The sequence below is a fragment of the Bacillus salipaludis genome (assembly GCF_030938565.1).
Taxonomy (GTDB): Bacteria; Bacillota; Bacilli; order Bacillales; family Cytobacillaceae; genus Neobacillus; species Neobacillus salipaludis_A.
This window is the reverse complement of sequence record NZ_JAVGVR010000001.1, coordinates 4,493,582-4,954,954: the sequence shown is the minus strand read 5'-3', so window position 1 is coordinate 4,954,954 and position 461,373 is coordinate 4,493,582. Positions and strand designations below refer to the sequence as shown.

Here is a 461,373-nt window from a genome sequence, read left to right as displayed (position 1 = left end):
TGTAGAAACAATTATTTTAGCTGTGCCAACAAAGGCAATTCGCGAAGTCATTGGAAAAATCGCTTCGGTTGCAAAAAATCCATTTATTATTGCCCATGTAAGCAAAGGGATTGAACCTGGCTCGCTAATGAGAATAACTGAAATAATTGAAGAAGAAATGCCCAAAGAGTTTTTAAGCGATGTTGTGGTACTTTCCGGTCCAAGCCATGCTGAGGAAGTTAGTTTACGCCATCCAACAACCGTAACCGTATCGTCGAAAAATATGGAGGCGGCCGGAAAAATTCAAGATTTATTTATCAATAATAATTTTAGGGTCTACACCAATTCCGATTTAATTGGTGTAGAAATAGGCGGCGCCTTAAAAAATATTATTGCGCTCGCGGCAGGGATTACGGACGGACTAGGTTATGGAGATAATGCCAAAGCAGCATTAATCACCAGAGGCCTTGCGGAAATTGCACGTTTAGGAACGAAAATGGGGGCAAATCCACTAACATTTTCCGGTTTAGCGGGTATTGGAGATTTAATCGTAACTTGTACAAGTGTTCATTCGAGGAATTGGCGTGCTGGGAATCTTCTTGGTAAGGGGAAAACACTTGATGAAGTTCTCGACAATATGGGAATGGTGGTAGAAGGAGTAAGAACAACAAAAGCAGCGTATCAGCTCGCAAAAAAATACGATGTCGTTATGCCAATCACCTTCGCATTATATGATGTCTTGTTCAACGGTAAAAACGCCAAGGACGGCGTTGATATCTTAATGGGCCGTGGAAAAAAACCGGAAATGGAAGACCTGACAAATATTTTAGACGAAAGACATGATTAAAACTAAAAATGTGCATTTTTGACTAAAAAAATAGGTGTTCGATGATACGCTTTTTAATATGTCAGCATACAATGCAACGAAGAACAATGATAGTATGAAGCTGGAGTATGGGTTATTTTAGTCTAAATGACTGAAGTAAAGAATTCGCCCCTCTTTACTTCAGTTTTTTTATTGGACTATGGTATAATAACCTACGGTAAAAGGGGGAGTTATTTTTGTCACCTGGAATGCTTAAAATGTGGATTTCTGTTGCCGGAATCGCCTTAATGTTCTTAGCGATTTTCACCATTTATCTTAGCCGCTATAAATTAAAAGGGATTTTTCGGGCAATTACAGCAATTATAGCTTATTTATTTATGATTATTGCGGGAATTATTTTATTTATCGTTTTATTTACTTAAATTATTCTTATTACATAAAATAAAGGTGATTGTATGAAACGGCTCATGCTAGGCTGCGTTTTTGTGTTTACGGCTATTTTTTTATCAGGGTGCATGTACCCAAATGAAAAACTAGCAAAGAATCAAATCCCTTATAAAGATCAAATTCAGGCAGTTCAATCAGCTGTGGATTCTTTTCAGAAGGAAAATGGCGGCATTCTGCCGATTAAAACAAGGGAAGCCAATACTCCAATATATTTAAAATATCCGATTGACTTTAAAAAAATTTCACCGAAGTACATGGCGGAGCCTCCGGGAAATGCTTTTGAAAATGGCGGGATTTTTCAGTATGTGCTCGTGGATGTTGAAAAGAATCCAACCGTAAAATTGTTGGATTTAAGGATGGCAGAAACTCTTCGGGACATTAATCTAAGAATTAAAACAAAGGGATATCCGCCCTATAAAGATAGTATTGCAAATAACGTGTATACCCTGGATTATAAAAAGCTGGGTCTTGAAAGTCCGCCATCAGTAGTCAGTCCTTATTCAAATCAAAATCTTCCTCTTGTCATCACCGGAAATGCAGAGGTCTATGTAGATTACCGTGCTGATTTGTATCAGGCGCTGAAGAAAACGAAAAAAAACTTTAAACCCGGGGAGGACATTCGCTCCATTCTCGTGAACAACTCCATGTTTGTTCCGGCCTATTCCTTACCCTATACGGTGGATTCTAAAACAAAAGAGCCTGTTTTTCTGGAAACCAAATTCATGAATAAATAAGATAATATTAAATTGTCATAACCCTTTTCTTGCGAAATATATTGTAGGAGAAGGGTTTTTTAGGTTAATAGGTTAACAAAATCTATCCCAATAAGGATAACACCGAAATAAAAGCTGTGTATCTTTATTCGAAACCCTCACTTGATCCAAACCGTTCAGACACGACACATACCTTTAAAGCACTGAATTTTGAATAGGGGGGTAAAAAATTTTTAAAAAAGTGTCATAACAATATAGGACAACGTCATAAACATATACTGTCCAAAAATACCTAGATGGATAATATTATCCCACTTTAGTCTATGATCGGGAGGGGATCACTTGGAAAAGGTTGATATTTTTAAAGATATTGCCGAGAGAACCGGCGGTGATATTTATTTAGGGGTCGTAGGAGCGGTACGGACAGGGAAATCAACATTCATTAAAAAATTTATGGAACTGGTTGTTTTACCGAATATAAACAATGAGGCTGACAGATCCCGTGCTCAAGATGAACTTCCACAGAGTTCTGCCGGCAAAACAATCATGACAACAGAGCCGAAATTTGTTCCAAATCAAGCAGCGACAGTTCATGTTGATGATGGTTTGGATGTTAATATAAGGCTTGTGGATTGTGTTGGCTATACGGTGCCAGGTGCGAAAGGTTATGAGGATGAAAATGGACCTCGAATGATTACCACTCCTTGGTATGAAGAACCGATTCCATTTCATGAAGCAGCTGAAATTGGAACAAGGAAGGTTATTCAAGAACATTCAACCATCGGGGTTGTTGTCACTACAGATGGAACAATTGGTGAAATCCCAAGAAGCAACTACATCGAGGCGGAAGAAAGAGTCGTTGAGGAATTAAAGGAAGTCGGCAAACCATTTATAATGGTTGTCAACAGTGCTCAGCCATACCACCCGAGTACTGAAACGCTTCGGTCGAGCCTGGCCGAAAAATATGACATTCCTGTCATTGCAATGAGTGTAGAAAGCATGAGGGACAGTGATGTACTCAATGTTCTTCGTGAAGCCTTGTATGAGTTCCCAGTCCTTGAGGTGAATGTAAACCTGCCAAGCTGGGTGATGGTCTTAAGGGAGAATCACTGGCTCCGCGAGAGCTATCAGGAGGCAGTAAAAGATACCGTTAAAGATATCAAGAGATTACGAGATGTTGACAGGGTCGTGCAACAATTCAGTGAATATGATTTTATTGACCGTGCAGGATTAGCGGGGATTGAGATGGGGCAAGGGGTTGCAGAAATTGACTTATTCGCTCCAGATGAGTTATATGATGATATTTTAAAAGAAATCGTCGGTGTAGAAATTAGGGGTAAAGACCATCTTCTTGAACTTATGCAAGATTTTGCACATGCAAAAGCGGAATATGATCATATCTCTGATGCATTGAAAATGGTGAAGCAAACAGGTTATGGTATCGCCTCACCTACACTCTCAGACATGAGTCTTGAAGAGCCGGAAATTATCCGTCAAGGTGCCCGGTTTGGAGTAAGGCTGAGAGCTGTTGCACCTTCTATTCATATGATTAAGGTTGATGTTGAATCTGAGTTTGCCCCAATCATTGGTACCGAAAAGCAAAGTGAAGAGCTGGTCCGTTATCTAATGCAAGACTTTGAGGATGATCCTCTATCGATTTGGAATTCTGATATATTCGGCAGGTCACTAAGCTCTATTGTACGAGAAGGGATTCAAGCAAAGCTTTCACTAATGCCTGAGAATGCAAGGTATAAATTAAAAGAAACATTAGAGAGAATTATTAACGAGGGATCAGGCGGTTTAATTGCCATTATCCTATAGAAGAAGGGACTCCGCATGGGGTCTTTTTTCTTTTTTTGTAGTATTTTGTAAGAAAATAGAGAGAAAAAAGTAGAAATTTGTTGTTTTGAAGAAAAGATTACCATTATTTCATGAAATTTTCTTGATATGCTGAAATGATTATGATAATCTTTTAACAGAATTACGTTATGGTGCTAAAAACCTATATATAATAAGGTTTTTTCAAAAAAAATAGATTGTACGACAAGAAAAATTCAATTAAGATTAAATTGTTAATAAAACCGCACTATGACGTATAGAATTTGGAAAATCTGTTTAGAAATGTAGATAAGTATCCTTATTTACGAGTTTTTGAATAATTGCTTTGGGAGGAGGTGAATGGCATGAACAAGACAGAACTAATTAATGCAGTAGCTGAAGCAAGTGAACTTTCTAAAAAAGATGCTACCAAAGCAGTTGATGCTGTTTTTGATTCAATTTTAGATGCTTTGAAAAACGGTGATAAAGTTCAATTAATCGGTTTTGGTAACTTTGAAGTACGCGAGCGTGCAGCACGTAAAGGTCGCAACCCTCAAACTGGTGAGGAAATTGAGATTGGTGCAAGCAAAGTTCCAGCATTTAAGCCAGGGAAGGCGCTTAAAGACGCAGTAAAATAATTACATAATTTATTGCTTTAAGCGAATGCTTAAGAGCTAAGGTCATGGTTAAAGCCATGACCTTTTTTCTTTCAGTAGAATAAATCGCTTCGGTAAATGTCCAGCTCCAGCGCCTAGCCCCTCGAGGGAAAAAATGAACTGCTTTTTTCTTAGGTTGCTTCGGTCCTGACGATAAGATCAAAGAACGACTTCACCGTCAGGACCTCCAGCGCTTTTCGGGGCTGACCAAGGCGCTTCCGCTTTTCTTTTTTGCCTGTAGTGAAAAGGTTGTGCTAATATGTATGTGTCATATATACTTGACAGATATACAGTAGGAGGAATCACCATGTCAGATGTAAATCGTGCCCAAATCGAAGAGGCGGTGCGTTTAATATTAGAAGCAATTGGCGAGGATCCAAACCGTGAAGGCTTGCTTGATACACCTAAACGTGTAGCCAAAATGTATGAAGAAGTATTTAGCGGATTAAATGAGGATCCTAAAAAACATTTTGAAACTATTTTTAGCGAGGATCATGAGGAATTAGTATTAGTTAAAGATATTCCGTTTTATTCTATGTGTGAACATCATCTTGTACCTTTCTTTGGGAAGGCTCACGTTGCCTATATTCCACAAAACGGTCGTGTCACCGGACTAAGTAAATTAGCACGAGCAGTAGAAGCCGTTGCGAAAAGACCGCAGCTTCAGGAAAGGATAACCTCTACCATTGCAGATAGTATTATGGAAAAGCTAGAGCCACATGGTGTAATGGTCGTTGTGGAAGCTGAACATATGTGTATGACGATGAGAGGGGTAAAAAAGCCCGGATCAAAAACAGTAACGACTGCTGTTCGTGGAACACTTGCGAATGATACGATTGCTCGTTCTGAAATTCTTTCATTAATTAAAAATTAGTAAAATCAAAAGCTAGGGGGGATTATAATTGGAAAAACGGCAATCCCAAAATAGTGATTATGTTGTGATAAAAGCCTTAGATGACGGAGTAAATGTGATCGGTCTAACAAGAGGAACGGATACTAGATTCCATCATTCTGAAAAGCTTGACAAGGGTGAGGTGCTAATTGCCCAATTTACGGAGCATACATCTGCAATAAAAATTAGGGGCAACGCAAAGGTTTTAACCCAACTTGGCGAAGTAGAAAGTGAAATAAAAAAATAATCGATGAAAATTGATTATCTTCAAAATCAAAAGGATTAATCCTATTCCCTTTATTGAAGATGTGTTTATTTTGCGAAATTTCGCTCAGGGTAAGTCATTTGTGCTATAATTGTGTCTGTTGTTTAAAAAATGATCGAAAACTATTCCGAAATTAGATGAATAACAGGCATGAATGTTCCTGTTTATTATAAAATAACAGAATAAAGATATAAACTTTTTGGGGAAGCAAGGGTGATTAGGGTGTCAGACATTCGACAAAAATTTACAGATATTCTAGAGCAGGTTGAACAAAGGGTATTGGACCCTTACTTGCTCAAATATATTGAAACCCCCATTATTGACGAAGATAAACTTCTTATCCTTTTATCAATTATGGATGGACTCGAATTGTCTTACAGGGAAGTCAAAAACTACTGTTTATCTACAATGTTAATTCAAATTGCCCTTGATACCCATGAACAAAATTCGATTTCCTCCGATGATGAAAAAAGCCGTCAATTAACTGTTTTAGCAGGGGATTATTTCAGTGGTCTATATTATAAACTTCTTGCTGAATCAGAAGATATTTTGGTTATAAAAGCACTATCAGAAGGAATTAAGGAAATTAATGAAAATAAAATATCGGTTTACCATAGTGAAGCGGATACAATTGACAAGCTGATGATGAGTATAAAAAGGATTGAAAGTTCTTTACTAATCAAGCTCACTGAATATTTTCAAGGGGATGCTTGGACTGAGTTTTTCGAAAATCTATTCTTCATTAAGCGCCTATTAACGGAGAAAAAACAATATCTTCAATACGGCAGTTCATTATTATTTGAAGGACTAAAAAATATTATTTTTCCGTATAATGAACAGCAATCATCAAATTTATCGAGCGATCAGCAGCAGGACCTGCTAATGGTTTGTGATCGCTATATTAATAAAACAAAACAATTGATTGAAAAAGGAAAAAATCAGTTTCCTTATTTAAATGAATTACTTGAACAGCGAATTTCCTTTATTTTAGATCGAGCACAACCAATGGCAAAAACTTTTGTGGAGGAAGGGTAATCATGCAGCAATCGAAAGAACAGCGGGTTCATAAGGTTTTTGAAAAGATTTCTGATGACTATGACAAGATGAACTCTGTGATAAGTTTTCAACAGCATATAAAGTGGCGGAAGGACACAATGAATAGGATGAAAGTTAAACCTGGTTCAAAAGCCCTTGATGTTTGCTGTGGAACGGGAGACTGGACGATTGCACTAGCTGAAGCAGTAGGCCCTTCCGGTGAAGTGGTTGGGTTGGATTTCAGCAAAAACATGCTTAAGGTAGGCCAGGAAAAAGTTAATCATTTAGGTTTGAATCAAATTAAATTAATTCACGGTAATGCGATGGAACTTCCATTTCCAGACCAAAGTTTTGATTATGTGACCATTGGCTTTGGTTTAAGGAATGTACCGGATTACTTACAGGTTTTAAAAGAGATGAATCGTGTTTTAAAACCTGGTGGGGTTGCAGTATGTCTTGAAACTTCACAGCCCACATTGATTGGATATCGACAGCTATTTTATTTTTATTTTCACTATATTATGCCTTTATTTGGAAAGTTATTTGCAAAAAGCTATAATGAGTATTCATGGCTTCATGAATCTGCAAGGGATTTTCCGGGCATGAGGGAGCTTGCCCGCATGTTTGAGAATGCAGGCTTTATGAATGTTTTCTATAAACCCTATAGCGGGGGCGCAGCTGCCGTTCATTTTGGGTATAAGAACTGATAGATTATATGTAGACGGGATGAAAAGCTGGTGAATACAAATGAAATTAAAAATGATGTATTCATTTTTGAATTCGGATATAAACATAATTGAAAAGAAGCTTGAGGAAACGATTCAGTCAGACTCGTTTCTTTTAAAGCAGGCTTCGATGCATACACTTCAAGCTGGAGGAAAAAGAATTCGTCCTATTTTTGTTTTGCTTGCAGGAAAATTTGGTCATTATGATATTGAGGTAATGAAAGACGTTGCAGTTGCTTTAGAACTTATCCATATGGCTTCACTTGTTCATGATGATGTAATTGATGATGCCGATCTCAGGAGAGGGCAGCCAACGGTAAAATCAAAATGGGATAATCAGATTGCCATGTATACAGGTGATTTTGTTTTTGCTCTATCGCTTGAATTAATGTCTAATATTAAAGATCCTGCAGCGCATAAAATTTTGGCCAATACGATTGTAGAGGTTACAATTGGCGAAATCCAACAAATCAAGGATAAGTACCGTTTTAATCAAAATTTCCGTGATTATTTCCGAAGGATAAAGCGGAAAACTGCCTTATTAATTGCTGCAAGCTGTCAATTAGGGGCTATTGCCGCAGGTGCCAGCGAGTCTGTCCATAAAAACTTATACCGTTTTGGGTATTATGTAGGGATGTCTTTTCAAATAACCGATGATATTTTGGATTTTACTGCTTCTGAGGCAGAGTTAGGCAAACCGGCAGGTAGTGATTTATTGCAAGGAAACATCACAGCCCCGGTTTTGTATGCATTGGAAAATGAGAAAATTCGTGAGGAAATCATCAAAGTGAATGAGAACACTCAGCCAAATCAGATAAGCGAAATCATTTCCCTGATTAAACAGTCAGGAGCGATTGAAAAATCGATAGCATTAAGTGATCTTTATCTTGATAAAGCATTGGCTGTTCTTGAAGAACTGCCTACGAATAAAGCAAAGAAAACCCTTCGAGATATTGCGAAGTATATTGGAAGGCGCAAGTTCTAGATTTTCCGGTCTTGCGAAATTACCCAAAAAATGATACTATTTTCGTTGATTGCTTTATCATAACAATCATATACATAATGATTTAGGAGTGGGATTATGGAAAGAACATATTTAATGGTAAAACCTGATGGCGTACAACGTAACCTAATTGGCGAAATCGTTGCACGTTTCGAAAAAAAAGGATTCCAACTTGTTGGAGCAAAATTAATGAGCATTCCAAAAGAAGTTGCTGAAGAGCATTATGGTGAGCACAAAGAACGCCCTTTCTTTGGCGAATTAGTTGATTTTATTACATCTAGTCCAGTTTTTGCAATGGTTTGGCAAGGTGAAAACGTGATTGCAACTGCACGTCAAATGATGGGTTCTACTAATCCAAAAGATGCAGCTCCTGGAACAATCCGCGGCGATTTCGGTATAACAGTTGGTAAAAACGTTATCCATGGTTCTGATTCACCTGCAAGTGCAGAACGCGAAATCGGCATTTTCTTTAAAGAAAATGAATTGGTTGAATACACTAAGCCTGTAAATGAATGGATTTATTAAAATAGTTGTAAAAAGGGCACTTGTATAACTTTTATACAAGTGCCCTTTTTGTATGCGATTTCAAATATTTTTTGCCTATTTTCGGAATAGTTTTACTATGTTTATTGATCAGGATATGTTATATTGATAAATAATTCTTTAATGAGTTGAAGGGAGAAAGAACAAATGGGAATGAGATATTTAACAGCAGGAGAATCCCATGGACCTCAATTAACTACTATCATCGAAGGTCTTCCTGCGGGTATGCCGTTGTTAGCCAATGACATAAATGAGGAATTAGCAAGAAGACAAAAAGGTTATGGCCGTGGCCGAAGAATGCAAATTGAAAAAGATACGGTGGAAATCGCATCAGGAATTCGTCATGGGTATACCCTTGGTTCACCAGTTGCTTTAGTGGTGAAAAATAATGACTGGAAGCACTGGACGAATATAATGGGTGCAGATCCGCTTCTTGAAGGGGAAGAGGATGAGATTAAAAGAAAAATTACACGGCCCCGTCCTGGACATGCCGATTTAAACGGGGCAATTAAATATGGTCATGGTGATATGAGAAATGTTCTTGAACGCTCATCTGCACGTGAAACAACAGTAAGAGTTGCAGCCGGTGCTGTGGCAAAGAAGCTTTTGTCATTAGTAGGGATTGAGCTTATTTCGCATGTCGTTGAAATTGCAGGAATTAAGGCAGAAGTTGACCCATCATTATCCTATGAGGCCCTTAAGGAAACGACGGAACAATCGCCTGTTCGTTGTGCAGATGCGGATGCAGCACAGAAAATGATGGCTGCGATAGATGATGCAAAGAAAAATGGCGATTCCATCGGTGGAGTTGTAGAGGTTATTGCAACAGGTATGCCGACAGGGGTTGGAAGCTATGTACATTATGATCGAAAATTAGACTCAAAATTAGCCGCTGCAATTGTTGGAATCAATGCATTTAAAGGGGTCGAAATTGGTATTGGCTTTGAGGCGGCAAGAAAGCCTGGCAGTGAGGTTCATGATGAGATTGCATGGAGCGAGGAAAAGGGCTATTACCGAAAAACCAATCGTCTTGGAGGCTTTGAAGGCGGTATGACGACAGGGATGCCGATTGTTGTCCGCGGAGTTATGAAACCAATCCCAACTCTTTATAAGCCGCTGATGAGTGTTGACATCGAATCAAAGGAGCCTTTCACTGCAAGCATTGAACGGTCTGACAGCTGTGCAGTACCTGCTGCAGCTGTAGTAGCAGAAAATGCGGTGGCTTGGGAGCTTGCGAGTGCACTTGTTGAGCAATTCTATAGCGATCGCTTTGATACGTTTGCTGAGGAAATTAACAGACAGCGGGAATTTGCGAGGGAATTCTAATGCAAATTATTCCAATTCAAACGGAGTCAAAAAGCTATCAAGTTTTTGTTGGTGAAGGGATTCGAAGAGAAATTGGTTCATTTTTAGACAAGCATTTTACCAATTTGACCAAAGTCTTAATCATTACAGATGAGACTGTTGGCAGTCTTCATCTGGAAAACCTAGTAGACTGTCTTAAGCCTTGGGAGCCGGTAATCTTTACTGCGCCTAGCGGGGAGAAGGCTAAAACCTTCGATGTTTATTATTCGGCTTTAGGGACAGCTTTAGAAAATCGGTTAGACCGAAAATCTTTAATCCTTGCTTTAGGTGGTGGAGCAGTTGGGGATTTATCTGGGTTTGTTGCTGCCTCTTTTATGAGGGGGATCCCATTTATTCAAATTCCAACAACCATTTTAGCTCATGATAGTGCGGTGGGTGGGAAGGTTGCCATTAACCATCCATTGGGAAAGAATATGATTGGTGCTTTTCATCAGCCTGAAGCGGTTTTTTATGACCTTGAACTACTCTCTACATTGCCTGAGCGGGAAATCCGCTCTGGATTTGCAGAGGTCATTAAACACTCGCTCATTCATGATCCTGACTTTTATCTTTGGCTTAAAACCAATATAAGTGATCTTACCACCATCACAACCGAGCAATTAACCTATTCATTAACAAAAGGGATTGCCATCAAAAACGAATTTGTTTCAAAGGATGAAAAAGAAACAGGGATTCGTGCTTATTTGAATTTTGGACATACCCTTGGACATGCCATTGAATCAGAAATGGGCTATGGTAATTTTACCCATGGTGAAGCGGTTATGATTGGGATGGTATTTGCGTTAAAACTCAGTAATGAAATCAACGATCTTTCATTTAATTTACATGAATTTATCACATGGGTTGAAAATCTCGGCTATGAGACCAAAATACCAGATGGTTTAATGATTGAAAAATTAATCGGAAAAATGAAACAAGATAAAAAAACAATCGGTGAAACGATCCGATTTGTTTTACTAGAACAAATTGGCAATCCAAATCTCCAGGAAATTCCTGAAGATATATTATTAAAAGAACTTAATAGTTTTTAATCAAGGGGGAACTTTTCATGATTAGAGGGGTGAGGGGAGCAATTACAGTTAGTAGAAATACAGAGGATGAGATTGTTTCTGCAACTGAAGAGCTCGTCAAAGAGGTCATTGATAGCAATCAGATTCACCCAACTTCTGTTGCATCTGTTTTTATCTCAACAACTGAGGACGTGGATGCAGCATTTCCAGCAAAGGCATTACGGAAATTTTCCGGATGGACCTATGTACCTGTAATGTGTATGCGGGAATTACCCGTCCCAAATTCGTTAAAAATGTGTGTGAGAATTATGATGCATGTGAATACGGAAAAATTACAAGAAGAAATCAACCATGTCTATTTAAGAGGTGCAAAAGTTTTAAGACCTGACTTATGATAGCAGCAGTGAACTTTAAAGTCTTACAAAATTTTTACAATGGGGTGGAGAAAAATGAGATGGAAAGAACAATTATTAACGTTGACTCCGTACCAGCCGGGAAAATCGATAGATTCAGTAAAAAGACAATATAATCTTGACCAAATTGTTAAACTTGCATCAAATGAAAACCCATTCGGTTGTTCAAAAAAGGTGCTTTCTGCGCTTCAATCACATGAGGTTGGTTTTGCTATTTATCCAGATGGATACGCAACCAATTTAAGGGAATCTTTGGCTGCTTTTTTACGGGTTGAACAGGAAGAACTAATCTTTGGTAATGGTTCTGATAATCTTATTCAAATAATCTCAAGAGCATTGCTTCATCCTGATGCCAGTACAGTTATGGCAGCCCCAACTTTTTCGCAGTACAAACATAATGCAGTGATAGAAGGGGCCGTTATTAAGGAAGTTCCATTAGTCAATGGGGATCATGATTTAGATGGAATGCTTCAGGCTATAGATGAAAAAACAAACATTGTTTGGTTATGCAGTCCAAACAACCCTACAGGTACATATATTCCTGAAAATAATTTAGTTTCATTTCTAGATAGTGTTCCGCCTGAAGTTCTGGTAGTACTTGATGAGGCTTACTTTGAATATGCTGTAGCAGTTGATTATTATGATTCAATTGTATTAACGAGAAAATATCAAAATTTAATTGTGTTAAGAACTTTTTCAAAAATTTATGGACTAGCATCGCTGCGGATTGGTTATGGTGTTGCCAACCCTAAAATTATTGCAGCTTTAGAACCTGCCAGAGAGCCATTTAATGTAAGTTCCTTTGGACAGCTAGCAGCCGTAGCGGCACTTTCCGATAAGGAATTTGTTGAGGAATGTCAAATGGTAAATAGAAAAGGTCTCGAGCAGTATTATCAATTTTGTGAGCAAAATCAACTTACCTATTATCCATCACAAACAAACTTTATTTTGATTGATTTTAATGAGGATGGAGACAAAGTCTTTCAATATTTACTTGAGCGTGGGTATATAGTTCGTTCCGGAAAGGCACTGGGATTCCCAACCTCCGTTAGGATTACAGTTGGTTCTTTTGAACAAAATGAAGGTTTACTAAAGGTGCTGAAGGAGTTCCTGCGTGAAAGCCGTGTGGAACAGCACCAGGGGAAGTAGGAGGAGTTTTTTTGAAAGGCCGTGTTTTTGTCATTGGATTAGGGCTAATTGGCGGTTCCCTAGCGTTATGTATAAAAAAGGAACATAAAGAATCAACGATAATCGGATTTGATATAAATTCTGAGCAGGCACGCTTGGCAAAAATGCTGGGTGTAATTGATACCGCAGCCGAAAGCATCCAAGAAGGTGCTCTTTCAGCTGATTTAATTATTATTTCAGCACCTGTAAACGAAACAAAAGCAATCATTGAACTTCTGTCTGATTTACCATTGAATCCAGAAGTTATTGTGACAGACACTGGAAGTACAAAAAGAAAAATTGTTGCGAGTGCAGACAGTTTAAGAGAAAAAGGTATTACTTTCATTGGTGGCCATCCGATGGCTGGTTCTCATAAAAGTGGTGTTACAGCTGCTAAAGAAATTTTATTTGAAAATGCATTTTATTTATTTACTCCTGAAGGGCATATCGAAAATACCAGGTTGGAAAAATTAAAAATTTGGCTTAAAGGTACTAGAGCCAAATTTTTAACGATATCACCTGAAAACCATGATTTCCTTACCGGAGTCGTCAGTCATTTTCCACATATTATTGCTGCATCGATCGTGCGTCAGACTGAAAAATTGGCGTCAGAAGAGACGCTGATTCCGCGGTTGGCAGTGGGGGCTTCAGAGATATAACCAGGATAGCCTCAAGCAGTCCGGAAATGTGGAAGGATATCTTATTGAATAATCGGGAGATACTAATTGGTCTTCTCGATCAATGGCAAGCAGAAATGAATGGGGTTAAAAATTTGCTGGACGAAGAAAACTCTCAGGCCATTTTTCAATACTTTCAACAAGCGAAACAATTTCGCGACCGCCTCCCTGTTAGCGAAAAGGGAGCTATTCCGGCTTTTTATGATTTGTATGTGGATGTCCCTGACTATCCTGGGGTTATTTCAGAAGTGACTGGTTATCTTGCCAAGGAAAAAATCAGTATTACCAATATTCGGATCATTGAAACTAGAGAAGAAATATATGGGATTCTTGTCATCAGCTTTCAAACAGAAGAAGATCGTGAAAGAGCTGAACAATGTATTGCCACTTATTCTAGCTACGAAACATCTATAGGGTAAAAAAGGTGATGTTATGAAAGATATACAATTACAAACGAACATAAAAGGCTTAATAGGGGAAATTAAGATTCCGGGAGATAAATCAATCTCCCACCGCTCCGTAATGTTTGGAGCAATTGCCCATGGAGAAACAAAGGTAACGAATTTCTTACTTGGTGAGGACTGTTTAAGTACAATTTCTTGCTTTAGAAAGCTAGGTGTGACCATTTCTGTTAAGGGTAACGAATTACAGATCATTGGAAAAGGCTTTGAAGGGTTAAATGAGCCAAACGAACTATTAGATGTAGGAAACTCCGGAACGACGATTCGCTTGCTAATGGGAATTCTTGCCGGCAGACCTTTTTTTAATTCGCTAATTGGTGATAAATCAATTGGGAAAAGACCAATGACAAGGGTAACCAATCCACTAAAGCAAATGGGTGCACAAATAGACGGGCGCGAGAACGGTGCTTACACGCCTTTATCACTTCGTGGTGGTAATCTTAAGTCATTTACCTATGAATTGCCAGTTGCGAGTGCACAAGTGAAGTCTGCGCTTATTTTAGCCGGGCTTCAAGCTAAAGGGGAAACAACCCTTATTGAACAGGCAGAAACGAGGGATCATACAGAAAGAATGATCCGGAAGTTTGGCGGAGAAATTGAAAAAGACAATCTCACCATTAGGGTAAAGGGCGGTCAACAGCTAAAAGCAGCAACGATTCACGTTCCGGGTGATATTTCATCTGCAGCCTTTTTCCTTGTTGCCGGTGTGATTGTAGAAGGTAGTGAAATTACCTTAAGAAATGTCGGGTTAAATCCTACCCGAACGGGTATTATTGAGGTTATGCAAGCAATGGGCGCGGATATACAAATTCATGTGCAGGATGAAAGTTCTTTTGAACCTGTGGGGGATATTGTTATTAAAACCTCTAAACTTAAAGGGACGGTCGTGCAAGGAGAGATTATTCCAAGATTAATCGATGAAATTCCGATTATCGCCCTATTGGCTACTCAAGCTGAAGGTATTACAATCATTAAGGATGCGGAAGAACTGAAGGTGAAGGAAACAAACCGTATTGACACTGTTGTTAATGAGTTAAATAAATTAGGTGCCTCCATTGAAGCAACGGATGATGGCATGATAATTCATGGGAAATCTGAGCTTAAGGGTGGAAAAGTGTCCAGCCATGGTGACCACCGAATCGGTATGATGCTGGCAATTGCTTCGCTGTTATGTAAAGAAGAAGTGATTCTTGAAAATCCGGAAGCAATCTCCGTTTCCTATCCAAACTTTTTTGACCATTTAGATTCACTTATCAAGTAAAAAGCTGCACTTGTGCAGCTTTTTTATTTAGTAAAATTTGGCTGGAATATTTCTCTAAATCCCACATAGCTTGTCTTAAAGACAAGTAAAAGGGTGATTTTATGGCCTATATAATCGAAAACGCCAATATTTTAAAGGATAACCAATTGCAAAAACGCTCCCTACTTATTAAAGAAAATAAAATTGCCTCAGTTCGAACAGATGTTATCCAATACAAATGGATGAAAATGAATGCAGAACCCTACATTATGACCCCTACCTTTGTCCTGCTAAACAATCGAATCCCTTATAAGGGAACCTTTCAAGAAATAAAAAAATATATGACCGAAGAATTTTTATTAAAAGGCTGTACCACACTCCTAACCTGCGCAAATGTTTCCTACGAAAGAGAAATACCTGAAAAAGTACGAGAAATCAAAACTGCCCTTATAGGAAGTCCCGTAGACTTTATTATCGGTGTGAAAATCCCAATAAAAAAACTCACACAATCATTTATCAGAATCTGTAAAAGAGAAAGGATACCGGCTATTTTTGTAGAAATAAATAATACAGAAGAGCTGGAGAAAATTCCGTGGGGATGGATAAGGGATGCTTTATTTCCATTTAATAGTCCCTTAATCCCGGTAGTATCTTCACCTGCTAAAAAAGAAGCCGAGAATTACTTGAGTAAATGGAAAATGATGATGATTAAAGAGAAAATCCCATGTCTTTTTGATGAATTGGCTGAAAATGAACCACTTACAGCCGTGGTTTTAAATAAAATAGGTTTATATCCACAAAAAGCATGTTTAATGCATGGGGCTGAGGTAAGCTATAATCTATATTTAAAGGCTCGAGAAATCAAGAATGTTGATGAAGTGAGTTTATTTCATTATCATGGTGATAGACTTGTAGTGACAATTCATAAAGGAAAGGTGATTCGTTCAGGGGTAGAGGTTTTATATAGACCGGGGAATGGTGAATATGTTAAAGTGAAAACCCCATCTTTTTTTACTATTTAACTGAACAGCCTTGGAACGAGAGGATAAGAGAATGGACCGCATAAATAAAATTATTCAAATGTTGGAAAAAGGTCAACATAAAGAAGCATTAACTGAATATAATGTTGTATTAAACAGCGGCATGTCTGACGAAAAATTCCTTTTAGCAGAGGAGTTATACCAATTTGGGTTTTTAGAAGAAGCACAAGCTCTAGTTGAAAATCTTTTAGAGATTTATCCCGAAGAAGGTGAACTACTGGTTCTTCTTGGTGAGATCCTAGTTGAAGCTGGTGAAGAGGAAAGAGCGATTCTTGTTCTTGAAAGAATAACCGAACAGGATCCAAATTATGGACAATCGTTATTATTACTTGCCGACTTGTACCAAGTTCAGGGGCTTTACGAGGTTTGTGAAAGAAAGCTGTTAGAAGCAAAGAAAATTTTACCTGAAGAAGTGATAATCGATTTTGCACTAGGAGAGCTATATAGCGAACAGGGTGAAATCATCAAGGCAATGGTCGCATATGAAATTGTATTAAAAGAAAACAGTATGATTGCCGGTGTTAATATTTATCAACGGATGGCTGAGCTGTTAAGCTCCTCAGGTGCTTTTGAAGAAGCTTTGACCTACTATGATAAGGCACTCGATGAAAAGTTAGAAATTAATACCCTTTTTGGTTATGCATTCACTGCACTCCAGGCAGATTACAATCGTACAGCAATCGAGAAGTTTGAGGAATTAAAAGTGCTTGACCCCGAGTACCACTCCTTATATTTACATCTTGCAAAAGCATACGAACGTGAAGAAGAACTGGAAAATAGCTTTCGCACCATTCATGAGGGAATTAAACAGGACGAATTTAACAAGGACCTCTATTTTTATGGAGGGAAAATAGCGATTAAACTGGGTAAAACAGACAAGGCCGAGCAACTATTTCGGGAGGCGCTTGCATTAGATCCTGGTTTTATAGAAGCAGCCCTTACGTTAAATAAACTGTTTATTCAACAAGAGCAATATGAGGATGTAATTGATTTAATTTCCCAGTTGGATTTTGAGGAAGACGAAGAACCCCAGTTTTTATGGGATGCCGCCCTAAGCTTTCATAGATTAGAGGAATTTTCATATGCATTAGACAAATATGAAGCAGCATATACTTTTTATAAAAACAATCCAGACTTCCTTCGAGATTACGGATATTTTTTAATTGAAGAAGGAAAAACGGACACTGCTGCCGAAATTTTTAAACAGCTGCAAAAACATGATCCAACAAATGAAGAGTACATCGATTTACTTGAACGTTTCAAAGGTACAGAAGAATACTAATAAAGCTGAAAAGCGCAGAGGAGGGAAACTTTTATGGCAACCCCTGTATCTGTCAACGAGAAAAAGGACTTTATTCGCTGGTTTTTAAATCATTATCAACTAAAGAGAAGAGAATGTGTGTGGATCCTCAACTATTTAATGAGCCACGATCAATTAATGGAAAAGGTTCATTTTGTCGAGCAAGCCCAGTATTGCCCACGAGGATTGATTATGTCTACCCATTGTGTTGATAAAGTACCGTTTCGCTTTTATAAAGAAAATGTGATGACAACAGATGCTGAGAAGTCTTTTCACGATATTCGCTTAAATCGTGACGAAGAAATTTTTATTCAATTGAACTTTCATGCATCGAATCAGGCACATCAATATGCAGCTGTACTGGAAGAAAACCCTTTTGTACCGAAACACCTTCAGGAAAATGAAAAAGACGGGATAATCGCAGAACAATTTCTTCAAAAAAGTATCGAACGCTTTCAGAGGGAGAAACTGCTCCAATTAATTGACGAAGCGTTAGACAAACAGGATCAAGCAGCTTTTCATGAGTTAACCGGAAAATTAAATAACCTGAAAAAAATCGAGCAAAAAGGTGGCTTGCTATAAGCAGGCCTTCTTTTTTTGTCATTCATCGTAAAATGTTGATGTTGATGTTGAAAATGGTATGATGGTAATAGTGAGATTAAAGGCTGGTGTAAAAAAATGAAATGGATACCGAAAGACATTGAAACATTTTTAGGCGCAAAAGAATACATAGACACGGCGATTATTCCGATTTACTCTGTTTCCTTGGGGGATGAAATGAAAGACTCAGCAGCAAGGCACGAGTTTATTACCTTGCTTACAGGTTATTTGGAAAGACAGTTTACCGGAAGAATTTTATTATTTCCTCCATATACATACTTAAAAAATGAAAAAAGTGAAAATACTATGAAAGAATTAAAAAAATGGGAGGAAAATATCAAAAATAGTGAAATAAAACATATTTTTTTCATTACATCTGAAATTGAATGGAAATCGCAAGAAGAAAAACTTAATGGTTCGTTAATTTGGCTTCCGTCGATTCCACTCGAACATATGGACGAGACTCAGAAGGTATCGATCATTGATTCACAGGTCAAACAGCTGGTAAATCTATTTACTGAAAAGTGGCACAAAAAAGACTAATTCTTTACGGTAATAATATGTTTTTAAAATAGTATGATATTGACCTTGCTTGAAGATTGATATATCATGGTTATGTCCTAGTTTTATATGTGTTTAATAAATGTCCGTGTGGACTAAAACTTTAGAAATAGAGGGGGGATATGAATGAGTAAGAATCGCGTTACAAGACGCCAATTTTTAAGCTACACATTAACCGGTGTAGGTGGTTTCATGGCAGCGGGGATGTTAATGCCAATGGTCCGTTTTGCTGTGGATCCTGTTTTAAAAGCCGATGCAGGCGGTGAATTCATACCAACAAAGCAAAAGGCGGCTGATTTAACAAGCGAGCCTGTTCGTGTAGACTTTACCTTTAAGGAAAAGGATGCATGGTATGAGTCCGAGGTTACCAATACTGCCTGGATTTATAAGGACGATAGTGGGAAAATTGTTGCTCTTTCACCAATTTGTAAACATTTAGGCTGTACGGTTAACTGGAATACGGATAAAGCACATCCAAACCAATTCTTTTGTCCATGCCATTTTGGACGATATGAAAAGAATGGTAAAAACATTCCTGGAACACCGCCGCCACAACCGCTTGATCTTTATCCTGTAAAGGAAAAAGACGGGTTTATTCTTTTAGGTAAAGCACAACCACGGACGGAGGTGTAATAATTGTTAAACAAAATTTACGATTGGGTAGATGAACGTTTAGATATTGCGCCTTTGTGGCGGGATATTGCAGACCATGAAGTACCTGAGCATGTAAACCCAGCGCATCATTTTTCTGCGTTTGTCTATTGCTTTGGAGGTCTAACGTTTTTTGTAACCGTAATTCAAATTCTCTCTGGTATGTTTTTAACAATGTATTACGTACCGGATATTAAAAATGCTTGGGAGTCCGTTTATTACCTTCAAAATGAAGTAGCATTCGGACAAATCGTACGCGGAATGCACCACTGGGGAGCTAGTTTAGTCCTTGTAATGATGTTCTTACATACGTTACGTGTCTTTTTCCAAGGTGCGTATAAGAAACCTCGTGAACTTAACTGGATTGTCGGAGTACTAATTTTCTTCGTCATGCTTGGATTAGGTTTTACAGGATACCTATTACCTTGGGATATGAAAGCGCTATTCGCTACAAAAGTAGGTCTTCAAATCGCCGAGGCCACACCATTTATTGGCTCTTATATCAAAGTATTGCTTGCGGGGCATGAACACATTGTAGGTGCTCAAACCTTAACCCGTTTCTTTGCGATTCACGTGTTCTTCCTGCCTGGAGTATTATTTGGTTTAATGGCTGCCCACTTCGTTATGATTCGTAGACAAGGGATTTCAGGCCCACTTTAATACTCAAATGATAATGAAGAACTTGTAACTATTTTTTCACTTTTACGAAAAAAGGAGGGGATCGCTCGATGCATAAAGGTAAAGGTATGAAATTCGTAGGTGACTCACGTGTGTTAGCACCGGAGGCACGTAAAAAAATGCTGCCAAAGGATTACTCAGAATATCCTGGTAAAACAGAAGCATTCTGGCCTAACTTTCTATTAAAAGAATGGATGGTTGGGGCAGTATTCCTTGTCGGTTTTTTATGTTTAACAATTGCTCACCCGGCCCCGCTAGAAAGAATTGCGGATCCGACTGATACAGGCTATATCCCATTGCCTGACTGGTACTTCCTCTTTTTATATCAATTACTGAAGTACTCATATGCTTCAGGTCCATATACGGTTATCGGAGCATTGGTTATTCCAGGCCTTGCTTTCGGAGGATTATTATTGGCTCCATTCCTGGACAATGGTCCGGAGCGTCGTCCATTTAGACGACCGGTTGCAACAGGCATGATGTTGCTTGCATTAGCTGCTACGGTATTTTTAACATGGCAATCAGTTGCAACCCATGACTGGGCTGCAGCAGAACGCCAAGGTAAAATTGTGGCGAAAGTTGAAATTGATAAGTCAAATCCGGGATATGAAGTATTTAAAAGCCAAGGCTGTATTAACTGTCATGGTGAGAACCTTCAAGGCGGTGCAGGAGCACCAGCACTTACTGCCACTGGTTTAAAACCAGAAGAAATTGCAAATATCGCAAAAAATGGTAAAGGTGCAATGCCAAAAGGTATCTTCAAAGGTAATGACAAACAACTTAAACAGCTTACTGAATTTATTTCAGGTCTTGGAGAAAAATAATAGAAAAAGAAAAAAGCTGGCGGTTCCGTCAGCTTTTTTATTGATATCTAAAAAATTTGTTAGGGGGAAAATTGGTGGGATGGGTCTATCCTCTTCTGGCTAATCGCTCGGTTCTGAAGCTTCTGCTGGTTGTTAATGTTATTGGGACTGTTTATGGCTATTATTGGTATGGATGGCAGCTAAAAGAAACACCGGCAAAATTTTTAATTTTTGTTCCTGACAGTCCAACCGCAAGTTTATTTTTTGTGATTGTCCTAGTAGCATTTCTAATGAGAAAAAACTGGCCATTAATTGAAGCTTTGGCGATTGTTACTCTTTTTAAGTATGGAATTTGGGCAGTGGTCATGAATATTCTAGTTTATTTTGTTGAGGGAGAACTGAGTTGGGCAGGATATATGTTAATTTTTTCACATTTTGCCATGGCTGTTCAAGGACTATTATATGCACCGTTTTATCGTTTAAAATGGTGGCATTTAATTGTGGCCGCGATATGGACTTTACATAATGATGTGATTGACTATGTCTTTTTCATGCTTCCTCGATACGAAATGTTAAATCGATACATACCTGAAATTGGATACTTTACTTTTTGGCTATCTATTTTGTCCTTAGGAATTGCCTATTATTTATGTGTTCGTCCAAACCATTATAAGCTTGAAATAAAATAAAAGGAACATATTAAAATTTGGTCTATCCTTGTCCAACCGTTCATACATTTTATTAGTAATGAAAGGGGGGACAAGGATTGAAATTTAAATGTTTTTTATTTTTTGCAATGGTTTTGCTGCTCGCTCCCATAAGCGTCCATGCTGAGCAAACTTCACCTATGGAACAGCTTGATGATATTTCTGATGAAGCACTTCAAATGGTGAAATTTCATAGATATGATGATGCTAAAAAGCTGCTTAATTATTTCTCTGATCAATTTACAAGTTTAAAAAATAAACAACAGCCGTTAACCGTGGACGAGCTAAGAATTATAAATACTTCACATGATGAAGCACTGGAAGCTGCAGCAAGCCCAGACATGAGATATGAGGAACGAATTAATAAATTAACAACATTCCGTCTGGTAATTGATGCGATTGGGACAAGCAATAGACCGCTTTGGACGGAAATGGAAGGCCAAATTATGACAGTCTTTCACCAGGCTAAAGAAGCAGCACATAAAGGTGATTCTGCTGATTTTCATTACAATTTTAATAACTTTCTCTCCCTTTATAATGTCATCTATCCGAGTATGAAAGTGGATGTTAATGCAGAAAATATACAAAAGATTGATGCCCGTATTCATTTTATTGATGAATATCGTTCTCAGATCATGAGTGATTCGAAAAGCCAAAAAGAATTGGACGTCTTAGATTCTGATTTAAAAAATCTTTTTGAAAATATGGATGAGGATGAGGCAGACCCGTCTTTATGGTGGGTTATCATCTCGACAGGAAGTATTATTATAGCAACCTTATCTTATGTCGGTTGGAGAAAGTATAATGGTGATAAAGAAATGAAAAAAGGACGCTCCAGGGATCGAAAAAATTGACGAATTGATACGGCAACAGTAAACTGATAGGCAACAAGAGATAAAATGGAGGTTCATCATGTTTTACCTAGTATATTTTGCAATAATTGTCTTGATTCCGTTATGGGCTCAGCTGAAGGTAAAAAGTACTTTTGCAAGATATTCACAAGTCCCTTCCGCCACTTATCGGACTGGTGCTGATGTTGCAAGAGAGATATTAAATGCCAATGGTTTATATAATGTGGGAATTGAGCAGGGACATGGTTTTCTAAGTGATCATTATGATCCAAGAACGAAAACTGTCCGGTTATCACCTGAAAACTATCACGGTCATTCATTAGCGGCTGCGGCAGTAGCTGCACATGAATGCGGACATGCCGTTCAAGATTCACAAGGGTACGCTTTTTTAAGATTTCGCCATGCCCTCGTACCGGTAGCAAATATTGGTTCTAATTTTTCTTGGGTACTGATTATGATAGGGATATTTGCTCATCTGAGCGGGATGTTGCTTTTAGGAATCATTTTTATGGCTGCAGCAGTCCTCTTTCAATTGATTACACTGCCTGTTGAGTTCGATGCATCCAGCCGGGCTATGAAACAAGTCGTTTCTTTAGGCCTAATTCGCAACGATGAAGCTAAGAAAACTCGTAAAGTTCTCAATGCGGCAGCTCTAACCTATGTGGCAGCAGCGGCCGTAGCAGTACTAGAATTACTAAGACTTGTCCTCATTTATACAGGAATGACTCGGAATAATGATGATTAAAAAAACAATGTCCGTTATCGGACATTGTTTTTTAATCTACGATTGGCATCTTATTTTCGTCTAATGTGAATCCTTCACCATGGACATCATGAACAATGCTTACTGATATGAAGGCGTGTGGATCAATTGCCGTGATTAAATTTTTTAAACGGACAATTTCATTTTTGGCAACGACACAATAGAGGACATCCCGGTCATTTTTCGTATAGGAACCATACCCTCTTAAGGCAGTAACACCCCGTTCCATTTCCTCCATAATTTTTTTGGCAATTTCTTCGTTTTTTTCTGAAATAATCATTGCGCCTCTTGCGGTATAGGCACCTTCTTGCATAAAGTCTATGACTCTTGCACCAACAAAAACCGCGACTAACGTATACATAGCTTGGGTATATTTTAGGTATGTAAGCAAGGATAAAATAATCACACATGTATCAAACATGAACATGGTTTTCCCCATATTCCAGCCAATATACTTTTGAACAAGTCTGGCGATGATATCGACTCCACCTGTAGTTCCTCCTGATCGAAATATAACTCCCAGACCAATTCCCGCAAATACTCCGGCAAATAAGGCTGCCAATGTCAGGTCATGTTCTAATGGCATATTGATTGAATATCTTTGGAAAATCCATAAAAATATCGAAACACCAACTGTGCCAATAATGGAATAGATAAATGCGTTTCTCCCGAGTATTTTCCATCCGATTAGAAACAGAGGGATATTTAAAATAAGGTTCGTATAGGATGGGTCCCATTTAAACAAAAAGTATAATAAAAGTGTAATTCCGGTAAAGCCGCCTTCGGCCAATTTATTTTGCATATTAAAATTGACAAGACCAAATGACATAATGGCGGTACCAATTAAGATGAAAAGGATATTCTTTATCTTAAGGCCAAAAATCATCAAATCTCCCCCTTTTTTTCCAATATTTTTCTCTCTATCAATGTTTTTTATTATATCCAATTACGATTGGAAGAGCAATCCTATCAGAAAGTTCCCACTTTCAGCAAAAATATTTGTAAAATAGCCTTATTTTAGCTACTATGAAAAGCAGTAAGACACTTTACAGAGGTGAAAAAGATGTCAATCGGAAAGTCGATGAAGGACCTGCAAAATGAGGTTGATCAATACATAGGTCAATTTAAAGAGGGATACTTCAGTCCATTAGCGATGCTGGCAAGGATGACAGAAGAATTAGGTGAACTTGCGAGGGAAATCAATCATTTTTATGGTGAGAAGCCCAAAAAAGACAGTGAAACAGAAAAAGCAATTGAGGAGGAGCTTGGTGACTTGCTGTTTGTGTTAATTTGTTTCGCTAATTCTTTACATATAGATTTAGAAGATGCTCATAATTATGTGATGAATAAATTTAATACTAGAGACAAAAATCGCTGGACAAGAATTAATTCAGAGAATGGAGAGTGAGTTCAATGAAATCAATAAAAGTAATTATTGCTGGACCGCGTGGAAGAATGGGAAGAGAGGCTGTTATGCTGGCGGCGAATACGGAGCATTTCGAGTTGGCAGCCGTGGTCGATTATAAATTTGATGGGAAGCAGATAAATGAAATCCAAGGCTTTCAACTTCCAATAGAAGTCCCGGTCTTCGGGAACCTTGAATCATGTTTACAACATATTAAAGCGGATGTGTTAATCGATTTAACCACACCGGAAGTAGGTATGCATCATACAAAAACTGCGCTTCAATACAACGTTAGGCCGGTGGTTGGAACAACTGGATTTTCTAAAAATGACTTAGAAGAATTGGAGAGAATATGTACTGAAAAAGAAATAGGCTGTATCATCGCACCTAATTTTGCAATTGGTGCTGTTTTAATGATGAAATTCTCCCAAATGGCGGCGAAATATTTTCAGGATATTGAAATTATTGAACTTCATCATGACCAGAAACTTGACGCGCCATCGGGCACAGCTGTTAAAACGGCAGAAATGATTGCCGAAGTAAGAGAGGCAAAGAAGCAGGGGCATCAAAATGAAAAAGAAACCATTACAGGTGCAAGAGGTGCAGATTTTGATGGAATGCATATTCACTCGGTTAGACTCCCTGGTTTAGTTGCACACCAGCAGGTTTTATTTGGGTCTGATGGACAAACCTTAACTATTAGACATGATTCTTATAATCGAGCCTCTTTTATGTCCGGGGTGAAAGTGGCTGTAGAAACAGTGATGAACCTAAAAACATTTGTGTATGGTCTCGAAAATATTTTAGAATAGGAGGTTTGGATATGAATATTGCCTTAATCGCCCACGATAAAAAAAAGAATGATTTAGTTCAATTTGTAACGGCCTATCAAACAATTTTTGCAAAGCATACCTTGTTTGCAACAGGTACAACCGGATTACGAATTAATGAAGCTACAGGGTTGGAATTAACCCGATTTAAATCCGGGCCTCTTGGTGGAGATCAGGAGATTGGTGCGATGATTGCAAAAAATAAAATGGATGCCGTTTTCTTTTTTCGCGATCCACTAACCGCACAGCCGCATGAGCCTGATGTAACTGCTCTTGTTCGGCTTTGTGATGTTTACTCGATTCCGCTTGCAACGAATATGGGTTCTGCAGAATTATTAATACGTGGATTAGACCAAGGACTGCTTGAGTGGAGAAATGTGATGAAAAATGGTGAGAGCAATGGAAAATAAGTCTTTAGATATTCTCGCATTTGGTGCTCATGCCGATGATGTCGAGATTGGCATGGGCGGGACTATTGCTAAATTTTCTGAGCAAGGAAAACGAATTGGTATTTGTGATTTAACTGACGCAGGACTTTCTTCGAATGGAACGATAGAGCTTAGGAAAATAGAAGCGATGAATGCAGCGGATATCCTTGGGGTGGCCTTTAGAACATCGCTTTCCCTGCCGGATAGAGGGTTATATCTAACCGGTGAATACATAAAATTGATTGCCGGGGTTATAAGGCAATTAAAACCTAAAATTGTCTTTGCACCATATTTTGAAGACCGCCATCCTGATCACGGAAATTGTGCACGCCTCGTGGAGGAGGCCGTTTTTTCTGCAGGAATCCGCAAATTTAAAACTGATCAGGGTGAGGCACCGCATCGGGTTGAGAGAATGTATTTTTATATGATTAATGGTTTTCACAAACCGGATTTTACCACTGATATCTCGCATCAAATCGAGAAAAAACTCGAGGCATTAAGGGCATATAAAAGTCAATTTGAACGAACAGAAGAAAGCTTCGATACACCATTAACGAATGGATACATTGAAACAGTTGAGGCAAGGGAAAAAATGTTTGGGAAACTTGTTGGTATCCCTTTTGCTGAAGGATTTAAGTCGAAAGTTCCTCTTCTCATCGATCATGATTTATTAGGAGAGTCAAGATGAGGAAACTTAAAATTGGAATTACCTGTTATCCGACAGTCGGCGGTTCGGGTGTTGTTGCAACAGAGCTTGGAAAAATGCTCGCCGAGAAAGGGCATGAAATCCATTTTATTTCATCGAGCATGCCTTTTAGACTGAACCGGATGTACCATAATATTTATTACCACCAGGTGGATGTAAATCAATATTCTGTGTTTCAATATCCACCCTATGATCTTGCTTTAGCAAGTAAAATGGCCGAAGTAGCTAATCGAGAGAAATTGGATTTACTACATGTCCATTATGCAATTCCACATGCTGTTTGTGCGATCTTAGCGAAACAAATGAGCAATCATGACATAAAGATTGTTACCACTCTGCATGGAACGGACATAACGGTTTTAGGTTATGACCCTTCCTTGACCGACGCGATTAAATTTGGCATCGAAAAGTCAGATGCCGTGACGGCTGTCTCAAATGCATTAATTAGTCAAACCTATGAACTGATTAATCCGGATAAACAAATTGAAACAGTTTATAATTTCATCGATGAGCGTGTCTATCAAAAAAGTGATGTACAACATTTAAAAACTGAATTTCAAATAAAAGAATCGGAAAAAGTAATCATTCATGTTTCCAATTTCCGTGCTGTAAAACGGGTTCCGGATGTCGTCAAGACGTTTGCGAAAATTTCCAAGGTCTTGCCTGCTAAATTACTATTAGTTGGTGACGGTCCGGAAATGACGAATGTTTGTAAGCTCGTCCGTAAATTAGGTGTGGAGGACCGTGTTCTCTTCTTAGGAAAACAAGAAAGCCTTGAAGAATTATATTCCATCAGTGATTTAAAGCTCTTATTATCCGAAAAGGAAAGCTTTGGTCTAGTTGCACTTGAAGCAATGGCGTGTGGTGTCCCGTGTATCGGGACAAATGTTGGCGGTATTCCTGAAGTGATAGAACATGGAAAAACGGGATTTTTATGTGAATTAGGAGATATTGTGGATATCTCTAATAAGGCTATTCAAATTTTAAGTGATGAACATCTTCATGAAGCATTTTCGTTAAGAGGAGTAGAAACGGTTAGAAATAAATTTAATGCTAATAAAGTTGTTGAACAGTACGAACAATTATATTTTAAACTTTTGAAAAAAGGTGAAGTGTATGATTGAGCCTTTTTTATCTGCCCTCCCGATACTTAAAAAATTAGAAGACTCGGGTTACGACGCCTATTTTGTCGGGGGATCGGTCCGGGATTTTCTTTTAGGGAAGCCAATTAGTGATGTTGATATTGCAACATCCGCGACACCAGATGAAGTGAAAAAGGTTTTTCCGAAAACGGTTGATATCGGAATAGAACATGGAACCATTCTTGTTTTGTATGGGGATACATCCTATGAAATTACAACTTTTAGAACCGAATCTGAATATCAGGATTTCAGAAGGCCAAAAGAAGTTTCATTTATTCGAAACTTGGAGGATGATTTAAAGCGTAGAGATTTTACGATGAATGCAATCGCAATGGACCAAAGTGGAAAGCTAATCGACCCATTTGACGGTCAAAAGGCAATTTTGAAAAAAATTATTCAGACTGTCGGACAAGCAGAGGAAAGATTCCAAGAAGATGCGCTAAGAATGATGAGAGCAGTCCGCTTTATGAGCCAGCTATCCTTTTCAATTGAATCGCAAACATTGTCAGCTCTCGAAAACCTTGCTTCCCTGCTAGATAAAATTGCTGTCGAACGGAAACGGGCAGAGTTTGAGAAACTTCTCCTCGGCCCAAATTGTAAGGAAGCTGTTAACGTTATGCTTAACACAGGACTATACCACTATCTGCCAGGATTAAATGATCAGAAAGAACAACTAAAAAAACTTGCTCGTTTGAATTGGGACAGTTTGGCAAAAAATGAAATGTGGGCGCTTGTACTTTATTGCCTGAATTTTGATGGAAAAGAAGTTGAACGATTTTTAAGAAATTGGCGGCTGGCCCTTAAAGATATTAGAGAAATTCAACAAATCATTTTTTTCCTCTCTTCTAGGCTTAACAAAGAATGGGAGCTTTATGATTTGTATTTGGCAAAACGGGACACCATCTTATCAGTTGAAAAACTTTTTCAGGTGATAAATGGAATGAAGGAAGTTCAAATAATTAACAATTTAATAAAACGCTACGACGGGTTATCTATAAAGGAACGGGGAGACCTCATGGTCAGTGGAAACGATTTGCTTGAGTGGTGCAATCAAAAACCCGGACCTTGGTTAAAAGATACTCTTTTAACTATTGAACAGGCTATTGTCGAGGGAAGATTAATCAATGAAAAAAACAATATCAAGGAGTGGCTGATGGAGTGCAATCAGAAATAAGAAAAGAATTGCTGGATGCCTTCACGAATGCTGGTGAATCCTATTTATCAGGACAACAATTAGCAGAATTGATTGGCTGTTCCAGAACAGCTGTTTGGAAGCACGTGGAGGAACTTCGTAAGGAGGGCTTTGAGCTTGAAGCAGTTCGACGAAAAGGTTATCGAATTTTGAAAACTCCTGAGAAGATAACGGCAGATGAAATCAGGCTTGGGTTAAAAACAGAATTCATCGGCAGGAATATTTATTATGAGGAAAGTGTGGAGTCAACGCAAAAGATTGCTCACCGGTTAGCAAATGAAGGGGTTCCCGAGGGTACGACAGTCATAGCGGAAGAGCAGTTATCTGGAAGAGGAAGAATGGAAAGAAAATGGCATTCTCCAAAGTATACAGGAGTTTGGATGAGCCTAATCCTTCGCCCGAATATACCGTTAACAAAAGCACCTCAGTTGACACTGTTAACGGCTGTAGCAGTTGTACAAGCAATAGAAGAGATTACTGGCTTAACACCCGAAATAAAATGGCCAAACGATATCTTAATGAACGGTAAAAAGCTAACGGGTATTTTAACCGAGCTTCAAGCGGAAGCAGACAGAATTCACTCTGTTATTATCGGGATTGGAATCAATGTGAATCAGAAAAAAGATGATTTTCCGACAGAACTGCAGGAGACGGCAAGTTCTCTTTTGATTGAAAAAGGCGAGCCGATATCCCGCGCTGAATTAATAAAAAGTATTTTTTTGTATATAGAAAAATGGTATGGAATTTATTTAGAGAAGGGCTTTTCTGCAATTAAGCTGCTTTGGGAAAGCTATGCTATTAGTATCGGCAAACATCTAAAAGCCCGCACTTTAACAGAGGTAATTGAAGGAAAAGCGCTTGGAATAACAGAAGATGGTGTATTACTTTTAGAAGATGAGAATGGAGCCATCCGACATATCTATTCTGCAGACATAGAGATTTAACAATCTTTAGTTGCACATTTCGTATAATTTGTTATAATTCCATTGGGCAGTATCGAATCAGAACTGCACCTCTAGATTAAAAAAACACATAAAATTGGATTCTGCCTAGATCCGAAATTTCGGACCGGGACAGAGGGATGAACATAAACAAGAGTAATAAAGATCCTCTCTGCCTTCAGAAGGATCTTTTTATTTTCGAAAAGATACTCTTTACGTTTACTCACCTCTTCCTAATAAAAGGAGGTACGATGATGAAGCAAACGACTGATTTTCTGAAAATGAAACAAAGCGGAGAAAAAATTGTCATGTTAACAGCCTATGATTATCCTTCCGCTAAACATGCCGAGCAAGGAGGAGTAGACATCATTTTAGTTGGGGACTCATTAGGTATGGTTGTCCTCGGTTATGATTCTACGATCCCCGTAACCCTTGATGACATGATCCACCACACAAAAGCCGTTAAGCGTGGTGCAAAGGAAACCTTTATTGTCGCAGATATGCCATTTTTAACGTATCATCTGTCTCTTCATGAAACGCTGAAAAATGCCGGAAGATTGATTCAAGAAACAGGTGCACATGCGGTAAAGATTGAAGGAGCAGATGATGTTATTGAAAAAATAGCTGCCCTTACCAAGGCTGGAATCCCGGTTTGTGCTCATTTAGGATTAACACCACAATCAGTTGGCGTTTTAGGTGGTTATAAGGTTCAGGGAAAAGACGCTCATGCAGCGATTAAATTGCTTGAAGATGCAAGAGAATGTGAACGGGCAGGTGCATTTGCCGTTGTTTTAGAATGTGTTCCAAAGCAGCTTGCACATGAGGTTGCAAAAGAATTGAACATTCCGGTGATTGGGATAGGTGCAGGGCAAAATGTAGATGGACAAGTCCTTGTATATCATGACGTCTTAGGGTATGGGGTTGAACGGGTACCTAAGTTTGTAAAGAAATATTCAAATCTAGATCCATTTATTACGGAATCAATCCATGCCTATACCGAAGAGGTTAAATCGAACAAATTTCCGGAAGATCAGCACTCCTTTACAATGAAAGAAGAGGAACTTCAAGGTCTTTATGGAGGAAAACAATGAGGGTAATTCCAGCTGTCAAAGAAATGCAAGCAGAGGTCTTAAATCAAAAAGCACAAGGAAAATCGATCGGATTTGTCCCAACTATGGGTTTTTTGCATGAGGGTCATCTCAGTCTTATAAAAAAAGCTAGAGAAGAAAATGATCTGGTGGTATTAAGCATATTCGTAAACCCACTTCAGTTTGGTCCAAATGAGGACTTTGCCACCTATCCCCGCGATTTTGAACGGGACCGGGCATTGGCGGAGAGCGAGGGGGTAGATTTTCTTTTCTACCCCTCTGTTGAGGAAATGTATCCGAATCCTTCATCCGTAACCTTAGTGGTTCAGAAACGTACGGACGTTTTATGCGGAAAATCCCGTCCCGGTCATTTTGACGGGGTGGCAACAGTTTTGGCGAAGCTTTTTCAAATTGTGCAGCCAACAAGGGCTTATTTCGGGAAAAAGGATGCCCAGCAAGTGGCAGTTGTTGAAGGGCTAATTACCGACTTAAATTTCCCTGTGGAATTGGTACCCGTTGATATTGTTCGCGAAGCAGATGGGCTTGCTAAGAGCTCAAGAAATGTAAATCTACTTCCTGAAGATAGAAAGCAGGCAGTTGTTCTTCATAAAAGCCTGCAGCAAGCGAAAAAGGTGATGGATGAGGGGGAGAGAAACCCTTCTACACTAATCAGCTTAATTAAGGAAATGATTACTTCAGAGAGCAGCGGACGTATTGATTATATAGAACTATTGTCCTACCCTCAGTTACTTCCGATAGAAAGATTAGAGGGGAAATTCATCATCGCATTGGCTGTACATTTTACTAATGTTCGTTTAATTGACAATTTCATCTTAGAAATAAATTAATCTGTACAATAGAAAAACAACCAAAGACCGGGAGGAGAACAATCATGTTTCGTACGATGATGAATGGAAAAATCCATCGCGCAACTGTTACAGAAGCGAATTTAAACTATGTGGGCAGCATTACCATTGATGAAGATATTTTGGATGCGGTTGGGATGCTTGCCAATGAAAAGGTGCAAATTGTCAACAACAACAATGGAGCCCGTCTTGAAACCTATATTATTCCCGGTGAGCGCGGCAGCGGAGTGATTTGTTTAAATGGTGCAGCGGCCCGGCTTGTCCAAAAAGGGGATATTGTTATTATTATTTCCTATGCGATCGTTTCAGAAGAAAAATTATCTGAGCATAACCCTAGAGTCGCCATTATGGATGAAAACAACAAAATAAAAGAATTGATACACGCTGAACCAGCGTTAACAGTGATGTAATCCCCTTTTTTGGGGATTTTTCTTTTTTTCGGATCTTTTTATATAATAGTTTTAAATCTCTTGAAATAGTTTCTTTTTCTTTTACCTTTTTTGTGATACCGTTTTAATGAACGAAGGTTTGAGGTGTAAATAATGTTAGAAAATAAATATGTTGTTATAGATTTAGAAACCACAGGTAATCTTCCTAAAAAAGGGGATAGAATTATTCAATTTGCAGCTGTGGTCATTGAAAACGGTATAATCACAGAAATGTTTTCATCATTGGTTAATCCAAAAAAGCAAATCCCGGCTTTTATTGAAGAATTAACTGGTATTGATGATGATATGGTAAAGGATGCTCCTGCGTTTTCAGAAATTGCCCCAAGGATAGAGAAAATTCTTGAAGGGGCTTATTTCGTTGCACATAATGTATTATTTGATTTATCATTTCTCCAGGAAGAATTACAGCTTGCTGGTTTTGAGGGCTTTTACGGATCTGTAATAGACACGGTGGAAATGGCAAGGATTCTGTATCCAACAGCAGATGGCTATAAGTTGTCAGATTTAGCCGAAAAAGAAAATCTACAGCACGATCGTCCGCATCAAGCCGACAGTGATGCCGAGGTAACAGCAGAATTATTTCTTATTTTGCTTAACAAATTGGCATCAATGCCCATTACAACATTAAGACAGCTTTCACAGCTTTCAGGCGGTCTTAAAAGTGATTTACAGCAATTGCTCGACGAGTTGCTCGTGGAGAAGGACCCTACTGAAGAGGTCCTGCCAGAAGGGATTGAAGTTTTTAAGGGAATTGCTTTAAAAAAAGAAACCGCGAAGCAAGCAGTATATCGGGAAAAGGAGCCTCTTCATTATCCTGAAAAAGAAGCGGAAAAAATCAAGATCATAAAGCAAGCCTTTGAAAACTTTGAAAATAGAACCGGTCAACTTACGATGATGGATGGAATTTATCAAGCGTTTCAAAAACAGGAGCATTTGTTGATTGAAGCGGGGACAGGTGTAGGAAAATCCATTGGTTATTTATTACCAAGCGTATTTTATTCCAAGCAAAAAGGACAGCCTGTTGTGGTGAGTACTCATACCATTCAGCTCCAGGAGCAAATTATTAAAAAAGAAATCCCAATGCTTGAAAAAATGCTTCCATTTAAATTCACATCAGTGCTTTTGAAAGGAAGAAGTCACTATTTAAGCCTGGTGAAATTCAACGAAACCTTATTAGATGAAAACGATAATTACGATACAACCTTAACGAAAATGCAAATCCTGGTCTGGTTGATGGAAACAGACACAGGTGATAAAGATGAATTGAATTTGGCAAGTGGAGGATCTTTTTATTGGAATCGGATAAAAAATGACCCAGCTGTTTTTATACAATCATATGAATGGCTTGAAAAGGATTTTTATCTTAGGGCTAAAAAAACAGCTGAGGAAGCAAATTTAATCATTACCAATCATTCTTTACTATTAAGTGATCTTTCCGCCAATGGGAGCATTCTGCCTAATTTTGATTTCTGCATTATTGATGAAGGACATCATTTTGAGAAAGTAGCCAGTCAGTTTTTTGGCTTTAGCTTAGATTATTTGTCCACTAGAATGCTGTTAAGCCAATTTGGTCACTATGAACAGAAACAGCTTTTTTATCAGTTTGAGGAATTGCTGAAATTATCAGGCAGCAAAGCGGAAGCGTTGGCACATACATCTAAAATAAACAAGCTGGCAACAGATTTATTTTATGAAATGGATGAATTTTTTAAGCTGATTGCCCTATATGCCAAAAAGATGGGAAGTAACAAAAAGGGATTCACCCGCGCAAAGGTGCGCTTTTCAGACGAAGACCATGGAAAAGAGAAGTCAGCACTTGTCCATAGTGCAGAAAGATTTGCATTCTTGCTAAAGGATTTGCATTTAGCCATGATGGACAGATTAGCATTGATTGAAAATAAAAAAGGCAAACTTACACAAGAGCATAGGAATATTATCGAGGAATTGATTTCATTTCTACATGATTTGGAAGAATTGAAAAATACTGTCCAATCATGCTTTATTCTAAAAACAAATTTTGTAAAATGGATGGAAGTAGACTATAGGTCTCCACAAAACGTAACAACCTTTTTAGCGAAACCAGCCTCTGTTGCAGTAGCGCTCAGGGAAAAGTTTTTCAATAAGAAGAAAAGTGTTGTTGTGACATCAGCCACGTTAACGGTTAACCATTCATTTGAATATATAAAGAAGGAGATTGGCCTTCCTTCCGCTTCTACCATGATAATTCCTTCTCCATTTGAATACGGAGATCATGTTAAGCTATTGATTTCTGAGGATTTACCGGAAATCAATTCTGTCTCACTGGATGACTATGTTGTAACCATTACAGAACATATTATTTCACTTTCGGAAGCAACTAAGGGAAGAATGCTGATTCTTTTCACAGCCTATGACATGCTGAAAAAGACATATGAACTCATAAAAGAAAGTGGTTTTTTAAGCGATTTTGCGATTTTTGCTCAAGGTATTACCAGTGGAAGCAGAACAAGATTAACAAGAAATTTTCAACGTTATGATAAGGCCATTTTACTTGGGACAAGCAGTTTTTGGGAAGGTGTAGATATCCCCGGAGAGGATTTATCCTGCCTTATTATTGTCAGGCTTCCATTTAGCCCGCCGGATGAACCCTTTACGGAGGCAAAATGTCAATATATCATCCAGCAGGGTGGGAATGCCTTTTCGGATTATTCCCTTCCTGAGGCAATCCTTCGTTTCAAACAAGGCTTTGGCCGATTGATTCGAACAGCTTCAGACAGGGGGATTGTCATTGTTTTTGATAAAAGGATTATCACTACGAAGTATGGTAATGCCTTTTTAAAGTCCATTCCTGCTGTTCCGGTCAAAAAAGGTAATATAGATGAACTTGTGGAGATTATTAACGAGTGGTTATGAAGGATGGAATCTTCCTAACCATTAAATTCGGATAAAATTTGGTAAAATTACACATCCTATAGATAATATAGGGGAGGGAATGTGTATGCGAATTTTACTAATCCTAATAACTCTATTTTTACAAAATACTACATTGGGTTTTGCCTCTTCATTAATCTCGGATGATTTTGAAAGTATCAACTTAAAATTGAAAGACCATGAAATGGCCGTATCTTTTTTAGGGTTAACAAACGGGGAGGCAACCCTTATTCAAGGCCCTAATAATGAAAATATATTAGTGAATACAGGTGGAGAGAGCGTAGAGTCAGAATTAGATGAATGGCTGCGGTTCTATGGAGTAAAAGAAATTAATTCTTTAATCTTAACGAATAAACAAGGATTAAATGAATCTCAAATTAATCATTTAATCTCCAATTATTTTATAAAAGAAATTGTGACAACGCGTGAAATTTCAAGTCAATTGTCAGCGCATTTCCATGGCGCTAATTTAATCCCTATAAAGGTCTGGGGAGATGGGACAGCGAAACAGATTTTACCTGAAGTATTAGCAAACGTTCAGTATGCAGGAAATGAACAGGATGAGGGGTTAGACTTTACTTTAAAGTTTTATAAACATCGCCTCTTTTTTATGACTTCCTATAGTCCAAGGTCACAGGAGATGTTAATGAAAAAAAATCTCGGAGATATCAATGTCTTTAAGGTCCCAACGATGGTCGAAGACAATTCTTTATCTGAAAAATTAATTCATACGGTCAATCCGCAAATATCGATTCTTTTTTCTACAGAAAAAAACTCCCCGGATATTGATATGATCCAGGATCTACAGGATTCCTGGTCGGAAGTATATTTTACAAAGAAGCAAGGTACTGTGACCATTAAATTTACAGAGTTCAACTATGAGGTTTTTAACATCCCAATTGAAGGGGATGAATAAAGACAAAAAATTAATCTAAGATTGGGTAAATTAAAACACGAAACCGTGCACACCTGTTATAATAGTTGAAGAGTTTTCTGATTTGGCAATAAAGGAGGCAGGATATGGAGAGTAAAATTGAAGTCTTATCAACGGTTAAAATCCAGCATGGTCCTGATTTATATAAAATAGTCGATGCTCTGAATCGCACACTAAAGGAAAAAGACCTCATGTTTGGACTTGCCCTAGATCAAGAAGATAAAAATAAAGCGATTTTTACCATTTATCGTACATAGTGAAGTGATAACGTGAAAAAATGGATTGTAAGTCTCGTAGTAATTATATTAGTTTTTACAGGGATTTTGGTTAAGGTGTATGTAAAAGCACAAGAACCACTTAATACTGCAGAAAAAAAAGCCCTTGCTCTTGCTGAGAAAAAAGTTGCCATTAAAGAGGTGGATGACTTTCATGTCTATCATGGAATCGATACGGTTAATGTCATTGAAGGAAAAGCCAAAAACGGTCAAAAAATTATCGTTTGGATTCCTGAAAAGACGAAACAGATTATCGTAAGAAATGCGAAGACAGGTCTTACAAAAGAACAGGCAATAAAAAAGCTTTTACAAGAAAAAAATCCTGAAAAGATTATTTCTGTTCGCTTAGGAATGGAGAAAAATATTCCTTTATGGGAAATTTATTACCGTTCAAAAAATAATTTAATAAATTATTATTACATTCACTTTGAAACAGGCGAATGGCTAAAAAAAATTGAAAACTTTTAGTATAGTTGGAGAATGGAGGAGAAGAAGTTGGTAAATCTTGCAGAGCGGGTGTTGGCGCTTACGCCTTCATCAACATTAGCGATTACAGCAAAAGCAAAAGAATTAAAAGAACAAGGTGAAGATGTTATTGGATTAGGTGCTGGTGAGCCTGATTTTAATACTCCACAGCACATTTTAGATGCAGCAACAGAGTCTATGCAGGCTGGTCATACAAAATATACTCCTTCAGCGGGTTTACCTGCACTTAAGAAAGCGATTATTGAAAAATTTGAAAAGGACCAAGGAATTTCCTATAAGGCAAATGAAATCATTGTTGGGAATGGTGCTAAACATGTTTTATACACCCTTTTCCAAGTTCTGTTAAATGATGGGGACGAGGTAATTATTCCAACTCCTTACTGGGTCAGCTATCCTGAACAGGTTAAGCTTGCAGGGGGAGTACCGGTTTATATTGAGGGTAAAGAAGAAAACCAATTTAAAATTACTCCGGAGCAGTTAGCTGGTGCCATTACAGATAAGACTAAAGCAGTTATCATTAATTCACCAAGCAATCCTACAGGGGTTCTATACACAGCGGATGAGCTTCAAGAATTAGGAAAGGTTTGCCTTGAAAGGGACATCCTAGTTGTTTCAGATGAAATTTATGAAAAGCTTGTGTACGGTGATCATAAACATATTTCAATTGCTCAAATTTCACCTGAACTAAAAGCTCAGACTATTATTATCAATGGTGTTTCCAAATCCCATTCCATGACTGGATGGAGAATTGGTTATGCTGCCGGTAACAGTCAAATTATCCAAGCAATGACAAACCTGGCAAGTCACAGTACATCGAATCCAACAACAACTGCACAATATGCGGCAATTGCAGCATATAACGGCACGCAGGCGCCTGTCGAGGAAATGCGTCAAGCCTTTGAACAACGATTAGAAATTATTTATGATCAATTAGTATCTATTCCAGGTTTTTCGTGTGTAAAGCCGCAAGGAGCCTTTTATTTGTATCCAAATGTGAAAGAGGCAGCAAAGCTTACAGGATTTAATAATGTGGATGACTTTGCAACTGCATTACTTGAAGAAGCAAAAGTTGCCGTTATCCCAGGCTCTGGTTTTGGAACTCCAGATAATATTCGTCTTTCCTATGCGACATCATTGGATTTATTAGAAAAAGCAGTTGCAAGAATGCGTCAATTTGTGGAGTCAAAGCGATAGGGATAGTCTTTATTGATGAAAAAGTCTGCTAATGCAGACTTTTTTTACTTATAGTTTTCTTTACCAATGTTGGATTTCTAATACTCTTACTACCATGGCTTGTTCATGTTATACTTAACGCGAGGTGTTTAATATATGAAATCAACGATTGTTTCATGGCTTCAGGAAGGTAATATTACTGTCCCAGCCATTTTATTTTCAGAGTATCGAAATCTAAATTTAAACGAATACGAACTTGTTCTTTTATTAAATATTATGACTTTTATCGAAAAAGGAAATCAATTTCCAACCCCTGAAGAACTCTCCTCCCGTATGACAGTTTCCATAGCGGAATGCAATGAAATGCTGCGAAGACTTATCCAAAAGGGATGTATCGAAATCATTGATGAATATTCACAGGATGGGATTCGGTATGAAAGGTATTCTGTGATTCCTTTGCTTGAGAAATTGGTTGAACAATTCTTGATGAAAAATAAACGCGTTGATGAGGCAAATAAAAAATCTGAAGAAACAGATCTTTATACATGTTTTGAAAAAGAATTCGGTCGTCCCTTATCCCCATTTGAATGCGAGTCATTGGCGATGTGGATGGATGATGATCATCATGACCCCATTATTATAAAAGCTGCATTACGCGAAGCAGTAATGTCCGGTAAATTGAATTTTCGTTATATTGATCGGATATTATTTGAATGGAAGAAGAACGGAATTAAAACAATTGAACAAGCAAAAAACCATGGTCGAAAATTTCGTAATAAACAACAGCAAAATAGAAAAACAAGCCAGGAAGATTCGGAACAATCCCCAACAGTTCCTTTCTACAATTGGCTCGAACAATAAAATCTCAGATAGCGAGAGGTGGTTCTCTCGTTTATTTTTATTTTATCTGTGTTTGAGTGAAGCGGAAGGTGCGAGACTCCTGCGGGAGTACGGGACAGGGGAGACCCGCAGGCGCTTAGCCACGAGGAGGCTCACCGAACCCGCCCGCGGAAAGGGAAGCACCTGGAGCGTAAATCAAATGAAGTTTCAATTTATAATAGGTAGGTGACCAGTTTTGTTGAATAATACACAAATTCGCTATTGTCTTGATAAAATGGGCGAGATGTTTCCTGACGCCCATTGTGAATTAAATCATTCCAATCCCTTTGAACTAATCATCGCTGTTTCTTTATCAGCCCAATGTACAGACGCACTCGTCAATAAAGTAACGAACAACTTATTTCAAAAGTACAAAACACCTGAAGACTATTTAAGCGTTCCGCTTGAAGAGCTTCAAAATGATATCCGTTCGATTGGTCTGTATCGCAACAAAGCTAAAAATATTCAAAGCCTGTGCCGAATGGTACTAGAAGAGTATAATGGAGAAATTCCAACGGATCGTGATGAACTCACAAAGCTCCCTGGAGTTGGAAGAAAAACTGCAAATGTCGTGGTTTCTGTTGCATATAATATACCGGCTATTGCCGTTGATACCCATGTCGAAAGAGTGAGTAAACGGTTAGGCATTTGCCGCTGGAAAGATTCTGTTCTTGAGGTGGAAAAGACGCTAATGAGGAAAATACCACCCGAGGAATGGTCGGTAACCCATCATCGCCTGATTTTCTTTGGAAGATATCATTGTAAGGCACAAAACCCGCAATGTCCTTCTTGTCCTTTATTAGAGCTATGCAGGGAAGGAAAGAAGCGTATGAAGGCAAAGGATGTTTCCTAATGGAAAATCGATTTGATTTTGAAAAGCCTTGGGAGAACCCTACCGAAGTAATCCCAAGGCTTCTAATGGAATGGGGACAGATCAAAACAGATCTTGAAAAATTTTATCGCATTCGTGATCAAGAGAATACGAATCTGGGAATGAAAAAGGGGATTAACTTATTTCTTAAATTCTTATTTTGGTCGAATGAATTGCCAGTGGGTGATAAAGAACCACTGCCACTTGATTCATTACCATACAGACCTGTTAACATTGATGAGAGGATTGGTTTTATCCTTAAAAGACCCAATCTTTTTCATTCCTATCGTCAGCTTTCTGAACTTTTTCTTGAACAAGAAAAACAGTTTGTTAAAAAAAATATTAAAGAAAAAGCGTCTAAGCCAAAAGGCTAGACGCTTTTTTCGTAGATTTTATTAGGTACCGGGCTGTTCAGTGTCTTGCGTATTGGTACCGCCGTCTGTTGTGCCAGTATTAGTGTCACCAGTGCCTTGATTCTTATTACCTTGATCATTTCCTTGTTCGGTGCCAGTGCCCTGATTTTGACCTTCACCCTGGCCCTGACCCTGTCCTTGTTCAGTGTCAGTACCAGTACCAGTGCCAGTACCAGTACCAGTACCAGTGCCAGTACCAGCACCGTTGCCCTGATCCTGACCGGTATCCTGTCCTGGATTCGTATCAGATGGTGTGCCGTTCTCAGTGCCGTTATCACCATTGTTTTCATTTCCAGGGGTAGTTTCTTCAGGTGCTTTTGGTACTGTGAAGCTTGCAGCAGCCGAATCACTCTTCCGGCTTCCGTCGGTTGCAACAATGGTAAATTTATAAGTTGCTCCTGGTGTAACATTTGGAACTGTAATTGATTTTTTGTCCGTTGTTAAACTTGTTTGTCCGGAACCATCATCGACAGAGATAGCGAATTGAATATTCGCTGATGATTTATTTTTATAGCTCCACTTAAGAACAAGTTGATTATTTTTCTCGTCGTATTTTACTGATGCACTGCCAGGTGCATTCAATTTATCATATCGAGTTGATACCCTGCTAGGTGCATTCCCTTTAACAGCATATTCTGTAATGACTAAATTGGATGGTGTATATTGACTTGCAAGTACCGGCGGCATTGAGCCTTTTTCAATTCTTACCCTTTGAACACTATTTGGAACAGGGAAATCGGATGTTTGTTTCCCTTCAGATACATAGGAAATCAAATTCCTAAACATATCTTGAGCAATTTTTTGATCCTCCCCAGGTGCAATTGGGGTGGAACGGTCCTTATATCCGGTCCAAATCGATGCTGTGTAATTTGGTGTATAACCGGAGAACCAGGCATCCGGAATATAAGAGCTGCTCGGGATATTCCATTGTGCTCTTTCCTCATCCGTATAATTGGTTGTTCCTGTCTTCCCTGCGATATGAAGACCTGGAACGTTGGCCCTCGTCCCTGTACCCGGATATTGGAGGACACTTTTTAGCATATCGGTAATCATGAAGGCTGTGTAATCCTTCATCACAACTTTTGTTTCTGGTGTGGTGTTAATGACAGTTCCATCACGTAGTTTAATTTTTATCACCGCATACGGTTTTGTATATAAACCATTATTGCCAAAAGCACTGTATGCACCGGCCATTTGAAGAGGAGATACACCGTCCCTTAAACCACCGATTGCATAGGATTCATAAATTTCTTTCAAAGGAATTCCTAAATTATTAGCAAACTTTTTGGCGCGATCCAATCCTACCTGCTGTAAGGTTTGAACAGCAGGGGTATTTCTAGATAATTGCAATGCAGTTCGAATGGTCATTCTCCCCATGTAACGACCATCCCAGTTTCCAAAGGTTTGGCCAGTTGAATATTGTACCGGTTTATCATCAATCGTCTGATATGTTCCCCATTTTAAATATTCAATGGCAGGGCCGTAATCCAAGACAGGCTTGATGGTTGAACCCGGCTGGCGTCTCGTATCAATTGCATAGTTGAAACCCCGTTTTACTTGCTGGTTTCGACCGCCCCCGATTGCCCGGATCGCTCCAGTTTTCGTATCAAGAAGTGAAACACCAGCCTGGAATTTTTCATCAGGATAGTTAATCACATCCTTGGTATTCAGCATTTTATAAACATATTTTTGTGCCTTTGGATCCACTGTTGTATAAATAGTTAAACCATCGGAGAAAATATCAAAATCTCCTTGCTGTTTCACTTCATCAATTACCGCATCAACAAAAGAGTCGAAAGGTTTTTCATCAATCTTGCGCTTGTCTTCTTTTACTAATCCTTTTTTAATCGGAACTTTCATGGCTTCTTCCATCTTTTGCTTTGAAATAAAACCATGTTGATGCATTAAGGATAATACGATATTACGTCTTTTTTCTGCCAAGTCAGGATTTGTAAATGGATTGTAGTTATTAGGACTTTGCGGCATTCCCGCTAGCAAGGCAGCTTCAGGCAATGTCAAATCCTTTAGTTTCTTTCCGTAATAGGTTTCAGCAGCCGTAGCCATCCCGTAACTGCCTTCTGACATATTTACCTTATTGACATACATTTCAAAAATTTGGTGTTTTGTATATTTCTGTTCTAGCTGATAGGAAAGCCACGCTTCCTCCACTTTTCTTTTTAATGTTTTCTCTGGTGTTAAAAATGAATTTTTAATTACCTGCTGGGTAATGGTACTTCCACCTTCAGCTCCAAATCCATGCTTAATATTAGCCAGCACAGCACCGCCAAGACGGATAGGATCAATTCCATGGTGCTTATAAAAGCGATAATCCTCAGTAGCCAGGACGGCATTCTCCAAAAGCTTTGGTATATCCTTATAGTCGACATATTCCCTGTTAACAGCGCCGACTTCAGTCAGCAGGTGGCCATTCATATCTAAAATCTTCGATGAAATGGGATCTTTTAAAACCTTTGGATCAAGTTTTGGAGCGTCTTTCACCAAGTAGGCAAAAGTTCCAACCCCGGCCAAAATCACGACAATTCCAAGGGCGACAAGGGTTAAAAATATTTTTTTTATAATCCCTTTAGGTTTTTTGCTTGTTTTTGTTTTTGGGTTGCCCTTTGTTTGCTGCTGTTTTCGGCGCTCCTCTCTTGATTGATATTGATCAGCCATTTTAAAGTCCTTCCTTTCCAACTTCACTCAAGGTTATTTAAGACAATTGATAAAGCGTATCTATTATTCTAATATAGTCAATTCTTGCTTGGAATCCAAGCGGAATATAATACCCAAGTTGTTCAATTTCCTCCTTGGTAATTGATTTTCTTCCTCCTGTTTTCATTCTATCCCAAAATTGTAATAAGTTTTTCGCTTCAAGCAAATAAACCTGTTCCTCCTTTGTAAATCTTAAAATGACAAAACAGATTCCTCCCTGAAGCAGTACTTCTTCCATATGTCGGATTTGGTGCTCATGGAAATTCTTTAAGGGAAATGAACTGGAATTCTGTGTTTCTTTTGCTTCAAAATCAATATATTTACCTTTATATACCCCGTTATAATCGGTAGTAGAGGCTTGCTTGAAATAAGCTTCCTTTATGACAGCCGCACTTCGCATCGGGTAATCTACCTGAACAATTTGAACAGGTGTAGGTTTTTTATGAACAACCGCAATTTTTTTTTCTCTGTAATATTCATTTGTTATATTTAAGTCTTCTTCAAGAGTCATTCCTCGATTACTGTAAGATTCATTTTTTTTCTTATTAGCAATTTTGGTATTTGCCGCTGCATTAGGAATATACTGTTTTCCGTTTGGATAATTCACGCTCATTTTTTGCACCTCTCAAACTATTATTTATCATAACAAATCAAAGCCGAGTTGGGTGCATAAAAATTTGCAAGTTCCGTATTCTAATCATTACAACTTTTATTTTAACAAGGGAAGAGAATAATGAATCATTTTACAATACAGGAACAGGAGATTATCCGTCAAATAATAACTGAAACGGAAAAGAAAAATCTCGATAATATTTCAAGAACAAATGCCTATTTTCGGTATTTTAAGAAAAATCCTGATATTATTTGGTCCTTTCTTGCCCATATGGTTTCAAGGAATGGGGGATGGAATATGTGTGACCTTGAAGGGTCTATATTCCCGCATTTATTGGAGTCGAAAATAAGAAAGCAGCTTTTCCTAACCTATGAGCGGGCTAATTGGTTAATTTTCCACGATGTTTTCCCCAGCTGTTGCTCTATCAATATTCGACGAGATTAGACCGTCCGATGTTTCATTTACTTCCATATTTCAATGTTTCTTCATTTATTCAAAAGGAATGGGTTCACTATTGGAATGAAAAAGATAAGTTCAGAATGATGACGGCTTTAATTATTAATGAACAAAATGTCATTCAACAACCAATTATTGAGCATCCAATTTATAAGAAGAAAGTATTTCGTTCGATGATTTTCACTTTTCAGGATTGGCTTCATTTCAGCTGTGTATTGTTTCCGACCTGTGGGGGAGAAGTGTATGGGTCCTGTGTGAGTGGATTCCGATCGGTTTCAAAAAGAATTCATTTGGGGAAACGACTTGCAAACATTCTTTTTCATCCACGTTTATTTCCTTATTTTTTTGAATTTGCCAATCGTACACCTCATACGGGTTCAAGGTATGACTATGAACAGTACTTTAAAACGAAGATTGTAAGAAAAACACCTATACTAAGAGCAGCTTTTCCTGTGATTAAACATCATCAACATACCTATGAGGATTGGAATAAACATCAACGTGTATCCCCAATATGGCTCCATGGACCAGTCAGTCATAAACATTCAATTCACCTAACAGATTGGTATTTCAAAAAATTGACTCAACTAGAACTCTTGCTTGCTCTAAAAAATTCCTTTTTATAATCGAAAAAGATCCATGAAGATTCTTGCTCAGATAGTCCCTGCAAAATGGCCTGTAGATTTCCGCTCCGGTCACTCGCTTTCCGCGGGGAGGTCCTGGAGCCTCCTCGGCGCTTGCGCCTGTGGGGTCTCCAGTGACCTCTCTATCCCGCAGGAGTCGAGTGCCCTCCGCTCCAATCTACAGGGGCAAATCAACCTAAAGTATTGCATACACTTATTCAAACCTCACAAAGTGAAATTATTGTTATAAGGGAAAAGAAAAGTGGTTTCATTGTCCAATCAAGCTGGTATTACTGTCAAAATGGAATAGAAAAATTGTTTGTCGTGTCACGACTTTTACTTTATTTTTTGAGCGTATATCGGGGTAGTATAGGCAGTTCCCACTCTTCTTTGAATCAGTCTTGTATTCTTTATAAGCCTCACAATAATGGTGCAGGACATTGTTGTAAGGGCCTGTTGGTTGGAGTGGAAGGCACGGAGACTCCTGCGGGAGTACGGGGCAGGGGAGACCCCGGAAGCGCCCAATCGCTGAGGAGGCTCCCCGGCACGCTCGCGAACCGCTTGTGCCTAGAGCGGAAATCAACAGACTTATTGTAATGACAAAACTCTTAAGATTTATAGTAAAATAACCTGTGAATCATTTAAGAGAGCAAATAAAATAAAGGCTATCGAAAGATTTTCAATAGCCTGAGCAAGAGTTCCTTGCTTTTTTTCGTTATTCTGCTGGCCGATTTGGACCTTCTAGTTTTTTATCACCATAGCCAGCTCTTTTTTCAGTCTCTGATTGCCTAGGATTTTTATTTTGCTGTTTTTTATTTGTCATCGAAAAACACCTCCATTTCTAGCTTGTACGTTTTTACTAATTTCATTCGGAATCCGTTTTGTCGAAAACGTAAGCTTATAATGCCAAAATTACACTTTGTTTGACGAATAACTTCTAGTTTTGTCAGGGTAGAAGGAAGCAGGAAAAAGAGGGAGAATTACTATCTTAGAGAAAACTTGAGGAGGCTGTTAATAATGAATAAGCCAATGTCTGAAAAAGAAATGCTGCTTACGATGCTGACAGATATATACGATCAGTTGGAAGAATTAGAGTCGGTTCTAGAGGCATCATTCTCAGACCTTCGAAACAGTTTAGTGGAAGATGAACACAATAAATTGACAGTGCCTAAACAAAGATTATCAGCAATAGATGAGGAAATGGGGCATCTCTTCCCTGATACTTGCAATCATACAGATCTGAAGCAAAATCATGTCTCTGGAAGGCTAAAGCTTGAACTTGGCTTTTAATAAACAGTAAAATAGAGAATATCTTTTTAAGGTAGCTTTGTCATTCACAGCTACTTTTTATTTTGCAAAAAGGGAAGGTAGCATATGGAAGAGCGACATAAAGAACTAACGCAAAAATTACTTCAAAACAATCAATTGTTCTTGAAATATTATCAAGAAGTACGTGAAACCGGGATAAAACAGGATTTTCATCAGGTGATAAAACCTTTTGTCGATGAAGTAAAGATGGAAACGGATGAATGGAAGGAGTTAATGAAAAAATGGTTAAGAGAAAACTCTCGTAAGCATATTTATGAAAAGCAAATTGATCTTATCGCTGAACATATTTCTGATTTATCCATCCAAGCCTTTTTCCCAGAAACAAGCCGAACAAGGTTCACGAATACAAATCGAACGGTAGAATATTTTTTAACAAGTCTATTAATGGAGTTAAAAAAATAGAAAAAAGATGCCAAATGGCATCTCTTTAAAGTGATTTAGTTAGAATTTTCGATGAGGGAGTTTTCCGTATAATTTTCAGGAATAACCGCGCCTTGAGATTCAAGTTCACGGACAAGAAGGCGATATTCTTTAATGCTAATTTCATTGTGAATATAGGCTTTCTTGGCAAAATCCATTAGTGTATTAACATCATTTGTGCTGTAATCTCGACTTTGAATAAATTTGCTTTTTAATTCATGAATATCCATAGATTTCTCCTCCTTCACCTTTTATCTATCGTATCACGAAAAAAAAGGATTTTTTGTTTTTGAAATATTTAAACTTCAGACAAAATTCGTTTCGTTTTGACAAATCGCTGTGCTTTTAAAAATAATCACCTTTCCTGGGTTTTTATCATAAAGTGAAGTAATGAAAGAGTGGAGGAGATGTTTGCCCATGTATGGTAACTATAGGCCAATTCCCTTCTTTAATCATGGATTACCAGGGCAAAGGAAGCAAGGGTGGCCAGTTGATTATGAAAGAAATCATCAAGGGTTTGTTTTAAATCAGCCCTTTCCGTATCCGTCCCAAACACAAAATTACGATTGGAACCAGTACCAGCAGCAAAACCCATACTTACCGAAAATGGTTGGCCAAACCTATCAACAAGGGATGTTTCAACAGCCAATGCCCTATCCAAATCAGCAGTTTTCACAGAAGGATTCGCAATTTCTTTTCCAAAACCCGCTTCAGCCACAAGAGAAAAAGGTTCCTAACCAGTATATGCCCATGAACGGGTACCCAATGATGAATCCCTATCCAAAACAAAACATGATCCCCAAACAACCTGGGGGAATGAAATCGATTATGAATTCGTTTAAGTCCCAGGACGGGACAGTAGATCTTAATAAAATGATGAATACTGCTGGTACAATGATGAATGCAGTAAATCAAGTATCTACACTGGTAAAGGGGCTTGGCGGTATGTTCAAACCATAAAAAAGACGGCTTCGCTAAGCCGCCTTTTTTTGTTTCATGTATGTTATTCTTCAATTCTGATGACTTTTCCTTTTTCCTGAGGAATTCGGATTTGAAGTAAGCCATCACGGTAGGAGGCTTTTACTTTTTTTTCATTGATTTGGTAGGGAAGTGAAATGGTTCTAGAGGAGTGCTGGCGCAATTGCCTTTTATGATAAAGCTGATTTTTTTCATCTTCCTCGGTTATCATTTCATTATTATCAATGGAAATCGTTACATAATGGCCGGAAATATTTAAATGAATCTGCTCTCTTTTAATTCCCGGAAGTTCTGCCGTAATAATATATTCCTCCTTGGTTTCAACCGTTTCAACGGGAAAAGCCGCACTGAGTGGAAAGGGAGTTTTAAAAAGTTCATCAATCGATTGTAAAAAACCTCTGATCGGCTGTTCATGAAACAAGTCATTCATGGATTTGAATAAATCGCTGAACGGCTCGGTTTTTGATTTTTTTTTGTTATTTGGATCGCCCGGAAGCATGGCTGACATTGCAATTCCCTCACTTTCAAGAATTTCACACAACATCATATGCTAACGGTACTAGGTATGTGCCTGAATAACAGAGGAGGCCTGGGCTTGGATAAGAACAGAATAAATGAAAAACCGCTGCCAAGGCAGCGGTTAAGCTTTTTTTAGATCAAATGAATCTCTTCCATCAGAATATCGATATCAAGCAACATATTGCCTTCATCGTCAACTTCAATTAATTCCTCTTTTTTCATTTTTGTCAGTGTCCGGCTAATCGTTTCACGGGTTGTTCCGATCATGTTGGCAAGGTCCTTATTGGTAAATTCCGCTTTTAAGAGGATGGAGCTATCTTCAAGCTTCTTGCCATACTTTTGTGCAAGGCGGATGAGTAATTTTATAATTTGTTCATAGGTATTATTAAGAATTTGTTCCTCCAACCGGTTTTGCAGATCAACAATTTTTTCCCCAAGGACACGAAATACTTTTATACATAACTCAGGGTTTTCAATTAGCACAGATTCAAACTTTAGTATGGGGATTGCAATTAAGGTTGATGGCTCGAGGATTTCAGCATAGGCAGGGTAGTCTCCTTTTCTAAAAAAACCGACATGCGGAAACATTTCACCCTTTTTCATAATGTTAACAAGTTGCTCTTTCCCGCTAATATCGCTTTTATAGATTTTTACTTTCCCGCTTTTAATAAAGTAGACATTTTCAAGGGGGTCTCCCTGTAAAAAAACATGGCTATGTTTTTTCCATTCCCTCACAATCGCGATATCGGTTACTTTTGTTAATTCATAGTCATTCAAGTCTCGAAAAAGAGTGAATTCTGAAAGTATCTTTTTAATTTCTTCTATTTTCATTCTTTCACCACATTAAATTATTTTTAATTTATTGTATCAAAAAAACAAGCCTTTTTTTAATCATTACCTGTATTATCCTAAAAAGGTGTTTTAAATGTTACAAAATTGTGGCTAAAAAAAGGCCGGTTGGAATAATCATCCAGATATAAATAAGGAAAAATATCCGTTTAACTCTTTAATTACGAACGTTCATTCGATAAAATAGAAGTATTGAGGTGAGGTTTATGAAGTTGAAAAAAAACCTGCAGGAAATTATATCCGAGTTAAAGACAAATGAGCAATTTAAAGAAAATATCGTGACTTGGGAGACAATTGAAGAAAAACCGGCCCAAACCGTTTCAATGCCTGAATCCTTACATCCTATTTTAAGTCAGGCATTGAATAGTAAGGGAATAAAAGAACTTTATACACATCAGAGCACTGCCTATAAAACCGTTATGACTGGTAGGAGCATTGTAGCAGTAACACCAACTGCTTCAGGTAAGACCCTTTGTTATAACCTGCCCGTTTTGCAGACGATTCTCCAGAATCCAAATGCGCGGGCATTATATATGTTTCCTACTAAAGCACTGGCACAGGATCAAAAAAGTGAAATAAACGAAATCATTCAGGCATCGGGTGTGGATATAAATAGCTATACATATGACGGAGATACACCAGCGGCTATTCGGCAAAGAGTGAGGAAGGCGGGACATGTCGTCATTACCAATCCGGATATGCTCCATTCTGCAATATTGCCGCATCATACAAAATGGGTATCCCTTTTTGAAAATCTTAAATTTGTTGTGATTGATGAACTCCATACGTATCGGGGGGTGTTTGGCAGTCATGTTGCCAATGTGATTCGAAGGTTAAAAAGGATTTGCCGGTATTACGGTAGCAATCCCGTTTTTATTTGTACATCCGCAACGATTGCAAATCCTCTTGAGCTAGCAGAAACGTTAACGGAAGAAAAGATGTGTTTAATTGATAATAATGGTGCCCCAAGCGGCAAGAAACACTTTTTATTCTATAATCCGCCAATTGTGAACAAACCGCTAAATATTCGGCGAAGTGCCACACTTGAGGTAAGGAAAATTGCCGGAGAATTATTAAAAAATAAAATTCAAACGATTGTATTTGCGAGAAGCAGGGTAAGGGTTGAAATCATTTTAACCTATCTTCAGGAATTGGTGAAAAATCAATTAGGTGCAAAGTCAATTATGGGATATCGAGGCGGATATCTTCCGACTGAAAGAAGAAAAATTGAGAGGGGTCTGCGTTCAGGAGACATTTATGGGGTTGTAAGCACCAATGCTCTGGAACTTGGAGTGGATATTGGCCAGCTTCAGGTTTGTATTATGACCGGTTATCCGGGGACCATTTCGAGTGCATGGCAGCAGGCAGGAAGAGCCGGAAGAAGGCACGGAGAGGCCCTGGTTATTATGGTTGCCAGTTCAAGCCCTCTAGACCAATATATTATCCAGAATCCGGGGTACTTTTTCAGTAAAAGTCCGGAAACTGCGAGAATCAATCCCGATAATCTGATCATTTTAATTGATCACATGAAATGTGCTGCATATGAGCTTCCTTTTAAGAAGGAGGAGAAATTCGGGTCTGTCGATACAGAGGAGCTGTTAGAATATTTAACAGAGGAGCGCATTCTCTATCGAAATGGTGATAAATGGTATTGGATGAATGATTCCTTTCCTGCCCACAATATTAGTCTTCGGTCGGCTTCTCAGGAAAATATTGTAATTGTAGATCAATCAGATATTGCGAATGTAAAGGTGATAGGCGAAATGGATCGTTTTTCCGCCATGACATTACTTCATGATGAAGCCATTTATTTACATCAAGGCCGTCAATACCAAGTTGAAAAGCTGGATTGGGATGAAAAAAAGGCATTTGTTCGAGAAGTAGACGTTGACTATTTTACTGATGCAAATCTAGCTGTCCAATTAAAGGTCCTTGAGGTTGATCAGCTTACTTCGCAAACTCAAGCCGAAATCGGTTTTGGCGATGTAAGTGTCCGCGCTATGGCAACGATTTTTAAAAAAATCAAATTTGAAACTCATGAAAATATCGGTTCCGGTCCAATCCATCTGCCCGAAGAAGAACTGCATACAAATGCAGCGTGGATTTCATTAGATCAGTCATTTGCTGAAATGGGTCAGGATAGGTTAGAACAGGGATTGACTGGAGCCGCCCATGCTCTAAACCATATAGCCCCATTGTTTGTGATGGCAGACCCACAAGATATCCATGTCGTCCCGCAGGTTAAAGCAGATCATAACGAAAAACCAACGATATTCTTCTATGACCGCTATCCTGGTGGGATTGGCCTAAGTGAAAAAATCTATCAGGGGATGCCAGAGGTCTTTGAAGAAACTAAAAAAATGATTGAGCATTGCCAATGTGAATCCGGTTGTCCATCCTGTATTGGCGCTGAAACGATTAATGAGCAGTCCAAAAAAGATGCAATTAAAATTATAAATGTATTTGTAAAGTTTTCCGGGTCGGTCGATAAGGGAAGTGTAAAAAGTGTCCTTGAAAAATAAACTAAATCGGTTAAAACCACATATTTCAACAGGAGTTCAAATAGAAAAAGACTTAAATGTTCCTGAGTCTTCCGTGTTGGAGATTCCATTTCGGGAGCAATGGGAAAGTGAAAATGTTTTTCCATATGTGCTTGATCAAAACTACTGTCTCATCCGCGAGGTGAAATATCCATTATCGCAGTTGCATGGGCATTATCATTTTCAAGATTTTCTTACAGCCGTTGAAATATGGAACAAACAATCTATTAGCCATCCATTATCTGCCGCAGGACATCGTGCCGATGAATTATTCTTTTTTGACACAGAAACAACAGGTCTTGGCGGTGGAGTCGGCAATACTATTTTTTTACTTGGTTATGCTAGTGTTTCAGGAAATGAATTAGTTTTACGACAGCATATTTTGCCTAATCCAGGTGCGGAGGTCCCTTTATATCATAGTTTTTTGGAAAAAGTAAACTACAAGACGCTTGTAACCTATAATGGAAAATCGTTTGACTGGCCGCAGGTAAAAACGAGGCATACTCTTGTCAGGGACCATGTTCCAAAACTGCCGTCCTTTGGACATTTTGATTTGTTCCATTCTGCAAGAAGACTCTGGAAACATAGGTTAGACCGTTTAAAATTGGCTGTTGTTGAAAAAGAGGTATTAGGTGTTGAAAGGATTGATGATATTCCGGGTTTTTTGGCTCCGATGATTTATTTTGATTTTATCGAGAGTAAACAGCCTGACGGAATGATTGGCATCTTAAAACACAATGAAGTCGATATCTTATCCCTTGTCACCTTGTATACTCATTTGACCTTTCAAATTTGCGGTATTGATCCGAATCGGTCCAGGATGGAAACCTTTGAGGTTGGAAGATGGTTTGCTGCACTAGGTGAAGAAAACGAAGCAAAAAAGGTGTTAACGAGGCTAACAAACGGGAATGATCTTCCTTCAGATCACGCAAAACTAGCTCTTGCCTTTCAATTAAAGAAGGAACGGGAATGGGAAAAGGTTGTGAACCTTTTAAGTGAGACAGTTAATTCAGAAGACCTAGGGATTGTTCAAGAATCTTGCCTTGAATTGACAAAGATATATGAACATAGAATAAAAGATGTGGAGATTGCAAGAAAATACTGTATAAAAGCGATGGACTCTGTCAGTCAATTGCAAAGAAAAAAAAGGATACCCATCCGCTTTCTCTTTATCAACTTGAGTTAAGACTAAAACGATTGGAGAAAAAACTCGGTAAATTTCCTGGGTAAGCGCAAAATTCGCTATAAAACTTCTTCTTAAGCGCTATTTCGCCGTATTTCGATTTTTTGTAACAAAAATTTCATATTTTTTTCACTCAAAAACCAGCAATTCTATATTGTTTATCCTTGTTAAACACGGTAAAATGTAAAACTGTGTGAGTAAAAACGACTCAAAAATAAATATGGAGCTGGTAATATGTATAAGGCAATTTTGTTTTTATTTTTTGCTGTCGTTTGTTTGACTGCTGTCCTTTTTACAAGCTTAAAAGATAGCTTTTATTCAATCTTTTAGGTTTTTCAAAAATAAAATCCGTCCGGCTTAAAATTAGGTATTTTCCTTAGTACAAGAATCCTTCTTTCAACATAGCCTATTAGTGTAAATAGAATAACTATTTGAAAGGAGATATCATTATGTTTTTAGGTACTAATGTTACGCCGCCAGTCATTCATCCGACAACAAACATTGTGAACCATACGTTTTCATCAACGGTGGTGCCACACATTCATCCTGTTCACACTACAACTGTGAATCACCATATGTTTCAACATAAACACTATTGTCCGCAGTCTGCTTCTTGCTGTGAAGATGTTTGCAATCAACACATTAACTGTTGTTCACCTTGTGCTGCCCCAATGGGACCAGGGTTTGGAGGACCGGTTGGCCCAGGGTTCGGAGCACCTGGTCCAGGGTTTGGAGCAGTAGGTCCAGGGTTTGGAGCAGTAGGTCCAGGGTTTGGAGCACCTGGCCCAGGATTTGGAGCAGCAGGCCCAGGGTTTGGAATGCCTGGCCCAGGAGTTGCACCAGGACCGTTTATGGGTCCAAGACCTTAAAATGATTCAAATATTTGCAAGGGCTTTTTAGCCCTTGTTTTCTTTTTGGTTTACTATATAATATGTTCTTATTTAAAATGTGTTTGTCCTTTTATAAAAATTTTTTAAAGTGGAGGCAGTCATGCCGAAGGTACTCGCGATTTCTGGTTATAAGCCCTTTGAATTAGGGATTTTTCAAAATGATCACCCTTCTGTCTTATTCATAAAGGCTGCCATCAAAAAAGAATTGCTTCGTATGCTCGAGGAAGGACTCGAATGGGTATTAATCAGCGGCCAATTAGGAGTTGAACTTTGGGCAGGGGAGACCGTCTTTGAACTGCAAGAAGAATTTCCTGAATTAAGACTAGCTGTCATTACACCATTTTTGGAACAAGAGGCAAACTGGAGTGAAAAAAATAAAGAGTGGTATGAATCTGTTCTGATGCAGGCAGATTTTGTAGATTCCGTTACAAAAAAAGCTTATGAAAAGCCATGGCAGTTCCGGCTTAAAAATCAATTTTTTCTTGAGAAAAGTGATGTCCTACTACTTCTTTATGATCAGGACAAAGAGGGAAGTCCCAAATACCTATATGAACTAGCCCTTCAATACCAAAGCCTGAGGTCCTATCCCATCCAACTGATTACCTTTTATGATTTACAGTTGATTGTTGAAGAGGAACAATTAAAAAGATCTGATTTTTAATCATTTAGGAAAGATAAATTGACAAAAGCGCATATTTTTGAAAAAATAATAGGTAATGATTGGCGAATTTTGAGGTGATTTGAATGCTGTCTGATAAAGTGAAATTAACGGCAAAGGATATATTGGAAAAAGAGTTTAAAACCGCAGTTAGAGGGTATAAACAAGAAGATGTGGATAAATTTTTGGATTTAATTATTAAGGATTACGAAGTCTTTCATCAAGAAATAGATGATCTGCAACAGGAAAATCTTCGCTTACGTAAGCAGCTTGAAGAAACATCAAGAAGGCAGCCGATTTCCCAGCCAGCCGGTACAACGAATTTTGATATTTTAAAACGATTATCCAATCTTGAAAAGCATGTATTTGGCAGCAAATTATACGACTAACAGAAAATACCTGGATTTCCTAATAAAAACCATTGAATTAACACCATGAAATACATATAATAAAAATTGTCTTCATTAATTACGTTCGGGTAATCGCTACAATCGCATTGGCGAATTGTAGAGGAAAGTCCATGCTCGCACGAGCTGCGATGCTCGTAGTGTTCGTGCCTAGCGAATTCATAAGCTAGGGCAGCTGGGTTATCCAGTTGACGGCCGGGAAAATACCTAAGTCCTTATGGATATGGTATGAATACCTATAAAAGTGCCACAGTGACGGAGCCTTTCTAGAAATGGAAAGGGTGGAACGCGGTAAACCCCACGAGCGAGAAACCCAAATTATGGTAGGGGCACTTTCTCTGAGGAATTGAACAAGGAGAAGGACAGAGTCATTAAGATTCTGTAGATAGATGATTACCACCTAAGTACGAGACTCTAAAGTCGTTTGAAGTACAATGGTACAGAACATGGCTTACAGAACGTTTTTAATGGGAAAGTATGAAGAATTGAACGGCTCTCCTAATCGGGAGGGCTTTTTTATTTTCAATTGTCGAGTGCATTCAAGCTTTGCGTTTGGTCTATAATGAGAACATACATATTTTGTTAAGGGTGAAATAATGGGAAAATATCAATTAATTGCAACGGCAGCGATGGGTCTAGAAGCTCTTGTTGCGAAAGAAGTCCGTTCACTTGGTTATGAATGCGAAGTGGATAATGGGAAAGTAACATTTACTGGAGACGAGTATGCAATCGCCCGTACTAATTTATGGCTGCGGACGGCTGCAAGGGTAAAGATAAAGGTTGGAGAATTTAAAGCTTATACTTTTGATGAATTATTTGAAAAAACAAAGGCATTGCCTTGGGAAAAATATTTGCCGGAAGATGCAGAGTTTCCTGTAATCGGAAAGTCAGTAAAATCCAAGCTTTTTAGTATTTCAGATTGCCAATCGATTGTAAAAAAGGCCGTTGTTGAAAGAATGAAAACTCATTATAAAAGGAATTCCTGGTTCGAGGAAACAGGTGGATTATACCGTATTGAAGTGGCTATGTTAAAGGATATTGCTACGATTACGATTGATACCAGCGGTGAAGGACTTCATAAACGCGGCTATCGTGCTGATCAAGGATTGGCTCCGTTAAAGGAAACTACTGCAGCTGCTCTGATCATGCTTACGAATTGGAAGCCTGACCGCCCGTTTATTGACCCCTTTTGTGGTTCTGGAACGATTCCAATTGAAGCTGCTTTAATTGGGCAAAATATTGCTCCTGGATTTAATCGAGAGTTTGTGTCAGAAGGTTGGAATTGGATTCCTTCAAAGGTTTGGGATGATGTTCGAACAGAGGCGGAGGATTTGGCAAATTACGATCAGCCCCTTGATATTACAGGTTCAGATATTGACCACCGTATGGTGAAAATTGCTCAGGAGAATGCTTTTGAAGCAGGGTTTGGTGAATTAATTAATTTCAAACAAATGCAGGTAAAAGATATTTCGACTAAAAAGGAATATGGTGTTATTGTTGGGAATCCACCCTACGGTGAACGACTTGGGGAAAAAAATGCAGTAGAGCAAATGTACAAAGAAATGGGCCTAGCTTTTAGCAAGCTCGATACTTGGTCCATTTATATAATGACTTCAAATGAGAACTTTGAACAATTGTATGGAAAGCCTGCAACGAAAAAAAGAAAGCTTTTTAATGGGTTTATTCGTACAGACCTATATCAATATTGGGGAAAGCGGCCGCCAAGGCAGCAAGAATTGTAAACAAAATATTGCAATTAAAATGTGTAGCGCTCTTTTCCGAGCGCTGCATTTTATAGAGGGGGATTTTATGCAAAGTGGGTTTCCATTTACTGTTTCAAAAACTGAATCTTTTTATGATAAACTAGGCGAATGGATTGGTGATTTATTTTATGAGATTCTCCCTGACGCTGGTTTCGAATTAAGAGATGAGCAAATTTATATGGCCTTTCAGCTCGAAAAGGCTTTTAAGGATAAAAAAATAATGTTTGCTGAAGCAGGAGTTGGAACAGGGAAGACAATTGTTTATTTGCTTTATTCAATTATGTATGCACGTTACACAAATCGCCCGGCTATTATCGCCTGTGCAGATGAAACGTTAATTGAACAGTTAGTAAAAAAAGAAGGAGATATCTCAAAACTTGAATCCGTTTTAGGGTTAAATATGGATGTCCGGCTTGCAAAATCGAGGGATCAATATTTATGTATAAAAAAGCTGGATCAAGTAAAAGATTTAGACCTTTCCGATGAACTAGGCGATATTTATGAAAAATTACCTGAATTTCTTCATACGGAGGGTTCGATGCAGACATTTGAAAGATATGGTGACCGCAAGGATTATCCGGTCATTTCCGATGAAACCTGGGAAAAGATAAGCTGGGACCCTGTTCAGGATTGTTTTTCCTGCGAAAAACGTCATCGCTGCGGTCTTACATTACACAGAGATTACTACCGTCACGCAAAGGATCTTATCATTTGTTCTCATGACTTTTATATGGAACATGTATGGACAAAAGAATCAAGGAAAAGAGAAGGGCAGCTGCCGCTTTTACCAGAGTATTCTTCCGTTGTATTTGATGAAGGTCACCTATTAGAATTTGCGGCGCAAAAGGCACTTAGCTATCGCTTTACAGACACTTTGCTTGAGTCGTTACTGACCAGATTGATGGAAAATGAAGTTCGCGAAAACACACTGTACACGATTGAAGAGGCTTTATTCGAGAATGATGTATTTTTCAACGCAATCGCCCAGTTTTCCCAAGTCTCACTAGGTTCTGAAAAACAAATCATTTCTAAGCATCCAACCCTAATTAAACAGGGAAGAAAGCTGCTCGATACCTTACAAAAGCTTGAAGAAGAACTCGTGTTTGAAAGCGAATTATTTGTTATTAATGAATACGATTTAAAAATAGTTGAGGAATACCTTGAGCAAATCACTTATTCCCTTTCACTTTTCCTTAAGGAAATGAACGGGATTACATGGTTTGAAGAAAATATGGGTGAACGGACACTTGTGATTATGCCGAAAATGGTGGAAGAGGTATTAAGGGATGAAGTATTCTCACAAAAACTTCCATTTGTTTTTTCGTCCGCAACCTTATCCAATCAAAAATCATTTGACTATATAGCTAATAGTCTTGGGATTCATGATTTTCTATCCTTTTCTGTTTCTTCTCCTTTCAACTATGAGGAATTGATGGAGATTTATCTTTCGAGGTTTGAAAAAGAAAGAATTACAGATAAAGTCGAGTACTTAACAAAGAAAATGATTGAGTCAGAGGGTCGTACACTTATTCTCTTGAATAATAAAAATGAGTTGGCATTACTTAAGGAAAAATTGGCAGACACTCTTCCATATCCTATATATTTCGAGGGTGATGAAGAAATCAGCACACTTGTATCGAAATTTCAAAATGAGGAAAATTCAATCCTTTGCTCCATCCATCTATGGGAAGGGCTTGATATTCCTGGACGATCCTTAGAGAATGTTATGATTTTTTCGTTGCCGTTTCCGCCGAATGACCCCGTCTTTATTGCGAAGCGGGATGGTGTTCAAAAGGCATTTGAAGAAATTGATTTACCTTATATGCTTCTCAGGCTCCGTCAGGGAATTGGAAGGTTAATTCGAAGTGAAAATGACCGGGGAACCGTTCATATTTTGCTTGAAAATGATATGGGATCCAATATTTTAGAAAAAATAAAAGAGATACTGCCTGTAGAGGCAAAAGAAGTATAAACGAAAAGGGTCACGCTAAACTGAGGTGACCCATTTTTAAATTATCTTCCTAGTAGTCTAAGACCTTCCGGTGTCATTTTTTCCGGGCTCCAGGCTGGTGTCCAAACGAGGTCTACGTCAACATTTCTTGTATCCTCGATTCCTTCCACACAATAACGAACACCCGTTGTAATACTGTCATGCAGTGGGCATCCCGGTGTTGTTAAGGTCATGGTAATTTTAACATCCCCTTTACCTGAAACATCTAAATCATAGATTAAGCCAAGATCTACAACATTAATATTAAGTTCAGGATCATAAACACTTTTTAACTCGTTAAGGATTTTTTCTTTTAAATTCATGATAAACACCTCACTATTTTTTTAGGACGCTAATAATACTGATTGCAATCATAACTAAAACTACGGATAAAATTAATTGACCAATCGTAAAGAGAAGCGTAATTTTAAAGGTTAATGCAGAAAAAACAATCAAAACTCCAAGAATAAATAAAGAAAAAAGAGGCTGAACAAGTTTTTCATTCATCATCTCTTTCAATGTTGGAACCGATTGTTTGCCCATTTCCTTGCTATATTTAAAAGTCCACCAAAGGAATGGAACAATCTTAAATAGATAACCAACAATGCTCAATACAATCCAGAGCATGATATAAGCATAGATGAGTGGTCCAATAACCGAGCTGAAGGAATGAGTCCAGACAAGAATGAATGCAGCTAAATGAATGATATTGCCGAACAGAATTGCAGCTAACGCAAATGAGAATGGTTTATCTAATTTTTTCTTTAATCTTTTTTTGACAATGATTCGTATATGCCAGCTAAAGATGGAAAAGCCCACCAGCAGCGAGAACAGACCAAGCTTTACAAGGAGGCCTGAACCGGTCAAAAATGCGATCAATGTAACAAGGAGACCGGCTGCGTAAAATCCATAAACATATCTAGCCTGAATCATTGGAAAGCCATGGGATAAAGAAAACATTGGCACCATTTTATAGGAAAAACCAAAAATCAATAGGGTAAACCAGCCTGTAACCCCCATTAACAAATGACTTTTAAATAAAGCTTGATAGGTTCCTGCGCCACTGCCGCTCTTAAGGAAATAAATTAATGTAATACCCATGGAAATAGTAATGAATAAACAAAATAATGCTGTGCCAACAAAAGCCGTCAAGATGTTTGGCTTAGTTTGTTTTTTTAGAGTCATCATCATTTGAAATAAAAACATTAATATTCCAATCAGGGTAAGAACTCCAGGTATAATAGCATTCTGGGGTGATCCATAGAGCGAACTGGCAAAGCCAATAATTCCAAAAGCTGTAACAAAAAACTGTAAGAATCCAAATTTTTCATTCCAGATTTTTGTTAAGAAAGCAACCGGTACAAGCTGATACATTGCGCCCATTGCTACCATTAATGCCCAGCCTAAAACTAGTATATGCGCTGCGGACCAGATGGAAGGGATCCGGAAACTGCCGCCTATAAGTAAATCTCCATTAAATAAAAGGATAATTTGTGATATTACTAAGGCAATTAAACTAAAGAAAATAAACGAAAAGGGAAGCTTAACATTGGTCTCACTCCCCATATTTTGTGGAAGCATCATTTACACCTTCTTATCGGAAGATTTCAATTTTAAAACTTCCGTCGTCTTGTTGTTCTGTTCTTTGATTGTATCCAAGTTCCTCTAACTGCTCATATAAAAACATGGGTCTGCGGTCATTAATGATTGTCAAAACTTCATGATCAGGTAGTGTCTCTAATGCTGCGAGTGTTCGCATCATTGGTTGTGGCGGTTCTAAACCACGGTTATCTAAAATCATTTTTTATCACCCTTTATTCGTATTACTTTGAATTCTTTATAAATGTTACCTTCCAGTGATCTTCGGCAATTTCTTCTGCCTCATGGTTAAAGCCTTTTGTTTTTAATACCGCGAATAATGGGACTGGTTTAAAGGTTGCATGAAGAATGAAAATATCATTTTCCTTTAAATTCTTAATCGCCCCCATAATTTTTTGAAAGGGCTCCAGTTTATTTTTTAAATCTTCACGTACATCAAGTTCAACAATTCTTTGGTCCATCACGAAACAACTCCTCTTCATTATAAATAGTAGAAACTTCCGAAAGCCTGCAATTAATAGAATAGTTCCTGTTTAAGAGATTCGCGGTCAATGAAATAATAGCCGTCATCATCGAGAAAAATGAATTCTTTCTTTTTTAATTGATTAATGGTTCTACTTACGGTTTCTCTGGAGGTTCCAATCATATTGGCGAGCTCACGGTTGGTAAATTGCGTTGTCAGCTTAAATTGGTTATCGATTTTTTCACCATTTGATTTACAGAGCCTAATTAATAGTAGAACAATTTGTTCATAGGTATTATGAAGTATTTGTTCTTCCAGTCGATTTTGCAGGTCAACTATTTTCTCTCCAAGAACTTTAAATAATTTAATACAAAGCTCAGGATAAGAAATTAAAATCTCCTCGAATTTATCAATTGGGATGACAATTAGGTTAGCATCCTCCATGACCTCTGCATGAGCAGGGAAAGTGCCCTTTCGAAAGAAGCCTGCGTGTGGGAACATTTCACCGGGTTCAAGAACAGATACGATTTGTTCCTTACCGGAAAAATCCGATTTATAAATTTTTACTTTACCGCTATGGATAAAGAAAACCCGGTCCATCGAATCATCCTGCATAAATACATACATTTTATGCTTATAGAAACGAGTCTGGGCAATCTCAACAAAAGGTGCCAGCTCAAATGCCGTCAGCTCTTTAAAAATTGGGACAGCAGAAAGTCTCTTTATAATGTCTTCTTGCTTCAATTAACATCACCTTCGTATTAGTAATTCGATATAGCCCCATTTTAACAGTGGTTTCACATCAAATATGTGACCTCCATCATAGGTAAGTAAAATTTTATTGAAAATAATTCTCAATGTGACAACTTTGTGAAAACAACACACAAATGGGAGAAATAACACCATGTGTGTGATTTCCTTCACACTACGAATTTTTCATAACTATTACAATTCGATATGTAATTGAAACAAGAGAGGATGAGAGAAAGTGGAAATACAGCGGGGAACGCCTACAAAGGCAAAAACAAATAAAAGCGGAATGTTAAAATCCGTTTTAATTACAGTTATTTTAGTAAGTTTTACTGTATTACTTTGTGGTGGGTACTGGATTTTTAAAGAGCAAGCACCAAGACCATTGGAGGTTACCAATCAAAAGGGTGATGTTCTCTTTACTAAGGCTACAATCATGGGTGGTCAGGCAGTTTGGCAAAAATATGGTTTGATGGATTACGGTACAGTATTAGGACACGGATCATATATGGGTCCAGACTATACGGCTGAATCTTTAAAGATTTATACAGAAGGAATGCAGGACTATAAAGCAAATGAACAGTATGGTAAAATGTTTTCCAGTCTAAGTGTAGATGAGAAATCTGCGATTAAAAATGCTGTAATAAAAGAAATGCGTAAAAATCGTTATGATAGCAGTAAAGAATCATTAAAATTAACAGATGCACAAGCTTTTGGACTTGAAAGAGTAAGAGCTTACTATAAGAATATTTTCACTAAAGGTGATCACTGGGGTTTAAAAGCAAATCTGATCAAAGATAGTGATATGCCGAAAAATGATCGTGCGTATGTTGCAAAAGGCGATCAAATTAAACAGATTTCTGATTTCTTCTTCTGGACAGCTTGGCTTTCAAGTACGGTTCGTCCTGGGGATAAAATTACTTATACAAACAACTGGCCATATTATGAAGATGCCGGTAACCATTTATCTTTCTCGGCTGTTTGGTGGAGCGGCGCAAGTGTAACAATCTTTGTCTTGATGGTTGGTATTATCCTATTTGTTTTCTATCGTTATCAATTTAGTATGCAAGAGGCATATAAGGAGGGAAATTTCCCTAAAATTGATTTGCGAAAAATACCGGTAACAAACTCGCAAGTAAAATCAGGAAAGTACTTTGTTATTGTTTCAATTCTTTTCTTTGTACAATGTATGTTTGGGGCATTGCTTGCTCACTATTATATCGAGCCAGACAGTTTCTTCGGTATAAAATGGATTCATGACATCCTGCCATTTAATATTTCTAAGGGCTATCACTTACAATTGGCGATCTTCTGGATTGCAACTGCATGGTTAGGTATGGGGATTTACGTAGCGCCGCTTGTGGGTGGATACGAGCCTAAAAAACAAGGTCTTTTAGTAGACATTCTTTTCTGGGCATTGGTCGTTCTTGTTGGCGGAAGTATGGTCGGAGAATGGCTCGGTGCAAACGGATACTTAGGTAATGAGTGGTTCTTATTAGGTCATGCAGGCTGGGAGTATATTGAATTAGGTCGTTTATGGCAGCTAATCCTCATTGTCGGTATGTTAATTTGGTTATTTATTGTTTATCGAGGTATTAAAGCAGGTCTTAAAAAAGAAACGGACAAAGGCGGTTTAATCCACCTATTATTCTACTCCGCAATTGCGGTACCAGCATTCTATATCTTTGCGCTATTTATTAATCCGGATACAAGCTTTACCTTTGCTGATTACTGGCGCTGGTGGATTATCCATTTATGGGTTGAGGCAATTTTTGAAGTATTTGCAGTAGTTGTCATTGGTTTCTTATTAGTTCAAGTAGGATTAGTAACGAAAAAATCAACAGTTAGACAACTATATTTCCAATTAATTCTACTCCTAGGCAGTGGTGTAATTGGAATTGGCCACCATTACTATTATAATGGTTCGGCAGAAGTTTGGCTTGCACTTGGTGCTGTATTCTCAGCATTGGAAGTTATTCCATTAACCTTGTTAATTCTTGAAGCATATGAACAATATAAAATGATGCGTTCCGGTGGTGTGGACTTCCCATACAAATCTTCCTTCTGGTTCTTAATCTCTGTTGCGATTTGGAACTTGGTGGGTGCAGGTGTTCTTGGTTTCTTAATCAACCTGCCAGCAGTCAGCTATTTTGAACACGGTCAATTCTTAACACCTACCCACGGCCATGCTTCGATGATGGGCGTTTACGGAATGTTTGCAATTGCATTACTTCTATATTCTTTAAGAAATATCGTAAAACCAGAAGTATGGAAAGATAAGTGGCTAAAAGTCAGCTGTATCCTTTTAAATATTGGATTGGCAGGAATGGTCTTCTTCTCCTTACTTCCAGTAGGTTTCATTCAAATCAAGAAAGCATTCTATCATGGATATGCTGCAAGCCGTTCATCTTCCTTCTTAAAAGATGAACTAGTTAAAACACTTTTAACCTGGCGTGCTGTCCCAGATACAATCTTCTTAATCGGTGTGGTTATTCTGATGGTATTCTGTGTGAAGTGTCTATTCAATCTGCGCAAACCTACACACAAGGAAGAAGAAAAACTTCCAATTAAAGATTTAACACTTGATGAAGAGTAATAAGGAAGAGAAAGATTCGCAAAGCTAGTCTTGCGGATCTTTTTCTTTTTTTCTTCTGATTCATAGCAGTCAAAACAATAAATCTCTTTATCCTCTGTATGGATTCCGTTAAAAAATCCATCTAAGCAATAGATTTCTTTATTGCAGGACTTACATGTTCCAACCATTTCTCTCATTCTAAATTCCTCCTAATAAATTTATTTATTTCGTAAAAAATCATGTTTAGGGTGTGATACCTCTCACTAGGTTGTTAAAAAAGATTTCTTAATATAGGAGAAGTTAAAAATTAATAGGAGTGAAAATGATGCAAACTTTTGCAAAAGTCATACATGTTCCTGATTATTCACCACGTGAAAAACATCCAACGATTTTGAATGGGTTTGATGAGTTAAAATCAGGGGAATTTATGCAAATTGTGAATGATCATGACCCAAGACCGCTTCAATATCAATTGATGATTGAGAGAACCGACCAATTTACTTGGGAATACCTTGAAGAAGGTCCCGATACTTGGAGAGTCGCTATCGGTAAAAGATAATTCTCGTGCCAAGGGTCTCAGCCCCATAAAGCACACCCTTTTTAATCATTTTACTTGAGTTATATTTAATTTCCATGAAACATCTCTTTTTTCCCTATAGATTTATTTTACAACAGAATTTTATTTCTGTTGTTTTTTTTTCCATTTTAAAAGGGCAAGACCAATCCTTTTTTCAGAAAAATATGATAAAATTTATACATTGTTAACAGGGGGGTTCTAAATGAGCGATCAGACAGCGAGACTGGAAAAAGAATTTTTAGATTATGTGAAAAAAATAGCTGCTTATAATGAAGCTCTTGGCTTAATTTATTGGGATTTGCGTACGGGAGCTCCGAAGCAGGCCGTAGAGCAAAGGTCAGAAGTAATTGGAATGCTTTCCTCAGAAGTATTTAGAATGTCAATATCGGAGGAAATGGCTGCATATATTGCAAATTTATCGAAAATCCAATTATCCGATTCAACCAGAAAAATTCTAGAGGAATGCAAAAAAGAATATGAGCGAAACAAGAAAGTTCCTGCAGAAGAATATAAAGAGTATGTCATTCTCCAATCAAAGGCAGAAAGTGTTTGGGAAGAAGCGAGGGAAAATGCTGATTTCGCCATGTTTAGTCCATACTTGGAAAAGATCGTCGCAATGACAAAGAAGTTTGTTGGGTATTGGGGAACAAAAGAGAAGGTCTATGATCAACTGTTAGATTTATATGAGCCTGGGGTTACTGTGGAAGTGTTAGACCGGGTATTTGGCGAGCTCCGCAATAAAATAATCCCATTGGTCAAACAAATATCGGAAATGTCAAATAAGCCGCAAACAGATTTTCTCTTTAACCATTTTAATAAAGAAAACCAGCGTCTATTTAGTTTAGAGGTTTTAAAAAAAATGGGCTACAACCTTGAGGCAGGGAGATTAGATGAAACCATCCATCCATTTGCAATTGGACTAAATCCCGGCGATGTACGTGTGACAACCAGGTATGATGAATTCGATTTCCGTACCGCTGTTTTCGGAACGATTCATGAAGGCGGTCATGCATTATATGAACAAAATATTTCTAGAAAGTTAATTGGAACACCTTTATGTTCAGGTACTTCAATGGGAATTCACGAATCACAATCTCTTTTTTATGAAAATATTGTCGGAAGAAGTTTACCATTCTGGAAGTATCAATACGAGCTGTTAAAAAAATATGCTGATGGACAGTTTGATGATGTCTCAATTGAGGAATTCTATCGTGCCATTAATGAATCCAAGCCTTCCTTTATTCGAATCGAGGCGGATGAATTGACCTACCCGTTACATATCATTATCCGCTATGAAATAGAAAAAAAATTATTTAATGATGAAATAAAAGTTAATGACTTGCCAACAGTATGGAACGATTTATATGAAGAGTTTTTAGGAATCAGGCCGGAAGATGATGCAGAGGGAGTCCTGCAAGATGTTCACTGGGCTGGGGAAGCTTTGGTTATTTTCCTTCCTATGCATTAGGGTATATGTATGCTGCACAATTTAAAAATAAAATGCTTGAAGACCTTCCAAACTTCGATCAACTGCTCGAAAAGGGAGAGTTATTGCCTGTTCAAGAGTGGCTGACAAAGAATATTCATCAATATGGAAAAATGAAAAAGCCGCTTGAAATCCTGAAAGATGTGACCGGTGAAGGTCTTAATCCATCCTATTTAATTGATTATCTCTATCAAAAATACGGAGCAGTGTATCAGTTATCATGAAAAAAATCCTTCCGATATTATTAGTAGCGATCAGTGCTGCACTATGGGGAATTATAGCTATTTTTGTAAGAGGATTAGATGCCTTCGGTTTTACATCAATGGAAATTGTGACAATCAGGGTTGTGACAGCAGCGGTTTTGTTAGGAATTACTGGTTTAGTAAAATATCCGGCGCAAATGAAAATTAAATGGAAGGACACTTGGTTATTTGTTGGGACTGGTGTCTGCAGTATCGTACTCTTTAATTGGTGTTATTTTTCATCAATTCAACAAATGAATCTTTCTCTAGCGGTTATCTTATTGTATACAGCCCCGGCATTTGTGACAGTTCTTTCCTGGTTATTTCTTAAGGAGAAATTGAATGCTGCTAAACTTATTTCTGTAGCAGGGACAATATTGGGCTGCGTATTGGTTGCCGGAAGTAACCTGAATGAAACAACATCTATTAGTGCTGCAGGATTACTAACCGGACTTGGCGCAGGTTTCGGCTATGCTTTATACACTATATTTGGGAAATTTGCATTAAATAAATATTCACCGTTCACGGTTACTCTATATACCTTTATTGTTGCGTCAATTGCTTTAGTGCCGGTTACGGGCCTTTGGAATAAGGGAAGCATCCTTTTCAGTGGAGAGGTTATGTTTTATGGACTTGGGTTAGGATTATTTCCTACCGTGGTGGCATATTTATTGTATACAAAAGGGTTGGAAAAAATAGATAGCTGCAAGGCATCCATTATTGCAACCGTAGAGCCGGTGGTGGCAACCTTATTAGGTGTTTTTCTTTATAAAGAAGGCTTTGCGTTCAATCAATTTATTGGTTCTTTCTTTATTCTTTTATCTGTATTACTGGTGAACCTGCCAAAAAATCCGCTCGTTAAAACGCAAAATGAAAAGGCTTCAATCACATAGATTGAAGCCTTAATGCTTACCAGGTTTTATATCCTTTCGATCCCGGTGGTGCGTTCTGTATGATATCGATAAATGGAATTGTATAAGCGAAAAGAATGAGAACGGCAAGCATTCCAAGCCACAATTTCCAGTTTTCAAATACCATTGGTGCTTTTTCTTCAAGATTTTCTGCTTCACCAACAGGGAATTCTTCTTCCCCTTTTGGTGCAAAAAAGGCAAGATTAATGAAAATGATTAATACTAAGATAATCCCTAAGAAAAGAATCGTTCCACCAACAGCTTGTGCGATTTGATATGGGATCCATTCAGCTGCCTGCTTGGCACCATTGTAGGTTGAAAACGCTGAACGTCTTGGACCGCCAAGAAGACCTTGTATATGCATAGCACCTGACATAAAGACCATTCCAATAAACCAAACCCAGCCTTGGATAATCGCTAATTTGTTCATGGCCTTGGTTAATTTGCGGCCGGTTAAGTGAGGAACTAGCCAGTAAGAAATTCCAAAGAATGTTAGCACTACTGATGTGGCCGCAGTTAAATGGAAGTGTCCTGTAACCCAGATGGTATTATGAACAACTTGGTCCAATTGGTTTGATGCGTTAATAATCCCACCCGCACCGGCTGGAATAAATGAAGCCATTCCGATAAAAGGTACGGTGAAACGTGCGTCATTCCAAGGAAGAACCCGAAACCAGCCGAAAAGGCCTGTAGCTCCCTTAGAACGTCCATATCTTTCAAAAGTTGCAAATAAAGAAAAGGCGGTCATTAATGAAGGAATAACAACCATAAAGGTTAAAACAACTTGAATAAACTTCCACGCTGGATCAATTCCCGGCTCTGTTAATTGGTGGTGAAAGCCAACAGGAATGGAGAAGAGCAGGAATAAAATAAACGATAACCGTGCTAAAGAATCTGAGAAAATTTTGCCGCCAATAATTTTAGGAATAATTGCATACCAACACATATAAGCAGGAAGCAGCCAGAAATAAACAAGCGGGTGGCCAAAATACCAGAATAATGTACGGCTTACGAGAACATCTACCGTATCAACTAATCCTAAAGACCAAGGTAGTAATTGGAACAATACTGTAGCAGCAACACCCAGTGTAGCGACAATCCACATAACTGTATTAATGACTGCCATAAAGCTTAACAGCGGGCTTGGTTTACCAGGATTGTTTTTCCGCCATTTTGCATAGGTCATAATTTGCGCTGCACCATCAATCCAACTTCCGACCACAACGAAGGTCATCCCAAGATAGAAGATCCAATGTGCTTGCAGTGGTGCGTAAAATGTATAAAGTACGGATGCTTTATTTAATAGGACCATTGTTGCAGCCATCGCAGTACCAATGGTCATTACCCAAAAACCAATCCACCCGGTACGTCTTGCTGCAGGTGAGTGTGTACCAGCTGTACGACTGACAGCTGCATATTGAAAGCCCATGATAAAGAAGGTTGTTAATACAAGTCCCATCATAACACCATGAACAGTTAAAAGTTGGTAGTATCCAATCCCTGCAGGCAACTCGAATTTTCCTGAACGGACAAGGGTCTGCAGAAGCCCCATTAGTCCGCCAAGAGCAAGTGCTATAAAAGCCACATAAAAATGGGCCATTGAAAGCTTCGCATCCCTAGGGTCTACTTTTATATTTGCTGAAACGCTAGCCATTATTTTACCACCTCAATCTTAGAACTCATTAAATGGTGTCCGGCACCACAATATTCATTACAAACAATCAAATATTCGCCTTCTTTGTCAAATGTTGTTGTGTATTCGCTGACATATCCAGGTTCAAGCATCATATTAATATTGGTTCCGGCAACTTCAAAGCCATGGACAACGTCTTTGGTAGTAGCAATTACTCTTACTTTTGCCCCAAGCGGTACTTTTACTTCTGTCGGGTTATAAGAAAAAGTGGATGCAACATAAACAAGTTCGTAGTCCCACTCTTTCCCTTCAACCTTATGAAGTCCTGGTTTATCAAATGGTTTTGTTTGATCTACTTTATCCGGGTTAATGGTAGTTAAGCAGCTAGGCGGCTTGTTTCCGAGATAGAATGCACTAACACCGATCGTGGATAAGAAGACAATCAATGTTGCAACTCCGAAAATAAGCCAAATTTTTTCAAATTTATGCATATGCATGAATTTTCCCCCTTATATCTTTAAAATCTTTCTACAAATAGATAATAGACACTTACCCATGTGAGCACGATAAAGAGTCCTAAAAAGAAAACGGACGCTAATGTTCCTTTTAGTGAGGAACTGTCCTCTATTTCTGTTTTTTGATTTGTTTTCACTTCCGCCTTTGCCATCCCTTACACTCCCTTCGGATAATTGGAAAATAATAAGTTCACTTTCATAATACAAAACAATTTAGAAAGAAAAAGATAAAATTTGTAAATTCACAAATTGTTCATTCCTTAGTTAAGTAACATGTTAATGTTAAAAAGTTGATGTAACAGTGAGGAAAGTCACAACAGAGGGGGAGTAAATGTGAAAAAACTGTGAATTCTCACACATCCCCTGTGATGCAGATAATTGATTAACATGTGAGATAGATGTATGTAAGTGTGGAAAAGAAATATTGTCACACTCTAAGATTTTGAAAATAACATGAAAATATAGTGCTTATAATCTCAAAAAGTGAGTGTGTTCCTTAGTGGAAAAATATTATTGTGAATTATGCCGTCTTTTGTATAACAAGCAGGAATACTGTAAAATATGCGGATCGCTGGCAACCAATAAAATTAAGATTGATGTTCAAAAACAGCCTGATAAACCATAAATAAATTACCCAATTGGAAAAGATTATATAATGAACAAATGCCTCGTTTCGCGTTATAATTTAAGTGCACAACAACAACCTTCAAAACGATTGGCTTCCCAGCATAAGGGGAGCTTTTTTTTGTAAAAAATTCATCTCGTACATAATAGAATAATTCTTCGGCAGTTGGTAAAAATAACCTCATGAATTGGAGGAGATGAAGATGCCGACGATTATTTCAATTGCGGAAGCACTTCCACCTAATGAAATAAAACAGGATCAAGCAGAAGAATTTGCCCGGAAACTTTTTTCTGACTCGTTTAGAGATATTGAACGATTATTAAAAGCATTTTCTAATGGACAAATTGAGAAAAGGAATTTTGTTAAAGACATCAATTGGTTTGAGGAAGAGCATACCTTTGAAGAAAAAAATCATGCGTATATTGAAAACGCAGTTAAATTTGGTTCGCAAGCGATTAAGGAATGTTTATCAAGCCAATTGTTTTTGAAAAAACCGATTCCCTATCAAGAAATTGATGCTATTTTTTTTATTTCCACCACTGGCCTTGCAACACCTAGTGTTGAAGCAAGAATAATGAACCAGCTTCCATTTTCACAGCATACGAAGAGAATACCCATTTGGGGACTCGGCTGTGCAGGGGGGGCTGCCGGTATTTCTAGAGCTTATGAATACTGTTTAGCATTTCCAAAAGCAAAGGCTCTTGTCCTGGCTGTAGAACTTTGCAGTTTAACCTTTCAGAAAAACGACCTTTCAAAAAGTAATCTGATCGGAACAACTCTTTTTGCAGACGGGATTGCTTGTGCACTCATTTGCGGGGATGATGTCAATATAGAAGGCCTTCGTTCACGTAAAACCTCGCCTGCTATCATCGCAACTCAATCAACACTGATGCCAGATTCCTTGGATGTAATGGGATGGGATGTAAGAAACCAAGGATTATTTGTCGTCTTTTCTCGTGATATTCCCAAAATCATTGAAAGCTGGTTAAAGCCGAATGTGAATGATTTTCTCGAACAATACGGTATGAAACTAAGTCAATTTAATTATTTTATTGCCCACCCAGGCGGAAAAAAAGTATTAGATGCGTACGTTTCTGCTTTGGGCATTTTACCGTCCATGACCGAAATTTCCTTCGAGATTTTGAAGAATTACGGAAACATGTCATCGGCAACAATTTTGTACGTCCTAAAAAGGTTTATGGAGCTGGAAACTAACAAAGGAGAGAATGGCCTGTGTACGGCACTGGGTCCAGGCTTTAGTTCAGAGTTATTATTATTGAGGTGGCAATGAAATGGTGGATTTTTATCCCTTCCTTATCTTTTGGTGTCTCCTTATTGCTCAGCGTGTCGTTGAATTACTGATTGCCAAAAAAAATGAGAAATGGATGCTTGGACATGGAGCAATAGAGTATGGGCAGGAGCATTACCGCTTAATGGTTTGGATGCACTTACTTTTTTTTCTCATTTTTTTCAGTGAAAAAATCCTCCTTAATCGAGAAATGTCATTTGCTTGGCACTGGTTACTTTTTGTTTTCATTCTTGCTCAGTTGGTGAGAGTATGGGCGTTATTTTCATTAGGGAAGTATTGGAATACAAAAATTATTGTTCTGCCAAATGCGAATGTGATTAGAAAAGGGCCTTATCGGTTGATCAAGCACCCAAATTATCTGGTTGTATCATTAGAATTGCTTGTCATTCCGCTGATATTTAATGCCTATTTTACAGCAGCCATATTCACGATTTTAAATATCGGTATGCTTTCGATTCGAATTCCAATCGAGGAACAAGCGCTAAGGAACCATACCCCGTATGAAGGAGCATTCGAAAGTTGTAATCGTTTTCTTCCTAAATTGTTAAATAAATGTGACAAATAAAAAAGTGTTATTGAAAATCATTATCACCTGTGCTAAAATCTAATCAACGATGAAAATCATTCTCAACAAGTACGGAGAAGGAAGGTGTTATGATGACTTTTGCTTTTGTGGGCGGTACAATTATTATTTATGCATTTGTCATGAAGCACGTTTTAAAAAATGTAACACATTAATTAACACCTTATATAGTCAAGGAAATCTATTTGGCTCAAATTGTCGAGAAAGATTATTTTTCTCGGCAATTTTCATTTTGTCTAAAGCTAAAATACCGATTTTTGCTTAAAGATTTTCCATGCTAATGGGCCTGCTGATTTCCGCGGGCGTGCTGGGGAGCGGTAATCAACAGACAAAATGAACAGCCTGTATATTAACTTATTTATAATAAATTAACGAGGTGAATCGGTAATAGAAAATGATGAAATAAAAGTCAATCGAAATTTTCGATACCCTAGAGCCAAGGAAATCTCCTTGGCTTTTTACTTTTTTCTAAGATAATCGATTGTCAAGATAGGAAAAGTGTGAATAATCGTATAGAATAAAACTATTACTATGTAGTTAAGGGGATTAGGATTCATGGTTCAAACAACCAAACAACAGGAAACTGCTCAATCATTAAGAAATAAATTAATTGGGATTTATGATTATTTACTAAACGAAAAAGACGCTGAAAATGCCGGGAAGCTAAAGGAATTAGCTAAGAAAATGGAGCTTCAGGAATTTGTTGTTGCATTTTGCGGCCATTTTTCAGCAGGCAAGTCGACGATGATTAATAAGGTAATCGGAGAGAATTTACTGCCATCAAGTCCAATTCCAACCAGTGCCAATCTTGTAAAAGTGAAAACAGGTGAGGAATACGCAAAGGTTTTTTTCAAAAATGACAAACCACGGATTTACTTAGCACCATATGATTACGATTTGGTGAAAAATTATTGCAAAGACGGGGATCAAATCGAGGAAATCGAAATCAGCCACAGCGAATCAAGTTTGCCCGCAAATACGGTGATTATGGATACACCCGGAATTGACTCTGCCGATGATGCCCATCGAATCGCAACGGAATCCGCATTGCATTTAGCTGACTTGATTTTTTATGTAATGGACTACAATCATGTTCAAGCTGAACTAAATTTCTTATTCACAAAAGAGCTGGCCGAGGCGGGGAAAGAAGTATATCTAGTTATCAATCAAATTGATAAACATAAGGATGATGAACTTAGCTTTGCTGACTTCCAGAAAAGTGTTATTGATTCTTTTGCAACCTGGGGAGTACGTCCGAAACGGATTTTTTATACATCATTAAAAAACCAAAGTCACCGCTTCAATGAATTTGCCGAACTAAAACAATTTATTGCGGAGAAATTAGCTGCGAAAGATGAAGCATTGCTTCCATCTATTTTTCATTCTTTAAGAAAAATTGCCCAAGACCATTTGAATCAAGCAAAAAAAGGGGAGGAAGAAAAACTTTCATCCATTTTAGAAAAATTCAATGAGTTATCGGAAGCTGAAAGAGAGGAACTGCTTGAGCTTCATCAACTGTTGCAATCGAAAATGGGCAGTGCGGCAGGCAGTCAAGAACAATCTGAAAAGAAATTTGATGAAGATTTAACTGAAATTATTAAGAATGCATATCTAATGCCATTTCAAACAAGATCTTTGGCAGAGGCCTATTTGGAATCGAGCCAATCTGAATTTAAAGTTGGCTTCTTGTTTTCAAAACAAAAAACACAAGAGGAACGAGAGTCGAGACTTGAGCGTTTTTACCAGGACATGCTGGAAAAATCAAAAGAACAGCTTGAGTGGCACCTCCGTGAATTTTTATTGAAATTTCTTAAAGAACACGAAATTGATCAACCCGATTTAACCGCTTCTGCTCAGGCTCTTAAGATTGATTTTCCTGCCGATTTGTTAAAATCTTCAGTTAAGCCTGGTGCGCGTTTATCAGGAGAATATGTCTTAAATTATACAGAAGAGGTAGCCTCTAAAATTAAAAAATTAGCGAGAGAACGTGTAGAAGAATTAAAAGCTGAATTTTTACATGCTCTATTGGAAAGAAACGACAAAGTAAAACATCAGTATCAACAGGAATACAATAGGATTGAGCCGTATGTCCAGGCAATTGAAGAAATTGAGAAATATCAACAGGAACTAAAATTAAAAGCCGATAAAGTCGATGAAATCATTACCCTTTCGAATCAGGCGAGATCAGACACATACCATTTATTTGATCATGAGAATGAAGAATATGAAGTGGTTCAAAGTGGTGTGACGAAAATTAAGCCGGCAGAAAGTGAAAGTAAAGTTATAGAAAACAAGCAATTAAATACTGTAACTGTAGCCCAAAAAGAATCTCTACAAGAAACAAACCAACTAAAGAAAATGGTGGAGAGACTTCGGAAAAATTCCAGCCTTATACATGATCTGCCAGGTTTTAAAAAGCTTGCAAGGGAATTGGAAGAGAAGGCGTCGCGCTTAGAGAACAAGGGATTCACGGTTGCCTTATTTGGTGCCTTCAGTGCGGGGAAATCCTCTTTTGCCAATGCTTTAATGGGGGAAAAGGTTCTGCCTGTTTCACCGAACCCAACCACTGCGGCCATTAATAAAATAAAGCCGGTGTCTGAATCAAATCCGCATGGAATGGTTCTTGTAAAATTTAAAGAAACTGAAGCAATGCTTGAAGATGTAAATCGTTCCTTGAAGGTATTTGATTTACAGATTGGAAATTTAGCAGAAGCATGTGGGGAAATTGACAAAGTTCTTTTACAAAATCAGCAAGACGGAGTTATGGAGAAAACTCATTTTGCATTTTTACAAGCCTTTAAGAAAGGGTATGATTCATTCAATAATCTCCTAGGCACAGTCTTGGAAACGGATTTAAGCGAATTTACTGACTTTGTCGCAAAAGAGGAGAAATCCTGTTATGTTGAATGGATTGAATTGTTTTATGATTGTGAGCTAACCAGAAAGGGAATTACCCTTGTGGATACTCCTGGAGCCGATTCCATCAATGCACGGCATACCGGGGTTGCCTTTGATTATATTAAAAACTCAGATGCGATTCTTTTTGTAACGTATTATAATCACGCTTTTTCAAAGGCAGACCGTGAATTTTTAATTCAATTAGGCCGGGTAAAGGATTCGTTCCAGCTCGATAAAATGTTCTTTATCATTAATGCTATTGACTTGGCCGAGAATGAGGAAGAGAAAAATACAGTAGTCGAATATGTACAAGATCAACTTGGAAAATATGGAATCAGAAATCCGCATCTTCATCCGTTATCTAGTCTATTAGCGATTAAGGAAAAACAAGAACCTTCTGCTAATCCTGCATCCAATATGGTTAATTTTGAAAGGTCATTCTATCAATTTATTTCCAATGACCTTACACAAATGGCAATTGCTTCAGCCGAAAACGAACTTAGCCGTGTTCATGAATTGGTTCACAAGCTGATTCAAAGCGCAAAAGAGGATCAATCGGTAAAAGAAGAGAAGCGTTCAGCAATTGAAAATCAAAAGACGAGAATCAAAGAATTACTTAACAGGCAATCCGTTGAGGGGTTGCAAAATCGTATGCGCCAAGAAGCAGAGGAATTAATCTATTATATAAAGCAGCGGGTATTTCTTCGTTTTAGTGATTTCTTTAAAGAAGCCTTTAATCCTTCCACATTACGGGATGATGGGCGTAATTTGAAAAAAGCATTGCAGGGAGCCCTCGATGAATTCCTTGTAAGCTTAGGGTTTGATTTTGCTCAGGAAATGAGAGCAACCACGGTTCGTTTAGACCGTTTTGCTGAAAAGATTATGGCTGATTTCGAGATCAGTTTTGTGAGAAGCTTGATTGATTTAAATGAAGACCTATCATTCTCTAGGTTTGAATTAGAGCAGGGAGTTGAATTAGAATTTCAAAATGCCTTTAAAGACATGAATAAACAAAGCTTTGTTAAGGCATTGTCTTATTTTAAAAATCCAAGATCCTTCTTTGAAAAAAACGACAAAAAATTAATGTTGGATGAGTTAATGAATGTATTAACTACACCAGCAGACGAATATTTAAACGATGAATTAACCCGCATTAATGATCATTATGCAAATGTATTAATGGCCGAATTTAACAAGCTGTTAAGCCATATAGAAGAGCAATCAAATGAATTTTATTTGAGCCTTCTTTCCGCATTAGAAGGCGGAGTCTCGCTTGAAGTGCTAATGGATGTACAGCAAAAGCTTGTTGAAAAATAATGAATTTAAGGGGAGAGATTATTTTGAACTTTGGTAAGGAAAAGGAATGGCTGTTGAAAAACTTAAACAATTCAGATGTTCGCATTATTGATTGTCGGTTTTCTTTAGCGGAACCTGATAAAGGCAGTCTGGATTATCAGATTAATCATCTCCCCGGGGCTGTTTATTTTCATCTTGAAAAAGATTTATCAAGTCCTGTTACTCATCATGGCGGGCGGCATCCAATACCGGAAATCTCCGAATTCGTCGATAAACTGGAAAAGGCGGGAATCAATCAAAACACGATTGTTGTCGCTTACGATGACGGAGAAGGTGCATTTGCTGCACGCTTTTGGTGGATGCTGCAATACCTTGGACATGAAAATGTATATGTTCTTGAAGGCGGGTTTAAAGGATGGCTCGAGGCCAACTACCCTCTCACAGCTGAAGTCCCTTCATTTGCCAAAGCTAACTTTATCTCATCCATTAAGTCTGAATGGCTGGCTTCAATGGAAGAGGTAAAAACTGTAGTTCAAAATCGGCCTGACAATATCATTTTAATTGATTCGCGAGAAGAGAAAAGATATTTAGGAATTGAAGAACCAATTGACAAGAAAGCTGGACATATTCCGGGTGCAGTTAACAAACCATGGTTTGAGGGGCTAAAAAGTGGCTTTTATAAGTCAGAGGTTGAACAAAAACAGCGATTTTTAGATATTGATCCTAATAATGAGATAATCGTTTACTGTGGTTCAGGTGTAACGGCAGTTCCTAATTTTATCGCTTTAAAGAAAGCCGGTTTTCCACGTGTTAAGCTGTACTTAGGAAGTTTTAGCGATTGGATCTCCTATGAAGAGAACGAAATTGATTAAAATTTAGGGACGAACTATGTTATAATGGATTTTGTGTTGTTTTATGACCCTAAATTTTAAGGAGGTTCCAGTTTGGAAAATCAAAAGCCTTCACTTATGCTCGTAGATGGTATGGCTCTGTTATTTCGTGCTTTTTATGCCACGGCAGTAACCGGTCAGTTCATGATAAATTCAAAAGGAATTCCAACAAACGGAATTCATGGTTTCATCAAGCATTTATTTACAGCCGTTTCTTCCTTTAAACCAAGCCATGTAGCGGTTTGTTGGGATATGGGAAGTAAAACATTCCGCACAGAACTATTTTCGTCTTATAAGGGCAATCGTGGGGAAGCACCGGTGGAATTAATTCCTCAGTTTGATTTAGTAAAGGAAGTAGTTGAATCATTTGATATCCCTAACATTGGAATGGTAGGATTTGAGGCAGATGATTGTATTGGTACCATTGCTAGACAATTAAGTGGGCATGCTAAAGTTTCCATTTTAACGGGGGACCAAGATATCCTTCAGTTATTAGATGATAATATTTCAGTTATTTTGTTGAAAAAAGGCTATGGCAACTACCTTGTTCATACACCTGAAACTTTCTTCGAGGAGAAAGGTATAACACCTCGTCAAATGATTGATTTAAAAGCGTTAATGGGGGATCCTAGTGATAATTATCCGGGAGTAAAAGGGATCGGCGAAAAAACGGCCCTCAAGCTTTTAAAAGAGTACAACCATGTTGAAGGAATTATTTCAAACCTTGATGGACTTTCAAAATCAATTAAGGCCAAAATTGAGCAGGATTTAGAGATGCTCCATTTATCAAGACGTTTAGCAGAAATTAAATGTGATGTACCGGTCAACATTGCACTTGAAGAAGCCGGTTTAAAGATTGTAAAAGAAAAAGCATTGAATAAATTAACAGAACTTGAGCTTCGCGGTGTGCAGCGTTTGCTGCCGATTGACGAGGCAATTGTTTCTTAAGAAGGAAGAGGCTGAGTAAATCAGCCTCTTTTTTTATATTTTCGTGTTAGACTTTTTTGCTGCGTTTTCTAACTTGCTCTTTGGTTCCTCAGCAAATTCAGCATCCTGCCCATAACCCTGCGGTGTTACTCCTGGGGCCTTTGTTCCACGGTCGGAATTTTTATTTTTACTCAAAACGATCACCTCCTGTTTTGTTAGTATTTCCATCAAGAATAATAAAACACATCTTTCTTAACAATAATGGAAGAGGTGATGAAATGAATAAAGGTGTTTATTTAGCTCTATTTAGCATTGGGTTAGCCCAAGGATTAAAAATTCCTATCCATTATGTTAAAAAGAAGGAATGGCGTCCTGAACTATTCTTTCAAACAGGTGGGATGCCGAGCTCCCATTCAGCAGGGGTTTCTACTTTAACTACGTACATTGCATTAAAAAGAGGACTGCCCACCTTTGATTTTGCCCTTTCACTAGTATATGGGTTAATCGTTATGTATGATGCACAGGGCATTCGCCGTCAAACGGGGGAGCTCACCTTGAAGGTTAATTCCATGAATGATTTAATAGAGAAAATCCATAAAGAAGAGAGCCTTGAATTTAAACAAAATACTCCGAAAAGACTGAAAGAAATGTTAGGACATCAACCCGAAGAAGTAGTCGGAGGGGCGCTTTTAGGTGTACTCATTGGGATTGTGGGCCATTTATGTACAAAAAATCATAGAAAACCAAAGAAATTTACGTTAAGATTTTAGAGGGAATTTTTTTAAATAGAGAGGGGAAAGTCAGTGCAGTCGTTGGAGGATTATTTGGATTATCTGCAGGGAAAGGGCTTCCAATTACACGAAGATGCGATTGGATTTATTTATTTCGGAAAACGTTATACAAATGCTTCCGATGAAATAATCAATACAGCAGTAGAAATAACGTTAAAAGCGCAAAAGAGCTTTGATGGAAGTTTTTATATTTCTTTACTTGAAACGCTCATGGTTAACAAGGTAAAAAACAGAAAAGATGCAATTCAGTTTGTAAAGGAAAAAGAACTTCTTGCTATTTAGTGACAAAAAACTCCCTTTTATCAGGGAGTTTTTTGTTTTATCCTTCAATGGTTTTACTTTTTCTTAGAAAAGAAAATTTATCCGTAGGAAATTCAGCAATAATCATTCCCGCAAAAATAAGGATACAACCGAATAATGCGCTGATGGACAAACGGTCATGTGCCCAAAAATAACCTGCTACTGCAGCAAAAACGGGCTCCATGGCAAAAATTAGAGCAACTCTTGTTGCAGTTGTATATTTTTGAAAATTTGTTTGAATCAGAAATGCTGCAGCTGTTGCAAACACACTAGTAATAATGATGGCAATTAGTACATCATTGGATAATAAAATACCAGGCTCTAAAGATCTTTCCCAATCTTCAAAAATGAACGAAGAAATGATGGAAAGGACGGCAACCGTTGTAATTTGAATGACTGTTAATAAAAGGCTTGGATACTTACTGCTAAATTTGCCGGTCATGATGATATGCATTGCAAAACTTATGGCACAGACCAAAACAAAACCATCGCCAATATTAAGGCCTGTTACATCCGTCATTGTCAGGAAAAATAAACCAATAGTTGCGGTACACACACCAAAAATGGCATTACGGCTTGGATATTGTTTTGCTAAAAAAATCGACAGTAATGGCACCAAAACAACACTTAAGCCTGTAATAAAACCTGCTTTCGAAGAGGTTGTATATAAAAGGCCGATTGTTTGAGTTGCATATCCAAGAAATAACCAGAATCCGATAAAAACACCCGATAATAACATTTTACCATTAAGCAGTTTCAGTTGTTTTTTGTCAAAAAGGATAAGACAGATAAAAAGTAACAAAGCTGCAATTAAAAACCGAACTCCATTAAAGGAAAAAGGTTCTAGCAAATCAATTGCATTTTGGACTAAAACAAAGGTAGTTCCCCATACTAATGTAACAAGCAGCAAACTTATATCAGCAATAATCGGTTTTTTCATAATGATTATTGTTCCCCCACGTTATTTTTTCGGATTGCAAGCCTTGCTAGCTCATCTGCAACTTTATTTTCAATGCTTGGAATCCATTTCATAAAAAATAAATCGAATTTCTTCGATAGCTGCAGTGCTTTTTCTAACAACGGAACATAAAGTTTGTTTTTCGCAAACTCTTTTTCAACAGCTTTATTGACTAATTCCGAATCGGTTCGAAACGATACGACTGTATTGGTATAGCCTTTTTCTAAACAAATTTCTAATGCTTTTATAAAGGCATGGTATTCAGCTTCATGGTTGGACATGACCCCAAGCGGAATCGAATATTTATCTACAGTTCCCTGTCCTTTTATAAAAATGCCGGCTCCGCTTGGTCCAGGATTACCGGCACTCGCCCCATCAATATAAACTTCAATCAAGATAATTTCCTCCATTTGTAAGCTAATGAAAGTTTATCATAATTCATGACCATATTGGAGAAAAAGTTTTTTCTATCACAACTATTAATAACTGGGTATGATAAGAACATATCAACATAAGGTAAAATGAAGGATTAATATTTAAGAACGTATAAGTTGTTGCTTTAAAACCGAAATAGTATAAGAAAGGCTGGAAAAAATGAAATATCGAATTGAGTGGAAATATCAACCTAAGGGAAATGAAAAGGTACATTTTACCTCTGACTGGCTTTCCTCCGAATTAGCCATTCAAACTGGCGAAGAACTTGATAAGTCTGGAAAAGTATCAGAATTAACATATTATGATGAGATGGGGACATCATGGACTTTAAAGGAAATAAAAAAACTGACCGTTGAAATCGAAGAAGACCCCCATGAAGTGACGGTTTATTTTGATGGGGGATTTCACAAAGAAACAAATCGCGCCGGTCTTGGAGCCGTTATTTTCTTTCGGCAGGGCAAAAAGAAATATCGAATCCGGGCTAATGAACATATAGATCAAATGGATACCAATAACGAGGCAGAGTACGCTGCATTCTATTATACCCTAAATATTTTAGAGGACTTGGGCGTGCATCATTTACCTTGCGAATTTAAAGGGGACTCTCAGGTTGTTTTAAAGCAGCTAGAAGGAGAATGGCCATGCTATGAAGAAAATTTAAATCGCTGGCTGGACCGAATTGAGGAAAAAATCAAAGCTTTGGGAATCCAGCCGAGGTACACAGCTATTTCCCGTAATGAAAATAAGGAAGCAGATAAATTAGCTACACAGGCGTTGGACGGAAAAGAGATCTTCGCTAAAACACAAATTCTTTAAGGATGGGGGAGTAGAGTCAAGTGAAGGGTTCAGCACGAAAAGAAGTATTAACGCATGTAGAAACTCTGATGGCTCAATACTGTGAAGGGTGTTTTTTGCATCGCCAATTAATTAAAGACGGCGGGCGCAGGAGAGCGCATCAATTTTGTATTTCACAATGTACCATCGGGGAACAAATTAAGGAGTTTGGGAAAAAGCTTTCCTAAATGGCAAAATAAAAAGGCTGGCAAATGGCCAGCCTTAGATTATTTGAGATTATAGTTTTACCACGTTAGCAGCTTGTGGTCCACGGTTTCCTTCAACGATTTCAAAAGAAACTTCTTGACCTTCTTCTAAAGATTTGAAGCCTTCACCAGTGATAGCGCTGAAGTGTACGAATACGTCGTCTCCGCCTTCAACTTCGATAAAACCAAAACCTTTTTCATTGTTGAACCATTTTACTTTACCGTTTTGCATGTACTTCTTCCTCCTAAGCCTATCAAGACACATTCTTTAGTGCCTAAGTTAAATAATTATCATGCAGCTAATAGGGCAAAATTTTGCCAAGCAATTATATAACATGATGCTTTAAATATACAATAACAGAATTGGACAGTCAAGGAATGAAAGCGGTTTTTTATCCAAATTACAAGGGACTGAAGCTGGGAGGGACAACATCAGCGCGTTTAAACATAAAATTCAAGATTCAACATATGTATAATTATAAAAAAGTCTATGAAACAGGGTGAGGGGATGTTCCGATTTTCCATTGATGGAGAGGATTGGATATTAAGATTCTCTCCGCATTTACAAATCGAAACAGATGAAAAACAGGAAATTATGATGTCTTTGCTCCATATCGGGAACCATTTATCCAATTTTTCGCATGGTGAAGCATTTATTATGTTCTCCAAGAAAATTGGAGCGATTGTTTTTGAAGTTGAGAGAGTTCCGTCATTCATTCTGACGGTCTCCAATATTGTCGATGAAGACCATTGGTATATTCAGGATACCACTATTCAATTGAAGAGAAAATTGTAACTTTGGTAAATCCTTTCCAGAAACTAAGGTAACTGGAAGGGATTTTATTTTTTGAGTGATTTTTTACTCTTTACGTTGCGGGGGCAAAGTGGGAAAATGAATGTCGGATAGTTTGTAAAAAAAGGGAGCAATCTGCATGAAATTAATTATTGCCGAAAAACCGGACCAGGGCTCAACGCTTGCTTCAATTTTTAAGCATAAAAAACAAAATGGCTTTATTGAAATATTTCCTAATGAAATTTTTAAAAATGGTGCCTACGTGACTTGGGCTATCGGTCATATATGCCAATTAGTTTCACCCGAAAAGTATCAACCGGGCTGGAAAAAATGGTCGCTGGAATCCCTGCCAATGATTCCTGAACACTTTGAATATGAAGTGACAAGAGATAAAGCAAAGCAATTTGCAGTCATTAAAAAGTTAATCTCTGATCAGGCAGTTAATGAAATTATCCATGCCGGGGATGCTGGAAGGGAAGGGGAATTAATCATCCGGAATATACTTCGGTTAACTAGATGTAAAAAACCGATGAAAAGACTGTGGATCTCTTCCTTGACTGCAAACGCAATAAGAGAGGGTTTTACCAAGCTTTTAGATGAAAATGATACCAGAAGCCTGTATTTTGAAGCCTATACCAGGGCATGCGCCGATTGGGTAGTAGGGATGAACGCATCCCGACTTTATAGTCTTCTCCTGCAGAAACAAGGCTTTTCAGATGTATTTTCGGTTGGAAGAGTCCAGACACCAACCTTAGCCCTAATAGTGAAAAGAGAACTGGAAATTGAGAATTTTAAACCCGAACCGTTTTGGGAAGTAATCGCTCATTTTTTAATTAACGGAAAACGTTATAGCGGTAAATGGCAGAATGATGGAGAAACACGAGTAAAAACAAAGGACTTAGCCGAAAAAGTAGCTGCATTTTGTAAGGGAAAACCAGCTGAAGTTGCTGAGGTGGTTTCTGAAAGAAAAGAATTTTACCCACCGCTTCTTTATAATTTATCAGCCCTGCAAGCGGAGGCAAATAAACGTTATAAATTCTCACCGAAAAAAACACTGGATGTCCTTCAAAAGCTTTATCAAAAAGGAAATCTTTCCTATCCACGTTCCGATTCGCGCTATGTTACGAAAGAAGAGGCAAATATCTTCCCGGAAATATTGGGGAAATTAAGTCATATAAAAACATATCAATCATTCTTCCCTCTGCCTAATCCTTCTCTAATTGATAACAAACGGTATGTGAATGAAAAAAAGGTAACCGATCACTATGCCATCATACCGACTGAACAAATTCCCAATATTGAGAGACTGGATGCGGATGAACGAAAAATTTACGATCTGGTAGTAACAAGCTTAATTGCTGCTCATTATAACAAAGCAATTGCTGAATATACAACGGTAACGACATTAGTGGACGGGCGTGCTTCTTTTCAATCAAAAGGGAAAGTGCAAATCGAAGAGGGGTGGAAAAAGGTTTTACAGCCTCCAAAGGAACATGAGGATGAACCGTCACTTCCATTTTTAGAAAAAGGCGAGCAGGGCAAAACGGAAAAGATAAATGTAAAAGAAAGTCAAACACAGCCTCCAAAGCGCTATACTGAGGGCCAATTAATTACATTAATGAAGACGGCAGGTAAGCATATTGAGGATAAAGAGCTCGAAAAAGTTTTGACAAGAACGGAAGGACTTGGAACAGAGGCAACAAGAGCAGGAATTATCACTATGTTAAAGGACCGTCTTTATATTCAAGTGACCAAAAACTTGGTTTACGCAACGGCGAAGGCAAAAATCTTAATTGAGGCGATTGGACAGCAAATTCTGGCCTCACCGGAAATGACGGCAAAATGGGAGCAGAAATTAAAAGAAATCTCTGAAGGATCCGCATCACCCAAGCATTTTATGGAGCAAACCAATAAAATGGTTGTACATCTTATCAATACAAGTGTTGACCAATCAACAAATTGGAGCTTTTCGGATGAGATGAGGGACAATTTTTCACCGGGAAAGAAAAAAACAAAAACGGTGACTAAACTAGGATCATGTAAAAAATGTGATGGGTCTGTGATCGATAAAGGGAGCTTTTATGGCTGCAGTAATTTTCGTAAAAATCAATGTGATTTTACTATTTCAAAAAAAATTCTTGGGAAAAATATCACACAAAAAAATATTAAATTACTGCTTTCTGAGGGAAAAACGGACCTGATTGAAGGGTTTACAAAAAATGAAAAAACCTTTAATGCTCGGCTTTATTTAGATGACCAGGATAAAAAAGTGAAATTTTTATTTGATAAAGTTCCGCAAAGATAATCCCATAAAGTGACAAAGAACCTTGTCACTCAAATCTATCTATAGTACACTTTTAATGATGATTTATTTGGAGGGAACGGGATGCCAACACCAAGTATGGAAGATTATATTGAACAAATTTATAAACTGATTGAAGAAAAAACATATGCTCGAGTCTCTGATATTGCGGAAGCGTTATCAGTACATCCCTCCTCAGTAACAAAAATGGTTCAAAAGCTAGATAAAGATGGATATTTGGTTTATGAAAAGTATAGAGGTCTGACTTTAACTATAAAAGGACGGAAAATAGGAAAACGGTTAGTTTTTCGTCATGCACTTCTTGAGCAGATGTTAAAAATTATCGGTGTTAAGGACGAAAATATTTATAATGATGTGGAAGGAATTGAACATCATTTAAGCTGGGATTCGATTGACCGGATTGGCGATCTTGTTCAGTTTTTTGAGGAAGACATTTCAAGAATCGATGCATTAAGAGACATTCAAAAGCAGAATGAAAACGAATTGGAATAGCCGTAATTGCAAAAGGGAAGCACCTGGTTCGAAAGCCAGGTGCTTTTTAAAATAAATTTGGATACTGGTCAAAGGATTGTTGTAGCCCAGAGGTTAAGGTTAAATTGCCTTCAGAATCCTCTTCTGTTTGTATTCCAGCTATTAAGCCATTTTCAGCCTCCATTAACGCTTTCCGGTAAGAAATGACCCTCCCTTCCGAAGTAACGAAGCTAATAATTTCGCCAAAATGATTCCGGTGAAGCCCGACAATCGTCTCCATTCTTATTCCTCCTTTTTCCATTATTCTTTCTAAATGGTAGGGATAATAATCAAGAAGGGAATTTTTAATTTGAAACGAATTATAAATATAAATTCATTTTTGGAGGTTTAATGTGGAAATGCAATGGGTTGATGAAGCTGAAAAACAATGGGATAATCGGGCAGATAGCTGGCATTCCAGCAGCAGAGGGATGTGGGAAACGGGAAGCAGGAAGGACATCATCCCTTTTTTGAAAAAATATCTGCCTGATGAGTCTGCGATTTGTGACTTAGGCTGTGGGGATGGCTATGCTTCCGTTAAGCTTGCTAGAATGGGTCATCACGTAACAGGAATCGATTTATCAGAGCAAATGCTTGAAAAGGCATCAGTGCTGGCAGTGGGAAGTTCCGTTCAATTTATCAAGGCAGATATTTCAGAGGTTCCTCTGGAGCCAAATTCTCTCGATGCCGTTATGGCCATTAATTCTTTAGAATGGACAGAAAGTCCCTTAAAGGTTCTCTTCGAAATAAAACGGATCGTAAAAAAAGACGGCTTGGCTTGTATAGCCATTTTAGGACCGACCGCTATGCCGCGAATCAATAGCTTTCGAAGACTTTATGGAGAAAAGGTCATTTGTAATACGATGATGCCATGGGAATTCGAAAAGCTTGCAGAGGAAAATGGCTTTAAAAAAATAGCCGAAATGGGAGTGTACAAGCGTGAGGCAGAAAAACTGCCTGTTGAAAATCTACCACTCGAATTGCGGCAGTCCTTGTCCTTTATGTGGGTATTTATGTTCAAGATAAAATAAAACGAAAGCATCGGTTCACTCCGAACCGATGCTTTGTTTAATCCCATAAAAATGGTGTTTCTTGATAGACGTAATAATTCAGCCAGTTTGAAAAGAATAAATGTCCATGTGAGCGCCAGCGGTTTACCGGTGGGTTGCTTGGGTCATTATTTGGAAAATAATTTTCTGGGATATGGATATCCAGCCCTTTGTTAACATCTCTCGTATATTCTTCTGCCAATGATTCAGATTCATATTCTAAGTGACCTGTGATCATTACATGCTTTCTGTCGCGGGAGGATATTAATAATGGCCCCGCTTTTTCTGATGCGGCCAACAGCTTTAATTCAGGATGTTCTTTTATCTCTTCGATGGATACATCTGTATACCGAGAATGCGGTGCGTAGAAAACATCATCAAATCCGCGCAATAAGATATCATTCGCATCAAAAACCTGGTGTGAATAGATACCAGAACATTTACGCGGCAGCTCAAATTTACCAATATTAAAGTGGTAGTAAAGCGCAGCTTGGGCTCCCCAGCAAATATGTAACGTCGACGTCACATTGGTTTTTGACCAGTCCATTATCTCTGTTAACTCCTGCCAATACTTTACTTGTTCGAACTCTAAAAGTTCGACTGGAGCACCGGTAATAATCATCCCATCAAACTTCTGCGGCTTAACTTCGGGAAAAGTGGTATAGAATTGTTCAAGATGCTGTCTACTTGTATGGGTAGATTCATAGGAACGTGTTTTTAAAAATTTCACATTCACCTGAAGCGGTGAATTTCCTAATAATCTTAATAGCTGTGTTTCTGCCCTTTCCTTTATGGGCATTAAATTTAAAATTAAAATATTTAACGGACGAATGTCCTGGCTGATCGCACGTTCATCATCCATGATAAAAATATTTTCTTGTTCGAGTACTTCCCGTGCGGGTAAAAGCCTTGGAATATTAATAGGCAAGTGACCATCTCCTTCTTCTGTTAAACAAAATCATGTCTTAATTAAATATAAATTTTTAATATTTGGTCAATAACATTATAAACATTATCTCTCTTACAGAAAAGAAAATAATTTTAGATACAATAACAGTAATAAATTAAAAGAGGGTGAAATCTATGTTTGATCCAACTGCTTTCGATAACATGAAAGTTGTCATTGAGGGTGCTATATATGACTTAGACCTGGGCGGCGAAATCGTGATTACCGATCGCAACGATATCATTAATATGGCAAAAATGTCACGGAATTTTGATGTTTCTTTTAAAATGGCTGAATCTTCTGGGAAGAGTCCTTCGGTTAAAATTGAACTAGAATCTAGTATGGTAAATTTAGCAGCAGAACTAATTCCAGTAGTCGGGTCAGAAAAAATGGCGGGCTGTTCCCTGAAACTTGAATTCTGTTACGAGAGTCCCAATGTAGATCATAATGAAATTGAGAAACTATTTTCAGATATATGGGGACCTTCGAGAAAAATTACGCAATGGGTACAAATGAATCCAATTCACAAGGAAATAGAAGGGCTGCATACCGTTACGGTTGAATTTGATCGGATGGTACGGGAAGAACAATTAGATGATTTAGTTGAGATGATTGAATATATCATTTCATCGTTAAAGAGGCTTGAAATGCTAATTTAAAAGGGGGAAATAAAATGGCAATTTATGAATTTAATGCTAAAACTATTGATGGTGCTGACGTTTCACTTGAACAATTTAAAGGGAAAGTATTATTGGTTGTCAATACGGCAAGTAGGTGTGGATTTACCCCGCAATTTAATGAGCTTCAGCAAATCTATGAAAAGTATAAGGACAAGGGATTTGCCGTATTAGGTTTTCCCTGCAATCAATTTATGAACCAGGAACCTGCCAATGAAGAGGAAATCAAATCATTTTGTGAATTAAATTATGGTGTTACTTTTCCGATGTTTGCAAAAGTGGATGTAAATGGCAGTCAGGCACATCCGTTATTCAATTATTTAGCTTCACAAGCTCCCGGGGTCATGGGGTCTAAAGCAATAAAATGGAACTTTACCAAATTTTTAGTGGATCAAACTGGGAATGTCCATAAACGTTATGCTCCTAGTACAAAACCGATTGAGATTGTTAAAGATATTGAGGGTCTGTTATAGGTTATTTTGAAAATTTTAAATATTTACAATACTAATATGAGAGGTTACCATTAAAGTAATGATATTCCTAAAGCTATAGAGTATTGGGATAAGGAGTGATCATTTTTGTTCAAAACGGCTTGGGTAACCGACAGCACAGCATTTTTAGATGATGAACTAAAAAAACATCCGGATTTATATACGGTTCCGCTTTCGATTGTTCTTGATGGCGAGGAATATTTAGATGGCATAGATTTAACGGCGGGACAGCTTTTTGAAAAATTAAAAACATTAAAGACACCGCCAAAAACTTCGCAGCCCTCTGTGGGAGCCTTTAAAACGATGTATGAGCGATTAGAGAAAGAGTATGATCAGGTCATTACGGTACTCATCTCCGGAAAATTAAGCGGCACAGTTTCTTCAAGCGTTCAAGCGAGTAATCTAGTGGCAATTCCTGTCACGACGATTGATTCAAAAATTCTAACCTATCCACTAGCTGCCTTGATTAAAAAGGGGATGGGATGGCTCTCGGAAGGAAAAACCTTAGACTATGTCGTGAACAGGCTGGAAACGATTAGGGAAACAAATGAAGCCTATGTCTTGGTCGGCAGCCTAGAGCAGCTCCACCGCGGCGGCAGGATGACAGGACTGCAATTTTTCCTTGGCAGTATGTTGAATGTGAAACCTATTATTTCAATTGAGGACGGTGCTTTAACCGTTAGGGAAAAGGTCCGAAGCGAGAAAAAAGCAAAAGACAGGATTGTCGACTATTTGCGGCACTCCTATGAAAAATATCAGATGAAGGAAGTTTATATTTTGTATGGATTGCATGAGGATCAGGCAGAAGAATGGAAGAAGGAGTTAAGCAGACAATTCCCGGAACTTACGATTCTCCTCTGCCCACTGGGAGCAGTAATCGGCGTTCACGCGGGCGAGAACACCCTAGGAATTAGCTGGTTTAACGGAATGGAATAGTTGGTTGAATCCGCAGACTCCCTGCGGATTTTATTTTTTGAATTAGGAAGGTTTCATCCAAAGTTTTTCAACAATCCTTCTTTTTCATGATAGAATAGCAAGGATGAGGGTAGGTGTTTTATTTGAAAAAACAAATCATTGAACAAGCAGAAATGTTTGTCCAAAGTGAATTAGGTGAAGATGCGACAGGTCATGATTGGTTCCATGTCGACCGTGTCCGCCGTAATGCATTATATATAAACGAACAAGAAAAATCAGGAGATCCGTTCATTATTGAAATGGCAGCGCTCCTTCATGATATACCGGATGAAAAACTAAATGAAACCACAGAAACAGGCGAAGCAAAGCTGGATGAATTTTTAAAAACAATTGAATTATCAAAAGACGAAATACAGCAAATTAAAAAAATCATCGCTTCCATTTCTTTCAAGGGTGGAAGAAAGGTAAAGCTTGATTCAATCGAGGCAAAAATTGTCCAAGATGCGGACCGACTAGATGCAATCGGCGCCATCGGGATTGCCCGTGTCTTTGCCTATGGGGGAAAAAAGGGTCAGCAGATTTATGACCCATCCTACCAGATAAGAGAAGAAATGACGATAGAGGAATACCGAAAAGGGAAATCAACCAGCATTCATCATTTCTATGAAAAACTACTAAAATTAAAAGACTTGTTAAATACAGAAACGGCAAAAAAAATGGCTGAAGGCCGTCATCAAATGATGGAGATATTTTTAGAACAATTTTATCAAGAATGGAATGGTCAATCATGAAAATGCTCACAGTGGAAAACGTCACGAAGACCTATGGGGAGAAACAACTTTTTAACGATATCTCTTTTACAATCGGTGAAAAAGAGCGTGTCGGCCTAATCGGGGTAAATGGAACGGGAAAATCGTCCTTATTAAAAATCGTCGCAGGCTTGGATCAGCCGGACGAGGGGAAGAGTATTGCCGGTAAGGATTATACTATTGCCTTTTTGGCTCAGCAGCCCGATTTTGATGCAGACCGGACGGTACTTGAGCAGGTCTATCATGGAGAAGCTCCGATCTTAAAATTAATGCGTGATTATGAAAAAACGCTTCAAAGGCTCAACTCCTCTCCTAATGACTCCAAAATTCAGGACGAGCTATTTCACTTACAAAAACAAATGGATGCTCTGAATGCTTGGGATGCGAGTACGAATGCGAAATCCATTTTAACGAAATTAGGGATTGAGGATTTTGGAAAGAAGATAGGTGAGCTTTCCGGGGGACAGAAAAAACGTGTAGCAATGGCGCAGGTTTTAATCGCTGAGCCTGATTTACTTATTTTAGACGAACCGACCAACCATCTTGATTTTGATACTGTCAAATGGCTCGAGGATTATTTGAGCAGATATAGCGGTTCAATTTTACTCGTCACCCATGATCGTTATTTTTTAGACCGTGTTGCAAATCGAATGTTTGAATTAGATGGCGGAAATCTCTACAGCTATAAAGGAAATTATGCGGCCTTTTTGGAATCCAAAGCTATCCGAGAAGAAAATGAGGCAGCAACATTTGAAAAAAGAAAAAATCTTTTCAGACGGGAACTTGAATGGATCAGAAGAGGTGCAAAGGCGAGAACAACAAAGCAAAAGGCGCGGATTCAGCGCTTTGAGGAGCTGGACGATAAGCTTGCAGGCGGGAAACCCTCTGGGGAGAAGCTTGATATTTCTTTAAATGGGAGCCGGCTGGGGAAGCAGGTATTTGAATTAAAGGATGCTTCTAAACGATACGGGGCGAAAACAATCCTTAACCATTTTGACCTATTGGTGAAGCCTGGAGACAGATTCGGGATTATTGGACGAAACGGAACAGGAAAGTCAACTTTGCTCAATATACTTGCTAAGCGAATTCCACTTGATGAAGGGGAATTCCTGATGGGGCAAACGGTAAAAATCGCTTACTACACACAGGAAAGCGAAGACATGGATGAAAACATGCGGATGATTGAATACATTAAGGAAACGGCGCAAATTGTCGAGACTTCCGATGGAAAAACAATTTCGGCAGCGCAAATGCTTGAGCGTTTTCTATTTCCGCCGTTTAGTCACGGGACACCCATTCGAAAGCTTTCCGGGGGCGAGAAACGCCGTCTATATCTATTAAAAATATTAATGACAGCACCTAATGTTCTACTTTTGGACGAGCCGACAAATGATCTTGATACACAAACATTAACCGTTCTTGAAGATTATTTAGAGGAGTTTCCTGGGGTCGTTATCACTGTATCACATGACCGTTATTTCTTAGATAAGGTCGTCGACCAGCTGCTAGTTTTACAAGGGGATGGTGCAATTGATTCATTTTTTGGCAATTACACAGAATATCTTGAAAAAGAATCGATAGTTGAAGTGCAAAAAACGACTGGCGCCACCGCCCAATCAGCAAAATCTCCGGAAAAGGAAAAAAAGAAAAAAATGACTTACATGGAGAAAAAAGAGTGGGAAGAGATTGATGACGTGATTGCTAAAACAGAGGAGAAACTGGAAGAGACTTCAGCGGAACTTGCAAAGGTTGGCAGTGATTTTACAAAAGCACAGGATTTGATGAAACAAGAAGCAGAATTAAATGAGAAGCTTGAGCAGTTAATTGAACGTTGGACCTACCTCGCGGAGCTAGCAGAAGGACAATAATAGCTTTTGTACAATAAAAAAGTTGACGCAGATTCAATATCTGGGTCAACTTTTTTTGATTCGCAGATAAAATGGGTAGAACCGCTGATAAGGCCTGAAAAACCGCTGATAAAAAAAGTTTGAGTGTAACTTTACACCGAAAACCTGGACTTATTTTGCCTACATCGCCAATGTCAACGGATAGTAGTAGAAAATAAACGTAATGATGATGATAATAACGCCGCTGATCATTAAATAGGCAGGATATCTTTTTGTGATAGCCATTTCTTCTTTATCGTCTGCTTCAATCGGCCGTGTTAATATATTTGCTTGGAATTCTCGTTCTGCCGCAGAAATATCACCAACTTTAGAGCCCAACCAAAGAGCGATTAAACTTAAAATGACTCCAATAATCACTGGATCTAAATAAACAGGCAGTTTTACACCGTATTTTTTCAGGGATTCGCCGAGAATTACTCCTAAAAATCCAAATATGATACTCCACAGTGCACCTGTTTTGGTTACCTTTTTTGAGAATACACTTGCAAACGCAACAGGGCCCCAGGAAGCGGCAAATAACGTCGCCGCAAAATAGCCAATCCACATGATGGATGGCGGCTGCCAAAGCCCGATAAGAAGAATGACAATACTAGCAAGAATCATTGAAAATCTGCTAGTAACCAGCAGGCGTTTATCTGAGTATTTTTTGTTTCGGGACTGTTCCATGATATCTCGTGTAATGCTTGAGCCAATAAGTTGCAGGAAGCTGGCACAGGACGATAACGCTGCAGCCATGATTCCACTCACGATAATAATTCCCAGCCATTTAGGGACGATATTCATTGCTGCCCAAATGAACACTTTTTCCGTTGGTTTAATATCCGGATTAATCGTAGTGATCGTAGAAATGCTGATGTGAAGGAACAAGTAGATCGTAATGATAGAAATGGTTGCCCATACACCAGAGCGAATCGCGACATGTTCATTTTTAGCCATTAAATAACGGCTGCTTTGCCAAGGACTAATGGAAATAACCGCCGACCACACCAAACCTAAGATAAGTGCCCAAACAAAAGCTTCCCATGGCGCGCCCATATAGTTATTTGGACCGGTAATTCCATGCCAGCTTAATAAATCAGGACGTGCCGGGTTTGACGCTGCTTTCACAATCGCGTCCGGAAAACCTCCAGCAGAATGAATGATAAACGGGAAAGCTAAGTAGGTAGCAATCGAGAAGATGAAAAACATGATGGTATCATTAACCATAACCCCTTTTGCACCGGAAAGAACTGTAAAAGAAGCATACACAACCCACATAATCAGTAAAGCAAATGCGTAAGAGATTCCGGAAATTTCCGAGAGCAATACTGCAGCACCTTGTGTAACAGCGACCAAATAGGCGGCAATACCAAGAATCGTTGTGATGGCCGCGGCCATTCGCACTTTATTTGATTGGAAGCGGTTACCGAAATATTCAGGCACAGTCAAGGATTTACTCCGTCGTAAATACCGTCCGAAAAAGAACACACCCACTACATAGCCGGTTGCATTGAAAATAACCAGGATGAGTAAAAGGATCGGGTAGCCTTCATAGGAAAATCCAGCTTCGCCCATAAAGGAGACGGTACTTAAAAACGAAGCAACCAACGTACCAGTGACCATCAGCGTCGAGCCTTTTCTGCCGGAAACATAATATTCCTCAGAATTTTTAACTCGTCTGGAAAGAAAAACACCGATAAGGATGTAAACAAGGAAGGAGACAATTATACCGATTGTATAGATCATCTTTACATCCCCGCCTTTTCATCTTTTGATATATTTGTTGTGGTTATTACATCTTTTTCCATTCTGCTGACGAAAAATTTGGTAATAAGACCTAAAATAATTAGTGAACCTCCATAGCCAAAACAAAAAAGTAATTCTCCCACTCTCATCACTCCCTGTCATTTGATTGTTCACTGAAATATAATGCAATTTTTGTGCCAATATCTAAAAATTCAGTTAATTATAACAATCAAGTCGTTTCATTTGAGGTCATGTGATACTTATGTAGTTTTCTCATTATGGTGGTTTGATTTACTCCTAATGCCTTGGCCATTTTCCTTGTCGATTTATATTTCTTTAGTGCATAGGAAAGAACTTGTTTCTCTGTTTCTTCTACAGCCCTTTTCAATGGAAGCTGCTGCAATGAGAGACTGTTTTCATGAGGAATACGATGATCGATTGCAAACGGTAAATCTTCAATACTTATTAACGGTTTACTTGCAGTGACAACAATTTGTTCAATAAAATTCTCTAATTCTCTCACATTTCCACGCCATTCTTGGAGCTGCAGAAAGAGTTTGGCATTCTCATCTAGTTCAATTTGCTGTGAATATTTTTGATTAAATTGATTTAAAAAATAATCTGTTAAAACTAAAATATCCTGCTTCCGTTTTCTTAACGGAGGGATTCTTAATGGAACAACGTGAAGGCGGTAGTATAAATCCTGACGGAATTTTTTTTCCTCAATCAATTGTAATAGATCTTTATTGGTGGCAGAAATGATACGGATATCAACGTGCTTTTCAGTGGTTCCTCCCACTTTTTTAAAAGTTTTGTCCTGAACTAAATGGAGGATTTTCACTTGAAGATCAAGTGGCATTTCCCCAATTTCATCTAAAAACAATGTCCCGCCATCTGCCATCTCAACCAAGCCGGCCTTTCCCCGTTTGTTCGCCCCGGTAAATGCCCCAGCCTCATAGCCAAATAATTCTGATTCTAGTAAGCTTTCAGGTATTGCCCCACAATTCACTTGAACAAATGAATGCACATTTCTTGGGCTATTTTCATGAATGATCCGTGCTAATACTCCCTTTCCTACACCTGATTCACCATGTATGAAAATCGAGGAGTCTAAAGGAGCCACTTTTTCAGCTAATTTTAGTGTGTTGACCATGTTTTTAGATTGCGTAATAAACTTTTGGCGGCCAATCACTTTTTCGATTATGGCTTCATCAAGATTTTCCTGCTGTAAAGCATGAATCTCAGCCAACCTTCTTTTCATCTCAACTAATTCCGAAATATCACGGGAATTTGTGACAATCCGATACAATTTCCCTTCATCATCAAAAACAGGTTTAGCTGTCGCCAGAACGGTTTTTCCATTAGGGTAATTTTGTTCATACGATTGTACTGTCTGGGTTTGCATCGTTTTAATCGTGACCGAGTCGGTAATGATGCCTTTCTCCACTAATTCAAAGATATTTTTGTGGATAAAGGCTTCAGGCGGGAGTCCAGTAAAATATTTACAAGAATCACTTACAAATAAAACATTTCCTTCTGAATCTGTTACAAAAATTTCATCATAGGAGGAATTCAATATTTGTGTTAGTTCCTTTATTTTTCGTAATGCAATTTCTAGCTGTTCCTGAAGAGATACATTTAATTTCTCGATTCCAATAATTTTTTGTTGAAAGTTCCATTCAGTGATCATCTATCCAGCCCTCCTTTTAAAAGTGAACACATTTTGCAGCAACTTTAACCATGATTCCCGTATAAATTTGGTTTTAATAGATTATTAGGGGGAGTAAAGTTGCGGTGAACCTTTTTTGCACCGATTGATGCAAAAAACATTCACTTATTTCTTTTATTATACAATTAGTTCTAGTGAAAATTATGAATTTTTAAAAAATATATTGAAATGATGGCAACCTTACCGATTGGCACGTTTTTTGCTAGGTTACTTGTTAAATACAAACCAATAGGAGTGAGTAGCCGTGACGAATTATAAGCATTTATTTAGTCCAATCGAAATTGGTCACACAGAATTAAAAAATAGAATTCTTAGTACAGCACATCAGACAAATCATGTTGCCAACGGGATACCCACGCCGGAGATGACTGCCTATCATTCGGCCCGGGCAAAAGGTGGAGTGGGGCTGATTGTTTTAGAAGCAGCGGCTGTACACGAATCAGGAATGTTGACGACCCATACAATTGCAGGGTTTGATCAAAGGATTGTACCGGCCTATTTAGAGCTCGCAAATGAAGTCCATCAATTTGGAACGAAGCTATTCAGTCAATTATTTCACGGGGGAAGAGAGGTTGTTTCAAGTGATTATCGCACGGCAGCATTGGCTCCTTCTGCCGTGCCAAGTCTCCGGTTCGGAACGATGCCAAGACCGATGAGTATTGAGGAAATTAAAGATGTAATCAAAGGCTTTGCTCGATCAGCAAAACTTGCGAAGGAAGGTGGTCTGGACGGGGTAGAAATCTGCTGCTCTCACGGATACCTGCCAGCACAGTTTTGGTCCGGCCAAACCAATCATCGTACCGATGAATATGGCGGTTCGTTTGAAAAACGAATGAGGTTTATTGTGGAAGTGATGCAGCGGGTTTGGCAGGAAGTCGGCGAAGATTTCACGGTTGGGATCCGAATGAGTGCCGATGAAATGACAATGGATGGTTTGGATGTTAAGGATTCCGTAAAAATTGTTGAGTATTTAGTGGATCAAGTTCGTGTAGACTTCATCAATGTTACATCGGGTGATTCTAGTACTTTTGCAGGGTCAACACATATTGTGCCGCCATCTCCAATCAAACATGGCTATAATTCTCCGCAAGCTTTTAAAATCCGCATGGCGGGCGCAGTTCCCGTGTTTGTTGGTTCCCGGATTGTCGACCCAGTCGAGGCGGAGCAGATTGTTGCCACTGGGAAAGCAGATGTCGTTGGGATGACCCGTTCCTTAATTGTTGACCCTGAAATGCCGAATAAAGTAAAAGAGGGAAATCATCAATTAATTGATGCCTGTATTGGTTGTCTCCAAGCATGTATTGGCCATTATCATAAAGGATTAGCCATTGGCTGTGTCCAAAATCCAACAGCAGGGAAGGAACTGGAGGTGCAAGCACTTCAGAAGACACAACGTGAGAAAAAGAAAGTGCTTATTATCGGCGCAGGCCCTGCAGGGTTAAAAGCTGCCTTAACGTTAGATGAGCTTGGCCATGAAGTCATTTTAGCAGATAAATCAGATGAGGTCGGTGGGCTTTTGCATACCCTAAGGCGTGCTCCAATGCGACAAGAGCTTGCTGAAACGATGCTTGACAATTTTATAAAAAAAGTGTCCATCAGCAATGTAAGTGTAAAACTTGGCTGGAACATTGAACCCGAAGATATTAAGGAACTTGGCCCGGATGCGATTATTTGTGCAGTTGGCTCCCGCCCATATATTCCGCTAATCCCTGGGATAAAAGATCCAAGAGTTCGTACAGTTGATCAATTATTTAACCAACAAAGCAAAAATATTGGAAAAAATGTCTTGGTGTTCGATTTCGGCGGGGATTGGCCGGGAATGGAGTCAGCCATTGATTTGGCAGAAAAAGGGCACGAAGTAACATTAATTTCTTCAAGGCTATATATAGGTGAGGAAGTTCATCAATATTTAAGAAATGAATATTTAAAGAAACTCTATCAGTTAAATATTAAAATGATTCCTCACTATGATTTAGGCGAAATTAAAGAGGATGAAGTGGTAATTCGAAATTTATTTTCTTATGAGAAAGAAACCATTAAAAATGTGGACTCCATCATTCTTTCACTTGGGCGCGTTCCAAACGTGGAATTGTATGAGAAAATTAAAGATTCTGCTTCTGAAGTATGGCAAATCGGTGATTGCCTAGCCCCAAGAACACTTGAAGAAGCAACATTTGAGGGGCTAATGACCTCATTACAAATCGGACTTCAGGGCACAAAAAGTTTGCAAGTCAAACAATAACATAAATAACAGGAGAGTTTATCACCGCAAATGTGATAAACTCTCCTCTTTTTTTATGCCATATTGAAACAACTTGAGCGGAAATCAAACCAATTTTAACATTGCCTTTTAAGAACAGTATTTTAGGTATATGCATCAATAGTGAATTCAACTTATTCAATATGTTAAACTGTTTACAGAATACAAAGTAGGTGATCCTGTTGAAAATAAAAGCAATTGAACCAACTCCTAGTCCAAATACAATGAAAATCCTTTTAGATGAAGAACTCCCAATGGGAAAAAGTCATAATTATAAAAAAGAAACCAGCGCAGATGCACCAAAGGTGATTCAAAAGATCTTACAAATTGAAGGAATCAAAGGCGTATACCATGTAGCTGACTTCCTGGCAGTTGAGCGAAACGCGAAATTCGATTGGAAGGAACTATTGCCAAAGGTACGTCAGGCATTTGGTGAAAACGCTGAAGATGCTGCTAAAAATGAAAAAGTCATAGATGAGCATTTCGGTGAGATAAAAGTTGAAATCCAAATGTTTAAGGGAATTCCTTTGCAGGTTAAGCTCACTGATGGCACGACAGAAAAAAGGTTTGGGATGCCAGAATATTTTTTAAAGGCAAGAGAGCAGGCGCAGCTTCCAGAAGATAATTATATTTTATTGCGGAAATGGCAAAATCAAGGGGTACGGTACGGTGACTTTGATCAAATTGGCCAGGAAGTCGTCGAGGAATTGATTGCCGCTTATCCACAAAACCGGCTTGAAGCCTTGGTTGAAAAAGCACATTCAGGGGAAACATCTGATAAAAAAACAGTACTTTCACGAAAAAAAATCACAAAGAGCGATTTAAACAACCCAGATTGGCAGGTGCGCTATCAACTGCTTGAACAAATGGACGATCCTGAGCTTGAGGATTTGCCTGTTTTAGAAACGGCATTATCCGATGAAAAACCATCAATTAGAAGACTTGCAACGGTGTACCTTGGAATGATTAAGGATACCAAAGTTCTGCCGCATTTATATAGAGCGCTAAATGACAAAACTGTGACTGTCCGCCGGACAGCTGGAGATTGCTTGTCAGATTTAGGGTTCGCGGAGGCACAAGACGAAATGCTTAAGGCCTTAAAGGACCCAAGTAAATTGGTGCGCTGGCGGGCTGCAATGTTTTTATATGAAGTAGGAAATGAAAAAGCGTTGCCTGCTTTAAAGGCTGCTGAAGACGATTCTGAGTTTGAAGTCAGCATGCAAATAAAAATGGCAATTGAACGAATCGAGGGCGGCGAGGAAGCAAAGGGCTCAGTTTGGAAACAAATGACCGAAGCAAGGAAATTGGGGGAGTAAGCCCGGATTGCAATATAGCGATTTTTTATAGTATGCTTACACTGAAAACAGGAGGGATTATTAATGTCAAATGCCTATGAAGAATTTATGAAACAAATGGTTGTACCTATGCGACAAGAATTAACTAGAACAGGCTTCGAGGAATTAACTTCGGAAGAAGATGTGAAAAATTTTATTGATAATGTGAAGGGGACTACTCTTGTAGCAGTGAATTCCGTGTGTGGCTGTGCAGGTGGATTAGCCCGTCCGGCTGTTACTCAGGCAGTGTTGAACAGTGAGAAAAAACCGGATCACCTTGTAACGGTTTTTGCTGGCCAGGATAAGGAAGCAACAGCTAAAATGCGAGAATATTTTGCGGGTCATGAACCGTCATCTCCATCATTTGCTTTATTAAAGGATAAAGAAGTCGTCCATTTTATTCCACGCCATGATATCGAAGGCCACGCAATGGAAGAAGTCATGCAAAACTTAATCAATTCGTTTGAAACTCATTGTAAATAAGGATGTCCGCCGACATCCTTTTTTTCATTCAAAAGCTTATTTATATTAAAGAGGGATAATATGTTTGTTACAACAGCAGGACGAACAAACGAACAGATGATAAAAAAAGCAAGAAACTTAGCCGAAACACTCGATATTTCCTATATCCCTAGAAAAAAGAAATCGATTAACCAAATTCAAAAAGAGGAAGCTGGCAGCTGTCTTATTGTCGGCAAAGAACGGCTTGAGCTATATAATCAGGAACACAAGGAACCTTTCTTCTTTCATCCTAATTCTGCGATGTTTCGGATAAAAAGACTAATAAACGGGGAGAAAGATCCGTTTATTGAGGCCGCATATTTATCGATTGGAATGTCCATGCTAGATTGCACGCTCGGTCTCGCATCAGATGCCATTGTTGCTAGTTTTGTGGTTGGGTTCGAAGGCTCGGTAACAGGGATTGAAGGACAGAAATACCTTTCCTTTCTCGTAAAAGAGGGACTTCAATCCTGGGATTCTGGTTATTTAGAAATCAATTCTGCAATGAAAAGAATAAAGGTGAACACGTCTTTTTCTTTGGATTATTTAAAGAGTCAGCCTTCCTCATCTATAGATTGCGTCTATTTCGACCCGATGTTTGAAGAAAGCATTCTTGAATCGGATGGGATTAGGTCGTTAGGACATTTCGCTCTCCAACATGATTTGAATGAAGAAACCATTTCCGAAGCACGAAGGGTTTGCAAACGAAAAGTCATTTTAAAAGACCATTATAAAAGCCAGCGTTTTGAAAAATATGGCTTCACAGTTTTTCGAAGAAAAACCGCTAAATTTCATTTTGGGATACTTGAAAAATAACAACTGAGAGCCATTGGCCCTCAGTTTATTTTTTTATATAATTCGAAAAATATCCAATTCTATTTTTTCCAATTTCCATAAAAAAGAAGTATAATATTTTGTAAGAATAAAAATGGACTTCTTTACCCTTCCATTTCAAAAAGGGGCGTTTATTTTGAAGAATTGGATTCGTAAATCTTTTGTGGTGATGGTGTCGATTTTGACCTTTGGTCTTGTTTCACCATCCCAATTAATGAATAATATCAACGCAGGAAAACCATCAAACCCGGCTGCAGCACCTTCAGGCAGTTTTGTCCAAACTCCTACTCTTGCAGAAGAAACGGAGTTTAATCGGGACCACTTTATGGAAGAACTACTCAAACAAGCGGAGGAACAATCCTATCAAAAATTCGGAAGCAAAATAAAACCAATAATCGAGAACGAGTTTCGCACGATTATTTTACCTAATATTGAACAAGCCATTACAGAAACTGCCGCCCAATTTCCCGAGGAAGATTTAAGGAATCTTGCCATCACGGAACAGCCGAGCGGAGGACACTCAGAAAAAATCTTTCATATCAAAAACAGTGTAACAAACAAGGATATCCTTAGATTTCATGTTAGAAGGGATCAGCCGCCGCAAGAAGGCTACTGGTTTAATTTTCATTATCATACTTACCATGATGAGTATCAAAGCCATTATAATCTCGGTTCGATTTACTGGGCAAAAAATACACCTCCTAAATGGATGAGTTGATGATAAAATTTGCGAAGCAGTGGTAAAAAAATTTATTATAATAAATGAAACCTTTTTAAGAAAAACTCGTAAATAGATTATTACCTAAATTGGAGGAATGGAAAATGGCAATTAGTTTATCAAAAGGACAAAAAGTTGACTTAACAAAAACCAATCCGGGATTAACAAATGTCGTTGTTGGTTTAGGCTGGGATACGAATAAATATGATGGCGGTAATGACTTTGATTTAGACTCATCCGTATTCCTACTAGGAGAGAACGGGAAGGTTACAACTGAATCTGACTTTATCTTCTATAACAACCCTAAAGGCGCTAATGGTGCTGTCGTACATACTGGAGATAATCGTACTGGTGCAGGTGACGGTGATGACGAACAAATAAATATTAACCTAACAGCTATTCCTGCTTCTATTCAACGAATTGCTTTTACGATTACGATTCATGATGCAGACAGCAGAAATCAAAACTTCGGGCAGGTTTCAAATGCCTATGCTCGAATTTTTAGTGAAGCAACTGGGGAAGAATTGATTCGCTATGACCTTGGAGAGGATTTCTCTATCGAGACTGCATTAGTTGTAGGCGAATTATACCGTCATAATGGTGAATGGAAATTTAGTGCAATCGGAAGCGGCTACCAAGGTGGACTGGCAGCGTTAGCAACTGATTTTGGATTACAGGTTGGCTGATAATTAAAATAAAGAGACCCACCTTTTAAGGCTGGGTCTTTTCTAAAAACATATAGAACATCTGGGAGGAATTTTTTTAATGTCGGTTTTACAAGGAATATTAGACACATATTCACATTTCTTTGAGTGGGATATGTGGGTGAAGGTTTTATCAGATCCGGTAAGTTGGGGATTAATTGGAACTCTAATTATTCTAGAGGGATTGTTGTCTGCAGATAATGCCCTCGTTTTAGCGGTAATGGTAAAACATCTGCCTCCGGAAAAACGTAAAAAAGCACTTTTTTATGGATTATTAGGTGCCTATGCATTTCGTTTCATTGCGATTGGAATTGGGGTCTACTTAATAAAGCTGTGGTGGGTAAAAGCACTAGGTGCAGCATATCTAGCTTGGTTGGCTATTAAATACTTTATTGACAAACATAAAGAAAGTAAGGAAGAGGACGAAGAAGCAGAGGGAATCAACAAAAATGGTTTATTAATCCGGATGTTCGGAACCTTTTGGGGAACCGTTGCTTCAGTAGAATTAATGGATATCGCCTTCTCCGTTGACAGCGTACTGGCTGCTTTTGGGGTAAGCAATGAGATTTGGGTACTATTAATTGGCGGAATGCTCGGCGTATTAATGATGCGTGGAGTTGCTGGAGTCTTTCTTGCCCTTATTGACAAAATACCGGAACTTGAAACAACCGCCTATATCTTGATTTTAATTATTTCAGTTAAGATGTTTGCAGGTGTTCTATTCCATTATGAATTGGAACCACTTTATTTCTTTATTATTTTACTCTTTACGTTCGGTGCTACATTTATCGTCCATTTCATCAACAAGAAAAAAGAAGTTAGCAAAGAGAACGGTTAATAAGCATATTATATTACATGGGGGAGCTGACGAAAGTCCGGTCCCTTATTTTTATCATGAGGAGTAAGTTAAAAATGAAATTTTTCTCCTATTTTTATGATGAAATGGAGCATCTATTTTATCAAAAGCCAAAAGACTTCAATAAATTTGTGAACCGTGAGCTGTTAGCGTATGGCCTTGGAGCAACGCTTTATATGCCGGCAACCCGTCCGAATATTCATCAGGAAATCCTATCCAAAAAATATGAAGGATTGACATCCCTTGTGATTGATTTAGAAGATGCAGTCGGTGATCTTGAAGTCGGAAGTGCGGAAGGAAAACTTGTTAAGGAGCTTTCCAAACTATTTGAAGAGCTAAATAGGCAGTTTTTGCGGTTTGAAGATTTACCTTTAATGTTTATCCGGATTCGGGACTGTAAGCAGTTTCAAAGGCTAAAAAAACAGTTAGGAGAAGCGGTAAAACTGTTAACGGGTGTGGTGCTGCCAAAGTTTTCAGTAGAAGATGGCGCGGGGCTTTTAAAGGAAGTACGGGAAATACATAGTGAACAGCATCCCTTTTATGCCATGCCAATCCTTGAGACAGCAAGGATCATCCAAAAAGAGACGAGATTGGAAGAATTGCTAAAAGTCAAAAAACTACTTGATCAGAATCGTGAGCTGATTTTGAATATAAGGATTGGGGCAACCGATTTTAGCGGCTTGTATGGAATTCGCCGAAGTGTGGATACAACGGTTTATGAAATTGCTATTTTACGAGATTGCATTGCCGATATCATTAATATATTTCAACGAGGGGACGACCCCTATATAGTGTCTGGACCGGTTTGGGAGTATTTTTCTGCCAAAGAAAGAATGCTAAAGCCGCTGCTTCGGCAAACACCGTTCCGTGAGAGGTATGGTGACGAAGGATTGAAATTACGTGCTGAATTAATTGACCAAAATATGGATGGACTAATTCGTGAGGTTCTTATGGATATTGCAAACGGATTGACAGGAAAAACAGTAATCCATCCCTCGCATATCAAAACCGTCCAAGCGCTGAATGTCGTTTCATTAGAGGAATACATGGATGCCTGTACGATTGTAGAAGCGGCCGAAGGTCATCTCGGAGTGGTTAGAAGCGGCTTTGCGAACAAAATGAATGAAATAAAGCCGCATTACGTTTGGGCAAAAAAGATTCTTTTAAAATCACAGCTTTACGGGGTGTTACATGCAGAAGTTACAAACATCGACCTTATTAAAAAAGAAGTTTACGTTTAATATTTTGGATTCCATTGAGGTTCAAATGGAAGTGAGCGAAAATCCTTACAGTCTGCCGGTTGAGGATCTTTTCACGATGGCGGCAAGGATCAATAAAAAACGATCATTTTTATTCGTTAGTAAGGTTCTAGGGAAGCATTTGCCGATTGATGCGAATAAAGGACTTCTAGCAGCTGCACTGCTTGCTGCGCGATATTTGGAATCAGTAAAGGGAGTTAAATGTCCGGAAACTCCACATATATTAGCCGCGTTTATTCGAAATGAACCATTGTCGGGCAGCACTTTTATTCCATCATCGATCAATCCTATTGTCATTGGCTTTGCAGAAACTGCGACAGCACTAGGGCATGCTTTTTTTGACAGTTTCCAATCGGTGAATTTTTTTCATACGACGAGAGAAATACTCGTAAGCAGGGAGCCTGAAATAACGTTTGAGGAAGAGCATTCCCATGCTACCTCCCATCGCTGTTATATCCCTAAAGCTATGATTCAAAATAAGCGGGAGATTATCCTTGTTGATGATGAAATGACAACAGGAAAAACAGCTCTAAATATTATTCAATCGATTCAATCTCATTTTCCAAGAAAGATTTATACCGTTGTTTCAATATTGGATTGGCGATCGGATGAAGATAAGATGAAATTTACCCAACTGGAAAAAGAACTAGGAATTACAATCCGAACGGTATCCCTATTAGCGGGAAGGGTGGAAGTGAAGCAGCTGCGTGAGGTTCATAAAAAAAACAGGGGAAATGAATGGGAAAACCATTTAACTACTTCAAAAGAATTCATTCAATTAGGGCCATTTTTTTCAAGTTCCAATTATCAGACATCAAGAAATATGGCGTGTTTTATTCAGGAAACAGGACGCTTCGGGATCACAAGTAACGATAAGCAGATCAATCAACTGAAAATATCGGAAGCAGCATTATTTCTTCGTCAACAAAGGATAGGGGGAAAAACACTATGCCTTGGTACAGGGGAATTTATGTATATTCCCATGAAGCTTGCTGCTGAAATGGGTCCGGATGTTTCCTATCAATCTACGACGAGAAGTCCGATCCATATTGAAAACAAACAGGGGTATGGGGTGAGATTCGGTTTTTCCTTTCCAGCACCGGAGGATCCGGAAATCACGCATTTTGTTTATAATATTCCTCCATTTGAATATGATGAGGTATTTGTTTTTTTTGAAAGAGAAGTAGAATCTCGCCATCTTCAGCCAATCATAACAGAACTTGAAAAATTACAGATTAAATCAATCAAGCTCATATTTTTCTCTGCAAAAAGAGGTGAATGTAATGAATAAATTCATCCAGAATCCAGCAAAAATCGGATCCTACCGAGAAGACGATGTTGTTTTTCTCTTAAAGGATTTAAGTGAATACCAGCTTGAGGATTCCACTGCCAATCGTGAAAGGCGGGTACAGTCCGGACAGCACTATAGTGAATCGCTCCCTATCGAGTACCAGCCACCTAGGGCTTATGTAGACTTGTTCCGACAGTCATTAGATGACTATAAACGAAAAGTCGCTCTTTGTATTGGGATTGTGGCGGAGCAAATCTATCAGTTAAAAGAGGAAAACACCGTTCTTTGCTCGCTTGCCCGTGCAGGAACGCCAGTGGGGATTTTAATGAAACGCTATCTTCTGCTGCGATATAATGTCTCCCTGCCCCATTACAGTATTTCAATCATTCGTGACCGGGGGATTGACGAAAATGCCCTTCACTATATTCTGGAAAAACATCCGCAGGGAAAGATTCAATTCGTGGACGGCTGGACAGGAAAAGGGGCTATTTCTCTTGAACTCGAAATGGCCTGTCAACAGTACGAAAAAAAATATGGTGTGACGCTGGACGACCGGCTTGCTGTTCTTGCCGACCCTGGCCACTGTACACCGCTTTTCGGGACGAGGGAGGATTTTTTAATTCCCAGCGCATGCCTGAATTCCACCGTTTCCGGGTTGGTAAGCAGGACCGTTTTGAATGAAAAATACATCGGAAAGGATGATTTCCACGGAGCAAAGTTTTACCGTGAACTTCTCCCTTCCGATGTCTCAAATGAATATATTGATTCAATCACCGCAGAATTTCCTTTCATTACAACTGATGCCGTAAAAGCAGCAGCTAAAAGAAACCTAGAAACCATTGAGGCTGAATTTTTAGGGATGAAGGATGTAAAGAAAATTCAAGCGGAATTTTCGATTGAAAGCACGCACTATATTAAGCCGGGGGTGGGTGAAACAACCCGGGTGTTGTTAAGAAGGGTTCCGTGGAAAATCTTAATGCGTGACCCCTCGCGCCCTTATGTGAAGCATATTCTTATGCTTGCTAAAGAAAAGGGCGTGGAAGTGGTTATTTACCCTGATTTAAATTATTCCTGCTGCGGGTTAATTAAAACGGTAAAGGTGGATAAGAAATGATTATCGCCTCTGATATGGACCGTACGTTAGTTTATTCAAAAAGAGCCATCGAACAATTTGGACTGCCTGAAAAAACTTTGCTAAGACCTGTGGAAGTGAAGGATGGAATCCCTGTAGCATTTATGTCAGAAACGGCCTATCATGCCCTAGTTGAGCTTTGCCATAATTGTTTATTTATCCCTGTTACAACCAGGACCTCTGCCCAATATAAACGGTTTACCATTTTTGAAAAAGAAATTTCCCTGCCCTATGCGATTACGTTTAATGGGGCTACAATTTTATATAAAGGGGAACCCCTAATGGATTGGTCAGAGCATATTCTGTCTCAAATCCGGAGGGAATCGGCTCCGCTGGATGAATTACAAGCTGGATTAAAAAGGAGATGCTTTCATTTTAACGGAGTTCTTAAATCAGCCGATAATCTATTTTTCTATTATCTATTAGATAGTTCCCCATCACTCTCAGAAGTGCAAAATTTAAGTGAGACTGTTTCTAAATATGGCTGGAGGATCTCCTTGCAGGGGAGAAAGCTTTACTTAATCCCCAATGCTATTAACAAGGGTGCAGCTCTTGATTATATCTGCAGTCGCGAAGGTTCACCGGCTCTTGCAGGCGCGGGAGATTCGATACTTGACTGGGATTTTCTGAAAAATTGTCAAAACAGGTTCGTCCCGACTCACGGAGAACTTGCACAGTTCGGCCCAAAAAAGGAAGTTACCTATACGGAAAGGGCGGGCATCCTTGCTGGGGAAGAAATAATGCAGCAATTTCTAACAATTCTTGAACATTCGTTTAAAAATAAAGAAGTAAACACTAGTAAATAATACATAGCTGCTTGCGAAAAAGAGAATAAAATAGGTAACCGTTTGCAGAGCTGGGGTTAGCAGCAGAGAAAAGATCAGGCTTAGCCAAAATAAGTCTAATAGAATAAAAAGGTCAGAACTCATGACATCCATAAGGGTATCCAGTTCCTCGCTCACTTGCTCCATCCTCGGTCGCTTATAGAGAAATCTCATTAGAGTCACCTTCTTCATATATCAGTACTCAATGATATGTAAGGACAAGGAAAAAGGTGAAAAATCAGGAATATATATGATCTGTGAAACATTTTTTCGCTGCTTTCGTATTAAAAAATGAACGGACCCGCCAACTATGTTATGATGGAAGAGAAACCTTACATAATTTTCTATCTTATTTTGAAGCGTTTTGCTTTTTGAGGGAAGGGATTATGAATGAATCCAGCATATAACCAACTAAACGTCAAACAGGTATCCCTTTCATATGAAAATTGGCTTGATCTATTAAAAAAGCCGGTGAATGAGCGCCCAGAATTTTCATTAGAAAATGGATCTATTAACATTGGGCAGGTCCTTGGATCATTTCTTGGAATACCTTTAGACACGGATGAATACTATAATCAGCTTTTTGATTATGTGAATACCGAAGAAGTGCAATTACATTTATTGAGTGAAGACACACTGAACAAAGCGATCGATAATGCACATTTTCAATCGATTCAAAAAGTATTAAATATCTATCAGGAACAAAAGTTGTCCATCAATCGTTTTGCCGCCTTTCTCGATGGGGAGCAGCTGTTATTAAAATCAGCGGTTCCGGCGATACATCGAAAAATAAGAGAAGCGCTGATTGCTACACTTGAGCGTTTTTCCCAGCATGAAGACGGTGGCTTACGAAATCATGAATTAAGGCGTGTTCTTGTCGATGTGATAAAATGGTCCATCAATCACCTGCAGCATCCATTAGAAAAATCTGACCCTCAAAGGGAAATGCCAAAATTTATATGGTACGGCGATTTCAAAAAAAGCCATCAATATTTCCTATATTATTTAATTAAGCTCGGCTGTGATTTAGTCATTTTTCATCCGGAGGGACAGGATGTTCTATCTGGCTTTATAGAAGAAGATGTATTCACTCACCGCTTTCAAAATAAAAGGCATGCTGAACCATTTCCAATCGAAAAAAGAAGCAGGAAAACGACGGTGGCCTACCGGGCTTCACGGGAAATTGAATCGATTCTCAACCAAGAGGGGTCTGGTCTATATAAACCTTGGCAGTTACGGGATTACACTCCTTCATCGCTGACACTTCGAACGACCTATGATGAACTGTATCTCATCGGGAAGGAAATCGCGATGATTCGGCCGGATTTTGAAGTGGCAAATGGACAAGTTAAAATTCCGACGATTTTTGCCAAGATAAAGGGTGTTAGTAAAAACAAAAAAGAGTACTGGGAACGTCTGCATGCGCTTTCAGAATCAGAGTACAGCCTACTTATCCGCAAGCTCCCATTTACAATGCCTGGCACGAGTGATTTCCGTTTTCATTATCGAAATGCTTTAGATCGGGACGGATTATTGAATGTCGAAAAAATGATGGAAGCCCACTACTGGCCCTATTCATTTCTCGCCTCCGGCTTACAAAATGGAATTGCCCATTCCGTAAGAAGAATCTGTGAAAAGCCGGATTTAAAACCGCTGCATTCTGAAAGTGAGGAAGAAGTAAAAATCTACTTGTTCAACCAGGCGATGCACATGCCGAAAAGCATGATTCAACTGCTAGAACGGTTTGACTATTCCCAGCATGTGCCGAAAATCATTCTTTACAATAATGAATTAACTGGGATGCTTTCAAGGTCAGATGCCGCCCTCTTACTGCTTCTTAACCATTTTGGGATTGATATCATGATATACAATCCACCGGGACATAACGATATCGAAAATTACCTCGATGAGAGTCTTTATGATACCCACTGGCTGGAAGAGGTTGTTTTTGAACTGGAGTATAGAGAACCGTCAATTTTAAAAAGAGTTCTTTTTCAAGGGATATTAAAAAATTTAAGGGGAGATTAAAAAGTGGACCAATCACTAAATCCTTCTGGAAACTTAATAACCACGACCAAGGATGATCAACTATCAGAAACAAAGGTATCTGATATAAAGCTTGCACTTCGGAAGGAACCGGAAATTCAAAACTTGGCCAGCACGATTGACGAACGAGACCAGATTCAAATCTTGGAGTTTGGAAAAGAGCCGGCCGTGCAAATTTCCCGATTCTCCGATCAAATATTAGGCAATATGCGGACGACAAAAGTTGAGGACTCCGGAGAGCTGTTAAAACAGCTTGGCCGAATCATGGATAAATTTGATGCTAAAGATTTTCAAAAAACGTCAAACGGATTTTTCGGCAAGCTTTTCAAAAAAGGCGGAAAAATGGTTGAAAAGCTGTTTGGAAAATACCAAACGATGGGGCAAGAAATCGATAAAGTATATGTTGAAATTTCCAAATATCAAAAAGAGATGGTTGACTCAACATCCATGCTCGAGCAAATGTATGAGCAAAACTATCAATATTATTTAACACTTGAAAAATATATAGTCGCTGGTGAACTAAAGTCGGAGGAGCTGAAAAACAATCAGCTTCCTCAGCTTGAAGCACGTGCAGCATCTGGTGATCAGCTTGCATCGATGCAGCTGGACTCACTACGAAATGCAATCGAGTTATTAGACCAGCGGGTTTATGATTTAGAAATGGCGAAAATGGTCTCCTTACAGACAGCACCGCAAATTCGTTTGCTGCAACGAGGAAACACGAAACTAATTGGAAAAATCAATTCGGCTTTTGTAACCACGATTCCGATTTTTAAAAATGGCTTAATTCAAGCAGTTGCTGCTAAAAGGCAGAAGCTGGTAGCAGACTCCATGAGCGAGCTTGACCGCCGAACAAATGAAATGCTCTTGAAAAATGCCCAGAATATTTCCCAGCAAAGTGTTGATATTGCGAGACTTGCCGGCGGACCGAGCATTAAAATCGAAACCGTCGAAGAGTCCTGGAATATTATCATTAAAGGTATGCAGGAAACGAAAGCAATTGAAGAAGAAAACAAGCGCCTGCGTGAAGAAGGAACAAAACGATTAGAACAGCTGCAAGATAATTTTAAAAAGATAAAATTACAAAGTTAAATATTTTGATGAGGTGATTTAAAATGGCGATTAATTTACAAAAAGGTCAAAGAATCGATTTAACAAAATCAAATCCAGGATTAACGAAAATCATGGTAGGCTTAGGCTGGGACCCTGTTAAAACGGGTGGAGGCGGTTTACTAGGCTCCTTGTTTGGTGGCGGAGGCAGTTCAGCAAATGTGGACTGCGATGCATCTGTCATCATGCTTGGCGAAAATGATAAACTGCAAAACAATAATGACGTCGTATATTTTGGTAATTTAAAAAGTAGAGACGGCAGTGTTCAGCACTCTGGAGACAACTTGACCGGCGCCGGCGATGGCGACGATGAGCAGATCATGATTGATTTGAGCAGGGTCCCGTCAAATATCCATAAGCTTGTTTTTGTCGTTAATATTTATGATGCAATAAAAAGAAAACAGCATTTCGGAATGATTCAAAATGCGTTTATTCGAATTGTCAACTCCAGCAGCCATACAGAATTGCTGCACTATAGCTTAACAGACAACTACAGCGGTAAAACATGCCTCGTAACTGGGGAAATCTATCGTCACGGAACAGAGTGGAAGTTCGCTGCGGTTGGTAACGGAACAAATGCCGGAAGCCTTGGCGAAGTGGTTCGTTCTTTTAGTTAAAAAGATTAAAATGTTAGCGATGAGGTGATCAGTTTGGGGATTAACTTAGCAAAAGGACAAAGAATTGATCTTACGAAAACCAATCCCGGCTTAACGAAGGCGATTATCGGCCTTGGCTGGGATACAAACCGGTATCATGGCGGAAATGATTTTGACCTTGATGCTTGTGCATTTTTAACGGATGCCAACAGCCGGGTTATTAATGATTCCGATTTTATTTTTTACAATAATTTAGTTCATTCCTCCGGTGGCGTCGAGCATACCGGGGATAACCGAACCGGCGAAGGTGACGGGGATGATGAACAAATTAAAATTGATTTTAGCAAGATTCCTCCAAGTATCCACCGTATTGCGATTACCGTTACTATCCATGATGCAGAGGCAAGAAACCAAAACTTCGGTCAGGTTTCAAACGCGTTTGTCAGAGTGGTTGATGAAGAAAGCGGCAGGGAAATTTTACGTTTTGATCTAGGCGAGGATTTTTCGGTTGAAACCGCTATCGTTGTGTGCGAATTGTACCGCCACAACGGGGATTGGAAATTTAATGCGGTTGGTAGTGGATTCGCCGGCGGTTTAGCTTCTCTATGCCGGAACTTTGGGTTGGAAGTATAGAAGTCGTCTATTTGGACGGCTTCTTTTTTTCGAAAGGCTGTGTTAAAGGATAATGTTTATTTGAAAAACGTTGATTGGAGCGGAAGGTGCGAGACTCCAGCGGGAGCAGCGGGACAGGTGAGACCCCACAGGCGCAAAGCGCCGAGGAGGCTCACCGCCCGCCCCGCGGAAAGCGAGCATCCTGGAGCGGAAATCAACAACCAAGTTTAACAGAGCTTTTCGAAAAATAACAAAACGTTTTTGTATATAGCTTTCAAAATGACCTAGTCATTGTTAAAATATTATAATGATGTTTGGACAGGAGAGTGGAAAAAATTGAAGCAATATTTACAGCTATGCGAGCATGTTCTGAAAAATGGTACCGTTAAAGGAGACCGCACGGGTACCGGCACGATTAGTACTTTTGGATATCAAATGAGATTCAATCTCGAAGAGGGTTTCCCGCTGTTAACAACAAAAAAACTTCATCTAAAATCTATTATCTATGAATTGCTTTGGTTTTTAAAAGGGGATACGAACGTAAAGTATCTTCAGGACCATGGCGTGCGTATCTGGAACGAATGGGCTGATGAAAACGGGGAATTGGGTCCGGTTTATGGACATCAGTGGCGTTCTTGGACTGGTGCAAATGGAAAAACTGTCGACCAAATCAGCGAGTTAATCGACCAAATCAAAACCAATCCAAATTCAAGAAGACTTCTCATTAATGCATGGAACGTAGCCGAAATCGATAACATGGCGCTGCCGCCATGCCACTGTATGTTTCAGTTTTATGTTGCCGACGGGAAACTATCCTGCCAGCTCTATCAGCGTTCAGCCGACGTTTTTCTTGGGGTCCCCTTTAATATTGCATCCTATGCTCTTTTAACATACATGATTGCCCAGGTCTGCGATTTAAAACCAGGTGAGTTTATCCATACCTTTGGTGACGTTCATATTTACCAAAATCATTTAGAACAGGTGAAGATGCAACTGGGAAGAGACCCTCGCCCACTGCCGCAATTAAAGATGAATCCTGCAGTGAAAGATATCTTCGGGTTTGAATTTGAGGACTTTTCATTAGAAGGCTATGATCCGCATCCACACATTAAAGGAGTGGTAAGTGTATGATTTCTTTTCTCGTAGCAATGGATGATCATAGAGTGATTGGCAAGGACAATCAATTACCTTGGCATTTACCGGAGGATTTAAAATACTTTAAAAGAGTCACGATGGGCCATCCAATTGCAATGGGGCGAAAAACACATGAATCTATCGGACGAGTCCTTCCGGGAAGACAAAATATCGTGATTACCCGTCAGAAAAATTACCGGGCTGAGGGCTGCACCATGTTTTACTCTGTAGAGGATTTTGTGGGCTACTGCCGCAAACAAGAAGATGAAATCTTCATTATCGGCGGGGCAGAGATTTTTAAAGAAACTTTCCAATATGCGGACCGTTTGTACATCACCGAGATACATTCTGAATTTAAGGGAGATACATACTTTCCGGAATTCAATCACTCAGAATGGAAGCTCCTAACCTCTGAAAAAGGAATAAAAGACGAAAAAAATCCATACGATTATGAATTTAAGGTCTATGATCGAAAAATATAGCCACTAAAAAAGCACCAGCTGAAAAATGCTGGTGCTTTAAATGTCTCTTATAATGTATATGTTCCCGTTAGCTCATATTCCGCTATTTTGGCAAGCATGCCTCTAAATTCATGTGGGTGACAGAACTCCTCCTCGTGAAAATGCGTTTTCACCCATTGAATTAATTCCTTTGGGCTATTAAAATATTCTCCGCTCCGGTCACTTTTGCGAATGGTATATCTTCCGTTGTCATCATCAATGGTTACCTCAACCGGAAGGGCACTATCAAAACTACAAAGAGAAAATTCCATCGGATTACATCCTCCATTCAAAATTTACAAACAATATGTGACTTTAACTTCAATTATAATCGAGGCATTGAATAATTACCAAAATATTTTAAAAATTAAATAAGTTGTAATGTACATTGACTTACAGAATAGTTATTGTTAAATTGACTATAGTGATTATTAGCTTTCTATAGTATTTCTGTTGATGTTGAATCGTTTATCGTTGCAAATGTGAATTTATTATGAATTATCAGCGTGAATGATTTCAAATTGATTTTTTAACACTATAATTGTAGTAGTATTGAACAACTGAAAAAGAGGAGGTTATTCCATGTTATCTAATATTGGAGTACCTGGATTAATTTTGATTTTAGTGCTTGCATTAATTATTTTTGGCCCTAAAAAATTACCAGAAATCGGTCGTGCCTTCGGTCAGACGTTAAAGGAGTTTAAAAAATCAACACGTGAACTTGCAGATGATGTCATGCCAGATATCGATGAGGATAAGAAAAAATTGACTAAATAAGGTGTAAGATACCGTGTCTTGCACCTTTTTCTACTTATTGTTTAATAGTGGTAAATGGCAAAACATATTTATTTTTACCTTTGAAATTGGCAGGGGAAGTTAATGGATGATAAAGAATTACAGTTAGTCGATCATTTAGAGGAATTACGCAAAAGGATTATCATAACCGTACTTGCATTTCTTGTTTTTTTTATTGCTGCTTTTATTTATGTTGATGATATTTATAAATGGTTTGTCCGCGGCCTTGATATGAAATTAATGGTGCTCGGTCCTAGTGATATAATCAGGATCTATTTTATGCTGGCAGGTGTTGTAGCCGTTGCGGGAACGATTCCAGTTTTAGCCTTACAAATTTGGATGTTTGTCAAACCTGGATTAAGACCGTTGGAAAGAAGAGTTACCCTTTCCTATGTACCTGCGTTGTTCATCTTATTTATTATCGGTCTTTGCTTTGGCTATTTTGTTATTTTCCCAATGGTTTTTAAATTCTTGATTGGAATTGGGGGAGACATGTTTGTCACCAATTTCACGGCAGACCGTTATTTCAGTTTTATCATGAACATGACTTTACCGTTTGGAGTATTGTTTGAACTGCCGGTTGTCGTAATGTTCTTAACGTCACTGGGGATTATTAATCCTTTTGTGCTTACAAAAATTCGCAAATATGCCTATTTTATTCTAATTATCATAGCAGTAGTTATCACACCGCCTGATTTTATGTCCGACTTTGTAGTGACACTCCCACTTTTGCTCCTATATGAAATCAGTATAAATTTATCGAAATTCGTTTATCGGAAAAAATTGAAAAAACAGCAGGACGAAGAATTACTGGAAGCATAATAAAACGACCTTAAGAGTATTCTTAGGGTCGTTTTCTATTTTATTGGAAGGATCACGGCGACAGACGTTCCATTTTCATCACTATCAATTTGAATTCTGCCTTGGTGATTTTCAATAATTTTCTTGCTAACTAATAGTCCCAAACCGGTACCTTTTTCCTTCGTCGTAAAAAAAGGATCGCCAATTCTTTTCAAATGCTCGGGAGGAATTCCGCTTCCTGTATCAATGCAGCGAATGATCATTTCTTTTTTATCCGTGCATTCTGTTTGAATCGTTATATTTCCACCAGCAGGCATTGCTTCAATCGAATTTTTAAGAAAATTAATAAACACCTGTTTCAATTGATTCTCATCACAAAGGATTTCCGGAAGTGGGGAAAGATAGACCGTCCTAATTTGAACATTGGTCATAATGGCTTGTGTATCAATAAGGGTTTTCACACCTTCGATTACTTCCTTAATATTAGTTTTGGCCGTTTTCATAGTTTGTGGTTTTGCTATGACCAACAACTCAGATAAAATCAATTCAATTCGATTAATTTCAGAATGAATAATATCGATATAATCCTTCTGTCTTTGATCTACATTCAATAATTGCAGGAATCCTTTAATAGCAGTTAATGGATTTCGAACCTCATGGGCAATTCCCGCAGCAAGCTGTCCGGCAACGGAAAGCTTTTCTGATTGTAATAACAATTCCTCGGTCCGTTTTTTGTCCAAATCGGCATTAATTCTTTCGGAAATATCTCGTAATACGGAAATCACTCGCACTTCTTTGTCACTATTACGGTAGGAGTTACTTAGAATTTCCATATAAATAAAACTGCCGTTTTTTTTCCGCAAACGATATGTATCTAATGATTTAGGCTGAATATGAATCGCTTTCTGATAATTTAGGAGATAGCGATCAATATCGTCTTTATGGATATATTCTAAGCTTGATTGGCCGACCAGTTCTGCAGGTGTGTAGCCGAGAATTTGTTCGCAAACAGGTGAGACATAAATAAAATTTCCTGCAGCATCTGTTTTTACAATAATATCCATTGAGTTTTCCATTAAAATCCGATAAAGCTCCTCACTGTCCTTTAAGCGTCGTCTCTTTCGTTTAATTTCAGTAATATCCTTAGCCACACCATAGACGCCGATCATTTCGCCATTGACAGTAATGGGTAGATTGGTGATATTTAGATCCACAAGCTGACCATTTTGCTGAATGAGTTTGCAATCATAGTTTTGAAGGCTGCCTTCTAAAGCTTGGTAATAGTAAGACGAAACCTTAGCCACATCTTCAAGTGCAAGGATCTCAAAGAATTTCTTATTCGCAATTTCTTCCTGGCTATACCCTGTTATTTGCTCACAGGCTGGATTAAGAAATACATAATATCCAGCTAAATCAATGGCAAAAAGGGCATCTGAGTTGCAGGCTAATAATGATTGATAACTATTTAGTCCATCTTTTAAATATTTTTCTAATATAATTCTTTTTTCGATTAAAATTGCAGAACTGTCCATTTGTATCTACCCAGTTCCTTTCGATTTATCTACTATTATAATAATATTAAATTTTATTAAGTTATTTTTCAAGCGTATATCCCTACTTTTGGCATATTAATTGGAAAACTAAAGGAAATTGAGTTTGATCTGCAGGAATACATTGCTATAAAATGTGTTCTCAATAACTATATAGAAGAAAAAATGATTCAGTAAAAAATTCACAAATATTTTTTTGATACAAGCACAATTAGACACATTTCGAGTTGGGGAAGGTGTATAATAGTATCAAACGGGTAAAAAGGATTGATATTTTTGTTACTAAAAAGCCTAGAGTTCAAAACGATTGTTGGACAGAAGGTTAAAGTCATGGAAATTCCTGTATTGGAGGAAGATAGCCCTTTTAAATTTATGATCCAAGTCCGTTTACAGACGTTTATCACGTCCATCAACAAGGAGTCAGGCCCCAAAAAATGCTACTCCTTCAGAGAGTATTTGAAAAAGGTCATGAAATGGCCAGACTATGAAAAACTATTTAAAGTAGATGAATTAAAAAACAACGCATAATGTCTTCGAGCATCGGCTAACCGGTGCTCTTTATTTTTATGCTTTTTGAAATCTAATTATTGACTAAATGACTTAGATTGGAGCGGAAGGCGCGAAGACTCCTGTGGGAGTACGGGGCAGGGGAGACCCCGCAGGAGCGAAGCGACGAGGAGGCTCCCCGGCACGCCCACGGAAAGCGAAGCGCCTGGAGCGGAAATCAATCGACAATTTTAACAAAGTCTATTTTTTAGAAAAATTAAAAGAAAATGAGAGATTGTGTTTCCATCAAAAGTCCTAACCTGTATAATACAAAGCAGTAAGAGTGGGGAAGTGACTAAATGAGCAAAATTAAAATTGTAACCGATTCAACCATGGACATGCCTCAAGAAGTGATTGATCAACTTGGTGTTGAGGTGGTACCGCTTTCGATTACGATAAATGGAGAAACCTTCTTAGACCGGGTGGAATTAGAACCGGTTGATTTTATAAAAAATATGAGTCAAACAGATGAATTACCGAAAAGTTCACAGCCATCAACGGGTGCTTTTCTTGAAGTATATGACCGCTTAGGAGAAGAAGGCTTTGAGGTTCTCTCCATTCACATGACGGGGAAAATGAGTGGGACTGTCCGCTCAGCAGAAAGCGCTGCCCAAATGGCGAAAACAAAAGTGACCGTTGTTGATTCCAAATTTATTTCAAAGGCTTTATCCTTTCAAGTAAGGGAAGCGGCTGAAATGGCCAAACAGGGAAATAGTTTGGAAGAAATCCTTGAACGTCTTGAAGCAGTACAAAACCATACTAAATTATATATAATGGTAGATACATTAGAGAATCTTGTAAAAGGCGGCCGGATTGGCAAAGGCAAAGCCTTTATTGGTTCGCTGTTAAATATTAAACCAATAGCATCACTTGAAGGTGCAGAGTATACTCCTGTTACAAAGGCGAGGAGTTACTCCCAGGTGGTAAAGTTCTTTACGAAACAATTTACCGAGGATATCAAGGGAAAAACCGTTCGAGGCGTAGGGATTGCTCATGCCGGGGCATATGAGCTTGCGGTAAAAATAAAAGAGAGTATTTTTGACTTGACCGGTGTTCAGGATGTTGAAATTGACTATACGGGTCCAACTGTAATTACACATGCAGGTCCTGGTGCGATTGCCTTAATGTATTACTATGAATAAGAATTGTAGATTGGATGGTGCCTAAACACCATCCAATTTTTATAGGGGAAGTAAATTATGAAAAAAGTAGAACGAAACGAACGAATAGATACACTAGATTACTTAAGAGGTTTCTCCCTTTTAGGAATCATCCTGGTAAATATCCTGGCAATGTTATCTGCGCAAAAGCCGCTCCCGAACACCCAGGATGCTTTCTATCAGAGGTTTTTATTTCTGTTTGTCGAAGGGCGCTTTTATCCGATCTTTTCCTTTTTGTTTGGTGTCGGAATGTATATTTTTCTAACAAGAGCAGAGAGGAAAGGGAAAAATGCAACCATTTTATTTTTGCGGAGAATCATCGTTCTTTTTATCTTTGGTTTTATTCACTTTATTTTTCAGCCGGGAGAAGCTCTTACCGTTTATGCAAGCTGCGGTCTGATTCTATTGCCTTTTTATAAAGTAAGAAAAGAGATTAATCTGGCAATTGGGATTTTATTGCTCATTCTATTCGCCATCTTGGCAATGAAAATATTTATGACAGTGCCCCTCATCTTATTAGGTCTTGCAGCTGGTCAATATCGAGTGTTTGAAGAGATTACTCATAAACGAAAACAAATTACTATTTTTACAGTGTCAGCATTTCTCTTGGCTGCCCTTGGTCTATTTTTTCAATATCAACATATGCCTTTGGCTCCATTTAATCCGTTTCATATTAATCGGTTTTTAACCATCGGTATTATGATTGGTCCAATAGTTTCCGCCTTTTATGTTGGGATCTTGATATTACTTTTACAATCTCAATTTTTTCGAAAAATATTATCTCCTTTAAAAAGTTATGGACGGATGTCGCTCACCAACTATGTCTCACAAACCGTCTTCATATTAGTCGTCGGAAAGGCCTTCGACTTGTTTAGGCATATAACCTATTTGCATACCCTTTACATATGCTTAGTAATCTATTTCATACAGCTGTTATTTAGTGCTATTTGGCTGCGTTTCTTTCAATATGGGCCGCTTGAATGGATTTGGCGGTTGGCAACATACAAAGAAAAACCATAAACAGGATGGTGCTGGTCACCATCCTGTTCTTTGGTTAAATATAGATTATTTGGTAATGCTAAAAAAAATTGAAGTTCAAAGGTGTTGCCAATGTTTAAATGGATGACGGGGAAAAAAACTTCAGAAGAAACGAAAACACATAGCTTAAGTGTGGAGGAACTGAAGGAAGAATTAAAGCAGGAGCTAAATGCTTGCTCGGATTTAACCTTTAGAACCCTTACAAAAGAAGGAAAAAAGATTTTATTTTGCTACTTAAGCAGCTTAATTGATAAAAATGGATTGGATCAGGATATTCTAGATCCAATTATTAAAAGTACACAATCCAAATGGACTCCTGAATCTCTGGCACAGATTCTCCCAATTGCTCAGCTTTCTGCTGTTAATAAACTGAAGGAAGTCATTCAGGCATTAATTGAAGGCCAGATTTATATTTATATTGATGGTGAACCATATGGTCTGTTAGCAGATGCAGCGAAAACAGTTGAACGATCACTGGAAAAAGCGGAAACAGAATCGCTTGTTTACGGTCCGAAAATCGCTTTTACGGAATCACTCCTTGGGAACATCAACATTTTAAGAAATAATTTAAAAGATCCGAATCTGTGTATGGAGGACCTTACAATTGGTACGAGATCCAAAAAACAGGCAAAGCTTGTTTATATAAAAGGTGTTGCCGATGACGAAAATGTCAACACATTTAGGCAGCGGATCAATGATCTGGATATTGATCATGTAGCTGATAGCACTGTACTTGGACAATTGTTAGAAAGTAACAGCTGGACTGTATTTCCGCAGTTAATTACAACGGAATTGCCAGACCGTATTTCGATTGCTTTACTGAGTGGCAAGGTAGCGGTTCTTATGGACCGAAGTCCGGATGCACTCTATGGTCCTACACCCTTCTTTACTTTTTTTGAATCAACAGAAGACGTTTATATGCGTTGGAATATGGGCTTTTTTCTTCGCATGCTGCGTTTACTGGCAACTTTTTTATCTGTTTTGCTTACACCAGCATATGTTTCGGTTTTGACCTACCATTATGAGGTAATTCCGTCACCTCTACTTGTTTCACTGGGGCAATCACGTTCACAAGTTCCATTTCCTCCAGTTTTTGAAGCCCTTCTTCTTGAGTTCATTATTGAACTATTAAGAGAGGCTGGTGCAAGGCTGCCGACCAAGGTAGGTCAAACCATGGGTATTGTAGGTGGTATCGTAATTGGACAAGCCGCAGTTGATGCGGGTTTTACCAGTAATATTCTTATTATTATTATTGCCCTAAGTGCTCTTGGTTCTTTTACGACTCCAAGCTACCTAATGGGTACAGCTATTCGAATCATTCGCTTTCCGATAATCATTATGGCGGGATTATGGGGGGGGATTGGCATAATGGTTTCGTTTTGTTTTTTCCTCATTCACCTTATAAAATTGGATACGTTAGGAAGACCCTATCTTGCACCAATTTATCCCTTTAGATGGAGAGATTTAGGATATAGTGTCTTCAGAATTCCTCCTAAATATCTTCCATACAGGCCCGTAACAAACCATCCTGAGAATCCTTATCGATTTCCACCAAAAAAAGCAAAGCGTAAAAAGGATGTAGATGAATAGGGGCGAGATCATGAAGGTAAATTTACGTCCAAGAGAAGGTTTACTATTTAATGCCTTTCTTCTAATGTTTTTTATTCATTCCGTACAAACGGGAGTTGGATTAATTGGACTGCCGCGGATTGTGTATCTGTCTGCTAAACACGACGCTTGGATTTCTGTGTTATTGACGGGAATCCTAGCGGGCTTTGTCTTAGGGTTGATGGTGTTGATTCTAAAACAATATGATAGTGCCGATTTATATGGAATTCACATCGATGTTTTTGGAAAATGGATCGGGAATGGACTAAATATTCTTTATATGCTTTATTTAACTGCTGATTTTTTTGTTATTTTTATGAATTATATTGAAATTGTTCGAGTGTGGATTTTTCCAGATTTGCCGACTTGGCAGTTAGCTGGTGTTCTTATTCTATTAGCCGTTTATTCGGTATATGGGGGCATTCGGGTTGTAATTGGAGTTGCCTTTCTTTCGGTAGTAGGGACCATCTGGCTGGGTGCTCTGCTCCTGGTGCCGATCCATTATTCAGATTTTACTCATTTGTTTCCAATCATGTCAGCCGATATGAAGCAACTATTGAATGGAATACATGACTCCTCCCTATCTATCATGGGATTTGAACTACTGTTATTTGTTTATCCCTATGTGAAGGAAAAAGAGAAAGTCTTTCTTTTTACCCAAATTGGAAATTTATATACAACGTTGTTATTTGGGATCGTAACCCTTGTATCTATAACGTTTTTTGCAGAAGATAGTCTGGCCCGTACCATCTGGCCAGTATTGTCGATGTTTAAAATTGTTCGGCTCCCAAATCTTGAGCGCTTCGAATTTATTGCCGTTTCCTTTTGGATGTTAATTATTTTGCCCAATATGTGTGCGTATCTCTGGGCAGCGTCAAAAGGATTTATGAGGATTTTTAATAAAAAACAAAAACATGGGATCTGGATTTTTGCGATCCTAACTTGGGGAGCCACCTTTTTTTTTAAAGCCAGATATCAAATGAATATGGCTACAGATTATGTAGCAAAGGCTGGATTTATAGCCGCCTTCTGTTACCCGATTCTGCTTGCAATGATTGTCTTCGTGAAAAAATGGTTTCAAAGGAGGAAGAAAACCAATGTGGCCTAAATGGAAACTATTGCCGATGATGATTCTTTGTATAGTATTGAACACTGGATGTGTAGAACCAAGACAATTAGAAAAATTAGCTTTGGTCACAGCAGCTGGGTATGATTTGGAGAAGGAAAATGTAATTAAAGGGACAGTTGTCGTCCATCGGTTCGATCCGCTGGCTCAAAATGTGACAAAATTAATTACAGTTGATGCCAATACAAGTAAGGGGTTAAAACAAAAGCAGAATCTTCAATCGAACCAACGACTCGTTACTGGCCAAATGAGATGTGTCATATATAGCAAAGAGCTTGCTGAGAAGGGGATTATCCAGTTGGTGGATGCATTGAACCGTGATGCTACCGTGGGGAATATGGTTTATTTAACCGTTGCAGATGGAAAGTCATCGGATTTAATGCAATCAGGTGTCACCCATAATAAAGTCAATCTGGGAACCTACTTGTATAACTTGATAAAACAAAATGTTGAAAGTGAACAAATTCTTTCTCCTACACTTCAGGAATTTAATCATACCTATTATGATTTTGGCAAGGATCCTTTACTGCCTATTTTAAAACTTAAAAACAATGATATCAAAATAAAAGGAATGGGTTTGTTTAAGGATGACCGATTAGTAGCTGAAATAAAGCCTGACAAGCTGTTTTATGTAAAACTCTTATCGGATAAATATAATGCCGGATCAAAAGACCTCGGTTTTGATCGTTCCCAATTTGAAAAAATTAGGATGAAAACAGGTGAGCATGCAATTCGTAATTTATATAATAAATTATTTGTAAATATAGATAATATTCAAAGCAGTGGCAAAATCAAATTGATTGATAAAGAAAATCTGCGTTTTCGGATAACAGTAAAGATAAAAGCCCGATTATTGGAAACAACAGAGCCGTTAACTGTTGGGGATCCAAAGGCAATTAAGTTGATAGAAAAGAAAATAAATAAAGTGATGGAACATGATATTACAAAATTACTCAATTATTTTCAATCTTTAGGTTCAGATCCTGTCGGGTTTGGAAATGAATACATGACCCATTTACGAGGAAAAAGACTATCAAAAGATGAGTGGAAAGAACGATACAAGCAGGCGTCATTTGAGGTCAAGGTAAAAAACACGATTGTTCAAACAGGAGTAATCGATTAATTCAGTCACAAAGCTTTCTTCTTATCCAAAACTTTGTTACACTATTCACGGAATGAAATAGAAAAGTAATGGGTGATATCATGAAAGTTCGGAATTGGCTGGTGGTAGTACTATTATCTACACTAATTTTGTCAGCATGTGGAAAGAAAGAGATCAAAGATGCGGTGAATTGGCCAATAAAGGATTTTTCAGCCACATCTCAAGCCGGTAAGCCCTTTGGATTAAAAGATTTAAAAGGGAAGATCTGGATTTCTGATTTTATTTTTACAAGCTGTGTGGATATTTGTCCGCCGATGACGGCTAATATGCAAAAGCTGCAAAAAAAGGTGAAGGATGAAGGCCTGAAAAATGTTGAGTTTGTTTCTTTTAGTGTGGATCCAAAAGTAGATACCCCTCAAAAGTTAACAGAGTTTGCCAACCAATATCAAATTGATTTTAAAAATTGGACATTCTTAACCGGTTATTCCCAGTCGTTTATTGAAAATTTTGCCTTGAAAAATTACAAGGCATTGGTCAAAAAGCCGGAAGAGGGGAACCAGGTGATTCACGGTACCTCCATTTATTTAGTTGATCAGGATGGAAATATTAAAAAATCCTATAACGGATTTAAAGAAGTTCCATATGATGAAATTATCAATGATATTAAAGCACTGCAATAGACCTAATTAATAGGTCTATTTTTTTACTGTCAAACCCTATATTGAAAACGTTTTCAATTATGAGGTTGTTAGTTTTTGTCAATCCGGCTTGAATGTTTTTTCACATGTTATAATATTTATAGTTTGAGAGGAAGGTGAAGTCTTATGAAAAAGTTTTTCACTCTTCTAATTCTCTCCTCCTTATTCCTTTGTTCTTGTAGCGGTTCCACCCAATGGATGCCGCACTCCTATAAAAAAGCTGCAAAGATTGTTTATAAGCAGGTGCCGGCTGATTTTATTCCACGAAAATTAACCGTTGTTTCTGCAGGTGATTCCTTAACACAAGGTGTTGGTGATAGTACAAAAACAGGCGGTTATTTGCCCTATCTGAAAAAAATGCTTGAAAAGGAAAAGGGCATAAAAGAAGCGGAATTTTATAATTTTGGTGTTCAGGGAAACCGGACAACACAATTGATGAAGCGACTGCAATCGCCGGAAGTGAAATCGGCCATTTCTCAGGCCGATTTAGTAATCCTAACCATTGGCGGCAATGATATTGTAAAAGTTCTTAGAGACAATATCACCGATCTGCAATTTTCCGATTTCACGAGAGGCAAAGAGGAATATATCGTCCATTTGACGCAAATAATGGAGAGCATAACAAAGGAAAATCCCAACGCCAAAATCGTTTTGGTCGGATTGTACAATCCGTTTTCTAAATGGTTTGGCAATATTAAGGAACTCGACCAAATTGTCGGGGATTGGAACAGCGCTGGTCAGTCTGTAATTGCTCATTACCCCAATGCCTACTTTGTCCACATTGACGACTTGTTTAATGAGACCTCGGAAAATCTTTTGTATAGGGATAATTTTCATCCAAATGATAAAGGATATAAATTAATTGCACAAAGGCTTAACCAGACATTGGGAGAACGCACATTACCTGATCTGGAAAGGAATTCGTTGATGGTCAGTAAAGAGGAGAATTAGTTTTGTATGAAAAATAAGTGGAAAAGGGGATTCTGGCTTTTATTAGGGATTGACCTTTTAGTTGTCATAATAATTGCCGGCTTACTATTATCCCCGTCATCGGAGAAGCACGAAAGCCTTGTTAAAGGGCAAAATGGGGAATATGTTTCATTTCGGATTCGATCGAATAAGCAGGATTTGAATCGGCTTATCAACCATTATTTACAAACAGAAGCGGCTGATTCCCCAATAGCTTATCGTGTTATATTAGGAGATGAGGTTGAGCTTTACGGAACAATCCCGTTTTTTAGTGAACAGCTTAATTTAAAAATGACCTTTAAGCCGAAAGCATTGTCAAACGGTGATTTAGTTCTGAAGCAAAAATCGATTAAAATCGGTAACCTGAATCTGCCTGTTTCCTATGTACTGAAATTCATTGAAGAAAACTATAAGCTGCCTAGGGGAGTGGACATTCAGCCGGACAACAAACGCGTCTACGTTTATATGCAGCAATTGAAACTCAAAAGTGATCTAAAAATAAAAGCAGAGAAGTTTGACTTAGAAAAGGATGATATCTCCTTTATCATCTTAGTTCCAGTCGAATAATAACAGGGTGCCTCCTTTGAAAAGGCACCCTGTTTATTATTTTTGGATTCGAAGTCCTTTTGGGTAAAAATTCTTCAATACCCCTTTCGCTTCTTTCCCCCAGCCGAGTGGGTAGTCATCGATAGTTACGAGCATCCAGCCTCGGTCGTTTCCCGTTGTTAACGTTTCTCCTTTTAAGTAATGAAACCACTGATCATCTTTTAACGGAAAACAGTGCTTTGCCTCATTTGCCATTAACCCCAATGCCAGCGCATGGTTTGGTTCAAAACGATTCTTCTTTAACTCGCCAAGATGAAGCCCTGCCCGCAGGATTTTTAACCCCTGAAAACTAGGACAATGATCCGGTAATGCATAGAGCTGCTGATTAAAAAGATAGAAGTGATCGAATGTTATTCCTTTTATGGTTTGGTTGGTAAATTCATAGAAATCCTTCAGCTGTGCCCTGCTGGCATTCGAGGATATCTCTCTTATTTTTGCTGGGTCTTCAACGGCCGTTTTATGAATTTTAGCTACAAAATGGCCTTCCCCTTTAAGATGATGCGGCCATAAGCGGGCCGTTTGTTCAAGCTCGTTCATTTTGCTGGTTGACCATTCCGGCCGGCCATTTTGGATTCCATTTGTCTTTTCAATTGGCAGCAGCTCTAAATCAGGATATTTTTTCAAAAAATATTCAATTGTTTGTTCATTTTCTTCCGGTGAGAAAGTACAGGTAGAATATACAAGGATACCGTCTTCCTTCAACATGGAGTAGGCCGCATCAAGAATATTTTTCTGCTGCTTCGCACATGCTTCTACATGGGCTTCAGTCCAAAAGGCAATTGCTTCCTCATCCTTACGGAACATTCCTTCGCCCGAGCAAGGTGCATCGACAAGAATCTTATCGAAATAGCCTTGAAATCTTTCCGCAAGCCGTACCGGTGTTTCATTAGTTACTAAAGCATTGGAAATTCCCAATCTTTCAATGTTTTCTGACAAGGCCTTTGCCCGTTTGGAATTGATTTCATTGGCAACAAGAATTCCGCTTTGCTTCATCATCCCTGCGAGCTGTGTCGTTTTTCCTCCTGGCGCGGCGCATAAATCAAGAACTCTTTCACCGGGATTTGGTGCAAGCTGTTCCGCGACAAACATTGCGCTTGGCTCTTGGATATAATAAAGGCCCGCGGCATGATAGGGGTGTTTTCCCGGCTGGTCCTGTTCAGGGTCATAATAATACCCATTTGGGACAAATGGTATTTTATTTAGTGTGAATGGTGAGAGTTGTGACCATTTTTCTTCTGTTATTTTAAGCGGATTTATCCGAAGTCCGCTCATTCTTGTTTCTTTATATGTATGGAAAAAATCGTGGGATTCCTCTTTAAGTAAATCGGTAAACTTCCGAATAAATTCGGAGGGAAGTTGCATGATAAAGCTCCTCTCTTGTTTCAAATCCTATCATGATTATTGGGGTTTGGCCGCTAGAAGTCAAGCGGCAAAAAAGACTGAGATTTGTACTCAGTCTTCGTTACTCTTTGATCACAATCGCTTGCAGCTCGGGACTTCCTTTGGACAAACCGACCAAAGCAATCGTGTAGACTTCATTTGCCTTAAATTGCGAGTTCGGCATTGGAAGGATCACGTTCTTTGTACCAGCTTCCCTTGCCTCTAGGTCCACTGTCATCGGCGATAATGCCAGGTATTCTGTCGCTTGCTTATAGGCTACCTTTGGAAAAATAACATCTCGGTCCTTGACGGCCATGTCTAATGCATGAGTATCAGGTGAAAGGTGAATAAAACGTACCTTTGCTTCATTCATTGGCACCTCCGGTTGGTTGAGGTATACGAGGAGACGCATTTTTTTTACAGAATCAATGATGGCCCAGGTGTATGATTGACCGGGTTCAATCGTAATTTTTTTATTTAAGACACTATTGACCATGTTGCCTGCCGGATAAATATCGACATGATATTTACCGGGCTTAAAGGCTAGTACCTGACTCGCTTCCTTAAAGGGCAGGTCTCTTGCTACCCGCTTTCCGTTAACATAAATGTCTAAATTAGGTGCATCCGGAGAGGTGTTAAGAATGCGGATGTTTGCCTCTGTCTGCATTTGTTGCGCCTGTATCCTCATTGTATTGAATGCTTTATTGATATATTTCATGTGTTTTAAGTAGAACTGCATATGAAGTTCTGGATTCGAGTATTTATAAAATTGGGAGAGTGTATCATACATTGCCGCCCTTTGAAGATAATCAGAATGAGTTCGATTTTCGGACATACTGCTCGCTCCTATTCTCTAATTTACTAGTACTTTATTCAGTTGGGGATAGGTAGGTGTCTATTTCGTTTCAGCTGTAATCGAGTTATTTTATTTTTTAAAAGACATTCTGTATACTTGGGGCAAGAAGAAAATTCGTGGGGTGAGTAGATTGGAAGAGAAAGTACAAGTAGCAACCTTTGCCGGCGGCTGTTTTTGGTGTATGGTGAAGCCATTTGATGAGCAGCCTGGAATAAAAAGTGTGATTTCCGGATACACAGGCGGAACGGTAGAGAACCCAACCTACGAACAGGTTTGTTCGGATACTACAGGTCATTATGAAGCCGTCCAAATTACCTTTGAACCGAATATTTTTCCATATGAAAAATTGCTTGATTTATATTGGCAGCAAATTGATCCAACCGATCCGGGAGGACAATTTTATGATCGCGGTCAATCCTATCAAACCGCTATTTTTTATCATAATGAAACACAAAAAGCGCTCGCTGAAGAGTCAAAACAGAAATTACAGGAAAGTGGCAGGTTTTCGAAGCCAATTGTCACGCCGATCTTACCAGCGAAACCCTTTTATCCTGCAGAGGATTATCACCAGCATTATTATAAGAAAAAACGAGCTCATTATGAGTCCTATCATGTAGGCTCAGGCCGTGCAGGCTTTATTGAAAGATATTGGGGGAATCAAGATGGTAAATAAGGATGAGTTAAAAAAGCGGCTGTCACAAATCCAATATGAGGTAACTCAAAATAGTGCAACAGAGCCCCCGTTTCGAAACGAATATTGGAATGAGAACCGGGAAGGCATTTATGTAGATCTTGTTTCAGGAAAACCACTGTTCAGTTCGCTAGATAAATTTGATGCCGGCTGCGGCTGGCCAAGCTTTACAAAGCCGATTGAAGAGGAAGAGGTAATCGAAAAGGAAGATTACAGCCATTTTATGATTCGGACCGAGGTACGAAGTAAAACGGCGGATTCTCATCTTGGTCATGTATTTAATGATGGCCCAGGACCATCGGGTTTACGCTACTGCATTAACTCCGCCGCGTTGCGGTTTATTCCGAAGGATAAGCTGGAAAGTGAAGGGTACGGGGAATTTACAAGTTTATTTGAAAAATGATGAAAAGCCGCCATTAGTTGAGCGGCTTTTTATCATTTATGGGTATATGCGGATTGATTTTTGAAAAAATAGGCGAATGCACATACGGGACAACTGCCCAGCTCATAAAGTACCTGTAGAAAGTAACAAATTTTCAAGGAGTGAAAGTGCGAATGTATGGTTATGGATATGATGGCTGCTGCGGGTACCCGTATGGAGGATATGGTTATCCAGTAGGCGGCGTAGGCTTTGGATATGGATTTGGCGGATTTGCATTAATCGTTGTGCTCTTTATCCTGCTGATCATCATTGGAGCAAGCTGGGCGTAATAAAATTTAAAAACGAACTGCTGACTCTAGGGTTTATAGGGTCAGTTTTTTATTTATTTATCCACGGAAGAGTGGTCGGATAATACATCATGAGTCTGTATTTTCCAAAATGGAATAGTGGTGCGGACTTTAGTAATCTTTTAGATGTATCAATGGATTGAATATGGATAAAATCCCGAAACTGCTTATTTGTGATTTTCGAGTCCATCACTAAAAAATAATCTTGTAGTGCGTATAAGTGAGCATCAGTAGAGAATTGATCACAGGAAGGGCAGTACCATTTTCTTTTTTCGCGTTTAAGAGGCAGGGAAGAACAAAGTGGGCAATGTACTCCAGTTAAAAGTTCGTGTTTTTGAATTCCATATTTTTTGAGAATAAAATTAGTCGGCGGAGTGTTCAATTTGAGAAGGAGTCTAGTTAGTTTCCTGAGATCTTTACTATCGAGGATGCTGATTGAATACCTATTTTCGAAGAATTTGAACCTTTTAAGGAAATTGTCTGCTTTACATACGCGCTGTTTTATTTCTGTACAGCTTTTTCTAAATTCAAGAATTGAGTAGGGATTACTGACCACGACTATATAGTCAACGGGTACAGGCGGGAGATGATGAATAGCTAAAAGGTTTTTTATGTAATCCCGGTGCCTTTCTGACTGGGAAATCGGATCGGTGTATCCTTTTTCTTTGCCTGCAATAATTTGAAAGAATTGACCATTTTCTGAATCAAATACTAATTTTCCTGCCATATTCTTGATTTCAATGATTAGGGCAAATTCAGGTGAGAGGATAAGTGTATCAATTTGGCAGTTATAGTCCCCATCCGGAAGATTAAGGTCGTGGAATATCATTATTTTCTTTTCATCGAGCTTGCTAAAATAATAATCGAGGGATTGTTCCCCTTTGAAACCAGCTTTTCTTCTGTTTAGTTCTTCGAAAATTTGAGGTCGTCTTGGGTCGCTTAGAGGTAATCGTCGAAGTAATACCTCTAATATAAGAATTACCAATGGGATAGTTCTTTTCTTTTGAATCAAAATAGTCACTCCTTTCCTTGTCGAATATAATTTCTAAACTTTAATAGGAACTCCTGCCTATGTTTGATTGTAAATCGTGAACTTTTCGTGAAAACTTTTAGATTAAAATTTATTTCCTGTGGCCAATCAGCGAAAAAACGGATTCTATTGGCGAAAAAGTGAGTTCCATCAGCGAACCCAGTCGTTCAATTGGCGAAAATTGCGATCCAATCAGCGAACTGCCTAAATCCAGTGGGGAGTCTCCGCAAAATATATCCGCTAGATCCGTATGAAGTCGCCAATCAGCGAAAAAACGGATTCTATTGGCGAAAAATCGAGTCCAATCAGCGAAACCAACAACGCACATATCTCTTCAAAAACCACAACCTTCGTGCGAGCGCTTTATAAAATTTCAGACTTCTCGCAGGGGTTGAAAAATTTGCAGCGAACATTATTGAATGTACCCTAATCCCAACTAATAAGCACCAGGAAAAAATCTGCCCACCACATATGCACCAACATCGGGTCATACAATTTAGTAAAGCAGACTTAGCTAAAAGGGAAGTGGTGTCAATGGTGGAACGCACCTATTTAATTAAACCAATGATGGACGAAATATACCCCGTTATCGATTATGGCAAAGGGGTCTATCTATACGATTTAGAAGGAAAAAAATATCTTGATGCCGCTTCAGGAGCAGTCACAGCAAATATTGGGCATGGAGTCCAAGAAATAATTGAAGCAATGAATAAACAGGCAGAAAAAGTATCATTCGTTTATCGTTCGCAGTTTACCAGTCATCCCGCAGAAGAACTAGCTAAAAAAATAGCAGAAATGACACCCGGGGACCTTAATTGGAGCTTTTTTGTCAACAGTGGGTCGGAAGCAACCGAAACTGCTATGAAAATGGCCATTCAATACTGGCAAGAAAAAGGGATCCAAACGAAAACAAAAATTTTATCAAGGTGGGTGAGCTATCACGGCATCACAATGGGGGCCCTTTCCATGTCAGGGCATACCGCCAGAAGGGCTAGATTTGTACCATTACTAGAAGACTTCCCTGTAATCAATCCGCCCTATTGTTATCGCTGCCCCTATAATCTTGAACCAACAACCTGCGCCTATCAATGTGCGCAAGAATTAGAAACGGCAATCAATCGGATTGGTGCCGAAAAAATTGCTGCCTTCATAGCAGAGCCTGTCATTGGAGCAGCCGGAGGCGCGATTACCCCGCCAAAGGATTATTTTAAAGTTATAAAAAATATCTGTGACCAATACGATATTCTTTTTATCGCAGATGAAGTCATGACCGGTTTTGGTCGTACTGGCACAATTCTTGCATTAGAACAATATGGGGTAATACCGGATCTTGTTACCTTTGGAAAGGGTATGGGGGCCGGATATGCTCCAATTGCTGCTGCCGTTGCAAGCGAGAAAGTTATGGAGCCCATCTTAGCTGGTACGAAATCCGTCATGAGTGGTCATACCTTGAGCGCAAACCCGCAAACCTGTGCCGTTTCCCTGGCTGTCCTCGAATACCTTGAAAAAAACGAGATTGTAAAAGAAGTAGAATGTAAGAGTGTTTATTTAAGAAATCTACTAGAAAAACTACAAACTCAATTCTCATTTATTGGCGAGGTACGGGGAAAAGGGCTTTTGCTCGGACTAGAGTTTGTTGAGGACAAAACAACAAAACGGCCCTTCCCAAGAAAAGCCGCCGTAACTCAAACGATTGTCACCCTCGCAAAGGAAAAAGGGCTTCTCGTTTACCCTGCCGGAGCGGGTACGGATGGGGTGAACGGAGATTCCATTATCATTTCCCCTCCATTAACCATAACCAAAAGGGAAATGGAAGAAATCTTTAGTTTATTAAAAGCAACATTTGAAGCGTTTTCAAAACAACTAGCTGAACAAGTTTAGGATGGTGGTGTTGGGATGGAAAATCCATTTGGGAAAATTACAACACTGGAAAAAGTAATGGAGTTTTTCCATGACGGAATGTCATTGTTGTTCGGAGGCTTTGGCGGGGTTGGATCGCCCCCGACACTTATCGATGGGATCTTAGAAAAGGGAATTCGAGATTTAACGCTAATAGGGAACGATACAGGATTTCCTCACATCGGGATAGGGAAAATTGTCAGTCAAGAGCGGGCGGTGAAAGTGATTGCCTCCCATATTGGTTCAAATCCTATTGCAGGGAATTTAATGCATGAAGGGAAGCTTGAGGTGGAATTTTCACCTCAGGGAATTTTATCCGAACGAATCCGCGCAGGTGGAGTTGGCCTCCCCGGGATTCTATCCGATATCGGGATGGACATTGATATGGTCGCAAAAAACAAACCGGTTATGACCTTAAATGGAAAGGATTATCTCGTTGAAACCCCGCTGACGGCGGAAGTTGCCATCATTTATGCTAAGAAAGCAGATGAATATGGGAATTTAATTTATGACAAGAGTGCTAGAAACAATAATCCACTCGTAGCGATGGCAGGAGATTTGACGATTGTGGAAGTAGAAGAAATCGTCCCAATGGGCTGTCTGAATCCGGAGGAAATTATCACTCCGGGTGTGTTCGTAGATTATATTATTCCTTCTAAGGGGGTGAATTGGAAATGGGCATGGGAGTAGATATCCGCAATCAAATGGCAAGACGCGCCTCCGAAGAAATTAAGAATGGTATGGTTGTCAACCTTGGGATTGGAATCCCTTCGCTCGTGCCCAATCACCTTCCTAGAGATATGAAAGTGATGTTTCATGCTGAAAACGGAATCACCGGAATGGGCCCTAGTCCACAAAAGGGGTCAGAAGATGAAAATTTATGTAATGCCGGTGGATTTCCGGTCACACTTACCAGCGGCGGGTCTTACTGTGACAGTGCGATAGCTTTTGGCATGATCCGCAGGGGCAGAGTCGATATCACTGTACTGGGTTCCCTCCAGGTTAGCCAAAAAGGTGATCTTGCAAACTGGATTGTTCCAGGGAAAAAGGTTCCGGGAATGGGAGGGGCAATGGAGCTTGCTCAAAAGGCGAAAAAGGTCATCGTCTTAATGAATCATTGTGATAAGTTTAGCAATCCGAAAATAGTAAAAGAGTGCACATTGCCATTAACTTCCTCTGCCTGTGTGGATTTGATTATTACAGAGATGGCTGTTTTTAAAGTGACAGAAAAAGGGTTAATCCTAAGCGAACTATTTGCCCCATTTAATTTAGAATATGTTAAAGAAAAAACGGGCTGTGAATTTATCGTTAGTGAGCAGATTCGGAAGATACCTTATTAATTTTTTCATTTGGCATCAAAGGAGTGAATCGATTGAAAACGAAAGAAGATCGAGTGAAAAATTGGCTGAATGATAACCGGAACCGGGGTGCTAAGCTTTTACAATTAATGGTTCAGGAAAACAGTACCAGAGGAAATGAAAGCGGTGCCCAGGCCATCGTGATCGAAAAGTGCCGGCAGCTTGGGCTGGATTTGGATATTTGGGAAATTAACAATGATGAATTAAAAAATCATCCAGCCTTTTGCTGTGACCGTCAAAGCTTTGAAGGCAATCCCAATTTAGTTGCCGTATTAAAAGGTACGGGCGGGGGAAAATCAATTATCCTTAATGGTCACATCGATGTAGTGCCTGTTGGGGATGAAAAAAACTGGTCGCATGACCCTTTTAGCGGGCGAATTGAAAAGGGAAAGTTATTTGGACGCGGGTCGACAGATATGAAAGGCGGTTCAGCAGCCCTTCTTCTTGCAATCGAATCCTTAATCGAAACAGGAATCAAGCTCAAGGGAGATGTCATTTTTCAGAGTGTGATTGAAGAAGAGAGCGGCGGTGCCGGAACGCTCGCAGCCGTTTTAAGGGGATATCGTGCCGATGGAGCAATTATTCCTGAGCCCACCAACATGAAGATTTTTCCTAAACAGCAAGGCTCCATGTGGTTTCGGATAACGGTGAAAGGGCGGGCTGCCCATGGGGGAACAAGGTATGAGGGAATTAGTGCGATTGAGAAATCTGTTCGTGTCATTGAGCGCCTGCAGCAATTAGAGAAAGACCGAAACGCGAGAATATCCGATCCCCTTTTTGATTCGATTCCAATTCCCATTCCAATTAATATTGGAAAAATAAATAGTGGGGAATGGCCTTCCTCTGTTCCGGATTTAGCCTTTATCGAAGGTAGAATGGGAGTTGCTCCTGATGAAACCATTCCATCAGCTAAGCTGGAAATGGAAAATTGTTTACAGGAATTAAATCAGTGTGATGAATGGTTCAGGGCAAACCCCCTTCAGATAGAATGGTTTGGCGGACGATGGATTCCTGGGTCTCTTGAAAGTGATCATCCATTAATGAAAGAATTATCGGCTAGTTTCCAAGAAATTACCGGTGAAGCTCCCGTAATTGAAGCAAGTCCTTGGGGAACGGATGGGGGAATTCTGTCATCTGTTGGGAATACGCCAGTGGTCGTATTTGGCCCTGGAATTACCGAAACCGCACATGATGCCGATGAACATATCGAACTTGAAGACCTATATATCGCAAGTGAAATTATCGCACGAACCTTAATAAAATGGTGCGTGGTTAGTGAATAATTGGAAAAAGAGCCCTAAATCTTTAGATTATGTAAAGGCCTGACTTTTTCCAGTCAGGTATTTTTTTATGGCAATAATCTGCTAATATTAAAAAATAGGAGTGATTGAAATGACTGAAACAGCTACAACTATTATCATTGAGGAAAATAATTTTTATTTAAATGCTTACGTAGACCTATTTAATAAACGAATTCGCGTTGATGATTATCGAGGGAATACTAGTTTAGTATTAAAGCAGGCAGAAGAACTTGTTCATCAACACAAAGCGGAAAAATTAATTGTTAAAGGCCGTGCGGAGGATCTTCAATTATTTTATGAAAAGGGCCTGCAGCCTGAGGCTATTCTTGATCGTTATTTTCTCGGTTCAGATGCGTATTTCTTTTCGAAATTTTACACAGTAGAACGGAAAAAGAATGAGTATTGGATAAAAGAGGATGAAATCCTTCAAGGCATCTATCAATTGAACCCTTCAGTTGAAAAGCCTTATCCGCCAAAAGAGTACGAGTTGAAAAAAGCCGATGAAAGCTTCGCTGAGCAACTTGCAACCCTTTATGGCCAGGTTTTTGAAATTTATCCAACTCCAATGAATGACCCGGAATATGTGAAAAAGACGATGCAGGAGGGGACGGTTTATTATGTCTTCTTCCATGAAGGAAAAATTGTCAGCGCCGCATCCGCCGAGATTAATGCATTTTACAAAAATGCTGAGTTAACCGATTGTGCGACACTTCCAGAGTACCGAGGAAAATATGGTTTAATGAAAATCCTCCTTAAGGAGCTTGAAGGGGAATTAAAGAGACAAGGTGTTTTTTGTGCTTATTCCATTGCAAGATCACTTTCCTTTGGCATGAATGCTGCTTTATTTCAACTGGGATATGGCTACCGGGGAAGATTTATGAATAATTGCTATATTTACGACAAGCTTGAAGATATGAATATGTGGGTGAAGAATCTGACAAACTGCTAAATTTTCGGCTTTAGTGACGAATTTTCGGCACCTCGTTTTGTAATGAATTTTGGCAGGTGAAAATAGTTGATTCAATTAACAGCGTTAACATCAGAAGTTCTTACAGCCATATTAAGTAGCATTGACGAAGGAATTCACGTCGTTAATACGAATGGGGAAACTATCTATTACAATGAAGTAGCAGCAAAACATGATGGAATGGAAGTAAAAGAGGTACAGGGCAAGCATTTATTTGACGCCTTTCCTTCCCTGACGGAGGAATCAAGTACCCTTCTAAAGGTCATTAAGACCAAGAAGCCTATTTATAATCAAACACAGGTCTATGTAAATTTACATGGGACAAGGATTGATACCATCAATACGACCTTACCGATCTTTCTTGAAAAGGAAGTCATTGGTGCTGTTGAAATTGCGAAGGACTATTCAAGGATGAAGCTGCTTGCAGAGAGACTTTTAGACTTGCAAAAGGGCTTAAATAAAGGAAGCAAGAAAAAAACGGTAAATGATGTAAAGTACACTCTAGATGATTTAAAAACAGAGAATGATATCTTTAAAAATATGAAAAACGAAGCAAAAAAGCTGGCAAAATCAGATGCTCCGATCCTTGTATATGGTGAGTCAGGTACAGGAAAAGAATTGTTTGTTCAAGGAATTCACTATGAATCACGTCGAAGCGATGGGCCATTTATCGCACAAAACTGTGCCGCAATACCTGAATCTCTGCTGGAGAGTATTCTTTTCGGGACCGCGAAAGGAAGCTACACTGGTGCAGTTGAGCGTAAAGGGTTATTTGAACTTGCAGATGGCGGAACGCTTTTCCTCGACGAATTACATGCCATGCCAGTGGAATTGCAGGCAAAGCTTTTAAGGGTATTAGAAGATGGTATCGTAAGGAGAGTGGGGAGCGCGCAGAATATCGCTGTTGATGTTCGGGTGATTGCGGCCATGAATGTTCATCCGACTGTAGCATTAGAGGAGCAAAAGATTCGCTATGACGTTTATTATCGGTTAAATGTCTTTACCTTTTCACTGCTGCCGCTCCGGGACAGGCCAGAAGATATATTCTTTCTAACAGACCATTTTATTAAAGGTTTTAATCAAAAATTGCAAAAAAACGTAAAGGGATTAGATGATCGCCTCACTGCTTTCTTTAGGGACTATGCTTGGCCAGGCAATGTCAGGGAGTTAAAGCATACAATTGAATACATGATGAACATATGTGAAGGAAACAATCTAACAAATGAAGATTTGCCGATTATGCTTAGACAGCAGGCTGTAACCCATAAGCCTAAGCGGATTGAAGTAGAAAGTGAGACCCTTTCATTAAGAAAAAACATGGAGGAGCTTGAGAAGAAACTAATTGAAAATGCGCTTAGCGAGTCAGGCGGAAATATCAATCAAGCTGCTAAGCTATTAGAAATTCCAAGACAGACCCTTCAATATAAACTGAAGAAAACAAGTTTTTAGATGCCGAATTTTCGGCATCTTTTTTTATTAAAATTATGAATTTTCGATTAAAACTCCAACTATTTTAAAAAGAAATGGATATTATCAAGGTTTTATCGCTTTGGCACACTTCTTGCATATTGATAAAGTGTAAACATTGAATGGAGGAATGCAGTTATGAAACAAACTTTATACAAGCCAGAGCGTCACTGGAAAGATATTGAGCTTTGGAAGGATGTAACCGAAGAGCAATGGAACGACTGGCTATGGCAATTAACAAATACCATCCGTACAGTGGATGATTTAAAAAAGGTCATTAATTTAACTCCTGAAGAAGAAGAAGGCGTTAAAATTTCAACTAAGACGATTCCTTTAAATATTACACCCTATTATGCTTCACTTATGAATCCAGATGATCCGCGTTGTCCAATTCGGATGCAATCTGTTCCGATTTCAGCAGAAATCCATAAAACAAAATATGATTTGGAAGACCCATTACATGAAGACGAGGATTCACCAGTTCCAGGCTTAACACATCGTTATCCGGATCGTGTTCTTTTCCTAGTAACCAATCAGTGTTCTATGTATTGCCGTTACTGTACAAGAAGACGTTTCTCCGGCCAAGTTGGTATGGGCGTTCCAAAGAAACAGCTAGACGCAGCGATTAATTATATTCGTAATACTCCACAGGTTCGCGATGTGTTAATTTCCGGCGGTGACGGATTGTTAATTAACGACAATATTTTAGAATACATTTTGAAAAATTTAAGGGAAATTGACCATGTTGAAATTATCCGTATCGGAACAAGAGCACCGGTTGTATTCCCGCAACGTATTACTGAAAACCTTTGCAATATTTTGAAAAAGTATCATCCAATCTGGCTGAATACTCACTTTAATACATCAATTGAAATCACTGAGGAATCAAAGAAAGCATGTGAAATGCTTGCAAATGCGGGTGTACCGATTGGGAACCAAGCTGTTATCCTTGCCGGAATTAATGACAGCGTAGCAATCATGAAAAAATTAATGCATGATCTTGTCAAAATTCGTGTTCGTCCTTACTATATTTATCAATGTGACCTATCAGAAGGAATTGGACACTTCCGTGCACCAGTATCAAAAGGATTGGAAATCATCGAAGGTTTACGTGGACATACGAGCGGCTATGCGGTACCTACATTCGTTGTAGATGCTCCTGGAGGCGGCGGAAAAATTTCCTTGCAGCCAAACTATCTTATTTCTCAAAGTCCTGAAAAAGTTGTTCTTCGTAACTTTGAAGGTGTTATTACTTCTTATCCGGAACCAGAAAACTATGTTCCAGGGAAAGCAGAAGCTTATTTCGAAGGAATCTATCCTGAATATCAAGAAAAACGCTCCTTGGCGGGAATTGCCGGCATCATGAATGACCAGCACTTTAACCTTATTCCTGAAGGTCTAACACGTTTAGATCGCCGCAATGATTACACTCAAGACCCTGAACATCATTCATTAAAGGATAACCGCAGCAAGCGGGATGAGATGAAGGAGAAGAAATTCCAAGCACTTGCAAAGAAGGAAGAATTGAAAAAAACCGGTACAGCAAATGATCAAGCAAAAGAATAGGGGGTTCCGTCATGAGCCAAAGTTGTGAATGGTGCGACAGCACGAATATTAATGAAATTTCCGATTCAGTATATTGGGAATTGCCGGATGGAACAAGAGCCATTGAAATAACGGATACCCCTGCAGTTTCCTGCAGTGAGTGTGCAATGATCTATCAAAAAGAAGCGACTGTTAAGGGAATTGAAGATCAATTATATTTAATTGATTGCAAACAAATTGGAAAAACTATTACCTATCAGGAATTAATGAATATTCCAAGATTATTAAAGAAAAATTACTTTGATTTTTCTTCATAAGATTCTAAACAGCCAGCAGGATTGCCGGCTGTTTTTTGCTTTTCTCTAGACGAAGGGTTTTCTTTCCGTTATAGTTTTCTTTAAAAACATGAAGGGTGTTTTTTTAATGAGGAAATCCTTTTATCATTTTTTAATGAAATACAGACATCCCGAGCCAAAGGATGCGATTAGCAGATTTGCAAATGAAGCTTTCGAGGATCACAGCTTTCCAAAAACTTCAGAGGATTACAATGATCTATCCTCCTACCTTGAACTAAATGGACATTATTTAGAATCAATGGCGGTATTTGATGAAGCCTGGCAGGAATATCTTTTATCGGAAAAATAATGCTTGAATCGTCTCTAAAAAAAGGGGCGATTTTTTTATTTTCTTTACTTACTTAATTTTTCACTTGCATGTGCCGGTAAATAAATTAGTGCATATACTATTGTAATCAAAATTCACGGCTCAACACCTGAGAGGATGGAGGATATGGAGAAACGAAAAAAACCGAAGTATAAGATCGGTGATACGGTCGTGATTACGATGTATGGTACAGTTGGCAAGGTTACAGATATCAAATGGCTTGATGATCGATACGTCTACGAGGTAAATAAGAGCGATGGCCTTTTTGTTGAATCGGGACTTCAGCTACTTTCAGAATATGAAGGTACTGTGATGGAGCAGGAGCAAATCGATATTGAGTATAAGTTTTTTTTCGGTGATTTGGTTCAAGTGAGCGGGTATGGCGCCGATTTATTTAAAATTGTCGGCTTTAGAACCGAAATCTGGCGCTACAAAGAGGATGCATGGGAAGATGTCATTTATGAGCTCTCACGGGTAAGTGATGGGGAATGGCTTGAAGCAGGAGAGGAAGAATTAACTCTTGTTGCAGATGCAGAGAGTGCAGATACGTTTATCCAAAAACTAGGTCTCCTATACTTAATTAACAAACAGCAGAAACCAGCCAAAACTCAAAAACTACAAAATACCATCAGAAAAGCAGAGTATGAAGAAATCGAGCGAAAAAAAGAAAAAAAAGAATTAATTGATAATTTACTGGATATATTCAATGATTATCGAATTTTATATGAACTATTTCACGATCAAGAATACTACCATGTGATGAGAGTAATCCTTAGAAAATTGGAAAGCCTCGTGAATAACGATGGTAAAAGCCATGTATAGACTTGCTACCACCTCGTAATTTCGAATAAGAGATACAGAACAAGAGGAATTCCGCCCCATTTAATAAAAAAGAATAATAAATTCGTAATCTTTTCAAATAACTGGAGGGTGAAACCATCCTCCCGATTCACGTCTTCAATAAATGCCTCTAATTTCATTTGTAAGTTTGACATCATCTCACCTCAGAATTGTTCTTTTCACCATCCTATGCTTGTCCAAATCAAAATAGACATGTTTTTTAAGAGGAAAATCGGTAATAATGAAAGCTATTACAATTTGAAACCGACTTTGCATTTTTGTGAACTTACTAGCATGAAAAAGCCTGTTTCATCATAGATTTTCTAAAAAGGGGGCGATGCTAATGAGAGAAATTGAAGTATTTATTGATACAGAAGAAATCGCAGAATTTTTCTTTCATGAGCTTGTAAAAAGGGGATACGTTCCTAGTGATGAGGAATTGGAAGAACTTGCAGATATCACCTTCGAATATTTAATCGAAAAAAGTATTATCGATGAAGAAATTCAAGATGAATAATCTTTTAGAATAAAGCGAACAAAGGCGAGCCTAAGATGCTCGCTCAGGCTGTCGAAAATCTTTCGATAGCTTTTTATTTTGTTTGCCCTCTTTAACAATTCACCGCATTAATTTATTTCGATGTTATTAGAGTTTAGTCTGTGCAATAAGTCTGTTGATTTACGCTACAGGCACTTCGCTTTCCGCGGGCGTGCCGGGGAGCCTCCTCGTCGCTTCGCTCCTGCGGGGTCTCCCCAGCCCCGTACTCCCGCAGGACATTGAATTGCTTCCTCGAATCCGCCCACGCACGAAGGAAATGCGATAGCATTTCCGAGGAGTCTTCGTGCCTTCCGCTCCAATCAACAGGTGCATTCAATAAAAATTTCAACTCCTAAACTATTTATAATAAGTGAGAATTTGATGTTTAAGCTAATAGAGGTTACTCAAAGTGAGTATGAATTTGTTTCTTTTATGAATTAGTTCCAAATGACCCTCTTTTAGGCTTGATTGCAATAATATTGATTTTTCGGTTCTTCTTGAAAATGTTTATACTTATTGTAATGAGGATAATTGCCGCTGAACTGATCCGCTTATACTTTTTAAGATATGTTTATTAGGTATCTTTTGGGATGCGTTCTGAAAGAAAATATGGTTGAAGGACTTGTTTTATTTACGGAATTGACCCGTTTAAAAGCATGCACAAAAAACATAAATTTACAAATACGTAAAGGTAGAGACTGGCGAATATTTGGAGGAATTAATAATTGATTTGCCCCCCTGTTGATTGGAGCGGAGGGCACTCGACTCCTGCGGGATAGAGAGGTCACTGGAGACCCCACAGGCGCAAGCGCCGAGGAGGCTCCAGGACCTACCCGCGGAAAGCGAGTGACCGGAGCGGAAATCAACAGGCCCTTTTGGAGGGCTAGCAATTAAAATTGGTATTTAGATTTAGCAAAGAAAAAAATTGCCGAGCATAAGATGCTCGTTTTTTGTTTTTAAATGAAAAATTTTACGAAACCTTTTGATATATCCTTCGTATACATGAGTAGTCAGAGATGAAGGAGGGAAGCGGATGTTTAAAAAAATTCTAAAATCGATTTTGAATAACAAACTTAATTCTCATAAATACTCATCTTCAAGCGACGCATGGAAAAAAATGAAACATCATAAACATAACCAACTCGGGTCTTATCATTATAAGAAAAAATATAAAAGTGGAAGCTTTATGTCTAGTTTTTTTAGCAGCTAAGCCAATGATTGAAGGAATTACGATATGTGGAAGAGAATGATTCATACTGTCTCTGGGTTCATCGAAAGACCGTTTCCAAAAGATGCGCTAATTGAGAATCGATATAAAGTAATCGACATAATAGGTGCGGGCAGCTATGGTTTTTGTTATCTTGTGGTTGATCAAACGGATCATGAAATAAAGGTGTTAAAAACATTAAGGCTTCACAAAAGAATAACAGATTCCGGAAAAAGCAGCTTCGAGTTCGAAAAAAAACTTTTGGCATCGATTGAACATCAAGGATTTCCCCAATATTTTGAAGAGGGAGTCCATAAAGGGATTCCTTTTTACACGATGGAATATCTGAATGGGAAAAATTTTGAGCAGCTGATCTTTATCGAAGGAAAAAATTTTTCAGAAAAAGAGGTCTTTTTAATCGCCAGTCAATTGCTGCAACTTATAGGGCATCTACATGACAGACAAATCATTCATCGAGATATTCGTATTCCAAATGTTATTGTTGCAGATTCTACAATCCGGCTTATTGATTTTGGGCTGGCTCGGAAACTAAATCAACTGGATGCCACGAAACGTAAATGGAAAAGAGACCTGCGAAAAGAAATCAACCCGCAAGCTGATTTTTATGGTCTTGGTCATTTTCTTTTATTTTTGCTTTATTCTGATTTTCCATTACCTAATGATAAAAAGGAAAGAAGCTGGGAAGAGGAACTATCGATTTCAAGCGGGGCAAAGCATATTATTAGACGGCTTTTGCAAATTGAGCCAGAGTATGAAAATTGCAGACAAATTGAAACAGATATTTTAGAGGTTATATAGGGGGGAAACCACCAGATGTCATTTTTTAATAAGGTTTTTGCAAGTGTTGGAATAGGAGCGGCAACCGTCGATACAAAGCTTGAAAAGGATACGTATATGCCAGGTGAAACGGTAAAGGGAATCGTTGAAGTAAGTGGCGGCAAGGTTGAACAGCAGGTTGACGATATTTATTTATCATTAAATACAACATACTTAAGGGAAGCCGATGACCGTAAATATTCGGTTACTGCTTGTATTGATCGTTTTCGTTTAACTAGCCCTTTTATGATTCAAGTAAATGAAAAAAAGCGGATTCCTTTTTCTTTCCAGCTTCCAGAGGATACTCCTGTTTCGATTGGCAGATCGAAGGTTTGGGTGTCTACAGGATTAGATATTAAAAACGGGGTAGACCCAAGTGATAAGGATTACTTAAAGGTTGTGCCGAATCCATTAATGACAGCGGTCTTTAATGCAATTGACAATTTAGGGTTCCGCATTCGCGAAGCTGATTGTGAAGAGGCACCGCATCGGTTGCGGCGGAGATTGCCATTTGTTCAAGAGTTTGAATTTGTTCCAGCATCCGGACCGTTCCGTGGGAGATTAGATGAATTAGAAGTGGTTTTCTTTCCTTCAGCCAATGGGTCCATGGACATTATGCTGCAGGTTGACCGCCGTGCCAGGGGATTAGCCGGGCTATTTTCAGAGGCACTGGAAATGGATGAAACAAATGTAAGATTAAACGTTACAAATGCGGACATTCCGTCTTTACAACCAAAAATCGAGAGTGTTATCCATAGATACGCTTAAGCCTTTTACGATGAAGCCTCAGGTTTCATCGTTTTTTTTTTAGCATTTTCTTTTCAATTTAATGAAAGAATATATTTTTCGACAAAATTAGACCTTTTTCTTGGAAGGAATCGATAGGGTGTTTCTTTAATTAATATAGTAATAATCTTTGATTGGAGGAATATGATGATCAGAATGCTAACCCGAAGAGCAAATATGCAATATGATGTGACGATCTTTCAAACTCCAAAGTACAGAGAGCGTAAAGGCTATAAGGCTGTATACCGGACGTACATTAAAGCAAATAACCGTGAACAATGCCTTCAGGAAACATTTAGCTGTTTTAATGTGGCCGACCGAATCCCTGACAATTATAAAGGACGGTTCCTTTCGACTGGGGATATCATTTTGATCGATGAAGGAAGGGGCGGGCAGCATTACTTCCAATTAAAATCTGGCGGCTGGGAGCCAATAAATCGCCTTCTCATCCGCTAGGAACGTTTAAAAACCTAAGGAAATCCTTAGGTTCTTTTTCGGCCGCCTGTAGCTTGATGTTCTTTTGCATGTGCCTCATGTTCAGCCACTATCGCTTCCGGCGGAATATGATTATTTTTCTTAGGTGAAGCTGTGCGGTTTCGATGTTTTTTTCCCATTCCTTAATCCTCCCTCCTTTTTTTCTTCATAAAATAGTTTCCCACAAAAATAAAAATTCATGTCCGTTCTTAGATTGGTTTTTCATTACAAAATGATTGTGATATATTGTCATTGGTGGGTAGAATATCCACACCAGGGAATAATCGATTTTGATTTTCCTAAGATATGATTGGAGGATTATAAATGAGCGTACATATTGCAGCGAAAGAAAATGATATTGCTGAAACAGTCCTGCTTCCAGGAGATCCGCTTAGGGCAAAATATATTGCAGAAACCTTTTTAGAGGGTGCAGTATGCTATAACGAAGTTCGCAATATGTTTGGTTTTACTGGTACCTATAAAGGAAAAAAAGTTTCTGTTCAAGGAACAGGCATGGGGATTCCATCGATTTCAATTTATGTAAACGAATTAATCCAAAGCTATAATGTCCAAAACTTAATCCGTGTTGGAACCTGCGGTGCCATCCAAAAGGATGTAAAGGTTAGGGACGTTATTTTGGCGATGTCAAGCTCCACTGATTCTAATATGAATCGTCTTACATTTGGTGGAATTGATTATGCCCCAACAGCCGACTTCGATTTATTAAAAAAAGCCTATGATTCAGGCATTGAAAAAGGGTTAAATTTGAAGGTTGGCAGCGTCTTTACTGCTGATATGTTCTACAATGATAATGCAGAACATGAAAAATGGGCCCAATATCAAATTCTTGCACTTGAAATGGAAACAACCGCACTTTATACACTTGCTGCTAAATTCGGCCGCAAAGCGCTTTCTGTTCTAACTGTAAGTGATCATCTACTTACAGGTGAGGAAACGACTGCTGAGGAAAGACAACTAACCTTTAATGATATGATTGAGGTAGCATTAGAAGCCGCAATAAATGAATAAAATATCAACATAACTCTTCTTGGTTCATACTAAGAGGGGTTTTTTGTTTTTAAGAAAGGAACTATATCACCCTGTGGAGAATTTAATAATGACTAGGTGTGACAACAATCATCAAAAAATTGTCGAATTAATGTAGAATGAATGTAAACCGTCATGTTTTATTAAAGATTGTGTGGTGAATTATTTTTATGAAAGAAGAACTCAAGTTAGATATTACCGGGATGACTTGTGCAGCCTGTTCAGCAAGAATCGAAAAAGTCCTGAATAAGATGGATGGTGTCGAGGCCAATGTAAATTTAGCAATGGAATCAGCCGCTGTATCTTATGAAAATGAAATAGTTTCGAGTGATGAAATTATCGGAAAAATAGAAAAACTTGGCTATGGGGCAACTGAAACAGAGGATCGAAATGTAAAAGCACAACATAAGGAAGAAGAGCTGCAACAACGAAAGAATAAACTTTTGTTTTCGTTTCTTTTATCGATTCCCTTACTTTACACTATGCTTGCCCATATCCCTTGGGATTTTGGATTTCCTATGCCTCCTATTTTAATGAATCCATGGTTTCAATTGCTGCTGGCTACGCCGATTCAGTTTTATATCGGGGGTCCGTTTTATACAAGTGCATTTAATGCATTGAAAAATAAAAGTGCAAACATGGATGTCCTCGTTGCGCTCGGTACTTCGGCCGCCTATTTTTACAGTCTTACAGAAGGGGTTAAAACGATCGGAAATCCCTATTACGCTCCCCGCCTTTATTTTGAAACGAGTGCTGTCCTGATTACATTAATTCTGTTGGGCAAATTTTTTGAGGCTCTTGCAAAAGGACGGACGACGGAGGCAATTTCGAAACTGTTAGGACTGCAGGCAAAAGAAGCAACCATTTTAAAAAACGGAAACGAAATCAGAGTTCCACTTGACGAGGTGAAGGTTGCAGATGCTGTTATCGTAAAGCCTGGCGAGAAAATTCCGGTAGACGGGGAGGTTGTTTCCGGACAATCTTCCGTAGATGAATCCATGATTACAGGTGAATCCATTCCGGTTGAAAAAATGATCGGGGATCCTGTTATTGGGTCAACCCTCAATAAAAATGGTACGTTAACAATAAAAGCAACAAAGGTTGGGAAAAATACGGCACTAGCCGGGATCATTAAAATTGTGGAGGAAGCGCAGGGAAGTAAAGCCCCGATTCAAAGGGTTGCTGACACAATTTCAGGTTATTTTGTTCCAGTGGTTGTGGCTTTATCAATTTTAACCTTCTTAATCTGGTACATAATCGTGGAACCTGGCCATTTCCCTTCTGCATTTGAAACGGCTATTGCCGTCCTTGTCATTGCCTGTCCATGCTCGCTTGGACTTGCGACCCCGACCTCCATAATGGTCGGAACTGGCAAAGGGGCGGAAATGGGAATTTTATTTAAAGGTGGAGAACATTTAGAAACCGCCCATAAAATCAATGCAATTGTCCTTGATAAAACAGGGACGATAACAAAAGGGCAGCCAACCGTTACCGATTTTATTGCCTATCAGGATGATAAGAAGGTCCTGCAATATCTTGTTTCTGTAGAGAAGTCGTCAGAACACCCACTGGCAGAAGCCATTGTCCAATTCGGAATGTCAAAAAGAACAAGTACACTTCCGGTCAAACGATTTACAGCCGTTCCGGGTCACGGAATTGAGGCGAAAATTGGTGATGAAGAGGTGGTAATTGGAACAAAGAAGCTGATGGAGATCAGAGGGATTCAATATCAAACTGTTCAAAATGACCTTCTCCACTTTGAAAGCCAGGGTAAAACTGCAATGTTTATTGCAATTCAAGGAACAATAATGGGAATTATCGCAGTTGCCGATACTGTAAAAGAAAATGCCAAGCTGGCAGTTGATCAATTAAAGCAGCTCGGGATAGAAGTATATATGTTAACAGGAGATAATGAAGGTACCGCTAAAGCAATTGCTGGTCAGGTAGGCATTCAGAATGTAATTGCCGAGGTTTTGCCGGACGAAAAGGCAAATCAAATTAAGGAACTTCAATTGCAAGGGAAAAAAGTGGCGATGGTGGGCGATGGAATTAATGATGCTCCGGCACTTGCTCTTGCTGATATCGGAATTGCGATTGGAACAGGTACGGATGTAGCCATTGAAGTAGCTGATATTACCATACTTGGTGGAGAGTTGACATTAATTCCAAAAGCAATCGCATTAAGTAAAAAAACGATGTTAAATATTCGCCAAAACCTTTTCTGGGCTCTCATTTACAACTCCGCCGGAATACCGGTCGCTGCCTTAGGCTTCCTTGCGCCATGGGTAGCAGGAGCGGCAATGGCATTCAGTTCAGTATCAGTCGTAACCAATTCACTTCGTTTAAAACGGATTAAAATTTAATTTCATTTTTGGCGCTGCCTAATGGGGAGTGCCACTTTTTTAGACAACTTTATCTTTTCTTTGTTAATTTTAATAAAAAGATGTTATTCTAAACACTAAGGGTTCATTTTTCATAGAAGACTTATAAATGGAGCTCTGTACATAGAAAAAAGGAAGATGATTGTTCTAGAGGAACATAATTTTTTGGTGAATGAAAGTGGTGAAGGCTTTGGATGAAGAGAAAGTTGGACAAGAGCAAGCAGCAGCAGAAAACAAATCAGGCTATATTCGCTTCAAGAAATTCCATTTTATTATGCTATTGTTTTTCATAATTTTTCTGTCAGCAGGAATAACGGCTTTTGTACTGGCCTTTGGTGAAGAGAAAGTCGTAACAGTTGAAAAAGAAAGGGCAGAATTTAAAAAATTCTATACTGCCTATAATACTTTGAACAATGGATATTTCAAGAATGTGGATCGTCAAAAGCTAATCAATGGGGCTATTAATGGGATGGTAGAATCCTTGGATGATCCTTATTCTGATTATATGAGTGATGAAGAGGCGAAAAGCTTCCATAATACTATTTCTTCTTCGTTTGAAGGAATTGGAGCAGAAATTCAGGAGAAGGATGGACACATTCTAATTGTATCCCCGATTAAAGGTTCTCCAGCAGAAAAAGCCGGTTTAAAACCAAATGATATCATTACATCAGTAAATGGAAAAAGCCTGCAAGGGATGACCTCGACTCAGGCTGTCACCTTAATTCGTGGAAAGAAAGGGACAAAAATTGAATTAACCATTCATCGCCCGGGCACGGAAGCTCCAGTTAAGGTCCCAATCGTACGTGATGAAATTCCAATTGAAACCGTATATGGTGAAATGGTTGGAAAAGGTATTGCCAAAGTTCAGATTACCAGTTTTTCAAGTAATACCGCAAAAGAACTTGTTACGACCTTAAATGATTTACAAAAGAAAGGCATGAAAGGCCTTGTGTTGGATTTACGTCAAAATCCGGGTGGTTTACTAGACCAAGCCATTAGTATTTCCAGTATGTTTGTTCCTAAAGGAAAAGTAGTTGTCAAAGAACAAGATCGAAGCGGTAAGATTAAAGAGTTTGGCTCCCAAAATGAAGGAAATCCTACGCTTCCTTTAGTTGTTTTAATTGATAAAGGCAGTGCAAGTGCTTCTGAAATTCTTTCCGCAGCGGTTAAAGAATCCGCTGGGGTTCCATTAGTGGGTGAAAAATCATTTGGAAAAGGAACAGTCCAAACAGCACAAGACTTTTCTGATGGTTCTAACCTTAAATACACGATTGCGAAATGGTTAACTCCAAATGGAAATTGGATTCATAAGAAGGGGATTATGCCTGATTATCCGGTAAAACTACCTGATTATGCGTCATTACCAATTATTAATCCGGAAAAGAAGCTGGAACTTTCCAGCTCCTCTGAAGATGTAAAGACAGCACAAAAGATGTTAAAGGCACTTGGCTTTAATCCAGGCCGGACAGACGGATTCTTTGACCAGAAGACAAAAGAAGAGGTTGAAAAATTCCAAAAGGCTCATAAATTAGAAGTAAACGGGTATCTAAAAGGAGACTCGACTATGAAGTTAATGGAACTCTTACGGGACAAAATCCAAAAGAATGATACCCAATTGAAAAAAGCGATTGAAGTGTTAAAAACAAGAATGAAATAAAATGGATAAATCCGGATTCTTTCTTTAGCAGAGGAATCCGGATTTTTTATTTAACATGTATATTTCTTCAGCTGTTTTCCGAAAATGGACAGTAACAATCAGGATAAAGTTGGTGTTTGCAATGAGGAAACTAGTAATCGTGGTGATTGTACTTTCTTTTTTCGGGTATGGACCGCTAAAATCGTTGTTTCATTCTGCTAAAGAGACAGCGAATGAACTGCAAATTTCAGAGCAAAAAAAGGCTGTAAATTTCTTGATTACCGAAAATAATACAGATTCTCAAGCTTCGAAAACAGGTGCTGCTGTTATTGTCCGTTATGACCAAGAAAATCATAAACTAAAGTCGGCCCCCGTATTATTACCGGTCTCAGAAACGGTTGATAATAAACCTAAATTGAAAGAATTAAAACAAACGGTTCAAAAAAATTATGGCATATCCATTGATCATTTTTTCATGCTAAACCCCTCATCTATAAGTAAAATCATTGATCAACTTGCACCGGATGGAGTAACAATTAATGAAGGAAAAGGGCCACTACATGGTAAGGAAGTGCTTGAATACATTCAGCAGGTAGCGGTGGATCCAGAAAATACAGAGGAATTAAAAACGATTATCTCCTCACTGAAAAATGAAATTAAAAATCAATCATCCGATAATCTATTGTTGATAGCACCATCCATTATCAATGAAGTGGCTAACAGCATTAACACCGATTTAGGGAAAGGACAATTAGTGGGCTTGGGGTTATCGGCAATTATGAATCCAATTACCAAAATTGAGCCATTGCAATTTGTCAAAGGAAATGAAAAGGATGATTCAGCTACTGTGAATTCAATCCCTGAAGAGGAAGACCAGTCTAAATCGATCATTAATTAAAAAAGCGGATGAAGGCTCATCTGCTTTTTTCTTTTTACATTAATCCATATCCGTTATAATGAAGGGATGCAAAAACGAAAAAAGGCAGGGCAATAGAATGATTAAATCTGAGGTTTATATTTTGTCAGGATTTTTAGGGAGCGGGAAAACAACTTTATTAAAACGAATCCTTGAAGAGGAGCATAAGCAGGGAAGAAAAGTAGCTGTCATGATGAATGAGCTGGGGGAAGTTTCCATTGATTCCGATGTTGTGGATGAAGACGTTGCGTTAAAGGAATTACTTGGCGGCTGCATTTGTTGTTCGATTCAGGACAAGCTAGAGGCGCAGCTTCAAGGGTTATTAATCGATGAAAAACCAGATGTGATTTATATCGAAACAACGGGGGCAGCACATCCTGTAGAAGTGTTAGATGCGATTCTCTCACCGCTATTTGCAGATGCTTTGCATATTAAAGGTATTGTTACCACTGTTGATGGTTTAAGATGGTTGAATCGGAAATCAATGAGCCCTCAGCTTCAGCAGTTAATTCTAGAGCAAATTAGACACGCTGATTTCATTATCGTGAATAAAATGAGTGAATTATCAGAGTCGGAACAAGCGAAAATTACATTCGAAATCCAAGCATTAAATTCAAAAGCAAGATGCCTGCTTACGAACTATTCTCAGGTTTCGCTAAAACAGCTTAAAGAGATATCAGTTTCTTATCGAGATAAAACGAATACTCACCTAAGCCAGAAAAATTTAAATTTATCTACTTTTGTATACCGATTTCAGGGTCCCGTCAGTCATTCCAGGTTTGAAGAGTTTTTAAAATCCTTGCCTGATACGATCTACCGAATTAAAGGATATCTAAAATTTGATTCAAAAAGCTATCCTTTTTTATTTCAATTCTCTTATGGAATGCCCTTATATATGAAGGAGCAAATGAATTTACCGTTAAACCTTGTTTTTATTGGGGAAAATATCGATTGGGGCCAAATGAATACAGCACTAGAGAAGCTTGAAAATGAATTTGAAAATCAGCATATGGATGAATGATATTTTAGTCTTCAGGTAACTCTTTAAATGTAGTTTATATTCCATGGAAATGGGGGGTTACATGAAGAAGGCAGCTGTGTTTATATTTTTTATGCTCATCCTCCTGAATGGTCAAGCGGTAAGTGCAGCGGAAATCAGTTATAAGATTGAAATGCTCCCTTGGAAAGATGTCAATCATATCTTACCGAAGTACACAAAGTTTATCGTGCTGGATGTGGATACAGGGAAAAAATTTAAGGTGCAACGGCGTGCAGGCAGCCACCACGCGGACGTGCAGCCTTTGACTTCAAAGGATACTAAGATTATGAAAAAAATCTATGGGGGTAAATGGAGCTGGAAACGTCGTGCGATTATTGTTATTCATAAAGACCAGTGGATAGGCGCTTCAATGCATGGGATGCCACATGGTGCCGGAGCTTTGAAAAACAATTTTCCCGGACATTTCTGTATTCATTTTTATGGGAGTACGACACATCGGACGAACTCCATGGACTTATCTCATATGTTAATGATTTTAAAGGCATCAGGGAAACTGGATGATTATTTCGAGAAGGCAAACCCATATGAGATCATAAATGCCTATATTGCAGGATTTATACAGCAGGATTCGAAAATTATTTCCACGCCTTCCTTGCAAAAAATTAAGTGGAAACCGGTCCTTATGAAAATTGATGCAGTTAGAATCTCAAGATTACCTATGCTTCCACCTGAGGATTTATCAGAACAAATTAGTTTGGATATTCCTATTGAAATTGATTGGTACATAAAAAATAGAGGAAGACAAACATTTAATGGGCAAATTCATATGGTGCGGTTTTCACCGATTGAGGGATGGAAAATTGATTCAAAGCAATTTTTAAAAGATAATTATTTACAATAAATTCCTGTTATACTTGGTTGTTGATATCCGCTCCAGGCGCTTCGCTTTCCATGGGCGGTTCGGGGAGCCTCCTCGTCGCTTCACTCCTGCGGGTCTCCCCTGCCCCGTACTCCCACAGGAGTCTTCGCGCCTTCCGCTCCTATCAACATTGTTTCAAAACTCAATATTGCTCTTTAAAAACTTTACCTACATTAAAAAAACACCTTTATAAATGAATAGGTCATTTATAAAGGTGTTCTTATTTTAAGGTTGTTGTCCAAATTTAATGAAGGTACGCTCATCTTCGATTAGTCCGCAAGCGCCGCATTGAATCCGGAATTCTGGGCCTTGATATGGGATATGAAAAGGTTCTAATTCCGTTTCACCATACTCTCTTACAACCACACCGGATTGTGGGTCAAGCTTAACCGAGTGTGCTACTTGTTCAATAATATTAAATCGACTTCGATTGGTTTTACAATTTGGACATTTATATGGGGTAGACATATATTTCTCCTTTCAAAAATGGTCCTTTTTATTTTTTACAAAATACAAGGAAATATGTAACAATGAGCATAAGGGTGATGATTGGGGTGATATAAATGCCAACTGGGTTGGAGTTTTTTGATCGGTTATTGCATGAATATCGAAAGGTATGGAATAATCGTTTATTAAACGTGGAAAATCAGAACAGTGAGGAAATTTTGAAGGATGCGATAAAAAGAGAATTATTAGATGAAAACTCGCACCCTAGGGTTCGGAAAAACAGATATGAAAAATATTATTCCGCTATCAAAAGATTAGTGGATTCAAATATTTCCACTGAAACAAAAGTTCATTTAATTGAGGTTCATAATCAAATGATGGATGAATTAAAATAAAAAGACAGCCCATTCGCGGCTGTCTGCTTCTTCATTCTGGAGTAAGTTGATCGAATGTAATGGGAATCGTCTCGATTTCCTCTTTATTGATTGGCATGAAAATAAACAATAATCCATTTCGTATTTCTGTCCGAATTTGAGTTGTTTTAATGGGAAAGGGGAGGATTATTTCCTTTTTAAATGTCTGATTTGCTCTTTCCTTAATAAAATATTTTCTTCCTTCCTGTAAGGTTTTAAATTCTCCTGTCATCGTCAATAGCTGTTGATTGACAGTAATATGAAGATCTTCCTTACGCATCCCCGGAATTTCGGCTTCAATCACAAGCACATCATCCGTTTCATATAAATCGCATTTTGGAAAAGAACTCTGTATTTTTGTAAAGGGGCTAATGGAGGGACTCTTTATGACTTTTTCAACACTTTTTTCATCAAAGATTTGCTCCCAAAAATTATCACCTTGAAATTTTTGGGTCAATTCCAGCCATTTTTTAAGTTTATCCATTTCCATTCCAACCACCACCTCTAATTCATCATATTTTACTGGAACAAAAACATACCATAAAAATAGATGCTACATTATTTCTGTCACATCAATTTGAGAAAACTGCATATCGATATTTTTGGGAATTCTTACTTCTAGAGTCCCATCCTTATAATTCGCTGAAGCACCTTTCTTTCTAACAATCGCCGGAAGGGTAATCGTATGTTTATCTTCATATTGGGGGATATGGTCGACAATAAGCTGATTGGAGGTATGGTAAATACGCAGCTGCTTGAGCCATTCCTCACTTTTAATCGCAATCCGCACGTAAACAAAGTCATGTGTTTCAAATGCCGAGGAATTCAATGTACCTGTAGCGCTCTGCTGCTGGGTAGTGCCAGCTGAAGCGAATCCATTAAACATTTCGTTTGGGTTCATCATTCCACGCATGCTGCCGGGTATTACCTTTCCAATGAGGTCCTGGACATAATTATTGATTTCTTCTGGTTTCATGTTTTGCAGGTTATTCTTCATATCCTTATTAAAAGGGAACATATTCCATGGGAACATTTTTTTCATCCTTTCAACTGCCTGAAAAGGGCCTTATTCGTCCTACCACATACTATGCTAGCAAACGCCTATCCGTTATTAAAACCTGCTTTTCTTATTTAAATCAAAGGCTGGGTTAAAGGCCAATGTTTTTATTTTACATCGTTGATTGGAGCGACGAGGAGGATCCCCGGTCCGCCCATGGAAAAAGAAGCGCCTGGAGCGGAAATCAACAACCAGGTTTAACATGTCAAATTCATAAGGTAATGTTTAAAATTTGCATATATAATCAAATCTTTTTAACATATAGTATAAAGATAAATTGGAAAATAGAGAGGTAATGGTGTGTGAAGAAAAAAACTGCTTTGATTACCGGAGGGGCAACCGGCATTGGAAAAATTACTGCTTTACAACTTGCAGAAAAAGGGTATCAGTTGATTATTAATTATCGAAGCAGTGAATTGGAAGCAAAAGAACTTGCAAAGCAGCTCGAGGAAAGTTTTGGAACCGATTGCCTGTTACTTCAAGGGGATGTGGCCAAACAAGAAGATTGTATCCGAATGGTCCACCAAGCATTAACAAGATTTTCTTCGATTGATGTTTTAATCCATAATGCAGGGCCATACATACACGAAAGAAAAAAACTAACGGATTATTCATTCGAAGAATGGAATTATTTATTAAATGGAAATTTGTCAGCTGTTTTTAATTTATCAAAGCTGACCATACCTATTATGAGAAAAAATAAATGGGGAAGAATTATTACAATGGGGTTTGACAGGGTCGAAACAGCGCCTGGTTGGATTTATCGTTCTGCTTTTGCTGCAGCAAAAACGGGTCTAGCATCCTTGACAAGAACGATTGCCATTGAGGAAATGATAAACGGGATTACGGCCAATATGGTAAGTCCAGGGGATATTAGCACCGAATGGAAGGAAAAAACAATTGAACAAGCCTTTTCTTCTGATAATAGTCTTACTTCAGTCGGGAGATCAGGGACAGGTGAAGATATTGCAAGAGTGATTTCTTTTCTCGTCGATGAAAATTCAAGTTTTATAACCGGGAGTATTATCCCTGTGACCGGGGGAATAGATGTATTGGGAAAAGCATTGAAAGACGAACATAATATAAAAGAGTCCTGACCAAAATCATTAGGACTCTTTTTGTATGTTTGCTTGATTCGCGGTTTTTTGAACCCAAAGTAAACGTAATAAAAGACAAATTGCTCCGACTGCGAGTCCCGCAATCAAACCGATCCAATAACCAAATGCACCCAGATCAGTATAAACTGCCATTACATATCCAAGTGGGAGGCCGATTACCCAATAGGATAGAAGAGAGGCTAAGAAGGTAATATTTACGTCCTTATACCCTCGTAGTGCACCTTGGATTGGTGCCTGGATGGCATCAGATAATTGAAAGAATAACGCGTAAAGCAAAAATTTCGCCGTTAATTTTAAAACCACTGGATCTGTCGTATAAATTCCCGCAATATCATAGCGGAATAGCAGTAAGATTATTCCGCATAACCCTGCCAGTAAAATTGCGATTCCAACTCCAAGCCAGCTGTATTCCTTTGCATCCTGATTTCTTTTGGCGCCAATTTCAAAGCCGACCAAGATGGTTAAGGCCATGGAGATGCTGAGAGGAAGCATATACAAAAATGAAGCAAAATTTAATGCTGACTGATGGCTGGCTATTGTATTGGTATCAAAAGTACTCATTAGCAAAGTAACAGCAGCAAAAATGCTGGTTTCAAAAAAAATCGAAAAACCAATAGGAATGCCAATTTTTAATATTTCCTTTGATCTTGAAAGGGATATTTTATGAAAGTGGCGGAAAATACCAAAATTTGAAAATGGTTGATTCGTACAGATGATAAAAATCGAAATACAAGTAATCAGCCAATAGGTAATCGCTGTTGCAACACCTGCTCCAATTCCTCCAAGTTCAGGGAAACCAAATTTTCCATAAATCAACAGATAATTAAAGACAACATTAATCGGAAGTGAAGTTAAAGTAATGACCATCGTAACACGCGTTTTCCCAAGCGCATCAATAAATGATCTTAATACGTTATAAGCGAAAAGTGGGATCATTCCAAAGCTTAAGGCAGCAAGATAGTCATGGGCTACTTTCCGAACATGTGGTTCAAGGCTCATACCGTTTAAAATGGGGTCAAGAATGATAGCGCCTATAGCGATAACGATAATGGCAATGATTACAGATAAATAAAGTCCTTGAAACACAGAGTGTGCAACCTTATCCTGCTGTTTCGCCCCATTTAATTGCGCAACTATCGGCGTAACGGCCAACAATATTCCACTAAGTCCAGTAAATACCGGAACCCACAGGGAGGAACCTATTGCAACACCTGCCAAATCGGATGGGCTGTAATGCCCGGACATGGTTACATCAAAAAAGTTCATTGAAAAAAGCCCAAGCTGGGTAATCAGAATCGGGAATAAAATATAAATTAATTGTTTTAACTTTTGCTTCTTTGTAATGGTTTGTTTCAATTTTTAGTTTCTCCATCTTCTTTAGGTTACAAAGAGTTATTATATCATGGAACCTATTCCAGTGGTTTACAAAGATATCGTTAACAAGCTGTTTTTCTGTCTTAAAAAACATACCCAATGTACAAAGGATATACAAACTGCTTTTACAATTTTTCGAACAATTTGATTACAAGGAATGAAAATGGATTATTTTGCGGATAATAGTTGTGTATCATCTATGGAAAGGAGCAAAGAAAATGAGCTTTAATATTAATCGTATTAATCCTAATCAAACCCAGGTATTTTTTCATGATGGTCGATTTGAAACGTTAACGAATGAGGAATTAGAAGAATTTTTGCTCCAGATGGGTATAAGTGAAGTAGATGGAACAACCGAACAAAGCGTAATAGATTAACGAAAGTAAGATGATGACTATGCACCCAAGGGCGCTAGTCTTTTTTCTTGTAAAAAAAGCAATCGGCGGTGGCCGATTGCTTTTATGCTTCCAATAAATGAGTGGAATCTGTTTGAAGAGAGTCGTTTCTCATTATATAGAAGGTATATTGATCTTTTGGAATTTCATATAAATCGTAAACCTCACCATTGGCATTTAATTGCTCATACAGTGATTTTCGTGTTTCATTTGCTTTTATGACATATGGTAGTTTTTCCGCTGCTTTAATCGAACGGATATTGATCTTACGGATTCGCATATAAATCGTTTCAATTCCCATTTCGTAGAAAAGCTCACTGAAAAAAGCTTCTTTCGCAGGATTATTATACCCTTTTCCATGATAAGGTTTGCCTAGCCAGGTTCCCAAAAATCCGGCATTTTCTTCAATATCAAATAGATTAATTGTACCAATAGGGGAACCCCATTCATCAAGAATAGTGCGGGAGATTAATTCACCACGTTCTTCAGCTTCAATGGTTTTCTTTGTCACGAATAAGAATTCGTCATAGGATGCTGCTTTTTGGCGAACAAAAGGGAAGACATCTGGATGCGTCATTAGTTCATAAAGTGTGTGGCTGTCGTGAAGATCTCTTTTCTTCAGCATGAATATCCCTCCATTAGGGCAATCCGATCCCATGTCAAAAGAAAACGGCCCACCCTCGAAATTTTTTATTAGAATTGCTAAAAAATTTCGGGGTGGGAATCGAACCCACTAGAACCAGTATACTGGTGGCGCACCATTTGCCTTCCCTATATCATTTTTTTTGAAAAATAAAGATTAAAATAGTCCCCCAAATTCAAGTTACCATTAGTATCATCAAAAGTATGATACCATAAAAAAAAGCGAAAAATAAATAGGTTTTTGTTTGTTTTTAAGTGAAATTTTTTTCCAATTTTCTACAAAGTTTTTGCCTCTTCGAAAACCATTTCTCCACCTATCATTGTCCATTTTGGTTTTGCTAGATAATGGAAAGGATGGTGGCTCCATAATACAAGGTCAGCATCTTTTCCTTCTTCAATACTTCCGAGACGGTCATCAATTTTTAAATTTTTTGCTGGAAAAATCGTAATCCCCTCTAATGCTTTTTGTTCCGGAAGACCTTCTCTTACTGCAATTCCTGCACAAATATTCAAATATTGAATCGGAGTATAAGGGTGATCTGTGGTAATGGAAACTTCTACCCCATTATTGGTAAGTTCCTGATAAGTTTTCCATGTTTTATTTTTTAGTTCAACCTTGGACCTCCTTGTTAAGGTTGGGCCAACGGATACTTTTAGGTTCATCCCTGCTAATTCATTTGCAATTAAATGCCCCTCTGTACAATGCTCAATTCTCAGGTCCAGATTAAATTCTTCCGCAAAACGGGTGGCTGTAATGATATCGTCCGCCCGGTGGGCATGGATTCGAACGGGGATCTCCCTTTTTAATGCCATTACAATGGGTGCAATCCTTAGATCTTCTGGGTTATCGGCGTAAATGGCCTGATAAAATGCTTCGCGGAGCTTGCCCATGATTCCCATCCTCGTAATGGAGTCGCTATTTCCATGGCTGTGGATTCTTTTTGGGTTTTCACCTAGAGCGATTTTTAATCCCGCAATCTCTTGAATAAGCATTTTTTTAATATTTTTGCCCGTTGTTTTTATCACCGATGTGGTCCCTCCGATGATATTTGCGCTTCCCGGCATAATATGAACGGTTGTAATCCCGCTCCGAACAGCATCCGTAAATGCGGCATCTAACGGATAGGCACCGTCGAAAGCACGTATATGCGGGGTTAGGGCCTCTGCTGTTTCATTCGCATCGTTTCCCGCCCAGCCCGTACCTTCGTCATAAAGTCCAAGATGTGTATGGACATCAATAAAACCTGGTAAAAGATAGGCATTTCCACAATCAATTATTTTAACTTCTAAATCGGTGATGATATGCTGTCCAACTTTAGCGATTTTTCCATCTTCAATTAAAACATCCCCTGAATGAATAGGGGTGTCGGTAATCGGATATACCGTTGCATTCTTCAAAAGTATTTTCGTCATATTTAAACCTTTCTTCCTATATTTCATGTATTTAACTATTTTACCAAGCAGTATATTTTCCGAAAAGTTAAAAATGTTCCGAGCAATAACTTTTATTCTTTTATATGCAAAAAAGCCCAATTTTGAAACTTGTGTTCATTATATTTATTTTTAGGTTATTTTGCCCGTGTACTCTGTTAGCAAGCCTGAAAATAATAAGCGGATTTTACCAGAAACAATGAAATCTTTTCCAGAATAGAGCGTACATATAAAAGAAAGGATTTTTTTAATGAAGAAGGAGGTGCTATAGTGGTAAAAAGTGAAGAAAGGCTCTTGGCAGCAGTTCTTTATATAGTTAGTTTTATTTTTCCGATTATTGGACCATTAGTCATTTGGTTAATTAAAAAAGATGAATCATCATTCATTGATTATCATGGGAAAGAGTACTTTAACTTTTTTATTTCCTATACCATTTATTGTATTATAGGCGGGATATTAACGATCATCATTATCGGTATTATTGCCTTGTGGGTTTTAGGGATTGCAGCGGTCGTCTTTACCATCATAGCCGCTATAAAAGCGTATGAAGGTCAAGAATACCGGTTTCCATGGATCTTTCGCTTAATTCAATAGAAAAATTTTTCAGAACCTGGTATAAATATTTGCCGGGTTCTGAAACGTTTTTCTAGGTCAAACGTCATATATTTATAAATAGAAAAAAGGGGGAGATAGCATGGCAAATATAAACTGGGCACTTCTTGCGCCTATTCTGGTGATTGAGTTAATTTTAGTAATTGTTGTATTGGTGGATATCATTCGCATTGAAAAAACAAATGGACCTAAGTGGCTTTGGGTACTGCTAAGTTTATTCTTTAATCCAATTGGGCCGATTCTTTATTTTGTAATAGGAAGGAGTAAAAGCTGATGTCCCTTATTCAAATTTCTGGATTAAAGAAGAGTTTCCAGGGAAACGAGGTAATTAAAGGTCTTGATTTTCATTTAGATAAAGGAAAATGTATTGCCCTTTTAGGCCCAAACGGCGCAGGAAAAACCACGACGCTTAGGATGTTAGCTGGTTTAATGAAACCGACTGCTGGAACGATCGCTTTTAAAGATGCAAAGAAAGATGGAGATATTCGCCACATTATCGGTTATCTCCCTCAGTTTCCAGTTTATTATGATTGGATGAGTGGTCTTGAATTTCTTCAGTATGTTGGGAAATTGGGGGGCTTAACGAATAAAGAAGCAAAGGAACGATCACTTAAACTTCTTGAACTTGTTGGGATTTCAGATGCGAAAAATCGAAGGGTAGGCAAATATTCAGGCGGAATGAAGCAGCGCTTAGGTATTGCACAAGCCCTTATCCATCGGCCGCAGATGATCATGCTCGATGAGCCAGTTTCAGCTCTAGATCCCATTGGGCGAAGAGAAGTACTCGATTTATTGGAAGGACTAAAAAGAGAAACCACCATCCTTTTTTCCACCCATATTTTAAATGATGCGGAAGAGGTTAGTGATGAAATCCTGTTTTTACATAAAGGTCTAATTGTTGAATCCGGAACCATGGAGGAATTAAGGGAACGCCATCAACAGTCCAGAATTGATTTGTTTTTCAAAGGGAAGGCCGAGCTATATGCAGATGCTTTTGGAAAAAATCCGTTCACAAAAACCATCTCCATTGAAGGCAATCGACTAAGTGTAACCGTGAACGATATTGAACAAGCTAGACAAGTCTTTCTAAGAGAAATTTCGGAACATAACTGGCCGCTAGAAAAATTTGAAATGAGCAGCATGACGCTTGAAGATGTGTTTATGAAGGTGGTGGGAAAATGAGCCAATGGATTACGCTCCTTAATAAGGAGCTATTAGAAATGTGGAGAAATTTCAAATGGATTTGGGTGCCCATCACGTTTATTCTGCTAGGTGTGCAAAAACCGTTATCCTCTTATTATTTGCCGCAGATTCTTGACTCAATAGGGAATCTGCCAGAGGGAGCAAAGATTGAAATTCCAAAACCCTCCGCACAGGAGGTATTTGTTAGTGGTTTAAGTGAATATTCCTCCTTAGGTGTGTTAATTATTGTTCTAACGACAATGGCGCTAATTGCCGGTGAAAGAAAAAGCGGTGTTGCTGCCATGATTTTAGTTAAACCGGTTTCATACCGCTCTTTTGTAACAGCGAAATGGGTGGGGGCTCTTCTGCTAATGTGGGTATCTTTTTTTATCGGTTCGGCTGCAACTTGGTATTATACCGGGATATTATTTGATTGGGTTGCAGCTGGCGAAGCCTTTCAAGCATTCTTTCTTTATGGACTATGGTTTACCGTAATTTTAACCATCGCCTTGTTTTTTAGTGCGGCTCATCTCGTTCCTGGTGTGGCTGGTTTTGTCTCCCTTTTGGTAGTGATTATTTTAAGTTTGGTATCAAGCTCTCTTTCCGATTGGCTGGAATGGAGCCCGGCAATGTTAACAAAATATGCGAACGATTTAGTATTAATAGGCAAATTAGCGGATTATACTCTGCCAGCATGTTTGCTCTCGATTGCAAGTATTCTCATTCTGCTAGCCTTAAGTATTTTTATTTTTCGAAAAAAAGAGCTGGCATCATAAGAGGCAGTTTAGTTTTCAAATTCGTCCATATATGACAGAATAAACATGATAAAAATAGAGGAAAGGGACGAAGCAATGTGTTAAATGGAGTCGGTTTGGTTCTTGAGGGCGGGGGAATGCGTGGTGTTTATACGGCGGGCGTTCTTGAATACTTTTTAGAAAATCAATTATTTTTTCCTTATGTAATCGGCGTCTCTGCGGGGGCTTGTAATGCAGCATCTTATTTGTCAAAACAAAAGGGAAGAAATAAAACCGTAACAATTCAGTATGCTTCGGATCCGCGATATATATCTTGGAGAAATTATTTTAAAAATCGTCAGTTTTTTGGAATGGATTTTATCTTCGATGAAATCCCCAATCAACATGTTCCCTATCATTATGATGTCTTTTATAACGGTCCCTCTGAATTTGTTGTGGGAGCAACCGATTGCTTAACAGGGGAAGCGGTTTATTTCAATAAAAGAGATTATGGCCAAGAACTACTGACTGTTTTACGGGCATCGAGTTCGCTTCCATTTATTGCACCTGAAATAACCTATCAAAATAAAATTTTGCTTGATGGTGGAATTAGCGATCCAATTCCAATTAAAAAAGCACAATCAGATGGCTTTAAGAAAAATATTGTGATTCTTACAAGAAATATGGACTATCGGAAAAAGCCCTCGAAGTTTCATTTCCTTGTTAACCGAAAATATCCTGACTATAAAGGGCTGCAAAGGGCTTTAAGGAATCGGTATCAAATGTATAACGACACTCTCGCTTTTTTAGAAAAAGAAGAGGAGAAGGGAAATGTTTTTATTATCCGGCCATTAAAGCCGCTCCAGGTAGGAAGAATGGAACGGAATCCAGTGCGGTTAGAGGAGTTATATAACCAGGGCTATGAGGATGCCAAAGTATTAAGCGGAAAAATAGTAAAATATGTGCAATCAAATAATTAAGAGACTTTTGCAGGTCTCTTTTTTGATTTAATGAGGAAATCTTCTATCATTTTTCTTAGTATTATTTAATAGACTGATATAAGAGGAATGGATAAGGAGTTTTCATGATGAAAATAGATAAATATTATCGCGAATCTGCTAGCATCAGTCTAAATGGTAGCATCGCTGCACTAGTACCCGCATTTTTAATTATAATAGTAGATCTTTCTTTCTTTCAGAACAAGAAAATGATGCTGTTAACTATTCCCTTTCTCATTTACAGCTTCATCAGCTTTCAAATCTATTTATTCAAGGTTAGACAAGCACTATTAATAAAGAAAAATTTGTTGAAATCCCGCAGTTTCTACCATTCCATTTTTGAAACAGGGCATTTATTAGCCGTTTATTTACCGAAGCGTTTGCAGCTCTATTTTCCCGATGGAAACCTAGCAGGAGAGATCAAAAAATACCGAGGAAAAAAATTGGGTTTTCCAGTCTTTTCAAAAATTTATGCCCTTAATGATATGAATCATCAATTAATTGGGATTTATAAGGTTAAAAAGGGTAAATACAAAAAAATTGAGGTATTTGACCGAAACAAAGTTTATCAAGGATATTATCAAATCCGGAAATTGAATGCTCGAAAATATAAAAAGGAACTTTTTGACGCAAATGAAAGGTTCATAGGGGCAGTAGAGGGTGCTTCCCTATTTATGGATGAGAAAATCATAAATCCAGCCAACCACCAATTGGGACGTTTGCGCAGGGGCTGGATGCCGGTGGAATGGAGTGATTTTTTTCCGGAGCCAAATACACCGGTGCTTTCATTTACGGAAGGCATTTCAGAAAGTGACAAGCTTTTACAAATGTCTTTTCTCATAAATGAATATTTTATAGAAAGATAATTAGCAGGTTTAAGTTCCTTTCCCTACCAGAATTTGATACTATAATGAATAAATGCAATTACGTGATGCTGGAGGGTTTTAAAGTGCAAATCAACTTAATTAAAGGGCACGGTTCAGGCAATGATTTTCTTTTAATCGATGAAATTTCTAATTCCTATACATTTTCTGAAAAAGAAAGGGCCGATTTGGCAAGGGTTTTATGTAACCGAAACTCTGAACTCGGGGCAGATGGAATTCTGTTCATGTTGAAAAGTGAACATGCGGACGGAAGAATGAGAGTTTTTAATACAGATGGTTCGGAAGCCTCAATGTGTGGAAATGGTCTTCGTCTTGTTTCACGATATATTTGTGAGATGCGGGATCAGAAAGAAGCGATTATTGAAACAATGAAGACCGACTTAAAGGTGAGCAAACAGGCTGATATTTTTCCGGATGTAACAACATATCAGGTAGAGATCTCTCCTGTTTCATTTTTATTGGAGGATTTACCTTTACAATTAAACCAGCCTGACTTAAGAAATGAAAAAATTCCAGAGTTATCTCAAGAATTATATTTCACTGCCTTAGCGGTTCCCAACCCGCATTTAATTACGATTGTAGAATCGGAGCAAATTCAATCAGATCTTCAAAAAGATCTCAGCGAAAAAGTAAATGGGCCGAATGTTTTATTTCCTGATGGAGTCAATGTAAGCTTTGTAAAAGCCTTGGTCAAAGGAAATATTTATGTGAGGACGTTCGAGCGGGGAGTTGGTTTTACCAATGCCTGTGGAACGGCAATGTCTGCCTCCACCCTAGTTACCTGCTTGAATGGGTTAAATGATTTTGAAAAGGCCGTAAATGTTTATAATAATGGCGGTAAGGTTCAATGTGTGGTTCATAAAAACAACGGAAATTACCATATTGATTTAATTGGTAATGCAACGTATCTTTATACTGCTTCTATTGATGTGAATTTTGCTGAGGAAACATTTACAGTAAACTCTAAAGAGGATCTTGCAGAACAGGCAGCATACGAAAAACTCCAGTCAGAAGCACAGGCGTTTTTGGCTGACATCATGAAAGGATAAGGGCTCCTTATCCTTTTTTATTATACTTTAGAACTTCGAGAACAGGTGCAAAGGGCTGGACTGATTTTGTAGAAAAATAGGTTCGAAACGGGTCCCCTTGTTTCCGAACCCGGGTTAAGGCGTTTTTCATTGTAAATTGTGCCGATTCAAGCTTCTCATTAACTTCATCCCAATAAAGTGGTGTGGCTACACCGCCATGTTCATTTCCCCTCATCGAATAAGGGGCAACAATCGTTTTCCCTTCACCATGCTGGATATAGTCCACATATAAGCGATTCCCGCGGTTCTTTTTCATTCGCTCGATTGTAAACGAATCAGGGTCACGTGATATTAAGTAGTCGGCAATAAAGCTTGTGAACAGCCTTGTATCATCATAGGTAAACGTATTTTCAGGTAAAGGAAGGTAAATTTGTAATCCCTTATTTCCTGAGGTTTTAATAAAGCCAATCAAGTTCAATTGATCGAGGACTTCCTTGATAAGTAAAGCGGCTTTTACCGCTAAATGAAAATCATCCTTTGACGGTGGATCTAAATCAAAGACGATTTCACTTGGCCCTCTGCTGTAAATGGTTTGAAACGGAATATGAAATTCAATGGCCAATTGATTCCCAAGCCAGATTAGTGTTTTAAGATGATTACAAAGGATATAGTCAATATTTTCATGTTTAAAGGTTTCCACAAATTCGGGAGCATAATCGGGACAATTTTTTTGGTAAAAAGGTTCCCCGAACATTCCGTGCGGGTAGCGAATAACCGTCAAGAGCCGGTTTTCCAAAAAGGGCAGCATATAGGGTGATATTTCTCTTAAGTAAAGAATAAAATCTGCCTTTTGAATGTTTAGTTGATTCCAAAGAGGTTTATCCGGATGTGAAATGTCTAAGTCCTCAGGAAGATTTTTCTGTTGAAATAAAAACCGGTCATTGGTACAATCTGCAGGCTCTAAGTCAAAGCGGAACCGGTCAAAATGCGGCTCGCGGAGCTGTCCATCATATAACTCTAAATATTTTACTTCAAGGCAAATGGCTGGTTCTACATAAATAAACTGTTCATCTTCCTTTATTTTATTTTGTTTAATTGTTTGTTGAAGAGCCTGCTTCTCCTCCGGTTTAAACCCAAAAAGGACCTGACCAATCGGATGAATCTTTTTGTCCTGATAGACTCCCACGTAAAAGTACCCATTTGTTTTTTCTAAAGAGGTGATAAAACAGCTCACATATTTCCAATTTTTATACTTCAGCCACTGGGAGGAACGCTTTCCTTCTTCCCAGAGACTGTTTTGCTGCTTAGCGACAATTCCTTCGCCATCAAAAAGAACAACTTTTTCCCAAAGCATCTCAAAATCTTCATAGGCTTTAACGAACTGCACTAACTGTTTGGAGTAAGGATCAGCCTCTTGATTAAAGTGGAGCTTCTCAAACAATTTTATTAGTTCTTTTTTTCGTTTCGTAAAAGGCTCCGCATGAAGGGGCTTCCCTGAAAGTTGAAGTGCATCAAATATCATCAGCTGGCACGGTGCATTTTGTGCCTGTTCGCTAATTTTCTTTTCTGACTTTAACCGTCCGCGTACTTGTATTCCAGAAAAATTAGCTTTGCACGGATTTTCCAATAACACAAGCTCCCCATCAAGCTGCAGTGGTAAAAAGGGCTCAAATTCACGTTGATATTGTAATAAAAATTCTTCTATTTCCGGGAATTGTGGAATGAGGGGCTTGCCATTTCTGCTTGTTAAAGTTATCCCCTTTGTATTCCATTCCAATAGTGCACGGAATCCATCATATTTCACCTCGTACAGCCAATCAGGATGGACAGGACGATCAAAAGTCAGACTTGGAAGCATCGGTTTCATCTGTAATGGTCCCTTCTTTTTAGCCTTATTTTGTTTCAAAAAGACTCTCTTCATCCTTTTCCAGTTGTTTATAGGAATGACAGGTTTGTCCGTTTAGCAAAATAAAAGTAAAAAGAATGGAGAATCAGTATATGCATACGATGTGGAAGGGAAGTATCAGCTTTGGGCTCGTGAATATTCCCATAAAGCTCCATACGGCAACAGAGGATAAGGATATTAAGCTTCGGACTCTTCATAATAAGTGTCATGCTCCCATCAGGTATGAAAAAATTTGTACGGTTTGCGAAGAAGAGGTCAAACCTGAGGATATTGTCAAAGCCTATGAATACACAAAGGGGAAATTTGTTGTCTTGGACAATGATGACCTTGAAAAATTACGAAAAGAAAACGAAGATAAAGCGGTTGAAATTATTGATTTTGTCAAAATGGAACAAATTGATCCCATTTATTTTGATCGCAGTTATTATATGTCTCCAAATGAAGGAGGCGGTAAAGCTTACTCGTTATTACGTAAAGCCCTTCAAGAAACCGGAAAGGTTGGACTGGCTAAAATCGTGATTCGCTCGAAGGAGCAAATGGCCGTGATAAGGGTGTATGAAAATACTTTGGTTATGGAAACCATTCACTATCCTGATGAGGTCCGAAATGCAAGTGATGTCCCTAGCGTTCCTTCAGAGGATAAAGTCACGAAAAAGGAATTGGACACCGCCATTATGCTCATTGATCAATTAACAACCGATTTTACTCCGGAAAAATATACAGATGAATACCGAACAGCCCTATTAGAATTGATTGAGTCCAAACGAATGGAAAAAGAAACTGTGGTGACGCCTGCTGCCAAAGAGTCTCCATCAAACGTTACCGATTTAATGGCAGCCTTGCAGGCATCAATCGATCGCACTAAACCGGAAAAAGCCCCAGCACCAAAGAAAAAAGCTGCTGCCCCAAAGAAAAAGACTGTTTCAAGGGTGAAAAAAGAAGCATAAGGAGAAATTGCCGATTTGAATGCAGGTCAAATCGGTTTTTTTCATGTAAGACAGGTAGAGGGGAATACAATAGATAGAAAAGGGGTGAAATAATGGTTCATGTCCTGATGATTACTGATCCTGGAATCGATGACTCGTTTGCAATTATGTATGCCCTGCTAAATCCGGAAATTAATCTTGTCGGGATTGTCAGCGGCTATGGAAATACTCCAAAAGATATTTCGATTAGGAATACTGCTTATTTGTTAAATTTAGCAGGAAGAGAGGATATCCCGATAGTCGCTGGGAGCGCCGGCCCATTATCAGGAGAACCAGTCCAATTTTACCCCGAGATTCATGGAAAGGAAGGTTTAGGCCCTATAAAACCTCCTGACAATATCAAAAATATAAAGGTATATGATTTTAATAAAATTTTAGAAATCATTAAGCAATATAGCGGGAATATCGTGATTGTCTCTGTAGGAAGGCTGACAGAGCTGGCATTGATGTTTATTTTATATGGGAACAATGCGCTAAAAGACGTGACAGCTTTTTATATAATGGGAGGGGCTTTTTTAGTGCCGGGTAACATAACAGCTGAAGCAGAGGCTAATTTTTATGTTGACCCAATCGCGGCCAATTCTGTAATGGAAAAAGCCCATAATGTTTACTTATTTCCCCTAAATATTACCAATCGTGCAATTATCACGCCGGAAGTGATTCATTTTCTATCAGAAAATAGCCCAACACCGTTTCGGCCCCTATTAAAACCAGCATTTGATTATTATTATCATGCTTATCAAAAAAATGTTCCTGGTATTAAAGGGGCACCACTTCATGATGTGGTTCCGCTTATGGCTTTAGTCAATCCTGATTTTGTCCAGTACATTCCTCGTAGAGTGAGGGTAGAGGAAACTGGTCCGGCAAAAGGGAAAAGTATTGCAGATTTTCGTCCAAAACCTGATCCAGAACCAATTGAATCTCTTGACCAAATCGGCTTAGATGCTAATTTTCAAAAGTTTGTTGTTCAGTTCATGGAGGTTTTTCTAAGGGGAAATAAATGACATGTACTTTTATAAAATTTGACTTTTAAAGGAATATAGTATACTATTAAATTACGCTTTAAGTTCGTTAAATATTTATTGGATTAAGTAGTCGTAACTACACGAACATGTGGGTGATGTCTATTGCCTTGCCCCAATTTGTGAGGTTATGGCTTTTCTATATTTAAATGTAAAATCAACTTAAAAGTGAACAATATGTTGGGGGTAAGATCCATGAATAACGGTAAAGTTAAATGGTTTAATGCAGAAAAAGGTTTTGGATTTATTGAAGCTGAAGGCGGTCAAGACGTATTCGTTCACTTTTCTGCAATTCAAACTGAAGGTTTCAAAACTTTAGAAGAAGGCCAATCGGTTTCTTTTGAAATTGTTGAAGGTGCTCGTGGACCACAAGCAGCCAACGTTAAAACAGTTTAATCTTTTAAATAAAAGGTGATGCTCGTGAAATGCATCACCTTTTTATCTATATCTTGATTCTAAATCCTTTTGATTAGGAATAGAATACAAGGATGCATGTTTTTGATTTTGCTCTATGGCTTTTTTATTTGGGAATTTTTTGGACGATAATAAGCGCAAGGAGTGAAGAATTTTGGCTTTCGGCAGAAGAAATGATGTGGAAGTAAAATTAGAAGAAACAAAAGTTTGGGAATGTACTTCAGAAAATTGTAAATGCTGGATTCGCGACAATTTTAAAAGCAGTGAAGTACCGCTCTGCCCAATTTGTAAAAGTGAAATGAAACAGGCTACTAGAGAATTACAGGTTATTCATAACCATAGTAAAAACTTTATGTAAATATAAAAAGCAGGGGTTTTCGCCCCTGCTTTTTATTATTCCCCAATATTTTCTTTGCAGTAGGCGATAATTAAATCTTCTTCGTCTTCTTCTAAGGCAAAATCGAGAACTTTCTCTGTTCCTCTTTCGTAAAAATGATAATTCGTGATTTTCTCCCCATTTTCATCCATTACAAAGATTACCCTTAAGCCAATTCCTTTTTCCGAATAAAGTTCATCCTCTTCATCAATTTCTAGTTGAAGGAAAAACTCATAGCGATCGCCTGAAAGCAGACCAAATGGATCTTCAAGTTTTTCAACTGTATGCCCAGTAATGTTCAAATTTATCATCCTTTACTTATGTATAAACTCTTTCTTATTATACACAATTTTTTATAGAACTAAGATTCCGTGATTATTAAAAAAAACACTTTATTTTAAAGTGTTTATTGAAACAATATGTATGGAGGAGAAGATGAGATTCGAACTCACGCAACGGTTGCCCGTCCTAGCGCATTTCGAGTGCGCCCCCTTATAACCACTTGGGTACTTCTCCATTTTGGAGCGGGTGACGGGAATCGAACCCGCACCGCCAGCTTGGGAAGCTGAAGTTCTACCATTGAACTACACCCGCACTATCCCTTTAACATCAAAAATTATACCACAATATTTTATTTTCATCTAGTTATTTGCAAAACAACGATTGTTTCTTTCGAAATCATTCAATCCCATTCAAAATATGATTGATTTTGAAAGAAAATGATTGATTTTTGCAATCGGTTTCAGTAATATAGAATCAAGAACAATAATTATAGGTGGTGATGACTTGTTAACACCTGAACGTCATCGACTGATTTTACAACTTTTAAAGGAACAGAATATCGTTAAAATCCAGGAGATTGTGGACCTTACCAATACATCTGAGTCAACAATCCGACGCGATTTATCACAATTAGAGAAGGAAAAACATTTAAAAAGAATTCATGGCGGTGCATCAAGACTGCAAGGAAAGCTACAAGAACCGAGCATGATTGAAAAATCAGCCAAAAACCTTCAAGAAAAACGGAGAATCGCCCAATATGCTGCAAGTTTGGTAGAAAAAGGCGACTGTATTTATCTTGATGCGGGGTCAACAGTTCTTGAAATGGTAGAATTCTTAAATCTAACTGACATTGTTGTCGTTACAAATGGTCTAACTCATTTAACGCCATTACTAAATAAAGGAATTCCAACCTATTTAATTGGGGGATTTGCAAAACTGAACACAAACGCGATTATCGGCCGGGGAGCATTAGCAAGTCTTGACCTTTATCGGTTCGATAAATGCTTTATGGGAGTAAATGGAATCCATTCTCAGTTTGGTTTTACAACACCAGATCAAGAAGAGGCAATGGTGAAACATAAAGCGATTTCTCTTTCTAGAGAAGCATACGTCTTAGCAGACGACTCCAAGTTTTCGGAAGTTGCCTTTGCAAAAATAGCCGATATTTCGGAGGCTGTGGTGATAACCAATGCTCTTGACGATGAAACCCAAACACAATATAAAAATAGAACTACAATAAAGGTCGTGACAGCATGATATATACATTAACCTTAAACCCTTCAGTTGATTATATCGTTCAACTCGAAAGCATTCAGTTAGGAGAGCTGAATCGAACAATAATGGAAACAAAGTTTCCTGGCGGTAAGGGAATCAATGTTTCAAGGGTTTTAAGCCAATTAGGTTTAACGAGCAGGGCATTAGGCTTCAACGGTGGTTTTACCGGAAGATACATTGAAGAATACCTGCAAAATGAAAAAATAGAAACGGATTTTATCAAAGTTAACGAAGATACTCGAATCAATATTAAGTTGAAAACTGGCGAGGAGACCGAAATCAATGCGAACGGTCCGAGGATTTCCGAAGAGAATTTCAGAGAGCTAAAGGAGAAAATTAACCATTTAACTGAAAATGATCTTTTGGTCCTAGCGGGAAGCATTCCTTCGACAATGCCAGTGACCACATATGAAGAGTTGGTAAGGATTTGTAAGGAAAGTAAGGCTAAATTTGTTGTTGACGCTGAGGGCGACTTGTTAAAAAAAGTTCTTCCTTACCATCCATTTTTAATTAAACCAAACCATCACGAGCTTGGCGATTTATTTCAAACTACTCTTTCAAGCTGTGAAGACGTCATCCCATTTGGAAAGAAGTTAATTGATATGGGGGCTAAAAACGTGATTGTTTCACTTGCGGGTGAAGGGGCTGTTTTTATAAATAACGAAATGGCCCTCATTGCCGATGTGCCAAAAGGCGTGGTGAAAAATTCAGTTGGTGCCGGAGATTCAATGGTGGCAGGCTTTTTGGCTGAATATCAAAAAACTTCTAGTGTGAAAAAGGCATTTCAATATAGTGTTGCCGCAGGCAGCGCAACCGCCTTTTCACTCGGCTTGTGTACAAAAGATTTAATTGAAGAACTCCTTGAGCAGGTAAAAATTAGAGAGGTTAATTAGGAGGAGAAGCCATGAAAATTACAGAATTGCTCACAAAGAATACTATTCTTTTAAATATAGATGGCCAGGGGAAAGAAGACGCTATCGACCAGCTCGTTGATGTGCTATTTAAGGCCAATAAAATTACGAACCGTGAAGAGTTTAAAGCAGCCATTCTAAAACGTGAAGAGCAGAGTACAACGGGTATTGGAGACGGAATTGCGATTCCTCATGCAAAAGTAAAAGCAGTAAGAGAAGCAGCCATTGTTTTTGGTAAATCCACTTCGGGTGTAGATTATCAATCATTAGATGGACAGCCAGCTCATTTGTTTTTTATGATTGCAGCACCAGAGGGCGCTAATAATACTCACCTTGAAGCACTTGCACGTCTTTCAGGTTTATTAATGAAACAGGAAGTACGTGAAAAGTTACTTCATGCTGTTTCTGCTGATGATGTCCTTGAGGTTATTAATTTTTATGACCAGGAAGATGAAGAAGAACAAGATGTGTCAAATAAAAAGAATGCCATTGTAGCGGTTACGGGATGCCCCACGGGGATTGCCCACACTTATATGGCAGCTGATTCTTTAAAAGCTAAGGCAGCGGAAATGGGTGTTGACATCAAGGTTGAAACCAATGGTTCCGGTGGAGCGAAGAATGTTTTAACAAAAGAGGAAATTGAGAATGCCGTAGCTGTTATTATTGCTGCTGATATCAATGTAGAAATGGAAAGATTTAATGGTAAGCATGTGATTCAGACGGCCGTTGCCGATGGTATACGCAAGCCGCAAAATTTGATTGAGCGTGCTTTAAAGCAGGATGCACCAGTATATTCGGGGAATGGCGGCAAAAGTGAGAATAGCGGTGCCGATTCAAGTGGTAGAAAAGGCTTCTATAAGCATTTAATGAATGGTGTTTCCAACATGCTTCCATTTGTTGTCGGGGGCGGTATTTTAATCGCTATCTGTTTTATGTTTGGCTATAACTCGTTTAAACCAGATGATCCATCCTATAATAAAATTGCCGAAGCATTGATGACCATCGGCGGTGGAAATGCATTTGGTTTAATTGTACCTGTTTTGGCTGGTTTTATTGCACTTAGCATTGCCGATCGTCCTGGATTTGCACCTGGTATGGTTGGCGGTATGATGGCAGCATCAAGCGGCGCCGGTTTCCTTGGCGGGATGATTGCTGGTTTCCTTGCGGGTTATGTTGTGGTTCTTTTGAAAAAGGTATTTGCTGGTCTTCCACAGTCATTGGAAGGAATTAAAAGTATTCTGCTCTATCCTTTATTTGGGATAGGGATTACCGGATTTATCATGCTCTTTGCAGTCAACCATCCGGTTACCTGGTTAAATAAAGAAATTACTCATTGGTTAACAGGTCTTGGAACAGGAAATGCTATTTTACTAGGAATTGTGTTAGGTTTGATGATGTCGTTTGATATGGGTGGCCCGATCAATAAAGCAGCCTATGTATTTGGTACCGGGTTACTAGCGAATGGTGTCTATGAGCCAATGGCAGCGATTATGGCAGCCGGAATGGTGCCACCACTTGGTATCGCGATAGCAACGACATTATTTAAGAAGAAGTTTAATAAGGAGGACCGTGATGCGGGTAAGGCTTGTTATGTAATGGGTCTATCTTTCATTACGGAAGGAGCGATTCCGTTTGCAGCAGCAGACCCGCTTCGCGTGATTCCATCTGTGATGGTTGGTTCAGCAATATCAGGTGCGATGTCTATGGCGTTTGGAATCGGTCTTCGTGCACCACATGGCGGGATCTTCGTTGTTCCATTAGTTGAAGGCGGGGCTCTTCAGTACGCATTAGCAATCTTTGTTGGTGCGGTTGTGACGGCTGTGTTACTTGGGATTCTTAAGAAGCCTGTGAAGTCTGAATAGTGAATGTTGAGCCGGCAGCGGGGTGCTGCCGGTTTTTTTGCTGTTTGTTTCGTTGTTCAGTGGAATTGTGTTCATATGAGCACGGGGGCCAAAATTTTTTAGGTGACAGATGGAGAATGGTCTTCATAGGAGGAATGAAGGCCAAAAGTCTGAGGGTACATGGTGGAAAAGGTCTTCATGGGAGGGATGAAGGCCTAAAGTCTGAGGGGACATGATGGAAAAGGTCTTCATAAGAAGGATGAAGGCCAAAAGTCAAAAGGTTTTTGATGGAAAAGGTCTTCAAAGGGGGGATGAAGGCCAAAAGTCTGAGGGTACATGGTGGAAAAGGTCTTCATAAGAGGGATGAAGACCAAAAGTCTGAGAGTACATGGTGGAAAAGGTCTTCATAAGAGGGATGAAGACCAAAAGTCTGAGAGTACATGGTGGAAAAGGTCTTCATAAGAAGGATGAAGGCCAAAAGTCAAAAGGTTCTTGATGGAAAGGGTCATCAAAGGGGGGATGAAGACCAAAAGTCTGAGAGTACATGGTGGAAAAGGTCTTCATAAGAGGGATGAAGGCCAAAAGTCAAAAGGTTCTTGAAGGAAAAGGTCATCAAAGGGGGGATGAAGGCCAAAAGTCAAAAGGTTCTTGATGGAAAAGGTCTTCAAAGGGGGATGAAGACCAAAAGTCAAAAGGTTCTTGATGGAAAAGGTCATCAAAGGGGGGATGAAGACCAAAAGTCAAAAGTTACCTTAAGGAAAAGGGTTTCATAAAGGTAGTGTAGGCCTAACTTTTTTGGTAGCAGATAAAATTATCCTTCAATTGGTCAATCCCCCTAAATAACCACCACGGTAAGCACTCATAATGAGATGTCAGATGGAGTATGCAATTTTCTTACTCATAAACTGCCCATTGATGAACTCCAACAATTTTAAGACTTTTTCCAAGGGTCCTGCCAATTCTCCTCTTAGAAATAGCACCTCCACACCAATCAAAGATTATATTTGAGTTGATTTTCCAATTTGGAAAAAGAAGCTTATATTCCTCTACGCTTCGCAAAACAGCTGTTGATATCATTTCAACATACCCACACTCATTGCAAATTTGCTTTTTCCCCTGTACAGACACTGAAAATGAGTCACATCCCTTGCAATTCAATCCTTTTTTAAGTTGGTCATATTCATAAGTGGGTAATTTAATCATGGATACCTTACTTTGATGCAAGGCGACCAATTGATTCGCTAGCTTAATATGAATATTATTTAGCCGTGATGGTTTCATATCTAATTTCTTCAAAAAACGATTTAGCTGGGATGGATATATAAACGATAAGTCATAAGGGGCATTTAATAAGGTGAATTCGGGGTTTATAAAAATTACGTGTCCTTCAACTTGTAAATTATATCCGAGATTTTGTAGAAGCTGGCGGATTAGGGTTTTGCTTCGTTTTAGTTGATCCAGCGGATTTTGAATAGGTTTTCCTGAACCACTTTTGAAGTTTTCAGGGTCGTAAATATAATCACCTTCATAATTCTTAACCTCAAAAAAATGATAAGTATTTTGAAAAATGATAGTAGAATCAATTTGAAATTTTGTGTGGTTCACTTCAAGCACTAAATCGTTTAAAATAAATGAATCACTTTGCAGCTTTTCGGTTAAAGAATCAAACTGTACTTCACCTTCATAACCTTTTAAAAGTGCTTTATAATACTTCTTTTCATCTGCGGTAAGTAACATACGTTGATCTAAAATCTTAAATCTTTTCAAATCCTCCGATTCTACTCTTGCCTTAAAAGGCATATAACCACATCCTCTCTTTTAAAACCTAAGTTCATTCTATAAAAAAATTCATGATCGTATAAAAAAATAAATGAATATTTTGTTAACATTTTTTTCTGGGAATTCGAATAAACTTTTAATTGGATTTTTAATAAGGGGGAGAAGAAATGAACGATGTTTTTGAGAGAACCGCCAGATTCGAGCATCGGTTTTGGCTGCAAATATTAGGTGATCATTCCCGATTTATCCACGAAGCATTAGCTCCTGTAGAAAAAAATGAGATTCAAATTGCATCAGAATTTATTCATTCTTTTGATAATCTTCTTGAACAAGCTAAATCCGCGGATATTAACCAATTAACTGATAAAGCAGAAACTGAAACCCTTAGGCTGCGCGACTTTAAGCTGAATTTAATCAAAAGACATCTAACCAGTAAAATAAAGATCCATTTATCGCCATCTTTTCTAAATCACATGGTAAATGAACTTGAAGAATATGTTCGGGTCTTAAAACATTTAAAGTCCCAAGAAATCCCCCCTATCTTCCACGAACTGCACCATCATCTCGTATGGATATTGGATGCTGCAGGGCATGCGAGCGCGATTTCCTCCAACCTGGATAGTGTGGAAAAAACGTTAAAAGAAAAAAGTGATTCTTATACAAAGCATTTTGAAGATTTTTACCTAAAGGCAGTTGAAATGACGGGCTTTCTAAGAACACAACTCACCAATTTTCCGGCCTTAGAAAAATTAAATTCAGATGTAACATTAGAAATTAAGTTATTTCAAAACTTCCTTCAAGAAATTGAAGAACTCGAATTAAGCGCCCAGGCTTTAGGTACATTCTCTCCGTTAATGGCTGACCATATGTTTAGGGAAGAATGTTACTACCTTATGAAATTGGCGGAATCAACAAATGTGGATAAACCAAACTGTGACCCGACCAAGCCTCGATTAAATGATAAATAATGGGAATATCTTCAAAAAATCAAAGATATAATTTCGAATATACTGACATGAACACCAAAACTAGACAGGAAACCATAAGATGCGGCTTTCAACCTGTCAGTGAAGGCTAAAACTACAGAGGAAGCCAAAAGATATAGCCTTCATGGTGTCCATGAGGGCTAAAACTACAGAGGAAGCCAAAAGATATAGCCTTCATGGTGTCCATGAGGGCTAAAACTACAGAGGAAGCCAAAAGATATAGCCTTCATGGTGTCCATGAGGGCTAAAACTACAGAGGAAGCCAAAAGATATGGCCTTCATCAAGTCCATGAAGGGCAAAACTATACATGAAATTAAAGGATTAGGCTTTCATCCTATCCATGAAGGCCAAAACTATACATGAAATTAAAAGATTAGGCTTTCATCCTATCCATGAAGGCCAAAACTATACATGAAATTAAAAGATTAGGCTTTCCTCTTATCCATGAAGACCAAAACTATACATGAAATCAAAAGATTAGGCTTTCATCCTATCTTTGAAGGCCAAAACTATACTTGAAATTAAAAGATTAGGCTTTCATCCTATCCATGAAGGCCAAAACTATACATGAACAAAAAGATATGGCCTTCATCAAGTCCATGAAGGCCAAAACTATACATGAACAAAAAGATATGGCCTTCATCAAGTCCATGAAGGCCAAAACTATACATGAACAAAAAGATATGGCCTTCATCAAATCCATGAAGGCCAAAACTATACATGAACAAAAAGATATGGCCTTCATCAAGTCCATGAAGGCCAAAACTATACATGAACAAAAAGATATGGCCTTCATCAAGTCCATGAAGGCCAAAACTATACATGAACAAAAAGATATGGCCTTCATCAAATCCATGAAGGCCAAAACTATACATGAACAAAAAGATATGGCCTTCATCAAGTCCATGAAGGCCAAAACTATACATGAACAAAAAGATATGGCCTTCATCAAGTCCATGAAGGCCAAAACTATACATGAACAAAAAGATATGGCCTTCATCAAGTCTATGAAGGCCAAAACTACCCAAGACTCAAAAAGATATGGCCTTCAGACAAAACTCATATGAAAATATAACCGCTGGCCTTCAAGGTTATTTCTGCCCCTCCGCCTCCGGCTTAATCGCCATTAAAGCAACAATTGCAGCAATGATGCTTAGCCCGCTTAGCAAAATAAAAATCCAATGATTGGACTGCTTCATGAGCAAGGCGATCAGTGGAGGACCGACAGCCACCCCAATAAATCTCATCGAATTATAAATCGAAGTAATTGTTCCACGTTCTTTTTTCTCAATTCCTTCGGTAATTAAAGCATCCAAACAAGGAAGCCCGGCTCCAATTCCTACTCCGCTAATTAAAAACATAGTAATCATGAACCATAACTTTATCGAGAACCAAAGAGCGGCAATGGACAAAGCTGCAGCCACAATTCCGCCAAACGTTAACCATTTCATTAAAACTTTATTTTCTTTAATGATTTTTCCTGAAATAAAAGATGATAAGCAAAGGGCGCCAAGTGGTAATGCTAAAAAGAACCCTTTTTTCAAGTCGTGAATCCCATATTCTTTTTCGAAAATTTCCGAAAGATAAAACAGAATTCCAAATAGAATAAGCATTAAGATTCCGCCAATAAAGAAAATGGCATATAACCACTTTCCTTCCTGGGTAAAGGTTTTCTTTACATTTTGGAAAAATTGTTTAAACGGAATTGGTTTTTGAGTTGATTTAGGACACTTAACTAAAAATATCATTAGAATCACGGAAATCCCGCAAAATACCGGAAAAGAGAAAAATGGTAAAAACCAGATGAAACCGGCTAAAAAAGCTCCCAAAATCGGGCTTAACACCTTCCCAAAGGTATTGGATGTTTCAATCAGCCCGAGGCAGCTGCTGACGTCATCGTCATTTTTAAACATGTCTCCTACTAGTGGCATGACAATAGGTGCTGCACCTGCAGCACCAACCCCTTGCAGGGAGCGCCCAAGTAAGATGAGCCAATACGCATTGTCAAATTTCCAAGCGGCCCATCCTGAAATTATTCCGCCAATACCAGCAATGATGAGGCTGGGAATAATGACTTTTTTTCTGCCGATGTGATCGGACAAGTAACCTGCGACAGGTATTAAAAAAATGGCAACGATTGAGTAAACCGTTATAACCATACTCGTTTGAAACGAAGAAATATTTAATTTTTTTTCCATTGCAGGCAAAACAGGTATTAACATGGAATTCCCTAATGTCATCACCAATGGAATGGAGGAAAGAGAAACAATGGCCCACTTTTGCTTCGATATTTCACCGGACTTTTTTTTCCCGGATGATGATGATTTTTTTTTCACTGCCCGTGGACTTGGGCAAATTTGCTCGATATGTTCCATTACCCTTCTATCCCGCCTTCATAATGTGCTACTGTTAATATTGGCTTATTTGACCCAAAATAATTAGGGACCCAAAATCCTTTAAATGGAATTAGACCAGCGATTCAATTTCGAAAATTCCAAAATTGATGGTTGACAAACGGTTGGAAAGTGATTATCATTAAAAACAATTAATAAAGATTGATACGGCATTGATGAAGAGTAGTAACTTTTACGGATTCTTTAGAGAGCTGATGGATGGTGCGAATCAGTGAATACGTAATGGTGAATGGACTTCTGAGCCCCAAACCGAACCCCAAAATGGCGTAGTAGGCTTTGGCGGAAATCTCATCGTTACATGAGACAGATATTCAAGCAGTTTTCAACCTGCTTCGATATCGGTAAAGTGAGCTAATTTTTTAGCTAATGAAGGTGGCACCACGGGTCTCTCGTCCTTTTTGGATGGGAGGCCCTTTTTGTTTTGAAAAAATTAATATTGAAAATCGTTAAGCAAGAGGAGTACACATTTTTGATTCTTTCCAGAGAGCCGGGGAGGGTGAGAGCCCGGTAAGAGGAAATTTGTGGAATGGACTTGCGAGATGCAGTTTGAACGCTGGAAGCGAAAATGCTTTCTTAGATCAGTAGGACTGCACGGAGTTCCACCGTTATAAGGATAGGATATCGGACGAATATGTCCTGTATCTGAAAGAGGAGACAGGTTGTGAACCTGTTTCAAACGGAGGTGGCACCGCGGTTTAAGAATCGCCCTCTATGGATGCATGAAATTTTAAAATGCATCCATAGAGGGCGATTTTTTTTATTTTGAAAGGAGCGCAATGGAATGAAAACAAAAAGTAACTTTTTGGTTCAGGAACTAAAAGGAGACACCCTGACACCGATCTCTATATTAAAAAAAATAAGCGGCAGAAAGAAATTTTTATTAGAGAGTTCCCATAAATATAATGACTCCGGACGTTATTCCTTTATTGGAGCGGATCCTGCACTGGAATTAATTGCAACAGGTAATCAAGCTCAATTAATAAAACGCAATGGCGAAGAAACAATCCTTCAAGGAAATCCCTTAGAGATTTTAAAAAGACTGCTCCCAAAAATGGAAATGAATGATACTCCTTTTCCATTTATCGGGGGGGCTGTCGGGTATGTTGGCTATGATATCGTCCGGCAGTATGAAGATATTGGCCCAAGCTTAGAAAATAGCTTAAATATGCCTGATGTCCATTTGATGTTTTACGAAGAATTAATTGTCTTTGATCACCTTCAGGAAAAAGTAACGGTTTGCGGCTTGCCGATTTTAGAGGAATCTGATCCGGTTCAAATTGAAAAAAGAATTATGGAAAGAGTTGAAGAGTTAAAACAACCTGATTATTTTCTTGAAGAGGAACCCTGCCAGTTTAACGGTTATGAGTCAGAGACAACGAAGGAGACTTTTATCAATAATGTGAAAAAGGCAAAGGAACATATCCTTGCCGGAGATATTTTTCAGGTTGTCCTTTCAAGGCGGATGAAGTCAGCATTTCAGGGAACGCCATTATCCGTATACCGTAAACATCGTGCGAATAATCCGACTCCTTATATGTTTTATATTGATTTTGAACCATACACGGTCATTGGTTCTTCGCCGGAAAGTTTGATTAAGGTTAGAGGAAAACAGGTGATCGCAAATCCGATTGCCGGGACAAAAAGAAGAGGAACAAGTCCTGAAGATGATCAATTAATTGAAAAAGAACTGTTGGCAGATGAAAAAGAATTAGCTGAACATAAAATGCTTGTCGATCTTGGAAGAAATGATCTTGGCAGGGTTTGCGAATTTGGAACTGTTACAGTTGATAAATATATGGCTGTTGAAAAATTTCGCCATGTCATCCATTTGGTTTCAGAAATCAGTGGACAATTAACTTCCCAAAACGAAGCTCTTGATGCATTGGCAGCATGCCTGCCGGCTGGAACAGTTTCAGGGGCACCCAAAATTAGAGCAATGGAAATCATAAATTCCTTAGAAGAATCGAAGCGCGGTCTTTATTCCGGAGCGATCGGATATCTTTCCGCAAACGGTAATATGGATTTTGCCTTAGCAATTAGGACGATGATTTTGAAAGAGGGAAATGCCTATATTCAGGCCGGCGCAGGCATCGTTCACGACTCTAATCCTGAGTCCGAATACGAGGAGACTGTAAATAAATTGAAATCATTTTTGGAGGGTGAAAAATGATTGTACTAATCGATAATTTTGATTCTTTTACATTTAACCTTTACCAATATCTTGGTGAATTGGGGGAAAAAGCAACTGTCATTCGTAATAATCAACTTACAATAGAGCAGCTGAAGGAGTTAAATCCTAAAACCATTATTCTTTCACCCGGGCCTGGCAGACCGGAGGATGCCGGGATTTGCATCGAAGTAATTAAGGAGTTTTATCAAAAGGTTCCTATTTTAGGTATTTGCCTTGGACATCAGGCGATTGGTTATGCTTTTGGGGCAAATATTACACGGGCTGATTCAATTAAGCATGGGAAAACGTCTTTTATCACACATAGCAGCTGTGGGCTATTTGAATACTTATCATCCCCATTAGAGGTGATGCGCTATCACTCGTTAGTGATTGAAAAAAATAGTCTTCCAGAAGAATTTGAATCGGTTGCAATTTCGATGGATGACCAAGAGATAATGGCGATTAAGCACAGGCACTATCCGGTGTATGGGCTTCAGTTCCACCCTGAATCAATTGGGACACCAACTGGAAAAGGAATCCTTAAAAATTTCTTAAATGACATAGAAAGGATGAATCGTAATGAAAAATTATTTACTCCAATTAGCTGAAAAAAAATCGTTCACTGAAAACGAAATGAAAGAAGCAATTGACAATATCCTCTGTGAGGAAGTATCAGAAAGTGAGATTGCCGCCTTTTTAATGGGGTTAAAGTCAAAAGGAGAAACAGTGGAAGAAATCACCGGTATTGTAAGGGCATTGAAGGAAAATACCCTAAGCTTTAAAAAGAAGTTTCCGAATGTTCTGGATAATTGTGGGACAGGAGGCGACGGATCATCAAGTTTTAATGTTAGTACCACCTCTGCTTTTGTAATTGCCGGAGCGGGAATACCGGTTGCCAAGCATGGAAATAGAAGTATTTCTAGCAAAACAGGAAGTGCGGATGTTCTGGAGAAGCTCGGAATCAATTTAGATTTAGCACCAGAACGAATCGAAGAAGTGATAGATGAGGTGGGCATTGCTTTTTTGTTTGCCCCAAATGTCCATCCAAAACTTAAAAAAATTGGGCTGGTTCGTAAGCAGTTAAGAATTCCAACGGTGTTTAACTTTATTGGACCACTAACCAATCCGATTGATTTAGATTTTCAATTATTAGGGGTTTACCGACGCGACTTGCTGCCGGTGTTTGCGGAAGTGCTGCACAAACTGGGCCGGAAGCGGGCAATTGTCTTAAATGGTGCCGGGTATATGGACGAAGCATCCTTACAGGGCGAAAATCATTTAAGTATTTTAGAAAATGGCAAGATCACAAAATTTACTTTTTCACCAGAGGAAGTTGGGCTTCCACATTATGATAACAGCGAGATAAAGGGCGGAGACTCGAGGGAAAATGCCGAAATCTTAGTGCGAGTACTAAAAGGGGAAAAAGGGGCTTACCGGGATACAGTATTATTGAACGCTGGCCTTGGAATCTATACAACTGGAAAGGCTGTCTCCATTCAGGACGGCATCAATCAAGCTAGAGAGGTAATAGATTCAGGCGCCGCTTACGAGAAACTTCAACAATTAATTGAGAAAACTGCAACAGGGCAGAGGGAGGCAATCTAAATGGGAACGATATTAGACCGGATTATTGAACAAAAAAAACAGGAGCTTCCGATTCTTCAAGAGTCGAGACCAAACCTTCCTCCCTTTTTAGAGGATAGAAAATCTTTCATTCGTAAGCTAGAGAAGGCGGAGGAAATTTCAATTATAGCAGAATTTAAACGTGCTTCACCGTCAAAAGGCATCATCAACCAAGCACTTACTCCAGCAGAACAGGCGAGGCAATACGAACGTTCCGGCGCCTCTGCCATCTCGGTTTTAACCGATCAAACTTTCTTTCAAGGTGCCTTTTCGGACTTGAAATCAGTAAGGGAAGCAGTAGAACTGCCGATCCTTTGTAAGGATTTCATGATTGATCCAGTTCAAATTGATCATGCTGCCGCAAATGGGGCTGACATCATTTTATTAATTGTTGCTGCACTGGATGAGAACAAACTAATGCAACTTCATCAATATGCAACAAGCCTCGGATTAGAAATCTTAGTAGAAGTCCATAACCTGGAGGAGTTGCAAACCGCCCTAAAATTAGGTGTAAAACTTATTGGAGTTAATAATAGGGATTTAAAGACTTTTAATGTGTCTCTTGAAGTAACAGAAAACTTGGCAGCACTCGTTAAAGAAAGTGGAGCGTTCCTTATCAGTGAAAGCGGCATCCATTCAATCGAAGATGTTGTTAGAGTTAGAAAAGCAGGTGCGAACGGTATTCTAGTCGGGGAAGCATTAATGGTCAGCACAGATGTAAATCAATCATTGGTTAATTTTCGTCTTCCTCTTGCACGAGGTGTGGAGCAATGAAGGTGAAAATATGCGGAATTCGTGACGCTGACACTGCACTAGCTGCTGTAGCCTATGGTGCAGATGCAATTGGCTTCGTTTTTGCAGAGAGTAAACGAAAAGTAGAACTTGAGAAGGCAAAGGACATCATTGAAAAACTGCCTTCTGAAGTTATGAAGGTCGGAGTGTTTGTCAATGAAACCTTGGAAGGAATAGAGAAGATTGCTAACTTCACTGGATTAACACATATCCAATTACACGGTGATGAAGCAGCATCGTTAAGTGAAAGATTGACATTACCGGTAATAAAGGCCGCAAGTATTGAAACGGACGAAACCCTCGAGGAGATTAAAAATTATCCGTGTGAATACCTCCTGCTTGATGGACCAAAAGGAAAGTACCGGGGGGGAAATGGAATAGCTTTTAATTGGAAAAACATTAATCTTGATATTCTTAAGGAAAAGAAAATTATTTTAGCCGGTGGATTGCATCAGGAGAATGTGGAGGAAGCAATCCAAACCATCCAGCCTGATATGGTTGATGTTTCAAGCGGAGTCGAAACAGACGGAAAGAAAGATCTTCAAAAAATTAAACTATTTATTGAAAAGGCAAAGGGAAGCCTTACGAGGAGGACAATAGTATGACAAGTTATACATTACCAAACGAAAAAGGACACTTCGGCATTTTTGGCGGAAGATTTGTCCCGGAAACACTAATGAAGGCTGTTACGGAACTAGAAGAAGCCTATAAAATTGCAAAAGGGGATCCATCTTTTCAGGAAGAGATTAATCAGCTTTTAAAGGATTATGTCGGCAGGGAGACACCGCTCTATTTTGCTGAAAGTCTAACGAAATATGCTGGCGGTGCAAAAATCTATCTAAAAAGAGAAGATTTAAATCATACAGGAGCCCACAAAATTAACAATGCGATTGGCCAGGCTCTTTTAGCAGTTCGAATGGGCAAACGAAAAATTGTTGCGGAAACAGGTGCCGGCCAGCATGGAGTAGCGACGGCAACGGTATGTGCACTGCTAAATCTTGATTGTATTATTTTTATGGGAGCGGAGGATATCAAACGCCAGGCACTAAATGTATATCGTATGGAATTACTGGGTGCAAAGGTAGTCAGTGTGACGACTGGAAGTTCAACCTTAAAGGATGCGGTAAATGAGGCGCTTCGCTACTGGGTGGCGAATGTTGACGATACTCACTATCTGTTAGGCTCTGTATCAGGTCCGCACCCGTTCCCGATGATTGTTCGTGATTTTCAAAGCGTGATTGGAAAGGAAACGAAACAGCAATTTTTTGAAAAAGAAGGTAAACTTCCGGAGGCAGTGGTTGCCTGTATTGGAGGTGGAAGCAATGCCATGGGAATGTTTTATCCATTTATTGAAAATGAAGAAGTTAAATTGTATGGAGTTGAAGCCGCAGGTCAGGGGATTGAAACCGGTTTTCATGCTGCTTCATTAACAAGCGGAAGTCCCGGCGTATTACATGGTGCACTTATGTATCTATTACAGGATGATGACGGACAAATTATCGAAGCTCACTCGATTTCTGCAGGTCTTGACTATCCTGGAATTGGGCCGGAACATAGCTATTTACATGAAAGCGGCCGTGCAATTTACAACTCGATTACCGACCAAGAGGCCCTTGATGCATTCCAGCTTTTATCAAAACTAGAGGGAATTATCCCTGCATTAGAAAGCTCTCATGCAGTTGCATTTTCAGTTAAACTTGCTGCTGAAATGAAAGAATCAGAACATCTGGTTGTTTGCTTGTCAGGGCGTGGGGATAAGGATGTTGATGCTGTCAGAGTAAGGTTAAAAGGGGGAAGGGAAAAATGAATCGAATTACACAAACATTTAATGAATTAAACAAGCAGAAAAGGAAAGCGTTTGTTCCTTATATAATGGCAGGGGACGGCGGCCTGGAGGTCCTTTGTGACCGCCTTATTACCCTAGAAAAATTGGGTGCTACGGCAATTGAAGTAGGAGTTCCTTTTTCCGATCCTGTTGCAGATGGTCCCACGATACAGCAGGCGGGGATTAGAGCGCTAGCAAATGGTACGACATTAAAGGGGATCATTGCAGAGATTGCTAAAGCAAGAGCACAGATTTCAGTCCCTATTGTTATGATGACCTACTTAAATCCAATCTACGCATACGGAATAGCTAAGTTTGTAGAGGATGTAAAAGTGGCGGGGGTGGACGGATGTATTATTCCTGATTTACCTGTAGAGGAAGAAGAAATCATTACGCCCTATTTAGAGGACGCTAAAATTGAGCTGATTCGGCTTGTTACGTTAACCACTCCAATTGACCGTATAAAGGCCATTTCATCAAAGGGCAATGGCTTCCTATATGCCGTAACGGTAAAGGGAATAACCGGAACAAGAAATGAGTACAATCAAGATTTGAATCAGTTCTTACACACGATCAAGGAAAACAGTCCAATCCCTGTTCTAGCTGGATTTGGAATATCAAATGAAACGCAAATAAAAGAAATTACTCCATACTGCGATGGAGTGATTGTCGGTAGTAAAATTGTTGATTTGTTAAATCAAAACAACTTGGCAGAATTAGAAACGCTTATGTCCGTATTAAAACTTGAATCTAAAATCTAGTCAAAAAGTCTGCTCTACGGAGTAGACTTTTCTTGTGAGAAAATAACAGTAATTACCGTTATCTTGATTGTGTTATATGAATTATATATAATAAGTAGGTATCCGAATTATTTAACAGCAAGGCTATGCGCCCGAAAACTTCCAGACCTGGAAGTTTGTTTTTTTTACCGTGTGTTTTTCAAATAGAATTTAAAATAAAGGAGTGGAAATAAATGAAGGAAATTCATGCTGAAGACTTTTCTAAATTAAAAAATCCTGTCATCATTGATGTCCGCTCACCAATTGAATTTAAGGATGGTGCTATTCCAGGAGCGATTAATGTCCCGTTATTTACTGATGAAGAGCGGGCTGTTATCGGTACTGTTTATAAGCAAGAAGGACAGGCAGTCGCAAAATGGAGAGCAATGGAATTCGTTTCTCCAAAGATTCCTGAAATGCTTCACAAAATAAAAGATTTAGCTTCGAACGGTGATGAATTAATCATTAACTGCTGGCGGGGTGGAATGCGCAGCAATGCTGTTGTCACTTTTTTGGAGTTTTCAGGAATTTACTCTTGGCGATTAGTCGGTGGCTATAAAGCATTTCGCCAATTTATTCTCAGTCAAATCCCAACGATGTTTCCTGAAAAAGCAGTTGTTTTACATGGATTAACCGGAGTCGGTAAAACCGTCATTCTAAAAAATTTAAACAGGAAAGGTTATCCTGTCCTTGACCTTGAAGAAATGGCGGGGCATCGCGGTTCCATTTTTGGAACGATTGGACTTAGTGATGGGCATAATCAAAAAACATTCGATTCGTTGCTTTATAAAGGGCTAAAGGAAATAAAAGGGTCTTCGTATTTCTTAATTGAGGCCGAAAGCAAACGAATTGGAAAAGCGGTACAACCCGAAGAATTAATGGAGAAAAAACGTCAAGGTATCAATTTTTATATTCATTCTCCAATCGAACAGAGGATAAATCTCTTGATCGACGAATATGTTACTCCGTATAAGGATGAACCATGGTACGATGAAAAGATTCAAGAAGGTCTTGATAAAGTACTGCGTCGTGTGACGAATGCAGATACTAAAAATGGACTTATTGATGCTTTAAAAAACCATGATTATCCCAAATTAATTCAAGCTTTATTGGAACATTATTATGATCCAAGGTATGACCATAAGCGTTATGAATATGAAGGCGATTTTATCGATATTCCCGCTGAAAATCCGGACGAAGCAGCGGATCGGATCATCACTCATCTTGATACTCTCACCTTCAAAGGAAAGAAAGCGATGGAGCCTCTTTTCTAATCTAATCTTAATGTTTTTTTCATCAAACCTTCTATTTGCTGCTTTATGATGAACTTGTATGGATAAGAATCGGGGACATAACAATTTGATCGGTACAATTTATATCATTCTTGCTTTGGCGGTTAGTTATGCTGCTAAGTAGCCGCTTAACCAAAATGAGAGTTCCCACTATTGCACATGCTATAAAGGCATGTGTTTTTCTGTTATTTATAGAGGGAATGATTATTTTATTAGCAAATTCTCATTTTCCTTTCATTATGCTTTAAATTTCTAAAGGTATGATAGGAATAGATGTTCCATTTATAAGCGTATTGACTATTGACCATTCCTGCCATTGATCATTCATTCGTTAATTCGATTAAAAAGGAGGGGTGTAACATGTGGGTACGACTATTAATTGTAGGATTCTTTTCTTTAAGTGCACTTTCCCTCATGTCTTTCCAATCAATTGAGATTGTGCATGCAGTCATGAATTTTCTTCAAGATAAACATCAGTTAAAATAAAAGTATATGTCAAATTTATATGCGAGCGTGGAATAGATGCCAAGAATTTTAATCATTGAAGATGAAAAAAATTTATCAAGGTTTATCGAGCTTGAATTAAAGTATGAGGGTTATGAAACCATGGTTTGTTCTGACGGACGGAGCGGTTTGCAGGCCGCTTTGTCTGAAAATTGGGATGCCATCCTGCTGGATTTAATGCTGCCTGAATTAAATGGAGTGGAAGTATGCCGCAGAATCAGGCAAACAAATAAAACCCTGCCGATTATTATGATTACAGCGAGGGACAGTGTCCTTGATCGTGTTTCCGGGTTGGACAGCGGTGCAGATGATTATTTAATCAAACCTTTTGCAATTGAAGAACTGCTGGCGCGTCTCAGGTCTGTGCTCAGAAGAACGGAAGCCTTAACTTCCGCTGGCTTAACTATTTTAACCTTTAAAGATCTCACTGTTGAAATTGAATCCTGTGTTGTCAGGAAAGGTGATAAGGTTATTAATTTGACGAAACGGGAATATGATTTGCTGGTGATTTTTATGAGCAATATCAATATCGTCTTGACAAGGGAAGTTCTTTTAAATAAGGTTTGGGGCTATAATACCGGTGTCGAGACAAATGTTGTTGATGTCTATGTCCGATATTTACGTACAAAAATTGATGATGATCATGAGGGAAGCTATATCCAAACAGTTCGCGGTACGGGATATGTTATGAGATGATCAAAAAACTTAAATTTTATTTAAACAAGCCTTCATGGCAAAACAAGCTCGTCCTAAGCGGTTCTACAGCTATTTTTTTTACTTTCTTTTTATTTAGTTTTTTGGAATATCATACGGTTTCAAAATGGATGATGAACCGGGAAGAAATTGCTGTAAATCGGACAATCACTGATTTAAAAACATATTTCAAGGAAAAAGCAGACTCATTAACACGCGAAGATATAAAAAATAGTAGAGATTTTTTACGAAAAATGAATGATAAGGACCAACTAATCCGGGTCTATGACCAAAAAGGAGAAGTAGTCGTTTCTGATAAGAATGGTAATTTCACCGTTTTGGAGCCGACTCCAATAAAATCTTCCTTGATTGAAAAAATTTCGGCTGAGGGAAAAGAAGCCATTGTTGCGAGGTCTCCGATAAAAGGTTCAAATTTTGAAGGAACCATTGAAATTGTCCGTCAATTAAACAACTATCAAAAAATGATGGACCATTTTTTCTGGGTAATGACCATTTTTGGGATGGCAGCCATTTTATTTAGTGCCATCAGTGGATTTTTCCTAGCTAGACAGCTCCTGACTCCTGTCCGTGATTTAACAGGTGCGATGAAAAGAATTAAAGAAAATGGGTTTCAGGGACGAATGGAAGTATATAAACAAAATGATGAATTAACAGAACTTACAAATGTTTTTAATGAAATGATGGATGAAATTGAAACATCCTTCCTGCAACAAAAACAATTTGTTGAGGATGCATCTCATGAACTAAGGACTCCTGTTTCTATTTTAGAGGGGCATTTATCTTTATTAAATCGCTGGGGGAAAAAAGACCCCGCTATTCTGGATGAATCCTTACAGGCATCTCTTCAGGAGCTGGCTCGATTAAAAAAGCTTGTTGTGGATTTACTTGAATTAACGAGAGCAGGAAACCAGCGAAGTTTAAGTGGTGAAAAGGCAAATATCCCTGTTGTTATACAAAGAGTAGTCAAAAATCTTGAGGTCGTACATCCGGATTTCCAATTTATAATGGAACTCGAACCTGGACTGCCGCAAGTCCTTTTGTCAGAACAACATTTGCAGCAAGTGTTAATCATATTACTAGATAATTCCATTAAGTATTCGAAGGATAATCGAACCATTCAGATTTCCTGCCATCGGGTCGATAAAAAAGTCTTATTATCCGTTATTGACCACGGAATCGGGATACCTTCCGAACATGTGTCAGAGGTGTTTAATCGTTTCTACCGAATTGATAAGGCCCGAAGCCGAGAAAATGGAGGGACTGGATTGGGGTTATCGATTGCAAAGCAGTTGATTGAAAAAAATAATGGAACAATTGCGATTGAAAGTAAAGAAGGAATTGGGACGAAGGTAAACATTCTTCTTCCTGCTGCAGTTTGAAAAAAAATTTTTTTTGGGGCCGATTTTTCGATCCTTTTCTTTTGAATAGCTGACGAGAGAGGTTTATAATGCTATAGTAGTCAAGTTACTACTATTTGCATGGGGAAAAATATTAAAATGATTTTTTATTTGACGCTGTTTTTTTTTGTGAATGGGTAATAGTAATAAAGACTATGAAAATAAGGTTTTGATTGGAGGGGAATATAGAATGAACAGACCAAATGTAGACAAAAAAGCTTATTTGGAGAGTTTTTTTGGCCCCAATCTTGGATATGTTATTGAGCAATTTGAAAATTATCAACAAAATCCCGAATCCATTGATCCGGAAATGAGATTGCTATTTGAGCAAATGAATGAAGCTGATTTTTCACTTTTGCAGGATAATGTTCAGGTTGTTCCTGAAACAAGGTCGGTTCAAACAGAAAAAATATTAGCAGCCGTTAAGCTTGCGGAAAATATCCGTGGATATGGTCATCTTGCTGCTAGTATTTATCCTTTAGGAAATAAAAGGGAGGAAGTCGAATTAATTGATCCCGCTTATTACGGGCTTAGTGTGGAAGATTTAAAAGCAATGTCAGCTAACATTATGTTAACCAATTCACCGGCAGCAATTAAAACGGCATATGATGCCTACCTTTGGCTAAAGGAAATCTACACAAAGTCGATTGCTTATGAGTATGACCACGTACATAATGTCGAGGAAAAAAATTGGCTTCGTGATAAAATCGAAAAAGGAAATCTCCACAGCAATTTAACAAACGAGAAAAAGTTAAAAATCACTAACCGGTTAATTGAAGTGGATGCTTTTGAAAAATTCCTTCATAAAACCTTCGTGGGTCAAAAAAGATTTTCAATTGAAGGCTTGGATACAATGGTTCCATTAATTGATGAAATCATTTCAGAAGCAGTGGTTGACGGTGCAGAAACAATTAATATCGGAATGGCCCACCGTGGCAGGCTGAATGTTCTTGCACATGTCCTTGGAAAACCGTATGAGATGATTTTTGCTGAGTTTCAGCATGCCCCTAATAAGGAACTTGTTCCTTCAGAAGGGTCAATTGGAATCAACTTTGGCTGGACAGGAGATGTGAAATATCATCTTGGTTTAAATCGCCAAATTACAGGTGAAAATTCAAAAAAGGCAAAAGTGACACTCGCCAATAACCCAAGCCATCTTGAATATGTTGGAGCTGTTGTTGAAGGATATACAAGAGCAGCACAGGATAATAGAAAAGAACCAGGCTATCCGGTTGAAAACTTGAAGGCTTCGCTTGCGATCTTAATCCACGGGGATGCGGCATTTCCTGGAGAAGGCATTGTAGCGGAAACATTAAATCTTAGCCGATTAAATGGATATCGGACCGGTGGTACTATTCACATTATTTCTAACAACACGATCGGATTTACAACCGAATCTCGTGATTCCAGGTCTACTCGATATGCAAGTGACTTGGCAAAAGGATTTGAAATTCCAATTTTACACGTAAACGGTGACGATCCGGAAGCGGTTCTTGAAGCTGCTGCTTTAGCGGCTGAATATCGCTCAGTATTTCAAAAAGACTTCCTAATTGACTTAGTTGGATATAGACGATTTGGACATAACGAAATGGATGAGCCGATGACAACTAGTCCGCAAATGTATACATTAATTCACAAACATCCGGTTATTAAGGATTTATACGCCGATAAACTTATAGCGGCGGGAATTCTTAAGGATGAAGAGTTTAAACAGATGGAGGCAGAAATTCAGGGGAAACTGCAAGCTGCCTATGAAAAAGTTTCAAAATATAAAGGTGAACATGAGACAGCGGAACCGGAGATTCCGGTATTCCTTGAAGAGGAGCCAACAATCGCAACAAGTGTTCCACAGGATCAGCTAAAACAAATCAATCACGAACTGCTTCAATGGCCATCTGATTTCAAAGTATTTAATAAACTAGAAAAGATTCTCAACCGACGCGTGGATGCATTTGAGGAGAATGGCAAGGTTGATTGGGCGTTGGCAGAAACATTGGCTTTTGCAACCATCTTAAAAGAGGGTACTCCTATCCGCATGACCGGTCAGGATTCCGAACGCGGTACTTTTGCGCACCGGAATTTAGTATTGCATGATTCTGTTACTGGAAAGACATTTTCTCCTCTTCATCAAATTTCTGATTCAAAAGCATCATTTGCTATTCATAATAGCCCGTTGACAGAAGCGGCAGTGGTTGGTTTCGAATATGGCTATAATATTTTCGCACCGGAAACTCTGGTGATTTGGGAAGCACAATATGGTGATTTTGCGAATGCAGCCCAGGTAATGTTCGACCAATTTATCGCTGCGGGAAGAGCAAAATGGGGACAGAAATCAGGCCTAGTTTTATTATTGCCTCATGGATATGAGGGACAGGGACCTGAACATTCCAGTGGTAGAGTAGAAAGATTTTTACAATTAGCTGCTGAAAAGAACTGGACGGTTGCCAACCTTACAAGTGCAGCACAATATTTTCACTTATTACGAAGACAAGCAGCACTGCTTTTAAAAGATGAGATTCGACCGCTTGTCATCATGTCACCAAAAAGTTTATTGAGGAATCCGCTGGTTTCTTCACCGGCGAGCGAATTAAGTACAGGCGAATTCAGACCGGTAATGGAACAATTTAACCGAGATGGTCAAGAGGATAAAGTAGAGCGAATTGTACTTTGTACCGGTAAAATTGCGATTGATTTAGCTGAGCAATTAAAAAATTACCCAGATAATGAATGGTTGCAAATTTTACGTTTAGAGGAAATTTACCCGTTCCCAACAGAAATTTTAAAAAATATTTTTAACCAATATAAAAATGTAAAAGAGATTTTCTGGATACAAGAGGAACCGAAAAATATGGGTGCCTGGTATTTTGTAGAACCGCGATTAAATGAAATCGCCACAAATGGTGTTCGTGTTCAATATATTGGTCGCAGAAGACGATCTAGCCCCGCAGAGGGAGATCCAAATGTTCATAAGCTTTATCAATCTAAAATTATAAATGCAGCATTAACGAGGGCAGAAGATGGAGGGTTAAACAATGGCTGAAATAAAAGTTCCCGAATTAGCAGAATCCATTAGTGAGGGTACAATTGCTAAATGGCTTAAAAATGTTGGTGAATTTGTAGAGAAGGGCGAATACCTAGTAGAACTCGAAACAGATAAGGTAAACGTGGAGATTATCTCTGACTATGCAGGAGTTTTAACGGAACAAAAATATGAAGAGGGAGATACGGTTAACGTTGGTGAAGCCATTGCAATCGTAAATGAAAACGCTACAGGTGCCGAAACAACTGCACCTTCAGAAGCGAAACCGGAAGCTGCGGCACAACCGAAGGCTCAACAACCGGTTATGGAATCTTCACAATCTGTTAATGCGAACCCTGCACCTGTTTCAGAAAATACAGAAGGGAACGGACAACGTCCGATTGCTTCCCCGGCAGCAAGAAAGCTGGCAAGGGAAAAGGGGATTGATTTACAGAGTGTTCCAACTGCTGACCCCCTTGGGCGGGTTCGCAAACAGGATGTATCATCCTATCAGCCAAATGCAGCAAAACCGGCTGCTAAAGCCGCGCCTGCTGCACCGGCAGTTGCACAAGATCCGACAAAACCAGTTTTACGTGAAAAAATGTCAAGACGCAGACAAACAATTGCTAAGCGCTTGTTGGAAGTTAGTCAATCAACTGCTATGCTTACAACCTTTAACGAAATTGATATGACTGCCGTCATGGACTTGAGAAAGCGAAGAAAAGATCGGTTCTTTGAGCAACACGATGTTCGACTTGGGTTTATGTCTTTCTTTACAAAAGCTGTAGTTGGAGCTTTGAAACAATTCCCGCTTCTTAATGCGGAAATTCAAGGAGAAGAACTGTTAATTAAACAGTTTTATGATATTGGTGTCGCTGTTTCCACTGAAGATGGCCTTATTGTTCCTGTTGTTCGTGATGCTGATCGTAAATCCTTTGCTGACATCGAAGGCAACATTGCTGAATTAGCGAAAAAGGCAAGAGACAATAAATTAGCGTTGAGTGACCTGCAGGGCGGTACCTTTACGATTACAAATGGCGGGGTATTTGGTTCCTTAATGTCCACTCCGATTTTAAACGGCCCGCAAGTAGGAATTTTGGGAATGCATAGTATCAAGCTTCGTCCGGTTGCCATTGATAAAGACAAAATGGAGAACCGCCCGATGATGTATATTGCGCTATCTTATGATCATCGAATTGTCGATGGAAAAGAGGCTGTAAGCTTCCTAGCCAAAGTGAAGGAAATGATTGAAGATCCGGAATCACTTCTTTTGGAAGGTTAATACTTTAAATTAGAAAACCGCCGAGAGTTCTCGGCGGTTTGTTACAATTTTAAATAGGAAATCAGCTTTTCTTAAACGGTCTCAATCCACGACGTTGAATTTCATCCTTCAAAATTTTGATCCATTCCTTTTCCTTACCAGACTTTAATGCATCCCGATATGACACAACCAACTGCTCGTTACTCATAATTTTCACCTTAAATGCCCCCTCGGAAAAATGGATTGAATATTCAGTTTTTATTATTGTAATGGTTTTCATTTAAAATGAAAACCCCTTAATCATAAAAATTTCTAACAAATTAATGAAAAGCATTTCAATAGAACCGCGATACGATTCACGTTAAAATAAAGACAAGTAATAGGAAGGTGATGATTGAGTTGTTACAATTGGATCATATTGTCCATTTTATAAATCGTAACCCTGACGAAGCTGTACTCGAGTGGGAGAAATATGGGCTAAAAGCCATTCGTGGGGGTAGTCATATTAACTGGGGTACCTATAATAGCTTACTGTATTTCGGATTATCGTATATTGAATATTTAGCAGTTGAAAATCCAGAGGTGGCAAACCAATCAGAGATTCCGTTAATATCGCAGCTCTTAAATGACAGCAAACAATTTGAAGGTTTTGGCCAGATTTGTTTCCGAACGAGTCATATTGTCAGGTTAAAGGAAGATTTAAAAACGAAAGGATATCATCCAACGGAAATTTTTGAAGGAAAAAGACTGCGGGATGATGGAGTAGAGATTTCATGGAAGATGTTGTTTATCCAGCAAGACGGACCGCTTCCCTATCCATTTTTCATTCAATGGAATCAGAGTGACCAAGAAAGATTGGAAGATCTAAAACGATCAGGAATGCTACCGTCCAGGCAGGAAAATCAATCAGTTAAATCAATTTCCTTTGTTGTTTCAAATGTTGCGCAAGTTGTTGCTGACTGGGCTCAATTGTTGGGCGTGCCAATAGAATCTAAAAATATAATAAAAGTGGGTAGAACCGACCTAGTTTTCCATGATAAAAAGAATAGTGAAATTTTGACGAACATTCACAAATTAAAAGGGGACAGACCTTTTCAGGTCGAAATAGACTCACCAATAGCGAGGGAACCAATTATCGTTTTTGGTGATAGTCTTAAGTAATTATTACGGCGAATAAAATACTAAGATGGTTGCGCATGCCCGCCGTGATTGATTATACTAGAAGATGGACAACAATGGAAAGGGTGGCCGCAATGATCCATTTAACATGGCGTGACCGTGAAACATTAAAAAAGGTAAAATGTGTACATACGGATGCCAAAAAATATATTGTTAATCGTGCTTTAACTGCCGGTAAAGAGTATGATGTAAAAAATGAAACAGAAGAATTTTATTACATCGTTGACAATACTGGTAAGGTTGGCGGATTTTACAAAGAATATTTCCAAGAAGTATAAAGAAATTAAGACATAGGCACAGCCTGAAGTCAGATTGAAAATTAGAAATGCCTGGCAATCGCCAGGCATTTTTGTAACAGAAGTTATTTAATCCTTTAAGTCTGGGAAGACGCGTCGAACTGCATCGGAAAATTCTTTAAAGAAGCCGGTTACCGGTCTGCCATCACGAATATCGCCAGCCCATTGATTCATTTGACCAAAAAAATCTGGATTGGCGGATATATATACATTGTCGATATCACGATCTACTGACTTCACCTTGTCAGAGATTTTATCTTCAAGATTATTCGTTAATTTATCATTTCCAGCCAATTTAACAGCTACATATGCATTATTATCAGAAGCAATTACAGTTGCTGAATCGACTTCGGAAAGGTCCGAAACCCGGTTTGCAGCATCGTCAGCGACGCTCATTCGATTACGATTATCGTTGTCATTACGAACATCTGTAACGTTATTTCGATTAAGTCTTGTATCAGAATTATCAACACCAGTTACCGCTGGTCCACCGTGAGGATTATAGTTTACCCTGGTTGGTTCGTTTACATTTCGATTTCGATTTGCCACATCGTCGTTGACATTATTTTTACCACACCCTGTTAAATAAAGACTAAAGACAAGGGAACCAATTAACAAAGCAGTCTTTTTCATGCTGTCCAAACACTCCTTTTTCTAAGTTGTTTCAAGGATAGCATTCCATTTATAAATAAAAATATTCAAGCGGTTATGACGAAAGAAAAACATGGATATGTTAAAATGAAATGGATTTTTTATTCAGTTATTGAGGTGTTTAAACTTGGTCTATTTATTTGTTGGAATGGGTGGATTCATTGGAAGTTTATTGCGATATGGTTTATCCCTTCTAGCAGTTAATATTTGGGGGGAACGTTTTCCAATTGGCACCCTTTTGATTAATTTAACTGGAGCTTTTCTGCTAGGGTGGTTTACAAGCAGGTTTGGCCAATCCAAAAAGCTTCACCCCTATTTAATTACTGCTTTTTCAACAGGAGTGGTTGGTTCTTATACTACTTTTTCAACTTTTTGCTTGGAAACAGTTCGCCTAATAGAAGCAGAGGCCTATTTTAAAGGATTGATCTATGTTTTGCTTAGTTTATTTGGCGGTCTTTTATTTGTAAAAATGGGGCAGAATTTTGGGGATGAAACGAGGAAAGAAAAATGACTGAAGTACTATTTGTCTCACTTGGCGGATTTTTTGGGGCCATTGGCCGCTTTATCATAAGCAAATCGTTTCAAAAACATAGCCAATCTGGATTCCCAATTGGGACCTTAACAGTCAATTTAATCGGTGCTTTTTTGTTGGGACTTATTGTTGGAATTCCCATTAAAGGTCATGTGTATAGTTTGCTTGGTGTTGGTTTTATGGGTGCATTTACAACTTTCTCAACATTTAAGCTGGAACTCACGGGACTTATAAAAAGTAAAAAAAATAAATTTTTTTTACGATATTTAGTCATCAGTTATCTTGCCGGAATCATCCTTGTTTTTTTGGGTATTTTAATTGGAAAGGAAATATAAAAAGGAAGCACCTATAAAAGATGCTTCCTTTTTATTTACTTTTATTTTTGCTTAACGGCTACTTCTTCTTTTTTATGATTTTGATACAATTTTCGGCTGATCATGGTTTGAATGATTAAGAAAGTTCCCCCGACTACCCAATAAAGCGGTAGCGCAGCTGGTGCTTGAAACGAAAACATTACAATCATTAACGGAGAAAGTAATCCCATATATTTCATTTGCTGTTGCTGTTGAGTAGGCATGTTGGATTGGGAAACCTTAAACTGAAAATAGTAAATTAAACCGGCAATAATCGTAATCGCAATATCAGGATGTCCAAGGCTAAACCATAAAAACTTATGATGAGCAATTTCTTGTGATCCACGTATTGCATAATAAAATCCTGTTAAAATTGGCATTTGAATAACGATTGGTAAGCAGCCCATATTTAATGGATTGACCCCATGTTTTTGGTAAAGACCCATCATTTCTGCTTGAAGCTCTTGCTTCTTTTTCGGGTCCTTTTCAGCCTTCATTTTTTTTTGGATAGCATCCATTTCAGGCTTAAGCACGTCCATTTTTTCCTTCATGACCATTTGATTTTTATATTGTCTTAACATTAATGGCATTAGTATGAGCCGGATGATCAGGGTAACAAGAATAATGGCTAATCCATAATTACCATTGAAAAAATCAGCGACAGAATGAATGACCACCGCGAATGGCTGTACAAAGTAAGTATGGAAGAAGCCTGTACTCTTTCCACTTTGAGCCTGACTTGAACAGGCTGAGAGTAATAATGTTGTGATTGATAATAGTGCAATCAATAATAGTGAAGATCGTTTTGTTTTCATATTTCCTCCTAAAAAGTGTGGTTAGATTGTATATAAGTAAAGAGAGGAAACAGGATCTTCAGGATCATCCTGTGAACATTTTTTTCTACGAATATATTTGACAATTCTAATTAAAATAAAATTCCCATTTAAACGGCTTTTTTCTTTATAAAAATAAATAGGGTGAATAATTTTTGTGTCCGAAGGATTAGACAAGGAATCCATAAAGGAATATTTTACACTCCAAGCCAGCAGAAATTTCAATGAAATCCCTAAATAGAGGCTGACATAGAGGGCTGTAAGTGTATTGATATCGGAATGATCGATTAGAATTTGGAACAAAAATTTTCACCTCGCTTTTAAGCCAATGATAAGAGTATAAAGGAGTTTTAGCAAATAATCAAATACTGAATTGTGGAAGGAATAATAGATTGTGAGAAACACCTTCACTCAACTGTTTTCGGTTTATTTTTATTAAAAAAGAGAAAAGTAAAGTTGTTGGTATCCATTTGCACAAAAGGAGTTTTATTTTTGAAGGAATTAGATGTGCATTCTATTTTTGTCATTGGCTTCGTACTCATTTTGCTTGCTGCCTTCGTTACAGCCATTGCCAAGAAATTAAAACAACCCTATCCAATTGCATTAGTTTTGGTCGGTGCATTGATTGGCCTTACCGATTTTTCTGCTTTAGTTTCATTAAAAAACTTTATTACACAGGGGGAAGTTTTTCATTTTGTCATCGTAACCCTGTTTTTGCCGGCACTTTTAGGGGAAGCTTCGCTAAAACTTCCTTTTCCTCAGTTAAAAAATAATAAGCTTCCAATTCTGGCTCTTGCCTTTGGGGCAACGTTAATATCTTATTTGGTTGTTGGGTTTTCATCCTACTTTCAACTGAATTTGTCGATACAAGCTGCTTTTGTTTTTGCCGCATTAATGAGTGCTACTGACCCAGTAAGCGTTTTATCGATTTTTAAAAGTGTCGGGGTCAATAAAAAATTAGCCATCATTGTGGAAGGGGAAAGCTTATTTAATGATGGTATGGCAGTTGTTCTTTATCAAATTTCAGCGTTTTATTTATTAACTTACCTGGATATGGGCTGGGAAGGTTTAGGAATGGGAATCTGGATATTTGTGAAGGTCATTGTTCTTGGGCTCATTGTGGGAGGAGCGCTGGGATACGGATTCTCCATTTTAACAAAGTTTTATGATGATTATCCGCTTGAAATCATCTTTAGTATCATTTTATTTTACGGTTCCTATTTATTAGCTGAAAGTGTGCATGGTTCAGGTGTGATTGCCGTTGTAGTAGCAGCTATTATTTTAGGTAATTTTGGCGCCAGGATTGGCATGTCTCCGACAACAAGATTAAATATAGGAAACTTTTGGGATGTTGCCGCCTTATTAGCCAATTCAGTCGTGTTTTTAATGGTAGGTCTCGAAATTACAAAAATCGGTTTAAGCAATAAATGGGGGACAATTATTGGTGCGATTCTGATTGTTTTAATCGCAAGAAGTGTTGCGGTCTATTTAAGTCTTATCTTTAATAAAGATTTCCCATGGGCTTGGAAGCATATAATTAATTGGGGAGGACTAAAGGGCTCTCTTTCCATTGCCCTTGTTTTAAGTCTTCCCTACAGTTTCAATGGTAGAGATGAATTGCTCGTGTTAACGTTTTTCGTTGTCCTTTTCTCCTTAGTGGTTCAGGGACTGACGGTCAAACCATTGATTACAGTCTTAGGCGTTACGCCTAAAGAGCGGGGGTCATTGGAGTATGAACATTTGATTGCAAAAATTCATCGCTTTGATTCAGCTATTGAAGAAATAACCAGGGTAAAAAGGAAGTTATTCATAACCGAACCGGTTTCAGCTGAAATGGTGACCGAATATCAAGAAAAAAAATCCCGTGTTGAAACGGAGCTTCAAGAATTATATAAAATTCATTCTGAATTAAAGGAAAAACAGAGGGATTTATTATCGAGACAGGCATTATATGCTGAACATGAGGCCATAAGCCATCTTCATAAAGATGAAGTCATTTCAAATGATATTGCAAACTTGGAGGAGGTCGAAGTAATGGACCTTTTAGTAAAGTTAGATGAAAAAAATCATTAAAAAATGCGGACAGATTCCGCATTTTTTTAAATCCAATATGTAATGGTATCCAATATCCCGAGAAGGAGTAGAAAGGCTCCGGCCGTTTTCTGTACCAGTAAACCAAATTGTCGGCTTTTTTTCATAATTGCCCCATCCATTCCAAGAAATGAAATCATAAACATAAAGATAAGGAGTGGAAGGGATGTACCGATAGCGAAAATACTTGGGAGAACTGCACCGTAACTAGAACTTAGCACAATTGGCATCAGGGTCAGGAAAAACAAAACGAACATGGTTGGGCAAAAAGCAATAGAAAAAGTGACTCCCATTATGAAAGATCCGAAAATCCCTCCGCTCTTTTGATTGGGGATATATGAAAAGAGCCGGTTAATCCAGTTTAATTGGATCATTCCAATTAAAAATAAACCTAAGAGGATAATAAAGGGTCCAATTAATTTACGGAAAATGGCAAAGAAGCTGGTAATCGCTGTTTGGAATTCTTGACCAATCAGCCAAACGGCAAGTCCTAAAGTAGAAAATACTACAATTTTACCAAATATAAAAAAGAGTGCCTCCACCCATGTTTTCTTTGTTTGCAGGCTTTTATTTCCGTAAAAAGTAATGGCGCTAATATTGCTGGTAAGCTGACAAGGAGCAAGGGCACCAATTAACCCCAGTAAAAAAGCAGCAAGCACCGGAATTTGTTTTGTTTCATAAAATAAAACTTGAAACGGACTGCTTAAAACTCTGCTGATGGAACTAAAAATGTCATACATAATTACTCACCCCTTTAAAGACTGTTTGTACTATACTATTAATTTATCAAAAATAAATGCAGATAGAAGGGAGTTCACAATATAGTAAGAAAAAACACCGAATCCGTTTTGATGAAGGACAGAATCAGGGGAGAACCAAAAAAAGTGTCCTTACAGAGGGTTGGAAGGACAGAATCAACGAAAACTCAAGAAAGGTGTCCTTCCAGAGGTGTTGGAAAGACAATATCAGCGGAAACCCAAAAAAGGTGTCCTTCCAGATGTGTTGGATGGACAGAATCAGCGGAAACCAAAAAAAGTGTCCTACCAGATGTGGTGGAAGGACAGAATCAGGGGAAACTCAAGAAAGGTGACCTACCAGAGGTCGCAGAAGGACAAAACCAGCGGGAATCCACACAAAGTGTTCTTCCAAAATAGGCTACATTTTATTTTTCTTCCCAATGTGCCGTAAGCATTTCATAGGCAATTTTTATTTTTTCCTCGCTAGGAGGTTCAACCCTTTTAAGTGGATACTCATGCCCCAATGCCTCCCATTTATATACCCCAAGCTTATGATAAGGAAGAATCTCGACTTTTTTAACATTTTCAAGGGTACCGATGAATTCTCCTAGCTGCTCAAGGTCCTCTGGGTCATCTGTAACTGTGGGAACGAGGACATGCCGTACCCAAATTGGTATCTTACGTTCAGATAAAAACTTTGCAAATTCAAGAATATGGTCATTCGCCATCCCAGTTAATTGAATATGTTTCTTTCGATTAATATGTTTTAAATCAAGTAAAATTAGGTCCGTAAATTGTAATAACTCCTCGAGTTGCACTATAAAATGGGTAGAATGTGAGAAGCAACCCCCAGATGAGTCTATTGTGGTATGGATTCCCATCCGCCGACATTCCTTAAATAATTCTGTAAGAAAAGGAATTTGCAGCAATGGTTCCCCACCGCTAACGGTAATCCCACCGCCAGATGCTTGAATGAAAGGGAGGTAACTCATGAGGTCATCCATCACCTCAGAAACTGTAATTTGTTTTCCAGTGCCAATTTCCCATGTATCGGCATTATGACAAAACTGGCAGCGCAGCAGACAGCCTTGAGTAAAGATTACATAACGAATTCCTGGGCCATCTACTGTCCCTAAAGTTTCGATTGAATGGATATTTCCGTTCATGGTTATTTTCCCCTTTCATTTTAAGGAAGGAGCCCCACCTAAGGGGAGCTCCAATGTTTAATTAAAGTGACTCATGGAAAGTACGGTTAATGACGTCGAGCTGCTGCTCTTTTGTTAATTTAATAAAGTTAACCGCATATCCGGAGACTCGAATAGTTAGCTGTGGATATTGTTCCGGATGTTCCATCGCATCAATGAGTGTTTCCCGATTAAATACGTTAACATTTAAATGATGTCCGGATTTGATTATATAACCATCCAGGATGGATACAAGGTTGCGAACTCTTACATCTTCCTCTTTTCCTAATGCCTTTGGAACAATGGAAAAGGTGTTTGAAATTCCATCCATTGCATAGCTGTAAGGCAGTTTTGCGACAGAAGAAAGGGAAGCTAGGGTTCCTTTTGTATCACGTCCATGCATTGGGTTTGCGCCTGGTGCAAATGGTTCACCTGTCCGGCGTCCATCCGGTGTATTCCCTGTTTTCTTACCATAAACAACGTTTGAGGTAATCGTTAAAATCGACAAGGTATGAACAGATTCACGGTAAGTGTGGTGCTTTCGAAGCTTTTTCATAAAGCTTTCAACAATTTTTATCGCAATGCTGTCAACCCGATCATCGTTGTTCCCGTATTTTGGGAAGTCTCCATTAGTTTCAAAATCTATGGCAATACCATTTTCATCGCGGATTACTTTTACCTCGCCGTATTTAATGGCACTTAGAGAGTCTGCTACGACACTTAAACCGGCAATGCCAGTTGCCATTGTCCGAAGAATCTTTGTATCATGCAGGGCCATTTCAATTCTTTCATAGCTGTATTTATCATGCATGTAATGAATGATATTTAAGGTATTAATGTATAAACCTGCCAGCCATTCCATCATTTGATCAAACTTTTGCATGACTTCCTCATAATCTAATACATCCGCTTTAATTGGCTGATACTGAGGGCCAACCTGAATTTTTAATTTTTCATCAATACCCCCATTTATAGCATAGAGAAGGGCCTTGGCAAGGTTAGCGCGTGCCCCGAAAAACTGCATTTGCTTGCCAATTTCCATTGCAGATACACAGCAGGCAATACCATAGTCATCGCCATATTCTGGACGCATGATATCGTCGTTTTCATATTGAATGGAGCTCGTTTTAATTGACATCTTCGCACAATAGTTTTTAAAGTTTTCCGGAAGCTGGGCGGACCATAAAACAGTTAAATTCGGTTCCGGTGCAGGGCCTAAATTATCTAATGTATTTAGGAATCGGAAGGAGCTTTTTGTGACCAAAGGACGCCCATCCAATGCCATGCCACCAATTGATTCCGTTACCCATGTAGGGTCGCCGCTGAATAATTCATTATAATCTGGTGTGCGAGAAAATTTTACTAGGCGCAGCTTCATAATAAAATGGTCTACTAGTTCCTGTGCCTCTGTTTCTGTTAAAATTCCATTCTCTAAATCTCTTTCAATATAAATATCGAGGAAGGTTGAGACACGGCCAAGACTCATTGCAGCACCGTTCTGCTCTTTAATAGCGGCTAAATAGCCGAAATACAGCCATTGAAACGCCTCGGCCGTATTTTTAGCAGGTTGGCTTATGTCAAATCCGTAGCTTGCTGCCAATTCTTTTAATTCCTTTAAGGCACGATATTGCTCTGATAATTCTTCACGTAAACGAATATTCTCTTCTATCATCACAGCGCTTGTGTTGTTATAATCCTTTTGTTTTTCTTTGATCAAGAAATCGACACCATATAAAGCGACACGGCGATAATCCCCAATAATACGCCCGCGTCCGTATGCGTCTGGAAGTCCGGTAATAATTCCTGCTTTTCGTGCATGCAGCATTTCAGGTGTATAAGCATCAAAAACACCTTGATTATGGGTTTTACGATAATCAGTAAAAATTCTTTCAATTTCGGGATTTAATTGATAACCGTATGATTCGCAGGCTTGTTTTGCCATCCGAATCCCGCCAAATGGCTGTAAGGAACGATTGAATGGTTTATCTGTTTGAACCCCAACTACTTTTTCGAGTTCTTCATCAAGATAGCCAGGACCATGAGAGGTAATGGTTGAAACTGTTTCGGTATCCATTTCCAAGACGCCGCCGTTTTCACGTTCTTGTTTGGTAAGAGCCATAACTTGTGCCCAAAGTTTATTGGTTGCTTCAGTAGCACCGGTTATAAATGAATCATCTCCCTCGTATGGAGCGAAATTTTTTAAAATAAAATCGCGAACATTTACTTCTCTCGTCCAAATACCTTTGTTAAAACCTTGCCATTGTTCCATGATTTTTCACCTCTAATTTTTTAAGAAACATATAACAGATTTGATATTTATATCTTACATTCAGTATAACAGTTAATTTGTGAAAAACATCACAAATAAAAGGTGTAATTGTTAAGATATTGTGAATAAAGGTTTTGTAAGAGGAATTCACTGTTTTTGTTTTTTAAGGTAAAACTTACTGTATTAGAATAATCACAAGGGAATTTCGGGGCTGTTATATAGAAGGATATTCATAATAATAGGCTGTGTTAAACTTGGTTGTTGATTTCCGCTCCAATCAACGCTGTTTAAAAATAAATATTGTTCTTTTACAAAGCATAATAATAAAAGCAGGAGAATAATCTCCTGCTTTTTAATCCACAACAATATCTGCAATCATTGGTCCATTATGTGCCTTATCTGAATGGACTTCACAAACTAATCGGTAGGTGCCTTCTTTATCAAATTGAAGTGGAACCACTGTCTCTTCTCCTTTTTTTACAGTACCTTTAATACTGGTGCCCTCAATAAAAAAAGGATGTTCTTCCCCGTTTATTCCATTTATATATAACTCGGCCTTTTCACCCTTTTCCAAAACAATTGTACCAGGATCCCAGCGGTATGCCTCTAATTCCTTACCATCCTTTGTTTGTGTTTTATATTCCACCGTTACCATATGAATCTCACGAATTTTTTCATTTGATTGCTGGTTAAACACAGCTGTATCTCCAGCCCTTAATATAAACCAAGCAGAGACTGTTACGAGTACAAACCCAACAGCTAAGAAGAATAACAATGTTTCTTTCTTAAACACGAAAAATCTCATTTCTAAACCCCCCACAGATTTGTCCTAATTCATGTTTATGGGATAGAGCTAGAAAACTTGTCTCTTTTTTCAAACTTTTACCGCAAGAAATTCTAAACGGTTGGGGTTTCAATAAACTGTCTAGAATAGAAGTATGCAAGGTCAATCAAAAATAAATTGATTTCTTTTTCCTATGGAAAAGTTTATATTAAAATTAGTAGAGAAAAAAATAGGTGGTTATCTTGTTGGGGATCAAAAAAGAAAAATTATTAAAATCAGCAAAATTTATCTTTCCACTTTTTTTATTGATTTTTGCCATTGTTGAAATAAAGAAATTTACAGGAAATGTGAACGGACAATTACTAGAGGATGAACTGCATAAATTACATATCAGCATGCTAATTCTAATCCTGGCGATAACGTTTGCGGCCGTGCTTCCAATGCTGCTTTACGATGTACTGTTAGTTCGAATTCTTGGACTAAAGGTCCCTAAAAAAGAGCTTTTTGAGCAATCCTTCATCGCTAATTCTTTTTCCAATTTAATCGGATTTGGCGGTATTATCGGTGCGATGCTAAGAACCTATTTTTTTCATAGTCTTGAACAGGATAAGCGAAAGCTGTTAGGGGGAATCGCAACTGTTTCCCTTTTTTATTTAACGGGAATTTCAGCCCTATCGTGGTTTGTTACCCTATTCTATCATCACTTTCCATTGTTCAAGGATGTGAAATGGCTGTTTTTTGCAGTTCTTGGTGTCGGATTATACTTACCGGTATTTCTATTTATACATATTATAAAAAACAAAAAGGACAGTCCTTCCTTAATTACCATTAACTCGGCAATAAAACTAATTATTGTTTCCGTGGTCGAATGGTTTGCCGTTTTTATGGCCATCTGGATATTAAGCCATCTTTTTGGGATTTCGATTTCTTTTGAGCAGCTTTTTCCTGTATACATCATTGCTGCCTGTGCAGGGATTATTAGTATGATTCCCGGAGGCCTGGGCTCATTTGATTTAGTATTTATTTGGGGAATGCAGGATTTACATATACCGCAGGAAAAAGTGATTGTTCTTCTTTTATTTTATCGGTTTGGGTATTATATTTTACCGTTTTTGGTGAGTATCGTTCTGTTTGTCAAAATGTATTGGGAAAAATGGAACAGAACCTGGAGTAATTTACCAAAAATTATTGTGCAAGGGTTCAGCCATATTGTATTAACCTTGATGGTATTTTTATCAGGATTGATTCTGCTTTTATCAGCAAGTGTACCGGGCATCATGTCGCGTCTCAGGGTTGCACAGGAGATTCTGTCATTTCCGATTATAAATGTATCCCATCAGCTCTCGGTTGCCGCGGGTTTCCTTTTATTGGGGTTATCAAGGGGCATTGAGTATAGCGTAAAGAGAACATATGAATTAACTATGTTTGTCCTAATTCTTGCTGCGTTATTCTCTATTTTTAAAGGAATTGATTATGAGGAAGCGATTTTTTTAATTATTGTAGCCCTTCTTTTAAGAATGGCGAAGGGGCAATTTTACCGTGAAAGTTATGTTCTTACATGGGGGAAAACCTTATTTGATGTCACTCTGATCTTAATTATTACATCCATGTACATTTTAATTGGTTATTTAAATTTACCTTCAGCCAAATTAGAGATGCCTAGAAGATTTCTACCATTTGTAATTGTAGATTACCATGACTTATTCAATAGTGCCTTGATCGGGTTGATTATTGCCTTTTTTATCCTTGTATTTGGTTATTTAAGCAGTAAGCCGAAAAATTGGAAATTTGAGAAATCAAAAGGTCAAGAACAAGAAATCAAGTCTCACTTAACGGAATATAAGGCAAAGGTATTGTCCCATTTAATTTTTCTACATGATAAGTATATTTTTTGGAACAGTAAAAGGAATGTCCTGATAACCTTTCAGCAATATGCAGATAAGCTTGTGATTCTAGGAGATCCTATTGGGGAAAAAAGAGAGCTATCAAATGCAATCGAGGAATTTCAGGAAATTTCAGATCTGCATGGTTTCACCCCAGTTTTTTATCAGGTCAGTGATGAAATTTTGCCATTGCTCTATGGCAGTGGGTATGCCTTTTTTAAATTAGGTGAGGAGGCATACGTCAATCTTAAAACCTTTTCACTTTCAGAAAATAATATGAAGGATTTACGAATCTTACGAAACAAATTTATCCGGGAAGACTATCAGTTTGAAATGGTAAAACCTCCTTATTCGGAAGAGTTATTAAACGAATTAAATGGAATTTCAAACGACTGGCTCCAGGGTAGAGCCGAAAAGGGATTTTCTGTTGGGTTTTTTGACCGAGAGTATTTAAATAAAGGACCCATCGCCCTTGTGAAAAATCAAAGTAATCAAATTCTTGGTTTTATTACGATTATGCAGGTATACGATAACCAAAAAACGGTTTCCATAGATTTGATGAGGTTGAAACCGAATTTACAGGCGGGATTGATTGATTTTCTTATCCTTTCTTTAATTGATTGGGCGAAAGAACAGGGATATGATCGTTTTAATATGGGGATGGCCCCACTCGCAAATGTCGGTATGTCAAGATTCGCATCTCTAAGCGAAAAAGTTGCGGCCCAAATTTTCTTTCATGGGCACTTTATCTATGACTTCCAAGGGCTTCGAGGATTTAAAGAGAAATATACAAATATTTGGGAGCCAAAATACCTTGCCTATCGAAGAAAATCTTCACTGGCTTTTACAATGGCACAAATAACGTTATTGATTTCTAAAAAAAGAAGATAAAAAGCCATGGACAGCGAAAACTGTTCATGGCTTTTGCTTTACGGAGTAATTGGTTACGAAAAGCATTAAAAAAGAGATCACAACCATGGACAAAACTAACATCCACGCAAGTGACATATTCCCTGAATCCATTGCGACATAAATTGCAGTAGGGGCTGTTTGCGTTTTACCTGGTATATTTCCGGCAAACATTAGGGTTGCTCCAAATTCACCTAATGCTCTGGCAAAGCTTAAAATTAAACCTGTGACCATGGATTTAGCCGATAAGGGGAGCGTGACAAATAAAAAAACTTTCATTTCATTTGCTCCGTCTACTCTTGCTGCTTCTTCAATATCTTTATCTACCGATTGAAAACCTAATTTGACCGTTTGAAACATAAGTGGAAATGCAACAATCGTAGATGCGATTATAGCTGCCCATGTAGTGAACATGATTGATTGATGGAAAATTTCTTCAATCAAGGCACCAACTGGACTATTTCTTCCGAAAAAGAAGATCAGTAAAAAGCCAATTACAGTTGGCGGGAGGACAATAGGAAGCATTAGAATGGTTTCAATAAAAGCTTTCCCTTTAAATGCCCGCAATGAGAATAATCTTGCGAAAATAATCCCGAATAAAAAAACAATCACGACGGAAATCGATGCTATTTTTAACGATAAGGTAATCGGGGACCAAAATTCATTTGGAAACAAAATCATCAATCCAATACATTAAAGCCTTAATTTTTCGAATACAGGTCTCGTTGTCCTTCTTTTTAAATACTCATAGAAGAGGAGCAGATGTACTGTAATCATTATATCTAATTGGAGAGAATCCTCAAAGAAAAATACCACAATTTCATTTTTCGTTTATTCCTCCCTGCACGGAAACGGATTGCCTATTGTTTCAAAAGAACTTGGTGAGTCAATTTGATCACGATCATCTACGAAACTTCTATTCCCAAAAAAGTCGCTTTTATCACCAAAGTTTTGCCCATATCCTTGATTTTTTTTGTCTGAATTATGCCATTCAGCCAAAAGATTTTGACCAATATTTACAGCAGATGCATTTTCAAAGGAATTAATTTTAATCATAAATATATTTATATTAATATAGGGAACCGGAGCCGGCATGTTATCTCCTCCTTATGCTTGTGGTTAAATATATGCATTGTTCTTGAGGTTTATCCCGAATGAACGGGGCAAGAGATGAAGGAGATGTGTAAATAGATGGATATGGATAAATTAAAACAATGGCTGGAGGTCGCACAAAATATGCAAGGTGGCGATTTCTGGAAAAATATATTTGAACAGGATTTTGCAAAACAATTTATGAATGATCCTTCCTTTAAATCCCCTATTTACGGAAATGGTGAAAAAAATATGCGAGAGGATAAAAACTCGCGTACCTTTCCATCCATTGATATTTTGGAAGGGGAGGAGGAGGTAATGGTTTTAATCGAGCTCCCAGGAGTAAGGAAAGAAAATATTGAATTAGGCCTTAACGGAGATATTTTAACAATTAAAGGGACCGCACTGCCCATTCATCCTAATTTGAAAATAGCTTATTCTGAAAGGTTCTATGGTGAGTTTCAGAGACAGATTAAAATTCCGGATCAAATTAGCCCCAGCGAAATAAATGCAAAGTTTTGGAACGGAATTTTATTTGTCAGCTATCAACGGAAAATGGAAAAAGGAGAAATAATCCCGATTGACTAGAATACAGTCTCCTTTTCTTTATTTGGACATGTTTCTCTTTATCTCCCATATATATATAAGTAAGGATAAAATAAGGGAGCGTCCGCGCACATGTCACTAAAAGATTTATTCTTCATTTTCAATAAAAATGATGATGAAAAGGACTTAAAAAGAAAATTGACTTCCCTAGAATTAGATATAAAAGAATTGAAAAAATCTTTATTGGCAATCCAGGAGCAAGAAAAAGTCACGCAAGAGAAAATCATACATCATAAGGAACCACCTATTATTATTGAAAAAATTAACATTGAAAAAATCATTTTAGATAAATATGAGCTTAATAATAATTTTGGCCAGTTAGGAATTAAAGAATTGAAGGGGAAATTGAATATTGGTGCAACATATGGAAGTGAATATACCCCAAATCTAAATGAGGATGAAGAAAAAGTAGAAGAAGAGCCTGCCCGTAAGGAGAAAATATATAATCAAACAAATGGTTTTGGTCCGAAAGTCAACATTAACGCCAAAAAAGAAGAAGATATGAAAAAAGACTAAAGTTTTCAACCTTTAGTCTTCCTGAGAAAATCATTGCAGTCTGCTTTCCACCTGTTGGCATACTTCGTCAGCGGACATTCCATTGGCATCAATGACCGATCCCTTTGTATAGGTATCCTGCATTCCCATAACGTTAGAGTCCATTCCAGTAACCACACAGCAATCACAATTCTGCGCGTCTGATTCCTGCTTCAGTTCAACAACATCATAACCTTTTTCCCTTAGTGCCTGTTGAATATTTGTAAGAGATTGTTCTACTCCAATCTTTGCCATACAAAACACCTCCTCCTGTAGATTATCTTGCCTAAGTTTTCCTGAATTATTCCGTATAAGTACCGATATTTTTCCAAAACTATAATGGGAGGTGTTGATATGGGAAAGCGTAAAAAAGATGCTTCGACAATAGGGCTGAATTCTTCTCAGGTAGAAGGACAGGGGACGACAAATACCGAAACAGGAACGAGGTCTGAGCCATCGTCTCGTCGCAGGAAAAAAAGCCCCTAAGCACGACTCAAGCTTCACTGAAAAAAGCGGGCACATTTTTGTGCCCGCTTTTTTCTTATTGATACATTTCCGCTACTTGTTTTTGAATATCAGCATTTTCAAGATACTCATCATAGGTCATTTGTTTATCAACTAATCCTTTTGGTGTCAGTTCAAAAATTCGATTGGCAATCGTTTGAATGAACTGATGGTCATGGGAAGAAAACAAGAGAGATCCCTTAAAGTTAATTAATCCATTATTTAATGCTGTAATGGATTCCAAATCAAGGTGGTTGGTTGGTTCATCCAGCAGCAATACGTTTGCGCCATTTAACATCATTTTTGAAAGCATACAACGAACTTTTTCGCCACCTGAAAGCACACTAGCCTTTTTCAATACTTCCTCACCGGAAAATAGCATTCTTCCTAAGAAGCCTCGTAAAAAGCTTTCGCTTTCATCTTTAGGTGAAAACTGGCGGAGCCATTCCACAAGATTTAATTCACTGTTCTCAAAGAACTCGGAGTTATCTTTTGGAAAATAAGCCTGACTTGTTGTAATTCCCCATTTAAATGAACCGCTGTCAGGTTCCATTTCACCCATTAAAATCTTAAACAAAGTGGTCTTTGCAAGCTCGTTTGTTCCAACAAGTGCAATTTTGTCTCCTTTATTCATAAAGAAGCTAATATTATCAAGAACCTTCACACCATCAATGGTTTTTGTCAAACCTTCTACCCTTAATAGATCATTTCCGATTTCACGTTCCGGTGTAAAACCGACAAATGGGTAACGGCGTGACGATGGTTTGATATCATCTAAGGTAATTTTGTCTAATAGTTTTTTACGGGAGGTAGCCTGCTTGGATTTGGAAGCATTTGCGCTAAAGCGGGCAATGAAGCTTTGCAGCTCCTTAATTTTTTCCTCCTTCTTCTTGTTGGCATCAGAAGCCATCCTTGATGCTAATTGGCTGGATTCATACCAGAAATCATAGTTCCCGACATAGATTTGGATCTTACTGAAATCTAGGTCAGCGATATGGGTACAAACCTTGTTGAGAAAATGACGGTCATGGGAAACGACAATAACGGTATTCTCAAAGTTAATTAAGAAATCTTCAAGCCATTGAATCGCTTTTATATCTAAGTGGTTGGTAGGCTCGTCCAAAAGAAGGACATCAGGGCGTCCGAACAATGCTTGAGCAAGAAGGACTTTTACCTTCTCAGATCCTGTCAATTCAGCCATTGTTTTATAATGCAGGTCTTCTTCAATCCCAAGACCTTTTAGGAGAATAGCGGCTTCCGGTTCAGCTTCCCAGCCGTTTAACTCTGCAAATTCACCTTCAAGCTCTGCAGCCTTCATTCCATCCTCATCAGTGAAATTTTCTTTCATGTAGATGGCATCCTTTTCCTGCATCACTTGGTACAATCTTGCATGTCCCATGATAACAGTTTTTAAAACTTCATATTCTTCATACTCAAAGTGGTTTTGTTTTAATACTGCCATCCGCTCATTTGGTCCAAGTGAAACGTTTCCGGTTTGTGCTTCAATTTCACCAGAAAGTATTTTTAAAAATGTAGATTTTCCGGCGCCATTTGCCCCAATCAAACCATAACAATTTCCGGGTGTAAATTTAATATTAACATCTTCAAACAGTTTGCGGTCTCCATATCTTAAGCTTACATTGCTAACGGTAATCATAGTTAAAATCCTCCAAAACAAAATATCTATTTATTATACCATTAATAACTCATAGAACGAAACTATTAGTAATGGCAGTCCAAATAATTCGTGTGAACGGTTCATTCTAACATGAAAATATTTCTAAATTTTTTTTCGGGTTTTAACACTTTATTCATATTTTTGTTGTAGAATGTACGTATGATGTTAAAGAAGGTGAGAAGCATGGCAAAAAAGCAGCTTACAGAATTCGTTAATAAATTAAAAAAAGCTGGTATTAAAGTAAGTCTTACAAAACCAAAGTCCAATTACCTTTTATCCTTGCAGCAAATTAAAAGATATCCTTCATCGGTGAATTAAATAGGTTAAAAAAAGCGGTTAATCCAATGGACTAACCGCTTTTTTTAGTGAATGGTAAAACTAATTAATTTTATTCATGATTTTTTCATACACTTCTTTTTTGTCGAATTTTTCTCCCATTGGGAATTTGGCAATAAACTTATTATTTTGGTCTACTAAATAAGTATTCGTCGTATGGATAAATTGTCCGTTACCTGGATCCTTGTATTGAAATTGTAGAGAGGTGGCGATTTCTCTAATACTCTTCTGATCTCTCTTAATGTTCTGTCTATCCCCTGTTAAAAACAGCCAACTTTGATTACTGCTAATGCCGAATCCTTTCATGTATCCTTTTAATACCTTGGGAGTATCGCGGTAAGGATCGATGGTGATCGTAAGAAATTCGATATTCTTGCCAAAAACACCGCTTTTCTCCAATTCTTGTTTTAAAACATTCATTTTTTGCGTTGTTGTCGGACAAATATCAGGACAATGAGTATAAATAAATTCTACAAGCTTTAGCTTTGAATCATCCGCTCCAAATTTGTATGATTCTCCATTTTGGTTAATTAAGGTAATATTTGACGGTATTTTTGTGTTTGCATCCCGAATCAGAAAAAAAGCAATTCCAGCTGCTATACCAACGAATACAGCAAGAGTACATATTAGGTAGATCTTTTTCATTTTGTAATCCCTCCTATCAATAAGATAAAGAAGTTTTAAAAAAAATCATATGGATAATTTGTGAACAAAAGATAGTTGTTCATAAGTTTATACCTTATACTAAATAAAAACGGAGTGGGGGTTCGGTGGATGAAAAAGGGTTGGAAAATATTCTGCCAATTGTTGATCTTAGTTTTAATCTATCAAATCGGAAATTGGACCGTCCATTTTACACATTTAAAAATCCCTGGGAATGTAATGGGTTTGATGATTCTTTTAGTTCTACTCTGGCTTAAAATCATAAAAATTGACCAAATTGAACTTGTTGCCAGCTGGCTTTTGAAGCATTTAGGATTCTTTTTCATTCCAATTTCAGTTGGTTTAATGACTCTGGGTCCAACTTTACTTAATAAAGGGCTGCTTTTTCTGTTTATTCTTGTTATTAGTGCATTCATTGGATTGGTAACGGCTGGAAAAACAACTCAGGCTGTCATAAAGAAAAAAGAAAAGGTAGTAGATTATCATGATCACGTTATTTAGTATCCTTTTAACGCTGTTAATCTATAGACTGACAATTTTTTTAGCGGGAAAATATCCCACACCATTAACCAGCCCTGTGTTTTTAAGTACAATTTTGATTATTGCCATTTTACTGGGACTGCATATATCTTATGATGATTATACTCCCGCAAAGAATATCATGACCTTTTTGCTTGGCCCCGCTACAGTGGCTCTTGCGGTACCGATATATAAAAATTGGCATCTTTTATCTAAATATTTTGGTGCTGCATTGATTGGGTTGATTGCAGGGACTGTTATAACAATTGGCTCTGCCTTGTTTATGGCGAAAGCCTTTCTCTTTTCTAGAACCACTCTTCTTGCATTAAGTATCAAATCTGTAACTGTACCGGTGGCAACAGAGATTGGTAAAATATTAAAAGTGAACCTGCCGTTAATTGTTGCCTTTGTGATTATTACCGGAATGATTGGTGCGATGTTTGGTCCAAAATTATTAAACTTGTTTAAAATTGATCATCCGTTTGCCCGCGGCCTTTCGCTTGGCACGATTGCTCACGGAATTGGAACTGCTGAAGCGGTCAAGGAGGGGGAAATCCAAGGGGCAGTAGCTGGAGCAGCGATGGGAATTGCTGCAATTTTGACTTCCTGTATCTTGCCATATCTTATTCCTGTTTTACTTTAATAATTTCTAATCTGATTTTCTCTTCTATTATTGACAATTGGTTCCAAATTGAATATTCTATATTTGATAAATTGTAAAAAGTAAGGAGTATGTTTTTATGTTAGGTGTCGTTCTTAACTAATCCATGAATTGGATACAATCATTCCGTTAGCCTCATTCATTTTTTAAAAGGGTGAAAGAGGGTTTATTTGCTATGGGATGAAGTTAAGAACAATGAGCGAACATAAGCATACATTCCTTTTCGATGATGCTGTGTACACTTGTGTAGACAGTTTTTATTTTGGAGAAATTTATGCATGAAAAAATGAAGGGGAAAGACTCATTTTTTCACGTTGGCCGCAATGACATTGTTCATTGCGGCTATTTTTATTTTTAGGGAGGAAAAACCAAATTGAATCAACATACTTTTAAAACATTAGAATTTCAACAAATTAAAGAGCAGATTGCTCAATTTGCCTTAACAAACGAAGGAAAAGAAAAAATTCTAACTCTCATACCGTCTACCCATTTAAAACAAATTGAAGCATGGCTGGATGAGGTGTCAGAAGCAGTAGAAATTTTAAAAAAAAGCTCAAGTGTACCTGTACATGGGATGGACGGTATGAAACAGTTAATCCTGCAATTGAATAAGGGAGTAGCACTCCGTCCGGATCAACTGGCAAAGCTTTATGAGTTTTTGGACTGCTGCAGGAAAATGCGGAGATTTATGAAAGATAAGGAATACCTCGCTCCTAGAGTTTCCTTTTATTTCGAGGCAATGAATGATCTGCCTCAGCTTGCGAATGAAATTATCCGCTGTATCAGGAATGGCAGGGTTGATGATTATGCAAGCAAAGAATTATTAAAAATCAGGAAACAAGTCATTATTCATGAGGAACGCTTAAAAGAGAAAACCATGCAGTTGATTCGTTCCAATAAATATAAAACCTATCTTCAAGAAAATGTTGTCAGTCAACGAAATGGGAGATATGTCATTCCGATAAAAAAAGAATATCGGAACAAAATCAAAGGTAATGTCCTGGATACCTCTGCATCAGGTTCGACCCTTTTCATAGAGCCGGAGGAAATTTCTCTTTATCAGGATCAATTAACATGGCTAATAGCAGATGAAGAGGTAGAGGTACAAAAGGTGCTTGTTTATCTAACTGGTTTAGTCGAGGAAAATCAACAGCTAATTTGTTCAGCAATGGAAATTATGGTTCATTATGATTTTTTATTTGCGAAAGCAAAATATAGCCGTACCCTGAATGGTGTGAAGGCAGGGATCAATGAATCACATGAAATCCAATTAATTCAAGCAAGACATCCATTGCTTGGAGAAAAGGCAGTACCGTTAACACTGGAACTAGGTAATACAGCGAATGCATTAGTGATCACCGGTCCGAATACAGGAGGAAAGACGGTAACGATAAAAACCGTTGGGTTATTGACGCTAATGGTACAAAGCGGCCTTCATATTCCTGCAGCCCCGGGAAGTAATCTTAGTATTTTTCATCGTATTCTTGTTGATATTGGGGACGGCCAAAGCATTACAGAGAATTTAAGCACTTTTAGTTCTAGAATCGTGAATATCATTGAAATTTTAAAGGATACCAATGATCGAACATTGGTCTTATTAGATGAATTGGGATCGGGGACGGACCCTGGTGAAGGGATGGGGCTTGCAACCTCCATTTTAGAAACACTCTATGATAAGGGGGCTACATTATTTGCAACCACTCACTATAGCGAAATAAAGGAATTTGCCGAAGCCCATACTGGATTTATGAACGGATCGATGGAGTTTGATTTGGAGACGCTCTCGCCTACGTATCGCCTTCATATTGGCAGAGGGGGAGAAAGCCAGGCATTTGCGATTGCACTTAAGCTGGGAATCCATCCAAACATCATTGAAAGGGCACATGTGATTACCTATAAGGAAGAAAAACATTATGAAATGGCCGAAATCGATGCCTGGAAACGTAAAGAAATAGAAAAACAAATCATTGTCAACAAGTATCAAAAGCGGAAGGAAACTTTTAAGGAGTATGATAAGGTCCCAATTTATCATCAGGGCGACAATGTCAAAATTTCTCCTTCCAATGAGTATGGAATCGTCTATACCGGTCCAGATCAGCAAGGGAACTATCTTGTTCAAATAAAAGGAGAGAAGATTTCCGTAAACCATAAAAGATTAAAGCTTTATATTTCGGCAGCTGAGCTTTACCCGGTTGATTATGATTTTGATATTATTTTTCAGTCAAAGGAAACCAGGAAGAAAAGTAAAATCTTGTCTAAAAGGCATCATGAAGGGATTATCATTGACCATACTGAATAGGGAATCGATTCCTTTTCTCCTTGTCAAATATTGAATACAGGAGGAAAATGAATGATATAAATGAACCAAGGGAGTCTTTGATATGCCTGAAATGACAAAATTTCATCATCGGCAGGTTGTTGTGAATACCTATGTAGACGAAGAATTAGTAAAACGGGACGGTTTTTGGTTTGAAGATATTATCATGAATGGTTCAATACTTGCTTTTAGGAAAGAGGGAAAAACAGTTAACGTGATTGAATTACCTGACGGAATAGAATTAAAAACAGAAGCAGTGTTTAAAAATTATTATTCATTAAATATCGAGAATAAAAAAATTGAGATCTATTTTCCGTAAAGAGGCTGAAGAATCAGCCTCTGTTATTTTTTCGATATTGTTCTGCCAGCAATTTTTTTACTTCATTATAACTAAGACCCGACCGGCTGTTTAATCTTTTAACTTCTTCAATATCGGTCCCAACCTTCGTGAATTTTTTTGAATTTATGCTCATTTGTATTCTCCTTTCAATAGAAAAAAGATAATTCCATTTTTAGAAATGAAATAATTGATTTTTGTGCATACTAACAATAGTGAAAAGGAGGCGGTTCCCATTTTTTATGGTAAAAGAGCTAAAGAAGAAGAAATTGAAAATATCCTTGTGGATACTGAAATTTACTCATGTATAGATGACTCCTGCATCGGATGGATGCGAAAGGATTTTGTTACAGATGATTTACTTTGCCCAATGTGTGGAAATGAAATGATGTCTGAAATTAGAGAGCTTCCAAAAATATAAGATATTTTGAAAAGACTGTCACTGTACTATGACAGTCTTTTATTCTTTTTACAGGTTTTCATTCTGCTGTTTAATTTCATCTCCGGTTATTACAATATTGGCTTCGGTGAGTTCCATGTGACGGTCAACGGAATCACCGGCAACATTTTTTAAATTTGGAAAAATGGATCCGTTCTCGATTGTTACCTGTTCTTGCTTCGGTGCATTTGAAAGATAATCTTCTTTTTTTGCCTTTGCCACGTCATTCAACTCCTTTGTTACATGATTTGCAACAGGGGATGGGTTTATTCTTTTTCTGCGGCGGAAGTAATTGCAAATTAAAAACTCTCCAGTTTCCTGGAGAGTTGGTTTACTCTTCTTTTTTAGATAAACAACGTTCGCATTCCATCATGTAGGATTCTGCTTGTTCCTCCATGTGCTGACCACACTCTGGACATTCCTTCTTAGGCAAATTACGGAAAAATTCAACCGGACTCATTAACATTTAAATCTCCTCCTTTGTTATATACAGCTTATTAATATTTTTTTTGTTGTAGTACAGTAGGGACAAAAAATTAATACTCCTCTTTTTTTGACAGGCAGCGATCACATTCCATCATGTAGGATTCAGCTTGCTCCTCCATATGCTGACCACACTCTGGACATTCCTTCTTAGGTAGGTTACGGAAAAACTCAACTGGATTCATTAACATTTAAAATTCCTCCTTTGTTTAATACAGTTTATTAATAATTCATCTGTTGTAGTACAGTATAAACGAAAAAATTAAAAATGTGTAGGCCTTTTTTCGAAAAATTTTAACTTTTTTTAAAATAGTTCAATTGTCCCGATTCCTGAGTGTTTTTTTATTTCTGATGAATAACAACTTTTAGGAAATGATAGTAGAAAATTAGCTTTCTTTTACTATTTGGTACTTCCCTAATAAAATACTTTACATTACAATCATAATAGTAATGATGGAGATTGGAGGGATGCACGTTAATGAATATAGTTCTTGGAGCGATTCATCCTTTTTTTATTTTGATTGCCATAGGATTAACGATAATGGCTTCCTATACAGCATTAGATATGTTTACCTTAATAAAATCAGCTGAACCTAATAAACGCCTTTTATTCTTAGGAGGATCGGTAACATTAGGTGTTGGAATTTGGGTAATGAATTTTATGGGGCTTATTGCGGCGGATAGCAGCCGGTTTGCAAGTTATCAAATTCCATTTACCATTTTATCCATTTTTATCGGGATTGCTTTTACTGGGATGGCTTTTGTCCCGTTCTTTGGTAAAAAAATTCGATTATTCCAGCTAATGATTGGTGCATTACTTTTAACAGTTGCAGTTTATGCTACTCACATCATAAGTCTTTATGCAATGAATGTGACCCTGAAATATAATATTCCGCTATGTATTTTAGCTGGTATTTTAATTTTTTGTACCTTCATGTTTTCATTATGGATTTTATATTCATCAAAGAGTTATACACACGCTAATCAAGTATGGCTGAAACCGGTTAGTGCGGTAATTATGGCAGGAGCGATTGCTGAAGGGCATTTTCTAATTAAAAGAGCAACAACAATTCTTTCAACATCTGAAATCCTTAAGCCTTCAAGCGGCGAGGATACCTTTATTATTTATTTAGTCTTATTTGTATCCATTTTAATTATTGGTGGACTCATTGCCTCCAGTACCTTAATTAGTAAACAACTGGTTGCTTCGGATACGAATTTAAATGATATAAAAGCGGCTCTTGATGCATCAACCATTGTTGCCATTACCGATAAACGTGGAACGATTATGTATGTAAATGATAAATTTGAGGAAATTTCAAAATACAAAAAAGAAGAAATTCTTGGTGAAAACCATCGAATATTAAATTCGGGGTACCATTCAAAAGAATTTTTTGCAGAATTATGGAATACAATTACCTCCGGAAAAATCTGGAGAGGAGAAATTCGCAACATGGCCAAAGATGGCTCTTTTTATTGGGTCGACACGACGATTGTTCCCTTTTTAAATAAAAAAGGAAAACCGGTCCAATATATTGCGATTCGTTCTGATATTTCAAAGCGAAAGCAGGCCGAGCAGGATTTGCTGGATTCGCTTAAGGAAGTTCGTGACATTACATTCGCTCTGGACCAATCCTCTATTGTTGCCATAACAGATGAGAAGGGTCGAATTACGACTGTTAATGATAAATTCTGTGAGATTTCAAAGTATCAGCGAAAGGAATTAATCGGTCAGGATCATCGGATATTAAATTCTGGCTACCACTCAAAAGAATTTTTTAAAGAGTTATGGAAAACGATTGGACAGGGAAATGTTTGGAAGGGTGAAATCTGTAACCGGGCAAAAGATGGCAGTAATTACTGGGTAGATACAACGATTGTTCCATTCCTCAATGAGAACGGCAAACCCTATCAATATGTTGCGATTCGAACCGATATTTCAAATAGGAAGAAAGCGGAAGAACATTTAAAACAAATGGTTAAGGAAAACACGGATATTAAATTTGCCCTTGACCAGTCATCTATTGTTGCTTTTACCGATGCGCAAGGTAAGATTACCAGCGTGAATGATAAGTTTTGTGAGATTTCAAAGTATAGCCGTGAGGAGATCATTGGAAAAGATCATAATATATTAAATTCTGGTTTCCATTCCAAGGAATATTTCAAAAGTTTATGGAAAACAATTGGCGAGGGGAATGTTTGGAAAGGGGAAATTAGAAATAAGGCCAAGGATGGCACCTATTATTGGGTCGATACAACCATAATTCCCTTCTTGAATGACCAGGGTAAACCTTATCAGTATTTAGCGATTCGCAATGATATTACCGAACGTAAACGTTCGGAAGAAGTCCTTCATCGTCAGGATAAGCTTGCGGCCGTCGGTCAATTGGCGGCAGGGGTAGCTCATGAAATACGGAATCCGTTAACCTCGATGCGAGGTTATGCTGAATTTCTTCAATTAGATGAAAAGGACCCTGAACGGTTGGAGTTCTTGAACATCATTCTTGATGAAATAGAACGGGTTAACACGATTGTTGAGGATTTTATGGTGTTAGCAAAACCAAAAGCGGTTGAATTAGAGGAAAAGAATGTTGTTCCAGTCATTAAAAATGTGGTATCTTTACTGGAATTTGAGGCAAGAAAGAAAAATGTCCGCCTGTATTTTGAGTGTAATCAAGAAATTATTCAGATTGAATGCGATGAAAACCGTCTAAAGCAAGTCTTTTTAAACTTTATTAAAAATGGAATCGAAGCGATGCCGAATGGCGGTGAACTGAACGTTAAAACGCTTATTCATGAGAATAACGTACAAATTTCGATTCAAGACACGGGTGTTGGGATCCCAAAAGAGAAATTAAAGAACTTGGGAGAACCGTTTTTCACCACAAAGAAAAATGGAAACGGGTTAGGATTAATGGTCAGCTTTAAAATCATTGAAAGCCATAACGGAAAAGTGTTTGTTGAAAGCGAACCAAATAAAGGTACCACCTTTAATATATTATTGCCGGCTAAAACAGCCTGACAAAAAACGGGAGATCAATTCTCCCGTTTTTTATTTGTCTAGCTCCAGCGCTTGTGGGGTCTGAGCTAGGTGCTTTTGCTTTTCTAGTTTTCGAAAAATAGACAAATTTGAGTCAAAAAAGAAACTTACATGATGAAAAGAATAGATTATTATGATGGTAGTAGGGATTCTAGTTTAATTAAAGGAGGGAAGATAATGGGTGAAACATCTTTGGTAAAGACCATTTGTGGTTATTGTGGAACCGGCTGCGGCTTAGTGCTCGAGGTCCAGGATAATAAAATCAAGAAGATCCGCGGTGATAAGGAGGCTCCTGTCAACAATGGACAAACCTGTGTAAAAGGAGCATTTGCCTATGAATATGTTCACGCAAAAAATAGACTAACCTCTCCCCTTATTCGCATAGCCGGAAAACTGGTTGAAACAACATGGGATGAAGCTTATGAATTTATTGCAAGGAAATTGGGAGAAATTAAAGACGAGTGGGGACCAAATGCGATTTCTATGTTTGCCTGTGCGCGGACCACGAACGAATCCAATTTTATCACGCAAAAATTTATGAGGACTGTGATTGACAGTAATAATATCGACGGATGTAACCGAACGTGACACGCCCCTAGCGTTGCCGGTCTGGCAACTGTTTTTGGAAGCGGTTTCCCAACTAATACACTTGAAGATATTGATAAAGCGGAAGTATTGCTGTTAATGGGGTCAAACACAACTGAGGCCCATCCAATTATCGCAAATCGAATAAAAAAGGCAGCCAAAGCAGGTTTGAAAATTATCGTCATTGACCCAAGAAAAATTGATATGGTGAAAGTTGCCCATCGTCATTTACAAATTAATGTCGGTTCGGATATCGCGCTTATTAATGCGCTTATTCGGGTAATTATTAAAGAAGGTTTATATGACCTAGAGTTTATACAGCAATTTACGATTGATTTTGCTGAGCTTGAAAGGCTCGTAGAACCTTATACACCTGAATATGCGGCTGAAATTTCCGGGTTAAATCCTGCGGATATTGTTGCAACAGCAAGAGAATATGCTGCCTCAAGCGGTTCCATGATTGCTTATACTCTTGGGATTACGGAACACCATTGCGGGGTAAATAATGTTTTTGATATTGCGTGTAAAATGCTTGATTATCCGGTGTTCAAGGCTTGATAGAACGCGGTTTTAATGGGTATTATACCTTCATCATACATTATCATATTGTTAACTGTAAAGTGTTTATAGAACCTGTCAGAGGGTCTATTTTTTAGATTTAAAAAAGAACATATGTTTCTGTCATTACCAATGGCACTATCTATAACACCTACCCCGACACTACCAACACCACACTAATCTCTTTATATTCTTTAAATGCTTTAAATACCTTAAAAATAATTAATCCCAGCGGTTCAAGTTCTCTAGGTTAAAGAAAAGACATCCCGTTTTTACTGGATGTCTTTTTTATTTTCCTCAATATGTCTCTCCAATAGGGTAGCAATGTAATTAGAAAGGTTCCTATTATCTTTTTCTGCTAATGCTCTTAGTTTTGGCTCCAAGTCCTTTTCAATTGTGACGACTATTCTCTTTTTGTCTCCACTAATTGCCATTTTTTAATCACTCCTTTGTAACTGTATTTCTACTACCATTATACACTGTGTGGACATTATATGAAAATATGTGTAAAAAGTGTAAACTAGGTGTGGACACCTAGTGTGTACTAATGTTATATTAGGAGAGTAGTAATTGATAGTTAAGATTGAAACTTGGTTATGAGCAAGACGGAGTCTGAGAGCCGTCTCAGTTTCAAGGACGAAAGGAGGGAAACACGATGACAAGTAACAAGATGATGTTAGCAACTGCTCAAGCCTTATCTACTAGAACCGATTATGATTTCAAGTCCATGATAGAAACCATCAACGAATATTTTGACTTCGGAACACAAGAATACAACGCTTTTTTGTACATAGCTGGATTATCTGAACTTTGCCAAGGTGTTTCTTTTCCTTCTCAAAGTAAGATTGCTGAAAAATTAGGAGTAGACCGCACGAGAGCGAATAAAATCGTTGCTCAGTTGGTGGAGAAGGGTCTATTGATTGTGGTCAAAGTGGAAGGAATCCGAAACAACTTTTACATAATCCCAACGATTGTCGAGTTAATGAGCAAAGTCTCTGATATGATTCAAGCAATTACATCAAAGACTAAAGAAACTATCAAAAAGACCGCTGAAAAGGTTCAAAAAATCGCTCAAGAGGTCGCTGAAAAGGATTCTAATGTCATTGGCGTCTAAAAGGGAAAAGGGCGTTCAGAGGAGTCAAGAGAAGGCTCGAAATGGCGGTCAAAAGTGGGGCAAAAAACCTATCAGAACCGAGATGATCCCTGAGTATATGAACGAGGACTATGTTGCACCAGCACCAAAAACAACCGCAACAAAGGAGAGCATCCTTGCTAGGTTGAGAAGTGCTGGGTATTAGAGGAGGTCAAATAGGCTTTAAGGAAAACAATCAGAATGACATTTTAGAACTAAAGCACCCGTTAGTTTAAGTGCATTTATTCACAATGTTCGCTGTCTATACAAAGAAGAAGCTTGCTGACTCTTACAAGTTAGTGAGACTAATAGCAATTTTGCTTAAAATTTCTAATTGTTGTAAAATAGTGTAAAGTAATTTTGTTTTACGGAGGGTAATGAAAATGAAAATTTTGTATGATGAAACATACACTTCAAATGAAGGAAGGCGAGCAAGCAGGAATATTTGGTATGGAGATGCTGATATAACAGTTGATGGTGAGCATGGAAAAATCATTAATCTTAATGAAGATTTTATGGATAATTTATGCGAAATAATAAAAAATGATTTATCTAAAAATGCAGTAAATAAGCCTACTGAAACTAACTGGTATATTTATGGAAGTGGTGTAACTCTGGAAACTATTGGAGACAATAACCTTCCGACAATTATGGTTCGTGAGAAGTCTGACGGGTTTATAACTAATTTTAATATCAGTGACCACGATTTTGCTGTAAATATTGATGCTATTCTGCTGTTTAAGGCTGAATTTGAAAAACGTTTAGCTAGTAATTGAGGAGTAATATCACTATAAGCATTTTCAAACTATTTGAGGGGATGATTACATAATGAAATCATTCTCCTTTTCATGTGATGGGAGTCTTTTTGTGTGGAGGAAAAGGACATTTAGAAAAACAGATTGTGAATAATTACACTTAAATTAACCTGCCCAGTTAGTTGAATAAAAAAGAGTCGCATCAGCAACCCTTTATACACTAGTTTCTTATTAAATACCAAGTAATTGCTTCTTTTTAGCACTGAACTCCTCATCTGTTAAAATACCAGTATCTCTAAGTTCAGCCAATTTCTTTATTTGTTCCGTAACATCGACAGGAGTATGTTCTATAGGGGCGAATTGTTCCGAAGGTGGAATTAATAAAGAATCAATTATTTTCTTTAATTCTTGTGCTATATGTAAGTGCAAATGTTCTATAGATGCCTTATTGTTTGAAGCCACAATATCAATATTTGCTCCTAACCCTTTAGTGTTAGCATTTATGGAACTAATAGATGGTATAGGAATTTCAGTTTTTTTATTTTCAAGGATACCTTCAATTTTATGGACTATTATCCTTTTATCAGTAACATAGATTTGCTGAGTCGGCTTTGGATAAGATGCTCCTACACCCAGTAATTTTTCTCCTTTTTGCAAACCATTCTCAAACAGTGCTATTTGTTTTTCCATGGCTTTTTTTCTACCCCAACCAGCTAATTTAATGGTTTCTTGAATCGTATCCATTAACTCCACCCCCGTTGTATGTATGTATCTAATTTGATTATAAATTGCCGTTCCTCAATTTACCAATTATTTAAGACAAATGTCCCATTATTTCATTCGGAAAAGAGTCGCATCAGCGACCCTTTACACATTAGTTTCTTCTAGCTAACATCGGTTGCACATCATGCAACTTTACTTTAAAGAAAAACCTATAGACATTAGATCCCACAACTGAATATGTAACATAATCAGCCTTAAAAAGTCTCTTTCGACTATCCATAAGAAAGGCATCTGTAACACGTTCTTCTTCAAACTGTTCAATTATGCTATTGATTATGTCGGGTTTTTCATAATCAACTTCTCGTAAAATCTCTTGGGTGTCAGTTTTGATAAATTGCATCTTGTACAAATTAAAGCACCTCCTAAATTATGATACGAACTCAGCATATCTTATTTAGGAAGTGTTTTATTAGAATAATTATGAAATGTGGGTGACAGTTTAGCCACTCACTTTAAAAATTTAAAAAAATGGGCTTTAGTTTTCTGTAACTATTGCACCTGTCCTTGAATTAGGGATAAATTAATTAATTTTAATGTTTACATTTGGAAGTTCATTCAAATCATGTATTGCATCTATAAATGATTTACTGTTCATTTGAATGAAACCTATATCTCCAGATTTAAAATCGTCACGTGAATTTGCAGTAGCAATTATTGTCGGTTTCCCAGAGAACTCCTTTTGCAAAGATGAAATCCATTTACAGGCATTAACAATATTTTCAACATACAAAAGCATTACAAAGGAATAAGCATTGTGCATAATTCCATTCATGGAATACGCTAAACCTTGGATTCCTATTTCTTCTTCCATTTCTTTTATTTCTTTCTTTACAGTACTCCAACCATCATATTTCAATAAGTGGTCTTTTTTCATAATTACAAAGTTTCCATGAAGATTTCTTGTCAAAGAAGATATTGGAATGTCAAAGTGCTGTGCTAAATTCCTTAGTCTTACAATAAAACGATATGTAAAAAATTCATCATACAATTCCGATAAGAAGGATTTAAACTGGTCTTTAACCTCTGGGTTAAATGTCTGAGATAGGGCGGAAGAAATATGGTCATCGTAAGTTCTAAGCATTGATAAATAATTCATAAATAATCTGTTTGATTCAAAGATAACATAGTCTCCATTTTTTAAATCCTCTTTTCCTTCACCTTTAATTCCTTTCAAATAGCTTTCCAATTCTTCTCCGTTTCTCACAAGTAGGTTATATAAATGCTTGTTTTTAAGGTGCAATCCAAGATATTTCCCATTCTCAACAAAGATGTCATATTCTTCTCGTGTAAAATCTCTAGTTATATTAACTTCGTGTTCTCCACTTTTTTTCTCCTCAATGCTCCCGATTCTATAATACACACATATTCCCCCTTTTTATCTAACTTTCTTACTATTTCTCCTCTCTAAAAATGATGCCTTTATATCAGTTTACCAAAATTTATAAGTTAAGGAGAAGATAAGTCAAAAAAGCTAAAATGATATCACCTGTAAAGTTCAGTAATCGAAATAAAAATTCATTCCGGGAAAACATTGATAGCCGTTGTGGAGGCGTGGTCTACGCTAGGGGATCCAAAATCATTTGGGAGGTGCGGGGGGATGTTCTTCCCCTTATTGACCAACAACTAGCACCAAACAGCTTCAAGTGTCTCCAGAGTGGTGTATGGTCACCGTCCCAATGTTCTTAGTTACACATAAAATATTAGGAATTGAGCATATAATCATAAGGGGTGATTAATGTGGATTTTAAAACTCGAGTAGGTATTAAAATAAATTTTTTGAAAATCACCGAAATGGTCAATACTGCAGTTTTGCAAATCGGTAGTTCTGGTCCTATTAAACGTTCCGCTGTTCTGCCTGAATGGTATCAAATACATCCTCCAGTGGCGCCTGGAATTATATCTGCTGCTGTTCCTTTAGCAGCACCTGTACGAGAAAAAACTACTGAACTTTTAGCACCTGCTGTTCCTTTACAAGCACCTGTACCAGAAAAAGGTAATATGAATAAATAAGCAAAAGGCTTAAGGGTTTCGTCTCTTTCCATAGGAAAGGTTTTCTCCTTGAGCCTCAATCAGTTTTTAAGTGTTGGTGGGCATGATGCCCATAATAGAAATAACCCCTCCAGCTGACCAAGGCTCACGAGGGGTTAAGATGGTTCTTACTGGTGGACTTTTGGCCCATGATAAAAAAGACCCCTGATTAACTCAAGGGTCAGGGTGATTCTATTTCATTTCCGCGACGACAACGGATGTTGAAACCGATGCAATTCCGTAAATGGTCAACCCGCTGACAGGGTCTAACAACAACTGTCTTTCCTCATTAGGTCGAATAGGAATCCCATTGGCAACCGTGACCGAGGCATCGAACCCGATGTAGATAGAATTTGTAGGGTCATCGTTAACAATCAAAAGAGTATGCCTAGTCGCTAAATCACTTCCTCCAACTCGGACAGGTGTCGCACTTGTGCCGATACTGATTGACCCATATAGTGAGCCTGACTTTATCCTGTCAAAACTTCCGAACTTATGATAACCCGCTTTTTCCATCGGTTTCCCCGTGACTGGGTCGTCTGCCATTGCGTGAGGGTAGTTATTTTGATTTACTGGCATTGTTTAAACCTCCTTTAGTTGAATTAAAAAAGAGGCTCCTCGGAGTCTCTCTATTTGATTACTTTCCTTTATAACAAACAATTTTAGCTGGTTCAGCAAGAGCCGAGTCCATTTCGATAAATGCAGAGATACCAGTTTGATACATTTCAGCATATCGTTCTAGTAAAACCTTGATTTCCATGTTGTTTGTCATCTTAACATGTAAGCCTGAGAAATCACCATAGAAGATTTCGAGCGCGTTGACAGCCATATTAGGAACACGGTCGCTTAAAAGAACTGGCTTACCAAGTAATAGGTAATCGTACTTATTAGAAAGACCGCCATCAGTGAATAATGATTGACCAGTTGTTGCTTTAAGAGAACGGATATAAGCAAAGGTTGACGGACTCATTAGCCAGCAAGCGTTCTCTTGGTACACTTGAGGAACTTTCAATTGTAAACTGATTAACTCGTCAGGAGTAATCGTCATTGTGGTTGCTCCAGTTGTGGTTTGTCCAGCCGTGATTTGTGCAAGTCCGTTTAACTTACCAGCACCACCGACACCAGCGATTAGTTCACCCTCTAAGAACCAAGAGATTGCTTTTGCAAGTTCGTTGATTAAGAACGGGACAACGTTGATATCAGAACGATTAATAAAGGAGTTTGAAACCTTTGTCAGAGTTCCAATGATGACGTTTTTCAATGCAACAGTTGTGAAAGTTGCGTTTGAGTCTGCGATGGAGGAACCCTCAGTGAAGTACGATACAACGTGTTGTGTGAAGTCATACACTGGGATGTTTAAATCAGATTGCACGTTCCACACGGTCGCACGTTGTAAGATTCCGCTCATGTTTTTAACCTGGTCAATGATTTGACTTGCAATAGAAACAGGAATAACACCACCATTGGAACCAGCGGTAATACCTCCAGTTGCACGGTTCTCCTTGACCCATGTCAAGAATGCTTTCTCGTCCAAGGCACGTTGTTCTTTTTCGTTTTCTACATCAACATTTTTGATAACTTGCATATTTTCCATTCCTCCTCGTCGTTCTTTTTCTAAATCTAGGGTCATATCGATTTCACCGATACGAGCCTTTGCCATGTCTATCTCATGTTTCTCGGAAACATTGAAACCACGCTTATCAACCTTGATTTTTTCTACAAGGTTGTCCATGAGGTCTAATAATGCGTTCCGTTCCTCGATTAATGCTTTTGACATCTAATTCATCCTTTCTTTGTGTTAGTCATTCCGACCTTTTGCTCTATGTTTTTAGACATAGAAAAAAGCCTCCACATAAAGGCTTTGAATAGAACACCCGACGAGTCCTATGTATTGGTGGGAGTCTCAAGGGTTTGTCCCTCAATGATCCCGAATAAAAAAGAGGATGCACCTCTGACAATCAAGGTTGATTGTGTCTGAGGTGTCATCCAACTCAAAATTGGAGGATTCCGATATATCCCCTCGGAAAAACGGGTTTGAAAAACGCTTTAGCTTAGATGATGAAGGCATCCGGCAAAGCAAAGTGAAACTCGTGTCATTTTGTCGGGTTAAGGATGAGCCGACTCGTGACGGAGCATAAAAGCAGAAATTTGACATCGAACAACTATCAAGTACTAGAGGTCTTGATGCACCCGACTGTTTCCGCAATCGGTGTTCAAATGTTGTCACGACTCTGCAAATCGTGAACCTCAGAAAATCGTTTGTTACATTGGTGGGAGACACCATACTCCCATGATAAAAAGGAGAACCGAAAGCCTCCCTTTGGATTGCTGACGATTAAGAGAGAGGAGTGTCAGGGGGTAAGTCACGACCCTTGTCAGCAATCCAAGGTGAGGCTCTTAAGAGTCTCATGTTATTTCTTGTTATCTTGTTCCATCATGTTTTTGATGGCTCTTCTAATGAAAGCCGATTTGTTTAAATCATTCTTATCAGCGTAGTCAGTAAATACTTTTAAGTCATTCTCGTTCATTTTGAAATTGACGAGTTTAGATTGCTTTTCCATTTGGTTCACATCCTTGAGAATCTTATTTGTAAATAAACTTCTTATGTTTATATATCGTATGAAACCTCATTTTTGCACAAAGAAATACAAAAAAAGTTGAAAAAGTCAAGAGAAAATTTGGGTCACTTACCTGGTTGTCAAAAATGACACCAATCAGAGGAGGGTCAAAGCGTTGGAAGAGTAAGGGAGTTACCGATGTAACCTGAGTTACCTTTTTATTTTTGCTTATTTTCGATATTGAGAATTTGCTTATATGTATATATACTTATATATTTTTTAAATTTAAAAAAGTAATAAGTAACTAATATATCTTTATCCCTTGCCGCCATTGACTTTCTGACGGTTTCCGAATCGTTACGATTTCGATTTCAAGGTTACTTTTATCGTTCTCCTCTGTTGCCGACTCTGACCTGAGTTGCTCAGAGGCTCATATTTGGCTCAGGAGCGTTTTTAGGGTTTTAGGGTATATTAAGATTAGAGGAGTCCGCATCGTTCTAAATTCGTCCAAAATGAGGCTATTGACAAATGATTTGTTTTATGTTAATGGATAAGGTTTGATTTTTCCTTAAACCCTTTGTGCAAAAATAAAGGCTTGAACGATATAACAAACGTAAGACATATAAAGATGAGAATAGTTGAGCTGAGATGAGTCAGAGGGGTTGAGATAACATCAAAAGCACCCCAGCAAAAAAAATACTCTGGAGGGATAGGAAATGGAAACATTGAACACTGGAAATGAGATGAAAGAATTTTGGAAGGTTAATGAAGAGTGGAAAGATATTCGAGGTTATAACGGAGTATATCAAGTCTCTAATTTCGGAAACGTGAGAAGCTGGTTCTCAGGAGGAAGATGGAAAGTTTTAAAACAGTCTAAGAGAGATGGTTTTTTATATGTGACTTTGAGTAATAATGGGTGGTCAAAAGTATTCCCCGTTCACCGTCTTGTAGCTGAGGCATTTTTACCAAATGAGGATGAGACAAAGAATCTTATTTTCCATATTAACGGTGACAGAACAAATAACTGTATGCTGAATCTTGAGTGGGGAAAATGGCATCAAGGTTATCAAAGATTTGTTGAACTCAAGTCTATTATTGAAAAGTTTACAGGATATGTGAACAAGGACTCTCAATAAATGGGAGTCCTTTTTTGTTTGTTACCAGTTCAAGAGGTATCAGGAGGTTACACCAAAATCCAGTATTATCAAGGGTTGAAGGGGTGTCCGTTACCCTCGAGGTAACCGTCGGTAAATGGCTCAATCCCTTGGGAGAGTAAGCTTGATAATATATTGGTTACTATTTTTTAAATTAATTAAAATAATATAACATTACTTAAAAGAACTAACTTCAATATAAGAAAATCGAAGTTTGAACGAGGTAACACAGGTTACTTTGGTGACCCCCTTGTCTCTAAAGGCTTTTGACGTTCTTGTCAGGTGTCGAAACGGAAACAGGAAAAGGAACCTCTCCTGATGTGTGCAATTTTTATGATCCCTTGTTCTTCTTGATGTTGTATTCATTGTTTATTCAATCTTGGTTCTCAAAGGAATAGTTAAATATTCAATTGATTGCATAAAAAACCACAAAGGGTTGACCCTCAGTAACGGAAATTATAGAATATCCGAAACACTGGAATACAGTTCGAAATATTTCGATAAAAAAAGACCAAGGACTGTACTTGGACTATTTCTTTTTACTTAATGGTGAGTAGGTGGCACCCTTTTCGACTATTGTGGTATCTTCAATACTTCTAATGTATAACTCGGTTGTCGCTAAGTGGGAATGTCCCAGTAAGCGACTAATAATGTATATGTCAACATCATTCAATAGTTGCTGGGCAAAGTATCTTCTAAAATTATGAATCGTTGTTGCAACATCGACCCCTAATTTTTTACCGATGTCTTTAATCGCTTTCAATAAAGTAGGTCTTGTCATCGGTTGTCTCAATCTATTGACAAACAAATAGTCAGATGGATGATTCAGTGTATACTTGTTTCTGACCCTCATATACCTTAACAATTGGAGTCGAAGAGGTTTAGAGATAGGAACGAATCTTATCTTATTGCCTTTGCCTAAAATCCTAATAGAACCCTCGTAAACGTCCTCTAATTTGATTCCGCAAAGTTCACTATTTCGGATTCCTGTTTCAACTAATAAAGTTATCAAAGTCCTGTTTCGAACTGTCAGGAAATCTCGTCCTTTCAATGATCCCAATATCTTTTGAATGTCATCTGGTGAATATGTCTTAATCATCACCTTTGGTTTCTTTAAAAACTCCACATTCTTAAAGGGACTCTTTTCTATTAGTTCTTGCTCAACTGCATATTTGTACAATCCCCTCAAATATATGATTCGGTTGTTAATTGTATTGTTTTTGCATCTCGTTCTTTGGTCGATGATGTACTTATTAATTATTATCTTATTCACCTTGAATATAGAGATGTCCCCAGTAAACTTTATGAAAGTGTCAATTGAGTCTTTGGTCGTTTTGATTGTTGTTTTACTTTGTCCTCTTGCATCGATTTCCAACAAATATTCCTCTAAAAGTTCGCTGATTAACATTACGATATAACCTCCCTTACATTGTTCACCCCAGCAATTTTTAATGCCTCAAAATGCCTCAAGCGGCTCCATGATTGCCTATACTCTTGGGATTACGGAACACCATTGCGGGGTAAATAATGTTTTTGATATTGCGAATCTAGCATTATTAACCGGCAATATTGGCAGGGAAGGTACCGGAATTATGCCGCTTAGGGGGCAAAATAATGTTCAGGGAGCGGGAGATATGGGCTGTTTGCCAAATCAATTGGCAGGGGCAATGAGTCTTACAAACGAGGAATATCGGGGTCGGTATGAAAAAGAATGGAATGTGGTGTTGAACCCAATCGCAGGTGATACACAAACCAGAACCTTTGATAGGATTGAAACGGGTGCCTTAAAGGCTCTTTATGTGATAGGAGAAAATCCACTTTTAGCTGATGTTCATATGAATCATACTAAAACATTATTAGAAAAGCTCGACTTATTAGTTGTTCAAGACATCTTTTTAACGAAGACAGCCCAAATGGCGGATGTCGTGTTGCCGGCCCGTTCTTGGGGTGAAGTGGATGGAACGTATACAAATACAGATCGACGTATTCAAAGGGTACGGAAAGCAGTTGAGTCCCATCCGAATGTAAAAGAAGATTGGGAAATTCTTTGCGAACTTTCAACAATAATGGGCTACACGATGAAGTATAACAGCAGTGAGGAAATCTGGGATGAAGTGAGAAGGCTTGCATGGGAGATGTATGGTGGTATTTCCTATGAACGTCTGGAAAAAGAGTACAGTCTCCATTATCCATGTCCAACGGAAGACCATCCGGGCACTTTTGTCATGCATGAGCGATTTCACCAAGAAAAGCAACTAAGTAAAAAAGCACCATTTGTCCCTGTTGACTACACACAGCCATTAGAGCGTCCGAATGAGGAATATCCTTTTTTGCTCACAACCGGACGCCGATATGAATCCTATAATACGCACTCACAAACACGTCATTATGCAGCTGGAGTAAAGATAAAACAGACAGAAGAAACTGTTGATATTCATCCGGAAGATGCAATCTTATTAGGAATCGCAGAGGGCGAGGTTGTTCAGGTACGTTCCCGTAGAGGAGAATTAAACGTTAAGGCGAAAATAACTGTTCAAGTGGTACCTGGTCTAGTGTTCATGAGTTTTCACTGGAGCGAAACTCCTACCAATATTTTAACCTTAAATGAATTTGATCCTATTTCCGGAACTGCTGAATATAAGGCCTGTGCAGTTGCGATTTCCAAAATAAGCTAATTTTATAGTGAAAACGGAGGTTTTGACCTCCGTTTTTTTTATGAAATATATATATTTCGAAGAAGAATAATTTTTCTGACCATTGAAATGTTATTGTAATATAATTGGATTTTGTGTAAAGCAATTAACATCTCCCTGTTCTTTTTATAAGGAAATTCCATGTTATCATGGTACTAGTTAGCGAACGAAAGAACATGGGGGGTAAAAAATGTTTAAAAAATTAATAGCATTATTCGCAGTAGCTGCACTCTCAGGTACTATAGGTGCTAATGTCGATGCCGCTGAGATTACAGTAAAAAAGGGAGATACCCTTTGGGATATTGCAAAAGTACATAAGACAACTGTACATAAGATTAAAAAGAAAAATCATCTGTCTTCTAGTGTAATCCATCCTGGAGATATACTAACTGTTGATTCAAATAAAAAAGCTTCTAAACATGGAAAAAAGAAAAAACATGTTACAAAAAAGAAACATGTTAAGATAAAAAGGGCAGTGAAAAAATCAAAAGTAATTGCCGTGAAAGCAACTGCCTACACTGCACAGTGTAAAGGTTGTTCCGGAATTACTGCGACTGGGATTAATCTTAAATCAAATCCGAAAGCAAAGGTTATTTCGGTTGACCCGAATGTAATTCCATTAGGTTCAAAGGTTTACGTGGAAGGGTATGGGTATGCTGTTGCCGGGGATACTGGCGGAGCCATTAAAGGCCATCATATCGATGTGTTTATCCCATCTAAAACCAAAGCGATCAATTGGGGAAGAAAACATGTAAATGTTACAATCATGAATTAAACTGCCGGCAAAGGCAGTTAGGCTATCGAAAAAAACTTTCGATAGCCTTTTTATTCCATTCACTTTCTTTATCAATTCACCGTGTTAATTTATTTTTAAAAGATTAATGTATAGGATGTTCAATAGGTCTGTTGATTTCCGCTCCAGGCGCTTCGCTTTCCGCGGGCGTGCCGGGGAGCCTCCTCGTCGCTTCGCTCCTGCGGGGTCTCCCCAGCCCCGTACTCCCGCAGGAGTCTTCGCGCCCTCCGCTCCAATCAACAGGTGTATTCAATAAAGACCTACAACTCTATATAAATAAAAAAATAATTGGAGAATTTAATGTTTAAGTGTCACAACTCAAAATTTTCCTCATCCTCAATACTAGGTGTTCTTCATTCTCTTCCATCAATTTGACCATTCCCAAATTGGTATATAACTGTATTGCTCTTTCGTTTGTTGGAGATACCCTTAAATGATACTCAGAAACATTCATATCCCTGAAAAAGTTTTCTGCATACGATATTAAATCTTTTCCAAGTCCTTTTCCTCGATATTCAGATAATAAGTAGATTAGATTTATATATCCAATTTGTGTTCCACAATAAATATCGATACCAAGTCCTATTTGTCCAATTGAAGAATTGTCTTCTTCAACAATTAACTGACCACTAGGGCATTTATTAATCCTTTCTTCCATTCGGTTTAAATAGGCTATTTCATCAAAACCTTCTTCTGTACCAAAACTTTGGATATAAGTGTCCTTTCTAAACTTAATAAGAAAATCCTTGTCTTTCTCAATATCAATTATACGAAAATTCATTTCTTACTCCTTATTCATTAATTTCCTTCTTACAACGCAAAATGTCTACAATAAAATATTTAGTAAAAAAATCCAAAAATCCTTCTTATGCTAAACTGAAAGCTTGTTATAACAACAACATTGGAAAAATGTATACTGCAAATACTTAAACAAATGCTTTAAACAATATATTAGTTTGGTCAAATATCTGGCAAATTCCGGACATCCTTTACCATCAACTTTTTGATATTATAACTTGGCAAAAACACTATAAGCCAAAGGGTATATCCACAGTGAATATTAATTTGTTTCTATTGATGAATTAGCTCCGATGAACACCTTCTTCCCTTGATTGACAAATTGTTCCTTGACCACCTGACTACAGCCTGATTGGAAAAGGTGTGTGGCAATTCTTTATGCTGATTTTCTCCCTGTTGATTGGAGCGGAAAGTGCGAAGACTCCTGCGGGAGTACGGGGCTGGGGAGACCCCGCAGGAGCGAAGCGACGAGGAGGCTCCCCGGCACGCCCGCGGAAAGCGAAGCACCTGGAGCGGAAATCAACTGGCCCTATAGCATCGACAATCTTTTAATATAAGGTTTTCACAAAATAGTGAATTAAGAGTAAAAACCTTTATTAAGTCAATGGCATTTTATTAACTAAGTTGATAGAGCAGAAATCACCAAACATGTTTAACAGAGATGAAAAAACAAGCCGGATTAACCGACTTGTTTTGCCAATGTTTTAGCTGATGTAGATTTTCTTTGATAGAAGAACCAGTTAAGACCAAAACTAATTACATAGAAACCAATAAAGAAGTAGAATGCTGTTACATAAGAGCCAGTAGTATTAATAGACCAACCGAAAAGCTTTGGAATAAAGAATGAACCATAGGCTGCAAATGCTGCTGAAAAACCGATAACTGGTGCTGCTTCTTTTGGAACGAAGATATTCGGAATCATTTGGAACGTTGATCCAGAACCAATTCCAGATGCTAAGAAAAGAACCAAGAACGCTAGCAAGAAACCGGCAAATTGCTTGTCATTTAAGAAATAAATAACACCTAGAGCACCAATTGCCATGACAACAAATACATACGCTGTTACCTTCGCACCGCCAAACTTATCAGCCAACCAGCCGCCAACAGGTCTAGCTGCTGCTGCCACTAAAGCACCAAGGAAAGCAAGAGAGAGGTGCTCAGGAAATTGAGATTTTAATAGAAGCGGAAATGCCGCTGAATACCCAATAAAGGAACCAAATGTTGCAATATATAGGATGGTCATAATCCAAGTATGTTTACGTTTCACAATCACGAATTGATCTGCAACAGATTGTTTTGCATTTGGTACGTTATCCATTTTAAATAATGCAAGTAATGTAACAATCACAATAGGGATTACCCAGATAAATGCAGCATTTTGTAACCAAACATGTTGACCAGTAGATAATACTTGTTTGCCTCCAACAAATGCGAAGGTGCTGGAAGTAATAATCAATGGTGTTACAAATTGTACAACGGAAACGCCCATATTTCCTAAACCGCCATTAATACCAAGTGCTGTACCTTTTTCTTTTTTCGGAAAGAAAAAGCTGATATTCGCTGAAGATGAAGAAAAATTACCGCCGCCAAGACCACAAAGAGCAGCCAACAAAAGCATTATTGAAAATGGTGTGTCAGGATTTTGTACAGCAAAACCAATTCCGATGGCAGGGATTGCTAAGATGGCAGTTGAAATGACTGTCCAGTTCTTGCCCCCGAATATTCCAACCGCAAAGGTGTAAACAAATCGAAGTGTTGCTCCGACAAGTCCTGGGATAGCAGCAAGTGTAAATAGTTGTTCTTCTGTATAATGGAAGCCAATATCGTTAAGTCTCACGGCAACCACTGACCAGATTTGCCAAACGATGAAAGCTAGCATTAGAGATGGTACTGAGATCCATAGATTTCTTTGGGCGTGTTTCCTTCCTTCTGTTTTCCAAAATTTTTCGTCCTCTGGATTCCAATAATTAATTCGTGCCATTATTGTCTCCTCCTAAATTTTAAATTTATATTTTTTGATGTTTGTTGTTTATATTGAAACTATAAAACAGATGGTAACATGAAATTTGTGACGTACGTCACAAAAATGGTGAAGGAACTGTGAACACGGGTTCAAAGTCAAAAAGTTGTCAAAAAAGCATTATTATTAAATAAAAAGTGAGCAAAAAAAACAGCCTTCCGATTGGAAAGCTGTTGATCCATCTTTATTTCTTTTTTTCTTCTTCGCGTTCTTCACTAAACATCCCAACAAAGTTTTTTGTTTGGCCTGATTCATCCTTAATGGCTGTAATGGTTAACCATTCCTGATAGAGCTCTTGATTTTTACGTTTATTCCAAATATGACCTTCCCAATACCCTTCTTCTCTCAACTGATTCCACATACTTTTATAAAAATCATTATTGTGTTCTCCTGACTGGAGAACGCTTGGTGTCTTTCCAACCACCTCTTCTTGACGGTAACCAGTGATTTTGGTAAATGCCGGATTTATTTTTTGAATAATTCCATTCGGATCAGTTACCACGATGCCATCGACTGCATGATTGACAATTTTATTCGAAATATCAAGTTTATCCTGATAGTAAAGCCAGACAACTAAAACGAAGCTTGATAATGAAACTTCAGACAAGGACATAAAGCCGATAGCGTAATGCCCGGTCCAATTAAATAGGATAGTTAAAATTAATGGCGGGAAAAATCCGCCGAGTCCGCCCATTGCGGATACAATACCATTCACAACACCTGCTTGCTTTGAAAAGAACAGGGGAACAAGCTTAAAAATGGCACCATTGCCAATACCTGCACAAAAAGCCACTAAGAGGCAGCCAAAGGAATAAATCGGCAAGGATGGGGTAAATGACAAGAGAAAACCTGCAAAGGTAAGCCAAAAGAAAACAAACATTAAGATTAACAATGGATTCAGTTTATCACTAAGCCAGCCGCCCACAGGTCTAAAAAGAGTGGCAATAGCAATAAAACCTGCTGTCCGGAGACCCGCATCTACCTTCTCTAATTCAAAGTGATTGACTAAAAAGGATGGCAAATAAATCGTAAAAGCAACAAATGAACCGAAAGTGATGAAATAAAACAAACTTAGCAGCCAAAGTTTTGGGTTCCGATAAACCTCTTTAATGACCACTGAAAAGGAGTTGTTCACTTTTCGCTCCTTTCGGTCACCTAATAAGAAATTAATGACAGCAAAAACCAAGACAACAATTAGAAAGACTTTAATCGTGCTTCTCCATCCGTACGCTGTTGCAAGGACAGGAGCGGAAAAAGAGGTGATAGCTGTCCCGATATTTCCTGCACCATAGATCCCATTAATAAATCCATGCTTTTTTTTCTCATAATACTTCGGTAATGAAGTTACACCGATTGAAAATAGCGCGCCCCCAATCCCTAGTAAAAACCCTCCCACTATGAGCATGGCAAATGAATGGGCGAAGCTAAGGACCACAATAGGGATCAGCAGAACAAGAAAACAAATGGTAAATAAGACTCTTGCTCCAAATCGATTCGTCCAAAAACCAATTGGTACCCTCAGTAGTGATCCAAGGATGACCGGAACAGCAGTGGCCCAAGCAATTTGGGTTGTAGATAGATTAATATCTGCTTTAATAAATGGCATAAGCGAAGAAATAAGTACCCAAACCATAAAACCGGCAACAAGGCTTCCGGTTTGAACAAAAAGTTGTTTTGGTCCTTGATTCATTCAAATCCCCCTTAATAATGACTCATTATAAAATGAATAGATTCCCCTCATTAGAAATTTATTATTCTTTTAGTGGGGAAATTTTCCTTTTGTTATTATAATTGATATTTGGCGAATAAACAGTGAGGTTTGACACAAAACTTTCATTATTATTACTATTTTTAGCTCTTACGAAGTTTTTAATTATTTTTTATTGAAATTCCTGAAATCAGAGTTTTTAAAAGATATTAAATATTTACATATATAAATGATAGTAGTATATTTTTTTCTGTATCTATTATATATAAGGGGAGTAGGAGTATGGGATCACAAGAGTGGATTGCCTTGATTATTTTTTTATTTACATATGCAACAATTATTTCGGAAAAAATTCATCGGACAACGATTGCTATGCTGGGCGGTCTTTTAATGGTTGCTTTTGGGATACTAGATCAGAAGTCGGCCGTTCATCATATTGATTTTAATACAATTGGTCTCTTGGTTGGTATGATGATTATTGTTGGAATTACTTCACAAACAGGTGTTTTTGAATTTATTGCTGTATGGGCCGCCCAGAAGGTAAAGGGGGAACCGGTTCGAATTTTAATTGTATTGAGTTTTTTTACTGCTGTGGCTTCTGCTTTTCTTGATAATGTTACAACGGTTCTTCTCGTTGTACCGGTTACCTTAAGTATTACTCATCAGCTAAAGGTACACCCCATTCCATTTTTAATGTCAGAAATATTCGCATCCAATATCGGTGGAACTGCGACCATGATTGGGGATCCTCCAAATCTGATGATTGGAAGTGCGGTAAAATCATTAGATTTTATGACATTTATCAATAATCTAGCTTTGATTAACATCATTATCTTAGTTGTTACCATTTTTATATTTACGCTAATATATAAGAAACAACTAAAATCAACAAAGGAACTAAAGAGTCATCTATTAGGTAAAAATGCGAAACAGGAATTGAAGGATTATGATTTACTAGCAAAATGTATATTTGTCATTGTCCTGACATTGGGCGGCTTTTTTGCTCATCAACTTATACATATTGAGACGGCTACAATTGCCTTAATCGGGGCCTTTATCTTGCTGCTACTGACTGGTGACAAATATTTAGTTACAGTATTGGAAAAAGTAGAATGGACAACTCTTTTCTTTTTCATTGGTTTATTTGTCATCGTTGGCGGTTTGGTTGAGACAGGTCTTGTTGCTGCAGTTGCTAAAAAAGCAATTGCACTTACAGGGGGAGAACCAAAAGCAACCACGATTTTAATTCTTTGGATGAGTGCGATTATCTCGGCATTTGTTGATAATATTCCGTTTGTTGCGACCATGATTCCGATGATAAAAGAAATGGGGAAATTGGGTATAACCAATTTGGATCCATTATGGTGGAGTCTTTCTCTTGGAGCATGTTTAGGTGGAAATGGAACCCTTATTGGCGCCAGTGCCAATTTGGTGGTAGCCGGAATCGCATCGAAGGAAGGATATCATATAACGTTTTTGAAATATTTAAAGGTAGGCTTTCCTCTTATGTTATTATCCATTTTTATATCAATGATTTATATTTATGTCAGATATTTATTATAGAATTCCATATTAGGTAAGGAGAAAATTATGCAGCGAAAAAAATTTTATCTTGACCCTCCAAAGGTACTGGTTTTGGGATTTGCACTAATTATATTAATTGGTGCTTTGCTATTAACAATGCCAATCTCAACAACAAATGGACAAGGGTTATCTTTTCTTAATGCCTTATTTACCGCAACTTCTGCCACTTGTGTAACTGGACTAGTTGTTGTAGATACCGGAACCACCTTTACAATTTTCGGCCAGCTGGTCATTTTATCCATGATTCAAATCGGTGGGTTAGGGTTCATGACATTTGCTACGCTCTTTGCCTTTCTGATTGGAAAAAGAATTTCATTAAAAGAAAGAATCTTACTTCAAGAGTCGCTGAACAACCTTTCAATGGAAGGGATAGTAAGGCTAGCAAGACGAATTTTAATTTTTACGGCGGTAATCGAATTGGCAGGGGCGATTTTACTTACACTGCGTTTTTCTTTGGATATGCCGCTTGGAAAAGCCATTTATTTTGGTATTTTTCATTCGATTTCCAATTTTAATAATGCCGGCTTTGATTTAATGGGGGAGTTTCATAGTCTGACAAGTTATGTAGATGATCCGATTGTTGTACTTACCATATGCTCTTTAATTACATTAGGCGGGATTGGCTTTATTGTTATGAATGAGATTTACGAATTTCGGGTTTCTAAACGGTTATCGTTACATACAAAAGTAGTCCTAATGACAAGTTTATTTTTATTAGTGGTTGGAACAATTGGTGTTTTTTCATTTGAGTATGCAAATCCAAAAACATTAAAACCATTATCCTTTTTAGGGAAATTTCTTGGTGCGTTGTTTCAATCGGTTACAGCGAGAACAGCGGGGGCTAATACCATCAGTATTGGTGATATGACTCACCCTTCATTATTTTTAATTATTATCTTAATGTTTATTGGTGCCTCACCGGGTTCCACAGGGGGCGGTATTAAAACCACTACCTTTACCACTCTTATCGGTGCGGTTTGGTCCCAAATCCGCGGGAAGGAAGATGTTATTTTTTACCGCCAGCGGATTGTTTATGAAACGATCTATAAAGCGATAACAGTTGCATTTAGCGGATTATTTCTAGTTGTAGTGATTACGATGCTTTTGACCATTACCGAAACCGGCAAAGACTTTTTAATGATCCTATTTGAAGCAACATCAGCCTTTGCCACTGTAGGACTTTCAATGGGATTAACCCCAGAGCTGTCTCATGTAGGTAAGGGATTGATAATTTTTACGATGTTTGCCGGCAGAGTTGGGCCATTAACGATTGCTTTTGCAGTGACAATGAGAAGAAATCCGGATGCGTTCCGATACCCTAAAGGGAAAATTATGATTGGTTAAATATAAGAGCAGGAGGTTGAATTCCATGACAGAACAATATGCAGTGATTGGATTAGGAAGATTTGGCCTTAGTATTGCAACGAAATTATTCGAATCAGGTAAAGAAGTTCTTGGCGTGGATGTAAATGAGGAGCGGGTGGATGATGCCCATCCATATACGACACATGCATTAATTGCAGATTCGACGGATGCCGAGGCGTTGAAATCCATCGGCATCCGTAATATTGACACCGTCATCGTGGCAATTGGAAATGACATTCAAGCAAGCATCCTTAGTGTCCTGTTATTAAAAGAACTTGGGGTTAAAAAAGTAATTGCCAAGGCACTTAATAAATTACATGGTCAAGTTCTTAAAAAAGTTGGAGCCGATTGGGTGGTATATCCGGAAAGAGATATGGGAATCAGGGTGGCGCATCAGCTTCTTTCTCCCAATGTTCTTAACTTCATTGAAATTTCAAAGGATTATAGTGTGGAGGAAGTGAAAATTCCTGAAAAAATGACGGAAAAAACATTAAGGGAACTCGACCTCAGGGCGAAGTTTAACCTAACAGTGATAGCGATTCGCCATGGGCATGAAATCAATATTACCCCATCTCCTGATAAGAAAATTGCGAGGGGTGATGTTCTTGTCGTAATTGGGGAAAATAGTGATTTGGAGCAATTTTCGAATATAGAATAAACAGATAGATAGTAAAACCATCCTTAAATGTTTGGATGGTTTTTATGAATTGGAGAGGATTAGATGAGTTTTTTAGAAAAAAATTCAGTTGAAGAACGTCTCGAAATGATGAGTATCTTAGCCAAGCAATTTTCATTACGTGCACATCAAGTGGATATCGAGGGAAGTTTTCCGTATGCAAATATGGATGATCTTAAAAATACAGGATATACTGCCTTAACTGTTCCTAAAAAGAATGGTGGTAAAGAAATTTCTTTATATGAATTACTACGCCTGCAGGAAAAGATGGCAGAAGGTGACGGGGCCACGGCACTTTCGATTGGCTGGCATATGGGAATCATGATGAATCTCGGAGAAAAAGATAATTGGAAAGAATCGGTCTTTAAAATGCTTTGTGAGGAAGTTAAAAAAGGGGCATTAATTAACAGTGCTGCGACAGAACCAAGTACCGGAAGTCCAACGCGAGGGGGCAGGCCGGAAACAATTGCGGAAAAACAAGGCGATTATTGGATAATTAATGGCAGAAAGACGTTTACTACTATGTCTCCTGTGCTTGATTATTTTATTGTCAGTGCAGCAATCAAGGAAACAGATAGGGTTGGAAATTTTCTTATTCCCCGACCTACAGAAGGGGTTTCCATTGAAGAAACCTGGGATAGTATTGCGTTACGCGGTACAGGAAGCCATGATTTAATACTTAAAAATGTGAAAGTGCCTGACGAATTCTTTGTTGAACAGCTTGGATTAGAAGGGAAAAAACCAAGCGGCTGGCTGCTCCATATTCCGGCTTGTTATTTGGGGATTGCCAAAGCTGCAAAAAACTATTGTATTCAATTTGCCAAGGAGTATTCTCCAAGTAGTATACAGGGAGCGATTATAGATTTACCGAACGTCAAGCAAAAAATTGGTGAAGTAGAATGGCGGATCATGGAGGCTGAGTACTTTTTAAATTCGGTGGCTAAAGAATGGGATTCCTCAGGTGTTCAAGAGCGGAATCAAATGGGGCCGGTTTTAGGTGCGGTCAAAATGACCGTTACGAATTCTGCCATTGAGATTGTCGATATCGCGATGAGAATTGTCGGGGCTAAAAGCCTCTCATTAAAAAACCCATTGCAGCGTTATTATCGTGATGTGAGAGCCGGCCTTCACAATCCCCCTATGGATGATATGACGATTCAGCTTCTTGCCAAACATGCAATAGCGAACACTGCGGAGTAAAACCTATTGGAAATGCACACTCTAAGAAAAAGGAGTGAAGAAAGTTGCCAAGAGGTAAAGAATTAGAACAATTGCCAATGTCTCATATAGCACCGGAGGCCGGAAAAGATGCCGGAAAAATGGACAGAGAAGTACTCGGAAGCATCGTTCAAAATGAACAACCCCAGCCAAGTGAAATAGAAAGAGAAAACGAAGACATGGTATAAGACAGGAAAATTCCTGTCTTATTTATTTTACTCAGTGTAAAAGAACAATGTTGATCTTTGAACTGCCTTGATTGGAGCAGAAAGCACGAAGACTCCTCGAAAATGTGTGCGTGGGCGGATTCAAGGAAGCAATTCAGTGTCCTGTGGGGAGTACAGGACAGTGGAGACCCCACAGAAACGAAGCGACGAGGAGGCTCTCCGAACTGCCCACGAACCACTTGTGCCTGGAGTAGAAATCAACTTAACAGAGCCCTTATTAAAAAACCACCCATTGGAAAATAGGTGGTTAAGAGATTACTCCTCGATTAACTCATGGATTTCAACAGTAGAACGTTCCTCCAATGGCCCTCTTAAATGAACAGTTGCTGTTCTTCCATCTTCGTTTAATTGGTCAATCCAAACGGATGCACCATTGTATTTTACTTCAATATCAGCTGATGAAGATAAAATTTGTTTTACACGATTTACATTCATTTCCTTCACTCCTAAAACAGTTTTTCATTTTATTTTTGGTTAGTATATGTCCTTTTATTCAATGATTAATGTAAACGTTTTTTATTATATAATAGAAGAAATTCGTTTAAATTGGAAAAAGAGGAAGGATCAGTATTGATCCCTACCTCGATTATAGGGATAGGATATATGAATGCCGTTAAATGCCCCATCCTCATCTGTATCTCTTAGCGATGCCATATACTGTTCAAATTCTTCTTGCAGCTCCACTGGTGCGCCAGGTTTTAGGTGCCAATTCCCAGGCTCATCTACAAAATAAGGACTTTTTGTAAACTCCGGTCTTATTCTCGGCATATCTTTTATCTCCTCCTTCTTTCTTTTTAAATTTATCCTTTTCATAACCGCATTCCACTATTCAAGCCATAGATCATTATTTTAAAGATAAGACCAAATACTTATTGCATCTAACTACATTCACGATTAAGATAGCTAAAAATATACTTATCGCTAAAAAATTAAATCCACAGTGAAACTAAAAAGGTTTTTGTTCGTCTTATATAATTGAGGTCGGAAAAATAGTCATGTCCCACTAGTCATTGGCATAAGAATAAAAAAGTGAAATTCATGACTAATGAAAGAAATGAACCCGAATATTAGTAATAAAAGTTTAACGAAAAAGTAAGAAAATTGACGAAAAATTATGTCCTAAAGGACGCGTAAACTGGGATTATTTATGTTTTTATTTTTAAAGAAAATGTGTTATAGTAATTGAGGTTCGTTTACCGAAGTTTTTTATTGGTAAGTGAGAGGAGAATTTAGATGGAAAAGATTAATCTTCCCAAAACACTAAAAAATAATAACCATATTACTTTTTTTGCAATTGCTGTGGTATTGTTTTGGATTAAAACATATGCAGCCTACCAAATTGAATTTAAATTAGGAATTGATAATAACCTGCAGAAATTTTTATTGTTCATTAATCCATTAAGCTCCGCATTTCTATTTTTCGGTATCGCTTTGCTTTTTAAAAAGCATGTGAAGCTTGTGATGATTATCATAAATTTCTTATTGTCGTTCCTGTTGTATGCAAATATTGCATATTACCGATTTTTTAATGATTTCATCACCATTCCTGTTATTATGCAAACAAAGACGAATGCAGGACAGCTGGGTGATAGCGCGGTTTCTTTAATGTCACCATTAGATATTTTTTATTTTTCGGATTTCATTATTCTAATTATTCTTGCCTTAACAGTATTTAAAAAGGTTACGGTTCAAACAAGGAAATCATTCAAGATTGTTCTTTTATTTTCAATCACTGTGTTCCTTTTTAATCTTGGTTTGGCAGAAAAGGATCGCCCGCAATTATTATCACGTTCTTTTGACAGAAACTATTTAGTTAAATATCTTGGGGCATATAACTTTACAATTTATGACATGATTCAAAATATTAAATCATCTAGTCAGCGTGCACTTGCTGACAGCAGTGATATTACCGATGTTGAAAACTATCGGAAAGCGAACTATGCAAAACCAAATCCAAAGTATTTTGGCAAGGCAAAAGGAATGAATGTGATTTACGTCTCGCTTGAATCATTCCAGAACTTTATGATTGATTATAAAATGCCAAATGGCCAAGAGGTTACACCATTCTTAAATTCATTAGCACATGATGGCAAGACATTCTATTTTGATAATTTCTACCATCAAACTGGGCAGGGTAAAACTTCGGATGCTGAATTCTTAATGGAAAACTCATTATATCCAATGTCACAGGGTGCGGTTTTCGTGAATAAGGCACAAAATACCTATCAAGCAAGCCCGGCCATTTTAAAGGGTCTTGGTTATAATTCAGCTGTGTTCCATGGTAACTACAAGACTTTCTGGAATCGAAATGTTATGTATAAAGCATTAGGCTATGATCAATTTTTCGATGCAGAATATTATGATATGTCAGATGAAAATATCAAAAACTATGGGATGAAGGATAAACCGTTCTTTAAGGAATCCATGCCAATGCTTGAAAGCTTAAAACAGCCTTTTTATACAAAGTTTATTTCGTTATCCAACCACTTCCCGTTTGAAATGGATCCTCAGGATACCGATTTCCCTGCTGGAGATTACGGTGATACAGTGGTAAACCAATATTTCCAATCTGCCCATTATATGGACCAAGCATTGGAACAATTCTTTAATGACTTAAAGAAAGATGGACTTTATGATAAAACTGTTATTGTCCTTTATGGGGATCACTATGGTATTTCTGAAAACCATAATGAGGCAATGGCAAAGGTTCTTGGTGTTGATAAGATTACACCTGCATTGAACGCAAAGCTGCAAGAGGTTCCATTATATATTCATGTACCTGGTGTAAAAGGCGGAGTTCAGCATCAATACGGTGGTGAAGTCGACGTACGCCCAACACTTCTTCATTTACTAGGTGTGGATACGAAGGATTACATGGAGTTTGGTTCTGACTTATTATCAAAGGACCACCGCAACTGGGCATTATTCAGAAATGGGGATTATGTTTCTCCTAAAGTAATCCAAGTGAGTGATAAGTGTTATTCAACCAATACAGAGGAATTACTGCCAGATAACAGCTCATGTAAGGACATTGATGAAAAAGTAAAAACAGAACTTCAAATGTCTGATGAAGTGGTTTATAAGGACCTGTTAAGATTCTATAAACCTGAAGGATATACACCGATAAATCCGGATGATTATGAATATTTAGGGCCAAAAGGAACCACCAAAGCAACAGGAACCGAAGCGCCTTAACAGGTAATGGGAGAAGAACATTTGGTTCTTCTCTCTTTTTTGAAGTAAAGGAGAGAGTAAAAATGAGAAAAAGATTTGGCATGTTATCCCTTGTTTTCCTTTTTACAATGATGATATCAGGCTGTTCAACGAGCGACAATACAAACACAAACACAAATTCAAATCACCCACAACAGCATGCTTCAGTTGCAAGTGATTATGATAGTGAAAATCAATCAATTGATAGCAGCCTGCAAACCGATAAAAAGTTGCTCCCAGCAACTATTGTTAAAAATGTCGATGGGGATACGGTTGTTATTAAATTAAATGGCCGAGAGGAAAAGGTGAGGATGCTTTGTGTGGATACCCCTGAAACACACCATCCTCGTTTAGGTGTTCAGCCGTTTGGACCGGAAGCATCCGCTTATACCAAAAAAATCCTCCCTGTTGGAAAGAAGGTACAAATCGAAACAGGTATTGGGGATGGGCGTGATAAATATGGCCGTCTACTCGCCTATATTTATGTCGATGGAAAAATGTTTAATGAAATGCTCTTAGAAAAGGGTTTGGCGCGGGTTGCCTATATTTATGCTCCAAATACAAAATATGTCGATCAATTCTATGCGATTCAAAAAAAGGCACAGAAAAAGGGAATTGGCATTTGGTCAATTGAAAATTATGCTGAAGAAGATGGGTATCATGAAGAAGTGGTGAAAGGATCTTTAGGTCAACCATCTACAAAATCTACAGATTCAAAATCAACAAGTTCAGGCAGCAATTATTATAAAAATAATCCAAGTGATGACAAAGAAACAAACCTGAATTGTAAAGGGAAAATAAAAGGAAATGCCAACTCTCATATTTATCATGTTCCTGATGGAGCCTATTATGATACAGTAAAGGACAATATTGTCTGGTTTTGCTCAGAACAAGATGCAGAGCAAGCTGGGTATCGGAAATCTAAACGATAAATTCTGAAAAAGGGAATTCATCAATTTGAATTCCCTTTTTTGCATGAAAAAATAGCATTAAAGACAAGTTTGTCATATAATGTATGATAAAAAAATCTACAATGGATGGGGGAAAACCATATGAGAGATGTAACATTATTAAATATATTTGAACATCACATTGCCCAAAAATATTTAAACCGCTCAGGCCTCGCCCATGCCATTGCCGTTGCCTATCATGCGTTTAAGTTAGCGAAAGAGCATAAAGTCGATGTGGATATTGCCGCAAAGGCTGGTCTCCTTCATGACATGGGGCATTATACATGGTATAAAAACGGGAAGTGGGATTATGAATTGTACAAGCAAAATGATATCCATCCCATTAAAGGGGCTGAACGTGCTCACAAACTGTTAATCCGCTTAGGAGAGAATCCAATAAAGGCCAAAACGATAGCTCTTGCAATTCTTTTTCATACAGATTCCTTTTTGCCGTCGAACGATATTGTCCGTACCCCTTTACAGCAAATTGTCAAATGGGCCGATGAAAAAGACGAGGAAACCGGTGGAATGCATCACTACCGAAAAATTGAGTATGAACGGGCTAAACAAAGTATCACTCGTTTGGATGAGTGGATCACTCAAGAACTAAAGGCAAATGAAACAAAAAACAAGCTGTGCTAACCTGCACAGCTTGTTTTGTTCTATAAAGAGGTTTGATACAGAGGTTTAGTAGTAACCTCCACCAATGAAAGCAGCACCTACAATGATTAAAAGAATGAACACCACTACAATTAACGCGAAACTGTTATTTCCACCGTAGCCCATTAATTTTACACCCCCTATATTCACTTACTTTAATGTATTTCACTGCTAGTCCTTTTGTTTGAACGAACTTCCGATTCTATAAAAAGGAAAATTTTATGAAATTGTTGAAAAAAATAAACTATAGTGTAAAATTACACTATAGAGGGAAATTGTGGTAGAAATATAAAGAAAATGATTTGAGGGGAGATAGAATGGAGACAAATATAAGGGAAGAGAGAAGAAAAATTTTCAGGCAGGAATTATATATATTAAAAGAAAAGGGGTACGTATCTGAAGCAATTGTTGAAACGGTTGCCAAAGCTCATCATACATTTCACCTTGATTTAATCAATAAAGAAGCTGAAGAACAATTAAAAGAATCAGAGAAGAAAATATCCGTTCAAAAATCTGTTCCTAAAAAGCCTCAAAAAATAAAAAAGGCATTATCACAAAAGGAAATCAGAGAAAGTAATATAACATGGTTGCTTAATATTGGCGTGATCTTTTTGTTAATCGGTGGATTATTTGTTGCGACAAGCAATTGGGAATCCATGTCCAGCCTGATGAAAAGTGGATCAATCGGGATTGTGGCATTGTTATTTTTCGGGATTGCAGGATTATCCGAAAAGATTTTGCATATAAACAAAACCGCTTTTGCCTTCATCATTCTGGGAAGTTTATTTTTGCCCATTTTCATTCTATCCCTGGGTTGGTTCGGTCTTTTAGGGCCTTATTTATCCATAACAGGTGATGGACGTTATATTCTCGGAGCGCTGGGAAGTTTCATCCCCATCATTGACTATGTGTACTTTGCAAAAAAACTTGATTCAAGATTGTTTGTTTGGTTTACCTATATTTCGCTGACTTCTGGGTTTGCATTTTTACTAGCAAGCCTGAAGCTTGAAATTGATTTATTTTATTTAGGCTTGATGGGCTTCAATGCTATTCTAATTTTTATTTATCATTTGGTAAAGAAAAGAAAAGGCCTAAGGTTATTTACTAGTGAGTTTGTTCCTTATATCCAAGCTAATCTGGTCATATGTACACTCTTAATGCTGTTTATCTATGATAATCAAATCGTATATGGTTTCAATCTTTTGCTGACAGCGGTCATCTACTTATCGATGATGTATGTCAGTGGCAGGAAGGAATATCATTTTATCTTCAGTGCCATGATTGTATATGGTTTTTATCAGGTAATCGAACATTCTATGCTTGAATCTGTTGGGCCAATCCTTTATGCTTTAGCAGCCTTTGGATTTATGTTTGTTCCTAAAGCTATAAAAGAAGAATTTTCCCTTGATAAGGTTTTCCAGGTTACGAGTGCAGTCGTTTCGGGTTTAGCCTTTATTTATATCAGTTTTGAAGGGATTCTGCTGCGTTCTGGTGAGCCATCACTAGTACTATTGATTGCGTATATCATTATTGCAGCTAATTTTACGTATTTATCCCATCACACTCCCAGAGCAATATTCCCGTATTTTAGCTCGTTCTTCTTGACGGTCGCAATCATGGAAGTACTCTCCTTCATAAGCCTAGTAATTGATTTCCATTTTTCATTGACACTGTTTTTTACAGGTTTCCTTTTGTTTATTCTATTTGGAATTTTACATTTAGGAGCATACTTGGAAATTGTAAGAATTAGCTCAAGAGACGTCGGCGCAGTTGTTATGGGATTCGCTATTCTGGCGGCATTCGTATTCCAAAAATGGTGGGAGTTAGGGGTTATGCTTTTATTGCTCGTCTCCTGTGCCTATTTACTGTTAAAATCGGAGAAAAGGTTGCATTATAAAAAAGCAGCAGAATGGATTTTACCAAGTACTTTTGGGCTTTCAATTATAGCCTTTGGCAGTGAAATAAATGCTCATTCAGCTTTATATGAAAATGATTATGGGGACACAGTTAATTTTGCCATTGGGGCGATTCTTGTCTTACTGTCAAGTTTCGGCTGGAAACAGGTAAAAGAAAAGAGGTTGGAACATACCTCCTTATTCGTATCCCAAATTTTATATACATTGGCCATTGGTCAATCTTATGTAGGTTCGGTTAACGAACTATGGGTACAACCGCTTGTCCTCCTGATTGGGGTATGGATGTATTCGTATTTGTACAAAAGAATCGGGACAAAATGGATACCGTTTTTAATTGGAATGGCAACATTATTGGCCTATTTAACTTGTGTCCATGCCCTGTCCATGAAAATTGAAATTAATCAAATGATGAATACATTGATTGCGACTATGAGTGCTGTTATATTGCTTGTCATTTGTTATCTTTGGCGTAATAAAGATCAGAATCTATCATCTGCCTTTGCATGGATTGGCCATATCCTCTTACCGGCAGTACTCGGGTATACGTGGTTGTTTGATCACGATACCGCTTGGGTAAGCTTTGTCATTGCTATTATTGCCTATGCCATTAGCGCCAGGCAGGCAGGGGATGAGTGGAAGATCAAGCTTTTTCTCTATGGCTGTTTTTCCAGTGTTTTTTGTGTGACTTCCCTTGGTATGGACCATCTATTTGATTCGCTGAAACGGTACTACGAATTTCCAATTACAAGTATCGTGCTCGGTTTATTTTGGCTTGCCGCTAACCCTGCATACAAAAAACGAACTATATATTATCTCGTACCTTTCTCTTTATTTGGGCTTTGCTGTACCCTGAATGCTTATCCGTTCGGTTGGGGTCCATATTTAACTACTAGCGTCTATACAATTGGTGTCTTGTTTTTTTTACACAAGATCAAATGGAATCAATTTGTTATATTTCCACTATTTATTGCTTTTATTGCAACCGTTGAAGTTTCCTTTTCGGACAATTTGGTTCTGGTTGAAAAGATGCTCCTTTCTGGAGGAATAGGGATTTTATTGGTTTTGGTTGGTCAATTGATATATAGACAATTAATTGAGCTTGGAAAAAAACCACAGGAAATAAAGCTAGATGGTTACACTGTTATTGCACCTTTATTTTTTTCGTTTATGTATTATTTTAATGATCAATCTGTCTGGACAGATGCGCTTCCGGGATTGCTTATCTCTGCTTCCATTTGGATGCAGCGTAAAAGGGTTCCAGAAAATTATTCCGTTTTGGTTGTGATGTTAGGGAGCCTTTATTTATTGCAGCCTTACTACTCGGTTGTCACGGATTTAGATATTCCGGCATTATGGGACCGTGAAGCAATGGTATTGCCGCTGGTGGTCGTGGTGATATTGATACGCGTCAAATTAAAAGATCATTATACAAGCCTGACAAAACCGCTTGAATGGGCCGTCCTATGTGCGGTTGCAATTCTTTTAATCCAAGATGGGCTGGCTAGTTCAACCATTTACGATGCGATTATTTTAGGGTCATTATCCCTGCTTTCGTTGTTAGCAGGAATGTTCCTGCAAATTAAGTCGTACTTCTTTATTGGCTCTAGCGTGTTGCTTTTAAATGTCTTTTTACAAACAAGACCCTATTGGGGAAATATGCCTTGGTGGGGATATCTGCTGATTGCAGGGCTTATCCTCATTACCGTTGCCAGCACCAATGAATGGAACAAGCAAAAAATCCAAAAGGGTGAAACAACCTTTTTAATGGTGCTAAAGGAAAAAATAATCACCAAAATAAGGAAATGGGATTAGAAATCGGTATTGAAAAACACCATAATATCTGTTAATATAATAATAATTATATATTGTACGTATGGAGGAGCCTGTCACCAAGGGGGTATTTTGCCCTTTGGTTGATGGGCTTTTTCTATATCTTATTAAGAGCCTGTTTTTGGAAAAATAGGCTCTTTTTGTATTTTGAAAAGGGGGATAGAGATCAAGCAGGATACAGTATATAAACAAATAAGTTAGACACTAGGAGGAGTCTGTCACCAAGGGATAACTATGTCCTTTGGTGACGGACTTTTTTTATTTACTCTTGCATGTAAGAAATTTATAAATTATTGAAAGGTGGAATTATATGTTTATTCTTCAATTAGCGCTTATTATCATTGCTGCAAAACTTGCAGGAGGTTTGAGTGCCAAATTAGGTCAACCTTCCGTGTTGGGAGAAATTATTGTAGGGGTCTTATTAGGGCCATCTGTTTTTGGATTAATCAGTGCATCAGATACTTTATCAACATTTAGTACAATTGGTGTTATTTTACTGATGTTCATTGCTGGCCTAGAAACTGATCTTGATGAATTTAAACGATCTGGAAAATCATCTGCATATGTAGGTTTCGGCGGAATTATTGTTCCATTATTTTTGGGGTACTTTACAGGAATCATGATGGATTTATCGAACATGCAATCTTGGTTTTTGGGTGTTATGCTTTCTGCTACGAGTGTAAGTATCTCCGTTCAAACTCTTAAAGAAATGAATCAATTAAAGACAGCTGAAGGAAGTGTAATATTGGGCGCCGCCGTCTTGGATGATGTGGTTGTAATGTTAATTTTGGCAATATTAATGTCCTTTGCTGGCGGTGGGGAAGTATCTTTAACAACATTGGTAATAAAGAAAGTATTGTTTTTTGTGGTATCTATCTTATTTGCTTGGAAAGTTGTTCCATGGGCAATGAATAAATTTACAAAATTACCTGTAAGCGAGGCTGTTATTTCATCGGCATTAATTATTTGTTTTGTATATGCATTTGCTGCTGAATATACTGGTGTTGCTAATATTATTGGAGCATACATCGCTGGTATCGCTATCGGCTTAACAAAATTTAAACAGGAAGTTTTTGAAAAAGTTGAAACACTAAGCTATTCGATTTTTGTTCCAGTATTCTTTGCCTACATTGGCATTTCGGCTGAGTTTACTGGTATTCTTGAGAATTTAGGTCTTATTATTTTGCTTAGCTTCTTAGCCATTTTAACGAAATTTGTTGGTGCAGGTGTAGGGGCAAAACTTTCAGGATTTGGTTGGAATAGCTCAATGGGAATTGGTTCAGCAATGGTTTCGCGTGGTGAAGTTGCATTAATCGTTGCATCAATGGGCCTCGCATCCAATTTAATTACTAAGGATTTATTTGCTACAATCATTGTTGTTGTAATTGTAACAACAGTAGTAACTCCACCGATGATGAAATGGTCCTTTAAATCCAAGGAAATTGAAATGAATTCAAAGGCAGTTAACCAATAAATTAAGGGGAGCATATCAGTCATGTCCTCCAACATGGTACGGTCAACCTCATTCTGGTCAATATAAAGAACATTGTTTTTATGAACCACAAGCTGGGACATGTGATAGTGTTTATAGCGGTTAATCTGCTCTAATACAGCAAAAAAAAATCCGGCTAAATTTTAGCCGGATGTCAAGGGGGGAAGTGATTGTCCTACAAAAAATATCTTACAAAACAAAAATGAATAAATTATGAATAAAAGATTACTAGTCTATTAATTTTATAAAAAGGCTGTGTTAAAGGACAATGTTGATTTTGAACAGAGTTGATTGGAGCGGAAGGCACGAAGACTCCTCGAAAATGCTAACGCATTTTCTTCGTGCGTGGGCGGATTCAAGGAAGCAATTCAGTGTCCTGTGGGAGTACGGGACAGGGGAGACCCCGCAGGAGCGAAGCGACGAGGAGGCTCCCCAACCGCCCCCGAACCGCTTGTGCCTGGAGCTGAAATCAACGATCAAGTTTAAGAGAGCCTATTAAAAAAATCCAGTCATGTCTCACTGACTGGATTTTTCGTATGCTATGAAACTCTTTTAAATGACTTTGTTGGTGTATTTTTACCAACATCTCTTAAGCCAATGAAAAATCTAGTTGTAAAAATAATTGCTGCAATAATGATAAAGACACCGCACAGTGCACCGACTTGGTCAGAGCCGGTCCATTGCGGCAGATGTTCAGCCCATCTTCTTGGCGCACTAATTTTTCCAGCATAGAGGAATGAGCCGGTTAAACCGGAAAAGAAAACGAAATAAGTGAAAATTGCGTACTTATCAATACCTTTTTGTTTCTGGGTTCCTTCCATTTTATTGAAATAGTACATGAATCCGAAAATCATTGCAATTACTCCCATTCCCATATAAGTATGGAAGTGGCCGGGAACCCATTTTGTATTATGCATTACATGGTTAACCACGATTGTTGCGTCAATAATCGCTGGAACGGCCCCTGCAACCCATCCAAACATAGAAAGGAAAAACATACTTGAAGCAAAATCCCATTTCATATCTGAGCGGAAAACAATCATTAAGGCACCATATGCGGTTATAACCATAACTGGAAGACCGTTTGCATAAGAGAAAATTTGCCCGATAATTAACATCCATTCTGGTACAGCAAAATCCATTAATAGATGGTGGGTATAAATCATTAAAGTAAACAAGGTCGAAAAGTTCCAAGCGATTAAAAATACTTTATTTGATTTCCAAGGGCGCCCTGTATACTCAGAAAGAACTTCGTAAACAGCAATAACCGCCATATAAATCGTACAGTTAGCAAAAATATGTCCAAAAGCATAGGTTAAGTGTTTCGCCAGCATTGGGTCGAATGCAAAATTCGGATTAAGAATGTTTACAATCGATTCTACTAAGGCAGTTGCACCTGCTAGAATTCCGACAGAGTTAGCGATAATCACCATGGTTGTAGCAACGACTGCAGCTGGTGGACCATAGCCCTTTTTACCTCGGAAAATATAATCCCACCCAAGTGATTTACCTAGACCTCCGTATTCTTTAATTAGTCTTGCTGCTAAATAAAAATACATTACTAGATAACCAACGCCTAGTAATAATAGGCCAAACAAGAATAATAGTGCACCTGTTAAACCGTTCAGTTTAGATGAAAAAGATGGCAACGGATAAAGAAAAGTCCATCCATCAGAAAAATTAAATCCAAAAATCGCTACAAGAATCATGACTACTCCGATAAGCGATAAAATCAAATTAGCAAACAGAATCTTTGGATTTAAATGGATATACTTTGATAGGAAGTACCAAAGGATAGCGCTACCACCTAAAGACGCAATCCCAATCATTCCAGTTCCATGAATCGTCATCACCTTATAAAAGGTTTGGGCGGAAATTTTAATAACATTCCCTTGATTTAACAGCATTATTACACCGAAAATCATCATAAGAACCAGAACAACTGAGGTAACCATGAGGTAAATTGAAACACCCTTTTTGATGGCATTCCGTGCATTAGTCGCCATTACTGCTTCCTCCTTTAGGCTCCACAACGATGTCCTTCATCATTAAATGATGACCTGTGCTGCAATATTCCAAGCAAAGGATTTTATAGGTTCCAGATTTTTTAAAGGTAACCTGGAGTATATTTGTGTATCCTGGCATTGCCTGTGTTTGGCCAATAAGATGTAGATTTTCATCATACAACCCGAACCCATGTGTAACATCATTACTTGTGACATGAAACATTACCGGCTCCCCAACCGTAAAATGATCGTCACTTAATTCCCATGAAAACTGCATTCCCGTAACTTTAACTACTTTCCCCATTTCTTTTGCCTGCGCATGTTGAGCATGATAAGGCAGTCTGCTTAGCGATAGGGCAGATGCAAATCCTAAAATGGTGATTAAACCTAGAAAATAAAATTTGCGAATTTTGTAGCCTTTCTCTTGGATTGGCCCATAATCTTTGAGTTTTCTCGATTCCCCGTACACGAAGGAAAATGCCAGTGCAATGAGGAAAACGAAAAAGAGTGTAGCGTACCATGCAATCGATTGATACATAATAACCCCTCCCATTATTTTTTCATCAAGCAAGGAGTCCCCCAACTACTTACTTGAATTCCCATTATCATTTTAATGTGCAAATTGTGAAATAAAAGTGAAATAAATCATACCTTACTAGTGCATTATTATAAGGGCTAATCCTTTAGTACTATTTAGATGCCGGGAAAAAGAAAAACAATTATTTTAGAAAAAACACCCCCATAGCAATCCAAGAAGTTTCGAACCGTTTAGCAAGATAAAAAATTTCCTAATTAAATCAAAACTTGGAGGTTAGATAATGGGAATCATTTTGATAGATATTGACAAATTACTAGAATCTACATCAGATCTAACATCTGAAAAGAACAGTTATAAGATAAAGCCAATAGAAATTGATCAATTACTAGAAAAAACAAGAGAATGGTAGAATCTTTTGTTTTGAAATTTATCCATTAATATACATTTCTGCAAAAACCTTCTTTATTAAAAGAAGGTTTTTTGTTTTTAAAAAAGAGAATAATGACGGTTTTCTAAAATATTTTTCAGTTCAAAGTAATTTTGGTGGAAATTGCCGCTTTAAAGCAGAAAAATATTTTTCAATTTTCTATTGATTTTAACTCAAAGAAATACTAGAATAATTTTTAATATAAGAATTTTTTGAATATTGGTTTTAGAGAAATTTAAGGGGGATTTTTACTTATGAAGAAGTCAGTTCGATCGCTATCCTTTGTGTTAGCGGGAATGCTGATGCTTGCAGGCTGCGGCAGCAAGGATACAGCTGGAAGCGGGAAAAAAGAAGAGGGTCAAAAGGAATATACAATTGGTATTACCCAATTTGCCGTACACCCATCATTAGATGCAGCAACTGAAGGTTTTAAAAAGGCGCTTGCTGATAGAGGTCTAAAGGTTAAGTACGATGACCAAAATGCGCAGGCGGATATGAATAATACCCAGACAATTGCTCAGAATTTTGTCGGCAACAAGGTAGATTTGATTTTTGCTAATGCAACTCCAAGTGCAACTGCAGCATTAAATGCAACAAAGGATATTCCGATTGTTTTTACATCTGTTACCGATCCAGTCGGGGCTAAATTGGTAAAATCCTTCGATCAACCAGGACCAAACATTACCGGTACGACGGATAACCACCCGGATGCAACGAAAAAAACTATCAGCTTTATTACAGATGAAGTGAAAGCAAAGAAGATCGGTGTTATCTATAATTCTGGTGAGCAAAACTCAGAAGTCCAGGTAAAAGCAGTAAAAGAATTGGTTGAGGCAAAAGGAGCTAAGTTAGTGGAAGTTTCTGTTTCTACCTCTGCAGAAGTTAAACAGGCTGCTGAATCATTGGTAGGACGTGTCGATGCAATCTATGTTCCAACAGATAATACTGTTGTATCCGCACTTGAGTCGGTTATTTCAGTTGCAAACAGCAAGAAAATTCCGTTGTTCGTTGGTGAACTTGATTCAATGAAGCGCGGAGCTGTTGCGGCAAGCGGATTTAACTACTATGACATTGGCTATCAATCAGGTGAAATGGCTGCTGACATTTTAACAGGTAAGAAAAAGCCTTCAGAAATTCCAGTTGAACTACCTAAATCTTTGAAACTTGTAATCAATAAAAAAGCAGCAGAAGCTCAGGGCTTAACTGTAAAAGATGAATGGAGTAAGCTAGGAGAATTTTACGAAGGAAAATAATTTTTACCCTTAAATTGGCTGTGTTAAAGGAACAAGTTGATTTTGAACATCGTTGATTAGAGCGGAAATCAACGACTAGTTTAATAGAGCCTTTAAAATAGTACGTTTGGAGGAGGCCTTATTAGGTCTTCTCCCAAAATTTTTTACATATAGGTTTTATACCTATTCCTTTAGGACTTAGACAAAGAAAGGATGAACTCAATGTTTACAGCCATATTTGGATCATTCGAAGCAGGTATCATCTATGCGATTATGGCACTGGGCGTCTATCTTTCCTTTCGAATTCTGGATTTCCCAGATTTAACGGTGGATGGGAGTTTTGTTACAGGGGCAGCGATTTCGGCGGTAATGATTGCAGGTGGAGCCAATCCGTTTTTTGCTACAATCATGGCCTTATTCGCGGGTTTTATTGCAGGATGTTTGACCGGATTGATTCATACTGTTGGAAAGATAAATAATTTACTTTCGGGAATTTTAATGATGATTGCTCTTTATTCCATTAACTTGCGAATCATGGGCAGATCAAACATACCATTATTAAATTCCGACACATCATTCACAAAAATAAGCAGTCTGTTTGAAAAAACAGGAATCGATTCCTTTTTCAACAATTTATTATCACTTGTCGGTTTAGGAGACAGCCTTCCTTCTACATGGGGAATTCTGATTTCCATGATTATCATTACCTTTATTATTAAAGGGTTTACAGATTGGTTTTTACAAACAGAAATTGGTCTTGCGATCAGGGCGACAGGAAATAATAAGCGAATGATTCGCAGTCTTTCAGCCAATACGAACCTTCTTGTTGTTCTTGGCTTGGGGCTTTCTAACGCATTAGTGGCTTTTTCCGGGGCATTAATTGCACAGCAGGGCGGTTTTGCAGATGTTGGAATGGGGATTGGGATGATTGTCATCGGACTTGCATCCGTTATCATTGGTGAAGCACTGTTTGGAACCAAATCCATTGCCAGAACAACCCTTGCTGTGATTGGTGGATCCATCGTATATCGTATTGTGGTTACGCTCGCATTACGAATTGAGTTTTTGGATCCGGGAGATATGAAATTGATTACAGCCGTAATTGTCTTGATTGCTTTAATCGCTCCCAAAATTATTGACGGCACAAAAGAGAAAAAGCGAAAAGCACGCAAAAAAGCAGAAAGAATGAACATCATAAAGGCTTCAAGTGATCAAAGGGGTGAAAGTCATGCTGCAATTAAATCAGATTCATAAGATATTTAACGAAGGGACACCTGATGAAAAAATTGCAATTGACCAAATCAATTTAAATCTAAAAAAGGGCGACTTTGTCACGATTATCGGAAGTAATGGGGCCGGTAAATCAACCTTAATGAATATCATATCTGGTGTGATTACTCCGGATATTGGCGATATTCATATTGCCGATAAAAATGTTACAGCCATGACGGAATATAAACGTTCAAAGATGATTGGCCGGGTTTTTCAGGACCCAATGGCAGGAACAGCTCCAAGTATGACCATTGAAGAAAATCTTGCTATGGCCTATTCACGGAATAAAACAAGAACACTTAAAAGTGGAGTTACAAAAAAGCGCCGAGAATATTTTCGTGAGGTGCTTGAAACATTACATTTAGGTTTGGAAAACCGCCTAAGTGCAAAGGTTGGTTTACTATCCGGTGGGGAGCGTCAGGCGCTATCCTTATTGATGGCTACATTCACTGAACCATCGATTCTTCTTCTCGATGAACATACAGCGGCTCTCGACCCGTCAAGAGCTGAACTGATTACGAATCTAACAAAGGAAATTGTCGATCGATACAAGCTCACTACCTTAATGGTTACACATAATATGCAGCAGGCGATCGACCTTGGTAACCGATTAATCATGATGGATAAGGGCCAAATCATCCTTGAAGTAGATGAGGAAAATAAGAAGAATTTAACAATCGAGGGCTTATTATTAGAATTTAAACGCATTCGCGGCGAACAGATGGCAAGTGATAGAGCCATTCTGGCATAATGAAATTTAAGCGAGATTTTGTCGATAAAAAAATATTTTTTAAGTAGGAAGGGGAACAGCCGGCATGAGGCTGTTCCTTTTTTGATTTATTAAGGATTTATCACTATAGGTGTGTTGTTTTCTTTACTGCCTAAAAGCGTTATTGCTTTACACTCTATTCTTGAGAGGACGAAAAACCTTTCGATAAAATAAAATCATGAAAAGTTTAAATTTTCCATTTGGAGGTTTTCGTATGAAAGAACAAAGAGTGAGAGCTGAACAGCTGGCGGATGACTTCTTTCCGGTATGTGATGTTGACTATATTGAAATTTACACAGGCAATGCTAAGCAAGCCTGTCATTATTTTTGTACGGCATTTGGGTTTAAGCCAGTGGCTTATTCCGGTTTAGAAACGGGAAATCGGGAGTCCGTATCTTACGTCCTTACGCAGCGAAATATTCGTTTGATCATCACAGGCTCCTATACTGAAGATAGCAGGATTTCCCAATTTGTAAAGAAACACGGTGATGGTGTCAAGGATGTGGCGTTACTAGTAGATGATGTTGAAAAGGCTTACAATGCAGCAGTTGAAAGAGGGGCGATAGCCATTATTGCACCTTTTGAAATGAAGGATGAAAAGGGAGTGTTAAAAAAGGCCGTTCTTGGTACATATGGGGATACCATCCATACGTTAATAGAACGGAAAAATTATCAAGGCGTATTCATGCCAGGCTTTGAACCCTATTCAAATGATTTGCCAATCGAAGATGCCGGATTAATTGGGTTCGACCATGTTGTCGGCAATGTGGAACGGATGGAGGAATGGGTGGAATACTATTCGAAAGTCATGGGCTTTAAGGAAATGAAGCATTTTACGGATAAAGATATTACAACGGAATATTCTGCTCTCATGTCAAAGGTCATGCACAATGGCGGCAGGATTAAATTCCCGATAAATGAACCGGCAGAAGGAAAACGGAAATCACAAATTCAAGAATATCTTGAATTTTATAATGGCCCTGGTGTACAGCATCTGGCGATCTTAACAGAAGATATTGTATCGACTGTAACAACATTGAAAAAGAATGGTGTTGAGTTTTTAAAAACCCCGGGATCCTATTATGAAGCATTAGGAGGTCGGATTGGAGAAATTGATGAAGAAATAGAAAAGCTCCGTGAGCTGAATATTTTAGTCGATCGGGATGATGAAGGATATTTACTGCAAATCTTTACGAAACCGATTGTAGACCGCCCCACTTTGTTTGTGGAAATTATCCAGCGTAAAGGTGCAAGAGGTTTTGGGGAAGGAAATTTCAAAGCTTTATTTGAGTCGATTGAACGTGAGCAGGCTAGACGAGGAAACTTATAATGACTAGATAAAGAGTGTAATATTTTTAAAGGAATCACCATATGGTCGGTAAAAAGGGAGGAAAGACTTTCTCCCTTTTTTCAAAGTTAATGTTGGTAAGGAAGAGTGGTGGATACAGTGGAAATCACCCCGGAGACACTTGAATGGAAAGAAGCCTATAAACTATTAGTTGGATCTATTTTGCCAAGGCCGATTGCATTTGTATCAACCTTGGCGGAGGATGGGACGGCGAATGCGGCGCCGTTTAGTTTTTTTACTGCTATCTGTGCCAGTCCAATGCTGGTCTGTTTCTCTCCGATGCGGAGAGGGAAGGACGGTGCGAAAAAGGATACACTTGTTAACATTGAAAATACGCGACAGTTTGTTATTAATATCGTCAGTGAGGGAATAGCATCACAAATGAATGACTGTGCGATTGAATTCTCCCCTGAAGTTGATGAAATAAATGAGACCGGTTTAACGAAAGAACCTAGTAAAAAAATCAAGGTCCCTCGGATAAGGGAGTCGCTTGTCCATTTGGAATGTGAGTTGTACCAAGTATTGGATTTTGGCGATCAGCCAGGGGCCGGAAGCCTTGTTATTGGCAAAGTGGTCCATGTACATGTGGCCGACGACCTTTATAACAATGGCAGGATAGATTCTGAAAAACTAAAGCCGCTGGGCAGGATGGCGGGAAACACCTTTACGGATCCGTTAGTGCGGACTTTTGATATGGTAAGAAAAACGGAGGCTGGAAAATGAAATTTGTAACTTTTGAAAAAAGTGATAAAACGGTTCGGATAGGCCTCTTGTTAAACGAAGAGTATGTTGTTGATTTGATTGAAGCAACAGGCGATGACCTACCTGCTAACTTACTAGACTTTATCAATTCCCATGAAAAATACATGAAAAAGGCTGCTGAGCTTATTTCGATTTCAGTTGAAGATTCCGCAGTACATCGATTATCAGATATTCGCTTAAAAGCTCCATTACCCGTACCGAAGAGTTTCCGAGATTTTTATGCATTTGAGCAGCATGTAAAAACGGCAAGAGACAACAGAGGACTTGAAATGATTCCGGAATGGTATGAGATTCCTGTATTTTATTTTTCCAATCATTTAGCCATCAAGGGACCGGATGAGGAAATTGTGAAGCCGGCAGAATCAGATTGGCTGGATTATGAGCTGGAAGTTGCTTGTGTCATCGGTAAAGAGGGCAGAAATATTCCTGCCGCGGAAGCAGACAAGTATATATTCGGCTATTGTATATTAAATGATTGGAGTGCAAGAGATCTTCAGCGAAAAGAAATGATGGTAGGACTTGGACCTGCGAAGGGGAAGGATTTTGCTACTTCTATAGGACCGTGGATTGTAACGAAGGATGAAGTAGAACCATTTAAGGCGGGGAAAGGCTTTAATCTTGCCATGAGGGCGCGTGTAAATGGTGTTCTTCTATCGGAAGGGAATATGAAAGACATTTACTACTCTTTTGCCGAAATGATTGAACAGGCCTCCAAAGAAGTGACACTATATCCCGGGGAAATCATAGGGTCTGGGACTGTTGGGACAGGGTGTATTCTTGAGCTTGGCCCTAAGATCCACCGCTGGTTAGAGCCCGGAGATTGTGTAGAGCTTGAGATTGAAAAATTAGGGGTTTTAAAGAATACCATTATAGAAGGATAGAAAAGGGGTGGCCGGATGTTTTATCGTAAGATGGGCAAGATTCCCCATAAACGTCATACAATCCATAAGAAGGAAGATGGTAGCCTTTACCGTGAGCAGGTGATGGGGACACGCGGGTTTTCGGGAACTCAGTCGATCTTATATCATGAATACATGCCTACCGAAGTAGTGAAATCCGAATTAGTTATGAGTTTTTTGCCGGAATATGAAGACCAGCCAAGTTTACGGCACCGTCATTTTTTTACCAGCAACGTATCTAAGCACGGAAATGCACTAATAGGAAGACAGTACTTTTTAGGTAATCAGGATTTGCTGATTGGAACTGCAAATGTGACGGAAGGAATGCCTAGCTTTTACCGAAACGGCGATGGCGATGAGATGCTCTTTATTCACTATGGTTCCGGAAGGCTTGAGACGATGTTTGGAACGATTCCATACAGGCAAGGGGATTATTTAGTGATTCCAATTGGAACAATTTATCGTGTGATTCCAAATGAAAATGAAACGACTAAAATGCTGTTTGTAGAATCCTTCAGCCAAATTACAACACCAAGGCGTTATCGCAATGAATACGGGCAGCTTTTGGAACATAGTCCGTTTTGCGAGCGGGATATCCGTGGTCCGGAATCGTTACAGACGTTTAATCAAAAGGGCGAGTTTGAGGTGTTAACGAAAGCGAGAGGAAATATCCATTCACATATCCTTGGCCATCACCCGTTCGATGTGGTTGGATGGGATGGGTATCTCTATCCCTGGGCGTTTAATATTGAGGATTTCGAACCGATTACGGGAAGGATCCATCAGCCACCGCCTGTTCACCAAACCTTCGAAGGAAGTAATTTTGTGGTATGTTCCTTTGTGCCAAGATTATATGATTATCATCCGCAATCAATACCGGCGCCATATTACCATAGCAATGTGAACAGTGATGAGCTCCTCTATTATGTGGAAGGTAATTTTATGAGCCGAAAGGGGATTCAAGAGGGCTCAATCACGCTTCACCCAAGCGGCATCCCGCATGGGCCTCATCCTGGGAAAACAGAAGCAAGCATTGGCAAAAAAGAAACATTGGAATTAGCTGTTATGATTGATACGTTTCATCCATTGAAGGTTGTTAAAGCCGCAGCTGCCGTTGAAGATCTTGATTATATGTACTCTTGGGCAGAGAAAAAGCAATAATTTTATTAAATGGGTGGAGATTATTATCGAGTAAAAGTATTGTCTTTTTGTAAAAACTGTGCGATACTTATTGGCAAATGAAATAAATTCCATAAAATTTATTCTTATCCAGAGAGGTGGAGGGACTGGCCCTGCGAAACCTCAGCAACCCCTGATTATTTCAGGAAGGTGCTAATTCCAACAGAGTAGACATACTCTGGGAGATAAGAGGTCGGTATCGTTTATCCAAAGGCCTCTTATCATAAGAGGCCTTTTTATTTTTTCATATTCTATATAAAAGGTCATTGCTGATTTTAAACATTTTGATTGTAGTGGAAGGTGCGAGACTCTTGCGGGAGTACGGAGCCGAGGAGGCTCCCCGGACCGCCCGCGGAAAGCGAAGCACCTGGAGCGGAAATCATCAGCCATTATAAATAGGGGGGATTGTCATGGAGGAAAACAAAGTTTTGCAAGCGCCACTTGCTTACGCGAAAATATTACAAGACTCTCAGGTGATTGGCTTTGAGCAATCATGTGACAGAAAAACAGGGTTTTTGCTAAAAGGATTGGCTTCCTCAAAATCAAGAGGAAATTTCTTAGAGCTGGGAACAGGCGCAGGGGCATCGGCTTCATGGATTATTGAGGGAATGGATGCTGAAAGCAGGCTTACGACGGTTGACATAGATGCGAGTGTGCAATCTATTGCTAAGAGGTACCTCGGGCAAGACAGCAGAGTATCATTCCGGTGCGAAGATGGGGCGGCTTTTATTCAAAAAATGTCTGAGCAATTTGATTTTATTTTTGCCGATACCTGGCCAGGAAAATTCGAACTACTTGATAAAACGCTAGATCATTTAAATGTGGGAGGGTTTTATGTGATTCATGATTTGCTGCCAGATGAGAGAGTGCCGGAAGAATATAGAATCAAAGCTCCCAAACTTGTTGATACACTCCGAAAAAGACCGGATTTGGTGATAACAGAAATGGATTGGTCAACCGGGCTGTTATTGGCAATCAAGACAAATGTATGAGTATAATAATAAATTTGTTTTAAAAGAGTAATTTCTACCATGAATCTTGTCTAAAATTAAAATAACAATTCCTTTATGACGGGGAATACTTGATGGCAGTTTATCAAGTTGAGTGAAACAAAAGAGGTGAAATTTATGGATTTGGAATTTATTCATCATAAATTAAAAACACATACGCCGACGATACTGGGAAGTGAAAAATTTTCCAAGTATGCAGTACTTTTACCTCTTATTCAAAAAGAGGATGGAATCCATATCCTGTTTGAAGTCAGGTCTATGGAGCTTAGGAGACAGCCGGGAGAAATTTGTTTCCCAGGTGGAAGAATTGATTCTGACGATTCTGATGAGAAAGGAGCGGCAATACGGGAAACACTTGAGGAATTAGGAATAAAAAGAGAAAATATCTCGAGAGTATTTCCTTTGGATTATATGGTTTCACAGTTTGGTATGATTATTTATCCCTTCGCTGGATTTATTGATTGTCCTGAATCGATACAACCTAATCCAGCTGAAGTGGGGGATGTTTTTTCGGTAGCCATGTCCTTTTTCTTAAATCATAAGCCTGAAGTGTACAATTTGAATTTTAAAGTTGAACCGGAAAAAAACTTTCCGTTGGAGTTAATTCCAGGGGGAGAAAATTATAAATGGCGGACAAGAGGATTGGACGAATATTTCTATATTTATGAAGAAAAGGTTATATGGGGGTTAACTGCCAAGATTCTTTTTCATTTTATTGAACTCATTCGTTAAATTTTATTTATAGGAAAGACAGTGGGCTTTAATAGTTGAAATTTTACTGCTTTTTTGGTCTAATTGTATTAATGTCCACTGCAAATAAACAAATGTCCTCGATAGAAGGAAAAAAACTATTGATTATTTTCAGAATTAGAATAAAATTAAGATTATATTTTTAAAAGATTAGGAGTTGTAAGAAATGAAGGTCGTTAAATTTGGAGGATCGTCTTTAGCATCAGGAAAACAATTAGAGAAGGTTTTCCAGATTGTTGTTTCAGACCCTGAACGGAAGGTAGTAGTCGTTTCGGCACCAGGAAAAAGATTTTCTGAAGATGAGAAGGTAACGGATTTATTGATTGAGTGTGCTGAACTTTCCTTACAGAATCAAGATCCAAAGGAAAAATTAGATGCTGTAGTGGCAAGATATGCGTTAATTGCTGAAGAATTAGCCATTTCTTCAGATATCATTCAGGAAATTGAGAATGACCTTAAAAGAAGAGCTTCCTCGGATAAGAGTAACCCTGAACGGTTTATGGATTTAATGAAGGCTAGTGGAGAGGATAACAACGCAAAATTAGTTGCTGCCTATTTTCAATCGCAAGGTGTTGATGCCTCTTATGTTGATCCTAAAGATGCAGGACTTCTTGTCAGTGATGAGCCAGGAAATGCCCAAACTCTACCGGAATCATATACAAAATTAGCCTCACTACATGATCGACGAGGAATTTTAGTATTCCCAGGATTTTTTGGCTATAGCAAGGAAGGGGATGTATTTACCTTTTCACGAAGCGGATCAGATATTACGGGTTCAATCCTTGCCAATGCCTTAAAGGCCGATCTTTATGAAAACTTTACCGATGTGGATGCAGTTTATTCCGTTAATCCATCATTAGTGAGCCGCCCAAAGGAGATCAAAGAATTGACATATCGTGAAATGCGCGAGCTTTCCTACGCAGGATTTTCTGTTCTTCATGATGAAGCACTTGTTCCGGCCTTCCGAGCAGGAATTCCGGTGAATATTAAAAATACAAATAATCCTTCTGCACCTGGTACAAGAATTGTTTATGAACGCGATAATACAAACGGTCCTGTTATCGGAATTGCTAGTGATGAAGGCTTTTGCAGTATTTATGTAAGCAAGTATTTAATGAATCGAGAGGTTGGGTTTGGCCGTAAGCTTCTTGGTATTCTAGAGGAGTTTGGTCTATCCTATGAACACACTCCTTCCGGTATTGATGATATCTCAGTGATCCTAAGAGAGAATCAGCTTGCTCCGGGAATGGAGGAAGAAATTAAAAGACGTATTGAAACAGACCTTAATGCTGATTTAGTTAAATTCGAACACAGCCTGGCTTTGATTATGGTCGTGGGAGAAGGCATGCGCAGGAATGTGGGAACAATGGCCAGGGCTTCCAAAGCTTTAGCAAAGGCAAAGGTTAATATCGAAATGATTAATCAGGGTTCATCTGAAGTGAGCATGATGTTTGGGGTAAAAGAAGTCGAAGAAAAAAGAGCCGTTCAGGCACTTTATGATGAATTCTTTGCAGCCGTGATGGTTTAAAAGGTACATACATCACAAGACGAGATTACGACGACAACGTTATTGAATTTAATCAATTAAAAAGGCTTAACCGTTATTAAAATGTACCCTTTGTAAAGGACATTTTGAAAAAAGGGATTAAGCAACCTGAAGAAGATGATTTCTGTATTGTACAGGGGTCATCTTTTTTAGGTTCCATTGATATCTGGTATGGTTATAGTGGCGGATATACTTGTCTATTTCACATTGAAGCTCCTCGAACGTCTTACACGCTTTTATGTTTACCTCGTCTTTCAGATGACCAAAGAATGATTCGATTGGGGCGTTATCCCAACAGTTCCCTCTCCTAGACATAGACTGACGTAACCTTAGTTTCCGAACGAGTTTTTGGAAATCGGGATGGGTATAATGTGTCCCTTGATCAGAGTGGATAAGAGCATTTTCAGCCTTCTTAAAGTTTCGATTCTTCTTTAATTTGAGTAAGGTGTTAGTGGCCAAATCCATGGTGATTCGATTAGAAAGATAGTGCGCCAATACTTCCCCGGTAGACCCGTCTTTAACCACAGACAGGTACGCTCTTTGTCCACTATGGTAGTTTAGGTATGTGATGTCCGTGAGCAGTACTTTACCTGGTGCATCTTGTTTGAATTGACGGTTTAATAGGTTAGGAACCACTCTGTGTTCCTGAGTGGCTTTCATCATTCTTCGGTATGGATTTGCTTTCCTGATTGGGCAGACAATATCATATTTTTTCATGATTCTACGGATCTTCTTCAAATTGAAGACACACTGAAATTGGCCCGCCAATGTCATTTTAATTTGACGTGCCCCTTTCATTTTACCTTTAAAGTGAAAGGCCTTTAATATCAACGCTTTTGATTCTTCATCCTTTGCATCTTGCCGTTTTCTCTGTTCTACGGACTTCTGAGAGAAATAATTATAATACCCGCTTCGTGAAACATTAGCTGCCTCACAAAGGAAACTCACCATGTGCTTCAAGTTGTATTTCTCAATGACGTACCGAATGAGGATATATTTTTGACTAGCAGGGAGTTTTACTTCACCAGCCCCCTTTCTAGCATGCGGATCTTTTTTAGGAGTTCATTCTCTGCCTTTAAGAGATTCATTTGAGCTTCTAACCTGGCATATTTCTCCTCAAGGGATAACTCCGTTACACGTGGTCTACCAGAACTTTCTTTCCTAGTGTCATTAAGTCCCAATACCCCAGCCTTCTTAAAGGCATTCCTCCAACGTTCTGAAGCTGATTTAATTCTTTGTATCCCGATAATATCAACGTCAAACCCTGCTTCTTCAAATATTTGTCTCGAGAATTTCCCCTTATTGAACTCTGAGATAAAGTGTTGCTTAAACTCATCAGAGTATGTAATTCCTTTTGAACTAACAGATTGTATATATGGATTCTTAGATAGTATAGCGATTTCTTTCTCTGTAAAAGTCTTTTTACTCATGATTTCTCCGTCTCCAGTATGTCTCTAGTTGTGTTATTAAATTATATAAAAAAAGTACCCTATAGAAAGCACTTTTTTTAAGTGTCTACTCTATAGGGTACATTTTATATTCGGTTAGGCCTTCTTAATTTTGAGAGAAAATAATATAACATCTCCCGTATTTCCCCGTTAAAAATAAAACGATGATAAGCAAATAATTATTTTTGTACAACATAAATAGTTTTGTATATAAAACTAATTTTTAATATAAAAACAAATTATCTGAATATTATTGACTATTAATAAAATTAAATATATTATTATAGATATATGTAACATTGTTTTATATGTAAAACAAGGAGGAGAAGAGTCAATTTATGTCAACTTTACGTGAAGAAGCATTAAAAATGCATAAAGAAAATCGAGGAAAGCTTGGCGTTCATTCAAAAGTCGCAGTACGCAATGCAAACGATTTAAGTTTAGCATATTCACCAGGCGTTGCAGAACCTTGTTTAGTCATTCATGAGGATGAAAGCAAAGTATACGACTACACAATGAAGGGGAATCTTGTTGCCGTTGTTTCAGATGGAACAGCTGTACTCGGTCTTGGGAATATTGGCCCCAAAGCTGCAATGCCCGTGATGGAAGGAAAAGCATTGTTATTTAAATCATTTGCTGATGTAGATGCATTTCCCCTTTGTTTAGATACATTTGATTCGGATAAAATTGTCGAGGTTGTCAAATTACTTGAGCCTACATTTGGCGGGATTAACTTAGAAGACATTGCTGCACCTCAATGTTTTGAAATTGAGAGCCGCTTACAAGAAGCCTGCAATATTCCAATTTTTCATGATGATCAACATGGCACTGCAATCGTTACTGCTGCTGGATTAATTAACGCTCTAAAACTCGCTGAGAAGAGTATTAATGATATTCGTGTTGTGATAAACGGTGCAGGTGCAGCAGGTGTGGCGATTGTGAAACTCTTACTACATATGGGAGTAAAGGATGTCATCTTATGTGATACAAATGGAATCATTTATAATGGCCGCCCTGTAGGAATGAATCCATTTAAAGAGGAAATAGCCTGTATTACCAATAAAGAACAGCAACAAGGGTTATTAGCGGATGCGTTGGTGGGAGCAGATGTGTTTGTCGGCGTATCAGCTGCAGGTGCTGTCACAAAAGAGATGGTTCGTTCCATGAATCCATATCCGATCATTTTTGCGATGGCCAATCCAATACCGGAAATTATGCCGGAGGAGGCAAAAGAAGCTGGAGCACTCGTAGTAGGGACTGGCCGATCTGATTTCCCTAATCAGGTTAATAATGTACTAGCATTTCCGGGCATCTTCCGGGGGGCTTTAGATGTACATGCAAAAGAAATCAATGAAGAAATGAAGCTTGCAGCAGTTTATGCTATTGCTGGATTGATTTCAGCGGAAGATCTCCATGCCGACTATGTGATACCAGACCCATTTGACCGCCGAGTGGCTGCCCATGTAGCAGCAGCTGTTGCGAATGCTGCAATGGAAACGGGTGTTTCACAAAAAAATGTAAATGTAGAAGACATAAGAAATCGTCTATTATTACTAGTAGAAGAAAAACAACCTGTTTTGGTATAAATCTATTTGAAGCAACAAAAGGATCAGTGGGGTAGAAAGAGCTGTGTTTAATTTGTATAAAATTTAAACACAGCTCATGATAAGTCTCATTGATTCTTTAATTTAATTTTTGTTCGAACCCCTGCCCAAATCGCGATGACAAGCCCTCCTGCAGTATCGGCAATCAAATCGGTCATCGTGTCTGTATTTCCGCCGCCTTGCAGGGTCATGCCCAAAAATTGATCACAGCTGAATTCATAAACTTCCCATAGGACTCCGCCGAGGGCAGCAAAAGATAGGGTATACAAAAATACAAACCAAGGGGAAATCGCATTTCCTGCATTTCGATGAATAAGTCGCTCATATAAAGCAATCGCTGCAAATGCCAGGATACCGCCGCTGATAAAATGCATAAAGGTGTCCCACCAGCCAAGGCCATACCAGCCGCGAATCGAACCTAAATATTGTGAACCAATCAAGAAAATCAAGTAAGAAAAAACGATCGGCAAATTGAATTGAAGTTTTGTAAAAAGAGCCAACAGAAGCGGAATCGCACCGCAGACAATTCCGCCAATTGCTACAGTAGATTTAAATGATGCACCGGTTGAATGATAATAAAAAGCCAAAATGGCCATAAATAGTACATAGGCTGCACTAATGAGAATGACAAGTTTCCGATTCATTGTTTATTTCCTCCAATTAAACCTGTTGTTTGCGGACTAAGGAGTATAGTGCAATCAGGAGTCCGCCGGCTAAACCACACAATAAATCATACATGGTATCGGTGTTGCCGCCTCGTTGCATCGTGTGTGTAAATGTTAGATCCCCTAAAAATTCATAGATTTCCCAAAATACACTAGCTGAAGCACCAAGTGAAAGCACAAATAGGAAGAGAACCCACCGCGATACATCCTCTCGATTTTGAGAAGGCACCAGTATCTTAAAAAGTGTAATGGCGATCACACCAACGTATGCTCCCTTGTAAAAATGAAGTGTTGAATCCCACCATTTATGATGAAGATAAAAAAGAGCAATGGAACCTAAGTAAGTAGAACAAAACAGAAATAAGAAATAACCTAAAATTTGCGGAATGTTAAAAGGATTATTTTTTAAGCGCAATAGTAATAATGGTAAGGCACTGACAATGATACCGCCGAGAGCTACCTGCCAATTAGAGGTGTCATCTTTAATGAGGTAAAAGACAAATAGGGTGGTCATAAAAATCATAAAGGCGATACTTAAACAAAGAATTATTTTACGTTTCATGTCCTCACCTCATTCCATTTCCTTTTACAATTATGCCCAAAATTCTCTGAATAAAGTCTTTAACTTTTCACTCGCAAGCTATCGTCTAAAAGAGTATAGTGGAAGGGTATTAGATACAAAAAAATAAGATAAGACTTTTTTAATACTAGTGGTGTCGGAGGTTTTTTATGGAAAGGACACAAATACCTACATATGAACGAATCGCCATTGATTTAGCCAATCGAATCTATGATGGTAAATTTAAGGTAGGAGAAAAAATTCATGGCAGATCCACATTGGCTAGTGAATACAAGGTTTCACCTGAAACCGTCCGCAGAGCAATAAAAATTTTAGAAGATGTGGAAATTGTTCATTCTACCAAAGGCAGTGGAATTGTAATTTCCTCTAGGGAAAATGCCTTCAAGTATATTCATCGATTTTCGAATCTTGCCAGTGTAAAAGACCTGAAAAAGCAAATGAACCATTTGATTGTGGAACGAGAAAAATTGGACGAACAGTTGTATGAAACGTTAACGAAAATTATGGACTATTCAGACAAACTGCGCCATACGAATCCATTAGCACCACTTGAGATTGAAATTTTTCCTGGCTGCATCCATATTGGCAAGACGATTTCAGATATGAAGTTTTGGCAAAACACTGGAGGGACAGTGATTGGAATGAAAAGGAAAGGGGAGATGATTATATCACCCGGCCCTTATGCTTTAATCCACGAAGGCGATATTCTCCTTGTCATAGGAGATGAAAAAACGTACGAAAGAGTTCAGCATTTTTTAGAGGAATAAAAAGGAGACCGGTCTATAGTATAGACCGGTCTTTAGAATTATTTTATAATTCCTTCTTTTTGTAAAAACTCTTTTGCAACTTTTGCCGGAGACTGCTTCAAGCTGTCTACTTTATAATTTAATTCACGCATTTTCTCATCTGTTATTTTACCCGAGAGAGCATTTAATGCCTTTTTCAGTTCCGGATGTTTTTTTAATGTTTCCTCTTTTACGATTGGTACGGCATAGTATGGAGGGAAAAAGTTTTTATCGTCCTTTAATACTTTTAAATGGAAGGCTTCAAGTAATCCATCAGTAGAAAATGCATCAATGGCATCACTCTTATGATGATCTAAAGCAGTATAGCGCAGGCCGCCATCAACAGCCTTCACATCTTTAAATTTTATTCCATATGTTTTTGTAAGACCAATTAACCCATCCTCCCGATTCGGAAATTCAATGGTTGGTCCGAAGGTTAAACCATCACTCACTTTTGCCAAGTCCGAAATAGTGTTTAATCCATATTGCTTCGCCGTATCTTGACGTACTGCCAGTGCGTACGTATTGTTGAAACCAAGCGGTTTTAGCATATCAATGCCATATTTATTCTTAAATTCTTTTTGGACATATTTATAAACTTTATCAGGATTACTTTCAGGCGGTTGGTTTAGAATATTCACTAAACCAGTGCCAGTGTATTCGACATAGGCATCAATATTACCATTCTTAAGGGCACTAAAAGCCACTTGTGAACCACCGAGGTTTAATTTTCGTTCGACTTGCAAATCTGTTTTATCTTCAATGACATCAGCAAGCATATTACTTAAAATTAATTGTTCACTAAAATTTTTAGAACCAATGACAATTTTATCTTTGGAGTCGCCTGTTGCTTTTGCGTAAACACCAAATCCTCCTGCAGCAAGAACCACAATGGCGCTTGTTGCAATGAACCATTTTTTTGCTGGTTTCTTCTTCATTTTAGAGGATTTGATTTTACTAGTATAAGAGATGGAAGACTCAAGTTTTCCAACAATAAAGTCAATTAACAGTGCCAGGATACATGCAGGAATCGCACCTGCTAAGATCATGTTGTTGTCAACAGTTTGCACACCTGAAAAGACTAGATAACCTAGTCCGCCGGCCCCGACAAAGGCTGCGATCGTCATTAATCCGACAGCGGTAACCGCTGAAATTCTGATTCCCGCCATAATCATCGGGAAAGCTAACGGCAACTGAACCTTTCTCATTGTTTGGCTCTTGGTTAAACCGATACCTTTGGCGGCTTCCAGAATGTCTGCATTAATATTCGTTAACCCAGTGTAGGTATTTTTAACAATAGGAAGTAAAGAATAAAGAACAACCATTACAATGGCAGGGGTGCTGCCAATCCCGATAAACGGGATTAAAAACCCGAGTAAGGCCAAGCTTGGAACCGCTTGAATGACATTTGTTGTTCCAATAATCGGCTTTGATAATTTCGGCTCTCTGGAAATCAAGATTCCGAGCGGGATGCCGACAATAATGGCAATCACAACTGAAATGACACTTAAATATAAATGTTCCCCTATTAAACCAAAAATTTGGTCTGAGTTTGATTGTAGATAGTTCCAGAAATCCTTCATTAAAAGGCCACCTCCAAGTCAATTAGTTGACTGCTTAATGCTGATAAAATACTGCTCCTTGTAATAAGACCTGTTAATTGATTCATGTAATTTACAACAGGTACATAGCCAATCTTGTGTTCATTCATCGTTGTAAGAACAGAAATCAAATTTGCATCTTGTGATACAGATAGAACATTTTGCTCCATAACATCCTCAATTGCATCATTACGGTTCAGCAATTGAATTCCTTTCAATGTCACTAAACCGATGAGAATATTATTCTTATTCGTTACCATTAAGCTGTCTACCTTATGATCCTTCATAATTTCAATTGCCTGAAGAACATTACGTTTCCCGGTAATTTTAACAGGATGAGCGATCATAATATCCTCGGCCAATAGTAATTCAGGATTATTCCATACTCTTCTTTTTCCAATGAAGTCTTCAACAAAATGGTTAGCCGGATTTTTTAAGATATTTTCCGGTGAATCATATTGAAGAATATCACCATCTTTTAAAATACAAATCTTGTCAGCTATTTTAATAGCTTCATCCATATCATGCGTTACAAAGATAATCGTCTTGTTAAATTCCTTTTGCATTTGGAATAGTTCATCCTGCAGAGAGCTTCTAGTCACGGGGTCTAAGGCACTGAATGGTTCGTCCATTAAGATGATATCGGAGTTAGTGGAGAAAGCACGAGCTACGCCAACCCTTTGCTGCTGCCCGCCGCTCAGTTCATTTGGATAGCGGTGCAGATATTCCTTTGGATTTAATCCAACCGTCTCCAATAATTCCTCCGTTTTTTTGGCAATTGCCTCGGGATCTTCTCCTTTAAGCTTCGGAATGAGCTCCAAATTTTCCTTAATCGACATATGTGGGAATAAACCCGTATTTTGGATAACATAGCCAATGTTTCGGCGAAGTTCAATCGTATTCATGGTCGAGATATCTTTCCCATTTACATAGATTTTTCCTGATGTTGGTTGAATTAATTTATTAATCATTTTCAGTAGTGTTGTTTTTCCACATCCACTGGGACCGATAAATACGACTAATTGTCCCGCTTCGATATCTAACGAAAATGAATTGATAATCGTTTTTGTCCGATACTTTTTAACTATATTTTTAAATTCGATCATGTTTTGTCCTCCTTTTTGTGTTGGTTGTTGATTTCCGCTTCGTTTAACTATGTTTTAAAAATCAACATTGTTATTTAGCACGCCTTAATGCAACAACCTAATCATAACACATAAGTTGTTACTTTGTCGAATTCGGTGCTGAAATCCCTGAGTTTAAAGGCTTAATCTTTCCTAATTCTTATGGATTGATTACAATTGAAATGGAATAAATAATGTAAGTTAGTAGAAGGAGTAGTAGATGAAAACGATTATAGCAGCAGATGATGATGTGAATATCCTTAATCTGATTAAGGGGCTGTTAACAAAGGAAGGATTTAAGGTTGTTACCGCAAAGAACGGTGGAGAAGCATTAAAGGTTCTGGAAACAGACCTATGTGATTTGGCCATTGTTGATATTATGATGCCCGTTATGGATGGATATAGTTTAACAAGAGAAATAAGGAAGCATTATGACATACCGGTTATTTTATTAACAGCCAAAAGCCAAATTGAAGATAAAGAAAAAGGCTTTGAGTCGGGAACAGATGATTATTTAGTTAAACCATTTGAACCCCGCGAATTAATTTTCCGTGTAAACGCACTGTTAAGAAGATATGGTAAAACAAGTGAAGCCAATATAAGTCTCGGCTCCCTCTATATAAATAAAAAAGGCTACGAGGTAAAAATTAATCAGAAAACGTATATGCTGCCATTAAAAGAATTTGAATTGCTTTCCTTTCTAGCTGAACACCAAAACCAAGTTTTTAGCCGCAGCCATTTAATTGAAAAGATTTGGGGACTGGATTTTGAAGGGGATGAACGAACCGTCGATGTACATATTAAGCGCCTCAGAGAACGATTCAATACGATTGAAAAAGATTTTTCCATCAAGACAATCAGAGGGGTAGGCTATTCGCTGGAGGTTCAATAAATGAAATCTCTTTATAGTAAGTTCGCGATTACGACGATTTTAATAATGATTTTAAGCGGGGTTCTTTCGTTTATTGTTTCCAATCATTATTATCAGGTGACATTGAAAAAACAGAATGATGAGAAAATCACCGGTTTTGCTCAAAAAATTGCTGATTTTGCCAGTAAGCAAAAAAAGATCAGTTTAAAGGATTATTTCACTCATATTGGCGGAATCGGTTACCAAATCCTTTTGGTCGATTCAACGGGTCATCAACAGTCTTTTGGGTCAGCCTTTCGAAAAAAAAATCTCCCTGATGCAGTGAAGGAAAAGGTGCTTAATGGTGAGGTGTACCATGGGATTCGTCAATTTCCGAAACAAACCTTTGTGACTGGTTTTTTTGCGAATGAATTAGAGAACTCAATCGGTGTTCCGTTTACATACCAGAAAAAATCATATGCTATTTTTATTCGCCCTGATATTAAGTTAATGTTTAATGAAATGCATATTTTATTTGGCTGGCTCTTGCTGCTCTCGATTTTGCTAAGTGTTATTTTGGTCCTAGTCAGTACAAATTATTTGGTGAAACCGATTAGAAAGCTAAACGCAGCAACAAAGGAAATTTCAGAAGGGAATTTTTCGGTAAAATTGGACATTGACCGGAGTGACGAATTAGGGGATTTGGCAGTCAGCTTTACGAATATGTCACAGAAATTAGCGAAAGTGGAACAATTAAGAAGAGAATTGATTTCAAATATTTCTCATGATATACAATCCCCGCTAACCAATATAAAGGGATATTTAAACTTAATTGATGATCAAAATCTTGAGGAGAAGGAAAAAACTCAATATATCCAAGTTGTTCAATCGGAAGTAGAGCGGTTATCGACGATTACAAAGCAGTTACTTCTTCTTGCCTCGATTGAAAGCAAGAAGGACTTAATGAAGATCAGCCGCTTTAATCTTGCTGAACAATTAAAAGGTGTGCTTCATCAATATCAGTGGAGTATTGGTGATAAAGGGATTATGATGAGTTATTCACTCCCTGAAACGTGGATTAATGGGGACTCCTCTTTGCTATATTCTGTTTGGGAAAACCTGCTGACAAATGCGATTAAGTATAATAATGAAAATGGAAATATTGAAATTGACCTAATTGATTCAGGTTCATCCGTTAAAGTGACAGTTAAAGATAGTGGAATTGGTTTGGAACAAGAGCAATTGAAAAGAATATTTGACCGGTTTTATCGCGCGGATACTTCTAGGACACGATCCGTTGATGGAACTGGCCTTGGGCTGTCGATCGTCCAATCGATTGTTCAGTTGCATCATGGAAAAGTGGAGGCAGTTAGCCAAGTAGGCAAAGGAACATCCGTTAAAGTGACACTTCCGAAAATGTAAACTATCGTTCATCTTCCGTTCATATTCGTAACGTATTCTATTTACGAAATGAAAATTGGAAGGTGATTTTTTTATGTTCTTACCGTTTAAAGAGATGACATTTTATCAAATTGATATTTTTTAATTAGTTTATTTTGTTTTTTGTATTCTCGTTGGTTTTATTATTAGCGGTTTGGCGCATGGGCTGTCAATGAAGGACGGACAGTTGGTGGAGTAAGAAAGGTAGGTTAAATATGAAAAAGTACAGTAATTTGTTGTTAAGGGTGTCCTCTGTTTTTGCCTTAGCTGGTGCTGCGATTGGTGGTCACATGGCTGGTTCGGGTGATTATGCGTTTCGCCCGATCCACGCTCATATTTTAGTGGTTGGTTGGTTGACAATGTTTGCATGGGCAGTTTATTATCGACTATTTCAACCGAAAAGTCGTATTTTAGCAGGGCTGCATGTTTATAGTGCCATTATTGGTGTAGTTGGATTAACTGTTGGAATGGCCTTGTACAATTTTAAACCGGCATTTCTGCCAGCAACTGTTGAGACAGGCCTTTATATTGGCGGTGGGGCCGTGCTCCTCATTAGTTTCATTCTCTTTTGCATTCTTACATTTACACAAGGTAATGAGGATTAAATGAAAGATTAAAAGAGTAATTGAATTGGTTCATAAAGAAAGAAACTCTCCTTAGGAACGAGTTTCTTTTCTTTATACTATTTATTTTGCATATCTTTTTTAGTGATTTCACTGCGAATACTTGTTTCCTTCGCAAATTCACTGTCTTGTTTTTGGTTATTAGGATACTTGTTTTTACGTTCACGGTTATCATTACGATTTGTCATGTTTTTCACCCCTCTTCTTTAACCTCGACCATTATTGTGTACAGGTGTGTGTTTTTTATAACCGCTACTATAAAAGAAAAGAATCTGGAAAATACATCCTACATATGATAGTATAACGTGTATTCGTTAACTGTATTTTGAATGGGAGGAAGAAATCCATTGAGTATTTTGGAAACGATTAAGTCACGCCGTACGATAAAAAAATTTAAAACTGATCCGGTTCATTCCGAGAAACTGATGACCTGGCTGGAGGCGGCGGCCATGGCCCCCAATCATCGAATGACGGAGCCTTGGGAAGTATATTTTATTGGGCAAGAAACTCGAGCAAAACTGAACCATAAAACCAATTTTGGAAATGCTCCTGTTTTAATGGCTGTTTTATCAAAACATGGGGCAACAGCTCTTGAAACAGAGGAAAATGCTCTTGCAACGGCATGTTTTGTTCAAAATTTTAATTTAGCTGCATGGGAAGAAGGGGTCGGGACATTTTGGTCCTCTATTGCAGCGGCAGCAAACAAACGGGAGATTCTGGGGGTACCGGAAGGATATGACGTGATTGGGGTATTTGGAGTTGGTTACCCTGAAGAAATCAGTGAGCCAAAACCACGGACGCCAATGCAAAATAAACTAAAGGAACTGCCATAGACTAGAAAAGCCAATTGCTACTTTGCAGTTGGCTCCACTTTTTTGACAATCGTATAAGATAATTGTTCCAACAACAAACTAACTCTTATGGAAAAAATAAAGAATGGTGGTAAGGAAGATGGTAAAATTATTTACCGATATTGATTTGGACGGACTTGGCTGCGGAATCATTGCTAAACTTGCATTTGGTGAAAACGCTGATGTTTCATATTGCTCATATCGGACCTTGAACCAACAGGTAGAAACATATATCGAAAATCCCGAAAATCATAGTTCACAAATCTATATTACTGATTTAGCCGTCAATGAAACGAATGAGAAAAAGCTAGCAGCCCGTTATCAACAAGGGAAGCATATCAGAATGATTGACCATCATGTTACAGCCCTTCATTTCAATGAATATAAGTGGGCATTTGTTCACCCGGAATATGATACAGGAAAGAAAACCTGCGCAACTTCCTTATTTTATGATTATTTAAAGGAACAGGGTTTAATACAGAGGAATCAGGCACTTGAGGAATTTATCGAATTAGTCCGCCAATATGATACATGGGAATGGGACGAAAATAATAATATTGATGCCAAACGCCTGAATGATTTGTTCTATATTTTAAATCGTGAACAATTTGAAGAAGCGATGCTTAAGCGTTTTTCTGAAAATCCGCAGAATTTCTATTTAACGGAAACTGAAAATATGCTGCTGGATATGGAAGAAGCGAAAATTAACCGCTATATTCATTCGAAAAGCAGACAGACCGTGCAAGCCTTTATTGATGATTATTGCATTGGAATCATTCATGCAGAACAGTATTTATCTGAGCTTGGGAACGCGTTAAATAAACTCTATCCTCATTTAGATATGATTCTACTTCTAAATGTAAGTGGCAAGAAAGTTGGGTATCGAACCATACATGACGAAGTGAATGTCGCTGAATATGCAAAACGGTTTGGAGGCGGCGGCCATCCGAAAGCTTCCGGCTCAGAAATGTCAGCCGATGCATTTGAAAAATTTGTGATAAAGGTATTTAGTTTGCCAACGCTAAAACCGGATCCGGACAAGAATGAATTTAATTTAAAAGAAGCAAAAACTGGTACAAGTTATAAAAGTGTAAAAGGAGAAATTTCCTTTATCCGTCTGGTAAATGATAATGCCTATGCGGTCATACATAATGGTAAGAGATATGCTTCCTTATTTGAAACATATGAGGAAGCAGAACGGTATATTAAACGGACATACGGATCTTGGCTTCGTTATGATCAGGAATGTATCCAACAATTGGCTGAAGCTTTTTCAATCAGAATAGATAAGGTCAAAGAAAACTATCAACCTTTAGTAAAAAAATTAATCGATAAATTGGATAAATAAGAAAAAAATAACTCGGATCTGAAAATTGGTCCGAGTTATTTTTTTATGATTTTTTTAAAATTAATATTGAAAAGCGCTTACATTACGTTTATACTTTAAATAAATCGATTTACTAAACCGATTTAGTAAATCGATTTATTTAAAAGGAAAGGAGTGTGTTCAGATGGAAAATATAATCGTTCCTTTAAATGCATTTGATAGTATAGAAGTTTTAAAGAAAGGCCAAGCTGCATTTATTGAATTGATCGCGAAATCCGGGGCATTTGGGGTAGAAATTCGCAGAGAACTATTCCCCGGCCATGACTTTCAATTAGAATACATTAAAAATGAAATCGAAAAATATCAACTTTTCACTGTATACTCAGCTCCGATTGAATTATGGAAGCCGGATCACTCCTTGAATACAGAGGAATTAATGATGGTGATGGAAGAAGGCCAGGCCCTAGGTGCAAACTGGATCAAAGTATCATTAGGTCATTTTGAAAAATTCAAATCCAATATTCAAGAATTAAAACGATTCCTGATACCATTTCTTGATATTCAGTTCTTAGTTGAGAATGACCAAACCTTATATGGCGGAAATGTAAACCGATTAAAATTATTTTTTGAAAGCGCTCGCCAATTCCATGTCCCGATTAAAATGACGTTTGATGTTGGAAACTGGATCTATTCGAATGAAGAGGTTGAATCTGCTTTACGTGAACTTGCCCCATTTGTTCTGTACATTCATTTAAAACAGGTTGAAAATATAAATGGAGAATTCATCCCGGTGCCGCTTGAAACAGAGGGAAAACTTTGCTGGAAGAAAGTAATGAATCAATTTCCAAACAATCTTGTGAAAGCGCTTGAATTCCCGATTCAACCAAAAGAAAAGACAAAGGAATTTGTAGAGTTGGTGAAAAACTTTACAAATGAAAGGAAGAAAGAATTATGCAACAGCTAGATGTCATTACTTTTGGAGAGGCTATGGCCATGTTTATTGCTAACCAACCAGGCCCTTTACATGAAATTAGTCAATATTCACTCGAACTGGCTGGGGCTGAAACGAATGTGGCCATTGGGCTCACTCGTCTTGGATTTCAATCTGGGTGGGTAAGTAAAGTGGGAAATGATGCCTTCGGAAAGTTCATCGTGAACAGACTTAAAGAGGAAAAGGTTGATATTAATCAAGTTTTAGTGGATACCAATTATCCGACTGGTTTTCAATTAAAATCAAAGGTTACTATTGGAGATCCTGAAGTTCAATATTTTCGTAAAGGCTCTGCTGCCAGCAACCTAAGTATCGATGATTTTAATGAAGAATATTTCTTATCAGCTCGGCACATGCATATGACAGGTATCCCATTGGCTCTATCAAGTCATACAAGGGCATTTGCCAATCATGCGCTGGCTCTGATGAAAAGGAATGGCCGAAGCATATCCTTTGATCCAAATTTACGCCCAAATTTATGGACTTCAAAGGAAGAAATGATTCAGGCAACCAATGAGATTGCCTTTCAAGTGAATCATGTTTTTCCTGGATAAAAGAGGGTGAAATTTTAACGGGTTACCAAGAACCTTATGATATCGCATCATTTTATCTTGATAAAGGCGTTGAGCTCGTCATTATTAAACTTGGTGAAGAAGGGGCGTTCTATAAGACGCAAATCGAAGAAGGAATGGTTCCAGGGTACAAAGTACAAAAGGTAATTGATACGGTGGGAGCCGGAGATGGTTTTGCAGTAGGAGTCATGAGTGGCTTATTACAAGGTCTTCCGGTCCATGAGACAGTATTAAGAGGAAATGCGATAGGTGCTTTAGCTGTTCAATCGCCGGGGGATCATACAGGGTACCCGACAAGCAGTCAATTAAATGATTATATGGCAAATCATTTTCAAGGAGTGAAATAATATGAAACAGACAATTGCAAAGCAAAGATGGTTTTTCTTAATTCCAATTGCTTTTATTACGTATAGTCTTGCCTACCTTGACCGTGCCAACTATGGATTTGGCGCAGCTGCTGGATTAGCGAAGGATCTTCATATAACCCCGGGAACGTCATCATTATTGGGCTCACTTTTCTTTTTAGGCTACTTCTTTTTCCAAATACCTGGAGCGCATTACGCTGAGAATAAAAGTGCGAAAAAACTCATTTTCTGGTCGCTTATTTCATGGGGAGTATTGGCTTCTGCAACAGGTCTTATTACCAATATTAAATTATTGTTTGTCATTCGGTTCGCCCTTGGAGTGGTTGAAAGTGCTGTTATGCCAGCGATGCTTGTATTCTTAAGCCACTGGTTTACGAAAGCGGAACGCTCACGTGCCAATACCTTCCTCATCTTAGGAAACCCCGCAACTGTTTTATGGATGTCTATCGTATCAGGATATTTATTACAATCTTTTGGCTGGAGATGGATGTTTATTATTGAGGGTCTGCCGGCAGTCATCTGGGCATTTATTTGGTGGAAACTAGTAAATGATAAACCGAAGGATGCAAAATGGTTGTCACAACAAGAAAAATTAGATTTGGAAGAGCAATTACGAAAAGAACAAGAAGGATTAAAGCCGGTTAAAAATTATCGTGAAGCATTTAAATCAAAGCATGTTATTTTATTAAGCTTACAATATGCGTTATGGAGTATTGGGGTTTATGGATTCGTTATGTGGCTGCCATCGATTATTAAAGCAGCGCCAAATATGAATATTGTAAAAACGGGTTGGTTGTCGTCTGTACCATACATTTTAGCGGTTGTATTAATGTTAGCAGCCTCTTATTTCTCAGATAAAACATTAAATCGCAAAGCATTTGTTTGGCCATTTCTATTGATTGGAGCAGTAGCCTTCTACATCTCATATGCAATCGGAACCCATCATTTCTGGCTCTCCTTTATTTTATTAGTGATTGCCGGAGGTGCCATGTATGCTCCATATGGACCGTTTTTCGCGATTATTCCCGAAATTCTGCCACGCAATGTTGCCGGGGGTGCGATGGCACTGATAAATAGCATGGGCGCATTAGGCTCGTTTGTTGGATCTTATGTGGTTGGTTACCTGAACGGAGCTACTGGAGGTTTTGGAGCATCATATATCTTTATGGCAGGTTCATTATTCCTTTCCGCAATATTAACAATTTGGGCAGTTAATGCGGCAAAAAAGCCTAATAAAGCAACGGATATGGATGTTAGTGCATAAAAAATTCAACAGCTAAAAAGAACAATCAGTTCTTTAGCTGTTGACCAATAGAAACACATACATGATTCATTATAGAAAAAAATGAAATAAATGAAAAGAAAAAGGGAGTCCTTAAAAATGGGCGTAGAGGAAATAAAAAATCGCGCGGTTGTTGCAGTCATTCGTGGTGCCACATTGCAAACTATCGTACCAATTGCAGAAGCATTAAAAAACGGCGGCGTAACTGCCGTGGAAATCACGATGGAAACACCCAATGCTTTATCCATTATTGAAAAAGTGGGGAATGAATTTGGTGACGAGGTATTAGTAGGTGCCGGAACGGTTCTTGATCCTGAGACAGCTAGAGCAGCAATCCAAGCCGGATCAAAATTTATTTTTTCTCCGATAGTGAACAAGGAAACAATTAAAATGACAAAAAGGTATGGGATCATCAGTGTACCTGGTGCATTTACGCCAACCGAAATTCAAACTGCATTTGAAAATGGTGCTGATCTAGTAAAATTGTTCCCGGCAGGGTGTTTGGGACCGGATTATTTAAAAAATATCGCTGGTCCATTGCCGCACATTCCCCTTATGCCAACCGGGGGAATTCATTTGGAAAATGTAAAAGAATTCTTCAAGGCAGGTGCAGTTGCAGTTGGGATTGGCAGCACATTAATCAATCCGAACCGGGAATTAACTGCCGAGTATCTGGCTGAAGTTCAGTTGAACGCTAAAAAAATTATAGAAGCGGCGAATTCTTCACGTATTTAATAGATTATTAATTAGAGGATGACTTAGATTCGGGTTTAAGAGCACATGTCCAAATAAGAATTTTTCTTATGGATGTGTTGTATTAAAACAGAATCGTCATCCTCTTTTTGTTTCTAAACTGGATAATAAACCGATTTAGGGCTACAATGAAGTCATTGAAATAGGATGAAAGAGGAAGATAGAATGGAAAAAGTCACCATGGCCGACGTAGCAAAAGAAGCGGGCGTATCGAAAAGCACAGTTTCACAATTTTTGAATAATCGATTTGAATATATGGGGGAAAAAACAAAATTAAAAATTGAAGAAGCGATAAAAAACTTAGGCTACCAGCCAAATTATATTGCAAGAAGCTTAAAGCAAAAACGAACCTCAATGGTGGGGATTATTGTGGCCAATATTATGCATCGATTTTCTACGGAGGTTAGCCGTGCAATAGAGGATTACTTTCATGAACATGGAATTCACGCGATTGTTTGTAATGCGGATGATGATCCGCAAAAGGAAAAGAACTATATTGAAATGTTGCGGGCAAAGCAGGTAGATGGACTGATTATTTTTCCTACCGGTCAAAATCATGATTTATACAAAAATATGATTGTGGAAGACTATCCAGTTGTATTCATGGATCGGAAGGTAGAGAACCTAAAGGCCCTCTCGATTGTGACAGATAATATGCAGTCTACGTATAATGCGATTGTCTATTTTTTAAAAAGGGGACACCGGAAAATTGCTTTTGCTGTTCAGCCACTGACGATTAGTACACGTAAAGACAGGCTAGAAGGCTATAAAAAAGCGATGAAGGATGAGGGTATTACTATTAATTCTGATTATATAATTGAAGCCAATATTTCAGATTTGAAAGCGAATTTGGAAAAATTATTTTCCCTAAGTGAACCGCCAACCGCATTATTTTCTGGAAATGACCGGGTATTTTTAGAAGTTTTAGAATTCCTTAAAGAAACAAACCGAGCGTTAGGGAAAGATATCGATTTGATTGTGTTCGATAATATTCCATTTGCCCACTTGGTTGAACCGCCTATTACAGTTATTACACAACCTGCATTTGAAATGGGGAAAAAGGCGGCAGAATTATTATTTGCGAAAATTAACAAAACCGAAATAAAACCAGAAGAGATTGTTTTTCAAAGTAAAATAATGATTCAATGAAAAAATTTAAGTAAAAACAGCAAACGGTTCAGTACCATTGCTGTTTTATTATTAATATCCATTTTATGAATGGGATTGTATATTAAAGAAAAGTAGTTTATAATTTTAATAAACCGATTTAGTAAACCGATTTATTAAATAAGAGGAGCTCGCTTGATGAAAATACAATTAGCGCTTGATCGATTAGAAATTCAAGAAGCCATTCAATTAACAAAACTAGTAGAGCATTCCATCGACTGGATTGAAGTGGGAACATCCTTAATTAAAGAATTTGGAATGACAAGTATAAAAGAACTAAAGAATGCCTTTCCTAATAAAAAAATTATTGCTGATATCAAGACAATTGATAATGCACGTTATGAATTTGAAATGTGTTTTAAGGCAGGAGCTGATGTGGCTACAGTTATGGGAGTCTCACCATTGGTAACCATTGATACATGTCTTGAGGTTGCCAGTCAGCATAACAAGCAAGTTATGATTGATTTATTAAATACATCTGAAGAGCAGAAAAGCTATTTAATGAAATATAAAGATGCGATTTTTTGTGACCATGTCAGCAAGGATGAACAAGAAGAAAATGGTAAATCCCAAAGTGGAATACGTCAAACCGAGATGTTTAAAAAACATTTTCTTAAAACCGCGGTGGCAGGAGGGATTACAACGGATACATTAAAGTCCCTCAAAGCAAGGTTGAATCCTGATGTGGTCATTATCGGGTCGGCGATCACAAAGGCTGGTAATCCAAAAGAAGCGGCAGAAAAATTCAAAGATTTAATTGTAAAATTGGAGGGTGAACACGTCGATGAATAAGGTCTTTACTATTTTAAAAGAGATAGAAGCAGTGCTCGGACAAATAGAGGAACAGCCTCTTCATGACTTAGCAGATCATCTTATAAAGGCAACCAGAATTTTCGTTGTCGGAGAAGGCCGTTCAGGTTTAATGGCAAAGTCTTTTGCAATGAGATTAATGCATCTCGGTGCGAATGTTTACGTTGTAGGGGAAACAATTACACCTTCCATTAAGGAAGGGGATGTTTTGGTAGCTGTTTCGGGTTCGGGCACAACCAAAAGTGTTACATGGACATCCGATAAAGCGAAATCAATCGGAGCTACGATTATTGCGATGACAACGAATACCGGTTCACCATTAGCCGCTGTTGCAGACCAAATTCTTCATGTTCCGGCTGCAACAAAATACCGTCGTGAAAATGAACGGGAAACCATTCAGCCGCTAGGTTCCTTATTTGATCAATGTGCTCATATTCTTTTTGATACGATTTGTCTTTTTTACGGTGAACTAAATCAGGTAAACCATCAAATAGCGTTTAAACAACACAGCAATTTAGAATAAATGAATAGATGAACAAGTAAAAGGGACAGGTTCAATTTTTTGAACTTGACCCTTTTTTATTGCACCTGGAGCGCAAATCAGCAGATAAGATTATCCAAAGCTTGCGCAAAAAATTTCTGCTAATATTAAGCTTGGATTAAGATTTATATGGTAAATTAATCGTGGGTATTTTTGATTATTATTGTAAAATTGTAAAAAGGATGAAACAGAAAGAAAACTTAGTTACATATCCCTGTAATATAAAAAGGGTATAATGGTTTTAGATCTCCACTTTTAAAATCTTGAATAATTTTAAATACCTTTTTTGAAATAATATTTGAGGTGATAAAATGGCTTCAACTTCAAAAAGGAGTATGTTTTTTGATAATGCGAAATTTGTATTAATTTTTCTTGTTGTTTTTGGTCATGTGATCAGTCCGTTAAAAGAGGATGATGGATTCTTATTCACGTTATATACAGTCATATTTCTGTTTCATATGCCGGCATTTATTTTGATTTCGGGGTATTTTGCCAAGGGCTACCGGAAAAAAGGCTACTTATTAAAAACAGTAAAGAAAGTATTATTACCCTATTTTATTTTTCAAATTATCTATTCCATCTTTTACTTTGTAAGCGGTCAGGAAAAATCATTTGAAATTGATTTTCTTCATCCCCATTGGTCGTTATGGTTTTTACTCAGTATGTTTTGTTGGAATATAATGCTTTATTTATTTGCAAAATACAGATGGTATGGATTTTTGGTTTCCGTCATATTGGGAATCGCCATTGGTTATATTGATTCCGTCGGCAGTTTTTTAAGCCTTTCGAGAACCTTTGTGTTTTTTCCTTATTTCCTATTAGGGTATTTGTTGGATAAGGAAATGCTTAGAGGACTTATTCGCTCAAAAATTTCACGTCCTCTTGGAGTGGTGGTCATTCTTGCAATAATGGTATTGTTTGCGATTGGCTTTCCGAAGGATGCGGTCCCATGGCTATTAGGTGATACCTCTTATGCACATATGGGGAAAGAGCAGTTTATCGATGGATTACTTCGTGCCGGTCAATATGTCCTTACACTTGTTGTGGTATTTGGCTTTTTGGCATTAATTCCTTCAAATAAGTTTAAAGTAACAAGAATAGGGGAGAGAACCCTTTATGTCTATTTATTTCATGGGTTTATTTTAAAATCGATTCAATCGTTTTTACCGAACGATCGTTTAGATTTGGTATCGAATAATTATGTTTTACTGATTATTTTTTCATTTATCATTTGTATAGGTCTCGGAAGTTATCTTATAAAGAAGTATACAAGTCCTTTGGTTGAATTAGATATTTTATCTGGTCATAGGCAGAAGGGTTTGACCAGATAATCTATAATAAAAAAGGGTCGAATGTGATTTCCTACATTCGACCCTCTTTTTATTACAAGGCTCTGTTAAACCTGGTTGTTGATTTCCACTCCAGGCACAATCGGTTCGTGGGCGGTTCGGGGAGCCTCCTCGTCGCTTCGCTCCTGCGGGTCTCCCCTGTCCCGTAATCCCACAGGACACTGAATTGCTTCCTTAAATCCGCCCACGCACGAAGAAAATGCGTTAGCATTTTCGAGGAGTCTTCGTGCCTTCCTCTCCAATCAACGTTGTTTAAAATCAACATTGTCCTTTAACACAGCCTATTAAAACAATCCGAATAACATGCTGACAATGTTCTTCTTTTTAGGTTTTTTCTTTTGAAAATGAATGATTTCTGTCTGAACAGGGGTGGATAGCTCGGTAACTTGCTTTTGAAGTGTTTCGAGCTGAAGATTTAATGCCTTTACTTGGGACTGAAGTTCCTCAATTTCTCTACGGTGCTGCAGGAGTTGATAGGAGGCAACGGAGTCAGCTTTCTCATTCAGGCTGATTTCCAACTCACTTACCTTTTCAAACAGTTTTTCTATTGCATGATCGTTCTCTACTGCCTTAACAATCCCCCTTCGTGGCTTTTTCTCCTGGATGGGAGCAATATCTTGTAAGAGTGCTCCATTTTGGATTTGTTCCTGGATTTTTTTTAGTAAGGCAATATCCTCATCTTTAAAAAAATAATGTCCCCGTTCATTTCTTTCCATTGGAAGTTCGAGTTGTTTTACCCAGCGTTGGATGGTACTTGAAGATACTCCTAATAATTTTGAAACCTCACTTGTATTCATCAATATCACCCTCCTAAAATTATTTAGACCCTTGGCAATAAGTGATCAATAATCCTAAGACCAGAATTTCCACCATTTCTTCTCTTTAGTGGCGGCAACATCACGAAAACTGGTTAACATGTTTTGAAAGGCAGCCTCTCTTTTTATAATTTCTCGTGACAAATGTTCACGTTCTTCCAGGTGAATCTCTCGTTCCTTTGTAATCGCTTCAGTTAAATTTGTAATTTCCTCATTGGTGACATCCATATAGTGAGAAAGGCCTTCTGATGTTTCGGCAACTTGCTTGGAAAGGGAGTAAATCTCTTCAGCGGTTTCAATTGATACGTTTGCAATGCTATTCGAAAGATATTTAAGGGAATCCGTTGTTTGTTCACCGTTTTTTTCAATTGCAGCAGATAGCTCTTTAATTTCTTCCTTGGTGTTTTCCGATGACTTATAAACCGCATCAGAGAGGGATTTTACAGTTATGCAACTACCTTTTTGAATCTCTTTTTTTACTTCATCAAGAACTTCCTTGCGGACCACACTGCGGATCTCGCTTTTTACTTCACTTAAAAAGGTTTGCTTGTACGTATCCATTGCTTCAAAAAACAAATTAGCATTGTTTAAAAGTTCATGGGTTGCAATAGCAGACTCCTGCTCAGGGCTGGAAACAAGCTCTAAGGAGATTTCTTGAGTTTCGGGGCTTTCACTTTCATCCGGGTTTGGCACCGGATCGAGGTCATTGTCCAATGGATTAGAATCCATTGGAACGGTTACTTCCTCTGGTTCAGATATTGTTTTAACGACTGGTTCATGTCTAATTAGTAGCCATTCACGTACAGATTCTTTGCTTTCTTTATTTGCAAACCTCTGCTTAATCTCTTGAAAGAGCTCTATTTCTGACTCGGTATAAATTCTTGCTCCTTGCTTTGTTCTTGGAATGTCTAAGAGTCCATCAAACTCTTTTACCCACTTCCGAATAATTCCATGAGATATATTAATTTCCTTAGCGGCTTCTTTGATTGTGTATGCTTTCATAAAAAATTCATTCCTTCCCCTATTATCTACGAATGTTTCTCTTAATCTTATAATTCACCAAGAAGTACCTGCTTTTCCTGCTAGGTGACAAAAGCTATCAAAACAAGACGGAAATCTCAAAATACCTACAGCTTTCTGCAAAAAGAGCGTAAATATCGAAAATTGACAAAAAAGGGATTGAGAAATTTCGAAAAAAGGAATAAAATTTTAAGAGAATTTGATAGACAGAAAGAAGGTTCATCATGTGGGTCGCAGCTGCATTTATAACCATGATTAGCTTTGGAACGAATAACACGATTTTTAAGTGGAGTACCGGAAATGGACTATCAAAACTTCATATCCAATTTTTCTTTTATTTTGTTGCCTTTATCGTATCATTTGGATATGGAGCTATGAATGGAATCCTTCACTTTAACCTATTCACCATTTTACTAGGTTCTTTAATTGGTATTTTAAATGCAAACGGCAATATCCAAATGTCTAAAGCCTTTGAAAAGGGACCAGCAAGTCTCACTTCACCACTAATCGGCACGAATGCACTCTTTCCAATTTTAAGTGCTGGACTTATTTTTCACGAGAAAATAAGCTTATTACAATGGCTGGGTATTGTATTTATGTTAGGGTCAGCGATGGTGATTCAGTATTCACCGTCTTCAAAACGAAATACAAGTTATCTGCCGTGGATTCTAAGGGTTGCACTTGCCATTTTGTCTTTTGGTATTTTGGGGATATTGATGAAAACTTCCACCTATTTACACATTAATTCTGTAAATATCCTTATTTCGATGTATGGCGGCGGCAGTGTTTATTTGGCCGTTTGCAGCCTACTGCAAAAAGAAAAATGGCGGCGGAATGAGGCGGGTGTAGGAGCAATGGTGGGAATCATTAGTGTTTTTGGTTATGCTGCTTATTTCTTTGCCTTACAGTTTGGAGCTGCCAGCATTGTTTTCCCAATTGTTAGTTTAAATTGTTTAATCGTCGTTTTGGCGGGTTGCTGGATTTATAAGGAAAAATTAAAATTATATCAAATTATTGGTGTGTTCTCGGCAGTGCTGGGAATCCTTTTAACAAAAATATAATATGAAGTTAAAAGAGCAGTGGAAAATTTAATTCCACTGCTTCTTTTATTAACCTACTAAACCAAGTTTTTTCAAGCCATTATAAATCCCGGAGTTCGTTACCTCAGTCGTTTTATGTTTCGCGTATTGAAAGAGATCCGGGTGGCCATTTCCCATCGCAAAACCTTCGCCCACACTCATTAGCATTTCCTTATCATTCATTCCGTCACCAAAAGCAATCGAGCTCTCCTTGTCAATCCCAAGATGTTTTAAAACCATTTGGATCCCGATTCCCTTGTTCACTTTGTCCCTGATGACATCATAACAGTGCTTTAAGCCTTCAAGATGCACCTGTGATAAATGAATCCCATCGTTATTTTTATAATGCTCAACATCACCTTCCTTTAAATTCATCAGCGTTATTCCTAAAATCTGATTACCCAATGATGTAGTGTAGCTGCTATTTTTGTGTATGTGGAATTTTTCAATAAACTGTGCTGCAATAGGAGATTCCAGATGGGTAAAGGCATTACTATCGTTTGTATAAAGGACGGCTTCATGTTGATTATCTGCTGCTATTTGCAGAAACTGTTTCACATTTTCCTCATTCATATACTCTTTAAAAAGATCTTCCTGATTGTAGACGGCATAGGCACCGTTGTAGCCTATAAAAGAATGAATATTTAATTCCTCAGCAATTTTATCAAGCTCATGTAGTGGTCTCCCGGTTGCTAAAAAAACTTCGATTCCCTTTTCTTGGACGGTGGAAATTGCCTCCTTGGTTGAGGCTTCAATGGTGTCATCCGGCCTTAGGATGGTTCCATCAACATCAAGAAATAATACTTTGTATTCCGGCATGATTGGTACTCCTTTTTTGTGAATATAATTTTAGTCTACCACTTTCGAATTAAAGAAGTCACATAAGGAGACCATTCATAAAAAAAATTGGGTTTAGATTGGGAATAAACTCATTGACAAACCGACCGCCGGTTTGTATGATATTTTTATAAATTGGAAAATGGAGGAAAAGGTTATGAAGATTTCATCCAAAAAGAAATTGATTTTAAGTATTGCTTTCAGTATCGTCATAAATGGGGCTATTCCGGTATTGGTTTACAATCTACTTTTAGGTCATTTTTCAAGCTTTGTTTCATTACTTTTAGCTACGTTGATTCCATTAGGGGATTATCTTTATCATCTTGTAAAGTTTCGAAAGGCTGATGCCTTTGGCTTATTTATGTTGACAGGATTTCTGCTAAGCTTAGCGGCATTCGTTTTAGGCGGGAATGAGCGGTTAATTTTATTGCGGGAGTCAATGGTCACCGGTCTATTAGGGCTTATATTTCTTGGGTCATTGTTTTTTGCAAAACCACTGATTTATCATTTCGCAATTCGATTTAGTGCAAGTAACCAAGGGGAAAAGAAGGGGCAGTTTACAAAAAACTGGGAAATTCCCTATTTCCGCTTTGTTCTACGGGTAATGACGGCGATTTGGGGCATTGCATTGCTGGGGGAAGCGGCGGTAAAAATTGTTCTTGTATATGAGCTCTCAATTTCTTCTTTTTTAGCCGTTTCACAAATCATTTTTTACTGTTTTATTGGTGTGGCTATTCTGTTTACGATCATTTATCGCAGGTATGCCAAAAAACGTTTAGACTTAATCATTCATAATTAAACAAGCAGGGAAGGTAGTAATTATGTCAAATCCAACAATCTACGATAATCCGAGCTTTCAGCATATCTTATCCACAACAGAAGAAATCATTTTAGAAAAGGGCTGTAGAAATACTACCTTAAAGGATATCATTGAAAAATCCGGACTTTCTAAAGGTGCCATTTATCATTATGTAGATAGCAAAGACGAATTATTTGGACTGATCTTGAAATCGAAAATAACCGAAATGAATGAAAAGTTTCACAAGACAATTACACGCTCGATTGAAGAAGCAGATGATGGCAGCCGATTTGGTGTAGTTGGTCAATTTTTCCACTCACGTCAAAATACGAAGGATATTGGCAATCTCATCTTTATTTATCTACTAAGTCAGGAGAATGAAAAGGTAAAAAAAATTCTTAATGATCTTTTTAATTACAGCAAAGAGACGGGAACCCAATGGATCAAAATGGGTCAAGAAAATGGTGTGATTCCTACAAATATTGATGCAGCGAAAATGTCAATTTTGTTAATGACTTTTTCCTATGGGTTACGGGTCACGCAAATATTAACGTCTTCAGAAGAGGATAAAGTTGATTTGAGTGATATTTTTCAACTCATTATGAAGACATTGTCTTAAAGAGTCTTCCTAAGGGGGATTCTTAATCAACATTTCATACCGACGGTCGGTATCTAATAGTGGTGATAAGAATGGAGATTGTATCCATCAGCTTAAAAGATTATAAAAATGTGAAACAATTTTACACAAAGATTACTGATCATTTAAAGAAAAAGAGGATTTTCCAATGGGATCGTTTTTATCCAAACCGATTTGTTATAAAGGGTGATATTAAAAAAGGAAATCTCTATGGAATCTTTGAGGAAGATCAATTAGTCGCCGCAATAACTCTTGATGTGAATGGAAGCAAACGGTATGAACAGGTTAAATGGGAGGATCTATTTGGAAATCCATTGATTGTTCACAGGTTAGCAGTTCACCCATGCTATCAAGGGAAGGGGGTTGGTAATTTGCTTCTTTTATTTGCTGAAGAATTTGGAGACAAAAATGGTTATACGAGTATTCGCCTTGATGTGTTTAGCGGGAATCCGAGTGCCGTCAGGTTGTATGAAAAAGCAGGGTATGTAGAGCGGGGAGAGATCTACTTTCCTTTTCGCAAAGCCCCTTATAAATGTTTTGAAAAAACAATAGAGAACCATATAAATAGTTAAGGATATTGGAAGAATGAAAAATACAAAAAAGGGAATTCTGCAAACAGGGCTCCTTTATTCCATCATTTTTTTATTCACTTTATATATCTTCTTTATGTTTTTAAACAATGGGGTTGAGCAGGCACCCATCGTAAAAGCAAAATTGAAGAATCATGATTTTTCATTGTCCACATGGAAATGGTTTTTTTACCCGCATATTGTGCTGGGAATCATTTCGTTGGCTTTGGGTCCACTTCAATTAACAATGAAAAGCGGGAAGAACATAAAGCTCCATAAGAGATTGGGTTACCTATATGCAGGATCCATTTTTCTTAATATCCTTGCCGTACCATATCTTTCCCTTTTTGCAACAGGAGGGAGAGGGACCACCATTGCTTTCCTTGTCCTGGATGTTTGTTGGTTATGGACTACATCTTTCGGGGGCATGCGTGCAGTTCAGCGAAAAGTCCAGGAGCATAAATTGTGGATGTTGAGAAGCTATGCCATCACCTGGGTCTTTGTCACATTCAGAATCGTTCTAATACCGCTATCAATCTTTCTCAATCATTCTATTTCCTTCCCGATTGCTGTATATTTATCCATCATGATTAACCTTGGAATAATGGAATGGAGGAGAAATAGGAAATCTAAGGGGATCAAAAAGTTAACCTCGATAAATCCAGTATGATGCAAGTTCATAGAATGATTTCTCTTAGGGATAATAAAAGTAAATAATCATCAAAAGAGAGGAATTCTATGTTTAAATTATTAGTTCTTATCCTTGGATTTCTGCTTGTCGGTCCTCCGTCACAAGTATTTGCACAAAAGAAGGTGCCTATCCTGGTCTATCATTCCATTGCGGAATTTACAGGGCATGGCCAAAAGGAGTTGTATGTGACCCCGGAGAATTTTGAAAAGCAAATCACTTACTTACGGGATCATGGATATACCTTATTAACGTTTGAGCAATGGCAGAAGATTGATCTTGTTAAGAAGCCGATTTTCCTCACATTTGATGATGGCTATAAAAATAATTTGAATGCCTTTAAGGTTTTTCAAAAACTTCAAACAAATCAGTTTAAACCGGCAGGAACCTTTTTTATCATCACAGATTTTATTGGACGCGCGAACCGTTTGTTAGAAGATGATTTAAAATCGCTCTCTAAATCCGGATTGATTTCAATCCAGTCTCACACTGCTACCCATCTTGACTTGACCAAAACAGAAAATCTTGTTCCAGAATTAAGAGAGTCGAAAAGGGCATTAGAAAAAATAATTGATAAAGAAGTAATCGCGATTTCCTATCCTTACGGGAATTTTAATCCTAGGGTTGTGACAGAGACAAAAAAGTATTACCTTTTTGGATTGACGACAACACCAGGTCCCTATATCAAACAAGGAATTGAAAACGAACATTATCTTCTGCCAAGGACCTATATCAAATATTCCACATCATTAGACGATTTCGCAAAAATTGTAAATATGGATTAAGGCGGTTACGAAAATCGTAATCGTTTTTTTGTGGTTTTTAATGGGACAAACGTGGAATATGCTTTAGATAGGGAGGGATTGTGTTTATGGCTGCTACAATCAGTGTGTGGGAAGAACATTTATTTTGGACTGAAATTCTTTATGATCATGCGATTTTTGTACGTGATCATTTATCCGTTGAACATGAACAGGAAATTTCGATTGCAAAAAGGTTTATTCAATCATTTGCTAATTTAGAAACTAATCTTGGAAAAATGGATCCTGCATTAGATTATCGCTCTAGTGAGTTAATTTCGTTTGCTAAACAAGCCTACTCCGTTGCTTATGAGTATTACCGTTTTGAAGGCCATCTGCAAAATTTGCGGATAAAAAACAAGATTAATCTTAATTTATCTCCTACTTACCTGAATGGCACGTTGAATGAAAATCAAGAGTATTTGCGGTTGCTATCCTTTTATGTAAATGGACAGGAGCCGGTTTCGCTGCGTCTAGACCAATTATTGGATTTATGGCTAGAGGATCAGCTTGGCCATATTATTTTATTAAGAAGTATCACAGATCCAATAGAGTTAGCGGTTGATCGGCAAACAGACCTATATGCACAACGATTTCAAATGTTTATTTTACAAAACCATCATGTAAAAGGTTTTTTAAGATTTACAGAGCAAGGGTTTCCTAGGCAGAGAGAATTGGCATTGGAGGTAGGAAAAACTGTTATTGAAATGAATGGGTATATTAGGTCGGTGGTGGAAAAATATCGAGGTGACCGGATCTTAAATAAAACAACACTGCGTTTTTTGGAGCATCATTTTCCGGAGACCTGTTATTTCGTGAAAAAATTAGCGGAATTTGCTCCTGAGCTTCAAGCCGAAAGCACAAATTGCTCTTTGAGGAAGCCATCGTTTAGTTAGATTTTTAGCTAGGAGAGGTATCCGACATGGGATAGGGTTATCCGACAATAGAAGAGGTCCATGCGACAATACGGAGAGATATCCGACAATAGAAGAGGGTCAAACGACAATAGGAAAGAGTTATCCGACAATAGAAGAGGGTCAAACGACAATGGGAAGAGTATCCGACAATAGAAGAGGGCCAAACGACAATGGGAGAATATCTCCTACAACTGTCGGACCCTCATCCCTTTTTTGCTTTAGTTAATCAGTGCCTGCAGAGGGGCTGGGATTCTTCCGCCACGATTAATTAGCTTTTGAGAGCTGAATGGGTTCACCCCGATGACAGGTGCTCTGCCAAGCAGGCCGCCAAACTCTACCATTTCGCCTTCCTTTTTTCCCGGAACCGGAATTACCCGGACGGCGGTTGTTTTCTTATTGATCATCCCGATGGCAGCTTCATCCGCAATCATTGCCGAAAGAGTTGAAGGAGCCGCATCCCCTGTTATAGCAATCATGTCAAGACCAACAGAACATACGCAAGTCATCGCTTCAAGCTTCGATAAATTTAGCGCGCCATCGATAATACCTCAAATCATACCGTTATCTTCGCTAACGGGGATAAATGCGCCGCTTAATCCACCCACATAAGAGCTCGCCATGGCACCGCCTTTTTTCACGGCATCATTCATAAGCGCCAGAGCAGCTATAGTACCGTGGGTTCCTACTCGCTCAAGTCCAATTTCTTCAAGAATTTCTGCAACACTATCATTTAAAGCATTGGTTGGCGCCAATGACAAATCCATTATCCCAAAAGGAATTCCAATCCGACTAGCAACAACTCTGTCAATCAATTCCCCGGCACGAGTAATTTTAAAAGCTGTTTTCTTGATGATTTCCGAAATCTCACCAAGATCTGCATCTGGATAACGCTTCAACGCACTTAAAACTACACCTGGACCACTTACGCCAACATTGATAACAGCTTCCCCTTCGCCGGCACCGTGAAAGGCACCTGCCATAAAAGGGTTGTCCTCTACAGGATTACAAAAGACCACTAACTTAGCACAGGCAATCCCATTTTGATCCTTTGTTCTTTCGGCCGCCTCTTTAATAATAAAACCCATTTCTCTAACGGCATCCATATTAATCCCTATACGGGTGGTTGCAACCGAAACTGAAGAGCAAACACGCTCCGTTACACTCAGTGCTTCCGGAAGGGCCTTTAACAATGTTTCGTCACCCTTTGATGTTCCTTTATGGACAAGGGCAGAAAAGCCGCCGATAAAATCAATTCCCAATTGTTTGGCCGCTTTGTCAAGCGTTTTCGCTAGCTCCACAGTTTGTTCCACCGTTGCATTGCCGAGAATTTCGGCAATCGGTGTAATGGAAATTCTTTTATTTATGATTGGAATTCCAAATTCCTTTTCGGTTTCCTCAGCCACTTCTCTTAAGTTTTTAGCGTATTTTGTGATTTTTTCATAGACTCGCTGATTCATTTTTTCAAAATCGGAATCGGCACAATCCCGGAGGCTGATGCCCATTGTTACCGTACGAATATCAAGATTTTCCATTTGAACCATGCGAATCGTCTGTAGGATTTCATCCATTGCAATTGTCATAATAACGATCTCTCCCTTTTACACGCGGTGTATTGCTTGAAAAATTTCCTCAAGCTGAATGTTAATTTTTAATCCCATATCTTCACCGGCCAGGGTCAATTCGTCCCTTAATCTATTTAAATTTACTTTTCCGGTAACATCGATCATCATCATCATGGTGAAAAAATCCTGTAGAATCGTTTGGCTGATATCAAGAATGTTCATGTTGTTATTTGCAAGAATGGTTGTTACCTTTGAAATAATTCCTACCTGATCCTTTCCAATTACACTTACAACTGCTCGTCTTCGCTCCATTTCTTCCACCTCTATGAATAAAATAAAAAAAAGATTGGATAGATCCAATCTCACGGTAAAAGAAGAGTGTGTAGTTTTATTTACAACGTTCTCTTCTGTCCTTTTGCCTGAGATTGTGAATCCTTCGGCGCCGCAAATGTGCGGTCTCTCCAGAAGCTGCTCCGGTTATAGTGTGACCCACAACCATCATTGCCTGCTTTATTGAATTAAACAAATCTTATCAATGAAAGAGATTTCAGTCAATAAGAAAAATATGTAGAATTTGTGTGGCCGTTGTTCGAGCTTAGCGTCATAGCCAAAAACTCACTCCAACATGTGAACTCCTAACCAGAGTATTTTAAGCCCGGACAACTTTGACCTATGATAAACATGATAAACTGAAACGATTAAAAACAGATGAAAAAAATGTTAACAATTTGTTAAGACTTTGTTGATTTAAAAATAATTATATTGTAAACGGACAGAAATTATTATGTAAACAAACACCGCTATACTAATAGATAAGACTATAAGGCGGTGGTTTTATGGAAGAGACACTAGTAAAATCCTATTTACAAAAATCATTGGAAGACTGGAAAGAGGATATATCCAATTTCCTTGGTGAAATCGACAAAGAATATGAAGAGGTAGCTCAAGAGTTAAAGGTATATTCATATAAATACAACATTACGAAACAAGTGATTCAATCAACGGTAAATGAGGAGATCATAGAAAGTATTCGGCAAATGTACCACAAACCTTTTGAGGAAAGTTATAACCAACTAAAAGTGTACATACGAGACCTTGAAGAGAAACGAAAGGTTTTTCAAATGTTTATCCAAAAAATTGACGAAGTGACTCGGAAAGAATCAGCTAAATTGAATGTTTCATAAGTAAGAAGATATCCCGATGGAAGCAGCTTTTATGGTATAAGGCTGCTTTTTATGATGCTTTAGAACTTGAATCCGCATTCCTTCACCTTGCATATATTGATTAACAGGATAGAGGAGAGGTGAAGCAGATGATCACCGCCATGATCGGCAGTAAAACGTATAAACTGCCAGAGAACCTGGAGGAATATTTTCAAAGATTTCGTTCACAAGTGATCGGAATCAATCATGAATATCAAACACCCTATGGAAAAAAGCAAATTATTTATACGGACTGGACGGCAAGCGGGCGTCTTTACCGCCCAATTGAACGGAAAATATCAGAGGTATTTGGCCCATTTATGGCAAATACACATACAGAGTCCAATACAACAAGTTTAATGATGACCGCTATCTATAAACAATCCAAAAAGATTATAAAAGAACATGTCAATGCGGATGAACGGGATTCGCTTATTCTGGATGGCTTTGGGATGACCTCAGTAATCAATAAATTTCAGAGAATCTTAGGGTTGCGAGTGCCCGAACGGTTAAGAGGGTATTTGCAAATTCCTGAAAAAGAGCGCCCCGTTATTTTTATCACCCATATGGAGCATCATTCAAATCAGACAACATGGCTTGAGACCATCGGGGAGGTCGTCATTTTAAAACCTAGCTCAACGGGAGAGATTGATATTCAGCAATTGGAGGAGCTTCTCCACAAATATCGTGAACGTCCATTGAAAATAGGGTCTTTTACGGCTTGTTCGAATGTTACAGGAATCGAAACCCCCTATCGTCAATTAGCAAAAATCATGCATCAACATGGAGGGTTATGTTTTGTCGATTTTGCCGCATCTGCACCATATGTCAAAATCGATATGCATCCGGAAGATCCTTTAGAAAGGTTAGATGCAATCGTTTTCTCGCCACATAAGTTTTTAGGTGGGCCGGGAACAAGCGGGGTATTAGTTTTTGATTCAAGGCTTTATTCAAATCTGGTACCAGACCATCCGGGGGGAGGAACTGTACTTTGGACCAATCCTTGGGGGGAGCATCATTATTATCCAGATATTGAACTCAGAGAGGATGGAGGAACCCCAGGGATTTTGCAAGCGATTCGCACAGCCCTTTGCTTGAAATTAAAAGAGCAAATGGGCGTTGAAAATATATTGAAAAGAGAAAAAGAGCTGCTTGGAATCCTTTTACCACAGCTTGAAAAGATTCCAACCTTCCACATATTAGACGGTCACGTAAAAAACCGTTTGGGAATTATTTCTTTTTACATTGAAAATATCCATTATAATTTAATCGTTCGTTTGTTGAATGATCGTTTTGGCTTTCAGGTCAGGGGTGGTTGCTCATGTGCCGGAACATATGGCCATTATTTATATCAGATTGATCAACCTGCCTCAAAGCAAATAACAGATAAAATTAACCATGGCGATCTATCTACAAAACCTGGCTGGGTTCGTTTTTCCCTGCATCCGATTATGACAAATGAGGAAATTTGGTTGTTTATTCATGCAATTAAAGAAATTATTGCAAATATCGAGGTTTGGAAAAAGGATTATGTTTACGATCCAGCTAGTAATGACTATTTTTATATCCACCATATTCGTGAAGACATGGCACCACTGTTCCGTTTGAGTGATTGATTCAAATAGAAAAAACTGCCTTTCTGATAAATCGAAAGGCAGTTTTTTAATGTAAATGGATAAAGTTCATTAATACAGGAATGAGAGAAAAGCCAAAAATTAGGGTAATCCAAGCAGCAAAAATCATCGCAAGAGTTGAAAAGGTTCCTTCTTGTTCACCATATTCCATCGCTTTATTCGTTCCAGCACCATGTGCAGCCATTCCAAGTGCAAGACCTTTGGCAATCGGTGTTTTTATCGATAAGCCTTTCATCACCATCGGACCGACAACTCCACCAACAACGCCAGTTAATATGACAAATACCGTTGTTAAAGTTGGAAGTCCGCCAATTTCCTTCGAAACTTCTATGGCAATCGGTGTGGTAATGGATCTTGGCAGGATACTTACAACAAAATCTGGATTTAAATGGATAAGCTTAGAAAGTCCTAAAGAAGATAAAATAGCAATGAAGCATCCTGTTGTAATACTGATTAAGATGTTTCCAATATATTTTTTAATCAAATGAAAATGCTTATAGATTGGAATGGCAAAGGCAACGGTTGCCGGTTCAAGCATGTAACTTAAAATGTTGGTCGACTCTAGATAAATATCCGCTGAAACATGGATCATTTTAATGAGACCAATTAATGCAAGCGGTGCAATCAATAATGGATGAAATAATGGAAAAGACCATTTCACGTAAGCCTTTTTAGAAAAGCGGTAAAATAGATACGTAATCAATGTGAAAAAAATAATTTTCATATTGCATCACTTCTTTTATGGTTATAGATTTTTTCAGATACAAACGCGGTAGTTCCCATGACGATAATCGTGCTAAAAATGATTAAAGCAATTGTTTCGATCCCTTCAAACCCCAAGATTTCTTTATAATTTACTATCCCCACGGCAGAAGGAACAAAAAAGAGCAACAATTCAGCGAGCAGCCATTTTCCGCCCTGTTCAATCCAAGCAAGTTTAACAATTTTTAACTTTAGAGCGAAAAACAATAGGAGTAAACCAATCATGGATGCCGGAATGGGCCCGTGGATAAACGACTTGATTGCCATGCCAAGTATAAAAAATAAATCGATAAATGCGATTTGTAAACAAATTTTTAGTAGTTTCATCCTAACAACCTTCCTTGAAAAAAGCATCATTTGTCATTACTAGGTAATGTTACGATGAAGTTGGTTATTCGTAAAATACAAATTTGGAATCAGATACATTACTTTTAGTTATAATGGAAAAATTGCTTTGCACTGAGAATAAAATTAATAAAGGTTCGAGAAGCGTTTGATATATACCGTCCTTTTTTCGTAATAACGGCCAGCTTCCAGGGAATAACTGGACGGAGTTTAATAATTTTAATTTCAGGATTAAGGACACGGTGACAAATAGAATCCGGAAGTGCCGTTACGCCTAAATTGGCCGCTACCATTTCCGACATAAAATCCCATTGCGAGCTTTTGCATAATATATTCGGTTTGAAGCCTTGATTAATACATTCATCCCAGACGAATTGGTGTAAAGCGAATTCCTCACTATAAAAAATAAATTCTTCATCTTTTAATTCATGGAGGTTAACCGTTTCATGGTCTGCTAAGGGATGATCTTGATGAACTAATAATTTCAATTCCTCCTCGACGATTGGATAGACATCAAAATCTTTTTCTGAAACAGGAAGGACAGCCACTCCTAATTCAAACTCTCCCTCTTCAATACTTTTTACGACCCTTGCTCCCCCATATTCAGTTATATTGATATGTACATTCGGGTAGGTCTTGTGAAATTTCGCCAAGACTTTTGGAAAAAAGAGACTGCCAATGATAGGGGGGATGCCGATGTGAATTTGTCCTCTTGATAGATTGGTCATATCATTGAGGGTTGTAGACATTTCATCCATTAATAGCAGCATTTTCTGAGCATACTCCATGACAATTAAGCCTGCATCTGTGATATCACTTGTTTTATTTGAGCGAATGATGAGTGGAATGCCGAGCTCATCTTCAAGGCCTTTCATCATTTTGCTAAGAGCGGGCTGTGAAACATGGAGAGATTCCGCTGCCTTTGTAATACTTTTGTGTTTGGCAATTTCTAAAAAATATTTTAGCTGACGTATATCCATTTTTTTAAACCTCCTATAGGCTTATTATACGATTGAAGGACGCAGTTCATAATAGCTTCTGCCTATGATGTTGGCAACGGTAAACTTGTCCGCGCATATGCTAATAAGAAAAGCGGAAGCGCCTTGTTCAGCCCCGACAAGTGCTTCGGACCTGTTGGTGAAGTCGTTCTTTGATTTCATTGGCAGGTCCGAAGCAACCTCGAGGGGCTAGGCGCTGGAGCTGGACAATTCTCAAAATTCACATATAAGTTTTAGGAAATAAAAAGGTGGGAAGTCATGATTCATACAGTAAAACGCGGGGAAACACTTGCGTCGATTTCTGCTGATTATCGGGTGAATTTGCACCATCTCTACGCAGCAAACCCTGGAATTGGACATTTACAGGTAGGTCAAAAAGTACAAATTCCAGGACTGCCTGACCCAAATACGATTCCTTATTCCATCGATGTATCTGTTGGTAAAAGAAGACTTGCGTTATACCACAATGGAAAATTAGTGAAAATTTTTCCAATTGCCGTTGGGAAAATGCTGGCCAATACTCCAACGGGTGAGTTCGTGATTGTCAACCGGCAAATGAACCCCGGGGGACCTTTTGGAGTCATGTGGCTTTCACTTTCCAAACTAGGTTATGGAATCCATGGGACAAATAATCCAAGTTCGATTGGAAAGGCCGTTTCCCACGGATGTGTAAGAATGTACAACAGAGATGTACTACAACTTTCCGATACAGTACCGAATGGAACCAGGGTCGTTATTCACCAATAATTTCTTATGAAAAAAGGTCGATTCAGCATGAATCGACCTTTTTCTTACAGTTATTTATAGATTACGATTGAGCCGACGGATTTGTCTTTGGATTCGCCGTTAACTCGAACTTTTAGGCCATAATTACCGATATTTCGACCGGCATCCGGCATAAATGTGTTATTGAATGAGTTGCTGTCATTAAATAATGATACAGCTGGTTGACTTGGTGCATTCAATGTTTGTACCCCTGGATAGTCAATATTTAGACCAGATGTTGGATCTAAACTAAAGGCAGCATCGGCAATATGGTAGCGAGTGCTTGCTTCGGCAGTTTTTCCAGTGCTTAGGAGCCATTCTAGGTTGTTACCTAAGTGGGCATCTACAACACCTAAGAATCCATCTCCTGGATGTGTGCCTGTCCAGTTATCGGTAAAGCTATTATCAACATACCAAACTACTAAACCACCATCATAGCTCATTAATGATTTACCACGTGCAATATGGGCAAGACCTTCGTCAACACCTTTATGGTTACGCCATTCTAATAAATAGTAATGATCGCTATACTTGTTTCCATCTTCTTTTGTAAAACCATTTAATTTAAATGCTGAAGTCGTATTTTCAGCCCCGTCATCCACTAAAGTTTGCCCATCTGCAACAACTTTGATGTTATCTGCGAAGAAACCAGTATACGAGCTTCCCCAGTCAGTTGCATAGCGAAGACGAAGTTTAATTTTTTGACCTTTATACTCAGATAAGTCGAATGACTGAGGTTGCCATCCTTTCGATTTTCCAGTAAATCCAGGCATTGAATTTAAGATAGTTGGATAACCTTCAGGAACCACGTCGGAACGGGTATTGGCATTCCCTAACGATTTCCAAGTTGCACCGTTATCAGTAGAAACTTGAACAAAGGCAAAATCCCATTGTGGCTCGATGTCATACCAAGCATCAAACGTTAATGTTGCTGAGTTTTTACCAGTTAAATCAACATCGGTAACCATGTTTGTATCAGATTCATCTGCTTGTCCGCCCCAGTACTCATAGGTTCCGGTTGGTTTGTTAATAGATGTAATTTTTGTAGGTAAATTAATACGGATTGCTTGATTATTTTTCCCAAGTGGGGAATTGGCCTGGTCAAGCAAGAATTGAGTTCCTTTTGTAGAAACTTCATCCCAATTTACAAGTGTTGGTGCAGTCCATTTTCCACCAAGAGTTGATTGGAAGTATTGTTTTGCAAATGGAGAGAATCCTGTTGGTTCTGCGCCAGGAATTTTACCCGCCCATGAGCCACTTGCCATAATGGACCAGTAGCCGATTGCTTCGCCTGTACCAGTATATTGAGTATCATATTCATCGGGAAGACCGAGGTCATGACCATATTCATGAGCAAACACTCCTGTAGCACCGTCTTCAGGCATTACTGTATAGTCATAGAATCCTGGTAACCCTTTACCTAATCCATCTGGATCATAGAAAACTGCTGAACGGTGGGACCAAATCGCATTATCACCCAATGTACCGCCGCCAGCTTCTTGTCCCATTCCGGAATGAATAATTTGTAAGTGGTCAACTAATCCATCTGGCTCCCAGAAGTTGCCGTCACCATCTAAATCATGCGGGTCTTCTAAATCATAGTCTTGCAATGGTACGCCTGCAGCTTTTGCAGCGTCAAGAGTATCTTTAACTAATTGCTTCGAACCGCCATGTGTTACGTTATCATGACCACCTCCTGCTTTATCAGCACCATAGTATGCGGCAGTGCCAGGCACTTTTAACCATCCATAGGCTTTACCTTCAATAGTATAAGTCCCACCTGATTGTTCTTCATAAAATTGCTTTTGAGAGACTTGGTCTTCACCATGTGGACCTTTAAACTCGCCTTTATTTCCAAAAATCATTTTTTCGTAATGTTCAGGAGTATAGTCTGAATAGTAGTTATCTGTTTCTTCAGGCTTAAGGTTGTTATGTTCAAAATCTGAATACTCTACCATCAAGGTTAATAGTTTCCCTTTTTTCTGTACTCCAGGTGAAGCACCTTCCTTAACTGGATCCGGATTTCCCTTTAACTGCCCATATTTGTTCCCTTTTCCTTTTAAAAGACCGTTATTGAATTCTTTAAATTTCCGTTGTTTTTCAGCATCCGCTGCCTTGACCTTAGCGGCAAGCGGGTCAGCTTGCGTTACCTTGTCTTGTTTACCTTTTAATTCTATATAGTTTTGCAAAGCCTTTTGCTTTTCCGCAGAAGATGCACTCTTAGAAATCACTCCGCGTTTAATTAATGAATCTAGTAACTTGTCCTCATTTACTACAGATAAGTCTAGTGAACCGTATGAGTGTGAGACAGTAGGATTTTTATGTAGTATGTCTCCCCCAGTTGAGCTAATGTAGTTGCCAGGAAAACCTGCAAATAAGGTTCCGGCAATTACGGCTGTTGATAGACCGCTTTTTAAAAACTTTTTCAACCAAATTCCCCCTAAACTGTTTTCTTTCGATACAATTCCATAATATTCCGAAAATTATGACAAGACAATGAGACTAATTTCTTAAAATTTCAAAATAGTTACGAAAATGTAGTAAAATGGAATTAAAATAATAATAGGTAATTTTTAGTATTTTGGATAAACTATTAATTTTCAAGAATAATTTCAAAAAACGCTTTTTTGCTTTAAAGTGTATGAGAAATACAAGGTTAATAATAATATTTGTGATAAATTAATTTTGAAAAAAACGCAAAAACTATACTATTATAGAAATAGGGAAGTTTTTATAGTGGTATATTCAAAACGGATAGACTAGTAAAATCAGAATGAGAGGAGATCTTCTTTTGAAAAAGGTATATATTATACATGAAAATAGCGAGTGGACTGTTCATTTAACAAAGCGTTTAGACGAACTGGAGGTCCCATACGAAGAATGGCATTTAGATAACGGGAGACTTGATTTAGCGAAGGAACCGCCAGAAGGGGTTTTCTATAACAGAATGAGTGCATCCTCTCACACAAGAGGACATCGCTTTGCGCCCGAATTGACTGCCCAAGTTCTTGCATGGCTTGAATCACATGGCCGTAAAGTATTTAATGGCACACGGGCTCTCCAGCTGGAGGTAAGTAAGGTTTTACAATACTTAGAGTTGAATAAACATGAAGTTCGTACACCAAGAACGATTGCAGCTGTTGGAAAAGAACAAATGATCGAAGCGGCCCGCGAATTTGAAGGTACACCCTTTATTACAAAGCATAATCGGGCTGGAAAAGGACTTGGGGTTCAGCTATTTCAATCCTCTGAGGCCCTTCGTTCCTATGTTGAAGGTCCAGCGTTTGATGAATCGATTGATGGAATTACATTAATCCAGGAATATATTCAGGCTCCTGAAAGCTATATTACTCGCTGTGAGTTCATTGGCGGGGAATTTGTATATGCGGTTAAGGTAGACACATCGGAAGGGTTCCAATTATGTCCCGCAGACGCATGCCAAATAGGTGACCTGTTCTGCCCTGTGGGGGAAGATGTAGAGAATAAACCAAAGTTCCAAATTATTGATGGTTTTTCAGATCCAATCATTGAAAAATATCAGCGGGTGTTAGCAGATAATGGGATTCAGATTGCTGGTATCGAATTTATCCGCAATGTGGAAGGTGAAATTTTCACCTATGATATCAATACGAATACGAACTATAATTCAGATGCTGAAGCCAAGGCCGGGAAATTTGGCATGCTGGAACTCGCAAAATTCTTGAAAGCTGAACTTGAAAAATTGAATGACTAAGGTTTATTTGAAGGCTCTCTATGTAAATTGGAGAGCTTTTTTATTGAAAAAAGGGCAGATGCTCAAAGAATCTGCCACAATTTGCTATATTATTAAGCTTTTGCAGCTTGGATTTGTAAGTTGATTTTTACTTTATCGCCTACAAGCACGCCGCCAGTTTCTAGTGCTGCATTCCAAACTAAACCGTAGTCAGAACGGTTAATAGTACCTTGTGCGCTGAAACCAACTTTTTCATTTCCCCATGGATCTTTTCCTTGACCTTCAAACGTAACAGCGAAAGTTTCTGGTTTAGTTACGCCACGTAATGTTAAATCACCAGTAAGGTTGTATTCACCTTCATCTGTTTTTTCAATTTTGGTAGCACGGAAAGTCATGTTAGGATGATTTTCTGCGTCAAAGAAATCTGCAGAAACTAAGTGACCATCACGATCTTTATTGCGAGTATCTACACTGGCAGTTTCAATTGAGAATTCAATTGCTGCTGTTGTTAAATCAGCTGGATCAGCGTCAATCGTTGCACTGAAATTATTGAAAGTACCTTTTACGTTTGCAATCATCATATGGCGAACAGAAAAATCTACACTGCTATGTGCAGTATCAAGAGCCCATTTTGTTTTTGTCATTTTATTTCTCCTCCAGTTTTGTTTTGAAATCATTTATCTTGAAATTAAAATAACTTAATTCAAGGTAAATTATATGTTGAATCCAAGTATATTGTCAATCAATTTTCGTAAATTTTTTTCGATTTATTTATTGAAAGGAATAACAGGGGAGAAGGAATGAATGAAGGCAGAAAACAAATACTAACAATGGACATAAAAAAAAACGCCAAATTGGCGTTTTGAGTTTGAAATATTGGTTGAATGTTAAAAATAGGCATGTTAAAATTAATATTGGTCTAATTGGTAATTTTAAAAGCTATATATAAATATCCTATAATAACATTATCACATTTTTTGATGATTGTCAAAAAAATAGGCCAAATTTTTTCTGGAGAGTGGTTCGATGAGCGATTTACAAAACTTAGACTGGCGAACAGAACAGGATCGTGTTGATTTCGTTGTAAAGGAAATTGACAAAAAGACAAAAAAATTCAAGCAAGGTGCCGGTAATGTCAGCTCTGATGTTCTCGAGTTACGAAAAACTTTCTGGGAAGATGTAACGGTCAATATGGATGAACCGGATGACGTTATTGAGACTGCCGCAAGTATTAAGCAGCAGGCTGAATTACTTTCAGAACGGGAGCGGACACATAAACAGATTGATAAGCAGCTAAACACTTTAGCAAGATTAAAATATTCGCCCTACTTTGGTCGAATTGATTTTTGGGAGAACGGGAAAAGTCCGCTGATCAAGTATATCTTGGAATTGCCTCACTCATGGATGAGCAAGATGAGAACTTTTTAATTTATGATTGGCGTGCCCCTATATCAAGTCTTTATTATGACTATCCTCCGGGTCCGGCTAAATATGAAACACTTGAAGGAACTATTGAAGGGGAAATGAATTTAAAGCGTCAATTTATCATTCGGTCTTCCGAAATTAAAGGAATGTTTGATACCGGGGTTACCATTGGTGATGAAATGCTTCAAGAAGTGCTTGGGAATAACGCCAGCACACAAATGAAAAGTATCGTCGCGACCATTCAAAGGGAACAAAATCAGATTATCCGCGATGAGCGAAGCAATCTACTGATTGTTCAGGGAGTGGCTGGGAGTGGAAAAACATCAGCAGCCTTACAAAGAGTTGCTTATTTGCTTTACCGTTACCGCGGAACATTGAAGTCGGAAAATATTATGCTGTTTTCCCCGAATCCTTTATTTAATAGCTATGTAGCCACTGTCCTCCCCGAATTAGGGGAAGAAAATATGCAGCAGGTTACCTTTCAGGAGTACCTGAACCACCGGCTTGGAAAAGAATTTGAGGTCGAAGACCCTTTTTCTCAAATGGAATATTTGTTAAATGGGCAAGAAGGGCAGGAATATCTAACACGGGTTGAAGGCATTCGCTACAAGGCTAGTTTAGCTTTTAAAGATGTTATGGATTTATATGCTTTGAACTTGTCTAAACAAGGTTTAATTTTTAGGGATCTAACCTTCAGAGGAGAGGTGCTTTTTTCAAAAGAAACGATTCATGATTACTTTTATTCTTTAGATGTATCTTACTCGATTCCGAACCGAATGCAGTTGGTTAAGGAATGGTTATTAAGAGAATTAAAGAGGAGGGTGAGAAAGGAGCGCTCAAAGAGCTGGGTCGAGGAAGAAACGCAATTTCTAGAAAAAGAAGATTACTTAGATGTATATAAAAAATTGCAAGAAAAGAACCGGTTCACGCATAATAGCTTTGATGATTTTGATAGTGAGCAAAAGCTGCTTGCGGAAATGGTTGTAAAAGAAAAGTTTAAACCAATTTTTTCGAAAGTCAAAAGATTGAAGTTTGTGGATATGCCGGCTATATACGAGCAGCTTTTTGAAGATCATATTGAGGGGGCTTTTCCTGAAGGTTGGCCTCAAATTTGTGCACAAACTCTTCAAAAATTAAAAAAGCTGGAGATTGCATATGAAGATGCCACCCCATTTGTTTATTTGCAGGATCTTATTGAGGGGCGTACTTCCAATACTTCGATTCGGCATATTTTTATAGATGAAGCACAGGACTATTCACCATTTCAATTTGCTTTCCTTCAGATGTTATTTCCATTTAGTAAAATGACCTTATTAGGTGATTTTAATCAAGCAATTTTCTCCGGTGCAACCGGTTCTGATACGGTTTTGACCGACCTTGAAATCAGCAGTGATAAGGTTGAAAGGATTGTTTTGACAAAAACCTATCGTTCGACAAAGGAGATTGTTGAGTTTACTCGTGCTTTGATTGAAGGGGGGAGCAAATTGAACCCTTTAACCGGACAGGGAAGAAACCGGCGGTCAAGAAAGTTGAAAAAGATCAGATGGATGAAGTGATCCTAAATAAAATTACGGAAATGCAAGGTGCAGGGCATCGGACGATTGCGGTAATTTGCAGAACAGAAAAGGAAAGTAAGGCAGCGTATGAGATATTAAAGGGTAGAATCCCTCTTCATTTAATTGAAAAAGGGACGATATCGTATGAGAAAGGGATTCTCGTTATCCCTTCCTATTTGGCAAAAGGAATTGAATTTGACGCTGTCATTCTCTATGATAGCTCACAGTATAAAGATGAACAGGAACGAAAACTATTTTATACGGTTTGTACCAGGGCGATGCATGAACTGCATCTGCTGACATCGGATGGGGTTAGTCCGTTAATGGAAAATGTACCGCAAACTGCCTATATTTTTGACTAACAAAAAAGCTGTATGATCAGTTGATCATACAGCTTTTTCTTTATTATAAATTTTTTCTTTCGTATTGTTTTTGCACTTGTTCATATGCTAATCGAAAAATTTCTTCATCTGACGTATTTCGGTTTGTAATCACATTCGTTAAATAGTTTTTTCCTTGGTAAGATACCGTGACGTTTACTTGCATCATTAAAATCACCTTTCTTTATGCTATCAAAATCAAAACGATTCATTTTATGCCAATAATTAAATTTTATGACCTTAGATTTCGAAATGTTTTTGACAGATTTGTTATAATGTTTGTTAAAGTATATAGGTTCGGAGGCAGGATTATGTCCATGTATTTTGAAGAAATTACCCAAGATACACTTTATATTGCGCTAGAGATTATCAACTCAAATCCAGAGTATAATCAACTTGAAAACGGCAATGTCACTAGAACGATTGACGATATGGAAAAAGAATTTCTAAATTCACAATCAACTAGTGTGTTTATTAAATTAGATGACACCTATATCGGGATTATTGATTACTTGCTGGAAAATCCAAAAGATCAGACTCCTTGGTTAGGACTATTAATCATTCACAGAGATTATCAGGGATATGGCTTTGGTGTTCAGGCGTATGAAATATACGAAAATGAAATGTTAGATCGAGGATTAAAATGTATCCGAATTGGTGTGATAAAAGATAATCACAAGGCACATTCTTTTTGGGAATCATTAGGATTTAAATATTTTAAAAAAGCACTATGGAAAAAAGAAATTGAGATTTCATGCTATGAAAAGCAGTTAGAACAAAACTAGACGATGCTATACCTCGAGAACCATAAATTCCTCAGCAAAACGCTGTACCTGGATTTTGTCTATTTTATTCTTCTTTAATAAAGATTCTACAATGACAAGATAATGTTGCACCTGAGCATTTTTTTTTAATTCCCGCAGTGATACATCGCCATTCAGTAATTGGATGGCTTTTTCTTTGATGTCTTGACTGTTTGAAGATTCATAAAGAAGGAAAGCAATACATGTAACTTTATCCACAAGAACCACTCCTCATATCAAGAATCGATTGATTCTATACTAATTCGACTATCATCTAAAAAACTCCTGCAAATTTCCAGAAAAATCGCAAAAATGGTAGAAGGTTGTTTTTTAGAGCAGTTTTTTTATATAATATTGAAGGGATAAAAGAAAAACTTTTTGTCGTGGATTTACCTTTCATCCCGCTTGGGGTGAGAGGTTTTTTTACATATTTAAATGCTTTAGGAGGTCTATTGTAATGAAAAATTCCTTAATTAAGGATTTGTACAGAAATACAGAAAATTATATTGATCAAAAAGTTCAATTATCGGGTTGGATTCGTACCATTCGTGATTCCAAAACCTTTGGCTTTATTGAAATAAATGATGGAAGCTTTTTTAAAGGGGTTCAAATTGTTTTTGACGAACAATTGGATAATTTTAAAGAAATCGCTAAGCTCCCAATCAGCTCATCGATTAAGGTTGTCGGTGATTTTATTCATACGCCTCAAGCGAAGCAGCCTTTTGAAATTAAAGCAACTGAAATTTCCATTGAAGGTACTTCGAATGTAGATTACCCATTACAAAAGAAAAAGCACTCATTTGAGTATTTAAGAACGATTGCTCATTTACGGCCAAGAACAAATACATTTTCAGCAGTGTTCCGTATACGCTCTCTAGCATCTTATGCGATTCATCAATTTTTCCAAGAAAAAGGCTTCGTGTATGTTCATTCGCCAATCATCACTGGCAGTGATACGGAAGGTGCTGGTGAAATGTTCAGAGTGACCAACTTGGATATGGACAACCTTCCGAAAAATGAAGAAGGAAAAGTTGATAACACGATGGATTTCTTTGGAAAAGAAACAAATCTTACGGTGAGCGGTCAGTTATCCGGTGAAGCCTTTGCGTTGGCATTCCGAAATGTATATACCTTTGGTCCGACATTTAGGGCAGAGAACTCCAATACGGCAAGGCATGCAGCTGAATTTTGGATGATTGAGCCAGAGGTTGCTTTTGCAGAGCTTCCAGATATTATGGATCTTGCTGAGGACATGGTCAAATATGTGATTGGTTATGTTCTTGAACAGGCACCTGAAGAAATGAACTTTTTTAACAGCTTTATTGAAAAAGGCTTGTTAGATCGCCTTAATAGCGCCCATAAGGCAGATTTTGGCCGTGTAACCTATACGGAGGCAATTGAACTTTTACAAAAATCCGGAGAGCAGTTTGCTTACCCTGTTGAGTGGGGACTAGACTTACAAACCGAGCATGAACGCTACCTATGTGAAAAAGTCTACCAGAAGCCAGTATTTGTTACGGATTATCCGAAAGAAATCAAAGCTTTCTATATGAGATTAAACGAAGACGACAAGACAGTTGCTGCGACCGATTTACTTGTGCCTGGTATCGGTGAACTAATCGGAGGCAGTCAGCGTGAGGAGCGCGAAGAGATTCTTGCCTCAAAAATCAAAGAACTTGGAATGAGCGAGGAAGATTATTGGTGGTATTTGGAGCTAAGAAAGTACGGCGGTACAAAGCACTCCGGATATGGTCTAGGTTTCGAACGCTTAATCATGTACTTAACAGGCATGTCGAATATTAGAGATGTTATACCATTCCCAAGAACAACAGGAAACGCAGATTTTTAATTAAAAACAAAATAAAAAGAAGGCCGGAATGGTCTTCTTTTTTTGACTGAAGTAGCGAGGAATTACGGACGGTGTAACTCCTCTTCGAAGAAAAATGTGGACGGGTGCTCTTTAACAACATAAGAATATCTTTTCATGTTTTTTACATATTGCCATTTCAAAATCGTAACCATCTCTTCCGTTCCTTTAATATATACAATCTCTCCACTATTATAGCGGTTGTTTGAACTTCCCAAATTAACACCCCATTTAATATTCTACCTCCATTATACTATAGTATGAAAAAATACTCCTTGTTATAGGAGAGGAACTTTATTATTTTTTGGAAAAATATTACTCATCTATCTATTACCTTCCAATTTTGAAATAGTATGTTATACTAAATAAAAAGTGAGGTGTCATTTTGACGAATTATAAGGCGAAAAAGAGTAACCTCAAAGAATTATTATCAAAAAACAGTATGGATTTAGACAGCTTGGAAAGGAATACGAATATTCCTAAAAGTCAACTCAATGATTACTTATCCAAGAGAGTAATGAATTTGAACAATGCCATGACTATTTCCAAAGAATTGAATTGCCAAATTGAAGATCTGTATGTTTGGACATCAGAAGATAAATAATATAGTTAAAAACAGTCTCATCATCTTTGGGTCTGTTTTTTATTTTGTAGGGAAGAAAAGACGTTACGCTGATGAAAAGAGTATTAGCTGTTTTAAAAAATCAATTTGAAAAAAAATAGCACGCCTTAGCGTGCTATTCTAATTAGTTATTTAAATCACATTTATCTAAAGGAATTAATTTCGTCTTTTTTGTAAATTTATATCCTAACCATAAGATGATAAACAATGGCAATCCGATATAGGAGACTAATACACCATTCCAATCAATATGGTCTCCGGTAAATGCGGAGTAGTTTTGACCTAAAACGACGAATCCGCACACAACAAAGGCAAAGATTGGACCAAATGGGAAAAGCTTAGATTTATATGGAAGTTTGCTTAAGTCCCTGCCTTGTGCAACATAGGCTCTGCGGAAACGGTAATGGCATATCGCAATTCCCAACCAAGCGATGAAACCTGACATACCTGAAGCATTCAATAACCAAATATATACAGTTCCATCTCCGAAGAGGGAAGCAAGAAATGCAAGAGTGCCAACTAAAGTAGTAACAATTAACGCATTAACAGGTACACCATTTTTATTTAATTTGCCAAGAAATTTTGGTGCTTTACCTTGACGAGCTAATTCCCAAAGCATACGAGTTGAGGCATACATCCCTGAATTTCCTGCTGATAATACCGCAGTTAAAATAACAGCATTCATGACAGATGCAGCAAAGGCGATCCCTGCTTTTTGGAATACAAGTGTAAACGGACTGACTGTTACATCGCTGTTTGCTAAGTTACTGTTCGTGTATGGAATCAATAAACCAATTACTAAAATAGCTAAAACATAGAATAATAGAATGCGCCAGAAAACTTGACGAACAGCACGAGGAATTGCTTTTTCTGGATTGTCTGTTTCACCGGCTGCCACACCAAGAAGCTCTGTTCCTTGGAAGGAAAATCCGGCTGCCATAAAGATTCCAAGCATGGTCATGAAACCACCATGGAAAGGGGCATCCCCAACAGTGAAATTCTTGAAACCGATAACATGTCCGCCCATAATACCAAATATCATTAATGTTCCAGTAATAATAAAGATGATAACTGTGACAACTTTAATTAAGGAGAACCAATATTCCGCTTCACCAAAGCCTTTAACCGAAATAAAGTTTAGTAGAAACATAATTGCTAAAAAGATGGCACTCCACAAAATAGATGGGGTGTGCGGAAACCAAAATTTCATGATCATTGTAACAGCTGCTAATTCTGCAGCAATGGTGATGGCCCAGTTATACCAATAATTCCACCCAAGAGCGAATCCTAAGGAAGGGTCAACAAATTTGCTTGCATACGTACTAAAGCTTCCAGCAACCGGCATATAGGAGCCCATTTCGGCTAAGCTTGTCATTAAAAAGTAAACCATAATCCCAATGATTAGATAGGAAAGAATCGCGCCACCAGGTCCGGCAGTAGCGATTGCCCCGCCGCTTGCAAGGAATAAACCTGTCCCGATTGTCCCCCCGAGGGAGATCATTGTAAGGTGACGGGCTTTTAAGCTGCGCTTTAATCCTGATTTTTCTTTGTTCGAGATTAGAACATCAGCACTTGAATTTTCTTTTGATACACGTGCAGTTTGCATATTATCTATACTCCTTTTCTTTGCTGTCTAGTTACGGCACCTAAAAAAAGGTGCTACAGCTTTTCTAATAGGAAGGAGTTTGGAATAAAAAATGCCACCGAAGTAGATTCAGGTGGCATATCAATACCCCGCATCATACCTTCCGAAAGATAGCTCAACATGATTGGCTGGTAGGGCTAATCATGACAGTTCTGTTCCTATTCGGAGACAGCCCCAGCATACTTTTTTAAGAGAAAAAAATACGCTTCGGCGGCTTTTCCTTTCAAACGGAGTTAACGATGTCTCTCACATCTCGTCCGCATTACTAATAAAAACCGCGACCTCTACCTCATCGGCTTGATGAGGATTTAAATATTAAAGTTAATATATTAATAAAGTATAAATAATATTAAAGAATTGTCAATTGTTTTTCTTGAAGAATAATTTTTATCAAAATAAGGGAAAAATAAAACACTGAATAAATAGTACATAACTTACATATAAATTCAATTTTATCAGGTTTTTTTAAATAATATTGGTAAAATATCCGAAAAGATTAATAAAAGAAAATTTATATTTATCAGATAATTGTATATTATTGTAAAAAACTATTAAATTTACTTGGGGTCCGAGAATCGGTATGATATTTGAAAAGAATAGATAGTAGGAGGGGCACTTTCTTGCAATATCTTGGAATAGTTTTCGGTTCTCTCATTGTTGCTTTTGGATTTAATCTTTTCTTAATTCCTCATCAAGTCTTAAGTGGAGGAATGAGCGGAATTTCCATGATTCTAGGGATGATTACCCCGTTAAATACGGGATTTGCGAACTTTCTTTTGAATCTTCCGTTATTAATTATTGGATATAAAATGCTCGGTAGAAGGTTAATTATTAATTCCATCCTATCCGTAATCATTATTTCGATTGGTCTTTATATCATTCCTGTTCATGCCATCGCGCAAGATAAAATACTTTCTTCTATATTTGGGGGAGCTATTACGGGACTTGGGGTCGGAATGGTATTTCGCAGCTCTGGATCTACAGGCGGTTTTGATATCATTAGCATGATTCTAGCTAGAAAAATGGATTTTCCAATTGGTGCCCTTCTATCTGGGATGAACGGTGTAGTCATAATCATCAGTGGATTTTTATTTAATTGGGATTCTGCTCTCAATACATTGGTCTCCATTTTTGTTACCGGTAAAGTGGTCGATGCCATTTACACGGACCATGCCAAGCTCACCATTATGATTATTACTGAAAAAGGCGAAGAAATGCGAAAACATCTGCTGTCTAATTTGTACAGAGGTTTAACGATAATGGATGGAGTAGGCGGTTACTCCAATAACAAAAGGAATATTTTAGTCACGGTTATTTCCAGGTATGAATTAAATGATGTTAAAAATCTCATCTCTGAGGTGGATACTTCAGCATTTGTTAATATTACCGAAACAATCGAAGTAATGGGACTGTTTCATCGACCCAGTCCAAATTAGTACACAAAAGGCTTGTTCTTAGTTTAAGGAACAAGCCTTTTCATTATGCCATCGGCTTTTTATCGAAATAAAGTGGTAACCATTTTCTAGTATCGACCGGGATAACTATGAAGAGTCTAAATAATGATTCACATCTGCTGTACTAAGTGCGTAAAGACGAAAAGATCCTTATCTGATTGAATAAGGATCTTCCTTTTTAACCATTCAAATAAGGAGCTAACTGATCGATTGAATTTTGGACAATGGCTGCATTTTTCATATACATGTCCTTTGATTCCTCACAGTTAGTGGCTAATGAAAATAACTCCAAGTCTGCATGGGTTTTTTTCAGCATCGCCATTAATAGCGGGCGCTGCTGTGGGGAAGCTACTTGTAATTTGTCATCATAAATATCGATGGTTAATTCCCCGTATGAATCCACCTGTCCGATAAAAACATTATCAAGTGTAACCCCGAGTTTTTCTAATTCTGTAGTAAGCCAGCCACGGCTTTTTCCTGATGAACGAAGTGCTTCATCTAAAATTTTACCGTCCATAATAACAGTTTGGGGCTCTTTTTCATTTGCGGTTTTCATTTGCAAATCTTTGGGAGTGAGAGGTCGATTCTCTTTTTTCAACATTGCACTCAAATTCCCTTTAGGTTCAAGAACAGCAAACTCAACATCAGCGATTCTAAAAATGTCCTTCTGCCTAAGCAGGGCGGATAATTCATCAATCGTGTATTTTTCCTTCTTTAAATTTTCTTCCAAAACTTTTCCATCCTTAATTACTACAGCTCCTCTACCATCCATAACATCACGGAACTTTTTGCTTTTTAATGAAAGGAAGTCAGCCATGAAAGTAATCAGGCCAAACACGATGATGGCCAACGCCCCATGATATGCATTACTTTCAAGCCCAGTCACTACTTCACCAGCAATACTGCCTATAGTAATGCCTGCAACATACTCAAAGAAGTTAAGTTCGGAGATTTGTTTTTTTCCAAGAAGTTTAGTGGTTAGAAATACTAATAATAAGAAGATTAGTGATCGAGCAATAATTAAAACCCATCCAGGCATCTTTTCTCACCTCAATCCATTATCCTTTGTATTGCGGTTCTTGACGTTCAAGTTCATATACTCTTGTCTGAATGTCCTTTTTTACATGTTCAAATGTAAGGGCAGTCTCATGAAAAACTCTTTTCGCTTCCTCATCAAGTGAGTTGAGAGCCAGAGCCGATAACTGTGCCTCAATATCTTTAATCGTTGCAAGTGTTGTCTTTACATTAGAAGCAACGGTCACAATGCATCTTCCTTTCTTGAAGGACTTACTATGTAATGAGATTCACTACAGAAATGAAAAAGGGGTTGGCAGAAACGCCAACCTATTTGCTTATTATTGATTGTATTGTGGCTCTTCGGCCTGAATTTCTTGAAGGCGTGGTTCTAAGCTATCTAACACTGATTGAGTTTGCTGGGCAGCTTGTTGATAAAGCTGTTTTGCGTTTTGGTTATCAGTGGCTAATGCAAAGGTTTCAAAACTTGCTTGGGCACTTTTTAAACTAGCTAAGGCTTGCTTTACTTGTGTTCCAACTGTCATTTAGTGATCCCTCTTTTTCATTGAATTCAATTACAAAAGTAGTATGTGAACTTACACATTAGCCTATGTACATTTTTGTTTTCTTTTTTAAAAATTTCGCGCATATAGTTAAGCAGGATGAATTTTCAAACATGGAGGGAAGAGTGTGAGAGATGAAATAGGAAAAGATGATTTTGTAAAAGGTTTTGTTCCCCATCATAATCATGGTTCTGTTGATTATACAGGTTTAAGTTTAAACCATGTCCATCAGTGCCTAGATGTAACATCGCCCCCAATTCAAACTCAGGATGGAAGTCATATTCATTACACGGAAGGGTATGTACTATTTGAGGATGGACATACCCATTATTACAAGGCCTATTCAGGTCCAGCTATTCCTGTCGGCAATGGTATGCATGTTCATTATTATGATTTTCATACTACAGAAGACAATGGCCATAGCCATCATGTAAAAGGCGTCGATCACCCCGCCCCAGGGTCAAAATAACAGAAACAAAAAGGTCGCTCTTCCGTAGAAGGGGGACCTTTAAGGTTTAAAAAATGATTTTTTCCAAAACAAGGGGATTTAGAGCAGTGGTTTGGTCTATAAATAGGAACGCATCATAACGCTCACCCATTTGAGAAGGAACATAATTTCCAAAATGCTCATATTCCGGCTGATAGACAACACCGATTGCCCGATGACCAATGGTATTGTCGAATTCATAGCGATGTTCATCTGTAAACAAAAGAAACTGATTAAATTCTCCATTTAAATGCATAAGATACTCCCAACTTCCATATTGAGCAGGAGGCACCTCCGTAATTTGAAAATTCAAGCCCCACTCTCTAGAAGCAATGACAGTGCCGCTATAGGTACCGAAGCCCACGATGTAAACATCCTTTTTAGGATGCCTCTCTCGAAGCAATTGTCCAACATTGATCATCCCTTCTTCCTTCATATCGGTTGCCCGAGCATCGCCAACATGTGTGTTATGCTCCCAGATAATGATCTTTGCATCGTCCCCATAATAGTTGATAATGGCTTCAATCGCTTCAGCCATGTGACGATCTCGAATATTCCAAGACTCTGAATCACTTCGCACCATAATGCGATAATATTCTTCCGCATGGGCCGTAACAAGTGCGTTCACTTCCATGTTCAGGCTTCCCTCGAAGTCATCCTGGTATTTCCATTTATTTTTTTGAATGGATGATAATAATTGGAGTGATTCATTGGTGCAATTTTCTGATAAATAACCAGCTGAAACAGCATAAGATTCATGATTACGATTATACGTTTCGAAACAGGAAAAAGCTTTTCTAGCTGTTTCAAGTTCTGGTGATTGTGTTTTTTCAAGGTAATGGATAATTTCATCCAAGCTTTCCCATAAACTGTAGACATCGATACCGTAAAAACCAATATTTTGATTACTTTGTTGATTATAATCTTTTAACCATTCGATAAGGCCGATCATTTCATGATTTGCCCACATCCAGGTTGGCCATCGTTCAAATGTCTCTAATACTTCCTTAACATTCTGTTTTGGTTGGCCGTATCCTTTTATATAGCGATTGATATTTTGACAAGCTGGCCAATCTCCTTCAACTGAGATTATCGAAAATCCTTTTTCCGTAATTAATTTTTTTGTTAATTCAGCACGAAGTGTATAAAATTCGGAAGTACCATGTGATGACTCCCCTAAGAGTACATATTTTGCTTCCCCAATTTGCTGGATAAGTGGATCTAAATCATTAATGGAAGAAAACTGTTTGGCATGTTTTTTAATGGATTCCTGCATTCTATCCATTCCTTTCATTTTAGACTCAATGAAGGTCTGTAAATAATGTTCCCTAGTCTATTTAAACCTAAAGAAAAAGACGCCTTCATTTTCATTGGGAAAAAGAGGGAGTTATTATGTTGAAATCAGTATTTACTGAACGTAAGAGTGAAATATTTTGTTGTTGACATACTAAAGGGTATCTATATATAATTCTATCTTGTAATAAATCAATTCGTATGCGAAATATTCGATTTAGAGACCTTAGACTATCGAGGCAAAGGAGGAAGAAATGTACGAATTAAACAATGTAATTGTTGAGTCATTTTCGGAAATAAACAAGGCCATTTATCGGCTTATTAAGACTGAGGCAGACCGAATGGGAATTACGGTTGTTCAACTGAAGGCCCTTTATAGAATTTCTTCAAACCCTAAGATTGGCTTGGGCGACCTAGCCGATAAATTAAGGTTAACGAACAGCACAGTCAGTGGGGTAATTGATCGATTAGTTCAAAGTGGTTTGGTCGAGCGGATTGTTCCGCCTGAAAATCGCAGAGCGGTTTTGATTCATTTAACCCAAGCTGGAAAAGAGCTGTTAGATCAGGTTTATTCTTCTGAATCTATCCTAAGAAAAAAATTAAATGATGTTATGGATTTACCAAAAGAAGAGATTGAACATTTATTAAGTTTACACAGGCTTATTCTATCGAAGCTTTCAATTGAGGAGGATTAATTTATATGAACACTAAACGGCTGATTTTAGTAAACATTTTGATATTACTTATTTTAGTCGGAGGGGGTTTTGCAGCCTATTCCTACTACAACAAAACAGTAAATTATTTATCTACTGACAATGCTCAAATTGCAGGGCAGCAGGTGACAGTTGCTGCACCAGCTAATGGGAAATTAACAGATTGGAACGGAAATGTAGGCGATCATTTTTCCAAGAATCAAAAAATCGGAACCATTCTAGCTGCTGGAACGGGGGCGGGGGCAGCTGCTGCACCAACTTCCATTAATATAACTCTTCCGACTAGTGGCACAATTGTACAAACAAATGCTGTGAAAAATTCCTTTGTAGCTGCTGGTACCCCGCTTGCTCAGGTATATGATCTTGATAAGTTATGGGTAACTGCTAATATTGAGGAAACTTCAATTGATGCAATAGCTGAAGGACAAGATGTTGATATTTATGTAGATGCTTTTCCTAATTCAACATTAAAAGGAACAGTGGAGAAAATTGGTCTTGCAACATCAGGTACTTTTTCTCTTCTGCCAAGTTCCAACAGTACAGGTAACTATACAAAAGTAACACAAGTAATTCCTGTTAAAATTTCAATTGATGATAACAAAGGACTTCAGATTGTCCCTGGTATGAACGTGACCGTGAGAATTCATAAGTAGGTGATTCGATGTCAATATATATCACGGTTTATGTCATTTTAAGCATATTGGTGCTATTACTGTTTAATTTTATGTTTATGAAAAAAGGCAGAAAACCCAAGAATCGTTCTGTAAAGAATTCAACTCCTGGTGTTCAGGATGAGAATCCCAAAAGGAACATGGAAGAAGAAGTAGAAGATTTATTGAAGGTATCTGCGATAACAGAGCCAGCATTGGAATATGTTGAAGCAAATGTAGAACCGATTGAGGAAGAGGAGTCACCAACATTATCAAGAGTGAAAGAGGCGAAAAGAGAAGTTGGAAAAGGAAAGATTCTTACAGCTTTGATGTTGGGGGCCTTCGTCGCAATTTTGAACCAGACCTTGCTCAATGTTGCCATTCCACATATCATGTCGGATTTAAATGTTTCAGCAACAACTGTTCAATGGTTATCAACTGGCTATATGCTTGTGAACGGAATTTGTATCCCAATCACTGCCTATTTAATTGAGAAGTTTGGTACAAGAAAATTATTTATTACCGCGATTATGCTTTTTACAATCGGGTCGTTTATATGTTCGTTTTCAACAAATTTTAGCTTTCTTATGATCGGCAGGATTGTGCAAGCATCCGGTGCAGGTATCATTATGCCTCTGTTGATGACTGTTTTCTTTGCTATTTTCCCACCAGAAAAACGGGGAATGGCGATGGGGATGATGGGAATTGTTATGCTGTTTGCCCCTGCCATTGGTCCAACTTTATCAGGGTGGCTGATTGAACATTATTCTTGGAGATTATTGTTTGATATTGTTATCCCAATTGGTATTATTGATTTAATCTTAAGCTTTATTTGGATGAGGGATGTAACGAAAATCACCAATCCAAAGTTTGATTTCCCAGGTGTATTATTCTCCACATTGGGATTTGGTTTCCTCCTTTATGGATTTAGTGAAGCCGGAAGTAAAGGGTGGTCGAGTGGAACGGTAGTGATCTCGCTTGTCATTGGGATCATAACTTTAATTGCCTTTATTATTCGCGAGCTTACAACCGATCATCCTATGTTAGAACTGCGCGTTTTTAAGTATGATATTTTTGCATTAACAACGATTATCAGTATGATTATTAATATGGCGATGTTTGGTGCAATGATCTTGCTGCCAATCTATCTGCAAAATATTCGTGGATTTACTGCGCTAGAATCGGGCCTTCTGTTACTGCCAGGAGCAATTGTGATGGGAATTATGTCACCCATATCTGGTGCATTATTTGATAAAATTGGGGCTAGATGGTTAGCCGTTGTCGGGTTAACGATAACAGTTATTACAACTTGGCAATTTTCTAGCCTAAGTATGACGACAAGTTATTCTCATATTTTATTCCTATATGTAATGAGGATGTTTGGAATGTCCTTTTTAATGATGACGGTTATGACAGAAGGGTTAAACCAATTACCTCGTCATCTTGGTGCCCATGGTACTGCTGCCTCTAATACAGCTCGACAAGTTGCCGGAAGTATTGGAACAGCGTTTCTTGTTACAGTTATGTCGACTAGACAAGAGGCCCATATGGGAGACTATTCAAACCTGATTACAAGTGCCAACCCATTTATCGCAGGAAAAGTATCACAAATAGGTCAAGGTATTGCGGCGCTTGCACATGTACCTGCAGGGGCTGGTAACCAACTGAGTTTGTATATGATTTATGGGCAAACCATGAAACAGGCAACCATTGATGGAATCAATGATTCATTCGTTGTTGCAACGGTTATTGCAGCGGTTGCATTGGTTCTCGCTTTCTTTATTAAACGCGCACGTATAAAAGAACAATAATTTTAAGCTGAAAAAATGGGGCTGTCCAAAAGTCAGGTAACTGACCTTTGGTAGCCCCTATTATTTTTAATTTTTCGGCTGTTTAAATAGGTCTGTTGATTTCCGCTCCAGGCGCTTCGCTTTCCGCGGGCGTGCCGGGAAGCCTCCTCGTCGCTTTGCTCCTGCGGGGTCTCCCTAGCCCCGTACTCCCGCAGGACACTGAATTGCTTCCTCGAATCCGCCCACGCACGAAGAAAATGCGTTAGCATTTTTGAGGAGTCTTCGCGCCTTCCGCTCCAATCAATAGAGTGCATAATATGAACATTCGGCTTAACATGGGTATTAAAAAGTTCACAAAAAAATGTTCATTTTTAGTAAATTGAATTACGGAAAACACTGAACAAGGCTTAGTAGATTTATTTTTAGACCTTTTCCCAAATATTTCACATCTTTGTCACAGGTAAACGGTGAATTCTTTTTTTTCGGTGCTATACTATAGGTGTAGAGGTTAATAAAACAAATTAACATCTTAGGAGACTCAACCATACGTGTTCGTTCCGATTGTGAACGAGTAGTAAGGTAAATCTGTACAAATATTTGGATAGGAGGAGCGATGAAAAAAGTAAATTGGGAAGGATGCGAATTTAATTATCTTAACCTTCTTCCAATCAAGTTTTTCATTGCCATGAGACCATACCAAATGGAAGGAAAATGAGTCTAATAAATCGGTAACACACCAAAAATTGTTTCTTTTTAGGAATTTGAATTCCATTTAACATGAGAATTAATTCCTTCAACGGAACAAACACACATCGGCTGATGGTTCAAACCTTCTGGTAAATAGGAAGGGGAATGAATGAACAAATTGGCGGATGTCATGGTTGGGTCCCCTAAGATGTTATAAACCTAAAAGCTGCCGGATCAAACGGCAGTTTTTTATTTTTATATTTTGGGCTTATTCAAGAACAATGATCATTTTGAACAACCTTGATTGAAGCGAAGTGCCTGGAGTGGAAATCAACAACTAGTTAAACAGGCTTATTTTTTCAATGACAATCCAGATTAACCACACGTTAAAAATCTTTACCGCTCAAAATTGGAATAATCACGGATATTGTAGGAAAAAATTAGATTGGAAGGAGTGGATTTGTTTATGTATAACCGAATGGATAAGAAAAAAGATCCGACTGTTGCACCCGGAATGGATGACCAGGAAGAGTTGGAGCAAAGTGCAACGGAAGAAGAGGTTGAAAGAGGAGAGTATACAAGTGTCACGACCCTTTCATATGATGAAGTAGATCCAAGTTGATTTCCAACCGTTCTGCCTGATATACCAGGCAGTTTTTTTGTTCCAATTTGGAGCAAATGAATATTAATATCAGTCATAGTTCGATATACTTAAATTAGAACATCAAATGAAAGGGGCAGGTTAATGGCAGAAATTCAAAATATCTCTATTACCGAACAACAGGAAGCGCTTTTGGATAGAATGCAGCACCGGAGACTAACAAAAAGAAAGATATTTCAAAGAATCTTATTAATCACGCTAGGGGCGACATTAATGGGAGTTGGGCTCGAAATTTTTCTTGTTCCCAACAATGTAATTGACGGAGGTATTACTGGTATTTCCATTATGCTTTCCTATCTTACTGGATGGAAAATAGGTATCTTCCTCTTTATACTAAACATGCCGTTTTTCTACATCGGATATAAACAAATTGGAAAAACCTTCGCTTTATCCACTCTTTATGGAATTATCATTCTTTCCATTGCTACAACATTACTTCATCCAGTCCCTGCTTTTACGCAAGATATTTTGCTTGCATCTGTGTTTGGAGGGATTATTCTCGGAATTGGAGTCGGTATTGTCATTCGTTATGGTGGTTCTTTAGACGGAACTGAAATCCTTGCGATTCTTTTTAACAATAAGCTCCCTTTTTCGGTTGGGGAAATCATCATGTTTTTTAATCTGTTTATTTTAGGCAGTGCCGGTTTCGTCTTTTCATGGGATCGGGCCATGTATTCGTTAATTGCCTATTTTGTTGCTTACAAAACGATTGATATCACAGTGACCGGTCTGGATGAATCTAAATCGGTTTGGATTATAAGTGACAACGCCAAACAAATAGGGGATGCCATCATGAGCCGGCTTGGCCGTGGTGTGACCTATATGAAGGGTGAGGGGGCTTACTCCGGAGATGATAAAAAAGTAATCTTTTGTGTCATCAATCGTCTTGAAGAAGCAAAATTAAAGGAAATTGTCTCCGAAAATGATGATCATGCCTTTTTAGCCGTCGCGGACATCGCTGAAGTGCGTGGAGGAAGATTTAAGAAAAAAGACATCCATTAGAAGCTTGCGAAAAGCTTCTATTTTTTTGTGGGTTATGTTAATTTCCTAACTAAGTTGATTGAAGCGGAAGGCACGAAGATTCCTCGGAAATGCTATCGCATTTCCTTCGTGCGTGTGCGGATTCGAGGAAGTAATTCAATGTCCTGTGGAAGTATGGGGCAGGGGAGACCCAGCAGGAGCAAAGCACGAGGAGGCTCCCCGGCACCCTCGCGGAAAGCGAAGTGCATGGAGCGGAAATCAACTATTCTAACTTCGAAAATATTATTTTCAATGTCAGAAATGCAGAGTTTCTGCGGAGATTTTTGTCGTTTGCTGATGAATTTAAAGAGAAGAATGAAGGTATTTTGTCAAAAAATGCGCTTACCTAGGAAATATTATCAGAAAATACAGGAAATTTACTCAATAAAAAAATGGCAGAATCACACCGCCATCTTTTTATGTAAGATTAAAACAATAACTCATATACTTCATTTAATTCATGTGCCCTTTTTTCATCAAGTTCTTCTTTCGCATACATAATTTCTTTTGGCAGGATGTCATTTAAAAATTCAATTTCTTTTTGACTTAAATGGCGAACAAAGTCCCCCTCGGAGGTAAATTTCCCCTCTGACACCTTGCGAAATAGGCGGCGGCCCTCTGAATGATGCTCGTCATTGTAATTTGATAATATTTCACGGAGATATCCTAATGTTTTATCCATTTTTCTTTCACCAAACCTTTCCCGTTCTTATTTTTTGACGGAAAAATATTTATATACGTTTAAAAGAAAAAAAGAGCAAGCACGAAGGCATTGCTCTAAATGGAATTAAAAGAAAAATGGGAAGAATCCAACTCCAAACGGTACAAAGAATGGTCTTCCGAAAAATGGCCCAGGAAAAAATCCAAACCCATAGCCTTCATGCGGTTGTTTTGAATTTAATTCAGCCACTTCAAAACCGTCTTCTTTAACCTGAACAACTTTCCCGATCACCCAGTCTCCTTTTTCGTTTTTAAACCGAATCATTTGACCTTCAAGATGGCGTGCTCTTTCATAATTCATGCAAGAATCCTCCTTCCGCAAGGGACTTGCTATAAATTATGTAAAGAGAGTACAAGTTGAAAGGGCGGTTAACCATTCTTGTCCAATTAGATTACAAAAAAAGCTTCCCGATTGACGGAAAAGCTCTTTTTCAATCATTATTTTGTACAGGTAATAATCCGATAGCTAAGGATATCCTGATATTTTAAAACCATATTCGCATGCATGTTAAAAATTGCAAATAATTCTGGTTCGAAATTAGCTGAAAAATTGAATTCTGGTGCATGGTTTCCTTCTGCTAAGGACTGTTTTTGTTTTTTTACTTCTATATTTTTATATCCCGTTTTTTCTAATAGCTCTTTCCAATCTTCCTCCAACAATAAAGAATCCAGTGCATAAAATTGTTTTATTTCTTGCTCCTCTTGCATCGAAAGCTTTTGGTTAATCGTCATTTCATTTGCGATAAAGCGACCGCCTTTTTTTAATACCCGATAGAATTCTTTTAATGTTTTTGGTTTATTAACAAAAGCCAAAACCGACTCAGATAAGACGAAATCAAAAGAATTGGCCGCAGAAGGAATTTCTTCAACGGATCCTTGAATAAGTTGAACCGGCAATTTCATGGTTTCAAATCGATTTTTCGCTTTTTCAATCATAATCGGATTGATTTCGACCCCTGTAACGTTTGCTTGGTATTGCTGGGCTAAAAATGCTGCCGTTTGCCCTGTTCCACATCCAGCATCTAGTATATGTGATTGATTCGTGATTTTTTCATTTGCAAGTAATTCTTTTGTTAAAATGATACCACCGGGATGAGCACCGCCAACGCCAAACTTGGCTAAAAAATCAAAATAGGTTAAGGCTCCCATCAGACACACCACCCAAATCTCTTTTTTTGCATACTATGTAAAAGGACATGGATGGGTTCTTTTTCAAAGATTTAATTTTTTAAAAATGGACAATAATATTATTATGTAAACCAAATACAAATCCCATTAACTCCCACTATAAGGAATCCCCCAATGATTCTATACTTAGAAGTGGGAGGGGATTATTTGATTTATTTACTTGGTATTATTTTTTGCGTTTTCAGCATTTATTTTTTTTATAAAGCACATAAAAATACAAAGGATGTTGTTTTAAATAATATTACGGTTTCACATTCAAAATTACAGGATAAGCCACTTAATATCCTTCATCTATCCGATTTACATCTTGAAAATATATCTATTTCCCCAGAAGAATTGTTTCAAACCGTCTCAAATCAAAAAATTGATTTAATTGCGCTTACGGGTGATTTTTTAGATCGTAAAAGAAGTATACCAAAATTGGTTCCATATCTTTCAGCATTATCACGTTTGAATCCCAGATTTGGAATGTATGCTGTATATGGCAATCATGATTATTTTTTAAAAAAAGAAAATTTTGAGCTTCTTAAACAGACATTAGAAGAAAATGGATGTATAACACTTCAAAATCAGCATGTTTCTTTTAAAGTTGATGGGGAAGTGGTCAACATCATTGGGATTGATGACCATCATTCACATCGAAGTAATGTAGAAGAATCCTACCGGAACCTGCAGGATGGCTACAATCTGGTTTTAACGCACGACCCTAATGTGGTGCTGAAAATGAAAAACTATCCGTATGATTATCTTTTATCTGGTCATTTTCATGGCGGACAAATCCATTGGCCAAAACCTTATCATTTGCTAAAAATGGGAAAGCTGATTCGGATGAACATTGTGAAAGGTTTACATTACCATGAAGGGAAGCCATTTTATATTAGTGAAGGTTTAGGCCAAACGGGAGTGAATATCCGGATTGGCAGTCGTCCAGAAATAACTTTCCATCATATTTCGTAAAAGCTGGGGCATTGTCCCCAGCTTTTATCATTTTATCTCCAAAAACATATCCTGACATTACCATAACTAAAAAGGTAATTCTTAAACATCCTAAAAAGGAACACTGGCAGAAGGAGAGCTGGCCATGAGGATACGCCTAGCGATTTTATGGATGTGGAAATTAATTGATCCATTATTTTATTTATGTTCACGATTACATTATATCCAGGAAGAGAATAAGAAAAAATCAATTTTTAGAGTGAGGATTACCAAATATAAAGGGAAAAACATCATTTTATCTGACGGTACGTTAATTTGCCGTAACGATCTTTTGATTAAGATTCATTTACACAATGTCCGGCTCCTAAATGAATATATAAAAATGAAAAATGACCTAAATCGGGCAAGACAGATTTATAAGACCGTTTTGAGGTCGATGCCCTCACTTGCCCGTTATGTAAACATGCATCCAAGAGAAACGCAAATTAAGGGGATCATTGGAATCACGACGATTAATAAAGGTGTTGTACCCTTAGGGTTTGAAACTTTTAGACCAAATAACCGCCTTTACCGGCGTGCCAAAAAAGTCGGCCAATTTCCTATTTTTCTGCTTACAAAATCATCCTTCAGAAATTTTCAAAAAAATAAACTGAATTATTTATTGATGTCTAAAGATAAGCTTTATCAACGGTATGGACGCAGTCTCCCAGCAAATAACAATCAATGAGTACATTCCCAAACATAAGCTCAGATTAAAGTGCACAAATTAAGCTACTGAAAGGGTAAAACCTTTTTATTATAATTCGAAGGAGTGCTTTGGTATGAGGAACGTTAACATGGAACCGTTTTTCAATATGTTTAAACGAAAACGAAAAAGTCGAGGGGCTATGTGGGCTTCCCTATTTGGTCTTGGTTTAAGTGCTGCTGTTTATGGAGTTACCCGAGGAAAACGAAAAATTTCAGCACTTTCTTTACAAAATATGCAAAATAATATGCAAAATAATATGCAAAATATGGTGAAAACCTTCACTCCGAAAACCAATATAGGTATGATGGATAACGCAGCATTAACAGAGTTTTCTGAGGAGTTATTAGAAAGCGCTTTAAGAAATAAAAGACAATAGTCGAAAAAAGTCCGCTCACAGGAGCGGACTTTTTCAATAAGGTGGATTTGGTACTTCTTTTGGCTGATAATTTATGACTTCAGAGGAATAAAGCTTAATGATTAATAAATTCCCTAATGTTTTAGCACGAATTAAAACCGGCTGATTGTATTTATTTTTAAATTCGAAATCAGGTCCAAACCAGCTGACGGTTGCATCGCGGCCTTTTGGGATGTAAGGAACCTCTCTGGTGTGTGAAAACCGCTGGACAATCTGCAGTCCTGCATTATCAACGGCATTAAAAAGGGTGGACGATACCTGACAAATTCCACCACCAATATCTTCAGCGTATTCCCCCCTTACAATAACGGGAGCCCGTAAATAACCTTTTTCCGCTGTTCTCTTTCCAACGACTTGGTTAAAGGAAAACTTCTCACCCGGAAAAATAACATAATTATTAATAGCCTTTGCCGCTAATTTAATATTATTGGTTCTCGTTTTATTCCCTGAATTAAAGGAGGTTACATATCGGCCAATTCTTTTACTTTTTATATCGGCTAACAATTCACTATCTACTCTTGGATATACAGGTAGCATGGGAATTTCGAGATTAACCGAGTTATTTCCAAAATAGAAAGCATAAAATTGTTCAGTAAAGGCTTTGCGGTAAACTTGGTATCCAACCTGCTCCGCTACAATATTCCCATTCTGATCAAGCATGGCGTCCTTTGATGGAACAGTGAGCTGTTGGTCCAACTGATCTAGAAAGGAATTGTATTTTTTTTCAGCAATAATTGGTAACCCGGGATATTGAAAGGAGAATTCTGCCCGTTTAACGACAGAAATGGTCCGGCCATCCTTTGTAATTGATAAAGTATCCTGCGGGAGCATTTGCCCAGTATAAACCATTAATCCTAATAACCAAGATAACATGATCAACCCTCCTCACTTTAGGATGGTTCGAAAAAATGATTTCATGTAATCAATTTGGAAAAAAATTAACTATTTTTCCATCTTTGCCTTTACAATTATCAAAAAGTATAATATTATCATTATCGAGAATGATAATAAAAAATAGGAGCATGTTTTAGAATGAAGGAATCAACCGTTGATGTGATATTGCATCCAGTTCGTATGAGAATTATACAGTGCTTAATAAACCAACAACTCACTGCCCAGCAATTGAAGGAATTGCTTCCAGATATCCCGCAGGCATCTTTATATCGGAACATAAAAAAATTAGCTGAAGCCGAAATTATTCATGTGATTGAGGAGATTCCGAATCGAGGAACCATCGAAAAAGTTTATTCCATTCAAAATCCGAATAAATCTTTAATCGGCCCTGAAGAAATCAATACATTACCCAAGGATGAGCAAATGGGGTTGTTTATTAAATTTATGGCTAATTTAATGGCGGAGTTTGAACAGTATTTACAGCAGGAAAAAAAAGATTTTGCTGCAGATGGAGTAACCTTCCGCCAGGCTTCCATTTATTTAAGTGATGAAGAATTTTCCGAGTTTGCTCAGGACTTAGTTAAGGCTTTTTCAAAAGTAATCAATAATAAACCTTCAAAAGAAAGAAGACGGAGAACCGTTGGCACCATTATTATTCCGGATAAAAAGAATAAATAAAATAATAGGGGGAATTCCAAAATGGAATTTAGGGAGAAGGACGTACTGATTCAAAGTAAGGTTGCGCTTAAAGGGACACTAAGTTTACCAAATGTGCGTGTAGAAAAGGGGCCGGCAATACTGATCTTAGGCGGTACAGGGAAATTGGACCGCAATGGAAAAGTAAATGAAAAGCTGGATTTAAAACTTTATCGCCAGTTAGCTGAATTCTTAACTTCTTTAGGATTCATTAGCTTGCGCTACGATAAGCGGGGAGTTGCAGAAAGCGAAGGGGATTATTATAAAACAGGACTTTGGGATTTAGTGGATGATGCCAGAGCCGGAGTTCAATTTTTGAAAAATCTACCTGAGGTCAACCCTGATCAAGTAATGGTGTTAGGTCACAGCGAAGGAAGTATGATCGGGACGTTAGTAGCTGCAAGAGAAGAATTAGCAGGGGCCATTTTGCTTTCCGGGGCAGTTGCAAACCTGAGCGAGGCATTAAAATATCAACGGGATATTGCGAGCCAAGACGTGATGAAGTTAAAAGGCTTTCAAGGATTTTTACTGAGAATGCTTGGAGTTCAAAATAAAATTGAAAAACAAGCTAAAAAGTTTACAGATAAAGTTCTTAGTTCGAATAAAGAGGTAATGAAAGTCGGCTTTTCGAAAATAAACGCAAAGTGGATGCGGGAACATTTTCAACACAATATAAGAGAGGACTTAGCGAAAGTAACATGTCCGATTCTTGCGATTACAGGGGCAAGAGATATCCAAGCAAACCCAAATGATTTAGAGGATCTTTCCAAATACGTACAGGGTGAATCAGAATACTACATTGTCGAAAATATGGGGCATTCCTGTAAGTTTCAAGAGAAAACATCGAATATTCTTTCAGTAAAGAAGGATATCATCTCGGATGGCAATTTGCCCATTCATCCTGAACTATTAGTAGTACTGGAGAAATGGCTGGAAAAACAATGTACGTTCAATTACTCTGATGAGCCGATTATTATATAATGGTAAAAACAGTGGGGGATAAATAGTCTCTCACTTTTTTTAAAAAATCAATGAAAAATATGTAGAAAAATAGTATAGTAGCAGTAGTTATAACAGAAGGATAGCTTATGCTAGCAGAAAGCTATCCTATATATAGGAGTGGAAAACATGACGGAAAATGGACGTGTCCAATTAAATGTAAGAGTATCGAAGGAAATTGCTGTAAAGCTGGATGAAATTGTCGAATATTATCAGGAAAACTTGAAAGTAGGCCGGGTATATAAGGGTGATGTTTTAACAGATATTATCGAAAAGTACTATGAAGTGATGAAAAAACAGAAACAAATGAATAAAAGATTTTAGAATATTTACAAAATTGTTTGAATATTAAAATCCAGAGAGTATAATTATACCTATAACATACCAACTGGTTAGTATGTAGAAAGAGGTGGAAAAGTGGACTTTTCATATTCTCAAAGAGTGAGAGATTTACAACAGAAATTAAATGATTTCATGGAAGCATTTATTTACCCAAACGAGCATGTATATGAACAACAATTAAATCAACAGGAGAGCCGCTGGAGTGCAGTGCCGCCCATCATGGAGGAATTGAAGGAAAAAGCAAAAACGGTTGGTCTTTGGAATCTATTTTTACCGGAGAGTGAATACGGGGCAGGCCTGACAAATCAAGAATATGCACCACTATGTGAAATAATGGGGCGTTCCTTGATAGGTCCTGAGGTGTTTAATTGCAATGCACCTGATTCGGGAAATATGGAAGTTCTTGTCCGGTATGGCTCCGAACAACAAAAAGAACAGTGGTTAAAGCCGTTATTAACAGGCGAAATCCGCTCCTGTTTTTCGATGACGGAACCGGATGTAGCTTCATCGGATGCGACCAATATTGAGGCTAGAATCGAACGGGATGGCGATGAATATGTTATCAATGGACGGAAATGGTGGTCTTCAGGTGCTGGAGATCCGCGTTGTAAAATTGCGATTGTCATGGGGAAAACGGATCCGAATGCCAATCGTCATGAGCAGCAATCTATGATTCTTGTACCACTCGATACTCCTGGGGTGACAATTGAACGGATGCTGCCGGTATTCGGCTATGATCATGCCCCGCACGGACACGGTGAAATCACTTACGAAAATGTCCGTGTTCCGGCAGGTAACATTATTTTGGGAGAAGGAAAGGGATTTGCGATTGCTCAGGGGCGTCTCGGCCCAGGGCGCATCCATCACTGTATGCGGTTGATTGGGGCGGCGGAGCGAGCGCTTAAAGAATTATGTAAGCGCGTCCAAAGTAGGGTGGCCTTTGGGAGACCATTATCAAGCCAAGGGGTGATTTGTGAATGGATTGCCGATTCGCGTATGGAGATTGAACAAGCGAGACTGCTAACGCTAAAGGCTGCCTATATGATGGACACAGTCGGGAATAAAGTGGCGAAAACAGAAATTGCAATGATCAAAGTGGTTGCGCCTTCCATGGCCCTTCGGGTAATTGATCGTGCTATTCAAGCATTTGGAGCCGCAGGTGTTTCGGGTGACTTCCCGCTTGCCGCTTTATGGGCAAATTCCCGGACCTTACGTCTTGCAGATGGACCAGATGAAGTCCACAGAGCACAGGTTGCCAAGCTTGAATTAAAAAAATATCAATAAAGGAGAATCGTAAAATGGAAGTATTAAAACTTTTTGATTTAACGGGTAAAACAGCGATTGTTACAGGAGGAGGCCGCGGCCTTGGTGCCCAAATTGCCCAAGGTTTTGCAGAAGCGGGGGCAAATGTTGTTCTATGCTCACGAATGGTGGAGGCGTGCCAAGAAGTGGCTGGGCAGTTGGAAAAACTAGGGGTAAAAACGCTTGCACTTAAATGTGATATTGCCAATCCGGAGGATGTGGCCCATGTTATTGCAGAAACCAAAAAGGCTTTTGGTTCGATTGATATCCTTGTTAATAACAGTGGGGCAACATGGGGCGCACCTGCAGCAGAAATGCCGCTTGAAGCTTGGAAAAAGGTCATTGATGTCAATGTAACCGGAACCTTTTTGATGAGTCAGGCAGTGGGAAAAGAGATGATTGAACAGCGGTCAGGAAAAATTATCAATATTGCTTCCGTTGCCGGATTTGGCGGAACCGACCCAAGATTAATGGATGCGATTGGCTATAACACGAGCAAGGGGGCCGTTATAACATTTACAAAGGATCTCGCCGTGAAGTGGGGGAAATACAATATTCATGTGAATGCAATTGCCCCTGGGTTCTTCCCAACGAAAATGTCAAAGGGATTAATTGAACATGGAAAAGAAGCGATCTTGGCGGGAACCCCTTTACGCCGATTTGGTACAGATGACGATTTAAAAGGCGCCGCACTGTTTCTTGCCTCAAATGCCTCAAACTATGTTACGGGTAATATATTAGTAGTTGATGGCGGAACAGCAGCAATGTAAAAAACGAAAATGCGTATAAGGGAGCGATCCAGAGATATGGTATAATTTTCTTTAGATTTATTACAGATTGCGGGGACATAGGTGTGAAAGAAAAAATTACAGAACAAAGCATCCGTTTATTTGAAAAAAAGGGCTTCAGCGAAACGTCCATACAGGATTTAGTTGAGTCAATTGGTGTCACAAAAGGAACGTTTTATTATTATTTTTCCAGTAAAGAAGAATTACTTTTAGATATCCATCTTGGCTATATCAATGAATTGCTGCAGCACCAGGAACGGATTTTAAACGACAACAGCAAAAGCTGTAAGGAAAAATTATTTGAGATTGTCCGTATGCTGATTACGAATATTAAAACCCAGGGACAGGCAGCAAAAATCTTTTTCAGAGAAATGAAGAATCTAAGTGAAGAACGCCTTGCCATTGTTGTCCCAAAAAGAGATCAATTCCGTTTAAATATTGAAGGCTTGATCATTGAAGGGATGAAGCTCGGCGAATTCCGTCCCGATTTAAATGCTTCTATCATTACGTTTGGGATTCTTGGGATTACGAATTGGAGCTATCAGTGGTTTAATCCAAGCGGTAAATCCTCTGACAGCGAGGTTGCTGAAATTTTTGTGGAAATGATTCTAAAAGGAATTCAAGTAAAATAAATCGATGTAGAGGGTATTTTACACCTTTCTACGATCGTTTTCATACTGACTAGTTAGTATGAAATATGAATTTGGTGAACGAAAGTGGAGGGATACGATGCCACATCAAATAAGTCATGATACTATTCCGGTTCGAAAAGGTGAGTGCTTAAATCTTCCTATTCTTGAACAGTTTTTACGGGCTAATATTGAAAATTTGCCGAATCATCCACTTGAAGTTTTGCAATTTTCGGCCGGTCACTCGAATTTAACCTATCAATTAAGGATCGGGAATTGGGAAGCGGTGCTTAGACGTCCTCCTTTAGGTCCGGTTGCCCCCAAAGCCCATGATATGAAAAGAGAGTGTAAAATCCTTTCTGAACTTCATCCGATTTTTCCTGTGGCACCGAAACCGATATTATTTTCCAATAGGCTAGAGATTGTGGGCAGTCCGTTTTTTATTATGGAAAGGAAAAAAGGGATCGTTCTTGATAGTTCTTTTCCAGAGGGTGTTGGGGTAACGAAGGAGCTTTGCCGTCAGATTTCTGAAGTGATGGTTGAAAAGCTTGTTAAACTGCACTCGATTGATTATCAACAGACAGGTCTTGCCGAAATAAGCAAACCAGCGGGGTTTATGGAAAGACAGGTCCATGGCTGGATAGGAAGATATGAACGTTCTAAGACAGATGAGGTAGCTGAAGTGAATAGATTAATGAAATGGCTGGTGGATCATACTCCTAAAAAACACGAGGCAGCCATCATTCATTACGATTATAAATTGAATAACGCGATGTTTAATGAAAAGTTAACTGAAATGGTAGGTTTATTTGATTGGGAGATGACAACAGTCGGCGACCCGCTCGTTGATTTAGGGGCGGCGATGAGTTATTGGATTCAAGCGGATGATCCAGATTTATTGAAAAACGCATTTGGAAAGCCGCCGGTAACAGTTTTGGATGGATTTTTAGCAAGAAATGAATTTATTGATTTATATGCGAAAAAGAGTGGGCGGGATGTATCTACTATTCATTTCTATTTAACTTTTGCTTACTTTAAGCTTGCGGTGATTTGCCAGCAAATCTATTACCGCTATCAAATGGGGCAGACAACTGATTCACGTTTCGCTCATTTTAATCAATTTGTGAAAAGCCTTATTCAGCATGCCGCAGGAATTCGAGGAAAGTAGGAGATAAGATGAAAGTAATACAATTTAGTGAATATGGCGGTCCAGAAGTTCTTCAATTGGTGGAAAAAGAAAAGCCTGTACCAACTGGCCGTAATGTGTTAATTGAAATTAAAGCTATTGGCGTTAATTATGCGGACACCGCACGAAGGGAAGGTCAGTATGTGGTACCAACTCCGCTGCCATTTGTTCCGGGGGCAGAAATTGCCGGTGTAGTTAGCAAGGTGGGTGATCAAGTTAAAAATGTGTCGCCTGGCGATCGGGTTGTGACCTTGATTGAATCGGGCGGATATGCGGAATTTGCAGTTGTGGATGAACAATCCTTGATTCCCCTTCCTGAACAATTAGATTTCCGGACTGCAGCTGCTTTGCCACTCCAAGGCCTGAGTGCTTATCATATCTTAAAAACAATGGGGCGGTTGGAGAAGGGCGAAAGTGTTCTAATTCATGCGGCTGCGGGCGGTGTTGGGACGATTGCCGTTCAGCTGGCGAAATTGTTTGGTGCTGGGAAGGTGATTGCGACGGCAAGCAGTGCTGAAAAGTTGTCGCTTGCAGCGGAGATGGGGGCAGATGTTTTAGTCAATTATACCGAGGAAGATTGGGGGCTGCAGGTTCTAGAAGCGACCGGTGGCAGGGGTGTTGATGTTGCGCTTGAAATGGCGGGCGGAGAGGTGTTTAATAAAACGCTGAAATGTCTTGCTACTTTTGGCAGATTAGTGATTTATGGGGTGGCGAGCGGTGAGCAGAACCGTTTTTATCCGTCTAGCTTGATGGCACGAAATCAATCGGTCATTGGGTTTTTCTTGCCGCAAATAATGAGAAAACCGGAGTTACTGCAGCCGAGTTTGATGGAGTTACTTACTTATCTTGGGGACGGCAAGCTTAAGCTTACAATTGGGGGCGTTTACCCATTGCGGGAAGCTGCTTCTGTTCATCGTATGCTCCAGTCTCGAAAGACTAGCGGTAAGTTGATTTTGGAGCCGTGAATTTATGGGGGAGTAAGTTAGTTGGTTGGTGCCCGTGCAGGTGGAAAATCGATTGTAGCGGGTACTGACAGGGTCTAATAGTACCCGTACAGATGAAAAAACGAGTTGCGCGGGCACTGACAAGGGTTCATGGTGCCTGTGCAGTTGTAAAAAAGAGTTGGCCGGGCACTATAAAAATGGGAATTTTAGAATTTGTAATTTTTTTACATTAACAGGCGGCAAAAATAGCAGCATCAAGCCATCAAACTATCACCAATAGCCCCGATAAACGACAAAATCACAACTCCCAATAGTAAAATTCTCTGAAAAACCAAATACCTCACACAAAACTTCCTCACCAATCCCAATTATTAATAAACTATGAACAAAGTTTTAAAGAGTATGTAAGAAATCCTCCATTTGGTTGATAAGCTCTAAAATTGGTATACACTTGAAATAGGTAGTTTTTTATGTAGGAGATGAATCATATTGAAAATACTCGTGATTGAAGATAATAAAAGTGTATGCACAATGATTGAAATGTTTTTTGCAAAAGAAGGAATACAAGGAGAATTTATCAATAACGGCCTAGAAGGCTATAACCGTTTTAAAAGCGAAACCTGGGACGCACTCATTGTCGATTGGATGCTACCGGGAATGGACGGAGTCACCATTTGCCGGAAAATTAGAGAAGATAAACATTCGGTGCCCATTATTATGCTAACCGCAAAAGACAGCGAGTCAGACCAGGTACTTGGCCTGGAAATGGGTGCCGACGATTACGTAACAAAGCCGTTTAGTCCTCTCACATTAATGGCAAGAATCAAAGCGGTAACACGGAGATTTCAAAACCAAGTAACAGATCCCCAAGAGGAATTTCTTGAGACCGAGCATTTTAAAATCAGCAAAAATACCCGAGAGGTAATTGTCGACGGGGAGAACATCACCAATTTAACGCCAAAAGAATTTGATTTGTTATATTATATGATCGAGCATCCAAAGCAAGTTTTCTCAAGAGAACAGCTGTTGGAAAGAGTCTGGGGCTACCAGTTTTACGGTGATGAACGGACCGTTGATGTTCATATTAAAAGGCTGCGGAAAAAAGTTGAAATGACAGGAAAACCTTTCTTCCACACTGTATGGGGAGTTGGATATAAATTCGATGAGTCGATTAAAACGGATGAAATTTAGGTATGCCTATCAACAATTTTTTAGCCATATTAGCATAATAATTGTTGCTTTTTTAGTTTTAAGTCTATTGTTTGCCCATTATATTGAAAGTTTGGTCTATGAAAATAAGGCGGATGAGCTGGTTTCATATGGCAAGGCCATTATATCCGATATTGACCACAATCCAGAGGATACTGGCCGAATTATCAATCAATACAGCACTGTCTTATCCAAAAGGAAAATGACCTTTAGTATGTTCGATCAAGGTTTTAATCTCTACTCGGTGGGTAAACGCGGGCCGACCATTACCAATTTAGAACCCGAACAATTAAGGGAGATCGCCAAAGGCCATACCCTTGTGGTCAATGCCGATTATAAAACCTTTGGTTCAGAAGGCGTAACCTTTGTCGTGAAACCGTATATAAATAATGGGCGATTTTACGGTGGTATTCTTATAGCTTCACCAATTAGCGGAACAAGTGCGATGATTGAAAAAGTTAATCAATTTTTACTCTATACCATTCTCATTGCACTGGGAGTTTCATTTTTACTTAGCTGGCTATTATCTAGATTACATGTAAATCGAATTAAACGGCTCCAAGAAGCAACATCGCAAGTATCAGCGGGGAATTACCACGTCAATGTGCCTGCTTCCAACTTTGATGAAATCGGTGAATTAGCCAGCGACTTTAACCGTATGGTCAATAAAATCAACCGTTCTATGGAAGAAATTGAAAGCTTGGAAAATCGGAGAAGGCAGTTTATGTCCGATGTTTCGCATGAATTACGAACCCCCTTAACGACCATCAGCGGGGTGATTGAAGGACTGAAAAACAATATGATTCCTGAGGGAGATAAGGAAAAAGGAATCAATCTTGTCAGTCAGGAAGCGAAACGATTGATCCGCCTCGTCAATGAAAACCTGGATTATGATAAAATCCGCTCGAATCAAATCCAGTTGTTCCGTGAAGATATACAGCTGCAGGAAGTGCTTGAAATTATTCAAGAGCAATTATATCTGCAAGCAGAAGAGAAAAGTAATCAAATTATTGTGGAAGCAGACCCTGATGTACATGTGAATGCGGATTATGACCGCCTCATTCAAATTTTGATTAACATCACTAAAAATAGTATCCAATTCACAACAAATGGAACGATTTGGCTGAGAGGCAGGTCGGAACAAAACGATACGATTATTGAAATTGAAGATACTGGAGTGGGTATTGACCCGAAAGAAGTTGAGAATATTTGGCATCGCTTTTATAAAGCGGATATCTCAAGAACCAGTAACCCATACGGAGAATTTGGCTTAGGGCTTTCGATTGTAAAACAATTGATTGTTCTTCATAACGGGGAAATTGATGTTTTTAGTGAAAAAGACAAAGGAACAAAATTCATCATTCGTTTTAAAAATGAAAAGAATGCTGCGGTGTAAAAGCTGCAGCTTTTTCATATGGAGAAAATAGTCGAGTTTTCATATTTTTTCTTGTATTATTACAAAACCATTTAAAGTTTGTTAATAATTTCGTCATATTTGTTGGATAAAGTAAGAATAAATACATGATTCAATAATAAGCAAAAGGAGATCGAAAGCTTATGAATTATAAAGATGATTTAAACCCAGAAAACGAACAAAACGAAACCCAATCCATTGACCTTACCATGCCGGCAAGCTCGCAAAACGAATCGGACGCAGAAAAACCAAATGTTGACCAAGAAACCAACACACATGATTTTGGCCGATCTGCCTATGAGGCTCATCATACACAAGAAACAAATTACAGAGAATATACTACAGCCTCTCATGGTGGAGAAGCAACCCGTTCCAAAGAAGAACCGAAACCCAACAATAAAAGAAATTTAAAAGGTTTCGCCTCAACCTTAGCTGCAGGTGTAATCGGGTCGGTATTGACCTTAACGATTCTACCGCATACAGACTATATGAAAAATTATTTTGAGAAAGCAGATAACCAATCTGCTGCAACGGAAGTAAAAGCAGTGACGGCACAGCCAACGGTGGCAAAAAGTTCGGGTGCATCCATTGCCGATACAGTTGAAAAGGTCTCAAAAGCTATAGTCGGAATTGAAAACTATCAAAAACAGCAAAATAGTGATTTCTTTGGTAATTCCAGCCCCTCCTCTCAAAGTGTTGAAACAGGCTCTGGATCTGGGGTGATTTTTCAAAAAAATAATAATGATGCCTATATCGTAACCAATAACCACGTAGTCGAAGGGGCTTCAAAACTTGAAATTTCTTTATATAATGGTGAAAAAACAAAGGCAGAGGTCGTTGGTACCGATGCTTTAACGGACTTGGCTGTCTTAAAAATTGATGCAAAATATGTGAATGCAACCGCAAGCTTTGGGGATTCATCCACACTTCGACCTGGTGATCAAGTGTATGCAATCGGTAATCCGCTGGGACTTGACCTTTCTAGAACAGTAACACAGGGAATTATCAGTGCAACCAACCGCAGCATTGCAGTTGATACCTCGGCAGGAAGCTGGGACACAAATGTCATTCAAACCGATGCTGCCATTAATCCGGGGAATAGCGGTGGTGCGTTAATCAATTCACAAGGACAGGTAATTGGCATTAACAGCCTAAAGATTTCAGAGAACGGTGTCGAAGGTTTGGGCTTTGCGATCCCGAGTAATGACGCGATTCCAATTGTTAATCAATTGATAAAAAATGGAAAAATTGAACGTCCATATATCGGCATTGGTCTTGAAGATTTAGATCAAATTCCTCAAATTTATTGGCAAAACCTGCCTAGCAGTGTCCAAAAGGGCGTGATGATTACGCAAGTGGATCCGCATTCAGCTGCTTCAAGTTCTGGGCTCGAAGTGAAGGATGTTATTGTTTCCATGAATGGCACGAAAATTGGTTCCTCTTCCGAATTACGTAAATATTTATATACGAAAGTGAATGTAGGAGATACCGTAAAGTTTGGGGTATACCGCAATGGCAAGCTCAAAACGATCGATGTAAAGCTATCTAAATAAGCTTTCATGTTTTGATGCAAAATAAGACCTAAAGAATCACGTCAGAGGTGATGAGATGAATCGGGTCGGAAAATATGCGAGCGGAAAGAATGTAGAGGATACCGAGCTGTTAAAAATGGTTCTGGATCTTCCAGAGAAGGATAAAATGCTGATGTGGTCTGAAGGGTATATCGACATTGTCATCGGAAAATTACCGGAATATGGGCAAGATATTTTGGTGAATCGCAAGAAGAAATGGGAAGACACGAAGGCTTATTATCAGGATCAGCTGGAAGACATTCTTTCAAAGGAAGAGGTAAAGTTGAAAATGAAGAGCGAACGCAAAGAGTTCGCTCTTTTTGTCATGCAGCATTATAAGGAATTTCAATCCTTATTGTTTTTATGCTATGACGGGAATTTAAAAGATGTTGATTTAAGGAAATTTGTTTTTCGCAGGCGATATGGTTCAAGAAAATCATATATAAGATAGTTTACAAGTAATAATTTAAAATTTTTAAAATTTTTAAAAAAAGTATATTTACTTTTTCGGTTTAAAGTTGTAAACTTTAAAATAATTCAGGCATAAACACTATTGATATAGTAAAAATAAGTTATTTTTAAAAAATAAATAATTCCTTATCGCGAGTGGTGGAGGGACAGGCCCTATGAAACCCGGCAACCGCTGTTTGATTCAAACAGAAGGTGCTAAATCCTGCAGAGTACATACTCTGAAAGATAAGGGAGAGTCGAGGTGAAAAAGTGCTCTTCCTTTATGGGAAGGGCACTTTTTTTGCTCTACATCATCATGGTTAACTTTTTCCTAAAAAAGGAAGGAATTATATTATAAAAATAAATAAGGGGGATCATCATGAAGAAACTAGCATTAATAGTTACGATTTTTGTCTTTTTGTTAGCAGGCTGCTCAGGGGCAAATTCTTCTTCTTCAAAAAGCAAGGAGAAAGGTTCAGAAAAGAAGCGTGTTGCGTTAATTTTACCGGAAAAAATTGGGGTTAACCCTTTCTTCCAACAAATGGATGAAGGCGCTAAAAAGGCTGGAAAAGAATTTAACGTTGATGTAAAAACCATTGAGTCAACTGACCAAGCAGCAATTGAACAAAATCTTCGTACAGCTGTAGCGGAGAATTACGATTTGATCATTACTTCTTCCTTTGAGTCAGAAGATGCTTTAAAGAAAGTGGCAACTGAAAATCCAAATAAACAATTTGCCATCATTGATACAACCGTTGATTTACCAAACGTCCGCAGTGTAACTTTCCGTGAACAAGAAGCAGCTTACCTTTTAGGAGCAGCTGCAGGTCTTGCGACTAAAACGAATAAAGTCGGGATGGTTGTAGCCATCGATGCACCGTTAATGAAGAAATGGACAGGCGGATTCCAAGAAGGATTGAAAGCAACAAATCCAAAAGCACAATTTCTTGTAAACTATGTTGGCAGCTTTACAGACCCAGCAAAGGCAAAAGAACTTGCCCTGCTTCAAGCCTCTAAGGGTGCAGATTTTGTTGCAGGTGCTTCAGCCGTTGGTGATTTAGGAGTATTTGAAGCAGCAAAAGAAAAAGGATTCTTTACTTCCGGACAAGATGTTGACCGAACCGAAGTGGATCCAAAGCATGTTGTTCTTTCTCAATTAAAGGGAACGGATGCGGCTGCCTACGAAACCATTAAAGATTTCGCAAAAGGCTCATACAAAGCAGGAGTGGTTTCCTATGGCTTGAAGGAAGATGGAGTCGGGCTAACGTATGTAACAAAAGAAAGCAAGAGTCCGCTTAATCCATTTGTTGGACAAGCGAATATCGATAAGGTAAAAGCCATTAAAGATGACATCATTTCCGGTAAAGTAACGGTAACAGACCCGTTAAAATAATCGCTTAATGCATAGTAGGGAAGCTATCTAAAGATTTTTAGAAGATAGCTTCCCTTTCACCATGAAAAACAGGTTTAAAGGGGGAAAAAAGGATGCCTCGATTGGAAATGAAAAACATGACAAAGCGTTACGGGAATTTTGAGGCAAACTCTGATGTATCGTTTACCTTAAATCCCGGGGAAGTCCATGCTATCGTTGGGGAAAACGGGGCAGGAAAAACTACACTTATGCGCATGTTATATGGATTAGAACAGCCGAGTGCCGGCACTATTTTGCTGGATGGCAAGAAGGTTGACTTTAAGAGTCCATTAGATGCTCTAAGTCATGGCATCGGCATGGTTCATCAGCATTTTATGTTAATTCCAAATTTAACGGTGACAGAAAATATTGTCATTGGCCGCGAGCCTAAGAAGGCAGGATTTTTTAATCGTAAGAAAGCGGCTGAATTGGTTTCGGAGGTTTCAAACAATTTTGGAATTCCTGTTAGACCAACCGTTAAGGTGTCGGAGTGTTCTGTCGGGGAACAGCAGCGCATCGAAATTGTCAAAGTCCTTTACCAAGGGGCCGACATCATCATTTTGGACGAACCGACAGCGGTGTTAACCCCTTTAGAGGTAAAAGAATTGCTGAAGACGATTCGGTTTTTAGCAGAAAAGGGGAAGAGCATCATCCTTATTACCCACAAGCTGCATGAAGTAATGGAAGTGGCAGATCGGGTAACGGTATTAAGAGGAGGTAAGGTAACAGGAACTTTTCAAATCGCGGATACGAATGCAGATGAATTAGCGAAAAGGATGGTTGGCCGGGACCTCGTTCAATTAAAGGATCGTAAACAAACAGTTGGAAATGAGTTCCTTAAGGTTCAGGGAATAACGGTCCAAGGGAAATCCGAAAAACCTTTACTCGATGGTATTACCTTTTCTGTTTCTGAGGGTGAGATTGTCGGGATTGCCGGTGTTTCCGGCAATGGCCAATCCGAATTGCTTCAGGCGATATCGGGACTGATCGAGGTGGAGCAAGGCAGGATTGAACTAGGGGGAACAGAGATTACTCTTTCGTCCGTTAAGTATAGAAGAGAAGCGGGTTTAGCCCATATCCCGGAAGACCGCTATTTATGGGGGGCGGCAAAAGAGGCAAGTGTCGAAGAAAATGCCTTTATGGGATACCATCGTAACCCTGTTTTTTCGAAAAAGAATTGGTTATTAAAAAGAGATTTTCAACAAATCGTCAAAAAATGGATTGGCAAATATTCAATAAAGGCTGGTGACTTAAACAACAACGCCGGGAATTTATCTGGCGGAAATTTACAAAAACTGATCGTTGCCAGAGAGCTCGGACACGAGACACCATTTCTCATCGCTGCTGAACCGACAAGAGGGGTTGATATCGGTGCAATGGAGGTCATTCATGATGCCCTTATGGAAAAACGAAACGAGGGTGGAGCGATTCTTCTCGTCTCTTCTGAGTTAACGGAAATTATGACTTTATCGGACCGAATCCTTGTTATGTATGAAGGCAGAGTGGTTGGGGAGTTATCCGGGAAAGAGGCAACCGAAGAAAAATTAAGTATTTTGATGGCAGGAGGAACTTTAAATGAATCGATTGAGACAACAGCTTAATGCCCTAATACAGCCGATTCTAGCCATCGTTCTTGGCCTGATTGTTGGTATGGCGGCCATTCAAATCGTCCATGGATCGATTATCCAAACCTATACCGAAATGTGGAATGGCGCCTTTGGGAACTTCTATTTCGTTACTTCCACTTTAGCGAGAGCGACTCCAATTTTACTCATTGCCCTAGGTGTCGGGTTTGCATTTCGAGCTGGGGTCTTTAATCTTGGTGCGGAAGGGCAGCTGGTTTTTGGCGGAATTGCTGCAGCCTTAACGGCGTTGTATTTACCCGGACCATTCGTTGTGAAAATGATCGGTGCCCTTTTGGCAGGAATTATGGCGGGAGGAGTATGGTCACTATTAGCCGGCTGGATGGAGTTAAAGTTTAAGGTTCAATTGGTTATTTCTACCTTGCTCTTAAACTATATTGCTACTTATTTTGCTAGTTATCTAGTTTCAAAACCGTTTCAAGACCGGACCGGATCGGCTGCATTAGCCCAGACCAAAATGCTTGATGCACATCTCTGGCTGCCAAAATTATTTGCGGGTATGCCCTTGCACCTTGGATTTGTCTTCGCTATCCTATTTGCCCTCGTGTTATATATTTGTTTCCGATTTACTTCGACAGGGTATCAAATTTCCATGCTGGGAAAAAATCCTTTTTTTGCGTCCTATGGGGGGATTCATAAGCAAAAAATTATGCTACTCTCGATGTTTATCAGCGGGGCTTTATCAGGACTTGCCGGTACGTTTGAAATTATGGGGACACATTACCGTTTTATTGACGGTGCCTTAACTGCTCCAAGCTATGCCTGGACAGGCTTAATGGCTGCCTTATTGGCCAATTCGAATCCGATTGGGACCATCTTTACATCGATTTTACTTGCTGCATTGCAGACAGGAGCGATGGGAGTAGAACGAAATACAGATGTACCGCTTGAGATTTCTAGCGTGATTCAGGCCGTCATTATTCTATTTATATCAGCTAAGTTTGCTTTTAAAGGCTTTAAAGTCATCAAGAAAAGGAGGAAGGCAGATGGAGCAGCTGTTTGATGTTTCGTTGTTAAGTTCAACCATCCGCATGGTGGCTCCGATTCTGTTAGCTGCACTTGGCGGAATGCTTTGCACCCGGGTCGGAATTTTTAATGTGGGCTTAGAAGGGCTGATCATAACAGGTGCCTTCACAGCGGTTGTTGGAAATTACTATACTCATAACCTAATTTTAGCTGTCCTCATGGCCGCAGCGAGCAGTGTGCTGCTTTCACTTTTATTTGGCTTTATGACGATTAAAATGAAGGCCAATGAAATTGTGGTTGGGGTCGCGATTAACTTTTTAGGATTAGGCCTGACGACTTTCTTTTTACGAACGATCTTTCATGTGAAAGGTGCGTATTACAACAAAGATATGGAGGGCTTACCTCACTGGAAGATCCCAGTGATCGATAAAATTCCTTTTTTTGGTGATGTTTTTTCTGGGCACTCCCCATTAGTTTATTTGGCCATTATTCTAGCCATTTTATTCTATATCTTTTTTTACAAAACCGTTGCAGGTTTTCGTATGCTTGCTGTTGGATTCAATGCAGCAGCTTCCAAAACAGTCGGTATAAAAGTACAGACCTGGCAATACTTAGCCATTGCCTTATGCGGTGCGCTTTGCGGGCTTGCAGGTGCACAGCTTTCCCTAGGGCAGGTAACGATGTTCTCAGAAGGTATGAGTTCCGGCAGGGGATTTATTGCATTGGTGGCAATGATGCTGGGACAGTCACATCCAATTGGAGTATTGGCTTCAAGTCTATTATTTGGATTAATGGATGCATTAAGTACAAGATTACAAGGTTTATCGGTACCGACTCAATTTACAATGATGATCCCGTTTGTCTTAACACTTCTCGCCATGTTCTTCTTAAAGGATAAGGGCGTCGATCAAAATCAATCAGGCCAGCAAAGCTCTAGGTAAGGAGGAGAATAAAATGAATAAAGCTGAAAAAATCAAAAAAATGAAAGTACCGGTTAATGATAATCCCGAATTAGCATCCCGGCTTCCACAAGGGCAAGTTCTCACGGAACGGTTCCCGATTCTTCATGAGGGTGAAATCCCAACTTATGATTTAGACACTTGGACACTCAAATTATTTGGTGAAGTTGAAGAGGAAAAAGTTTTTAAGTACGCAGATATTCTAGCCATGCCACAAACATCTGTAACGTGCGATATTCATTGTGTAACAAGATGGTCAAGGTTTGATAATACGTTTCAAGGCGTTCTATTTAAAGATTTTCTAGAAGCTGCCGGAGTAAATCCGACCGGAAAATATGTGATGGTCCATGGCGATCAGGATTATACTGCCAATGTACCACTTGAAGATTTATTACGAGATGACTGTCTTTTAGCACATACTTTTGATGGAAAGCCGCTGTCTGCTAAGCATGGCTGGCCGCTTCGCCTTGTGCTGCCGCATTTATATTTCTGGAAAAGTGTCAAATGGGTGCAAGGATTCCAATTTATGAAGGAAAACCAACCGGGCTTTTGGGAACAAAACGGTTTTCATTTAAATGGAGATCCCTTTAAAGAAGAAAGATTTTCAGGAGAAGATCTGCCAATTCCAGAGGATGAATGGGAGCACAAAGATTATGACTAATAAGCTGCCTAATTTAAAAATCAATCCGGAGGAGCTGCCAAAACGAGTTCTAGTCTGTGGTGATCCTTTTCGGGCAAAAAAAATTGCCTCCCTACTTGAAAATGTCACGCTTTTAGCAGAAAGCAGGGAGTATCATAGTTTCAAAGGAAAATGGAACGGTGTCGAGGTAGGCGTGGTTAGTCATGGGGTAGGTTCTCCTGGTGCAGCCGTTTGTTTTGAAGAATTGGCCCTTGGGGGAGTACAGCAAATCATCCGGGTCGGAACAGCCGGCTCCTATCAAGCTGATGTAACACCGGGCAGTCTTGTGATTAGTAAGGCCGCTGTCCGTTGTGACGGGCTGACAAGCCAGTTAGTCCCGCAAGGTTTCCCTGCTGTTGCGGACGCTAAGATTGTGGAGGCGTTAGTTGATGCAGCGAAAAGGAATGAACTTGATGTTCATTCTGGAATCACCTTGACCTTAGATGTATTTTATCAAGGAGTTTTGGAATTTCCTCATGCCCTTTATCAGAAGGCCGGTGTTCTTGCAGTTGAAATGGAAATTTCCGCTTTATATATCATTTCGTCTTTAAGAGGAATGAAGGCTGGAGCGATTGTGGCCATTGACGGTTATGCCGATGCCGATTTACGAAATACATACAATCCGCATACGGACAAGGTTAAAGAGGCAGTGGATGATGGAATAAAAATAGCCTTAGATGCCTTGGTTACACTTTAAAAAAGGCTGTTTTTACAAAGAATATTGTTTTTAGAATAGATAAAAGGGCCTGTTGATTAAGACTCAATCGTCTTTGAAATCAACATCTCAGTCTAAATGAGGGATTCATTCGGACTTGATCGCCTTGGAAATCTTCAGCTTTGTACAATAGTTTTAATGTGAGTAAAATCAGTAAGAGAGCAACAAAGTTCATGAAAACAGCCAAAAAATTATTGGTCATCACTTCCCTCCTAAGAATATGCTATAGGTGAACAACATGGAGGTGGCGTGATGGCTGTAGTGAGGGCAAGAAAATCCGATATCGACCTGTTAGCCAGGTTGCTTCGGGCTGAAGGTGAGGGAGAAGGGGATCTTGGGATGCTTCTCATCGGGAATGTGGGAATTAACCGAATACGTGCAAACTGTTCTGATTTTAAAGGACTTCGCACCATTCCGCAAATGGTGTTTCAACCACATGCATTTGAAGCAGTTACACATGGATATTTTTATCAATCACCAAGATCATCTGAAAGACGTTTAGCGCAAAAGGTAATCGACGGGCAAAGATTTTGGCCGGCAAAATTCAGCCTATGGTATTTTAGACCGGATGGTGATTGCCCAAGTACATGGTATGATCAGCCGTTTGTTTCTCGATACAAGCTGCATTGCTTTTATGAACCAACATCCGACACATGCGCGAATGTATATAATACTTTTTAACACTCATAGAGCCGTTATGCTGACGGCTCTATTTTATTTAAAGACTGTGTTAAAGAACAATGTTGATTTTTCAAAACAAAGTTGATTGGAGCGGAAAACACACCTAAGTATGAATTAGAATATCATTAAATTCCATCTGGTCGAATAAGTTTTTCTCTTGGACATATATGTAGTAAAAAGAGTATAGGACAAGGATGGATTGCATGGTAAAAAAAATGATGGTTATTGGCTTTGGGAGTACATTAATTGGTATCGGTCTAAATGGATTTATTATTCCATTTCATTTAATCAATGGCGGGTTTATAGGAATAAGCCTGATTATAAATTATCTATGGGGATTTAAAGCCGGATTAATTTTCATTCTCCTTAATTTTCCTGTCTATATGTTTGCCTTTAAATCCAATCCGCTTTATTTTATTAATGGGATTATTGGAGCCATCATCTCCGGACTGATGATTGAATTGCTGATTCCATTAAACGGCGTCATCCATTTACCGATTATGAGCAGTGTGATTATCGGTGCAGTCATCATTGGGATTGGGGTCGGGGTGATGTTAAGAAATCATATTAGCCCTGGAGGAATGGATTTACTAGCATTGCTTTTGGCAAAATGGTCAAAGGTCAATGTCGGTGTGATTATTTTTGCAATGGACACAATGATCATTTTTGCTGCCTTGTTTTTGCTCCAGGATGCAAAACTTTTTTATTCGCTGTTGATTGTCTCGATTGTTGGATTGCTTGCAAGCATGATTACTTCTTTTCGCGGTGTGCAATTTTTTATTTCTTAATCTTTGGAAACTATTTTTGGAAGCACATTTATTTTGATAAACTATTAGAGGGAACTAAAATAAATATTTAAGGTGCAGGCAGGATAATGAAACCAATTGATGATCATTTAAAGGAAAATTTAACGATTTTATTTGTGGGATTTAATCCAAGTATTCGTTCAGGTGAAGTAGGGCATCATTATGCAAATCCAAACAACCGCTTTTGGAAAATTCTTTTTGAAGCGGGGCTGACACCAAGAAAATATGAAGCCTCAGAGGATGGGGATTTAGTAGAAAGGGGTTATGGGTTCACTAATATTGTGGCCAGGCCAACTAAGGCGGCGGATGAAATTACCAAGGAAGAATATCGCGAGGGTAGAGAAATTTTAAAAGAAAAGATTCAACGGTTTAAACCGAAAGTGGTTTGTTTTGTCGGGAAAGGCGTGTACCAGGAATATAGTGGCCGAAAAACGGCGCCATGGGGGGTACAAACGGAATCGGTTGTTCCGGGGACGATTGATTTTATCGCACCATCCTCAAGTGGACTTGTCCGAATGAGGATGGAGGAGATTGTTGAGATATACAAGCAACTAACCAAATTAATTGAAGAATAAAAACATCGAGGGGCGTGCCTTCGATGTTTTTGCTATTTTAATATCCAAATTTCTTTTGATAATGCGTAAGGGCGATTAACGGGAAAACATAGCGGTAGCTGTGATAGTGGATGTAAAAGGCGCCCGCCATACCTTGGCCCTTTGGATAGTCTATTGTCCAATCCTCTTTTTCGAGCGAAGCGAGCAAATACGAAATTCCCCTATCAATCTCTTTTGTTGGCTGATCCGTTGCTGCGATCAAGGCATCAAGTGCCCAGGCGGTATGCGTCAACGTACTTGCGCGGAGCGGGACATAGGTTTCCTGATTATCACTGTGACAAGATTCGCCCCAGCCACCATCATCATTTTGAGTGCTCTTCAGCCAATTTACCGCCTTTACGACAGCCGGTTCAGCGGCAGGGACTCCGACCGATAAAAGTCCTGTGATCGCTGCCCATGTCCCGTAAAGGTAGCAAATTCCCCATCTTCCATACCAAGATCCGTTCTTTTCCTGGTTTTTTATAAGCCATTTGACAGCTTTTTTCACATCCTCATGGTTGCGTGATAGATTCGTAAAATTCCCGAAGAATTCAAGGGTCCGGCCCGTAAGATCTGCACAAGTAGGGTCCAATAACATATACTTCCCTTTTTCAACGGGTAAAAACTCAACAATCTTCGAATTGACGTTTTTTTCAAAGGCTGCCCAGCCGCCATCATCATTTTGCATCGAAAAAATCCAATTAATCCCTCGATCCCAAGTGTTAAGATGAGTGGAAGCGATTCTTGAAATCGAGCGCAGTGAGGCGGTGGTATCATCAACATCCGGGAGTATATGGTTCACATGGGAAAACCCCCAGCCCCCCGGCAGACTGTTCGGATTATGAATCACCCAATCACCGAACTTATGATGCTGCCTTTCTAATAAATATTGGTTTGCCCTCACGATCATTGGATCTTCCGGTACAATACCTGCCCCCTGCAGCGCATAACCAATTAATGAGGTATTCCAAACATTTGCCGTCGTGTACTGCATATGGGGCAGGCCTTTGATCTCACATTTCATAGACTTAATTCCATTTACCGCATTGATAATAATCGGGTCTGTCTTTTTGTACCCCAGTGAGAGGAGTGCGAAAATCATTAAAAATGTGCAGCTATAATAGCTGTAAAACGTACCATCCGTCTCTATTCGGTCGAGCATATATTTTTTGGCCCGTTCGATGGCTAATCTGTGGAGGTCACCAGGTAATCCGAGTAAATTTTTCACACCATCTTCAAGGAAGGAAAACAGCGACCGCATTTCGCTTGTTCGAATCCATGGGTCAGGTGTGTTTCGGTCTATCTGCAATTCCGATAAATTTGGACTTTTTGCTGTGGTGAGGGTGAACTTTTTATCTGCCAAAATCATAATGGGAGTAAGATTTGCCCTGCCGAAAACGGAAAAAGAGTAAAAGTTAACGGGGAAACTAAGCGGCAAAAGAATGATTTCAACTGGCATCGGAGAAAATTTCGGCCAGTTATATTGTCCGGTTATGGCCAGCATCACCTTTGTATACATGCTTGCTTCTTCTAAGCCGCCATTCGCCAAAATAAATATTTTGGCTGCCCTCAAACGTCGGTCGTTCTTTTGATAATACCCTGAATAAAGTAGAGCGTAATAGGCCTCAATGGTGGCTGTCAGATTTCCTTCGCCCTCATCGTAAAATATTTTCCAAGCACCATTCTTTTCCTGCCTGGATAATAATCGCTCAGCTAACCCTTGGATTAATTCTTCATCATGTAATTCCAATGTCCTTAATAAAATAATCATATATGCATCTGTTGAAATTCCTGTTTCAAAGGGATAGTTCCATGAGCCGTCGGGAGATTGATCGTTCTTCAGCTTTCCTACAATCCAGTCGATGCCCTTACTTGCAGTGATCATTCTATAATCTCATTCCTCTCCCATTAATGGATTCTTATCTATACATATTCCCTTTAGGTAAGGAGAATTCGTAGGGGAGGTGCTGCGTCATATTTTTTCTGCGAAATCGTGAAAAATCTCCGCTTGAAATTATTACCGAAGAACTGAAGAAGAAAAGCAAACTGATGGGGAAGGCTTCTGTTCATGAAGAGCTGTTACCGAAACAGGATCGCTTACTGTTAAAACAAATAAGGCTGAAAACCCAAGAACATAATCTAAATAATGTCACAAGGACGCGAGCGTATTTTGAATTTTATCAATACCATCCCGAAATACATTGGGCATTTTTAGGTCATATGGTTTCAAGGAACGGCGGCTTTAATATGACCGATTTAAAAGGAGAATTTTTGACGAGATTGTTATCGAAAAAAGAAAGGAATTCATTTTTTTCCTTTCTGGAGCGGGGTAATTGGCTGATTTTCCAGGATGCCTATCCACAATTTTTACTTTATCGCGAAAGCCTTACTGTCCATAAACCGTTATTTTACTTATTTCCATACCTAAATATTTCGACCTTCATGGAAACCATTTGGAATCATTTTTGGCAAAATCATGACACCTACATCCTTACGATGGCCCTTATTGTCAATGAGCAAAGCTATTTAGAAAAGAGAGTCGTGCAAAATCCTCAATATAAGAAGGAGGTGTTCAATAAACTGGAGTTTAAACTGCAAGATTTGCTTTCCTTTAACCAAATTCTTTTTCCGTATGGAAATAAAAAGATGGTTGGCCAGACCCTTCATCAGTTTGGCTCGGTCAATGAGCGAATTCTATTAGGTAAACGATTATATGCTGTTTTATATCAGGACCGGGAGATTTTTGAGGGTGTGGTAGAATGGGCAAAAAGTCATCCGCATACAGGTTCAAGAAAGGATTACTGGCCGGATGTTTTCAATCATGTCAATGAAGGAGTTCCGGGCCTGGCTTACCAGCTGCGTTTAAAATCCTGCCGTCTGCGGCCTGGTGAAAGAAAAATATTTAGTCCCAATTTGGAATCCGCTTGGAAAAATCGATCTCATCCTGAAGCGGAAAAAGGTGATTGGTTTCTCGACTGGCGAGTTGTGGATTATTTAAAAGAGGACAATGAATCTTATGATGGGGAGATTAAGAATGAATACTGTAAAACACTTGAACGGCTCGAGCTTGCCGCCCTTGCGAAAAAAGCGATATCTATTTTGGATTAAGACGTATATTCCGGCAATGCTGCTTGGCTCACTTCTTGGAACGTATTTAGACCTTTATTTTGTTGAAAAACAAATGTATCGTTTTCCAATTCGGCCCTATCCTGAAATTTTTTCGATTAATATTGTGTTCACCCTTGTGGTGCTTCCTGTCTTTATTTTTATTTATCTTTATTTGATGAAAAAGGTAAATGGTTGGGGGAAGGCGGGAATTGTCCTATTTTTAAGTCTTTTCATGCCAATCATGGAAAAGTTATTAGAGATGATAGGGATGTTCGCTCATTCCAGTGAATGGAAACACCTTTATACGGCAGGAGGCTATTTAATTTTTTTAACGGTGATTTATAGCTTTTTTCATTGGATGGAGAATAAAAACAAAAGCCAAGACTAATGTCTTGGCTTTTCAGGTACCCGCGTAAGCGGCACCTGCCCCTTCCGTCCGTACAGTGGTTAAGTGTCCCGCAACAAGCGAATGTTCGGAAGGGTACCTCTAGCTTACCACAAATTTGGAAAAAATAAAGATGGTTTCAAACTTTCTTTTCTTGTTTAAAAAGTGTTATTTTAATTAGGTTCTACGTGGACATGGACATCAAAGACATGATGTTCCTTTATCAATTCATTTTCAACTTTGGTTGCAATATCATGAGCTCCACGAATATCTAAATCAGAATTTACTAGGATTACGATGTCCACAACCACGTTATTTCCGTAATTCCTAGCCTTGATGTCTTGAACACCTTTTACACCATAACACTTAATAATCGTATCTTTATATGATTCTATTTGTTTTACATCAAAACCATCAGTTAAATGATGCGATGTATCTCTAAAAATCTCCCAACCAGTCTTACAAATTATGAGTCCAACAATTATAGCAGTAATAGGGTCTAACCAAGGAAGGCCAAACTGGGCACCCATAATTCCGATGAATGTTCCTACGCTAACCCATGCATCTGAGAGATTATCCTTCGCTGCGGCCATTACCGATTGACTATTAATTTCCGATGCTAGGTTTTTATTATACCGATATACAAGATACATGACGAAAGCACAAAAGAGTCCTGTCCATGCCGAAACTAAGTCTGGAGATCCGTTTTCCCCGCTAAAAGTACTAGAAATCGCTTCATATGTAACTTGTATTCCGACACCAATCATAATAAACGAAGCAACCATTGAGGCAACTGTTTCTGCCTTCCAGTGACCATAGGGATGGTCGTCATCAGCAGGTCGCTGTGATAATTTTAGTCCAATCAAAACCGCAATTGATGCAATTATATCTGTGGCATTATTTAAACCATCTGCTTTTAAGGCTTCGGAATTGGCTGCATAACCAATGAATAATTTTAATGAGGACAAACAAATATAGGCAATAATACTTATAATTGCTCCTCGTTCTCCTCTTTTAAGATCTATATATCCTTGCTCATTCATTTTTCTATCCTCCACTATTTCTCCTTTCTATTATTAAATAAAAATATCTAGTGGGTCTAGAGAAACCTTTTGTCCCTTTTCTAAATTAGTAATGAGCATGAAAAAAAGTTTCTTATGGCAAACAATTGATAAGAAAAATGAAAACAACTATAATTCTTTACCCATAAAAAAATAAGGGGGGTTTTTATACCCCGCCTTTTTTGCGAACGCTTTATCGTAAAGTTTTTAATGCACCGCTCCATGCGATAAGTTGATCAAGCATAGCATTTACATTATTAAGATGTAAATCTTGAGGTTTGAAATTGGATCCGTTCTCGAAATCCGTAAATAATGATAATGTTGGATGTACTCGAACATCAGCTATTAGTAATTCACCACAGATTCCACGTAAATGTTCAGCTGCACGAGCACCGCCAGTAGAGCCATAGCTGACAATACCTGCTGCTTTATTATTCCATTCATCACGAGCAGAATCTAATGCATTTTTTAATGCACCTGTAATACTGTGATTATATTCCGCAACGATAAATACAAAACCGTCTAAAGAAGCCAGTTTTTCTGACCAGGCTTTTAATCCAGGTTCATCTCCTGCAGTTGTAAAAACAAATGGCAGATTGAATTGGGCAATATCCACAATCTCATAATCTGCATCCCCACGTTTATCAGCAATTCCTTTAACCCATTCTCCAACTTGCGGACTCACTCTGCCTTGGCGTGTACTACCTAAAATAATTCCTATTTTTTGTTTTTCATTTGCCATTACTTCTTCCTCCTTTGTGGAATTTCCGAATAATTTGTTTAAAAGACCCATAAGATCAACTGCCTCAATTCATATTCTATTGCTCTTTCTCTTAATGGCTCTAACAAATTTATTATGAGGAACGAAGTCATACTCTATTCCTAAACTCCTTAGTTACAGTTGTTTGAAATGAAGGAAAATAGTTGATATAATAACTTCTTGGGTTAGGTATGAAAAAATCAGTATTAGGAGATGAATGGAATGACAAAAAAGGGATACATATCAATGCAAAATGGAAACAAAATCGAATTTGAACTTTATCCAAACGAAGCACCTGGTACAGTTGCTAACTTTGAAAAATTAGCAAAAGAAGGCTTCTACAATGGATTAACATTCCACCGTGTCATCCCTGGCTTTGTAAGTCAAGGCGGGTGCCCGAGCGGTACAGGGACTGGCGGTCCTGGTTACACCATCAAATGTGAAACTGAAGGAAATCCGCATAAACACGTTCCAGGTGCGTTCTCAATGGCACATGCGGGCAGAGACACTGGCGGCAGCCAATTCTTTATTGTTCACGAATCACAGCCTCACCTAAATGGTGTTCACACCGTTTTCGGACAAGTGACTTCAGGACTTGAACATGCAAAAGCAATGAGAAATGGCGATGTAATGGAGAAAGTCGAAGTATTTGATGAAGAATAGGATTTGAAAAAGGCTGTCCGGAAAGTTTTCTTTTTGGACGGCCTTTTTTGTGTTTTTGGGGGGAATTCAGCTTCGCAGATAAAGTCGGGCTTTACGCAGATAAAAAAGCCTTAACCGCAGATAAATCAATATGCATCACAGATAAATTTCATTTTTACGCAGATAAATTATTCAAAATCCGGGCAAATTATCTTCAAATCCTAATTTTGGGGGGCTATATGAAGAAATTTGCTTTTATTTTCATTTCCTTACTGTTATTTTTTATCGGTTCTCCTGTTTTTGCAGAAAAAAATGTACCTTACAAATTAAAAGCGGCCATTATTATTGATGATTTCGGCGGTGGAACCGGGGGTGTGCGTGACTTTTTAGAAGGAGATATACCAATTACAGCTGCCGTTATGCCTTTTACAGAAAAATCAAAGGAACATGCCGAATGGGCTCATAAAAATGGTTTTGAGGTCATCGTCCATTTACCTATGGAACCGAAAAGAGGAAAAAGATCATGGCTCGGTCCAAAACCCATTACCGTAGATCTTTCTCCAAAAGAAGTAAAAGCTCGTGTTGAAGAGGCGATTAATACCGTCCCATATGCTGTAGGACTGAACAATCATATGGGTTCACTTGCGGTGGAGAACGAGCCAATTGTCCGGGCGATAGTAGAAGTTGCCAAGGAAAAAGGTCTCTACCTTATTGATAGTGGGACAAGTCCACAGAGTAAATTTCCAAAAGTCGCTGAAGAATTAGGTGTACCGCTTTTAAAAAGAGATGTGTTTCTTGATGATATTTCATCGTCCTCATATGTGAGAAAACAAATGATTCGACTTGCAAAGGTGACAGAAATCAAGGGACAAGGGATTGCAATTGGACATGTCGGGATTACGGGAAAAGTTTGTTCGATCGGTATTTTTGAATCACTAGATGAATTTAATAGGCGACACATTAAAATTGTCCCTGTGTCAGAGCTCTTTGCTAAAAAAATGAAGAAGAAAACATTTCCCCTTTATTAATATAGGATTTAAACGTCGAGCTATTTAAGAGTCGGCGTTTTTAATTTCGTAAATTTAATTTCATTTTTCTTAAACGCTTTTTAAATATTGAAAAAATTAAAAATACAGCTTGATTGTTAGGTAATTCTGTTATAAAATTAGAAAAATTAAAAAGTTAAATAAATGGAAACACATTGAATGGGAGTATTAAGGAATATTTATTGCTTAGAGAGCTGTCGGCTGGTGAGAGACAGTCAATAAATTCCCCAACTCGCCCAGGAGTGGTAAAGCTGATAGGTAGGCTTTACCGGTTGACAGCCGTAATCAAGTCATGAAGTGGGTTCGTTTGTTTGTATGCGAATCAAAAAGAGTGGTACCACGTAGGCAAAGCCTGTCGTCTCTTATGAGATGATAGGCTTTTTTATTTTAACTAAACGAACGATAAAAAAATATAAAGGTGGTCGTCAGAATGAAAAACGTTCAAAAGTATTCTAGAGGATATTTTATGCCCCCAGTGAAAAGCTTGAAATGGACAGACAAGGAGTACATAGAGGAAGCTCCTACATGGTGCAGTGTGGACTTAAGAGATGGAAATCAGGCTTTAATCGTACCAATGAGTTTGGAGGAAAAGCTGGAATATTTTCAATTGCTTTTGGATGTAGGTTTCAAGGAAATAGAAGTCGGTTTTCCTGCTGCATCGGATACAGAATATACTTTTTTACGTACCTTGATTGAAAAGGATCTGATTCCGGACGATGTAACGATTCAAGTGTTAACACAGTCCAGAGAACATATTATAAGAAAAACGTTTGAATCGCTTCAAGGAGCAAAAAAAGCTGTCGTACACCTTTACAATTCGACATCATTGGCACAGCGTGAGCAAGTTTTTCAAAAAACGGAAGAAGAAATTATCGACATTGCTGTAACTGGAGCAAAACTACTTAAGAAATATTCTGCTGAAACCGAGGGGAATTTCCAGTTTCAATATTCACCGGAAAGCTTCACGGGTACAGAGATGGAGTTCGCACTTGATATATGCAACCAGGTACTTGATATATGGCAGCCTACTGCCGAGAACAAGGTGATTATCAACCTTCCGGCTACAGTATCAATGTCAATGCCTCACGTTTACGCAAGTCAAATTGAGTATATGAGTGATCATCTGAACTACCGAGACAATGTGATCCTGTCACTCCATCCACACAATGACAGGGGAACAGGGGTTGCAGATGCAGAGCTGGGAATGCTTGCCGGAGCGCAGAGAGTAGAAGGAACACTGTTTGGAAATGGCGAGAGAACAGGAAACGTCGACATCGTAACGCTTGCCTTAAATATGTTTTCGCACGGAGTAAATCCAAAGCTTAATTTTGAAAATATCCCTACCATCCTTGGCAAGTATGAAGAATTAACAAGAATGAGGGTTCCTGAAAGACATCCATATGGCGGTGAACTTGTCTTTACTGCATTTTCAGGATCCCATCAGGATGCGATTGCAAAAGGGATGAACTGGCGTGAGGAAGAGGAACGTCAGTATTGGACAGTACCTTACCTATTGATTGATCCAAAGGATATTGGAAGACAGTATGAGGGAGATATCATCCGTATTAACAGCCAATCCGGTAAAGGGGGCATTGGTTATGTGCTTAAGCAAAATTATGGGCTTGATCTGCCTGCGGAAATGCGTGAAAGCTTCGGATATCATGTTAAAAATGTATCGGACCGTTTGCACAAGGAGCTTATGCCAAATGAAATCTATGACATTTTCATCAATGAATATGTGAATATTAATACTCCTGTTGAGTTTATCAATTACCGATTTACTCAAAATGAAAATTATGAAACCAATTTATCCATCAAAATCGATAACGAGGTTCATGAAGCATTAGGTGTGGGGAATGGAAGACTGGACGCAATTAGCAATGTTCTCCAAACGACATTAGGTATTCAATATAAAGATTTACTTTATAAGCAGCATGCTTTAGAAATCGGCTCGGGATCAAATGCTGTATCTTATGTAGGGTTTACCGCATTGGATGGTGCTGTTTATTGGGGCTGTGGGATTGACGCAGATATTATGACCTCCTCTGTAAAAGCTCTGTTTAGTTCAGTTAACAACATGATATCCAGTGTCAAACCAAAAATTGAAACAGGATATTCTCTTTCAAATAAATAAGCAGGCTATAGAAATAGTGCCTTTGCTGTTTTTAGTGGTCAAGTTGGATCAACTCGTAGGGTTTAATACTATTAGCATTCAATTTGTTATTGAGATTAAATATTAAATGTACTATAATTACAGTATTAAAGTTCATGGATGTTAAGTAATGTCAAATTGCTTACTTCTATGTTGTTTTTATATTTTTATTGGTGAGACGGATAACTAGTAGGATAAACTGCTTAGATATTAGCCCGCCATAAAATAGTTTGTGTAAAGTCATACACACACTATTTTATGGCGGGCTTTTTATTTTGGAAAAGGGAGAGTTTACATTGTCTGAAATAGTGAGAGTGAAGATAAATGGCAAGGAACGTGAGGTAGAAAAGGGGCTTCGTATTCTCGACTATCTGTTGCAACAAGGAATAGAGCACCCGCATATCTGTTATTCAGAGGTATTAGGGCCAATCCAAACCTGTGATACGTGTATGTGTGAGATCGATGGAAAAATTATGCGGGCCTGTTCTACGATAATGGAGGAAGGAATGAATATTATGACTTCCTCAGAAATGGCCAAAACTGCACAAACAGAAGCAATGGATCGTATTTTGGAGAATCACTTACTTTATTGTACGGTTTGCGACAATAATAACGGGAATTGTCGTGTTCATAATACAGCGGAATTTTTAGAAATTGAACATCAAACTCGTCCATTCCGAGAAAAAGGATATGAAGTAGATATGTCACATCCTTTTTACCGATACGATCCCAATCAATGTATTCTTTGCGGCCGTTGTGTAGAAGTGTGCCAAGATCTGCAAGTTAATGAAACTTTAACGATTGATTGGGAACGAAAAATGCCACGTGTCTTGTGGGATAATGGCAAGTCCATCAATGAATCATCCTGTGTATCCTGCGGACAATGTGCAACAGTATGTCCATGTAATGCACTAATGGAAAAATCGATGCTGGGCGAAGCTGGATTTATGACAGCCATTCCGAAAGATTTGTTAAACCCAATGGTTGATCTTATTAAAGAAGTTGAACCGGACTATAAGACCATTTTTGCTTTATCCGAAGTAGAAGCATCGATGCGGGAGACCCGTACGAAGAAAACCAAAACCGTTTGCACGTTTTGTGGAGTAGGCTGTTCGTTTGAAGTCTGGACAAAGGGCCGCGAAATTTTAAAAATTGAACCAACTGAAAATGGTCCTGTAAATAGCGTTTCTACCTGTGTGAAAGGAAAGTTCGGATGGGATTTTGTCAATAGTGAAGAGCGGCTTACTACCCCTTTAATTCGAAAAGGGGATGAGTTTGTTCCAGCAACTTGGGATGAAGCCTTGACATTGATAGCGGACAAAATGGGTACGATTAAACAAACCTATGGCGGGCGTGCATTAGGATTTGTAAGTTCTTCCAAAACAACAAACGAGGACGCCTATCTTATGCAAAAATTAGCCCGTCAAGTATTTGAATCAAACAACATTGACAACTGTTCGCGATACTGTCAGTCACCTGCATCAGATGGATTGCTTACCACGGTTGGATACGGAGGGGACTCCGGGACCATTAAAGATATTGCAAGCAGCGGTCTTGTCATCATTATTGGCGCGAACCCAACTGAAGGACACCCAGTGCTAGCGACTCGGGTTAAGCGCGCAAAGAAATTATACGGCCAAAAATTGATTGTTTCCGATCTTCGAAAACATGAAATGGCTGAGCGTTCTGATCTGTTTTTACATCCAAAACAGGGAACAGATTATGTTTGGATTACGGCTGTTGCCAAATATATAATCGATCAAGGTTGGCATAATGAAAGATTTATTGAAAAACGTGTAAATCAATACAATGAGTACCTTAAACTCCTTGAAAAATACACACTTGAATATGCAGAGGAATTAACGGGTCTTTCAAAAGAACAGCTTATTGAAACAGCCAGAATGATTCATAAGGCAGATGGAACTTCTATTTTATGGGGAATGGGTGTCACTCAAAATGTTGCTGGTTCCCATACATCAGCAGCTATCGCTAATCTTTTGCTCGTAACGGGAAACTTTGGCCGTCATGGTGCGGGGGCATATCCTCTTCGCGGTCATAACAATGTACAAGGTTCCTGTGACATGGGGACCCTTCCACAATGGCTTCCAGGGAATCAACGTTTATCAGACGATATGGCCCGAGCAAAGTTTGAGAAAGCATATGGAGTCGAAATTTCCGATAAGCCAGGGTTAACAAATATTGAAATGTTAGAAGCAGTGGAGCAAGGCGAATTAAAAGCCATGTATCTAATGGGAGAAGATATGGCATGGGTCGATTCAAACTCAAACCATGTGCATGATACCCTTAGCAAACTTGAATTCTTTGTTGTACAGGATGTTTTCCTAACGAAAACAGCACAATTTGCAGATGTTGTTTTACCGGCTGCTCCGTCACTTGAGAAAGATGGAACCTTCACCAATACAGAGCGACGCATTCAACGGCTGTATCGTGCACTTGATCCATTAGGTGATTCTAAACCGGATTGGTGGATCATTCAACAAATCGCGAAATACATGGGTGTTAATTGGAACTACGAACACCCAAGCGAAATTATGGATGAGATTTCTAGCTTGTCACCGATTTTTGCAGGTGTATCGTATGAACGGCTTGAGGGATGGAACAGTTTACATTGGCCAGTGCAAAAAGATGGTACGGATGAGCCGCTTCTCTTTACGGAACGTTTTAACTTTCCAGATGGAAAAGCTTGTTTTTCCCTTGAGGAATATGTTCCTCCTATTGAATTTTCAAATGAATTCGACCTAACCTTGAATAATGGACGACTTTTAGAACATTTTCATGAAGGGAATATGACGAATAAATCGAAAGGGATTCAGTATAAGTTACCTGAAGTATTCGTAGAAGTTTCTCCGGAACTTTCCGGGAACGCGGTGTAAAAGACGGCTCGCTAGTACGGCTTGTGTCACCTTATGGTGCGATTAAGCTTCGGACGATCGTAACAGATCGGGTACACGGAAAAGAACTCTATGTCCCCATGCATTCTGTCAGTCATGAAAATGCTATCAATCTATTAACTGGAAGCGTGGGAGATGTTCGGACACAAACACCAGCCTATAAGCAGACAAAAGTAAAAATGGAATTAATAAATGTAAAAGGTCGTACACCGCTTCCGTTGTATAATCCTCGGTATGCAGAGAGAACTCCACAACTCGGTGTACAGGTGGAACGAAAATGGGCACGTAATGATTATGAGCCGATTGCAGACTTGAACGATATTTCAAGGGGGAATAAGTGATGGCGAAACCAATTACCAAGATAAAAGAACCTATTTTTTCAGAAGAGGAAAAACAGGTTGATAGACTTGAAAGTGTTATACAGGATTTAGCAGAAAACGCGGATGGAATTAAAGAAACAATTAAGCTTCTTCAAGAGCTTCACGAAAGTGGTGTTCTTGAAGCTCTAAATAGTCTTATTGAGGCGAAAGAAAAAGTTGCAAAAATTGCGGTAGGACAATTGTTGCGTCCTCCTGTTACCAATGCGATTAACAATGGGATGGCTGCAGCGGGAGCCCTGACAGAACTCAATCCCGAAATGACAAAGAAGATAATGAGCGGGATGACAAGAGGAATTGAAAAAGCAGAGAAGGAACTTCGAATAAATAAAAAAATCGGTGTTTTTAAATTAGTAAAACTCATGAGAGACAATGATATTAACCATGCTTTGGCATTTTCATTATATTTACTACAAGGAATTGGAGAAGGATTAAAGGAGCATTCAAAAGAGAACAAGTAATTTTAAGATTCATTTATTGCTTGGGTTCACTGACTACAAGAAAAAGGACTTAGTTTTCAAATATATAAGGGGGAAAGTGTCAATTGACTTGGTCGGTTTTACACATAATCGGAATTATAGCTTATGCAGCTAGTGGGGCATTTGTTGCTTTGCAGGCCAAATATTCTTTTATTGGAATCTTTGTTCTTGGTCTAACAACGTCTTTTGGTGGAGCAGTAATCAGGAACATAGTTCTCGATGTCCCTATTTCTTCCATTTGGGATCGTCAATCCTTATTGATTGTACTAATAACGTTAACTACCATCGTAATCGTTAATAGGAAATGGGTTAATCATTGGAAACGATGGGGATATTTCTTTGACTCTATTGGTCTAGCTTCCTTTGCGATACAAGGGGGACTGTTAGCAAAAAGCCTGCAACATGATCTTGGCATTATTGTCATCGCTTCAATGTTTACTGGTGTTGGCGGCGGAATGGTTCGAGATTTATTAGCGGGGAGACCTCCCCTTGCATTAAAGGAAGAAATCCATGCAATCCTTACATTTTTGTGTGCTGTTTGTATTTGGTCTGGGTGGAGCAGCCCTATAGAATTGACGACCGTAGTTGTTTTCGTTGTTTTTATTCGAATGTACTCGATTCATAATAATTGGAGACTTGAACTACCTTGCAATCGGATTGAAAAACAATAATAATACTGTGTTAATGACGTATCGTAAATTGTTAACGAAAACCTTGATGGAAATAAACTTGATGATCTGTGGAGGATTTAATGACAAAGAATTTGGAACATAAATTTAGTATGTTGATTCGTGAAATACGAAAGGAATATATTGGGAATGGGCCGAGAGAAATTACTACTCGTATTACAGGTCCTTGGGTAATTTGTGAGATGAAAGGTAATTTAACAAATGTTGAAAAGTTTATGATAAGTTCAAAAGAGGGAGAGTTGATGGTTCATGAGGCTCGAACCGAATTAGTGAAGAATATCTATAAAGATCCTGAACTGGTGAAAAGAATAGAGGAAATGATGAATGCAAAAATTGTGAGTATCTTTACTGATATCAATATAGAAATTGATACTGCAATGACGGTTTTTGTTTTTGATGAATCTATTATGGACAAGGAATGAGATCCTTTGATGAAACCAATAGTGAAAAAACGAGAAATTCTAAAATGTACAAATGGGTATACGCAAATAACTGAAGATAGTATTGTGACAGAGTCTCCTGTTACAGTAAAAATAAATGGACAAGAGCTTGTGACAATGGTTTGTACACCAGAGTATATTGAAGATATGGTAATAGGGTATTTAGCATCTGAAGGGATAATAAAAAGTTTTAAAGATGTAAAAGAGATTTGGGTTCGAGAAAATGATGGTTATGTATATGTAGAAACAGATAAACTGAATCCTTATTATCAAAATTTCCACAGCAAACGCTATATAACGTCATGCTGTGGAATGAGCAGACAAGGCTTTGTCTTTGTAAACGATGCATTAAATGCTAAAAAAATGAATGATATTCGAGTGACCCTTTCTACAGATCAATGCTATCGCTTAATGGAAGATTTGCAAAATTCTGCGACAACTTTTCAAGATACAGGAGGAGTTCATAACGCAGCTCTTTGCGATGGAGAGGGTATAATCTTAAGTCGGATGGATATAGGTCGGCATAATGCTTTGGATAAAATATACGGATATTGCTTAAAAAATAACATCTCAATTGGAGAAAAAATTATTGTCTTTAGTGGACGCATCTCTTCAGAAATATTATTAAAAGTATCAAAAATAGGATGTGAGATAGTCCTTTCAAAATCGGCCCCAACAGAATTAGCTCTACAGCTGGCAGAAGAGCTTGGGATCACAACGGTAGGATTTATCCGCAATCAATCTTTGAATATTTATACTTGTCCAGAAAGAATAAAGATTAGTAGTCTGGTATATTAGTTCCTTTTATCTCCTAATCACTTTAAGTAATTCAAACGAACTCATCATATAAAATTTCCAGCTTTTTAATTTTTTCCATTGTCACAATCCAAAGTTTCCATCAAAATAAAAAGAAAAAGGCAACAAGGGAGAAGGAAACAGAAAAATGAAATTAGTTTCATGGAATGTAAACGGCCTTAGGGCTTGTGTAAAAAAGGGCTTCTTAGATTATTTTAAAGAAGTCGACGCAGATATTTTTTGTATTCAAGAAACGAAGCTGCAAGAGGGGCAAATTGAGCTAGATTTAGAGGGATATAAGCAATATTGGAACTATGCCGAAAAGAAAGGCTATTCCGGCACAGCTGTTTTTACAAAAATGGATCCGATTTCGGTAAAATATGGACTGTTAGATGAGGATTCTGAGTCAGAAGGCCGTATTCTCACGCTGGAATTCGATGATTTTTTCCTGGTGAATGTATATACACCGAACTCACAGCGGGATTTAGCTAGACTTCCGTTTCGTTTGGAGTGGGAGGAACGAATTTTAGAGCATCTTCAAAAATTAGATGCGATCAAGCCGGTTGTGTTATGTGGGGATTTAAACGTTGCCCATAAGGAAATTGATTTGCGCAATCCAAAATCAAATCTGGGAAATTCTGGTTTTACCGAGGAAGAACGCGGGAAAATGACCGGGTTGCTGGAGTCAGGATTCATTGACAGTTTCCGGCATTTTTACCCTGAACAGGAAGGGGCCTACACATGGTGGTCTTACATGATGAAGGTCCGCGAGCGGAATATTGGATGGCGGATTGATTACTTTATAGTTTCTGAGCAGTTGCGTGATCGTTTAGTCGATGCGAACATTCATTCAACCGTTTTGGGTAGTGATCATTGTCCAATTTTACTAGAAATAAAGTAGAAGATGATAACTTTTTCTTATCAAAATTCATAAAAAAACCGTCATTTTTTTTACCGTAGATGTGGTTTATAGTTAATATTACTCCATTACGGTTAGGGGAAATGAACATGGATATTAAAAAAGACGTTCAACAGCAGTTTGGAAAAAGTGCAGACTCCTATGTATCTAGCGAGATTCATAAGCAAGGGAAAGATCTGCAAATATTGTTGCAGATGGCGGAGGTAAGCGGAGCTGAAGCTCTTCTTGATGTGGCAACGGGAGGCGGGCATATGGCCAATGCTTTTGCGCCATTGGTCAAACAAGTGACCGCCGCTGATCTTACCGCTGAAATGTTACAGGCCGCTGAAAAATTTATCAAGGGAAATGGTCACCAAAACGTTGATTTTGTTCATGGTGATGCGGAAAATCTGCCGTTTTCTGATGAATCCTTTGATATGGTCACATGCCGGATTGCTCCGCACCACTTTCCAAACGTCGATCAATTTGTAAAAGAAGTGTATCGTGTCTTAAAGCATGAAGGGCAGTTTTTATTGGATGACAATGTGGTCCCGGAAGAGGATGAATATGACCAGTTTTATAATTTCATCGAAAAAAAGCGGGACTACAGTCATTTTCGCGCTTGGAAAAAGACAGAATGGCTAAAGATGCTCGAATTAAATGGGCTGGATGTCGTTGAATGGCATCGGTTTGATAAAACGTTCCGTTTTGATCCATGGTGTGATCGGATGAAATTATCCCAAGAGGATAAACAAGAATTGACGCAATACATTCTCAAGTCCACGGACAAGATTAAAGATAAATTTGAGGTTAGGATCGAGAATAATCAGGTTGTTTCATTTAAAGGCGAAGCAATCGTTTTAAAGGCTAGGAAAAAATAATGAAAAAACCCTTTGCACGAAAAAGATCACTCTCTTTTTTGCAAAGGGTTTTTTGTGGTTTTTAACCGATATTATATATCATTTAATGCCGTACCAAATTCATCAAATTCAGGTAATCTTTCGTCAGCAGCTGAATTTTCAAGATTCTGCTCTTCACTATTAACATTTCCAATTTGTTCATCCTTCTTTTGCTGGAACAATAAAACCATCTCCTTTTCTGAAGTTTTACCCATATATTTTTCCCCAAAAAAATCCATCTTAACCTATGTTTATAAAAAGTGGTTTGGTTATATGCATCCTACCGGAAGATGCTGATTGTAAAAATCATACGGAATCCAAGCTAAAAAAGCAGTTATTTTTGTATAAAACAACCATAGTTATATGAGGTGAAAACCGATAAATTAAGAATATGGAAATTGAATGTTCTGAAAATATAGAAGGTCCACACGAAATGAGAGGTGAGGTTGTGAGTTTCATATCGAAAAGAATAGGTCAGATTCCACCCTATTTATTCGCGGAAATCAATAAGAAAAAAGCTGCGATGATAGAGTCAGGTGTGGATATCATTGATTTAGGGATTGGCGATCCTGACCTCCCCACTCCAAAGCATATCGTCGATAAATTGGTGGAGGAGCTTCAAGATCCCTATCAATTAAAATATCCGAGCTTTACAGGGTGCGCTGAATTTAGAAATGCGGTTGCAGATTTCTATTTACGGCAATATGGGGTAAAGCTTGATCCGGAAACGGAAGTGCTGGCATTGATTGGGTCAAAAGAAGGGATTGCCCACTTAATTCCGACATTAATCGATCCGGGAGATTACGTATTAATTCCAGATCCAAGCTACCCTGTTTATAGGATGGCAACTATGCTTGCAAATGGACAGTATTTTAATATGCCGCTTAAGATTGAGAACAACTTTGAGCCTGACTTTACAGCTATTCCAAGAGAAATAGTGAAACAAGCCCGGCTGATGCTGTTGAATTATCCCGGGAATCCGACGGCAGCTACAGTGGATCTTTCATTTTTCAATCAAGCGATTGAATTTGCGCAAAAACATCAAATCCCGATTGCCCATGACTCAGCCTACAATATGGTCACCTTTGATGAATATAAGGCACCAAGTATTCTTCAGGCTGCGGGAGCAAAAGAGGTTGCGGTCGAATTTGGATCCCTTTCTAAAACCTATAATATGACAGGATTTCGAATTGGATATGTGGTTGGAAATAAAGAAATCATTAAGGCACTTTCCATCCTAAAAAGCAATACAGACACAGGTCAGTTTACGCCGATTCAAAAGGCCGCAGCCTTTGCCTTAAACAGTAACCAAGGCTGTGTTGCCAAACATAATCAAATCTATAAACAGCGAATGCTGTCAATGGTGGAGGGGCTTAAATCCATCGGGGTCAAGGTGGAGCCGCCAAAGGGAAGCTTCTTCATCTGGGCTCCCGTTCCAAAGGGATATACTTCTTCTGAATTTGTAACAAGTGTTCTGCAACAAACGGGTGTAATTCTAACCCCCGGAAATGCATTTGGCCCTTCAGGCGAAGGCTATTTCCGCGTATCCTTATCCGTTCCAAGTGAAAGATTACACGAAGCGATTGAAAGAATTAAACAAAATTTAAAAATAATGATTAGCTAAACTGGAGGGTATATGATGAAAAAAATCTTAAACTATATAAATGGTGAATGGTGTCCATCTTCAACTGGGAAATTTACTCCCGTTCTAAATCCGGCAAATGGTCAAGTATTGGCTGAGGTAACACAATCAACGCAGGAAGATGTGGATCGTGCAGTCCAAGCAGCAAAAAATGCGCAGAAGGAATGGCGATTAGTACCTGCTCCAGAACGGGCCGATATTTTATATAAAGTTGGTTATCTATTAAAAGAAAGAAAAGAAAAATTGGCGCAAATTCTCACAAGTGAAATGGGAAAGGTGATTGAGGAAGGACGAGGGGAAGTTCAGGAAGCGATTGATATGGCCTTTTATGTGGCGGGAGAAGGACGGAGACTTTTTGGCGATACTGTTCCATCTGAACTTCGCAATAAATTTGCGATGAGCGTACGTGTTCCGATCGGAATTGCCGGGCTGATTACGCCATGGAATTTCCCAATTGCGATTGCTTCTTGGAAATCCCTTCCTGCTCTTGTGACCGGGAATGCAGTGGTCTGGAAGCCCGCAACCGAAACGCCGATGGTAGCGGAAGAATTCGTCAAGATTTATGAAGATGCCGGCCTGCCAAAGGGATTGTTAAATCTAGTCAATGGTTCGGGAAGTGTCGTGGGGAATGCGATGGTCGATCATCCTGATATCGATTTAATTTCCTTTACAGGTTCAAATGAAGTAGGAAAGGAAATTAACGGCCGCGCCGGTGCGTTGTTAAAAAGAACTTCTTTAGAAATGGGCGGTAAAAATGCGATCACGGTTTTAGAAGATGCAGATCTTGATTTAGCGGTTGAAGGCATTTTATGGGGAGCATTTGGAACAGCTGGTCAAAGATGTACGGCAACAAGCCGGGTCATTGTGCACAAGGATGTGAAAGAGGAGCTTGAAAGAAAGCTGCTTGCTAGTATCGAAGGATTGAAAATGGGCGATGGGCTTGATGAAAGTGTTAAGGTTGGCCCGGTGATCAATCGTTCTTCCTTAGAACGGATTGATGAATATGTGAAAATCGGGCAGGAAGAAGGAGCGAAGCTTCTAACTGGTGGAAGAATTGTCTCTGAGAACGGATTAGATAAAGGAAATTTTTATGCCCCAACGATTTTCACGGATGTAACTCCAGAGATGAGAATCGCGAAGGAAGAGATTTTTGGACCGGTTGTTTCGATTATTGCTGTTACTAGTTTAGAAGAAGCGATTGAAGTCAATAACAGCGTTGAGTTTGGGCTTTCTAGTGCGATCTATTCCGCAGATGTGAATCGGATATTCCAAGCCATGCGTGATTTGGATACAGGGCTTGTTTATGTGAATGCCGGTACATCTGGAGCGGAGATTCATCTACCGTTTGGGGGAACAAAAGGAACAGGGAATGGCCACAGGGATTCTGGTGTAGCTTCGTTGGATGTGTACACAGAATGGAAATCGATCTATGTGGATTACAGTGGCAAATTACAGCGTGCGCAGATTGATAACAATTAATTTTTTAAAATCAGAATCGCCCCCAATTGGGTGAAACAAAAGGAGTATGCGATAAATACTCCTTTTGTTTTTACTGTTTTTATAATGTTAGATTTCGAGTGTTGATGATCCTATAAATTAGTAAAAAATTAGCCATCCATGGGTGGCTTTTTTGTTTTGAATAAAGTTTCGCACAGAATTTAATGCTGTCTTAAAAAAGTATTATAAATATTAAAAATATTTTGACTAGTATTGCGCTTTATAATATAATCAAGGTATTCCATGGTCAGACCAAGTTCCGAATGATTAAAAGACATCATTATAACTATGGAAAACTTCAATAGGGAAAAAGAGGTGATTATTAATGGAAACTATTGTAACGGGGAAAAAAAGAAATGAAGACTTTAAAAACAGTGATGTAAGTTTAATTGATTGTGATGTTCATCCATTTTTGACTTCTTTAGATGAATTAGTCCCATATTTGGATGAAGCCTATCATAAACAATTAAATATTGGAAGATTTAGAAACGATCTATTGAAGGACCAGAATAATGGAGGATTCGAATTTCCTAAGGGAAGGTATAGTAATCCTGGTCATGTACTCCGGATTGATGCATTTACACCGAGCGGTGGGGTTCCCGGAACAGATCCAAAATTCTTGGCAAGAGATTTATTCGATCGATATAACACAACATTCGGAATTCTTAATATTGGTCACGGAACGATGGGGGCGCATCATAATGTTACGCTCGCTGCTGAATATACTCGCGCAGCTAATGACTGGCTGTATGATTCTTGGGTAAAAAGTGACCCAAGATATAAAATGACAATGGAAGTCATCCCATTAGACTCGCAGCTCAGTGTTAAAGAAATTGAAAGAATTGGTAAAAAGCCTGGTATTGTAGGGATTAATCTACGTGTTGTGAACATCCCATTTGGAAAGCGTCATTTCTGGCCAATTTATGAAATTGCGGAAGAATATGGTTTGCCAATTTTAGTACATCCCGATGCAGAAAATACTTCTGAATATTCAGCTAGTCAAGCCATTGGTCCTGCATCTACTTATATTGAATGGCACTCAACATTACCGATTATTGCTATGCGCCAGATTCCAAGTCTAGTATTTGAAGGGGTTTTTGAGAAGTTTCCAAAATTAAAATTTGCTTTTATTGAATATGGTTTTGCTTGGTTACCTCACTTAATGTGGCGTTTAGATAAAAATTGGAAGGGGCTAAGACAGGAAGTACCATGGTTAAAAATGCCACCAAGTGAGTATATAAGGAGAAATATTCGTTTAGGTACTCAACCTATTGAAGAGCCATATAAACCAAACCATTTACTCGAAATGATTCAGATGGTAAATGCAGAAGAAATGTTACTTTTTTGCAGTGATTACCCTCATTGGGATGGGGATAATCTCAATAGAATTTTTCTTCGTTTTCCAGATGAATTAAAACGAAAAATTTATTTTGAAAACGCTTTACAAACATTTAGATTTTAATTTTTCATAAGGGGTGATAGTTATTTGGAAACAAACGAAAAAACACAAAGCAGAAATCGTGTAGTTTTATTTCCTGCTGAACAACTAAAACCTGGGGATCGAAAGTTAGTAAAAATAGACAAGTTAGAAATCGCTATTATCAATGTGGATAATAATCTTTATGCATTTAGAAATGAATGTCCCCACCAAGGAATTTCGATGATATATGGTCCAGTAACAGGAACTATGATTCCTTCAAATCCTCAAGAATACAAATATGGCCTTGATGATCAGTTAATAAAATGCCCTTTACATGGTTGGGAATTTGACTTGAAAACAGGAAAGTCACTTTTTTCTCCTAATAAAGTCTCTCTTATAACTTATGATGTGCGAAATGAGGATAATCAGATTGTCCTTTATCTTAAAAGAGAATCTAAATCTATTAGTATTACAGACTTTCATTGCAGCCTCATTTGTAATTAACTAAGAATCCGAAGAGTGGTGAAAAAAGTTGTTAATCGTTTATCCTGATGCGGATCCGCAGTTTTTAGATATTTTGACAGATGATCTCTTGAGACCGCTAAAGCAAATTGCGGACATTCAAATATATGAAGGCAGACCGAAAACCCAAGATGAATTTATAAACAGGGTAAAGGATGCAGATGGTATTCTTTTAGGCTGGTCCATTCCAAATGAAGTGATCATGAACTGTCCCAAATTGAAAATTATTTCATTTACAGGGATTGGAGCTTCAAATTTTGTAGACCTGAACTACACTGCATCACTTGGAATTACAGTAACCAATACTCCTGGATATGCTGATAACGCAGTGGCTGAACATACGATTTCTTTATTGTTTTCATTAGCAAAAAATATTCATCAAAATCATTTGAATGTCTCAAGAGGGATTTGGGATCAAAACTATAGCAGTTTCGAGTTGAGAGGAAAAACCATCGGATTAATAGGGTTAGGTGGAATTGGGCATAGAATGGCTGAATTATGTAAAGCACTGGGCATGAAGATCCTTTGCTGGACCTTTAATCCAAATCGCGAAAGAGGACACAAATTAGATTTAACCTTTACTAGTTTAGAAGAGTTATTAAAAACTGCGGATATTGTATCGCTACATATTCCTTTCACCAATCAGACAAGAAATTTGTTGGGAAAAAAAGAACTTTCTCTTATGAAACAAGGTTCGTTTTTTCTAAATACATCAAGAGCAGAAATAGTAGATACATCTTCGTTAGTTGAATTGCTTAAGGAGGGAGGAATCGCTGGTGCGGGTATTGATGTATATGATGAAGAACCAATAAAGAAGGATAATCCACTTCTATCTCTGTCAAATGTTGTTTTAAGTCCGCATATTGCATTTAATACCCCGGAAGCATCACGAGAAATTTTCTCCATTGCAATAAACAACCTTGTTCAATTTTTTAGTAAGAATTATCTAAATGTAGTGAATTAAAATAAGAAGAAAGAGGGTAATGAATTGAAAATTATCGTTGTAGGCGGAGCAGGAATTCAGGCATTGGGTACCATTTATGACTTATTAGAAAATGAAGAAGTAACCGAGGTAATGGTGGCCGATATCCTATATGAAAAGGCTGAGGAAAGAGTAAACTTAATTGGGGATCATCGTTTAACTGCCGCTCAGATTAATGTCCTGAATGAGGATGAGACTGCAGAAATTATAAAAGATTTTGATGTTGTAATTAATAGTGGTCCTGCTTTTCTATGCCCTAATGTTACGAGAGCAGCATTAAAAGCAGGCGTTAATTATGTAGACCTAGGAGCATGGCCAAAAGAAACCGAAGAACAATTAGAATTGACAGAAGATTTTGCAGCCAAAGGAATTACAGCTGTTCTTGGTGTGGGAAGTGCACCCGGGATTTCTAATATGATGGCTTTAGCAGGGGTAGAGCAACTTGATACCGTGTCAGATATCGATATCATCATTGCTATGAGAGATTTTACACAATATTCTTCACCATTAGTTACACCCTACATGTTGGATACAATAATCGATGAATATTCCTTAAATCCAGTGGTAGTTAGAGAAGGAGAAATTACAACGATTGAACCGTTAATTTCAAGACCTATCGAGTTTAAGGAACCTATTGGATTAGCACACCCTGTTTATACCATTCATCCTGAACCAGTTACGCTTTATCATTCTTTTAAAGAACTCGGATGCAAAAATACCACCTTCAGTATTGCGCTTCCTAAGGAATTCCATGAAAAAATAGAGTTTTTGGTCAGACTGGGTTTTGCTAGTACGGAACCAATCGAAATGGGTGGAGTGCGGCTATCTCCGCGTCAAGCATTATTATCGGTCACTAGTAAACTCGTTCAACCCAATGTGGATAGGGATCAGTATAGCGTAACTAGAGTGGATGTAACTGGAGAAAAGAATGGACGAAAAGAGAAAGTTGTGGTGGAAGTATATGTTGGATCCGAAAAGAAATGGAATATTCCAGCGGGAGCATTAAAAACATCTATACCTCCTTCGATAGTGGCTCAAATGCTTGCGAAGGGAGAAGTAAAACAAAAAGGAGTATATCCGCCTGAAAAATGTATCGAAACAGCGCCATTCTTAAAAGAATTAGAATTAAGAGGCATGAAGGTATATTCATACATTGTTGAACATGCACGATAGAAGATGCTCTTCTTTTAATACTCTTAATCCTGCTATTTCAATAAAATAATCTATAATATGGATAAATGAATCTCTCATTACTTAATCGGTTTTCCACACCATGAAAAATAAATTGAATCATAGGAGGAAAATGAATGGTAAATAAAGCAAGTAGTATTGTAGATGATTCACCACTAACAAAATTCCACATTAAATTAACAATATTTTCTTCAGGAGGTCCGTTCCTCGATGGCTATATTCTTAGTATAGTTGGAATGGCATTACTTTCATTAAATAAATCATTTGAAATCAACAGTTTATGGAACGGATTGTTAGGTTCTTCTGCCTTAATAGGGGTCTTTATTGGTGGACTGCTATTCGGATATTTAACGGATAGGGTTGGCCGGGAAAGCATGTATCGATTGGATTTATATGCTTTTCTAATCCTTTCCATATTGCAAATTTTTGCAACAAACGTGGAACAATTATTTGTTTTAAGACTCCTTCTGGGCATTGCAATCGGTGCTGATTATCCAATTGCAACCTCATTGTTAACTGAATTTTCACCAAGGAAATATCGTGGAAAACTGCTTGGATTTCTTATAGTATCCTGGTATTTAGGTGCTACGATTGCTTACTTTGTAGGTTATTTCTTATTAGACTCCGGCCCAGATGCGTGGAAATGGATGTTAGCGTCCAGCGCCATCCCTTCACTCATTGTAATTTTCTTGCGTTCAAAAACACCTGAATCACCAAGATGGCTTTTAAGTAAGGGAAAAAATGAAGAGGCATTGAAAATTATGAAATCAATTTATGGGGAATCTGTAACTTTGGCAGATATCCCAACTAGTTCGGTTCAAAAACCAAGTCTTTTAAAATTGTTTTCTCCTGCCTATCGAAAACGTACATTATTTGTGATGTTATTCTGGAATTTCCAATTAATACCGATGTTTGCGATATATACTTTTGCACCAACACTGTTAGAAACTTTCAAGTTAGATAATGGAAATTTATCCCATATCGGTTCAGCTTTAATCTCATTACTTTTCTTAATCGGATGTACTGTTGCAACCTTCTTTATTGATCGAATTGGACGAAGAGCATTATTAATCTATGGATTTTTATTTACAACGATTGCATTGCTGGTATTGGGGCTTGCTCCTGGAGCAAGCAGTTGGATTATTATCAGTATGTTCTTTATGTATGCATTTTTTGCGGGTGCCCCTGCTATTCTTGAATGGGCTTACCCAAATGAATTATTCCCTACAGATATTAGGGGAACGGCAGTCGGTTTTTCAACTACAGTTTCAAGGATTGGTGCGACAGTAGGAACATTCGGATTACCAATCGCTTTAGCGAACTACGGGGTCGGAACGACCATGCTAATCACTGCAGGGTTAAATTTAATCGGCCTACTAGTAGCCATTTTTATGGCTCCTGAAACTAAGAATCTTAGTCTAGAAACAGCTAGTCAGGAAGAAGAGGCCAGAGATTTGGATAGTCAAGGGAGTGTAACAATTTATTAAAACGAAGGGGCCAATTGAACTTATTGAACTAAATAAGTTCAAGAGGTCCTCTTTTTCCAAATTGGGTGAGGAAATGTAAATATCATTAAAACTGCTGCGAGGGATCATGGGATGAATATGAAAGTATGGTTTTACTTATTCTGGGCCAATGTTTTTTGGGCAGGTAATTTTATTTTTGGAACTTTTGTTGTTCCCGACATATCACCTCTTTGGGCAACATTTGCACGTTGGTTTTTTTCATTGTTTTTACTATTACCAATTGCCTATTTTACTGAGAATCCCAAGTGGGAAATGATTAAAAATGAATGGATTTCTCTTTTTCTAATGGGTTTTCTCGGTATTACAGGATATAACTTCCTCTTGCTAAAGTCACTTGAGTTTACATCAGCAACAAACGCTGCTCTGGTCAGTTCTTTACAGCCCGGAGTAATTGTATTATTTTCTTACATTTTTCTTCGTGAAAAACTTTCCTTTATTCAAGTTTCTGGGCTGATCATCTCTTTTTTGGGCGTTTTAATCATACTAACAAAAGGAAATTTGTTTGAGCTTTTTTTAACTAGATATAACCAAGGTGACCTTTTAATGTTAGTAGCAGTTATTCTCTGGTCATTTTATTCATTAATAAGTAAAAGGTTGAAGACGCCTCCTATTACAGCTACTGCAGTATCATCGTTTTTTTCGGTCCTTATTATGTTTCCTTTTACATTATTCGAAGGATTGGAAATGACTAAAATTGGATCGATGGCTATTATTGGGATTATTTATATGGCTTTGTTTCCTTGTGTATCCTCGTACATCCTGTGGAATTTATCCGTTCGGAAAATTGGACTCAGCAAGTCAGGGATATCATTAAATTTAATTCCTTTAATGACGGCATTGATGGCGATAACCATTGGAGGGAAAATAACAAGTGCTCAAATTTATGGAGGACTATTTGTACTTTTAGGAGTCTATTTAACAACGGGAGTTCACAAAGGAAGGTTTAAACTATTTAATCCTAAGGGACAATTTTGACAAAAAATTATGTCAAAATAAGTATGGAAATTTAAAATAGTATAAAAGTGCTTTGAAAAAATCATTGAGATTCAATATAATATTGAAATAGGAACACCATGGTTAGACCAAGGTTTAGCTCTAAAACTTTATAAATATACTTTTATTTAAGAACAAGGCTGTGTTAAAGGACAATTTTGATTTATGAACAGCGTTGATTGGAGCGGAAATCAACAACTAAGTTTAACAGAGCCAAGAACAAAAGGAGGGAGTTAAAATAAAATTAAACAAAGAGCAATCAGTGAAGTCATACGTGAAAATAATGGAGGAAATTCGTCACTTAATTCTTGAAGGTGGTTTATCACCGGGTGATCGTTTATTATCTGAACGTGAATTATCTGCACAGTTGAAAGTTAGCCGAACGGTAATTAGAGAAGCATTAAAAGCATTGGAAATGCTAGGGATTGTTGAGGTTAGAGCTGGCGGGACATATATTAAAGAACCGGAATTAAAAGGGGTCTATCACACCCTTTCATATACAATGGCTTTAGATAGCGTCACGATTTCTGATTTATTGGAAGTAAGGAAAATAATTGAAATTCAAGCAATTAAATTAGCGGCTACTCGGAGAACCAGTATGGACTTGGCTGTTCTCTCAGAAATTTTAGTAGAAATGAAACAGGCTATGCTCGAAAAAGACTTTGAGCGAAGTGTTATAACAGATCATGAATTCCATTCCTACTTAGTAAAGTGCAGTCAAAATAAAGTTCTTTCTATTATGATGGATGCAACCTCTGATTTATTTAGAGAATCTTTGGCTATCACTCGAGAAAAATTAGGCCAATATAACGGAATGGATAATGCAATATATACCCAACACCATGTGATTTTTAAAGCAATAAAAGAGCAGAATTTGGACTTGGCAGAGAAAATAATGATGGAGCACTTAAATTCTTTAGAAAGTGAACTGAAAATGATTACGCAGGGCAAAGATCCTGAATTACCAATTATCGATCATTCTGATATAGATGAGTTGTAAAAATGAAATAAAAGCAGGGAACCCTGCTTTTATTTCTGAAAGTTTAGTTTTTAGAAAAATAGTGGCAAAACAAAAGGCCTTTAGTATTGGCCTTTATTTTTTTAAAAACTGTTATTGGGTTGTTTCGTAAAATCTTTAATTGCAGCAACATGGTGCTGCCTAACGAAAAGTTCAATTTCTTGAGACGATTTTTTCGTTTTTAAAAGCGAAATAATGGTATTGTGTTCACTAATCGCTTCTATAGCTCGAGTAGGAAAGTACATAGGTTTTAATCGTCTAATTGTATCGAGTTTCTCCCACGTTTGTTCAATTAAAGAGTATAAGGATTTATTTGGACAATTATTAATTGATTGCAGATGGAATTCCTTATTCAATTTAATATACTCATTAAAATTAAAATTCTCTAAAGCTTCTTTTATTTGGATATTGATTTCTTGTAATTTCTTAATCTGATCGTTTGAAACAAAATTACTACCTATCGAGACAGCATATCCTTCAAGTACAGATAATGTTGAAAGAACTTCAAAGTATTCATTTTCATCAATAAAGGAAACTACAGCGCCGCTATATGCTTTTACATTTACTAGTCCCTCTGCCTCTAATCGTCGAATTGCCTCACGAATAGGAATCGGGCTTAAAGATAACTCCTTTCCTAATGTATCAATGACCAAACGCTGACCTTGAACATAAAAACCTTCTAATATACGAGACCGAATGACTTTATACGCAATTTCCTGTTTATTATCCTTTTTCATAATTAAATTATATATGATTTTATATATGATATCAATCAAATTTCACGATTTAAACGGCTTGTTTGTATGATTCATAGAGTTTTTACTAAATTTTCTTTTAAGAAAACCTAAAAATAAAAATATAATTCTGAATATTTTTAATTGAAATCATATATGATTTGGTATATGATAAATAACATAATATAGTTATTAAAAAATTCTTTATATTCAATCAAATGGAAGGAGTGGAAACATTGTACATTAACGGAGAATGGATTCAAACAAATGGAACAATAGAGGTGTACAATCCGGCCACGGGCGAATGGGTCGACCAGGTTTATACGGTAGGCGTCCAGGAAACGAAAGAGGCAATCAAAGCTGCAAAAGCAGCATTTGAAAACTGGTCCCAACTTCCCGCAGAAAGCCGTGCAGCTTTTTTACATAAAACAGTGGAAAAGTTAAAGGAACAAAGCGAATCCCTGGCACAATTAATTACAAAAGAAATGGGAAAATCGATCCATAATGCCCGTTATGAAGTCCAGAGCACCATTTCATTTTTTCAATGGTTTGCGGAAGAAGCACGTAGAGTATACGGAAGGGTTATCCCTGCATCAGTAAATAATAAAAGGGTCTCGGTCACGAAACAACCCGTCGGTGTGGTAGCAGCCGTTACTCCTTGGAATTTCCCATTATCGATGGCAGCGAGAAAATTGGCTCCTGCATTAGCGGCGGGATGTACGATTATACTAAAGCCTTCAAAAGAAGCACCCTTATCTTCAACCGCATTATTTAAAATTTTTGATGAAGTAGGGATCCCTGCAGGGGTGGTCAATCTAGTCATGGGAAATTCGGATACGATTGTGGGAACCTTGATGGAAAGTAAAGATGTTCGAAAAATCTCCTTTACTGGCTCAACCGAAATCGGGAAAAAACTCATTCGCCAATCAGCAGATACCGTAAAAAGGGTTTCGATGGAATTAGGCGGTCACGCACCATTCATAGTATTTGAGGATGCCGACCTTGACCTTGCTGCAGATGGTGTTATTCAGAGTAAATTTGCCTCAACAGGTCAGCAGTGTGTGTGTGCAAATCGAATTTACATTCATGATACCATCTATGATGAATTTGCTTCGAAACTGAAAGAAAGAGTTTCCCAATTAAAGGTGGGAGATGGGCTTGATGAAGCAAACAATATTGGTCCACTAATTAACGAGCAGGCGATTGCCAAGATGAATGATCAGGTGGAAGATGCGAGAGCGAAGGGGGCAGGCGTTCTATACGGGGAAAAGACTTACCGGCAGAAATTATGACAATGGCCACTTCTATTGCCCGACCTTATTAGTCAACAGTACAGAAGATATGAAAATATTACATGAAGAAACATTTGGACCTATTGCTCCGTTAATTCGATTCACCTCTGAAAAAGAAGTAATCGAACGAGCGAACAATATTGAATATGGATTGGCGTCTTATTTTTATACAAATGATCTGTCACGGGTATACCGCGTTTCCGAAAAACTGGAATATGGAATGGTAGGGATTAATGATGCGGCACCATTCGCCGTACAGGCGCCATTCGGCGGAGTGAAAGAAAGCGGTTTAGGCAGAGAAGGCGGCACTGAAGGAATTGAAGACTATTTAAATGTAAAAATGACCTCTACGAGAATCCATTTATAATCAGTAGAAAAGGAGACTTAAAATAATGGAAAAGTTAACCGTTGTTGGTTCCGGTACGATGGGCAGGGGCATCGCGTATGTTGCCGCGATTGGCGGCTTTCAGGTGTCATTGAACGACGTGAACCAAGAGAATTTAGATAGAGCAAAACTCTATTTAGAAACCGAAATGACCAAAAGTGCGGATAAAGGGTTCTTAACAAGAGAACAGGCATCAGTTGCCCTAAAACGAATTGAATATACAACTAGTTTGGAAAAGGCTGCCGGTGACACAGATGTTGTCATCGAAGCTGTATTTGAATTAATGGAACTGAAAGTGGATATTTTCAAAAAGTTAGACAAAATTTGTCCGGAGCATACGATCCTCGCCACGAATACTTCAACAATGAGTCCTACAGAGATAGCTGCTCAGACCTCAAGACCGGAAAAATGTATTGCGATGCACTTCTTTAATCCTGTCCATAAAATGAAGCTAATTGAAATTGTTCGAGGACTCGAAACCTCAGATGAAACGATGACAAAGGCAAAAGAAATTGGCAAGAAACTTGGAAAAGAAACAGTGGAAGTTAATGAATTCCCTGGTTTTGTCACAAGCCGCATGAATTGTTTAATCGGCAATGAAGCTATGAATCTATTAATGGAAGGTGTCGCTTCCGCGGAAGACATCGATAAGTCGATGAAGCTGGGCTTAAACCATCCAATGGGACCGTTAGCGCTTGCAGATTTAGTAGGTTTAGATACTAGATTACGAAATATGGAATATCTATATAAAACACTAGGTGAAAAATACCGGCCATGCCCGCTCTTAATTAAGTATGTAAAAGCAGGCCGTTTAGGACGCAAATCCGGCCAGGGATTTTACACCTATGAAAGTTGACTTGGGGGTTCTATAAAATGAAAAGAACGTTAAGCTGTGAAAAATTAAGGTCAGCTGCAGATGCAATCAAATGGATTGAATATGGGGAGGAACTATTAGTGGGCGGGTTCGGACTTTGCGGCACACCGTTTACCTTAATTGATACGATTGCAGAATCAGACCATGCCAGGGAATTGACGATTATTAGCAATAACTTAGGTGAAGCGGGCAAAGGGCTTGGAAAACTGCTCATCTCGAAACATATTAAAAAAGCAGTAGGATCATATTTTACTTCCAATCGTGACGCGGTTAAAGCCTGGAAAAGCGGCGAGCTGGAAATCGAATTGATTCCGCAGGGAACATTAGCTGAGGCGATCCGGGCTGGCGGTGCCGGCATTGCTGGATTCTATACGAAAACAGCTGTCGGGACAAAGCTAGCAGAAGGAAAAGAGGAAAGAGAATTTGACGGTGAGCGCTATATTTTTATCAGAGGAATAAAAGCAGACGTGGCTCTGATAAAAGCTGCAAAGGCTGACACCATGGGCAATCTCGTTTATTCGAAAACTGCCCGAAATTTCAACCCGATGATGGCAACGGCGGCAAAACTAGTGATTGCGGAAGTGGATGAAATTGTCGAAGCAGGCACACTCGAACCGGAACAAATCGTGACCCCGCATTCCTATGTAGACATCCTTGTCTTAAATGACCGCTACGAAAAAATCGGAGGTGAATATGTTGAACGTCACGGATAAAAAACAAGATACTGACCGGATTCGAATTGCCAAACGAATTGCTTCCGAGCTTGAAGACGGTACTGTTGTGAACCTTGGTGTGGGAATTCCTACGTTAATTCAAAACTATTTAAAGCCGGATGCCCGCGTCTATCTTCAGTCAGAAAACGGGCTGTTAGGGATGGGACCAACCCCGCCTAAAGAGGAAATCGATATGGATTTGATTAGCGCTAGTAAACATCCGATTACAACCGGAGTGGGCTCCTCGATTTTTTCAAGTGCCGATTCTTTTGTGATGATTCGCGGTGGCCATGTCGATGTAGCTGTGATGGGTGCCCTTCAGGTCAGTGAAACCGGGGAAATTGCCAATTGGGCGGTTCCTGGTCAGGATATTCTTGGTGTGGGCGGGGCAATGGACTTAGTGGCAAGTGCCAATAAAATTATTATTGCGATCACTCAAGTGACAAAAGACAATATACCGAAAATTGTAAAACAGCTCAGCTATCCTACTAGCGGCATTCGGCAAGCTGAAATGATTGTGACGGAAAAAGCAGTATTTCGAATCGACAACGGCAGGTTACGATTAGACGAAGTGGCAGAGGGCTCTTCAGTAGAAGAAATAAAGAGATTAACAGATGCTGAGTTTACCGTATCTGAAAATCTTAAAACAATGCCATTTTAATTGAATGAGAGGTGTTAAACGAAAATGGACTACGCCAATATTTTAGTAAAAGAAGATCAGAATATCGGGTTTATTATCATCAATCGTCCAGAACAAAGAAATGCATTAAATGTAGAAACCTTACAGGAAATTGAAACGGCACTAGATGAATTAAGGAGCAACGAAGAAATTCGGGTGGTGATTTTTACCGGTGCCGGTGAAAAATCGTTTGCTGCCGGGGCAGATATCAGCCAGTTAAATAAAAGGACAATGCTAGAGGCGCTCCAGCCCAATATGACTGCGACCTATCGCAAAATCGAAGACTATGAAAAGCCGACAATAGCGGCCATCAATGGGTTTGCTCTAGGCGGCGGGTTAGAGCTGGCCCTTGCCTGTGATATTCGGATTGCCTCCTATAATGCTAAGGTCGGTCTGCCGGAAGTAGGCTTAGGGATTATCCCGGGAGCAGGCGGGACGCAAAGACTTACAAGATTAATAGGAAAAGGGAAGACGATGGACCTCGTCTTAACAGGAGACATCATTACTGCCGATGAGGCAGAAAGGTTGGGAATTGTCAGCAAGGCCGTTCCAGCAGAGGACCTAATGGACAGAGTAAGGGAATATGCACGAAAAATAAGTCAAAAAGGTCCGTTAGCGTTAAGGCTAGCAAAAGCAGTAGTAAACCGCGGTGCGGATGTTGAAATGGAAACCGCTCTTTATTTAGAAAAACTTGCTCAGACGGTTTTAATGGGTTCAGAGGATAAACAGGAAGGAACACAAGCCTTTCTTGATAAAAGACAACCACAATTTAAAGGAAAATAGTAGGGGGATAAGAAAATGGATTTTACTTTGTCGGAGGATATTCAGTTATTACAAAAGGCCGTCCATGATTTTGTACAGGAAGAAGTAGAAAAGGTTGCAATGGAAATAGAAGAAAAGGATGAAATTCCTAGTCATATTGTCGAAGCCTCGAAGGAAATGGGCTTATTCGGGCTAAGCATACCGGAAGAATACGGCGGACTCGGCCTTGATATGGTGGGGAAATGCGCAATCTATGAAGAATTGGGCAAGACCCATAATGGCTATACAACTCTGATCGGGGCCCATACCGGAATCGGTTCTGTCGGAATCGTGGAACTGGGTACTGAGGAACAAAAGCAAAAATATCTTCCAAAGATGGCGAGCGGAGAATGGATTGGTGCCTTCGCCCTCACAGAGCCGAGCGCCGGTTCAAACGCCGCCAATTTAAAAACAAAGGCGGAGAAAAAGGGAGATAAATATATTTTAAATGGCTCGAAACATTATATTACCAACGCCGTCTGCGGGAATGTTTTTACCGTAATGGCCGTAACCGATCCGAGTAAAGGAGCGAAAGGAATCACTTCCTTTATCGTTGAAAAGGATTTTCCAGGCTTCATTGTCGGGAATGTTGAGAAAAAAATGGGGTTGCGCGGCTCCCATTCTGCTGAGCTTTTCTTCGAAGATCTTGAAGTACCGGCTGAAAATGTGCTTGGTGAAGAAGGAAAAGGCTATGTGAATGCCTTGAAAATCCTTGCCAATGGACGGGCTGGCTTAGCAGCGCGAAACCTTGGATCCTGTGAAAAATTGCTGGAATTAAGCACCGATTATGCGATGCAGCGGGTCCAGTTTGATAAACCGATTTTTGAACAACAAGCGGTTCAGCATATGTTGGCAGATATGGCGATGGAAATCGAATTGCTTCGTTCGATTACCTACCGTGTTGCCTGGATGACCGATCAAGGGATGAGAGTGGTAAAAGAGGCCGCAATGGCCAAACTTTACGGTTCAGAAGCATACAATCGTGTGGCAGATTTAGCCGTCCAGATCCATGCTGGAATTGGGTATATGAAGGATTATCCAATTGAACGATTCTATCGTGATGCACGGATTACGAAGATCTACGAAGGAACGAGTCAAATCCAGAAAAACATTATTGCAGCTGAATTAAAACGAGAGTTTAGATAAGAGGGTGGGGTGAGAAAATGAGGAATGTAGTGATTATCGATGGTGTTCGAACCGCAATTGGAAGAATGGGCGGAACACTGAAGGATGTTGAAGCAGACTTTTTATCCGAAAAAGTAATGAGAGAAGCATTAACAAGAAGCAGGATCAATGGTGAGGATGTAAATGAAGTAGTTTGGGGGCATGCCAAGCAAAGCTCAGATGTACCAAATCTTGCAAGGTTAGCTGCTTTGAGGGCTGGTCTGCCAATTGAAGTGCCGGGTTATACGGTTCATCGCCAATGCGGTTCTGGGCTTCAGGCTATTAATAACGCAGCACAGCAAATTATGTGCGGCTTGTCTGATGTGGTATTGGCGGGCGGTGCGGAAAGTATGAGTACGGCACCCTATTATTTAAGAAAGGCAAGATATGGCTACGGAGCAGGCAATGCCGAGATTGTAGATCCAAATACCGAAAGTCAGCCAAGAGCGCAGCCAATTGAAGTTTATGGTAATCTAACCATGGGATTAACCGCAGAAAATCTCGCGGAAAAATATCAAATTAGCCGCGGGGAGCAGGATGAATTTGCATTCGAAAGTCAGCAGAAAGCTGCCGAAGCGATTCAGTCCGGAAGGTTTACGGATGAAATTGTGCCTTACGAAGTAAAGGTGAAAAGGGAGAAAATTCTCTTTCAAGTGGATGAGCATCCACGTCTCACAAGCCTTGAAAAGCTTGCATCCTTAAAGCCTGTCTTCAAAGATGGGGGAACAGTTACCGCAGGAAATGCGAGCGGAAGAAATGATGGTGCCGCCGCACTTGTGATGATGTCAAAAGAAGAAGCGGCAGAGCGCGGACTTTCTCCACGTCTAAGGGTAATTTCTCAGGCTTCCGTTGGGGTAGCACCTGAAATTATGGGAATTGGTCCTGTCCCTGCAACCCTTAAAGCTTTGAAGCTTGCCGGTTTAACATTGGACGATATCGATTTAATTGAATTAAACGAAGCATTTGCTGCGCAGGCACTTGCCTGTGTGAAAGAATTAAACATGGATCGGAAAAAAATAAATGTCAACGGTGGAGCGATTGCCCTCGGTCATCCCATTGGAGGAACCGGTGCCATTCTTACGGTTAAAATCATGAATGAATTAGAGCGCCGCGGCGGTCGTTATGGATTAATTACGGCTTGTATCGGCGGCGGGCAGGGAATCGCGACCATAGTAGAGAATTTAAGAGTATAACCAACTTGGAGGGAAAATGTATGAGTAAGCCACGTGTATTACAGATCCTCCCTATGTACCATTCAAACGGAGAAAAGGTTTTACGTGAGGGGGCGGAAGTCATCCAAACAAATGACTATGAGATTGCCCATCTCTGCAGTCTTGTGAAGGATGTGGAGGCGATTGTTCTAAGGGCACCAGCTAAAATCACAAAGGAAGTGATGGATGCCAATCCCCATTTGAAAGTCATATCCGGTGCGGGAGTAGGTCTTGACAATATTGATGTTTCCTATGCGACGGAGAAGGGAATCCCTGTTGTTCATGCTCCCTCAGTCAATAAAGTATCAACTGCAGAACATGCTGTTATGCTGATCATGGCATTAGCAAAGTCAGTCGTCCCCTTCCATGAAAATATGAAAAAAGGGAACTATGATGCGCGAAATTCAATTCCATCCTTTGAGTTAAAAGGAAAGAAAGTAGGATTGATTGGATTCGGGAACATCGCCCAAGAGGTGGCCAAGCGGCTGAAGCTTGGATTTGAAATGGAAGTAACGTCCTGGGTGAGGGAATTTATTCCGGAAAAACATAAATATGCACATGAAATTGGGGTAAATATTTGTACAGATATGGAGGAGGTATTTAGCCAGTCGGATTTTATTTCCTTACATATTCCATTAAATGAGCAAACAAGGTATTCGATTGATCAAAAATATTTTTCATTAATGAAACCATCAGCGTTCTTGGTAAATACCTCACGCGGGGCAGTGGTCAATCAAGATGATTTATATCGAGCGTTAAATGAAAGCATGATCGCAGGTGCGGGTCTTGATGTATTTGATCCAGAGCCCCCTTCTAAGGATTTGCCGCTATTATCCTTACCGAATGTTGTGTTAACTCCCCATGTTGGCGGGACAACGGTGGAATGTAATTATGTAATGGCCACAACGGTTGCGGAAAATGTCATTAATATTTTAAATGGTAAAAGGCCACGGTTTATTGGCAATCCAGAAGTTTTACAGATAAAAACTGGAGAATAGGAGAAAAAATATGGATCATTATTCAATCGCCCTGCTTCCCGGTGATGGAATTGGCGTGGATGTTGTCCGCGAGGGAAGAAAGGTATTAGAAACGGTGTGTAAACTCCATGGCGGGTTGTCATTATCCTTCACTGAATTTGACTGGAGTTGCGAGTACTTTGCGAAAAATGGCAAAATGATGCCGGATAACGGATTAGAGATTTTGAAGGATTTTGATTCCATCTTCTTGGGGGCGGTCGGTTATCCGGGTGTACCGGACCATGTTTCGCTTTGGGGATTGCTTCTGCCAATTAGACGCCAGTTTGAACAATACATCAACCTGCGTCCTGTTAAATTGCTAAAAGGAATTCAATCGCCGCTTGCCGGTAAAACGGCAGAGGATTTGAACTTCCTTGTTGTCCGCGAAAATAATGAAGGGGAATACTCCAATATGGGCGGCCGGATGTATGAGGGCACCGATTTGGATATGGCGATACAAAACAGTGTTTTTACCCGTAAAGGGGTGGAACGGGTTTTACGGTATGCCTTTGATCTGGCCCGTAAACAGGGTAAGAGAAAGCATGTAACAGCTGCCACGAAATCGAATGGGATTAATCATACCATGCCTTTTTGGGATGAATATGTGGAGAAGATTGGAAAGGAATATCCTGATATAACGCATAATACCGTTCATATTGATGCACTTGCGGCCTTTTTTGTCAGCAAACCGGAGACGATGGATGTCGTGGTCGCGTCCAATTTATTTGGGGATATTTTAACGGATTTAGGGGCGGCGATTGTCGGCGGCCTTGGAATTGCGCCGTCGGCGAATATTAATCCGGAGAAGAAATATCCGTCGATGTTTGAGCCTGTTCACGGCTCGGCACCGGATATCGCCGGGAAAGGAATTGCCAATCCGCTTGCCTCGATTTGGTGTACGAGCATGATGCTAGATCATTTAGGGCAGCGAGAGGCAGCTGCCGCGATTATTGATGCAATGGAAGATGTACTGCAGGAAAAAGAGGTACTGACACCGGATATGGGTGGTAAGGCGACAACGGAGCAGGTAGGGGATTATATCTGTAAAAAGCTGAGAGCACGTTTAGGTTAAACTCTCTATATTATAAAATAGTAAAAATCAAAAATAGCCTGCGCTAAGCAGGCTATTTTTGATTTTTAAGTATTATTCTTACATGAAAATTCCTTCTAGTAAAAAAGGACGAAAATTTAATTTTTATTTAAACATTTTTTCGTGAAAAGTATACATATGATTCAGAATATTTTTAATTTACAATAATCCTAATCTTACAATAGATAATTTATAAAGGAGGACCGGAGAGAGATGTGTAGGGAGGGCGAGTGAAAAGGTCTGTAAGCGCTTCCTTAAATCAAAATGAAATCTTTTAATCGTTTTTAAAAAGGTATGATAAAAGATTTGAAATAATGGAGGGGTTACATTGAAAATTCCAAAAAAATTAGTGATCACTGCTGGAACCTTACTTCTTGGATTATCACTTGTTGGCTGCGGAAAATCAAGTGAAGTAGCTGGAGGAAGTAATGAAAAATCGAACGTGATTAAGATCGGTGTGCCGGCACCATTGTCAGGACAAAGTGCTAAAATGGGCAGCGACATCGTAAATGCCGCAAAACTGGCAGCTTCCGAGCTCAATGAAAAAGGCGGAGTGATCGGTAAAAAAATTAAAATTGTACCCATCGATGATGCCTGTGATGCGCAGGTTGCGACCCAAGCGGCAAATAAACTTGTCACTTCCAACGTTGATGCAGTGGTTGGGCATTACTGTTCTAGTGCAGCTTTACCAGCAGAAACTGTTTACAACGAAAATGGAATTCCTTTTATCACACCATCCTCAAGTAACCCTCAATTAACCGAACAAGGATTTACCAACGTATTTAGAATGATTGGCCGTGATGACCAGCAGGGCAAGTTCATGGCAGATTATCTAGTCAATGTAAAGCACAAGAAAAATATAGCCATTTTACATGATAACACTACTTATACTAAGGGATTAGCGACAGAAGCAAAAACCGGTGTGGAAAAACTTGGCGGCAAGGTTGCATTCTTTGAAGCCGTTACACCAGGAGAGAAGGATTTCTCTGTGATTATTAGTAAGCTTAAGCCATTAAAACCTGATGCCATCTATTGGACGGGCTTTTATGCAGAAGGCGGACTGCTCATCAAACAAGCGAAAGAGCTTGGGTTAAACGTTTTATTTGCGGCTGGAGATGGCAATAATGACACCACTCTCATGAAAATTGCCGGCCCAGCATCCGAAGGTGTAATTGTTAGTACGGCACCTACCACAGAATTCCTGAATAATGCGGGTGCAGGTGACTTTGTAACAAAGTACAAAGAAGCTTATAGCGAGGATGCAGGACCTTTCTCTTCGTATACGTACGATGGCGTTAACATTATTGCTGAAGCGATTAAGGAAGCAAAATCTCAAGACCGAAAGAAAATTATCGATACCATTCACGGCTTAAAAGATTTTCAAGGCGTTACAGGAACGATTAATTTTGATGATAAAGGGGACCGAAAAGGCATTAGCTATATTACGACCCAGGTACAAGATGGGAAGTTTGTAGCCACACAAAATTAATAGATTAGGAGGTTCCTAAATTGGAAGAGTTTTTACAGCAATTAATCAACGGTCTTACGATTGGCAACTTTTATGCATTACTTGCCTTGGGATACACGATGGTTTTTGGTATTATCCGGCTGATTAACTTCGCCCACGGCGATGTTTACATGGTTGGATCCTTTCTGGGCCTAAGCATTCTCGGACTGTTTGGCTCGTTAACATCTTCCGGGGTTGGAAGTTTTATACTTGCGATGATTGTTTCGATGTTCGTCACAGGATTAGTCGGTGTATTAATCAATCGCATTGCCTATGTACCACTATTAAATGCACCTCGCCTCTCGATCATGATATCAGCCCTTGCGGTTTCATTATTGCTTCAAAATCTAGTTATGGTTTTTTACGGCCCAAGTTTTAAGGTTTACCCCCACCTCTCGGCTGGGGGGGCCATTTTCAATAGCTCTGTAAAGATCTCTTACACACAGGTTGGCATGCTTCTAATCAGTATTATTTTTATGATCATTTTGCAGCTTTTTATCAAGAAAACCTTTTTAGGAAGAGCGATGCGTGCCGTTTCACTCGATCAAGATGCATCCCAGTTAATGGGTATAAACGTTCGCTTCATTGTTGCCATCACTTTTTTTATTGGTTCTGCCTTGGCGAGTGCAGCTGGAGTGATGATGGGCGGCTATTATGGTCAAATAAGTTTTATGATGGGATTCTTAATGGGAATTAAAGCCTTTACTGCTGCAGTTCTTGGCGGGATTGGGAATATCCCTGGAGCTGTCCTCGGAGGCTTCTTGCTCGGAATACTGGAAACACTTGGTGCAGGATATTTTTCTCCTGCCTGGAAAGATGTATTTGCTTTTGTAATCTTAATTTTGGTATTGGTATTTAAGCCGACTGGCCTTCTCGGAGAGCCACAAGCAGAAAAGTTGTAGGTGATGTAAGGTAATGGGAAAAAAACTCTCTACTTTAACAAAGTCCATTTCTCCTATCTTTCTAATTATGGTAGTCTGCTCAGTGCTCATTCCAATCGTTTATCCAGATCCATACATTATGGATGTCATGACAGGAATATTCATCTACGGAATGCTCGGAATTGGACTAAATATTGTCGTTGGATACTGTGGTCTACTTGATCTGGGATATTCCGCATTCTATGCTTCAGGGGCTTATGTAACAGCATTATTAATGGTAAATTTCCATGTATCGTTCTGGATTTCGTTGATTGCAGCGGGGATTGTTTCGGGGATTTTAGGTTTGATTATTGGAGCCCCAACATTACGGCTTCGCAGTGATTATCTCGCGATCGTAACTTTAGGTTTCGGTGAAATTATCCGGATTACAGCAACCAATTTGAGTTGGACCGGTGGACCAAACGGAATTTATGCCATTCCTAAGCCTTCCATCGGAGCCTTTCAATTTGCTACAAAAACGGATCTTTATTACCTAGGTTTTGTGTTGCTCATCCTTATTTTGATCGTAGCAAGCAAGTTGGGCAAATCAAGAGTTGGCAGGGCGTGGATGTTTATCAGGGAGGATGAGTCGGCAGCACAGGCGATTGGAGTGAATCTTGTACGCTATAAACTGCTTGCTTATTTGCTTGGGGCCATTTGTGGAGGAGTTGCCGGTTCATTTTACGCTGTAAAGATGTCTGTGATTAATCCAGAAAGCTTTACGTTTATGCAGTCTGTCAATATTTTGATGGTCGTGATATTAGGAGGCCGGGGAAGAAATACGGGTGTTCTGCTTGGTGCCTTTATCCTCATAGCCCTTCCAGAGTTTCTTCGCTCCTTTGACGAATGGCGATTGGTCATATACGCGGCTGCACTTCTAGTCCTCATGATCTTCCGTCCACAGGGACTGATGGGGGTTAAATATAATAAACCGAAGAAAAAAGGAAAAGAAGAAGAGGAAGGCTTGCTTGATTTAGTCAATACACAGGAAGGGAAAGATTTCGTTTGAGTGTATTACTTTCGGCTCAAGGACTAGGAGTAAAATTTGGCGGCTTACATGCTGTTTCCAATCTGAATTTTGAAGTGCAGGAAGGAAAAATAGTATCTTTAATTGGACCAAATGGGGCAGGTAAAAGCACGGTGTTCAATTGCTTGACAGGGTTTGTAAACCTAAGCTCAGGTACAGTTTTATTTAAGGGACAGCCTTTTAAAGGGTTTTCTCCAGACAAAATTGTTCAAAAAGGAATCGCCCGAACCTTCCAGTCAATCCGATTATTTAAGACCTTGACGGTAGAAGAGAATGTCATGTCAGGACTTCATATTCGAACAAAAAGTAATGTTCTCTCCACTCTTTTTAATCCGCGTAAAAGTAAAAAAGAGGAGGAGTGGGTTCGAGAAGAGGTGAAACGTCTTCTTTCATTTGTTGGTTTAGAGGATAAAGAAACGATTCGGGCGTCTGATCTTTCATATGGGGAGCAGCGAAAATTGGAAATCGCAAGGGCGCTGGCGACCAATCCGGCAATCCTTCTTTTGGATGAACCTGCAGCTGGAATGAACCATAGTGAAAAAAATGAACTAAAGGAACTAATCTATTCAATCCGGGACAGCGGTACAACTGTGGTCATCATCGAACATGATATGCAGCTCATCATGGAAGTATCAGATTGGATTATTGTCCTTCATTATGGGGAAATGCTTGTTGAGGGTCTTCCAGAAGATATTCAAAAGGATCCACGTGTAATTGAATCATACTTAGGTGAAGAGGGATAGAAATGTCAACGGTACTTGAAATCCAAAATGTTTCAGTTTCCTATGGAAAAGTTCCTGCACTCAAAAATATATCGCTTCAGGTTAACCAAGGGGAAATTGTCGCCTTGCTTGGTGTCAACGGTGCAGGTAAATCTACGACGCTTCGGACCATTTCAGGACTGATCCGGCCTAAATGCGGGAGCATCCATTATAATGGTGAGCCCATTCATAAAAGAAATGCCCATGAGATTGTAAAAAAGGGCTTGATCCATGTACCGGAGGGAAGACGCGTTTTTTCCACTATGACAGTTGAGGAAAACCTTCAGCTTGGAAGCTATTGTGCAAGAGACCATTTACATGATGGGCTAAAAGAGGTGTATGAGTTATTTCCGAGGTTATTTGATCGGAGAAAACAGTTATCCGGAACCCTCTCGGGAGGGGAACAACAAATGCTTGCAATGGGAAGGGCGATGATGGGGAAGCCAAAGCTGCTGCTGTTGGATGAACCGTCGATGGGCCTTGCACCCATTATTGTGAGGACAATTTTTGATACCATTAAAAAAATCAATGAAACCGGAACGACGATTCTCCTTGTAGAACAGAATGCCCGAGCTGCACTACGATTAACAAAACGAGCATATGTGATGGAATTGGGGGAAATTGTTCGAGAAGATGAAACTGAAAATTTAATCCAAGACAAAGTGATCGAGAAAATTTACCTTGGTGGATAAACAGGAAAGAAGATTGGCAATAGACACATCACTTTTCATTTGCACAAACAGGGGGTATCCCATGATGATTCTTGGGATATCCCCTGTTTATTTAGGTAGATGATATATGTGGTTCCTTTAACATTTTAAAGTATGAATGAATGGGCTGGTGTGTTTTCTAGTTTGGAGTTTTTTATTGCAAAATATAACAGTAGACAATGTTCGAAGTTCGTAATATCTAAAGAGGTCAATTCACTAATTTTTTCTAGACGATAAACTAAGGAATTTCGGTGGAGAAATAGGCTCCGGGCAGTTTCACTAATATTCATATTACATTTGCAGTAGGTAATAAAGGTACTAGATAGGGTAGGAAAATTAACATGTTGATAAAAACAGGTCAGTTTATCGGAAAGTCGTTCCGCTATGTAAGGAGGTAAATCTGTTCCAATTAGTTCAAGAATAATATTCAAATCATTATAATAGTAAACCTCAGGAAAAATAGTTGTTTTTTTACCGGCAATTAACGTTTTAAGTGATTCTTCATAGGATTCTTTAATTCCGTTAATCCCTTTTTTCATGCTTCCAATCGAAATTCTTGCATTAAATTGATATTTCGATTGAATATATTCACTCATCCGGCTAATTTTGTGTTCTAATTGTTTGTTAAAACATTCAGAGGACTCGGCTGCATCGATTGCTTTTATTAAAATAAATTGATCTAATGTCAATAAGGAAAGGATATCCTCTTTATTATCTATTAAATAGTGCCGCAGTATATCCATCATATTATCCTGTAAAAATTGCCATGAAAACGTATTGGGGATTTTCGGGTGTGTTCCAGTAAATTGCTCTGACAGCATATCCATTTCGATAATGAGGCAGACGCGTTTGAACTCTTTATCCAGATTGTAACCAAGCATTTTTCCAAAGCGGATGATTTGGCTCATGTCTTCGATCGTATCTGAACTTAGGAGATTATGAACTAAATGATCCAATGATTTAGATTCGAGAATGCGAATTTCCTTTTTTAAGTATTCATGGCACAGCAATTCCACATGACTCTTCACAAGCTGAGCATATTTTTTCACTTCTGCCGGATTTCCAACAATCCCTAACACACCGACGGTTTCTTGATTAATAATGATGGGGGCAGCTACACCTGGTAGAACATTATTAAGTTCCTTTACTTCATCATACTCGTAACAAATCGTTTCCTTCCTTTTTAAAACATCGATTGATGCCTGATGAAAACTGCCTAAACGGTTTTCGTCATTTGACCCAATAATATATCCCTTATCATCGGTAATACTGATTGGATATCCAATGATTCTGGAGGTATTCTCCACAATCGTTTGGGATATATCCTCTAAGAAAGCCATTTTACCACTCCTTTAAATGAATAAAATCCTAGATTAATACATTCTAGCTATGGAGTGAAAATTCCTTGTTAAAATTGACTATTAAAACAATTCTAACTATTCAATTTACCGTAAAAAATGCACATAGATTAAGAGTTACGAAATGAGTACAGTAGTAATATAGGGTGAAACTTCCATTGGCGAGTGCTTTTTCGATCCCGACGCGATTTCTATCCCAGCTGTTAAATAATATAAAAGAAGGGCAGGAGTTTCCATGTCAAATCGAGCAGATATTATCATTATTGGTGGTGGAGTCATTGGTTCAAGTATCGCGTATCATTTATTACAGGATGGTTTTCATGGCAGGGTAGTCCTTTTTGAGAAAGATGGTTTATACGAATATGCTTCTACTCCAAGGAGTGCGGGTGGTTTTAGACAGCTTTATACGACGGTGGTGAATATGCAGCTTAGTAAATATAGTCTTCAAATCTATAAAGATTTTTCAAAATCGATGGCCATCGACGGAGAAGAAATGGAAATCGACTTTAAACAGAGAGGCTATTTATTTTTAGCAACAGATGAAATGATGCCAAAATTCGAAAGGCATTTAAAACTGCAAAATGAAAACGGGATCAATTCGCAGTTGCTCGATACAAATGACCTGATGAAGATTATTCCAGAACTAAATACAGAAGATTTAGCCGGGGGCCTCTTTTGTTCAGAGAGTGGGTATTTGGACCCTTACTCTGTCATGCAGGGGTATATTCGAAATGCTAAAAGATTAGGAGCGGAGTATATTTATGACGCTGTAGATAGTCTTATAACCGACCAGGATCACATAAAAGGGGTTAGGCTCGCGGATGGACGTGAATTTCTTTCACCGGTTGTCGTCAATTGTGCCGGTGCCTGGGCGTCTCTTTTGAGTGAAAAAGCTGGTCTGCCTCTCCCGGTTGTACCCCTTCCAAGACAAATTTTTCAGTTTGATATTGAAACACCACTGCAAAACTATCTTCCGTTAACCATGGACCCAACAGGAGTATATTTCCGACATGAAGGTGAGAAGTTTATTTCCGGGTATGCCGAGGAAATTGAACCTGGAATTGATTTTAAATGGAGAAGATCGGCATTTGTTGAAAACATATGGCCGGTGCTGGCCAATCGAATTAAAAATTTTGAGAATGCAAAAATCGAAAGAGGTTGGTCCGGGCTTTATGATTTTAACACCGAAGACCATAATGCTATTTTAGGGAAATATCCATCGATGCAGGGGTATTTTGTTGCTTTCGGCTTTAGCGGACATGGGATGCAGCAGGCACCCGCTGTTGGAAAATGTCTTTCCGAATTGATTCGCATGGGTAAATATGAAACCTTGGATTTATCTCCACTAAGGGTAGAACGATTTGCTGAAAATCAATTAATTATTGAGGATGCGATTTATTAAAAGAGTAATGACATAGCTTTTGAAGGTGAGATTTTTCCTTCTGGAGCTATGTTTTTTTATAAGGAGAGGATTGAATTTTGATGATAAAAAAACTAAATCGGTCGATTGGGGAACATTATATGGGTCCAGAAATAAAAGAGTCGGATTTTCGCATAAAAAAGGTCAATTTGTCACGGGCTAATCGGTGGGGATTCTTTATTAGCCTAAATAATATCCAACCCACGATTCTGGGTGACCGTTAGAGCAGAAAAAGAAGCCAAGAGGTAACCGAAAGCGGATGAAGATGACCGTAAAGGCAGAAAAAGGAGCAGAAAGTATACCTAAAGTGGATTTACGGACAAAAAGCACAAGATAATCATCCGAGTTTTTTGTAATTTCACCATAGTTTTTTGCAACGGAGAGTGAAGCGCCTAGAGTCTAGACCAACACCCAGTTTAACACAGTAAAAAAAGTAAAAAGAACCTGTTAGTGTACAGGTTCCATTCTAGATTCCTCATAGCATTGAATTGCTGTATAAAGGAGCATACAATGCTCAAAGCTGCTCGTATTGAGAGAGGTAATTTCACTAATTTTTTCAAGCCGATAGATAATCGTGTTTCGGTGGATAAATAGGTTCCTAGATGCCTCACTTAAATTCATATTATATTGGCAAAAACCGATAAAGGTAGAGGATAAAATCTCGTAATTATCCTGTTTGATCAAAGGGGCAATGAATTGTACAAGCTTTTCCTTATATTCCGATGTCAGTTCTTTCGGTAGAAGCCTCCAGAGCATTTCCTGCTCATTATAAATATGAATTCCCGAATCCCGGTTGAATTGCTTTCCGATCGACATGGCTTTTACAGCATTATGGTAGGATTCGGCAATACCACTCAGAGTACTGCTGATATTTCCGGCTGAAATACCAGCCGTCACACCATATTTTTTCGCAAGAAACGTATTGATTTTTTCCAGTTTATTTGGCAAACCTTCCACTAAAGCCGAAAACGAGCGTGGATAGGGAAGTGCCTTTATGACGATTAAACGCTCCAGACTTAGAAAGGAAATCATATCATCATTATTTTCTTGAAAAATTAATTGGAAAAAGCTTAAAAGCTCTTTTTGGAAATATTGCATTGGAAAGCTTTCATAAAAATCGTCTGTTCCTTTCTTCGCGGAAATCTTTTCGGAAAAATTATCGAGATCGATTAACAGACAAACCCGGTTAGTATGTAAGTCAAATTCAAGTAATTTAGCCGATTGAAGAATTTGTTCATTGATCTCATTCATAGATTCCCGATAATGAATGAGTTGGTGGACAAACATTTCGACCATTTTTTCCTTTAAATCCACCATTTCCTTTCGAAAGGCTTCTTGACACATCATTTCTACTTGATTTTTAACAAGCTGGACATATTTTTTAACTTCTTTTGGATCCCCGACAATCCCCAGAACGCCAATCACTTTATTGTTAAATTTCAATGGGGTCGAGACGCCTGGAAGAATTCTCTTTTCGATTTCATTTTTACAATTGACCACCCTATTTTTTCTAATGACCTCCAGGGAAGGCTGATGGAAGAGCCCAATTCGGTTTTTATCTGTTGAACCAATAATGATTCCTTCTTTGTCCGTGATACTGATCGGATATTGTAATATTTCACTCGTTTTTTCAACAATATCCTGGGCTATGTGTTCGAGGATTTTCATATCTTAAACTCCTTTCAATCAGCCAACAAAAAGAGGTGAATTTTTGATAACACATTAATGACAAAACAAAATTTCTCTATAATTTTACCATTTTTGCATTGAATGTACATTTTATTTGGAAAATATAAAATTTTATTCTTTAAAAAAATCCGCAACCATAATTGGCAGCGGATGGGAATGGTATATTTAAAAAATTTCATCTAGGTCTTTATATCCGTTATAACGGATATCAATACTTGTTATAGAGTGCTTAAAATGATTTTCTAGGGCCATTTTTAAATTGGCTTCATCTTTATTTTGGATTAATTCTAATATATAGCGATGTTCATCTGGACTATAAGGTTCTTGTCCTGGGTTTGAAAAAAATTCATCAAAAAGCATAAGATAAATATTTGTTTGGTTGATTAGTCTCTCAATAAATTCATTTAAAAATTTATTATTGCATTTTTGGGTGATAGCGATATGAAAAGCTTTATTGGCGTTTACAAACTCCTCTGAATGACGATTCTTTAGACTCTTTTTTCATCCTCTATGATCTTCTGAATACTAAGATAATCATTTTCATTCATAACCAACATTGATTTCTGTACTGCTAAAAATTCCAATTTTGCACGTAATTCATATGCCTGAATAACCTCTTCTTTAGAAGGACTGGTTACAAATGCGCCGCGATTTGGAATCAAATCTACTAATCCTTCGAGTGATAACTTTTTAATCGCATTCCGGATAGGGGTGCGACTTACGCCTAAAGTATTCGAAATATTATGCTCCACTAATTGCTTACCTGGCGCCAACTGACGACCTAATATTGCAGCTCTTATTTGGTCATATACATGTTTCTCAACGGTTATTTCTTTCATATGACTTTTCACCTACTCTGTTTTATTTTATCAAACCAATTATTTTATAGCAATATAGCAATATTTAAAATATTCAAAAAATATTGACAACTATATAAGTAGAGTATACACTTTAATTAATTGTACTACAATTTGGGACGACAATTTGGAACGACATTTTTTATTGAAAGAGGAGGAGCAATTCTTTTTTTGTGAAAGCGCTTTATTAATTAGGTAAAATACCGAGGGGGAGTTTGAATGAAAAAAGGTTTGTTATTTACGATTATTGGATTATTGATCATCGGTGTTCTATCAGCCTGTAGCGGGAAGGAAGCGAGTGGGAATGGTAAAACTAGTGTTTTGGACCGGGTAGAAAAATCAAAGGTATTAAAAGTAGGATTTGAAGGAACCTATCCACCGTTCAATTTTTTAAATGATGATCAAAAATATGATGGTTTCGATGTAGACATCTCGAACGAAATCGCTAAACGTCTAGGTGTAAAGACAGAGTTCGTCGCTACAAAGTGGGATAGTCTTCTTGGCGGGTTAAAATCGGATAAATTCGATATTATTATCGGCCAAATGTCTGTAACCGAGGAACGTAAAAAGAGTGTTGATTTCACCAATCCTTATGTGGTTACGGGTTCAGTCTTAGTCACTAGAAAGGATACCAATAATATTACAAAGCTAGAAGATATTAAAGGGAAAAACGTTGGAGTAGGTGGGGGAACAACGTTTGAGGAAGTCGCAAAAAGTGTGGATGGAGCGAATGTAAAGTTATATAAATCCGTAAATGACTATATTGCGGATTTAGCGAACAAAAGATTGGACGTCATTATCAATGACCAATTATTAATGAGTTACAACATTAAAGAAAAGAATTTACCAATTAAAATCACAAGCGATATTCTAAATAAAGATGAAATTGGGATGGCAGTAAAAAAAGAAAATGGAGATTTTGTTGAGAAAGTGAATACTACCCTAGCTGATATGAAGAAGGATGGAACATACAACCAAATCTACAAAAAGTGGTTTGGTACAGAGCCATTAGAAAAATAAATGATTGGGTTTTGGAAATTAATATGTGATGAATTAAAAGATTAATAGGAGGTAGAAAGGATGCGGGCAGTCGTTTTAGGAACAGGAATGATTGGAACAACAGTAGTGAGTGAACTGGTGAAGTTTTCAAATATTGAATCGGTAACGGCAGTCGATGCAAATCAAGATAGTGTGAATAAATGTTTAGAAATTGCCAATAACTCGAAAGTGATTGGGAAATGTACTTCTTTAGGAACGATTGAAGAAATCAAAAGCGTGTTACTAAATGCAGATGTTGCTGTTGCATGTCTACCACATTCATTAAGTTTACCAGCTATTAAGGCGGCAATTTCAGCAAAATGTCATCTCGTAGACTTAGTCGGTTCTAAAATTGAGGAAAAGTTAGAATTGGATGAACAAGCCAAAGGAGCAGGTGTCATTATTATGCCAGGGTGTGGGGTTGCACCGGGTATTACAAACTTTTTGGCAGCACAAGGAATCGAAATGCTTGATGAGGCTGATGAAGCTGTGATGGTTTGCGGTGGAATTCCTAGATTCCCAAAACCTCCATTATGGTACCAGGTGGTTTTCCGACTTGAGAGTGTGCTTGGACTCTATACAAGACCGGCAAAGGCAGCTGAAAACGGGAAGCTTAAAGAATTTCCTCCTCTTTCAGGATTAGAAAAAATGACTTTCCCAGAACCTGTTGGGGCTTGTGAAGCCGTCATTACGGATGCGCATAGTACGGCCTATACACTAAAAGATAAAGTGAAAAAATTATATGAAAAAACCGTTCGATATGAAGGACACTGGGGGAAAATGGATACTTTAAAAGAATTAGGCTTTTTTGATGAGGAGCCAATTGAAGTGAATGGGAATTATTCAAGTCCACGTGCCTTTACAGAGAAAATATTGGTTCCGAATATGAAGGGAGAGTCAAAAGAGGATATTACGGTATTAAGAGTAGAGGTTAGCGGTCTAAAAGCTGGACAGCAAGTGAAATATACATGGGAAATGGTCGATTTTTATGATCATGAACGTAATATAACTTCTATGGCTAAAACGACCGCACTCCCGGCAATGTTACTTGCCAATTGGATTGCTGCTAAAAAAATAAATGAAGTAGGAATTGTTCCCGTTGAAAATGTGATCATCGGGGATCGCTTTACCCCATTTATGGAAGAATTAAAAGCTTTAGGAATTGACATTTCGTTTCGAAAAGAGGTTCTAGTATCGAATCGATAATCATCCATAATTTTGCAGTTTCATAGATCGATGTTTGTTAGACTGGAGGAAAATTCATGGATCTTTCAATAATAATAGAATCCCTGCCAGCATTATTACATGCGACATTAATGACGATTTTTTTAGCTGTCGTTTCCATTCTAATCGCTCTCGTCCTTGGATTTTTCACAGCATTGGCAAGGATATCTAACCTAAAACCTTTGGCCAAATTGGCTGCCTTTTATGTTTCCATTTTCCGTGGAACTCCATTACTTGTACAGGTATTCGTCATTTATTATGGTCTGCCGCAAATTGGTATCGAAATGGAACCGATCCCCTCCGGAATCCTTGCGTTGAGTTTAAATGCAGGAGCGTACTTGTCGGAATCTTTTCGTGCTTCCATATTATCTATCGATAAGGGTCAAATGGAAGCATCGGTTTCATTGGGTATGACGTATGGTCAGGCCCTAAAAAGAATTATCTTGCCTCAAAGCCTTCGAATTGCGATTCCAACTATGTCAAACACCTTTATCATTTTAATTAAAGATACATCCTTGATCTCCGTTATTACCGTTACAGAATTATTGCAGATGTCATCATTACTCATCGCGAAAACCTTTGAACCATTAACCATTTATTTATTGGCAGCCGTGCTGTATTGGATCATTATAGCCTTTTTCTCAAACTTATTAGACAAACTTGAAAAACGTTCATCTCAGCATATAACACTTGGCAATTGAAATAAAAAGCTTTGCAGGAAGGAGAGGAGTAATGAGTATCATCCAGTTACAAAACCTTAAAAAGAAGTTTGGCGATCTTGAAGTTCTTCATGGAATTGATCTTTCGATAAATAAAAGTGAAGTGGTTGTTCTAATGGGACCAAGTGGATCGGGAAAGTCAACACTATTGCGGTGCCTTACATTTTTAGAAGAACCTACCGAAGGGATTATTAAAATTGGCAAGCATATGTTACCAGCAGGTGAAAAGCTTACTCGAAAACGGAAAAATGAAATCAGGTCGTTACGGCAAAGCACAGGATTTGTTTTTCAACAATTTAATCTTTTCCCACATAAAACAGCCATTGAAAATGTGATGGAAGGACCAATTGTCGTACAAGGCGTTCAGCGTGAGGAAGCAAGAAAATTCGCTCAGACCCTTCTTGAAAAAGTAGGTTTAGGAGAACGGTGTAACCATTATCCTTCTCAGCTATCAGGTGGGCAACAACAACGCGTGGCAATAGCGAGGGCACTCTCCATGAAACCGATGGTGATTCTTTTCGACGAACCTACTTCTGCATTGGATCCAGAACTAGTTAGAGAGGTACTACAGGTCATGAAGGATTTAGCGCAAGAGGGGATGACAATGGTTGTCGTAACACATGAAATGCAATTTGCCAGAGAGGTTGCTGATCGTGTCATTTTTATGGATGGGGGAGTCATTGTCGAGCAAGGATCTTCAGAAGAAGTTTTCAACCATCCAAAGGAAGAAAGAACAAAAAGATTCCTTATGAAGGTAATATAAAAATAGAAAAAACTGCAGTTCTACAATCGTAGGACTGCAATTTTTTATTAAGTGAAATTTTTGAAGTTCCCATCTGGTTTAAGAAAATCAACTGTGTATTTTCCATGAAAATGAAGAAAAAGCAGCCGGATTCTTTGGAAAGATTGCACAGGAAGCACATAATTTTCCGTATTTTTTAGTTAATTTTAGTGAAAAAAGACAAAAAGTGATTTCTCTATTTCTGTTTTTTTAGTTAAACTGTACATATGATTCAGAATATTTTTAATTTACAATTACCCTATGTTGAAAAAGGTAAAAGGAGGTTATGTGCATGAACAATAAAGAAGTAAGAGTAAGTGAAAATCTTAGTGAAGCCCATACATTGCCCTCATGGCTCTACACCAAGCCTGAAGTTCTTGAAGTAGAGAAAAGAGAAATCTTTTGTAAAACCTGGCAATACGTTGGTCATATTAGTCAAGTAACTAAGCCAGGTGATTATTTTACCACTGAAGTGGCAGACCGCCCGATTATTGTAAGCTGCGGACAGGATGGTGAAATTCATGCCTTCTATAATGTCTGCACACATCGTGCGGCAAAGTTAGCAGAAGGGGAGGGGAATAAACAAGTCTTTACCTGCCCCTATCATGCATGGACATTTCGGACAGACGGCTCTCTGTTAAGAGCGCCAAATATGGGCGGTTGTGAACATTTTGACTACCAGGATTTTTGTTTAAAAACAATCCAACTAGAAATCATCCAATCTTTTATTTTTGTCAATTTAGACCCCGATGCTCCTTCCATGGTATCTCAATTTCCGGATCTGTTTAAACATGTAGAAAAATATGATCTGAGCAAACTCAAGAAAATTCGCGTAAAAGAAACGATTTGTAAATCGAACTGGAAAATTGGGATTGATAATTACCTTGAATGCGACCACTGCTCGATTGTTCATAAAACTTTAGTTTCTAAGCTTGATATGAAATTATACGAGATGGAGATGCTAGAATACTATTCTTACCAAGGCACCCCGTTAAAAGGTAAAAATAGTGACTTTGGACTTGGTCAAGGGGGCAGATATTATTGGCTCTATCCAAATACTTGGTTCTCTTTCGATCCTGGTCCTGCAAATCTATCAATCCACCAATCGATCCCAATCGATCATAAAACTACTAAGTATGTTTATACTACTTTTTTCATGACCGATGAAATTACGGAGGAAGAAGAAGAACTAATGGCGATGGATCAATTGGTGAGAAAAGAGGATTTAGATATTTGTGAAGTGGTGCAGAAAGGGATCGAGACCGGGGCCTATACCCAAGGAAGATTTTCTCTTACTGAAAATTTAGTTCATCAATTCCATTTACTGCTGCAAAGGGATTTAGAAACAGTTTTGCCGCTGCAAACTGCAGATCCATCCAAGACCTTTTAAGAGATAGAAATATCTCTTAATCATCACCTGTGTGTAAGCGCTTCCTTAATATAAACCAATTGTGGAAGATAGGTGAGATAATGGAAAATAACAAAGTAGAATTGAAACGGGCAATGAAGAGCAGGCATTTGTTTATGATGTCTTTAGGAGGGATTATTGGAACGGGCCTGTTTCTAGGGTCTGGGTACGCAATCGGTGAGGCTGGTCCATTAGGAGCGATCCTAGCCTATTTAGTCGGCGGCCTTCTCATGTATTTAGTCATGGTTTGTTTAGGGGAATTATCCGTTGTTATGCCAGTATCCGGGTCTTTTCAAGCCCATGCGACAAAATTTATTGGACCTGCTACCGGGTTTGTGGTCGGCTGGGTCTATTGGCTGAGCTGGGCCATGTATGTAGGGCTTGAATTTACAGCGGCCGGTGTGCTAATGAAGCGATGGTTTCCAGATGTTCCGGTTTGGATTTGGTGTGCAATCTTTATTGTCCTTCTCTTTTCTATTAACTCTCTTACGACAAGAACCTTCGCCGAAACAGAGTATTGGTTTGCGGGCATTAAGGTTTTAGCTGTAATTATGTTCATTCTTGTTGGGTTAGGAGCTATGTTCGGAGGAATAAGTCTGAAACATGAATCCACCCCATATTTTACACATTTTCTAGGTGATGGCTTGTTCCCTGCCGGTATGGTTGGTGTTTTCGTTTCCATGATGAGTGTAATTTATGCCTTTCAGGGCTCGGAAATTATGGGAGTGGCAGCAGGGGAAACGGAAGAGCCGGAAAAAAATATTCCACGGGCGATCCGCAATATCGTTTTCCGTATCTTAATTTTCTATGTATTAGCGATGTTTGTTTTATCAGCTCTTGTTCCATGGAAAAAGGCCGGTGTACTAGAAAGTCCGTTCGTTACTGTTTTTGATATGGTAGGGATTCCCTATGCAGCAGACATTATGAATTTTGTAATTTTAACCGCGATTCTTTCCGTTGGAAATACCGGCCTGTTTGCTTGTACGCGTGTGATGTTTTCTTTAGCGGAAAATGGGATGGCCCCGAAAGCACTTGGCAAAATTAACAAACGCGGAATTCCTTTTAACGCCTTATTAGTAACCTTAATTTTTGCGTTACTATCACTTCTTACTAGTGTTGTGGCTGCTGATACATTATTTGTTGTTCTATTGGCTGTCAGTGGAATCGGTGGAACGCTGACGTGGTTAGCGATAGCGGTTGCCCAAATGGGATTTCGAAGACAATACATTAAAAATGGCGGTAAAGTGGAAGATTTGAAATATAAGGTTCGATTCTATCCCTTTATCCCGATTCTCTGTATTATTATGTGTTTGTTCATTTTCGGCTTTATGGCCTTTGATCCAACACAACGTGCATCGTTATATTGGGGATTTGGGTTTATTGCTGCCTGCTACTTATATTATTACCTTTGGTTCAAACGAAGAAATATCACGCTGCCAATTCATCAGGAAACCAAAGCGATTGCGATTGAGACGGAAGAGATTTAACGATTGGAATGGGAGGAAAGATGAATGGTAAATGAAAAAGATTATGATGTGATCATTATCGGCGGTGGATTTTCGGGGGTTACCGCTGCAAGGGAGTTACGGCAATTAGGACATCGTGTCCTGATTTTAGAGGCTCGCGATCGTCTTGGCGGCAGGACATGGGTGGACACCCGTCTAGGTTCGGAGCTTGAAATGGGAGGAACTTACGTCCATTGGCATCAGCCGCATGTTTGGACAGAAATTACCCGCTATGGCCTGGAACTAGCTACTGGTCCAAAAACGGAAAAGGTCTATTGGATTGCTGAGGGGAAGATGCATTCTGCTCCAGTATCTGAATTTAAAAATAAGCTCAAGAACACGGTTGAAAGGTTAATGAGCGAGAGCATGAAATATATGCCTCTGCCATTTGAACCTTTACATTCACCTGATTTTAGAAAGCTTGATGGGGTTACTGCAGCCCAATTTATGAAGGATTTTGGCCTAACGCAAGAGGAATATGATATTTTACACGGTTGGGTGGCCTCTGACTACTGCGGTGCACCTGAAGAAGGAGCAGTAACTCAAATTTTCCGTTGGTGGATTTTTTCACGCGGAAATTGGGAAACCCATAGTGCTATGGTATCGAGTTACCGGTTGAAAAAGGGGACAAAGGCTTTGGTGGAGTCTATTGCAGAAGATGCTGACGCTGAAATCAAGCTATCAACCGTTGTAAAAAAAATCGAGCATGATGAAGGTTCTGTTGAAGTTACGACATTTGATGGTTCTTCTTTTACGGGAAAAGCAATCATTGTCACCGTCCCGCTTTCAACACTTCAGGATATTGAATTTGTACCGGCACTTTCTTGCGAAAAACAAGCTTCATCTAAGGAAGGGCAAACTGCGAAAGGGGTTAAAGTATGGGCGCTCGTAAAAGGGAAGTACGACCCATTTGATGCTCTCGCCCCAGGCAGTTATCCGTTAAATTCGGTTCACGTGGATCGGTATTCGGGTGAAGATACGATTGTGGTAGGGTTTGGACCAAGCGCGGCAATGCTTAGCCCAACTGACAGGGCTGGGGTGGAGTCAGCATTAAGGCATTGGATTCCGGATATTGAGGTGCTAGAAAGTACCGGTCATGATTGGGTAAATGATGAGTTTTCCAGGGAAACCTGGCCGATGTTAAAGCCGAACCAGTTGACCACCTATCATAAGGAATGGAATACGCCGGAAAATAATGTGTTTTTGGCCGGTACCACTTATGCAAATGGCTGGGCTGGCTTTATTGATGGGGCGATTGAGAGCGGGATTACCACGGGGAGAAAGGTGCATAAACATCTTACGCGAGAAAAGGTACCTAATCAAATGTATGAAATGAAATAATATTCGAAAGAAATACACGGGTTCTTTGGCCCGTGTATTTTTTTGCTGTGATTGGGTTCATTTGTTTGAGGGTTGCATTGCCCGGATGAGGTTTTGTTTGCAGGAAAAGGTAAAAGGAAGAGGGTTGCATTGCCCGAATGGGGCTTGGATTGGAGGAAAAGGTAAAAGGAAGAGGGTTGTTATTGCCCGAATGGGGCTTGGATTGGAGGAAAAGGTAAAAGGAAGAGGGTTGCATTGCCCGAATGGGGCTTGGATTGGAGGAAAAGGTAAAAGGAAGAGGGTTGCATTGCCCGAATGGGGCTTGGATTGGAGGAAAAGGTAAAAGGAAGAGGGTTGCATTGCCCGGATGAGGTTTGGTTTAGAGGAAAAGGTAAAAGAAACAATCTAAAATAAGTTCATCTTTTAAGACAGAGGGTAAAAGATCTTGTAAAACAAACAAATAGATTAATGGAAGAATATTATTTAATGTGACAGGATATTTTAATATGAAAAATTATCTTGCTTAAATGCGATAATGATGTTAAAGTATAAAAGTCGCTGAAAAACAAACAGTTTTTAGATGACACATTCAAAAAAAAGATATTGACATATTAAATGATATGTTAGTATAATAATAAAGTCGCTTCTGAGCGATTGATTAAAAAATGAGTCAACTTGCTCTTTGAAAACTAAACAAACAAAAACGTCAACAAACAATAATAATCATGTTTCTTCTTTTATATAGAGAACATGAGCCAACGTAACAAATGAGCTATATCAACTTTCTTGGAGAGTTTGATCCTGGCTCAGGACGAACGCTGGCGGCGTGCCTAATACATGCAAGTCGAGCGAATCAATAGGAGCTTGCTCCTGTTGGTTAGCGGCGGACGGGTGAGTAACACGTGGGCAACCTGCCTGTAAGACTGGGATAACTTCGGGAAACCGGAGCTAATACCGGATAATCCTTTTCCTCTCATGAGGAAAAGCTGAAAGTCGGTTTCGGCTGACACTTACGGATGGGCCCGCGGCGCATTAGCTAGTTGGTGAGGTAACGGCTCACCAAGGCGACGATGCGTAGCCGACCTGAGAGGGTGATCGGCCACACTGGGACTGAGACACGGCCCAGACTCCTACGGGAGGCAGCAGTAGGGAATCTTCCGCAATGGACGAAAGTCTGACGGAGCAACGCCGCGTGAGCGATGAAGGCCTTCGGGTCGTAAAGCTCTGTTGTTAGGGAAGAACAAGTATCGGAGTAACTGCCGGTACCTTGACGGTACCTAACCAGAAAGCCACGGCTAACTACGTGCCAGCAGCCGCGGTAATACGTAGGTGGCAAGCGTTGTCCGGAATTATTGGGCGTAAAGCGCGCGCAGGCGGTCCTTTAAGTCTGATGTGAAAGCCCACGGCTCAACCGTGGAGGGTCATTGGAAACTGGGGGACTTGAGTGCAGAAGAGGAAAGCGGAATTCCACGTGTAGCGGTGAAATGCGTAGAGATGTGGAGGAACACCAGTGGCGAAGGCGGCTTTCTGGTCTGTAACTGACGCTGAGGCGCGAAAGCGTGGGGAGCAAACAGGATTAGATACCCTGGTAGTCCACGCCGTAAACGATGAGTGCTAAGTGTTAGAGGGTTTCCGCCCTTTAGTGCTGCAGCTAACGCATTAAGCACTCCGCCTGGGGAGTACGGCCGCAAGGCTGAAACTCAAAGGAATTGACGGGGGCCCGCACAAGCGGTGGAGCATGTGGTTTAATTCGAAGCAACGCGAAGAACCTTACCAGGTCTTGACATCCTCTGACACTCCTAGAGATAGGACTTTCCCCTTCGGGGGACAGAGTGACAGGTGGTGCATGGTTGTCGTCAGCTCGTGTCGTGAGATGTTGGGTTAAGTCCCGCAACGAGCGCAACCCTTGATCTTAGTTGCCAGCATTTAGTTGGGCACTCTAAGGTGACTGCCGGTGACAAACCGGAGGAAGGTGGGGATGACGTCAAATCATCATGCCCCTTATGACCTGGGCTACACACGTGCTACAATGGATGGTACAAAGGGCTGCGAAACCGCGAGGTTTAGCCAATCCCATAAAACCATTCTCAGTTCGGATTGTAGGCTGCAACTCGCCTACATGAAGCCGGAATCGCTAGTAATCGCGGATCAGCATGCCGCGGTGAATACGTTCCCGGGCCTTGTACACACCGCCCGTCACACCACGAGAGTTTGTAACACCCGAAGTCGGTGGGGTAACCGTAAGGAGCCAGCCGCCTAAGGTGGGACAGATGATTGGGGTGAAGTCGTAACAAGGTAGCCGTATCGGAAGGTGCGGCTGGATCACCTCCTTTCTAAGGATAATGCAGTCCTTATGGACTGATAAGATGTTGACCGTTTCTTGTTTGTTTAGTTTTGAGAGTGCAATTTTCTCTCAAAACATTGTTCTTTGAAAACTAGATAATCGTAAGAAGAAGTAACCAAGTAAAAACCGAGTAATCGCCATTTTAGTTTTTCTCTCTAATTTTAGAGTAAAACCTTTTAGGTTAAGTTAGAAAGGGCGCACGGTGAATGCCTTGGCACTAGGAGCCGATGAAGGACGGGACTAACACCGATATGCTTCGGGGAGCTGTAAGTAAGCTTTGATCCGGAGATTTCCGAATGGGGGAACCCACTGTTCGTAATGGAGCAGTATCTTTATCTGAATACATAGGATAATGAAGGCAGACCCGGGGAACTGAAACATCTAAGTACCCGGAGGAAGAGAAAGCAAACGCGATTCCCTGAGTAGCGGCGAGCGAAACGGGAACAGCCCAAACCGAAAGGCTTGCCTTTCGGGGTTGTAGGACACTCAACATGGAGTTACAAAGGAACGGGGTAGATGAAGCGATCTGGAAAGGTCCGTCATAGAAGGTAAAAACCCTGTAGTTGAAACTTCGTTCCCTCCTGAGTGGATCCTGAGTACGGCCGGACACGTGAAATCCGGTCGGAAGCAGGGAGGACCATCTCCCAAGGCTAAATACTCCCTAGTGACCGATAGTGAACCAGTACCGTGAGGGAAAGGTGAAAAGCACCCCGGAAGGGGAGTGAAATAGTTCCTGAAACCGTGTGCCTACAAGTAGTCAGAGCCCGTTTATGGGTGATGGCGTGCCTTTTGTAGAATGAACCGGCGAGTTACGATTACATGCAAGGTTAAGTTGATGAGACGGAGCCGCAGCGAAAGCGAGTCTGAATAGGGCGAATTTAGTATGTGGTCGTAGACCCGAAACCAGGTGATCTACCCATGTCCAGGGTGAAGTCCAGGTAACACTGGATGGAGGCCCGAACCCACGCACGTTGAAAAGTGCGGGGATGAGGTGTGGGTAGCGGAGAAATTCCAATCGAACTTGGAGATAGCTGGTTCTCTCCGAAATAGCTTTAGGGCTAGCCTCACGAAGTAAGAGTCTTGGAGGTAGAGCACTGTTTGGACTAGGGGCCCTCATCGGGTTACCGAATTCAGACAAACTCCGAATGCCAATGACTTATCCGTGGGAGTCAGACTGCGAGTGATAAGATCCGTAGTCAAAAGGGAAACAGCCCAGACCACCAGCTAAGGTCCCAAAGTATACGTTAAGTGGAAAAGGATGTGGAGTTGCTTAGACAACCAGGATGTTGGCTTAGAAGCAGCCACCATTTAAAGAGTGCGTAATAGCTCACTGGTCGAGTGACTCTGCGCCGAAAATGTACCGGGGCTAAACGTATCACCGAAGCTGTGGGTGGACACCATTAGGTGTCCGCGGTAGGAGAGCGTTCTAAGGGCGTTGAAGCTAGACCGTAAGGACTGGTGGAGCGCTTAGAAGTGAGAATGCCGGTATGAGTAGCGAAAGATGAGTGAGAATCTCATCCACCGAATGCCTAAGGTTTCCTGAGGAAGGCTCGTCCGCTCAGGGTTAGTCGGGACCTAAGCCGAGGCCGAAAGGCGTAGGCGATGGACAACAGGTTGATATTCCTGTACCACCTCTTTATCGTTTGAGTGATGGGGGGACGCAGGAGGATAGGGTAAGCGCGCTATTGGATATGCGCGTCCAAGCAGTTAGGCTGAGAAGTAGGAAAATCCGCTTCTCGTGAAGGCTGAGCTGTGACGGCGAGGGAAATTTAGTACCGAAGTTCCTGATTCCACACTGCCAAGAAAAGCCTCTAGCGAGATAAAAGGTGCCCGTACCGCAAACCGACACAGGTAGGCGAGGAGAGAATCCTAAGGTGAGCGAGAGAACTCTCGTTAAGGAACTCGGCAAAATGACCCCGTAACTTCGGGAGAAGGGGTGCTCTTTGAGGTGAATAGCCTCGAAGAGCCGCAGTGAATAGGCCCAGGCGACTGTTTAGCAAAAACACAGGTCTCTGCGAAGCCGCAAGGCGAAGTATAGGGGCTGACGCCTGCCCGGTGCTGGAAGGTTAAGAGGAGGGGTTAGCGCAAGCGAAGCTCTGAATCGAAGCCCCAGTAAACGGCGGCCGTAACTATAACGGTCCTAAGGTAGCGAAATTCCTTGTCGGGTAAGTTCCGACCCGCACGAAAGGCGTAACGATCTGGGCACTGTCTCAACGAGAGACTCGGTGAAATTATAGTACCTGTGAAGATGCAGGTTACCCGCGACAGGACGGAAAGACCCCATGGAGCTTTACTGTAGCCTGATATTGAATTTTGGTACAGCTTGTACAGGATAGGTAGGAGCCGTAGAAGCCGGAGCGCTAGCTTCGGTGGAGGCGTCGGTGGGATACTACCCTGGCTGTATTGAAATTCTAACCCGCACCCCTGATCGGGGTGGGAGACAGTGTCAGGTGGGCAGTTTGACTGGGGCGGTCGCCTCCTAAAGAGTAACGGAGGCGCCCAAAGGTTCCCTCAGAATGGTTGGAAATCATTCGCAGAGTGTAAAGGCATAAGGGAGCTTGACTGCGAGACCTACAAGTCGAGCAGGGACGAAAGTCGGGCTTAGTGATCCGGTGGTTCCGCATGGAAGGGCCATCGCTCAACGGATAAAAGCTACCCTGGGGATAACAGGCTTATCTCCCCCAAGAGTCCACATCGACGGGGAGGTTTGGCACCTCGATGTCGGCTCATCGCATCCTGGGGCTGTAGTCGGTCCCAAGGGTTGGGCTGTTCGCCCATTAAAGCGGTACGCGAGCTGGGTTCAGAACGTCGTGAGACAGTTCGGTCCCTATCCGTCGTGGGCGCAGGAAATTTGAGAGGAGCTGTCCTTAGTACGAGAGGACCGGGATGGACGCACCGCTGGTGTACCAGTTGTCTTGCCAAAGGCATCGCTGGGTAGCTATGTGCGGACGGGATAAGTGCTGAAAGCATCTAAGCATGAAGCCCCCCTCAAGATGAGATTTCCCATAGCGTCAAGCTAGTAAGATCCCTGAAAGATGATCAGGTTGATAGGTCAGAGGTGGAAGCATGGCGACATGTGGAGCTGACTGATACTAATCGATCGAGGACTTAACCAAAACGAAAAGCGGAGGCGACTGTTCAACTTCGACGAACGCTTCCGAGCCGGCACTGCAAATCCTGCCTTTTGGATTTGTAGAGACGGATCGAAACGGCCGAGAAGTTAGGAGCCGAAGCTAGACAAGTCATATGTATCATATGAAGGTGAACTCGTTTTTACTAAAAACTTCTTCTGTATTATCTAGTTTTGAGGGAATGATACCTCAAATAAATAGTCTGGCAATAATGGCGAGAAGGTCACACCCGTTCCCATACCGAACACGGAAGTTAAGCTTCTCAGCGCCGATGGTAGTTGGGGGCTGTCCCCCTGTGAGAGTAGGACGTTGCCAGGCTGTTTTTATATGCGGGTGTGGCGGAATTGGCAGACGCACCAGACTTAGGATCTGGCGCCGCAAGGCGTGGGGGTTCGACTCCCTTCACCCGCACCATATTTTTAAAAGAGCAAATCACTTAAATAAATGCGGAAGTAGTTCAGTGGTAGAACACCACCTTGCCAAGGTGGGGGTCGCGGGTTCGAATCCCGTCTTCCGCTCCAAAAGTGCCGGGGTGGCGGAACTGGCAGACGCACAGGACTTAAAATCCTGCGGTAGGTGACTACCGTACCGGTTCGATTCCGGTCCTCGGCACCAAGTTTTCTTGCAACGTAAACTTTTTTCCAATAAATGCGCCCGTAGCTCAATTGGATAGAGCGTCTGACTACGGATCAGAAGGTTATGGGTTCGACTCCTTTCGGGCGCGCCATAACAGAAAATAGATTAATAATTGAAATATGGCGGTGTAGCTCAGCTGGCTAGAGCGTACGGTTCATACCCGTAAGGTCGGGGGTTCGATCCCCTCCGCCGCTACCATATTATTTTTAAAATAGTGGAGGAATACCCAAGTCCGGCTGAAGGGATCGGTCTTGAAAACCGACAGGCGGGTTAAACCGCGCGGGGGTTCGAATCCCTCTTCCTCCGCCATTATTTTATTGTTGTTTATAGATGGAGGGGTAGCGAAGTGGCTAAACGCGGCGGACTGTAAATCCGCTCCCTCAGGGTTCGGCGGTTCGAATCCGTCCCCCTCCACCACTTTAGGGGTATAGTTTAAAGGTAGAACTAAGGTCTCCAAAACCTTCAGTGTGGGTTCGATTCCTACTACCCCTGTTTGTTTTATTTTGCCGGTGTGGCGGAATTGGCAGACGCGCACGACTCAAAATCGTGTTCCGCAAGGAGTGTCGGTTCGACCCCGACCACCGGTATCGTTAAACGCTTTAATATCAACGCTTTGCCCAACGTGGCAAGGCGTTTTTATTTTGCAAAATTTGGTGTTGGTGACGCGACGTCAGCTTCTCCGGATTGATTTCTTACAAAACACATCGGTGGAGGAACGACAGACAATGCGGTTGATATTTTCTATGAAGCGTTAAAAAACAAAAAATACACATCCTATATAGTGAAAGGTACTTACTTGGATATGATGTATATGCCAGATGCAATTAATTCAATTATTCAATTATGGAAACGGATTCATCGAGATTTAAACATCGGAACGCCTTTAATATTACAACCTTCCATTTGGGGAACCTATATTGGTATAAAAGATAGAAACACAAAAAGAGGAAGAGGTTAAAAAAATCCAATGAGGGAAAGTAGGACCGTTTATGTCAAAAGAACAGGAATTAAAGCGTGGCCTTAAATCGCGTCATATCCAAATGATTGCTTTGGGTGGCACCATCGGGGTTGGGTTATTTATGGGATCCGCCAGTACGATTAAATGGACGGGCCCATCCGTTATGATTGCCTATGCAGTTGCCGGTCTCTTCCTATTTTTCATTATGCGCTCGATGGGGGAAATGCTTTATTTGGAACCAACTACCGGTTCATTTGCTGACCTCGGCAATAAATATATCCATCCTTTAGCTGGATATTTGACAGCTTGGAGCTATTGGCTCCAATGGATCATTGTCGGCATGTCTGAAATCATCGCGGTTGGTTCCTATATGAATTATTGGTTCCCACATCTGCCAACATGGATCCCTGGGGTAGTCGCAATGGTGATTCTTGGTGTTGCCAACATGATTTCGGTTAAAAACTTTGGTGAATTTGAATTCTGGTTTTCATTAATTAAAGTATTAACGATTATCTTGTTAATTATTGCTGGTATTGGCATTATTCTCTTTGGCTTCGGGAATGGTGGCCATGCAATTGGATTTTCGAACATATGGAAAAATGGCGGCTTTTTCACCGGCGGCTTTAAAGGATTCTTTTTTGCCCTTTCCATCGTAATCGGCGCTTATCAAGGAGTGGAACTGATTGGTATTACGGCTGGAGAGGCAGAAAATCCGAAAAAAACCATCACACATGCTGTGAGTACAACCGTTTGGCGTATTTTAATTTTTTATATCGGTGCGATCTTTGTCATTGTAACTGTTTACCCTTGGAACCAGCTCAATCAAATTGGCAGCCCATTCGTTTCGGTTTTTGCCAAAATTGGAATTACGGCTGCAGCCGGCATTATTAACTTTGTTGTGATCACGGCAGCAATGAGCGGCTGTAACAGCGGTATCTTTAGCGCCACACGGATGCTTTACACATTGGCGAAAAATGGACAAGCACCAAAGATTTTTGCCAAATTATCGGAAAATAAAGTTCCTGTATATTCAACCTTAACGGTTTTAGTCGGCTTGCTCCTTGGAGTTGTGTTAAGCTTTATTGCACCGCCATCGATCTTCGTGTATGTATATAGTGCGAGTGTACTCCCAGGAATGATTCCATGGTTTGTACTGCTCATCAGTGAAATCAAATTTAGAAAAGTAAATGCTGGTGCAATGGAAAAACATCCATTTAAAATGCCGTTTGCACCGTATAGCAACTATGCTACGATTGTCTTTTTACTAGTGGTCCTTGTCGGTATGTTTATCAATCCAAGCACGCGTATCCCGTTAATCGTGGGAATTGCATTCCTTGCCCTCATGACAGGTATTTTCTATCTGTTAAAAATGGAAAAACGCGTACCGTTAGACGATGCTTGAAAACGAAAAAGGCACAAAACCGAAAGCGGTTTAATATAAAAAAATCAAAGGATCACACAGCGGGGATGGTTAAAATGCTTTACTTATCGGAAACGTCCCCTTTTTAAGGAGTGGTATGATGTCTTTCATGAGTTTAAGGGAACTAATTGAACTGGCCGAGCAGCAAAGCATAACGATTGCTGAATTAATGATCCAAACGGAAATACAGCAAAAGAACATTTCACGGGAAGCGATTATCGAAAAAATGGCCGAGCAATTTACGGTAATGGAAGAGGCTGTCCGCAAAGGGACTACAAGTGCTGTAATGTCTCGTACCGGCTTGACCGGTGGTGATGGGTACCGTCTTCACCAATATGCCGAAAATGGAAAATCCTTTATCAATCCCGTGACATTAAACGCCGCCGCCAATGCGTTGGCCGTATCAGAAGTTAATGCAGCAATGGGGCGGATTGTAGCAACACCGACTGCAGGTTCAGCGGGAATCTTGCCGGCAGTGCTCGTTCACGCTCTGGATAGCGGAACATTCCCACGAGAGCAGATCGTATTGTCGATGTTCACTGCCTCTGCCCTTGGTTTGGTGATTGCTAATAAAGCTTCCATTTCAGGAGCTGCCGGCGGATGCCAGGCGGAAATCGGCTCAGCAACCGCAATGGCAGCTGGCACTTTAGTTGAGCTTGCCGGTGGTACTCCCGAGCAGGTTGGAAATGCCATCGGAATTGCTCTAAAAAATTCACTGGGACTCGTTTGTGATCCGGTTGCCGGGCTAGTTGAAATTCCATGTATCGTTCGGAACGGATTACACGCGATTACCGCGCAGGCTGCAGCAGATATGGCGTTGGCAGGGGTGGTCAGCATCATTCCACCTGATGAGGTGATTCATGTCATGCATGAAGTCGGGCAGCAAATGCCTGAATCGCTAAGGGAAACCGGGATTGGCGGTCTGGCCGGCACCCCGACAGGTCAAAAATTAAAGGCGCAGATTTTCAGCGAAACGACAAGCAGCTGCGGGCCGGCGAAATATCAAAGCGCCTATGAAATTATCGGCCCTGTCATGGTCGGTCCATCCAGTTCACATACGGCAGGTGCTGTTCGAATTGGCAACATAGCCTGCCAGCTATTAAATGAAAAACCATTATTTGCAAAGTTCTCCCTGATGGGTTCCTTTGCCGAAACCTATCAAGGACATGGCACAGATTTAGCATTATTGGGAGGGGTTCTTGGGTTAACAACCATGAATGAAGGCATTCCAAATGCGAATTCCATTGCGGAAGAAAATGGATTACAATTCGAGTTTACGAAACGGGTGCTTGGAAGTTACCACCCGAATACAGTGCTAGTAGAATTATTAGGGGCAACGCGAAGGGTAAAGGTATTGGCAAGTTCGTTAGGCGGCGGCAAAGTAGAAGTTCAGGAATTGGATGATTACCCGTTAAAGTTTTCCGGAGAACGACCAACACTTGTAATCCGCCATTCCGATCGAAAAGGGGTTATTGCCGAGTTATCAGGATCTCTTTATCAAAAAGGGTTAAATATTGCCCGTATGGCAAATGAACGTTCAAAGATCAATGGTTCGGCGATTACGGTTTGTGAGATTGACAATCAGATTGAAGGAAATCTCTTAACTATATTGAATAAAGAAATTCCCATCATTGATGAAATTTTATTAATCCAAACTATGTAGGGATGAGGACTGTAATGAAGGGTATATCGAATTGAACGAGGTAAAATAATAATAACAGGTGCAGCTACTGGAATGGAGTGAAAGCTATTTTCTACTTAGAGAGAAAATAGCTTTCATTAATTTCAATGAAGAAAAAGACTGATTATTATCCTCGTCTTCCGCCTCTACCGCCCTGTTTTGCTCCAGTGTTTCGTTTAAGGGTAGACAAATTCTCTTCACTCGTCTTTAAAAAACGAGCCATTTTATCTTCAAAACTTTCTTTTGGTTTGAATTGACCTTTTGGACGGAAGTCTTTGGAACGGTTATCACCTCTGCCCGAGCGTGGTGGGCGTTGTTGTGAATAAGAAGAGGTTTGTCCTTCAGGTCTATCTATCGCTTTTTTTATGGACAAGGAAGTTTTTCCGTCTTTCATACTAATCACTTTTACTTCAACCTGGTCTCCTACCTTGAGATGGTCATTTATATCTTTTACATAGCTATCCGCAACTTCACTGATATGCACAAGACCTGTTGATCCATCTGGTAAGTCTACGAATGCTCCAAAATTAGTGATGCCTGTTACTTTACCTTGTACTTTGCTGCCTATTTCGACTGACATAAAAATAATGTTCCTCCCAATACTGTTATAAGTTTTATTATAACATATTCTTGAAGAGGTAAATATCTTCTGAAGTTGTTCCTGGGCAAAATTTTTCAGGTATCCATTCCATTTATTGTGGAAAAATAGATTGATTAAAGGACAACTGAGGAGTGGTTGAAAATGGAACAACTTGAGTTCTTGGCGATTGGCAAGGCAAAACGGGAGAATTGGCTAGCAACAATGACTCCTGAGGAAAAGGCAATAATGGGAAAACACCTTGAATACGTTAGGCAGATGTACGCGGAAGGTAAAGTGGTTTTATCTGGCCCATGTTTAGATGGGGCTTATGGGATCATTATCTATAAAGCGGAATCTGCGGAAGACGCTCAAAAATTTTTTGAAAACGACCCTGCTGTTCAAACCGGAGTCATGGATGTGGAATTACATCCTTTTAAAGTCGAAGTAATGGAAGGGCGCTAGGGTGAAATCGTTATGGTTTCATCTTTGCAAGAATTACCCCTCCAAACAAGATTGAAGGGGGTTTTGCGCTCTTAAAGCCATACGTTATTCCAAGCCCTTATTCTGACCAAGCCACCAACTTAGGGACTGTACGGGCAAGTTTTATATGAAATTACCATTGAGCATACTATTTTATAAGTTTGAAATTGCTTCCTGTGTCGTCCAAGTAGCACTGGCAAAGGCTTTATAATTGGTAACGGCTGCTTGAAAATCTTTTTCACTTATCGTTGCAGTGGCATCATATACAATAGCTGTTTCAAACCCATTTTCGATTAAATGCCTCATATGGGACTCTACACAAATGTTGGAAAGCACCCCTGCAATAATCGTCCTCTCTTTTCTATGTTGCCGTAACTGGTATACCAAGTCATTTGTTTGTGGGCTAGCAACCTTGTGTGGAGTGGAAACGATGGTTCTCCTATGAAAAATATAAGGTTTGAAAGAATGAACGAAATCAGCTCCTACAGACGGTGGTGTATACGCATTTGCTTTTTCGTACATTTTAAGGCCTAATAACATATTTTGTTCATTTCCTGTAAATTGCCAGCCATAATCATGAGGGTATAAATAATGGGGGGATATGAAAAGCTGATATCCTTTATTCAGTGCAGTTCTCATTAATAGCTCGAGGTTTTGTATAGTGTTGTATTTTTCAATATTATCTTTTGTTAGATGATAACCTCTGCCTCCGGGACTCATAAAATCATTTTGCGGGTCTGTAATTACAATCGCAGTATTATTGGGATGTGGTTTAAACGGCAAAATACTTACCTCACTCTCAACACAAGCTTGCGGAAATATTTTCAACTGTTCGTATAAAATGGAGAATTTCATTTTTAAAGAAGTTCAGCATCGACACGACAGTTGTACCGTACAAGCTACATAGTCATTAAAAACTTTATAGGCATTTATATGTATTTTCAGATTGATTAGTGCACTTTGTTATAAGAAAATTAATGTGCAACTTTGATGAATTGATTGCAGAAGGTAATTGTTGACGGAGGTTACCGCTGGAACCCTGTTTATGATTACCGCTGAATATGCCGCACATGCAGTTTTAATGTCTACAGTATTTAATATCATCACAGTTACGACAGTAATTTTTTCTGCTCATTTGTTATTTACTTAAAAAGTAGCGATTGCTCATCAAGAGCTGTCGCTTTTTAACTTATTTTTAAGCTGGTATATAAAAAATAGCCCGTCGCTATACGGCAGGCTGGTTACTAAATATTAAGCTCTGTTAAACGTAGTTGTTGATTTCCGCTCCAGGATGCTCACCTGTCCCGCTGCTCCCGCAGGACATTGAATTACATCCTTGATTACGCTCACGCACGAAGAAAATGCGATAGCATTTTCGAGGAGTCTCGCACCTTCCGCTCCAATCAACATTGTTCTTTACCACAGCCAAATATTAATAAGCGTGACTTCAATTCTTCCCCTGAAGCTCCAGGATTAATCTTCGTTCTGTAAAATTAGACCATCGCTCATTTTAATTATATGATCCGCGTAAGAAAGCATTTCTTCGTCATGCGTAACCATTAAGGTAGTAATATTTAACGTTTTGGTTAAATCTCTTATTAATATCATAATATCTTTAGATCTTTTTGAATCTAGACTTGCAGTTGGTTCGTCTGCGAAGAGAACTTTAGGTTTATGAATCATTGCACGAGCAATGGCAACCCGTTGTTTCTCCCCACCTGACAATGAAGACGGATAAGCTTTTTTTCGATGGTCCATTCCAACTAATTGTAGAATGGTATTAGCTTCTGCTATTCTTGCTTGTTTGCTTAATGTTGATTCAGAAACATCAAGCATTAGCATTAATTGTTCTTCGACTGTTAGAAAAGGAACAAGGTGTGCAAATTGAAAGACAAAACCAAATTTATTTGCTCGTACTTTTCGGATTTGTTCTGCACTCATTGTCGTCATATTTTTTCCTTCAAATATGATTTGTCCATTTGAGGCAGGTTGAAGCCCTGCAGCGATTGTAAGAAGTGTGCTTTTACCAGATCCTGATGCACCCACTAATGCTGTGACTTCGCCTTCTTTTAGAGAAAGATTAATTCCTTTTAATATTTCTTCTTTTACTTCCCCATTCGTAAATGTTTTTCTAACTTCATCAATCGTAAATATTGTCATATTAAACCTCTCCTTGTTGTATTGCTTGTAATGGTTCAACTTTCTTTATTTGTATACCTGAGAGTGTCGCTCCAATAAAGCCGATAACGAGAAAGACGATAGACAATTGAGCTGTTGTTTCAAAAGTTAAATGAAAAGGCATTCCTTTAGGTGCAATCATATTAAAGACTTGACTGAGTGCAATAGACATAGCTAGTGAAATGACTGTAATAAAAATCATCTGTGTCCACATCATTTTGAATAAATCACTTGTTTTTACACCAATTGCTTTTAAAATACCGTATAAACCAATCTTTTGAACGTTCATCATATAGAAGAAGATTGCAAATAACATTCCACTAATGATCACTAAAAACCAAACAATCATATTTAAAGACATTTGTTCTGCGTTATAACTTGGAATCGTATTGAGAAAATCTTTCTGTGAAAATGATTGTAATCCAGTGAATTCTTGTGAAGAATCTCCTCCTGGGATGAAAACTAATTGCATTTCTTTGACCTTGTAAATTTGTTTGTAATCTTCCATATTGATATAAGCAACAGGGACATGACTATATTTTTTTTGATCAACAAAACCTTTTACAATAAACTTGCCACTAAATTGATTATTCGTTAAGGTATCTCCAACTTTTATACCTTTATCTTTTAAGGAGCTATCTAAAATAATTTCTTCGTGTTTAACATTTTTAAATAACTTTGAACCGGTAGATGTAACAAAGGCAACACTTTGTTGTTTATCATCCTTATCATTTAGAAAACCCATTTGAATAGAAAATGCTACAGCATCTTTTTGTTTGTTTAATATTTTATTCTGGATACTGCGATCTATTTTTGACAGGTTATACGTTTTCTCTGCATCTTTAGTCATATAAAATTGTCCTTGTGGTAAATCTTTAATTAATGCAGCATTGTCTTGTGATAATCCATTTGCCAAACCAGAAATAATAAAAGTTAGTAAACTAACAAGAAAAACAATTGAACCTAATATCAAAAATCTTACTTTATTTTTCTTCATTTCTTTCCACGAAAGGATCACAATTCATTCCTCCAATCTCTTTTTTACAAACTTAGAATATACCTCCTATATGAACAGAGGATGAACAAATCTTTACATTTAAAGCGACACTGTCAGGATTTCTAATAGGTACAATATAGGTATTGATATTTCATGAGGGCTTTTTAGTAAATGTTTTCTGTAAATAAATATTTGTCCAATAATGCGGTGCCAGGTGCCAATGGGAATAATTGATTAAGGGGTTTACCTTTTGGAGAAATAATTTACAATTTTGAAAAAGTAAATAATACAGGATTGATCATACACGATATGAAGCCTTCATGTTCAACGAATGCTTTAGCGAATCAAAGAGTCGTAACCGCGGCTCTTTTTGTGCGACGGGCAGTCGCATGGAGTGTTGATCTAGTCGACACTCTTCTTTTCATTATCTGACAGAGACGTCATCTCGGTGAAACGACTGGTTGATGATGATGATACTGAATCCCAGATGGTGAAAGTCCATCTCCGAGGAGACTGACCTAGCTCGGGAAGCTTAATCTAGGGCAATACCGTGAGGTATTGTCTGAAGGAGATGCGGTAAGTCGAGAGACCCGTAGGCAACTAGATAGACCCTAATGCAATAAGTGTGAAGCACGGCGGCGGGATAAGTTGGCGACTCTTCGAAAAGTGAGGAAGCCCGCTAAAGGGGCATTTTCTTTAGAAGTCAGAGCGAGAAAATGTGACTTATAACGTCGTGGTGCAGGGTATGTCTAGAAGGGAAATGCGATAACCCCGTGAGGTCTCCACCTTACCAAACAGGCAGGGTTCTAGTCTATAAGGGTAATCCGAAATGACGAGGAACGGGTGGAGAAGTCAGACGTTCTCATAGTACGGAAGTAATTCGATGACCATAACATCGAGTGAACGGAAGGGGAACGACCTATGGCTCCAAGCCATTAACTAGGTGTAATGTAAACAATCATGTTACTGCGGTAAAACCGTTTGAATGTACATCAAGGAAAGGCGTGGAATACGCAATGAATCAAGAGTGGAAGTTTAAATTACACAGTGTATATGGGCAGATATTGTTTGACCGAAAATTAACCCAAAGCTTCGAACAAGTTAAAGCAAACAAAGGGGCAGGAGGAATCGACGGAGAAACAATTGAAAGTTATGATGCCAACTTACAAGAAAACATCATGGAACTTCTAAACAAATTGAGAGCAAAGACTTACCAAGCTCAACCAGTCAGAAGAGTATACATACCAAAGAAGAATGGAAAGAAACGTCCTTTAGGTATTCCAACTATCGGGGACCGCATAGTTCAACAAAGTATTGTAAATGTACTACAGCCAAAATTTGAAGATTTGTTGTTTCATAACTGGTCGGTTGGATACAGACCGAATCGAGGGGTACAAAGAGCCCTGCAAATAATCCTCTGGAATATTGAACAAGGATATAACCATATTTACGATTGTGATATAAAAGGTTTCTTTGACAATATACCCCATAATAAACTGATTGGGGTTTTAAAGAAATATGTGTCAGACCGTACGGTCCTGAGTTTGGTTGAACAATGGTTAAAGGCTGGGCACATGGAAGAGGGGAAACTTATCCATTCTGACTATGGCACACCTCAAGGCGGCGTCATCTCACCACTACTTGCAAATGTATACCTTAATGAACTTGACTGGGAGTGGGACTTGAATGGTATTCGATTTGTCAGATATGCAGATGATTTCTTGTTATTTGCTAAATCAAACGAAGAAATCAAGAAGGCGGCTACCTTAACTAAGAATAAGTTAGCTGAGTTGGGACTGGAAATCTCTAAAGAGAAGACCAGAGTTGTCAACTTTGATAAGGACGACTTTGACTTTTTAGGGTTCACATTCCATCATTGGACAAAGAGAAGGAAAGATAATAAACCCTTCTTTAATGTTACACCAAAGGAAGAATCCATCAGGGATTTTCGATTGAAAATCAAGGAAAAGACTAGGAAATCCCTAACTCTTAGCAAAGAAGAATGGATAAATCGGGTAAATCCTATTATTAGAGGTAAGGTAAATTACTGCGTGACTATTATCAAAGCGGTAAAAGCAAACGAAGAATACGGACAAAAGAGTCACTGTAGAACTCGATGGATAAGGAAAATTCTTGAGCGAATTGATGGATATATAAGAAAAAGACTGCGTGTTGCGTTAATCCATAAGCACCCAACCCAAAGAAAAGGTATGAGAATGAATACCCTTTGGAATAACGAATTCTTTTTAAAGATTAAACTAATCCCATCCTATTGGCTTTATCTAAATAAAGCCTACGGATACACTATAGAACAATACCTAAGCGATATGAGTAAATCTGCAAAAAGAAGATTCCAATACAAAGTCAAAAGAGCAAAAGAAAAAGGTGAGGAATATTTTACCCCTCATCGCTTACAAAAGATGCAAAATGCCTGGAATGCATCCTCTTGATAAACATTGTAACATTTGGTAAGCCGTATGCCTTAATAGGGCACGTACGGTTTGATAAGGGGGAAGCCTCGAGAGAGGTTTCCCTACTTTCTCTTTTTCCACTAACGGTGCATGTTACTTGAAGAAGGATTTTAAGTGAAAAGGGGGAATTTATAGTAAAAAAATATAGACCCTACTTGTTGAATTAACAAGTTCGTTTCTGTAATAGGTTTCACTGGGCGGTTAGTGAAAAAATTCAAAAGAAAGTGAGAAATAAAAATGGGGCCAGTGTGCCTGACCCCCAGTGTTTTCGAAAGAAATGGTAAATCTATTTCTTTTTGTGTTTATTTTATCGGTTAAAATAAGGAACTTTTTTCAATGCAGCACTAACCGGAAGGGCAACAATAACTCCTAATACATTTTGAACGACGTCACCAGGGATCGAAGCTACGGGTGCAACCCAATTACCGTAAAGAATAACTTCACCAATGTAATAAACAGCGATCATTACTGGCATTGAAACGATTGCTCCAATTAAATTGAAAGCAAGGCTATTGCCATTACGGCCATTTGACCAAGCTATTTTACCAACGATATATCCCTGCAGAGCACGGGAAACAAAGGTAATAGGTGCCCACAACGCCCAACCGCCGGCTAGATCAAATAATGCCATTCCGATCGCACCAGCAAGAGCCGCCTTTTTAGGACCAAAAAGAATAGCTGCGATAAAAAGCATTGCAGTCCCTAGATGAACTAAACCTCCATTTGCAGCAATTGGCAGTTTAATATTCAAGAAAGTAGATAGGAAAACAAGTGCAATTAACATGGCAGTAAGAATTAAATCAAATGTTTTGTAACCTGGTTTTGAATAAGTTTGTGTAGTTTGCATAGTTCTAACCCTTCTTAACTGAATTTTCTATGATTTTAGCAAATCACTGGCATATATAAAAGTGTCAATTTATTAAAAAACTATATGGTCAGTTAGAAAGGAATTTTCCAAATTCTTTATTTGTGGTAATATGAAAAAAGTTTAAGACGGACAGCTTTATGGGGGTTATTATGAAGAAAGTTGCTGTAATACAGGATTTATCATCTTTTGGAAAATGTTCATTAACAGCCGCGATTCCGGTTCTTTCGGTAATGGGTGTACAGGCATGTCCTTTACCAACGGCCATATTAACGGCGCAAACCGGTTATCACAGTTTTTATTGTGAAGATTTTACATCTAAAATGAAATATTTCATTGAGGAATGGAGCAAGCTTGAGGTTACCTTTGATGGAATCCATACAGGATTCGTTACGGGTGAAGAGCAAATTAAAAATATTTTTCTTTTTTTAGAGAAGTTCCAAACAAAGGAAACCCTTTTACTTGTTGATCCAGTAATGGGGGATTTAGGAGAAGTTTATAAGCTTTTTACCGATGAATTACTGGTACTTATGCGAGAACTTGTAAAGCGTGCTGATGTGATTACACCAAATGTTACGGAGTGCTGTTTATTATCCGGAATATCTTATGAAAAGTTGCATCGCTATTCAAATGAAAGGGACTATATTAAAGCGGTCGATGAGGCAGGGAATATTTTGCAGCAAGAAACTGGCGCTCAGGTTATTATTACTGGAATGAATCCACCGTCAGCAGATACCGATAAGCAGTATATCGGAAATATGTATTTGGACGGAAACAAAACCTTTTATCGTGCGATGGAGTATAACGGTATGAGCTATTCTGGTACAGGTGATTTATTTGCATCGGTGATTATGGGAAGCATGATGCGCGGGGAGAGTTTGGAAAAATCTGTACAGCTTGCAGAGGCATTTCTAACAGCGGCCATTCAGGATTCTTCCAAAGGGCAAGTTCCTAGCGTAGAAGGAGTTAACTTCGAGAAATATTTGAAAATGCTATTATAAAATGTCTATTATCTGTTAGAACCATAGAAACCGGACAAAAAAGCCAACAAACAGAATAAAAAGGCAATGACAGAAGTAAATATTTTAATAAACTTAGATCGATTGCGTGCGACACAAAAATTGTAACAAAACATTCACAAGGATTTTTCATAAAAATGCAGAATTACTCTGTATAATCTGAAAGGTTGTGAATGTATGAAAAGTCCAATGGCAGCCGTTTCTGCGTATGAAGAAGATGGAATTTATTTTAGGGTCTATCAAGTGAGACACCGGATTAAGGTTTATGCTCGAAGGGGCAAAAAAGCCGTAATCGAACACGGCAGCACACCAGTCCAAGCTGCTGTTAAAGCAAAAAGAAGATTAATGTCACTGTGAATATAGACCTATGCCGACTCAATAGAGATTCGGTAATTTTGTTGGAAATCCTGTTTGTAGCGCCTTTACTGGCGCTTTTTATTTTATATGTGCTTCAAAGGGTTATATTGAATAAATTCATAAATCAGAACTTTAATAAATAAGTCATATTCTATAAGTTTTTGAAAAATTGCACTTAAACCAAACGGAGACAAAGAGTTGCTGATCAGGCTGCCATTTATACAGCTTTTCTTATATCACTAAAGGGCGGGATAGTTTTGAAGAAGAGGCTGGGGAACCTTAATGGAAAATGTTTAATAAATGGAGTAGAAAAGAGGTAATGGTATGGGGCAAATAAGGTTAATAATTTCAGCTATATTATCTTTGATAGTATCAATATTGAATTTTACAGACCACAGATATGTATACGGTATATTTGGAGTAATTATATTTGTTTTTGTGGTAATTGAACTGATCAAACAATTAACAAGCAAAAGGATAAGTTCTTAAACAAACGAGTAGCTTTTGTTAAACACAAGGTTGCAGCGGCAGTCTTCTTTTTTATTTAGTTGTTAAAGGACAATGGGTTTAATGAAGGAAATAAAGGAGGTGGTGAAATGAAAATAAGCCACTTTATGAATAAGAATTTCCCCAATTTAGAGCTTAGACCGCCTTTGTTTTATAGTTGGGATATTGGAATTCGTTTTGAACTAGGGGTGGAGTGGAAAAGAGAATATGATTATCCTGACAACCCTTATATAGTGGGGTGTTATAAACGGGCTATTACTTTATTCGAAGCCTTAATTCTCCATCAGAGGAACTTTTTGTCGTCATGGATGTAAATGATTTTAATAAAGGCAAAAATATTAGACATCAGTTAAAAAACTTTTCTCGCTATGTTGAAAAATCATTATTGTTCAGGGTGAAACATCAAGCAATGCCTTATATATTCCCAGAGGATAATGAAGAAGGTACATTTAAAACTCATAGATTTTCTCTATACTGCAAAACATCTGATTTTAAATACATTCCATTGTTAAAAGCAATTTGCAATCGAGACTTAGGGTTAAAGCCAAGTATTTCCCATAGAGTTTACTTCATAAATATCAATAAGAAAACTATCTTTCACGTGTACGATGACAGAGGTTGTGATCTATTAGCGGCATCAGTCGAAACAATTAGAGATATTTATGAAAAATACAATGATTGGATTTTAGATTATGATAGGAATGAAATAGTGAAGGTGTTTAAATAATGGAATATAGTTCCTCTTCTTTTGCAAGCTGGGGGCTTATGTATAAACATGCGTGTTTGCATACGGACATATTTTGATTTTCCAATGTCATAGCAAAAAGAAGAAAGGGGATATTTTCATTTGGAGAAATCCACTCTCGTCTTTACAGACTACTTTTTTCATATATTTTCATAGTTTAAATCTTACACGAATTAGAATGATTTCTGAAAGAAAAATGGCAAAATAGTGAGATGCCTTTCATCACTTCATGGTAAAATTATACTGTATTTATAAATTATAGGGGGCGTATAGTTTGGGGCAGTCCAGCAAGTTTGTTTTGTTTAGGGTTTTTCTTTGCTGGTTTCGGCGTTTTTATTAAACTATCAAGAATGCTAAAAAAATCAAATAAGAAAGTTAGGTAAAAGCATCAAATAGCAGCCAACATAATGTAAAGAAATGTGGTGATTAAATGAATCAGAGAATAAACAAATACAATCAGCCAATTGGTGAGGAGTTGTCCAATTGGCAGAAAAGAAAATTCCCTTCAGATATCTATTATGTCGGAAAGTATACCATTGTCACTAGATTATCTCGTACACATACCAGAGATCTCTATAACGCCTATAAAAATTCTCACCCTAGTAATTGGACCTACTTAACCGACGAACAACCTCACGACTATGAAGCGTTTGAAAAGACATTACTCGAAAAAATAGAAAGCAGCACAAACATCTATTATGCCGTGTTAAATAAAGAGACAAACAAACCGCTTGGGATCTTTAGTTTAATGAGGATAGATCAGGCAAATGGGGTGATCGAAGTAGGAAGTATTAATTTTTCGGATGAATTAAGAAGAACAAGAATGTCTACCGAAGCACACTATTTATTAGCCATGTATGTATTCGAAGAACTCCAATACCGGCGCTATGAATGGAAATGTGATTCCCTTAATGCTCCTTCCATTCATACAGCAAAACGTTTAGGATTTCAGTTTGAAGGCACCTTTAGAAATGCCATTATCTATAAAAACCGCTCACGAAACACCAGCTGGTTTTCAATGCTAATTGAAGAATGGCCTCTACATAAACAAGCATTCACTCAATGGTTGGCAGAGGAGAACTTTGATGACAAAGGAGTTCAGGTTCAAAGATTAGAAGCATTTAAGCAATAAGAACAAAATTGCATGCTTATTTATTAAAGCAAACGAGCGCTTTAAATGAAGAATTTGTGATTGACATTCAATGAGTTTCTTTAATGAAAGTGAGAAGGATCTAACGATGAAGCTTTCTTATAATGGACAACTAATTACAACAAAAAGCGGAGAAAAAGGGCCGCATAAAAGAAGAAATCGATGCAGTCATTTGTTGGCTGACTGGATATGATGAGCATAGTTTGCAAGAGCAAATTATGAAGAATATTGTTTATGAAACTTTTTTAGTCAAGCCCGCAAATAAAACCCAATGCTGCCAAAATTACAGGCGTGATTTGTGGTCATCGAGTTGAGAAATTCAAAGACCCGCTCATGCAGAAAATAAGGAAGCTTGACAAACTAATCGACGAATTATCAAAGTGCAAGCCAATGGAGAAGATTTTGAGAAGTTAAATTCCCGGGTGTACTCATAATAACAATCAATTAATTTGGAGGTAATTAGATGAATATAAAATTTGATCCAAATAACGTCGTTATTAAACTCTGTATGAGTGGGATGGGATTGGAGGATAGTGGAAATATTGAAGATGCAGTCAAGGTGTATCATAAAGCATGGCACGAAGCAACAGACGACTATGAAAGGTTTATTGCAGCTTATCATTTAGCTCGTCAACAAAAGAGTATTACAGACAAATTAAAATGGATGGAAACATCTCTTCAGTGTGCACTAAAAATAAATGATGATAATGTGAAGAGTGCATACTCAACGTTATATTTAAACATTGCCAAATGTTATGAGGAGTTGTGTGATACTGAGAATGCAAAAAGAAATTATGAATTGTCAAATTCATCTAAGGGTGCACCTTCTGATATAGGACCATTTTACCATGGGACAAGGGCAGATTTGAAGGATGGTGATTTACTAACAGCAGGTGGAAATTCAAATTACAAACCTGGGCTTAAAATGAACCACATTTATTTCACTGCTAATGTCAATGGCGCAGGACTTGCTGCAGCTTTAGCAAAAGGAGAAGGAAGAGAACGAGTTTATATAATAGAACCAATAGGTGAATTTGAAAACGACCCAAATGTTACTGACAAAAAATTTCCTGGTAACTTAACACGTTCTTATCGTTCAAAAGAACCTTTAAGAATTATTGGTGAAGTAACAGAATGGGCGAAACTGACAACTTTGGAGCGACGTGAATGGCACGAAAATTTAGCTAAAAACAAGGGCGAAATTATTAACTGAACATAATTCAAGATGTTACAATGCAAATGACTTTTTGAAAATAGAATAAATACCGCCCCAAGATGAAAGAAAATATTATCTAACTGGTTGCTGCGTATCCAGTTTCAATTGCTGAGTTTGCAATGGTATCCTTCACCAGCACCCCATGTGTTGCCACACACACTCAGCACATGTGCGAGAGTGGGAATAAATGAGTATATAATAAAGACGTCAAAACACTTACAAAGGTTGTTAAATCGACTTTTGTGAGTGTTTTTTTATAATCCACTGAAAATCAATCATCGATGTTCCGTATAGGAAGCTTTGGATGATGAATTTCATCCTTAGTAATCTTGAAGACCACCATTACATAAATTCATCCTTCCAAGAAAAAACTATCCATATCATAAACCACAGTTCAATTGATTGGAGGAGGCAAATTGAAGGCTTCGGATTTATTTGTGAAATGTTTAGAAAATGAAGGGGTTAAGTATATATTTGGCATTCCTGGTGAGGAAAATACTGATTTTGTTGATTCCCTTATTGGTTCTGATATTGAATTAATTCTTGTTCATCATGAACAAGCTGCAGCTTTTATGGCTGATGTTTATGGCAGACTTACAGGAAAACCGGGGATTTGTCTGGCAACACTTGGGCCAGGGGCAACCAATTTACTAACGGGGATCGGGGACGCCTATCTTGATCATGCGCCTGTTGTCGCGATTACGGGTCAGGCTGGTCTAGAACGAATCCATAAGGAATCCCATCAATATGTCGATATTATAGGTGTTTTTGAGAAAGTAACAAAATGGAATCAACAAATCCGGGTAGCCCATACCATCCCTGAAATCGTCAGAAAAGCCTTTAAAAAAGCTGTCCTTGAAAAGCCTGGTGCAGTTCATATTGAACTTCCCGAAGATATTGCCATGGAAGAAACGGAGGGCAAACCGCTTCCAGTTACACCAAATCCAGCTTCCAGTCCGACAAAAAGCGAAATCATAAAGGCTGCGATGGCCATTAATCGTGCGAAAAAACCAATCATCTTAGCGGGGAACGGAGTCATTCGCGATAGAGCAACGGATGCGTTAAGGGAATTTGCTGAAGCAAAGAATATACCGGTTGTAAATACCTTTATGGCAAAAGGGGTTTTGCCTTCTAATCATCCCTTAACCCTTTATACGGTGGGGATGCAGGCGAAAGATTATGTGCTTTGTGGATTTGACCAAGCTGATCTGATTATTACTGCCGGCTATGATTTTGTTGAATATTTGCCAAAATATTGGAATGATGAGGCAATGAATCCGATTATCCATATTGATAGTCTTCCTGCAGAAGTAGACGCCTACTATCCTCTGGAAGCAGAATTAGTCGGGAATGTAAAAGAGGGGTTAGAAGCATTAAGTCCCCTAGTTGAAGGAAAAGAATTATGGCCAGGAGTTAAAAAATTAAAAGCTCAACTGGTTGAAAAACTTCATGCATTGGATGAGCTCTCAGGAAGTCCTGTAAAACCGCAAAGAATTATTGCCGATTTGAAAAAGGCTGAGAAAGGCGAAGCCATAATCATTTCGGATGTTGGGGCGCATAAATTATGGATTGCCCGGCTCTACCAGCCCGAAAAGCCGAATCATACCATTATCTCGAACGGATGGGCTTCGATGGGGATTGCGGTACCTGGTGCGATTGCGGCCAAACTGGCCTTTCCCGAAAAACCGGTAGTTGCGGTTACTGGTGATGGCGGTTTTCTTATGAATGGTGTCGAATTGGCAACAGCCAAACGCCTTGGACTGGCATTTGTAGTTGTCATTTTCCATGATTCGAAGTTCGGTTTAATTGAGTGGAAACAGCTGAATAAATTTAATCGCTCAAGTGATATTACCTTTACGGATCCTGACTTTTTGGAGTTCGCAAAAAGTTTCGGCGTGACAGGAGTGAAAGTAACTCATTCTGACGAATTATTACCTGCTTTAGAAAAAGCGATTGCAAGTCAGGAAATTGTACTCATTGATGTCGATGTTGATTATTCAGAGAATGTAAAGCTGTCGAAAACACTTGGGGATTATATTTGCCGATTATAGAAATGATTCGTTACAAGACTGGAGGAAACTGAAGGATGAAGAAAAAATGGCCATTATGGATCGGTGGGAAGTGGCAGGAAGCAAAAACATATGAACCATTGTATAATCCCCATACCAATGAGGAGTTAGCCGAGATCGGACAAGCCGAACCAGCTGATGCTGAGCTGGCTATAACGAATGGACATGAAGCGTTTCAAAAATTCAAATCTTATCCGGCACATGCCCGGGCAGAAATCCTAGCAGAAGTCGCAGACATCATGGAAGAACGCAGTGAGGAATATGCGAAAATCATTGCTCTTGAGGGGGCTAAATCCATTCGAAATGCCCGCGAGGAGATTAGCCGTACTGTTCAGACTTATCAATTTGCGGCAGAAGCAGCAAAGAATAATTATGGAGATCAAATTCCGATGGATGCGGCGATTGGAGGGGAGAATCGCTTTGGCTTTACGATTCATACCCCTATTGGTGTCGTAACGGCAATTACTCCGTTTAATTTTCCTTTTAATCTAGTTGCCCACAAAGTCGGTCCGGCAATCGCAGCAGGGAATTCGATTGTCTTAAAGCCGGCTGAACAAACACCCTTAAGCTCCTTAGTTCTTGCCGAGATTTTTCAAGAGGCTGGGCTGCCTGATGGAGTACTTAACATTGTTCCTGGTAAAGGGGAAGTGTTAAGTGAAGTTTTAACAAGTCATCCTTTTGTAAAAAAAGTAACCTTTACAGGTAGTGTTGAGGTCGGTCATATTATTCAACAGCAGGCAGGGTTTCGTAAACTTACGCTTGAGCTTGGGTCAAATTCCCCGTTGATCATTGATGAAGGTGTTGACCTAGACAAAGTGGTCGAACGAAGTGTGATGGGGTCTTTTTCCTATAATGGTCAAGTATGTATCTCCATTCAGCGAATTTATGTCCATTCATCATTTTATCAAGAATATTTAGATCGATTTATTCGCAGAACGAAAGAGCTTGTGATCGGTTCACCACTTGATGAAAAAACAAACATAACGGCAGTCATTTCGAAAAAATCTTTGGAACGGTTACAGAGCTGGCTGGATGAAGCAGTTATGGAAGGGGCAAAAATTGAGTGCGGCGGAACGGTGGAGGGGAATGTCATGGCACCAACCGTTTTAACGAATGTGAACCGCGATTCAAAAGTATTTCGTTCTGAGATATTTGGCCCAATCGTTTGTATTTTCCCATTTGAAACATTGGATGAAGCGATCAATGACGCGAATGACTCCCGTTACGGATTGAATTCAGGCATCTTTACACCCAGCGTTGAAAAGGCTTTTTATGCAGCGCAGCGCTTAGAAACAGGCGGGGTCATTATCAATGATATCCCAACCTTCCGGGTTGACAACATGCCTTATGGCGGCTGGAAGGATAGCGGTGTCGGAAGAGAAGGCATCAAATATGCGATGAAAGAAATGATGGAGCAAAAATTTATTAGTTTTAAATTGAGTGATGATTAAGTAGCTAGTACCTGACCCCCAGTGCGTTAATGCTTTAACTTGCTGGGGTTCATTTTTATGGTGAATGGGGTAGCTCACATTGTCTTAGAGCTTTGCTGTTAAACTAATCTTTCTGAATAGTAAAATAGAAATACTTATTGAGGTACCGTGGTCTATCAAATGACAATCGTTCCTCTTGGCTTGTTTTCATGATGTAGAAAAAATTTTGAAAGAAGGTAAGACGGTGGGGACATGTGAATTATGCGGAAGAAGTGAGGTTGAGATTACAGTGCATCATTTACTTCCAAAGGAAATGGGAGGAACCTTTGGTGCAACAGCCAATTTCTGCATTCCTTGTCACAAGCAAGTTCATGCACTTTATACCAATGAGGAAATCGCCTCTCGGTTGTCAACTTTAAAGGATTTGCGTGAAGATCATCAATTAAGCCGCTTCGTCAAATGGATTCGAAAGCAAGCTCCAACCAAGTTAATGAAAATTAAGAAATCAAACCAAAGAAAGAGGAAGGAGCTGGGCTAATTTTTTTAAGCCGTTTTCGCCCTAGGGAATCCGATTCGGACACGATTGCTCATGGCTACATTTAAGCTGTCCGAAAAGCCTTTAAATGGAACACTTTTTATACCAAGAACAACAAAGTATACGAAAAGAAACTTATTAAAAGAAAAAAGCACCTAAAATACGGTGCAAATGTTTGCATTTGAGTTTCTCAATTCTCTAAATTGAGTTCTTGTGGTGGTTCACCATTTAGGTTTAAAATGCGGACGGTTTCAGGTTTTATTTCAAGAAAAACGTAGTTTGGATCTTCAGGGCCCTCAAACCATTGTTCAAATGACTTGTTCCAGTATTGTTGTTTCACTTTTGGCGAATCATTAAGAATGGATGTTCCGGAAATTTCAACATAGGAATCGTTTTGGCCTTGTTTTTCGTATCCTAACAAAACTGATACGGAAGGATTTTTCTCTATTTCTTCAATTTTCTCCGTATCCCTTTTCGTTGGTGTATATAAGGTTAAATTATCATTATAAAATGTCATGTACCGGGAATGGGGCTTATTATTTTCAACAGAAGAAAGGACCCCAGTTCTGTGTTCAGTAATAACTTTTAGCACCTTCTCTTTCATTGATGAATCTCTCATTGAATCTACTCCCTTTAATATATTAACATTAATTTTCCTCTTAATAATTTTAAATAAACTGTAAAATTAACCCATATCAAAATGAAAATATTATAAGGAAAAGGAGCAATACAAGTGGAAGTAACTGACGTAATTAAAACACTAAATCAATTTTTAAAAGGACAATATATGGGTATCTGTATCTTAAGCCCTGTCATACGCTTCTGGTGGTGCTTCCAACCAACCCTTACTAATCATGATATTCATACCATCATCGACAAAGGCGCCAATGTTGATAAGAGTTCTTATATACAACATATCGATATCTCTTCTTGCAGTTACCGCCAGTGAGTTTCCAAATGACCTTATTTTCATTGCAAACATATCCACTTTATGAAACAACATTATTTTATCGGAAAAAGGAGGATAGGTAGATGGTGTAACACAATGGTCTAGGTAAGCTGGTGATTGTATGTGTTCAAGATGAAGTTTTTCCTTATATTGTTTTACCGCTTTATCAGTCATGTCTAAACCTCTTTTAAACAAAGCTCTTATCTTTTCATCTTGAACGATTTGATGAAAGCCAAATAATAATGCCATACTTGTGGTGTTATTCTCAATGTTGTCCCAAAGATGAATAATCTCTAATGCCTGTAATGGTCGGACATTTCCAAAATATCCATTTAAGTAGCTTTGTTTATTGATTTTATCAATTCCGTCTGGTATTGGAATGATAGGAGGGGCTGCAATGAATTTTTTTTCCATTAAAATACTATTGATTTGCCCTAAAAGGACGCTTGTACATTCATTACAATAAATAAAAAACTCCCTTACATCCTCTCTCATTACCAATGGAACTGCTACAGCGTATAGGCTCATACCTGCCTTCGCAGCATATTTTAAATAGTGAACATAAAATTCATCTTCATATAAACGAGGGGCTCCAAGATTGACATCATCTTTAGTAAATCCAATTGGGATGGGGAAATTTTCCTTCTTAAAAAATCCTTCTGACCTTTGTATGAAATCCCTCGATAAAGCTAAACCATTTTCCAAAAGCAGCCTAATATCTTCATCCTCGCAATGATGAAGATAATAACTTAAAATTTGAATGGACATGCTGTTTCCCATATAGGTAGCCCAAAGTTTACCAATTTCAAAAGTTGATAACGGTTGGGTCTCATCTAATATTTTTGGATTTATATTTAGCGGTTTCATCACATTCATTGGATTTAAATCTTTATCCGTGGTCATAACTATTCTCCTTTTTCCCGCATTTCTGTTTATGATTTCCATTGGAAAAAATTTAATTCCCACAAATCTGACCTTTTCCTTTAATTAACATTGTTAATGTTTGCTAGTGGGAACGGAACCCCTATAGGCTTTTTGGTTTAAAAACTTTTTTTCTGCGCTATATAAGAAAAATTCCTCCATCCACAAAAAACAAAGCCCCCTCATAACAGAGAAGGGCTTCCACCTTTCATTTTTATGGCTTTATAACTAATTCAGAAAAGTGAACTAGCTTTATATTTAACGGAGAACCTTCATCCACTATTTCACAATAACCGGATGCATATTGATGAAGAATTGTATATTCCTTACCTTCAAAGATTACTAAGATTTTCCCCATTAAATCACATCCCACTATTTTTACACTAATAATACTTGAATGACCTTTAAAAGTCTGTGTCCGTGTAATGACAATTAAGTAATTAAAAATGGAAAGGATTAACCCTTCCCAGTTGAATGTTTGATCTCCACTAATAAACGGACAATGATTAAGCTGAAAATCGTCGACAGAAAGGCTGTCCCAAGTCCGATTTTAATGATTGTGTTATCTTTATTTTTTTGGAACATTTCGCTCGCTCCTTTGGTAAACACTTTTTTGTTATTAGTTCACCCTAAAACATCCAATAATTTTATATAAATTCATGGGAATGAAAGTACTATCGAAAAAAGTAATCATTTCTAGTTTCTCTAGTGTAAATTTCTAGTGAATAGACTTATACCGTTACAAGTTATAGGAAATTCACATATCGATAGATAAACGGAAATAGAAAGGGATGATCGCTTTTGAAGATATTATTTCTAGAAAGTCACCCAATGTGGATTTATGGTTTACCGAATGGTTTTAAAGAAGAAGGGCATACGGTGATGATTTCTGGACCAATAAGTAAGGAAAATATTTTGGAAATACTAGATTGGTTTAAGCCTGATTTAATCATATCTCTTGGATGGACACCTGAACATTCGAAAGAAAAATGGCCCTGGATTCGAGAGGCTATTAAAAAAACAACGATTCCGTTCGTTTATTGGGCTACAGAAGACCCTTTACACACTGAAAATTTTACACTACCTCTTATTAATGCAATTCGACCAGATTTTGTTTTTACCGTTACCCCTTCATTATGTGAATTATACGAGAAGCTAGGTTTTAAAGCTGCTCATTTAGATTTCGGGTACCATCAGAGTGTACATTATCAGGTACAACCAATGAATAACTATCGTTGTGACATAGCGGTAGTAGCGAATGCTTATCCTGAATATCTTGAAGAAAATCCAGATGAATACCGTTCGAGATCCTTAAAAAGATTAATAAGGCCACTGATCCAGAATGGAATACGTGTTGATTTTTGGGGAAAGGATTGGGAAAGAATGGGTAAGTTTTTCGGGAAAGAAATTCCAATTAATTGGATTCATGGCTATATAGACTACAGGGACGCCTATAAAGTCTATAGTTCTGCCAAAATCGTGATTGGATTGCAAAACTCTCGAACACAACTTACTCAGCGCACATACGAAATTCTTGGTTCTGGTGGGGTTTTATTTACATCGGATACATCGGCCGTTCGAGATCAATTTAAACCAGGTAAAGATTTAATTATTACATCCTCCTCTGAGGAAACAGTAGAGAAGATTCAATATTATTTAAAAAATGATTTAGAAAGGCAGCAAATTCGTGAAAATGGTAAAATAGCTGTCAAAAAACATTCCTATCGAAATAGAGCAAAGGAAATGCTAGAAGTATTAGAAAATAGAGGTGTTCTAAGAGAAATCGGAGATATTATCCATTTTTCGGAATTTCTCAAAGAAATCTATGAAATGCATACCGTTTCTCCAGGTGATAATCTTTCAAGAATTGCCAATATATATAATGTCCCGATTCAACAATTGATAGAACTAAATAATCTAAGCTCAAATAATTTGTATGCAGGTCAAATCCTTAGAATAAAGAAAAAGTAGTGCCGGGGGGACGGTTCTCTCGGCTTTTTTGGTGCCAGACTCAGAAAATGAATAAAGATATACTCATAGATTTTTATTTGCGCAAATATGCATGTGTATCCGTAAATGTATGGATTTCCAGGTTGTCATTCAGTCTAACAAAGTGTGAAACAAACAAGGCAAAAGCAATCGTTAGAAATACCGGGATTACTACAAGCAATTCAGGATTCTTTCTTTTTCTTTTCATTTTTTTATACTTTTTTAAGCTAACAACCTTACTTTTCTTGTTCAAGATCAGTTGCCTCCGTTTTTTTATACATATCCACTTATAAATATAATATAACAATATCTGAATTTTGTAAAAATTATATTTAATCACTACTCTCTTTTTTGTGGTCCAAGCCCCTTTATTTAAACTACCTGTGATTCCTCACGTACAATTACTGTTGCAGAATGGGTAAAAAAGGCAAATGAATAAAAGCTGAAAGAGCTAATCGACAAATTTTTGATTAGCTCTTTTATATTATGGATAATATATTTTATTTACAATTTGGGAAACTTATCTTTGGAGGATAGATTAAAAGCTACTGGCTAAAGGAGCAAATATTATGTTTAAAAATAAAAAAATGGCATTCGCTATAGGGATGCTAATCATTCCATGGCTATCTGTACCCTTTCTTGGGAAAAAATCATTTTTCAGGTTTTTACCTGTAGCAAGTTTTACTAATTTATTCATAAGTATGTTCAGTGTCATTGCTAATAAGAGAAAATGGTGGATTAATAAAAACCCTCTATCTCCCGGTTTGGTCGATTTACATATATATTAGGTCCTTTTTTTGTAGCCACATTATGGATATTTAAACTGACCTATGGCAATTTTTTAAAATATTTTATTACAAATGCAGTATTGGATGTTATTTGTGCTTATCCTTTTGCTGAAATATGGGAAAGAGTAGGAGTATTTAAATTAAAAAAATTAAGTCATACGATGTGGTATTTGTTTTGTATTTCTTTAGCTGTTATTATTTATGGGTTTCAAAAATTAGTGGAAAAATCGATAAGGGAAGTGAACGGTCCCAAAGCTAAAGAAAAAAACAACTAAATTGGAGGCAATACTTTGGAGCATTGCCTTTCTGGGCTTGGGCAATTTTTACATTCGTAATATATTAATAAAAATTGGTTGAAAACTTTTCAGATTCAAACAAAGTAAATGACTATCAATTTTATATACAATTTGATAGTCATTTTCCATTACATGTTTTCATGTTTGCAAAAGCAAGCGAAACTATTTTTCCAAAACATTAGAAAGGGAAATACAAGCATTAGGACCTGTGTTCTATTTCGCTAACCTTCTAACAATTGCCGATAAACGGAGTAAACCATTTTCTATCTGTGAAAGTGAGGCAAATGAATAAGAAATCCGCAAATATTGTTCAGATTGGTGATCATACACATTCCCTGGATTCAGTAAGATTCCTTCTGAAAGTGCCATTTCAAATAATTTTCGAATCGAAATCGATGGGATTAAACGGACCCATACATAAAATCCGCCTTTTGGTTTTTCCCATACTGCAAGATCAGAAAAATATTTATTCAAAGTAGTTAACGTAAAATCTCTTCGTATTTTCAATTCTTTTCTTACATCATTAAGTTGTTGAGTATAAAGTCCACTCGAAAACCACTCCGTGGCTGCCCACTGAGATAATGAACTAGAACCATAATCCGTTTGCATTTTAATATCTGCTAAATGCTCGACAACGGGTTCTGGGCCAACAATCCAACCAATTCGGAGACCGGGACTTAACGATTTCGATAAACTTCCCAAATAAAGGACAAGACCATTTTTGTCAAACGCTTTAATTGGCATTGGAGGTTTTTCATCCAGCCATAATTCTCTGTAAACATCATCTTCGATTAAGGGTAACCGCTCTTGTTGACAGATCTCTAACAATTGATGGCGTCTTTCCTCAGTCATTAGGGTTCCGGTCGGGTTATGAAAAGAAGGAATAGTATATAGTAGTGCCGCTTTATGTTGTTTTTTATATTGAGATATGTGTTTGGTTTCAATTCCTTCCCGATCCATTGGGGTTCCAATTAACTGCATTCCCGCTGACTGAAAGACATTTAATGAATGAAGATAGGAAGGCTTTTCAGTTAACACGGTAGAACCCCTATGCAGTAAACCAACACTAATAAGCTGTAAAGCTTGTAAAGCACCTGATACGATTAAAATTGAAGAAGGAGAAGCTGGAATCCCCATTGTTTTTAAATAGCTGGCCAATTGTTCCCTTAATGGCTGCAACCCCTTAGGTTCTTCATAACCATAAGAAATTTCTTTTGTAGACAATTGATTAAAAACTTTTTTCATCAGAGTGTTGGGAATTAGGGATGGCGATAATTCCCCGGTTCCCAAGCGGATGATATTAGGATAGAATTCAGCTTGATTGATTTCCTTAATCGTTGGCAGGTTTGGCTGATGAATACCCACATTAACGTATGAGTTCCAGTCTGGGGGAGGGGTGGTGGCTAAAAGATTCCATGTATTATTTACCACTCTGGTTCCACTCCCGCTTTTCCCTTCAATAAGTCCTTCCGCGATTAATTCATCATAAGCCGCTACCACTGTACTTCGATTGACTCCCAAAGAATTCGCTAAGGTACGTTGGGGAGGTAGTTTAAATCCGATCGTCCACTCGCCATTTGATATTTTTTCTTTCATAAAATCTGTAATTTGTCTATGTAATGGGACAGATGAAGATTTATTTGGTTTCCAGTCGATTGTAAACATAGGTTTAGGACTCCTTTCTATATATGATTATATAACTTGGTTGGGTTAGATGCCATCCAATTGGATGGAGACATGGACACCATTTCTAACTAAAATAGGTTTAGGTTATAGAAAGAAAGGAAGAAGATTTGATGTTTGAACCATTTATTCATGGATTTATTCTTGCGATAGGATTGATCCTGCCACTCGGTGTCCAAAACGTTTTTATTTTTAATCAAGGAGTCCTGCAGCCTCGTTTTATTAAAGTCGTACCAGCCGTCATTACCGCTTCCTTGTGTGATACTTTTTTAATCTTGGTGGCTGTTTTGGGAGTTTCATTTATTATTCTTGGTTCCGTATGGATGAAGACCATTTTAATTGGCGGAGGGTTTATCTTTTTAGTTTATATGGGATGGACCACATGGAATAGTAAACCAAGTAATCGAAAGGAAGAGATCGAGAAGAAATTTTCTTTGAAAAAACAAATCCTATTTGCCGCATCTGTTTCCCTACTGAACCCACACGCCATTATGGACACGATGGGTGTGATTGGAACGAGTTCATTACGATACCATGAGGAAGAAAAAGTATTTTTTACTTTTGCGTGTATTTTGGTTTCGTGGATTTGGTTTTTCGGACTTTCGCTATTTGGGAGAATAAGTGGAAAACTCGATAAATCTGGAAACTTTATATTGGTATTGAATAAAATATCAGCCTTAGTTATGTGGGGGGCAGCTGTTTATCTTGTGCTGACATTGTTTATAAACTAATGAAAGGGATTGGGATTCCAATCTCTTTTATTTTTATAGAGGTTAACCAATTTATGGAAGTATAGGAGTATTTTACTTTTAAATAGAAAAAAAGTAGGATATGATTCTTACAGTCTATTAAATGAATACATATATCTTCTATGAAAGGAAGTTCAGAATGCGTCTACTTGTTTTTCATATTTTCACATGCCTGGCGGTTTTGGGCATTGTTTTTTCCGTGGGTGGAAAAGTTGCTGCGGAAGAAAATACCGTTACCCTAAATGTAGCTGATTTTGGGGCAAATGGATCAGATGAGGTAGATGATACCGCCCTAATTCAGGAAGCACTTGATGCAAATAAAGATGATGGTACACAAACGACCATTGTAGTCCCGAACGGTACCTATTTAATCACTAAAACTCTCAAAATTAATTCTAATACTCATTTACTTTTATCCGAAAAAGCAGTGATCGTTAGGAATAAAACCTTTGGTCCGATGTTACGGAATGCAAATCGTGCACCTGGTTATACAGGCAACGAAAACATCGTAATCGAGGGAGGTACTTGGGATGGGAATGCAATAAAGTTTCCAACAAAAGATAATATGGGTTTTGATAACCTTGAATTTGGTCATGCAAATAACATTACAATCCAAAAGACCAATGTTATTAACAATTTTGGAGCGCATGCCATTGAATTTGCAGGTGTTAAAAATGGGCAGGTACTAAACAGTTCTATCTCGGGCTACTATGAATCTGGAGGAAACCACAAAAAGAAGGAAGCCATTCAGCTTGATATTACACATGATAATATTGTTACGCCCTTTTTCGGGGCCGTGAATTATAACGATGACACACCTTGTCAAAACATAACCGTTCAAGGAAATACAATCGAAAACTATTCAAGGGGTGTTGGGAGTCATATCACAGTAAAAGGGATCTATCCTCAAAACATTGTGATTGAAAATAACACTTTTAAAAATTTAACAGATGAAGCAATTGATGCACTCAACTATAAGGATCTTACAATCAAAGATAATATATTTGTAGATGTCGGTTCAGGTGTGGAATTTACCACACAAACCGTCAATGGGGCCTATGATCCGAATGATACCGCTATTCCCATAAAAATAGAGGATCAATTTTCAATTAAAATTACAGGAAATCAAATTACAAGAGTCCATACAAACCCATTCCAAATTGGCAACGGGATAATATTATCTGGGACAAATGATTACCCAATTAAAGATGTTACGATTCAGAATAATAACATAAGTGACTGTGATGAAAATGGTATTTATTTGAACTTTACAAATAATGCTTTGGTTTCAGGGAATACTGTCAAAGGTTCAAAAAAATATGGGATTGCAGCTCAGCATTATTCCTCTAGCAATTCGATCGATTCAAATATTTTAACAGGGAACCAGAATCATGGAATCTCTATTTTTGATCATTCCAATTCCACTATTACGAATAATGATATTAAGAGTAATAAGGGAAGTGGAATCTCTATTACCTCCTATTCTTCTGATAACAAGGTTGATAATAACAAAATCACAGACAATGGATTGTATGGTGTTGCTGTGAACGAAAATTCTGATCGAAATCTAATTAATGATAATAATATTGTCAATTCAGGTTCTCAAGGGGTTAGGCTTCATGGTCAAGCGCCGACACCTGACCAGTCTAATAAAGTAACAAATAATACAATTAATAACAGTGGATATGATGGACTCATCCTTGAAAATGCGCAGAATTCCGTAATCACTGGAAACACCATTTCTGGCTCTAAGAAAAATGGGGTAATCATTAGCAAGACATCAACAGGCAATACTTTTAATTCTAATACCATTTCTTCAAGCGGCCAAAACGGGATCTCCATTAATGATCACTCATCTGCTAAGGTCATGAATAATAATATCAATACCAGCAAAATAAACGGGATCAGTATTAGCGCCTACTCGAATTCAAGCATTGTGCAAGAAAATACCGTAAAGGATAGTGGACAAAGCGGTGTTTCGGTTATTTCTAATTCATCGAATAACACAATTTCAAAAAATATAATCAATGCGAGCAAGATGGATGGCGTATATGTGGATCATGCAAATGGAAATCAACTTTCGAGTAATACAATCCAGGCACCTGGTGGTTCAGGCATTTCAATCAACAATTATTCACAAAAGAATAAAGTGAATCAGAATCAAGTGAACAATCCAAAATTGCAAGGGATTCAAGTTGCGAACCATTCAATAGCTGATTTGACTACTAATACGATTAATTACGCAGGACAAAATGGAATAGCGATCAGTGCATCTTCATCAGGAAATACGGTAAATAACAGTATTATTTTTTCAAGCACCAAAAACGGAGTCTTAATTTATGACCACTCGGCTGCAAAAATGTCAGGAAATAATATTAGTAAAAGTAGGGAAAACGGGATCAGTATTAGCACGTATTCTAATAACAGCAATTTATATAAAAACGCAGTTAAAGATAGCGGAAGAAACGGGATTTCAATCAGTTCATATTCATCAAAAATTATAGTTGATAGTAATGATATAAATAACAGTGGTAGATATGGAGTTGGCATCAGTGGCGGTTCCGTGAATGATGGTATAAAAAATAATACCGTTACCACATCTCTTAAAGGGATTTCCTTAGTGGGAACGAAGACAAAGCAAGTAAAAACCAATACGATTTCCAGCAATACGGTTAAATCGAGCAAGGCAAACGGGATTTACTTGGCATATGCAAGTGGAAATAAAATTTTTAAAAATAAAATTTACTCATCAGGAAGTTCTGGGATAGCCATTAAGTATTATTCAAAAAAAAACACAGTGGACCAAAACAAACTGGATCATTCAAAAAAACACGGCATCCAAGTGTATTCCCATTCTTCCGCATTCATTACAAAAAATAACATTTATCGTTCATCTGAAAACGGGGTGTCCATCAGTTTCTATTCTAATCACAGTACAGTATCGTCAAACACGATTAAGGATAGCGGGAAATATGGAATCGCTCTAACCAGCCATTCCAGTTCCAATAAAATCGGTAAAAATACGATTGTGAGAAGTACAAAAGGGAAAGTTTATAAAGCGAAATGAAGTGGCCAGGGGAAGGTTCCTCTGGTTTTTTTGTTGGAGAAAAAACAATGAGAATGGTCTTATAGGAAAAAATGCACAATATGACACTCCATACTAAAATAATTGTTTCTTCTAGCAATGGAAAAAAATCCTCCAAGATGGAAGATTTTTTATCTTAAATTGGGATATCCTTGCTGACGCAAAGCCTCATACACCAATATAGCAGCTGTATTCGAAAGGTTCAGTGAACGAACATGTTCATTCATAGGTATTCTCAAAAAGTGATCTTTATTTTTTTCTAGTAAATCTTTAGGTAATCCAGTTGTTTCTTTTCCAAACATAAAATAATGCTCCTTTGATCCATCACTGAAATCAAAGGATGAATGTGGTTTTTCACCAAATGTCTCAATATAGTAAAACTCACCTTGATTTCTTGAAAAAAAGTCATCCAATGAGTCATAATACGTTATGTTTACAGACTGCCAGAAATCTAAACCAGCTTGTTTTATCATCTTTTCATCTGTTGAAAAGCCAAGTGGTCGGATTAAATGCAAGGCAGTATCCGTTGCCGCACAAGTACGTGCAATATTTCCAGTATTAGCCGGAATTTCTGGTTGATATAGTACAACATGAATTGCCAAGAATGGTCACCTCTATCTTATTTTCACTCTCCAAATTATAGCATATTATTATGCAGATTCATGTGGCGGTGGGCTTTCTATGCATTTCTATAAAGTCATTATTTCTTCTTTAGGTAATTGACTTGAATGTTGTTTTTTTATAATAATGACAAATAAGCTTGCTAATAAACAGAACACTCCTGCCAAGAAGAATGCCCACGTGTACGTGTTAAAAAATTTATAGATTAGACCTCCTCCATAAGCAGCTGTTGCAGCACCTACCTGATGAGATGCAAAAATCCAACCATATACGATTCCACTTTTAGTAGTGCCAAAAATTTGTCTTGAGATGCTTATCGTTGGTGGTACAGTTGCAATCCAATCTAATCCATAAAACACCGTAAAGATAACCAGCATTGTAGTGGAACCTTCATTTAATGCATAAGGAAGTAATAGAAGAGAAGCCCCTCTAAAACCGTAGTACCAAAATAATAGCCATCGATTATCGAAACGATCTGAAAGCCAACCGGATAGAGTTGTTCCTACTAGATTAAAGATTCCCATAAACGATAGAAACGAAGCCGCTGTAACTAAGGGTATTCCAAAACTTATACAGTAAGAAACAAAATGTGTACCAACTAAACCGCTTGTTGATAGTCCGCAAATAAAGAAACTACCAGATAATAACCAATATTCCTTCACCTTCACAGCTTCGAATAAACCTTTGAAGGCAATAACAATTGGGTTTTCCTTTGGTCCTTCATTACTCTCTTGTATTTCTTCTTCAAGACCATATGGAAGAATACCAACATCTTTTGGTTTGTTTTTCATAAATAAAAGGATGATTAATAGCATAATGATACTAAGGATCATCATTAAACCAATCGCCGGGCGCCACGAATAATGATCGATAATCGTCGCTAAGACAGGAAGTAATATTAACTGACCTGTTGCTGAACTTGCCGTTAATATTCCTACTGCAAGACCTCTTCTTTTCTCAAACCAATGATTCGCAACATATGGACTTAATACGGTTAAAAAAAGACTTGATCCCAGCCCAATAATAATGCCCCAAATGAGAATCATCTGCCATGATTGATTCATAATGAAGGTAAGAATGATACCTATCAGCAAAGTTGCCATAGATGCAATCATCATTTTCTTTAAGCCAATCACATTAAGTAATGCTGCCATAAACGGGCCAGATATGCCATATAAAAACATACTAATGGCAAAAGCGAGTGCAATTTCAGATCGATCCCAGCCAAATTCCTTTTCAAAAGGGTCAATGAAAACTCCCGATGATGACATGACAATTCCGGCTGCAATAATCGAGAAAAAGGTTATGGCAAGAATAAACCAGCTATAATGTATACGCTTCAAAACTGAATCACCTCTGTTGTCTTCATTTTCTTGATTTTTCTTAATCTTAACTTGAAACTATTTATTAGTAAAATTGAAATTTATGAAGTTATCTATTGATTTTTTTGATACTATACAAGAAAGAACAATGTGAAAATGGGTGAATTGATGGAAATACGCCATTTTGTTACGTTTAAAAAAGTCATTGAATTGGGGAGCTTCACACAAGCAGCAGAACAGTTAGGATACACTCAATCCACGGTCACTTCTCATATTCAGGCACTTGAAGAACATTTAGGAGGACCACTGTTTGATCGGATGGGTCGAAAGGTGAGGTTGACTGATATTGGCAAGAAGTTGTTGCCCTTTACCCAAGAGATTTTAGATACCTATGAAAAAATCGAAAGCATTACCAGTGATGAAGAGGATATAAGAGGGGAGCTAAAGATTGCGGCGCCTGAATCTCTAACGGTATACCGCCTAGAACCTATATTAAGAGAATATAGAAAGAAATTTCCTCATGTTAAGATCCGATTAAGTAACGCAAGCTGCGGAGATAACAAGAGATTCATCCTTAATGGTAGTGCAGATATTGCCTTTGTCATGCTGCCACAGTTGCAGGAATCAGATTTAGTCGTCCATTCGTTGTTGGACGAACCGATTGTCCTTGTTGGAAGCCCTGATTGTTGTTCGCTGAATACTTTAGATAAAAGCTACGATAATCAAAAGATCAGCGAGTGTTTGATTGTGAACGAAAAAGACTGCAGTTATCGATCAATGTTTGAAGAATACCTTGGAGAACGGGGAATTGTACCTTCGCACAAGATGGAGCTTTGGAGTATAGAGGCGATGAAACGTTGTGTAATGAGTGGGCTTGGTATTGCTTACTTGCCTTTGATGACAGTAAAGGATGAAATTATAGCAGGAAGGTTAAAAATTATTCCATGCGTTGGTGACTTTAAACAGATTTTGTCCCATGTCGTTTATCACAAGAACAAGTGGATTTCCCCGGCGTTATCCATGTTTATCGATATTACCTTGAAACATGCAAAAGACTGGTCATGTGCGGAGATTACTTGTTAGGTGAACTTAGTATTTTTCCTTAAGAAACGTCTTTTTGCTCCAAATATATTTGAAAAAATACAATAGAAAGTTGTAAAAAGGGCAAAATTCACGAGGGTTAAAATTAAAATGACCAGAGGAAGGTTCCTCTGGTCATTTCGTTTAAAAAAATATGGACAGTCTCCACTTACCTTTAGAATTTAACAATTACGCAACTCACATTGTACTAATGTCAATTACGAATCGATATTTGACATCAGAAGCTAAGACACGTTCGTAGGCTTCGTCAATTTGATCGGCTGAAATGACTTCAATCTTTGGAGCAATGTTATGTTCTGCACAGAAGTCTAACATCTCCTGAGTCTCCCGGATGCCTCCGATCATTGAACCGGCAAAGGAGCGGCGATGACCGATTAAATTAAATACGTTTAATGACAGCGGTTCTGCTGGTGCACCAACGTTTACAAGAGTGCCATCAAGATTGAGCAAACCTAAATAGGCATCCAAATTAATCTTCGCACTTACTGTGTTAATCATTAAGTCAAAGGTTCCGGCCAGTTTTTCGAATGTTTCTGGGTCACTTGTCGCATAGTAATGGTCTGCGCCTAATGCCAGACCGTCGTCCTTTTTCTTCAATGTTTGTGACAAGACAGTTACTTCGGCACCCATGGCATGTGCAATTTGGACAGCCATATGACCAAGACCGCCCATACCTACAACCGCTACTTTCTTACCTGGACCGGCCCCCCAATGGTTTAGAGGTGAATATGTAGTAATACCGGCGCAAAGTAATGGTGCTGCAGCGTCAAACCCAATGCTGTCAGGAATTCTGACTACGAAGTCCTCTGTTACAACTATGTGGGTAGAATAGCCACCTTGAGTAGGCTCGCCGTATTTGTCAACACCAGCGTAGGTAGGGACATTTCCTTTGAGACAGTATTGTTCTTCTCCTTTACGGCAGTTCTCACAATCGCCACAGGAGTCAACCATACATCCGACTCCAACCCGGTCACCGACCTTGTACTTCGAGACCTCTGTTCCTACATCTGTGACAATTCCCGCAATCTCGTGTCCAGGGACGAGTGGATAGTTCACGGGACCCCATTCGCCATGAGCAGTATGGATATCAGAATGGCAGATGCCGGCATATTTAATTTCAATCAGAACATCATGCAAATCAAGATCACGTCTTTTAATTTCAGCCACTCGAAACGGTTTGTCTGGACCATCGACAGCTCGTGCTTTAGCAGTTATCATGAATAAAACCTCCAATAATTTTTTCAAGAGAATGCGCTTGTTCGGGGTATTATTTTAAATTCCCCTAGATTCATTACTCTTTTTTTCTCTTGCAAAAACTAGAATAATCCCTATAGTTAACTCTAGGTCAAGCGATAAGGTTTTAAGCATAACTCCACAAATGATTTCGTTAAGCTTTGACATTTTTCATACAGCATGATAGCATGCTTTCGAACATAGAGTTAACTCGAAATCTATATCATAAAGAGTAGGAGATAGATGATGAAGACATATTCGATCAGCGAAGTTGCAAAAGAATTGAATCTCACAGTATATACCTTGCGTTACTACGACAAGGAGGGACTTATGCCTTTTGTTGAACGGACACCCAGCGGAACACGATTGTTTAAAGAATCCGATATCGGTGCTTTAAAAGTAATTGAATGCCTGAAATCCACAGGGATGCCTATTAAGGAAATAAAAAATTTCATTGATTGGTGTTCTGAAGGGGATTCCACCTTGCAACGAAGATATGAAATGTTTCTGGAGCGAAAAGCGAATGTAGAAGCACAAATGGAAGAACTAAAAAAAACCATGGAAGTCATCGAGCATAAATGCTTATATTATAAGACTGCATTGGATGCCGGAACAGAAGATATTCATAAAAATGATAAAATAGAGGTTTCCAATCATAATTAACAGAGGAGAGCCACAAGTACTTCATACATGTCTATATGAAGTACTTGTGGCTCGTTTGTATTATTTACTACCTGGGTGAAATCAAGAAAGAGCTCTAAAATTATTTTTTTACAAAAAATTTTTCCCTTGATTTAGAGTTAACTCTAACGTTTATACTTACTCCTGTCATGAATGCTGATTAAAATTAAAGGAGTTGTTTTTTTGACTAAACCAAATCATTTGTTGATTTTCATATTAACTATAGGAGTATTCGGTATCTTAAATACCGAAATGGGGGTTATTGGGTTATTGCCTTCCATTGCTGATCACTTTCATGTCAGCATATCAAAAGCAGCATTGCTTGTTAGTCTCTTTGCTCTGACTATTGCTGTATCTGGACCAACGATGCCGTTATTGTTTTCCGGGATCAATCGTAAGAAGGTCATGTTACTTGTATTAGGTGTTTTCGTTTTAGGAAACATTGTATCCATCTTTACATCTAACTTTACGATTCTCCTAATTGCCCGTATCATTCCAGCCTTTTTTCATCCAATTTACTGTTCTTTGGCATTTACGGTAGCTGCTTCCTCGGTAAGTAAAGAAGAGGCTCCAAAAGCTGTTTCTAAAATATTTATCGGAGTATCTGCTGGTATGGTAGCCGGTGTACCGATCGCCAATTTTATTGATAATGCCGTTTCGTATGAAATGGCGATGGCATTCTTTGCTATTGTTAATTTTGTTGTTTTGATTGCTACATTGATTTTTGTACCAACTATGCCAGTGGAAGAAAGACTTTCTTATGGAACACAACTTTCCGTATTGAAAAAACCTATTATATGGTTTTCCATTGTTACCGTCATTTTGTTAAACTCAGCAATCTTTGGCGTTTATAGTTATCTTGCTGAATATCTGAAAACTGTAACGAATATGTCTCCGAATACCATAAGTTTAACGTTATTCATCTTCGGTGGAGCCAATATGATTGGAAACATTGTTGCAGGAAAGTTGCTTACGCATAGTGCCACCAAATCTGTAGTATCTTTTCCTGTGTTATTGGGTGCTATTTACATCATTTTTTTCTTCACAGGACAGTTTAGGATACCTATGGCAATAATAACTTTAATTTGGGGAATATTGGCTGGAGGAATAATGGCAAATATTAATCAATATTTGATTGCGTCTTCAGCTCCCGAAGCACCTGATTTTGCCAATGGCTTATTTATATCAGCCTGTAACGTAGGAACAACATTAGGTGCAGCAGCAGGCGGGTTATTTATATCAGGAATGGGTACACAATATGTTGTATTGGTCGGAATCCTATCATTGGTCCTAAGTTTGGTAACTATTTTAATTAGAAACTACATGTTTACTCCTGCACAACAACTGTCTAGCTAGGAATATTCTTTAAGGGGATCCTTGTTCATGATTTGAAAGAACAGTGATCCTGTTCTTTCTAATAAAATAAGCTTAATGATAAAAAGATATTCACTTCACTCACCATAGGAGGATTCCGCCGCCTATGGTGTATTTCTTTTATCAACAATGAATAATATTAGAGCATTAAAATAAAAAGTTATTGACAAAAAAAATTATAAGTATTATTATTATCTCATATTCAAGATAATTAAATTCAAGATTTGTTAAGGGGGGATTAAATTACTGAATGGGAAATGCAATAATTTGCTCTTTCGGATATTAATGCAAAAATCTAAAGCAATTCATGATTGAATAAGCGCAATTTTTTTTAGAATAATATCTCGAATTCGAGATAAAATACAAGGAGGAAATAAAGATGATAAATATTGGATTATTAATCATTCGTCTGGTAATTGGAGTATTGTTCATGGGACACGGTGCTCAGAAATTGTTTGGTTGGTTCGGTGGATATGGATTGAAAGGAACCGGTGGATGGTTTGAATCCATTGGCATGAAGCCCGGGATAACCATGGCTCTATTTGCAGGATTAGCAGAACTTGTTGGGGGTACATTGTTTGCTTTGGGATTATTAACACCACTTGCAGGAATTATGATTGCGGGAACCATGGTAATGGCGATCGCGAAAGTGCATGGTGCAAACGGAATATGGGCAACATCAAATGGTTATGAGTATAACTTAACTTTGCTTGCAGTGGCAATGGGTATAGCTTTAGTGGGTCCTGGCCAATATGCTTTAGATGCATTTTTATTCTAAGTACTTTTACTCATTACAAGCGAACAAAAGAACGTAATTAATCTTTTGACAGGAGTGATTAGGAGATGGAACTTTTAGGACTACATCATGTATCAATATTAACAGGAAAAGCGGAAAAAAATTATGAATTTTATACAAAAATTTTAGGAATGAGATTGGTAAAGAAAACCGTCAATCAAGATAATACAGAATCTTATCATCTTTTCTATGCTGACGCGGAAGGAACCCCAGGGACTGACGTGACGTTCTTTGACATTCCTCATCTTGGAAAAACATACAGGGGAACATCAGATATTTCTACTGTATCACTAAGGGTGAAAAATTCGGATTCATTGTTATTTTGGAAAGATCGTTTTAAACAATACGAGGTTGAACATGATGATATTCAAAAAAGAGCAAATCGTGATACTTTGGCTTTCAGAGATTTCGAGGGGACTCGTTTAATCCTTGTCGCCGATAACGATGAAAAAGGTGTGCGAGCAGGGGTTCCTTGGCAAAGGGATGACATTCCATTGGAACATGCCATTATTGGTTTAGGACCTGTAACTCTTACGGTCTCCATTGCAGAACCAACGATCGGTGTTTTAACAGAAGTAATGGGTTTTCGATTTGTCGGTTCCTATCCATCACTTGAGGGGGATTATCCCGATATCTTGATTTATGCGACGGGCGAAGGCGGCAGTGGTGCGGAAGTTCATATTGAAACAAGGACTGATTTGCCAAGAGTTCGCTTAGGTCGCGGAGGTGTTCACCATGTTGCCTTTCGTGTTCAGAATGAGGAAGAATATGAACAATGGGCAGAGCGTTTAAAAGAGTACCGGTTACCGAATTCAGGGAAAGTGGAACGGTATTACTTTAAGGCCTTGTATTTCAGGGAACCAAACGGTATTTTGTTTGAATTATCAACGGATAAACCGGGATTTGCGACAGACGAACCAATGGAAACAATGGGAGAAGCACTGGCACTTCCACCATTTTTGGAACCAAAACGAAAAGAGATCGAAGAAAAATTACGTCCATTAATTTTAAATTAAATCTGACTTCCTAGGAGGAATATATAATGAACCATTTAAAAGGAATACACCATGTAACAGCGATTACAAGCAGTGCGGAAAAGAACTATGAATTCTTCACGTATGTTTTAGGTATGCGCTTAGTTAAAAAAACCGTAAATCAAGATGATATTCAAACCTATCATTTATTCTTTGCAGATGATAAAGGCAGTGCAGGCACAGACATGACTTTCTTTGACTTCCCTGGCATTCCGAAAGGTGTACATGGTACAAACGAAATTTCAAAGACTTCGTTCCGTGTACCAAGTGATGCTGCACTAGACTATTGGGTAAAACGTTTTGAGCGCCTAGAAGTAAAGCATACTGGTATTAAGGAGCAATTTGGCAAGAAAACTCTTTCTTTCGTTGATTTTGATGATCAAAACTATCAATTGATTTCAGACGAATTCAATAAAGGGGTAGAATCTGGCACACCTTGGCAGAAAGGTCCAATTCCATTAGAATATGCGATTACTGGTTTAGGACCTGTTTTTGTTCGAATTGCGAATTTTGATTACTTTAAAGAAATGATGGAAAAAGTTCTATTATTTAGAGAGACAGATAAAGAAGGGTCATTCCATTTATTTGAAGTGGGGGATGGCGGGAATGGTGCCTCTGTTATTGTAGAGTATAATGCCATTCTACCTGAAGCCCGCCAAGGTTTTGGGACGGTTCACCATGCGGCATTCCGTGTAGAAGATCGCTCTGTTTTAGAAGAATGGATTGAACGAATGAATGGTTTTGGATTTCATACTTCCGGTTATGTAAATCGTCACTTTTTTGAGTCATTATACGCAAGAGTGGCACCGCAAATTTTATTTGAGTTCGCTACAGATGGTCCTGGTTTTATGGGTGACGAACCTTATGAAACGCTTGGGGAAAAATTATCTTTACCACCATTCTTAGAGCCTAAACGTGCAGAAATTGAAAAATTAGTTCGCCCAATTGATACAGTAAGAAGTACAAAGGAATTTATCAAAGAATAAAAGGAAAAAGCGCATCAACTGGTGAGATGAGTAAGCGTTATGGCTTTAATTATTTTGATAAGCACGATGATGACTCTGGAACATTAGAACGCAAGAAGAAAAAGTCATTTTATTGGTATAAAAACGTTATCGCAACAAATGGTGAGGAGCTTTAATCGAATTTATAATTACTATTTAAGAGCTACTAAAGATAGCTCTTTTTTATTTTATAATCAATTTGGAAATATGTTAAAATTAAGAAAATATAAATACGGGGGGATTAAGTAATGAGATTATATTTAGATGTTTTTGAAAACGACCAACCAGCTATTCATTCCTAAGTCGAGGGATGAATTGTTACGATTAAAATCATGCCTCGTCTTAGGGAAAGTTCATTTAAATTCCCTTTTAAAAAGACGGAGGTATTATAATGAAGCAAAATTTAATTGGAGCAATCTGTTTATCTTTAGCCGCAAGCATGTGGGGCGGTATGTATGTAGTCAGTAAATATGTATTAGGTTATATTCCACCGTTAACCCTGGTATGGGTACGGTATGTTATAGCGTTTGTTTTTTTGTATATTGTATTAAAAATGACTCAAATAAAAAATGGTAATCGCACCGTTATTAAGAAAAATGATTGGTTCCTATTAGCTTGGATTGGTTTTATAGGGTACTTCGTATCCATTGCTTTCCAATTCATTGGCACAAAATTATCTGATGCACACACTGGAGCTTTGATTACATCCGCTACACCAGCTTTTATTGTGGTCTTTGCACGATTTATATTAAAGGAAAAACTGACCGTTAGAAAGATTATTTCTGTTTTATTAGCAACATTTGGAGTTGTTATTGTAATTGGTTGGGATACAAAGGTTGGAACTTACTTAACAGGAAGTATCATATTGGTGGGAGCCGCAGTCACTTGGGCGTTATTATCAGTCTATGTAAAGGTTGCTTCTAAACGTCTTTCTTCCTTAATCATAACGACTTATGCTGTATTATTTGCACTTATTTTTACTACACCGGCAATGATATGGGAACTTCAAGCGAATGATGTATATTATCAAAACATTCTAATCATTGTAGGAGTTATTTATCTTGGAGTAGTTTCAACTTCTGGAGCATTTTTTCTTTGGAATAAAGGTATGGATTTAATGGATGCTGGAATCGGCTCATTGTTTTTCTTTTTCCAACCACTTGTAGGTTCTTTTTTAGGATGGCTCTTGTTAAAAGAAAAATTAGACGTAAACTTTTTTATTGGTGGTTTTATCATAATGATAGGTGTCGTGATCGTTACCTTAAAAAAGAAAAAAACGATGTAAAGGTTAAGCGCCCGATCTGATAAATAGACGGAAAAATTCCGCTTATTTAGTAATTATTATTAAAACTAGCTTCAATAGGCGGAGAGAATCCGCCTATTGGCTCGAAAAAGTTCTAAAAGGGGAGCTTTTCCTTTGCATAACCGGAAAACCTCCCCATATATACCCCGAAACGAGCTTCATTCTGCATCTAACCGAAAAATCTCGCTTATTTTACTTATTTAATTGATAAATTAGAGCCTAATTTGATATTTTTTTCTTGTTTTTACACCCTAAAACAGAACCTGTTAGTAAAAGCAGGGGGATAGAATTTTCTGTCCTCTTTTGTATTTAAATTCCTATAAAAATAAAAACTGAAAAAAGGCTGAGCCTTTTAAGGCTAAATGAGTATCGTTAACTTTTCAGAAGTTTTATAATCCTGCAATAATATACTATAGGCATTTAATTTGAAGATGTATTATTACATGAGAAAACCTTGAAAGGAGTTTTTTCTGATGAATATTACATCTTTTTTAATTTACTGTATTATTGTTACTTTTACACCAGGGCCAACTAATATCGTCATATTATCCACCGTGCATCATTTGGGGACGAAGAAGGCACTGGAATATACGTACGGAGCAACGATTGCATTTGGTATATTACTAGTTATTTCCGCTATGTTGAATACATTGCTGATAACGATCATACCTAAAATTTTGATTGTTATACAGATCATCGGAAGTTTTTATATGTTCTATCTTGCTTATCAAATCTACAAAGCGGATACATCAAAACCAACTGTAAACCAATCTGGTACCTTTAAATCAGGTTTCCTTATGCAGTTTTTAAATCCAAAGGTGCTCCTTTTTACCATGACTGTCATTCCTAGCTTTATTATGCCGCACTATACCGCAATGCCTGCGGTGACTATAAGTGTTTTCACCATAACGCTTATTGGATTTTTGGCATTTATTACTTGGGTTCTTTTTGGTTCAATCTTCAAGAAGTTTTTACAGAATCATAGTAAGATTGTTAATATATTAATGGCTTTGTTTTTAGCATATTCCGGAATAATGATATGGTTGTAGGGAAGTTAAATAAGAGGTGAATTTAATGGATAAATTTATCTATAAAAAATCAGCAGGTGTTACTGCCTTGTCAGCAAGTATGACTGATTTTACTTATAAAAAGCATTCCCACCAGGAGTATGCTATTGGGGTAACCTTGCGTGGTATTCAACAATATAACCTGGATGGCAGCTTACAATTATCCTATCAAAATGGTGTAATGCTTTTTAATCCAGAACAGGCACATGACGGAATGGCACATGATCATAAGGCAGGACTTGATTATGTTATGCTATATATTGAGCCGCAATTGCTTTTAGAGGTTATGGAGAAGAAGGATAAAGTGCTTTTTCCGACCCCTATTGTGTATGATCATAGACTTGAACAAAGAATATTAAGTCTTGCAAAAGCAATATTACGCGAAAAAGATGAGGCAATGTGCAGTGAATTACTCTTATCCCTCACAGATAGCCTTATTCAAACTAATCTTTCTATCGATAAGAAGAAAGATAATGTTCTAATTAGAAAAGCAAAAGAGATGCTTCATGCCAACTTAGGAAATGTACTAAAACTTGATGAGATATGTAATGAGCTTAATTTATCGAAATTTCAGTTTATCAGATTATTTAAGTCTCATACCGGAATTTCACCATACCAATATTTTCTTAACTGCAAAATAGAACGTGCAAAGCAGTTAATAGAAAAAAACGGAGATATATATTCAGTAGTAGTGGATTGTGGTTTTGTTGATTTATCTCATTTAAATAAACATTTTAAAAGCGTATACGGAACAACAGCATTTGAATATTTGTCACATATTAATTGAGGAGGAGTTTTGTATTTTAGGAGGAAAAGCTTAATGAAAACATCCAATATTATTTTCTTTGAAACAAAATTCCCAAGCGCAAACATGATCTTGATTAAGGATCAGCTCCCAATCCTTATTGACACTGGTTTTGGGAGTGATACGAAAGAAACAGAACGATTAATGAATGAAGCAGGCGTATCACCAGAAGAGTTACACCTTATTGTGAACACGCATTATCATAGTGACCATGTAGGAGGCAATTTTCATCTTCAAAAAAATAAAAGTGTTAAAATTGCTGCACACAAATGGGATGCTGATTTAATTAATGGATGTGACCCTGAAGCCTGTAGTGCAGATTGGTTAGATCAGCCTGTAGAACCTTATCGAGTCGATAAAAAGCTAAAAGATAACGATGAGATCAATACTGGAAGTAGAACCTTGAAAGTCTTGCACACACCGAGATTCCAATTTTGCTCGATGAAATGATTCGTTCCGGAGCAGCAAGCTGGCACAATAATCATTTAATCGCCGCCATCCCATATCAAACACCACTAAAGAAATGGATGAGTACCAACATAAAACCAAGAGATTGGAAACCTCTAGATTTTCTCACATAACTCCATCCCAATACTTCACTGACGAATCAGTCTCTTTATTACTTACAAAGCCGGATAGTTGAATATTATGTTATTTTTTGTAATATTCAGATTGCCATTACCCAAACAATATAAAACATTGAGGGGGAATTTATATGCCATTAAAAGAAGGAGATATCATTACTTTTGAACGGAAGTTTACTGTAAGGGACGTTGAATTATTTACAGAGATTTCAGGTGATGAAGGGATTCATCATATAACTCCAGATGAACAGGGAAGACTTGTTGTTCAAGGGTTATTAACGGCCACTCTACCAACAAAAGTAGGTGGAGATCATAACGTATTGGCACGTACTATGAATTTTGAGTTTTTACGACCTGTGTTTACAGAAGATACAATAATATGTGAAGTTAAAATTGAAAAATATGAAAGACAAGAAAATAATAGAACCGCTATTCTTGCATCCTTTTTATGTAAAAATCAGAATGAAAAGGAAGTATTAAAAGGGGATTTTTCAGGTGTTATACTGTAGATACGCCGCGGGTTTAATAAATTTTCTTGCAGTTAATATAAACTAACAATTCCTCATCACTAGTTATTACAAGAAACACGCTTGAAATACCAAGCATGTTTCTTGTGTTTATCCAGGGGTGCCGCCAGTTCCTTATATTAATTACCAGATTGATCTGTTCCTTGATCTGAGCCGCTATTTTGAGAATCACCCGCACCACCGTCTTGATTTTGTTGGGTATTTGCATCCTTATTATTGCTACAACCTGAGGCAGCTCCTACCAAGATGAAAGACGCCAATACTCCAAAAACCCATTTCTTTAAATCTTTCATTTTTAAATTCCTCCATGATTGTTTTAATTTTTGGTACACTCCCATCATACAAAAATGCAGAGAAAATAGAATAAGGGTAACGGACTCTTAACTGATTATTAACAATTTTCATAATATTTTACCGAAATATTAAAAAGACTTAGTTCAATCTATTCTTATTATTGAATTTATTAGTCTTTTCTTCCTAAGGAAATTTTTAAAAAAGGGGAAACACCGTCATTTAGAAATTCTTTTGGAGTTTGATTAGAAAAAAGTAGAAAAATCAAAAGAAGAGATGTTTGTTTGTTGTTTTGCTTGTTTAAATGTACGTTTTATTAGGTTTTGTTCACGTTTGTTTCGCCTTTAAACGTTTTAATTTTCTTTTATGGGTTCTTATCGCTGTTTCCTTATCTTTTAAACTTGTTGTAACCACACCATTGCTTTCTACTACCACCAAATTATTAATTCCGCCTTGATAGTTTTGGTAGGAAATATACATAATAAAGATCATCCTTTCATTTAGAATAATTTTTGTTTTCCATAATTAATATGGTTATATCTTAAGGTTAGTTATGATAATTCTAACCTTTATTTTTTTAGTTTAGATTTAAATTCTGTAAATTTCTTATAAATTGTTAACCATTTAATATCTTCAGCTATCACTTAAAGCTAATAACGATAACCAGTTAAAAAAAGGATCGCCAAGATATATATAGGCGATCCTTTATATTTATATAGAATTTTAATAAATTTTTTCAGGCGGTATAAGTGAATATTATTATTGTTTATGATGCCATTTTTGAATGTGATCATGTTCATAGTGATGATCGAAATGAGTAGCCCTTCCTCCTCCAAAGCCAATCAATACTCCGAGAGCAAATAGGCATACTGAGTAGACTAAAAGGCGTTTTCTTTTTTGACGAAAATTACTGAATTCAGCTTTTAATTCATGTTTAATTTCATGTTTAATTTCATTTTTTAGAGTGTGACTATTTTCTTCGAGCTGTTCTTGAGTTTGTTCTTGAGGCTGTCCTTGAGGTTCATCTGACATTTTCCCTCACCTCCTTTATCCAAAATATATGGATAAAAGAACTTCTCATTTCTTAACGAATTGTTAAATTTTTATGAACTTTTTAATATTGTTTGGTTAGTTCTTACTAGATATTTTATTTACTTACGAAAAAATCATTTCGACAAGTATACTGGCTGTTATCACCTACCTGACAACTCCCGCCACTAAAGCAGTGGGGTTCTAAGGTACTAATACACTTTTCAACAGTACCCTTATCTGAAGGAGATTTTGACCAAGATATTGATAAACCAAATAACCTGAGTCCTGTTGAGATAGAGACTCAGGTTTATTTGATTTCTTTAAAAATGCTGTTCAATTATTCTAGGTTTCTATCTAACAATGCCCCCGTTTGTTCTGCCATAATACGAGCTGGCAATGGCATACCATTTTTGAACCACCATTCCACTGCCCCAACAACCGCCGAACCAAAAAATTGAAGAATCACGTCATCACTTAATCCTTGATTTTTTCCTTCGGTTGAATTCACTTCAGCTTTAAACTCTTCAATCACTAAATCAAGAAAGCGACTACGGAAATAGGGTGCACCTTTACTTGCTAACATCGTTGAAAAAAATAAATAATGACGCTCAAAGTATTCGTACCAGACATAATTTCCTTCTTGAAACGTCATCTCAGAGGCCAATTGGCACAGTTCTCGGAGATTGTCCATATGTTCTTCAATCATCCTATCCAGGAGGTCGTATTTATCCGTGTAATGAAGATAAATGGTTCCTCGATTCACATCTGCTCTGTCCGCAATATCCTGAATGGTAATGTCATCAAAACTTTTTTCAGACATCAGTTCAGTTACAGCATTTTTTATCGCTATTTGGCTTTTGGCTATTCTTCTATCTACTTTAGACATTTTATTTCTCCAATCACTCTAAAGATAATGAACAATTTTAATGGATTTGTTGAGTAATCAACGAATTGCGTTCATTTAACCATTGAAAGTATGAAAAGCTTTTTTATAATTATAAACAGTTGTTGATTAATCAATCAATATTAATTTTTCAAGCATTATGTTGCAGCGAACTTTTGGATTAAAAAAAGTAAATGAACTTGAAACAGGAGGCTTATTTATGGATCGCATTGAAAAGAGCAAGGAAAAATACAACCAGCTATTTGGAAATGGAGTTCCAGCCGCATATGCTACCGATCCTGATTTTCAGGACATTCTTAGCCGCTTCATTTTTGGAGAGGTTTTCTATCAAGGAAATCTAGATGACAAGCAACGTGAGTTGATTACTTTGGCAGTGCTTACCACGAACCAGACGCTGCCTCAGCTCAAGGCACATGTAATTGCCGCACTGAACGCCCAGCTGACACCTGTGGAAATAAAAGAGGCCGTTTACCAGTGTGCTCCCTACATTGGATTTCCGAAAACATTAAACGCCATCAATGAAGTCAATGAGGTTTTCAAAGCAATGAATATTGCTTTACCCATTGAAAGTCAAAAGACTGTAGATGAAGATGATCGTTTTGAGAGGGGACTTGCTGCTCAGGTAGAGATTTTTGGTGAGATAATCGCAAAAATGCGTGAGGCTGCCCCAGCAAATCAAAAGCATATGCAAGATTATCTTTCTGCTTTTTGCTTCGGAGATTTCTACACCCGCGGGGGACTTGATCTAAAAACACGAGAGCTGTTGACACTCTGCATCGTAAGTAGCTTAGGCGGCGCAGAAGGTCAAGTAAAGGCACATGTGCAGGGTAACAAAAATGTAGGTAATGACAAGGAAACATTGATCACCGCCATCACTCACTGTCTCCCATATATGGGATTTCCAAGAACACTGAACGCACTAGCGTGCATCAATGAAACGATTCCAGAAAAATAAGAAATTTAACATTTCAAAGGAGACAAAAGCATGTTTAACGAAACATACAAATTAGCAAATGGTATAGAAATTCCAAAAATAGGTCTTGGTACCTGGCTGCTTGATAATGCTCAGGCGGCACAGGCAGTGCTTGATGCGATATCGATCGGATATCGTCATATTGATACTGCTCAGGCTTATATGAATGAAGCTGGTGTAGGCGAGGGAATCTGTTCCAGCGGTGTTGCAAGAGAAGAACTTTTCATCACGACAAAGGTTGCTGCAGAAGCAAAGACCTATGATGCAGTTACGCAGTCCATTGATGAGTCTTTAGCAAAGATGGGACTGAATTACATTGACCTTCTGATTATCCACAGCCCACAGCCTTGGGTAGAGTTCCGTGAGGAGAATCGTTACTTCGAGGAAAACAAAGAAGTATGGAAGGCAATGGAGGATGCTTATAGGACAGGCAAGGTAAAGGCTATCGGTGTTTCTAATTTCCTTCAGGATGATGTAGAGAATATTCTTGCAAGCTGTGAGATCAAGCCTATGGTAAATAAGATATTGGCACATGTGAGCAATACTCCTTTGGAACTAATTGAATTCTGCAAGAAGAATGACATCCTTGTAGAGGCATATTCACCAATTGCGCACGGTGAAGTTGTCGATCATGCAAAGGTTAAGGTAATAGCGGATAAGTATGGAGTATCTGTTGCTCAAATTTGCTTACGTTATGATATCCAGCTGGGTCTTGTAGTCATTCCTAAGACTGCAAATCTGAATCACATGAGAAACAATTTAGAGCTTGATTTTGTCATCAGCGATGCAGATATGGAAACGTTAAAGAATGTAGAGCACATCCAGAATTATGGTGAGCATAGCTTCTTCCCGGTATTTGGCGGGAAATTAAAATAAAATAGGTAATGTCGTTAAATAACATTTTTTTCACCCAACAGTAGCCATGACGTAATGCTACCTTATGTTTTTTAACAAAAGAGAATCTGGAATTTCAAAGGGGTGAAAAGCAAAAATATGAAAAACACTTGGAAAATTTACTTGCTTGCCTTGATAACGTTCATGGTTAGTACATCGGAGTATGTCATTGCAGGCATTCTGGATGAAGTAGCTGCCTCCAATCACGTTTCGGTATCAGCAGCAGGACAACTGATCACCGTATTTGCGATTGCGAATGCGGTTGGTTCTCCTCTCGTTGTGATGGCAACGACAAAATTGAATCAGCGGAAGTTATTGATATTTTCTCTTATTTTAATGGTGCTTGGCAGTGTAATGACTTTTACGCTTCCTGGCTTCGGTTTTCTAATCGTCTCACGGATTATTCTTGCTTTAGGAAGTGGAGTTTTTGCCATTGCTGCGAAGACTGCTGCAGCTAAAATAGCACCGCCCGAGAAACAAGCTAGTGCTATTGGTACCGTTATTATTGGGTTTAGTGCAGCCATCATCATTGGTGTACCAATTGGTCGTGTTGTAGCGCTCCTCTACGATTGGAAGCTAATCTTCGTGGGGATCGGTGTTCTTAGTTTACTAGCAATCTTCGTTATCATCCGAACGATTCCGGCCACGATTAACGGGTCCACTGTTCCTCTGGGCAAGCAACTTGCTTATTTAAAGAACCCGAAAATAGTAATGGGCCTTGGTGTAACGTTCTTTTGGCAGTTAGGATATGGGGTGATGTATTCGTATATTGCACCATTCCTACTAACCATTACAGCAATGAGTGGACGAGAAGTGAGCGGTGCCCTGTTTGCGTTTGGTATCGCAACTTTAATAGGTTCCAAGTTTGGTGGATTTATGACGGATAGGATTGGAAACCCCAAAACTCTTGTTGGCGGTTTGATTGTCCATTGTTTAGCTCTTGTCTTACTCTCTACCATCGCCAGGTCAACTTTTGTTGCCATTCCGTTGCTTATGCTTTGGTCCTTTTCGGCATGGTCGTCTGGGCCAGGTATGCAATATAACCTGGTATCGCTTGCTCCTGAAGCTTCTGGAATTATGCTTAGCTTATATGGCTCATTCATACAGTTAGGGATAGCGGCAGCGGCAGGAATTGGTGGTATTGCAGTAAAAAGCACATCCGTACTATCAGTGAGCTGGATCGGGGCTGCATCAGTGGCCATTGCTGTAATTATTGCGGCGGTTTCATTTAGCCTTAATAGAAAAGTGGCGAATTACGAGAAAGTCGTTTAATGAAGGAGTTACTAAAATCTACAAATTAGATTGATTTGTTCATAATCAACAAATTGCGTTAAATGAAAGATTGGAAGACTCCTGTTTCTTTTTATAAATACAAACAGATGTTTAAACAAG

463 protein-coding genes, 11 tRNA genes, 3 rRNA genes, 1 other RNA gene, 12 pseudogenes, 4 riboswitches and 3 other annotated features (1 of these 497 running past the window's edge) are annotated in these 461,373 nt (G+C 38.5%); of the genes and pseudogenes, 359 read left to right on the top strand and 131 right to left on the bottom strand.

Annotated features, from left to right (window positions below; translation table 11 throughout):
• From RCG21_RS24580 to RCG21_RS24450, 27 genes and pseudogenes are all read left to right on the top strand, one after another.
• Positions 1-826 carry the 3' portion of an NAD(P)H-dependent glycerol-3-phosphate dehydrogenase gene (locus RCG21_RS24580; RefSeq protein ID WP_133335881.1) on the top strand. It extends 224 nt beyond the left edge of the window, so 826 of the gene's 1,050 nt are visible here — the last part of the coding sequence; its start codon lies off the left edge, out of view; its stop codon occupies positions 824-826.
• Between the two features lie 215 nt (positions 827-1,041).
• Positions 1,042-1,227, top strand: a complete 186-nt coding sequence (locus RCG21_RS24575) for a DUF2768 domain-containing protein (RefSeq protein ID WP_133335883.1) — start codon at positions 1,042-1,044, stop codon at positions 1,225-1,227.
• Positions 1,228-1,260: 33 nt separating this feature from the next.
• Positions 1,261-1,986: a YphF family lipoprotein gene (locus RCG21_RS24570; RefSeq protein WP_133335885.1), complete on the top strand. Its 726-nt coding sequence runs from the start codon at positions 1,261-1,263 to the stop codon at positions 1,984-1,986.
• A gap of 321 nt (positions 1,987-2,307) precedes the next feature.
• The gene (spoIVA, locus tag RCG21_RS24565) at positions 2,308-3,786 is read left to right on the top strand and encodes a stage IV sporulation protein A (RefSeq protein ID WP_026573284.1); all 1,479 of its coding nucleotides are present in this window, start codon (positions 2,308-2,310) and stop codon (positions 3,784-3,786) included.
• Between the two features lie 362 nt (positions 3,787-4,148).
• Positions 4,149-4,421, top strand: coding sequence for a non-specific DNA-binding protein Hbs (gene hbs / locus RCG21_RS24560; protein ID WP_034676225.1), 273 nt, complete (start codon positions 4,149-4,151; stop codon positions 4,419-4,421).
• A gap of 325 nt (positions 4,422-4,746) precedes the next feature.
• On the top strand, positions 4,747-5,313 hold the full coding sequence (gene folE, locus RCG21_RS24555; protein WP_133335887.1) for a GTP cyclohydrolase I FolE: 567 nt from the start codon (positions 4,747-4,749) through the stop codon (positions 5,311-5,313).
• A 28-nt stretch (positions 5,314-5,341) separates the two neighbouring features.
• Complete coding sequence (mtrB, locus tag RCG21_RS24550; protein WP_133335889.1) at positions 5,342-5,578, top strand: trp RNA-binding attenuation protein MtrB; 237 nt, start codon at positions 5,342-5,344, stop codon at positions 5,576-5,578.
• Positions 5,579-5,818: 240 nt separating this feature from the next.
• The gene (locus RCG21_RS24545) at positions 5,819-6,631 is read left to right on the top strand and encodes a heptaprenyl diphosphate synthase component 1 (protein WP_133335891.1); all 813 of its coding nucleotides are present in this window, start codon (positions 5,819-5,821) and stop codon (positions 6,629-6,631) included.
• A gap of 2 nt (positions 6,632-6,633) precedes the next feature.
• On the top strand, positions 6,634-7,338 hold the full coding sequence (locus RCG21_RS24540; RefSeq protein WP_133335893.1) for a demethylmenaquinone methyltransferase: 705 nt from the start codon (positions 6,634-6,636) through the stop codon (positions 7,336-7,338).
• Between the two features lie 40 nt (positions 7,339-7,378).
• A complete protein-coding gene (hepT, locus tag RCG21_RS24535) occupies positions 7,379-8,341 on the top strand; it encodes a heptaprenyl diphosphate synthase component II (protein WP_133335895.1) in 963 nt (320 codons plus the stop codon).
• 96 nt (positions 8,342-8,437) lie between these two features.
• Positions 8,438-8,884: a nucleoside-diphosphate kinase gene (gene ndk, locus RCG21_RS24530; protein WP_026573277.1), complete on the top strand. Its 447-nt coding sequence runs from the start codon at positions 8,438-8,440 to the stop codon at positions 8,882-8,884.
• 171 nt (positions 8,885-9,055) lie between these two features.
• Positions 9,056-10,228 carry a chorismate synthase gene (gene aroC, locus RCG21_RS24525; protein ID WP_133336201.1) on the top strand — a complete coding sequence of 391 codons (1,173 nt, stop codon included), beginning with the start codon at positions 9,056-9,058 and terminating at the stop codon, positions 10,226-10,228.
• Positions 10,228-11,298: a 3-dehydroquinate synthase gene (gene aroB / locus RCG21_RS24520; protein WP_133335897.1), complete on the top strand. Its 1,071-nt coding sequence runs from the start codon at positions 10,228-10,230 to the stop codon at positions 11,296-11,298. Before aroC ends, aroB begins: the two co-directional genes overlap by 1 nt.
• A 17-nt stretch (positions 11,299-11,315) precedes the next feature.
• A complete protein-coding gene (gene aroH, locus RCG21_RS24515; protein ID WP_133335899.1) occupies positions 11,316-11,672 on the top strand; it encodes a chorismate mutase in 357 nt (118 codons plus the stop codon).
• Between the two features lie 54 nt (positions 11,673-11,726).
• Positions 11,727-12,839, top strand: coding sequence for a histidinol-phosphate transaminase (gene hisC, locus RCG21_RS24510; RefSeq protein WP_133335902.1), 1,113 nt, complete (start codon positions 11,727-11,729; stop codon positions 12,837-12,839).
• A gap of 11 nt (positions 12,840-12,850) precedes the next feature.
• Positions 12,851-13,953 (top strand): annotated as a pseudogene (locus RCG21_RS24505) (prephenate dehydrogenase).
• Between the two features lie 13 nt (positions 13,954-13,966).
• Positions 13,967-15,256 (top strand): 3-phosphoshikimate 1-carboxyvinyltransferase, encoded by a 1,290-nt coding sequence (gene aroA / locus RCG21_RS24500; protein WP_133335906.1) that lies wholly within the window; start codon positions 13,967-13,969, stop codon positions 15,254-15,256.
• Positions 15,257-15,357: 101 nt separating this feature from the next.
• Positions 15,358-16,257, top strand: a complete 900-nt coding sequence (locus tag RCG21_RS24495; protein WP_133335908.1) for a hypothetical protein — start codon at positions 15,358-15,360, stop codon at positions 16,255-16,257.
• A 31-nt stretch (positions 16,258-16,288) separates the two neighbouring features.
• Positions 16,289-17,557, top strand: a complete 1,269-nt coding sequence (locus tag RCG21_RS24490) for a tetratricopeptide repeat protein (protein ID WP_308913873.1) — start codon at positions 16,289-16,291, stop codon at positions 17,555-17,557.
• Between the two features lie 33 nt (positions 17,558-17,590).
• Positions 17,591-18,157: a ReoY family proteolytic degradation factor gene (locus RCG21_RS24485; RefSeq protein WP_026573268.1), complete on the top strand. Its 567-nt coding sequence runs from the start codon at positions 17,591-17,593 to the stop codon at positions 18,155-18,157.
• 96 nt (positions 18,158-18,253) lie between these two features.
• On the top strand, positions 18,254-18,718 hold the full coding sequence (locus RCG21_RS24480) for a YpiF family protein (RefSeq protein WP_133335913.1): 465 nt from the start codon (positions 18,254-18,256) through the stop codon (positions 18,716-18,718).
• Between the two features lie 144 nt (positions 18,719-18,862).
• Positions 18,863-19,369 (top strand): QcrA and Rieske domain-containing protein, encoded by a 507-nt coding sequence (locus tag RCG21_RS24475; protein ID WP_026573266.1) that lies wholly within the window; start codon positions 18,863-18,865, stop codon positions 19,367-19,369.
• Between the two features lie 3 nt (positions 19,370-19,372).
• Complete coding sequence (gene qcrB / locus RCG21_RS24470) at positions 19,373-20,047, top strand: menaquinol-cytochrome c reductase cytochrome b subunit (RefSeq protein ID WP_026573265.1); 675 nt, start codon at positions 19,373-19,375, stop codon at positions 20,045-20,047.
• A 68-nt stretch (positions 20,048-20,115) separates the two neighbouring features.
• Complete coding sequence (locus tag RCG21_RS24465) at positions 20,116-20,889, top strand: menaquinol-cytochrome c reductase cytochrome b/c subunit (protein ID WP_133335915.1); 774 nt, start codon at positions 20,116-20,118, stop codon at positions 20,887-20,889.
• 74 nt (positions 20,890-20,963) lie between these two features.
• Positions 20,964-21,557: a lipoprotein heptaprenylglyceryl N-acetyltransferase LhaT gene (lhaT, locus tag RCG21_RS24460; protein ID WP_133335917.1), complete on the top strand. Its 594-nt coding sequence runs from the start codon at positions 20,964-20,966 to the stop codon at positions 21,555-21,557.
• A 77-nt stretch (positions 21,558-21,634) separates the two neighbouring features.
• A complete protein-coding gene (gene ypjB, locus RCG21_RS24455; RefSeq protein WP_235824831.1) occupies positions 21,635-22,429 on the top strand; it encodes a sporulation protein YpjB in 795 nt (264 codons plus the stop codon).
• A gap of 58 nt (positions 22,430-22,487) precedes the next feature.
• Positions 22,488-23,171 (top strand): zinc metallopeptidase, encoded by a 684-nt coding sequence (locus tag RCG21_RS24450; RefSeq protein ID WP_208025375.1) that lies wholly within the window; start codon positions 22,488-22,490, stop codon positions 23,169-23,171.
• Positions 23,172-23,202: 31 nt separating this feature from the next.
• Here the strand turns inward: RCG21_RS24450 and RCG21_RS24445 are convergent, their stop codons facing one another.
• The gene (locus RCG21_RS24445) at positions 23,203-24,075 is read right to left on the bottom strand and encodes a YitT family protein (protein ID WP_133335921.1); all 873 of its coding nucleotides are present in this window, start codon (positions 24,073-24,075) and stop codon (positions 23,203-23,205) included.
• Between the two features lie 177 nt (positions 24,076-24,252).
• Here RCG21_RS24445 and RCG21_RS24440 point away from each other — a divergent pair, with 177 nt between their 5' ends.
• The 18 genes from RCG21_RS24440 (at position 24,253) to RCG21_RS24355 (ending at position 40,138) form a co-directional block, all read left to right on the top strand.
• A complete protein-coding gene (locus RCG21_RS24440; RefSeq protein WP_133335923.1) occupies positions 24,253-24,597 on the top strand; it encodes a nucleotide pyrophosphohydrolase in 345 nt (114 codons plus the stop codon).
• A gap of 5 nt (positions 24,598-24,602) precedes the next feature.
• Positions 24,603-25,406: a 4-hydroxy-tetrahydrodipicolinate reductase gene (dapB, locus tag RCG21_RS24435; RefSeq protein WP_133335925.1), complete on the top strand. Its 804-nt coding sequence runs from the start codon at positions 24,603-24,605 to the stop codon at positions 25,404-25,406.
• 11 nt (positions 25,407-25,417) lie between these two features.
• Positions 25,418-25,834, top strand: a complete 417-nt coding sequence (gene mgsA / locus RCG21_RS24430; protein ID WP_133335927.1) for a methylglyoxal synthase — start codon at positions 25,418-25,420, stop codon at positions 25,832-25,834.
• Positions 25,824-26,540 carry a bacillithiol biosynthesis deacetylase BshB1 gene (gene bshB1 / locus RCG21_RS24425; RefSeq protein ID WP_133335929.1) on the top strand — a complete coding sequence of 239 codons (717 nt, stop codon included), beginning with the start codon at positions 25,824-25,826 and terminating at the stop codon, positions 26,538-26,540. The genes mgsA and bshB1 overlap by 11 nt, the downstream gene beginning before the upstream one ends.
• Positions 26,537-27,682, top strand: a complete 1,146-nt coding sequence (bshA, locus tag RCG21_RS24420) for an N-acetyl-alpha-D-glucosaminyl L-malate synthase BshA (RefSeq protein WP_133335931.1) — start codon at positions 26,537-26,539, stop codon at positions 27,680-27,682. The genes bshB1 and bshA overlap by 4 nt, the downstream gene beginning before the upstream one ends.
• Positions 27,675-28,874, top strand: a complete 1,200-nt coding sequence (locus tag RCG21_RS24415) for a CCA tRNA nucleotidyltransferase (protein WP_133335933.1) — start codon at positions 27,675-27,677, stop codon at positions 28,872-28,874. Before bshA ends, RCG21_RS24415 begins: the two co-directional genes overlap by 8 nt.
• Entirely contained in the window at positions 28,859-29,836 is a 978-nt protein-coding gene (locus RCG21_RS24410; protein ID WP_133335935.1) for a biotin--[acetyl-CoA-carboxylase] ligase, read from the top strand. Before RCG21_RS24415 ends, RCG21_RS24410 begins: the two co-directional genes overlap by 16 nt.
• A gap of 251 nt (positions 29,837-30,087) precedes the next feature.
• Positions 30,088-30,924 (top strand): 3-methyl-2-oxobutanoate hydroxymethyltransferase, encoded by an 837-nt coding sequence (panB, locus tag RCG21_RS24405; protein ID WP_133335937.1) that lies wholly within the window; start codon positions 30,088-30,090, stop codon positions 30,922-30,924.
• Positions 30,921-31,769: a pantoate--beta-alanine ligase gene (gene panC, locus RCG21_RS24400; protein WP_133335939.1), complete on the top strand. Its 849-nt coding sequence runs from the start codon at positions 30,921-30,923 to the stop codon at positions 31,767-31,769. The genes panB and panC overlap by 4 nt, the downstream gene beginning before the upstream one ends.
• 44 nt (positions 31,770-31,813) lie before the next feature.
• Entirely contained in the window at positions 31,814-32,197 is a 384-nt protein-coding gene (gene panD / locus RCG21_RS24395) for an aspartate 1-decarboxylase (RefSeq protein ID WP_133335941.1), read from the top strand.
• Between the two features lie 132 nt (positions 32,198-32,329).
• Positions 32,330-35,128, top strand: coding sequence for an ATP-dependent DNA helicase DinG (gene dinG, locus RCG21_RS24390; protein ID WP_133335943.1), 2,799 nt, complete (start codon positions 32,330-32,332; stop codon positions 35,126-35,128).
• An 85-nt stretch (positions 35,129-35,213) separates the two neighbouring features.
• A complete protein-coding gene (locus RCG21_RS24385) occupies positions 35,214-36,062 on the top strand; it encodes a ComEC/Rec2 family competence protein (RefSeq protein ID WP_133335945.1) in 849 nt (282 codons plus the stop codon).
• 104 nt (positions 36,063-36,166) lie between these two features.
• The gene (locus RCG21_RS24380) at positions 36,167-36,337 is read left to right on the top strand and encodes a YpmA family protein (protein ID WP_071353850.1); all 171 of its coding nucleotides are present in this window, start codon (positions 36,167-36,169) and stop codon (positions 36,335-36,337) included.
• Between the two features lie 12 nt (positions 36,338-36,349).
• Positions 36,350-36,823: a cell wall elongation regulator TseB-like domain-containing protein gene (locus RCG21_RS24375; RefSeq protein ID WP_133335947.1), complete on the top strand. Its 474-nt coding sequence runs from the start codon at positions 36,350-36,352 to the stop codon at positions 36,821-36,823.
• Positions 36,824-36,850: 27 nt separating this feature from the next.
• On the top strand, positions 36,851-38,035 hold the full coding sequence (locus tag RCG21_RS24370; protein ID WP_235824832.1) for a pyridoxal phosphate-dependent aminotransferase: 1,185 nt from the start codon (positions 36,851-36,853) through the stop codon (positions 38,033-38,035).
• A gap of 135 nt (positions 38,036-38,170) precedes the next feature.
• Positions 38,171-38,875, top strand: a complete 705-nt coding sequence (locus tag RCG21_RS24365) for a DnaD domain-containing protein (RefSeq protein ID WP_133335951.1) — start codon at positions 38,171-38,173, stop codon at positions 38,873-38,875.
• 214 nt (positions 38,876-39,089) lie between these two features.
• Positions 39,090-39,746: an endonuclease III gene (nth, locus tag RCG21_RS24360; RefSeq protein ID WP_133335953.1), complete on the top strand. Its 657-nt coding sequence runs from the start codon at positions 39,090-39,092 to the stop codon at positions 39,744-39,746.
• Positions 39,746-40,138, top strand: coding sequence for a YpoC family protein (locus RCG21_RS24355; RefSeq protein WP_133335955.1), 393 nt, complete (start codon positions 39,746-39,748; stop codon positions 40,136-40,138). The genes nth and RCG21_RS24355 overlap by 1 nt, the downstream gene beginning before the upstream one ends.
• Positions 40,139-40,159: 21 nt before the next feature.
• Here RCG21_RS24355 and RCG21_RS24350 read toward each other — a convergent pair whose 3' ends face one another.
• Both RCG21_RS24350 and recU read right to left on the bottom strand, forming a co-directional pair.
• Complete coding sequence (locus RCG21_RS24350) at positions 40,160-42,850, bottom strand: PBP1A family penicillin-binding protein (RefSeq protein WP_133335957.1); 2,691 nt, start codon at positions 42,848-42,850, stop codon at positions 40,160-40,162.
• Between the two features lie 37 nt (positions 42,851-42,887).
• A complete protein-coding gene (recU, locus tag RCG21_RS24345) occupies positions 42,888-43,502 on the bottom strand; it encodes a Holliday junction resolvase RecU (RefSeq protein ID WP_308913872.1) in 615 nt (204 codons plus the stop codon).
• Positions 43,503-43,622: 120 nt separating this feature from the next.
• On the opposite strand from recU, the pseudogene RCG21_RS24335 reads away from it, so the two are divergent.
• From RCG21_RS24335 to RCG21_RS24325, 3 genes and pseudogenes are all read left to right on the top strand, one after another.
• A pseudogene (locus tag RCG21_RS24335) lies at positions 43,623-44,584 on the top strand (DUF2515 family protein).
• A 1,014-nt stretch (positions 44,585-45,598) separates the two neighbouring features.
• A complete protein-coding gene (locus RCG21_RS24330) occupies positions 45,599-45,871 on the top strand; it encodes a hypothetical protein (protein WP_133335963.1) in 273 nt (90 codons plus the stop codon).
• Between the two features lie 84 nt (positions 45,872-45,955).
• Positions 45,956-46,312 (top strand): DUF1798 family protein, encoded by a 357-nt coding sequence (locus RCG21_RS24325; protein ID WP_133335965.1) that lies wholly within the window; start codon positions 45,956-45,958, stop codon positions 46,310-46,312.
• A gap of 35 nt (positions 46,313-46,347) precedes the next feature.
• Here RCG21_RS24325 and RCG21_RS24320 read toward each other — a convergent pair whose 3' ends face one another.
• Positions 46,348-46,560, bottom strand: coding sequence for a YppF family protein (locus RCG21_RS24320; RefSeq protein WP_026573237.1), 213 nt, complete (start codon positions 46,558-46,560; stop codon positions 46,348-46,350).
• A gap of 187 nt (positions 46,561-46,747) precedes the next feature.
• On the opposite strand from RCG21_RS24320, the gene RCG21_RS24315 reads away from it, so the two are divergent.
• Positions 46,748-47,290, top strand: a complete 543-nt coding sequence (locus tag RCG21_RS24315; RefSeq protein WP_235824833.1) for a YppG family protein — start codon at positions 46,748-46,750, stop codon at positions 47,288-47,290.
• A 43-nt stretch (positions 47,291-47,333) separates the two neighbouring features.
• Here RCG21_RS24315 and RCG21_RS24310 read toward each other — a convergent pair whose 3' ends face one another.
• Both RCG21_RS24310 and RCG21_RS24305 read right to left on the bottom strand, forming a co-directional pair.
• Positions 47,334-47,816 (bottom strand): Hsp20/alpha crystallin family protein, encoded by a 483-nt coding sequence (locus RCG21_RS24310; RefSeq protein ID WP_133335969.1) that lies wholly within the window; start codon positions 47,814-47,816, stop codon positions 47,334-47,336.
• Between the two features lie 143 nt (positions 47,817-47,959).
• Positions 47,960-48,658: a Crp/Fnr family transcriptional regulator gene (locus RCG21_RS24305; protein ID WP_133335971.1), complete on the bottom strand. Its 699-nt coding sequence runs from the start codon at positions 48,656-48,658 to the stop codon at positions 47,960-47,962.
• A gap of 224 nt (positions 48,659-48,882) precedes the next feature.
• Here RCG21_RS24305 and RCG21_RS24300 point away from each other — a divergent pair, with 224 nt between their 5' ends.
• The 8 genes from RCG21_RS24300 (at position 48,883) to RCG21_RS24265 (ending at position 58,089) form a co-directional block, all read left to right on the top strand.
• A complete protein-coding gene (locus RCG21_RS24300) occupies positions 48,883-51,198 on the top strand; it encodes a DEAD/DEAH box helicase (protein ID WP_308913869.1) in 2,316 nt (771 codons plus the stop codon).
• Positions 51,182-52,402 (top strand): ribonuclease H-like domain-containing protein, encoded by a 1,221-nt coding sequence (locus RCG21_RS24295; protein ID WP_308913868.1) that lies wholly within the window; start codon positions 51,182-51,184, stop codon positions 52,400-52,402. The genes RCG21_RS24300 and RCG21_RS24295 overlap by 17 nt, the downstream gene beginning before the upstream one ends.
• 446 nt (positions 52,403-52,848) lie before the next feature.
• The gene (locus tag RCG21_RS24290; RefSeq protein WP_133335977.1) at positions 52,849-53,268 is read left to right on the top strand and encodes a CotD family spore coat protein; all 420 of its coding nucleotides are present in this window, start codon (positions 52,849-52,851) and stop codon (positions 53,266-53,268) included.
• 121 nt (positions 53,269-53,389) lie between these two features.
• Positions 53,390-53,950, top strand: a complete 561-nt coding sequence (locus RCG21_RS24285) for an SLOG family protein (RefSeq protein WP_133335979.1) — start codon at positions 53,390-53,392, stop codon at positions 53,948-53,950.
• 83 nt (positions 53,951-54,033) lie between these two features.
• Positions 54,034-54,336, top strand: coding sequence for a cell division regulator GpsB (gpsB, locus tag RCG21_RS24280; RefSeq protein ID WP_026573231.1), 303 nt, complete (start codon positions 54,034-54,036; stop codon positions 54,334-54,336).
• A gap of 81 nt (positions 54,337-54,417) precedes the next feature.
• An RNA gene (rnpB, locus tag RCG21_RS24275) (RNase P RNA component class B) lies at positions 54,418-54,813 on the top strand.
• 137 nt (positions 54,814-54,950) lie between these two features.
• Positions 54,951-56,096: a THUMP domain-containing class I SAM-dependent RNA methyltransferase gene (locus tag RCG21_RS24270; protein ID WP_133335981.1), complete on the top strand. Its 1,146-nt coding sequence runs from the start codon at positions 54,951-54,953 to the stop codon at positions 56,094-56,096.
• Between the two features lie 67 nt (positions 56,097-56,163).
• The gene (locus RCG21_RS24265; protein WP_133335983.1) at positions 56,164-58,089 is read left to right on the top strand and encodes an ATP-dependent DNA helicase; all 1,926 of its coding nucleotides are present in this window, start codon (positions 56,164-56,166) and stop codon (positions 58,087-58,089) included.
• 41 nt (positions 58,090-58,130) lie between these two features.
• Here RCG21_RS24265 and RCG21_RS24260 read toward each other — a convergent pair whose 3' ends face one another.
• From RCG21_RS24260 to RCG21_RS24240, 5 genes are read right to left on the bottom strand one after another with little or no spacing between them, the layout of a single operon-like run.
• Complete coding sequence (locus RCG21_RS24260) at positions 58,131-58,430, bottom strand: metal-sulfur cluster assembly factor (protein WP_133335985.1); 300 nt, start codon at positions 58,428-58,430, stop codon at positions 58,131-58,133.
• Between the two features lie 13 nt (positions 58,431-58,443).
• Positions 58,444-59,688 carry a hypothetical protein gene (locus tag RCG21_RS24255; RefSeq protein ID WP_133336205.1) on the bottom strand — a complete coding sequence of 415 codons (1,245 nt, stop codon included), beginning with the start codon at positions 59,686-59,688 and terminating at the stop codon, positions 58,444-58,446.
• Between the two features lie 13 nt (positions 59,689-59,701).
• Complete coding sequence (locus RCG21_RS24250; protein WP_133335987.1) at positions 59,702-59,908, bottom strand: DUF2249 domain-containing protein; 207 nt, start codon at positions 59,906-59,908, stop codon at positions 59,702-59,704.
• A gap of 22 nt (positions 59,909-59,930) precedes the next feature.
• Positions 59,931-60,167 (bottom strand): DUF2249 domain-containing protein, encoded by a 237-nt coding sequence (locus tag RCG21_RS24245; protein ID WP_133335989.1) that lies wholly within the window; start codon positions 60,165-60,167, stop codon positions 59,931-59,933.
• 53 nt (positions 60,168-60,220) lie between these two features.
• Positions 60,221-60,913 carry a Crp/Fnr family transcriptional regulator gene (locus RCG21_RS24240; RefSeq protein WP_133335991.1) on the bottom strand — a complete coding sequence of 231 codons (693 nt, stop codon included), beginning with the start codon at positions 60,911-60,913 and terminating at the stop codon, positions 60,221-60,223.
• 244 nt (positions 60,914-61,157) lie between these two features.
• Between RCG21_RS24240 and RCG21_RS24235 the strand changes: the two genes are divergently transcribed.
• The 4 genes and pseudogenes from RCG21_RS24235 (at position 61,158) to RCG21_RS24220 (ending at position 66,692) form a co-directional block, all read left to right on the top strand.
• Entirely contained in the window at positions 61,158-63,515 is a 2,358-nt protein-coding gene (locus RCG21_RS24235) for a nitric-oxide reductase large subunit (RefSeq protein WP_372512724.1), read from the top strand.
• 304 nt (positions 63,516-63,819) lie between these two features.
• Positions 63,820-64,053, top strand: coding sequence for a DUF2249 domain-containing protein (locus tag RCG21_RS24230; RefSeq protein WP_133335993.1), 234 nt, complete (start codon positions 63,820-63,822; stop codon positions 64,051-64,053).
• 220 nt (positions 64,054-64,273) lie between these two features.
• A pseudogene (locus tag RCG21_RS24225) lies at positions 64,274-65,781 on the top strand (carboxypeptidase M32).
• Positions 65,778-66,692: a DMT family transporter gene (locus RCG21_RS24220; RefSeq protein ID WP_133335997.1), complete on the top strand. Its 915-nt coding sequence runs from the start codon at positions 65,778-65,780 to the stop codon at positions 66,690-66,692. Before RCG21_RS24225 ends, RCG21_RS24220 begins: the two are co-directional and overlap by 4 nt.
• Positions 66,693-66,708: 16 nt before the next feature.
• Here RCG21_RS24220 and RCG21_RS24215 read toward each other — a convergent pair whose 3' ends face one another.
• Genes RCG21_RS24215 through RCG21_RS24205 form a run of 3 tightly spaced genes read right to left on the bottom strand, consistent with a single transcriptional unit; the run spans position 66,709 to position 69,010 of the window.
• Positions 66,709-68,364: a b(o/a)3-type cytochrome-c oxidase subunit 1 gene (locus RCG21_RS24215; RefSeq protein ID WP_308913866.1), complete on the bottom strand. Its 1,656-nt coding sequence runs from the start codon at positions 68,362-68,364 to the stop codon at positions 66,709-66,711.
• Positions 68,364-68,840, bottom strand: coding sequence for a cytochrome c oxidase subunit II (locus tag RCG21_RS24210; protein ID WP_026573218.1), 477 nt, complete (start codon positions 68,838-68,840; stop codon positions 68,364-68,366). Before RCG21_RS24210 ends, RCG21_RS24215 begins: the two co-directional genes overlap by 1 nt.
• 20 nt (positions 68,841-68,860) lie before the next feature.
• Entirely contained in the window at positions 68,861-69,010 is a 150-nt protein-coding gene (locus tag RCG21_RS24205) for a cytochrome c oxidase subunit 2A (RefSeq protein ID WP_133336001.1), read from the bottom strand.
• 675 nt (positions 69,011-69,685) lie between these two features.
• On the opposite strand from RCG21_RS24205, the gene RCG21_RS24200 reads away from it, so the two are divergent.
• From RCG21_RS24200 to RCG21_RS24180, 5 genes are all read left to right on the top strand, one after another.
• Positions 69,686-70,774 carry a type III polyketide synthase gene (locus RCG21_RS24200; protein WP_308913865.1) on the top strand — a complete coding sequence of 363 codons (1,089 nt, stop codon included), beginning with the start codon at positions 69,686-69,688 and terminating at the stop codon, positions 70,772-70,774.
• A 1-nt stretch (position 70,775) separates the two neighbouring features.
• Positions 70,776-71,357 (top strand): isoprenylcysteine carboxyl methyltransferase family protein, encoded by a 582-nt coding sequence (locus RCG21_RS24195; RefSeq protein ID WP_133336005.1) that lies wholly within the window; start codon positions 70,776-70,778, stop codon positions 71,355-71,357.
• Between the two features lie 573 nt (positions 71,358-71,930).
• Positions 71,931-75,590: a dynamin family protein gene (locus RCG21_RS24190; RefSeq protein ID WP_133336007.1), complete on the top strand. Its 3,660-nt coding sequence runs from the start codon at positions 71,931-71,933 to the stop codon at positions 75,588-75,590.
• 23 nt (positions 75,591-75,613) lie between these two features.
• Positions 75,614-76,441 (top strand): sulfurtransferase, encoded by an 828-nt coding sequence (locus tag RCG21_RS24185; protein ID WP_235824834.1) that lies wholly within the window; start codon positions 75,614-75,616, stop codon positions 76,439-76,441.
• 72 nt (positions 76,442-76,513) lie between these two features.
• The gene (locus RCG21_RS24180; RefSeq protein WP_133336011.1) at positions 76,514-77,407 is read left to right on the top strand and encodes a 5'-3' exonuclease; all 894 of its coding nucleotides are present in this window, start codon (positions 76,514-76,516) and stop codon (positions 77,405-77,407) included.
• Positions 77,408-77,440: 33 nt separating this feature from the next.
• Here RCG21_RS24180 and sspL read toward each other — a convergent pair whose 3' ends face one another.
• Positions 77,441-77,581 (bottom strand): small, acid-soluble spore protein L, encoded by a 141-nt coding sequence (gene sspL, locus RCG21_RS24175; protein ID WP_026573211.1) that lies wholly within the window; start codon positions 77,579-77,581, stop codon positions 77,441-77,443.
• Positions 77,582-77,664: 83 nt separating this feature from the next.
• Between sspL and RCG21_RS24170 the strand changes: the two genes are divergently transcribed.
• Both RCG21_RS24170 and RCG21_RS24165 read left to right on the top strand, forming a co-directional pair.
• On the top strand, positions 77,665-78,156 hold the full coding sequence (locus RCG21_RS24170) for a divergent PAP2 family protein (protein WP_133336013.1): 492 nt from the start codon (positions 77,665-77,667) through the stop codon (positions 78,154-78,156).
• A gap of 33 nt (positions 78,157-78,189) precedes the next feature.
• Positions 78,190-78,459, top strand: coding sequence for a DUF6123 family protein (locus RCG21_RS24165; protein ID WP_133336015.1), 270 nt, complete (start codon positions 78,190-78,192; stop codon positions 78,457-78,459).
• A 37-nt stretch (positions 78,460-78,496) separates the two neighbouring features.
• On the opposite strand, the gene RCG21_RS24160 is transcribed toward RCG21_RS24165, so the two are convergent.
• Positions 78,497-79,417 carry a DMT family transporter gene (locus tag RCG21_RS24160; protein WP_133336017.1) on the bottom strand — a complete coding sequence of 307 codons (921 nt, stop codon included), beginning with the start codon at positions 79,415-79,417 and terminating at the stop codon, positions 78,497-78,499.
• A 5-nt stretch (positions 79,418-79,422) separates the two neighbouring features.
• Entirely contained in the window at positions 79,423-79,830 is a 408-nt protein-coding gene (locus RCG21_RS24155) for a reverse transcriptase-like protein (RefSeq protein ID WP_133336019.1), read from the bottom strand.
• Positions 79,831-80,029: 199 nt separating this feature from the next.
• Here RCG21_RS24155 and RCG21_RS24150 point away from each other — a divergent pair, with 199 nt between their 5' ends.
• Positions 80,030-80,686 carry a ribonuclease H family protein gene (locus RCG21_RS24150; RefSeq protein WP_133336021.1) on the top strand — a complete coding sequence of 219 codons (657 nt, stop codon included), beginning with the start codon at positions 80,030-80,032 and terminating at the stop codon, positions 80,684-80,686.
• Between the two features lie 20 nt (positions 80,687-80,706).
• Positions 80,707-80,892, top strand: coding sequence for a zinc-finger domain-containing protein (locus RCG21_RS24145; RefSeq protein WP_133336023.1), 186 nt, complete (start codon positions 80,707-80,709; stop codon positions 80,890-80,892).
• Between the two features lie 49 nt (positions 80,893-80,941).
• Here the strand turns inward: RCG21_RS24145 and cspD are convergent, their stop codons facing one another.
• The gene (cspD, locus tag RCG21_RS24140; protein ID WP_026563856.1) at positions 80,942-81,142 is read right to left on the bottom strand and encodes a cold-shock protein CspD; all 201 of its coding nucleotides are present in this window, start codon (positions 81,140-81,142) and stop codon (positions 80,942-80,944) included.
• Positions 81,143-81,418: 276 nt separating this feature from the next.
• Here cspD and RCG21_RS24135 point away from each other — a divergent pair, with 276 nt between their 5' ends.
• From RCG21_RS24135 to mntR, 3 genes are all read left to right on the top strand, one after another.
• The gene (locus tag RCG21_RS24135; protein ID WP_133336025.1) at positions 81,419-81,706 is read left to right on the top strand and encodes a hypothetical protein; all 288 of its coding nucleotides are present in this window, start codon (positions 81,419-81,421) and stop codon (positions 81,704-81,706) included.
• A gap of 136 nt (positions 81,707-81,842) precedes the next feature.
• Positions 81,843-84,008, top strand: coding sequence for a DNA topoisomerase III (locus RCG21_RS24130; RefSeq protein WP_133336027.1), 2,166 nt, complete (start codon positions 81,843-81,845; stop codon positions 84,006-84,008).
• Positions 84,009-84,089: 81 nt separating this feature from the next.
• Positions 84,090-84,518, top strand: coding sequence for a transcriptional regulator MntR (gene mntR, locus RCG21_RS24125; RefSeq protein ID WP_133336029.1), 429 nt, complete (start codon positions 84,090-84,092; stop codon positions 84,516-84,518).
• 46 nt (positions 84,519-84,564) lie between these two features.
• Here mntR and RCG21_RS24120 read toward each other — a convergent pair whose 3' ends face one another.
• Complete coding sequence (locus RCG21_RS24120) at positions 84,565-84,777, bottom strand: DUF3892 domain-containing protein (protein ID WP_133336031.1); 213 nt, start codon at positions 84,775-84,777, stop codon at positions 84,565-84,567.
• Between the two features lie 118 nt (positions 84,778-84,895).
• Here RCG21_RS24120 and RCG21_RS24115 point away from each other — a divergent pair, with 118 nt between their 5' ends.
• Positions 84,896-85,567, top strand: a complete 672-nt coding sequence (locus RCG21_RS24115) for a class I SAM-dependent methyltransferase (protein WP_133336209.1) — start codon at positions 84,896-84,898, stop codon at positions 85,565-85,567.
• 37 nt (positions 85,568-85,604) lie between these two features.
• Here RCG21_RS24115 and metA read toward each other — a convergent pair whose 3' ends face one another.
• Entirely contained in the window at positions 85,605-86,513 is a 909-nt protein-coding gene (gene metA / locus RCG21_RS24110; protein ID WP_133336033.1) for a homoserine O-acetyltransferase MetA, read from the bottom strand.
• 155 nt (positions 86,514-86,668) lie between these two features.
• On the opposite strand from metA, the gene RCG21_RS24105 reads away from it, so the two are divergent.
• The 5 genes from RCG21_RS24105 (at position 86,669) to RCG21_RS24085 (ending at position 91,291) form a co-directional block, all read left to right on the top strand.
• Positions 86,669-87,190 (top strand): hypothetical protein, encoded by a 522-nt coding sequence (locus RCG21_RS24105; RefSeq protein WP_133336035.1) that lies wholly within the window; start codon positions 86,669-86,671, stop codon positions 87,188-87,190.
• Positions 87,191-87,204: 14 nt separating this feature from the next.
• Complete coding sequence (locus RCG21_RS24100; protein WP_133336037.1) at positions 87,205-87,681, top strand: glutathione peroxidase; 477 nt, start codon at positions 87,205-87,207, stop codon at positions 87,679-87,681.
• A gap of 105 nt (positions 87,682-87,786) precedes the next feature.
• Entirely contained in the window at positions 87,787-88,635 is an 849-nt protein-coding gene (locus tag RCG21_RS24095; RefSeq protein ID WP_133336039.1) for a DegV family protein, read from the top strand.
• A 152-nt stretch (positions 88,636-88,787) separates the two neighbouring features.
• Positions 88,788-89,405: an HD domain-containing protein gene (locus RCG21_RS24090; protein ID WP_208025378.1), complete on the top strand. Its 618-nt coding sequence runs from the start codon at positions 88,788-88,790 to the stop codon at positions 89,403-89,405.
• A complete protein-coding gene (locus tag RCG21_RS24085) occupies positions 89,402-91,291 on the top strand; it encodes an ABC-F family ATP-binding cassette domain-containing protein (protein ID WP_133336041.1) in 1,890 nt (629 codons plus the stop codon). The genes RCG21_RS24090 and RCG21_RS24085 overlap by 4 nt, the downstream gene beginning before the upstream one ends.
• Before the next feature lie 159 nt (positions 91,292-91,450).
• On the opposite strand, the gene RCG21_RS24080 is transcribed toward RCG21_RS24085, so the two are convergent.
• The 3 genes from RCG21_RS24080 to RCG21_RS24070 form a co-directional block, all read right to left on the bottom strand.
• Entirely contained in the window at positions 91,451-93,055 is a 1,605-nt protein-coding gene (locus RCG21_RS24080; RefSeq protein ID WP_133336043.1) for a sodium:solute symporter family protein, read from the bottom strand.
• Between the two features lie 2 nt (positions 93,056-93,057).
• On the bottom strand, positions 93,058-93,198 hold the full coding sequence (locus RCG21_RS24075) for a hypothetical protein (protein WP_165976300.1): 141 nt from the start codon (positions 93,196-93,198) through the stop codon (positions 93,058-93,060).
• 86 nt (positions 93,199-93,284) lie between these two features.
• Positions 93,285-94,745 carry a sigma-54 interaction domain-containing protein gene (locus RCG21_RS24070; protein WP_133336045.1) on the bottom strand — a complete coding sequence of 487 codons (1,461 nt, stop codon included), beginning with the start codon at positions 94,743-94,745 and terminating at the stop codon, positions 93,285-93,287.
• A 283-nt stretch (positions 94,746-95,028) separates the two neighbouring features.
• Between RCG21_RS24070 and RCG21_RS24065 the strand changes: the two genes are divergently transcribed.
• The 17 genes from RCG21_RS24065 to RCG21_RS23985 all read left to right on the top strand — a co-directional run bounded on the left by RCG21_RS24065 (position 95,029) and on the right by RCG21_RS23985 (position 112,477).
• A complete protein-coding gene (locus RCG21_RS24065; RefSeq protein WP_133336048.1) occupies positions 95,029-97,026 on the top strand; it encodes an oxidoreductase in 1,998 nt (665 codons plus the stop codon).
• A 200-nt stretch (positions 97,027-97,226) separates the two neighbouring features.
• Positions 97,227-98,360, top strand: a complete 1,134-nt coding sequence (locus RCG21_RS24060; RefSeq protein WP_133336049.1) for a conserved virulence factor C family protein — start codon at positions 97,227-97,229, stop codon at positions 98,358-98,360.
• Between the two features lie 63 nt (positions 98,361-98,423).
• Entirely contained in the window at positions 98,424-98,861 is a 438-nt protein-coding gene (locus RCG21_RS24055; protein WP_133336051.1) for a BrxA/BrxB family bacilliredoxin, read from the top strand.
• A gap of 60 nt (positions 98,862-98,921) precedes the next feature.
• Complete coding sequence (locus RCG21_RS24050) at positions 98,922-99,695, top strand: class I SAM-dependent methyltransferase (RefSeq protein ID WP_133336053.1); 774 nt, start codon at positions 98,922-98,924, stop codon at positions 99,693-99,695.
• 154 nt (positions 99,696-99,849) lie between these two features.
• Positions 99,850-100,431 (top strand): YpjP family protein, encoded by a 582-nt coding sequence (locus RCG21_RS24045; protein ID WP_308913864.1) that lies wholly within the window; start codon positions 99,850-99,852, stop codon positions 100,429-100,431.
• Between the two features lie 104 nt (positions 100,432-100,535).
• Positions 100,536-101,117: a TerD family protein gene (locus tag RCG21_RS24040; protein WP_133336057.1), complete on the top strand. Its 582-nt coding sequence runs from the start codon at positions 100,536-100,538 to the stop codon at positions 101,115-101,117.
• Positions 101,118-101,196: 79 nt separating this feature from the next.
• The gene (locus RCG21_RS24035) at positions 101,197-101,973 is read left to right on the top strand and encodes a TerC family protein (protein ID WP_026574267.1); all 777 of its coding nucleotides are present in this window, start codon (positions 101,197-101,199) and stop codon (positions 101,971-101,973) included.
• Between the two features lie 74 nt (positions 101,974-102,047).
• A complete protein-coding gene (locus RCG21_RS24030) occupies positions 102,048-103,232 on the top strand; it encodes an HpcH/HpaI aldolase/citrate lyase family protein (RefSeq protein WP_133336059.1) in 1,185 nt (394 codons plus the stop codon).
• The gene (locus tag RCG21_RS24025; protein ID WP_308913863.1) at positions 103,183-104,541 is read left to right on the top strand and encodes a phosphoribosyltransferase family protein; all 1,359 of its coding nucleotides are present in this window, start codon (positions 103,183-103,185) and stop codon (positions 104,539-104,541) included. The genes RCG21_RS24030 and RCG21_RS24025 overlap by 50 nt, the downstream gene beginning before the upstream one ends.
• On the top strand, positions 104,534-105,655 hold the full coding sequence (locus RCG21_RS24020) for a cysteine protease StiP family protein (RefSeq protein WP_133336063.1): 1,122 nt from the start codon (positions 104,534-104,536) through the stop codon (positions 105,653-105,655). The genes RCG21_RS24025 and RCG21_RS24020 overlap by 8 nt, the downstream gene beginning before the upstream one ends.
• Positions 105,652-106,479: a hypothetical protein gene (locus tag RCG21_RS24015; protein WP_133336065.1), complete on the top strand. Its 828-nt coding sequence runs from the start codon at positions 105,652-105,654 to the stop codon at positions 106,477-106,479. The genes RCG21_RS24020 and RCG21_RS24015 overlap by 4 nt, the downstream gene beginning before the upstream one ends.
• A 408-nt stretch (positions 106,480-106,887) precedes the next feature.
• Entirely contained in the window at positions 106,888-108,525 is a 1,638-nt protein-coding gene (locus RCG21_RS24010) for a YceG family protein (RefSeq protein ID WP_133336067.1), read from the top strand.
• A gap of 3 nt (positions 108,526-108,528) precedes the next feature.
• Positions 108,529-109,635, top strand: a complete 1,107-nt coding sequence (locus RCG21_RS24005; protein WP_133336069.1) for a toxic anion resistance protein — start codon at positions 108,529-108,531, stop codon at positions 109,633-109,635.
• Positions 109,636-109,658: 23 nt separating this feature from the next.
• Positions 109,659-110,270 (top strand): TerD family protein, encoded by a 612-nt coding sequence (locus tag RCG21_RS24000; RefSeq protein WP_133336071.1) that lies wholly within the window; start codon positions 109,659-109,661, stop codon positions 110,268-110,270.
• Between the two features lie 33 nt (positions 110,271-110,303).
• Positions 110,304-110,882 carry a TerD family protein gene (locus RCG21_RS23995; RefSeq protein ID WP_133336073.1) on the top strand — a complete coding sequence of 193 codons (579 nt, stop codon included), beginning with the start codon at positions 110,304-110,306 and terminating at the stop codon, positions 110,880-110,882.
• Between the two features lie 315 nt (positions 110,883-111,197).
• Entirely contained in the window at positions 111,198-111,992 is a 795-nt protein-coding gene (locus tag RCG21_RS23990) for a thymidylate synthase (protein WP_133336075.1), read from the top strand.
• Positions 111,989-112,477 carry a dihydrofolate reductase gene (locus RCG21_RS23985; protein ID WP_133336077.1) on the top strand — a complete coding sequence of 163 codons (489 nt, stop codon included), beginning with the start codon at positions 111,989-111,991 and terminating at the stop codon, positions 112,475-112,477. The genes RCG21_RS23990 and RCG21_RS23985 overlap by 4 nt, the downstream gene beginning before the upstream one ends.
• A gap of 47 nt (positions 112,478-112,524) precedes the next feature.
• Here RCG21_RS23985 and RCG21_RS23980 read toward each other — a convergent pair whose 3' ends face one another.
• Positions 112,525-112,767, bottom strand: coding sequence for a hypothetical protein (locus RCG21_RS23980; RefSeq protein ID WP_133336079.1), 243 nt, complete (start codon positions 112,765-112,767; stop codon positions 112,525-112,527).
• A 310-nt stretch (positions 112,768-113,077) separates the two neighbouring features.
• Here RCG21_RS23980 and RCG21_RS23975 point away from each other — a divergent pair, with 310 nt between their 5' ends.
• Both RCG21_RS23975 and tatC read left to right on the top strand, forming a co-directional pair.
• The gene (locus tag RCG21_RS23975) at positions 113,078-113,272 is read left to right on the top strand and encodes a twin-arginine translocase TatA/TatE family subunit (RefSeq protein WP_133336081.1); all 195 of its coding nucleotides are present in this window, start codon (positions 113,078-113,080) and stop codon (positions 113,270-113,272) included.
• A 102-nt stretch (positions 113,273-113,374) separates the two neighbouring features.
• Positions 113,375-114,112: a twin-arginine translocase subunit TatC gene (gene tatC, locus RCG21_RS23970; protein WP_133336083.1), complete on the top strand. Its 738-nt coding sequence runs from the start codon at positions 113,375-113,377 to the stop codon at positions 114,110-114,112.
• Positions 114,113-114,147: 35 nt separating this feature from the next.
• Here the strand turns inward: tatC and RCG21_RS23965 are convergent, their stop codons facing one another.
• A complete protein-coding gene (locus tag RCG21_RS23965) occupies positions 114,148-115,623 on the bottom strand; it encodes a PAS domain-containing sensor histidine kinase (RefSeq protein WP_133336085.1) in 1,476 nt (491 codons plus the stop codon).
• Between the two features lie 294 nt (positions 115,624-115,917).
• Between RCG21_RS23965 and RCG21_RS23960 the strand changes: the two genes are divergently transcribed.
• From RCG21_RS23960 to RCG21_RS23920, 9 genes are all read left to right on the top strand, one after another.
• Positions 115,918-116,169: a DUF2535 family protein gene (locus RCG21_RS23960; RefSeq protein WP_026576625.1), complete on the top strand. Its 252-nt coding sequence runs from the start codon at positions 115,918-115,920 to the stop codon at positions 116,167-116,169.
• Positions 116,170-116,486: 317 nt separating this feature from the next.
• Entirely contained in the window at positions 116,487-117,329 is an 843-nt protein-coding gene (locus RCG21_RS23955; RefSeq protein WP_133336087.1) for a DegV family protein, read from the top strand.
• Positions 117,330-117,386: 57 nt separating this feature from the next.
• Positions 117,387-118,367: a DUF418 domain-containing protein gene (locus RCG21_RS23950; RefSeq protein ID WP_308913862.1), complete on the top strand. Its 981-nt coding sequence runs from the start codon at positions 117,387-117,389 to the stop codon at positions 118,365-118,367.
• Positions 118,368-118,457: 90 nt separating this feature from the next.
• Positions 118,458-119,975 carry a spore germination protein gene (locus RCG21_RS23945; protein WP_308913861.1) on the top strand — a complete coding sequence of 506 codons (1,518 nt, stop codon included), beginning with the start codon at positions 118,458-118,460 and terminating at the stop codon, positions 119,973-119,975.
• Positions 119,976-119,985: 10 nt separating this feature from the next.
• Positions 119,986-121,101: a GerAB/ArcD/ProY family transporter gene (locus RCG21_RS23940; protein WP_133336093.1), complete on the top strand. Its 1,116-nt coding sequence runs from the start codon at positions 119,986-119,988 to the stop codon at positions 121,099-121,101.
• Positions 121,091-122,242 (top strand): Ger(x)C family spore germination protein, encoded by a 1,152-nt coding sequence (locus RCG21_RS23935; RefSeq protein ID WP_133336095.1) that lies wholly within the window; start codon positions 121,091-121,093, stop codon positions 122,240-122,242. Before RCG21_RS23940 ends, RCG21_RS23935 begins: the two co-directional genes overlap by 11 nt.
• 80 nt (positions 122,243-122,322) lie before the next feature.
• Entirely contained in the window at positions 122,323-122,901 is a 579-nt protein-coding gene (locus tag RCG21_RS23930; protein ID WP_133336097.1) for an SCO family protein, read from the top strand.
• Positions 122,902-123,045: 144 nt separating this feature from the next.
• The gene (locus RCG21_RS23925) at positions 123,046-123,870 is read left to right on the top strand and encodes an SGNH/GDSL hydrolase family protein (protein ID WP_133336099.1); all 825 of its coding nucleotides are present in this window, start codon (positions 123,046-123,048) and stop codon (positions 123,868-123,870) included.
• Between the two features lie 6 nt (positions 123,871-123,876).
• The gene (locus tag RCG21_RS23920; RefSeq protein WP_133336101.1) at positions 123,877-124,455 is read left to right on the top strand and encodes a YpmS family protein; all 579 of its coding nucleotides are present in this window, start codon (positions 123,877-123,879) and stop codon (positions 124,453-124,455) included.
• A 36-nt stretch (positions 124,456-124,491) separates the two neighbouring features.
• On the opposite strand, the gene RCG21_RS23915 is transcribed toward RCG21_RS23920, so the two are convergent.
• Together RCG21_RS23915 and RCG21_RS23910 are read right to left on the bottom strand one after the other, a co-directional pair.
• The gene (locus RCG21_RS23915) at positions 124,492-125,856 is read right to left on the bottom strand and encodes an RsmF rRNA methyltransferase first C-terminal domain-containing protein (RefSeq protein WP_308913860.1); all 1,365 of its coding nucleotides are present in this window, start codon (positions 125,854-125,856) and stop codon (positions 124,492-124,494) included.
• Positions 125,857-125,956: 100 nt separating this feature from the next.
• Positions 125,957-126,709, bottom strand: coding sequence for a DUF4397 domain-containing protein (locus RCG21_RS23910; RefSeq protein ID WP_133336105.1), 753 nt, complete (start codon positions 126,707-126,709; stop codon positions 125,957-125,959).
• Between the two features lie 202 nt (positions 126,710-126,911).
• Here RCG21_RS23910 and msrA point away from each other — a divergent pair, with 202 nt between their 5' ends.
• From msrA to RCG21_RS23895, 3 genes are all read left to right on the top strand, one after another.
• Positions 126,912-127,403: a peptide-methionine (S)-S-oxide reductase MsrA gene (gene msrA / locus RCG21_RS23905; RefSeq protein WP_372512774.1), complete on the top strand. Its 492-nt coding sequence runs from the start codon at positions 126,912-126,914 to the stop codon at positions 127,401-127,403.
• On the top strand, positions 127,393-127,824 hold the full coding sequence (gene msrB / locus RCG21_RS23900; protein WP_308913859.1) for a peptide-methionine (R)-S-oxide reductase MsrB: 432 nt from the start codon (positions 127,393-127,395) through the stop codon (positions 127,822-127,824). Before msrA ends, msrB begins: the two co-directional genes overlap by 11 nt.
• 152 nt (positions 127,825-127,976) lie before the next feature.
• Positions 127,977-128,132 carry a YjcZ family sporulation protein gene (locus RCG21_RS23895; RefSeq protein WP_133336111.1) on the top strand — a complete coding sequence of 52 codons (156 nt, stop codon included), beginning with the start codon at positions 127,977-127,979 and terminating at the stop codon, positions 128,130-128,132.
• 49 nt (positions 128,133-128,181) lie between these two features.
• Here RCG21_RS23895 and RCG21_RS23890 read toward each other — a convergent pair whose 3' ends face one another.
• The gene (locus RCG21_RS23890; RefSeq protein ID WP_308913858.1) at positions 128,182-129,162 is read right to left on the bottom strand and encodes a nuclease-related domain-containing protein; all 981 of its coding nucleotides are present in this window, start codon (positions 129,160-129,162) and stop codon (positions 128,182-128,184) included.
• A 555-nt stretch (positions 129,163-129,717) separates the two neighbouring features.
• On the opposite strand from RCG21_RS23890, the gene RCG21_RS23885 reads away from it, so the two are divergent.
• The 10 genes from RCG21_RS23885 to yodN all read left to right on the top strand — a co-directional run bounded on the left by RCG21_RS23885 (position 129,718) and on the right by yodN (position 139,202).
• Positions 129,718-131,061 (top strand): aspartate aminotransferase family protein, encoded by a 1,344-nt coding sequence (locus tag RCG21_RS23885; protein ID WP_133336214.1) that lies wholly within the window; start codon positions 129,718-129,720, stop codon positions 131,059-131,061.
• A 15-nt stretch (positions 131,062-131,076) separates the two neighbouring features.
• Positions 131,077-131,769: a CoA transferase subunit A gene (locus RCG21_RS23880; RefSeq protein ID WP_133336115.1), complete on the top strand. Its 693-nt coding sequence runs from the start codon at positions 131,077-131,079 to the stop codon at positions 131,767-131,769.
• Positions 131,754-132,419: a 3-oxoacid CoA-transferase subunit B gene (locus RCG21_RS23875; protein ID WP_133336117.1), complete on the top strand. Its 666-nt coding sequence runs from the start codon at positions 131,754-131,756 to the stop codon at positions 132,417-132,419. The genes RCG21_RS23880 and RCG21_RS23875 overlap by 16 nt, the downstream gene beginning before the upstream one ends.
• A gap of 32 nt (positions 132,420-132,451) precedes the next feature.
• The gene (locus RCG21_RS23870; RefSeq protein ID WP_308913857.1) at positions 132,452-133,720 is read left to right on the top strand and encodes a peptidase; all 1,269 of its coding nucleotides are present in this window, start codon (positions 132,452-132,454) and stop codon (positions 133,718-133,720) included.
• Between the two features lie 109 nt (positions 133,721-133,829).
• Entirely contained in the window at positions 133,830-134,687 is an 858-nt protein-coding gene (gene ablB / locus RCG21_RS23865) for a putative beta-lysine N-acetyltransferase (protein WP_133336121.1), read from the top strand.
• 66 nt (positions 134,688-134,753) lie between these two features.
• The gene (locus RCG21_RS23860; RefSeq protein WP_133336123.1) at positions 134,754-136,154 is read left to right on the top strand and encodes a sigma-54 interaction domain-containing protein; all 1,401 of its coding nucleotides are present in this window, start codon (positions 134,754-134,756) and stop codon (positions 136,152-136,154) included.
• 156 nt (positions 136,155-136,310) lie between these two features.
• Positions 136,311-137,738: a lysine 2,3-aminomutase gene (gene kamA, locus RCG21_RS23855; protein ID WP_133336125.1), complete on the top strand. Its 1,428-nt coding sequence runs from the start codon at positions 136,311-136,313 to the stop codon at positions 137,736-137,738.
• A gap of 11 nt (positions 137,739-137,749) precedes the next feature.
• A complete protein-coding gene (locus RCG21_RS23850; protein ID WP_133336127.1) occupies positions 137,750-138,034 on the top strand; it encodes a YokU family protein in 285 nt (94 codons plus the stop codon).
• A gap of 106 nt (positions 138,035-138,140) precedes the next feature.
• Positions 138,141-138,362 (top strand): YozE family protein, encoded by a 222-nt coding sequence (locus RCG21_RS23845; RefSeq protein ID WP_026576604.1) that lies wholly within the window; start codon positions 138,141-138,143, stop codon positions 138,360-138,362.
• Between the two features lie 144 nt (positions 138,363-138,506).
• Positions 138,507-139,202 (top strand): germination protein YodN, encoded by a 696-nt coding sequence (yodN, locus tag RCG21_RS23840; RefSeq protein ID WP_026576603.1) that lies wholly within the window; start codon positions 138,507-138,509, stop codon positions 139,200-139,202.
• A gap of 5 nt (positions 139,203-139,207) precedes the next feature.
• Here the strand turns inward: yodN and RCG21_RS23835 are convergent, their stop codons facing one another.
• Positions 139,208-139,375 (bottom strand): hypothetical protein, encoded by a 168-nt coding sequence (locus tag RCG21_RS23835; RefSeq protein WP_165976302.1) that lies wholly within the window; start codon positions 139,373-139,375, stop codon positions 139,208-139,210.
• Positions 139,376-139,563: 188 nt separating this feature from the next.
• On the opposite strand from RCG21_RS23835, the gene RCG21_RS23830 reads away from it, so the two are divergent.
• The 4 genes from RCG21_RS23830 to RCG21_RS23815 all read left to right on the top strand — a co-directional run bounded on the left by RCG21_RS23830 (position 139,564) and on the right by RCG21_RS23815 (position 143,041).
• Positions 139,564-139,737 carry a YozD family protein gene (locus RCG21_RS23830; protein WP_071355860.1) on the top strand — a complete coding sequence of 58 codons (174 nt, stop codon included), beginning with the start codon at positions 139,564-139,566 and terminating at the stop codon, positions 139,735-139,737.
• Between the two features lie 1,252 nt (positions 139,738-140,989).
• On the top strand, positions 140,990-141,781 hold the full coding sequence (locus RCG21_RS23825) for a serine/threonine protein kinase (protein ID WP_133336129.1): 792 nt from the start codon (positions 140,990-140,992) through the stop codon (positions 141,779-141,781).
• A 15-nt stretch (positions 141,782-141,796) separates the two neighbouring features.
• Entirely contained in the window at positions 141,797-142,567 is a 771-nt protein-coding gene (locus tag RCG21_RS23820; protein WP_133336131.1) for a sporulation protein, read from the top strand.
• 165 nt (positions 142,568-142,732) lie between these two features.
• Positions 142,733-143,041 carry a YodL domain-containing protein gene (locus tag RCG21_RS23815; RefSeq protein ID WP_133336133.1) on the top strand — a complete coding sequence of 103 codons (309 nt, stop codon included), beginning with the start codon at positions 142,733-142,735 and terminating at the stop codon, positions 143,039-143,041.
• Positions 143,042-143,067: 26 nt separating this feature from the next.
• On the opposite strand, the gene yoyE is transcribed toward RCG21_RS23815, so the two are convergent.
• The gene (yoyE, locus tag RCG21_RS23810) at positions 143,068-143,199 is read right to left on the bottom strand and encodes a protein YoyE (RefSeq protein ID WP_268884107.1); all 132 of its coding nucleotides are present in this window, start codon (positions 143,197-143,199) and stop codon (positions 143,068-143,070) included.
• Between the two features lie 184 nt (positions 143,200-143,383).
• On the opposite strand from yoyE, the gene deoD reads away from it, so the two are divergent.
• The 6 genes from deoD (at position 143,384) to RCG21_RS23780 (ending at position 150,940) form a co-directional block, all read left to right on the top strand.
• Positions 143,384-144,088 carry a purine-nucleoside phosphorylase gene (gene deoD, locus RCG21_RS23805; RefSeq protein WP_133336135.1) on the top strand — a complete coding sequence of 235 codons (705 nt, stop codon included), beginning with the start codon at positions 143,384-143,386 and terminating at the stop codon, positions 144,086-144,088.
• Positions 144,089-144,276: 188 nt separating this feature from the next.
• Positions 144,277-146,469 (top strand): heavy metal translocating P-type ATPase, encoded by a 2,193-nt coding sequence (locus RCG21_RS23800; RefSeq protein ID WP_133336137.1) that lies wholly within the window; start codon positions 144,277-144,279, stop codon positions 146,467-146,469.
• Between the two features lie 208 nt (positions 146,470-146,677).
• Positions 146,678-148,144, top strand: a complete 1,467-nt coding sequence (locus RCG21_RS23795) for a lmo1851 family serine protease (RefSeq protein ID WP_504928510.1) — start codon at positions 146,678-146,680, stop codon at positions 148,142-148,144.
• A gap of 121 nt (positions 148,145-148,265) precedes the next feature.
• Positions 148,266-149,021 (top strand): LCP family glycopolymer transferase, encoded by a 756-nt coding sequence (locus RCG21_RS23790; RefSeq protein ID WP_133336141.1) that lies wholly within the window; start codon positions 148,266-148,268, stop codon positions 149,019-149,021.
• A gap of 97 nt (positions 149,022-149,118) precedes the next feature.
• Positions 149,119-150,060, top strand: coding sequence for a CobW family GTP-binding protein (locus RCG21_RS23785; protein ID WP_133336143.1), 942 nt, complete (start codon positions 149,119-149,121; stop codon positions 150,058-150,060).
• 61 nt (positions 150,061-150,121) lie between these two features.
• The gene (locus tag RCG21_RS23780) at positions 150,122-150,940 is read left to right on the top strand and encodes a hypothetical protein (protein WP_133336146.1); all 819 of its coding nucleotides are present in this window, start codon (positions 150,122-150,124) and stop codon (positions 150,938-150,940) included.
• 243 nt (positions 150,941-151,183) lie between these two features.
• On the opposite strand, the gene RCG21_RS23775 is transcribed toward RCG21_RS23780, so the two are convergent.
• Positions 151,184-151,426 (bottom strand): hypothetical protein, encoded by a 243-nt coding sequence (locus RCG21_RS23775; RefSeq protein WP_026576592.1) that lies wholly within the window; start codon positions 151,424-151,426, stop codon positions 151,184-151,186.
• A 95-nt stretch (positions 151,427-151,521) separates the two neighbouring features.
• Between RCG21_RS23775 and yoyC the strand changes: the two genes are divergently transcribed.
• Positions 151,522-151,800, top strand: coding sequence for a protein YoyC (yoyC, locus tag RCG21_RS23770; protein ID WP_133336148.1), 279 nt, complete (start codon positions 151,522-151,524; stop codon positions 151,798-151,800).
• 31 nt (positions 151,801-151,831) lie between these two features.
• Here the strand turns inward: yoyC and RCG21_RS23765 are convergent, their stop codons facing one another.
• Both RCG21_RS23765 and RCG21_RS23760 read right to left on the bottom strand, forming a co-directional pair.
• Positions 151,832-152,308 (bottom strand): Hsp20/alpha crystallin family protein, encoded by a 477-nt coding sequence (locus RCG21_RS23765; protein WP_133336150.1) that lies wholly within the window; start codon positions 152,306-152,308, stop codon positions 151,832-151,834.
• A 63-nt stretch (positions 152,309-152,371) separates the two neighbouring features.
• Positions 152,372-152,851 (bottom strand): Hsp20/alpha crystallin family protein, encoded by a 480-nt coding sequence (locus RCG21_RS23760; protein ID WP_133336152.1) that lies wholly within the window; start codon positions 152,849-152,851, stop codon positions 152,372-152,374.
• 326 nt (positions 152,852-153,177) lie between these two features.
• Here RCG21_RS23760 and RCG21_RS23755 point away from each other — a divergent pair, with 326 nt between their 5' ends.
• Positions 153,178-153,972, top strand: coding sequence for an SDR family oxidoreductase (locus tag RCG21_RS23755; RefSeq protein ID WP_133336154.1), 795 nt, complete (start codon positions 153,178-153,180; stop codon positions 153,970-153,972).
• Between the two features lie 9 nt (positions 153,973-153,981).
• Here RCG21_RS23755 and RCG21_RS23750 read toward each other — a convergent pair whose 3' ends face one another.
• Complete coding sequence (locus RCG21_RS23750) at positions 153,982-155,349, bottom strand: MATE family efflux transporter (protein ID WP_133336156.1); 1,368 nt, start codon at positions 155,347-155,349, stop codon at positions 153,982-153,984.
• A 236-nt stretch (positions 155,350-155,585) separates the two neighbouring features.
• On the opposite strand from RCG21_RS23750, the gene RCG21_RS23745 reads away from it, so the two are divergent.
• Positions 155,586-155,744, top strand: a complete 159-nt coding sequence (locus tag RCG21_RS23745) for a hypothetical protein (protein WP_165976303.1) — start codon at positions 155,586-155,588, stop codon at positions 155,742-155,744.
• Positions 155,745-155,826: 82 nt separating this feature from the next.
• On the opposite strand, the gene RCG21_RS23740 is transcribed toward RCG21_RS23745, so the two are convergent.
• Complete coding sequence (locus tag RCG21_RS23740) at positions 155,827-156,387, bottom strand: GNAT family N-acetyltransferase (RefSeq protein ID WP_133336158.1); 561 nt, start codon at positions 156,385-156,387, stop codon at positions 155,827-155,829.
• Between the two features lie 293 nt (positions 156,388-156,680).
• Positions 156,681-157,817 carry an amidohydrolase gene (locus RCG21_RS23735; RefSeq protein ID WP_133336159.1) on the bottom strand — a complete coding sequence of 379 codons (1,137 nt, stop codon included), beginning with the start codon at positions 157,815-157,817 and terminating at the stop codon, positions 156,681-156,683.
• Between the two features lie 288 nt (positions 157,818-158,105).
• On the opposite strand from RCG21_RS23735, the gene RCG21_RS23730 reads away from it, so the two are divergent.
• The 7 genes from RCG21_RS23730 to dapF all read left to right on the top strand — a co-directional run bounded on the left by RCG21_RS23730 (position 158,106) and on the right by dapF (position 163,294).
• Positions 158,106-158,429, top strand: coding sequence for a DUF4870 domain-containing protein (locus RCG21_RS23730; RefSeq protein ID WP_026576584.1), 324 nt, complete (start codon positions 158,106-158,108; stop codon positions 158,427-158,429).
• 100 nt (positions 158,430-158,529) lie between these two features.
• A complete protein-coding gene (locus tag RCG21_RS23725; protein ID WP_026576583.1) occupies positions 158,530-158,721 on the top strand; it encodes a PLD nuclease N-terminal domain-containing protein in 192 nt (63 codons plus the stop codon).
• Positions 158,721-159,629: an ABC transporter ATP-binding protein gene (locus tag RCG21_RS23720; protein ID WP_133336160.1), complete on the top strand. Its 909-nt coding sequence runs from the start codon at positions 158,721-158,723 to the stop codon at positions 159,627-159,629. The genes RCG21_RS23725 and RCG21_RS23720 overlap by 1 nt, the downstream gene beginning before the upstream one ends.
• Positions 159,626-160,405: an ABC transporter permease gene (locus RCG21_RS23715; RefSeq protein ID WP_133336161.1), complete on the top strand. Its 780-nt coding sequence runs from the start codon at positions 159,626-159,628 to the stop codon at positions 160,403-160,405. Before RCG21_RS23720 ends, RCG21_RS23715 begins: the two co-directional genes overlap by 4 nt.
• 77 nt (positions 160,406-160,482) lie before the next feature.
• Positions 160,483-161,343 (top strand): patatin-like phospholipase family protein, encoded by an 861-nt coding sequence (locus RCG21_RS23710; protein WP_133336163.1) that lies wholly within the window; start codon positions 160,483-160,485, stop codon positions 161,341-161,343.
• A gap of 107 nt (positions 161,344-161,450) precedes the next feature.
• Positions 161,451-162,227: a hypothetical protein gene (locus tag RCG21_RS23705; protein WP_133336165.1), complete on the top strand. Its 777-nt coding sequence runs from the start codon at positions 161,451-161,453 to the stop codon at positions 162,225-162,227.
• Positions 162,228-162,310: 83 nt separating this feature from the next.
• On the top strand, positions 162,311-163,294 hold the full coding sequence (dapF, locus tag RCG21_RS23700) for a diaminopimelate epimerase (protein WP_133336167.1): 984 nt from the start codon (positions 162,311-162,313) through the stop codon (positions 163,292-163,294).
• A gap of 7 nt (positions 163,295-163,301) precedes the next feature.
• On the opposite strand, the gene RCG21_RS23695 is transcribed toward dapF, so the two are convergent.
• On the bottom strand, positions 163,302-165,140 hold the full coding sequence (locus RCG21_RS23695; protein WP_133336216.1) for a DNA ligase D: 1,839 nt from the start codon (positions 165,138-165,140) through the stop codon (positions 163,302-163,304).
• Positions 165,141-165,271: 131 nt separating this feature from the next.
• On the opposite strand from RCG21_RS23695, the gene ku reads away from it, so the two are divergent.
• The 4 genes from ku (at position 165,272) to RCG21_RS23675 (ending at position 167,959) form a co-directional block, all read left to right on the top strand.
• On the top strand, positions 165,272-166,126 hold the full coding sequence (gene ku / locus RCG21_RS23690) for a non-homologous end joining protein Ku (protein ID WP_308913855.1): 855 nt from the start codon (positions 165,272-165,274) through the stop codon (positions 166,124-166,126).
• 92 nt (positions 166,127-166,218) lie between these two features.
• On the top strand, positions 166,219-167,169 hold the full coding sequence (locus tag RCG21_RS23685; protein WP_133336171.1) for a nucleoside hydrolase: 951 nt from the start codon (positions 166,219-166,221) through the stop codon (positions 167,167-167,169).
• 213 nt (positions 167,170-167,382) lie between these two features.
• Entirely contained in the window at positions 167,383-167,583 is a 201-nt protein-coding gene (locus RCG21_RS23680; RefSeq protein ID WP_026576574.1) for a cold-shock protein, read from the top strand.
• A gap of 172 nt (positions 167,584-167,755) precedes the next feature.
• The gene (locus tag RCG21_RS23675) at positions 167,756-167,959 is read left to right on the top strand and encodes a cold-shock protein (RefSeq protein WP_026576573.1); all 204 of its coding nucleotides are present in this window, start codon (positions 167,756-167,758) and stop codon (positions 167,957-167,959) included.
• 35 nt (positions 167,960-167,994) lie between these two features.
• Here the strand turns inward: RCG21_RS23675 and RCG21_RS23670 are convergent, their stop codons facing one another.
• The 3 genes from RCG21_RS23670 to RCG21_RS23660 form a co-directional block, all read right to left on the bottom strand.
• Positions 167,995-168,288 carry a DUF6509 family protein gene (locus tag RCG21_RS23670; protein ID WP_133336173.1) on the bottom strand — a complete coding sequence of 98 codons (294 nt, stop codon included), beginning with the start codon at positions 168,286-168,288 and terminating at the stop codon, positions 167,995-167,997.
• A gap of 113 nt (positions 168,289-168,401) precedes the next feature.
• Positions 168,402-168,493, bottom strand: a tRNA-Ser gene (locus tag RCG21_RS23665).
• Positions 168,494-168,497: 4 nt separating this feature from the next.
• Positions 168,498-168,571: transfer RNA gene (locus RCG21_RS23660), tRNA-Gly, on the bottom strand.
• Positions 168,572-168,763: 192 nt separating this feature from the next.
• Here RCG21_RS23660 and RCG21_RS23655 point away from each other — a divergent pair.
• The 4 genes from RCG21_RS23655 (at position 168,764) to RCG21_RS23640 (ending at position 173,059) form a co-directional block, all read left to right on the top strand.
• Positions 168,764-169,516, top strand: coding sequence for a DeoR/GlpR family DNA-binding transcription regulator (locus RCG21_RS23655; protein ID WP_133336175.1), 753 nt, complete (start codon positions 168,764-168,766; stop codon positions 169,514-169,516).
• Positions 169,513-170,427, top strand: a complete 915-nt coding sequence (gene pfkB / locus RCG21_RS23650) for a 1-phosphofructokinase (RefSeq protein ID WP_133336177.1) — start codon at positions 169,513-169,515, stop codon at positions 170,425-170,427. The genes RCG21_RS23655 and pfkB overlap by 4 nt, the downstream gene beginning before the upstream one ends.
• Positions 170,428-170,438: 11 nt before the next feature.
• Complete coding sequence (locus tag RCG21_RS23645; protein ID WP_133336179.1) at positions 170,439-172,307, top strand: PTS fructose transporter subunit IIABC; 1,869 nt, start codon at positions 170,439-170,441, stop codon at positions 172,305-172,307.
• A gap of 602 nt (positions 172,308-172,909) precedes the next feature.
• Positions 172,910-173,059: a hypothetical protein gene (locus tag RCG21_RS23640; RefSeq protein ID WP_165976305.1), complete on the top strand. Its 150-nt coding sequence runs from the start codon at positions 172,910-172,912 to the stop codon at positions 173,057-173,059.
• A 121-nt stretch (positions 173,060-173,180) separates the two neighbouring features.
• Here RCG21_RS23640 and RCG21_RS23635 read toward each other — a convergent pair whose 3' ends face one another.
• Complete coding sequence (locus RCG21_RS23635; RefSeq protein WP_133336181.1) at positions 173,181-174,086, bottom strand: nuclease-related domain-containing protein; 906 nt, start codon at positions 174,084-174,086, stop codon at positions 173,181-173,183.
• 146 nt (positions 174,087-174,232) lie between these two features.
• On the opposite strand from RCG21_RS23635, the gene RCG21_RS23630 reads away from it, so the two are divergent.
• A complete protein-coding gene (locus RCG21_RS23630) occupies positions 174,233-175,033 on the top strand; it encodes a DUF2935 domain-containing protein (protein ID WP_133336183.1) in 801 nt (266 codons plus the stop codon).
• 561 nt (positions 175,034-175,594) lie between these two features.
• Here RCG21_RS23630 and RCG21_RS23625 read toward each other — a convergent pair.
• Entirely contained in the window at positions 175,595-176,035 is a 441-nt protein-coding gene (locus RCG21_RS23625) for a hypothetical protein (RefSeq protein ID WP_308913854.1), read from the bottom strand.
• A 108-nt stretch (positions 176,036-176,143) separates the two neighbouring features.
• Entirely contained in the window at positions 176,144-177,427 is a 1,284-nt protein-coding gene (gene bcbE / locus RCG21_RS23620) for a bacillibactin exporter BcbE (RefSeq protein ID WP_133338054.1), read from the bottom strand.
• Positions 177,428-177,609: 182 nt separating this feature from the next.
• Positions 177,610-177,866: a binding site (T-box leader), on the top strand.
• 37 nt (positions 177,867-177,903) lie between these two features.
• Positions 177,904-178,179 (top strand) — a binding site (T-box leader).
• A 68-nt stretch (positions 178,180-178,247) separates the two neighbouring features.
• Between bcbE and trpE the strand changes: the two genes are divergently transcribed.
• The 13 genes from trpE to odhB all read left to right on the top strand — a co-directional run bounded on the left by trpE (position 178,248) and on the right by odhB (position 192,863).
• A complete protein-coding gene (trpE, locus tag RCG21_RS23615; RefSeq protein WP_133338052.1) occupies positions 178,248-179,636 on the top strand; it encodes an anthranilate synthase component I in 1,389 nt (462 codons plus the stop codon).
• The gene (locus RCG21_RS23610) at positions 179,633-180,244 is read left to right on the top strand and encodes an anthranilate synthase component II (RefSeq protein WP_308913853.1); all 612 of its coding nucleotides are present in this window, start codon (positions 179,633-179,635) and stop codon (positions 180,242-180,244) included. The genes trpE and RCG21_RS23610 overlap by 4 nt, the downstream gene beginning before the upstream one ends.
• Positions 180,216-181,241 carry an anthranilate phosphoribosyltransferase gene (gene trpD, locus RCG21_RS23605; protein WP_133338048.1) on the top strand — a complete coding sequence of 342 codons (1,026 nt, stop codon included), beginning with the start codon at positions 180,216-180,218 and terminating at the stop codon, positions 181,239-181,241. Before RCG21_RS23610 ends, trpD begins: the two co-directional genes overlap by 29 nt.
• A complete protein-coding gene (gene trpC / locus RCG21_RS23600) occupies positions 181,242-182,033 on the top strand; it encodes an indole-3-glycerol phosphate synthase TrpC (protein ID WP_133338046.1) in 792 nt (263 codons plus the stop codon).
• Complete coding sequence (locus tag RCG21_RS23595) at positions 182,030-182,656, top strand: phosphoribosylanthranilate isomerase (RefSeq protein WP_133338044.1); 627 nt, start codon at positions 182,030-182,032, stop codon at positions 182,654-182,656. The genes trpC and RCG21_RS23595 overlap by 4 nt, the downstream gene beginning before the upstream one ends.
• Entirely contained in the window at positions 182,653-183,858 is a 1,206-nt protein-coding gene (trpB, locus tag RCG21_RS23590) for a tryptophan synthase subunit beta (protein WP_308913852.1), read from the top strand. The genes RCG21_RS23595 and trpB overlap by 4 nt, the downstream gene beginning before the upstream one ends.
• Positions 183,855-184,637 (top strand): tryptophan synthase subunit alpha, encoded by a 783-nt coding sequence (gene trpA / locus RCG21_RS23585; RefSeq protein ID WP_133338040.1) that lies wholly within the window; start codon positions 183,855-183,857, stop codon positions 184,635-184,637. Before trpB ends, trpA begins: the two co-directional genes overlap by 4 nt.
• Positions 184,638-184,849: 212 nt before the next feature.
• Entirely contained in the window at positions 184,850-185,929 is a 1,080-nt protein-coding gene (gene mnmH, locus RCG21_RS23580; protein WP_133338038.1) for a tRNA 2-selenouridine(34) synthase MnmH, read from the top strand.
• A 378-nt stretch (positions 185,930-186,307) separates the two neighbouring features.
• Complete coding sequence (locus RCG21_RS23575; protein ID WP_268884128.1) at positions 186,308-186,433, top strand: hypothetical protein; 126 nt, start codon at positions 186,308-186,310, stop codon at positions 186,431-186,433.
• A 36-nt stretch (positions 186,434-186,469) separates the two neighbouring features.
• The gene (locus RCG21_RS23570; RefSeq protein WP_026576557.1) at positions 186,470-187,147 is read left to right on the top strand and encodes a response regulator transcription factor; all 678 of its coding nucleotides are present in this window, start codon (positions 186,470-186,472) and stop codon (positions 187,145-187,147) included.
• Positions 187,144-188,544, top strand: a complete 1,401-nt coding sequence (locus RCG21_RS23565) for a HAMP domain-containing sensor histidine kinase (RefSeq protein ID WP_133338036.1) — start codon at positions 187,144-187,146, stop codon at positions 188,542-188,544. The genes RCG21_RS23570 and RCG21_RS23565 overlap by 4 nt, the downstream gene beginning before the upstream one ends.
• Before the next feature lie 208 nt (positions 188,545-188,752).
• Positions 188,753-191,602, top strand: a complete 2,850-nt coding sequence (locus RCG21_RS23560; RefSeq protein ID WP_133338034.1) for a 2-oxoglutarate dehydrogenase E1 component — start codon at positions 188,753-188,755, stop codon at positions 191,600-191,602.
• Positions 191,595-192,863, top strand: coding sequence for a 2-oxoglutarate dehydrogenase complex dihydrolipoyllysine-residue succinyltransferase (gene odhB / locus RCG21_RS23555; RefSeq protein WP_133338032.1), 1,269 nt, complete (start codon positions 191,595-191,597; stop codon positions 192,861-192,863). The genes RCG21_RS23560 and odhB overlap by 8 nt, the downstream gene beginning before the upstream one ends.
• A 61-nt stretch (positions 192,864-192,924) precedes the next feature.
• Here the strand turns inward: odhB and sda are convergent, their stop codons facing one another.
• On the bottom strand, positions 192,925-193,050 hold the full coding sequence (sda, locus tag RCG21_RS23550; protein ID WP_371261560.1) for a sporulation histidine kinase inhibitor Sda: 126 nt from the start codon (positions 193,048-193,050) through the stop codon (positions 192,925-192,927).
• Between the two features lie 182 nt (positions 193,051-193,232).
• On the opposite strand from sda, the gene RCG21_RS23545 reads away from it, so the two are divergent.
• Positions 193,233-194,003 (top strand): VOC family protein, encoded by a 771-nt coding sequence (locus RCG21_RS23545; protein ID WP_133338030.1) that lies wholly within the window; start codon positions 193,233-193,235, stop codon positions 194,001-194,003.
• A gap of 92 nt (positions 194,004-194,095) precedes the next feature.
• Positions 194,096-194,299 carry a DUF6501 family protein gene (locus RCG21_RS23540; protein ID WP_133338072.1) on the top strand — a complete coding sequence of 68 codons (204 nt, stop codon included), beginning with the start codon at positions 194,096-194,098 and terminating at the stop codon, positions 194,297-194,299.
• Positions 194,300-194,386: 87 nt separating this feature from the next.
• On the opposite strand, the gene RCG21_RS23535 is transcribed toward RCG21_RS23540, so the two are convergent.
• Positions 194,387-194,950: a YhcN/YlaJ family sporulation lipoprotein gene (locus RCG21_RS23535; RefSeq protein WP_133338028.1), complete on the bottom strand. Its 564-nt coding sequence runs from the start codon at positions 194,948-194,950 to the stop codon at positions 194,387-194,389.
• Between the two features lie 145 nt (positions 194,951-195,095).
• On the opposite strand from RCG21_RS23535, the gene crcB (RCG21_RS23530) reads away from it, so the two are divergent.
• Entirely contained in the window at positions 195,096-195,479 is a 384-nt protein-coding gene (gene crcB, locus RCG21_RS23530) for a fluoride efflux transporter CrcB (RefSeq protein ID WP_133338026.1), read from the top strand.
• Complete coding sequence (crcB, locus tag RCG21_RS23525; protein ID WP_133338024.1) at positions 195,476-195,835, top strand: fluoride efflux transporter CrcB; 360 nt, start codon at positions 195,476-195,478, stop codon at positions 195,833-195,835. The genes crcB (RCG21_RS23530) and crcB (RCG21_RS23525) overlap by 4 nt, the downstream gene beginning before the upstream one ends.
• Before the next feature lie 41 nt (positions 195,836-195,876).
• Here crcB (RCG21_RS23525) and yidC read toward each other — a convergent pair whose 3' ends face one another.
• Together yidC and RCG21_RS23515 are read right to left on the bottom strand one after the other, a co-directional pair.
• The gene (yidC, locus tag RCG21_RS23520; protein ID WP_133338022.1) at positions 195,877-196,668 is read right to left on the bottom strand and encodes a membrane protein insertase YidC; all 792 of its coding nucleotides are present in this window, start codon (positions 196,666-196,668) and stop codon (positions 195,877-195,879) included.
• A 21-nt stretch (positions 196,669-196,689) separates the two neighbouring features.
• Positions 196,690-196,989, bottom strand: coding sequence for a hypothetical protein (locus RCG21_RS23515; RefSeq protein WP_133338020.1), 300 nt, complete (start codon positions 196,987-196,989; stop codon positions 196,690-196,692).
• Positions 196,990-197,178: 189 nt separating this feature from the next.
• On the opposite strand from RCG21_RS23515, the gene RCG21_RS23510 reads away from it, so the two are divergent.
• Positions 197,179-198,759 carry a cation:proton antiporter gene (locus tag RCG21_RS23510; RefSeq protein ID WP_133338018.1) on the top strand — a complete coding sequence of 527 codons (1,581 nt, stop codon included), beginning with the start codon at positions 197,179-197,181 and terminating at the stop codon, positions 198,757-198,759.
• Positions 198,760-198,785: 26 nt separating this feature from the next.
• Here the strand turns inward: RCG21_RS23510 and RCG21_RS23505 are convergent, their stop codons facing one another.
• The 4 genes from RCG21_RS23505 to RCG21_RS23490 all read right to left on the bottom strand — a co-directional run bounded on the left by RCG21_RS23505 (position 198,786) and on the right by RCG21_RS23490 (position 203,772).
• A complete protein-coding gene (locus RCG21_RS23505; RefSeq protein ID WP_133338016.1) occupies positions 198,786-199,517 on the bottom strand; it encodes an urease accessory protein UreH domain-containing protein in 732 nt (243 codons plus the stop codon).
• Between the two features lie 422 nt (positions 199,518-199,939).
• Positions 199,940-200,680, bottom strand: coding sequence for a pyruvate formate-lyase-activating protein (pflA, locus tag RCG21_RS23500; protein WP_133338014.1), 741 nt, complete (start codon positions 200,678-200,680; stop codon positions 199,940-199,942).
• 61 nt (positions 200,681-200,741) lie between these two features.
• Positions 200,742-202,967, bottom strand: a complete 2,226-nt coding sequence (gene pflB, locus RCG21_RS23495) for a formate C-acetyltransferase (protein WP_133338012.1) — start codon at positions 202,965-202,967, stop codon at positions 200,742-200,744.
• Positions 202,968-203,319: 352 nt separating this feature from the next.
• Positions 203,320-203,772 (bottom strand): cupredoxin domain-containing protein, encoded by a 453-nt coding sequence (locus RCG21_RS23490; protein WP_133338010.1) that lies wholly within the window; start codon positions 203,770-203,772, stop codon positions 203,320-203,322.
• Between the two features lie 224 nt (positions 203,773-203,996).
• On the opposite strand from RCG21_RS23490, the gene mprF reads away from it, so the two are divergent.
• Positions 203,997-206,525, top strand: coding sequence for a bifunctional lysylphosphatidylglycerol flippase/synthetase MprF (gene mprF, locus RCG21_RS23485; RefSeq protein ID WP_235824904.1), 2,529 nt, complete (start codon positions 203,997-203,999; stop codon positions 206,523-206,525).
• A 24-nt stretch (positions 206,526-206,549) separates the two neighbouring features.
• On the opposite strand, the gene modB is transcribed toward mprF, so the two are convergent.
• Together modB and RCG21_RS23475 are read right to left on the bottom strand one after the other, a co-directional pair.
• The gene (modB, locus tag RCG21_RS23480) at positions 206,550-207,218 is read right to left on the bottom strand and encodes a molybdate ABC transporter permease subunit (RefSeq protein ID WP_232489970.1); all 669 of its coding nucleotides are present in this window, start codon (positions 207,216-207,218) and stop codon (positions 206,550-206,552) included.
• Positions 207,219-207,374: 156 nt separating this feature from the next.
• Positions 207,375-207,638 (bottom strand): hypothetical protein, encoded by a 264-nt coding sequence (locus tag RCG21_RS23475; protein ID WP_133338004.1) that lies wholly within the window; start codon positions 207,636-207,638, stop codon positions 207,375-207,377.
• A 96-nt stretch (positions 207,639-207,734) separates the two neighbouring features.
• On the opposite strand from RCG21_RS23475, the gene RCG21_RS23470 reads away from it, so the two are divergent.
• Both RCG21_RS23470 and RCG21_RS23465 read left to right on the top strand, forming a co-directional pair.
• Positions 207,735-208,223: an Hsp20/alpha crystallin family protein gene (locus RCG21_RS23470; RefSeq protein ID WP_133338002.1), complete on the top strand. Its 489-nt coding sequence runs from the start codon at positions 207,735-207,737 to the stop codon at positions 208,221-208,223.
• 90 nt (positions 208,224-208,313) lie between these two features.
• Positions 208,314-208,757 (top strand): hypothetical protein, encoded by a 444-nt coding sequence (locus tag RCG21_RS23465; RefSeq protein ID WP_308913851.1) that lies wholly within the window; start codon positions 208,314-208,316, stop codon positions 208,755-208,757.
• Positions 208,758-208,787: 30 nt separating this feature from the next.
• Here the strand turns inward: RCG21_RS23465 and RCG21_RS23460 are convergent, their stop codons facing one another.
• Positions 208,788-209,030 (bottom strand): YkuS family protein, encoded by a 243-nt coding sequence (locus RCG21_RS23460; RefSeq protein WP_133337998.1) that lies wholly within the window; start codon positions 209,028-209,030, stop codon positions 208,788-208,790.
• An 84-nt stretch (positions 209,031-209,114) separates the two neighbouring features.
• Between RCG21_RS23460 and RCG21_RS23455 the strand changes: the two genes are divergently transcribed.
• Entirely contained in the window at positions 209,115-209,261 is a 147-nt protein-coding gene (locus tag RCG21_RS23455) for a YuzL family protein (RefSeq protein ID WP_372512723.1), read from the top strand.
• A gap of 55 nt (positions 209,262-209,316) precedes the next feature.
• Here the strand turns inward: RCG21_RS23455 and RCG21_RS23450 are convergent, their stop codons facing one another.
• Positions 209,317-210,936, bottom strand: a complete 1,620-nt coding sequence (locus RCG21_RS23450) for an ABC-F family ATP-binding cassette domain-containing protein (protein ID WP_133337994.1) — start codon at positions 210,934-210,936, stop codon at positions 209,317-209,319.
• Between the two features lie 204 nt (positions 210,937-211,140).
• Here RCG21_RS23450 and RCG21_RS23445 point away from each other — a divergent pair, with 204 nt between their 5' ends.
• The gene (locus RCG21_RS23445) at positions 211,141-211,275 is read left to right on the top strand and encodes a hypothetical protein (RefSeq protein ID WP_256218458.1); all 135 of its coding nucleotides are present in this window, start codon (positions 211,141-211,143) and stop codon (positions 211,273-211,275) included.
• 60 nt (positions 211,276-211,335) lie between these two features.
• On the opposite strand, the gene RCG21_RS23440 is transcribed toward RCG21_RS23445, so the two are convergent.
• Complete coding sequence (locus RCG21_RS23440) at positions 211,336-211,938, bottom strand: SCO family protein (protein ID WP_133337992.1); 603 nt, start codon at positions 211,936-211,938, stop codon at positions 211,336-211,338.
• A 129-nt stretch (positions 211,939-212,067) separates the two neighbouring features.
• On the opposite strand from RCG21_RS23440, the gene RCG21_RS23435 reads away from it, so the two are divergent.
• The 4 genes from RCG21_RS23435 (at position 212,068) to RCG21_RS23420 (ending at position 215,772) form a co-directional block, all read left to right on the top strand.
• On the top strand, positions 212,068-212,457 hold the full coding sequence (locus RCG21_RS23435) for a CidA/LrgA family protein (RefSeq protein WP_133337990.1): 390 nt from the start codon (positions 212,068-212,070) through the stop codon (positions 212,455-212,457).
• Complete coding sequence (locus RCG21_RS23430; protein WP_308913850.1) at positions 212,441-213,118, top strand: LrgB family protein; 678 nt, start codon at positions 212,441-212,443, stop codon at positions 213,116-213,118. The genes RCG21_RS23435 and RCG21_RS23430 overlap by 17 nt, the downstream gene beginning before the upstream one ends.
• A gap of 391 nt (positions 213,119-213,509) precedes the next feature.
• On the top strand, positions 213,510-215,435 hold the full coding sequence (locus tag RCG21_RS23425) for an endonuclease MutS2 (RefSeq protein ID WP_308913849.1): 1,926 nt from the start codon (positions 213,510-213,512) through the stop codon (positions 215,433-215,435).
• Between the two features lie 82 nt (positions 215,436-215,517).
• Positions 215,518-215,772 carry a hypothetical protein gene (locus RCG21_RS23420; protein ID WP_133337984.1) on the top strand — a complete coding sequence of 85 codons (255 nt, stop codon included), beginning with the start codon at positions 215,518-215,520 and terminating at the stop codon, positions 215,770-215,772.
• A gap of 13 nt (positions 215,773-215,785) precedes the next feature.
• Here RCG21_RS23420 and RCG21_RS23415 read toward each other — a convergent pair whose 3' ends face one another.
• Positions 215,786-215,926, bottom strand: coding sequence for a hypothetical protein (locus tag RCG21_RS23415; RefSeq protein WP_165976343.1), 141 nt, complete (start codon positions 215,924-215,926; stop codon positions 215,786-215,788).
• Between the two features lie 63 nt (positions 215,927-215,989).
• Between RCG21_RS23415 and RCG21_RS23410 the strand changes: the two genes are divergently transcribed.
• Positions 215,990-216,211, top strand: a complete 222-nt coding sequence (locus RCG21_RS23410) for a cold-inducible protein YdjO-related protein (RefSeq protein ID WP_235824906.1) — start codon at positions 215,990-215,992, stop codon at positions 216,209-216,211.
• A gap of 48 nt (positions 216,212-216,259) precedes the next feature.
• On the opposite strand, the gene RCG21_RS23405 is transcribed toward RCG21_RS23410, so the two are convergent.
• The 3 genes from RCG21_RS23405 to yhfH (RCG21_RS23395) all read right to left on the bottom strand — a co-directional run bounded on the left by RCG21_RS23405 (position 216,260) and on the right by yhfH (RCG21_RS23395) (position 216,903).
• Complete coding sequence (locus RCG21_RS23405; RefSeq protein WP_133337982.1) at positions 216,260-216,451, bottom strand: hypothetical protein; 192 nt, start codon at positions 216,449-216,451, stop codon at positions 216,260-216,262.
• Between the two features lie 109 nt (positions 216,452-216,560).
• Positions 216,561-216,695, bottom strand: coding sequence for a protein YhfH (gene yhfH, locus RCG21_RS23400; RefSeq protein WP_081810903.1), 135 nt, complete (start codon positions 216,693-216,695; stop codon positions 216,561-216,563).
• 70 nt (positions 216,696-216,765) lie between these two features.
• A complete protein-coding gene (gene yhfH, locus RCG21_RS23395; RefSeq protein WP_081810901.1) occupies positions 216,766-216,903 on the bottom strand; it encodes a protein YhfH in 138 nt (45 codons plus the stop codon).
• Positions 216,904-217,190: 287 nt separating this feature from the next.
• On the opposite strand from yhfH (RCG21_RS23395), the gene RCG21_RS23390 reads away from it, so the two are divergent.
• Both RCG21_RS23390 and RCG21_RS23385 read left to right on the top strand, forming a co-directional pair.
• A complete protein-coding gene (locus RCG21_RS23390) occupies positions 217,191-219,734 on the top strand; it encodes a PAS domain S-box protein (protein WP_308913848.1) in 2,544 nt (847 codons plus the stop codon).
• A 129-nt stretch (positions 219,735-219,863) separates the two neighbouring features.
• The gene (locus RCG21_RS23385) at positions 219,864-220,895 is read left to right on the top strand and encodes a molybdopterin oxidoreductase family protein (RefSeq protein ID WP_308913847.1); all 1,032 of its coding nucleotides are present in this window, start codon (positions 219,864-219,866) and stop codon (positions 220,893-220,895) included.
• A gap of 272 nt (positions 220,896-221,167) precedes the next feature.
• Here the strand turns inward: RCG21_RS23385 and RCG21_RS23380 are convergent, their stop codons facing one another.
• Positions 221,168-221,329, bottom strand: a complete 162-nt coding sequence (locus tag RCG21_RS23380) for a DNA-binding protein (RefSeq protein ID WP_133337974.1) — start codon at positions 221,327-221,329, stop codon at positions 221,168-221,170.
• Between the two features lie 221 nt (positions 221,330-221,550).
• Between RCG21_RS23380 and RCG21_RS23375 the strand changes: the two genes are divergently transcribed.
• The 3 genes from RCG21_RS23375 (at position 221,551) to RCG21_RS23365 (ending at position 222,803) form a co-directional block, all read left to right on the top strand.
• Positions 221,551-222,009, top strand: coding sequence for a helix-turn-helix domain-containing protein (locus RCG21_RS23375; protein ID WP_133337972.1), 459 nt, complete (start codon positions 221,551-221,553; stop codon positions 222,007-222,009).
• On the top strand, positions 221,999-222,193 hold the full coding sequence (locus tag RCG21_RS23370; protein WP_308913846.1) for a hypothetical protein: 195 nt from the start codon (positions 221,999-222,001) through the stop codon (positions 222,191-222,193). The genes RCG21_RS23375 and RCG21_RS23370 overlap by 11 nt, the downstream gene beginning before the upstream one ends.
• A 217-nt stretch (positions 222,194-222,410) precedes the next feature.
• Complete coding sequence (locus RCG21_RS23365) at positions 222,411-222,803, top strand: hypothetical protein (protein WP_133337968.1); 393 nt, start codon at positions 222,411-222,413, stop codon at positions 222,801-222,803.
• Between the two features lie 210 nt (positions 222,804-223,013).
• On the opposite strand, the gene RCG21_RS23360 is transcribed toward RCG21_RS23365, so the two are convergent.
• From RCG21_RS23360 to RCG21_RS23350, 3 genes are all read right to left on the bottom strand, one after another.
• A complete protein-coding gene (locus RCG21_RS23360; protein ID WP_208025406.1) occupies positions 223,014-223,526 on the bottom strand; it encodes an SHOCT domain-containing protein in 513 nt (170 codons plus the stop codon).
• Positions 223,527-223,656: 130 nt separating this feature from the next.
• Positions 223,657-223,914, bottom strand: a complete 258-nt coding sequence (locus RCG21_RS23355) for a hypothetical protein (RefSeq protein WP_133337966.1) — start codon at positions 223,912-223,914, stop codon at positions 223,657-223,659.
• Positions 223,915-224,085: 171 nt separating this feature from the next.
• Positions 224,086-224,925, bottom strand: coding sequence for a hypothetical protein (locus tag RCG21_RS23350; RefSeq protein ID WP_308913845.1), 840 nt, complete (start codon positions 224,923-224,925; stop codon positions 224,086-224,088).
• Between the two features lie 377 nt (positions 224,926-225,302).
• Between RCG21_RS23350 and RCG21_RS23345 the strand changes: the two genes are divergently transcribed.
• A complete protein-coding gene (locus tag RCG21_RS23345) occupies positions 225,303-225,575 on the top strand; it encodes a spore germination protein GerPB (protein ID WP_133337962.1) in 273 nt (90 codons plus the stop codon).
• Between the two features lie 210 nt (positions 225,576-225,785).
• Here RCG21_RS23345 and RCG21_RS23340 read toward each other — a convergent pair whose 3' ends face one another.
• From RCG21_RS23340 to RCG21_RS23330, 3 genes are all read right to left on the bottom strand, one after another.
• A complete protein-coding gene (locus RCG21_RS23340) occupies positions 225,786-226,172 on the bottom strand; it encodes a hypothetical protein (RefSeq protein WP_133337960.1) in 387 nt (128 codons plus the stop codon).
• A gap of 58 nt (positions 226,173-226,230) precedes the next feature.
• The gene (locus RCG21_RS23335; RefSeq protein ID WP_133337958.1) at positions 226,231-227,370 is read right to left on the bottom strand and encodes a phage major capsid protein; all 1,140 of its coding nucleotides are present in this window, start codon (positions 227,368-227,370) and stop codon (positions 226,231-226,233) included.
• A 634-nt stretch (positions 227,371-228,004) separates the two neighbouring features.
• On the bottom strand, positions 228,005-228,154 hold the full coding sequence (locus RCG21_RS23330) for a CopG family transcriptional regulator (protein WP_133337956.1): 150 nt from the start codon (positions 228,152-228,154) through the stop codon (positions 228,005-228,007).
• Positions 228,155-228,867: 713 nt separating this feature from the next.
• Here RCG21_RS23330 and RCG21_RS23325 point away from each other — a divergent pair.
• Positions 228,868-229,287 carry an NUMOD4 domain-containing protein gene (locus RCG21_RS23325; RefSeq protein ID WP_133337954.1) on the top strand — a complete coding sequence of 140 codons (420 nt, stop codon included), beginning with the start codon at positions 228,868-228,870 and terminating at the stop codon, positions 229,285-229,287.
• 547 nt (positions 229,288-229,834) lie between these two features.
• Here the strand turns inward: RCG21_RS23325 and RCG21_RS23320 are convergent.
• Positions 229,835-230,713, bottom strand: a complete 879-nt coding sequence (locus tag RCG21_RS23320) for a tyrosine-type recombinase/integrase (protein ID WP_133337952.1) — start codon at positions 230,711-230,713, stop codon at positions 229,835-229,837.
• Positions 230,714-230,756: 43 nt separating this feature from the next.
• On the opposite strand from RCG21_RS23320, the gene RCG21_RS23315 reads away from it, so the two are divergent.
• Together RCG21_RS23315 and RCG21_RS23310 are read left to right on the top strand one after the other, a co-directional pair.
• On the top strand, positions 230,757-231,980 hold the full coding sequence (locus RCG21_RS23315; protein ID WP_308913844.1) for a molybdopterin oxidoreductase family protein: 1,224 nt from the start codon (positions 230,757-230,759) through the stop codon (positions 231,978-231,980).
• A 208-nt stretch (positions 231,981-232,188) separates the two neighbouring features.
• Complete coding sequence (locus RCG21_RS23310; protein WP_133337948.1) at positions 232,189-232,773, top strand: 3D domain-containing protein; 585 nt, start codon at positions 232,189-232,191, stop codon at positions 232,771-232,773.
• A gap of 322 nt (positions 232,774-233,095) precedes the next feature.
• Here the strand turns inward: RCG21_RS23310 and RCG21_RS23305 are convergent, their stop codons facing one another.
• From RCG21_RS23305 to RCG21_RS23295, 3 genes are all read right to left on the bottom strand, one after another.
• Positions 233,096-233,572 (bottom strand): GNAT family N-acetyltransferase, encoded by a 477-nt coding sequence (locus RCG21_RS23305; RefSeq protein ID WP_133337946.1) that lies wholly within the window; start codon positions 233,570-233,572, stop codon positions 233,096-233,098.
• Positions 233,573-234,268: 696 nt separating this feature from the next.
• Positions 234,269-235,570 carry a NarK family nitrate/nitrite MFS transporter gene (locus RCG21_RS23300; protein ID WP_133337942.1) on the bottom strand — a complete coding sequence of 434 codons (1,302 nt, stop codon included), beginning with the start codon at positions 235,568-235,570 and terminating at the stop codon, positions 234,269-234,271.
• 223 nt (positions 235,571-235,793) lie between these two features.
• Complete coding sequence (locus RCG21_RS23295) at positions 235,794-237,299, bottom strand: nitrate/nitrite transporter (RefSeq protein WP_308913843.1); 1,506 nt, start codon at positions 237,297-237,299, stop codon at positions 235,794-235,796.
• A gap of 300 nt (positions 237,300-237,599) precedes the next feature.
• Between RCG21_RS23295 and RCG21_RS23290 the strand changes: the two genes are divergently transcribed.
• The 5 genes from RCG21_RS23290 to RCG21_RS23270 all read left to right on the top strand — a co-directional run bounded on the left by RCG21_RS23290 (position 237,600) and on the right by RCG21_RS23270 (position 242,348).
• Positions 237,600-238,880 (top strand): ArsB/NhaD family transporter, encoded by a 1,281-nt coding sequence (locus RCG21_RS23290; protein WP_133337938.1) that lies wholly within the window; start codon positions 237,600-237,602, stop codon positions 238,878-238,880.
• Positions 238,881-238,907: 27 nt separating this feature from the next.
• Positions 238,908-240,245 (top strand): TrkH family potassium uptake protein, encoded by a 1,338-nt coding sequence (locus RCG21_RS23285; protein ID WP_133337936.1) that lies wholly within the window; start codon positions 238,908-238,910, stop codon positions 240,243-240,245.
• A 25-nt stretch (positions 240,246-240,270) separates the two neighbouring features.
• Positions 240,271-240,924 (top strand): potassium channel family protein, encoded by a 654-nt coding sequence (locus RCG21_RS23280; RefSeq protein ID WP_133337934.1) that lies wholly within the window; start codon positions 240,271-240,273, stop codon positions 240,922-240,924.
• A gap of 63 nt (positions 240,925-240,987) precedes the next feature.
• Positions 240,988-242,142 (top strand): acyl-CoA dehydrogenase family protein, encoded by a 1,155-nt coding sequence (locus RCG21_RS23275; protein ID WP_133337932.1) that lies wholly within the window; start codon positions 240,988-240,990, stop codon positions 242,140-242,142.
• Positions 242,143-242,186: 44 nt separating this feature from the next.
• The gene (locus tag RCG21_RS23270) at positions 242,187-242,348 is read left to right on the top strand and encodes a hypothetical protein (RefSeq protein WP_165976339.1); all 162 of its coding nucleotides are present in this window, start codon (positions 242,187-242,189) and stop codon (positions 242,346-242,348) included.
• 294 nt (positions 242,349-242,642) lie between these two features.
• On the opposite strand, the gene RCG21_RS23265 is transcribed toward RCG21_RS23270, so the two are convergent.
• Both RCG21_RS23265 and RCG21_RS23260 read right to left on the bottom strand, forming a co-directional pair.
• Positions 242,643-242,822 carry an H-type small acid-soluble spore protein gene (locus RCG21_RS23265; RefSeq protein WP_026576515.1) on the bottom strand — a complete coding sequence of 60 codons (180 nt, stop codon included), beginning with the start codon at positions 242,820-242,822 and terminating at the stop codon, positions 242,643-242,645.
• Positions 242,823-242,951: 129 nt separating this feature from the next.
• On the bottom strand, positions 242,952-243,155 hold the full coding sequence (locus tag RCG21_RS23260; protein ID WP_133337930.1) for a hypothetical protein: 204 nt from the start codon (positions 243,153-243,155) through the stop codon (positions 242,952-242,954).
• 465 nt (positions 243,156-243,620) lie between these two features.
• On the opposite strand from RCG21_RS23260, the gene ltaS reads away from it, so the two are divergent.
• From ltaS to RCG21_RS23245, 3 genes are all read left to right on the top strand, one after another.
• On the top strand, positions 243,621-245,582 hold the full coding sequence (gene ltaS, locus RCG21_RS23255) for a lipoteichoic acid synthase (protein WP_308913842.1): 1,962 nt from the start codon (positions 243,621-243,623) through the stop codon (positions 245,580-245,582).
• Between the two features lie 62 nt (positions 245,583-245,644).
• On the top strand, positions 245,645-246,532 hold the full coding sequence (locus tag RCG21_RS23250; protein WP_133337926.1) for a thermonuclease family protein: 888 nt from the start codon (positions 245,645-245,647) through the stop codon (positions 246,530-246,532).
• Between the two features lie 120 nt (positions 246,533-246,652).
• Complete coding sequence (locus RCG21_RS23245; protein WP_133337924.1) at positions 246,653-247,192, top strand: HD domain-containing protein; 540 nt, start codon at positions 246,653-246,655, stop codon at positions 247,190-247,192.
• Positions 247,193-247,237: 45 nt separating this feature from the next.
• Here the strand turns inward: RCG21_RS23245 and RCG21_RS23240 are convergent, their stop codons facing one another.
• Positions 247,238-247,336, bottom strand: coding sequence for a YjcZ family sporulation protein (locus RCG21_RS23240; protein WP_133337922.1), 99 nt, complete (start codon positions 247,334-247,336; stop codon positions 247,238-247,240).
• 191 nt (positions 247,337-247,527) lie between these two features.
• Here RCG21_RS23240 and RCG21_RS23235 point away from each other — a divergent pair, with 191 nt between their 5' ends.
• From RCG21_RS23235 to RCG21_RS23225, 3 genes and pseudogenes are all read left to right on the top strand, one after another.
• A complete protein-coding gene (locus RCG21_RS23235) occupies positions 247,528-250,938 on the top strand; it encodes a hypothetical protein (RefSeq protein WP_308913841.1) in 3,411 nt (1,136 codons plus the stop codon).
• Between the two features lie 328 nt (positions 250,939-251,266).
• Entirely contained in the window at positions 251,267-252,430 is a 1,164-nt protein-coding gene (locus RCG21_RS23230; protein ID WP_133337918.1) for a cation:proton antiporter, read from the top strand.
• A gap of 13 nt (positions 252,431-252,443) precedes the next feature.
• A pseudogene (locus RCG21_RS23225) lies at positions 252,444-252,554 on the top strand (cell wall hydrolase); the annotation flags it as partial.
• A 433-nt stretch (positions 252,555-252,987) separates the two neighbouring features.
• On the opposite strand, the gene RCG21_RS23220 reads toward RCG21_RS23225, so the two are convergent.
• Positions 252,988-254,454: a cbb3-type cytochrome c oxidase subunit I gene (locus tag RCG21_RS23220; RefSeq protein WP_308913840.1), complete on the bottom strand. Its 1,467-nt coding sequence runs from the start codon at positions 254,452-254,454 to the stop codon at positions 252,988-252,990.
• The gene (locus RCG21_RS23215) at positions 254,444-254,992 is read right to left on the bottom strand and encodes a cupredoxin domain-containing protein (RefSeq protein WP_308913839.1); all 549 of its coding nucleotides are present in this window, start codon (positions 254,990-254,992) and stop codon (positions 254,444-254,446) included. Before RCG21_RS23215 ends, RCG21_RS23220 begins: the two co-directional genes overlap by 11 nt.
• Positions 254,993-255,673: 681 nt before the next feature.
• Here RCG21_RS23215 and RCG21_RS23210 point away from each other — a divergent pair.
• The 10 genes from RCG21_RS23210 (at position 255,674) to RCG21_RS23165 (ending at position 266,168) form a co-directional block, all read left to right on the top strand.
• Positions 255,674-256,672: an ABC transporter substrate-binding protein gene (locus tag RCG21_RS23210; protein WP_133337912.1), complete on the top strand. Its 999-nt coding sequence runs from the start codon at positions 255,674-255,676 to the stop codon at positions 256,670-256,672.
• Between the two features lie 201 nt (positions 256,673-256,873).
• Complete coding sequence (locus RCG21_RS23205; protein ID WP_133337910.1) at positions 256,874-257,905, top strand: ABC transporter permease; 1,032 nt, start codon at positions 256,874-256,876, stop codon at positions 257,903-257,905.
• Positions 257,880-258,674, top strand: coding sequence for an ABC transporter ATP-binding protein (locus RCG21_RS23200; RefSeq protein WP_026576505.1), 795 nt, complete (start codon positions 257,880-257,882; stop codon positions 258,672-258,674). Before RCG21_RS23205 ends, RCG21_RS23200 begins: the two co-directional genes overlap by 26 nt.
• Before the next feature lie 232 nt (positions 258,675-258,906).
• Positions 258,907-260,022 (top strand): 4-hydroxyphenylpyruvate dioxygenase, encoded by a 1,116-nt coding sequence (gene hppD, locus RCG21_RS23195; protein ID WP_133337908.1) that lies wholly within the window; start codon positions 258,907-258,909, stop codon positions 260,020-260,022.
• Between the two features lie 117 nt (positions 260,023-260,139).
• On the top strand, positions 260,140-260,763 hold the full coding sequence (locus RCG21_RS23190) for a flavin reductase family protein (RefSeq protein WP_133338070.1): 624 nt from the start codon (positions 260,140-260,142) through the stop codon (positions 260,761-260,763).
• Positions 260,760-261,683, top strand: a complete 924-nt coding sequence (locus RCG21_RS23185; RefSeq protein ID WP_308913838.1) for a fumarylacetoacetate hydrolase family protein — start codon at positions 260,760-260,762, stop codon at positions 261,681-261,683. The genes RCG21_RS23190 and RCG21_RS23185 overlap by 4 nt, the downstream gene beginning before the upstream one ends.
• 15 nt (positions 261,684-261,698) lie before the next feature.
• Positions 261,699-262,862, top strand: coding sequence for a homogentisate 1,2-dioxygenase (locus RCG21_RS23180; protein ID WP_308913837.1), 1,164 nt, complete (start codon positions 261,699-261,701; stop codon positions 262,860-262,862).
• A 101-nt stretch (positions 262,863-262,963) separates the two neighbouring features.
• A riboswitch (SAM riboswitch) is annotated at positions 262,964-263,072 on the top strand.
• Between the two features lie 218 nt (positions 263,073-263,290).
• Positions 263,291-263,872, top strand: a complete 582-nt coding sequence (locus RCG21_RS23175; RefSeq protein ID WP_308913836.1) for an O-methyltransferase — start codon at positions 263,291-263,293, stop codon at positions 263,870-263,872.
• A 135-nt stretch (positions 263,873-264,007) separates the two neighbouring features.
• Positions 264,008-264,622 carry an NUDIX hydrolase gene (locus tag RCG21_RS23170; RefSeq protein WP_308913835.1) on the top strand — a complete coding sequence of 205 codons (615 nt, stop codon included), beginning with the start codon at positions 264,008-264,010 and terminating at the stop codon, positions 264,620-264,622.
• 184 nt (positions 264,623-264,806) lie between these two features.
• Positions 264,807-266,168, top strand: coding sequence for an aspartate kinase (locus tag RCG21_RS23165; RefSeq protein WP_308913834.1), 1,362 nt, complete (start codon positions 264,807-264,809; stop codon positions 266,166-266,168).
• A 117-nt stretch (positions 266,169-266,285) separates the two neighbouring features.
• Here RCG21_RS23165 and RCG21_RS23160 read toward each other — a convergent pair.
• A protein-coding gene (locus tag RCG21_RS23160; protein ID WP_308912891.1) for an IS3 family transposase occupies positions 266,286-267,616 on the bottom strand; the annotation gives its coding sequence in 2 pieces (ribosomal slippage) (positions 266,286-267,244 and positions 267,244-267,616; 1,332 coding nt in all).
• A 356-nt stretch (positions 267,617-267,972) separates the two neighbouring features.
• Here RCG21_RS23160 and ystJ point away from each other — a divergent pair.
• A complete protein-coding gene (gene ystJ, locus RCG21_RS23155) occupies positions 267,973-269,220 on the top strand; it encodes an NADP-dependent malic enzyme (RefSeq protein WP_133337896.1) in 1,248 nt (415 codons plus the stop codon).
• Positions 269,221-269,306: 86 nt separating this feature from the next.
• Here ystJ and RCG21_RS23150 read toward each other — a convergent pair whose 3' ends face one another.
• The gene (locus RCG21_RS23150; protein ID WP_133337894.1) at positions 269,307-269,882 is read right to left on the bottom strand and encodes a DUF2238 domain-containing protein; all 576 of its coding nucleotides are present in this window, start codon (positions 269,880-269,882) and stop codon (positions 269,307-269,309) included.
• Positions 269,883-269,898: 16 nt separating this feature from the next.
• Complete coding sequence (locus tag RCG21_RS23145; protein ID WP_133337892.1) at positions 269,899-270,465, bottom strand: DUF2238 domain-containing protein; 567 nt, start codon at positions 270,463-270,465, stop codon at positions 269,899-269,901.
• Between the two features lie 167 nt (positions 270,466-270,632).
• Here RCG21_RS23145 and RCG21_RS23140 point away from each other — a divergent pair, with 167 nt between their 5' ends.
• Positions 270,633-271,250 carry a GntR family transcriptional regulator gene (locus RCG21_RS23140; protein ID WP_026576495.1) on the top strand — a complete coding sequence of 206 codons (618 nt, stop codon included), beginning with the start codon at positions 270,633-270,635 and terminating at the stop codon, positions 271,248-271,250.
• A gap of 38 nt (positions 271,251-271,288) precedes the next feature.
• Here RCG21_RS23140 and RCG21_RS23135 read toward each other — a convergent pair whose 3' ends face one another.
• Positions 271,289-272,851 (bottom strand): ABC transporter permease/substrate-binding protein, encoded by a 1,563-nt coding sequence (locus RCG21_RS23135; RefSeq protein WP_133337890.1) that lies wholly within the window; start codon positions 272,849-272,851, stop codon positions 271,289-271,291.
• Positions 272,851-273,975, bottom strand: coding sequence for an ABC transporter ATP-binding protein (locus RCG21_RS23130; RefSeq protein ID WP_133337888.1), 1,125 nt, complete (start codon positions 273,973-273,975; stop codon positions 272,851-272,853). Before RCG21_RS23130 ends, RCG21_RS23135 begins: the two co-directional genes overlap by 1 nt.
• Positions 273,976-274,213: 238 nt before the next feature.
• Between RCG21_RS23130 and RCG21_RS23125 the strand changes: the two genes are divergently transcribed.
• The 3 genes from RCG21_RS23125 to RCG21_RS23115 all read left to right on the top strand — a co-directional run bounded on the left by RCG21_RS23125 (position 274,214) and on the right by RCG21_RS23115 (position 276,888).
• Positions 274,214-274,885 carry a response regulator transcription factor gene (locus RCG21_RS23125; protein WP_133337886.1) on the top strand — a complete coding sequence of 224 codons (672 nt, stop codon included), beginning with the start codon at positions 274,214-274,216 and terminating at the stop codon, positions 274,883-274,885.
• Entirely contained in the window at positions 274,886-276,265 is a 1,380-nt protein-coding gene (locus RCG21_RS23120) for a sensor histidine kinase (RefSeq protein WP_133337884.1), read from the top strand.
• Between the two features lie 233 nt (positions 276,266-276,498).
• Positions 276,499-276,888, top strand: a complete 390-nt coding sequence (locus tag RCG21_RS23115) for a hypothetical protein (protein WP_133337882.1) — start codon at positions 276,499-276,501, stop codon at positions 276,886-276,888.
• A gap of 77 nt (positions 276,889-276,965) precedes the next feature.
• Here RCG21_RS23115 and RCG21_RS23110 read toward each other — a convergent pair whose 3' ends face one another.
• On the bottom strand, positions 276,966-277,094 hold the full coding sequence (locus RCG21_RS23110; protein WP_268884126.1) for a hypothetical protein: 129 nt from the start codon (positions 277,092-277,094) through the stop codon (positions 276,966-276,968).
• 159 nt (positions 277,095-277,253) lie between these two features.
• Here RCG21_RS23110 and RCG21_RS23105 point away from each other — a divergent pair, with 159 nt between their 5' ends.
• The 10 genes and pseudogenes from RCG21_RS23105 (at position 277,254) to RCG21_RS23060 (ending at position 286,896) form a co-directional block, all read left to right on the top strand.
• Positions 277,254-277,739 carry a nitroreductase family protein gene (locus RCG21_RS23105; protein ID WP_133337880.1) on the top strand — a complete coding sequence of 162 codons (486 nt, stop codon included), beginning with the start codon at positions 277,254-277,256 and terminating at the stop codon, positions 277,737-277,739.
• Between the two features lie 118 nt (positions 277,740-277,857).
• Positions 277,858-279,105 carry a DHHA1 domain-containing protein gene (locus RCG21_RS23100; RefSeq protein WP_133337878.1) on the top strand — a complete coding sequence of 416 codons (1,248 nt, stop codon included), beginning with the start codon at positions 277,858-277,860 and terminating at the stop codon, positions 279,103-279,105.
• 163 nt (positions 279,106-279,268) lie between these two features.
• A complete protein-coding gene (locus RCG21_RS23095) occupies positions 279,269-280,048 on the top strand; it encodes a sugar phosphate isomerase/epimerase family protein (RefSeq protein WP_133337876.1) in 780 nt (259 codons plus the stop codon).
• Positions 280,036-280,994 (top strand): annotated as a pseudogene (locus RCG21_RS23090) (sugar kinase). Before RCG21_RS23095 ends, RCG21_RS23090 begins: the two are co-directional and overlap by 13 nt.
• Before the next feature lies 1 nt (position 280,995).
• Positions 280,996-282,276, top strand: a complete 1,281-nt coding sequence (locus RCG21_RS23085) for an MFS transporter (RefSeq protein ID WP_133337872.1) — start codon at positions 280,996-280,998, stop codon at positions 282,274-282,276.
• Positions 282,277-282,393: 117 nt separating this feature from the next.
• Entirely contained in the window at positions 282,394-283,029 is a 636-nt protein-coding gene (locus tag RCG21_RS23080; RefSeq protein WP_133337870.1) for a bifunctional 4-hydroxy-2-oxoglutarate aldolase/2-dehydro-3-deoxy-phosphogluconate aldolase, read from the top strand.
• A 183-nt stretch (positions 283,030-283,212) separates the two neighbouring features.
• Positions 283,213-284,196 (top strand): LacI family DNA-binding transcriptional regulator, encoded by a 984-nt coding sequence (locus tag RCG21_RS23075; protein WP_208025405.1) that lies wholly within the window; start codon positions 283,213-283,215, stop codon positions 284,194-284,196.
• Positions 284,197-284,352: 156 nt separating this feature from the next.
• Positions 284,353-285,006, top strand: coding sequence for a 3-hexulose-6-phosphate synthase (hxlA, locus tag RCG21_RS23070; protein ID WP_133337866.1), 654 nt, complete (start codon positions 284,353-284,355; stop codon positions 285,004-285,006).
• Positions 284,999-285,547, top strand: a complete 549-nt coding sequence (hxlB, locus tag RCG21_RS23065) for a 6-phospho-3-hexuloisomerase (protein WP_133337864.1) — start codon at positions 284,999-285,001, stop codon at positions 285,545-285,547. The genes hxlA and hxlB overlap by 8 nt, the downstream gene beginning before the upstream one ends.
• A gap of 329 nt (positions 285,548-285,876) precedes the next feature.
• Complete coding sequence (locus RCG21_RS23060; RefSeq protein WP_308913833.1) at positions 285,877-286,896, top strand: acyltransferase family protein; 1,020 nt, start codon at positions 285,877-285,879, stop codon at positions 286,894-286,896.
• Positions 286,897-287,198: 302 nt separating this feature from the next.
• On the opposite strand, the gene RCG21_RS23055 is transcribed toward RCG21_RS23060, so the two are convergent.
• A complete protein-coding gene (locus tag RCG21_RS23055; RefSeq protein WP_308913832.1) occupies positions 287,199-287,711 on the bottom strand; it encodes a MerR family transcriptional regulator in 513 nt (170 codons plus the stop codon).
• A 54-nt stretch (positions 287,712-287,765) separates the two neighbouring features.
• Positions 287,766-288,731 carry a MerR family transcriptional regulator gene (locus RCG21_RS23050; protein ID WP_308913831.1) on the bottom strand — a complete coding sequence of 322 codons (966 nt, stop codon included), beginning with the start codon at positions 288,729-288,731 and terminating at the stop codon, positions 287,766-287,768.
• Between the two features lie 242 nt (positions 288,732-288,973).
• On the opposite strand from RCG21_RS23050, the gene RCG21_RS23045 reads away from it, so the two are divergent.
• Entirely contained in the window at positions 288,974-289,810 is an 837-nt protein-coding gene (locus tag RCG21_RS23045; RefSeq protein WP_308913830.1) for a DMT family transporter, read from the top strand.
• 48 nt (positions 289,811-289,858) lie between these two features.
• Here RCG21_RS23045 and RCG21_RS23040 read toward each other — a convergent pair whose 3' ends face one another.
• On the bottom strand, positions 289,859-290,647 hold the full coding sequence (locus RCG21_RS23040; RefSeq protein WP_133337854.1) for a Cof-type HAD-IIB family hydrolase: 789 nt from the start codon (positions 290,645-290,647) through the stop codon (positions 289,859-289,861).
• Positions 290,648-290,822: 175 nt separating this feature from the next.
• Here RCG21_RS23040 and RCG21_RS23035 point away from each other — a divergent pair, with 175 nt between their 5' ends.
• The 6 genes from RCG21_RS23035 to RCG21_RS23010 all read left to right on the top strand — a co-directional run bounded on the left by RCG21_RS23035 (position 290,823) and on the right by RCG21_RS23010 (position 295,054).
• Positions 290,823-291,464, top strand: a complete 642-nt coding sequence (locus tag RCG21_RS23035; RefSeq protein ID WP_308913829.1) for a VC0807 family protein — start codon at positions 290,823-290,825, stop codon at positions 291,462-291,464.
• Between the two features lie 22 nt (positions 291,465-291,486).
• The gene (locus tag RCG21_RS23030; RefSeq protein WP_133337850.1) at positions 291,487-292,083 is read left to right on the top strand and encodes a TetR/AcrR family transcriptional regulator; all 597 of its coding nucleotides are present in this window, start codon (positions 291,487-291,489) and stop codon (positions 292,081-292,083) included.
• A gap of 71 nt (positions 292,084-292,154) precedes the next feature.
• Positions 292,155-292,673 (top strand): GNAT family N-acetyltransferase, encoded by a 519-nt coding sequence (locus RCG21_RS23025; RefSeq protein WP_308913828.1) that lies wholly within the window; start codon positions 292,155-292,157, stop codon positions 292,671-292,673.
• A 13-nt stretch (positions 292,674-292,686) separates the two neighbouring features.
• Entirely contained in the window at positions 292,687-293,340 is a 654-nt protein-coding gene (locus RCG21_RS23020) for a DUF2306 domain-containing protein (RefSeq protein ID WP_308913827.1), read from the top strand.
• A 68-nt stretch (positions 293,341-293,408) separates the two neighbouring features.
• Positions 293,409-294,143, top strand: coding sequence for a polysaccharide deacetylase family protein (locus tag RCG21_RS23015; protein ID WP_133337844.1), 735 nt, complete (start codon positions 293,409-293,411; stop codon positions 294,141-294,143).
• A gap of 86 nt (positions 294,144-294,229) precedes the next feature.
• Positions 294,230-295,054, top strand: a complete 825-nt coding sequence (locus tag RCG21_RS23010) for a DUF2935 domain-containing protein (protein ID WP_308913826.1) — start codon at positions 294,230-294,232, stop codon at positions 295,052-295,054.
• Positions 295,055-295,293: 239 nt separating this feature from the next.
• Here RCG21_RS23010 and RCG21_RS23005 read toward each other — a convergent pair.
• Together RCG21_RS23005 and RCG21_RS23000 are read right to left on the bottom strand one after the other, a co-directional pair.
• Positions 295,294-296,655 (bottom strand): annotated as a pseudogene (locus tag RCG21_RS23005) (PFL family protein).
• Between the two features lie 18 nt (positions 296,656-296,673).
• Positions 296,674-296,949, bottom strand: coding sequence for an ACT domain-containing protein (locus RCG21_RS23000; protein ID WP_308913825.1), 276 nt, complete (start codon positions 296,947-296,949; stop codon positions 296,674-296,676).
• Between the two features lie 85 nt (positions 296,950-297,034).
• Positions 297,035-297,112: riboswitch (glycine riboswitch) on the bottom strand.
• Between the two features lie 361 nt (positions 297,113-297,473).
• On the opposite strand from RCG21_RS23000, the gene RCG21_RS22995 reads away from it, so the two are divergent.
• Positions 297,474-297,821 (top strand): hypothetical protein, encoded by a 348-nt coding sequence (locus tag RCG21_RS22995; RefSeq protein ID WP_133337836.1) that lies wholly within the window; start codon positions 297,474-297,476, stop codon positions 297,819-297,821.
• Positions 297,822-297,949: 128 nt separating this feature from the next.
• Positions 297,950-299,455, top strand: coding sequence for an aminotransferase class V-fold PLP-dependent enzyme (locus RCG21_RS22990; protein ID WP_133337834.1), 1,506 nt, complete (start codon positions 297,950-297,952; stop codon positions 299,453-299,455).
• Positions 299,456-299,501: 46 nt separating this feature from the next.
• On the opposite strand, the gene RCG21_RS22985 is transcribed toward RCG21_RS22990, so the two are convergent.
• From RCG21_RS22985 to RCG21_RS22975, 3 genes are all read right to left on the bottom strand, one after another.
• Positions 299,502-300,197 carry an LrgB family protein gene (locus tag RCG21_RS22985; protein ID WP_133337832.1) on the bottom strand — a complete coding sequence of 232 codons (696 nt, stop codon included), beginning with the start codon at positions 300,195-300,197 and terminating at the stop codon, positions 299,502-299,504.
• Positions 300,194-300,562 carry a CidA/LrgA family protein gene (locus RCG21_RS22980; protein ID WP_133337830.1) on the bottom strand — a complete coding sequence of 123 codons (369 nt, stop codon included), beginning with the start codon at positions 300,560-300,562 and terminating at the stop codon, positions 300,194-300,196. The genes RCG21_RS22985 and RCG21_RS22980 overlap by 4 nt, the downstream gene beginning before the upstream one ends.
• 104 nt (positions 300,563-300,666) lie before the next feature.
• Complete coding sequence (locus RCG21_RS22975; protein ID WP_308913824.1) at positions 300,667-301,560, bottom strand: LysR family transcriptional regulator; 894 nt, start codon at positions 301,558-301,560, stop codon at positions 300,667-300,669.
• Positions 301,561-301,836: 276 nt separating this feature from the next.
• On the opposite strand from RCG21_RS22975, the gene RCG21_RS22970 reads away from it, so the two are divergent.
• Positions 301,837-302,325, top strand: coding sequence for a L,D-transpeptidase family protein (locus RCG21_RS22970; RefSeq protein ID WP_133337828.1), 489 nt, complete (start codon positions 301,837-301,839; stop codon positions 302,323-302,325).
• 50 nt (positions 302,326-302,375) lie between these two features.
• Here the strand turns inward: RCG21_RS22970 and RCG21_RS22965 are convergent, their stop codons facing one another.
• A complete protein-coding gene (locus tag RCG21_RS22965) occupies positions 302,376-304,772 on the bottom strand; it encodes an immune inhibitor A domain-containing protein (RefSeq protein WP_308913823.1) in 2,397 nt (798 codons plus the stop codon).
• A gap of 362 nt (positions 304,773-305,134) precedes the next feature.
• Here RCG21_RS22965 and RCG21_RS22960 point away from each other — a divergent pair, with 362 nt between their 5' ends.
• Positions 305,135-306,076, top strand: a complete 942-nt coding sequence (locus RCG21_RS22960) for an ATP-grasp domain-containing protein (RefSeq protein WP_308913822.1) — start codon at positions 305,135-305,137, stop codon at positions 306,074-306,076.
• 92 nt (positions 306,077-306,168) lie between these two features.
• On the opposite strand, the gene RCG21_RS22955 is transcribed toward RCG21_RS22960, so the two are convergent.
• Positions 306,169-306,699 (bottom strand): YceI family protein, encoded by a 531-nt coding sequence (locus RCG21_RS22955; protein ID WP_133337822.1) that lies wholly within the window; start codon positions 306,697-306,699, stop codon positions 306,169-306,171.
• Positions 306,700-307,081: 382 nt separating this feature from the next.
• Here RCG21_RS22955 and helD point away from each other — a divergent pair.
• Positions 307,082-309,398 (top strand): annotated as a pseudogene (gene helD, locus RCG21_RS22950) (RNA polymerase recycling motor HelD).
• 43 nt (positions 309,399-309,441) lie between these two features.
• Here helD and RCG21_RS22945 read toward each other — a convergent pair.
• Entirely contained in the window at positions 309,442-309,585 is a 144-nt protein-coding gene (locus RCG21_RS22945) for a BA3454 family stress response protein (RefSeq protein WP_133337818.1), read from the bottom strand.
• A gap of 142 nt (positions 309,586-309,727) precedes the next feature.
• On the opposite strand from RCG21_RS22945, the gene RCG21_RS22940 reads away from it, so the two are divergent.
• Positions 309,728-310,201, top strand: coding sequence for a GNAT family N-acetyltransferase (locus RCG21_RS22940; protein WP_235824901.1), 474 nt, complete (start codon positions 309,728-309,730; stop codon positions 310,199-310,201).
• Between the two features lie 6 nt (positions 310,202-310,207).
• On the opposite strand, the gene RCG21_RS22935 is transcribed toward RCG21_RS22940, so the two are convergent.
• Positions 310,208-310,438: a hypothetical protein gene (locus RCG21_RS22935; protein WP_133337816.1), complete on the bottom strand. Its 231-nt coding sequence runs from the start codon at positions 310,436-310,438 to the stop codon at positions 310,208-310,210.
• Between the two features lie 238 nt (positions 310,439-310,676).
• Here RCG21_RS22935 and asnS point away from each other — a divergent pair, with 238 nt between their 5' ends.
• On the top strand, positions 310,677-312,068 hold the full coding sequence (gene asnS, locus RCG21_RS22930; RefSeq protein WP_133337814.1) for an asparagine--tRNA ligase: 1,392 nt from the start codon (positions 310,677-310,679) through the stop codon (positions 312,066-312,068).
• A 62-nt stretch (positions 312,069-312,130) separates the two neighbouring features.
• Here asnS and RCG21_RS22925 read toward each other — a convergent pair whose 3' ends face one another.
• Positions 312,131-312,304: a hypothetical protein gene (locus RCG21_RS22925; protein WP_165976338.1), complete on the bottom strand. Its 174-nt coding sequence runs from the start codon at positions 312,302-312,304 to the stop codon at positions 312,131-312,133.
• Positions 312,305-312,471: 167 nt separating this feature from the next.
• Here RCG21_RS22925 and RCG21_RS33655 point away from each other — a divergent pair, with 167 nt between their 5' ends.
• Complete coding sequence (locus tag RCG21_RS33655) at positions 312,472-312,690, top strand: helix-turn-helix domain-containing protein (RefSeq protein ID WP_133337812.1); 219 nt, start codon at positions 312,472-312,474, stop codon at positions 312,688-312,690.
• Positions 312,691-312,832: 142 nt separating this feature from the next.
• Here RCG21_RS33655 and RCG21_RS22920 read toward each other — a convergent pair whose 3' ends face one another.
• A complete protein-coding gene (locus RCG21_RS22920; protein WP_133337810.1) occupies positions 312,833-314,314 on the bottom strand; it encodes an amino acid permease in 1,482 nt (493 codons plus the stop codon).
• 142 nt (positions 314,315-314,456) lie between these two features.
• A riboswitch (Lysine riboswitch) is annotated at positions 314,457-314,648 on the bottom strand.
• 325 nt (positions 314,649-314,973) lie between these two features.
• On the opposite strand from RCG21_RS22920, the gene RCG21_RS22915 reads away from it, so the two are divergent.
• A complete protein-coding gene (locus RCG21_RS22915) occupies positions 314,974-315,789 on the top strand; it encodes a YitT family protein (RefSeq protein WP_035425019.1) in 816 nt (271 codons plus the stop codon).
• 196 nt (positions 315,790-315,985) lie between these two features.
• On the opposite strand, the gene RCG21_RS22910 is transcribed toward RCG21_RS22915, so the two are convergent.
• The 3 genes from RCG21_RS22910 to RCG21_RS22900 all read right to left on the bottom strand — a co-directional run bounded on the left by RCG21_RS22910 (position 315,986) and on the right by RCG21_RS22900 (position 317,366).
• Positions 315,986-316,846, bottom strand: a complete 861-nt coding sequence (locus RCG21_RS22910) for a DUF421 domain-containing protein (RefSeq protein WP_133337808.1) — start codon at positions 316,844-316,846, stop codon at positions 315,986-315,988.
• A gap of 19 nt (positions 316,847-316,865) precedes the next feature.
• Positions 316,866-317,069 carry a DUF1657 domain-containing protein gene (locus tag RCG21_RS22905; protein WP_133337806.1) on the bottom strand — a complete coding sequence of 68 codons (204 nt, stop codon included), beginning with the start codon at positions 317,067-317,069 and terminating at the stop codon, positions 316,866-316,868.
• A 93-nt stretch (positions 317,070-317,162) separates the two neighbouring features.
• The gene (locus tag RCG21_RS22900; protein ID WP_026576867.1) at positions 317,163-317,366 is read right to left on the bottom strand and encodes a DUF1657 domain-containing protein; all 204 of its coding nucleotides are present in this window, start codon (positions 317,364-317,366) and stop codon (positions 317,163-317,165) included.
• 145 nt (positions 317,367-317,511) lie between these two features.
• On the opposite strand from RCG21_RS22900, the gene RCG21_RS22895 reads away from it, so the two are divergent.
• On the top strand, positions 317,512-317,853 hold the full coding sequence (locus RCG21_RS22895) for a YmaF family protein (RefSeq protein ID WP_133337804.1): 342 nt from the start codon (positions 317,512-317,514) through the stop codon (positions 317,851-317,853).
• 46 nt (positions 317,854-317,899) lie between these two features.
• On the opposite strand, the gene RCG21_RS22890 is transcribed toward RCG21_RS22895, so the two are convergent.
• Positions 317,900-319,156 (bottom strand): erythromycin esterase family protein, encoded by a 1,257-nt coding sequence (locus RCG21_RS22890; RefSeq protein ID WP_308914295.1) that lies wholly within the window; start codon positions 319,154-319,156, stop codon positions 317,900-317,902.
• A 262-nt stretch (positions 319,157-319,418) separates the two neighbouring features.
• Here RCG21_RS22890 and RCG21_RS22885 point away from each other — a divergent pair, with 262 nt between their 5' ends.
• From RCG21_RS22885 to RCG21_RS22865, 5 genes are all read left to right on the top strand, one after another.
• Positions 319,419-319,859: a MarR family winged helix-turn-helix transcriptional regulator gene (locus RCG21_RS22885; protein WP_133337802.1), complete on the top strand. Its 441-nt coding sequence runs from the start codon at positions 319,419-319,421 to the stop codon at positions 319,857-319,859.
• Between the two features lie 5 nt (positions 319,860-319,864).
• Positions 319,865-320,530, top strand: a complete 666-nt coding sequence (locus RCG21_RS22880) for an HlyD family efflux transporter periplasmic adaptor subunit (protein WP_133337800.1) — start codon at positions 319,865-319,867, stop codon at positions 320,528-320,530.
• A gap of 8 nt (positions 320,531-320,538) precedes the next feature.
• Complete coding sequence (locus RCG21_RS22875) at positions 320,539-322,338, top strand: DHA2 family efflux MFS transporter permease subunit (RefSeq protein WP_308913821.1); 1,800 nt, start codon at positions 320,539-320,541, stop codon at positions 322,336-322,338.
• Positions 322,339-323,470: 1,132 nt separating this feature from the next.
• Positions 323,471-323,626, top strand: coding sequence for a hypothetical protein (locus tag RCG21_RS22870; protein ID WP_165976332.1), 156 nt, complete (start codon positions 323,471-323,473; stop codon positions 323,624-323,626).
• A 180-nt stretch (positions 323,627-323,806) separates the two neighbouring features.
• On the top strand, positions 323,807-324,667 hold the full coding sequence (locus RCG21_RS22865) for a YitT family protein (protein WP_372512773.1): 861 nt from the start codon (positions 323,807-323,809) through the stop codon (positions 324,665-324,667).
• 445 nt (positions 324,668-325,112) lie between these two features.
• Here RCG21_RS22865 and RCG21_RS22860 read toward each other — a convergent pair whose 3' ends face one another.
• The 3 genes from RCG21_RS22860 to RCG21_RS22850 form a co-directional block, all read right to left on the bottom strand.
• Positions 325,113-325,367, bottom strand: coding sequence for a sigma-G-dependent sporulation-specific acid-soluble spore protein CsgA (locus RCG21_RS22860; protein WP_308913820.1), 255 nt, complete (start codon positions 325,365-325,367; stop codon positions 325,113-325,115).
• Positions 325,368-325,472: 105 nt separating this feature from the next.
• Complete coding sequence (locus tag RCG21_RS22855) at positions 325,473-325,706, bottom strand: hypothetical protein (RefSeq protein WP_133337794.1); 234 nt, start codon at positions 325,704-325,706, stop codon at positions 325,473-325,475.
• 137 nt (positions 325,707-325,843) lie between these two features.
• On the bottom strand, positions 325,844-326,554 hold the full coding sequence (locus RCG21_RS22850; RefSeq protein ID WP_133337792.1) for a class I SAM-dependent methyltransferase: 711 nt from the start codon (positions 326,552-326,554) through the stop codon (positions 325,844-325,846).
• Positions 326,555-326,707: 153 nt separating this feature from the next.
• Here RCG21_RS22850 and RCG21_RS22845 point away from each other — a divergent pair, with 153 nt between their 5' ends.
• From RCG21_RS22845 to RCG21_RS22835, 3 genes are all read left to right on the top strand, one after another.
• A complete protein-coding gene (locus tag RCG21_RS22845; RefSeq protein ID WP_372512722.1) occupies positions 326,708-327,550 on the top strand; it encodes a metallophosphoesterase in 843 nt (280 codons plus the stop codon).
• A 124-nt stretch (positions 327,551-327,674) separates the two neighbouring features.
• Positions 327,675-328,256 carry a YkoP family protein gene (locus RCG21_RS22840; RefSeq protein ID WP_308913818.1) on the top strand — a complete coding sequence of 194 codons (582 nt, stop codon included), beginning with the start codon at positions 327,675-327,677 and terminating at the stop codon, positions 328,254-328,256.
• Between the two features lie 94 nt (positions 328,257-328,350).
• Positions 328,351-328,653, top strand: a complete 303-nt coding sequence (locus RCG21_RS22835; protein WP_308913817.1) for a hypothetical protein — start codon at positions 328,351-328,353, stop codon at positions 328,651-328,653.
• A gap of 33 nt (positions 328,654-328,686) precedes the next feature.
• On the opposite strand, the gene RCG21_RS22830 is transcribed toward RCG21_RS22835, so the two are convergent.
• Positions 328,687-329,565 carry a VanW family protein gene (locus RCG21_RS22830; RefSeq protein ID WP_133337784.1) on the bottom strand — a complete coding sequence of 293 codons (879 nt, stop codon included), beginning with the start codon at positions 329,563-329,565 and terminating at the stop codon, positions 328,687-328,689.
• Between the two features lie 159 nt (positions 329,566-329,724).
• On the opposite strand from RCG21_RS22830, the gene RCG21_RS22825 reads away from it, so the two are divergent.
• The 21 genes from RCG21_RS22825 (at position 329,725) to RCG21_RS22725 (ending at position 349,551) form a co-directional block, all read left to right on the top strand.
• Positions 329,725-330,264 carry a helix-turn-helix domain-containing protein gene (locus RCG21_RS22825; protein ID WP_133337782.1) on the top strand — a complete coding sequence of 180 codons (540 nt, stop codon included), beginning with the start codon at positions 329,725-329,727 and terminating at the stop codon, positions 330,262-330,264.
• Positions 330,265-330,285: 21 nt separating this feature from the next.
• On the top strand, positions 330,286-331,263 hold the full coding sequence (locus tag RCG21_RS22820) for an alpha/beta hydrolase (RefSeq protein ID WP_308913816.1): 978 nt from the start codon (positions 330,286-330,288) through the stop codon (positions 331,261-331,263).
• Positions 331,264-331,410: 147 nt separating this feature from the next.
• On the top strand, positions 331,411-331,605 hold the full coding sequence (locus RCG21_RS22815; RefSeq protein WP_133337778.1) for a hypothetical protein: 195 nt from the start codon (positions 331,411-331,413) through the stop codon (positions 331,603-331,605).
• Between the two features lie 93 nt (positions 331,606-331,698).
• Positions 331,699-332,907 carry an acyl-CoA dehydrogenase gene (locus RCG21_RS22810; RefSeq protein WP_133337776.1) on the top strand — a complete coding sequence of 403 codons (1,209 nt, stop codon included), beginning with the start codon at positions 331,699-331,701 and terminating at the stop codon, positions 332,905-332,907.
• Between the two features lie 14 nt (positions 332,908-332,921).
• Positions 332,922-333,695 (top strand): SDR family oxidoreductase, encoded by a 774-nt coding sequence (locus tag RCG21_RS22805; protein ID WP_308913815.1) that lies wholly within the window; start codon positions 332,922-332,924, stop codon positions 333,693-333,695.
• An 83-nt stretch (positions 333,696-333,778) separates the two neighbouring features.
• Positions 333,779-334,345: a TetR/AcrR family transcriptional regulator gene (locus tag RCG21_RS22800; RefSeq protein WP_308913814.1), complete on the top strand. Its 567-nt coding sequence runs from the start codon at positions 333,779-333,781 to the stop codon at positions 334,343-334,345.
• A 97-nt stretch (positions 334,346-334,442) separates the two neighbouring features.
• On the top strand, positions 334,443-335,510 hold the full coding sequence (locus RCG21_RS22795) for a phosphotransferase family protein (RefSeq protein ID WP_308913813.1): 1,068 nt from the start codon (positions 334,443-334,445) through the stop codon (positions 335,508-335,510).
• An 8-nt stretch (positions 335,511-335,518) separates the two neighbouring features.
• Positions 335,519-336,493 (top strand): quinone oxidoreductase family protein, encoded by a 975-nt coding sequence (locus tag RCG21_RS22790; protein WP_308913812.1) that lies wholly within the window; start codon positions 335,519-335,521, stop codon positions 336,491-336,493.
• A 468-nt stretch (positions 336,494-336,961) separates the two neighbouring features.
• Positions 336,962-337,663, top strand: a complete 702-nt coding sequence (locus tag RCG21_RS22785) for a response regulator transcription factor (RefSeq protein ID WP_133337766.1) — start codon at positions 336,962-336,964, stop codon at positions 337,661-337,663.
• A complete protein-coding gene (locus RCG21_RS22780; protein WP_133338062.1) occupies positions 337,653-339,077 on the top strand; it encodes a sensor histidine kinase in 1,425 nt (474 codons plus the stop codon). Before RCG21_RS22785 ends, RCG21_RS22780 begins: the two co-directional genes overlap by 11 nt.
• A 161-nt stretch (positions 339,078-339,238) precedes the next feature.
• The gene (locus RCG21_RS22775; RefSeq protein WP_133337764.1) at positions 339,239-340,648 is read left to right on the top strand and encodes a S1C family serine protease; all 1,410 of its coding nucleotides are present in this window, start codon (positions 339,239-339,241) and stop codon (positions 340,646-340,648) included.
• A 55-nt stretch (positions 340,649-340,703) separates the two neighbouring features.
• Positions 340,704-341,117 (top strand): hypothetical protein, encoded by a 414-nt coding sequence (locus tag RCG21_RS22770; protein ID WP_308913811.1) that lies wholly within the window; start codon positions 340,704-340,706, stop codon positions 341,115-341,117.
• Between the two features lie 143 nt (positions 341,118-341,260).
• Positions 341,261-341,369, top strand: a riboswitch (SAM riboswitch).
• Positions 341,370-341,495: 126 nt separating this feature from the next.
• Positions 341,496-342,509 carry a BMP family protein gene (locus RCG21_RS22765; protein ID WP_308913810.1) on the top strand — a complete coding sequence of 338 codons (1,014 nt, stop codon included), beginning with the start codon at positions 341,496-341,498 and terminating at the stop codon, positions 342,507-342,509.
• Between the two features lie 92 nt (positions 342,510-342,601).
• On the top strand, positions 342,602-344,128 hold the full coding sequence (locus tag RCG21_RS22760) for an ABC transporter ATP-binding protein (RefSeq protein ID WP_308913809.1): 1,527 nt from the start codon (positions 342,602-342,604) through the stop codon (positions 344,126-344,128).
• The gene (locus tag RCG21_RS22755) at positions 344,103-345,173 is read left to right on the top strand and encodes an ABC transporter permease (RefSeq protein WP_308913808.1); all 1,071 of its coding nucleotides are present in this window, start codon (positions 344,103-344,105) and stop codon (positions 345,171-345,173) included. The genes RCG21_RS22760 and RCG21_RS22755 overlap by 26 nt, the downstream gene beginning before the upstream one ends.
• Positions 345,157-346,077 (top strand): ABC transporter permease, encoded by a 921-nt coding sequence (locus RCG21_RS22750; protein WP_308913807.1) that lies wholly within the window; start codon positions 345,157-345,159, stop codon positions 346,075-346,077. The genes RCG21_RS22755 and RCG21_RS22750 overlap by 17 nt, the downstream gene beginning before the upstream one ends.
• Before the next feature lie 13 nt (positions 346,078-346,090).
• Complete coding sequence (locus tag RCG21_RS22745; protein ID WP_308913806.1) at positions 346,091-346,756, top strand: sulfite oxidase-like oxidoreductase; 666 nt, start codon at positions 346,091-346,093, stop codon at positions 346,754-346,756.
• A complete protein-coding gene (locus RCG21_RS22740; protein WP_308913805.1) occupies positions 346,749-347,471 on the top strand; it encodes a nucleoside phosphorylase in 723 nt (240 codons plus the stop codon). The genes RCG21_RS22745 and RCG21_RS22740 overlap by 8 nt, the downstream gene beginning before the upstream one ends.
• A gap of 270 nt (positions 347,472-347,741) precedes the next feature.
• Positions 347,742-348,170: a cell wall hydrolase gene (locus tag RCG21_RS22735; RefSeq protein WP_026576895.1), complete on the top strand. Its 429-nt coding sequence runs from the start codon at positions 347,742-347,744 to the stop codon at positions 348,168-348,170.
• A 203-nt stretch (positions 348,171-348,373) separates the two neighbouring features.
• On the top strand, positions 348,374-348,958 hold the full coding sequence (locus RCG21_RS22730) for a YitT family protein (protein ID WP_308913804.1): 585 nt from the start codon (positions 348,374-348,376) through the stop codon (positions 348,956-348,958).
• 86 nt (positions 348,959-349,044) lie between these two features.
• Positions 349,045-349,551: a mismatch-specific DNA-glycosylase gene (locus tag RCG21_RS22725; RefSeq protein ID WP_133337746.1), complete on the top strand. Its 507-nt coding sequence runs from the start codon at positions 349,045-349,047 to the stop codon at positions 349,549-349,551.
• 37 nt (positions 349,552-349,588) lie between these two features.
• On the opposite strand, the gene shc is transcribed toward RCG21_RS22725, so the two are convergent.
• Positions 349,589-351,454, bottom strand: coding sequence for a squalene--hopene cyclase (gene shc, locus RCG21_RS22720; RefSeq protein WP_133337744.1), 1,866 nt, complete (start codon positions 351,452-351,454; stop codon positions 349,589-349,591).
• A gap of 164 nt (positions 351,455-351,618) precedes the next feature.
• Here shc and RCG21_RS22715 point away from each other — a divergent pair, with 164 nt between their 5' ends.
• Together RCG21_RS22715 and RCG21_RS22710 are read left to right on the top strand one after the other, a co-directional pair.
• On the top strand, positions 351,619-352,677 hold the full coding sequence (locus RCG21_RS22715; RefSeq protein ID WP_133337742.1) for a DUF2515 domain-containing protein: 1,059 nt from the start codon (positions 351,619-351,621) through the stop codon (positions 352,675-352,677).
• Positions 352,604-353,065, top strand: a complete 462-nt coding sequence (locus tag RCG21_RS22710; RefSeq protein ID WP_235824899.1) for a CBO0543 family protein — start codon at positions 352,604-352,606, stop codon at positions 353,063-353,065. The genes RCG21_RS22715 and RCG21_RS22710 overlap by 74 nt, the downstream gene beginning before the upstream one ends.
• Positions 353,066-353,235: 170 nt before the next feature.
• Here RCG21_RS22710 and RCG21_RS22705 read toward each other — a convergent pair whose 3' ends face one another.
• Positions 353,236-354,105, bottom strand: coding sequence for a cation diffusion facilitator family transporter (locus RCG21_RS22705; protein WP_308913803.1), 870 nt, complete (start codon positions 354,103-354,105; stop codon positions 353,236-353,238).
• 211 nt (positions 354,106-354,316) lie between these two features.
• Complete coding sequence (locus RCG21_RS22700; RefSeq protein ID WP_308913802.1) at positions 354,317-354,916, bottom strand: NADPH-dependent FMN reductase; 600 nt, start codon at positions 354,914-354,916, stop codon at positions 354,317-354,319.
• A 189-nt stretch (positions 354,917-355,105) separates the two neighbouring features.
• Here RCG21_RS22700 and RCG21_RS22695 point away from each other — a divergent pair, with 189 nt between their 5' ends.
• From RCG21_RS22695 to RCG21_RS22650, 10 genes and pseudogenes are all read left to right on the top strand, one after another.
• Positions 355,106-355,546, top strand: a complete 441-nt coding sequence (locus RCG21_RS22695) for a peptidylprolyl isomerase (protein ID WP_026576902.1) — start codon at positions 355,106-355,108, stop codon at positions 355,544-355,546.
• 218 nt (positions 355,547-355,764) lie between these two features.
• Complete coding sequence (locus tag RCG21_RS22690) at positions 355,765-356,553, top strand: divergent polysaccharide deacetylase family protein (RefSeq protein ID WP_308913801.1); 789 nt, start codon at positions 355,765-355,767, stop codon at positions 356,551-356,553.
• 164 nt (positions 356,554-356,717) lie between these two features.
• Positions 356,718-356,937 (top strand) — a binding site (T-box leader).
• 64 nt (positions 356,938-357,001) lie between these two features.
• The gene (locus RCG21_RS22685; protein ID WP_308913800.1) at positions 357,002-358,705 is read left to right on the top strand and encodes a 2-isopropylmalate synthase; all 1,704 of its coding nucleotides are present in this window, start codon (positions 357,002-357,004) and stop codon (positions 358,703-358,705) included.
• A 314-nt stretch (positions 358,706-359,019) separates the two neighbouring features.
• A pseudogene (gene fdhF / locus RCG21_RS22680) lies at positions 359,020-361,976 on the top strand (formate dehydrogenase subunit alpha).
• On the top strand, positions 361,976-362,473 hold the full coding sequence (locus RCG21_RS22675; protein ID WP_133337730.1) for a helical membrane plugin domain-containing protein: 498 nt from the start codon (positions 361,976-361,978) through the stop codon (positions 362,471-362,473). Before fdhF ends, RCG21_RS22675 begins: the two are co-directional and overlap by 1 nt.
• 83 nt (positions 362,474-362,556) lie before the next feature.
• Entirely contained in the window at positions 362,557-363,162 is a 606-nt protein-coding gene (locus RCG21_RS22670) for a trimeric intracellular cation channel family protein (protein WP_308913799.1), read from the top strand.
• A gap of 80 nt (positions 363,163-363,242) precedes the next feature.
• Positions 363,243-363,602 carry a Na-translocating system protein MpsC family protein gene (locus tag RCG21_RS22665; RefSeq protein WP_133337726.1) on the top strand — a complete coding sequence of 120 codons (360 nt, stop codon included), beginning with the start codon at positions 363,243-363,245 and terminating at the stop codon, positions 363,600-363,602.
• Positions 363,603-363,611: 9 nt separating this feature from the next.
• Positions 363,612-364,418, top strand: coding sequence for a formate dehydrogenase accessory sulfurtransferase FdhD (gene fdhD, locus RCG21_RS22660; protein ID WP_133337724.1), 807 nt, complete (start codon positions 363,612-363,614; stop codon positions 364,416-364,418).
• A 145-nt stretch (positions 364,419-364,563) separates the two neighbouring features.
• Complete coding sequence (locus RCG21_RS22655; protein ID WP_133337722.1) at positions 364,564-365,316, top strand: exodeoxyribonuclease III; 753 nt, start codon at positions 364,564-364,566, stop codon at positions 365,314-365,316.
• A 107-nt stretch (positions 365,317-365,423) separates the two neighbouring features.
• Positions 365,424-366,194 carry a class I SAM-dependent methyltransferase gene (locus RCG21_RS22650; protein ID WP_133337720.1) on the top strand — a complete coding sequence of 257 codons (771 nt, stop codon included), beginning with the start codon at positions 365,424-365,426 and terminating at the stop codon, positions 366,192-366,194.
• Positions 366,195-366,265: 71 nt separating this feature from the next.
• Here RCG21_RS22650 and RCG21_RS22645 read toward each other — a convergent pair whose 3' ends face one another.
• The gene (locus tag RCG21_RS22645; RefSeq protein WP_165976337.1) at positions 366,266-366,427 is read right to left on the bottom strand and encodes a hypothetical protein; all 162 of its coding nucleotides are present in this window, start codon (positions 366,425-366,427) and stop codon (positions 366,266-366,268) included.
• 233 nt (positions 366,428-366,660) lie between these two features.
• Between RCG21_RS22645 and RCG21_RS22640 the strand changes: the two genes are divergently transcribed.
• From RCG21_RS22640 to RCG21_RS22600, 9 genes are all read left to right on the top strand, one after another.
• Positions 366,661-367,836 carry an LL-diaminopimelate aminotransferase gene (locus RCG21_RS22640; RefSeq protein ID WP_308913798.1) on the top strand — a complete coding sequence of 392 codons (1,176 nt, stop codon included), beginning with the start codon at positions 366,661-366,663 and terminating at the stop codon, positions 367,834-367,836.
• A 15-nt stretch (positions 367,837-367,851) separates the two neighbouring features.
• A complete protein-coding gene (locus RCG21_RS22635) occupies positions 367,852-369,333 on the top strand; it encodes an aldehyde dehydrogenase family protein (protein WP_133337716.1) in 1,482 nt (493 codons plus the stop codon).
• Positions 369,334-369,676: 343 nt separating this feature from the next.
• The gene (locus tag RCG21_RS22630; RefSeq protein WP_308913797.1) at positions 369,677-370,813 is read left to right on the top strand and encodes an amidohydrolase family protein; all 1,137 of its coding nucleotides are present in this window, start codon (positions 369,677-369,679) and stop codon (positions 370,811-370,813) included.
• A 24-nt stretch (positions 370,814-370,837) separates the two neighbouring features.
• Complete coding sequence (locus RCG21_RS22625) at positions 370,838-371,275, top strand: Rieske (2Fe-2S) protein (protein WP_308913796.1); 438 nt, start codon at positions 370,838-370,840, stop codon at positions 371,273-371,275.
• Positions 371,276-371,303: 28 nt separating this feature from the next.
• Positions 371,304-372,257 (top strand): 2-hydroxyacid dehydrogenase, encoded by a 954-nt coding sequence (locus RCG21_RS22620; protein ID WP_133337710.1) that lies wholly within the window; start codon positions 371,304-371,306, stop codon positions 372,255-372,257.
• Between the two features lie 24 nt (positions 372,258-372,281).
• Positions 372,282-373,448, top strand: a complete 1,167-nt coding sequence (locus RCG21_RS22615; protein ID WP_133337708.1) for a saccharopine dehydrogenase family protein — start codon at positions 372,282-372,284, stop codon at positions 373,446-373,448.
• Between the two features lie 134 nt (positions 373,449-373,582).
• Complete coding sequence (locus RCG21_RS22610) at positions 373,583-374,953, top strand: MFS transporter (protein WP_133337706.1); 1,371 nt, start codon at positions 373,583-373,585, stop codon at positions 374,951-374,953.
• 111 nt (positions 374,954-375,064) lie between these two features.
• Positions 375,065-375,967: a DMT family transporter gene (locus tag RCG21_RS22605; RefSeq protein ID WP_133337704.1), complete on the top strand. Its 903-nt coding sequence runs from the start codon at positions 375,065-375,067 to the stop codon at positions 375,965-375,967.
• 301 nt (positions 375,968-376,268) lie between these two features.
• Positions 376,269-376,985, top strand: coding sequence for a FadR/GntR family transcriptional regulator (locus RCG21_RS22600; RefSeq protein WP_165976334.1), 717 nt, complete (start codon positions 376,269-376,271; stop codon positions 376,983-376,985).
• Between the two features lie 101 nt (positions 376,986-377,086).
• On the opposite strand, the gene RCG21_RS22595 is transcribed toward RCG21_RS22600, so the two are convergent.
• Complete coding sequence (locus RCG21_RS22595; RefSeq protein WP_133337700.1) at positions 377,087-377,740, bottom strand: GntR family transcriptional regulator; 654 nt, start codon at positions 377,738-377,740, stop codon at positions 377,087-377,089.
• Positions 377,741-377,973: 233 nt separating this feature from the next.
• Between RCG21_RS22595 and RCG21_RS22590 the strand changes: the two genes are divergently transcribed.
• The 15 genes from RCG21_RS22590 (at position 377,974) to RCG21_RS22520 (ending at position 391,869) form a co-directional block, all read left to right on the top strand.
• A complete protein-coding gene (locus RCG21_RS22590) occupies positions 377,974-379,029 on the top strand; it encodes an aldehyde dehydrogenase family protein (RefSeq protein ID WP_308913795.1) in 1,056 nt (351 codons plus the stop codon).
• Complete coding sequence (locus tag RCG21_RS22585; RefSeq protein ID WP_308913794.1) at positions 378,968-379,396, top strand: aldehyde dehydrogenase family protein; 429 nt, start codon at positions 378,968-378,970, stop codon at positions 379,394-379,396. The genes RCG21_RS22590 and RCG21_RS22585 overlap by 62 nt, the downstream gene beginning before the upstream one ends.
• A gap of 25 nt (positions 379,397-379,421) precedes the next feature.
• On the top strand, positions 379,422-380,270 hold the full coding sequence (locus RCG21_RS22580) for a 3-hydroxyacyl-CoA dehydrogenase (RefSeq protein WP_133337696.1): 849 nt from the start codon (positions 379,422-379,424) through the stop codon (positions 380,268-380,270).
• A 17-nt stretch (positions 380,271-380,287) separates the two neighbouring features.
• A complete protein-coding gene (locus RCG21_RS22575; protein WP_133337694.1) occupies positions 380,288-381,001 on the top strand; it encodes a CoA transferase subunit A in 714 nt (237 codons plus the stop codon).
• Entirely contained in the window at positions 380,982-381,662 is a 681-nt protein-coding gene (locus RCG21_RS22570; protein ID WP_165976333.1) for a 3-oxoacid CoA-transferase subunit B, read from the top strand. Before RCG21_RS22575 ends, RCG21_RS22570 begins: the two co-directional genes overlap by 20 nt.
• A gap of 24 nt (positions 381,663-381,686) precedes the next feature.
• Positions 381,687-382,463: an enoyl-CoA hydratase/isomerase family protein gene (locus RCG21_RS22565; protein ID WP_133337692.1), complete on the top strand. Its 777-nt coding sequence runs from the start codon at positions 381,687-381,689 to the stop codon at positions 382,461-382,463.
• A gap of 15 nt (positions 382,464-382,478) precedes the next feature.
• On the top strand, positions 382,479-383,627 hold the full coding sequence (locus RCG21_RS22560) for an acyl-CoA dehydrogenase family protein (protein ID WP_133337690.1): 1,149 nt from the start codon (positions 382,479-382,481) through the stop codon (positions 383,625-383,627).
• 17 nt (positions 383,628-383,644) lie between these two features.
• Positions 383,645-384,838 carry a thiolase family protein gene (locus RCG21_RS22555; RefSeq protein ID WP_133337688.1) on the top strand — a complete coding sequence of 398 codons (1,194 nt, stop codon included), beginning with the start codon at positions 383,645-383,647 and terminating at the stop codon, positions 384,836-384,838.
• 20 nt (positions 384,839-384,858) lie between these two features.
• Complete coding sequence (locus tag RCG21_RS22550) at positions 384,859-385,854, top strand: hydroxyacid dehydrogenase (protein WP_133337686.1); 996 nt, start codon at positions 384,859-384,861, stop codon at positions 385,852-385,854.
• A gap of 10 nt (positions 385,855-385,864) precedes the next feature.
• The gene (locus tag RCG21_RS22545) at positions 385,865-386,944 is read left to right on the top strand and encodes a tartrate dehydrogenase (RefSeq protein ID WP_133337684.1); all 1,080 of its coding nucleotides are present in this window, start codon (positions 385,865-385,867) and stop codon (positions 386,942-386,944) included.
• 346 nt (positions 386,945-387,290) lie between these two features.
• Positions 387,291-388,451, top strand: coding sequence for a branched-chain amino acid ABC transporter substrate-binding protein (locus RCG21_RS22540; RefSeq protein WP_133337682.1), 1,161 nt, complete (start codon positions 387,291-387,293; stop codon positions 388,449-388,451).
• Positions 388,452-388,471: 20 nt separating this feature from the next.
• Entirely contained in the window at positions 388,472-389,371 is a 900-nt protein-coding gene (locus tag RCG21_RS22535; protein ID WP_026576918.1) for a branched-chain amino acid ABC transporter permease, read from the top strand.
• A 13-nt stretch (positions 389,372-389,384) separates the two neighbouring features.
• A complete protein-coding gene (locus tag RCG21_RS22530) occupies positions 389,385-390,398 on the top strand; it encodes a branched-chain amino acid ABC transporter permease (RefSeq protein ID WP_133337678.1) in 1,014 nt (337 codons plus the stop codon).
• Positions 390,395-391,159, top strand: coding sequence for an ABC transporter ATP-binding protein (locus RCG21_RS22525; protein ID WP_133337676.1), 765 nt, complete (start codon positions 390,395-390,397; stop codon positions 391,157-391,159). The genes RCG21_RS22530 and RCG21_RS22525 overlap by 4 nt, the downstream gene beginning before the upstream one ends.
• A gap of 2 nt (positions 391,160-391,161) precedes the next feature.
• Positions 391,162-391,869, top strand: a complete 708-nt coding sequence (locus RCG21_RS22520) for an ABC transporter ATP-binding protein (RefSeq protein WP_133337674.1) — start codon at positions 391,162-391,164, stop codon at positions 391,867-391,869.
• A gap of 125 nt (positions 391,870-391,994) precedes the next feature.
• On the opposite strand, the gene RCG21_RS22515 is transcribed toward RCG21_RS22520, so the two are convergent.
• Positions 391,995-393,227 carry a CdaR family transcriptional regulator gene (locus RCG21_RS22515; protein ID WP_133337672.1) on the bottom strand — a complete coding sequence of 411 codons (1,233 nt, stop codon included), beginning with the start codon at positions 393,225-393,227 and terminating at the stop codon, positions 391,995-391,997.
• Between the two features lie 253 nt (positions 393,228-393,480).
• On the opposite strand from RCG21_RS22515, the gene RCG21_RS22510 reads away from it, so the two are divergent.
• Positions 393,481-394,647 (top strand): NAD(P)/FAD-dependent oxidoreductase, encoded by a 1,167-nt coding sequence (locus tag RCG21_RS22510; RefSeq protein WP_133337670.1) that lies wholly within the window; start codon positions 393,481-393,483, stop codon positions 394,645-394,647.
• Positions 394,648-395,112: 465 nt separating this feature from the next.
• Here RCG21_RS22510 and RCG21_RS22505 read toward each other — a convergent pair whose 3' ends face one another.
• The 3 genes from RCG21_RS22505 to RCG21_RS22495 all read right to left on the bottom strand — a co-directional run bounded on the left by RCG21_RS22505 (position 395,113) and on the right by RCG21_RS22495 (position 397,193).
• Positions 395,113-396,333 (bottom strand): CdaR family transcriptional regulator, encoded by a 1,221-nt coding sequence (locus RCG21_RS22505; protein WP_133337668.1) that lies wholly within the window; start codon positions 396,331-396,333, stop codon positions 395,113-395,115.
• Between the two features lie 186 nt (positions 396,334-396,519).
• Entirely contained in the window at positions 396,520-396,789 is a 270-nt protein-coding gene (locus tag RCG21_RS22500) for an FCD domain-containing protein (protein WP_308914294.1), read from the bottom strand.
• A 53-nt stretch (positions 396,790-396,842) separates the two neighbouring features.
• Complete coding sequence (locus tag RCG21_RS22495; RefSeq protein ID WP_308913793.1) at positions 396,843-397,193, bottom strand: GntR family transcriptional regulator; 351 nt, start codon at positions 397,191-397,193, stop codon at positions 396,843-396,845.
• Between the two features lie 237 nt (positions 397,194-397,430).
• Between RCG21_RS22495 and RCG21_RS22490 the strand changes: the two genes are divergently transcribed.
• From RCG21_RS22490 to sdaAA, 23 genes and pseudogenes are all read left to right on the top strand, one after another.
• Positions 397,431-398,231: a transporter substrate-binding domain-containing protein gene (locus RCG21_RS22490; RefSeq protein ID WP_133337664.1), complete on the top strand. Its 801-nt coding sequence runs from the start codon at positions 397,431-397,433 to the stop codon at positions 398,229-398,231.
• A 60-nt stretch (positions 398,232-398,291) separates the two neighbouring features.
• Positions 398,292-399,455: a saccharopine dehydrogenase family protein gene (locus tag RCG21_RS22485; protein ID WP_133337662.1), complete on the top strand. Its 1,164-nt coding sequence runs from the start codon at positions 398,292-398,294 to the stop codon at positions 399,453-399,455.
• A gap of 56 nt (positions 399,456-399,511) precedes the next feature.
• Positions 399,512-400,174 (top strand): amino acid ABC transporter permease, encoded by a 663-nt coding sequence (locus RCG21_RS22480; protein WP_133337660.1) that lies wholly within the window; start codon positions 399,512-399,514, stop codon positions 400,172-400,174.
• Positions 400,175-400,211: 37 nt separating this feature from the next.
• Positions 400,212-400,955, top strand: coding sequence for an amino acid ABC transporter ATP-binding protein (locus RCG21_RS22475; RefSeq protein ID WP_133338056.1), 744 nt, complete (start codon positions 400,212-400,214; stop codon positions 400,953-400,955).
• Between the two features lie 310 nt (positions 400,956-401,265).
• Entirely contained in the window at positions 401,266-402,363 is a 1,098-nt protein-coding gene (locus tag RCG21_RS22470; protein WP_133337658.1) for an aromatic ring-hydroxylating oxygenase subunit alpha, read from the top strand.
• 80 nt (positions 402,364-402,443) lie between these two features.
• Complete coding sequence (locus RCG21_RS22465; protein WP_133337656.1) at positions 402,444-403,868, top strand: amino acid permease; 1,425 nt, start codon at positions 402,444-402,446, stop codon at positions 403,866-403,868.
• Positions 403,869-403,892: 24 nt separating this feature from the next.
• Entirely contained in the window at positions 403,893-405,227 is a 1,335-nt protein-coding gene (locus tag RCG21_RS22460; protein ID WP_133337654.1) for a flavin monoamine oxidase family protein, read from the top strand.
• A 97-nt stretch (positions 405,228-405,324) separates the two neighbouring features.
• A complete protein-coding gene (locus RCG21_RS22455) occupies positions 405,325-405,549 on the top strand; it encodes a hypothetical protein (RefSeq protein WP_133337652.1) in 225 nt (74 codons plus the stop codon).
• 440 nt (positions 405,550-405,989) lie between these two features.
• A 16S ribosomal RNA gene (locus RCG21_RS22450) occupies positions 405,990-407,539 on the top strand.
• A 190-nt stretch (positions 407,540-407,729) separates the two neighbouring features.
• Positions 407,730-410,666 (top strand): 23S ribosomal RNA (locus tag RCG21_RS22445).
• 216 nt (positions 410,667-410,882) lie between these two features.
• Positions 410,883-410,999: ribosomal RNA gene (rrf, locus tag RCG21_RS22440) — 5S ribosomal RNA — on the top strand.
• The 16S, 23S and 5S rRNA genes sit together here with 9 tRNA genes alongside, the layout of an rRNA operon.
• Positions 411,000-411,010: 11 nt before the next feature.
• Positions 411,011-411,095: transfer RNA gene (locus RCG21_RS22435), tRNA-Leu, on the top strand.
• 32 nt (positions 411,096-411,127) lie between these two features.
• Positions 411,128-411,202, top strand: a tRNA-Gly gene (locus RCG21_RS22430).
• A gap of 5 nt (positions 411,203-411,207) precedes the next feature.
• Positions 411,208-411,296 (top strand) — tRNA-Leu (locus RCG21_RS22425).
• Between the two features lie 35 nt (positions 411,297-411,331).
• Positions 411,332-411,408: transfer RNA gene (locus RCG21_RS22420), tRNA-Arg, on the top strand.
• A 30-nt stretch (positions 411,409-411,438) separates the two neighbouring features.
• Positions 411,439-411,515 (top strand) — tRNA-Met (locus tag RCG21_RS22415).
• An 18-nt stretch (positions 411,516-411,533) separates the two neighbouring features.
• Positions 411,534-411,626: transfer RNA gene (locus RCG21_RS22410), tRNA-Ser, on the top strand.
• Positions 411,627-411,649: 23 nt separating this feature from the next.
• Positions 411,650-411,734: transfer RNA gene (locus RCG21_RS22405), tRNA-Tyr, on the top strand.
• Positions 411,735-411,738: 4 nt separating this feature from the next.
• Positions 411,739-411,809: transfer RNA gene (locus tag RCG21_RS22400), tRNA-Trp, on the top strand.
• A gap of 13 nt (positions 411,810-411,822) precedes the next feature.
• A tRNA-Leu gene (locus RCG21_RS22395) sits at positions 411,823-411,904 on the top strand.
• A gap of 47 nt (positions 411,905-411,951) precedes the next feature.
• Positions 411,952-412,211: pseudogene (locus tag RCG21_RS22390) on the top strand (UDP-glucose 4-epimerase); the annotation flags it as partial.
• A gap of 95 nt (positions 412,212-412,306) precedes the next feature.
• Entirely contained in the window at positions 412,307-413,677 is a 1,371-nt protein-coding gene (locus tag RCG21_RS22385; RefSeq protein ID WP_133340435.1) for an amino acid permease, read from the top strand.
• Positions 413,678-413,795: 118 nt separating this feature from the next.
• Positions 413,796-415,358, top strand: coding sequence for an L-serine ammonia-lyase, iron-sulfur-dependent, subunit alpha (gene sdaAA, locus RCG21_RS22380; RefSeq protein WP_133340433.1), 1,563 nt, complete (start codon positions 413,796-413,798; stop codon positions 415,356-415,358).
• Positions 415,359-415,503: 145 nt separating this feature from the next.
• On the opposite strand, the gene RCG21_RS22375 is transcribed toward sdaAA, so the two are convergent.
• Positions 415,504-415,956, bottom strand: coding sequence for a S1 domain-containing RNA-binding protein (locus RCG21_RS22375; RefSeq protein WP_133340431.1), 453 nt, complete (start codon positions 415,954-415,956; stop codon positions 415,504-415,506).
• Positions 415,957-416,118: 162 nt separating this feature from the next.
• Between RCG21_RS22375 and RCG21_RS22370 the strand changes: the two genes are divergently transcribed.
• Complete coding sequence (locus RCG21_RS22370; RefSeq protein WP_308913792.1) at positions 416,119-416,418, top strand: YciI family protein; 300 nt, start codon at positions 416,119-416,121, stop codon at positions 416,416-416,418.
• Positions 416,419-416,589: 171 nt separating this feature from the next.
• Here the strand turns inward: RCG21_RS22370 and RCG21_RS22365 are convergent, their stop codons facing one another.
• Positions 416,590-417,219, bottom strand: a complete 630-nt coding sequence (locus RCG21_RS22365; protein WP_133340427.1) for a cysteine hydrolase family protein — start codon at positions 417,217-417,219, stop codon at positions 416,590-416,592.
• A 232-nt stretch (positions 417,220-417,451) separates the two neighbouring features.
• Here RCG21_RS22365 and RCG21_RS22360 point away from each other — a divergent pair, with 232 nt between their 5' ends.
• Entirely contained in the window at positions 417,452-417,586 is a 135-nt protein-coding gene (locus RCG21_RS22360) for a hypothetical protein (protein WP_268884151.1), read from the top strand.
• A gap of 323 nt (positions 417,587-417,909) precedes the next feature.
• Here the strand turns inward: RCG21_RS22360 and RCG21_RS22355 are convergent, their stop codons facing one another.
• Together RCG21_RS22355 and RCG21_RS22350 are read right to left on the bottom strand one after the other, a co-directional pair.
• Positions 417,910-418,596 carry an ABC transporter ATP-binding protein gene (locus RCG21_RS22355; RefSeq protein WP_133340425.1) on the bottom strand — a complete coding sequence of 229 codons (687 nt, stop codon included), beginning with the start codon at positions 418,594-418,596 and terminating at the stop codon, positions 417,910-417,912.
• A gap of 1 nt (position 418,597) precedes the next feature.
• On the bottom strand, positions 418,598-419,632 hold the full coding sequence (locus tag RCG21_RS22350) for an ABC transporter permease (RefSeq protein WP_133340423.1): 1,035 nt from the start codon (positions 419,630-419,632) through the stop codon (positions 418,598-418,600).
• 995 nt (positions 419,633-420,627) lie between these two features.
• Here RCG21_RS22350 and ltrA point away from each other — a divergent pair.
• Positions 420,628-422,061: a group II intron reverse transcriptase/maturase gene (gene ltrA / locus RCG21_RS22345; RefSeq protein ID WP_308913791.1), complete on the top strand. Its 1,434-nt coding sequence runs from the start codon at positions 420,628-420,630 to the stop codon at positions 422,059-422,061.
• A 328-nt stretch (positions 422,062-422,389) separates the two neighbouring features.
• Here ltrA and RCG21_RS22340 read toward each other — a convergent pair whose 3' ends face one another.
• Positions 422,390-422,929, bottom strand: a complete 540-nt coding sequence (locus RCG21_RS22340; protein ID WP_133338620.1) for an ECF transporter S component — start codon at positions 422,927-422,929, stop codon at positions 422,390-422,392.
• Positions 422,930-423,099: 170 nt separating this feature from the next.
• Here RCG21_RS22340 and RCG21_RS22335 point away from each other — a divergent pair, with 170 nt between their 5' ends.
• From RCG21_RS22335 to hlpB, 9 genes and pseudogenes are all read left to right on the top strand, one after another.
• The gene (locus RCG21_RS22335) at positions 423,100-423,948 is read left to right on the top strand and encodes a pyridoxamine kinase (protein WP_133338622.1); all 849 of its coding nucleotides are present in this window, start codon (positions 423,100-423,102) and stop codon (positions 423,946-423,948) included.
• A gap of 195 nt (positions 423,949-424,143) precedes the next feature.
• Complete coding sequence (locus RCG21_RS22330) at positions 424,144-424,323, top strand: hypothetical protein (protein WP_133338624.1); 180 nt, start codon at positions 424,144-424,146, stop codon at positions 424,321-424,323.
• A 596-nt stretch (positions 424,324-424,919) separates the two neighbouring features.
• A pseudogene (locus RCG21_RS22325) lies at positions 424,920-425,557 on the top strand (DUF3885 domain-containing protein).
• Between the two features lie 448 nt (positions 425,558-426,005).
• Positions 426,006-426,707 carry a GNAT family N-acetyltransferase gene (locus RCG21_RS22320; RefSeq protein WP_133338626.1) on the top strand — a complete coding sequence of 234 codons (702 nt, stop codon included), beginning with the start codon at positions 426,006-426,008 and terminating at the stop codon, positions 426,705-426,707.
• A 164-nt stretch (positions 426,708-426,871) separates the two neighbouring features.
• Positions 426,872-427,139: pseudogene (locus RCG21_RS22315) on the top strand (DUF2200 family protein).
• 49 nt (positions 427,140-427,188) lie between these two features.
• Positions 427,189-427,938 (top strand): NAD(+)--rifampin ADP-ribosyltransferase, encoded by a 750-nt coding sequence (arr, locus tag RCG21_RS22310; protein WP_133338628.1) that lies wholly within the window; start codon positions 427,189-427,191, stop codon positions 427,936-427,938.
• Positions 427,939-428,357: 419 nt separating this feature from the next.
• Positions 428,358-429,992: an acetolactate synthase large subunit gene (locus RCG21_RS22305; protein WP_308913790.1), complete on the top strand. Its 1,635-nt coding sequence runs from the start codon at positions 428,358-428,360 to the stop codon at positions 429,990-429,992.
• Positions 429,993-430,027: 35 nt separating this feature from the next.
• Positions 430,028-431,461 carry an aldehyde dehydrogenase family protein gene (locus tag RCG21_RS22300; protein ID WP_133338632.1) on the top strand — a complete coding sequence of 478 codons (1,434 nt, stop codon included), beginning with the start codon at positions 430,028-430,030 and terminating at the stop codon, positions 431,459-431,461.
• Between the two features lie 223 nt (positions 431,462-431,684).
• Positions 431,685-431,978 (top strand): HNH nuclease-like protein HlpB, encoded by a 294-nt coding sequence (hlpB, locus tag RCG21_RS22295; RefSeq protein WP_133338634.1) that lies wholly within the window; start codon positions 431,685-431,687, stop codon positions 431,976-431,978.
• 187 nt (positions 431,979-432,165) lie between these two features.
• Here the strand turns inward: hlpB and RCG21_RS22290 are convergent, their stop codons facing one another.
• The 4 genes from RCG21_RS22290 to RCG21_RS22275 form a co-directional block, all read right to left on the bottom strand.
• Complete coding sequence (locus RCG21_RS22290; RefSeq protein WP_133338636.1) at positions 432,166-432,594, bottom strand: pyridoxamine 5'-phosphate oxidase family protein; 429 nt, start codon at positions 432,592-432,594, stop codon at positions 432,166-432,168.
• 183 nt (positions 432,595-432,777) lie between these two features.
• Entirely contained in the window at positions 432,778-433,827 is a 1,050-nt protein-coding gene (locus RCG21_RS22285) for a DUF3231 family protein (protein ID WP_235824918.1), read from the bottom strand.
• Positions 433,828-434,059: 232 nt separating this feature from the next.
• Positions 434,060-434,203, bottom strand: coding sequence for a hypothetical protein (locus RCG21_RS22280; RefSeq protein ID WP_165976357.1), 144 nt, complete (start codon positions 434,201-434,203; stop codon positions 434,060-434,062).
• A 98-nt stretch (positions 434,204-434,301) separates the two neighbouring features.
• On the bottom strand, positions 434,302-434,430 hold the full coding sequence (locus RCG21_RS22275; RefSeq protein WP_268884132.1) for a hypothetical protein: 129 nt from the start codon (positions 434,428-434,430) through the stop codon (positions 434,302-434,304).
• A gap of 216 nt (positions 434,431-434,646) precedes the next feature.
• On the opposite strand from RCG21_RS22275, the gene RCG21_RS22270 reads away from it, so the two are divergent.
• Positions 434,647-435,816: a DUF3880 domain-containing protein gene (locus RCG21_RS22270; protein ID WP_133338638.1), complete on the top strand. Its 1,170-nt coding sequence runs from the start codon at positions 434,647-434,649 to the stop codon at positions 435,814-435,816.
• A 73-nt stretch (positions 435,817-435,889) separates the two neighbouring features.
• On the opposite strand, the gene RCG21_RS22265 is transcribed toward RCG21_RS22270, so the two are convergent.
• Positions 435,890-436,087, bottom strand: a complete 198-nt coding sequence (locus tag RCG21_RS22265; protein WP_133338640.1) for a hypothetical protein — start codon at positions 436,085-436,087, stop codon at positions 435,890-435,892.
• Positions 436,088-436,403: 316 nt separating this feature from the next.
• Here RCG21_RS22265 and RCG21_RS22260 point away from each other — a divergent pair, with 316 nt between their 5' ends.
• The gene (locus tag RCG21_RS22260; protein WP_133338642.1) at positions 436,404-436,622 is read left to right on the top strand and encodes a hypothetical protein; all 219 of its coding nucleotides are present in this window, start codon (positions 436,404-436,406) and stop codon (positions 436,620-436,622) included.
• A 509-nt stretch (positions 436,623-437,131) separates the two neighbouring features.
• Here the strand turns inward: RCG21_RS22260 and pdxR are convergent.
• Positions 437,132-438,583, bottom strand: a complete 1,452-nt coding sequence (gene pdxR, locus RCG21_RS22255) for a MocR-like pyridoxine biosynthesis transcription factor PdxR (protein WP_133338644.1) — start codon at positions 438,581-438,583, stop codon at positions 437,132-437,134.
• Between the two features lie 131 nt (positions 438,584-438,714).
• Here pdxR and RCG21_RS22250 point away from each other — a divergent pair, with 131 nt between their 5' ends.
• The gene (locus tag RCG21_RS22250; protein ID WP_133338646.1) at positions 438,715-439,332 is read left to right on the top strand and encodes a LysE/ArgO family amino acid transporter; all 618 of its coding nucleotides are present in this window, start codon (positions 438,715-438,717) and stop codon (positions 439,330-439,332) included.
• Between the two features lie 157 nt (positions 439,333-439,489).
• Positions 439,490-442,417 carry a right-handed parallel beta-helix repeat-containing protein gene (locus tag RCG21_RS22245; RefSeq protein ID WP_165976358.1) on the top strand — a complete coding sequence of 976 codons (2,928 nt, stop codon included), beginning with the start codon at positions 439,490-439,492 and terminating at the stop codon, positions 442,415-442,417.
• 149 nt (positions 442,418-442,566) lie between these two features.
• Here the strand turns inward: RCG21_RS22245 and trmL are convergent, their stop codons facing one another.
• Complete coding sequence (gene trmL, locus RCG21_RS22240; RefSeq protein WP_133338650.1) at positions 442,567-443,037, bottom strand: tRNA (uridine(34)/cytosine(34)/5-carboxymethylaminomethyluridine(34)-2'-O)-methyltransferase TrmL; 471 nt, start codon at positions 443,035-443,037, stop codon at positions 442,567-442,569.
• Between the two features lie 87 nt (positions 443,038-443,124).
• Positions 443,125-444,399 (bottom strand): MFS transporter, encoded by a 1,275-nt coding sequence (locus RCG21_RS22235; RefSeq protein ID WP_133338652.1) that lies wholly within the window; start codon positions 444,397-444,399, stop codon positions 443,125-443,127.
• Between the two features lie 147 nt (positions 444,400-444,546).
• Between RCG21_RS22235 and RCG21_RS22230 the strand changes: the two genes are divergently transcribed.
• Entirely contained in the window at positions 444,547-445,461 is a 915-nt protein-coding gene (locus RCG21_RS22230; protein WP_308913789.1) for a LysR family transcriptional regulator, read from the top strand.
• 195 nt (positions 445,462-445,656) lie between these two features.
• Here the strand turns inward: RCG21_RS22230 and RCG21_RS22225 are convergent, their stop codons facing one another.
• Positions 445,657-446,697, bottom strand: a complete 1,041-nt coding sequence (locus RCG21_RS22225; protein WP_133338656.1) for an NAD(P)-dependent alcohol dehydrogenase — start codon at positions 446,695-446,697, stop codon at positions 445,657-445,659.
• 261 nt (positions 446,698-446,958) lie between these two features.
• Between RCG21_RS22225 and RCG21_RS22220 the strand changes: the two genes are divergently transcribed.
• From RCG21_RS22220 to RCG21_RS22170, 11 genes and pseudogenes are all read left to right on the top strand, one after another.
• Positions 446,959-447,375 (top strand): MerR family transcriptional regulator, encoded by a 417-nt coding sequence (locus tag RCG21_RS22220; RefSeq protein ID WP_133338657.1) that lies wholly within the window; start codon positions 446,959-446,961, stop codon positions 447,373-447,375.
• A gap of 201 nt (positions 447,376-447,576) precedes the next feature.
• The gene (locus RCG21_RS22215) at positions 447,577-448,749 is read left to right on the top strand and encodes an MFS transporter (protein WP_133338658.1); all 1,173 of its coding nucleotides are present in this window, start codon (positions 447,577-447,579) and stop codon (positions 448,747-448,749) included.
• Positions 448,750-449,146: 397 nt separating this feature from the next.
• Entirely contained in the window at positions 449,147-449,545 is a 399-nt protein-coding gene (locus tag RCG21_RS22210) for a DoxX family protein (protein WP_133338660.1), read from the top strand.
• A gap of 65 nt (positions 449,546-449,610) precedes the next feature.
• A complete protein-coding gene (locus RCG21_RS22205) occupies positions 449,611-450,579 on the top strand; it encodes a ring-cleaving dioxygenase (protein WP_133338662.1) in 969 nt (322 codons plus the stop codon).
• A 26-nt stretch (positions 450,580-450,605) separates the two neighbouring features.
• Positions 450,606-451,583 carry a ring-cleaving dioxygenase gene (locus tag RCG21_RS22200; RefSeq protein ID WP_308913788.1) on the top strand — a complete coding sequence of 326 codons (978 nt, stop codon included), beginning with the start codon at positions 450,606-450,608 and terminating at the stop codon, positions 451,581-451,583.
• 8 nt (positions 451,584-451,591) lie between these two features.
• Positions 451,592-451,738 (top strand): annotated as a pseudogene (locus tag RCG21_RS22195) (family 1 glycosylhydrolase); the annotation flags it as partial.
• Between the two features lie 254 nt (positions 451,739-451,992).
• Entirely contained in the window at positions 451,993-452,886 is an 894-nt protein-coding gene (locus RCG21_RS22190; RefSeq protein ID WP_133338666.1) for a DMT family transporter, read from the top strand.
• A gap of 491 nt (positions 452,887-453,377) precedes the next feature.
• A complete protein-coding gene (locus RCG21_RS22185) occupies positions 453,378-453,953 on the top strand; it encodes a LysE family translocator (RefSeq protein ID WP_133338668.1) in 576 nt (191 codons plus the stop codon).
• Between the two features lie 25 nt (positions 453,954-453,978).
• Positions 453,979-454,758 (top strand): AraC family transcriptional regulator, encoded by a 780-nt coding sequence (locus tag RCG21_RS22180; RefSeq protein ID WP_308913787.1) that lies wholly within the window; start codon positions 453,979-453,981, stop codon positions 454,756-454,758.
• A 33-nt stretch (positions 454,759-454,791) separates the two neighbouring features.
• Positions 454,792-455,226, top strand: coding sequence for an MBL fold metallo-hydrolase (locus RCG21_RS22175; RefSeq protein WP_235824920.1), 435 nt, complete (start codon positions 454,792-454,794; stop codon positions 455,224-455,226).
• A 265-nt stretch (positions 455,227-455,491) separates the two neighbouring features.
• On the top strand, positions 455,492-455,869 hold the full coding sequence (locus RCG21_RS22170; RefSeq protein ID WP_133338672.1) for a hotdog domain-containing protein: 378 nt from the start codon (positions 455,492-455,494) through the stop codon (positions 455,867-455,869).
• A 137-nt stretch (positions 455,870-456,006) separates the two neighbouring features.
• On the opposite strand, the gene RCG21_RS22165 is transcribed toward RCG21_RS22170, so the two are convergent.
• The 4 genes from RCG21_RS22165 to RCG21_RS22150 form a co-directional block, all read right to left on the bottom strand.
• Positions 456,007-456,180, bottom strand: coding sequence for a hypothetical protein (locus RCG21_RS22165; protein WP_165976356.1), 174 nt, complete (start codon positions 456,178-456,180; stop codon positions 456,007-456,009).
• Positions 456,181-456,505: 325 nt separating this feature from the next.
• Entirely contained in the window at positions 456,506-456,658 is a 153-nt protein-coding gene (locus RCG21_RS22160) for a hypothetical protein (protein ID WP_165976359.1), read from the bottom strand.
• Positions 456,659-456,937: 279 nt separating this feature from the next.
• Entirely contained in the window at positions 456,938-457,210 is a 273-nt protein-coding gene (locus RCG21_RS22155; RefSeq protein ID WP_133338674.1) for a hypothetical protein, read from the bottom strand.
• Between the two features lie 337 nt (positions 457,211-457,547).
• Positions 457,548-458,096, bottom strand: a complete 549-nt coding sequence (locus tag RCG21_RS22150) for a TetR/AcrR family transcriptional regulator (protein WP_133338676.1) — start codon at positions 458,094-458,096, stop codon at positions 457,548-457,550.
• A 217-nt stretch (positions 458,097-458,313) separates the two neighbouring features.
• Here RCG21_RS22150 and RCG21_RS22145 point away from each other — a divergent pair, with 217 nt between their 5' ends.
• The 3 genes from RCG21_RS22145 to RCG21_RS22135 all read left to right on the top strand — a co-directional run bounded on the left by RCG21_RS22145 (position 458,314) and on the right by RCG21_RS22135 (position 461,253).
• Complete coding sequence (locus tag RCG21_RS22145; protein ID WP_133338678.1) at positions 458,314-459,069, top strand: carboxymuconolactone decarboxylase family protein; 756 nt, start codon at positions 458,314-458,316, stop codon at positions 459,067-459,069.
• 30 nt (positions 459,070-459,099) lie between these two features.
• A complete protein-coding gene (locus RCG21_RS22140) occupies positions 459,100-459,963 on the top strand; it encodes an aldo/keto reductase (protein WP_133338680.1) in 864 nt (287 codons plus the stop codon).
• Positions 459,964-460,080: 117 nt separating this feature from the next.
• Entirely contained in the window at positions 460,081-461,253 is a 1,173-nt protein-coding gene (locus RCG21_RS22135) for an MFS transporter (RefSeq protein ID WP_133338682.1), read from the top strand.
• Positions 461,254-461,373: the final 120 nt, after the last annotated feature.

Excerpts from the sequence above, each read along its gene's own strand:
- RCG21_RS22595 (WP_133337700.1), bottom strand. The coding sequence starts at position 377,740 with ATGAAAAAGGATAATAAACAGGAAATTGCGTATAAAGTCATTCGGTCT.
- RCG21_RS23880 (WP_133336115.1), top strand. The coding sequence starts at position 131,077 with ATGGAAAATCCATTTGGGAAAATTACAACACTGGAAAAAGTAATGGAG.
- RCG21_RS23115 (WP_133337882.1), top strand. The coding sequence starts at position 276,499 with ATGAAAAAGTACAGTAATTTGTTGTTAAGGGTGTCCTCTGTTTTTGCC.
- folE (WP_133335887.1), top strand. The coding sequence starts at position 4,747 with ATGTCAGATGTAAATCGTGCCCAAATCGAAGAGGCGGTGCGTTTAATA.
- RCG21_RS23310 (WP_133337948.1), top strand. The coding sequence starts at position 232,189 with ATGTTTAAAAAATTAATAGCATTATTCGCAGTAGCTGCACTCTCAGGT.
- ystJ (WP_133337896.1), top strand. The coding sequence starts at position 267,973 with ATGTCAACTTTACGTGAAGAAGCATTAAAAATGCATAAAGAAAATCGA.
- RCG21_RS23745 (WP_165976303.1), top strand. The coding sequence starts at position 155,586 with ATGAGCTTTAATATTAATCGTATTAATCCTAATCAAACCCAGGTATTT.
- RCG21_RS22770 (WP_308913811.1), top strand. The coding sequence starts at position 340,704 with ATGAATCGGGTCGGAAAATATGCGAGCGGAAAGAATGTAGAGGATACC.
- RCG21_RS23330 (WP_133337956.1), bottom strand. The coding sequence starts at position 228,154 with ATGGAAAAGCAATCTAAACTCGTCAATTTCAAAATGAACGAGAATGAC.
- RCG21_RS24310 (WP_133335969.1), bottom strand. The coding sequence starts at position 47,816 with ATGTCAGCCATGCTTCCGGGCGATCCAAATAACAAAAAAAAATCAAAA.
- aroB (WP_133335897.1), top strand. The coding sequence starts at position 10,228 with ATGCAAATTATTCCAATTCAAACGGAGTCAAAAAGCTATCAAGTTTTT.
- RCG21_RS22230 (WP_308913789.1), top strand. The coding sequence starts at position 444,547 with ATGGAAATACGCCATTTTGTTACGTTTAAAAAAGTCATTGAATTGGGG.
- RCG21_RS22330 (WP_133338624.1), top strand. The coding sequence starts at position 424,144 with ATGAAAAGTCCAATGGCAGCCGTTTCTGCGTATGAAGAAGATGGAATT.
- RCG21_RS23380 (WP_133337974.1), bottom strand. The coding sequence starts at position 221,329 with ATGGCAATTAGTGGAGACAAAAAGAGAATAGTCGTCACAATTGAAAAG.
- RCG21_RS22560 (WP_133337690.1), top strand. The coding sequence starts at position 382,479 with ATGGATTTTACTTTGTCGGAGGATATTCAGTTATTACAAAAGGCCGTC.
- RCG21_RS22845 (WP_372512722.1), top strand. The coding sequence starts at position 326,708 with ATGATTCTATACTTAGAAGTGGGAGGGGATTATTTGATTTATTTACTT.
- RCG21_RS23925 (WP_133336099.1), top strand. The coding sequence starts at position 123,046 with ATGAAAAAGTTTTTCACTCTTCTAATTCTCTCCTCCTTATTCCTTTGT.
- RCG21_RS22865 (WP_372512773.1), top strand. The coding sequence starts at position 323,807 with ATGCAGCACCGGAGACTAACAAAAAGAAAGATATTTCAAAGAATCTTA.
- RCG21_RS23545 (WP_133338030.1), top strand. The coding sequence starts at position 193,233 with ATGATTGAGTTGTTACAATTGGATCATATTGTCCATTTTATAAATCGT.
- RCG21_RS22300 (WP_133338632.1), top strand. The coding sequence starts at position 430,028 with ATGAAGAAAAAATGGCCATTATGGATCGGTGGGAAGTGGCAGGAAGCA.
- RCG21_RS24440 (WP_133335923.1), top strand. The coding sequence starts at position 24,253 with ATGTCAATCGGAAAGTCGATGAAGGACCTGCAAAATGAGGTTGATCAA.
- RCG21_RS22955 (WP_133337822.1), bottom strand. The coding sequence starts at position 306,699 with ATGACAAAAACAAAATGGGCTCTTGATACTGCACATAGCAGTGTAGAT.
- RCG21_RS24080 (WP_133336043.1), bottom strand. The coding sequence starts at position 93,055 with ATGATCTATACAATCGGTATAATTGTCTCCTTCCTTGTTTACATCCTT.
- bshB1 (WP_133335929.1), top strand. The coding sequence starts at position 25,824 with ATGGAAAATAAGTCTTTAGATATTCTCGCATTTGGTGCTCATGCCGAT.
- yoyE (WP_268884107.1), bottom strand. The coding sequence starts at position 143,199 with ATGGGAAAAAAACATCGAAACCGCACAGCTTCACCTAAGAAAAATAAT.
- RCG21_RS23715 (WP_133336161.1), top strand. The coding sequence starts at position 159,626 with ATGAGCCAATGGATTACGCTCCTTAATAAGGAGCTATTAGAAATGTGG.
- RCG21_RS23915 (WP_308913860.1), bottom strand. The coding sequence starts at position 125,856 with ATGCAACTTCCCTCCGAATTTATTCGGAAGTTTACCGATTTACTTAAA.
- RCG21_RS24120 (WP_133336031.1), bottom strand. The coding sequence starts at position 84,777 with ATGGAGACGATTGTCGGGCTTCACCGGAATCATTTTGGCGAAATTATT.
- RCG21_RS22875 (WP_308913821.1), top strand. The coding sequence starts at position 320,539 with ATGTCAATATATATCACGGTTTATGTCATTTTAAGCATATTGGTGCTA.
- RCG21_RS24030 (WP_133336059.1), top strand. The coding sequence starts at position 102,048 with ATGAAATTTTTCTCCTATTTTTATGATGAAATGGAGCATCTATTTTAT.
- RCG21_RS23045 (WP_308913830.1), top strand. The coding sequence starts at position 288,974 with ATGTGGGTCGCAGCTGCATTTATAACCATGATTAGCTTTGGAACGAAT.
- RCG21_RS23170 (WP_308913835.1), top strand. The coding sequence starts at position 264,008 with ATGGATTTGGAATTTATTCATCATAAATTAAAAACACATACGCCGACG.
- RCG21_RS23680 (WP_026576574.1), top strand. The coding sequence starts at position 167,383 with ATGAATAACGGTAAAGTTAAATGGTTTAATGCAGAAAAAGGTTTTGGA.
- RCG21_RS22140 (WP_133338680.1), top strand. The coding sequence starts at position 459,100 with ATGTTTAACGAAACATACAAATTAGCAAATGGTATAGAAATTCCAAAA.
- RCG21_RS24475 (WP_026573266.1), top strand. The coding sequence starts at position 18,863 with ATGAGTAAGAATCGCGTTACAAGACGCCAATTTTTAAGCTACACATTA.
- RCG21_RS23235 (WP_308913841.1), top strand. The coding sequence starts at position 247,528 with ATGGAGACAAATATAAGGGAAGAGAGAAGAAAAATTTTCAGGCAGGAA.
- RCG21_RS22185 (WP_133338668.1), top strand. The coding sequence starts at position 453,378 with ATGAATATTACATCTTTTTTAATTTACTGTATTATTGTTACTTTTACA.
- RCG21_RS24490 (WP_308913873.1), top strand. The coding sequence starts at position 16,289 with ATGGACCGCATAAATAAAATTATTCAAATGTTGGAAAAAGGTCAACAT.
- trpA (WP_133338040.1), top strand. The coding sequence starts at position 183,855 with ATGAATCGAATTACACAAACATTTAATGAATTAAACAAGCAGAAAAGG.
- RCG21_RS23230 (WP_133337918.1), top strand. The coding sequence starts at position 251,267 with ATGTTTATTCTTCAATTAGCGCTTATTATCATTGCTGCAAAACTTGCA.
- RCG21_RS23635 (WP_133336181.1), bottom strand. The coding sequence starts at position 174,086 with ATGCCTTTTAAGGCAAGAGTAGAATCGGAGGATTTGAAAAGATTTAAG.
- RCG21_RS22290 (WP_133338636.1), bottom strand. The coding sequence starts at position 432,594 with ATGAGAGATTCATCAATGAAAGAGAAGGTGCTAAAAGTTATTACTGAA.
- RCG21_RS23180 (WP_308913837.1), top strand. The coding sequence starts at position 261,699 with ATGTTTTATCGTAAGATGGGCAAGATTCCCCATAAACGTCATACAATC.
- RCG21_RS23440 (WP_133337992.1), bottom strand. The coding sequence starts at position 211,938 with ATGAAAAAGATCTACCTAATATGTACTCTTGCTGTATTCGTTGGTATA.
- RCG21_RS24365 (WP_133335951.1), top strand. The coding sequence starts at position 38,171 with ATGAAATCAACGATTGTTTCATGGCTTCAGGAAGGTAATATTACTGTC.
- RCG21_RS23775 (WP_026576592.1), bottom strand. The coding sequence starts at position 151,426 with ATGTCTACCCCATATAAATGTCCAAATTGTAAAACCAATCGAAGTCGA.
- RCG21_RS24020 (WP_133336063.1), top strand. The coding sequence starts at position 104,534 with ATGAATAAATTCATCCAGAATCCAGCAAAAATCGGATCCTACCGAGAA.
- RCG21_RS22775 (WP_133337764.1), top strand. The coding sequence starts at position 339,239 with ATGAATTATAAAGATGATTTAAACCCAGAAAACGAACAAAACGAAACC.
- RCG21_RS23695 (WP_133336216.1), bottom strand. The coding sequence starts at position 165,140 with ATGAAACCGATGCTTCCAAGTCTGACTTTTGATCGTCCTGTCCATCCT.
- RCG21_RS23220 (WP_308913840.1), bottom strand. The coding sequence starts at position 254,454 with ATGGCGACTAATGCACGGAATGCCATCAAAAAGGGTGTTTCAATTTAC.
- hepT (WP_133335895.1), top strand. The coding sequence starts at position 7,379 with ATGAAATTAAAAATGATGTATTCATTTTTGAATTCGGATATAAACATA.
- RCG21_RS24415 (WP_133335933.1), top strand. The coding sequence starts at position 27,675 with ATGATTGAGCCTTTTTTATCTGCCCTCCCGATACTTAAAAAATTAGAA.
- mnmH (WP_133338038.1), top strand. The coding sequence starts at position 184,850 with ATGAAGGAAATTCATGCTGAAGACTTTTCTAAATTAAAAAATCCTGTC.
- RCG21_RS24255 (WP_133336205.1), bottom strand. The coding sequence starts at position 59,688 with ATGCTTCCACAAAATATGGGGAGTGAGACCAATGTTAAGCTTCCCTTT.
- RCG21_RS24385 (WP_133335945.1), top strand. The coding sequence starts at position 35,214 with ATGCGAATTTTACTAATCCTAATAACTCTATTTTTACAAAATACTACA.
- RCG21_RS22700 (WP_308913802.1), bottom strand. The coding sequence starts at position 354,916 with ATGGGTCTTTTAAACAAATTATTCGGAAATTCCACAAAGGAGGAAGAA.
- RCG21_RS22840 (WP_308913818.1), top strand. The coding sequence starts at position 327,675 with ATGAGGATACGCCTAGCGATTTTATGGATGTGGAAATTAATTGATCCA.
- trpD (WP_133338048.1), top strand. The coding sequence starts at position 180,216 with ATGAAAAATTATTTACTCCAATTAGCTGAAAAAAAATCGTTCACTGAA.
- RCG21_RS23760 (WP_133336152.1), bottom strand. The coding sequence starts at position 152,851 with ATGTTCCCATGGAATATGTTCCCTTTTAATAAGGATATGAAGAATAAC.
- RCG21_RS24250 (WP_133335987.1), bottom strand. The coding sequence starts at position 59,908 with ATGATTTTAGATAACCGTGGTTTAGAACCGCCACAACCAATGATGCGA.
- mntR (WP_133336029.1), top strand. The coding sequence starts at position 84,090 with ATGCCAACACCAAGTATGGAAGATTATATTGAACAAATTTATAAACTG.
- RCG21_RS22645 (WP_165976337.1), bottom strand. The coding sequence starts at position 366,427 with ATGGGTAAAACTTCAGAAAAGGAGATGGTTTTATTGTTCCAGCAAAAG.
- RCG21_RS22750 (WP_308913807.1), top strand. The coding sequence starts at position 345,157 with ATGGAGCAGCTGTTTGATGTTTCGTTGTTAAGTTCAACCATCCGCATG.
- odhB (WP_133338032.1), top strand. The coding sequence starts at position 191,595 with ATGGCTGAAATAAAAGTTCCCGAATTAGCAGAATCCATTAGTGAGGGT.
- hxlB (WP_133337864.1), top strand. The coding sequence starts at position 284,999 with ATGAATAAGGTCTTTACTATTTTAAAAGAGATAGAAGCAGTGCTCGGA.
- RCG21_RS24115 (WP_133336209.1), top strand. The coding sequence starts at position 84,896 with ATGCAATGGGTTGATGAAGCTGAAAAACAATGGGATAATCGGGCAGAT.
- RCG21_RS24245 (WP_133335989.1), bottom strand. The coding sequence starts at position 60,167 with ATGGACCAAAGAATTGTTGAACTTGATGTACGTGAAGATTTAAAAAAT.
- RCG21_RS23030 (WP_133337850.1), top strand. The coding sequence starts at position 291,487 with ATGTCAAATCCAACAATCTACGATAATCCGAGCTTTCAGCATATCTTA.
- RCG21_RS23185 (WP_308913838.1), top strand. The coding sequence starts at position 260,760 with ATGAAATTTGTAACTTTTGAAAAAAGTGATAAAACGGTTCGGATAGGC.
- RCG21_RS22725 (WP_133337746.1), top strand. The coding sequence starts at position 349,045 with ATGAAACCAATTGATGATCATTTAAAGGAAAATTTAACGATTTTATTT.
- RCG21_RS24450 (WP_208025375.1), top strand. The coding sequence starts at position 22,488 with ATGTTTTACCTAGTATATTTTGCAATAATTGTCTTGATTCCGTTATGG.
- RCG21_RS22160 (WP_165976359.1), bottom strand. The coding sequence starts at position 456,658 with ATGTATATTTCCTACCAAAACTATCAAGGCGGAATTAATAATTTGGTG.
- RCG21_RS23445 (WP_256218458.1), top strand. The coding sequence starts at position 211,141 with ATGGCAAAAAAGCAGCTTACAGAATTCGTTAATAAATTAAAAAAAGCT.
- RCG21_RS23415 (WP_165976343.1), bottom strand. The coding sequence starts at position 215,926 with ATGAGCATAAATTCAAAAAAATTCACGAAGGTTGGGACCGATATTGAA.
- RCG21_RS22465 (WP_133337656.1), top strand. The coding sequence starts at position 402,444 with ATGGAAAATAACAAAGTAGAATTGAAACGGGCAATGAAGAGCAGGCAT.
- RCG21_RS22575 (WP_133337694.1), top strand. The coding sequence starts at position 380,288 with ATGAAAAGAACGTTAAGCTGTGAAAAATTAAGGTCAGCTGCAGATGCA.
- RCG21_RS23320 (WP_133337952.1), bottom strand. The coding sequence starts at position 230,713 with ATGTTAATCAGCGAACTTTTAGAGGAATATTTGTTGGAAATCGATGCA.
- RCG21_RS24195 (WP_133336005.1), top strand. The coding sequence starts at position 70,776 with ATGGTGGATTTTTATCCCTTCCTTATCTTTTGGTGTCTCCTTATTGCT.
- RCG21_RS22885 (WP_133337802.1), top strand. The coding sequence starts at position 319,419 with ATGTACGAATTAAACAATGTAATTGTTGAGTCATTTTCGGAAATAAAC.
- RCG21_RS23455 (WP_372512723.1), top strand. The coding sequence starts at position 209,115 with ATGGGAGGTGTTGATATGGGAAAGCGTAAAAAAGATGCTTCGACAATA.
- RCG21_RS22870 (WP_165976332.1), top strand. The coding sequence starts at position 323,471 with ATGTATAACCGAATGGATAAGAAAAAAGATCCGACTGTTGCACCCGGA.
- RCG21_RS23040 (WP_133337854.1), bottom strand. The coding sequence starts at position 290,647 with ATGCCGGAATACAAAGTATTATTTCTTGATGTTGATGGAACCATCCTA.
- RCG21_RS23740 (WP_133336158.1), bottom strand. The coding sequence starts at position 156,387 with ATGCTGAAGAAAAGAGATCTTCACGACAGCCACACACTTTATGAACTA.
- RCG21_RS22370 (WP_308913792.1), top strand. The coding sequence starts at position 416,119 with ATGGAACAACTTGAGTTCTTGGCGATTGGCAAGGCAAAACGGGAGAAT.
- RCG21_RS23135 (WP_133337890.1), bottom strand. The coding sequence starts at position 272,851 with ATGAAGGATTTCTGGAACTATCTACAATCAAACTCAGACCAAATTTTT.
- RCG21_RS23080 (WP_133337870.1), top strand. The coding sequence starts at position 282,394 with ATGGGCGTAGAGGAAATAAAAAATCGCGCGGTTGTTGCAGTCATTCGT.
- RCG21_RS23210 (WP_133337912.1), top strand. The coding sequence starts at position 255,674 with ATGAAGAAGTCAGTTCGATCGCTATCCTTTGTGTTAGCGGGAATGCTG.
- hisC (WP_133335902.1), top strand. The coding sequence starts at position 11,727 with ATGAGATGGAAAGAACAATTATTAACGTTGACTCCGTACCAGCCGGGA.
- dapB (WP_133335925.1), top strand. The coding sequence starts at position 24,603 with ATGAAATCAATAAAAGTAATTATTGCTGGACCGCGTGGAAGAATGGGA.
- panD (WP_133335941.1), top strand. The coding sequence starts at position 31,814 with ATGTTTCGTACGATGATGAATGGAAAAATCCATCGCGCAACTGTTACA.
- asnS (WP_133337814.1), top strand. The coding sequence starts at position 310,677 with ATGAAAAATTCCTTAATTAAGGATTTGTACAGAAATACAGAAAATTAT.
- pflA (WP_133338014.1), bottom strand. The coding sequence starts at position 200,680 with ATGAACGGAAATATCCATTCAATCGAAACTTTAGGGACAGTAGATGGC.
- kamA (WP_133336125.1), top strand. The coding sequence starts at position 136,311 with ATGAAACAAACTTTATACAAGCCAGAGCGTCACTGGAAAGATATTGAG.
- RCG21_RS23145 (WP_133337892.1), bottom strand. The coding sequence starts at position 270,465 with ATGAAACGTAAAATAATTCTTTGTTTAAGTATCGCCTTTATGATTTTT.
- RCG21_RS22730 (WP_308913804.1), top strand. The coding sequence starts at position 348,374 with ATGGTAAAAAAAATGATGGTTATTGGCTTTGGGAGTACATTAATTGGT.
- RCG21_RS22675 (WP_133337730.1), top strand. The coding sequence starts at position 361,976 with ATGGCGAAACCAATTACCAAGATAAAAGAACCTATTTTTTCAGAAGAG.
- RCG21_RS22170 (WP_133338672.1), top strand. The coding sequence starts at position 455,492 with ATGCCATTAAAAGAAGGAGATATCATTACTTTTGAACGGAAGTTTACT.
- RCG21_RS23450 (WP_133337994.1), bottom strand. The coding sequence starts at position 210,936 with ATGATTACCGTTAGCAATGTAAGCTTAAGATATGGAGACCGCAAACTG.
- pflB (WP_133338012.1), bottom strand. The coding sequence starts at position 202,967 with ATGGAACAATGGCAAGGTTTTAACAAAGGTATTTGGACGAGAGAAGTA.
- yoyC (WP_133336148.1), top strand. The coding sequence starts at position 151,522 with ATGCCAACTGGGTTGGAGTTTTTTGATCGGTTATTGCATGAATATCGA.
- RCG21_RS22745 (WP_308913806.1), top strand. The coding sequence starts at position 346,091 with ATGAATAAAGCTGAAAAAATCAAAAAAATGAAAGTACCGGTTAATGAT.
- RCG21_RS23435 (WP_133337990.1), top strand. The coding sequence starts at position 212,068 with ATGAAAAAGGGTTGGAAAATATTCTGCCAATTGTTGATCTTAGTTTTA.
- RCG21_RS24495 (WP_133335908.1), top strand. The coding sequence starts at position 15,358 with ATGGCCTATATAATCGAAAACGCCAATATTTTAAAGGATAACCAATTG.
- RCG21_RS22190 (WP_133338666.1), top strand. The coding sequence starts at position 451,993 with ATGAAGCAAAATTTAATTGGAGCAATCTGTTTATCTTTAGCCGCAAGC.
- RCG21_RS23000 (WP_308913825.1), bottom strand. The coding sequence starts at position 296,949 with ATGGAGCGAAGACGAGCAGTTGTAAGTGTAATTGGAAAGGATCAGGTA.
- RCG21_RS23340 (WP_133337960.1), bottom strand. The coding sequence starts at position 226,172 with ATGCCAGTAAATCAAAATAACTACCCTCACGCAATGGCAGACGACCCA.
- RCG21_RS23640 (WP_165976305.1), top strand. The coding sequence starts at position 172,910 with ATGAAGGCCAAAAGTCAAAAGGTTCTTGATGGAAAAGGTCTTCAAAGG.
- RCG21_RS23765 (WP_133336150.1), bottom strand. The coding sequence starts at position 152,308 with ATGGAAATGGATAAACTTAAAAAATGGCTGGAATTGACCCAAAAATTT.
- RCG21_RS23060 (WP_308913833.1), top strand. The coding sequence starts at position 285,877 with ATGGCTTCAACTTCAAAAAGGAGTATGTTTTTTGATAATGCGAAATTT.
- RCG21_RS23825 (WP_133336129.1), top strand. The coding sequence starts at position 140,990 with ATGTGGAAGAGAATGATTCATACTGTCTCTGGGTTCATCGAAAGACCG.
- RCG21_RS24445 (WP_133335921.1), bottom strand. The coding sequence starts at position 24,075 with ATGATTTTTGGCCTTAAGATAAAGAATATCCTTTTCATCTTAATTGGT.
- RCG21_RS24170 (WP_133336013.1), top strand. The coding sequence starts at position 77,665 with ATGAATAAAGGTGTTTATTTAGCTCTATTTAGCATTGGGTTAGCCCAA.
- RCG21_RS24035 (WP_026574267.1), top strand. The coding sequence starts at position 101,197 with ATGTCGGTTTTACAAGGAATATTAGACACATATTCACATTTCTTTGAG.
- RCG21_RS24540 (WP_133335893.1), top strand. The coding sequence starts at position 6,634 with ATGCAGCAATCGAAAGAACAGCGGGTTCATAAGGTTTTTGAAAAGATT.
- RCG21_RS23595 (WP_133338044.1), top strand. The coding sequence starts at position 182,030 with ATGAAGGTGAAAATATGCGGAATTCGTGACGCTGACACTGCACTAGCT.
- RCG21_RS23735 (WP_133336159.1), bottom strand. The coding sequence starts at position 157,817 with ATGACGAAAATACTTTTGAAGAATGCAACGGTATATCCGATTACCGAC.
- RCG21_RS22780 (WP_133338062.1), top strand. The coding sequence starts at position 337,653 with ATGAAATTTAGGTATGCCTATCAACAATTTTTTAGCCATATTAGCATA.
- RCG21_RS23275 (WP_133337932.1), top strand. The coding sequence starts at position 240,988 with ATGAGTTTTTTAGAAAAAAATTCAGTTGAAGAACGTCTCGAAATGATG.
- RCG21_RS23950 (WP_308913862.1), top strand. The coding sequence starts at position 117,387 with ATGAAAAAAGTAGAACGAAACGAACGAATAGATACACTAGATTACTTA.
- RCG21_RS24325 (WP_133335965.1), top strand. The coding sequence starts at position 45,956 with ATGGAAGAGCGACATAAAGAACTAACGCAAAAATTACTTCAAAACAAT.
- RCG21_RS24320 (WP_026573237.1), bottom strand. The coding sequence starts at position 46,560 with ATGGATATTCATGAATTAAAAAGCAAATTTATTCAAAGTCGAGATTAC.
- RCG21_RS22165 (WP_165976356.1), bottom strand. The coding sequence starts at position 456,180 with ATGAAAGATTTAAAGAAATGGGTTTTTGGAGTATTGGCGTCTTTCATC.
- pdxR (WP_133338644.1), bottom strand. The coding sequence starts at position 438,583 with ATGTTTACAATCGACTGGAAACCAAATAAATCTTCATCTGTCCCATTA.
- RCG21_RS23280 (WP_133337934.1), top strand. The coding sequence starts at position 240,271 with ATGACAGAACAATATGCAGTGATTGGATTAGGAAGATTTGGCCTTAGT.
- RCG21_RS23290 (WP_133337938.1), top strand. The coding sequence starts at position 237,600 with ATGGGATCACAAGAGTGGATTGCCTTGATTATTTTTTTATTTACATAT.
- RCG21_RS22630 (WP_308913797.1), top strand. The coding sequence starts at position 369,677 with ATGGAAACTATTGTAACGGGGAAAAAAAGAAATGAAGACTTTAAAAAC.
- crcB (WP_133338024.1), top strand. The coding sequence starts at position 195,476 with ATGACTGAAGTACTATTTGTCTCACTTGGCGGATTTTTTGGGGCCATT.
- RCG21_RS24480 (WP_133335913.1), top strand. The coding sequence starts at position 18,254 with ATGAAATGGATACCGAAAGACATTGAAACATTTTTAGGCGCAAAAGAA.
- RCG21_RS24570 (WP_133335885.1), top strand. The coding sequence starts at position 1,261 with ATGAAACGGCTCATGCTAGGCTGCGTTTTTGTGTTTACGGCTATTTTT.
- RCG21_RS22510 (WP_133337670.1), top strand. The coding sequence starts at position 393,481 with ATGTCAAATCGAGCAGATATTATCATTATTGGTGGTGGAGTCATTGGT.
- RCG21_RS23535 (WP_133338028.1), bottom strand. The coding sequence starts at position 194,950 with ATGAAAAAGACTGCTTTGTTAATTGGTTCCCTTGTCTTTAGTCTTTAT.
- RCG21_RS22145 (WP_133338678.1), top strand. The coding sequence starts at position 458,314 with ATGGATCGCATTGAAAAGAGCAAGGAAAAATACAACCAGCTATTTGGA.
- trpE (WP_133338052.1), top strand. The coding sequence starts at position 178,248 with ATGAAAACAAAAAGTAACTTTTTGGTTCAGGAACTAAAAGGAGACACC.
- RCG21_RS22480 (WP_133337660.1), top strand. The coding sequence starts at position 399,512 with ATGGATCTTTCAATAATAATAGAATCCCTGCCAGCATTATTACATGCG.
- RCG21_RS23685 (WP_133336171.1), top strand. The coding sequence starts at position 166,219 with ATGGTTCATGTCCTGATGATTACTGATCCTGGAATCGATGACTCGTTT.
- yhfH (WP_081810901.1), bottom strand. The coding sequence starts at position 216,903 with ATGTTAATGAATCCAGTTGAGTTTTTCCGTAACCTACCTAAGAAGGAA.
- RCG21_RS22600 (WP_165976334.1), top strand. The coding sequence starts at position 376,269 with ATGGAGGAAATTCGTCACTTAATTCTTGAAGGTGGTTTATCACCGGGT.
- RCG21_RS23465 (WP_308913851.1), top strand. The coding sequence starts at position 208,314 with ATGTCACTAAAAGATTTATTCTTCATTTTCAATAAAAATGATGATGAA.
- bshA (WP_133335931.1), top strand. The coding sequence starts at position 26,537 with ATGAGGAAACTTAAAATTGGAATTACCTGTTATCCGACAGTCGGCGGT.
- RCG21_RS23215 (WP_308913839.1), bottom strand. The coding sequence starts at position 254,992 with ATGTATCAATCGATTGCATGGTACGCTACACTCTTTTTCGTTTTCCTC.
- RCG21_RS23305 (WP_133337946.1), bottom strand. The coding sequence starts at position 233,572 with ATGAATTTTCGTATAATTGATATTGAGAAAGACAAGGATTTTCTTATT.
- RCG21_RS23725 (WP_026576583.1), top strand. The coding sequence starts at position 158,530 with ATGGCAAATATAAACTGGGCACTTCTTGCGCCTATTCTGGTGATTGAG.
- RCG21_RS22275 (WP_268884132.1), bottom strand. The coding sequence starts at position 434,430 with ATGTTCCAAAAAAATAAAGATAACACAATCATTAAAATCGGACTTGGG.
- RCG21_RS23025 (WP_308913828.1), top strand. The coding sequence starts at position 292,155 with ATGGAGATTGTATCCATCAGCTTAAAAGATTATAAAAATGTGAAACAA.
- RCG21_RS22820 (WP_308913816.1), top strand. The coding sequence starts at position 330,286 with ATGGAATTTAGGGAGAAGGACGTACTGATTCAAAGTAAGGTTGCGCTT.
- RCG21_RS23245 (WP_133337924.1), top strand. The coding sequence starts at position 246,653 with ATGAGAGATGTAACATTATTAAATATATTTGAACATCACATTGCCCAA.
- RCG21_RS22710 (WP_235824899.1), top strand. The coding sequence starts at position 352,604 with ATGAATACTGTAAAACACTTGAACGGCTCGAGCTTGCCGCCCTTGCGA.
- RCG21_RS22260 (WP_133338642.1), top strand. The coding sequence starts at position 436,404 with ATGTTTAAAAATAAAAAAATGGCATTCGCTATAGGGATGCTAATCATT.
- RCG21_RS23175 (WP_308913836.1), top strand. The coding sequence starts at position 263,291 with ATGGAGGAAAACAAAGTTTTGCAAGCGCCACTTGCTTACGCGAAAATA.
- RCG21_RS23285 (WP_133337936.1), top strand. The coding sequence starts at position 238,908 with ATGCAGCGAAAAAAATTTTATCTTGACCCTCCAAAGGTACTGGTTTTG.
- RCG21_RS22760 (WP_308913809.1), top strand. The coding sequence starts at position 342,602 with ATGCCTCGATTGGAAATGAAAAACATGACAAAGCGTTACGGGAATTTT.
- RCG21_RS24300 (WP_308913869.1), top strand. The coding sequence starts at position 48,883 with ATGAAGTTGAAAAAAAACCTGCAGGAAATTATATCCGAGTTAAAGACA.
- RCG21_RS23845 (WP_026576604.1), top strand. The coding sequence starts at position 138,141 with ATGAGGAAATCCTTTTATCATTTTTTAATGAAATACAGACATCCCGAG.
- RCG21_RS23815 (WP_133336133.1), top strand. The coding sequence starts at position 142,733 with ATGATCAGAATGCTAACCCGAAGAGCAAATATGCAATATGATGTGACG.
- RCG21_RS23325 (WP_133337954.1), top strand. The coding sequence starts at position 228,868 with ATGGAAACATTGAACACTGGAAATGAGATGAAAGAATTTTGGAAGGTT.
- RCG21_RS24215 (WP_308913866.1), bottom strand. The coding sequence starts at position 68,364 with ATGGCTAGCGTTTCAGCAAATATAAAAGTAGACCCTAGGGATGCGAAG.
- RCG21_RS22285 (WP_235824918.1), bottom strand. The coding sequence starts at position 433,827 with ATGACCACGGATAAAGATTTAAATCCAATGAATGTGATGAAACCGCTA.
- aroA (WP_133335906.1), top strand. The coding sequence starts at position 13,967 with ATGAAAGATATACAATTACAAACGAACATAAAAGGCTTAATAGGGGAA.
- RCG21_RS23050 (WP_308913831.1), bottom strand. The coding sequence starts at position 288,731 with ATGAAAGCATACACAATCAAAGAAGCCGCTAAGGAAATTAATATATCT.
- RCG21_RS23835 (WP_165976302.1), bottom strand. The coding sequence starts at position 139,375 with ATGTCAAACTTACAAATGAAATTAGAGGCATTTATTGAAGACGTGAAT.
- RCG21_RS24090 (WP_208025378.1), top strand. The coding sequence starts at position 88,788 with ATGTTTGTCCAAAGTGAATTAGGTGAAGATGCGACAGGTCATGATTGG.
- RCG21_RS23095 (WP_133337876.1), top strand. The coding sequence starts at position 279,269 with ATGGAAAATATAATCGTTCCTTTAAATGCATTTGATAGTATAGAAGTT.
- RCG21_RS24085 (WP_133336041.1), top strand. The coding sequence starts at position 89,402 with ATGAAAATGCTCACAGTGGAAAACGTCACGAAGACCTATGGGGAGAAA.
- RCG21_RS24330 (WP_133335963.1), top strand. The coding sequence starts at position 45,599 with ATGAATAAGCCAATGTCTGAAAAAGAAATGCTGCTTACGATGCTGACA.
- RCG21_RS24270 (WP_133335981.1), top strand. The coding sequence starts at position 54,951 with ATGGGAAAATATCAATTAATTGCAACGGCAGCGATGGGTCTAGAAGCT.
- RCG21_RS22985 (WP_133337832.1), bottom strand. The coding sequence starts at position 300,197 with ATGAAAATTATTTTTTTCACATTGATTACGTATCTATTTTACCGCTTT.
- RCG21_RS23780 (WP_133336146.1), top strand. The coding sequence starts at position 150,122 with ATGAAGAAGGCAGCTGTGTTTATATTTTTTATGCTCATCCTCCTGAAT.
- RCG21_RS23800 (WP_133336137.1), top strand. The coding sequence starts at position 144,277 with ATGAAAGAAGAACTCAAGTTAGATATTACCGGGATGACTTGTGCAGCC.
- RCG21_RS22835 (WP_308913817.1), top strand. The coding sequence starts at position 328,351 with ATGAGGAACGTTAACATGGAACCGTTTTTCAATATGTTTAAACGAAAA.
- RCG21_RS22340 (WP_133338620.1), bottom strand. The coding sequence starts at position 422,929 with ATGCAAACTACACAAACTTATTCAAAACCAGGTTACAAAACATTTGAT.
- RCG21_RS23130 (WP_133337888.1), bottom strand. The coding sequence starts at position 273,975 with ATGATCGAATTTAAAAATATAGTTAAAAAGTATCGGACAAAAACGATT.
- RCG21_RS23150 (WP_133337894.1), bottom strand. The coding sequence starts at position 269,882 with ATGAATCGGAAACTTGTCATTCTCATTAGTGCAGCCTATGTACTATTT.
- trpB (WP_308913852.1), top strand. The coding sequence starts at position 182,653 with ATGACAAGTTATACATTACCAAACGAAAAAGGACACTTCGGCATTTTT.
- ku (WP_308913855.1), top strand. The coding sequence starts at position 165,272 with ATGCATACGATGTGGAAGGGAAGTATCAGCTTTGGGCTCGTGAATATT.
- ltrA (WP_308913791.1), top strand. The coding sequence starts at position 420,628 with ATGAATCAAGAGTGGAAGTTTAAATTACACAGTGTATATGGGCAGATA.
- RCG21_RS22805 (WP_308913815.1), top strand. The coding sequence starts at position 332,922 with ATGGAAGTATTAAAACTTTTTGATTTAACGGGTAAAACAGCGATTGTT.
- RCG21_RS22200 (WP_308913788.1), top strand. The coding sequence starts at position 450,606 with ATGAACCATTTAAAAGGAATACACCATGTAACAGCGATTACAAGCAGT.
- RCG21_RS24210 (WP_026573218.1), bottom strand. The coding sequence starts at position 68,840 with ATGCATATGCATAAATTTGAAAAAATTTGGCTTATTTTCGGAGTTGCA.
- RCG21_RS22765 (WP_308913810.1), top strand. The coding sequence starts at position 341,496 with ATGAAGAAACTAGCATTAATAGTTACGATTTTTGTCTTTTTGTTAGCA.
- RCG21_RS22690 (WP_308913801.1), top strand. The coding sequence starts at position 355,765 with ATGAAGAAATTTGCTTTTATTTTCATTTCCTTACTGTTATTTTTTATC.
- tatC (WP_133336083.1), top strand. The coding sequence starts at position 113,375 with ATGGATGATAAAGAATTACAGTTAGTCGATCATTTAGAGGAATTACGC.
- RCG21_RS22705 (WP_308913803.1), bottom strand. The coding sequence starts at position 354,105 with ATGAATGAGCAAGGATATATAGATCTTAAAAGAGGAGAACGAGGAGCA.
- RCG21_RS23570 (WP_026576557.1), top strand. The coding sequence starts at position 186,470 with ATGCCAAGAATTTTAATCATTGAAGATGAAAAAAATTTATCAAGGTTT.
- RCG21_RS23875 (WP_133336117.1), top strand. The coding sequence starts at position 131,754 with ATGGGCATGGGAGTAGATATCCGCAATCAAATGGCAAGACGCGCCTCC.
- RCG21_RS24380 (WP_071353850.1), top strand. The coding sequence starts at position 36,167 with ATGGAGAGTAAAATTGAAGTCTTATCAACGGTTAAAATCCAGCATGGT.
- yhfH (WP_081810903.1), bottom strand. The coding sequence starts at position 216,695 with ATGTTAATGAGTCCGGTTGAATTTTTCCGTAATTTGCCTAAGAAGGAA.
- RCG21_RS22740 (WP_308913805.1), top strand. The coding sequence starts at position 346,749 with ATGACTAATAAGCTGCCTAATTTAAAAATCAATCCGGAGGAGCTGCCA.
- RCG21_RS22155 (WP_133338674.1), bottom strand. The coding sequence starts at position 457,210 with ATGTCAGATGAACCTCAAGGACAGCCTCAAGAACAAACTCAAGAACAG.
- RCG21_RS22795 (WP_308913813.1), top strand. The coding sequence starts at position 334,443 with ATGCCACATCAAATAAGTCATGATACTATTCCGGTTCGAAAAGGTGAG.
- RCG21_RS22545 (WP_133337684.1), top strand. The coding sequence starts at position 385,865 with ATGGATCATTATTCAATCGCCCTGCTTCCCGGTGATGGAATTGGCGTG.
- RCG21_RS23315 (WP_308913844.1), top strand. The coding sequence starts at position 230,757 with ATGCCTCAAAATGCCTCAAGCGGCTCCATGATTGCCTATACTCTTGGG.
- RCG21_RS23010 (WP_308913826.1), top strand. The coding sequence starts at position 294,230 with ATGGCTGCTACAATCAGTGTGTGGGAAGAACATTTATTTTGGACTGAA.
- RCG21_RS23475 (WP_133338004.1), bottom strand. The coding sequence starts at position 207,638 with ATGCCGGCTCCGGTTCCCTATATTAATATAAATATATTTATGATTAAA.
- RCG21_RS23565 (WP_133338036.1), top strand. The coding sequence starts at position 187,144 with ATGATCAAAAAACTTAAATTTTATTTAAACAAGCCTTCATGGCAAAAC.
- RCG21_RS22635 (WP_133337716.1), top strand. The coding sequence starts at position 367,852 with ATGAAAAAAATCTTAAACTATATAAATGGTGAATGGTGTCCATCTTCA.
- RCG21_RS24350 (WP_133335957.1), bottom strand. The coding sequence starts at position 42,850 with ATGGCTGATCAATATCAATCAAGAGAGGAGCGCCGAAAACAGCAGCAA.
- RCG21_RS23930 (WP_133336097.1), top strand. The coding sequence starts at position 122,323 with ATGAAAGTTCGGAATTGGCTGGTGGTAGTACTATTATCTACACTAATT.
- RCG21_RS22995 (WP_133337836.1), top strand. The coding sequence starts at position 297,474 with ATGGAAGAGACACTAGTAAAATCCTATTTACAAAAATCATTGGAAGAC.
- RCG21_RS22530 (WP_133337678.1), top strand. The coding sequence starts at position 389,385 with ATGGGAAAAAAACTCTCTACTTTAACAAAGTCCATTTCTCCTATCTTT.
- RCG21_RS22685 (WP_308913800.1), top strand. The coding sequence starts at position 357,002 with ATGAAAAACGTTCAAAAGTATTCTAGAGGATATTTTATGCCCCCAGTG.
- RCG21_RS23360 (WP_208025406.1), bottom strand. The coding sequence starts at position 223,526 with ATGGATACGATTCAAGAAACCATTAAATTAGCTGGTTGGGGTAGAAAA.
- RCG21_RS23100 (WP_133337878.1), top strand. The coding sequence starts at position 277,858 with ATGGTAAAATTATTTACCGATATTGATTTGGACGGACTTGGCTGCGGA.
- RCG21_RS24485 (WP_026573268.1), top strand. The coding sequence starts at position 17,591 with ATGGCAACCCCTGTATCTGTCAACGAGAAAAAGGACTTTATTCGCTGG.
- RCG21_RS22485 (WP_133337662.1), top strand. The coding sequence starts at position 398,292 with ATGCGGGCAGTCGTTTTAGGAACAGGAATGATTGGAACAACAGTAGTG.
- RCG21_RS22580 (WP_133337696.1), top strand. The coding sequence starts at position 379,422 with ATGGAAAAGTTAACCGTTGTTGGTTCCGGTACGATGGGCAGGGGCATC.
- mgsA (WP_133335927.1), top strand. The coding sequence starts at position 25,418 with ATGAATATTGCCTTAATCGCCCACGATAAAAAAAAGAATGATTTAGTT.
- RCG21_RS23945 (WP_308913861.1), top strand. The coding sequence starts at position 118,458 with ATGTTTAAATGGATGACGGGGAAAAAAACTTCAGAAGAAACGAAAACA.
- RCG21_RS22320 (WP_133338626.1), top strand. The coding sequence starts at position 426,006 with ATGAATCAGAGAATAAACAAATACAATCAGCCAATTGGTGAGGAGTTG.
- sda (WP_371261560.1), bottom strand. The coding sequence starts at position 193,050 with ATGAGTAACGAGCAGTTGGTTGTGTCATATCGGGATGCATTAAAGTCT.
- ltaS (WP_308913842.1), top strand. The coding sequence starts at position 243,621 with ATGGAAAAGATTAATCTTCCCAAAACACTAAAAAATAATAACCATATT.
- RCG21_RS23720 (WP_133336160.1), top strand. The coding sequence starts at position 158,721 with ATGTCCCTTATTCAAATTTCTGGATTAAAGAAGAGTTTCCAGGGAAAC.
- RCG21_RS23505 (WP_133338016.1), bottom strand. The coding sequence starts at position 199,517 with ATGTATGACATTTTTAGTTCCATCAGCAGAGTTTTAAGCAGTCCGTTT.
- aroC (WP_133336201.1), top strand. The coding sequence starts at position 9,056 with ATGAGATATTTAACAGCAGGAGAATCCCATGGACCTCAATTAACTACT.
- RCG21_RS22355 (WP_133340425.1), bottom strand. The coding sequence starts at position 418,596 with ATGACAATATTTACGATTGATGAAGTTAGAAAAACATTTACGAATGGG.
- sdaAA (WP_133340433.1), top strand. The coding sequence starts at position 413,796 with ATGTCTTTCATGAGTTTAAGGGAACTAATTGAACTGGCCGAGCAGCAA.
- RCG21_RS22205 (WP_133338662.1), top strand. The coding sequence starts at position 449,611 with ATGGAACTTTTAGGACTACATCATGTATCAATATTAACAGGAAAAGCG.
- RCG21_RS23670 (WP_133336173.1), bottom strand. The coding sequence starts at position 168,288 with ATGATAAATTTGAACATTACTGGGCATACAGTTGAAAAACTTGAAGAT.
- RCG21_RS23560 (WP_133338034.1), top strand. The coding sequence starts at position 188,753 with ATGAACAGACCAAATGTAGACAAAAAAGCTTATTTGGAGAGTTTTTTT.
- RCG21_RS23390 (WP_308913848.1), top strand. The coding sequence starts at position 217,191 with ATGAATATAGTTCTTGGAGCGATTCATCCTTTTTTTATTTTGATTGCC.
- RCG21_RS22495 (WP_308913793.1), bottom strand. The coding sequence starts at position 397,193 with ATGAAAGAAATAACCGTTGAGAAACATGTATATGACCAAATAAGAGCT.
- RCG21_RS24465 (WP_133335915.1), top strand. The coding sequence starts at position 20,116 with ATGCATAAAGGTAAAGGTATGAAATTCGTAGGTGACTCACGTGTGTTA.
- trpC (WP_133338046.1), top strand. The coding sequence starts at position 181,242 with ATGGGAACGATATTAGACCGGATTATTGAACAAAAAAAACAGGAGCTT.
- RCG21_RS22975 (WP_308913824.1), bottom strand. The coding sequence starts at position 301,560 with ATGGATATACGTCAGCTAAAATATTTTTTAGAAATTGCCAAACACAAA.
- RCG21_RS22890 (WP_308914295.1), bottom strand. The coding sequence starts at position 319,156 with ATGGATAGAATGCAGGAATCCATTAAAAAACATGCCAAACAGTTTTCT.
- RCG21_RS22650 (WP_133337720.1), top strand. The coding sequence starts at position 365,424 with ATGGATATTAAAAAAGACGTTCAACAGCAGTTTGGAAAAAGTGCAGAC.
- RCG21_RS22850 (WP_133337792.1), bottom strand. The coding sequence starts at position 326,554 with ATGGGAGCCTTAACCTATTTTGATTTTTTAGCCAAGTTTGGCGTTGGC.
- RCG21_RS23470 (WP_133338002.1), top strand. The coding sequence starts at position 207,735 with ATGGATATGGATAAATTAAAACAATGGCTGGAGGTCGCACAAAATATG.
- RCG21_RS23940 (WP_133336093.1), top strand. The coding sequence starts at position 119,986 with ATGAAGGTAAATTTACGTCCAAGAGAAGGTTTACTATTTAATGCCTTT.
- RCG21_RS23965 (WP_133336085.1), bottom strand. The coding sequence starts at position 115,623 with ATGGACAGTTCTGCAATTTTAATCGAAAAAAGAATTATATTAGAAAAA.
- RCG21_RS22815 (WP_133337778.1), top strand. The coding sequence starts at position 331,411 with ATGACGGAAAATGGACGTGTCCAATTAAATGTAAGAGTATCGAAGGAA.
- RCG21_RS22790 (WP_308913812.1), top strand. The coding sequence starts at position 335,519 with ATGAAAGTAATACAATTTAGTGAATATGGCGGTCCAGAAGTTCTTCAA.
- RCG21_RS24040 (WP_133336057.1), top strand. The coding sequence starts at position 100,536 with ATGGCAATTAGTTTATCAAAAGGACAAAAAGTTGACTTAACAAAAACC.
- RCG21_RS24025 (WP_308913863.1), top strand. The coding sequence starts at position 103,183 with ATGCAGAAGTTACAAACATCGACCTTATTAAAAAAGAAGTTTACGTTT.
- RCG21_RS22490 (WP_133337664.1), top strand. The coding sequence starts at position 397,431 with ATGAAAAAAGGTTTGTTATTTACGATTATTGGATTATTGATCATCGGT.
- RCG21_RS23630 (WP_133336183.1), top strand. The coding sequence starts at position 174,233 with ATGAACGATGTTTTTGAGAGAACCGCCAGATTCGAGCATCGGTTTTGG.
- RCG21_RS23830 (WP_071355860.1), top strand. The coding sequence starts at position 139,564 with ATGAGAGAAATTGAAGTATTTATTGATACAGAAGAAATCGCAGAATTT.
- RCG21_RS22755 (WP_308913808.1), top strand. The coding sequence starts at position 344,103 with ATGAATCGATTGAGACAACAGCTTAATGCCCTAATACAGCCGATTCTA.
- RCG21_RS24290 (WP_133335977.1), top strand. The coding sequence starts at position 52,849 with ATGTTTTTAGGTACTAATGTTACGCCGCCAGTCATTCATCCGACAACA.
- RCG21_RS22860 (WP_308913820.1), bottom strand. The coding sequence starts at position 325,367 with ATGGATAAAACATTAGGATATCTCCGTGAAATATTATCAAATTACAAT.
- RCG21_RS22210 (WP_133338660.1), top strand. The coding sequence starts at position 449,147 with ATGATAAATATTGGATTATTAATCATTCGTCTGGTAATTGGAGTATTG.
- RCG21_RS23035 (WP_308913829.1), top strand. The coding sequence starts at position 290,823 with ATGAAGATTTCATCCAAAAAGAAATTGATTTTAAGTATTGCTTTCAGT.
- RCG21_RS23490 (WP_133338010.1), bottom strand. The coding sequence starts at position 203,772 with ATGAGATTTTTCGTGTTTAAGAAAGAAACATTGTTATTCTTCTTAGCT.
- RCG21_RS22250 (WP_133338646.1), top strand. The coding sequence starts at position 438,715 with ATGTTTGAACCATTTATTCATGGATTTATTCTTGCGATAGGATTGATC.
- RCG21_RS23975 (WP_133336081.1), top strand. The coding sequence starts at position 113,078 with ATGTTATCTAATATTGGAGTACCTGGATTAATTTTGATTTTAGTGCTT.
- RCG21_RS23920 (WP_133336101.1), top strand. The coding sequence starts at position 123,877 with ATGAAAAATAAGTGGAAAAGGGGATTCTGGCTTTTATTAGGGATTGAC.
- RCG21_RS23335 (WP_133337958.1), bottom strand. The coding sequence starts at position 227,370 with ATGTCAAAAGCATTAATCGAGGAACGGAACGCATTATTAGACCTCATG.
- RCG21_RS23540 (WP_133338072.1), top strand. The coding sequence starts at position 194,096 with ATGATCCATTTAACATGGCGTGACCGTGAAACATTAAAAAAGGTAAAA.
- RCG21_RS23955 (WP_133336087.1), top strand. The coding sequence starts at position 116,487 with ATGAGCAAAATTAAAATTGTAACCGATTCAACCATGGACATGCCTCAA.
- RCG21_RS22385 (WP_133340435.1), top strand. The coding sequence starts at position 412,307 with ATGTCAAAAGAACAGGAATTAAAGCGTGGCCTTAAATCGCGTCATATC.
- yidC (WP_133338022.1), bottom strand. The coding sequence starts at position 196,668 with ATGAAAACAAAACGATCTTCACTATTATTGATTGCACTATTATCAATC.
- RCG21_RS23110 (WP_268884126.1), bottom strand. The coding sequence starts at position 277,094 with ATGACAAATCGTAATGATAACCGTGAACGTAAAAACAAGTATCCTAAT.
- RCG21_RS24050 (WP_133336053.1), top strand. The coding sequence starts at position 98,922 with ATGTTTGTTACAACAGCAGGACGAACAAACGAACAGATGATAAAAAAA.
- RCG21_RS22570 (WP_165976333.1), top strand. The coding sequence starts at position 380,982 with ATGTTGAACGTCACGGATAAAAAACAAGATACTGACCGGATTCGAATT.
- RCG21_RS23295 (WP_308913843.1), bottom strand. The coding sequence starts at position 237,299 with ATGAATCAAGGACCAAAACAACTTTTTGTTCAAACCGGAAGCCTTGTT.
- deoD (WP_133336135.1), top strand. The coding sequence starts at position 143,384 with ATGAGCGTACATATTGCAGCGAAAGAAAATGATATTGCTGAAACAGTC.
- RCG21_RS23140 (WP_026576495.1), top strand. The coding sequence starts at position 270,633 with ATGGAAAGGACACAAATACCTACATATGAACGAATCGCCATTGATTTA.
- RCG21_RS23300 (WP_133337942.1), bottom strand. The coding sequence starts at position 235,570 with ATGGCACGAATTAATTATTGGAATCCAGAGGACGAAAAATTTTGGAAA.
- RCG21_RS22830 (WP_133337784.1), bottom strand. The coding sequence starts at position 329,565 with ATGTTATCTTGGTTATTAGGATTAATGGTTTATACTGGGCAAATGCTC.
- RCG21_RS23935 (WP_133336095.1), top strand. The coding sequence starts at position 121,091 with ATGTGGCCTAAATGGAAACTATTGCCGATGATGATTCTTTGTATAGTA.
- RCG21_RS23820 (WP_133336131.1), top strand. The coding sequence starts at position 141,797 with ATGTCATTTTTTAATAAGGTTTTTGCAAGTGTTGGAATAGGAGCGGCA.
- RCG21_RS23430 (WP_308913850.1), top strand. The coding sequence starts at position 212,441 with ATGATCACGTTATTTAGTATCCTTTTAACGCTGTTAATCTATAGACTG.
- RCG21_RS24260 (WP_133335985.1), bottom strand. The coding sequence starts at position 58,430 with ATGAATTTAAAAGAAAAAATCCTTAACGAGTTAAAAAGTGTTTATGAT.
- RCG21_RS22610 (WP_133337706.1), top strand. The coding sequence starts at position 373,583 with ATGGTAAATAAAGCAAGTAGTATTGTAGATGATTCACCACTAACAAAA.
- RCG21_RS22565 (WP_133337692.1), top strand. The coding sequence starts at position 381,687 with ATGGACTACGCCAATATTTTAGTAAAAGAAGATCAGAATATCGGGTTT.
- RCG21_RS23250 (WP_133337926.1), top strand. The coding sequence starts at position 245,645 with ATGAGAAAAAGATTTGGCATGTTATCCCTTGTTTTCCTTTTTACAATG.
- RCG21_RS22375 (WP_133340431.1), bottom strand. The coding sequence starts at position 415,956 with ATGTCAGTCGAAATAGGCAGCAAAGTACAAGGTAAAGTAACAGGCATC.
- msrA (WP_372512774.1), top strand. The coding sequence starts at position 126,912 with ATGGTGAAGCCATTTGATGAGCAGCCTGGAATAAAAAGTGTGATTTCC.
- RCG21_RS22175 (WP_235824920.1), top strand. The coding sequence starts at position 454,792 with ATGAAAACATCCAATATTATTTTCTTTGAAACAAAATTCCCAAGCGCA.
- RCG21_RS23125 (WP_133337886.1), top strand. The coding sequence starts at position 274,214 with ATGAAAACGATTATAGCAGCAGATGATGATGTGAATATCCTTAATCTG.
- RCG21_RS22505 (WP_133337668.1), bottom strand. The coding sequence starts at position 396,333 with ATGAAAATCCTCGAACACATAGCCCAGGATATTGTTGAAAAAACGAGT.
- RCG21_RS23165 (WP_308913834.1), top strand. The coding sequence starts at position 264,807 with ATGAAGGTCGTTAAATTTGGAGGATCGTCTTTAGCATCAGGAAAACAA.
- RCG21_RS23120 (WP_133337884.1), top strand. The coding sequence starts at position 274,886 with ATGAAATCTCTTTATAGTAAGTTCGCGATTACGACGATTTTAATAATG.
- hxlA (WP_133337866.1), top strand. The coding sequence starts at position 284,353 with ATGAAAATACAATTAGCGCTTGATCGATTAGAAATTCAAGAAGCCATT.
- cspD (WP_026563856.1), bottom strand. The coding sequence starts at position 81,142 with ATGCAAAACGGTAAAGTAAAATGGTTCAACAATGAAAAAGGTTTTGGT.
- RCG21_RS22910 (WP_133337808.1), bottom strand. The coding sequence starts at position 316,846 with ATGCCTGGATGGGTTTTAATTATTGCTCGATCACTAATCTTCTTATTA.
- RCG21_RS24265 (WP_133335983.1), top strand. The coding sequence starts at position 56,164 with ATGCAAAGTGGGTTTCCATTTACTGTTTCAAAAACTGAATCTTTTTAT.
- RCG21_RS24305 (WP_133335971.1), bottom strand. The coding sequence starts at position 48,658 with ATGAAAATAGAAGAAATTAAAAAGATACTTTCAGAATTCACTCTTTTT.
- RCG21_RS24130 (WP_133336027.1), top strand. The coding sequence starts at position 81,843 with ATGAAATTAATTATTGCCGAAAAACCGGACCAGGGCTCAACGCTTGCT.
- RCG21_RS22335 (WP_133338622.1), top strand. The coding sequence starts at position 423,100 with ATGAAGAAAGTTGCTGTAATACAGGATTTATCATCTTTTGGAAAATGT.
- RCG21_RS23055 (WP_308913832.1), bottom strand. The coding sequence starts at position 287,711 with ATGAATACAAGTGAGGTTTCAAAATTATTAGGAGTATCTTCAAGTACC.
- RCG21_RS22470 (WP_133337658.1), top strand. The coding sequence starts at position 401,266 with ATGAACAATAAAGAAGTAAGAGTAAGTGAAAATCTTAGTGAAGCCCAT.
- RCG21_RS23910 (WP_133336105.1), bottom strand. The coding sequence starts at position 126,709 with ATGTCCGAAAATCGAACTCATTCTGATTATCTTCAAAGGGCGGCAATG.
- RCG21_RS23790 (WP_133336141.1), top strand. The coding sequence starts at position 148,266 with ATGAGGAAACTAGTAATCGTGGTGATTGTACTTTCTTTTTTCGGGTAT.
- RCG21_RS24200 (WP_308913865.1), top strand. The coding sequence starts at position 69,686 with ATGCCGACGATTATTTCAATTGCGGAAGCACTTCCACCTAATGAAATA.
- RCG21_RS23260 (WP_133337930.1), bottom strand. The coding sequence starts at position 243,155 with ATGCCGAGAATAAGACCGGAGTTTACAAAAAGTCCTTATTTTGTAGAT.
- RCG21_RS22605 (WP_133337704.1), top strand. The coding sequence starts at position 375,065 with ATGAATATGAAAGTATGGTTTTACTTATTCTGGGCCAATGTTTTTTGG.
- RCG21_RS23200 (WP_026576505.1), top strand. The coding sequence starts at position 257,880 with ATGCTGCAATTAAATCAGATTCATAAGATATTTAACGAAGGGACACCT.
- RCG21_RS24150 (WP_133336021.1), top strand. The coding sequence starts at position 80,030 with ATGAAATATCGAATTGAGTGGAAATATCAACCTAAGGGAAATGAAAAG.
- RCG21_RS24000 (WP_133336071.1), top strand. The coding sequence starts at position 109,659 with ATGGCGATTAATTTACAAAAAGGTCAAAGAATCGATTTAACAAAATCA.
- RCG21_RS22735 (WP_026576895.1), top strand. The coding sequence starts at position 347,742 with ATGGCTGTAGTGAGGGCAAGAAAATCCGATATCGACCTGTTAGCCAGG.
- RCG21_RS23205 (WP_133337910.1), top strand. The coding sequence starts at position 256,874 with ATGTTTACAGCCATATTTGGATCATTCGAAGCAGGTATCATCTATGCG.
- RCG21_RS22220 (WP_133338657.1), top strand. The coding sequence starts at position 446,959 with ATGAAGACATATTCGATCAGCGAAGTTGCAAAAGAATTGAATCTCACA.
- RCG21_RS23705 (WP_133336165.1), top strand. The coding sequence starts at position 161,451 with ATGAAAATAGATAAATATTATCGCGAATCTGCTAGCATCAGTCTAAAT.
- RCG21_RS22920 (WP_133337810.1), bottom strand. The coding sequence starts at position 314,314 with ATGCAAACTGCACGTGTATCAAAAGAAAATTCAAGTGCTGATGTTCTA.
- RCG21_RS22135 (WP_133338682.1), top strand. The coding sequence starts at position 460,081 with ATGAAAAACACTTGGAAAATTTACTTGCTTGCCTTGATAACGTTCATG.
- RCG21_RS23985 (WP_133336077.1), top strand. The coding sequence starts at position 111,989 with ATGATTTCTTTTCTCGTAGCAATGGATGATCATAGAGTGATTGGCAAG.
- RCG21_RS22940 (WP_235824901.1), top strand. The coding sequence starts at position 309,728 with ATGTCCATGTATTTTGAAGAAATTACCCAAGATACACTTTATATTGCG.
- RCG21_RS22515 (WP_133337672.1), bottom strand. The coding sequence starts at position 393,227 with ATGGCTTTCTTAGAGGATATATCCCAAACGATTGTGGAGAATACCTCC.
- RCG21_RS22825 (WP_133337782.1), top strand. The coding sequence starts at position 329,725 with ATGAAGGAATCAACCGTTGATGTGATATTGCATCCAGTTCGTATGAGA.
- RCG21_RS24285 (WP_133335979.1), top strand. The coding sequence starts at position 53,390 with ATGCCGAAGGTACTCGCGATTTCTGGTTATAAGCCCTTTGAATTAGGG.
- RCG21_RS23575 (WP_268884128.1), top strand. The coding sequence starts at position 186,308 with ATGTGGGTACGACTATTAATTGTAGGATTCTTTTCTTTAAGTGCACTT.
- RCG21_RS22245 (WP_165976358.1), top strand. The coding sequence starts at position 439,490 with ATGCGTCTACTTGTTTTTCATATTTTCACATGCCTGGCGGTTTTGGGC.
- RCG21_RS24010 (WP_133336067.1), top strand. The coding sequence starts at position 106,888 with ATGAATCCAGCATATAACCAACTAAACGTCAAACAGGTATCCCTTTCA.
- ablB (WP_133336121.1), top strand. The coding sequence starts at position 133,830 with ATGACTGAAACAGCTACAACTATTATCATTGAGGAAAATAATTTTTAT.
- RCG21_RS22970 (WP_133337828.1), top strand. The coding sequence starts at position 301,837 with ATGATTCATACAGTAAAACGCGGGGAAACACTTGCGTCGATTTCTGCT.
- hppD (WP_133337908.1), top strand. The coding sequence starts at position 258,907 with ATGAAAGAACAAAGAGTGAGAGCTGAACAGCTGGCGGATGACTTCTTT.
- arr (WP_133338628.1), top strand. The coding sequence starts at position 427,189 with ATGAATATAAAATTTGATCCAAATAACGTCGTTATTAAACTCTGTATG.
- RCG21_RS24070 (WP_133336045.1), bottom strand. The coding sequence starts at position 94,745 with ATGATCACTGAATGGAACTTTCAACAAAAAATTATTGGAATCGAGAAA.
- RCG21_RS23020 (WP_308913827.1), top strand. The coding sequence starts at position 292,687 with ATGAAAAATACAAAAAAGGGAATTCTGCAAACAGGGCTCCTTTATTCC.
- panC (WP_133335939.1), top strand. The coding sequence starts at position 30,921 with ATGAGGGTAATTCCAGCTGTCAAAGAAATGCAAGCAGAGGTCTTAAAT.
- recU (WP_308913872.1), bottom strand. The coding sequence starts at position 43,502 with ATGAGCGTGAATTATCCAAACGGAAAACAGTATATTCCTAATGCAGCG.
- RCG21_RS22225 (WP_133338656.1), bottom strand. The coding sequence starts at position 446,697 with ATGATAACTGCTAAAGCACGAGCTGTCGATGGTCCAGACAAACCGTTT.
- RCG21_RS24015 (WP_133336065.1), top strand. The coding sequence starts at position 105,652 with ATGATTATCGCCTCTGATATGGACCGTACGTTAGTTTATTCAAAAAGA.
- fdhD (WP_133337724.1), top strand. The coding sequence starts at position 363,612 with ATGAAACCAATAGTGAAAAAACGAGAAATTCTAAAATGTACAAATGGG.
- RCG21_RS24135 (WP_133336025.1), top strand. The coding sequence starts at position 81,419 with ATGTTCCGATTTTCCATTGATGGAGAGGATTGGATATTAAGATTCTCT.
- RCG21_RS24100 (WP_133336037.1), top strand. The coding sequence starts at position 87,205 with ATGGCAATTTATGAATTTAATGCTAAAACTATTGATGGTGCTGACGTT.
- RCG21_RS23265 (WP_026576515.1), bottom strand. The coding sequence starts at position 242,822 with ATGAATGTAAATCGTGTAAAACAAATTTTATCTTCATCAGCTGATATT.
- RCG21_RS22695 (WP_026576902.1), top strand. The coding sequence starts at position 355,106 with ATGACAAAAAAGGGATACATATCAATGCAAAATGGAAACAAAATCGAA.
- RCG21_RS23460 (WP_133337998.1), bottom strand. The coding sequence starts at position 209,030 with ATGGCAAAGATTGGAGTAGAACAATCTCTTACAAATATTCAACAGGCA.
- msrB (WP_308913859.1), top strand. The coding sequence starts at position 127,393 with ATGGTAAATAAGGATGAGTTAAAAAAGCGGCTGTCACAAATCCAATAT.
- RCG21_RS22550 (WP_133337686.1), top strand. The coding sequence starts at position 384,859 with ATGAGTAAGCCACGTGTATTACAGATCCTCCCTATGTACCATTCAAAC.
- RCG21_RS23895 (WP_133336111.1), top strand. The coding sequence starts at position 127,977 with ATGTATGGTTATGGATATGATGGCTGCTGCGGGTACCCGTATGGAGGA.
- gpsB (WP_026573231.1), top strand. The coding sequence starts at position 54,034 with ATGCTGTCTGATAAAGTGAAATTAACGGCAAAGGATATATTGGAAAAA.
- dinG (WP_133335943.1), top strand. The coding sequence starts at position 32,330 with ATGTTAGAAAATAAATATGTTGTTATAGATTTAGAAACCACAGGTAAT.
- RCG21_RS23645 (WP_133336179.1), top strand. The coding sequence starts at position 170,439 with ATGAAAATTACAGAATTGCTCACAAAGAATACTATTCTTTTAAATATA.
- RCG21_RS23375 (WP_133337972.1), top strand. The coding sequence starts at position 221,551 with ATGACAAGTAACAAGATGATGTTAGCAACTGCTCAAGCCTTATCTACT.
- RCG21_RS22180 (WP_308913787.1), top strand. The coding sequence starts at position 453,979 with ATGGATAAATTTATCTATAAAAAATCAGCAGGTGTTACTGCCTTGTCA.
- RCG21_RS23785 (WP_133336143.1), top strand. The coding sequence starts at position 149,119 with ATGATTAAATCTGAGGTTTATATTTTGTCAGGATTTTTAGGGAGCGGG.
- RCG21_RS22460 (WP_133337654.1), top strand. The coding sequence starts at position 403,893 with ATGGTAAATGAAAAAGATTATGATGTGATCATTATCGGCGGTGGATTT.
- RCG21_RS22900 (WP_026576867.1), bottom strand. The coding sequence starts at position 317,366 with ATGACAGTTGGAACACAAGTAAAGCAAGCCTTAGCTAGTTTAAAAAGT.
- aroH (WP_133335899.1), top strand. The coding sequence starts at position 11,316 with ATGATTAGAGGGGTGAGGGGAGCAATTACAGTTAGTAGAAATACAGAG.
- RCG21_RS22880 (WP_133337800.1), top strand. The coding sequence starts at position 319,865 with ATGAACACTAAACGGCTGATTTTAGTAAACATTTTGATATTACTTATT.
- RCG21_RS24205 (WP_133336001.1), bottom strand. The coding sequence starts at position 69,010 with ATGGCAAAGGCGGAAGTGAAAACAAATCAAAAAACAGAAATAGAGGAC.
- RCG21_RS23420 (WP_133337984.1), top strand. The coding sequence starts at position 215,518 with ATGCCTGAAATGACAAAATTTCATCATCGGCAGGTTGTTGTGAATACC.
- RCG21_RS24315 (WP_235824833.1), top strand. The coding sequence starts at position 46,748 with ATGTATGGTAACTATAGGCCAATTCCCTTCTTTAATCATGGATTACCA.
- RCG21_RS23240 (WP_133337922.1), bottom strand. The coding sequence starts at position 247,336 with ATGGGCTACGGTGGAAATAACAGTTTCGCGTTAATTGTAGTGGTGTTC.
- bcbE (WP_133338054.1), bottom strand. The coding sequence starts at position 177,427 with ATGGAACATATCGAGCAAATTTGCCCAAGTCCACGGGCAGTGAAAAAA.
- RCG21_RS24230 (WP_133335993.1), top strand. The coding sequence starts at position 63,820 with ATGCAAACTTTTGCAAAAGTCATACATGTTCCTGATTATTCACCACGT.
- RCG21_RS23365 (WP_133337968.1), top strand. The coding sequence starts at position 222,411 with ATGAAAATTTTGTATGATGAAACATACACTTCAAATGAAGGAAGGCGA.
- RCG21_RS24355 (WP_133335955.1), top strand. The coding sequence starts at position 39,746 with ATGGAAAATCGATTTGATTTTGAAAAGCCTTGGGAGAACCCTACCGAA.
- yodN (WP_026576603.1), top strand. The coding sequence starts at position 138,507 with ATGGAGAAACGAAAAAAACCGAAGTATAAGATCGGTGATACGGTCGTG.
- RCG21_RS22990 (WP_133337834.1), top strand. The coding sequence starts at position 297,950 with ATGATCACCGCCATGATCGGCAGTAAAACGTATAAACTGCCAGAGAAC.
- RCG21_RS22945 (WP_133337818.1), bottom strand. The coding sequence starts at position 309,585 with ATGATGCAAGTAAACGTCACGGTATCTTACCAAGGAAAAAACTATTTA.
- RCG21_RS22585 (WP_308913794.1), top strand. The coding sequence starts at position 378,968 with ATGCGAGAGCGAAGGGGGCAGGCGTTCTATACGGGGAAAAGACTTACC.
- RCG21_RS24220 (WP_133335997.1), top strand. The coding sequence starts at position 65,778 with ATGAAAAAAATCCTTCCGATATTATTAGTAGCGATCAGTGCTGCACTA.
- RCG21_RS24190 (WP_133336007.1), top strand. The coding sequence starts at position 71,931 with ATGGTTCAAACAACCAAACAACAGGAAACTGCTCAATCATTAAGAAAT.
- RCG21_RS22555 (WP_133337688.1), top strand. The coding sequence starts at position 383,645 with ATGAGGAATGTAGTGATTATCGATGGTGTTCGAACCGCAATTGGAAGA.
- RCG21_RS24105 (WP_133336035.1), top strand. The coding sequence starts at position 86,669 with ATGTTTGATCCAACTGCTTTCGATAACATGAAAGTTGTCATTGAGGGT.
- RCG21_RS23980 (WP_133336079.1), bottom strand. The coding sequence starts at position 112,767 with ATGGAATTTTCTCTTTGTAGTTTTGATAGTGCCCTTCCGGTTGAGGTA.
- RCG21_RS22665 (WP_133337726.1), top strand. The coding sequence starts at position 363,243 with ATGACAAAGAATTTGGAACATAAATTTAGTATGTTGATTCGTGAAATA.
- pfkB (WP_133336177.1), top strand. The coding sequence starts at position 169,513 with ATGATATATACATTAACCTTAAACCCTTCAGTTGATTATATCGTTCAA.
- RCG21_RS23850 (WP_133336127.1), top strand. The coding sequence starts at position 137,750 with ATGAGCCAAAGTTGTGAATGGTGCGACAGCACGAATATTAATGAAATT.
- RCG21_RS22980 (WP_133337830.1), bottom strand. The coding sequence starts at position 300,562 with ATGAAACTACTAAAAATTTGTTTACAAATCGCATTTATCGATTTATTT.
- RCG21_RS22855 (WP_133337794.1), bottom strand. The coding sequence starts at position 325,706 with ATGAATTATGAAAGAGCACGCCATCTTGAAGGTCAAATGATTCGGTTT.
- panB (WP_133335937.1), top strand. The coding sequence starts at position 30,088 with ATGAAGCAAACGACTGATTTTCTGAAAATGAAACAAAGCGGAGAAAAA.
- RCG21_RS22280 (WP_165976357.1), bottom strand. The coding sequence starts at position 434,203 with ATGGGGAAAATCTTAGTAATCTTTGAAGGTAAGGAATATACAATTCTT.
- hbs (WP_034676225.1), top strand. The coding sequence starts at position 4,149 with ATGAACAAGACAGAACTAATTAATGCAGTAGCTGAAGCAAGTGAACTT.
- ndk (WP_026573277.1), top strand. The coding sequence starts at position 8,438 with ATGGAAAGAACATATTTAATGGTAAAACCTGATGGCGTACAACGTAAC.
- RCG21_RS22150 (WP_133338676.1), bottom strand. The coding sequence starts at position 458,096 with ATGTCTAAAGTAGATAGAAGAATAGCCAAAAGCCAAATAGCGATAAAA.
- RCG21_RS23610 (WP_308913853.1), top strand. The coding sequence starts at position 179,633 with ATGATTGTACTAATCGATAATTTTGATTCTTTTACATTTAACCTTTAC.
- RCG21_RS23075 (WP_208025405.1), top strand. The coding sequence starts at position 283,213 with ATGGAAAAAGTCACCATGGCCGACGTAGCAAAAGAAGCGGGCGTATCG.
- RCG21_RS22520 (WP_133337674.1), top strand. The coding sequence starts at position 391,162 with ATGTCAACGGTACTTGAAATCCAAAATGTTTCAGTTTCCTATGGAAAA.
- shc (WP_133337744.1), bottom strand. The coding sequence starts at position 351,454 with ATGATCACTGCAAGTAAGGGCATCGACTGGATTGTAGGAAAGCTGAAG.
- RCG21_RS22715 (WP_133337742.1), top strand. The coding sequence starts at position 351,619 with ATGGGGAAGGCTTCTGTTCATGAAGAGCTGTTACCGAAACAGGATCGC.
- RCG21_RS23015 (WP_133337844.1), top strand. The coding sequence starts at position 293,409 with ATGTTTAAATTATTAGTTCTTATCCTTGGATTTCTGCTTGTCGGTCCT.
- RCG21_RS24055 (WP_133336051.1), top strand. The coding sequence starts at position 98,424 with ATGTCAAATGCCTATGAAGAATTTATGAAACAAATGGTTGTACCTATG.
- RCG21_RS22655 (WP_133337722.1), top strand. The coding sequence starts at position 364,564 with ATGAAATTAGTTTCATGGAATGTAAACGGCCTTAGGGCTTGTGTAAAA.
- RCG21_RS24160 (WP_133336017.1), bottom strand. The coding sequence starts at position 79,417 with ATGAAAAAACCGATTATTGCTGATATAAGTTTGCTGCTTGTTACATTA.
- RCG21_RS23085 (WP_133337872.1), top strand. The coding sequence starts at position 280,996 with ATGAAACAGACAATTGCAAAGCAAAGATGGTTTTTCTTAATTCCAATT.